Here is a 461,373-nt window from a genome sequence, read left to right as displayed (position 1 = left end):
GAGGGCGGCGCGAGCCTGGGCCCGTTGTTGGGTCAATTCATCTTCGCGTTCGGCCAGTTCTGCGGCTTCCTGCTTGGGAATAACCGTATCAGCGGCCTGCCCACGGCCACCGGCCAACTGCGCCCTCACGCTGTCTTGCAACAGGCGATTCTGTTGGTAGAAGTCTTTGAACAACGCCTCTTTGCGCTCCACTGCGAACGCGCGAATCCACACCTGGGCGGTGGCTTGACGCACGTTGAGGCGTTCGATGCGGCCCTCAGCCGCCGTCCGTTCTACCGTCGCATCGGCCAGCTCAATACGGGCCTTGCGTTTGTCTCGGCTGGGCACCTGTTGCTGGATGCCGATCATCTGCTCGGTCATGTCATCGCCATACAACGTGCCGCGATTGGGCCCGCCGACGGGGAAATTCTGCAGGCCCACCACCAGTTTCGGGTCGGGCAGTTCGCCGGCCGGAATGGCGGCTTGGGTAGCCGCGTGCAGCTTGGCCGTCTCAGCGGTCAACGAAGGTGCGTTGTTTTGCGCCAGGCGTAAGGCGTCATCCAGGGTCAGCGCAGAGGCCTGCGCGGGCCATGTCAGCACGCCCACCACCAGAGCGCGCAAGTAGAGGGAATTCATGGTGAAGATTCCTGATCTGTTCGACTGCGTTCCGCTTTACGCGGCCCACAGCAAGGCCATCCCGAATACGGGATGAGTCTTCAGGTGCGACAGGAATCAGGAACGGGGTGGGCGCCAGACGCCGGACGGCGTGCGGTCGGGGATGAAATCAGAGGAGAGACCGGCAACCAGCGGATGGGCCAGGGTCAGCGGGGCCTTGAGCATCGGCATGGACAGTTGCAGCAGGCTGCCGGTCTTGCATTCCTGGCCGGGTTTGCAGGCCTTGCCATGGTCGGCGCCATCCTGGCAGCAGTCCGGGGCCATGTCGGTCATCATCTGCATGTCCGACATCTTCATCGGGCAAGGCTCGCTGCTCGACGGCACACCCGCCATCCCAGTCAGGGGAAGCGTGAGGCTTAACAGCATGACTAGGATTAAACGCAGAAGGCGGCTCATAGAGGCGCGAGTCTAGCCAAGCGCGCGTTAAGCCGCTATTAATAATTGCGCGAGCACTCGGCCGTGATAACGGATCTGCGCCAGGGTCAGCGCGGTATAGCCGATGATCACTGTAGGCAGCAGGCTCACACCCACACAAACCTTGCCCAGCGGCTGTAGCGTCAGCCCAACGGCGGCGCGAGTGCAGAATTCGCTTTCCTCGACACCGGCCAGCAGCCACAACACACAATGCAACCCGGCTTGCTGACCGCTCACCCTGCAATCATCCGGCTGACACTGCGCCGCTCCCACAAGGGACCGAGCCAGGCTCAGGTTTAGTGCATGAAGATCGCGATCAGGATGATGACCGGGATAGGTACGCCGAGGAACCAAAGCAGTAATGAGCGCATGTTGTTCTCCTTAATTAACGAACGTAGTTTTCAGTTTCGACGTACACCACGGCATCCCGGCGACGGCCGCCGAAGGTTGCAGCGAAGCTGGCGAAGAACGCACCGATCAACAGCGCAATAAAGGTCCACAGCGAGGTATAAGCCGCCACCTTCGCAGCAGTATCGGCGGCCTGTTTGGCTTTCAATTTGGCGTCTTCGATGGCTTTGCGTGCGTCGGCGTAGACCTTGTCGATCCGCGCTTGAGCATCGGCCTGGCTGAGGTTGGTGCGCTGGCTGATCAACTGGGCGAGGTAAGTACGGTCTTCAGGGGCCAGTTGGCCGTCGTTGCTCAGGGTGCGGGTGAAGATGCGTGCCACTACGCCATGCACAGCGTCATCGCTGACGGCAGCTGGGCGGTCGTCACGAAACAGGCTGTCGACGTAATAGTCAAAGTCGCCACTGTTGGCGCCTTTGGCTGCGCTGCCGGCAGCCTGGGTCAAGCCACTGGCAGCACCGGCCGCGACACCTGCACCGGCTTTAACGCCGCCGCTGACTACGCTGCTAACCGAACCGACCACCAACACTGCGGTCACCAGCGTGGCCACTGCCCACGCGAGGAAACCATGGGCGGTGTCGCGAAAGTACACCTCATCGCCATGCATATTGGCCCACTTCACGCGCAAACGACCGGCGATATACCCGCCCAGCCCCGACGCGACGATCTGGGTAAATGCCAGCCAAACAATCGTGGAAATGCCAAGCCCCTTGGCGCTGATGCCGCTGTCGGCCCACGGCGACACCGCCGAAAAACCCAGGCCGAAGCCCAGCAGCACCAGGATAAGCGACAGCGCAGCCGCAGCGGCGGCACCGGCAAAAATCGCCCCCCAGGAAACCCCGGAGTGCGTGCTCGACTCTTGCAGCGTGGATGAGGATGTGATCATTGTTGTTTTGCTCCCAGCAGGAAAAATAGTGTTACAACTCTCAAAAGGGACAGTGCAGGCAGCATGCCAGTCCGCATAAAAAATAAACTCGTTACATTTCAAATAGTTAATTAAATTGAACCCACGTGAACCATGCAAGTTGCAAGAAATGACCGAACAGAGCGTGCTTTATGCAATCCCTCAACAACCCCCGCCCCCTGTGGGAGCTGGTTTACCTGCGATAGCGGTCTACCAGGCAAAAAAGTGAGTGAGTGGTGCACCGCCATCGCAGGCAACCCTGCCCCCACAACGGACCGCGCCCAGCATGAAAGTTGTGTCAGTTTTGCCAACATGAAGTTTAATTTAGGAAGCGTTCAGGCATTTCTTGGCAAAATGCCCCCACTTCTAGTGTGAATCGCTCACCAGGTAATCCTATGACCCGTATTTTGACTATCGAGGATGACGCCGTAACAGCCCGCGAGATCGTCGCCGAGCTGAGTAGCCATGGACTGGATGTAGATTGGGTGGACAACGGCCGTGAAGGCCTGGTCCGCGCTGTGAGTGGTGATTACGATCTGATCACCCTCGACCGTATGTTGCCGGAACTCGATGGCTTGGCCATCGTCACGACCCTGCGCACCATCGGGGTGTCGACACCGATCCTGATGATCAGCGCCCTCTCCGACGTCGACGAGCGCGTGCGTGGCCTGCGCGCCGGTGGCGATGACTACCTGACCAAGCCGTTCGCCTCCGACGAAATGGCCGCCCGCGTCGAAGTGCTGCTGCGGCGCAAAAGCACGGTCAAGGAATTCGAAACCGCCCTGCGCGTGGCCGACCTGGAACTCAACCTGATCAGCCGCGAAGCCAGCCGCGCCGAACAGCCGCTGAGCCTGCTGCCCACCGAATACAAGCTGCTTGAGTTCCTGATGCGCAACACCGGGCAAATCCTGTCACGGATGATGATCTTCGAGGAAGTCTGGGGGTATCACTTCGACCCGGGCACCAACCTGATCGACGTGCACATCGGTCGTCTGCGCAAGAAAATCGACCCGCCGGGCCTCACGCCGCTGATCCGCACGGTACGAGGTTCCGGTTATGTCATTGCTGAACCCCTCTAAGGGCTGGCGTTCCTCCAGCAGCCGCTTGCTGGCGCTGTACAGTTCGCTGTTTGTGGCCTGGAGCTGCATCCTCATGGGGGTGCTGTACTACGAGGTGTCGGGGTACCTGGGCGACTTGTCGCGCCACTCGCTGATGCAGCGCCAGCACCTGTTCCAACGCTTCGACGGTGAAGAACTGGTGGAAGCCCTGACCACCAGCATGACCTTCGACATGAAGGGCGTGGACGCCTACGGCCTGTTCGATGAGCAATTTCGCCCGTTGAGCGGGCCGATTCGTGCGGTGCCGCCCGACCTGCCGCTGGACGGCAAGATCCACGCCCTGGCTAATTGTGTCGCCTCCAACGACCCAAAACTGCCCAAGGACAGCTGCGACGCCGTGGCCACCCACACCGATGACGGCCGCTGGCTGGTGCTGGTGCGTGCCAACGGTTCACTGTTTGGCGTGACCCGGATCATCTGGCACGCACTGTTGTGGGCGCTCTCCCTGACGATTATCCCGGGCGCTGCCGGTTGGCATTTGTTGCGCCGCCGTCCGCTGCGGCGTATTCGCGGGATCCAGGCCAGCGCCGAGGCCATCGTTGCCGGCGACCTGACGCATCGCCTGCCGCTGTCCGACCGGCGTGACGAACTGGACATGCTCGCGGCCATCGTCAACGCCATGCTCGACCGCATCGAGAAGCTGATGAACGAGGTCAAGGGCGTGTGCGACAACATCGCCCACGACCTGCGCACGCCGCTGACGCGTTTGCGCGCGCAGCTCTACCGCATCAGGCAAGAGGCAGAGCAAGACTCGGGCTACGCGGTAAAACTCGACGATGCGATTGCCGAAACTGACACCCTGATGGCGCGCTTTCGCGGGCTGTTGCGCATCTCGGAATTGGAAGACCACCAGCGCCGCTCAGGCTTTTTGGTGATGGACCCGCTGCCGTTGCTGCGCGAGCTGCATGACTTTTACCTGCCCCTGGCCGAAGAAGGCGAATTGCAGTTGCGCCTCGACGTGCCCGAGTCGCTGCCCTGGATCACCGGCGACCGCGCATTGTTGTTCGAAGCCCTGGCCAACCTGTTGAGCAACTCGATCAAGTTCTCGCCACCGGGCGGTGAAGTGATCCTGCGCGGCGTCGATGACGCGGGCAGCACGCGCATCGAAGTGCACGACTCCGGCCCGGGCATCCCGGCAGCGGAACGCGACGCGGTGTTCCAGCGTTTCTATCGCGTGGACGAAAACGACCAGCAAGGCGGGTTCGGGTTGGGCTTGTCGATTGTGGCGGCGATCATCAACTTGCACGGGTTCAGGCTGGAGGTCGGCAGCAGCCAGAGTGGTGGTGCGCGGTTGGTGCTGGAGTGTCGGCAGCAGCTGATGCCCGAATAGCCCAAACACCACAAAATAATGTGGGTACCTACGCAACTTTTTGTGTTGCGCTAAGCTTTTGACGGGGTTTTTAGGTAGATATGAGTACATATCCGTTGCTGCGGTAACGGCTGCTTAGGGTTCCGCCCTTACGGCGGGTCACTTTTGGAAAAGAGCCCGGAATGCCGGCCCAGCCAAAAGTAACCAAAAGGGCTCTTGCCCCACCACTCGGTGCCTCGCCTAGGCTCGGCATGCCAGAACGAAGGCTTGAATCCGTGGGCCGCCGCCATGGGCCATCCTTGGCCCATCGCGGCTAACCCGGCGTCCTGCCGGGTTACCCACGGATTCAAGCCTGCGTTCGGCCATCGTGGTTAACGGGGCGCCTAAGATCAAGATCAAAAGCAAGAGCACGGCGGCCTAGTAGCCGACCTGAGTGGTTGAAGCAAAAGCAGAGCAGAAGCAGAGCACCACCCTATCTAGCTGATGTAATGAGATCCCAATGTGGGAGCGGGCTTGCTCGCTCCCACAGTTTTGACCGAGTTCGACTGCCAGCACCGCAGTGCTCTGCTTTCTGTGGGAGCTGCAGTGCCTCTTAAATCAGGCCGGGAAGTTAGCCCGCAGCGCCTCAAGCCCACCGCTGTACACGCCGGCAAACAACTCCTCCACCGCCACGTCCGTAGTCCCCGCCGCCGGGGTAAACACGCCGGACCAGGTCACTTTCGCCGACGCCTCCGTCAACGCCTCAACCTGCAACGTCGCCAGGTAGGCACTCACCGGAAACGGCGACTGCTCAATGGTGTAGGTATAAGTGCGCGCCACGTTATCGAAGCTCTGCAAACGCTCAACCACGACGCCGCCATCTGCAGTTTCCAAATGACGCACACGCCCGCCGTCGCGCGCCTCGCTCTTGACGATCAACGGCAACCAATCCGGCAGCGCGTTAAAGCCACCGACCAATTGCCAAACCTGATCGGCCGAAACCGGTACTTCAATAACAGAAGAAGCTGTTGCCACAATAAATACTCCAACAAAGTAAAAAAATCAGATCGCCATGCTGTCGACAACACCACCGTCGACCCGTAACGCGGCACCTGTGGTTGCAGAAGACAGGGGTGAAGCAATGTACGCCACCAGGTTCGCCACTTCATCCACATTCGCCGCGCGCTGGATGATCGAGGTGTGCCGCGCATGATGCACAAACACGCCTGCCTCTTCCCGCGCGCTGCGCCCAGACTGGGCTGTGGCGCCTTTAAGCATCTGTTCCAGGCCATCGAAAAAGGTCGACCCCGGCAGAATTGCATTCACCGTCACCCCAGTACCCACCAACCAGTACCGAATAAGCCAACTGACACTCCGCTTGCGCGAGCAAGCCCACTCTTACATTTGGATCGCGGCGCCTCAGCTAACCAGCTCCCGCAGCCGGAACCACAACATCCCCAGCGCCAGCAGCGGTGAACGCAAGGCCTTGCCGCCCGGAAACGTCATGTGCGGCACCTGGCTGAAGGTATCCAGGCCTTGGCTATGACCGGCATGAATGGCTTCGGCCAAAAGCTTTGCGCACCAGTGCGTCACGTTCAGCCCATGCCCGGAATAGCCTTGGGCATAGAAGACATTCGGGTATTGCTCGAGCCGCCCGACTTGGGGAAAACGATTGGCGGTAATGCCGATCTTGCCGCCCCACTGGAACTCGATGGCGGTACCTGCCAACTGCGGGAACACCTTGAGCAGCTTCGGTTGCATATAGGCGGCGATGTCCGCCGGGTCACGCCCGGAGTAATGGCAGGCACCGCCGAACAGCAGGCGGCGGTCAGCGGAAAGCCGGTAGTAATCCAACCCGACTTTCTGGTCGCACAGCGCCAGGTTCTGCGGGATCAGTTGCTTGGCGACGTCCTTTGATAAAGGCTCGGTGGCGATGATGTAGCTGCCCGCTGGCAGTACTTTGCCGCTCAAGCGTGGCTCCAACTCTTCCAGGTGTGCATTGCAGGCCAGCACTAACTTAGCGGCACGCACCGTGCCTGCGGCGCAGCGTACTTGCACGGTGTCGCCGTGGATCAGTTCGAGGACCTGGGTGTGCTCGAAAATCCGCACCCCGAGCGACTCGGCCAACTGGGCCTCGCCGAGTACCAGGTTCAGCGGGTGCAGGTGCCCGGAGCCCATGTCCACCAGGCCACCGGCATAGGCCGTCGAGCCGACCACTTGCTGCATGTCCTGCGGTTCGACCAGCCGCGTTTCATGCGCATACCCAAGCGCCGCCAGGCTCTGCTGTTCGCCCTTGAACGCGGCGAATTGCGCCGGGGTATTGGCCAGCTCGCAAAAGCCCCAACGCAAATCGCAGTCAATGCTGTGCTGACGAATACGCTCGCCCACCAGCGCCACCGAATCAATCCCGGACCGCTCCAGGTAACGCACGCCCTCCTCGCCTACATACTTGGCAAACCCCGACACGTCGTGGCCGATGCCGCGAATCAACTGCCCGCCGTTGCGCCCGCTGGCGCCCCAGCCGATGCGCCGGGCCTCCAGCAGAATCACCGAGAGCCCGCGCTGGGCCAGCTCAATGGCCGTGTTGACGCCGGTGAAACCACCGCCGATCACACACACATCGGCGCTGAGGTCAGCGCCCAGCGCTGGACGCTCGGGCATGGCATTCGCCGAAGCCCGATAGTAGGACTGAGCGTGGTCTTGGGACTGAGTCATTTATTGGTCTTCACTTTGCTCCAGGCGCGGGTCATCAGGCGCATGGTCGTCGGGGTCGGCGTGGTGGAAATATAGAGTTTGTCGAGCACTTCCTGGGAGGGGTAAACCTCAGGGTTATTCACCAGTTCCGGCGCCATGAAGGGTTTGGCGGCGGGGTTGGCGTTGGCATAACCCACCGACGCACTGACCTTGGCGATCACCTCAGGGTCGAGCAAATAGTTGATAAAGGCGTGGGCTTCTTTCAGGTTGCTCGCGTCGGCCGGAATGGCCAGCAGGTCGAACCACAGGTTGGAGCCCTCCTTAGGAATCGAGTAGGCGATATTCACGCCATTCTTGGCTTCCTTGGCGCGGTTGGCCGCTTGGAATACGTCCCCTGAATAGCCGAAGGCCACGCAGATATCGCCGTTAGCCAAGTCCGAAATGTACTTGGAGGAATGGAAATAGGTGATGTAGGGCCGCAGCGTCAACAGCTTGGCTTCGGCCTGCTTGTAATCCTCAGGGTTCTCGCTGCGCGGGTCCTTGCCCATGTAGTTGAGGATCGCCGGGAACAGTTCATCTGCCGAGTCGAGGAAGGCGACGCCGCACTCGTGCAGCTTCTTAATGTTCTCGGGTTCGAACAGCACCGCCCACGAGTCGATGTGGTCGACGCCCAGCACCTGCTTGACCTTGTCGACGTTATAGCCAATGCCATTGGTGCCCCACAGGTACGGCACCGAGTGCGCGTTGCCCGGGTCGTTGTTCTCCAGCAACTTGAGCAGCTTGGGGTCGAGGTTCTTGAAGTTGGGCAACTGCGAGCGGTCGAGTTTCAGGAACGCCCCGGCTTTCACCTGGCGCGCCAGGAAGTGGTTGGACGGCACCACCACGTCATAGCCGGTGCGGCCTGCGAGCAGCTTGCCTTCCAGGGTCTCGTTGGAGTCGAACACGTCGTAGATCACCTTGATCCCGGTCTTGGCCTGGAAGTCAGCCAAGGTGGTCTCGCCGATATAGTCGGTCCAGTTATAGACGCTCACCGTCGGCGCGGCCTGGCCGGCACTGCTGAACGCCGCCACCAGGGCCAGCGGGAGAAGCTTTTTCGCAAGACGCATATCGACACCCCTTTTAGTTTTTTAGACGCTCAACAGCAGGAACTCACGCTCCCAGGAACTGATCACCCGCTTGAAATTCTCATGCTCGGCGCGCTTGACCGCGACGTAGCCGCGCACGAACTTTTCGCCCAGGTACTGCTTGACCGTGTCGCAGTCCTCCATCCGCGCCAGGGCATCTTCGAGGGTGAACGGCAGTCGCAGGTTGCGGCGCTCATAGGCGCGGCCTTCCACCGGCGCGCTCGGCTCGATCTTTTCGATCATGCCCAGGTAGCCACACAGCAGACTTGCGGCAATCGCCAGGTACGGATTGGCATCGGCGCCCGGCAAACGGTTTTCCACGCGCATCGCCTCGGGGCTGGAAGTTGGCACGCGCAGGCCGACGGTGCGGTTTTCTTCGCCCCACTCCACATTGACCGGCGCCGAGGTGTCGGGCAGGAAGCGGCGGAACGAGTTCACATTCGGGGCGAACATCGGCAGCAGCTTGGGGATGTACTTCTGTAAGCCGCCGATGTGATGCAAAAACAGTTGGCTCATCTTGCCGTCGGCATCGACAAACACCGGCTTACCGGTGGCGATGTCCACCACGCTCTGGTGCAAATGCATGGCGCTGCCCGGCTCATCGGCCACCGGCTTGGCCATGAACGTCGCCGCCACGTTGTGCTTCAGTGCGGCCTCGCGCAGGGTGCGTTTGAACACGGTGATCTGGTCGGCCAGGTCCAGCGCATCGCCGTGGCGGAAGTTGATTTCCATCTGCGCCGGGCCGTCTTCGTGGATCAGCGTATCGAGGTCAAGGCCCTGTAATTCGCACCAGTCGTAGACATCTTCAAACAGTGGGTCGAATTCGTTGGCGGCGTCGATGGAAAACGACTGGCGGCCGGTTTCGGCGCGACCGGAGCGACCAACCGGGGTTTTCAACGGCAGGTCCGGGTCTTCGCAGCGCTGGGTCAGGTAGAACTCCATTTCCGGCGCGACAATCGGCTGCCAGCCTTGGTCGGTGTAAAGCTGCAGCACCTTCTTCAGCACGTTGCGCGGCGACAACTCGATGGGGTTGCCCTGCTTGTCAAAGGTGTCATGGATCACGATGGCGGTGGGTTCGATCGCCCAAGGGATGACGTACGTGGCGTTGGCCACCGGGCGGCAGATCATGTCGATGTCGGCCGGGTCGAGCAGGTCGTAGTAGACGTCGTCGTCGACAAAGTCCCCGGTTACCGTTTGCAGCAACACACTTTCCGGCAGGCGCATGCCTCGCTCATGCAGGAACTTATTGGTGGGCGCAATCTTGCCGCGTGCGATGCCAGTCAAATCACTGATCACGCATTCGACTTCGGTAATCTTGTGTTCTTTCAGCCAGGCGTGCAGCTGATCGAAGGGGGCGTTCATAAGGACCTCGTCATGGGTTGGATGATGCGCCGGCTTGTACTCCTGGCGCATTGAGGTCTATCTTGGGCCAGCCTTGTAACGGCATCTATCCACTTTGCACGCAGCACAACGCACCAATAGAGTGCGCACGGATCACCCATGACACAGGCAACAGCTTTGCGCGTACAGGCCTTCACCACCGGTGATGTGGCCGCTCAATGCAGTGCGACACCCGGTTGGGTGCAGCAGTACCAGCAGATGTCCCCGGGGCATTTTGCCGGGCAGGTTCGCTACCTCGACCTGCAAGGCGTGCAGGTGTACGAAGAGTGCATGAACACCCGCGTGGAACAGCACTTCAACGCACCGCCAGGCTCACTGGCGTTCTGTTTCGACGGCAGCGACAACGCGCTGTACATGCTCAATGGCGAAAGCCACAACACCTGGATCACCCCGGAAAACTACCGCGAAGTGGCGGTGGTGTTCGGCCCGCAGTTCGTGCAGCGCCATGGTTTGGATGTGGCCAAACTCGAGGGCCTGTTCATGGCGCCGCTGACCTGCCAGCAGAACGCGCTGTTCACCCGCTGGCTCAGTGGCACCCTCACGCGCTTGTCTGCGACCGTCGACCCGATCAGCCGCGATGCCCTCACCCAACAGTTGCTCGACGACTGCCTGTTCATCCTCGACAACGCCTGTGTGTGCCTGGACCGCAGCTCACTGCAACGGCGCAGCGAAGAACGCCGGTTGATGGCACGCATCGGTGAATGGGCGGCGGATGCGCCGGATGAAACCGTCAACCTGCTGGAACTGGCGCAGATTGCTGGCGTGCCGTTGCGCCAATTGCAGCAAGGCTTCAAGACCTACACCGACATGAGCCCGGCGCAGTGGTTGCGCTTGCGCCGCTTGAACGGGGCGCGGCGCGAGTTGCTGAGTTCAACGGACACTACCGTGGCGGAAGTGGCGATGAATTGGTCGTTCTGGCATTTGGGGCGGTTTTCCAATAGCTATCGGGCGTTGTTCCAAGAGCTGCCGAGCGAGACCCTCAAGCGCTCCAGCTGAAATGCAATCGCCCTGTGGGAGTTGGCTTGCCTGCGGTAGCCTTAGGTATCTACACAACTTTTTTACGGGTTGAGTGCTGGGGTTGTCTCCGGGCCGCTGAGTACATATCCGTTATTTGGGTAACGGCTGCTATGGGTTCCGCTCTTACAGCGGGTCACTTTTGGAAAAGAGCCCCAAAAGTAACCAAAAGGGCTCTTGCCCCACCACTCGGCACCTCGCCTAGGCTCGGTGTGCCCTCACGCAGGCTTTGGACCGTGGGCCGCCGCCATGGGCCATCCTTGGCCCATCGCGGCTAACCCGGCGTCCTGCCGGTTTACCCACGCTCCAAAGCCTGCGTTCGGCCAGCGTGGTTTTACGGGGCGCCTAAGATCAAGATCAAAAGCAAAAGCACGGCGGCCTAGTAGCCGACCTGAGTGGTTAAATCAAAAGCAAAACCGAGGCGGCCTGACAGCCGACCTGATCTCTGAAACTGAACTCAATCTAATGTGGGAGCTGGCTTGCCTGCGATGCAGACACCTCGGTCCATCAAGTACACCGAGTTGATGCCATCGCAGGCAAGCCAGCTCCCACAGAAAAGCAGAGCACTGCGGTCTGGCAGCTAAACTCGCTCCCACAGTTGGATCTCGGTACATCAGACAGAGAGTGTGCTGCTGTGCTTTTGCTGTGCTTTTGCCCTGCTTTTGCTTCTACCACTCAGGTCGGCTACTAGGCCGCCGTGCTCTTGCTTTTGATTTTGATCTTGATCTTGATCTGAGGCGCCCCGTTAACCACGCTGGCCGAACGCAGGCTTGAATCCGTGGGTAACCCGGCAGGACGCCGGGTTAGCCGCGATGGGCCAAGGATGGCCCATGGCGGCGGCCCACGGATTCAAGCCGGAGTGAGGGCATGCCGAGCCTAGGCGAGGCACCGAGTGGTGGGGCAAGAGCCCTTTTGGTTACTTTTGGGGCTCTTTTCCAAAAGTGACCCGCCGTAAGGGCCAGCCCTTTCAAGGTCTTTGGAAAAAGCCTCAAAAAATGATCATTTTTTGACCAAGAGAGATGCTGGCTGAACCAAATTCAACTCGTTTTTTTCTTAATTTCAGCCTGGAATTGGCGTAGGACGCGATTTAGGCAAAGACCTTGAAAGGGCTGGCCGTAAGGGCGGAACCAATAGTCGCCGTTACCGCAGCAACGGATATGTACTCAATCAACCCGAAAAAAATAGCCAGCCCAGAAGCAAGCCCCCTCGCCACAGGTCTACCAGGCCATCGCAGGCAAGCCAGCTCCCACCCGTGTTAGCGATGTGACAGAACCACTCTCAATAACTTGTAAAACCCCGTCGATCCACCTAGCTTATGCGCCCCCCGCCCTGCGCTTTAAGGCCTTGCCCCATGGTTTTGCGTTTTCGCCCCGTCGTCACTTCGCGTTTCGCCCTCGGCCTGCTGCTCAGCGGCGGTATCGGTAGCAGCCTGGCAGCTGAAATAGAACTGCCGGCAGTGAACGTCCAGGGTCAGGATGAATCGGGGTATCGCACCAACACCGCCTCGGTCGGTGGCTTCGATGAAGCGCCGTTGCTCGAAACGCCCGCCTCGATCACCGTGATCAACGCCGCCATGATCAAGGACCAGCAAGCCCGCCTGCTCAGTGAAGTGCTGCGCAACGACGCCTCGGTGGGCGACAGCTACGCCCCCATCGGCTACTACGAAAATTTTGTGGTGCGCGGCTTCTCGCTGAACGCGGCAAGCAGCTACAAGATCAACGGGCGCACCATCACCGGCGAGCAGAACGTCGCCCTGGAAAACAAGCAGCAAGTGGAAGTACTCAAAGGCCTGGCCGGTTTGCAAAGCGGGATTTCCGAGCCCAGCGGCGTGATCAACTACGTGACCAAGCGCCCAGAGGATGTGCGTTCGGTGACCGTGTCCACTGATGATCGCGGCAGCGGCTATGTCGCCACCGATGTCGGCGGTTGGTTTGGCAGCGAGCAGCAGTTCGGCCTGCGCGCCAACGTCGCCCATGAAGACCTCAATGCCTATGTGGAACACGCCAATGGCCAGCGCGATTTTGTGTCCCTGGCCTTCGACTGGAACATCAGCCCCGATGCGCTGCTGCAACTGGATGCGGAGTACCAGAACAAGCAACAGCGCTCGGTGCCGGGGTATCAGCTGTTGGGGGGAACCGAAGTACCGCATGGCGCGTCACCGAAAAAGCTGTTGGGGCACCAGAGTGGTTCCAAACAGGTCGGCATTGAGTCGCTGAACCTCAACGGCAAGTTCGAGTACCGCTTCAGTGATCAGTGGAAAGGCAGCGTAAGTGCGGCGCGCAGCAAGGTGGTGATTGATGATTACAGTTCGTTTGCCTGGGGCTGTTACTACGTAGGCAGCTGTAACGCCAACACCTTCAGCCCTGAGGGTGACTACGACATCTACGACTACCGCAGCCCCGACGACACCCGCCGCGACGATGAAATCCAGGCAGCCATGACCGGGCTGTTCGACACCGCAGGCCTGGGCCATGAACTGACCTTTGGCACCAGCGCGTTTCGCCGGGTGATCGACAAACGCGAAGCGGTCAACGAATACATCGGCAGCGGCAACATCAACGAAGACGCACCGACTTTCAAGCCTACCGATAAACCGCTGAACGACAGCCACCGCAACCTCGACAGCCGCCAGTACGGCCTGTTCGTCACCGACCGCATTCGTTTCAACGAACAATGGCAAACCATCCTCGGCGGCCGTGAAGTGCGCCTGGATGAAAAAGCCTTCGATGAGAATGGCAACGAAAATCGCCACACGCAGCAATACGTATTCTTGCCGCAAGCCTCGCTGATCTATAAGCCAGTGGAAAACATCTCGCTGTACACCAGCTACAGCAAGGGCCTGTCACTAGGCGGTACGGCGCCGTGGTTCGCCACCCATAAAGGCGACACCCTTGCCCCAACCGTCTCACGCCAAATCGAAGCCGGCGTAAAATACGACTGGCGCCGCATCAGCTTCGCCGCCGCCGTGTTCCAGACGCGCCAGGCTTACCAGTACTCCAAACCCGAAAATGGCAAGTTCAACTACGTGCAACAGGGCCAGCAAAAGAACACCGGGATTGAATTGTCGGCCAACGGCTGGGCCACCGACCGCCTGCAAATCGCAACCAGCGTGGCGGCGATTCGCGCGCGGGTGAACGGCAGCGGCACGCCGGATTACGAAGGCCATCAGGCGATCAACGTGCCCAAACTGCGCGCCAGCGTGTACGCCGACTACGCCCTGCCGTGGGTGAACGGGTTGGCCGTGCTCGGCGGCGTGCAATACAGCGCCAAGAAGTCCGCCAACCGCACCGGCAATGTTGAGGTCGGGGATTACGCGGTGGTCAATGTCGGCAGTCGCTACACCACCAAACTCGATGGCTATGAGACGGTGTTTCGCCTGAGCGTCGACAACCTGTTCGACAAGCGCTACTGGCGCGACGCGGGCGAATATATGGGCGATGACTACCTGTTCCAGGGCGCGCCGTTGACCGCACGCCTGAGCGCCACGGTCAACTTCTGAACACACGCGGCGCTGCCAGCCACAGCGCCGCCAGACCACAGATCAACAGGCTCCAACCCAGATCCTGGGCCCAGGCTACCAAGCTGAGCCCGGCACCGATCAGCAGGTAATACATCAAGCCAAACAGCGCAGCGGCGGTGCCCAGCCGGTCGCGATAGGCGACCAACGCGGCCCCCAACACATTGGGAATCGCCATGCCGAACGCCAACACCACCAGCAACATCGGCCCTACGAATAACCAGCTGTGCTGCAGCAGCAGTACCAACAAACCACCCAGCACCGCGATAGCTGCAGCGGTCAGCACCAACTGCTCACCGTTCATGCCGCGCTTGAGCAAGCGCGTGTTCAGCCACGCGCCAAGCCCTGACCCCAGCGCCAGTAGCACGCCGCTGTAGCCGAACTCGGCGGCAGACAACCCCTGTCGCGCGAAGATAAACGGGCCCACGCTGTAATAGCCGAACAGTGCAATATTGAACGCCGCCACCAAGCCGACCGAACGCCATATTCCCGCGTCCCTGAGCATCAGGCCCAAGGTCTGGGGCAGCGATGCCGTCGGCAACGATGCAGGCCGCGTCTCGGGCAAGGCCCACAAGCACCAACCCCACAGCGCCAGTGCAAGCAGCAGCAAACCGGTGAGCACGCCGCGATAGCCAAAGTACTGCACCAGCGTCGCGCCACTGAACAGACCCAGTGCCGGGCTGGCAGCCAGGGCAATGCCCATCAGCGAAAACACCTGGGCCAGTTCGGCGCCATGGTAGCGGTCGCGCAACAGCGTCTGCGTGACGACCGAACCCACGGCCGCGCCAAACGCCGCCAAGGCCTGGGCCAGCAGCAAAGCGTTGAACGTGGTCATTTTCAAGGCCAGCGCCGAGGCGCCAACGTACAGCGCCAACCCGGCCAACATCACCGGCCGCCGCCCCCAGCGATCACACAGCCGGCCCCACACCACGACGCCAAAGGCGAACGCCAGGAAGTACACCGACAGTGTCTGCCCTGCCCGTTCAGGCCCGACCGCAAAGGCCCGGCCGATGTCACCGAGGGCCGGGCTATACAGCGTTTGGGCCAGTTGCGGAAACATCAGCAACGCCATCGCCAGCACCAGCAGGTTTTTAACGTTCATCACTCACTCCCATTTAACAGCGCAAGGAGTGTAAGGACTGGCGACTGGGGTATTATCCAAACTTCGACAGTTTATCCATCGAATCGGACAACCTATGGCCTGGCTCTCCGCCACCGCATCTTTCGATCCCGACCGCTTGACGGCCCCGGTCATCGGCATCGCCGCACTGCTTGGCGACCATGACTCCGGCCTGCACCGGCACCAGCGTGGGCAACTGTTGTTCACTCAGCAAGGCTGCACCCGTATCACCCTGGACAACCAACTTTGCCTGCTGCCGCCTACGCGCGCGGCGTGGATACCCTGCGGCGTACCCCATCGCGCGGTGATGCACAAAACCGTGGATTACCGTTCGGTGTATGTGAGCCCGGCGTTGGCCGAGCAATTGCCGAAACAGGTACGGGTGATCGAGGTGAGCGCCTTGTTGCGCGCGGTGCTGGAACCGATGGCGATGGCGCCCTTCGAGACCGACTGGCAGGCCGGCCGGTACGCCCATTTGTTGGGGCTGTGCCTGGACGAAATCCAGGCTGCTACCGAGCAACCGATGCTCCTGCCCTTGCCGCAGGACAAACGCCTGGCACCGTTGCTGGTCGATCTCCAAACGCTGCCGCCCACCCTGCAAGAGCTGGAAAAGCAGATTGGCGCCAGCGCCAAGACCATCGGCCGGATTTTCCTGCGGGAAACCGGCCTGGGGTATCAGCAATGGCGCCAACAGTGGCGTTTGATGCGGGTCATCGAACTGCTTGCGAGCGGCCGGAGCCTGGGCTACTGCGCTTTCGAGTTGGGCTTTGCCAGTGACAGCGCGTTGATCGCTTTTTTCAAGGGCATGACCGGCACCACGCCACGCGGGTATTTCAAGTCACGCTGAAGGCTCACTTGGGCATCTTGCGAAAGCCCACAGCCAGGCGGTTCCAGCTGTTGATGGTGGCGATGGCCACACTCAGGTCGGCTACTAGGCCGCCGTGCTCTCGCTTTTGATCTTGATCTGAGCCGCCCCGTTAAACCACGACGGCCGAACGCAGGCTTGAATCCGAGTGGTGGGGCAAAGACTTTTTGGTTGCTTTTGTGTCTTTACAAAAGTGACCCGCCGTAAGGCCGGAACCCTAAGCCGCCGCTACCGCAGCAACGGATATGTACCCAATCACTCCGGCAAAGGAATCACCCGCAACCGCCGCACCGACTTATACGAAAAACTCGAATAAATCTCCTTAACACAAGGCAACGTCTGCAACACCTCCCGCGCAAACTCCCCAAACGACTCCAGATCCCGAGCCACCACCTCAAGCAAAAAATCATACCGCCCCGACACGTTATGGCACGCCACAATCTCGGGAATCTCCAACAGCCGCTGCTCAAACGCCCGAGCAATTTCCCGCGTATGACTGTCCATCATGATGCTGACAAACGCCGTCACCCCATACCCCAATGCCTTGGGCGACAGGATCGCCTGGTACCCACTGATCACCCCGCTCTCCTCCAGGCTCCGCACTCGGCGCCAACACGGTGAGGTGGTCAGGGCCACCCGGTCAGCCAACTCCGCCACGGTCAGACGGGCATTGCCTTGCAACGCGTTCAAAAGAGCCTTGTCAGTGCGATCAAGATTGACGGGCATATCTTGCCTCTACTCATTATTTTTATGGACGTTCCATCCCTTAACGCGGGAAATATCGGCAAACTTTGCAACTTTCTTCCTTGGTTATGAGCATAGCATTGTAGGAAATAAGGAGCGCCCGACATGAACAATAAACATAATGCATTCGGCTTTTCCACCCGCGCCATCCACCACGGCTATGACCCCAAAGACCACCACGGCGCCCTCGTTCCGCCGATCTACCTGTCCGCCACCTTCGCCTTCCCCACCGCCGAATACGGCGCCGCCTGTTTTGCCGGCGAAGCCAGCGGCCACTTCTATACACGCATCTCTAACCCAACCCTGGCCCTGCTGGAAACGCGCATGGCCGCCCTGGAAAACGGCGAGGCTGCCGTGGCCTTCAGCTCCGGCATGGGCGCGATTGCCGCGACGTTCTGGACCCTGCTGCGCCCTGGCGATGAAGTGATCGTCAGCCAGACCCTCTACGGTTGCACCTTCGCCCTGCTGCACCATGGCATTGGCGAGTTCGGCATCAAGGTGCGCCATGTCGACCTCACCGACCTGGCCGCCTTACGTGCGGCACTCTCCCCCGCCACCCGCATGATCTACTGCGAAACCCCAGCCAACCCCAACCTGCGTCTGGTGGACATTGCCGCCGTGGCCGAACTTGCGCACCAGCAACCGAATGTCACGGTGGTAGTCGACAACACCTACTGCACGCCTTACCTGCAACGCCCTCTGGAACTGGGTGCCGACGTGGTGGTGCACTCAGCCACCAAGTACCTCAGCGGCCACGGCGATATCACAGCGGGTATCGCCGTAAGCAGCCAGGCCCTGGCGCAACGCATCCGCCTGCAAGGGCTCAAGGACCTGACCGGCGCGGTGATGTCGCCACAGGATGCGTCCTTGCTGATGCGCGGGCTCAAGACGTTGGCGCTGCGCATGGATCGCCATTGCAGCAATGCCCAGGCAGTGGCCGAAGCTTTGCAGGCGCACCCGGCCGTGCAGTGGGTGACCTACCCCGGGCTGCGTTCTTTCCCACAGTACGAACTGGCGGCGCGGCAGATGAAGCAGTCCGGCGGCATGATCGCCTTCGAACTCAAGGGCGGGATTGAGACCGGGCGGCGCTTCATGAATGCCCTCAAGCTGTTCACCCGCGCGGTGAGCCTGGGCGATGCCGAGTCACTGGCCCAGCACCCGGCGAGCATGACCCATTCCACCTACACCCCGGAAGAACGCGCGCAACACGGTATCAGTGAAGGCCTGGTGCGATTGTCGGTGGGGCTGGAAGACATCGCCGACCTGCTGGCGGATGTGCAGCAGGCGCTGGCCAAGTGCACCCGCGCCGCCCCGCGTCAGGCGATGATAGAAGAGCACGCAGTAAAATAAGGCCTACATGCCAAGTAATACTTTCCCACACACGGTGTGTCGGACAGGTCCGACCATCGTTATGCGCTTTTAATCTGATTTTTCCAGATTGGATCCCCCTCAGCTCGCAATGCTGTACTAGCATAGGTCTCGGCGGGGGGATTATCACCGTAGGTTATTCACCCTAGTTACCTTATTAAACCCCGTCGCTATAAGGCTGAATACCTGCACTCGAAACTCATGGAAGAACTGATGAACTCACACCTGTTCCCACATATAGGCAAGGTCATCGCCAGCACCGGCAGTCGCCACTTCCCACGTATGCTGCATGACCTCATCCTTACCCAACTGGCAGTGGACGCTACCCATATCACGCAGCTGCGGGTGGGTGCCGAAGGCCATAACCGCCGCCGGATCAGCCCGGTCTACACCGATTCGGTAGTGGCCTTAGGCGCAGAACAACCGGCAGCCCAACTGCACCTCACGCGCCGCAAGGACGATGTAAGCTACGTGTTGTCGGTGTACCGCTCGCACCAGTCGGAAAGTTTTTCGCCGCAAGAACGCAGCATGCTGCAGGACTTCTCCACGCTGCTGCTGCCGATGGTGGAAAAACACATCACCGCGATCCAGCCGTGCCGCCAGAACAACGACCCGGCAATGCCGGAAAACCAGGGCATCGAAACCCTGCGCCGACGCATTGAAGAACGCCTGGTGCAATCGGGGCTGACCTTGTCCAACCGCGAACTCGAGGTGTGCGTTGGTCTGCTAGCCGGGCGCACTGCACCGGAGTTGGCGGAGCAACTGACGCTGAAGGTCAACACCATCGAGAGTTACCTCAAGCGCGCCGCAATCAAGCTGGGGATCAGTGGGCGGCATTCGTTATTGCGGTGGATGTATGCGACTGAGGAAGGAACGGTCACAATCCTCTGAATCACCAAAAAACCCTGTGGGAGCGGGCTTGCTCGCGAATGCGGTGTGTCAGCGCCAAATGTACTGCTGACCCACCGCTTTCGCGAGCAAGCCCGCTCCCACATTTGATCTAAAGTGTCAGTGATACCTGATCCAGTCAGTCCCGTGCCAACGCCTCAATCGGGTCCAGCCGCGCCGCATTCCTGGCCGGCACAAAGCCAAACACAATGCCGATCAGGGTCGAGCAGGCAAACGCGGTCACGATCGAGCCTAAGGAAAACACCATCTCCCACTCCTTCACAAACAACGAAAACAGATAGCCGATCGCAAAGGACAACGAGATCCCGATCATCCCGCCGATCAAGCACACCATCACCGCCTCCACCAGAAACTGCTGGCGGATATCCGACTGACGCGCCCCCACCGCCATGCGAATGCCGATCTCGCGGGTACGCTCGGTGACCGACACCAGCATGATGTTCATCACCCCGATGCCGCCCACCAACAACGAGATCACCGCGATCAGCGACAACAGCAGCGCCAGCGAGCGGCTGGTTTTCTGCACCGTCTGCATGATGCTGTCGAGGTTATTGGTGAAAAAATCCTTGGTGCCATGGCGTTGCAGCATGAGCTTATTGACGTTTTCTTCCACCACCTTGCTCGGCTGGCCGTCCTTGATACGCACGGTGATGCTGTCCAGATGGCGCTGGCCCAGAAGGCGTCCGGCCGCGGTTTCGTAAGGCACCCACACGTTCAGCGCCTTGCTGGCGGCGAACATGTTCTTATTGTCGGCGGTCACACCAATCACCGTGCACGGCAGGTTGCCGACCAGGATCACCTGGCCCAACGGGTCCACATTCGGCCCGAACAGGCGATGCCGGGTGTTGTGGTCGATCACCACCACCTGCGCCTGGCGCCGCGCGTCGTTTTCGCTGAAGGCAATCCCGGCTTCCAGCTTCAGCCCTTTGACTTTGAAGTAGCGGTCGCTGACACCATTGACCTGTGCATCCAGGTCGATATTGCCAAAACGCAGCAGCAGGTTACGCCCCACCACCGGCGTGGCACTGTCGACGTAATACAGCTGATTCAATGCCTCCACATCCGACGGCATCAGCGTCTCGATGGCTGACGCGCGGCTGTCACCAAAACTGGTACCGGAAAAGATGTCGATGGTGTTGCTGCCGATGGCCTGGATGTCCTTGAGCACATAACGCTTGGCACCTTCGCCGATGGCCGAGATCGACACCACCGAGGTGATACCGATGACGATACCGAGCATGGTCAGCAAGGTGCGCATGCGATGGGAAATCAGCGCGACCCAGGCCATGTTGAACGCTTCCTTGAACAAACCCAGGCTCGCCACCAACCGTCGGGCGCCGCTGCGCCGGGTCTCGATGGGCGCCTCAGTGGGCGCGTCCAGCCCGACACGGTCATTGGCCTTGTCGCTGACAATCTCGCCGTCACACACCTCGACAATGCGCTGGGCATTCGCCGCGACCTTCGGGTCGTGGGTCACAATAATCACCGTGTGCCCGGCGGCGTGCAGCTCGGCTAGGATGCGCATCACCTCCTTGCCGCTGTGGGTGTCGAGGGCACCGGTGGGCTCGTCGGCGAGGATCACCTCACCGCCGTTCATCAACGCGCGAGCAATACTCACCCGCTGTTGCTGCCCACCGGACAACTGGCTCGGCCGGTGACTGGTGTGCCCCGCCAGGCCCAGGCGCGTGAGCAAATCGCGTGCGCGGCTGTGGCGTTGCGCCTCGGGAGTACCGGCGTAAATCGCCGGCATTTCCACGTTGTGCAAAGCACTCAGGTGCGCGAGCAAGTGGTAGCGCTGGAAGATAAAGCCGAAGTAATCGCGGCGCAGTTCCGCCAGTTGCTCATCGCCCAGCGAGCGAGTTTCGATGCCATTGATCTTGTAGCTGCCGGCAGTGGCGTAATCCAGGCCGCCAAGGATGTTCATCAGCGTCGATTTACCCGAGCCGGAAGCGCCGATAATCGCGAGCATTTCCCCGGCGTGAATGGTCAGGTCGATACCCTTGAGCGCAATGAACTCGCGCTCGCCGGCCATGAAACTGCGGGTGATGCCCTTGAGTTCCAACAGTGGCTGGGTCATGGGTCAACTCCCCGCCACAACAGGCGATGCGTCGCCGATCACCACTTTATCGCCCTCGACCAAGCCGTCCAGAATCTGCACTTTGACGTTGTTATTGATGCCGATCTGCACATCGCGCGACACGGCCTTGCCCTTGGCATCCAGCACGCGCAGCGGATAGCTGCCATCGGCATTACGCGCACCGAGCGCCGCCACCGGCACCATCAAGGCGGCCTGGGCAGTATCGAGCACGATCCGCACCTGGGCGGTCATAGCGATGCGCAGACGGTGGTCGGGGTTGGGCACGTCGAACAGCGCGTTGTAAAACACCGCCGTGTTCTGCTTGGGCGTGCCGGCGGTCGGGGTCTCGAGGAAGCTCTGCGGCGCCGGCTCCGTGCCACGCAGCTTGGCGTAGTAGCGCTTGTCGGCCTCGCCGAGGATGGTGAAATACACCTGCTGGCCGGGGCTGATGTGAATCACATCCGCCTCGGACACCTGGGCCTTGACGGTCATGGTGTCCAGGTCCGCCAGCTTGAGCAGTACCGGCGCCAACTGGCTGGCAATCACCGTCTGGCCTTCCTGGGTGACGATGCCGACCACATCACCGTCGATGGGCGCGACGATGCGGGTATAGGCCAGGTTGACCTTGGCGGTGTCGATCTGGATATGCGCGCTTTTGATCTGCGCATCCAGGGACAACAGGTTGGCTTGCTGCACCTGAAAGGTCGACTCGGCGTCCTCAAAATCCTGGCGCGACACCGATTCGTCGACCTGCAAGCCTTTGTAGCGCTCATAGACAGACTTGGCCTGCTTGAGCTGCGCCGCCGTGGCACGTCGCTGAGCCTGCAGGTTTTCTTCATCAACCTGGGCTTTGCGCAGGGTATTTTGCAGGATCAACGGGTCAATTTCGGCGAGCCATTGGCCCTTCTTCACCTTGTCGCCGACCTTGACCTTGAGCGACTTCAACTGCCCGGAAACCTGGGCACCGACGTCAACCTGCTTGATGCCTTCCAGCACGCCAGTAGCCAGGACGGCATTTTCAATATCACCCCGTTCAGCCGTGGCGGTGAGGTATTGCGGCGCGTCGGCGGGTGCTTGAACGGTGTAGACGACAAGGCCGATGGCAACCGCCAATACCGCGAGCATTCCGAGTTTGCGAAACGTTGACTTTTGCATAAATGACCATAAAAAGATGAAGAGGGTCTACAGCGAACACGGTCTAGTGTGGGAGCTGGCTTGCCTGCGATTGCAGAGTGTCAGTCACTGTGTGCTTGGCTGATACACCGCTATCGCAGGCAAGCCAGCTCCCACATTTGGATCTCCATACATCAGGAAGAGATCACTCGGCTCTTGATCTGCTTTTGATCTGAGGCGCCCCGTTAAACCACGCTGGCCGAACGCAGGCTTGAATCCGTGGGTAACCCGGCAGGACACCGGGTTAGCCGCGCTGGGCCAACGATGGCCCATCGCGGCGGCCCACGGATTCAAGCCTGCGTGAGGGCACACCGAGCCTAAGCGAGGTGCCGAGTGGTGGGGCGAGGACCTTTTGGTTACTTTTGGGTCCTTCCAAAAGTGACCCGCTGTAAGAGCGGAACCATAAGTAGCCGTTACCGCAGTAATGGATATGCACACCGACACACCGCTATCGCAGGCAAGCCAGCTCCCACATTCAGATCGACATACAGCCCTCAAGACACCACCTCCCCAATCACCACCCCCTCAACCCACCACCGCGCCAACCCCAACACATTCGGCGCCTTAAGCAACGTAAAGTGGTTCCCCGGCCCATACCAAACCTGCAACCCACTCCCCTGCCGCCGCCACCCCTCAACCATCAACCCCTGCTCCCGCTGATTCCCCGCCGCATCCAGCGAAGGATCCTCAGCCAACACCAACCGCACCACCCCGTTATAACGCTGCAAAGGTCGATACACCGTGCGCAACGCCGCCGCATACGTGCGCGCCGGCCCATCCATGGCATCCACCGCAGAGCGCCCCGGCAACAACCCCACGCCCACCATCCCTGCATGCAGCCATTGGCGCTGCGCCACCTCATCACGCTCGGCAAACTCCACCGGGTCTATGCCCAACGGCTTCCCAGCCGCCAACTGCATCGCCTCGATCAACCGCAACAACGCCGCCGTGGTCGTATAAGGCTTACCCAAACCCCCAGGCGATTCACTGTCAATCACCGTCAACGACGCCACCTCACGGCCCATCGCCTGCAGCCGCAGCGCCATCTCCAACGCCACCCAGCCGCCAAACGAATGCCCAACCAAATGCACCGGCCCCTGCGGGCACTCCTGCGCCAGCGCCGCCAGATAACACTGCGCCGCCGCTTCCACCTGGCTATGCGGCACCGCCTCGCCATCCAAGCCTCGTGGCTGCAAACCCAACAACGGCCAGTCGCGCCCCAGGGCCTCGCTCAACCCCACAAACCCGGTGACGCTGTCCCCCGCGCCGGGCACACAAAACACCGGCGCATACCCCGCCCGCCCACTCTGAATACGCAACAACGGTTGATGCGCCGCCTCAGCGACCGGCACACCCACCGCCAACGCCTCAGTCATCGCACGGCCCAACGCCTGGATATGCGGCGCCTGCATCATGCTCTGGTGATCCCCCGGCACCTGCACCTGGCGCAATTGCCCCGGCGCCAACGCGTCCTGCCAACCCAGCGTGTCACTGCGCCGGGACAACTCGGTCGGCCGTTGCATAGCGCTGAACAGGTGCACCGCAACCGGCAATGGGAACAGGCTGTAATGCGCCAGCGCATGCCCATGCCCGACTTCTCGCTCGATAAAACTCAAGAGGTCCGCGTCCGCAGCCGCTGCCATTTGCGCGTATAGCAAACCTTCATCGCGACAGCGTTGCAGCAGACCCGCAAAGTCCAGCTGTCCAATGCCCGCCTCCAAGTGTTCAAGCCTCGCCAGCTCATCCACACCTCCTTGTGCTGTCCAATACGCCGTGCACTGCAACAGCAAATGCCGCTTGAGCGCATCCGGCCCGCGCCAACGCGCCTTGCTTTGGTCGGTCATGCGCGGCACGTAACTGTCGATCAAACCGAGGAAGGCCACCGCCTCATCCAGCCCCAACAACTGCATCGCCACTTCATAGGCCAACACGCCGCCAAACGACCAGCCTGCGAGCCGGTACGGCCCATGGGGCTGGATACCCCGAATCAGCCCGACCATGCGCGCCGCCAGGCCTTCCATGGTGTTCAGGTGCGAGTCGCCAAGCGCCGCGCCCGGCAAGCCGTAGATGGGATAGTCACCGGGCAGGTGCTGACCCAGCGCCGGAAAGTACACGTCCATGCCACTGAATTCGTGGACCAGGAACAGCGGCGGTTGCGCGCCACGGCTGCGCACGGTGATCACCGAGGTGTCACGCACCGGTTCATCCGTGCGTTGTTGCAGCATCGCGGCGACCGAGGCCACGCTGGCATGCTCGAACAGCTCAGCCAGGGACACCTGCAACCCCGCCGCTTCCATCAGGTTGACCAGCCGAATCGCCAGCAACGAATGCCCGCCCAGTTCAAAGAAGCTGTCATGCCGCCCGACCTGTTCCAGCTTCAAGACCTCAGCCCACAGCTGCGCCAGGGTCAGCTCCAACGCATCGCTCGGTGCTTCAAACTCGCGACTATTCATCGCGTCAACGCTGGGGGCCGGCAACGCTTTACGGTCAATCTTGCCATTGGCCGTCAGCGGCAAATGCGCCAGCGGCACATACGCCGACGGCAGCATGTAGTCCGGCAATTGGCTTTGCAGATGTGCGCGCACGCTGTCGATGCCGACGGGTTCGCCAGCCCAGGTGAAATACGCCACCAGGCGCTTGTCGCCCGGCACGTCCTCACGCGCCAGCACCACCACGTCGTGGATGCCCGCACAGGTCGCCAGGCGCGCTTCGATCTCACCCAGTTCAATGCGGAAACCACGGATTTTGACCTGATCGTCATTGCGCCCAAGGCACTCAAGCAAGCCGTCCGCCGTCCAGCGACCGAGGTCGCCGGTGCGGTACATCAAGGCGCCTGGGTTGAACGGGTCTTGCACGAATTTCTCAGCGGTCAGTTCAGGCCGGTTCAGATACCCCTTGGCCACGCCGTCGCCGCCGATGCAGATTTCACCGCTCACCCCCAGTGGCACCGGCTGCTGCCAAGCATCCAACAGATAGATTTGCGTGTTGGAAATCGGCCGCCCCACGGGCACGCTGTCGGCGTCATCGGCAATCGCGCGCACCTCATAGGTGGTGGCGTAAGTGGTGGTTTCCGTTGGCCCGTAACAATGCACCAAACGCAACTCGGGCGCCTGCGCCAACAGACTGCGGAACGCCGCCGGGTCGGCACGTTCGCCGCCGCACAGCAGGATGCGCAGGCCGGCCAACGCCTCAGGAATCATCTGCACGTATTGGTTGAACAGCGCCGTGGTGACAAACAGCACCGTCGCACCCTCCAAGGCTTCACCGAATGCCGCCGGGTCGAGCAAGGTGGCATGGTCGATCACCTGCACCTGGCCGCCATTGAGCAACGCGCCCCACACGTCCATGGTGCTGGCGTCGAACGCCGGGTTGGAGGCGAAGGCCACACGGTCCGCGGCGTTGAAGTCGGCGTAACCGTTGTTGAGCACCAGCCGCGTGATACCGCGATGCGGCACTTGCACACCTTTGGGCGTGCCGGTGGAGCCGGACGTGTACATGATGTACGCCACGCTGTCGGAAGACTGCGACAAGTCCGGGTTATGGCTCGGTTGCGGGTCGAGGGCCAGGGTGTCCAGGTCCAGGCGCCGGGCCGGATATTCAACGAGCGCCTCGCTGCGCGTCAACAGCCACGTCGCGCCGCTGTCCTGCAGCATAAAGCCCTGGCGTTCGGCCGGTGCGTTGATGTCCAGCGGCACATAGGCCGCCGCGCATTTGAGCACGGCCAGTTGGCTGACCAGCAGGTCGATGCAGCGCGGCAGTAGGATCGCCACGTTATCGGCGGGGCGCACACCCAAGCCCAGCAAGTGATGGGCCAGACGGTTGGCGCGGGTGTTGAGTTCACCGTAGCGCCACACCTGCTCGCCATGCAGCACTGCCACGGCGCCGGGGCGCGCCTGGGCCTGGGCTTCGAACAGGCGCTGCACCGTGTGTTCACGGGGGAACGTGCGGGTGGTGGCGTTGAAGCCCGCCAGCTGGCTGCGCTCTGCGGCCGCCAGGATCGGCAGGCGGCTGATGGCGATTTCACGGTTGTGTTCCAGCGCCTCAACCACCTGCTCAAGTGCAGTGTGCAGGTAGTCACACAACCGCCGGGCGCCCTGCCCCATGGCTTCCAGACTGAAACCCTCACCGAGGTCATCCACACTCACCGACAAGCCGTAATTGGTCTGTTCCTGCGCCTTGAGCAGCTCAATGCCCTGCCACGCTTCGGCCACGCCAGCGGTTTGCGGCGCACTGTGGCGGTAGTTGAACAGCACGCTGAACAACGGCGTCGCCACCGGCACCGCGCTGCAACGCTGGGCCACTGCCAGCGGCGCGTGCTCATGGCTGAGCAGTTGAGTCAGGCGGGCATGGGTGGCGCGTAAGGCTGTACGCACCGAGTGTTCCCCTAGGTCGACTCGCAACGGCAAGGTGTTGATAAACACCCCCATGGCGCGCTCGGCGCCTTCGCCACCTTGCAGGCGGCCAAGCATCACGGTGCCGAATACCACCTGCTCGCGGCCGCTGACCTTGCCCAGCACATGGGCCCAGGCCAGGTGCATCAGGCTGGCGGCGCTCACGCCCGCTTGGCGGGCCTGGGTACGCAGGCGCCGGCTTAACTCAAGGTCAATCGCTAGATGGGCTGCTTCATCGCCGCCCAGGTTTTCGACCTCGGTGGGTTCGTCGATCTCAGCGAGCATTTCGCGAAAGAACGTTTCGTGATCGTCAACACCCAAACGGGTCTGGGCCACGTAATTGCGGTACGGCACCGCAGCGCCCAACTCATCCTGTCGGCCCAACAAAAACGCCTGCATTTCGTGCTGCAGGATGTCCAGTGCGATGTGGTCCATCACCAGGTGATGGAACAGCAAAGTTGCGACCACCCGCTGCGGTTCCTGGGTGTAAACCAAGCGCATCAGCGGGGCTTGAGCCAGGTCGAGACGCTGCGGCAGCGGCCCGGTTTCGACGCTTAACAAGGCTTCACGCCAAACCACCTGCACCGGTTCTTCCAGGCCGTCCCAGTGCAAGGATGAACGCAGCACATCATGGCGCTGGATCACCGCCTGCAACGCCCGGGCAAACGCTTGCAGCCGTACGAGGCTGTCGAACGCAAACTGCGCCTGCAGCAGGTACGCATCGCCTCCCACTACTGCGCGATGGTGATAGAGAATGCCGGCCTGCAACGGCGCCAGCGGGTAGATGTCCTGCACATTCGCCGCGCCGCCTGGGATACAGGCGACAATGCGCTCGATAGCCGGCTGATCCAGCTGGACCAGCGCCAACATGTCCGGGGTGATGTAGGTGCAGTCGGGTGCAATGCCATTCGCCGGCACCGCCACTTCACGCCCACCACCCAGCGCCGCCGCCAACGCAGACAAGGTCGGCTGGCCAAACAGCACTTTGACGTCCGCCGACAACCCAAGGCGGCGCATGCGCCCCATCAGGCTGACGGCCAGCAGCGAATGCCCACCCAATTCGAAGAAGTTGTCGTGGCGGCCCACGCGTTCCACGTTGAGCAACTCGGCCCACAGGCTGGCCAGGGCAATTTCGGTATCGCCCTGAGGCGCCTCGTACTCGCGCACCACCACCGAATACAGGCCCGGTTCGGGCAAGGCTTTACGGTCGAGCTTGCCGTTGGGGCTCAGCGGCAAGGCGTCGAGATGGACGAACATCGCCGGTACCATAAACTCCGGCAGGTGCCGCAGCAGGTGACTGCGCAGCGCATCGATTTCGCTGTATGCGCCGGTGTAATAACCCACCAGGCGTTGTTCACGGGCGACAACCGCTGCTTCATTAATCGACGGATACTCGGTCAGGCGGGCTTGGATCTCACCCAACTCGATGCGTAAACCACGGATCTTCACCTGGTCATCATTGCGCCCCAAATACTCGATGTTACCGTCCGGCAAGTAGCGCCCGACGTCACCGGTGCGGTACATCCGCCCATTGATAAACGGGTCGTCAAGAAAGCGCTCGGCCGTCAGTTCAGGCCGGTTCAGATAACCGCGCGCCACTTGCACACCACCGATAAACAACTCACCGACCACACCCAACGGCACCGGCTGCAACTGGCTGTCGAGCAGGTACATGCGCGTGTTGGCGATGGGCTTGCCAATCGGCGTGTTGTCCGGCGTCACCGCACCCGCGCAATTCCACGCCGTCACGTCCACCGCCGCTTCCGTCGGGCCATACAGGTTATGCAACGCACTGCCCGGCAACTGCTGCTTGAAACGCCGCACCAGGCTGCCCGGCAAAGCTTCGCCGCTGCACATCACACGCACCAGCCCGGCCGCCTGGCGCACATCACCGTGGGCCAGGAATACATCCAGCATCGACGGCACAAAGTGCAGCGTGGTGATCTGTTCGGCCTCGATCACGTCGCACAGGTACTGCGGGTCTTTGTGCCCGCCTGGGCGCGCCATCACCAGGCGCGCGCCGGTAAACAGCGGCCAGAAGAACTCCCACACCGACACGTCGAAGCTGAATGGGGTTTTCTGCAGCACCGCGTCATGCGCCTTGAGGCCGTATTCGTCCTGCATCCACAGCAACCGGTTGACCACCCCGGCGTGTTCGTTGATCACGCCTTTGGGCTGGCCGGTGGAGCCGGAGGTGTAGATCACATAAGCCGTCGCGCCCGCTGCATCGGGGTTAGCGACCGGCTGGTGCTGCCAGCAGGGCTGGTCCAGATCGACCACCGGCACCGCGCCCAGCAACCCGCGCGTGGAGCCCTGCGCCAACACCACCAGCGGCGCGCTATCTTCCAGCATGTAGGCAAGGCGCTCTTGCGGATAAGCCGGGTCCAGCGGCACATACGCGGCGCCGGCCTTGAGGATCGCGTACAGGCCAACGACCATGTCCAAGCCCCGCTCCACGCAGATCGCCACCCGCGAATCCGGTTGCACGCCCAACGCCTGCAGGTGATGGGCCAACTGGTTGGCCCGCGCATTCAGCTCGGCATAGGTCAGCTGCTGCTCGCCAGCCTTGACCGCAATCGCCTGCGGCGTGCGCGTGACCTGCGCCTCGAACATCCCGTGCAGGGTTTGGTCGAGGTTGTAATTGACGTCAGTGGCATTCAAATCAAACAGCAACTGCTGACGCTCACGCGGATCCACCAGCGGCGTGTGTTCAAGCACGGCCTGATCGTTATCGACCATCGCCTGTAGGGTGCGCGTGAAATAGCCGACGTAACGCTGCACGGTCGATTGATCAAACAACGCCACCGCATATTCCAACGCGCCCAAAATACTGCCCTGCACTTCGCCGAGGTTCAGCGACAGGTCGAACTTGGCAAAGTGGCTACTCTCGACGATGCCTTCCAGGGCCAGGTCACCCAACGCCAGGGTCGGCGCGCTGCTGTCCTGCCAGCTCAGCAAGGTCTGGAACAACGGGCTGTGGGCCAGGCTACGCACCGGCCGGGTGATTTCCACCACCTGCTCGAACGGCAGGTCCTGATGGGCTTGGGCTTCAAGCGTCAACGCCCTGACCCGCGCCAACAGTGCCTCGGTGCTCAACGCGCCCGAGGTGTCGATGCGCACCGCCAGGGTGTTGACGAACAGGCCGATCAGCCCTTCGACTTCGCTGCGTGTACGGTTGGCCACCGGCGAGCCGATCACCAGGTCCGGCTGCCCGGACAGCCGCGCCAATAGCGAGGCCCAGGCGCTCATCAAGGTCATGTACAGCGTGGTGCCATGGCGTTGGCTCAAGGCCTTGAGCCCGGCGGTGAGGCGTTCATCCAGGCGCACTTCGACGCTGCTGCCGGCGTAGTCCTGCTGCGCCGGGCGCGGGCGGTCCGTTGGTAGCGTGAGCAGCGCCGGCGCCCCGGCCAGGGCCTGTTGCCAATACGTGCTTTGGCGCTGCAGCACTTCGCCGCTCAGCCACAAACGCTGCCACACGGCAAAGTCGCCGTACTGGATCGGCAGTGCCGGCAACGGGTCGGGCAGGCCGTGGCTGAAGGCTTGGTACAGCGCCATCAGCTCACGGGTGAGCACGCCCATCGACCAGCCATCGGAGACGATGTGGTGCAGGGTCAGCAACAGCACATGGTGATCGTCGGCCATCACCACCAACCGCCCGCGCAGCAACGGGCCGCGCTCCAGGTCGAACGGTGCCGAGGCTTCGCCTTGGATCAAAGCGTCCAGCGCCTGCTGGGGTTGTGGGTGGCGGCGCAGGTCCTGCACTTGCAACGGCAGCACGTCTTCGGCGGGCACAATCAGCACCTGAGCGTCGTCGCCGTGTTGGGCGAAGCGACTGCGCAGGGTTTCGTGGCGCGCGACGATACGCGCCAGCGCCCGTTGCAGCGCCTCGACATGCAGCTGCCCGCGCAAACGCAGGCCGATGGGAATGTTGTAGGCGGTGTTGGCGCCTTCCATCAGTGCCAGGAACCACAGGCGCTGCTGGGCGAAGGACAGCGGCACGTCTTCATCACGGTTAGCGGGCAAGATATCCGGCAACGTGCTGCGCCCCGCCCGGGCGAGCACTTCGGCGACCGCCGCCAGCTCGGCATTGGCAAACAGGTCGCCGAGGCTCAGCTCGACACCCAGGCGCTGACGCACCTGGGAAACCATGCGCATCGCCAGCAGCGAATGCCCGCCCAATTCAAAGAAATGATCGCGACGCCCAACGCGCTCTACTTGCAGCACATCAGCCCAGATGTGTGCGAGCACGGTTTCGATCTCGCCTTGGGGCGCCTCGTAATCGCGGGTAAATACGGCGGCCATGTCCGGCGCCGGCAAGGCTTTGCGGTCGAGTTTGCCGTTGGCGGTGAGCGGCAATGCATCGAGTTTCACGTAGGCGACCGGAACCATGTAGTCCGGCAAATGCGCGACCAGATGGGCGCGGATATCGCCGACAGCCAGCGGGTCGAGCTGAGGGTTTGCAGTGAAGTAGGCGATCAACCGCTCTTCACGGACCCACACCACCGCCTCCTGAATGCCCGGCAGTTGGTTGAGTTGGGTTTCAATCTCGCCCAACTCGATGCGCACGCCACGGACCTTCACCTGGTCGTCGTTACGCCCCAGGTATTCAATGTTGCCGTCCGGCAACCAGCGCGCCAGGTCGCCAGTGCGGTACATGCGCCCGGCATTGAACGGGTCTTGCAGGAAGCGCTCGGCCGTCAGCTCCTCGCGGTTCAGGTAACCGCGCGCCACGCCTTTGCCGCCCACATACAGCTCACCGGCGACACCCAACGGCACCGGGCGTTGCTGTTCGTCCAGCAGGTACACCGTGGCATTCGCGATGGGTGTGCCGATATGCAACGGCTGGCCCACTTCGACCTTGCCGGAAGTGGCGACCACCGTGGCTTCGGTCGGCCCGTAGTTGTTGATCAACTCGAAACGCTGGGCCCGCGCGAACTGGCGCAGGCGATCGCCGCCGATCAGCAAGGTGCGCAGCGTGGGGTGTTCGATCTGCTGGCTGAAGGCGTACTCGGCCACTGGCGTGGGCAGGAAGCACACGTCCAACGGTTGCGCGCACCACCAGGCGAGCAAGGCGTCGATGTCTTCGGCGCCGTCATTGGCCGGCGGCAGGTGCAAGGTCGCGCCGACACACAGCGCCGGCCACACTTCCCAGGCCATCGCGTCAAAGCCGAAACCGGCGACGCTGGCGGTGTGGCGCCCGGCGCACAGGTCAAACGCGCGGCAATGCCAGTCCACCAGGTTGGCCACGGTGTGGTGTTCGACCATCACGCCTTTGGGCAGGCCGGTGGAGCCGGAGGTGTAAATCACATAGGCGAGGTTCGATGGCGTGACATTGACCTTGGGGTTACTCGCCGAATGGTGCTGCCAGGTGAAGCGGTCGAGGTTGATCACCGGCACGTCCAGCGCGGGCAGGCGATCCAGCAGCGCCTGTTGGGTCAGCACCGCCACCGGCTCACTGTCGGTCAGCAGGTAATTCAGACGCTCGGCCGGGTGGGACGGGTCCACCGGCACATAGCAGGCGCCGGCCTTGAGGATCGCCAGCAACCCGGCCAGGGTGTCCAGGCCACGGCGGGCGACGATGGCCACGCGGTCGTCGGGCTTGACCCCCAGCGCCAGCAGGTGATGGGCCAACAGGTTGGCTTGCTGGTTCAGCTCGGCGTAAGTCAGTTGGCGGCCTTGGTGCACGGCGGCGATGGCCTCGGGCGTGCGCGCGGCCTGGGCTTCGATACGCCCGTGCAAGGTGGTGCCTTGGGGGAACTCGACCTGGGTCGCGTTGAACTGCTGCAGCAGCTGTTGTTGCTCGGCGGCGGGTACTACCGAGACGTGATTGAGCGGCGTGTGCGGCGCCTGCTCCAGGGCGGTCACGAGGTTTTCCAGGGCGGTTTGCAGGTAGGCGCAGACACGCTGCGGGTCCACCAAAGTGCTGGCGAGCACGCTCAAGCCAAAGCCTTCGCCGAGGTCATCCACGCTCAAGGTCAGCGGGTAGTTGGTGCGTTCTTCGGCGCTGAGCGCCGCGATGCCTTGCCAGGCCGATACGGCGGCGGCACTGGCGGCCGGGGCACTGTGGCGGTAATTGAGCAACGCACTGAACAGCGGTGTCGGCGCCACCACGCCACTGCAACGCTGGGCGAGTGCCAAGGCGGCGTGCTCGTGGCGCAGCAAGGTAGTCAACCGCGCGTGGGTGGCCTTGACCCCGGCGCGCACGTCTTCGGCGCCTACGTCCACGCGAAACGGCAGCGTGTTGATGAAGATCCCCAGCGCCCGATCCGTGTCATGGCTGCCTTGCATACGGCCCATCAAGACCGTGCCGAACACCACCTGTTGTTTACCGGCCAGCACAGCCAACACTTGCGCCCACCCCATGTGGAACAGGCTGGCGGCGCTCACGCCCAGCAGCCGGGCTTGTGCACGCAAACGCAGCCCGAGCGCTGGCGCCAGCGGCAGGCTGACTTCGGCAATCCCACGGGCATCGCCTTGCACGTCCTGCAAACCAAACGGCAAGGTCGGCTCACTGATGTCGCCGAGCATTTGGCGGAAGAAACTTTCGTGTTCCTGCTCGCTGATCCCCAACCGCGCCTGCGCCACATAGTTGCGAAACGGCACCGCCTGGCCCAGCGCGGCGCCCTGCCCCAGCAGGCACGCCTGCAGTTCATGGCACACCACTTCGAGGGCGCTGTGGTCAAGGGCCATGTGGTGGAACAGCAAGGTGGCGACGATGCGCTGATGGGCCGGATCTTCGGCACGCACCAGGCGCAGCAGCGGCGCCTGGGTCACGTCGAGGCGATAGTGGCGCGCATCAAACAGCGCGTGCAGCTGCGCGGCGATATCGCCGTCAGCCGGGTCCAACGCCAACGCCTGCACCGGCAGTTGCGCTTGGCGCCAGACCACTTGCGACGGTTGCTGCAAACCGTCCCAGACCACGCCGGTACGCAGGATGTCGTGGCGGTTCATCACCTGTTGCAGGGCTTGGGCGAAGGCCTCGAAGCGCGCCAGGCTGTCGAACGCAAACTGCGACTGCATCACGTACGGGTCGCCCTGCTCGGCGCTGACATGGTGGAACAGAATGCCTTCCTGCAACGGCGCCAGCGGGTAGATATCCTGGATATTCGCCACACCGCCCTCCACCGTGACGACGATGCGGTCGATCTCCTCCTGGCTCAGGGTCGACAGGGTCAGCATGGCCGGCGTGATGCGCTCGGCGCCCGTCGGGATGCCATTGGCGGGCACTTGCACTTCGCCGGCCTTGGTCGCCGAGTACTCGCCGGCCTTGATCAACGCGATCAACGCCGGTTTGTGCTCGCGCAACGCGGCGAGGGTCGCCGGGTCGCTCAGTGCTTGTTTATTGCCTTGCACCGACAACTGCTCGCCTTTGAGCGCCAGCTGGATGTCCTTGGTTTTCAGCGTCGCCAACAGCTCAGAAATGCTCACAGGACGATCTCCATTCGTTCGGTTATGGCGGCATAGCCGGCCAGCGTCGGCTGCTCGAACAGCGCCCGCACGTCAGCTTCCTGGCCTTCCTGGCGCAGGCGGCCGATCAAGCTCACGGCCAGCAGCGAGTGCCCGCCCAGTTCAAAGAAGTTGTCGTGCCGCCCGACCCGCTCGACGTTGAGCAGCTCAGCCCACAGCTTGGCCAGGAGGGTTTCGGTGTCACCTTCGGGGGCCACGTACTCGCGCACGATCAGCGCGTCCATGCCTGGCGCAGGCAAAGCCTTGCGGTCGAGCTTGCCGTTGGGGCTCAGCGGCAGCGCGTCGAGGTGCATGAACAGCGTGGGCACCATGAAGTCCGGCAGGTGCTGCAGCAGATGCGCGCGCAGCTGTTCGATGTCGGTGGCTATGCCGGTGTAGTACGCGACCAGCCGGTCTTCGCGGGCGACCACGGCCGCCTCGTTGACCTGCGCATGCTCCAGCAGCCGCGCCTGGATTTCACCCAGCTCGATGCGCAGGCCACGGATCTTCACCTGGTCATCGTTGCGGCCCAGGTACTCGATATTGCCGTCGGGCAAGTAGCGGCCAACGTCACCAGTGCGGTACATGCGCCCATGGGTGAATGGGTCCTTGAGGAAGCGTTCGGCGGTCAGTTCAGGGCGATTCAAGTAGCCACGCGCCACTTGCACACCGCCGATAAACAGCTCGCCGACCACGCCCAACGGCACCGGCTGCAACTGCGCATCCAGCAGGTAAATGCGCGTGTTGGCAATCGGTTTGCCGATCGGCGTGTTGTCCGGCACGTCGGGGCGCGCGCAGTTCCAGGCGGTCACGTCCACCGCCGCTTCGGTCGGGCCATACAGGTTGTACAGGCCGATCCCCGGCAATTGCTGCTTGAAGCGCCGCACCAAGCTGCCCGGCAAAGCTTCGCCACTGCACATCACGCGCACAAGCACAGCTGCCTGGCTGACATCGCCGTGGGCCAGGAACACATCGAGCATCGACGGTACAAAGTGCAGCGTGGTGATCTGTTCGGCCTCGATCACCGCGCACAGGTACTCAGGCTCTTTATGCCCGCCCGGGCGCGCCATGACCAGGCGTGCGCCGGTAAACAGCGGCCAGAAGAACTCCCACACCGACACGTCGAAGCTGAACGGGGTTTTCTGCAGCACCGCGTCATGGGCCTTGAGGCCATAGGCGTCCTGCATCCACAGCAGGCGATTGACCACTCCGGCGTGTTCGTTGATCACGCCCTTGGGCTGGCCGGTAGAGCCGGAGGTGTAGATCACGTAAGCCTGATGCTGGGCGGTAAGGCCCGGCACCCGCGGATTGCTGGCGAGCTGGTGCTGCCAAGTGCTGTGGTCCAGGTTGATCACCGGCACATCACCCAGCAACTCGCGGGTTGCGCCTTGCGCCAGTACCACCACGGGCGCGCTGTCTTGCAGCATGTAGGCCAGACGTTCGCGTGGATACGCCGGGTCCAGCGGCACATAACCGCCGCCGGCCTTGAGGATGGCAAACAGGCCGATGACCATGTCCAGGCCACGCTCGACGCAGATGCCCACCCGCGAATCCGGCCGCACGCCGAGTTCACGCAGGTGGTGGGCCAGGCGGTTGGCGCGTTCGTTGAGCTCGCTGTAGGTCAGGTGCTGGTCACCGGCCTTGACCGCCACGGCCTGCGGCGTGCGCTCGACCTGGGCTTCGAACAGGCCGTGCAGGGTTTGCTCAAGGTTGTAGTTCACCTCGGTCGCATTGAACTCCACCAGCAGTTTTTGCCGTTCCTCACTGCCCAGAATCGGCAAACGATTGAGCGCCTGGTGCGGCGCCTGCTCCAAGGCTTCGACCAATCCGGACAAAGCAACCTGCAGGTAACCGCACACCCGTTGCGCGTCGACTTGGGCCAGGGCGGTGACGTCGTAACCATCACCCAGGTCATCCACGTTCAAGGTCAGCGGGTAGTTGGTGCGCCCGTCGTTGACCAGCGTCTGCATGCCTTCCCAGGCCTGCTGCGCCTCAGCCGATCGCGTGGCGGCGCCGCGATGGCGGTAGTTGAGCATCGAGCTGAACAGCGGCGCCGGGGCCGCCACACCGCTGCAACGCTGGGCCAAGGCCAGGGACGCGTGTTCATGCCCGAGCAACGCGGTCAACCGCGCATGGGTGGCACGCACGGCAGCGCGTGCGCCTTGCGCGTCGATGTCCAGGCGCAGCGGCAAGGTATTGATGAACACGCCCAGCGCACGGTCGGCGCCCTCGCCACCTTGCATTCGACCAACCAGCACGGTGCCGAACACCACGCTTTGGCGCCCCGACGTGGCCGCCAGCACCTGGCCCCAGGCCAGGTGGAACAGGCTCGCCGTGCTCACACCGAGCAAGCGCGCCTGGGCGCGCAGGCGGCGGTTGAGGTCGCTGCCCAGGCGCAGGCGATGCTCTTTGATCGCGTTGCCGTCGCCGCGCACATCCTGCAGGCCGAACGGCAAGGTGGGTTCATCGACATCACCGAGCATCTCGCAAAAGAACGCTTCGTGCTCCTGCTCGCTCACACCCAAGCGCGCCTGCGCCACGTAGTTGCGGTACGGCATCGGCGGCGCCGTTGGGGCTTGGTGGCCGAGCAAGTGGCCCTGCATTTCGCGCAGCACCACGTCGAATGCGGTGTGGTCGAGGGCGATATGGTGATAGAGCAACACCACCACCACACGCTGATTGGCCGGGTCCTGGGCGTACTTCAAGCTGATCAAGGGTGCCTGACTGATGTCCAGGCGATAGCGTCGCGCATCGAAACGCGCATGCAAGCCGGCCAGTACATCACCTTGCAGGTGCAGCTCTTCAAGCGGCAATTGAGCCTGACGCCACACCACTTGCAGCGGTTGCGCCAGGCCTTCCCAGACCACGCCGGTGCGCAGGATGTCATGGCGATTGATGACCTGTTGCAGCGCCTGGGTGAAGGCATTCAGGCGCTCGATGCTGTCGAAAGCCAGGTGCGATTGCAGCAGGTACGGGTCGCCCTGCTCGGCGGTGATGTAGTGGTAAAGAATGCCCTCCTGCAACGGCGCCAGTGGGTAGATGTCCTGCACATTGGCGGCGCCACCGGGTACGCGGCTGACGACCTCGTCGAGGGTTGCTGGGTCCAGATCCACCAACGGCAACATGTCCGGGGTGATGCGCTGGCAGTCGGCGGCGATGCGGTTGGCGGGCACCGAAACTTCGCGACCACTGCCCACGGCAGCGGCCAACGCTGCGAGGGTTGGCTGGCTGAACAACACACGCACATCGGCGCTGAGGCCGACCTGGCGCATGCGTTCGATCAGGCTGACAGCCAGTAACGAATGGCCGCCCAGTTCGAAGAAGTGGTCATGGCGGCCGACTTGCTCCACCTGCAACACCTCGGCCCAGATCCGCGCCAGGGCGGTCTCCACTGAACCTTCAGGCGCTGCATAGTCGCGGCTCAGCAACGCCGACTGATCAGGTTGCGGCAGGGCCTTGCGGTCCAGCTTGCCGTTGGCGGTCAGCGGCAGCGTGTCGAGTTTGACGTAGGCCGCCGGCACCAGCGCTTCGGGCAGCTGCGCTTGCAGTTGCGCACGCAGGGTTTCAATCGCCAGCGGGTAGTGTTCGGTGAACCAGGCCACCAGACGGCCCTCGCGCACCAGCACCACCGCTTCGGCGATGCCGTCGAGTGCCGCCAGGCGGCTTTCGATTTCGCCGAGTTCAACGCGCACGCCGCGCACTTTGACTTGGTCGTCGTTACGGCCCAGGTACTCGATATTGCCGTCAGGCAACCAGCGCGCCAGGTCGCCGGTGCGGTACATGCGCCCGCTGTTAAACGGGTCTTGCAGGAAGCGTTCGGCGGTCAAGTCCTGGCGGTTCAAATAACCCCGCGCCACACCGCTGCCGCCCACATACAGCTCACCGGCAACGCCCACCGGCACTGGGCGCAGTTGCGCATCCAGCACGTACACGCGGGTATTGGCGATAGGCTGGCCGATATGCAACGCCTGCCCGGCGCGCACACGGCCGGAGGTGGCGACCACCGTAGCCTCGGTAGGCCCGTAGTTGTTGACCACTGCAAAGCGCCGCTCCTGGGCAAACTGACGCAGGCGATCACCGCCGATCAACAGGATGCGCAAGGTCGGGTGGTGCAGGTTCTGGCTGAAGGCGTACTCGGCGACGGGTGTGGGCAGAAAGCTCACGTGCAGCGGTTGCGCCATCCACCAGGCGAGCAATTCGTCGATAGTTTCATTGCCCACGTGCGCGGGCGGCAGGTGCAGGGTGGCGCCTGCGCAGAGTGCCGGCCAGACCTCCCAGGCCATCGCGTCGAAACCAAACCCGGCGACGCTGCTGGTGTGGCTGCGCGTGTCCAGGCCGAAGGCTTCGCAGTGCCAGTGCACCAGGTTTTCCACCGTGCGGTGTTCCACCATCACACCTTTGGGCTGGCCGGTGGAGCCGGAGGTGTAGATCACGTAGGCCAGGTGTGCCGGGGTCAGGGTAGCCACCCGCGGGTTGCTGACGGGGTGGTGTTGCAGGCGCTCGTCGAACAGGTCGACAGCAGCATGCGCGCCCAACAGGTCGCGGGTGCTTGCCTCGGCCAATACCGCTGCCGGAGCGCTGTCCTGCAGCAAGTAGGCGATACGCTCGGCGGGGTAAGCCGGGTCGATGGGCACGTAGCCTGCGCCGGCTTTGAGAATGCCCAGCAGACCCACCAGCATCTGCGGGCCACGACGGCAGCAGATCGCCACGCGATCATCCGGCTGCACGCCGAGCGCCAGCAGGTGGTGCGCCAACTGGTTGGCGCGCTGGTTGAGTTGCTGATAGGTCAGAACTTCGCCGTCTTGCTGCACGGCAATCGCATGGGGTTGGCGTTCGACCTGGGCTTCCAAGGCGCCATGCACGGTATGCCCGGTGGGGAAGTCGGCGGCGGTCGCGTTGAATTCACGCAGCAGGGTTTCGCACTCCGCCTGGGGCAGAACAGGCAGTTGGTTGAGCGCGGTTTTCGCCGCGCTTTCCAAGGCCGCAACCAGCTGCTCCACGGCGCTGTGCATGTAGCCACACAGGCGCTGGGCGCCGATCTGCGGCAGCGCCAGCACACTCAGGCCAAAACCTGCGCCAAAGTCATCGACGCTGAGGGTCAGCGGGTAGTTGCTGCGTTCCTCACCGCCCAGCAGCTGCACACCTTCCCAGATGCCCTGGCCGTCGCGGGCCATTTCACCGGGCGTGCTGTGGCGGTAATTGAGCAAGGCGCTGAACAACGGCACGGCCGTCGATACGCCACTGCAACGCTGGGCGAGCGCCAGGGACGCGTGCTCGTGACCGAGCAATGCACTCAGCCGCGCATGGGTGGCCTTGACCGCAACGGCGGCGCTGGCGCCCACATCGACGCGCAGCGGCAAGGTGTTGATGAACATGCCCAACGCGCGATCAGCGCCCTCGCCGGCCTGCATGCGGCCCATCAATACGGTGCCGAACACCACGTCGTCACGCCCGGACACCAACCCCAGCACTTGCGCCCAGGCCAGGTGCATCAGGCTGGCCGCGCTGACGCCCAACACCCGCGCCTGTTCACGCACACGCACCGCCAGCGCCGCGTCCAGCTGCCGCTCGGCTTCTTCGATAGCGCGGCCGTCGCCCTGCACATCCTGCACGCCAAACGGCAAGGTCGGCTCATCGACATCAGCGAGCATCTCGCGGAAGAACTGCTCATGCTCAGCCACGCTGACACCCAGGCGGGCCTGGGCGACATAGTTGCGAAACGGTGCCGCTGCGGGCAACGCATCGGCCTGGTTGAACAGGAACGCGCGCATCTCCTGGCCGACCACTTCCATGGCGGTATGGTCGAGTGCCAAGTGATGGAACAACAGGATCGCCGCGACTCGGTTATTCGCCGAGTCCTGGGCGTAGACCATGCGCAGCAGCGGCGCCTGGGTGATGTCCAGCCGGTAGTGGCGAGCATCGAAGCGTGTGTGCAGCTGTTCAAGGATGCCGCCGTCGGCTGGGTCCAGGGCGACTTCCTGCACCACCAACTGCGCGTCACGCCAGACCACTTGCACCGGGCTGTCCAAGCCTTCCCAGACCACGCCGGTGCGCAGGATGTCGTGACGGGCCACGACCTGTTGCAGCGCGCCCATGAACGCGTGCAAACGCTCAAGGCTGTCGAACGCCATGCGCGATTGCAGCAGGTACGGGTCGCCCTGCTCGGCGCTGATATGGTGATAGAGAATGCCTTCCTGCAACGGCGCCAGCGGGTAGATATCCTGCACATTCACCGCGCCGCCCGGCACCGTGGCGACAATACGGTCGATAGCTGCCTGGCCGAGCGGCACCAGAGGCAGCATGGACGGCGTAATCTGCGTGCAGCCCGAAGGAATGCCATTCACCGGCACCACAACTTCACGCCCGCTGCCCACCGCCGCCGCCAGCGCCGCCAGGCTTGGCTGGCTGAACAGTGCGCGCACGTCACAGCTCAGGCCGACTTGGCGCATGCGTTCAATCAGGCTCACCGCGAGCAGCGAATGCCCGCCCAACTCGAAGAAATGATCATGGCGCCCCACGCGTTCAAGCTTGAGCACGTCCTGCCAGATCTGCGCCAGCAGGGTTTCCACCTCGCCTTGCGGTGCTTCAAACTCGCGACTGCTCAGCGCGTCTACGCTGGGGGCCGGCAACGCTTTACGGTCAATCTTGCCATTGGCCGTCAGCGGCAAATGCGCCAGCGGCACATACGCCGACGGCAGCATGTAGTCCGGTAATTGGCCTTGCAGATGCGCGCGCACGCTGTCGATGCCGACGGGTTCGCCAGCCCAGGTGAAATACGCCACCAGGCGCTTGTCGCCCGGCACGTCCTCACGCGCCAGCACCACCACGTCGTGGATGCCCGCACAGGTCGCCAGGCGCGCTTCGATCTCACCCAGTTCAATGCGGAAACCACGGATTTTGACCTGATCGTCATTGCGCCCAAGGCACTCAAGCAAGCCGTCCGCCGTCCAGCGACCGAGGTCGCCGGTGCGGTACATCAAGGCGCCTGGGTTGAACGGGTCTTGCACGAATTTCTCAGCGGTCAGCTCAGGCCGGTTCAGATACCCCTTGGCCACGCCGTCGCCGCCGATGCAAATTTCACCGCTCACCCCCAGTGGCACCGGCTGCTGCCAAGCATCCAACAGATAGATTTGCGTGTTGGAAATCGGCCGCCCCACGGGCACGCTGTCGGCGTCATTGGCAATCGCGCGCACCTCATAGGTGGTGGCGTAAGTGGTGGTTTCCGTTGGCCCGTAACAATGCACCAAACGCAACTCGGGCGCCTGCGCCAACAGACTGCGGAACGCCGCCGGGTCGGCACGCTCACCGCCGCACAGCAGGATGCGCAGGCCGGCCAACGCCTCAGGAATCATCTGCACGTATTGGTTGAACAGCGCCGTGGTGACAAACAGCACCGTCGCACCCTCCAAGGCTTCACCGAATGCCGCCGGGTCGAGCAAGGTGGCGTGGTCGATCACCTGCACCTGGCCGCCATTGAGCAACGCGCCCCACACGTCCATGGTGCTGGCGTCGAACGCCGGGTTGGAGGCGAAGGCCACACAGTCCGCGGCGTTGAAGTCGGCGTAACCGTTGTTGAGCACCAGCCGCGTGATACCGCGATGCGGCACTTGCACACCTTTGGGTGCGCCGGTGGAGCCGGAGGTGTACATGATGTACGCCACGCTTTCCGAGGACTGGACCCGCTCAGGGTTGCGCGGCGATTGCGCGTCCAGGTTCAGGTCGGCCAGGCTATTGAGTACCCGATGCGCGCCGCTGTCCTGCACGATGAACGCCTGGCGCTCAACCGGCGCATTGACGTCCAGCGGCACATACACCGCCGCGCACTTGAGGATCGCCAGCTGGCACACGAGTAAATCCAGGCAGCGCGGCAGTGCAATCGCCACGCTTTCACCCGGCTGCACGCCTTGGTTGATCAGGTGATGAGCCAGGCGATTGGCGCGGCGGTTGAGGTCGCGATAGCTCAAGGATAACGCGCCATGCACCGCCGCCACGGCTTCGGGACGCGCCAGCGCCTGGGCTTCGAACAGTTGCTGCACGGTGAGCTGCGAGGGGTAGTCGCGGGCGGTGGCGTTGAACGCCACCAGCAGTTGGTGGCGTTCGGCGGCCGGCAGAATCGACACCGCCTGCAAGGGCGTGGTCGGCGCTTGTTGCAGCGCGGTCATCAAGTGCTGCAATGCGGTGAGCATGTACTCGCCCACGCGCTGTACATCCAGCATGGCCAGGCCTTGTACCGTCAGCGAAAAACCTGCGCCCAGGTCATCGACGCTGAGCACCAGCGGGTAGTTGCTGCGTTCTTCGGAACTGAGAATTTCGATACCAGAGGCGGCAAACGGGCTGTCTCCCGGGGCTTCACCCGGCGCGCTGTGACGGTAGTTGAGCAAGGTGCTGAACAACGGCAACGACCCCGGTACGCCACTGCAACGCTGGGCCAGTGACAGCGAGGCATGTTCATGCCCGAGCAACTGCGCCAGGCGCGCGTGGGTGGCGCGCACGCCGGCTTGTACGCTGACGGCGCCCAGGCGAACGCGCAGCGGCAAGGTATTGATGAACATCCCCAGCGCACGGTCGGCGCCCTTGCCGCCTTGCATGCGGCCCAGCAACACGGTGCCGAACACCACGTCCTGCTGGCCGGAAACCTGCGCCAATACCTGGGCCCAGGCCAGGTGTACCAGGCTGGCGGTGCTCACACCGAGTTGCCGCGCCTGTTCACGCAGGCCGTGACTGAGCGCCGCTGGCAACGGCAAGTGCGCCTCGACGATGCCGCTGCCGTCGCCATTTACATCCTGCAAGCCGAACGCTAACGTCGGCTCGTCGATATCGCCGAGCATGTCGCTGAAGAACGCTTCGTGTTGCGCCTGGGTAACCCCCAGACGCGCCTGGGCTACGTAGTTGCGGTACTGCACCGCGTCCGGCAGGTGCGCGCTGTTTCCGGCCAGGCTGGCGCTCATTTCTTCGACCAGCACTTGCAAGGCGGTATGGTCGAGCAGGATGTGGTGCAGCAGCAAAATGCCGACGTAGCCGCTCGACTGTTGCGCGTAGCCAAAATGCATCAGCGAGGCGCGGGACAGATCGAGGCGATAATGGCGTGGGTCGAAGCGTTGTTGCAGCTGTGCCAAGGCTTCACCACCCTGTACGTCGACACGTTCCACGGCCAATGGCGCTTGGCGCAGCACCACTTGCACCGGCTCATCCAGGCCCTCCCAGAGGATGCAGGTGCGCAAGATGTCATTGCGTTCGATCACGCTGTGCAACGCGCGGATAAACGCATCCACCGCCGCTTGGTCAGCGAAGCTGAACTGCACTTGCAACACGTAGGGGTCGCCCTCGGTGGTTGCCAGGTGGTGGTAAAGAATGCCCGCCTGCAGGGGCGCCAGGCCGTAGATGTCCTGCACGTTGGCGATGCCGCCGGGCACAGTCTTGAGGATGTGGTCGATGGCGGCCTGGTCCAGCTCCACCAGCGCCAGCATGTCCGGCGTGATGCGCTCGCTCGTCTCGCTGATCAGGTTGGCCGGAACCTGCACTTCCTGCTGCCCGCCCACCGCTGCGGCAAGTGCAGCCAGCGTGGGTTGACCGAACAGCACGCGCACATCGGCGCTCAAGTCCACCTGGCGCATGCGTTCGATCAGCTTGACCGCCAGCAGTGAGTGCCCGCCAAGTTCGAAGAAATTGTCGTCGCGGCCGACCTTGTCGAGCTTCAATAGCGCCTGCCAGATCGCAGCGATGGCGGTTTCGACTGCACCTTGCGGGGCGGCATAGTCACGTCGCGCCAGCGCGTCGGCATCCGGTGCGGGCAACGCCTTGCGGTCGAGTTTGCCGTTGGTGGTCAGCGGGAATTTATCCAGCAGTACAAACGCGCTGGGCACCATGTACTCGGCCAGGCTCAGCAGCAGGTGGTCACGCAGTTCGGCTGCACCGATGTCACGCTCGGCGATCACATAAGCCACCAGGCGCTTGTCACCCGGCGCGTCTTCACGGGCGATCACCACGGCGTCACGCACGCCGCTGGCGGTGGCCAGGCGTGCTTGGATTTCACCCAGTTCGATACGGAAACCACGGATCTTCACTTGGTCGTCGTTACGCCCCAGGTACTCGACGTTACCGTTAGCCAGCAAGCGGCCAAGGTCGCCGGTCTTGTACATGCGCAAACCGGTGGCCGGGTCGGCCAGGAAGCGTTCGGCGTTGAGCGCGTCACGGTTCAGGTAACCGCGCGCCACGCCGGCACCGCCGACGTACAGCTCGCCTGCCACGCCGATCGGCAGCGGCTCGCGGCGCTCATCGAGCACGTACAGCTGCAGGTCGGGAATGCGCACGCCAATCGGGCTGAGGCCGACCAACTGCGCGTCCGCCGCCTCCAGCGCGCGATAGGTCACGTGCACGGTGGTTTCGGTGATGCCGTACATGTTCACCAGTTGCGTACCGGCGTTGATGGCGCGGGCGTACCAGGGTTTGAGCATGCCCGGTTCCAGCGCTTCGCCGCCGAAAATCACCTGGCGCAGGGAATGCACCTGCGAGCTCTGCGCCTGGGCCGCAATCAACTGGCGAAACGCGCTGGGCGTCTGGTTGAGGATGCTCACGCCGGCCTCACAGATCAGCGCGTAGCACTCATCCGGCGAGCGGCTGACCAGTTGCGGCACGATCAGCAATTGGCCGCCGTGCATCAGCGCGCCCCAGATCTCCCACACGGAGAAGTCGAACGCAAAGGAATGGAACAGCGCCCACACATCGTTGCGGTTGAAGCCGAACCAGTGGTCAGTGGCGCTGAACAGCCGTGCGACCTGGCGGTGTTCGATCATCACGCCTTTGGGCAGGCCGGTGGAACCAGAGGTGTAGATCACGTAGGCCAGGCTGGCGGGGCTGAGAGGGATGCGCGGGTTGACGATGGGCTCGCTACCGAGGCTATTAAGGTCGATTTGCGCCAGCTCGCCCACCAAGTGGCGGGTGTTGTCTTGCACCAGCACGGCCAGCGGTTGGCTGTCGGCCAGGGTGTAGGCGATGCGTTCCAGCGGGTAAGCCGGGTCAATCGGCACATAACCGGCGCCGGCTTTGAGGATGCCCAGCAGGCCGATGATCATTTCCGGGCCACGCTCTACGCAGATGGCCACGCGGTCATCCGGACTCACGCCTTGGGCGAGCAGGCGGTGGGCGACCTGGTTGGCGCGTTCGTTGAGTTGGCGGTAGGTGAGGCACAGATGCTCGAAGCGCAAGGCGATGGCTTCAGACTGGGCGGCGGCGTGGGTTTCGACGCAACGGTGGATCAGGGCGGTGTCGGTGTAGTGCGCGGGGCTTTGGTTGAGGCTGTGCAGCAGGTGGTGGCGCTCAGTGTCGGGCAGGATGTTCAGGCCGCAGAGCGGCTGATCCGGTCGATGTTCCAAGGCATCGGCCAGGCTTTCCAGCGCGGTATGCAGGTAACCGGCGACACGTTGCGCGTCGATGGACGCGTCGACCATCACCGTCAGCGCAAACTCTTCACCCAGATCATCCACGTTGACGGTCAGCGGGTAGTTAGTGCGCTCCTCGGCGCCCAGCACCTGGATGCCTTCGGCCACGTCGATGACGGCGGCCATGTCGGTGGCGGCGCTGTGGCGGTAGTTGAGCATCGCGCTGAACAGTGGCGTGGGTGCGGCTACACCGCTGCAACGCTGGGCCAGTGCCAGCGAGGCATGTTCGTGATTGAGCAAGGTGGTCAGGCGCTCATGGGTGGCTTTGACCCCGGCGCGCACGCCCTGCTCGCCCACATCCACGCGCAGCGGCAAGGTGTTGATGAACATGCCCAAGGCGCGGTCACCGCCCTCGCCTGCACCCATGCGGCCAAGCATCACGGTGCCGAACACCACGGCGTCGCGACCAGACACCACGCCCAACACGCGCGCCAGGGCCAGGTGCATCATGCTCGCCACGCTCACGCCCAGCGGTCGTGCCAGGCGGCGCAGGCGGCGGCTGAGTGCGCTGTCGACGAGCACGCGCGCTTCGTTGATGCCCTGGCCATCGCCCTGCACATCCTGCAAACCGAACGGCAAGGTTGGCTCATCGATATCCGCCAGCATCGCGCGGAAGAACGCCTCATGCGCCTGCTCACTGACGCCATGGCGCACCTGGGCGATGTAGCTGCGAAACGCAACCGGCTCACCGGCCTGGGCTTGCTCACCGGCCAGGTACAGCTGGATTTCATGGCGCACCACATCGAGGGCGGTGTGGTCGAGAATGGTGTGGTGGAACAGCAGCATCGCCACCACGCGCTGGTTGGCCGGGTCGTCGGCAAACACCAGGCGCAGCAGCGGCGCCTGGCCCAGGGCCATGCGGTAGGTGCGGGCGTCGTAGCGTGCCAGCAACTGGGCCAGGGCGTCACCGCCGTTCAAATGGGCTTCTTCGCAAGCCAGGGTCGCCTTGCGCCACACCACTTGCAACGGCTCGTCGAGGCGCTCCCAGACCATGGACGTACGCAGGATATCGTGGCGGTCGATCACCCATTGCAGCGCTTGCGCGAAGGCGTGGTGGCGTGCGCGGCTGTCGAATACAAACTGCGCGTGCAGCACGTAAGGGTCGCCCTGCTGCGCCGAAAGATGGTGGTAGAGCATGCCTTCTTGCAGCGGCGCCAGCGGGTAGATGTCCTGCACGTTCGCCGCGCCGCCGGGGATGGCGGCGACGATGCGGTCGATGGCCGGTTGATCGAGGTTGACCAGTGGCAGCATGTCCGGGGTGATCCGATAGGCCGGGCTCAGCCAGTCGCCGCCGTGCTCGGCCACCCACTCAAGCAGGCGGGGTTTGTGGGCGATCAGTTGATCCCACAGCGCGTCATCCAGCGCTTCGTCGTCGCCCAGGATGATCAGGTCGCCCTCTTCCAGTTGCAGACGGATCGCGTGGGTGGAAATCGCTGCCAATAATTCGCTGAACTGCATGGGGGTAACCTGCTGAAAAGTCACGGTTGAGGAGAAAGTCCGTTTTCATCTGCCGCTTGCATAGGGTGTGCTGGGCGCCCTGAAAAAACTGCGGGCGCAGCCGGGGGCCTGAAGAGGCTTCCAGCAGGCTTGGAAAATTAAGGGATTTGGCAGGTAGGGGGTGACATGGGAAGCGGGGACAAGCGGGAATCAAGCAGGGTTCACTTTTATTGCAGTTACACGGCGTCGATATGCCGATAGTCCAGGTGCAATTGCAGCGCCAGCTGTTTGGCCCGGCCGAGAGTGATCGGCCCGCGCTCGATATCCACCAGCACACCCGGGCAATCGAGCAGCGGCAGGCCGTCGATAGCCTTGAGCCGCCCATCGGTAATCACCAGCAAACGCTGCTGCTCGGCGGGGTAACGCTGGCGCCGCGCGTGCAGCCACTGCCCGGCTTCGGACAAGGCCGCCAGCAACGGCGTGCCGCCGCCGGCGCCGAGCTGAGCGAGCCAACCGGCCAAGCCTTTGGCGGCCTTGAGGCCCTGCACTTGCCACTTCGGCGAGTGGCCGCTGGCCGTGAGTAACGCCATGCGCGCGCGTTGCCGGTAAGCGTCATCAAACAACTGGGCGAGCAGGCCTTTGGCGTCGGTCAACGCGCCATGGCGCCGCGTGGACGCCGAGGCGTCGACGATCACCAGCCACAACTCATGGGCCGCGCGGTTGCGCAGGTGGAACAGTAGATCCTCACGGCACTGCGGCCGGCCGCCGAGCAAGGTGCCGGGCCAGTTGATCGCGCCGTGTTTGGCGCTGCGCGCCTTGCCGTGCCTGCCTTTGTCCAGTCGCCCCGCCTTGGGCCGGGCATCCGCCCCCGCGTCAGGTCGGGGGCGAATGCCTAGGGCTTTTTTGGCCAGGTGGGTACTTCCCGGCGTGCGCCCGTGGGCAAGGCCGGCGCGGGCATGTCGCCCCACTGGCCCTGGCCAGGTGAAGTGTCTGAAGCCTGGGGCGCCTGGCCTTGATTGGGCGGGCTTGCCGGCGGGGTTTGCGCTTGACGACGATGGCGCAAGGCAAACTCGGCCACCGCTTCGATGTCTTCCTCGGCGATGGCGGTAGCGCCACGCCAGGCCGCATGGGCGCGGGCGCCGCGCAACCAGACGAGGTCAGCGCGCAAGCCATCGACCCCGGCGGCAAAACAGCGCTCGGTGATCTGTGCCAGCGCCTGGTCATCCAGCTCAATGCCGTCGAGCTGTGCTCGCGCCTGGGTGCAGCGTTCACGCAAGGCGGCTTGCGGCTCGGCCCACTGCGTGCAGAACGCGGCGGGATCGCTGTCGAAATCCAGCCGGCGCCGGATGATTTTCCCGCGCTCGGTGGGCAGCGTTTGCCCGCTTAATGCCACGTTGAAACCGAAACGGTCGAGCAGCTGCGGGCGCAACTCCCCCTCCTCCGGGTTCATGGTGCCGATCAACACAAAACGTGCCGAGTGGCGATGGGAAATGCCATCGCGCTCGATCAGGTTGGTGCCGCTGGCGGCCACATCCAGCAGCAGGTCCACCAAGTGGTCGGGCAGCAAGTTGACTTCATCGACGTACAACACGCCGCCATCGGCCTTGGCCAGTACGCCGGGGGAAAACTGCGCACGGCCTTCGCCCAGTGCGGCGTCCAGGTCCAGGGTGCCGACCAGGCGTTCTTCGGTGGCGCCCAACGGCAAAGTGACGAACTGACCACTGGCGAGCAGGTCCGCCAGGCCACGTGCCAGGGTGGACTTGGCCATGCCGCGCGGGCCTTCGATCAGCACACCGCCGATTTTCGGGTCGATGGCGGTGAGGCACAGCGCCAGTTTCAGGTCGTCGGCGCCGACCACGGCGGACAGTGGGAAATGTGGAATATCAGTCATGCACGTTCTCGTTAAATTCTGCGGCACAGGTAATTTCCTGTGGGCGGCCTTGTTGTGGCTAGCCTGCTTGTTGTGGCTGCCGCTTGTTGTGGCGCGCTAGCTGCCTTCTTCTATGTCCAACAACAGGTTTTCCAACGCCTCGCGATAGGCGCCCGGCTCTTGCCACATGCCACGCTGCTGGGCTTCGAGCATGCGCTCGGTCATGTCGCGCAGGGCATCGGGGTTGTGCTGCTGCACAAAGGCCCGGGTGTCAGGATCGAGCAGGTACGCGTCAGCGAGCAAGGCGTATTGGTGATCATCGATCAGTGCGGTGGTGGCGTCGAACGCGAACAGGTTGTCCACGGTTGCGGCCATTTCGAACGCACCTTTATAGCCATGACGCTTCACGCCGTCGATCCACTTGGGGTTGGCGGCGCGGGAACGGATCACCCGGTTCAGCTCTTCCTTCAAGGTGCGGATCTTCGGCAAGTCGGGCTGGCTATGGTCGCCATGGTAGCTGGCGGCCTTATCGCCGCTCAGGGTTTCCACGGCGGCGAGCATACCGCCCTGGAATTGGTAATAGTCGTTGGAGTCGAGCAAGTCGTGCTCGCGGTTGTCCTGGTTTTGCAGGACCGCCTGCACCTGGCTCAGGCGCTGGGCGAACTGTTCGCGGGCAGCGGTGCCTTCATCGGAACCACCGTAGGCGTAGCCACCCCAGTTCAAGTAGACCTCGGCCAAGTCCTCGCGGCTCTGCCACAGACGACCGTCAATCGCGCCCTGCACGCCCGCGCCATACGCCCCCGGCTTGGCGCCAAAGATGCGCCAGCCGGCTTGTTTGGCTGCGGCTTCTGCGTCCAGGCCCGAGAGGCGCAAGGCCTCACGCTCACTGCGCACCTTGGCCGCCAGCGGGTTCATATCATCCGGTTCATCCAGGGCCGCCACCGCCTGCACCGCCGCATCGAACAGGCGGATCAGGTTGGCGAACGCGTCACGGAAGAACCCGGACACGCGCAGCGTCACGTCAACACGCGGGCGGTCGAGCAAACTGATCGGCAGGATCTCAAAGTCATCCACCCGCTGGCTGCCCGTGGCCCAGACCGGGCGCACGCCCATCAACGCCATGGCCTGGGCGATGTCGTCGCCGCCGGTGCGCATGGTGGCCGTGCCCCAGACCGACAGGCCGAGCTGACGCAAGTGATCGCCATGGTCTTGCAGGTGCCGTTCAAGGATCAGGTTGGCGGATTGGAAGCCAATGCGCCAGGCCGTGGTGGTGGGCAGGTTGCGCACGTCCACGGTAAAGAAATTGCGCCCGGTGGGCAGCACATCCAGGCGCCCGCGACTTGGCGCGCCGCTGGGGCCGGCCGGTACGAAAAGGCCGCTCAAAGCATCCAGCAAACCGCGCATTTCCGCCGGCCCGCACGCGTCCAGGCGTGGCGCGACGACGATGCGCAGGCTCTCAATGACCGACTTCACATCCTCCCAACCGGGCTCTTCAAGTTGCTCAAGCGGCCCTTCCAGCGCTTGCTCGATCAAACGCGCGGCATACAACTCCAGGCGCTCGCGGGTATCACCGGCGGTGCGCCAGCGCTGTTGATCGATTTGCTGCAACACCTCGGGGCGGCGCCCGGTCCAGGGCTCGGCCAGCGCACAATCAAGCGGGTCAAAACCCAGCTCGAAGGCCTTGGCCAATACGCGCAGCAAACTCGATTGCGGGCCACGGCCATCGCCGCGCGGGATGCGCAGCAAGGCCAGCAAGGTGTCGATGCGCAAGCGGCCTTCGGGCGACTCGCCAAAGATATGCAGGCCGTCGCGGATCTGCGACTCCTTCAAGTCGCACAGGTAGGTGTCCAGGCGCGGCAGCCAGACCGCCGCGTCGGCGTCGTTATCCAGCTCAAGTTCCTGGTCGATACGGGTCTCGCGCACCAGCTTGAGGATGTCTTTTTGCAGTTCGAGCGCGCGGCGCGGGTCGAGCAATTGCGCCTCATAATACTCGTCCGCCAACAGCTCAAGATTGCGCAGCGGGCCGTAGGTTTCGGCGCGGGTCAGCGGCGGCATCAAGTGGTCGATGATCACCGCCTGGGTGCGGCGCTTGGCCTGGGCGCCCTCACCCGGATCGTTGACGATAAACGGGTAAATGTTCGGCAGCGGCCCGAGCAGCGCATCAGGCCAGCAGTTTTCCGACAGCCCCACGCCTTTGCCCGGCAGCCATTCGAGGTTGCCGTGCTTGCCTACGTGGATCACGGCGTGGGCGCCGTAGGTGTGGCGCAACCAGAAGTAGAACGCCAGGTAGCCGTGAGGCGGCACCAGGTCCGGGTCGTGGTACACCGCGCTGTGGTCGACCTGATAACCGCGCGCCGGCTGGATGCCGACGAAGGTCAGGCCAAAACGCAGGCCGGCGATCATCAGGCGGCCGTCGCGGCACATCGGGTCGGTGTGGGGTGCGCCCCAGCGCTCCAGCACGGCTTGGCGATTGGCTTCGGGCAAGCGCTTGAACAGCGCCTCGTAATCATCCAGGCCCAGGCTTTGATGGCACGGGCGCAGGTCGAGGCTGTCGAGGTCGTTGGTCACGCCACCGAGCAATTCGTGGATCAGGGCGGTGCCGCTGTCGGGCAACTCACGGGGCAGCGGATAGCCTTCGGCTTGCAGCGCGCGCAGGATATTCAGCGCCGCCGCCGGCGTATCCAGACCCACGCCGTTGCCGATACGGCCGTCGCGGGTCGGGTAGTTGGCGAGGATCAGCGCGATGCGTTTATCCGCGTTCGGCACCCGCGCCAGTTCGACCCAACGGCGTGCCAGCTCAGCGACGAAATCCATGCGCTCGGGCGCGGCGCGGTAGCACACCACGTCGGACTGGCTGCGCTCGCTGCGCCAGGCCAGGTCCTTGAAGCTGATCGGGCGGCTGATAATGCGCCCGTCCAGCTCCGGCAAGGCGATGTGCATCGCCAAGTCGCGCGGGCCGAGGCCTTGTTCGCTGGCCTCCCAGCCGGGCTGGTTGTCCTGGGCGCAAATTGCCTGGATTACCGGGATATTGCGGCGAAACGGGCGCAAATGCGGCGCTTCGGGGCTGGATTGGGCAAACCCGGTGGTGTTCAGAATCACCGCCGCCTGCACTTCATCCAGCAAGTCCTCGACCACCGTCAGGCAGCCAGGCTCTTTCAAACTGGCCACCGCCATCGGCAACGGGTTAAGGCCCGCCGCCTGCAAGCGCTGGCAGAACACATCGATAAAACCGGTATTGGCCGCCTGCAGGTGCGAGCGGTAAAACAGTACCGCAGCCACGGGGAAATCCGGCTGCCAATCCGCCTGCCAATCATTCAGGCGTGCGTTGGCTATGTGCGGGTGATAAATCGCGGTGCGCGGCAAGGTTTGCGGCTCGGCCCAGGCGTAGTCGCGGCCCAGGTAGCGGCTTGCCAAACAGCGATAAAAATCCAAGGCATTGCCCAGCCCGCCCTGGCGCAGGAAGTGCCAGAGGCGATCACGATCGTCTACGCCTACGGTGCTGAGGCTGCTGAGTTCCGGGTCCGGGCGGTCATCGCCCGGCACCAGGATCAGTTGCACGCCGCGCTCGGCCAATTCCACCAGGCGCTCGATGCCGTAGCGCCAGTAACCGATGCCGCCGTGCAGCGAAATCAGGATGACCTTGGCGTGGCGCAGCACCTCATCGACGTACAGGTCGACCGAGGCGTGGTTTTGCACCTGCATCGGGTTGGCCAGGCGAACGCTTGGGTAGTCGTCGGGCAGCTGTTGAGCCGCTTCGGCCAACAACGCCAGGCTGGAATCACCGCTGCACAGGATCACCAGTTCAGCGGGGGTTTGGCCTAAGTCGGCAATATTGTCGTCGGAGACGAAACCACCGGGCTGGGTCCTGAGCAGGTGCATGGGTTAAACGCTGAGCGCTGCGCGCAGCTGCGCTTCGAGGCCCGCCGCGTCCAGTTCCTGACCGATCAGCACCAGGCGCGTGATGCGTGCTTCGTCGGCGCCCCAGGCACGGTCAAAGTGCTTGTCGAAACGCGTACCCACGCCCTGGATCAGCAGGCGCATCGGCTTGTTCGGGATCGCGGCGAAACCTTTGACGCGCAGGATGCCGTGCTGCACCACCAACTGAGTCAAGGCGTCGAGCAGCAACGCTTCGTCGGCTTGCGGCAGGTCGATGGAGATGGAGTCGAAGGCGTCGTGATCGTGGTCATGCTCGCCTTCATCGTCGTGGTGATGGTCGTGGTGGCTGTGGCGGCCGTCGATGTGTTCTTCGGAGCCGGCGCCCAGGCCGATCAGCACGTCCAGCGGCAGGCGACCGCTGCTGGCTTCGATGACCTTCACGGCGGGCGGCAGCTCTTCGGCGACTTCCAGGCGCACGCGGGCCAAGTCTTCAGGGCTGATCAGGTCGGCTTTGTTGAGGATCACCAGGTCAGCGCTGGCCAGTTGGTCGGCGAACAGCTCGTGCAGCGGCGATTCGTGATCCAGATTCGGGTCGAGTTTGCGCATGGCGTCGACCTGGTCCGGGAACGCCGCAAAAGTGCCAGCGGCCACGGCTGGGCTGTCGACCACGGTGATCACTGCGTCAACGGTGCAGGCACTGCGGATTTCCGGCCACTGGAAGGCTTGTACCAGCGGTTTTGGCAGGGCCAGGCCGGAGGTTTCGATGAGGATATGGTCGAGGTCGCCGCGACGGGCAACCAGTTCGCGCATCACCGGGAAGAACTCTTCCTGCACGGTGCAGCACAGGCAGCCGTTGGCCAGTTCGTACACGCGGCCGTTGGCTTCTTCTTCGGTGCAACCGATGGAACACTGCTTGAGAATTTCACCGTCGATGCCCAACTCACCGAACTCGTTGACGATCACGGCGATGCGACGGCCCTGGGCGTTGTCGAGCATGTGGCGTAGCAAGGTGGTTTTGCCCGAGCCGAGAAAGCCGGTAACGATGGTGACGGGGAGTTTGGCCAGTGTTTTCATCGGATGCCCTTTGGGGCGGGCATACGGGACGATAGGCCCTGCGACGGCGCGCAGCAGCGGATTTCGTCACCGGATCACCCCGCCCGGTTGAAGTAGAAAATCGGTTGCGAGGCAGGTCTCCTGGCTTGGGGCGTGCGGGTCTTGCGACCGGCGCTGGCTGCGCCTTCCCGCCGTATTGGCAGTGGCGTGGCAGTCAGCTAAACCCTTTACAGTTGCGGGGGCAGCCGCGGCTTGGACCGCGTTCCCTTCTTAGCTTCGGCGTGGGCCGAAGAACCTCGAAGGTGCAAGGCTACGCAGTGCGTGGGGGATGGTCAATGATGGGGTTGGGTTGGTTGGTTGGTTGGTTGGTGTACATATCCGTTCTTGCCGTAACGGCCACTAATGGTTCCGCTCTTACAGCGGCTCACTTTGGAAAAGCCCCAAAGTAAGCAAAGGGCTCTTGCCCCACCACTCGGCACCTCGCCTAGGCTCGGTGTGCCCTCACTCCGGCTTTGGAGCGGGGGCCGCCGCCATGGGCCATCCTTGGCCCATCGCGGCTAAACCGGCGTCCTGCCGGTTTACCCCCGCTCCAAAGCCTGCGTTCGGCCAGCGTGGTTAACGGGGCGCCTCAGATCAAGATCAAAAGCACGGCGGCCTAGTAGCCGACCTGAGTGGTTAGATCAAAAGCAAGCCGAGGCGGCCTGACAGCCGACCTGATCTTGGAAGATGAAACTCAATCAAATGTGGGAGCTGGCTTGCCTGCGATGGCATCGGCTGGTTATGCCTGACACACCGAGGTGCTTGCATCGCAGGCAAGCCAGCTCCCACAGAAAAGCAGAGCACTGCGGTGCTGGCAGCCAAGCCCGCTCCCACAGTTGGATCTCGGTACATCAGACAGAGAGTGTGCTGCTGTGCTTTTGCCCTGCTTTTGCTTCTACCACTCAGGTCGGCTACTAGGCCGCCGTGCTCTTGCTCTTGCTTTTGATCTTGATCTTGATCTTGATCTTGATCTGAGGCGCCCCGTTAACCACGATGGCCGAACGCAGGCTTGAATCCGTGGGTAACCCGGCAGGACGCCGGGTTAGCCGCGATGGGCCAAGGATGGCCCATCGCGGCGGCCCACGGATTCAAGCCGAAGCAACCGTGTCGAAATTCAAGCCATTTCAGCGAAATGCTTTTGATCGCGCACCATCGCATTCAAGATCGTCAGCAGCTTTCTCATGCATGCAACCAGCGCTACTTTCTTCGTCTTTCCTGCAGCAAGCAGATGGTTGTAGAACCTCTCGATCACCGGGTTATGGCTCTTCGAGGACAAGACGGCCATGTAAAGCACACTTCGAACCTCAGCTCGACCACCCCATATCCGTCTACGCCCTTTGTAGAGGCCGCTATCGCAGTTAAAAGGCGCCACACCAACCAAGGCAGCCACTTGTTTGCGATTAACCTTGCCCAGCTCCGGAACCATCGCCAGCAGCGAAAGTGCGAGCACGTTGCCAACACCAGCGACCTCGCGTAGCAAATCATAATTGGCCTTCCAGACCGGGGAAGCCTTGATGGCTTCGTGCAAGTCATCGTCTGTGCTTTTAAGCCGCTTTTGAAGCCAGGTGATATGTGCCTTGATGTCTCTTCGAAGTGCCTTGAATACCGCCTGCTTCAGCCGAGACTCCTCCGCCACGATCATGTCGATGAGTTGGCGGCGTCGAGTGAGTAGATCTGCCAGCTCACGAGTGTGTTCATCTGGCATCTCTCGAATCTCGGGTTTGACCGCCTGGGCAAACTCCGCAATCACCTGGGCATCCAGAGCATCGGTTTTAGCCAACCGACCGGTAGCTTTGGCGAAATCACGCACCTGGCGGGGGTTGACGACAACGACTGGCAGTCCCGCAGCGCAAAGCTCCGCAGCCGCAAGCCGCTCATATCCCCCAGTTGCTTCCAACACCACCAAAACCGGCTCCTGAGCCTTGAGATGTTTAGCTAAACGCTGGATATCTTCTTGAGTATTGAAAAACTGTTCGACTTGGCCAGTGGTGCTGACAAATGAGTCGAGCTTGTTTTTGGAAACATCAATTCCGACAAACGCAGAGTCATGGTCCATGGTGTTTTCCTCACGTCCAACCTTGCAGAATCGGGCTTCGCGCCCTGGCAACCGTTCGGACTAGTTTAGGAAGGAATCTGCTTCGACCCACGCTCACTCACGATCTCGAAATCCGAGGGCATAACGGTCTGAAGCAGATGAAAATCATCTTACAAGGGCACACCGAGCCTAAGCGAGGTGCCGAGTGGTGGGGCAAGAGCCCTTTTGGTTACTTTTGGGGCTCTTTTCCAAAAGTGACCCGCTGTAAGAGCGGAACCCTACGAAGCCGTTGCCGCAGCAACGGATATGTACCCCAAAAAAACTCCCAATTGACTCCCCTCCCACCCCCATGCTCTCCTACACATCTTGTTTCGGGTGCCCTTCACAGGGTGAAACGGGAAACCGGTAAATCATGCATACATGACCAGTCCGGTGCTGCCCCCGCAACGGTAAGCGAGCGAAGCGTCACAGCCACTGTGCCTGCAAGGCATGGGAAGGCGATGCTTTTTAGACCCAGTGTCCCTCGCAAGCCCGGAGACCGGCCCGAAAAATCAGATAACAAACCCGCGGTGGGCGGGCGCTGTTCAGAACCCCGCGTGCCCGGCTCGCGGGGTTTCCATGCGCCCGTTTCACCCTGACACCCAGAAGGGACGCGCCATGTCGATCATCAGCAGCACCTCGCACACCGCCAGCAGCACCACCACCCTGAGCCAACGCCTGACCGCCGCCATCGGTGCGTCGATCCTCGGCGCGTGCCTGGTGTATTTCGCCGGTTTCTCGCATATCGAAGCGGTGCACAACGCCGCCCACGATACCCGCCACAGCGCCGCGTTCCCGTGCCACTGAGACCTGCCGACATGATCAAGCGTATCGCCCAAACCGCAGGCTTCACCGGCTTGCTGGCCGCCCTGTTGCTGACTCTGCTGCAAAGCTTCTGGGTCGCCCCGCTGATTCTGCAGGCGGAAACCTTTGAAAACGCCCCGGCCGCTGCCGAAGTAATACCCCATGAACATGCACAAGGCGCCGCCGCTCACACCCACGACGCGGAAGCCTGGGAGCCGGAAAACGGCTGGCAACGTGTGTTGTCGACTACCGGCGGTAATCTGGTGGTGGCGGTTGGTTTTGCCCTGATGCTGGCCGGTCTCTATACCTTGCGCGCACCGACCCGCACGGCTCAAGGCTTGCTGTGGGGCTTGGCCGGTTACGCGACGTTTGTACTCGCGCCGACCCTGGGCCTGCCGCCGGAGTTGCCGGGCACCGCCGCCGCTGACCTGGCCCAACGTCAGGTCTGGTGGATTGGCACGGCTGCGTCCACCGCTACCGGTATCGCGCTGCTGGTGTTTGGCCGCAGCTGGCTGCTCAAAGTGTTGGGCGTGGCGATCCTGGCCGTGCCGCATCTGATCGGTGCGCCGCAGCCTGAAGTGCATTCGATGCTGGCTCCAGAAGCGTTGGAAGCACAATTCAAAATCGCTTCGCAGCTGACCAACGTCGCCTTCTGGCTGGCCTTGGGTCTGATCAGCGCTTGGCTGTTCCGCCGCAACCGCGACGGTCAATACTCGGCATGACCCTGGTGGTCGGCCTGGGTTGCCAGCGGGGCTGTGATGTTCACACCCTGCTGGGCCTGCTCGACACTGCCCTCGCCGAGGGCAGTATCGAACGCCATCGCATCACCGCGCTGGCCAGTCTTGACCGCAAGCAGAATGAACCTGGGCTGCTCGCTCTAGCAAAGGTGCTGAACCTGCCATTGCACTGTTTCAGCGCCGCACAATTGACGGTTTTTGAACACCGTCTTAGCCACAAATCAGAGGTCGCTTTTGCCCATACCGGCTGTTACGGCATCGCCGAAAGCGCCGCGCTGGCCTTGGCTGAACAGCTCTCCCACGGCCCTGCCCGCCTGCTGATCACGCGCAAAAAAGTCGCCCAGGCCACCTTTGCATTAGCCTGCGCCGACTAAAAACCCGATAATCGCCCTTCTCGATCATGAGCAATCTTCATGCTCGCCCGATTTTCAACAGGAACTCCCATGACCGTCTACTTCATCGGCGCTGGCCCCGGCGACCCGGAATTGATCACCGTCAAAGGCCAGCGGCTGATCCGCAGCTGCCCGGTGATCATCTATGCCGGCTCGCTGGTGCCGGCGGCGGTATTGGAGGGCCATCAGGCGAAACAGGTGGTTAACAGCGCCGAATTGCACCTCGAGCAAATCATCGACTTGATCACGGCAGCCCATGCCAAGGGCCATGATGTGGCGCGCGTACACTCCGGCGACCCCAGCCTGTATGGGGCGATTGGTGAGCAAATCCGTCATTTGCGTGAGTTGAATATCCCCTTTCAGATCATTCCAGGCGTCACGGCGGTGGCGGCCTGCGCGGCATTGCTGGAGACGGAACTGACCCTGCCGGGTATCGCCCAAAGCGTGATCCTGACCCGCTACGCCGATAAAACCAGCATGCCGGCCGGTGAGGATTTCGACAGCCTGGCGCGCCACGGCACGACCATGGCGATTCACTTGGGGGTTAATCATCTGGAGAAGATCGTTGCTGAGCTGCTACCGCATTACGGTGCGGATTGCCCGATTGCCGTGGTGCACCGCGCGACGTGGCCGGATCAGGATTGGGTGGTGGGTACGTTGGTGGACATTGCCGAGAAAGTGGCCGCCAAGGGTTTCCGTCGTACGGCGCTGATTGTGGTGGGTCGGGTGCTGGCGAACGACAGCTTCAGCGAGTCGTCGCTGTATCGCGCGGGTCACGCGCACCTCTATCGGCCCTGATAAAACACAGTTGATCATCTTTGTTAGATATATATTGCAAAGCATTGAATTACATACATAAAAAAACGGCGCTCACGGGGCGCCGTTTTTTGTTCGCAGTGAACACCTTACTCAGTAGTAGGCGTTTTCTTTCTGCGTGTGGTCAGTCACGTCACGTACGCCCTTGAGCTCAGGAATGCGCTCGAGCAGGGTGCGCTCGATGCCTTCGCGCAGGGTCACGTCCGCCTGGCCACAGCCTTGGCAGCCACCGCCGAATTTGAGTACGGCGATACCGTCTTCCACGACGTCGATCAAGCTGACCTGCCCGCCGTGGCTGGCCAGCCCCGGGTTGATTTCGGTTTGCAGGTAGTAGTTGATGCGCTCGTTGACCGGGCTGTCGGCGTTGACGTTTGGCACCTTGGCGTTGGGCGCCTTGATGGTCAACTGGCCGCCCATGCGGTCGGTGGCGTAGTCGACCACGGCGTCGTCGAGGAAAGCTTCGCTGAAGTTGTCGATGTACGCGGTGAAGCTTTTGAGCCCCAGGGCGGTGTCTTCAGGTTTTTCTTCCCCAGGCTTGCAGTAGGCGATGCAAGTCTCAGCGTATTGGGTGCCGGGCTGGGTGATGAAGACGCGGATGCCGATACCCGGGGTGTTCTGCTTGGACAGCAGGTCAGCCAGGTAATCGTGGGCGGCGTCGGTAATGGTTATGGCAGTCATGGAAACTCCTCACAGGCTTGCGGGCAGTTTACGCCAAACATTACAGAGGCACAAAGTCCTAGTGTTTTTGTCGGGAAAGGCGTGTCGGGTCATCCATGCCAAACCAACGCTTGAACACGCGATAGCTGCCCTTTTCCAGCCATTGGTAGCTCGCAAATGCACACAATGCCGTCACTGCGATGCAAACGGGCAGGATCGCATAAGGGTCTATGCCCGTGTGTTCCGCAGCCCATCGCCCAGCGTACAGCACCATCGTGTGGATCAAATACACCGAATAAGAGCAATCCCCGAGCATCTTCAACAGGCGCGAGCCCTTGAAGTAAGGCTCCAGTGTCACACAGCTGATGACGAGTACCGCGCTGGGCACGCCCCACTCCAGCGAACGGGGTACATCTGCGCCGATATAAATCGCTACTAACGCACCCACGATACCCAACAACGGCAGCCACGCCCTGGCCCGGCACAGACCACGGCGATACAGCATGCCGATCACAATGCCCATCAGAAACTCCAGGACAATGTCGTTGCTGTAAAAACCGCCGGCCAGGTTCAAAGCCGGACTGATGATGCCGCACACAAGATAGAGCAGCCCGGCCACCACCCAAAACCGATACGACGTACGAACCCACAAGGCCAAGGCGAACAGAAGATAAAACAGCATCTCGAAGTTGAGGGTCCAGCCGACGTCCAACAGCGGATAGATCCCAAAGCCCGCGGGGTGCTGGGCAGGGATAAACAGCATCGACAGGGCCACGTGGCTCAGCACCCACTCATCATTTGGGAACATCGCGGGCACCGCCACGATCAGCAGGGCCATGAGCAGGGTATAGAACCAATATGCCGGCGCGATCCTTGCCACGCGCATAAGCATAAAACGCCACGGTGTCAGGGCTTTGTCTGCGCTCGCAAGGAAAATCACCAGGCCACTGATGACAAAGAAAATATCCACGCCAACGGCGCCTTTGTCGGCAAACAGATACTCCAGCGGGCCATGGACCTCAAAGTTGAAAAAAACCTGCATGAAGTGGTGCCCCACCACCACCCACGCTGCCAAGGCACGTAGCGCCTGCACTGAAATCAGCATCATCGGAATACCTGTTCCAATCCCGCAAGATAGATACCCGACTGCTTCAGCACTCGCTTAGAGAGATGACTGAGTCACTGCAATACTTATAGGTTCTCATACCGGTTCATGTCCAGAACCCCCTCTTCCACCGGCGTGGTTTCGCGGATGTACTGTGACAAGTCGTGAAAGTACTGCCAGAACTGCGGATGGCTGCGGCGTATGCCCCAACGGTCGACAATCTTCTCAAACCGCTTGGCATCCTTGGCATTCTCCATCGCTGCCACAAACTCCGGCACTTGCTGCGCCGGAATATTGAACATGAAGTTCGGGTAACTGCTCAGCACGCCCGGATAGACAGTCAACGTGTCCAACCCCGGCTGATAGCGATAAGCCTCACCCAACAAAAACGCCACATTACTGTGCGCCCGATTACGCAGCAGGCTGTAAACCACCCGCTGACCATTGGCCGTCTCAACCCGCAGCATCGTAGCCTCAGGCAACTGATCAATCACCTTGAGCCCCGCCGCCGGCCGCGACGTCAGACGGCTCAGCGCCTGCTCCGCATCCTGTAACGCTGGATCAATCCCATCGCGCGAGCAATAGGCCCCGGTACAGCGGTTGATCGGATCCGGACTAGCGTTCAGGTTGCCATAGCGCGTCAACAACTGGTTGGCAAAATCTCGCTTCGGATCCTTTTCATCCAAATGCAGCCCGCTCGGTTTATCGTCATCAATAGCTTCATAGTCCAGCCACAGCTTGAGTTTGCCGCTGTTCTGGTACCAATCATCCATAAAATCATCGCGAGTATCCGCCGGCATCAGGCGCAGGAAGTTCTGCTCGGCGCCATTGCGGATCAGGTCGAAGTACAGCCGGGTCTGGGCTTGATGGGACACGTTGCCGAACACATCGAAGTTCACCGCCAACTGATAATAGGTGCGCTCCAGCAGCGGATAGTCAAACAGCCACATCGTCTGCGGTACCTCACCGATCAAGCCCTTGTTCACCGAAGCGCTGTCGAAGTGGCGGAAAATGCTCAACAAGGCATTGTCATTACCGGCCCACAGGCTGGACCAACTCGGTGGCGGCAAATCAGCGTAGCTGTCACGGCGCAAGGCTTCGTATTGGTTGCGCTTGTCGCGATACGCCAACCACAGGCTGAGCACGCTGCCCACGTCGTCGTTCTGCCCCGGCATCGCCAGCAATGGCGTGGCCTGGCCGCGATAACGCGCATCGGTGATGTACAGGTCGTGGTCCGGGTCCTGGAACAGGGTCCAGAAGTTGTCGCGAATCACATCCGTAGCAATCTGCCCACGGCACACCGGCCCACGAATAAAGGTGCGCACGAAGTATTCGGCGTTATCGAGCATAAATTGGTAGCGCGCTTTGGCCGGAATCGCCTCGAACGTCTCGAACGGATTGGCCCGGCGCCCGGGGCCGTAGCCCGGCAAGGCGTTGACTTGCCAGTCACCGGCGTAGAACAGCGCTTTGATCCGCGCCATTTTTGCCGCGCTGAACGGGTACGTGATGTGGGTTTTATGCACGATCACACCCTGCACCGGCCACAGGCGGTAATACACCTGGGTGCCCGGGTCATCGTTGGGGCGGCGGGTGGCGATCAGGTCGATCGGCTGGCCGCTTGGCGTGCGCGAACGTACCCATTGGAAGAAATGCCCCGGCTCGCCGTTCTCAAAGTAAATGTGCGCCAGGTATAGATGCTCATACAACCAGCGCGCCACCAGGCTTTCGCGGGCGCCGGGCTGGTTGAACAGGTTTTCCCACTGCTGCACTTGCAAGGCTTCCTTGGCGCTGGGCGCCAGGCCTTGCTCATCAATCGGCGCACCGGAGGCGAGCCAACGTTGCAGGGTCTGGTATTGCTGGTCGGTCAGGCCGGTGACCGCCAGCGGCATGCCTTCCTTGGGATGGCTGCCTGCGTAGGCATTGAACTCGCCGGGCATGGCGCACAGGTTCTCGCGATTCAGGCCCAGCACGATCTCGTCGGGCAGCTTGGCATTCGGTTGCAGCGGCGCGTTATGCCCCAACTCCAGCATGCGCGCCATCAAGGCGGCCTGGCTGCCTTGGGCGTCGAGTACCGAATAGAAGCCCTTCTGCTGCCAGGCTGGTTTGCCGAACGCGTCATAGAACAGCCGCGTGGTCGGCGCGGCCTGGCTGCGCTCGCCGTCGTAAACCGGTGTTTTGCTGGCACCACGGGCCGCGCCCTCGGCGCTGCCCAGGTTGAGCTGGCAGGCGGAGTCGTAGCAGGCGTGGCAGGCCACGCACTTTTCGGTGAAGATCGGCTGCACGTCACGGGTATAGGAAATCACCGGGGCGGGGCTGTTGACCGGTAAAGCGTCTGCCTGGGCAGTACTGGCAATCAAGGCCAGTACGGCGCTGACGATAAGGCGAAGTGACATGTATCCGGTCCCGATTCAATGCGAGCGATAGAGAAGTGCCGGCGATTCTACCGGGCCATGACCGCCTCCAACATGAACGATATTCATGCAAAACCTGGGCATGCTCTAAATCGGCACAGGTTTGCTATGATTCACCCCCTCCGAAATGCCTGACCAGAGTAGTCCCATGTCCGATCGTAGCGCTCGTCTGCAAGCCCTTCACCAAGCCATCAAGGAACGTATCCTGATCCTCGACGGCGGTATGGGCACGATGATCCAGAGCTACAAGCTTGAGGAAAACGACTACCGCGGCAAACGCTTCGCCGACTGGCCGAGCGACGTCAAGGGCAACAACGACCTGCTGGTGCTCACCCGTCCGGACGTGATCGGCGGCATCGAAAAAGCCTACCTGGATGCCGGCGCCGACATTCTGGAAACCAACACGTTCAACGCCACGCGCATTTCCATGGCCGATTACGGCATGGAAGAACTGGCCTTTGAGCTGAACGTAGAAGGCGCGCGACTGGCGCGCAAAGTCGCCGACGCCAAGACCCTGGAAAACCCGGCCAAGCCGCGTTTCGTCGCCGGCGTGCTCGGCCCTACCAGCCGTACTTGCTCGCTGTCGCCGGACGTGAACAACCCCGGCTACCGCAACGTGACCTTTGATGAACTGGTGGAAAACTACACCGAGGCCACCAAAGGCCTGATCGAGGGCGGCGCCGACCTGATCCTGATCGAAACCATCTTCGACACCCTCAACGCCAAAGCAGCGATCTTCGCCGTGCAAGGTGTGTTCGAAGAACTGAATGTCGAACTGCCGATCATGATCTCCGGGACCATCACCGATGCCTCCGGCCGGACCCTGTCGGGCCAGACCACCGAAGCGTTCTGGAACTCGGTCAGCCACGCCAAGCCACTGTCGGTGGGCCTGAACTGCGCCTTGGGTGCCAGCGAACTGCGTCCGTACCTGGAAGAGCTGTCGAACAAGGCCAACACCCACGTTTCCGCGCACCCGAACGCCGGCCTGCCCAACGAGTTCGGCGAGTACGACGAATTGCCGTCGGAAACGGCCAAGGTCATCGAAGAATTCGCCCAGAGTGGCTTCTTGAACATCGTCGGCGGCTGCTGCGGCACCACACCGGGCCACATTGAAGCCATCGCCAAGGCCGTTGCCGGTTATGCGCCGCGCCCGATTCCGGACATTCCCAAGGCGTGCCGCCTGTCGGGCCTGGAGCCGTTCACGATTGATCGCAGCTCGTTGTTCGTCAACGTCGGCGAGCGCACCAACATCACCGGTTCCGCGCGTTTTGCCCGCCTGATCCGTGAAGACAACTACACCGAAGCCCTGGAAGTCGCCCTGCAACAGGTGGAAGCCGGCGCCCAGGTGATCGACATCAACATGGACGAGGGCATGCTCGATTCGAAGAAGGCCATGGTCACCTTCCTCAATCTGATTGCCGGCGAACCGGATATCTCCCGCGTACCGATCATGATCGACTCCTCCAAGTGGGAAGTGATCGAGGCCGGCCTCAAATGCATCCAGGGCAAGGGCATCGTCAACTCCATCAGCATGAAGGAAGGCGTCGAGCAGTTCATTTACCACGCCAAGCTGTGCAAGCGCTATGGCGCCGCCGTGGTGGTGATGGCCTTTGACGAAGCCGGCCAGGCCGACACCGAAGCACGCAAAAAAGAGATCTGCAAACGTTCCTACGACATCCTGGTGAATGAAGTCGGCTTCCCGCCGGAAGACATCATCTTCGACCCGAACATCTTCGCGGTCGCCACCGGTATCGAAGAGCACAACAACTACGCCGTCGACTTTATCAACGCCTGTGCCTACATCCGCGACGAACTGCCGTATGCGCTGACCTCGGGTGGCGTGTCCAACGTGTCGTTCTCGTTCCGGGGCAACAACCCGGTGCGGGAGGCGATCCACTCGGTGTTCCTGCTGTATGCGATCCGCAACGGCCTGAGCATGGGTATCGTCAACGCCGGGCAGCTGGAGATCTACGACCAGATCCCGGCCGAGCTGCGCGATGCGGTGGAAGACGTGGTGCTCAACCGCACCCCGGAAGGCACCGACGCCCTCCTCGCCATCGCCGACAAGTACAAGGGCGACGGCAGCGTAAAAGAAGCCGAGACCGAAGAATGGCGCGGTTGGCCAGTGAACAAGCGCCTGGAACATGCGCTGGTCAAAGGCATCACCACGCACATCGTCGAAGATACCGAAGAATCGCGGCAGTCATTCGCGCGCCCAATCGAAGTGATCGAAGGCCCGCTGATGTCCGGCATGAACATCGTCGGCGACCTGTTTGGCGCCGGCAAAATGTTCCTGCCCCAGGTGGTCAAATCCGCGCGGGTGATGAAGCAGGCCGTGGCCCACTTGATCCCGTTTATCGAGCTGGAAAAAGGCGACAAGCCCGAAGCCAAGGGCAAGATCCTCATGGCGACGGTAAAAGGTGACGTGCACGACATCGGCAAGAACATTGTCGGCGTGGTGCTCGGTTGCAACGGCTATGACATCGTCGATTTGGGTGTGATGGTGCCGGCGGAGAAGATCCTGCAGGTGGCCAAGGAACAGAAGTGCGACATCATCGGGCTGTCCGGCCTGATCACGCCGTCGCTGGACGAGATGGTCCACGTGGCCCGTGAGATGCAGCGCCAGGACTTCCACCTGCCGTTGATGATCGGTGGCGCGACCACCTCCAAAGCGCACACGGCGGTGAAGATCGAGCCTAAGTACAGCAATGACGCGGTGATTTACGTGACTGACGCCTCGCGCGCAGTGGGCGTGGCCACGCAGTTGCTGTCCAAGGAATTGAAGCCCGGCTTCGTCGAGAAAACCCGCTTGGAATACATCGACGTGCGCGAGCGTACCTCGAACCGCAGCGCGCGCACCGAGCGCCTGAGCTACCCCGCCGCCATCGCCAAGAAGCCGCAGTTCGACTGGAGCACCTACACGCCGGTCAAGCCGACGTTTACCGGTGCCAAGGTGCTGGACAATATCGACCTCAAGGTGCTGGCCGAGTACATCGACTGGACGCCGTTCTTTATCTCCTGGGACCTGGCCGGCAAGTTCCCGCGCATCCTTGACGACGAAGTGGTCGGTGAAGCCGCCACCGCGCTGTACGCCGATGCCCAGGAAATGCTCAAGAAGCTGATCGACGAGAAGCTTATCAGCGCCCGCGCGGTGTTCGGTTTCTGGCCGACCAACCAGGTGCAAGAAGATGACCTGGAGGTCTACGGCGAAGACGGTCAGCCGATTGCCAAACTGCACCACCTGCGCCAGCAAATCATCAAAACCGACGGCAAGCCGAACTTCTCCCTGGCCGACTTCGTCGCGCCAAAAGACAGCGGCGTGACCGACTACATCGGTGGCTTCATCACCACCGCCGGCATCGGTGCCGAAGAAGTCGCCAAGGCCTACCAGGACGCGGGCGATGACTACAACTCGATCATGGTCAAGGCCCTGGCCGACCGCCTCGCCGAAGCCTGCGCCGAATGGCTGCACCAGCAGGTGCGCAAAGAGCATTGGGGCTACGCCAAGGACGAGCAACTGGACAACGAGGCGCTGATCAAAGAGCAATACAGCGGCATCCGCCCTGCCCCGGGCTACCCGGCGTGCCCGGATCACACCGAGAAAGCCCAGCTGTTCCAACTGCTCGACCCTGAGGCACGCGAAATGCAGGCCGGGCGCAGTGGCGTGTTCCTCACCGAGCACTACGCGATGTTCCCGGCGGCAGCAGTCAGCGGCTGGTACTTCGCCCACCCACAGGCGCAGTACTTTGCCGTGGGCAAAGTCGACAAGGACCAGGTCACAAGCTACACCGCCCGTAAAGCCCAGGACCTGGCTGTGACCGAGCGCTGGCTGGCGCCGAACCTGGGTTACGACAACTAAACACCTGGAGCAGGGTTGCGGTATCCCAATGCCGCACGTGTGACGACGAAATCCGCTTTTCTGTGCAGGACCTCTACAGAAAAAGGATTTCGTCATGCCCGAACACCCAACGGCCCTGAGCCCATTGCCCAGCCAGGCCATTCATGCCCATTTCGCCGCGCGCCCCACCTTGTTTTCAGTGGTGTTCAAAGCACTGCATGCAGGGCTGCGACAGCGTTTTGCGAGTCAGCCATTCGACCTGCTCACGCTCAAGCTGGCCAGCCCCACCGCCACCGGTGGCTATGCCTTCCCACTGCTGGTCAACGTCGCCGTTGCGCATGTCCTGAACCCGCAATTGCTGAACCTGCGACCCCGTGGCGAAATGCCGTTCTACCTCTCGCCCGCGCCAGGCAGTGGCCTGGCCGACATCGACATGCAGGCGGTTGCGCAACTCATCGCCGAGCTGCCTGGCTCGCTTTACCTGTACTTCCAGCAGGACCTGGCAGACTTCTGGAGCGCCACCGACAGCCACGGCAGCAGTCGCTGGCAATGGCTCGGCGAGTTTCTCCAGGGGCAAATGAGCGCAACCGCAAGCAGCCCCTCAACGTTGAGCGATACCCAACGGGACATGCTGGCGGTCACCTGCGCCTGGCCGGGGCGCCTGGAACGCCTGCCCCGCTCCACCCCTACTACGTATGCGTATTTCATTGAGACCACGCTGTCGACAGGCGCACAGGAGGTGTGCCTGCTGACGCCGGACTTGCTGCTGATACGCGACAGGCAGGTGTTGCTGTGCAGCGTCGCCGGGGCAATCACACCGTTTGCCTCACTGGATGCCTTTGGCGAAAGCTGGGGCGCGCGGATGCAGGCTGAGTTGCAGTTCGACACCCTCACCTGGCGGCTTAATGAACCGGACGGCAATGTGTTCGAACAGCAAGCCGGGCTTATTCTCAACCAGCAACTGGAAGACCTGGCAACCTTGTCATTTCAAGGTCAAGGCGAAGAAGCGCTTGCACGCACGCTGGATAAACTCACCGATCCGGCCCTGCTGTTCACGCTCGCCCCCAAGGCCGCCCCGCAGCGTTTGCAAACGGTTAACGCGCAACTTCCGCAGTGGCTCAAACACGCCAGCGCCGATGACCGCTTTGCCTACCATCGCCATTTGCAAGACATGGCGCAGGTGATCAAACAGAACCAGGGACGCTCTTTCAACGAAGGCATCGAAAACATCCACGCCTTCAGCCGCGCCGCGTTGCGCAAGCAGATGCAAACCGACCATGGGGATTACGATCCCGATGACCTGGTACTGGACTTCGCCGTGGCTGCTGGTTATCCAGGCACCACGGGCATTATCGAACATGTGCGGATGTCGCTGACCGAACTGGCCCTGAAAAACCTCGCCGGCAAGCCAAAGGGCACGCTGACGCTGTCTTCAAAAAGCGCCACGACGATTCCCGCCTGGCTGAACGAAGCCTATCTGCTGGGCAGCCAAGGCTTGATCCAGCGGGTGGACATTGGCACAACCTACCCGCAGACGATCAAGGACCTGTTGCTGTCCGACAGTGTTGACGCGCGCCGCCGGGAACAACTGTTTGCCCGCGAACTCAAGGTCCAACTGCCGATGCTGGCGCTGGAATATGCGATCAGGCAGCAATACGGCGTCACCACCACTGGCTATCGGTATGTGAAAGCCTTGATGGGCGAAACCCCGGCAGACAGAGTCGTCGACGGCCAGGAGATCGTGCTACGCCCCCTGGCCCTGTGCCGCAAGACCGGTGCCGCGCCGGATACCGTCAACAACGTTTTCATCATCGAGCCCCGGGACGCCCACACCGGCCCGCACCTGCTGTATCGACCCCTGTATGGCGCGGCCTTGTATCAATACCCGACACGCCAAGCCTTGCTGAATGCGCTGGCCGCCCCCGGCGAGTTGCAGACCAGTGTGCTGGCGTGGCTGAGCGACAAGGCGCGGCCGGTCTACGATAACGGTGGCTTCAAAGAGCCGCACATCATTCACTTTCTGCCGGGGGATGAGTTCTCCCCGCCGGAGCATCCCGCGCCGGCGACGCTGGCCGTCGATGAAGGCGCCGATGAATGGTTGCAGTCGCAAGTCAACGGCCAACTGCTCAACCACGTGTTCGGCAGCACCGCGCGGGCCCTGGTGGACCTGGCGGATCGCGAGTCGGTGTCCAACAGCGAAAGCCGCTGGGCCATTGTGATGGAAGGCGCCTGGCTGCTGTTCAACACCTTGGTATTGCCACTGGTACGCGGCCCGGCCATGTTGGCCGGCTGGCTGCTGGTACTGGTCGCCAGCCTGGAACAGGACCTGACAGGCCTGGACAGCAGCGATTCGACCACCCGCGAGCTGGCGCTGATTGACCTGCTGCTCAATGCCGCCATGGTGTTGTTGCACGCCGCGACACCCACCCCCCAAACCCGTCAGCCACTCGCGGCCCAAGACACGGTGCTACGCCTGGCGCCCTGGCGGCGTGCTGCGGCCCAAGCCCATCAGCCCGGCACGCCGTTGATTCGCAAGGGCGCAGTGGCGCTGCCCGGTGAGCCGCCGGCCACCGGCCACACGCCTTTGGATTTCAGCCGCTCGATTGCCGCCCCAAAGGCCAGCGCACGGTTGCTGAAGGCGTTGCTCGATGTGCACGTGCCCTGGCCCGACGCCTTGCCGCCTCCCGAGGCAGGCGGCGCGTTCAAAGGGCTGTACCGCATTGGCGCTACCTGGCACGCCAGCCTCGGCGGGCTGCTGTTCCAGGTCAGCGTGGTGCCGGGTTTCGGCGAGGTGTATCTGGTTGACCCACAGCACCCGCTGCGCCCCGGGTTCAAGCTGGCCAGCGACGGTCAAGGGCATTGGCGGCTGGAGCGCAAGGCCCGGCTGGAGGGCGGTATGCCCAGGGAAAAACTGGATAAATGGCAGCGCAAACACCGCGATCGGATCGCCGCGCTCAAGCGAGAGTTGCAGAGCCTCAATAAGGAAATGCTGCCGTTGGCGAATGCTTCAGTTGGGTTAAACAAAACCATGGAGCTTGCCCGTGCCGAGTGGGTCAAGTGCAAAAGAGCCCTGCGCGAGGATTGGATAAGGCTCAACACCCCGAGCACAATTGCCGGGCTGCAAGCCAGCATCGCCGTGCGCCATGAGCAAAGGCGCGGGTTAACCGCTAAAGCCATGGTCGAGTGGGAAATTGCCTTCGATAAGTACCGGCAAAACGCCGAGACCGTCAATGCCCAAATGCGGCTGATCGAAGCCAAGGCAGGCGAACTGATGGAAGCCGACAAGACCGATCCCAAGCATACACACGACCGCAATATCGCCGCAAAAAGCCTCTATGCCTATTGGGCAGAGGTCTATCAGGTGCTGGTGCAAAAACTCTCCTATACCTTTGAAACTGATCAGGGTGAAAATTACGAAGAGCTCTCTGAACGCGTCAATCGAGAACTGTCCGAACGTGTTGTGTACGGCTATCAGACGTACATCGAGAGCAAAAATCTGCAATTTCAAGTGTTCCAACAGATGCTCGAACCCGCAGAAAAAATTGAAAGTATCCTCAAACAGGCCGATCCGGCACTGCGCGAATTTCTGTTGAAAGACGACCCCTATAATCGAAACGCCTCAGTCGCCCTGAAACAAAAAATGCTCTACACCCTGATCGAGCTGGTACTGGATCGCAGTTCTGCAGACAGCGACATAACGGAACACCCGTTCATCCTCGACATGATCGCCCCCCAAAACGCCGCCAGCATACTGGCCCATACGGAAATGCTCACCACCAGTGGCTACTCGGCGCGCGAACAAATGGACGTGCTCGAGGGCGTTCTTGCGCGCTATGAGCGCTTGGAAAACGCTGTCAACTCACTGACTGACATGGGCTCCGCCTTTGTGCGCGAAGCCTATCGGGCGCAGTTTCTGGAGCAACTCGCCGTCGCCCGTGCCAGCCTTGAGGCGCAGTTGGCCGATGTGATCCTCACACAGGAAGGGTTCGCGCCTGTGCCGAGCGAGCCACGCCCCACACGCACGAAACCGGCCACTCGCAGAGTGTTCAGGACGCGCAACAAAAACACGCTGGTGGGGGATTTGCGCCCGCCTCAGACCGAGGCCCCCGGCAACTTTGTCGACATCAAGGACCCGATCACCGGAACCACCGTGGCCACTTACCTCGAACACGCCACTGAAGGGGTGTGGGTCGAGGTTGTCCCGGCGGCGCCGCAAGCACCGCCGGCAGCGCCGACGATTCGTTCGTTGAGAACGATTGAACGTAGCGCACACGCCCTGAAAACCGAAAGGGCGAAAATCGAACGCTCGATACGCACCCAGCAGAAAAAACTCCAAGACCCCACACGACGCGAAGATCTCACCCCGCTGGACTGGGACACCATGCTGTCCAACCATGCGAACCACGTGCAGGCCCTGGCCAATGAAATCCGCCGCAACCACGCCACCCACGCTAATGCCGACGCGTTGATCCAGACGTACCTCGACGAGGCGACCGACACACAGAAGCAGGCCCGTCAGATGTGCAGTGAAGGCTACCTGCAGCAGCGCCCCCAAGCCTACAAAGTCGACTACCTGTGGAGACATGGGTTTGTTGATATCAACTTGGCAAAACGGCGCAAGTTACTCAAGACGGGCGACTATATCGACGAATATACCGTGCGCGATAAAAGCAAAGTTGAGGCTAAGAAACCGCCTGAGGAAACCCTCTTGTGGTACGCACATTTCCATTACCTACGCGTCGATACACCGATATTACAAAGCAGCTTCGGCCACCTGAAGACCAAAGAGGAGCAGCTCTTTACGCGTAGAGAGTTGATCGATCAGGCCAAGGCAGACAACCGCGCCGTGATCAATCTGGATAAAGCCGAGATCAAACCGCCGCTGGATTACGATCTGTTCCTCAAGCTGGGAGAAGAGCAGGCTAAAAATCAGTAGGCGCACCTTGAGTAAGCGCTAACGTCACAAAAAAATCCGAGGCCATCAGCGGCCTCGGATTTTTTTGCGGCACAGCGTCAAGCCAGAAGGCGTAGATGAGCATGGCGCAGGGCCGCTGGGTACATATCCGTTGCTGCGATAACGGCCCCTATTGGTACGGCTCTTACAGCGGGTCACTTTTGGAAAAGAGCCCGGAATGCCGGCCCCACCACTCGGCACCTCGCCTAGGCTCGGTGTGCCGGAACGAAGGCTTGAATCCGTGCGGCCAGAGTGGCTAACGGGGCCTGTCAGATCAAGATCAAACACAGAGCACGGCGGCGATTCGACTTGCTCGCGAATACGGTGGGTCAGTTACAAATGAGCTGACTGACCCACCGCTTTCGCGAGCAAGCCCGCTCCCACATTGGGATCTCATTACATTCAGGTAGATGTGGTGTTGCTGTGCTTTTGCTTCAACCACTCAGGTCGGCTACTAGGCCGCCGTGCTCTTGCTTTTGATCTTGATCTGAGGCGCCCCGTTAACCACGCTGGCCGCACGCAGGCTTGAATCCGTGGGTAACCCGGCAGGACGCCGGGTTAGCCGCGATGGGCCAAGGATGGCCCATGGCGGCGGCCCACGGATTCAAGCCTGCGTGCGGGCACACCGAGCCTAAGCGAGGTGCCGAGTGGTGGGGCGAAGACTTTTTGGTTACTTTTGTGTCTTTACAAAAGTGACCCGCTGTAAGAGCGGAACCCTAAGCCGCCGTTACCGCAGCAACGGATATGTACTCAATCTACCTAAAGACGCCCCAGCCCGAAGCCCACCACAAAACCACGTTCACTTGTCACAGGCTTAGCATAGATACCTATGCTCAGATAAAGGAAGCGAGCAAGCCCGCGTCCAATAGTGCTGCCAGACTCACTGCTGCCGTGTCGACGGACCTGGCTGTGGCGACAGAGGCCTTGACGGTGGCGTAACAACAGGAGCCACCCCTAACGCCAACGCCTCCCTGCGAGACAACTCCAGTAGCAGCCGCGCCTTCGTGCGGCCTCGGTCAACCTCGCGCTGAGTCAACGCCTCGTCGTAGCGCGTCTGGCTGTCGGTATCCCGCACCCTGTCAGCATGCTCCTCCTCCAATGCGTCAGAGCGCATGGCATCGTCGCTATCAAACGCTTGGAACTCATCGGGGTAGCGTTCTTCCAGGTATCTGACCCAATACTCACGCGCAATCAGGCTCTCATAAAACGCATCGGACGCTTCCGCCAGGAGCACCTGATTACGCGCATTAGCCAAAACCTCTCCACTGATCGGCACCGCATGCATCATATGGGTGGGCTGCCCCGGCAGTTCCAGCCCGTCGGGCCAACCGCGGGTCATGGCGATCCGATACTGCAGGTGCACCTCAGCCCAGTCTTGCCCTACGGCATTGCGTTCAGCCAACGTATTGACCTGGTCCAGCCGGAACAATCGGCGGGAAAGGTCGAACAAACTCTGCCCTCTAAGCCTCAGGTCGTGCGCCGGAACCTCACGCAGTACATCCGCTTCGAACACCACCACCTCCATTGAACTGAACGTGAGGATACGCCCGTCGCCACAGGTACCATGGGTTTGCGCGGCGGTGAATATCGCACCTCGCAGTTGCTCGCTGCTGGCGGCAGCGTCGATCACCGCCCATACCCGCCGGGTAAGATCTGCGCCGACAAACCGATACTCGTGGGTATCGCGAAGGCGCTCAAGCAAATGGAAGAACCGCTCATGCTCCGGTTCCTGGGCCAGTTGCTGCCACAACAGGCGTCGGGAGGCGACCCCATCAGCAGGTGAGTGCGCCAGCCAAGGTGTCAGCGCCGCCTCGTCCGTAACCCCCTGTGGGTCAGGAATGGGTTCCAGGGGCTCGTAGTCATCATCGTCATCGTCACCATTCGAATCAGAGCCGTCGCCCCCTCTCTCAAACCCGTCAATCCACCTGTCAATCTCCTCCCTGCTCCAGCCCATCACCGGCCCCCTCTGATGCCGATCGCTGTAGCGCCTCATCTGCTCAAGACTGTCGAGGGAAAGCGATTCGTTTTCGGAAATATCCGTGCCGCTCACCAACGCATCGTGACTGCCATCAAGCAATTCATCCGGGAGAGTCGTGAGGTCGTTGCCGCTCAGGTTCAACGTGCGCAGGTTCGCAGCGTCCAATGCAGCGTCGGGCCACTGCGTAATGCCGTTGTAACTGAGGTCCAGGGCCTCAAGCCGGCTGAAGGTTTGGGTACTGAACACCCTCAGGTTGTTTTTGCTCAGATTCAACCGGCGCAAGCGTTCGCCACCCAATTGGCGATACAGAAGCACAGGGTCGGTGAGGGCATTCACCGCCAGGTCCAGTTCTTCAAGCTGGGCCATGCGCCCCACGGCCTCGGGAACGGCCGCCAGTTGGTTACCACTCAACACCAGCTTGCGCAGTGCGGGGAAGCCGTTGAGGAAGCCCTCGGCGCCCGACGTCGAGCACTGCACGCCGGTTAAATCCAGTGTGTGTACACGGTCAAACTGCACACTTAATTCCGGCAAAGTGTCGGCTAGTAGCCCGTGCAGGCTCAGTTCATAACCGGCTTGGGCCGACACACCGGTTTGCCAGCACTCAACGACTTTAAGTCGCGGGTATACTGCCAGCCGTTAAGCTCGCGCGTCAGGGTTTTGAGCTCCTGGTGCCGTGTGGCCAACAGGCTGTCAATTTGCGCATCACTCATCCCACCGGTACGCAATTGCTCGAACCATTGGAGGGCCTTTTGCTCGGTCACCGACGGCGCCAGTTCCTGCAAGCGACTGACAAACCCCGCAGCCCCTTCAGCCGCTTCGACTTGCAGGGGCATTAGCAACAAGTAACGTGCCATCGTCAGGCCGGTTTCTTGCGGGGGAAAGTTCGGCACACTTTGCTGTTCAAACCGAGCCAACGCGCCCTTAGGCAAGCCCTGGTCAGTCTCGACCCGCTGACGCGCCGATTCCAGCTCGACCTCACCTGTGGGGCTGAACCGATTACCCGCCACGTTGGTTTTCATCAATAACGCGTCGTCAGTCAGTACCTGGGGCGGCAAACTCGACAGCTGATTGTCGCGCAGGTCGAGCCAGGTCAAACTCGGCAGACGCTCGGCACCGGTTGGCCAGGCCTTCAATGTTGTCCCGCGCAAGTTGAGCGCCTTGAGCTGCGTCAACGCGCTGACATCCACGTTTGTGAGCGATTTGCTGTTATGGCTCAGGTCCAACTGCTCCAGGCTGCCGAGCTCATTGAGCTGCGCCTGCAGAGCCGGCATGACCAGGCTGTTATTGGAAAGGTCGAGGCGGGTCAATGCAGGAAGGTCGCCCGCGCCAATGGGTATTTCGGTCAAACCACTGCCGTTGAGCTCTAGGGTTTGCGCACCGCTGAATGCGCGGATAAACCCGCGTGTCTGCTCGGTGGACTCTCCCAGCCAACGCATGCGTAAGGTGCGTACATGGGCAAAACTTGCCGCGGGTAATGGGGGCAGTTCAACCGTGCCCACCGGCATCAGGGGGACGGTCCCTTGAAGCTGCGGCGCCGGCAACTCAAGCGTCGACGCTTGGCTGGGTATTCCATAACGCTCGCCCTGCGCGCCCCACCAATTGGTTTCAAGTGCACTGATCACGTGAGCATTTGACCCGGTGCGCCATGAGTCGGCACGAAACCTGAAGCGCAGTGCGGCAACGGCAGACGGGTCGTAGAAATTCGAGAAAAGGGCATTGTACTGGCGGCTAATGTCCTCAATCGCAGCAAACCGCTCTTCGGGGGTGTACGCGGTCGTCATTATTTTTTTATGCAGTGCACTCGCCACGCTTGAATCAGCGTTCAAAAACTTCAACTCGCCGTTGGCGTAGCTGCTGACCATCTCGTGCAGGTCAACCAGGTGCCCGTGCTCACCCTTATAGTTTTTGACGTATTCATAGGCAGGCTTGAACGTTTCACGGGGGAACCTTGACCAGTCCATCGACAGCCCCGTCCACAGCTGTTCATGCCCGCTATACAGGCCGGCAGGGAGCGTGCTGACCGCAGTGCGGCTCAAATCGAGGTGCTCCAGGCGCGGAAGGTTCTCAACATTGGCCGGCCATTGCGACAGGCCAACAGGCGCGTCGATATTCAGCCGTTTCAACTGCTCCAGCGCGGACAGGTCCAGGCTATTGAGGACTGTCGCAGAGAACCCGCGGTATTGGATATGCAACGCCTCCAGCGAAGTCAGGCTGTTGAGAGTTGAGCTAAAGTCTGGCGCCAGTTGGTCGGCCGCCGAGCTGAACTTCAGCTTTTTGAGGCCGGTCATCCGGGTCACCGCCGGGGGCACCGTCGTCAGCGCCAACCTGGGCCCCGTTTGGGTTGAACCAAACAGCGGAGGAACATCGCCAATAGACAGGCTTTCCACATTGGGAAACCGCGCCAGAAAAGCCTCCGCGCCAGCATCACTCATCTTGCGCCCGACCAGCGTCAACTTACGAATATGCTGAAAATCAACCGTCAATGGCGGCAGATGCTCATCGGCACTGACGTACAAACTCTCGGCGTCATAGACCGTTCCTACCACCGGTTCCTTGCGCCAGGCATCCTTAAGCTGATTCGCAACGTGGCTTCTAGTTTGGTACGCGTAATCGTCGGTACGCCCCTGAGCCTCGACCCACTCGTCAAGGCTCGACACCAGCGTTTGGTAGTCACGCCCACGGGTTTGCAGATGGTTGAATATGGCCTTGTCGTCCTTGCCGCTCACTCGCAACCGCTTAATGTAAGCGCTGGCTTGAGCATCGCTCAGGCCGTAGAGATCTTGCGCCCGTGACGCTAGACCAAAGCTCAGGCCCGGCGCTCGTCCGCTGGCGTAATACCCCACCAACGTATCGTTGATCCGCGCGGGCGGCTTGAACCCTTTGCGTTTGGGCTCCAGCAATTGTGGCGTTTCATAGCGATAAAGGTCAGCACCCTCGATGATTTTTGCTTGCAGTTGAGCGCTCTGACTCACCTGCGGCACACCCAACCCCCGACGCGCTTCATCGGGCAGGGCATGCATCAGCGAGGCATAAAAATTATCACCCTCTATGGGCAGGCTATTGAGTTCCTCTCCGCGGTCGTTGAACGCCTGAAAACGCGGGCCTTTTTTCACCAAGTACTTCTTGTCCCGTGCCGTGTCACTGCCAATGCTGTCCAGCAGCAGGCCGCTTTCAGTGCCTTCGCGAATTTCCAGGCGCAAGGTGTCCGGCCAACCCGGTAGCTTTTCCAGGGTATGCAGCGCCAGCCGGCGACTGTCCGTCGAGGCCATGGTTTCGCTACGCAAGCCTGCATACGCACGGGTCTGGCGACCTTCGCGCGCATACCAGCGGGCCTCCTCCAGCACCGTCAGCGGCACCCGGCGCGTTACGTTCAGACGTTTCAGATCCTGCGGTGAAGCGTGGGCCAGGGTTTCCCGCGCAGCGGCTTCGCTGAGCCCTGGGCAGGTACGCTGCAGCAGCGTGACTTGGCTATCCAGCGGCTCGGTACCGGCGTAAAGGCTGTCGAAAATGGCGGCTTTGCGGGTCTGGGCAAAATCGGCGATTTGCTTGCCAAACTCCTGCGGCCTCACATCACGCACCCGCGCGGCCTCGGCCCCCAACAGGCTGGTGGCTTCCGACTCATCCAAGGCCGCCAGAATGACCGCCGGCAATCGCCCACCCAGAACGTCGGCGCGGGTGATCTGGATCGGTGCTTTCGCGGCCGCGCCACGAGGCGCGCGCCCGGCACCGTAGCGCAACGATTCCCCGGAGAACTGCGCGCCCTTGAACACCTCAAGCGCCCGCCCCGCAGGCCAGCGCGGCATTTCGGCCACCAGCGGCAACACAAACAGATATCGCTCGTCGATCGGCTGGCTACCGCGCAACTGCTCGATCACCTGGCCGCTGCCCGCGTCGGCCTTGAACAAGCGCAGGGCATCTTGTAACTCAGGGGGCGGCGCTGCGAGGTCCATGTGCATTTTACGCAAGGCGCTGTCGCTGACGCCGCTGACGTCCGCCACCTTGATCAGCTCTGCATCGGAAAAGGCCTCGGTTTCATGCCCTATACGCCGTAACAGGGTCAGGCGATCCCACTGCGAGGGCTGTTCAAGGGTATGACGCCAGGCGCCTCGAGCGTTGCTTTGAAGAATCGGCTGGTACACCTCGGCATTGGTCGGGTGCTTGATCCGCCACTGCTTGATCGACTCATCAAACACCTGCTCATAAACCTGATCGCCCTGGCGAATATAGGTCTTGCCATTGAGCGTATGTTGGCCCTGCGCATTGGGGACTGCGTCGGCCTGCAGCGTAACGCCACTTTCATAACCCTTCAGGTCCGGCTTCCAGAGACGGGTTTCGCCATTGGGCAGAATGACCGGGCTGAGGTTTTCGATCACCGGCACGGCTTTGGCCGCCCTGAATCTGCTCACCGCGGCCCCCACACCCGCCATCACTGCGATCTGCGCAAGGTTTTCGGCCACATCGATCAGGTGCGCCTTGGCCGCGCGTTTGTCGCCCTCGGCCCACTCGATCGAGCCTTCCAGGGTCTCGCTCAGCAGTTGCTCAACCATCACCGCTATCATGATCTCGCCCAGCACCGGCACGAACATCGAGACCAGGTTAAGCGCCAGCATGCCGACTTCCAGCAAGTGCGCCAATTTGGCTTCTCGCGCCTTGGCGTCGACGTCAGCGGTGGGCACTGCATGGGCACGGGCATCGGCCAGGATCTTGTCGCGGTGCTTTTCGTAGAGGAAGGGCCACAGGTCGAGCAGGCCGGAAAAGGTGCCAGTACCGCGATACGGCATCATGCTGCCAGGTTGAATATAAGGGTCGTCTACCGGTTCCATTTTCGCGGGTTTTTCGGGCGGCAGCTCTTTGATTTGGGTCAGCGCCGACGTGCCGAGCACGCTCTGCACGAACGTTCGCCAAGGCGAGCTCAACGGGCTGCTCGGAGAGTCGGCGGACTTTTGCGTGAATTGGCTGAAGTAGTAAGGCCGCTGATCGTAGGGCACGAACTGGCTGAAAAACCGCTGATAGGCCGTTGGCGCGGGGTCGTGCGCCGACATCCCCTCGCGTGCGGTGAACAGGCGCTTGAACTCATCGCGCAGGTGTTGCTTGGTGTAGCGTTTGAGTGGATGGGCCGGGTCATGCGGGATGTAGAGAATCAACTCGTCGCTGTACTTGTCACCAATTGCAAAATACACGCAGCCCGTCAGTCTTTTTTTCATCAGGCTCAGGTCGAGCAGCCACACCCGTTTGCTGCCGATCGTGGGATAAAGATTGCCGTTGACCACCGACACAATCATCGTGTGGTCCGCAGCTTCGATGTCCCCGGTTATCAAGGCGTAGTCAGCGGCAGCCTTCAGGGTCGCTTTCTGGCTGGCGATAAAGTGTTGGCGAAGAGGCGGTTCAGGGCTTGCGTCGACCGGTGCAAAGAACGCCTTCAGATAGGTCTGATACTGCGCCCCGATATCGAGGCGGCGGCACACGGTCATGAACTGGCTGACCGTCACGTTGACGGTCGTCGATTCATAGGTGCCCGCTGTCGTCGTTTCCAGCACAAAACCGGAGGTCTCGTGGTAAGCACTCGGCTTGCACTCCCAGGCTTCAAAGTTATGCAAGGCCGCTTGCAGCATCGATAACTTGAGAAGCTCGAACGACGATATTTCCACTTCGGCCACACTGATCGCCAGCGGGCGCCGCAGGCAAAGGAAGGTCTTGTCGACATCGACTTCCACTTGGTACTGGTCTTTCAACGCCTTGAGCAGCAACGGCCGGGCGAATGCATCGACGTCCAGGAACGTCGCCATGCTTGTGTCCAGTTGCACCTGAGCGATAGCGCTGGCCTTAAGGCTCGCATTGAGGGCCTTGCGTCGCTCGGGCGAGGCGTTTTTGTATCCGCTCGGCAGGACCGGCGCGGCGCGTTTAAGCGCCGAGCGGCGGGCGGGCGTCGCGTCGACCAGCCATTGAGGCACGGCTTTTTCGAGAAAATCGCCGTGAACACTTCGGGTCGCCGCCAGCGGTTCGCCAGCGTCGGAACGGGGGGGGTAAATCGGACATGCTGTGACTCCTGTTAAATGGAGTGACAGCACATCACCGTTCAACGCCAGACCGGTGGTGCATAGATACAGGGCGTCTATGCTCTGTAGGACAGTCATCCTGACGAGGGTTTTATGGACGATCCACTCGACAACAAGCCGCCCACCTTCTGGCAAATGCTGCACAGCGTGATGGCGGCGGCTTTTGGCGTGCAGAGCGGGAAAAATCGCGCACGCGACTTCACCCACGGCAAGCCCAGCCATTTCGTGGTGCTGGGCATTCTGTTCACGGCAGTGTTTGCGCTGATGCTGTTCGGCATCGTCAAGCTGGTGCTGCACCTGGCCGGGGTTTAGCGCAGCAGCAGTTGCAGGCTGAACGGGTAACGGTAGGACGCGGGCTTGCCTTGGGCGGAGAGCGCACGAAAATCCACCGGCGGCGCTGGCCCCAGCAACCGTTGCGCCTGGCTGGCATCAATCAGTTGGAACAGCGCCTCCTGCCGATCCCGCCCACCGTAGGCGCTGATGTCGACGCCCTTGGCATCATCATTAATCAGCACCATCGCCCAGCCGCCCAAGGTGAAATGCCCGGCGACCAGCGTGGTCAACCGCCCATCCAGGTAGGCCCGCAATATGCCCGGCGAACTGTTGACCGCGCTGAATAGCGCGTCCTTGCCCGGTACTCGCCCGCTGTCTTGCAGCGCCTGCATGGCGCCCAGGGCCATCTCATCATTGGCCGACCACACCAACGCCGTCTGTGGGTAGCGCTTGAACAACTGCGAGGCTTGTTCAAAGGCGCGCTGGCGGCTCCACTCCCCGTAAACCAACTGGCGCAGGCGCACTTGCGGATGCTCGGCCAAGGCGCGGCGCAAACCCAGTTCACGGCGTTGCGCGGCCGGGGTGTTCTTGGCGCCGGAAAACGCCAGCAGGTCAAGGGATTCACCCGGTGCAACCGGCCCGTGCTGGCGCAGCAGGTCGGTGAGCATCAGGTAACCGGCCTGCTCGTCGTCGGCCACCAGGCTGCACACCCAGTTGGCGTCGCTGCGGGCATCGAGCAATTGCACTTGGTCGGGGGTCAACGCGTTATTCACGATCAGCAACTTGACCCCACTGCCCTGGGCCATGCGCAAAATCTGCGGGGCGACGTATTGCTCATTCACCAGCACCAGGTAATCGGGGCGCTCACTGCCTTGCAGCGCTTCGCGGGCCTGGGCCAGGGTGTTCTGGGCGTCGCGCTCGGAATAACGCACGCGCAAATCCAGGCCGAGGTCCTTGGCAGCGGCCTGCATGAATTGCGCGTAGCTGACCCAGAAGGTCTCGGTGGATGTGCCCGGGTTGAGAAATACCACTGACGTCGCATGGGCCATCGCCCCGTACGCCGATCCCACTAACCACACACACGCAATCAGAACCTTCAACATGATTGTTTGAGCCTTAAGCATTAACCCACAGGATAATGGCAATGCGACATTGAATCGAGGCTCAATCAAGCGGTTTACTGGTGGCTGACCCAGAATACGGCTGTGCCCACCACCAGGATTATCAAGAACAGAATGGCCCAGGCATCAACGGTACTGTCGGGTTTACGGGCTTTAGTCGAATTGCTCATCGCATCGCCTCTTGTCGGTTTTATAGGTGATTGCACTAAGACTCGACGACAGTAAAGATCATGATTGCCCGCATGACAAATGTGGGTATCGCGATAACCCTTCTCATTAGTCATTTTGGTTATGTGCATATACTCAAACATCACTTTTGCGCATAAACGCAAACTGGTATCGTGCGCCGGCTCCGTTGGGAGTGCGCGGCCGTGCGCGCAGATTTGCCGAGAACAGGACCTATATGTACGTATACGACGAATACGATCAGCGCATCATCGAGGACCGCGTCAAGCAGTTCCGTGATCAGACCCGACGCTACCTGGCTGGTGAGCTGAGCGAAGAAGAGTTCCGCCCTCTGCGCCTGCAAAATGGCCTTTATGTTCAGCGCTTTGCGCCGATGCTGCGGGTTGCCGTGCCCTATGGCCAACTGACTTCGCGCCAGACGCGCATGATGGCCAAGATTGCCCGCGACTTCGACAAAGGCTACGCCCACATCAGTACCCGCCAGAACGTACAGTTCAACTGGCCGGCGCTGGAGGACGTGCCGGACATCCTGGCTGAGTTGGCGACCGTGCAGATGCACGCCATTCAGACCAGTGGTAACTGCCTGCGCAACGTGACCACCGACCAATTTGCCGGGGTTGCCGCCGACGAATTGATCGACCCGCGCCCCTGGTGTGAAATCGTCCGTCAATGGACCACCTTCCACCCTGAATTCGCCTACTTGCCACGTAAGTTCAAGATCGCCATCAATGGCTCGACCTCGGACCGCGCGGCGATCGAAGTGCACGATATCGGCCTGGAGCCGGTGCACAACGCGGCCGGCGAGCTGGGCTTCCGTGTGCTGGTCGGTGGCGGCCTTGGTCGTACGCCGGTGGTTGGCGCATTCATCAACCAATTCCTGCCCTGGCAGGACCTGTTGAGCTACCTCGACGCCATCCTGCGGGTCTACAACCGCTACGGCCGTCGCGACAACAAATACAAGGCCCGGATCAAGATCCTGGTCAAAGCGCTGACGCCTGAGGTATTTGCCCAGAAAGTCGACGCTGAAATGGAACACCTGCGCGGCGGCCAGACCACCCTGACCGAAGCCGAAGTACACCGTGTGGCCAAGCACTTCGTCGACCCGCAATACAAAGCCCTGAGCAATCAGGATGCTGAGTTGGCAGCCCTCGACCAGCAGCACCCAGGTTTCGCCCGCTGGCGTACCCGCAACACCCTGGCGCACAAAAAACCGGGCTATGTGGCCGTGACCCTTTCGCTCAAACCCACGGGTGTAGCACCGGGCGATATCACCGACAAGCAGCTGGATGGCGTGGCCGACCTGGCCGAGCGCTACAGTTTCGGCCAACTGCGTACCTCCCACGAGCAGAACATCATCCTCGCGGACGTTGAGCAGAGCCAACTGTTCACGCTGTGGGGCGAGCTGCGCGAAGGCGGTTTCGCCACGCCGAACATCGGCCTGCTGACCGACATCATCTGCTGCCCGGGTGGCGACTTCTGCTCCCTGGCCAACGCCAAATCGATCCCGATTGCCGAATCGATCCAGCGCCGTTTCGACGACCTGGACTACCTGTTCGACATCGGCGAGCTGGACCTGAACATCTCCGGTTGCATGAACGCCTGTGGTCACCACCACGTCGGCCACATCGGCATCCTGGGCGTGGACAAGAAAGGCGAAGAATTCTACCAAGTGTCCCTGGGTGGCAGCGCCAGCCGCGATGCGAGCCTGGGCAAGATCCTCGGCCCGTCCTTCGCCCAGGAAGCCATGCCCGAGGTGATCGGCAAGCTGATCGATGTGTACATCGAACAGCGCACCGAAGATGAGCGTTTCATCGACACCTACCAGCGCATCGGCATCGACCTGTTCAAGGAGCGCGTCTATGCAGCGAATCATTAAGAACAACGAAGTCCTCGATGAAACCTGGCACCTGCTGCCCAAGGACGCGAGCTTCGACGGCATTTCCAACTGCGACGACCTGATCGTGCCGTTGGCCCTGTGGCGCGAACACGGCCATGCGCTCAAGGCCCGCGACGGCGGCCTGGGTGTGTGGCTAGACGCCGATGAAGAAGCCGAAGAAATCGGTGATGACGTGCAGCACTTCCAAGTCATCGCCCTGAACTTCCCGGCCTTCACCGACGGTCGCAACTACTCCAACGCGCGCCTGCTGCGTGACCGTTACGGTTACAAGGGCGAGCTGCGCGCGATTGGCGACGTGCTGCGCGACCAACTGTTCTACCTGCGCCGCTGCGGGTTCGATGCCTTCGCCTTGCGCGCTGACAAAGACCCGTACGAAGCCCTGGAAAGCCTCAAGGACTTCTCGGTGACGTACCAGGCGGCCACGGATGAACCGTTGCCGCTGTTCCGCCGCCGCTAAGCGTCAGCCTATAAAAAAGCCCTGGCATGCCAGGGCTTTTTTATGCGTGATCGTTCCCGCGCTCTGCGTGGGAATGCCGCTTGGGACGCTCCGCGTCCGGCTGGAGAGTGACGGTATGCATTCCCACGCAGAGCGTGGGAACGATCATACGATCATGCGTTGAGTTTGATCGACGCCAGCACCTGCTTCTGGCCCATGGAACACGGCAGATCTTGCGGCTGCGCACGCACTGCCTCGATCACCCCCAGCAATTGCGCCTTGCTGTGCGCCAACTGCGCCTGCATCACTTCGATCTGCTGCGCCTTGCGCTCCAACGCCTCGATCAGCTCATCGCGCTTGTGCTCGCCCGGCGCCGGCATCAACGCCTTGAGCTCCTGCAAGGTAAACCCGGCCTGCTGCGCACTCTGAATCAGTTGCAGCGTTTGCAACGCCTGCGGTGCATACCGCCGATAGCCATTGGCCTGGCGCCCCACCTGGCTGATCAGCCCTTGAGCTTCATAAAAGCGAATGCGTGATGCCGCCAGCCCACTTTGTTTTGCCAGCTCGCCAATATTCATCGCCACGCCCCGCTTGACATTAAAGTTAACTTTAAGCTTAGCCTGAGGCCTCCCCCGCTCAGGAGTCAACCCATGTCACCTTTTGAAGCTCTGCAACTGCCTAACGGCCAAGTCCTCGCCAACCGCATCGCCAAGGCGGCGATGGAAGAGAACATGGCCGACGCCCGTCAAGCGCCGTCGCGCGAATTGAAGCAGCTGTACCAGGCCTGGGCCGAGGGTGAGCCTGGCTTGCTGCTGACCGGCAACGTGATGATCGACCGCCGCGCCATGACCGGCCCCGGCGGCGTTGTGCTTGAGGACGAGCAGCAGTTGGACAGCTTCCGTGAGTGGGCCGATGTCGCGCGAGCCAAGCACGTGCACTTTTGGCTGCAACTCAGCCACCCGGGGCGCCAGACGCCCGCCAACCTGCGCCAGCAAGCCTTGGCGCCCTCTGCGGTAGCCCTCGACCTGGGCGGCTTCTCGAAGATGTTCGCCAAGCCCAAAGCCATGACCGAGGCGGATATTCAAGACGTGATCGAGCGCTTCGCCACCAGCGCACGCCTGGCCGAGAAAGCCGGGTTTACCGGGGTGCAGATCCACGCTGCACACGGCTACTTGATCAGCCAGTTTCTCTCACCGCTCAGCAACCAACGCACCGACCGCTGGGGCGGTTCGCTGGAGAACCGTGCGCGCCTGCTGCTGGAGGTGATCAACGCGGTACGCGCCACTGTCAGCCCGTCGTTTTGCGTGTCGGTCAAGCTCAACTCGGCGGACTTCCAGCGCGGCGGGTTTGCAGAGGCCGATGCGCGTGCCGTGGTCGAGATGCTCAACCCGTTGCCCATCGACCTGCTGGAATTGTCCGGCGGCAGCTACGAAGCGCCGGCCATGCAGGGCGAAGCTCGGGACGGTCGCACCTTGGCGCGTGAAGCGTACTTTCTGGCATTTGCCCAGGAAGTGGCGACCCTCGCCAGCATGCCACTGATGGTCACCGGCGGCATTCGGCGCCTGCCGGTGGTGCAACACGTGCTCGACAGCGGCATCGCCATGGCCGGCATCGCCACCGCCCTGACCCTGGAGCCGCAGTTGATCAAACACTGGCGCGCAGGCCGCGACCTCAACCCGCAACTCAAACCCATCAACTGGCAGCGAAAGCCCCTGGCCGCCCTCGCCACCCTGGCCGTGGTGCGCTACCAGATGCGCCAATTGAGCCGCGGCCACCGGCCCAACGCCAAGGTGGCCCCGTGCATCGCGCTGGTCCGCGATCAGTGGTTTCTCGCCCGCCGCACCCGCCAATACCGCGCCGCCATGACGCAATCTTCACATTAAGCGCGGAGCATTCGCCGTGATCGAACTGTCCTCTACTGATCAGCAGCTTTTAACCTCACTGACGATTGGAGTTCTTCATGGCGAAAATCAACCTGGCCCAGCAATTGGCGACCACCCTTGAACAGGCGGGCATCAAGCGCATCTGGGGCCTGACCGGCGACAGCCTCAACGGCCTGACCGACGCCCTGCGCACCATGGACAGCATCGAGTGGATGCACGTGCGCCACGAAGAGGTCGCCGCGTTCGCCGCCGGTGCCGAAGCCGCCACCACCGGCGAATTGACGGTGTGCGCCGGCAGCTGCGGGCCGGGTAACCTGCACTTGATCAATGGCCTGTTCGACTGCCATCGCAACCATGTGCCGGTGCTGGCGATTGCGGCGCAAATTCCGTCCTCGGAGATCGGCCTGAACTACTTTCAGGAAACCCATCCTCAGGAGCTGTTCAAAGAGTGCAGCCACTTTATCGAGCTGGTGACCAACCCCGAGCAGATGCCCCAGGTGCTGCACCGCGCGATGCGCTCGGCGATCCTCAACCGTGGCGTGGCGGTGGTGGTGATTCCAGGCGACGTATCGCTGCTGGAAGTGGAAGACAAACTCAAGCCTTGGCCAGCCCTGCACGCACCGCGCACCTTGCCGGCGGAACAGGACCTGCAACGCCTCACCGAGATCCTGCAGAGCAGCCAGAAAGTCACCCTGCTGTGCGGCAGTGGCTGCGCCGGTGCCCACGACCAAGTGGTAGCCCTGGCCGATGCCCTCGGCGCGCCAGTGGTGCACGCCTTGCGCGGTAAAGAGCACGTGGAATGGGACAACCCGTTTGATGTGGGCATGACCGGCCTGATCGGTTTCAGCTCGGGTTACCACGCCATGCTCAACTGCGACACGCTGATCATGCTCGGCACCGACTTCCCCTATCGCCAGTTCTACCCCACCGACGCGAAAATCATCCAGGTCGACCGCAACCCGCAGGCGCTCGGGCGCCGGGCCACGCTGGACCTGGGCATCGCAGCCGACGTCAGCGAGACCCTCGACGCGCTGCTGCCACGCCTGACCCGCAAGGCTGATCGCAGCTTCCTCGACACCTCGTTGAAGCATTACGAGAAAGCCCGCCAAGGCCTGGACGACTTGGCGCAGCCGTCGAAACCCGACCGGCCGATCCACCCGCAATACGTCGCGCGGTTGCTCAGCGAATTGGCGGATGACGATGCCATCTTCACTGCCGACGTCGGCTCACCCACCGTGTGGGCTGCGCGCTATTTAAAGATGAATGGCAAACGCCGCCTGATCGGCTCGTTCAACCACGGCTCGATGGCCAATGCCATGCCGCAGGCCATTGGCGCCCAGGCAGCCTTTCCTGGGCGACAAGTGATTTCGATGTCCGGCGACGGTGGCTTCGCCATGTTAATGGGCGATTTCATCTCGTTGGCGCAATTGAAACTGCCAGTCAAAGTCATCGTGTTCGATAACTCGTCACTGGGTTTCGTCGCCATGGAAATGAAAGCCGCCGGTTACCTGGACACCGGTACCGAGCTGAAAAACCCGGATTTCGCTGCCATGTCCAACGCCATGGGCATCCTCGGCATTCGCGTGGAGCAGTCCGAAGACCTCGAACCGGCCTTACGCCGTGCCCTCGCCCATGACGGCCCGGTGCTGGTCGACGTGGTCACAGCCACTCAGGAACTGGTGATGCCGCCGACAATCAAGCTCGAACAGGCCAAGGGGTTCAGCCTGTATATGCTCAAGGCGGTGATGAGCGGGCGCGGCGATGAAGTGATCGAACTGGCGCGCACCAACTGGTTGCGCTGAGTTTTAGTAACGGCGAACAGCCCCGTAGCGGACTACCGACTGGGTGACCACCTCAGCCAGGCGCGGGTCCGCCTGCGGCGCGTTGAACAGGCGAAACTCGGCATCGGGCAACACGGGTAAGCCGTGCTCGGCGCCGAGTACCGTCAAGCCAGGCCCCACTTGGCTGCGCGCCATCGGGGCAACGGCAAAGCCGGCCAACGCTGCGGCCTGCAGTGCGGCGTAACGGGTGTAGTGCATCGCGGTGCGCTGGGCAAGACGGGTCAGCGCCGCCTCGCGGTAAGGACAGGGCTCGGGAAACAATGCCAAGGGCAAGGGCGTCGGTAACGTCAGCAGCGGTTGCTCAGACCAGGCATCGACTATTTTTGGAGTGGAGGTTGATCAGGCTTCTCGTCGGGAGTCTGCTACGCGGGCGTGGATGTTGGCGGATCGTTTGGCGTGAGGGGTGGGCTAGGATTGGGTGCATATCCGTTATTTGGGTGATGGCTGATATGGGTTCCGCTCTTACAGCGGGTCACTTTTGGAAAAGAGCCCCAAAAGTAACCAAAAGGGCTCTTGCCCCACCACTCGGCACCTCGCCTAGGCTCGGTGTGCCCTCACTCCGGCTTTGGACCGTGGGCCGCCGCCATGGGCCATCCTTGGCCCATCGCGGCTAAACCGGCGTCCTGCCGGTTTACCCCCGCTCCAAAGCCTGCGTTCGGCCAGCGTGGTTTTACGGGGCGCCTAAGATCAAGATCAAAAGCAAAAGCACGGCGGCCTAGTAGCCGACCTGAGTGGTTGAAGCAAATCAAAAGCAAAACCGAGGCGGCCTGACTGAAGTGCGCCCCAAAAGTTGGACAGCTAATGGTTAGGCTACCGCGGACCGGGTTCTGTAAGCCACAGGGCTCAGTCCGCCAAGCTTCGTTTTGATTCGCTTATGGTTGTAGTAATGGATGTACTTATCCAGCCCGGCCTGCAGCTGAGCAACGCTGTCGAAGCTTTCCCGATAGTAAAACTCCGACTTCAGGGTACCGAAAAAGCTTTCCATTGTGGCGTTGTCATAGCAGTTCCCTTTGCGAGACATGCTCTGTTCCAACCCAGCTTTTTCCAGTTTTTCCCGATACTTTGAGTGTCGATAGTGCCAGCCCTGATCCGAGTGCAGCATGGGTTTGGCGCCTTCGGGCAAGCGCTCAAGGGCAAGCTCCAGCATGTCGCCTACCAAGGCGTATTGGGGGCGGACGGCGGTCTTATAGGCCACAATCTCTCCGTTGTACAAGTCCAGTACTGGGGACAGATACAGCTTTTGCCGGCCACTTTGAACTCGGTGACATCGGTTACCCATTTCTGATTTGGTTGCTCAGCTTCGAACTGACGAGCCAGGATATTGGGCGATACCTCTCCCATTGGCCCTTTATACGATTTGTATTTTTCGGTCGCACTGTGCATTTCAGGCCTAACTCTCCCATCAGCCGTCGTACCGTTTTACCGTTGATCAACGGCGTTTGCTTACGTAGCTCTAAAGTCATCCGACGGTAACCAAGGCGGCCCTCATTCTCGTCTTGGATAGTCTGGATAGAGGCTTTGATCGAGATAAACCGGTCCGCAACGCCCATCGCCTTGAGTTGGTAGTAGTACGTACTTCGCGCAAGACCTACCAGCTTGAGCAAATCACTCAAGGGGAAAGCTTGTTTGAGCTCAGTGACTAATCGGGCTTTTTCTTCGCTTCTCTCTCTCGCCTCATCACCGCCTCGCCCAACTCTCCAAGCTTTTTAGGTAGGCGTTCTCCATGCGCAAATACTGCAGTTCATCGAGTAATGCCTTGTGTGCAAGCTGTGCGTCGGTGAGTGGGGTGGTAGTTTTACGCGGTTTAGAAGGCGGCTTGGGCATAGCGGTAATCGATCCTTTTTCCCTGACTCCAGGGCTTCAATACCGCCACTGTAATACTGCTGTTGCCATCTGCCCACCTGGCTTGAGTTACCCAGGTTGAAGAGCGCCGCTGCGCGGCGCAAAGATAAGGAGTCGCGCCACATGCGTTGCAGCACTGAAAACTTGAACAAGGGACTGTAGCGTTCGCCGGTTCTGCTTAGACAGGCTTCGCCATGTAATCGGTAAGCCTCCACCCAACGACGAAGCAAGGTGGGATCCATTTGAAATTGAGCGGCTATGCGGCGAAAGCCTCGGCCCTGTTCAAGGAAAGTGGTAATGGCGGAAAGCTTGAACTGCGTCGTGTATTTGCTCATGAAAAGCCTCAGGAGTTGGACGGGTGTCCAACTTCTGGGGCGCACTTCAGTGGGTCAGTCAGCTCATATATAACTGACCCACCGCATTCGCGAGCAAGCCCGCTCCCACAGTTGGATCTCGGTACATCAGACAGAGAGTGTGCTGCTGTGCTTTTGCTGTGCTTTTGCCCTGCTTTTGCTTCAACCACTCAGGTCGGCTACTAGGCCGCCGTGCTTTTGCTTTTGATCTGCTTTTGATCTTGATCTGAGGCGCCCCGTTAACCACGATGGCCGAACGCAGGCTTGAATCCGTGGGTAACCCGGCAGGACGCCGGGTTAGCCGCGATGGGCCAAGGATGGCCCATGGCGGCGGCCCACGGATTCAAGCCGGAGTGAGGGCATGCCGAGCCTAGGCGAGGCACCGAGTGGTGGGGCAAGAGCCCTTTTGGTTACTTTTGGCTGGGCCGGCATTCCGGGCTCTTTTCCAAAAGTGACCCGCCGTAAGGGCGGAACCCTAAGCAGCCGTTACCGCAGCAACGGATATGTACTCAAAAAAGCCCCCCCATCACCCCAACTGCTTCTCCACCCACACCCCATAGGCATCAACAAACGCCTGCAAAAACGGCTTGGTCTTCTCCGACAATTTACCCGCCTCATCAAAGGCACTCCCCGCCCCACCCAGATAAGCCTCCGGCTGTTGCATACAAGGCACATTGAGAAACACCAGGGACTGGCGCAAATGGTGGTTAGCACCAAACCCACCAATGGCCCCCGGCGACACACTGATGACCGCCCCAGGCTTACCACTCCAGGCACTTTGCCCATAAGGCCGCGACCCCACATCAATCGCATTCTTCAACGCCGCCGGCACTGAGCGGTTATATTCCGGGGTCACAAACAACACCGCGTCGGATGAACTCACCTGTTTGCGCAAAGTACTGTAGGCTGCGGGCGGTGATGCCCCGTCGAGGTCCTCGTTGTAGAGCGGCAAATCGCCAATTTCCACAATGTTCAACTTCAGATTGGCTGGGGCCAGTTCGGCCAAGGCCAGGGCGACCTTGCGGTTGATCGACTCTTTTCTCAAGCTGCCAACCAGTACGGCAATCGTGTAGACCTTGCTCATTGAGGTTTTCCCGACGTCTGACTAAGGAGCTTGTAGTTATAAAGTCTTCACGGCAGGTTCACCAGCAGGTTTTGATAATCCCCAAGAGGTTTTCTACGCGATCCCCTGCGTAGGAAGCGTCTGAAAAGATCAACGAATAGTATTTTTTTTCCATAGGTAAACTACCCCGCTCCATGACGGTCTACAGAACCGCAAATCGAGTGTTTATCTCCAGAGGTTCTAAACAGATGGCTGCAGTACTTGTCGGACAGTTCCATGCCAGAGACGCGGAAGGACGCGTGTATTCCGTGCATGAGTTCCAGGAATCCAACCCGGTGCAAGGCGACCAGGCTGGTTCGGCGCCCACCACTACCTACAAGCTGGCCATTGGCGATCGCGTAGAAAAAATGGAAGGCGATGAATTCAGACTGATCCAGTCGGACAAAATTATCACCCGCGAATCCCCAACGTTCCAGGCTTAATAAGCTCTCACCTTATCGACCTGCTCAGTCCTGGCCATTGACGGCATTGACTGGGCTGGTGATCAAGGCCGGCGAATCTCTGTCACCTCCACGCCCTGCCCGCCATCCACGTGCTTGAGCGTCACCATCAACCTCCCCCGCTCTCCTTCAACGGCATACAACGAACGTTTGTAGCCCGTCGTGCCATACGCGGGATAGGCCACCACCTGCCTGACCAATGCAATCTCCAGCACCGCGCCCACCTGCGCATCCACCTGTTCCTGGGAACGGATAAACGCCTCGAGGGCGAGGTTTTCCGGCGTGTGTTCATCGGGAGTATTGAAGAGATAAGCAGCCACGCACCCCACGGTCACCAAGACCAGCAGTTGCTTGGCCGTTACCCCGAAGAAGATCGAGGGTAGAGGCATGTGAGACCAGACCTGTTTTTGTTGTATTGGTCGTTGATGATCAGAGCAGCCATTCTAATCAGGTCGATGGGTATTGCCAGATCTATCAGTTGTCGCCGTAGGTAATATCCTTGTTGTCGCCTACGCCGCCCAGGGTGCGGTCTTTGCCGAATGAAAACAGGTCGAAGGGCGTGTTCGGCTGGGTTGGCGGGTAGTGGTACTGGTAGGCAATGCCCCAAGGGTCATTCAGCAAGTCTTCGTTAACGTAGGGGCCTTTCCATTTCGCCTCGCCAACAAGTCGCGTGGTCAATGCCTCCAATCCCTCTTCATCCGTGGGGTAGCGACCGGTGTCTTGATGAAACCGTTCGACCGCCCTGCCCAATTCGCTCACCTGGGCCTTCGCCTGGGCTATTTCTGCCAGCGTGACATCGCCGAACAGCCGTGGCCCCACCGCCAGGGCCAGCAACCCGATAATGACCAACACCACCAGCACCGCCCAACGCGTAAAGCCATGCTGGGTGTGCACGCTGCCAATTGTTGCGGTATTGCCGGACATCGCAAGGCTCCCTGAAGGTTGGTCAGTTATTACACGTTTTGTATGACCCGCAGGTTGCAGTGGCGAGCACGCTTAACGGTAGCCGACCCGCGCTGTTTTTTCCCAAGCCATTGAAACCCCACCGTACTGAACATAGACTCCGGCGATGCGTTTACGTCATATCGAAGTGATTCAGGCCATCTTGCAGACCGGACACCTCGGCACAGCCGCCGAATGGTTGCAACTCCCCGTGGGCAACGTGGATGCAACCCTCAAGGACGCCGAGCAGCAATTGGGCTTCATGCTGTTTGCCAGTGTGCGCGGGCGTTTGCAGGCAACCCGTGAAACCCTTGAGCTGCAGGCACAAATCGCCCACCTCTACGAAGCACTGGAACCGGTACAACGCTTGGCCAGTCGCTTGAAACACCACCATGCCCCCACACTGCGCGCCTTGTGCACCCCGCCCCTGGCCAATCAACTGTTGCCGCAAAGTATCGCGCTGCTGCGTCGACGGTTCCAGGACACGCCGTGCAACCTGTCGAGCCAACCGACGCGGGAAATTGTCAGGAGCCTGCTCCTGCACGAAGCCGATGTGGGCCTGAGCCTGCATGACCCGCAACACCCGCAAATCCAAAGCACTGTGCTGGCCGAGGGCAAACTGCAACTGCTCGCGCCCCATGGCTGGCTCAAACCCAAGCAAAAGTACATCGCGCTGCAGGACCTGGCCGGGCAGTCGATGATCGGGCTTGAGGGGCATGACCCGCTGAGCCGCCTGCTGGACGCCAAGCTGCACGCTCTGCGCCCACTGCCAGTGGTGCAGACGCGGGTGCAGACCTACCAGATGATGCGCAGCATGGTGGAAGCCGGGGAAGGCCTGGCGGTTGTCGACCCGTTCACCGCTTTTGGCGCGCGGGAGGTCGGGCTGGATAGTTGCCCGTTATCGCCACCCATTCCTGTCATCCTCTACGCATTGACGTTGAAGGACGCTGAACCCACGCCTGCGCTGAACGCGCTGCTGGAGATCGTCGCCAACAAGGCCGAGGCCCTGCTGGCCGGTACATCAGCGTCCACGCCTGCACCCTGAACCACGCCCCATCAGCGCCTTTCCTTGCACTGTCATCGACACAACACCTGACAGTCAGGGTGGAACCCCGTCCGTGGATTCTCACACCCACACACTGAAGAAGGCGCCTATCCGCGCTTTCTTGCGGACGATGTCCCATCACCATGGAAAGGATCCCCATGCCCATCATTCAATCTATCCCTGCTTCTCTACCGCTCACCAACCCTGCGATTCTCCCAGCCACGCAAGCCACGAATACTCAAGTGACCGAAGTCGCGGCCAACGACACAGGCCCTGACGAACTCGACAACCCACTGGCGCTGAAAAAAGCCTTTGCTGATCGCTGCAACTGGAACGAGCTGGCAACCAAACATCGCTGCTCGGTTCGGCCGAGGCGCAGGCGCTGGGCCGCGCCATACAAACCCAATTGGGCGGCATAGCGACCACTACCAGCGGCAATGACTACTTGCTGGCAGCCATCCACCTGAGCCTGGACCCGGAGCCCCTGCAAACGCCGGCGCGCAACACTCCATGCTCGATATCGTCATCCACGGTGAAAAGGTCAATAATGACGGCATAGAGCATTGGGAAACCCAGGACAAGCGAATTCCCATTCTGGCGTTTTGCGCAAAATCCGCGAGCGGCAAACTGACGTCGCAGACGCCTTTGCCGAACGCTATAAACAGGCCGCAGAAGCCCTGAAAAAGGGTCACACGGGCCTGACCCATTACCTGATCTCGACCTTGCCGCCGGAGGATAAGAAAAACTTTGAGTATGGCCAGCTCGAATTTTTCCGTACCGATGAATACAAAATGGGCACGGACTTCTTCACCCAGACCCTGACGAAAAGAGGTCACACGCTGGACGTGAAGATCACGCGCAATAAGCAAATCAGGGTTTATCGCATTGACACCCACGCCGGTACTCTTTCAAACCAATATGGCCTGAACGAAAAGTACTCGCCGCCCTACGACAAACTCGACGTAAAAGACGCCAGCAAACTCACTCGAACCCTGCGGTTTAACCCCCTCCCAGACGAACATGGCGAAAAAGCCGTAGAGAAACCAGCGCGCTCGCAAACGCCCAGGGCCTTTGACTCCGAGCGCACGGACTATATCGCCAGGGTGTACGCCCACGCCCTCGACTTACACAGTGATGACCTGCTCCAGCATGCCGGAGGGATGAAGCGCAGCCCGCGACAAGGCCAATGATGAGCTTAAGGGCGGGACAATCGTCGATGTGGTAAGCGGTACCCGCAAGTATTACGCGGACAAAGGCGTCACGGCGCCCGACAATATCCAGCAGACAGTACAGGAGGGGAAGCAGCGCTACATGGCGCTTCACAGTCAGTTGAAAGTCAAAGTGGGCGCCGAACATTCCTGGCTTGATACATAACCTTTTCAGCGCCGACACGCGGCCCAAACGTCAGCCAACAGCGACGTTCAGGCCGTTTCCAACTCTGACTTGAATAACCGATACCAAAAGATCGCCACTTCGCGGGTTTGTGGATCAATCCCGCGATAACGCAGTTGATCAATCCCGCCCATCACGTACCCGCAACGCTCATACAGGCGGCACGCGCCGAGGTTGTTGTTCTGGGTTTCGAGCATCATGCCCGGCAGGTTTTTCTTGCGGCTCCAGAACTGCGCCACGTCCAGCAACGCTTTCGCCACACCATGGCGCCGCGCCGGCAAGGCCACCGCCAGTTCGTCGACGTGGGCAAAGCCATTCCAGTTGGTGCTGACCACAACATGCCCCACCGCACGGTCATCCAGATAGGCCATGAAGATCGCACTGTCCGGTGCATCGCGGAAACTGGCGAATTCTTCCGGGTCGATGCCATAACACTTGCGATACGGCACGATGCGCTCCATGGGCCATTGTTCCACGCGCTGGCCCATCTGTGGCACGCCGTAGGCGTTGACTTCAAAGCTGAAATCGTTGCCCCACACGTAGGCATCAAAGCCTTCGTCAGCGACCCGCACACTGAGCCCCGGGTACTTCGGGTTCATTACAGCTTGCATAAACATCCTTAACCCTTGATGCAATCGACGGTGTAACAACGACCATTGCCATAGTCTTCGTGTTGCAACCCATGAACATCAGCGACAAAACCGGGAAAGCTGCTATCGAACGTCCGGGCAAAAGCCAGGTAGTCGATGATCGATCGCGTCGACTCGGTAAAGCGCTCGCCCGGCATGATCAACGGAATGCCCGGCGGATAAGGCACCAGCATCACGGCTGCGATGCGCCCTGGCAAGGCATCGATGGAAACCGCCTCCACTTCCCCCCTGACCAATTGGTCGTAGGCGTCGGCCGGCTTCATGGCGATTTCCGGCAATACCGTGTACATCCGCTTGAGGTGTTTGGCCGTGGCATTGCCACGGTAACAGCCGTGTAATTGATCGCACAGGTTGCGCAAGCCCAGGCCTTGATAGCGCGTTGGGCCCTGGGCAAACACCGATGGCAAGCAGCTTGCCAAGCTCACATTCGCGTCATAGCTGCGCTTGAACTCCAGTAATTCGGTGAGCAAGGTACTCCATTTACCTTTGGTTATGCCCATGGAAAACAACACGAGGAAGGAATACAGCCCGGTCTTTTCCACCACCAGCCCACGCTCCCAGAGGAATTTACTGACCACTGCGGCGGGAATCCCGCAGTCGCTCAAGGCGCCATCGGCGCTCAGGCCGGGCATCACCAGGGTCACTTTGATCGGGTCGAGCAGTACGTAATCTTCGGCCACATCGCCAAAGCCATGCCAGTCATCCTGCGGGTGCAGCAGCCAGTCAGCCGTAACGACCCGGTCGATGCCCGCCACCGAAGGCGGCTGCCAGATGGAGAACCACCAATCCTCAGCAGCGATGTGCTGGCGCAAGTTGGCCAGGGCACGCCGAAAGCTCAGGGCCTCGTCAAACATTTCCTGCAACAACGAACGCCCGGCCGGGCCTTCCATCATTGCCGAGGCCACGTCCAGCGAGGCAATGATGCTGTATTGCGGCGAGGTGGAGATGTGCATCATGAACGCTTCGTTGAAGCGGTCGCGGTCCAGTTGCCGTGCGCCGCCATCCTGCACATGGATCATCGAGGCCTGGCTGAAGGCGGCCAGCAACTTGTGGGTCGAGTGGGTGGTAAACACCAGCGGGCTGTCCGGGGTGCGCGAGGTGCCCATGCCATAACGCCCGGCAAAGAACTCGTGAAAGGCCGCGTAGGCGTACCAGGCCTCGTCGAAGTGCAACACCTCGACACTGTTGCCCAATTGTTGCTTGATCAGCTCGGCGTTGTAGCACAGGCCGTCGTAGGTGGAATTGGTGACCACCGCCATCTTCACTTTGGTTGGCCGGCCACGGGTCAAGGGGCTGGCATCGATCTTGGCGCGGATCGACTCGGGGCTGAACTCACTCAAGGGAATCGGGCCGATGATCCCCAGTTCATTGCGTTCCGGGCACAGGTACAGCGGGATCGCGCCGGTCATGATGATCGAGTGCAACACCGACTTATGGCAGTTGCGGTCGACCAGCACCAAGTCGTCGCGGCCGACCATGGAGTGCCAGACGATCTTGTTGGCGGTCGAGGTGCCGTTGATCACAAAAAACGTGTGATCGGCGCCAAAGTTACGCGCGGCGCGGGCTTCGGCTTCCGCCAACGGCCCGGTGTGATCGAGCAGCGAGCCCAGTTCCGGCACTGAAACGGACAAGTCAGAACGTAAGGTGTTTTCACCGAAGAACTGATGAAATGCCTGCCCTACCGGGCTCTTGCGATACGCCACGCCGCCGCCATGGCCGGGTGTGTGCCACGAGTAGTTGGAGTCGGCGGTGTGTTGCACCAAGGCTTTGAAGAACGGCGGCAACAAGCCATCAAGGTAAGTGCGCGCCGCGCGAGCGACTTGCCGAGCCAGAAACGGCACGGTGTCTTCGAACAAATAAAGAATGCCGCGCAGTTGGTTGAGTTCGCTCATGGCATCGGCCGGCGCATTTTCCAGGGTGACTTGCTCGCCCAGGGCAAAGATCGGCAGGTTGGGCGCCCTCACCCGCGCCAGGCGGATCAGTTCGACCATGTTTTGCAGCAGGTGGGTATTTTCCCCGGCGCCTTCGGCAGCGATCAACATGCACGCTAGGCCGTGATGGGTAGAAGCCACCAGCCGCCCTTCGGCGTAGTCCACGGCGGAAAAAATACTGAAGCCCTCTTGTTCCAGCTCTCGGGCGATGCCTCGAACCCGATCACCGGCAACGGTATCGGCCTTAATGTCGCGATGTACGATAAGAACAGGGAACTTCAGGTCTTTGTACATGAGTGCTGATAGTCCTGAGGGCTATGTACTCAGGGTAGAAGCTGGGAGCGGATGTGGCGAATGAAGATTTTGCAGGCGCTGTAAATCAGCTGTGGGAGCTGGCTTGCCTGCGATGGGCATAGGTATCTACGCAACTTTTTGTGTTGCTTTTAGCCTGCGATGGTTTAGGTAGATTGAGTACATATCCGTTGCTGCGGTAACGGCGGCTATTGGTTCCGCCCTTACGGCGGGTCACTTTTGGAAAAGAGCCCCAAAAGTAACCAAAAGGGCTCTTGCCCCACCACTCGGTGCCTCGCCTAGGCTCGGCATGCCCTCACTCCGGCTTGAATCCGTGGGCCGCCGCCATGGGCCATCCTTGGCCCATCGCGGCTAACCCGGCGTCCTGCCGGGTTACCCACGAATTCAAGCCTGCGTTCGGCCATCGTGGTTTTACGGGGCGCCTCAGATCAAGATCAAAAGCAAAAGCACGGCGGCCTAGTAGCCGACCTGAGTGGTTGAAGCAAAAGCAGGGCAAAAGCACAGCAAAAGCACAGCAAAAGCACGGCAGTACACTCTCTGCCTGATGTACTGAGATCCCACTGTGGGAGCGGGCTTGCTCGCGAATACGGTGGGTCAGTCAGCTCATATATAACTGACCCACCGTATTCGCGAGCAAGCCCGCTCCCATAATTTTGACCGAGTTCGACTGCCAGCACCGCAGTGCTCTGCTTTTCTGTGGGAGCTGGCTTGCCTGCGATGGCATCAACTCGGTGTACTTGATGGACCGAGGTGTCTGCATCGCAGGCAAGCCAGCTCCCACATTAGATTGAGTTCAGCCATCAAGATCAGGTCGGCTGTCAGGCCGCCTCGGTTTTGCTTTTGATCTAACCACTCAGGTCGGCTACTAGGCCGCCGTGCTTTTGCTTTTGATCTTGATCTTGATCTTAGGCGCCCCGTTAAACCACGCTGGCCGAACGCAGGCTTTGGAGCGGGGGTAAACCGGCAGGACGCCGGTTTAGCCGCGATGGGCCAAGGATGGCCCATGGCGGCGGCCCCCGCTCCAAAGCCGGAGTGAGGGCACACCGAGCCTAAGCGAGGTGCCGAGTGGTGGGGCAAGAGCCCTTTTGGTTACTTTTGGGGCTCTTTTCCAAAAGTGACCCGCTGTAAGAGCGGAACCAATCTAAGCCATCACCCAATAACGGATATGTACCCACCGCCCCCGAGACAACCAAAGAATTCAACCCATAAAAAGATGTGTAGATACCTATGGCTATCGCAAGCAAGCCAGCTCCCACCGTTTGATCAAGTTCAGCCGATCTTATTGCTGCGTCAGCTGCGACCACAACGCCGGCGCACCGGCCGACTTGGCAATCGCTTCCAACCGCGTCGCATGCTCAGCCAAATCCTGCTCACTGGCACGAATGATCGGAGTGGGCTTGCGATCCGCCGGCAGACGGCGAATTTCCGAAGGGCGGTTGCCTGAACCTTCCGCCGAGCCGTTGCCGTCAGAGGCATTACCCGCCAGGGACAGGCTGGTCTGCCCGCCGGTCATGGTCAGGTAAACGTCGGCCAGAATCTCGGAGTCGAGCAAGGCGCCGTGCAGTTCACGACCGGAGTTGTCGACGCCGTAGCGTTTGCACAAGGCATCCAGGCTGTTGCGCTGGCCCGGGTGACGCTCACGGGCCATCATCAAAGTGTCGAGGATCGAGCAGTGCTGTGAGATATCCGCACGATCCTTCTGCCCCATCAGGGCAAATTCGTTATTGATGAAACCGACGTCGAACGCCGCGTTGTGGATGATCAACTGCGCGCCGTTGATGAACTCGAAAAACTCGTCGGCCACTTCGGCGAAGCGCGGCTTGCCCTTGAGGAATTCGTCAGTGATGCCGTGGACGCCGATAGCGCCTTCGTCACTGTCACGGTCCGGTTGCAGGTAGACGTGGAAGTGGCGACCGGTAAGACGCCGACCCATCAATTCGACACAGCCGATTTCGATGATCCGGTGACCATCGGTCACCGGCATGCCGGTGGTTTCGGTATCGAGTACAACAGATCGGATGGCCATCAGGGTTCAGCTCTCAACGGTGGTATGCAGTGTGGTGTGAATCAAGGGGCGCGATGTTAACACGTGAGTCACCATCAGCTCTGCTTGTAGCCCCGTACATCATCCACACCCCGGTTGGCCAACTGGTCGGCGCGTTCGTTACCTGGGTGGCCGATGTGCCCGCGCACCCATTTCCAGGTGATGTTATGGCGGTTGCATTGCTCATCGAGCAGTTGCCACAGGTCGGCATTTTTCACCGGTTCCTTGGCGGCGGTTTTCCAGCCGCGCTTCTTCCAATTGACCATCCACTCGTTGATGCCTTTCATCACGTATTGCGAGTCGGTCACCAACAGCACGTCACAGCGGCGCTTGAGTTCTTCCAGCCCACGAATGGCGCCCATCAGCTCCATGCGGTTGTTGGTGGTGTTGGCTTCGCCGCCCCACAACTCCTTCTCCACGCCCTTGCACACCAGCAAGGCGCCCCAGCCGCCGGGGCCCGGGTTGCCCTTGCAGGCGCCATCGGTGAAGAGTTCTACGCTATCGGTCATCGGTTGCATCCATCAAAACGGGCTGGCGGTAATGGACCGACAGTATCCCGAGGCCGAAAGACTCGGCCGGTAATCAAAAAGAGTTTTTACGGTTCGCTTTGCTTGCGATTGACCTTGGCCATCGGCATCGGCACCAGCTTGCCCATAGGTTGGCGCAGCACCTGGCGTACCGGCCGCAGCCCGACCACGATCTTGCGTGCCACCAACAAATAGAAGCCGCCACCCGACAGTTGCCAGGCGCCCGCCCGGCGTTCCCACCCGGCCAGACGGCCTTGCCACTTGGTCGACGCAAGCGGCGGACGATAGCACCCGAAGCGGCGTTTCTCCAGCGCAAAGCCCAGCAGGTTCAGCCAGTCGCCTACCCGCGAAGGCGAGATACAGCGCGCCTGGCGCAGGGCGTCATGGGCGAATACATGGCGCAGGCCCCAACTGCTCCAGGGGTTGATGCCGATAATCAGCAAATGGCCACCAGGGCGCACACTGCTTGCGGCTTCGCGCAGCAAACCGTGGGGCGACAGGCAGAAATCCAGGCCATGCTGCAACACCACCACATCGGCGGCATGCTCGCTCAAGGGCCAGGCCTGCTCCTCGCACACAATCTCGACGCCCGGCAACGGCGCACCGAGGCGCACGTTACGTTGCACCTGGGGCGCAGCAGGCGGCGTTTGGGCCGATGGGCCGTAATGCACCAGATAGCCACCAAAGAACCGGCCCAGCTCGTCTTCGAGCATGCGCCGCTCTTCATCCAGCAAAAATTGCCCGATGGGCCCGGACAGCCACTCACGGGCTGCGCTGATCAGGGCCAGCCACTCAGGATCGGCCTGGGCGAACGCTTTATCAGTCATTGCATTCTCCAACTCGCCTAGACGTTCTAAGATGCACCAATGTGTTCAGCTTGGCGAATCGAAGAATGATACAGATCAGTGCCCTACCCGCGTTCACCGACAACTACATCTGGTTGTTACAGGACCCGCAAACCCAGCGCTGCGCCGTGGTCGACCCCGGCGATGCCGCGCCGGTGCTGGCCTGGCTCAAGCAGAACCCGCAGTGGAGCCTCAGCGACATCCTGATCACCCACCATCACCATGATCATGTCGGCGGCGTCGAGCAACTGAAAAGTGTTACTGGCGCCAAGGTCTACGGCCCGGCGAACGAGAAGATCCCGGCTCGGGACGTCGCCTTGCAAGATAACGACCGTGTCACCGTATTGGGCCTGGACTTCGACATTTATAGCGTGCCGGGCCACACCCTTGGGCATATCGCCTTTTACCACCTGGGCCTGCTGTTCTGTGGCGACACGCTGTTTGCCGCCGGTTGCGGACGACTGTTCGAAGGCACGCCGGAACAGATGTACACCTCGCTGGAACGCCTCGCCGCGTTGCCTGCCGAAACACTGGTTTACTGCACCCACGAGTACACACAAAGTAACCTTAAATTCGCCCAGGCCGTGGAGCCGGATAACACCGATATCGCCGAGCGAGTGGAAGCCGTCAAGCAGCTGCGGGCTCGCGGCGAAATCACGCTGCCGTCCAACCTGGCCCTGGAAAAACGCACTAACCCTTTTCTACGTACCGCTGAAACATCCGTTAAACAAAAAGCAGACGAACGGAATGGGCGCGATAACCGCTCTGGGGCCGAGGTGTTTGCTAGCTTGAGGGCATGGAAAGATAAGTTCTAACAGGATGCAATCTGATACGAAATTTCTGAATGGTTGACCGGAACCAAAGCGCTTTCTAGAATCGCCCGACATTTTTGCCCGGAACTTACTTCCAGCCAATGTCGTCATCTATTCGTAATTCCATTTCTTCAGACGCATTGACCCGCCTGGCTCAAGCCGTGGCGGTGGCTGTGTCCGCTACTCTGGCGGGCTGCCAATCGACTAATTACGCTGCACAATCCACCGTGCAACCCAAACCCAATCTTGCCGTCAAGATCAAGCAAAAACCTATTTGGCTATCAGAGAAGCCCAGCCCCGAAGTGCCCCAGGATGTCTGGGAACGCATGCGACGGGGCTTTCAATTGCAGGACGGCTTAGGTGTCAACCCACGCATCGAGCAACAGCGTTTGTGGTTCGCCAGCAACCCGTCCTTTTTGGAGAACGCCGGAGAACGCGGCAGCCTCTACATTCATTACATCGTCGAACGCCTTGAAGAACGCAACATGCCCCTGGAGCTGGCGCTGCTGCCAGTGATTGAAAGTGCCTACAACCCAATGGCCTATTCGCGCAGCGATGCAGTCGGCTTGTGGCAGTTCATCCCCTCCACCGGGCGCTACTTCAACCTGCGCCAGACCCGCGCCTATGACGGCCGCCGTGACATCACCGCCTCCACCACCGCCGCCCTGGACTATCTGACGCGTCTGCATGACATGTTCAACGGCGACTGGCTGCTGGCCCTGGCGGCCTACAACGCCGGCGAAGGCACGGTCAGCCGGGCCATCGAGCGGAACGAGAAGCTCGGCCTGCCCACTGACTACTGGAACCTGCCCCTGCCCCAGGAAACCAAGGACTACGTGCCCAAGTTCCTGGCGCTGTCTCAGGTGGTACTGGCCCCCGAGGCCTACGGCGTCAACCTGAACCCGATTGCCAACACACCGTACTTCGAAGTGGTTGAAGTCAAGCAAAGCATGGACCTCTCACGGGTTGCCGCGCTGGCTGAAATCGACGAAGACGAGCTCTTCCAGCTCAACCCGGCCTTGAAACAACGCACTACACTCGATGGCCCCCAGCATTTGCTGGTGCCGAGTTCCAAGGCGCAACTGCTCACTAGCACCCTTTCGACGATGAAGCCGGAAGAATTGCTGGCGATGCGCCCTAAAAAGCAGGTATTCGACGAAGTTGAGACCACGCGAGTGGCCGGGCGCACCCGCAACTACAAGGTGCGCAATGGCGACAACCTCACGTTGATCGCCAAGGCGAACAAGGTCGATGTGCATGACCTGCAGCGCTGGAACAAGCTCAACGGCCAGGCCCTCAAGGTCGGCCAGACCCTGGTGATGCAAGACACGCGCAAGCTGGTGGCCAAGTCCGGCGCCAAGAAGCCGGTGCAGTACAAGGTCAAGAAAGGCGACTCGCTGTACATCGTCGCCAAGCGCTTCAACGTTGAGATGCAACATCTCAAGCGCTGGAACCCGCGCACCGGCCAGGCGTTGAAACCTGGGCAGATGCTGGTGGTTTCCGGGCCAAGATAAACCTCTGCGCAAGCAGGCTTGCTGTGGCGAGCTGGCTTGTGTGGGAGCTGGCTTGCCTGCGATAGCATCACCCTGGTGCCCCTGATACACCGCGTTGCCTGCATCGCAGGCAAGCCAGCTCCCACATTTGTTCTCCACACAGTTCAATACCTTAGCAGCCCCCAAGCGGGGTGTTTTCAGCAGCCTTTTTCCAACCGGAACAAGCTGTTACTGTACCGATCATAAAGCCCAAGCCGCCTGGATCGGATCTCTGACTTGAAGCGTCCCCTCCTTCTACTAATAAGTCTGGCCTTGAGCTTTGGTGCGAACGCGACGATTACCGAGAGCCACGGTTACACGCAGTTCGGCACGCTCAAGTACCCGGCCAAATTCACCCACTTCGATTGGGTAAACCCTGCAGCGCCGAAAGGCGGGACATTGCGGGTCATGGCATTTGGCACCTTCGACACGCTCAACCCGTACACCTTCAAGGGCTCAAGCCCGGTGTCCACCCCCAATTTCCTGCAATACGGCGTCAATGAGCTGAACGAGCCCTTGATGGTCGGCACCGGCCAGTACGCGCCGTCCGGCGATGAACCCACCTCCAGTTATGGGCTGATTGCCGAGTCAGTGGAGTACAGCGAGGATCGCAGCTGGGTGGTGTTCAACCTGCGCCCACAAGCGCGCTTCCACGATGGCAAACCGATCACCGCCTACGACGTGGCGTTTTCCTATCGCACCTTGCTAACCGAAGGCCACCCGCAGTACCGCACCAACCTGCAGGAAGTGGCGCGGGTCGACATCCTCAGCCGCCACCGTATCCGCTTTGTGTTCAAGCGCGCCGGCAACCCGTTGCTGATCCTGCGCCTGGGCGAGCTGCCGGTATTGCCCCAGCACTATTGGAAAAACCGCGACTTCAAGGCCACCACCTTCGAACCGCCTCTAGGCAGCGGGCCGTACCGTATCACCCAGGTCACCCCTGGGCGGCAGTTGGTGTTCGAACGGGTCAAGGATTACTGGGGCAAAGACCTGCCGGTCAACCGGGGCTTCTACAACTACGACAAGGTCGAAGTGGAGTTCTACCGCGACAGCGACGTGGCCTTCGAAGCCTTCAAGGCCGGCGAATTCGATATCTATATCGAACACCAGGCCAAGAACTGGGCCACCGGCTATAACTTCCCGGCGGTCAACCGGGGCGAAGTGATCAAGGCGCAGATCGCCCACCAGATCCCGACCCAGAGCCAGGGCCTGTTCATGAACACGCGGCGGCCAACCTTCGCCCAGACCAAGGTGCGCGAAGCCTTGGGGTTGATGTTCGACTTTGAATGGACCAACCGCACCCTGTTCAGCAGCGCCTATAAGCGCACCTTGAGTTACTACCCCAACAGCGAGTTTTCCGCGACCGGCGTGCCGGTGGGCCATGAATGGCTGATGCTCTCGCCGTACCGCGACCAGTTGCCGGCCAACCTGTTTACTCAAGCCTTCAGCCTGCCGCAGACCGACGGTCGCGGTATCCCACGCGAGACCCTGCGCCGCGCCCTGGCCTTGTTGGGCGAAGCCGGCTGGAAGCTGTCGGGGCAACGCCTGCTCAACAGTGACGGGCAACCGCTGCGCTTTGAAATCCTGCTGGTCAACCCGAACTTGGAGCGCATCCTGCAGCCGTATGTCGAGAACCTGATCAGCATCGGCATCGACGCGCGCCTGCGCACCGTTGACCGCGCGCAATACAAGCAGCGCCTGGATCAGTTCGACTTTGACATGATCCTGATCACCCTCAACCAGACCTTGAGCCCCGGCCTTGAACAGTGGCAGTACTTCCACTCAAGCCAAGCCGCGATCAAGGGCAGCAAGAACTACGCAGGCATCGCCAACCCGCTGGTCGATCGCCTGCTGGAGCAACTGCTGGCGGCGCAAACCCGCGAAGAACAATTGGCCGCCGGCCGCGCCCTCGACCGAGTGCTGCTGTGGCAGCACTACAGCATTCCCAACTGGTACCTCAACTATCATCGTTTGGCGTACCGCAACCGGTTCGCCTTTGTCACCACGCCGCCCTACAGCCTGGGCCTGAGCGCATGGTGGCTGAAAGCTTCGGAGAAAGCCCAATGATGTATTTACGCCGTGCATTACTCGCCAGCCTGTTGCTGTGCAGCGCGGTCAGCGCCGCGCCGCAACACGCGCTGACCCTCTACAACGAGCCGCCCAAATACCCCGCCGACTTCAAACATTTCGACTACGTAAACCCCGACGCGCCCAAGGGCGGCACCTTCCGCGAATCGAGCATGGGCGGCTTCGACAGTCTCAACCCTTACATCAGCAAGGGCGTGCCAGCGGACAACCTGCCGCTGATCTACGACACCCTGGCCATGCAAAGCCTGGACGAGCCCATCACCGAATACGGGCTGGTGGCCGGCAAGATCGAGAAAGCCCCGGACAACAGCTGGGTGCGGTTCTACCTACGCCCCGAAGCGCGCTTTCATGATGGCCACCCGATCCGCGCGGAAGACGTGGTGTTCACCTTCCAGGCGCTGATCAAGGATGGCTCGCCGCTCTACCGCACCTACTACGCCGACGTCGACGAAGTGGTGGCCGAAGACCCGCTGCGGGTGCTGTTCAAGTTCAAGCGCACCAATAACCGCGAACTGCCGCTGATCCTCGGCCAATTGCCGGTCTTGCCCAAGCATTGGTGGGCCACCCGCGACTTTGCCAAGGGCAACCTGGAAATACCGCTGGGCAGCGGGCCGTACAAGGTCGCCGAGGTCAAGCCCGGGCGCATGGTGCGCTACGAGCGGGTCAAGGATTACTGGGCCAAGGACCTGCCGGTGACCCAAGGCTTCTACAATTTCGATAACCGCATCACCGACTACTACCGCGACAGCACCGTGTCGCTGGAAGCCTTGAAGGCCGGGCAATTCGACTACTGGCTGGAGTTCAGCGCGAAGAACTGGGCCAACGCCTACAACATTCCGGCGGTGGCCCAGGGCCGGTTGATCAAGGAAGAAATCCCCAACGGCAACCCGACCGGCATGCAGGGCTTTGTGTTCAACACCCGCAAGCCGATGTTCCAGGATGTGCGGGTGCGCAAGGCGATCAGCCTGTTGCTGGATTTTGAGTGGAGCAACAAGCAGCTGTTCAACGGCGCGTACACGCGCACCCGCAGCTACTTTGAAAACTCAGAAATGGCCGCCACCGGCCTGCCCGGCCCGGATGAGCTGGCGATTCTGGCGCCGCTTCGCGACAAGATCCCTGCCGAAGTCTTCACCCAAGCGTTCGAACCGGCCAAGACCGATGGCAGCGGCATGATCCGCACCCAGCAGCGCGAGGCCTACCAGTTGTTGCAAGAGGCCGGCTGGAAGATCGTCGATGACCAGATGGTCGACACCACCGGCAAAACGGTGACCATCGAGTTCCTGCTGGCCCAGACCGAGTTCGAGCGCATCCTGCTGCCGTTCAAGCGCAACCTGGCCGACCTGGGCATCAACCTCGTCATTCGACGCGTTGACGTTTCGCAGTACATCAACCGCCTGCGCTCGCGCGATTTCGACATGCTGGTGGGCAGCTTTCCGCAATCCACCTCGCCGGGTAACGAACAACGCGAGTTCTGGGCGTCTTCCAGCGCCGACAAACCCGGCAGCCGCAACTACATGGGGCTCAAGGACCCGGCCGTCGACCAGTTGGTCGAAGAGCTGATCGACGCCAACTCGCGTCAAAGCCTGATCGCCCACGCCAAGGCCCTGGACCGCGTATTGCAGTTTGGCTATTACGTGATCCCCAACTGGCACATCAAGACCTTCCGCGTGGCGTACTGGGACCACTTGGGGCACCCCAAAGTCTCGCCGCGCTACGACGTCGGCACCTCCACCTGGTGGGCCAAGCCTGACGTGAAACCTGCCGTTACCCTGGACACGAGCGCCGACCCGGCGAGCGGAGGCGATTAAATGCTGGCCTATATTGTTCGCCGCCTGTTGCTGATCATCCCCACGCTGTTTGGGATTTTGCTGATCAACTTCATCATCATCCAGGCCGCTCCCGGTGGCCCGGTGGAACAGATGATCGCCAAGCTCGAAGGCTTTGAAGGCGCCACCAGCCGCATCGCCGGTGGCGGTGCCGAAGTCTCGGTGGCCGGCTCCAGCTACCGTGGCGCCCAGGGCCTGGACCCCGCGCTGATCAAGGAAATCGAGAAGATGTACGGTTTCGACAAGTCGGCGCCGGAACGCTTGTGGATCATGGTCAAGAACTACGCCCAGTTGGATTTCGGCGACAGCTTCTTCAGAGACGCCAAGGTCATCGACCTGATCAAGGAAAAGATGCCGGTGTCGATCTCCCTCGGGTTATGGAGCACGCTGATCATGTACCTGGTGTCGATCCCGCTGGGGATCGCCAAAGCCACGCGACACGGCAGCCACTTCGACGTATGGACCAGCTCGGCAATCATCGTCGGCTATGCGATCCCGGCGTTCCTGTTTGCGATCCTGCTGATCGTGGTGTTTGCCGGCGGCAGTTACCTGGACTGGTTTCCGTTGCGCGGGCTCACCTCGAACAATTTCGATGAGCTGAGCTGGAGCGGCAAGATCTTCGATTACTTCTGGCATTTGGCCCTGCCCGTCACCGCACTGGTGATCGGCAACTTCGCGACCATGACCCTGCTGACCAAAAACAGCTTTCTTGACGAGATCAACAAGCAATACGTGGTCACCGCCAAGGCCAAGGGCCTGACCAACCACCGCGTGCTCTACGGCCATGTGTTCCGTAACGCCATGCTGCTGGTGATCGCCGGCTTCCCCTCGGCGTTTATCGGGATTTTCTTCACCGGCTCGTTGCTGGTCGAAGTGATCTTCTCCCTCGACGGCCTGGGCCTGATGAGCTTTGAAGCGGCGATCAACCGTGACTACCCGGTGGTCTTCGGCACGCTGTTTATCTTCACCTTGCTGGGGCTGGTGGTGAAACTGATCGGCGACCTTACCTACACCCTGGTCGATCCGCGTATCGACTTTGCCAGCCGGGAGCATTGAGATGAACTTATCCCCCCTCAATCGCCGCCGGTTCGAGCGGTTCAAGGCCAACAAGCGTGGCTGGTGGTCACTGTGGCTGTTCCTGATTCTGTTCGTGCTCAGCCTGGGCGCAGAGCTGATCGCCAACGACAAGCCGCTGGCCGTGCACTTCGACGGCGGCTGGTACTTCCCCGCGCTCAAGCGCTACCCGGAAACCGCGTTTGGCGGCGAATTCCCGCTGGAGGCCAACTACAAGAGCCCGTACATCCAGGAACTGCTCAAAGCCAAGGACGCCTGGACGCTGTGGGCGCCGGTCCCGTTCAGCTACCAGAGCATCAACTACGACCTCAAAGTACCGGCGCCGGCCCCGCCCTCCTCGGTCAACCTGCTGGGTACCGATGACCAAGGCCGCGATGTACTGGCGCGGGTGATCTACGGCTTTCGCGTGTCGGTGCTGTTTGCCCTGACGCTCACGGTGCTCAGCTCGATCATCGGCGTGATCGCCGGGGCCTTGCAGGGCTTTTACGGCGGCTGGGTCGATCTGGCCGGGCAGCGCTTCCTGGAGATCTGGTCCGGGTTGCCAGTGCTCTATTTGCTGATCATCCTCGCCAGCTTCGTGCAGCCAAACTTCTGGTGGCTGCTGGGCATCATGCTGCTGTTCTCGTGGATGAGCCTGGTCGACGTGGTGCGCGCCGAGTTCCTGCGCGGGCGCAACCTGGAATACGTGCGTGCGGCGCGGGCGCTGGGCATGCAAAACGGCGCGATCATGTTCCGGCATATCCTGCCCAATGCCATGGTGTCGACCATGACCTTCATGCCGTTCATTCTCACCGGCGCCATCGGCACCCTCACCGCCCTGGATTTTCTCGGCTTCGGCCTGCCAGCCGGCTCACCGTCATTGGGTGAACTGGTGGCCCAGGGCAAATCCAACCTGCAAGCGCCGTGGCTGGGCATGAGTGCCTTTGCCGTACTGGCGATCATGTTGAGTTTGCTGGTGTTTATCGGCGAGTCCGCTCGCGATGCCTTCGACCCGAGGAAATGAGATGAATCAGGACAATCTGATCGAAGTCCGCGACCTCTGCGTCGAGTTCGTCACCGGCGAACACCACCACCGCGTGGTCAACAACGTCAGCTTCGATATCAAGCGCGGCGAAACCCTGGCCCTGGTCGGCGAAAGCGGCTCGGGCAAATCGGTCACCGCCCACTCGATCCTGCGCCTGCTGCCCTACCCGCTGGCCCGTCATCCGGCGGGCACCATCAGTTATTCCGGGCAAGACCTGCTGACCCTCAAAGAAAAAACCCTGCGGCATATTCGCGGCAACCGCATTGCGATGATCTTTCAGGAGCCGATGACCTCGTTGAACCCGCTGCATTGCATCGAGAAGCAGATCAACGAAGTGCTCGGCCTGCACAAAGGCCTTACCGGCAAAGTCGCCACCCGGCGCACTCTGGAATTACTCGAGTTGGTGGGCATCCCGGAGCCGCACAAGCGCCTCAAGGCCCTGCCCCACGAGCTGTCCGGCGGCCAGCGTCAGCGGGTGATGATCGCCATGGCCCTGGCCAACGAGCCGGAACTGCTGATCGCCGACGAGCCGACCACGGCCCTCGACGTCACGGTGCAATTGAAGATTCTCGAGTTGCTCAAGGAGTTGCAGGCGCGGCTGGGCATGGCGTTGTTGCTGATCAGCCATGACCTGAACCTAGTGCGGCGCATCGCCCATCGTGTGTGCGTAATGCAGAAGGGTTGCATCGTTGAACAAGGCGATTGCGAGACGCTGTTCCAGGCGCCCCAACATCCTTACACCCAGGAATTGCTGGCGGCTGAACCCAGTGGTGGGCCTGCGACCAATGAGGTCGGGCCGCCGTTGCTGGAAGTCGATGACCTGAAAGTGTGGTTTCCGATCAAGAAGGGCTTTTTGCGTAACACCGTGGATTACGTCAAGGCGGTGGACGGCATCAATTTCAGCCTGCCCCAGGGCCAGACCTTGGGCATCGTCGGTGAGAGTGGTTCGGGCAAATCGACCCTGGGCCTGGCGATTTTGCGCTTGATTGCGAGCACTGGTGGGATTCGCTTTGAAGGCCAGCAGTTGGACCGGCTTAGCCAGCAACAGGTGCGGCCGTTGCGGCGGGAAATGCAGGTGGTGTTTCAGGACCCGTTCGGCAGTTTGAGCCCGCGGATGAGTGTCAGCGAGATTGTTGGCGAGGGGTTGCGGATTCACAAGATGGGCACGGCTGTTGAGCAGGAAGCGGCGATTATTGCGGCGCTGCGCGAGGTTGGGCTGGACCCGGAGTCGCGGCATCGGTATCCGCATGAGTTTTCCGGTGGCCAGCGGCAGCGGATTGCCATTGCTCGTGCGTTGGTGCTCAAGCCACGCTTGATTTTGCTGGATGAGCCGACGTCGGCGTTGGATCGAACGGTGCAGCGGCAGGTGGTGGAGTTGTTGCGCAGCTTGCAGGCCAAGTACAACCTCACCTACCTGTTTATCAGCCATGATTTGGCGGTGGTCAAGGCGCTGAGTCACCAGTTGATGGTGGTCAAGCATGGGCAGGTGGTGGAACAGGGGGACGCGGCGGCGATTTTTGCTGAGCCGCAGCATGCTTATACGCGGCAGTTGTTGGAGGCGGCGTTTTTGGTGCCTGCTGGGGTTGGCGGTTGACCTTGTACATATCCGTTGCTGCGGTATTGGCTGATATTGGTTCCGCCCTTACGGCGGGTCACTTTTGAAAGAGCCCAAAAGTAACCAAAAGGCTCTTGCCCCACCACTCGGCACCTCGCCTAGGCTCGGTGTGCCCTCACTCCGGCTTTGGAGCGGGGGCCGCCGCCATGGGCCATCCTTGGCCCATCGCGGCTAAACCGGCGTCCTGCCGGTTTACCCCCGCTCCAAAGCCTGCGTTCGGCCAGCGTGGTTTAACGGGGCGCCTCAGATCAAGATCAAGATCAAAAGCAAGAGCACGGCGGCCTAGTAGCCGACCTGAGTGGTTGAAGCAAATCAAAAGCAAAACCGAGGCGGCCTGACAGCCGACCTGATCTCTGAAACTGAACTCAATCAACTGTGGGAGCGGCGGTGCGACGACTCGACTTGCTTGCGAAGGCGGTGGGTCAGTTACACATGAGCTGGCTGAACCACCGCCTTCGCGAGCAAGCCCGCTCCCACAGTGGGATCTCATTACATCAGCTAGATGTGGTGGTGCTCTGCTTCTGTCCTGCTTTTGCTTCTACCACTCAGTGCTCTTGCTTTTGATCTGACAGGCCCCGTTAACCACGATGGCCATCCCGCGGATTCAAGCCTTCACTCTGGCATGCCGAGCTTAGGCGAGGCTCCGAGTGGTGGGGCAAGAGCCCTTTTGGTTACTTTTGGCTGGGCCGGCATTCCGGGCGTTTGCCAAAAGTGACCCGCCTAAGAGCGGAACCCTAAGCCGCCGTTACCGCAGCAATGGATATGTACCCACATCTACCAACCACGCTTACTCCAGGCTTTTCTCCAACCAAGCCTTCAAATCCTGCACTTCCACCTCACTCACGGTATGCGGCATCCCCGGATACCCATGAAACTGTGGCGTCAACCCAAGCCCCACCAAAACTTCATTCGCCCGCGTTGCTGAAGCATACGGCAGAGCTTGGTCCAACGTACCGTGGCCAATAAAGATCGCCAACTTGCCCAATGATCCGCTGGGTTTGAGCTCAGCCCTGAGCACCGGCAACACACTGCCGCTCAACGCCGCGATCCCACGCACCAACTCAGGCTTTCGCAAGCCCACCTCGTAAGACATGATCGCACCCTGGCTGAACCCCACCAGGAACACCCGATCACTCTGAGTGTGGTATTTGGCCGTGGCCTTTCCCACAAAGTCTTCGATCAGCTTGGCGCTGCGTTGCAAGTCGGCGGTCTCACCGTCGTAATCACCGCCCCCCGGGGTCTTGGTAAACCAGCGATAGCCATGCGGGTCCACCGGCATCGGCGCGCGCGCTGACAGGTAGGTCCAGGTCGGCGGCAGCGCGTCCTTGATGCCAAACAAGTCTTCCTCGTTGCTGCCAAACCCGTGCAGGAAAATCACCAACGGCTGGTTACGCGCATCGCCCTGGGTCTGTTCCAGGTACGACAACGGCAAATCAGTGTGCAGCGTGGAGTCGGCGTGGGCAGCGCCAGCCACCAGGGTCAGTGCCAGGGCAAACAGTTTGAACATGGGGAAGCGACCTCAGGGTTTGCGCAACAAATAAGTGTCCATGATCCAGCCATTTTCCAGGCGCGCCGCCTTGCGCACCCGTTCGATTTCTTCAGCCACGTCACTGACTTTGCCGCTGATAAGGATTTCGTCCGGCGTGCCCAAGTAGGCGCCCCAGTAGATATCCAGGTCCTGGTCGGCCACCGTGCGGTAGGCATCGTCAGCGTCGAGCATCACCACCAAGGTATCGGCATCACTCGCCTGCCCCGCCGCCAACCGACGCCCGGTGGTGATCTCGATGGAGCGGCCGATGCGGTTCAGCGGCACTTTGTGCTGGGCCGCAAGGGCCTGCACGCTGGTGATACCGGGGATCACTTCAAACTCAAACGTGCAGCGGCCGCTGGCGAGGATCGCCTGCAGGATGCGGATGGTGCTGTCGTACAGCGCAGGGTCGCCCCAGGCCAGGAAAGCGCCGACTTCACCGTGGGCCATTTCCTCGTTGATCATGCGCTCGAAGGTCTGCTGCTTGTCGCGGTTAAGGTCCTGCACAGCGGTGGTGTAGTCGATATCGCCGCGCACGCGCTCGGGGCAGTCGGCCTCGACGAAACGGTAACCGGGCTCGGTGATGTAGGTCTGGCAGATCTCGCGACGCAGGTCGATCAGCTTGTCTTTGCTCTGGCCCTTGTCCATCAGGAAAAACACGTCGGTGCGGTTCAGCGCCTTCACGGCCTGCATCGTGATGTAGTCAGGGTTGCCGGCGCCAATGCCGATGATCAGGATGCGTTTCATGGGTTGCTCTCGTTGCGGGGCGTGGATTTTGCCATGTTCACGCGCTCAAGCGTGAGTTTCCAGGCGCAGGCGCCAGACGTTGTTGAAGCGCAGTTCGGTGCTAGACAGCGGCTCGACGTCGATCAGGTAGAACATCGAGATCGGGAACTGCAAGACGTACAGCATCGCGGCGCGAATCACAAATGGGTGCGTGATGGCGACGACATGACCGGGCTGGGTTTCGAGGGATTTCATCCACTGCGCAACGCGGGCGCAAATCTGCTCCACCGACTCGCCGCCGTGGGGCGCGCTGGTGCTGTCGGTCATCCAGGCCGTTAAGGCGTGGTTGTCGATCTCGCCGATGACCTGGCCTTTCCAAGCGCCAAAATCACCATCGCGCAGGGCGTCTTCGATCTGCGCGTTCCCGCCGAACAAGCCCGCTGTCTGGCGGGCTCTGGCCTCTGGCCCGCACACCAGGCGCGGGCTTTTCTTGAAGCGGCCGGCGAGGGATAACACCGCGCTTTGCCAATCCATCGCGACGGATTCGTCATCGGGAAACCGCGCCTGCTTTTGCGACGAGGTAGCGGCATGGCAGATCAGTGTCAAACGCGTGGCAGGCAACGCAGAGTGCTCCGAAGACGAGAATTAAGCCTGCAGACTGGCCCAGTTAACGCTATCGCGCAACGCCTTGCGCCAGATAGAGCACCTGGTAGCCCGTTCCCAGGCGGTCCATCTCCAGCACCTTCGCCGACAAGGTAAACCGCACCAGACGCCAAGCCTGCACATCCAGCGCCAAGAAGACCTCGAACGTATCACTGTTATCCGCCAACTGCTGATTGCGCCGTTTTTCCTCGGCCAGTATCCCGGCCCGATCCGCCCCAGGCTCCAACGGCCACTCCTCGCGGTACAGACTCAACGCGTTCTGCGCCGGCCCACGCTGCACATCCAACGGCAACCAGCTCTCGATGTGCGGGCGGCCGAAGCTGTCGAGCACCTTCTGAAAACGCTCCCCGAGTAAAAAATCAGCAGCCTGCAATGGATCGGCCCACAGGTACACCGAGGCATACACATTACCCTGCGCTTGCCCGCGCTCCTGGGCGATGAACGCCTTGAACAGCAACCCCTCGGTGTGATCCCACAAAGGCCCTAACTGCGCGACGCGCCGGCGAATCACGCCCATGTCGTAGTCGGCAGGCAAGCGGTGTGAATACTGTTTGGCAAACATGGCAAAGCTCCCGTGCAAGATGAGGTTTGAGCTTGCGCAGCAGCGATGATTTCAACAAGATATGGCCAGATATATGTGCGATAAGGATTTGATATGGCTGATGCGCTCAAACCCCTGGATATTGACACCGTCCAAGCCTTTGTCCTGGTGGCCGATTTCGCCAGTTTCACCCGCGCCGCCGAAGCGCTGGACACCTCCCAGGCCGCCATCAGCCTCAAGCTCAAACGCCTGGAAGAACGCCTCGGTTATCGCCTGCTGGAACGCACGCCGCGCCATGTGCGTCTGTCGCCCCAGGGTGAGCAATTCATCGTGGCCGCCCGCGCCCTGCTCAATGCCCATGAACGCGCACTCGGCGACATGGGCACACACGCACCACGGCGCTTGGTGATCGGCATCAGCGACCACGTGGCTGGGCCGGACTTGCCCACGTGGCTCAACCGCCTCGCCGCCTACGACCCATTGGTGATACTCGAAGTGCGCATCGCCTCGTCCCGCGACCTGGTCGCCGCATTCGACCGCAATGAGCTGGACGCGGTGATCGTACGCAATGAAGGCGACCGCCAGGACGGCGAAGTGTTGGCAGTAGAACGCTTCGGCTGGTTTGCCGCACCCACCTGGCAACACAGCAGCGGCACCCCGCTGCGCATGGCGACCATGGCCGCGCCCTGCGGCGTTCGACATTTGGCGGTAAGGGCCTTGGATGCGGCACGTATCGACTGGACTGAAGTGTTTGTCGGCGGTGGCGTAATGGCGGTGGGCGCCGCAGTGAGCGCCGGGCTGGGCGTCGCCGCCCTCGCCCATCGCGTGGCCCCGGCCGGGGCGGTGGACGTGAGCGAGCAATACGGTTTGCCCGCATTACCCGTCAGTGAGGTGGTACTGCATAGCCGGATCAGTGATGCACGGTCCCGCGAAACAGTGCGCGCGTTGAGCGCAACGTTTCGCGGCGTATGGTCATGCCTTCCTTGTTGATCAATGATAGGCGCCTGAAACAACGTAGCCGGTTTTTCCACCCCTTATTCGATCAGGATGCAGGTGCCAACACTGCCCCCGCTGGCGCCACCACCGGGCTGCCACTGGCGACAAAATCTTCCTTGCGCAACACCACCAAGGCAATCAGCGACACTACGCCCGTGGCCACGTAGAAATACCACGGTGAAGTGATGTCGCCGGTCACCTTGATCAGCCACGTGGAGATCAGCGGCGCGCTGCCGCCAAACACCGCGACCGGCACGTTGTACGCCACGGCAATCCCGGTGGAGCGGATGCGCGTCGGCAACAGCTCGCTCATCAGCGCGTAGGTGGATGAGGCGTACAGCCCGAACAGGATCGCCACCGCCATCAACGGCGCGAAGAACGTCGCAGGTGTGGCGGTGGGCGCTGACTTGAACAGCCAGAACATCGCCAACGTAGCCAAGGTGCCGACCACCATCAGGAACGGCTTGCGTCCGTATTTATCGGTGAACGCACCGCCAAACGGCATCACGAAGGCTGCCGAGAAACTCGCGACGAATACGTAGAGCAACGTGGTGCCGCTGTCGAACTTGAGAATCTTGGCCATGTAGGTCGAGGCGAAGGTCAGCACCAGATAGAAGATCGAGCTGTGCAAGGTGATGATAAAGAACACCAGGGCGATAGCGCGCTTCCACTGCCAAACTTCGCGCAACGGTGCGCGGGAGGTCTGGCCGGTGCGTTGCAGGGCCAGAAACTCCGGGCTGTCTTCGAGCTTGAGGCGGATGTACATGGAGATAAAGCCCAGCGGCGCGGCGATCAAAAACGGTATGCGCCAGGCCCATTCCTGCATCACCTCGGCGCCGAGAATCCAGGTCATGCCATTGGCCACGGCGCCGCCCAGCAGCAGGCCGAGTACGGCGGTGACCATCAGCCAGCACGTGGCAAAGCCGCGTCGGCCGGGGCCGGCGTATTCGGAGATGAAGCTGGTCACCGTGCCGATCTCGCCACCCGCCGAGAAACCCTGCACGCAGCGCACCAGGATCAGCAGGATCGGCGCGGCGATACCCAGGGTTGCGTAGCTCGGCAACAGGCCGAGCATGACGGTGGAACCGGTCATCATCACCAGCGCCATGATCAGGGTTTTGCGGCGACCAATCTTATCCGCCAGCGGGCCAAAAAACAGCCCGCCTAATGGCCGGATAAAGAAACTCAGGGCGAACGCGGCAAAGCTGGCCAGCAGGCTGGTGGTGGGGTCATCGGAGACGAAGAACGCCTGACCGATGTACACGGCGAGAAAGCCGTACACGCCGTAGTCGTACCACTCGATCAAATGGCCGGAGGTGGCACCGAGAAATGCACGGCGGCGTTTGCGGACCGTGTCTTGCGCTTGATTGCCCATCGAAGGGACTCCTTGTCTTGTTATCTGTCCATGAAAAGCGGGGCTAGGTAAGCGCGGCGATACTCGCTGCTTTCAGCCAATGCCGCAAGTCGGTTTTGAGGATTTTGCCGTAGCTATTCTTGGGCAATTCATTACGGAACAGGTACTTCTTGGGTTTTTTGAACGAAGCCATGCGTTGCACAAACCAGGCGCTCAGTTCGGCTTCGTCGAGTGTTTGCCCGCCGCGTGTCACCACAAACGCCACCACCGATTCACCCCACTGCGCATCCGGCTCACCGACCACACACACCTCGAACACCTCGGGATGCTGCGCCAGCACTTCCTCGACTTCACGCGGGTACACGTTACTGCCGCCGGTGATGATCACGTCCTTGGAGCGATCCGTCAGGGTCAGGTAGCCGGCCGCGTCGAGAAAGCCGATATCGCCGGTCAACAACCAGCCCTCCACCAAGGTCTGGCGCGAGGCTTCGGGGTTGCGCCAGTAACCCTGCATCACCGTGGCGCCGCGCACGGCAATTTCGCCGCGCTCACCCGTCGGCATCGGCTGGTGCTGTGCGTCAAGAATGCGGATTTCGACACAGGATTGCGCGTGCCCCACCGAGGCAGCCAGGGTTGCCCAGCCTGCGCGCTGGCGGTCGGCAATCAGCGCGCGTGGCAGCACACTGATGGTCATCGGGCTTTCGCCTTGGCCGTAGATCTGCACCAGGCGCGGGCCGAAGGTGTCGACGGCCGCGCACAGGTCAGCCAGGTACATCGGGCCGCCGCCGTAGACGATGGTCTTGATGCCTTCGCCGCCGTAACCCTGGCGGCGGGCCTGTTCGACCATGCGCTTGACCATGGTCGGCGCGGCAAACAGCGAGACATTCCCCAACAGGGCGGCCAGCCCGAACAGCTCGGCGGCGTCGAAACCGCCGGAGACCGGCACCACATGCCGCGCGCCGCAGCGCACATGAATAAAGTTATACAGCCCGGCGCCGTGGGACATCGGCGCGGCATACAAGGCCGCGTCGTCGGGGCTGACCGGATCCACATCGGTGGGGTAACACAGCGACATCGCGATCAAGTTGCCGTGGGACAGCATCACGCCCTTGGAACGCCCGGTGGTGCCGGAGGTATAGAACAACCACGCCAGGTCCTGGTCCTGGCGCGGTACCGGTTGTTCCAAGGTCGGCCAGCCACGGGTCGGCGGCAGCGTGTGCCCGTCCAGTTCCTTGCAGCGTTGGGGCAAATCCCGCGACGAAAACACCTGGCCGCCGTCGGTAAAGATCAGACGGGCCTCGGCGTTGTCCGCGATCCATGCTGCTTCCGATGGATGCAGCTTGGCGTTGATCGGCACAGCCACCGCGCCCAGCCACCAGATGGCGTAGAGCAATTCGAGGTAATCACAGCTGTTCTTCATCAGCACCGCCACCGCATCACCCGGTACCAGACCGTGTTGATCCACCAGGTGCGCGGCGCGTTGGCGCACATGGGCGGCAAAGGTGGCGTAGTCGGCCACTTGCCGCGTGCCCTCGAATAGCGCCGGGCGATGCGGGTCGCGGCGCTGGGTGTCATGCAGCCAGTTGGCGATGTTCATGGTTCAGCTCCTGCGCGCGTGCAGGACCGAGGCGTAGTTGGCCACGGCCATGCCGCCCATGTTGAACACCAGACCGAACTCCGGGTTGGGCACCGACAGGCCGATCGGCTCGCCGGTCAACTGGCGGAACGCCAAGGCATGCATCGACACACCAGTGGCGCCCACCGGATGCCCCTTGGCCTTGAGCCCACCAGAAAGGTTCACCGGCAGCCGCCCGCCCGCGCGCACCACGCCGCTGTCGAGCACGCGATGGCCCTCACCTTTGGGCGCCAGGCCCATGGCTTCGTAGATCAGCAGTTCGGCGATGGTGAAGCAGTCATGCACCTCGGCGAAACTCAGGTCGGCCAGGGTGATATTGGCCCCGCGCAGCGCCGAGTGAATCGCCCGTTGCGGGCCTTCAAAGGCCAGGATGTCGCGCTGGGCGATGGGCAGGCAGTCGTTGACTTGCGTCATCGAGCAGATCTGCACATCCCGGCGAAACGCCCGCGCGCGCTTGGGCGAGGCAAGGATGATCGCGGCGGCGCCGTCGCTGATCAGCGAGCAATCGGTGAGGCGCAGCGACTCGGCCACAAACGGGTTGCTCTTGGACACATTGTTGCAGTGCTCAAAATCCATCACCCGGTGCATCTGCGCCAACGGGTTGGCCATGGCATTGGAGTGGTTCTTGGTGGCGATGGCCGCCATCGAGCCCAACGGGCAGTGGTAGCGCTCGGTGTATTGGCGTGCCGCACGGCCAAACAGTTGTGGGAAGCTCAAGCCGGCTTCGGCCGGATCGTTCTGATAGCCGGCGCCGGCCAGGGCCTGGGTGACCTCAGCGGTGGACGTGTGGGTCATCTTCTCGGCGCCCACCACCAGCACCAGTTCGGCGCTGCCGGAGAGGATCGCGTTAATCCCCGCCTGGATCGCCGCGGAGCCGGACGCGCAGGCGTTTTCACAACGGGTGGCCGGCTTGAAGCGCAGGCCAGGGTCGGCCTGCAGCAGCAAGGACGAGGCAAAGCCGTCAGGCACCAGCCCCGAGTTGAAGTGGCCAAGGAACAACGCATCGATTTCTGACGCATCAATAGCCGCGTCCGTCAGGGCTTCGCGGGTGACCTGCACGATCAGGTCTTCAAGGGTGGTGCCTTCCAGGCGACCAAAGCGTGAGTGACCGGCGGCAACAATGGAGACGCAATCAGCTGGCATAATCAATTTCTTCTGTTTTTGGTGCGAAGATTACCTACAATGACGCACCGCCGGGCAGTCGCCAATTCGTGTAACTACTTACATGGATAAGTAGCCCAAGGTGAGAAAAGCAACGAGGCAGGATGCCCAATGAACGCGTTTACACAGCAACTCCAAGATATCGAGCGCCTGGCGTTCCAACTGTCCCCTGCCCCGCAACTGGTCACCAACAACCGCGTGATCATCGACTGCAACGAAGCCTTCTTGCAGTTGTTCGGCTATGCGCGCGACGCCTTGCTCAACCAACTGACCCTGCTGATCTACCCGTCCCAGGCCGACTACCACGCCATCGGCAAGCGCAGCCACGACTGGCTGCTCGACAGTAAAAACGGCCGTTACTCCGACGAACGCTTCATGCAGCACAAAAACGGCGAAGTGTTCTGGGCCAAGTCCCACGGCTACACCCTGACGCCCAAAGACCCGTTCAAACTGATGATCTGGCACTTCGAACGCCTGGACCGCACCCACCAAGGCACCGGCGACCTCACGCCACGGGAGCGGGAAGTGGCGATGCACATCGTCAACGGCCTCAAATCCAAGGAAATCGCCCAACGCCTGACAATCTCCCACCGCACGGTGGAGGTGCACAGGGCGCGGCTGATGAAGAAACTTGAGGTCAAAAACAGTGTGGAGTTGGTGTCGAAGATGATTTTCGTTGGCGGACGTGCCTGGTTATAGCCAGGCATTACCCGGCCGCCGCCCAGCCCTGTTGCGGCTCAAGCCCTTCGAACAACTCCAGGATCGTCTCCTTGACCTTCTGCACGGCGTTGCTCTGCACCGCCGTATCCGGCCCGCACAACGACAGTTTTCGACTGAATAAACGGTGATCAATCCGGGCGAGCTTGAGCGATTGCTGCGCCAGTTCAACATACGCCGCCGCCCACGGCAGGATGGTCACGCCAAGCCGCGCCAGCACCGCCGAGAACAACAGGTCGGTGGAGTTGGCTTCAAACTCCACGGCAAACGGCAACCCGGCTCCCTGCATGGCCGATTCGACGCGGCTGCGAGGGTGCGCGCCAGCGGCATGGCGAGCATCCGCGCGGTGCTCGACGGCATGCTGGTATAAGGTCTGGCCGGCCGCGGTGGGCACCATGCCCTGGGGGCTGCGCTCAAGCAGCTGCATGCCCATGTCCTGCTCCAGGTTGCGCAGCTGCTGGCTGATCGCCGGTTGGGCAATGAGCAACGCCGTACTGGCAACGCCCACACGGTGATTGCGCCTTACGGTGTGTTCCAGACCCTGGACGGCCCCCTGAACCTGGCGCCGATCACCTCGGCCATATGGGGCCGGTTGTGTGTGCTGCTGGACTTGCCCGAGCTGCCGGGCGACCGGCGTTTTATCAGCAATGAAGCCCGCGTGGAGCGTCGCGATGAACTGAACGCTATTCTGAAAAGCCGCCTCAAACCCTGTACCAAACGCGACTGGAGCGAACGCTTTATCGCCGCCGGCTTGCCCGCCGGCCCCATCAATACGCTCGATGAAGTATTCGCCGACCCGCACGTGCTGCACAGCCGGTTGACCCAAACGGTGGAGCATCCCACTCTGGGCACCGTGCGCCAGGTGGTGGCGCCGGTGTTCAGCGCAGCCGAATCGAGCAGCGCACTGCGGCCACCGCCGCTGCTCGGCGAGCACAGCGTTGAGGTGCTGCAACAAGCCGGTTTTGCACCAGCCTCGATCCAGTCCCGGCTCAACGCCTGCGTGCTTTTCCAGGCCCCCGAATTTGATAGCCACACAGGAACCGCATCATGACGGTCAACGTTTCACACACTCTCATCGACAAGCGCATTGCGCGCCTGACCTTCAGCAACCCCAGCCAGCGCAATGCCCTTAGCGCGCAACTGCTCGACAGCCTGGATGAGCGCCTGATCGCCCTCGCCGCCCAGCGCGTCGGCGTGGTAATACTCGGCGCCGACGTCGGCCAGACCGTGTGGAGCGCCGGCCACGATATCGGCGAAGTGGCCCGCGACCGCGACCCCGTCGCCTACGGTAAACCGCTGGAACGCGTACTGCGGCGCATCCGTGCCTACCCCGGCGTGGTCATCGCCTTAATCTCGGGCTCGGCCTGGGGCGGCGCCGTGGACCTAGCCATGAGTTGCGACATGGTGATAGCCGACCACAGCGCCAGCTTCGCCATGACCCCGGCCAACATCGGCCTGCCCTACACCACCAGCGGCCTGCTGCGTTTCTTCAACAACTTGCCGATTCATGTGCTCAAGGAAATGTTCTTCTGCGCCCAGAAACTCGACGCCGAACGCGCCGAACGCTTCGGCGTGATCAACCGACTGGTGCCCACCGACGCCCTGGAAGCCACCGCCCTGGAATACGCCCAAGGCATCGCCGCCAAGGCCCCATTGGCGATTCAGGCAGTGAAAGAGCAATTGCGCATCCTCGAAGACCTGCAACCGATGCCCGTGCACGCCATGGAACAAATCGCCGAGCTACGCCGCCAGGCCTGCGCCAGTGCCGACTTTAGTGAAGGACTGGCAGCGTTTGCCGAACGGCGCCCAGCGGTATTTGAAGGGCGTTGATGGTTTTTTCATAGTTGATCGTCTATGCTGCGGCCCTTCGTTGGGGAGTAACCGGCTTCTGACCTGCTCAGAAGCGTTCGTATCAACATATTCGGCAACCTGCCGTGGTACGAACACCGTTGTGGTTGGTGAGACCAGCGACACATCCATGCCTAAAGTCGGGCGTGTGGTTGTGTCGTTGACTCATATAGCCCGACTGGAAGCCTCACCGTGAACCCTATTTCCCTTATCCTTCTCGCCCTGGCCATGTCCACGGACGCCTTTGCGGCGGCCATCGGCAAAGGCTCCAGCCTGCACAAACCCCGCTTTATCGAAGCCCTGCGCGTCGGTTTGATCTTTGGTGTGATCGAAGCCATCACGCCCATGATCGGCTGGGCCATCGGCCATGCCGCGACCCGCTGGGTCGAAGACTGGGACCACTGGATCGCCTTTACCCTGCTGGTCGCGCTGGGTTTGCACATGATTTACAACGGGCTCAAGGTGGACGATGACGAGGTTGAGAAACCGACGCAGCACTCGTTCATGATCCTGGCTGTCACTGCCTTTGCTACCAGTATTGATGCGCTGGCGGTGGGCGTAGGCTTGGCGTTTGTCGACGTGAATATCCTGGTGGCTTCGGCGGCTATTGGTCTGGCAACCATGACCATGGTGACCATCGGCATGATGCTTGGGCGGGTGTTGGGTACAGTGGTGGGCAAGCGCGCTGAGATGGTGGGTGGCGTGGTGTTGATGCTGGTGGGTGCGACTATTTTGTATGAGCATCTTTCGGCCTGAAAAAACACAAGCACCCGCAACGCCGAGGCCGGCTGGCAGTCGACCTGATTTTGAAGGCTGAACCCAATCAAATATGGGAGCGGGCTTGCTCGCGAAAGTGGTGGGCCAGTCAGCTTATTTGTGACTGACCCAGCGCATTCGCGAGCAAGCCCGCCCCCACAAAAAGCAAAGGTGCTATCAAGCCGCGTGGCTTTCCTTCTTCAAACTCTCCATATCAATCACAAAGCGATACTTCACATCACCCTTGAGCATCCGCTCGTACGCCTCGTTAATGCCCTGAATATCAATCATCTCAATGTCCGAGACGATCTTATGCTTGGCGCAGAAATCCAGCATGTCCTGGGTCTCCTGAATGCCACCAATCAACGACCCGGCCAGGCTGCGGCGCTTGAAAATCAGGTTAAACACCGATGGCGATGGGTGCGGGCTGTCAGGCGCACCCACCAGAGTCATGGTGCCGTCACGCTTGAGCAGATTGAGAAACGCATCCAGGTCGTGCGGCGCCGCGACGGTGTTGAGAATGAAGTCCAGACTGTTGGCAACCTTGGCCATTTCATCCGGGTTCTTCGACACCACCACTTGGTCAGCCCCCAAACGCAGCCCATCTTCACGCTTGTTCGGCGAGGTAGTGAACAACGTGACATGCGCACCCATGGCATGCGCGATCTTCACCGCCATATGCCCTAGCCCACCGAGGCCGACTACACCGACTTTCTTGCCAGGGCCAACCTTCCAGTGATGCAGCGGCGAGTACGTGGTGATCCCGGCGCACAGCAGCGGCGCCACAGCCGCCAGGTTCGAATCATCGTGGGAGATACGCAATACAAACTTCTCCTTGACCACGATGCTGTCCGAGTAGCCGCCAAAGGTATTTTCACCGCCGAACACCGGGCCGTTGTAGGTGCCGGTAAAACCGTTCTCGCAGTATTGCTCCTCGCCCTCGGCGCAGGACGCGCAATGCTGGCAGCTGTCGACCATACAACCGACACCGGCCAAATCACCGACCTTGAATGTCTTTACATCGGCGCCGACGGCCGTGACGCGACCGACGATTTCATGGCCGGGCACCGACGGGTACAACGTGTTGTGCCACTCGTTGCGCGCGGTGTGCAGGTCGGAGTGGCAGACGCCGCAATAAAGAATGTCGATCTGGACGTCATCGGCGCCTGGCGCGCGGCGCTCGAAAGTAAAGGGTTTGAGTGCATCCTTGGAATCCCGCGCGGCGTAGCTGTATGTCTTGGCCATTTGGTTCACCTGTTGAACTGACGGTAGAGGTCAGTGGACCAATATAGACGCGGAACCGTTCAACCGAGCACATGCATACAAGCCCTTCGTCCGGTTTAACGCAACAGTAACGCCGAGCTTTTGCCCCCTGACCCAAGGAGTTTTCCATGAGCACATTCGTTGTCAACGACGGTACCCAGATCTACTTCAAGGACTGGGGCAGCGGTAAACCCGTGTTGTTCAGCCATGGCTGGCCGCTGGATGCCGATATGTGGGAATACCAGATGGAATACTTGAGCAGCCGTGGCTTTCGCACCATCGCCTTCGACCGCCGAGGTTTTGGCCGCTCCGACCAACCGTGGACCGGTAACGACTACGACACGTTCGCCGACGATATCGCCCAACTGATCGAACACCTTGACCTCAAGGACGTGACGCTGGTGGGCTTCTCCATGGGTGGCGGTGATGTGGCGCGCTACATCGCACGCCATGGCAGCGCCCGTGTGGCGGGCCTGGTGCTGCTGGGCGCAGTGACGCCGATTTTCGGCCAAAAACCGGATTACCCGCAGGGCGTGCCGACTGAAGTGTTCGACGGCATCAAGGCTGGGCTACTGCAAGACCGCGCGCAATTTATCAGCGACTTCAACACGCCGTTCTATGGCATCAACAAGGGCCAGAAAGTCTCCCAGGGCGTACTGACGCAGACCCTGCAGATCGCCCTGTTGGCGTCGCTCAAATCCACGGTGGATTGCGTCACTGCATTCTCCGAGACGGACTTTCGCCCGGATATGGCCAAGATCGACGTGCCGACCCTGGTGATCCACGGTGACGGCGACCAGGTCGTGCCGTTCGAGACCACGGGTAAAGTCGCGGCCGAGATGATCAAAGGCGCGCAGTTGAAGGTGTACAAGGATGCGCCACACGGCTTCGCAGCCACCCACACCCAGCAGTTGAACGAAGACTTGTTGGCGTTCCTGAAGCGCTAAACACCCTCACCTTGTTTTTGGCCGGGCTTGCCCGGCTTTTTTTGTTAGATGCCGCCCTTCGATAGGATGCTGCTGAACCGGCGACTGCCCGACGCGGTCCCAACTCATACGCTCATCGCTGCAGGTAATCGCAAATGTCGCTCCCTAAAGAAATGACCCTGATCGAAATCACCACCCCCGGTGGCCCTGAGGTCTTGCAACCGCGTCGAGCCGACGTGCCGGTGGCAGGCCCAGGCGAGATCCTGATTCGTGTACACGCGGCTGGGGTCAACCGCCCGGACGCCTTGCAGCGCGCAGGCAAGTACCCGATGAAGCCGGGCATGAGCCCGATCCCTGGCCTGGAAGTGGCCGGTGAAGTGGTCGCGCTGGGCGCCGGTGTGAATGAGTACGCGATTGGCGACAAGGTCTGCGCCCTGACCAATGGCGGCGGTTATGCGCAGTTTTGCGCCGTACCTGCGAGCCAGGCGTTGCCGATCCCGGAGGGCATGGACTGGGTTCAAGCCGCGGCCGTGCCGGAAACCTTCTTCACCGTCTGGGCCAACCTGTTCGGCCTCGGTGGCGCGCACAAAGGCCAGCGCGCCTTGATCCATGGCGGCACCAGCGGCATCGGCACCACCGCGCTGATGCTCTGCCGCGAGTTCGGCATCCACGCCTTCGCCACCGCCGGCAGTGCCGACAAATGCGCGGCAATTGCCAAGCTGGGCGCCGAGCCGATTAACTACCGCGAGCAAGACTTCGCCGACGTCATCGCCAAGAAAACCGGCGACAAGGGCGTGAATGTGATCCTCGACATCATGGGGGCCTCGTATCTGAACAACAACCTCAAGGCCCTGGGCATGGACGGGCATTTGGTGATGCTGGGTTTCCTCGGCGGCGGCAAGGCCAACGATGTCGACCTGCTGACCATCCTCGGCAAACGCGCCGTCATCACCGGTTCGCTGCTGCGCGCACGTTCCAAGGACGAAAAAGCCGCCATCGCCGAACAACTGCGCGAATACGTGTGGCCGGTGCTGTCGGCCGGGCGCTGCCTGCCGATCATCGACAAGGTCTACGAATACACCGACGCCGCCCAGGCCCATGCACGGATGGAAGGCGGCGACCATATTGGCAAGATTGTGTTGCGGGTGGAGTGAGGCTGATCTGCCTCGGCGAAGATCAACTGTGGGAGCTGTCGAGCCCCGGCGAGGCTGCGATGGCGGCGGCAGGGTCACTATTTCTGGCGACTGCCCCACCGCTATCGCGGCCTCGCTGGGGCTCGACGGCTCCCACAAAAGGATCTTTGCAGTGGTAGAAAACGCCTACTCGGCATACACCGGGTAATCGGTATAGCCCAGCGCCGAGCCGCCGTACATGCCTTCCGCCCGCAGCGGGTTCAGCGGCCAGCCGTTAAAGAGCCGCTGCGGCAAGTCCGGGTTGGCAATGAACGGGCGCCCGAACGCAATCAAGTCCGCCAGCCCGGCCTCTACCAATGACGCACCACGCTCAGCGGTGTAGCGACCAGCGTAGATGATCCGCCCACTGAACGTGCTGCGCACGGCCCGGCGGAAGGTTTCTGGCAAGTCGGGGGCGTTGTCCCAGTCGGCTTCAGCGATGGATACGTAGGCAATCCCCGACGCTTCGAGCACCTTGATCGCTTCGATGTAGGTGTGATGCGGGTCCTCTTCCACCAGGCCGATGTAGACGCGGTCCTGGTCGGTGCCGCTGAACAGCGGTGAAAAGCGCACACCGAGGCGCTCCGGCCCGACTACGGCGGTCACGGCTTCGACGATTTCGCGCAGAAAACGCAGGCGGTTATGCAGCGAACCGCCGTACTCGTCGTCACGCTGGTTGGCGTGGGCCGAGATGAACTGGTTGACCAGATAACCATTGGCGGCATGTATTTCCACGCCATCAAAGCCGGCATCCAACGCATTGCGCGCGGCTTGGGCGTAATGCCCTACCAACTCCTCAATTTCCAGTGTGCTCAACGCACGCGGTACGGGCGGCTGCATCAACTCGCCCACACCTGGCCCGGTTTCGATAAAAGCTTTCGCTTGCAGCGCCGCAAGGGCAGACGGCGCAACCGGTGCGGCGCCCTCCGGTTGCAGCGCGTTATGGGACACGCGGCCAACGTGCCAGAGTTGGGCGAAGATCACCCCACCTTCGGCATGCACCGCCTCGGTGACTGTGCGCCAGCCATCGATCTGCGCCGGGCTGTAGATACCCGGCGTCCAGGCGTAACCCTGGCCGCGCGGCTCGATCTGCGTGCCTTCGCTGACCATGAAACCGGCCGTGGCGCGCTGGCGGTAATACTCGGCCATCAGGTCAGTGGCGATATCGCCGGGTTGCGCGCTGCGTTGACGGGTCAGGGGCGGCAAAACAACACGGTTATTCAAGGTGTGATGACCCAGTTTTACCGGGGTATTCAAACGACTAGTCATGTAAAAACGTCCAAATTCGAGGCGAGCGAAAACATTGGCGGCTCTTAAGAGCCGCCAACCAATCCAGCGATTAATTAATTTATTCGGTGAGTTTCAGCAGTGCCTTGGCCACATCACTGGAACTGGCAGGGTTCTGCCCGGTGACCAGCAAGCCATCTTCAAGCACAAAGGATTGCCAATCAGCGCCCTTTTCATAGTGGCCGCCGAGCGCCTTGAAATCATCTTCAATCAGGAACGGCACCACATCGGTCAAGCCCACAGCGGCCTCTTCGGCGTTGGAGAAGCCGGTAACACGGCGACCCTTGACCAGCGGCTCACCATTGACCGCCTTGACGTGACGCAGCGCGCCCGGCGCATGGCACACAAAGCCGATGGGCTTGCCAGCACGCTCAAAGGCTTCGATCAGTGCGATCGAGGTGTCTGACTCGGCCAAATCCCACAATGGCCCATGACCACCTGGGTAGAACACCGTGTCGAAGTCGTCGGCGTTGACCGATTCCAGCTTGACGGTGCTGGCCAGCGCCTGCTGGGCCGCCGGGTCGGCAGCAAAACGGCGGGTTTGCTCGGTCTGTGCATCCGGCTGGTCGCTGACCGGGTCCAGCGGAGGTTGGCCGCCGGCCGGGGATGCCAGTACCAGTTCGGCGCCGGCGTCCTTAAACGTGTAATAGGGAGCAGCAAACTCTTCGAGCCAGAAGCCGGTTTTACGACCGGTATTGCCAAGCTGGTCGTGAGAGGTCAGTACCATTAATACTTTCATTTTCCAGTGCCTCGATCGATGTGGTTGTCAGTAGGCTCAGGGCAACCCAACAGCTGTCGGGTCATCAGCAGCGCCTGGTCAAAAGGTGCAGATGTTCGGGTGATCTTGCTCATGACGCTGGTCCCCAACCACAACGCATACAGGCGTTGGGCCAGGCTTTCGGGGTGTTGCCGGACCGTCAGCGAGCCGTCTTCGATGCCGCTCTGCAAGGCCTCGGCAAGCAAGGCGATGGTGCGTGCGGTGCCGCGCTGCAGGGCCAAACGCATTGGCTCTGAAAGGTCTGACACCTCAGCACCTAGTTTGACGGCAAGGCATTTGCCCGCGTCGGTGCAGCCGGTCTGATTGTCGATCCAGGTGTGCCAATAGCGCATTAACCTGGCGGCTGCGGACAGCTCGGTGTGCTGGAACAGTTGCTCTATGCCTTTCACGTAGTGGTCGAAATAGGTATCGAGCAGGACAACGCCGAACGCATCTTTGGAGTTGAAGTAGTGATAAAACGAACCTTTCGGTACATCGGCGGCTTGCAGTATTTCGTTCAACCCCACCGCAGAAAACCCTTTGCGGCTCACCAGCAATTGCGCCGAATCCAGAATCGTCTGCCTTGCACTTTTAGTTGCATTAGTCATCGTTCATCCCGTCCGATTAGACCAGTCGTCTAGTTCGTTGAGGGGATGTTAGGCGTCGAGAAAAACTTCAACAATGTCATATCCGCAAGGATTCCGGACATGACACAAAGTCGGTTGCCGTTTTCCTGGCACCCGCCGACAATCGCCTCTCCCGCGCCCCTTGGAGAATGACGATGCACAGCGTTGCGCTGATGGTTTACCCGAACTTCCAATCCCTGAGCCTCAGCCTGGGCTCGGTGTTCGAGTGCGCGAACCTGCTGCGCGGCGAGCCGGCCTATGAGTTCCACCTGGTGTCGGAGAGTGGCGGCGCGGTCATGACCTCCCAGGGCTTTTCGGTGAATACCACGCCGATCCGGCCGCAGGGCTACGACACCTTGATTGTCAGCGGCTACCTGGAGTTTCGCCTGCCCGAGGCCAACCTGCTGGAATTGGTCAAGGCCGCCTCCGCGCAGTCGCGCCGCGTGGCCTCGCTGTGCATGGGCATTTTCGTTTTGGCCGAAGCCGGTTTACTTGAAGGCAAGCGCACCACCACCCACTGGATTCACGCGCCGGCATTTCGCAAGCGCTACCCGGATATCCAGCTGGAAGAAGACAAACTGTTTGTGGTCGACGGCCAGGTCTGGACCGGCGCTGGCATGAGCGCCGGGGTGGACCTGGCGTTGGCGATGGTAGAGGCCGACCTGGGCTGCGACCTCGCCCGGCGTATCGCGCGCAAACTGGTGATTGCCCAGCGCCGTGGCAGTGAGCAATCGCAACTGTCAGCGCTATTGGAGCTGGACCCCAAGTCCGACCGCGTACAACTGGCCCTGGCCTATGCCCGCGAGAACCTCACCCACGACCTGTCGGTGGAAGCCCTGGCCGACGTGGCCCGGCTGAGCCCGCGCCAATTCAGCCGGGTATTTCGCGAAGAAACCGGGCAGACACCGGCCAAGGCCATCGAGTCGCTGCGCGTGGAAGCTGCGCGGGCGATGATGGAAACCAGCCGTCACCCGGTCGAGGTGGTCGCCCGCGAAACCGGCTTTGGTGATCGCGAGCGCATGCGCCAGGCGTTTCTGCGCGCGTTCGGGCAGCCGCCGCAGGCGATGCAGCAGGTGTTGTTCAATCCGAGTTAGACGCAATGCCGCCGTGGCAAGCCCGCTTGTTGTGGCGAGCGGGCTTGCCCCGCGTTGGAGCGCAAAGCGCTCCCAATCCAGCCGCCGCGGTATCACTGACAAACCGCGCCGACAGGTTTCGGGGCTGCTTCGCAGCCCAACGCGGGGCAAGCCCCGCATTTGATCTTCGCTGCTTTGGGCCTTGCGTTCGCTTGACTAAACGGCATCGGTGTCAGGCGCGTAGCCGAACATCGACTTCACCTCCAGGTAATCCTCCAAGCCAAACACGCCCCACTCACGTCCGTTGCCCGACTGCTTGTACCCGCCAAACGGCGCGCCATTGTCGGCCTTGCTGCCATTGAGATGGACCATGCCGGTGCGCAAGCGCCGAGCCACCGAACGCGCGCGTTCCAGGGTGCCGGCGGTCACGTAACCGGAGAGCCCATAGGGGCTGTCATTGGCAATCGCTATGGCCTGCTCCTCGCTGTCGTAAGGAATGATCACCAGCACCGGCCCAAACACTTCCTCACGGGCGATCGGCAGTTGCGGGTCGACATCGGCGAACACCGTGGGCCGCGTGTAAAAACCAGTCGTCACGCCGTCGGGTCGGCCCACGCCGCCGCACACCGGTGGCTGATCCACTGCCCCCAACAATGCCTGCACCCGTTCGAACTGCGCCTGATTGGCCAGCGGCCCCATGGCCGTGGCCGGGTTGCTGTCGTCAAAACACACCTGCGCCGCCACCTCCCGGGCAATCTGTACCGCACGCGCCTGCACTGCCCGTGGGATCAGCAGGCGCGTCGGTGCGTTGCACGACTGCCCGCTGTTGCGAAAACAGCTGCTGACACAGTGGCGCACCGCCGCATCAAGATCCGCGTCCACGAGGATCAGGTTGGCCGACTTGCCGCCCAACTCCTGGGAGACGCGCTTGACCGTCTCCGCCGCCGCCTTGGCCACTGCAATACCGGCGCCGGTGGAGCCGGTGAAGGAGACCATGTCGATATCAGCGTGCCGGGCGATGCCGTCACCGAGGGTCGGGCCATCGCCATTGACCAAGTTGAACACGCCCTTGGGCACCCCGGCCCGATGCAGGATATCGGCCAGCAACATGGCCGACAGCGGCGCCTTCTCGCTGGGTTTTAGCACCAGCGTGCAGCCCGCTGCCAAGGCCGGGGCGAGCTTGCAGGTGAGCTGGTTCAGCGGCCAGTTCCACGGTGTGATCAGGCCACACACGCCAATCGGTTCGCGGCTGATCAGGGTGCTGCCGTGGGCGCGATCAAACTCATAGTCTTTCAACAACTCATAAGCCCGTTGCAGATGACCAAGGCCTGCCGGGACGTGTGCGCTGCGCGCCAGGGACAAAGGTGCGCCCATCTCTTCGTGCACGCACTGCGCGAGGGCTTCGCTGTGTTGGCGATAACCGTCGATGATCGCCGCCAGCAACGCCAAACGTTGCTCTGCAGTCCACTGACTGTAACTGTCGAAAGCGCGCTTGGCCGCCGCCACCGCCAGGTCCAGGTCGGCGCGGGAGCCCAGGCTGATGCTGGCGATGGCGCACTCGGTGGACGGGTTGATCACCGCCAAGGTCTCGGCCCCCAAGGGCTTGACCCACTGGCCGTCGATATAGAAATCCTGCGGGTTCATCGCGTCGCCTCAAGTGCGTCACCCAAGGTGCGGAAAATCAGCGCGGTCTGTTCTTCACTGATAATCAACGGCGGCGACAGCACGATGTTTTCCCCGGATGCGCGCACCAGCACGCCCGCGTCGAAACAGCGCTGCGCCACCTCCCCAGCCCGCGCACCCGGCGCACCGTCGCGGGGTTTGAGTTCCACGGCGCAGAGCAGTCCAATCGCGCGCACGTCCAGCACCAAAGATTGTTCGTGCAACGCCAGTGCGCGGGTTTGCCACAGCGGAGCAATGCGCTGGACATGCGCGTTGATGCCAAGCTCTTCATGTACTTCCAACGTTGCCAAGCCGGCGGCGCAGGCTAAAGGGTGAGCCGAATAGGTGTAGCCATGCATCAACTCGATGGCCTGTTCCGGGCCTTGCATAAAGGCCTCGTACACCGCGCCACTGACCAACACGCCACCCATGGGCACCGCGCCGTTAGTGAGGCCCTTGGCCAGGGTCATCACGTCCGGCGTGACGCCGAAGGTTTGAGCAGCGAAACCGTGGCCGACACGGCCGAAGCCGGTGATCACCTCATCAAAAATCAACAGCACGCCATGGCGGTCGCAGATCTCGCGCAGCTTTTGCAGGTAACCCACGGGCGGTGCGTAGACACCACCGGAACCGGTCACCGGCTCGACAATCACCGCCGCCACGGTCGCCGGGTCGTGGATTTCCAGCAGTTGCAACAGCGCATCGGCATAGTGCGCGCCCTGCTCCGGTTGGCCACGGCTGAAACGCGAGCCCGCGTCATACGGCAACGGCAAGTGCGCCACATCGCCGAGCAATGGGCCGAAGTCACGCTTCTGCCGGCCAATTCCCGACACCGACAGCCCACCAAACCCCATGCCGTGATAGCCCTTGGCGCGGCCGATCAGCTTGGTGCGGCGGCAGTCGCCGCGCGCCTGATGGTAGGCGCGAGCGATCTTCAACGCGGTGTCTACCGCTTCGGAACCGGAGTTGGTGAAGAACACTTTGTCCAGGCCATTCGGGGCTATGGCCACCAAACGATCAGCCAGGGTCAGCGCGGCCGGGTGGCTCATCTTGAAGGAGGACACGAAGTCCAGGCGCCCCGCCGCCTCACGAATCGCCTCGACGATACGCGGCTGGCCGTGGCCGGCATTGACGCACCAGAGCCCAGCCATGGCATCGAGCACATCGCGCCCCTCAGTGGTGGTGTAGTGCATGCCGGCCGCGCGATCAAACAGCATCGGCTGGCGATTGAAGGGGCGCATCGCGGTAAAGGGTGCCCACAGGGACGAGGTCATTGGTTGTACTCCTTAAGACTGGATTCGCGTGCCGATCAGGGTCGGGCGTTGCAGGGCTCCGGCATTGGTGTTGACGCCACGCTCGAAGTGCAGGCGGCCGTGCTGCATGCGGCAGCTGACGTGGTCACCGAAGGCGGTTTCGACAAAACGCCAATGCATGCGCAACTCGCCCTCGGGCGTCCAACGCGCCTCGGCGACGACAGGCGTTTGCTCCGGTTGATATTGGTGGTGCAGGTAATTGCCGGTGATGCTGGTGGTGGTTTCAATCGGCTGCTGAAAACCGGCGCGTACGTGGTGGATGCCACGATGGTCGACCAGGGTGACATCGCAGTGGTCGCCCTTGAGTTCAAAGGCCAACTCGCGCACACCGTCTTCATTCGGCTCGATGGCGAAACGGCCTTGCAGTGCGGCGCTGGCGGGCGAGGTTTGCAAGCCTTGCAGCGCGGGCAGGCGCAGGCCGTCGATCAACGCGCCCAGTTGCGCTTGGCTGGCTTGAGCATCCACAGCAGTGCGGCCCAACGCCGGGAACAGGTGCTGCCACAGCGCTTTGTGCAAACGTTTCTCGCCCAGTCGCAGGCCGCAGGTGAAGACCATCACCGTGTCCTGCTGCGGCAGCACGATGCATTGCTGGCCGAACACCCCGGAGGCGTAATAGCCGCCGTGCTCGGTCATCCACCACTGGTAGCCGTAGCCTTCGCGCTGGGCATCGTTGGCCTTATTCTTGTCGCGCGGCAGGTACTGCTTGCCGTCGAATTCACCCATCCACACGTCTTGCACCTGGTTTCGCGTGGCCTGCGCCACCCACTGCGGCGACAACAATTGGCGGCCCTGCCACTGGCCGTGGTTGAGGTGCAGTACACCGAACTTCAACGCGTCCTCACTGGTGCAGCTCAGACCGTTGCCGCCCGAGTTGAAACCACCCGGCGCCAGGTCCCATTCGAGCCTATCAAGCCCCAGATAATCGAGGACACGCGCCTGCAACAAGGCATGCATCGTCTGCCCGGTCACTTGGGTGACAATCGCCGAGAGCATGAAACTGGAGGCACTGCTGTAGATGAACGAATGGCCCGGCGGCTCGTCCACCGGTTCATTGAGAAAGGCTTCGACCCAACTGCTTTGCAGGTTGCGCCAGTCGCCACCGGAAATACCGCGGGTATGGCCGGTGCGCATGGTCAGCAAATCTTCCACGGTCATGGCCGCGAGGTTGGCGCTGATGGGTTGCGGGCACAGATCGGGGAAAAAACTTGCGACCTTGGCGTCAAGCCGCAGGCGCTCGTCGTCCACCAACAGGCCGATCGCGGTGGCGGTCCAGCTCTTGGTTGCCGAATGCTGCACATGCATGCGGTGCGCCGAATAAGGCTGCCAGAAGGCCTCGGCCACCACTGCGCCTTGGCGGTACAGCATGAAACTGTGCAGCTCAAGGCCCGCCTCGGTCACAGCCTGGAGGAAGTCGACAATGCCGGCAGGGTCGACACCGCGTTCATGGGGCAAGGCCCTGGGCAGCGGAATGTAGGTCATGATGGGTCCTCGTTGATGTTTTTATATTTCAAATAATGCAGATAAAGATTTGTTCGCTGCGGCCCTGATGTATTTGCGCCGCCTATAATTCAGTTTTTCCGGGTATCCTTGCCTCCCCCTGTCACAGGAACAACTTCGCGCCATGTCCCAACTCACCTCGCTGCAGACCAAAGTCGCCGGCCAGATCCTTGCCGCCATCGCAAATGGCGACCTGCAACCCGGTATGCACCTCAAAGAAGTGGAACTGGCCCAGCGCCTGGGTGTGTCGCGCTCGCCGATCCGCAGTGCGCTGTCGTACCTGGCCGAACAGAAAGCCATCGAGCCGTTGGCGCAACAGGGCTTTCGTGTGCCCCTGGACGCCGGCGATGGCCTGGTGCAGCAGGTCAGTGAGTTGCACAACGAAGAGGACCAGCTCTACACGCGGCTGATCGACGACCGCTTGAACCAGGTGCTGCCCGATCAGATTTCCGAGAGCGATTTGCTGCGCCGCTACGGCGTCGGCAAAAGCGTGCTGCGCCGGTGCTTGCTGCGCCTGTCCGACGAGGGTGTGATGCAGCGCAAGCACGGGCATGGCTGGCAATTTTTGCCGACGCTGAACAGCCCGCAGACGCGCTTTGAGAGCTACCGCTTTCGCATGCTGCTGGAACCGGCTGGGTTGTTGGAGCCGACGTTCAAGATCAACCCTGAGCAATTCCGCCGCTGCCGTGAGCGGCAAATGGAACTGCTGGAGGGCAAGGTTGATGGGCAGCGTTTTATCGAGTGCAACGCGGAGTTCCATGAACTGCTGGCGGCGGCGTCCGGCAATGGGTATATCTTGCAGGCAATCCAGCAGCAGAACCGGTTGCGTCGGTTGACCGAGTTCCACACGGTGAGCAATGTGGAGCGGGTCAGGGTTTCGTGCCAGGAGCACCTGGCGATTCTGGATGCCTTGGAGCAAGGCGACAATGAGTGGGCCTCGACGTTGTTGCATCGGCACTTGGATGTGGCGAGTAAGTTGCGGGTGGCGCGGAATAAGGGGTGATGCGTTTTTGGCATTTTGATTGGGGGCATATCCGTTGCTGCGGTTATGCCCGCTATGGGTTCCGCCCTTACGGCGGGTCACTTTTGGAAAGGAGCCCCAAAAGTAACCAAAAGGGCTCTTGCCCCACCACTCGGCACCTCGCCTAGGCTCGGTGTGCCCGCACGCAGGCCAGCGTGGTTTAACGGGGCGCCTAAAATCAAGATCACAGGCAAGATCAAGATCAAAACCGCAGATCAAAAGATCGCTGACTTCGTCAGCGCAAAGGATGTAAGAGCCACAGCAAAAACACAGCAAAGCAAAGCGTTTTTGATCTACACCACTCAGGGCGGCTACTAGGCCGCCGTGCTCTGCTTTTGATGTTGATCTGAGGCACACCGAGCCTAGGCGAGGTGCCGAGTGGTAGGGCGAAGACCTTTGGATTACTTTTGGCTGGGCCGGCTTCCGGGCTTTCCAACAGTGACCCGCTGTAAGAGCGGAACCCATAGCGGCCATAACCGAAGCAACGGATATGTACTCCGACCCAAGACCTCTAGCGCCTGACACATAGCTTTCGCGAGCAAGCCAGCTCCCACATTTAACCCCGGCACACTCCTCCCGGAACACGGTCATCACCAAAGCGCCACGGTATAACCGACGATCACGCGGTTTTCATTCATGTCACGCAGATAATTGGCCTTGCTGAACCCATTGCGCCACCGCAACGAAACCCCTTTCAGCGCCCCGGACTGAAACACATACCCCAAATCAATATCCCGCTCCCACTCACGCCCCTCCCCCACAAACCCCTTCACCTGCGCCTGATCCCCTTTGGCCCAACGCGTAGAAAACGTCAGCCCCGGCACCCCCAACGCTGTAAAGTCAAAGTCATACCGCGCATGCCAGACCCGCTCATTGGTCTGTGAAAAATTACTCAACTGGTACTCGGAAAACAGATACGTATTGGTCCCGTCCACATAGGTAAACGGCGTCGCCCCATACTGCGCCTGATAACCCCCGCCAATGCTGTGCCCCTTGTAGCTGAAGATCGCCCGCGTACTCAGCGCACGGTTATCCACCTTGCCCGCCAACCCCGAACCCGACTTGTCCGCATCGAAATAACGGATATCCGTCTTGAGCGTGCCGCCACCCAGCGCAAAGCTGTTCTTCACCCCGACAAAGTGCTGCTGGTAGATATCCTCCAACTGCGCAAAGTGATAACTGAGGGTCATACCCGGCGTGAGCTTGTAATCGCCGCCGGCAAAGCGAAAACGATCACTCTTGGCGGTGCTCTTGTAGGCCCCGCTCTGGCTGGTCAGCCCCATGTCTTCGTATTCGGTGGACTCACGCTGCTTGGTCTGGTCGATCTGGCCGCCAATCAACGCCAGCCCCGCGATGTCTGCGGAGGTCGCTTGCGTGCCGCGGAAGGTCTGCGGGAACAGCCGGCTGGTGTTGGGCTGCAAAGTCGGCAAATCCGGCAGCAGGTAGCCGCTGCGTAATTCGCTCTGGGCAATGCGCACTTTGCCGGTCACGCCGTACTTGGAGTACTCGTCATGCGCGCGCTTGGAATAACTCGGTTTGCCCGGCGTGGCGTCGGTATCCCGCGACAACAAACCGGAGCCCGAGCGATCCGGGCTGGAGTCGAGTTTCAAGCCGAGCATCCCGACCACATCCACACCAAACCCGACAGTGCCTTCGGTAAAGCCCGACTTGAGGTTGAGGATAAAACCCTGAGCCCATTCCTCACGCTTGGATTGCCCCGCATCTTCGCGGTAGTCGCGGTTGAAGTAGTAGTTCTTCAGGTCCAGGTCTGCCTTGCTGTCCTTGATGAATTCAGCCTGGACCGGGGCGCACAGCAGGCCCCCGCTCATAAGGCCGACGCCCTTCAAGATCAGGTTGAGGTTATTGTTATGCATGTTCTTGGCTCCTGGCAGTCGTTATCGGTGAGTAGGTCTTATTGTTTTTTTGGGCACGACATTTCCCATCGCACAGGTTCGAAAGGCCTGCGCGCCGGTTGAAATCAGGGGGTTAAATAGCCGGTCGTATTCGGTAGCCGCCGTCCGGCAGTTGCTCCAATGGGCTGGCGGCGGCAAGCAATTGGCGGGTGTACGGGTGCTGCGGGTGATCGAAAATCTGCTCACGCGCGCCCACTTCCACCACCTGGCCCTGGTGCATCACTGCCACCCGATGGGCGATGCGCTCCACCGCCGCCAAGTCATGGGAGATGAACAGGCAGGCAAAGCCGTACTGCGCTTGCAAACGCTCGAACAGCTCGAGGATCTGTTTCTGGATGGTCATGTCCAGCGCCGAAATCGGTTCATCGGCAATCACCAATTGCGGGTGGCGCACCAAGGCTCGGCCGATTGCCACGCGCTGGCGCTGCCCGCCGGATAACTGATGGGGAAAGCGTTCAACAAACTGCTCACCCAGGCCAATATCCTGCAAGGTTTGGGTGACCCGCTCACGGCGCTCGGCGGCATTCAGGTCGGGTTCGTGACGCAACGGCTCGGCAAGGATTTCGCCGATTTTCATCCGTGGGTTCAGGGATGAATACGGGTCTTGGAAGATCATCTGGCATTGCAGCCGGTGGGTACGGTTGGCGGCCTTGAGGATGTCCACGCCCTTGAAGCGGATCGCGCCGGCGCAGGGTTTGATCAGCCCTACCAGCGAGCGGCCCAGCGTGGTCTTGCCCGAACCGCTGCCACCGACCAGCGCCAGGGTTTCACCAGGGGCAATCACCAAGCTGGCCGAATGCACCACACGGTTGAACTGGCGCTTACCCCAAAATGAAGCCGGCCCCGGGTGTTCGATGCACACGTGGTCAACCTCCACCAACGGCCCGTTGCTGGCCGGCAACGCCGCTAACACGCCACGCCTTGGCAAGGCTTCGAGCAGTTGGCGGGTGTACTCGGCCTTGGGCGCCAGCAGGACGTCTTCGATGCTGCCCTGCTCCACCGCCTGGCCGTGGCGCATCACCACCACTTTGTGCGCGTAACGGGCGACCAGCGACAGGTCATGGCTGATAAACAGGATCGCCGTGCCCTGCTCGCGGGTCAGCTCCAGCATCAGCTCGATCACGTCCAGTTGCGCCAGGCAGTCCAGCGCGGTGGTGGGTTCGTCGGCGATCAACAGCGCCGGACGCAGCAGCATCACCGAAGCCAGCATGATGCGCTGGCGCATACCGCCAGAGAACTGGTGCGGATAGGACTCCAGGCAACGCTCCGCCGCTTGGATGCCGATGCGGCGCAGCATGGTCAGGCAACGTTCGCGGATCTGCGCAGCGTCCAGATCGGTGTGCAGCCTGAGCGCTTCGCTCATCTGTTGGCCGATTTTCAAGGCCGGGTTGAGTGACACCATCGGCTCCTGGAATACCATGCCGATACTCGCACCGCGAATCGCGCGCAGTTCCTCGGTGCCGACACTGGCCAGGTCGCGCCCCTGGAAGTCCAGGCGCCCGCCACACACTTGCATGGGCAACGGCAGCAAACCAATGGCGGCGCGGGCGGCCATGGTCTTGCCGCTGCCGGACTCACCCACCAGCGCCACAATCTCACCCGGCGCGATGCTGAAACTCAGGTCATCCACCGCCAACGGGCCGTGTTCGCCCACGCGAATCTTGAGATTTTGCACATTCAACAACACAGGAGTGGCAGGCATGTTCACTTCCTCATCCGGGGATCAAGACGATCACGCAGGGCGTCGCCAAACAGGTTAATCGCCAACAACGTCAGGCAGATAAACAGCCCGGGAAACACCCCCAGCCAAGGTGCCGAGGCAATGTACGGCCGGCTGCTGGCAAGCATGTTGCCCCAGGTGGCGGCCGGCGGCGGCACGCCGAGACCAAGGAAGCTCAGCGCGCTCTCCGAGAGCAGCGCCCAGCCGAACATGCTGGTGGCCAGCACGCACAACGGCGCCAGGCAATTGGGGGCGATGTGCCGCAGCATGGTGTACAGCTCCGAGTTGCCGATCACCCGCGAGGCCTCGATGTACTCAAGCTCACGCAGGGACAACACGGTGCCGCGCACCACGCGCACCACCGACGGCGTGTAGGCGATGCCCAAGGCCAAGACGATGCCGTACTTGCTGGCGCCGATGATTGCCATGATGCCCAGCGCCATGAGGATGCCGGGAAACGCCAGCAGCGCATCGTTGAACATCATCAGCACGCGGTCGGTCCAACCGCGCAGGTAACCGGCGAGCATGCCGATCAAGGTGCCCGCCAGCACGGCGACGCTCACCGTGAGCAAACTCACCCACAGGCTGGTGCGCGCACCGATCAACAGACGGCTGAACACATCGCGGCCGAATTCGTCGGTGCCCAGCCAGTGGCTGGCCGAGGGCGCCTGGAAGCGCGACATCAGGTCGATCTTCAGCGGGTCGAACGGCGACCACACCAACCCCATCAACGCCAGGGCAATCAACGCCACCAGCAGCCCGCCACCGATCAAGGCGTTGGCCGGCGCCCACACGCGCCGGCGCTTGGCAGCTACGGGCACGGCAATAGTTGAACTCATAACTTCACCCTTGGATCGAACAGCGGATAGAGCAGATCCACGCACAGGTTGACCAGCACGTAGACAAAGGTGATCAGCAGCAGGCAGCCCTGCAGCACCGGGTAATCACGGGCGAAAATCGCATCCACCATCAAGCGGCCGATACCGGGCAAGGTGAACACGGTTTCCAGCACGGCGATGCCGCCCAGCAGGTTACCGAGGATCAACCCCACCAATGTCCAGGTCGGGGCGAAGGCGTTTGGCAAGGCGTGTTTCCACAACACCGCACGCTCCGACAAACCTTTGGCCCGGGCGTGGGCGATGTATTCCAGGCGCAGCACTTCGATGGTGCTGGCCCGCGCCATGCGGGTAATCGCGCCGACTTCGACCAACGTCAGGGTCACCACCGGCAGCACCATGTAGCTGATCGCTTGCCATGGCGCCTGGGCAAAACTCACGTAGCCCACCACCGGCAACCAGCCCAGCTGGATGCCGAACGCATGCAGCAACAACAGGCCGAGCCAGAAACTGGGAATCGACAGCAGCAACGTGGCGACGGACACCAGGCCGAGGTCGAGCGCGCTGTTTTGTTTCCACGCGGCGATCAAGCCAATCGGCACCGCGATCAGCGTGGCGAACAACACCGCCACCAACACGATGGTCGCACTAACGCTGAAACGGTCGAGAATCAGCGGCAAAACCGCCTGCTTGGTGCTGATCGAAAACCCCAGGTCGAAGCTCAACACCGCCTTGAACCAGATCAGGAACTGGGTGACCAGCGAGTGATCCAGGCCCAGGGTATGGCGCATATCGGCGAGGCTTTGCGGGTCGGCCATATCGCCGAGCATCAGCAGCGCCGGGTCGCCCGGGATCAAGCGAATCAGCGCAAACACCATCACCGAAATCAGCAGCAGCGTGGGAATCGCCATGCCGAGTTTTTGCAGAATAAAACGCAACATGCTCAGGCCTCGTTAGTGCGCTGCGAGGCTGACGCCCCACAACCGTGGCGACGACACCGGCCAAGAATGGAAGCCCTGCACGCTGTCACGCAGCGCTGCGGCGACCGTGCCGTTGTAGATGATCACCATGGGGGTGTCGTGGATCATCATCGTGTGCAGTTGGTCGAACAGCGCCTGACGCTTGGCCGTGTCGCTCTCGCGCACCGCGTCACGCAATACCGCCTGGGCCTGGGGGTTGTCCCAGACCTTGCGCGGCTCCTTGCTCTTGTCGCCCATCAGCGAATCAAAGCTGGTGGCCGGGTCCAGGCGCGAGGAATAAGAGAACGCCATCATCTGGTAATTGCCGCTCTGGTAGCGCTCCAGCTGCGTGCCCCACTCCAGGGTTTCCATCTGGATATTCAAGCCGCTAGTCACCGCCATCGCCTGGCTGAGCAGGCCCATGTCGAACATCTGCGAGTAGCGTTTGTTGACGATCATCTTGATCGGCTGGCCGTGGTAACCGGCCTCTTTCAACAGGCGCTGGGCTTGCTGCGGGTCATAGCTATAGCCGTGCTTGGCGGTGGCGCTGTAGAAGGGGCTGGTTTGCGCGATGGCCGAATTATTCGGCTCGGAGGTGCCATTGGTCAGCGCGTTGACCATCTGCCCGTAATCCAGGGAGTGGGCAATGGCCTGGCGAATACGCACGTCCTTGAGCAACGGGTCGTTGGTCTGAAACAGCAACCCACAGATGGCCATGATCGGGCTGAACGAAATCTGCACGCCCGGCGTGGCTTTCAGCTCCTGGGCATCGCTGGCGCTGACGTTGGGCAGCAAGTCGATATTGTTGGACATCAACGCCGCCTTGGCCGACGACGGGTCGGGAATCACCATAAAGCGCACCCCGTCGACCAGCGCCTGCTTCTTACCGGTGAAGCCATCCGGCCCGGCTTCATCACGTGGGCTGTAATCGTTGAAGCGCGACAGTGCCACGTATTGCCCAGGCTTCCATTCGGTAAGGCTGAACGGGCCAGTGCCGACAGGGGCTTTCCAGCTACCATCGGCGGCCAGCGAATCGGGGTGCAGGATGCCGCTGCCCCCGCAATCGGGGCGCGCCATCGAGGCGAGGAACAGCCCGCTGGGCTGGTCCAGGTGGAACACCACAGTGAGCGGGTCCGGCGTGTCGATGGCGGTGATTTTCGCCCCGCCACGCCCATCGAATTCGGCCAGGCAGCGCCATTGGGTCTTGGGGTTGAGGTAGCGATCCCAGGTCCATTTCACATCGCCTGCGGTCAAGGTCGCGCCGTTCTGGAAGTGCACGCCTTCGCGCAATGTGAAGGTGTAGGTCATACCGTCATCGGAGCGCTGCACCTCGCGGGCCAGCAACGGGCCGACGGAAGCATCCTCGCGGTGGGCCACCAGGCCTTCGACGATGTGCAGCATCACGGTGTCGGTATTTTCGTCACGGTTGACGCCCGGCTCGGTGCTGCGGATGTCGGCATTCAAGCCAACGCGTAAGGTGGTTTGGGCCTGCGCGAGGCCGGCGCCCAGTGCGAGGGTGGCGCACAGCGTGCCATTGAGTAAGCGATTCACGGGAGATGTTCTCCTTCGCTGAGAAAACCGGCCTGGGGCAGGAGCCGGCTTCAAGCCTGTATGAGGTCGTTGTTGTTATGGCCTGAATGGGGTCAGTGCCGCGGATGTTTTTGTTTTTTTAAATTCGCCAGGACATATTCACAGCATGAACGAAGCTTGTAAATGTTTTTTTATGCATATAAAAACACTAAAAACTAATACCGCCGTCACTAATGGTTTTTCAAGGCAACAAAAAAGAGGCCGAAGCCTCTTTAGGAGATGAAACCAACGCGCGCCCGTAGGCCCTCTGGTTAAGACCTAGCGACAGTGATAAGGGCTTTCGCTCGTGAGTTCTTCATCCGTGTCCATGTCACGGATGGTCACCGTGCCTTTGGGGTTGGCCATGCAGTACGAATTGCGCGCGGAATAGATTCCGCTGCCTTTGGTCAGGATCACCACCCTGCCAGGCACGCCATTGGCGTCCACGCCCGTCACCTTGTAACGACCTGACATCGTCAGGCAACCGCCGAGCGTCAGCATCAGCCCCGCGCACACGACAAACTTGAACGAAGAGAACGTGCTCATTTCGCATCCTTGTGAATTCAGGGCCGAAGCGGCCGATGAGCCTAGGAGCCGCCTCGCCCGGTTAAGTTCAACATCGCGTTTAATGCAGCGCCGCACGCGTAATCAGGTAACTCACCAATTGCGGATCATCCTCCAGCTCAATCATCTGCGCCGGGCGCGGCAGGTCGTCCAGTACGGCGCGCCAGAATACCTGGGACACTTCGTCCTGATCGTAAAAGCGCACCAGCCAATTGGCCTCGCCACTGCTCAATACCTGAGTGGCGATGGCACGGCCGATGCCTTTGCGGCGGTAGCGTTTGAGAATGAACAGGTCGGCCAGTTCCAGCGCATTGATACCCGGTAACTCGCTGCCTTCAATCAGCAGGAAGCCGGCGATATAACCATCCACCAGCAGCAGGTTGGCGCTCCATTGCGGGTCTTGCCAGTAGCGGGTCAGGTGCTCGTCGTGGATGTAGAAACGGCCGTCCGCCTCGACATCTTCCTGCTCCCAATCCGAGGATTCGTAGGCGTAGTACTGGTAAAGATTACGGATCAGCTCAGACGCATCGGGGCCGGTCTGGATCAATTCGACGGTGGTTTCAGGCATGGGGCTCTCGGTCAAAAATGCAGGCCGCCATTGTTCACAAAAGAGTAGCGCAGGCCAATACATTGCATAACCTTTCTATTTGCTGAACCGATTGCGGATTTGTCTGGGGCGGACCAAATTCTTGAAACATTTAGAATAAACTTTGTCCAACCCGCTGTTTTCTCAAGCCCCTTTTGCAAGGACATGTACTTTGACCAATGTCTGTTCCGCCGGCCTGGATGTGGGCTTTGCCTCCCTGGACTACCTGCAGATCTTCATCCTGGGCGTGATCCAGGGCATAACCGAGCTGTTGCCGGTGTCGTCCACCGCGCACATGCGCGTGGTACCCGCCCTGCTCGGCTGGCAAGACCCGGGCTCGGCGTTTTCGGCAGCCATGCAGTTGGCGGCGCTGGCGGCGGTGGTCAGCTATTTTTGGCGCGATGTGCGCCAGGTCACCACCGGTAGCATTGGCGCAGTGCGCCGGGGCGACTACAACGACCGCTGGTTCAAGCTGGCCGTGGCGATTGTGTTGGCAACCATCCCGATTGGGATTGCCGGCCTGGCGCTGTCTTCGACCTTGAATACCTGCAACTCGCCGTTGCGCGGCCTGATGGTGATCGGGATTGCCTGCGTGGTGATGGCGGTGCTACTCGCAGTCGCCGAGCTGCGTGCACGCCACACCCGCGAGATGAGCCAGATGCGCCTGCGCGACGCACTGATCGTCGGCATTGCACAGATTGGCGCGCTGATTCCCGGCGTGTCGCGTTCCGGTTCCACCCTGACCGCCGCGCTGTTCCTCAACTTCAAGCGGGAAGAAGCCGCGCGCTTTTCCTTCCTGCTGGGCCTGCCCGCCATCGCCCTCGCCGGCTTGAAAGAATTGTGGGTGCTGCTGCACGCCGACCTGCCCGCCCACGCCTGGTCGCACTTGATCTTTGGCCTGGTGGTCGCCAGCATCTCGGCGTTCTTCGCGATCTGGGGCCTGATGAAGTTCCTGGAACGGTTTTCCACCTGGCCGTTCGTGATCTACCGCGCGCTGTTGGGGATCTTCCTGATCGTGGCGGTCAGCACCGGGCTGTTGAGTTAAGCCGCATTGAGCTAATACCGCCGGCCTGTGGTGACAGATTGGCACCCGCGCCAGACGGCGACGGCGCGAGTGCAATTGCAGAGCGCCGAGGCGCTTGATCCTCTGCGGCACCGGGTGCCTATCCCGCCGCAGAACGTGACGTCGGAGCATCTCTAACGCGCCCGGCACTCGACCAGCAACCCGCCCTCTTCGCGCACATGGCTCTCAATCACCACCGGCAAGAAGCGCTGGATCACCGTCATGTTGCTGTGCAAATGCTCGCTCATGTGCGGCGTGGTGAAGCGGCCGCCGCCCGCCAACGCCATCGGCAGCAGCAACTGATCCGCCAGGTGTTCACCCACCGCTGTGTCGGTGCCCTGCCATTCCATCGCCTGGTCAATGGCCTCGTCAGCCACGGTTTCGGCACGCACAGCGGCCATGCCAAATGCGCTGAACACCTCGGTGACGTGCGCGTGGACGTATTCCAGCATCAGCACATTGCCCGGCCCCTGTTGCGGGTCGATCTCTATTGGAAATAGCTGGGCTTCGCCGAAGCCCAGGCGCTGGCGAACGCGCTTGAACTCACGCTCGCTCACCTGAGCGGGCAGCCCGGCATTCAGCGTGGTGGCGCGGGCCTCCAGCAGCTTGCCGCGCTGCATCAGCTGCAACGGCAGCAGTTGCGATGGCTGGATAAACGCCTCAATCTCACCGCCGCCAGCCGGGACGAAACCATGGCGATTGAGGGTCAATTCAACACGCGCTCCCATGCGCTGCAACAGTGGCAGCCAGGCCCGCTGCAAAAAGTCCACCGGCGGCGCCAGCGGGTTATGGGTGCCGCCGCTGATCGTCACGCGGCTGGCGTTCGGTGCGCGCAACAGCGCCGGTAACAACGTCTGCAACACCAGGGTGCAGCTACCGGCCGTGCCAATGGCAAAGCGGTACTCGCCGCCTTGAATCGGCCCGGGCTCGAACAGCAGGGTCTGCGACCCCAGTTCAGCGCCTTGAACCTTGGCGCCACAGACTTGCGCGGCGGCCAGCACAGCCGTCAGGTGTTGGCGCATCAAGCCGGGCCGGCTGCGTTTGGCGCGGATATTTTTGATGCGCAACGTCAGCCCAGTCACCATCGACAGGCTCAAGCCACTGCGCAACACCTGGCCACCGCCGATGGCGCCGTCGAGTTCAATCACCTCCTGTTTCATGTTCATCCTTATGCGTAGCGTTTGACGGTGTCCCGCAGGTACTGGTCCAGCCGTTGTGAGTCTTCTTGCGTGCGTGGCAATACCGGCACGCTGCGTTCCAGTTCGCGCAGGATAAATTCATGCAGCGCTGGGCGCCGTGGGCCATAAGCGGCTTCCCCGGCATTGCGCTTGAGGGCGAGCAGCGTTGCCACTTCGTCGAGCAGTTGCGGATCATCCACCGTGCCAAGCAGGTCGGCGAAGGTCATCGGCGGCCGCCCCAGGCCCAGGTCGATCCAGCGCACCGCCAGCAATGGCCGAAGCACGTAGAAGTACTTCTTGAACCGCACCTCGTCGCCTTGCAGGTAACCGCGAAAATTCTTCTTGGCCATCGACAAATAGTGATTACGCGCCGCCGGCGGGCTGTAGAACGCCTCGGCCAAGGCCCGCAGTTGCTCTGTCGCCTGCGTTTCCTGGCGATACACCAGCGGCGAATCCAGCCACTCCAGCAATGTAGGGTTGGACTTGCGCAACAGGCCAAGGGTCTTGCGCAGCTCCCAACCGCTGACATCCAACTCATCATCCAGCGGGCGTTCGATCACGTCCCGTGGCGTATCCACCTGCATAAACCAATCGGGCTTTTCCACGTAGACAAAGCGCACGTCGTAGTCGCTGTCGGTAGAGGCAAAACCCCAGGCGCGACTGCCCGACTCACAGGCATACAACACGGTCACGTTGCGCTCGCGCTCTATGCGCTCCAACTCATCCAGCACCCGCGCACGCATGGCGTCGCTCAATGGGTGGTGTTTTTCCTTTTCCATGGTTTTTCCCCTGTTAACCTTTTACGCACACCACCTGACGCAAGGTGTGCAGCACTTCCACCAGCTCGCGCTGGGCGTGCATGACGGCGTCGATGTCCTTGTAGGCCATCGGAATTTCATCGATCACATCGGCATCCTTACGGCATTCCACGTGGGCCGTCGCACGGATCTGGTCGGCCACCGTGAAGGTGTTTTTTGCCTTGGTGCGGCTCATGGTGCGGCCGGCGCCGTGGCTGCACGAGCAAAACGACTCTTCGTTGCCCAGGCCGCGCACGATGAAACTTTTCGCGCCCATGGAGCCCGGAATAATCCCCAGCTCGCCCTTCTTCGCCGACACCGCGCCCTTGCGCGTCACCAGCACATCCTCACCAAAGTGCCGCTCTTTTTGCACGTAGTTGTGATGGCAGTTCACCGCTTCCAACGCCACCTCAAACGGCTTGCTGATCACCTGGCGTGTGGCCTGGACCACCGCGCGCATCATCAACTCGCGGTTCTGCCGGGCAAAGTCCTGGGCCCAGCCCACGGCTTGTACGTAGTCATCGAAGTGCTGGCTGCCTTCTTCGAAATAGGCCAAGTCGCGGTCCGGCAAGTTGGCCAGGTGCTGGCGCATGTCCGCCTGGGCCAGCTGGATAAACAGGTTGCCGATGGCGTTACCCACGCCACGCGAGCCGCTGTGCAACATGAACCAGACCCGGTTGGCTTCATCCAGGCACACCTCGACAAAGTGGTTACCCGTGCCGAGCGTGCCCAAATGCTGGCGGTTGTTGCTGCGCTCCAACTGTGGGTACTTGTCGGTGATCGCCTTGAAGCGCGGGTGCAGCGCCGCCCATACCTGATCGGCCTGGGCCGGCACGTCTTCCCACGCCCCTTTGTCGCGACCTTTACGGCTGCGGGTGCGGCCATGGGGCACGGCGGCTTCGATGGCGCAGCGCAGCCCGTGGAGATTGTCCGGCAAGTCGCTGGCGGTCAGCGTGGTGCGCGCCGCGATCATGCCGCAGCCGATGTCCACGCCCACCGCCGCCGGGATAATTGCGCCCATCGTCGGGATCACACTGCCGATGGTCGAACCCTTGCCCAGGTGCACATCCGGCATCACCGCGAGGTGCTTGAAGATAAACGGCATCTTGGCGGTGTTCATCAGTTGCTGGCGGGCTTCAGGTTCCACGGGCACGCCCTGGGTCCACAGTTTGATCGGCTTGCCGTTGGCCACTTCCAGCAGTTGGTAGGTCTTCTCTTGCATGATCTCGATTCTTTTTTTGAAAGCCGTCACTGCGGCGTTGATTGAGCTATAGCAGCGGGCGTGCCAGCTTTTTCACCAACTCAATTAAAATTCTTATCTCGTTGTTTTATATAGTTATTTACAAACACTCGGATTTAAATAATGAAAAGCGATGACAAGTTCAATGGCTAATTTATATCCTAGCTTATCGTCACTTATCTTTTGGTCTAGTCATGAAGCGCAAACGCACCGTCGCCATCGGGTTTATCGGGTCCAAGCTGGATCGCGTCGGCAAGGGCGCCAACCGCTGGAACTACTGGCGCCCCAGTGTCGGCCTGTGCCAGCAAGCCGATGTGCTGATTGATCGCCTGGAGCTGATCCACGACGTCGACGCGCGCGACGTGAGCCTCGCCGAACGGGTGCGCGCCGACATCCTGCAGATATCACCGCACACCGAGGTGCGCCTGCACGCGATGCCACTGCAAAACCCCTGGGACTTCGAAGAGGTCTACGCCGCGCTGCACGATTTCACCACAGACTATGCCTTCAATACCGAACACGAGGACTACCTCGTCCACATCACCACCGGCACCCACGTGGCGCAGATTTGCTGGTTCCTGCTGACCGAGGCGCGCAACCTCCCGGCACGCCTGATCCAGACCGCACCGGCACGCCGCAGTGACGACAGCGCGCCCGCCACTGGCACCCACACGCTGATCGACCTCGACCTGTCGCGCTACGACCGCATCGCCTCGCGCTTTGCCGAAAAACGTTTAGAAGGCCTGGCGTTTCTCAAGTCGGGGATTGCCACACGCAATAGCGCTTTCAACGGCTCCATTGAGCAAATCGAGCGCGTGGCCGTGCGCTCCAAGGCGCCGATGCTGCTGATCGGCCCCACCGGTGCCGGCAAGTCATTCCTCGCCCGGCGCATCTACGAACTCAAGCGCAGCCGCCACCAAATCCAGGGGCGGTTTGTGGAAGTGAACTGCGCCACCCTGCGCGGCGATGGTGCGATGTCGGCGCTGTTCGGCCACATCAAAGGCGCCTTCACCGGCGCGCAAAATGCCCGTGACGGCCTGCTGCGCGCGGCGGATGGCGGCATGCTGTTTCTCGATGAAATCGGCGAACTGGGGCTGGATGAGCAGGCGATGCTGCTCAAGGCCGTCGAAGAAAAACGCTTCTACCCACTGGGCGCCGACCAGGAAGTGGCCAGCGACTTCCTGATCATCGCCGGCACCCACCGTGACCTGCGCGGGCGCGTGGCCCAGGGGCTGTTTCGCGAAGACCTGTATGCGCGTATCAACTTGTGGACCTTTGACCTGCCCGGCCTTGCGGGCCGGCGTGAAGACATCGAGCCCAATATCGATTTCGAACTGGAACGGCACGCCCGCGAGCAAGGCCGCCACGTGCGCTTCAATCTGGAGGCGCGGCGTCGTTACCTGGCGTTCGCCTGCTCCAGCGAAGCGGCGTGGCTGGGCAACTTTCGTGAGTTGTCTGCTTCGATCACGCGTATGGCAACGCTGGCGGACAGCGGGCGTATTGATGAGGCCCAGGCTGAAGAAGAAATCCAACGTTTGCGCTACGCCTGGGGCTTATCTGCGCCGCAGGCTGAGTGGCAAGCCTTGCTGCCTGCGGATCTGGATCTGTTTGACCAGCTGCAACTGAAGGCGGTGATTGAGGTGTGCTTGCAGGCAGACAGCCTGTCGGATGCTGGCCGGCGATTGTTCGGCGTGTCGCGCCAGGCCAAGGTACAACCGAATGACGCGGATCGGTTACGCAAGTACCTGGCGCGGTTTGCGATTGATTGGAAGCAGTTGGCGGCGCTCAAGTAAAGCGGGTTGTTTTTTTTGAGGGGGGTTGAGGGCATATCCGTTATTTGGGTGATGGCGGATATGGGTTCTGCCCTTACGGCGGCTCACTTTTGAACAGCGCAAAAGTAAGCAAAACGCTCTTGCCCCACCACTCGGCACCTCGCTCACGCTTCGGTGTGCCCTCACGCAGGCTTTGGACCGTGGGCAGCGTGGTTTAACGGGGCGCCCAAGATCAAGATCAAAAACAGATCAAGATCAAAAGCAAGAGCACGGCGGCCTAGTAGCCGACCTGAGCGGTTAGATCAAAAGCGAAGCCAAGGCGGCCTGACAGCCGACCTGATCTCTGAAACTGAACTCAATCAAATGTGGGAGCTGGCTTGCCTGCGATGGCATCAGGTGCGGCGATCCGGCAAGCCAGCTCCCACATTTAGATCTCAGTACATCAGGTGGATGTGGTGGTGTTCTGCTTCTGCCGTGCTTTTGCTTCAACCACTCACTGCTTTTGATCTGACAGGCCCCGTTAACCACGATGGCCGAACACAGGCGAGGCACCGAGTGGTGGGGCAAAGACCTTTTGGTTACTTTTAGCTGGGCCGGCATTCCGGGCGTTTGCCAAAAGTGCCCCCCTCACCACCCCTCTTTCAACATACGCAACTCCAGGTGCTGCAACAGCATGATGGTCTTACCATCCACAATCTCACCGCTCTGCACCATCGCCAGCGCCTGCTCAAAGCCCAGCTCCAGCACTTCGATATCCTCGCCCTCTTCCTCCAAGCCACCCCCCGTACCGACCCGATCCGCCGCCTGATACTCACCGATAAAGAAGTGAATCCGCTCAGTCACCGACCCCGGGCTCATGAACGCCGCATAGATTTTCTCCACATGGCCAACGCGGTACCCGGTCTCTTCCTCAGCTTCCAGGCGAATACGTTCCTCAGGGCTGGCATTGTCCAACAAACCGGCAGCGGCTTCGATCAAGTAACCCGGGTAATCGTTGACGAAGGTGGGCATACGAAACTGGCGAATCAGCAGCACCGTGCGCTGCGCACGGTTGTACAACAGGATGGTCGCACCGTTGCCCCGGTCATACACCTCGCGCGTCTGGGCTTGCCAACTGCCGTCCTGCCTGCGCAAGTCGAAGCTGTACTTTTTCAGAAGGTACCAACTGTCCGAGAGGGTTTCCTCAGCGGTGATTCGAATGGGGCTGTTGTCCATGCTCAGGCCTCTGCGCAAATGTGCAGGAGCATCTCGCGCCGTCAATACCAGCGTCAAGCGCATCACTTGCGGCTACAATCGCGCCCCAAGAAGGATCTCCCTGCGGGTTCAAGGAAATGATGCTGCACATCCCGACGCTATTGATAGTGGCCGTGTTCGTGTTCTGCCTGATGGGCCTACTGACGGCGCATGCCTGGAGCCGTGGCCGCGAACCGACCCTAGGCTATCTGGGCATCATGCTGTTGCTCGCCTCCCTGGGCACCGGGCTAATTGTGGTACGCGGTATGGGCATGGACTTTGTCGCGCTGATCATCGGCAACGTGGTGCTGCTGCTCAGCGCCGCCATGAACTGGACCGCCATGCGCGCTTTTGTGCAGCGCAAACCCAATGTGCCGGGGATCTTTGCCGGTGCCGGGCTGTGGTTGTTGATGTGCCTGGTGCCGCCGTTCTACGCCTCGCTGTCGGCGCGGGTCACGCTGTATTCGCTGTTGGCGGCCGGGTATGGCGTGTTGTCGGCGCTGGAACTATGGCGCCGGCGCGCCAGCCTGGAAGTCGCCTACGCCCCCGCCCTGGTGCTGACCCTGTGGCACACCGGTTTCTATGGCATTCGTGCCTTTACCGACCCCGGCCTGCCGATCAAGAGCGCGCAGGCCTCGGGCAGCGAAGGCGTGCCGTTTTTCTCGTTCATGCTGTTTGAATCCATGCTGTACGCCATCGGCATTGCCTACGTCACCCTGGCGATGGTCAAGGAGCGCGCCGAACTGCGCTTCAAAGCCGCCGCCTTCAGTGATGCGTTGACCGGCATCGGCAACCGCCGCGCCTTTATGCTCAAAGGTGAGCAACTGTTGGCCGACAGCGCTCGGCGTCACCAGGGCGCAGCCCTGCTGCTGTGCGACCTGGACCACTTCAAGCGCCTGAATGACAACTTCGGCCACCCCATGGGCGACCAGGCCTTGATCGCGTTCAGCCGGGTGGCTGAAGCGACATTGCGGTCCACCGACGTGTTCGCACGCATCGGTGGCGAAGAGTTCGCCTGCCTGCTCGCCGACAGCGATGCCGCCGGCGCGTTTGAAGTGGCCGAGCGTATTCGCCAGACGTTTGCGCAGTTGGACCTGTTGGCCCCCGGCTACTTGGGCGTGAGCATTGGCATCGTCACCTCCCAGGCGGGCGGCGACCTCTCTCAATTGCTCTCGCAGGCCGACCAGGCGCTGTACCTGGCCAAGGCACGAGGGCGCAATCGAGTGCAGGTGGCCGCCGCGCTGTAACACTTTGCAAGCAAACCCCATGCGCGGCTGTCGAATTAATTCCTGCCTGCATAAGCCATCTGGTAAAACCCGTGCTTCGCCTTTATATGGGTACCTTCATGTCATCTCGTTTTATCGCTCGCCTGGGCCTGCGCTGGTTTCCCCTGCTGTGCATGGCCATCCTGATCATCGGTTTGCCGGTGGGCTGCGCCGTGCTGCAACACAAAGAGCGCGAGCTGGTGTTCCGTATCGAGCCGGGCACGGCCGGCTGGTACACCGGCTTGCCTAAGGCGGTGCAGGAATTCGATATCAAGCCCGCCAGTTTCAAACCGGGGCAAAACCTTCACGGCTGGTGGTACCCGGCCGACAACAAGGACGCGCCGGCCATTCTCTACCTGCACGGCGTGCGCTGGAACCTCACAGGGCAGCTGTTTCGCATCGAGCAACTGCACGCGCTGGGCTTCTCGGTGCTGGCCATCGACTACCGTGGTTTCGGCCAAAGCCACGGCGATTTGCCTTCGGAAACCAGTGTGTATGAAGACGCCCGCATCGCCTGGGAACGCTTCCAAGTACTGCAACCCGACCCAGCCAAACGCCTGATCTACGGGCACTCCCTGGGTGGCGCGGTGGCCATCGACCTGGCGGCCGAATTGAGTAAGCAGACACCGCTGCCCGTGCGCGGGCTGGTGATCGAATCCACCTTCACCTCGCTGGGGGACGCGGCCGCCGCCGTCGCCAATACCTCGTTGCCGGTGCGCTGGCTGCTGTCGCAGAAATTTGACTCCATCGACAAAATGGCCAACGTGCACATGCCGCTGCTGGTGGTCCACGGCCTGGCCGACCAGTACGTGCCACCGCGTTTCAGCCAGCAATTGTTTGATGCCGCCCAGGAGCCCAAGCGGCTGTTGCTGGTGCCGGGCGCCACACACAACAACAGCATGAGCCTGGCCGGACGCAGTTATGGCCAGGCGCTGGAAAACCTCATGCGCGCAAAAGCACCGGCGCAGGTGGTCACGCACTCCACAGGCCGTGATAGCGACTCATAAACATACTTTTCGGCACTGGGTTCGCACTTGGCTGTCAAGCGCAAACCCTGCCCATACTGGCCCGCGTTGAAAGTTGATCAAATATTGACCGAGGGCTAAATCGCCAACCCTGCCGGGCCTTCGCAAAGTTATCCACAGAGATACCCACGGTTTTCGTGGACAACTCTTTTTACTTTTTTACGATTTTTTTGCTCAGCAAACGCCTGTGGGAAACGTTCCAGGCAGCAAAATCTCGCGACTCACATCGCGTATATCGTTATAGCCACACAGCGCCATCGACACATCCAACTCCCGGGCGATGATGTCAAGGGCCTTGGTCACGCCCGCTTCGCCCATGGCGCCTAAACCATACAAGTGCGGGCGGCCGATCATGGTGCCTTTGGCGCCCAACGCCATCGCCTTGAGCACGTCCTGGCCGGAGCGAATGCCGCCGTCGAGCCACACTTCAATTTGCGTGCCTACCGCCTCAACAATCGCCGGCAGTTGGCTGATGCTCGACGGTGCGCCATCCAACTGGCGGCCGCCGTGGTTGCTCACCACCAGCGCGTCTGCACCGGAGTTGGCCGCCAGGCGCGCATCTTCCACATCAAGGATGCCCTTGATGATCAGCTTGCCGCCCCAGCATTTCTTGATCCACTCCACATCGTCCCAGCTCAGACGCGGGTCGAACTGCTGCGCGGTCCACGACGACAGCGAACTCATGTCCGCCACACCTTTTACATGCCCAACGATATTGCCGAAACCCCGGCGCTTAGTGCCGAGCATGCCCATTACCCAGCGCGGCTTGGTTGCCATGTTGAGGATATTCGGCAAGGTCAGTTTCGGCGGCGCCGACAGGCCGTTGATCAAGTCCTTGTGGCGTTGCCCGAGGATCTGCAAATCGAGGGTCAGCACCAGCGCATCAACCCCGGCGGCCTTGGCGCGCTCGATCAACTGCTCGATAAACGCACGGTCGCGCATCACATACAGCTGGAACCAGAACGGCTGGCCGACGTGTTCGGCGATATCTTCCAGGGAGCAGATGCTCATGGTCGACAAGGTGTAACGCAGGCCGAACGCGGCGGCGGCGCGGGCGGTGAGGATCTCGCCATCGGCATGCTGCATGCCCGCAAGCCCCGTCGGTGCCAGTGCCACGGGCATGGCCATGTCCTGGCCGATCATGCTGGCGCGGATCGAACGCTGATCGATATTGCGCGCCACGCGCTGGCGGAATTGGATGCGGGCAAAATCGCTTTCATTCGCCCGGTAGGTGCTTTCAGTCCAGGAGCCGGAATCGGCGTAGTCGTAGAACATCCGTGGGACACGTTTTTGCGCCAGCTTGCGTAAGTCTTCGATGGTTGTGATCAACGGCATCTAGGTCACCTCTCCCTGAACTGAGCCCAGAGAGTAACCGCCCATCGGCGGCGCAACCAGTCATTGCGTTTATATCGAGGCAAGCTTAATCTCGCATAAAACCGCAGAAAGATGCACAAACATGCACAGCACTCATCAAGCCATCGACCTACCTTCGTTGCGCAAACAGAAAATCCTGTTGCTGCTGGAGCGCGACGGCAAAGTCACCGCCTCAGAATTGGTGGAACACTTTGCGGTGTCCCAGGACACCATCCGCCGCGACCTCGGTGAACTCGCCGCCGCCGGCCTGTTGCAACGCGTGCACGGCGGCGCCCTGCCCCGGCCCAAAGACACCGGCAAAGACTTCTTCACCCGCGTCGGCGAGACCAATGAGGTCAAGCGCCACCTCGCGCAACTGGCGGCGGATCGCGTTGAAGATGGCCAGATCGTACTGTTCGATTCCGGCTCCACTACGCTGCAGATTGCCCAATCCTTGCCGCGCTCGATCCGCCTGACCGTGGTCACGCCGTCGCCGATGATTGCCATTGCCCTGGCCGACCATCCCGACGTGAAAGTGATTTTGACCGGCGGCCAACTCAACCCCGCCACCTTGTCCACCAGCGGCCACGAAACCGTGCGCCTGATCCAGAGCATCAAGGCCGACCTGCTGTTTACCGGTGTGTGCGCGCTGCACCCGCAGGTGGGCATCAGCTCGCTGCATTTCGATGAAGTGGCGGTCAAGCAAGCGCTGCTCGACAGTGCATCGCACGTGGTGGCCGTGACCATGGCAGACAAGCTTGGCGCCGTAGAACCATTTGTGGTGGGGCCGTGCAACCGCATCCATACGCTGATCACCGAGTGGCATGTGCAGGGTGTCGAGGCGTATGAGCAGTTAGGTTTGGAAGTGCTGCGGGTTGAGGTCGAGTAGGTGAAAAACGAACGTCCAAGCAAAGCAGGTTGAATGTGGGAGCTGTCGAGCGTTAGCGAGGCTGCGATGGGATCACCGCGTTCTACCTGCAAGACCGTAGCGCCTGCATCGCAGCCTCGCTAAAGCTCGACAGCTCCCACATGCGCGCGCCCAAGCATTGAAACCAGTTCCCTGGCGGTGCAGTGCTGCAACTTGCGCGCGATGTCGCGGCCCTGCTGCTCCACACTCAAGTAATCGACCTGGCCATGCTCAGTGGCCCAGCTTGCGCTCAGCGTTGGCGGCCTGCTCGTTGATGGCGTCGGTCTGGCGTTCGATGTCCTTGATCGAGGTGGGCGTCAGCACCTTGTCAACGGTTTCAGTCTTCGGGTTCGGACGTTCCAGGGTCTGGCCCTTGGCGGGTTTTTCAGTGCCTTTCTGGGCGTCTTCGGAGCTGATGGGGGCTGGGGTTTTATCGGCAGTCACAGTCTTTCTCCAAGCAGTTGAAGGCCCGCAAAAAATAGCGGGCCCATATTCAGCAGAGCCCACCGAATTTCGATAGTTCAAGGAATTTGCCGCGCTGCACCACCGGAGAAAAAAACGCGCATTAATTTAAACCTTTTGCCCAGGGCCCCGCTCAACAGTCAGGTACGGCATCACGCCACTGTGGATTTCAAGGAGATCCACATAACTACTCTGCTGATGAAAAAAATACCGAGCTGCAAGCCAAACACGCCCACTAATCATCCCTGACCCAGGAGACACTCGACCATGAGTTCGCAACTCAACGGCAAGCACATCCTCATCATCACCTCAAACACCGGCATTGAGCGCGATGAGCTGCTCAAACCCCTGCAAGCGCTGCGCGGTTATGGCGCCACGGTGACTCACGCGTCCAGCAAGGGCGGCACTACCCAGACCTTTGTTGGCGACACCGAGAAGGACAAAACCGTGGAGTCCGACGTGCAATTGTCGGCGGTGGTGAGCAGCGACTTCGACGCCCTGGTGATCCCAGGCGGCACCGTCAACGCCGACACGTTGCGCCAGGATGCGGCGGCGTTGCGCCTGATCAACGATTTCGTCAAGGCCGGTAAAACCGTCGCGGCGATCTGCCACGGGCCGTGGGCGCTGATCGATGCAGGCGTGATCAAGGGCAAGACCCTGACCTCCTACAAAAGCGTGCGCATCGACCTGCAAAACGCCGGCGCTGCCGCTTGGGTGGACGTCGAGGTCAAGCAATGCCCGGCCAATGGTTGGACCTTGATCACCTCGCGTACGCCGGATGACCTGCCGGCGTTCAACGAGGCGATTGCCAAGGCGGTTGCGGGTTAAACCAGCCGTTTAAAGCAAAACAGGCGCCCTCGCAGACTGTGTGAAAACCTAGCAATCTGCGCAGCGCTCAAAGAAAATGCTCCGTATCGAAAGATACGGAGCATTTTTCGTTATGGCCTATATCCAAGGAGAGTCCCGCAGCCAGACCAGTCTGTTCCCGGTCTCGTTGGAGGAATTGATCCCCGAGGATCACCTCGTTCGCGTCATTGATCTCTATGTCGCCAGGCTGGATCTGGTGCAACTGGGCTTTGATAAAGCGTTGCCCAAAAGCACCGGCTGCCCGTCTTATGACCCCGCCGACCAGCTCAAACTCTACCTTTATGGCTATTTCCAGCGGATTCGCTCATCGCGGCGGCTTGAAGCCGAATGCCAGCGCAACATCGAAGTGATATGGCTGATCAATCGGCTCAAACCTTACTTCAAGACCATCGCCGACTTTCGCAAAAACAACAAACTCGCCTTTGTGGCGACGTGCCGTGCCTTTGTTCGGTTTTGCCGCACAGCCGGTCTGATCGCCGGTGAGTTGGTGGCCATCGACGGCAGCAAATTTCAGGCGGTGGCGTCCTCGCGGCGTCATATGAATTTGAAGCAGCTCAAACGTCAGGAAGAGAAACTGGATAAGCGCATCGCTCAGTATCTGGCCGAGCTGGATGAGGCCGACAAGGCCGAAACCACAGAGGCGATTGATCGCAGCGCAATCAAAACAGCACTGGCGCAGCTTGAAGTCCGGCAGCAGGATAATCAGAGCTGCCAAGCGCTAATGAACTCGATGGGCCTGTAGCAATTCAACATCCAAGAAAGCGATGCCCGAATGATGCGCACGCCCAAAGGGCCGCGGGTGGCTTACAACGTACAAACCGCCGTGGACGCCGCACATTGCCTGATCCTGCACCATGAAGTGACCCAGGATGGCGATGACCGCAAGCAACTCGAGCCAATGGCCAAGGCCTCAAAAGAACATCTGGAACAAGATGCCCTGAGCGTGACAGCCGATGCTGGCTACTCCAACGGCCAGCAGTTTCAGGCCTGCGAGGAGGCTGGGATTACCGTGTACGTGCCGCCCAATCGCTCGGTCAACCCAGGCGGTGAGGAGCTTTTTGAGCGCAAAGATTTTATCTACGAAGCCGAACACGATCGTTATCAGTGCCCGGCGGGCAAGTGGCTGACGCTCAAGCAGCGCAACAAGGGAGATCGAATCTATCAGGGCGATGTCAGTGACTGCGCTGTCTGCCCGCTCAAATCCCAGTGCACTGGCGCCCAACGTCGCTATGTCTCACGCCATGCCCATGAGGAAGCCTTTGAGCGAATGGAGCAGCGAATGCTGGCGCATCCGCAGATGATGGCCAACCGAAGATCCATCGTTGAGCACCCTTTCGGAAACCTCAAGCAATGGCTATTTGGGAATGGTCGTTTCCTGTTGCGCCAGTTGGAGGGCGCAAAAGCAGAAATGGCCTTGGCGGTGAACGCTTATAACCTTAAGCGAGCGATTAGCGTGCTCGGAGCCCGCCAGTTGATGGAGCTGATGGGCTGAAAGGCCTTTTTTCATCTATTGCTCGCACAAAAACAAACGCCCCGAACTAAGTCGGGGCGTTTGTTGAGCTGGCCTTCAGTGCGTTTTCACACAGTCTGCTAGGGCGCCTGTTTACTGTGGTGCTTAAGTTCAGCTTTTACGCTGATCAGCCATCTCACGTTTGGGCCCGAACATCGCCCACACGATCAGCCCGAACAGCGGCACGAAAATCAGAATGATCAACCACAACCCCTTGGTCTCCCAGCCACCGGTGCTGCGCAAGACGACGTTGATCGCCCACAATTCCAAGATCAGCAGAATCACGGCCAAAATGATCCAGATAGTTTCCAATTGCATAGTTCACCTCCTGAGGTCTATGCATTAGGTCAGCCGTATGGCTCCAGGGTTCCATCCGATTTGCACCCAGGCGCTCTCGCCCAACGGTTGCGGCTAATCCTGCGCGACCTTCTAGACTCACCGCACTCACGTTTTTTAATCCACCCGATGAGCGGGAATTTCAACCAGCGCTCGGTGGGCCACCCACGTCTGCGCGAATACCTGTCGAGCTTGAAGAACTCGCTGAGCGGCAACAGCGCCGCCGGCTCCGCCCTGCCTCCGGGCACCTACGCCAGAAGCCCGTGCGACAGCGACAAGAAGGCTGAAACAGCGCCAAAAGAAAAGGCCTCTACCCGCGTTTCATCACTCAAACAGCCTGCCAGCTAGAAGACTAAGAAAAAGGCGCCGCGAAGCGACAGCTAACCGCTACCTATTCACCGCCTGACTCGCCGATAAAAGCCAGGCGCTTCTCCAGCCACTGGCGGACGATTTCTCGTGCCGCCACCTGCGCCTCCTCCACAGAGAAACCACGCTCACTCTGCAGCCACGCGGCGGTGACTTGCCGAGCCGGTTCGACCGCAGCCAGCGCCAGCGTGCGCGATTTGCTCGGCCATGACTTTTCATCGTTCCAACTGCGCATGGCCGGTTCAGGGTCTTCTGCGCCCTCCACCGGTTTGAGAAAGTCGCGCGGCGATACCGTCGCACGCAAATCCAGGCGCCGCCACTCGGCATAGCTCGCAAAACGAATAGTGCCGCTGTTGCCGCTGGCGGTCGCAATAGCAGGGTCAAAGCCCGCGTCCAATTGCTGCCACGGCGCTTGCTTGAACAGCTCGCCTTGCGGCGCGCACAACGGCGCGAAGCTGTCGCGGGTCGAACCATACAGCGGCCCGAATGCCTCATAGGCGTCTGCGCCGTGACGGCTGAAGACGAAGCAGTGCACATACGCACGCTGGTCGGCGAACACCTCGTACTGTGCCCGTTCGACCATCATGCGTAACAGCGTCAGGGTGATGCGGTCGCGGCTGAATACCGGGTCGCTGTCCAGGTCCTGGAAAATCTCCCATGGATAGCTGTCGGTCTTGAGCACCGCGAGTACCTGCTGGCGTTTTTCTTCGGCTTCTTGGGCGGTGACGCCGCTCTGCGGTTCAAAGCGTTGCAGGTACACCAACCAGGCGGCCGCCAGTTCACTCTGGGGAAAACGTCGCAAGCCCTGAGCGGCGTCTGCTGGATGATCAGGAATACTGGCGATGATCGCATCCAGCTCGGCGGTGTGCGGCTGGGTGAGTTGGCCCACCTCAATCAACCGTTTGCTCAGCAATGGCTGCAAGCAGGCCGGGTCGGTGCCGCAGGCATCACGGGTTTTCAGCCAGGCTCGCTGAGCATTGCGCAGCGCGTCGCGTTGCGGGCCCTTGAGCTTGCCCATCGCACTCAGGTAATGCTCGCCGAGCATGCCGTCGAGGCGGCTCAGCTCCGGGTTGGCGCAGAGGGTCTGCTCGACAGGCGTGGTGGCCTTTTTGCAGTCATACGACGCAGCCCCGGCCGGCGCTGCGGCACACAGCAGTGCAGCGGCCATCCCCATCAGCGGGCACAACGATTTAACCGAGTAGTCCATCACATTCCTTGCCAGAGGTCCTTTCGAGGCGCGTATTGTGCAGCGCTGACACGCCGATCACAAAGCTTCGTGCCGGGTCGCATCGAAGCGCTCCCGCGCCTGAAGTGCCGACCTTGCTCGCGAACCTGGCCGCCGTAACCTTCAACGCTCAGCTGCACATCACCGTGACCAGCGTCGCAATGGATTGGCCGCCACCTCAAGGCACCGGCAACCAGCCGCTGAAGCCGCCCTGTCGGGTCAGCGGGCTCCAGGCAAAGTCGCCTGCACTCGCCGGCAACACTTGATGTTCAGCGCCCGCAACGGCGGCACCTTTCCAGTCAAAAATCCTTGACCCCCGCCAGGCCAGAACCACCCCTTGGGCCTGGCTGTCATCGGTGCTTATCCAACACGCAGCCGCAGCCGCCATGAAGGCCTCGATGGGCTCCTCGTCAATCTGCGCGCGGTACGCCGAGCCCAGCAGCCAGCGGCAGACGTTCAGGTGATACGTCCAGTCCTGCGGTGGTTGGTTGTGATAGGCCCAGATCATAAAGCTGCGAAACAGGTTCAACCCCTCGGGCGGGTCGAGCTTGAGCAGTGCCGGGCAGATGTCGAACAAGGTGTGCCAATACGGCAACAAACGCGCATCCAGGTGCACGAAGCAGCGGGAATTGCTGGGGTATTCAGGCAGTGTCGGTTCCGCGCGCAAGCGACGGGACGCCTTGCTGACCAGGCGGCTGGCGCCTGCAGGCAATAGATGGTTCATCAAACGCACTCACAGTCGTGACGATAGAACGCCTCCTGATCACAGGAAGCCCAAGGCACACGTCAGAATGCGGGGGAAGCGCGGGGGTTGGCTGAGGGCCAGGAATATCGCGGCGGCGCCTTGTTGCGCCGCTCATGGGCCGGGCGCGGGGTTTGCTGGAGACTCAACAGCCAGGCCAGGCCGATGAGGAACACGATGGCCACGGTCACGGCGGAGCACACCGGGCAGGCAAAGTAGTTCGAGATGTTGCTGGAAGACGGGTTCCCCAACCCTTTGTCGGAAAGTGGCGCCTGGCTACCGTCCACCGAACAGAAGGCCCCGCCGATGCCATTGAGCTGTTGGCCCATCATCTGCCCATGCCCCAAACCACAGGCGAACACGTTCATCAGCACGCAAAAGTACAGGGCCCAGGCGATCAGCGAACGGTCAGGGTGGCTCAATTTCATGGCGGCGACTCTACCACCGAAGCCCCAAAGGGATGAAGCACCGCGCGCCCCTGTGGCAGAACGTCGCAGATTACGTGGGCTGGCCGGGGTTGGTAGACTGTGCGCCCGCATCATTACTCCTTTTCAAAGCCTGTTATGTAGATCCAGAGCAATGCAGGCGTTTCACAGGATGCACAGTTAATGAGTACGTTATCCACCCGCCGCAAAGTGCTGACCGGTATGGGCCTGTTGGGTCTAGGCAGCCTGCTGGGCGGCTGTGACTACAGCCCCAAGCTGAACTTCAAGTACGGCAAGGACCTCAGTGACAAGATCATGGGCCGCACCTTCAAGCTCAAGAACACCGACGGCGAAACCGTCACCCTGAGCTCGTTCCGTGGCCTGATGCCAGTGGTGTTCTTTGGTTTCACCCAGTGCCCGGCCGTGTGCCCAACCACCCTGGCCCGCGCCGCCCAAGCCAAGAAGCTGATGGGCCGCGATGGCGAGATCATGCAAGTGGTGTTCATCACCCTCGACCCCGAGCGCGACACACCGGAATTGCTCGACAGGTACGTGAAGGCCTTCGACCCCAGCTTCGAAGCGCTGTACGGCACCCCGGAAGAAATCGCCGTGGCCGCCAAGGAGTTCGGGATCTTTTATGAAAAGATCCCTGCCGGTGACACCTATACCTTGTCGCACACCTCGACCAGTTTCGTCTTCGACACCCGTGGCAACCTACGCCTGGGCCTGTCGGCATCCCTTACCGCTAAAGAGTGCGCAGAAGACCTGCTCACCGTCATGGAGGTCTGCTAATGACTGCCGTTCAACACCTCAAGCGCTTTACTTTCGGCCTGACGCTGCTGGGCCTCGCTGCCCACGCCAGTGCCCAGGTACAAGTGAGCGACGCGTGGGTACGCGCCACCGTAGCGGGCCAAACGTCCAGCGGCGCCTTCATGACCGTCACCGCCGACAGCGACAGCAAACTGCTCAGCGTAGCGTCGCCGGTAGCCAAGGATGCGCAGATTCATGAGATGAGCATGAAGGATGACGTGATGCGCATGGGGCCGGTGGACTCGGTGGCGTTGCCTGCGGGTAAAGCGGTCAAGCTGGACCCGAACGGTTATCACGTGATGCTGATGGGGCTGACTGGGCAGATCAAGGAAGGTGATCAGGTGCCTTTGACCTTGACCGTAGAGAACGCCAAGGGTGAGAAGCAGGTGATTGAAGTGAAAGCGCCGGCGCGTGGGTTGAACGGTATGGATGGCAAACATGGCATGCATGGTCAGAATGGCCAAGACGGCCAAGACGGCCAAGACGGCGAGAACGGCATGGACCACGGCAAGATGCACTAAACCGCTTCGGCGGTGAGGGAGGCTGCCTTGGCGATCGGGTTGTTGTGGCGAGCGGGCTTGCCCTGATGGCCAACGCATCCGCGAGCTGTACACGCGCTTGGACAAAAGCCCGATGGGCACCGCCGTGCTGGCGAACTCAGCTTACCCGCTGAACCGCCAGCGCCTGGCCGAGCGGCTGGACTTTGATGGCGTGCACGAGAACTCGCTGGATTCGAGCCAAGTCTCCACCTACGACATTCCCATCGAGGCGGCCAACCTGGCGTCATCATCGGCGATTCGTGTGGGCGCGATGATTGGCGACATCCACACCCAATATCACCAGATCCGCCCGTGGTTGTTACTGGATGAAGAAGCCACCTACACCAGCAGCGCCATGCCGCAAGAGCGCAACCCGGGCTTGCTGATGCGCAACAGCACCACCCCACTCGGCGCGCTCAAGGATGAACGCTTCATCCTGGTTCGCCACCCCGGCGCGCCGGGCATGTACGCCAACCTGATCAAGGCCTGCCAGAACGCCGATTTCGAACCCACGATTGCCTTTGAAGTGGAACGCATGCTGACCAACGTCAGCCTAGTGGCGGCCGGCGAAGGCATCTCGGTGGTGCCGGCCTCCGAGCTGGGGGCGGTGTATCGAAAAGGGTAAGGCTCAATCCACAATAAACAGCTTCGCCCCACTGCGGGTGGATGAGCGATGGCCTTCCATGTCATTGCCCACCTGGTAACTCATCCCGGCCGTCAGCGTGAACTGGCGGCCGTCTTCCAATTCGGTGCGCAGTTCCCCTTCGAGACACAGCAACACATGCCCGCGCCAACACCAGTGATCGGCCAAGTAACCGGGGGTGTACTCGACCATGCGCACACGGGTCGTGCCGAAGTGGCAAGTACGCCACAGGGCACTGCCGGTAACGCCCGGGTGAAGTTCGGGTTCGACGGTGGACCAGTCGGTGGTGCCAAACGGGACAGCAGTCAGTTCCATGGTGGGTTCGGTCGTCAGTTAACGTGGCACGACCCTATCTGCCTGAAACGCGCAGCGGTAGACACAGATCGACGGCTTTTGTGAGATACAGGCGCCCATGCTTGTTAACCTACCCGCCCTGCCCTCACGGACGCGTGCTTATGCAGATCGACCCCGCCTTCATCCTTCACGAGACCGAGCACTGGCGGCTCAACCATCACCTTGCGTCGAAGCTGCCGGGCTACCTGATGCTGGGCGCCAAGGCCCCCATCGATTCCCTCGCCGACATGCCGGACGCAGCGCTGGCGGAACTGGGGGGCTTACTGGCTAAAACCCAACGGGTGATCGAGGCGCAGCTCCAGCCGAAATGGCTGTATATCAGCCGCTACGGGCACATGCCCGGCTTCCCGCTGCACTTTCATTTCATCCCAGTGTATGACTGGGTGGAGCAAGCGTTTTGGCAGGATCAGCGCTACCGCGTGCTGCAAAATTTTGGTGCCCCGGAACAGGCGCAGGCGCTGACCGATGGGGCTGAATTGACACTGTTTGTGTGGCGCGAGTTTAGCGAGAGCCCGACACCGCCGGCGGTTCAAGGGGGTTCGGTTGGCCGGGTGATCGAGCGGTTGCGCACCGCCCTTCAAGCCTGACCCCGATCCCTTGTGGGAGCAGTGTTGCTGAAAAGCTCTGCATGCGCCGCAATGGCCCTGCGAACCGAAACCTGACCGACAAAGCTGATCCCCTGTGGGAGCACCTGTGTTAGCTGGCGCTGATCGCATCCCTAGCAATGAGTCGCTTGGTCATCGGGATGCACGCCAATTCCAGCCCCGACGGCGAGTGATACACCGCCTGCTCCTCGCCCACATAACCGTAGGCTCTGTAGAAGCTCGCCGCATTCAGCGTCGCATCCAGCACCACTTCTTCAATCGCCAGTTCCCGCGCAACCCCTTCCAAATGGTCAAGCATCGCCTTGCCATACCCCCGCCCGGCAAACTCAGGTAGCACGAACAACGCGCCCACTTCGTTGTTGTCGGGGTCGAGCATCCCGGTGATCACGGGTTCATTGTTCACCCAGCCCAGGTAAAACGGCTTGTCCATCAGCACGCTGTAACCGTCTTCGGCGCGGCCGCGGGTCCACAGCAGCATTTGTTCGCGGGTGTAGGCGCCGATGCATTGGCTGCGGATGGCCAACAGGCGAATGTCGAACGCCGCCTGGGCGTCCTCTGGGGTGGCGCGTTTGATCTCTAGCATTGCTTTCTCCGTCCATGAACTCATCGTGCGATTAGCACACTGGTGCTAATCGATCCCTTTGCCCGGCGGCGCTATATTCCGCGGCACTTCCAACGCCCCCTGGCACCGTGCATTTATCGCGCGTGGGCGCGGTGCGCGCTGAAAAAACCATAACAAACCCAAGGAAGAAACACCATGAAACGGCACTCCTCCGTTACCCGCCTCACCCTCTTGGGCGCATTGATCATTGGCGCTGCCGGCTGCAGCAATATGAAACCCTCCGAAGATCACCTCAAGTGCGCATTCACGTGTCATCGCTGCTGCGCAGCTTGAGGGTGCCCTCGCGGGCCGCGGCTGAGGGCAAGTACTCCGGGGAGTTCTAGGCGTTTTTCCTGGCAGGGCTGAGTGGTCGTGCCCCCATGAATGCACGACCGGCTGGCCGCCTGAGTCAGCGTAACTGGAACCAGGTGGTTTTCAGCTGGGTGTACTTGTCGAATGAATGCAGCGACAAATCACGGCCGAAGCCGGACTGCTTGCCACCGCCGAACGGCACCGTAACATCCAGAGCGTCGACGGTGTTGACCGACACAGTGCCGGCATTCAAGGCCCGCGCAACACGATGGGCGCGGTTGAGGTCATCACTCCACACCGACGCCGCCAAGCCATAGAGGCTGTCATTGGCTAGCTGGATCGCCTGCTCTTCCGTGTCAAACGCGCTAACGGCCAGCACCGGGCCGAACACTTCATCACGCGAGAGCTGCATGTCGCAGGTCACACCGCCAAAAATGGTCGGCTGGATAAAGTTTGATGAACCATTGAGGGTCACCTGTTCGCCCCCGCACAACAGCCTGGCGCCCTCGCCCTGGGCCTGACTGATGGCGTGCATGATGCGTGCGGTCTGCTCACGGTCGACAATTGCACCGGCAGCGCTGGCGGGGTTCAGCGGATCACCCGGCATCCAGGCGCGCGACTTGGCAATCAGGCGTTCAACGAACTCGTCATGGATGGAGCGCTGCACATACAACCGCGAGTTGGCCGAACACACCTCGCCCTGGTTGAAAAAAATCCCGAAGGCGGCCTTCTCTGCCGCCAGGTCCAGGTCCTGGCAGTCGTCGAACACCAGGTTCGGGCTCTTGCCCCCACACTCCAGCCACACCTGCTTCAAGTTGGATTGAGCTGCATACTGCATAAAGTATTTGCCGACCTGGGTGGAGCCGGTGAACACCAGGCCATCCACGTCCGGGTGCAGGCCCAGCGCCTTGCCGGCATGTTCACCGAGGCCTGGCACCACGTTCAAAACGCCCTCTGGGATACCTGCCTCCAGGGCAAGCTGGGCCAGGCGCAGGGCAGAAAATGGCGACTGCTCGGCGGGTTTCAACACCACGCTGTTACCGGCTGCCAACGCCGGTGCGAGCTTCCAGGCGGCCATGTCGAGTGGGAAATTCCACGGCACCACGGCTGCAATTACGCCCAACGCTTCACGCGTGATAGTCGCCAGCGCATTGCGCGCGGTGGGCGCGACCTGATCGTAGATTTTGTCGAGGGCTTCGCCGTACCAGGCAAACACATGCGCGGCGCCGGGCACGTCAATGGTGTACGCATCCATCACCGGCTTGCCCATGTTCAGCGAATCAAGCAGCGCCAGCTCTTCGCGGTGGGTCATCAGCAACTCGGCGAGCTTGATCAGGACCTTCTTACGTTCCAGCGGCGGCATGCGCCGCCAAGGGCCGGTGTCGAAGGCCTGGCGCGCGCTGCGCACAGCCAGATCAACCTCGGCCTCGCCACAGGCGGCAACACGCGCCAGCAGCTGATTGGTGGCCGGGTTGATGGCGTCGAACGTCGCGCCGCCAGCCGCGTTGACGGGTTGGCCACCGATCAAGGCAGTGTCGATGAAGGTCTGGCGGGCAACACGCTGTTGCCAGTAATTAAGGTCGAACACGGTGTACTCCCAATAAATATCGATGGATAGCGCGGGGTTTATTCAGCGATCTGCAGTTCCGGCATCTTCACGCTAAAACCTCGGGTAATGCCCAGCAAACAAAGGAGGCCAACCCCCATCCAGCACAGGCCGATCGTGAAAGACATGCTGGACAGGCTGGTCCACAGCCACACGGTGCTGAGGAACCCCAGGCCCGGCAGCGCGGCGTACAACAGGTAATTGCGGGTGCCGCGTAACTTCTGGTCGAGCAGGTAGTGCTTGATCACCGCCAGGTTCACCGCCGAAAACGCGAACAACGCACCGAAGCTGATCATGTTGGCCACGGTGTCCAGGGTGATGAACAGGGCAATCAACGAGAACAGGCTGACCAGCACAATCGCCGTGGCCGGCACGCGTTTTTTCGTCACCAGTTTGCCCAGCACCCGCGGCAGCGCGCCGTCGCGCCCCATGGCGAACAACACCCGCGACACACTCGCCTGGGAGACCATCGCCGAGGCGAAACAGCCCGCCACATAGGTGGCGGTAAAAGCCGTCACCAGCAGTTCGCCGCCCACGCGGCGCATCACGTCCACCGACGCCGAATCCGGGTCGACAAAGCTGTTCCATTCCGGGAACACCAGTTGCGCGAAATACGACACCAGCAAAAACAGCAGGCCGCCAAACAGCGACACCACCATGATCGCCAGCGGGATAGTGCGGCGCGGGTTGGGGGTTTCCTCGGCCATGGTCGACACCGCATCAAAGCCCAGAAAGGACAGGCACAGCACCGCCGCGCCCGCCATGATCAACGGCGGGCTGAAGCCTTCATGGTGGAACGGCGCCAACAGCGAAACCGGCGCGGGCTGCCCGCTGAGGGTGTGCACCGACAACGCCACGAACACCACGATGAACACCAACTGGGCGACGATGAGTATCCAGTTGACCCGGGTGATGGACTCAATGCCCACCAGGTTCAGCGCCGTGACCAGCGCAATCGAGCCGAGCACCCACACGGAAGTGGGCACGCCGGGGAAGTATTCGGACAGGTATATGCCGATCAGCAAATAACTCAGCAGCGGCAAGAAGATGTAGTCGAGCAGCAAGGTCCAGCCAGCGATAAAGCCGAAATACGCGCCAAACGCCTTGCGGGTATAGGAATACACCGAGCCGGAAAAGGGATGCGCCTGCACCATGCGCCCATAGCTGTAGGCCGTCAGCAGCATGGCGGCGAGGGTCAGCATATAGGCGGTGGGCAAGTGGCCCTTGGTCATTTGGGTTACCAGCCCATAGGTGGTAAACACCGCCAGCGGCACCATGTACGCAAGACCGAACAGCACCAGCCCGACCAGGCCCAGCGGCTGGCGAAACTTGCGGGTCGAAGCGGCTTTGGGCGCGCGGTGATGGGAGGGAGTTTCGGCCACGCTTGTTATTGTATTCATGGGTGACTCCTGGAAATCGGGATGCAGGCCGTCGCGGCAGTCGATGGCATCGGCTGCCGTTCAAGCGTTGTCTGATGGAGGGTGCTCACCACCCCGTGCGTGGGGGTGAGCAGGTCACTTCACAGCTTTCCCGCGATCCGTGCGGTGCGATCAACCGCGATGCGGGTCTTGTCGACCAGCTCGTCCAGCTCCGCGCGCGTGGCCACCAGTGCCGGCGCCATGATCATGCGCCCGAGCGTGGAGCGGATGATCACGCCCTCCTCAAAGCCAAAGGTGCGGCACTGCCAGGCCAGGTCGTTTTCATTGTCGAAGCGTTTGCGCGTGGCCTTGTCTTCAACGAACTGCAGGGCCCCGAGCAGGCCTGCGCCCTGGATCTCGCCGACCATCGGGTGGTTGCCGAACACTTCATGCAGCAGGCTCTGCAAGTACGGCCCGGTGTCGTTCTTGACCTGGCGCACGATGCCTTCATCGCGCAGGGCCTTGAGGTTGGCCAGCGCCACAGCCGCCGCCACCGGGTGCCCGGAATAGGTCAGCCCGTGGGCGAACACACCGCCCTGCTCCACCAGCGCCTCGGCGATACGCTTGCTCAACACCAGGCCGCCCATCGGCAGGTAACCGGAGGTCAGGCCCTTGGCGATCGACAAGGTGTCCGGCTCAAAGCCGAAGTGTTGATGGGCGAACCATTCGCCGGTACGGCCAAAGCCACCAATTACCTCGTCGGCGCACAGCAGCACGTCGTATTGGCGGCAAATGCGCTGGATCTCAGGCCAGTAGCTTTCCGGCGGAAAAATCATCCCGCCCGCGCCCTGGAACGGTTCGGCGATAAACCCCGCGACGTTCTCGGCGCCCAGCTCGAGGATTTTTTCTTCCAACTGCAGGGCGCAGCGGCGGCCAAACTCGGCCGGCGTCAGTTCGCCGCCATGGGCATACCAGTAAGGTTCATCAATGTGCGCGACGTCGGGAATCATCCCGCCCATCTCGTGCATGAACTTCATGCCGCCCAGCGCAGACGCCGCCAAGGTCGAGCCGTGATAGCCGTTCCAGCGGCCGATCATGATCTTTTTCTGCGGCTGGCCGACCACTTGCCAATAGCGGCGCACGGTACGGATCAACACCTCGTTGGCCTCGGAGCCGGAGTTGGTGTAGATCACGTGGCTGTAATGCCCCGGCAACAGGCTGAACAGCAGTTCCGACAGCTCGATCACCGCCGGGTGGGTGGTGTGAAAGAACATGTTGTAGTACGCCAACTGATCCATCTGCGCGGCGGCGGCGGCGGTCAAATCCCGGCGACCATAGCCCAGCTGGGTGCACCACAGGCCGGACATGCCGTCCAGGTAGCGCTTGCCTTCGCTGTCCCACAGGTACAGGCCCTCACCGCGCACCATCACACGCGGGCCTTCGGCATTCAGCGCCTTTTGATCGACAAACCCATGGATGTGGTGGGCCGCATCAGCGCGCTGATAATCCTCGGTGCGGCGATTCAGTTGGGCGGGTAAGTTCATGGTTTTTCTCTCTTATAGTAATGACGCAAGGAGGAGCAACACCGCCTAGCGGTTCTTGCTCATGTAGCGTTCAAGCGGGTCTTTGCTCAGCACGCCCTGGGCTTCGGCCAGCGAGTCGATGAACAAGGCGAACAGTTCCGACTGCGCGCCGATATCCAGCTTGGTGTAGATGTGTTTGCGGTGGGACTTGATGGTGTCCTCCGACACGCCGAGGCGCTCGGCCAATGAGCGCGTGGAATGCCCGCGCAGGATCAACTGGGCGATGCGGCATTCGCGCTCGGTCAATATCGACGAACCGAAGTTGTTCAGCGCCGCGTGAATGCGCTGCTCTAGCAGGTTTTCAAAGCGTGCGCCCTGGGCATCCAGGCCGACAAAATGCTTGCCCAGCACCGCCAGCACCCACGGGGCGATGCGCTTGAACTGCGCGGTGGTGGCAGCGTCGAGCTTCTGCGTAAAGGCCAGCGACACCGCCAGGCTAGAGCCGTTGCTCGATTGCAGGATGTAGTTGAGTTCATCTTCCAGCTGCGAGTGCCGGTAGAACGACTGGAAGTACTCGGTGAGTTCGAAGTGGTCAGGGGCAATGTCGGCAAGGCCGTAACACCCGGAACTGACGCCCTCCACGCAGGCGCCGTAAAACGGGTCGAGCAAATAGAACCCCGACAGGTACTGGCGCACATTGCCTTGTGGCAACCACGGCCCATCCAACTCGAACAACGCGCTGGGCATGCCACCACGCGGGTAGAAATACAGCGTCGTGGCCTGGATCGGCTGCAGCACCCCAAGGGCCTCAAACAAGGTCGCGGCGAACCCCGACTGCCCGATGCTCTCGGTCACCCGGGCCATCTGTTCGAACCATTGCGCAGAAGAAAGCCGGTCGTTTTCCACTTCAAAGACTCGCGTTAAGAACTGCAAGGATGGTCACACACCCGCCCCCTCCTCGAAATCACCCGATAGGGTGAGCCTGCATTCGATATTTATGCTCTGTTCAAAGCTTAATAATATTTTATTAAAAACCGCCCTCCCCCTAGCCTTGAAGCCATGCCCAAGCTGAATCCAACTGCATTACGCAAGGACAGACACATGACTCAAGCAATAACAACAATAGACACGCTGGTGGTGGGGGCCGGTCAAGCTGGCGTGGCCATGAGCGAGCACCTGAGCAAGCAAGGCGTGCCGCACCTGGTGTTGGAGCGCAGCCGTATTGCCGAGCGCTGGCGCACCGGGCGGTGGGATTCGCTGGTGGCGAACGGGCCGGCCTGGCATGACCGTTTTCCGGGGCTGGAATTTGATGATGTCGCCGCCGATGGCTTCGCGCCAAAAGAGCGTGTGGCGGATTATTTTGAAGCCTATGCACGCAAGTTCAATGCGCCGATCCGCACTGGCGTGGACGTCATTTCCGTGGTGCGTAATGTCGGTCGCCCAGGCTTCACCGTGCACACCAGCGAAGGCGTGATCGAAGCCAACCGCGTGGTCGCCGCCACCGGGCCGTTCCAGAAGCCAGTGATTCCGGCGATTGCGCCCAAAGACACCGCGCTGCACCAGATCCACTCCGCTGACTACCGCAACCCCGCACAACTGCCGGCCGGTGCCGTGCTGGTGGTGGGCGCCGGTTCGTCCGGCGTGCAGATCGCCGATGAATTGCAGCGCTCCGGCCGTCAGGTGTACCTGTCGGTCGGCGCCCATGACCGCCCGCCCCGCGCTTATCGCAACCGCGATTTCTGCTGGTGGCTGGGGGTGTTGGGAGAGTGGGATCAGGCCGCGATGAAACCCGGCCGCGAACACGTGACCATTGCCGTGAGCGGCGCCCACGGCGGCAAGACCATCGATTTTCGCGAGTTGGCCCAGCAAGGCATGACCCTGGTTGGCCTGACCCAAGCCTTCAACGGCACCACCGCCAGCTTCCAACCCAACCTGATCGACAACCTGGCGCGCGGCGATGAGAACTACCTGGCCCTGCTGGATGCGGCGGACGCCTACATCGAGCGCAACGGCCTCGACCTGCCCGTGGAGCCAGAAGCGCGCCGCGTGTTCCCGGATGCCGAGTGCATCAAACAGCCAATCCTGGAGCTGGACCTGGCCAAGGCCGGTATCACCTCGATCATCTGGGCCACCGGGTTTGCCGTGGACTACAGCTGGCTCAAGGTCGATGCGTTTGACGCCGCCGGCAAACCGCAACACCAGCGCGGTGTGGCCCCTGAGTCGGGTATCTACTTCCTCGGTTTGCCGTGGCAATCGCGCCGGGGCTCGTCGTTTATCTGGGGCGTGTGGCACGACGCCAAGTACGTGGCCGACCACATCGCCATCCAGCGCCAATACCTCGAGTACCGCGAAGCCGCACCGGTTGTTCACAAAGCACCTGTCAGCGCCTGATCACCTTTTTCTGGAGTTTTTTTGATGCCTACTCACACTCGCATCCGCATGTTCAACACCAAAGAAACCTACCCCAACCAGAGCCTGGACAACGACCTGTGCCAGGCCGTGCGCGCCGGCAATACCGTGTATGTGCGCGGCCAGGTCGGCACTGATTTCGACGGCAACCTGATTGGCCTTGGCGACCCACGGGCCCAGGCCGAACAGGCGATGAAAAACGTCAAGCAGCTGCTTGAGGAAGCAGGCTCCGACCTGAGCCATATCGTCAAGACCACCACCTACCTGATCGACCCGCGCTACCGCGAGCCGGTGTACCAGGAAGTCGGCAAGTGGCTCAAAGGCGTGTTCCCGATCTCCACCGGGCTGGTGGTCTCGGCCCTCGGCCAGCCCCAGTGGCTGATGGAAATTGACGTGATCGCCGTTATTCCCGAATAAGGAGCTGCACATGACCTTTTCAATCGTCGGCCGTTGCGCAGACACCGGCCAGCTGGGCATCGCCATCAGCTCATCGAGCATCGCCGTGGGCGCCCGCTGCCCGTGGCTGCGCCCAGGTGTGGGCGCGGTCTCGACCCAAAATATCACGTTGCCGGCCCTGGGCCCGGACGTGCTCGACCTGTTGGAACAAGGCCTGTCGCCAGCCGAGGCTGTCGACAACGCCCTGACCCGCAACGGCTACAGCCAATACCGGCAACTGACGGCGATTGATCACCTGGGCCGCAGCGTGCATTTCAGCGGCAGCGAAACCCTCGGCACCCACAATGCCGTCTCGGGCGAACAGTGCGTGGCCGCCGGCAATATGCTCGCCGACCGCGCGGTGATCGAGGCGATGGTCACAGCCTTCGAACACGGCGAAGGCCAACTGGCCGACCGCCTGCTGGCCGCGATGCACGCCGCCATCGCCGCCGGTGGCGAAGCCGGCCCGGTGCATTCCGCCGCCTTGGTGGTGGTGGGCGAACTGACCTGGCCGATCATCAACCTGCGCGTGGATTGGGCCGAGGAACAGCCGATCGCCGCACTGCAAAAGCTCTGGGACGCCTACCGCCCGCAAGTGCAGGACTACCTCGACCGCGCCCTCGCCCCCGACCGCTCGCCCGGCTACGGCGTGGCCGGAGACGACCGATGAGCAGCAGCCGCGAGTGGCTGCAGACGCTGGTGGGGTTTGACACCACCAGCCGCGAATCCAACCTGCAGTTGATCGAGTGTGCGCGCGATTACCTGGCGGGTTACGGCGTGACCAGTGAGTTGGTCTACAACGAGGAACGCAGCAAGGCCAACCTGTTCGCCAGCATCGGCCCGGTGGAATTGCCGGGCATTGTGCTGTCGGGCCATACCGATGTGGTGCCGGTGGATGGGCAGCCGTGGACAGTGCCGCCGTTCGAGCTGACCGAGCGCGACGGCAAGCTGTTTGGCCGGGGCACGGCGGATATGAAGGGTTACATCGCCTGCGTGCTGGCGTTGGTGCCCGCGCTGGTCAAGGCAGACCTGCGCCTGCCGGTGCACATCGCCCTGTCTTACGACGAGGAAGTCGGCTGCCTGGGCGTGCGTTCGTTGCTCAAGGTATTGGAACAGCGCCCGGTAAAACCAATGCTGTGCATCATCGGCGAGCCGACCGAGCTGAAACCGGTGCTCGGCCACAAGGGCAAGCTCGCGATGCGTTGTGATGTGCAGGGCGAAGCGTGCCACTCGGCGTATGCGCCGTATGGCGTGAATGCCATCGAACACGCGGCGGAGTTGATCGGTGAACTGGGGCGGATTGGGCAGCGGCTGCGCGAGCAGCAAGACCCGAGGTTTGATCCGCCATTCAGCACGGTGCAGACCGGGGTGATTTCCGGCGGCAAAGCGCTGAATATCGTACCGGCGGATTGCCGGTTTGATTTTGAAGTGCGCGCGCTGCCCTCGATGGACCCGGGTGAAGTGGCTGAGGAACTGCAAGCCTACGCCATGCAGCAGGTGTTGCCGCGTATGCAGGCCGTCAGCAAGCAGAGCGCGATTCGGTTTACCGAGTTGTCGGCCTACCCAGGCCTGGTCACCGATGAGCGCAGCCAGGCGGCGCAGTTGATTGCGGCGTTTTCCGGCTCCCGGGATTTCGGCACCGTGGCGTTTGGCACTGAGGGTGGGTTGTTTGACGCGGTGGGCATACCCACGGTGGTGTGCGGGCCTGGGAGCATGGACCAGGGGCACAAGCCGGATGAGTTTGTGAGTGTGGCGCAGCTGGCCGGGTGTGATGCCATGCTAGAGCGCATGCTCGACTCGATCCGCGCCTGAGCCGAGCACACCCCTACCCGGCAACACACATCTACTGTGGGAGCTGGCTTGCCTGCGATGGCGGTGTATCAGCCAGCCCCTGTGGCAACTGACACACCGCCATCGCGGGCAAGCCCGGCTCCCACAGTGGATCTCTGTTGTTTGTTGGGTAGCATTTCAGGTTTAGCCCAGCAGCCGTGCGAGTTCTTCGCGGCAGTAGTCGACAAACAACTGCACTGGCTTGGTCAGCGGCGCCCGCCGCAACCACACCGCCGACAACCCGGAACCCGTCACTGTTTCAGCCAACGGCACACACACGACCTTCTGCCCATCATAGGTGTACTCGGTAAACGGCTTGGTCACCAGAATCGAAAACCCAAACCCGCGCCCCACCATGCCGCGCACCATTTCAATCGACGGCGAGCTGAACACGATATTCGGCGTCAACCCGCGCTCTTCAAAGATGCTCACGAAGTACGTCCGGCTCGGCAGCACATCCAGCAGAATCATCGGCTCCAGCACCAGGTCCGCCAACGACACCTTGGCCTGCTGCGCAAAGCGGTGGTCCGCCGGCAGCAGCGCATACGGCTGCTGCGGCGGCATCAATGTCGTGGTCTCGATGGTGCCGCCCAAGTCATGCTCAAACAGCATCGCCACATCGATACTGCCCGCCGTCAGCGCCTGCACCAGCTCTTGCTGCTCGCCATCACGAATGCGGATCTCCACCCCCGGCCAGCGCGCCTTGAAGCCGGCGATCAAGCGCGGCAAGTACAACGGCGCCACGGTTTCAAAGCAGCCGATGTCGATCTGCCCCGCCACCACGTCATTGTCAGCCAGGGCGTTTTGCTCGAACTCATGCGCCACCCGCAACAGCTCCAGCGCCTTGCGATAAAACCGCGCCCCGCTGGGTGTGAGCGAAACGCCCTGAGCGTGATGACGGATAAACAACTGCACGCCAAAGCTGTCTTCCAACTGCTTGATCGCCGTGGAAACCGACGGCTGCGCGATATACAGCTTGCGCGACGCCTCGGCGACGCTGCCGCACTCGGCCGTGGTCACAAAATATTTGAGTTGGCGCAGGTTATAGGCAGCCATCGGGACCTCCAAAAACGTGGGACTTCGCCCCAAACAAGTGCGCGAAAATCGGCTTTTTCACACGGATTAAAGTCCATGCAACATACCGGAGCAAAAAAACCGGTGAGCTATATTTTTTAAGGTCTATAGCAACAAACTTACTAATTTACCTGCCCGCCCCCATTGCAGATGATCACTCCAACAACAAAGCGTCGCCCACGCGCCGCACAGCGAAGTACGTCAACGTACTCACCTTGCCTTGGAGCTCGTCATGGTTACCACTGCAACATCCTCCGCCCCGCTTATCGAAAAACACACGATTGGATACGTGCCCCCGGAAGATCGCCATGGAAAGGTAAGAGACCTGTTCACCCTGTGGTTCGGCGGCAACATCGCGCCGTTGCCGATCGTCACCGGTGCGCTGGGTGTGCAACTGTTCCACTTGAACCTGTTGTGGGGCATCGTCGCCATCCTCGTCGGCCACCTGGTCGGCGGCGTGTTGATGGCCTTGCACTCAGCCCAAGGCCCGCAAATGGGCATCCCGCAAATGATCCAGAGTCGCGCCCAGTTCGGCTCCCTCGGCGCCCTGCTGGTGGTGGTCATCGCCGGCGTGATGTACATCGGCTTCTTCGCCTCCAACATCGTACTCGCGGGTAAATCCCTGCACGGCGTGGTCGACAGCGTGCCCGTACCGGTCGGCATCGTCATCGGCGCCATCGGCTCCGGGATCATCGGCATCATCGGCTACCGCTTCATCCACGTGCTCAACCGCATCGGCACCTGGGTACTCGGCGCCGGCATCGTGCTGGGTTTTGGCTACATCTTCACCCACGTGCAGACCACCGACTTCCTCACCCGTGGCAGCTTCAACATCGCAGGCGTGCTGGCCACCGTGTCCCTCGCCGCGCTGTGGCAGATCGCCTTCGCGCCCTACGTGTCGGACTACTCCCGCTACCTGCCCGCCGACGTGCCCGTCGCCTCCACCTTCTGGACCACCTACCTCGGCTCCGTCCTCGGTTCCAGCCTGGCCTTCATCTTCGGCGCCGTCGCCGTGCTCGCCACCCCGGTCGGCATGGACACCATGGACGCCGTCAAACTCGCCACCGGCGCCATCGGCCCGCTGATGCTGGTGCTGTTTTTGCTCAGCGTAATCAGCCACAACGCCCTCAACCTGTACGGCGCAGTACTGTCAATCATCACCCTGGTGCAAACCTTCGCCTACCGCTGGATCCCCACCGCGAAAAGCCGCGCGGTAATCTCCATCCTCGTACTCGCCGCCTGCGCCATCGCAGCCGTGTTCGCCTCCAAAGACTTCATCGGCCACTTCGTCGACATGGTGCTGGTGCTGCTGGTGGTACTGGTGCCGTGGACGGCGATCAACCTGATCGACTTTTACGCGATTCACAAAGGCAAATACGACATTGCCTCGATCTTCCGGGTGGATGGCGGGATCTACGGCAAGTACAACCCACAGGCGCTGCTGGCGTATGCAGTGGGGATTGCGGTGCAGATTCCGTTTATGAACACGCCGCTGTATGTGGGGCCGATTTCGGAACACATCAATGGGGCGGATTTGTCTTGGGTGGTGGGGTTGGTGGTGACATCGCCGTTGTATTTTTGGTTGGCGAGTCGGGACAGTGCGTACAAACGTCGGATGGAGGGGGGGAAGTTGGTGAGTGGGGTTTGAGCCGACTGCCTGCAGTGATTTGATCGTGATGTTTTGAACCACTCATATCCTGGCTTTGCGGCCGGGGTTTGGGTGGTTTTTAAGTTTTTGGGGGCGGTTTAGTTATCTATAAAGAGCCAGCTGATACACATCACGGTCATGGATGTGAAACCAATCAGTGTCGGTATGACCATCCAGTACTTGAGATGCCGTGGAATTTTTTCAACGTCCTCAACCCGCACTAAACGCCTCCATTGGAGTACTTTGGGCATAAGAATAATGATCGCCATAGCGACTACACGTACCTGCCGGCCCTCAAATGGAGCATTACGAAAAATGCGCCTGTGTGCAATTACATAGTCGCTGTGTTCCACATAGCGCTCTGCTGCATCTAGCTTTTTGAACATGACAAAAAAAGTAAGTGGGAGACTGAGTATCATCATGACGCACGCACACATGCCGATGTATTCGAAAACCATTTAATCCCTCACAGTCTGATAGAGAAATTTTCCTGTGTTTTCTCCGAAAGCGCTTCCGATTTTGCCTGCAACGAGTCCGCCTGCGGCACCGCCGACGATGGCGCATGCCAACGCTCCAGCGCCTGCTGTAGGTATCCCAAAACCAATCATGCAAGCAGCGATACCAATTTGGGCTCCATACGCGCCGCCTCCAGATGCACCCGCGACTCCGGCTATCAACTTACCCCCTTCAACATACTTCGCCTGCATACACTCTTGCTCACGCCCAGTGGAACACGCCTCCGATAACTCCAACGCCGTCGCCCCAACATCCAGCGCTATACCAATGTAAGTCCCCGTCTTCAACACCTGCGAAGCCTTGGCTAAACGCTTGACCCGCTCCTCATACCCCCGAATTTCTCCATGCTGCCAGTAGCTTCTACTGGAAATCCCCAGCATCTTTTTAATCGACCCTTCGTTTCTCAACCCCGTACCCAAGCGCGCCATCCCCGAGATTTGGCTGTCCAACTTGGCAAACAGCGCCCTTCGCTTAACCAAAAACTCTTCCCTCGCCCCCGTGGTGCCCTTCCTCAAGTACTGCTGATGCAAATCCTCGATGTCCATAAGGGTCTTCTCGACCTCCGCCAAGTGCTTGCTCCAAGCACTGCTGGCACTGCCGATGCCAACGGACGAATAGGACAAGATGGCCTGCAACTGATCATAGTTTTTGACCAGGAACTGGTCGGTTGCGGAGTACGCCAACAGCGCGAGCTTAATATTCAGCGCCGAGCGCATCAGCTGTGCCTCTTCAGCGGTGCAAGCGGCCGTTCGGCTGTCGCCAATGATCACCAACTGCCCCGGCAACACCAGCGTATTGCGGATGTGCTGGTTGAGCGTGTCGAATTTGGTGTGAGTACGCGGATCAAGCGCCAGGCTCAATTTGAGCACGGGATACGGCTGCGGTCGTTCATTGATAAATGCGTAGGGTCCCTGCATGCGTGCACCTCCAAGTGACTGAGGCGCACGACTATAAGAAGGCGCTACAGCCGAGGTAAGACGCGTATAGGGGTGGTTTTAACGATTCAGAAATGGACTACTTCAGTCTAAGTACATGCCTACGCACTGGACGTTCCGGGGTGCTTCATCGGCATAGTCATTGAGGAACTGACGGCAGAGAGCGGTCGGATGAAATCAGGAAAAGGTCGCTGGATCCCTCAGGGTCAGACCACATTGTATTAAGGGTGACCTGACCCCATTTTCGCGGGTGTTTTTTTCATTTTCGCGGCGCGCCAGCGAACAGCAAGACGCCGACTGTCGACCGACCTAAAGCTTGCTGCATCCCCGTCGATAACCTCTAGGAAACCCGCCAATCATGGAGTGATCAAATGGCCCTTTCCGTCAGCGCAACCTACCTCCCACCGGCTAACACGCTACTCACGCCTTCCGGACAGAAGCTTGAGCCCCAGCCGATGACGAATGCCGACAAGAACACCCTGGCCAATGCCACGCCGGCGGCCATCTACCACCCCAGTGAAGGCACCAGCACCACGGCGGAACCGCTGGAGGCCGTCGACACCTGGATTGGCCGCTCCCAATCGCCGGACTTCCCTCGATTCGCTGATATCGCCGCCGGCGCGCACCAGACGCTGAAAACCCATTTCCAGGCCTTCCAGGCAACGCTGGCGACCAGCGCGCCCGACCTTGCCAGCAAAAAGTACGGCTTCACGGTTGAGGCCGACGGCAAGTTAAAAGTGCTCGATACCGCCGGACAGCTCAGCAGTTCGGACACCCAGCGGCTCACGGACCTGCTCAACAACTCGCTGGGGCTTAAAGCGGCAGCCGTGGCTTATCGCGATGCGTCCATTGACTTGGTGGACGCTGATTCGCCGTGGTCGGGGAGTTATATGGGGTTCTACAGCCTGACTAAGGAGAATTTCGCTAAGACTATTGATCTGGCGCCGTTGTTTAAAGATACGCACACGATGGTTCCAGGGGAGTTCAGGAGTGCGACGTTTTTTACTCAGTTGTCTGATAAAGGCGAACGGGCGACTCGGGAGACGGAGGCTGCGATGTTTGAGAGGCGGGCTGCGCGGGGGTTTGTGGTGCGGGTGTGATTGGGGTTGATTGTTGCTTGTCGTGACGGACCGCAATCGGCCAGAACCAGTCATTCGGTATGGGTCGCAAACGGTTAACTAATTCCGTCAGATGTATTTGGTTTTTCGCGTGTGAATGACTGGACAGCCTTAGCTCTCTGGCTTGTAGGGTGTGCGATTAGCTGCTCCAAGGAATTGCATACGCGAAAACCGCTAGCCATTACAAAAGCTTTGGAATCAGGATGGCACTGCGTTGGGTTTGATTTACTTCAAGAAGTCCTCTGAGGCATGACGCTCCCCAGCCATAACCCAAGTTTGCAGCATGCATGATAGCCAATTCCTCCTCTATGATGGTCCCCCATACCGCCTCTTTTTTACGTGCAACTCGTGCAGCCATGGTGCTGATTTGAACATTGGTCGCAAGCTTAAAGGCGCGCCGATCAATGCAGGTCATAATGTGCGCATGGATGCGAGTTTGCTCGACTGGGTCAAAATCAAGCTCATTGAAACCGACTTCAAACTCTGTCACCGCTCCGGATACGTCGAAGTGGGTTACGAGTTTCAACCTATTAAAAATATTTTCATCAAAAATCGGATGTAGCAATTTGTGTTTCACCCCATTCGTATGCCTGCTGCCCCGCTTCTGGTTACATGAATTACAAGACGGTACAAGATTCCAACTAAAGACAGAGAACTCCGGGAATGGAGCCTTGGGCAGATAGTGCTCGACGGTGCCCACTGCGGAGTTTCCGCACATAGGGCAAGAACCGATGAGTACATCTCGGATTTTAGGGATCCAATCGAGTCCATATTTTTTTGCCCCCCCTTCATATGCTGCATGCAAACATGTTTTTTGATCCTTAGACAAACCAATCGCTTTTAGGTGAGGCGAGCCTAAACTTTTTAAGTAGTCGGAGTATGCGTCATGTATTGTATTGTAGGTACCATTCAGGAACGCATAACCAAGGGTTAAAGATTTGAGATTTTTTAAATCATCGATAGCTTGTCTATGACTAAAATGCTGCATAGTTAATCATACTCCTCCGGATTGGAAATCCTATCCTTGATTTCCACAAGCATCTCAATATTAAAGATATCCTTGTAGCCCTCCACTATCTGATCAAAGCTCATATTGGTTTTGGCGAGCATTTCGCTAATTTTACGATGATATGCATCAACGGTACTATCACCAAAAACTGCCAGAGATATTTCAGCTACATTTGCACCTAGCGTCTGAAGATAAGGTCTACTGATTGACGCAATTACGCCTTTTCGCTCCAAAATGTGAACACAGTGTGTGGGAACTTCGCGGACAACGTAGGCGGAATGTGTTGCTATGATAGCCATCGATGATGTTAGCTCCAAGATAGTATAGAGAAACATCATGTAATCACTGACAAGATTCGGATGAAGGTACGTCTCTGGCTCATCTATTATCAGCAAAGTACCGTAGCCAGCAAGAGTCAAGAAATGCAGTGCAAAGTGAAACATACTGCGTTGCCCGCTGCTCAAATCTATAACGCGCCTCGAGCCAAAACTCAAGAAACTAGGTTCTCTAGTTATATCGATGGTGCCAAGAATATCCAGCGAACGTTGCTCGCCATTCATCTGGTTTATAAAGCTCCATTTTTTTCCTTCGTTATCCGCTACACAACAATACTCCGGACAATCTTCTGATACAGGAATGGCTAACAAGTCCATAGGCATAATGCCAGACAAAGCTTCGGTAAAGATTTTGCTTTTGGCTTGATTAAACCGATCATCCGTAACTCTCAGCAGAGTCACCAACAAGTAAGAAAGGTTTTGATGGAACTCGTTTGTTTCTTTTTTTGCAGTCGTGTTAAATGCATGGTACTCAAAAGCACCAACACTGCTAAAGCGCGGAAGAGCTGAAGAAGGATCAGAGAAGTATGAGACAACGCGATTAAATCTAAAGTCCTCAGCGAAATCTAGAGTAGAGCTATCATATTGTACTAGCGTTTTATTCTCTGAATATAAATGTGTCGGTGGGCCATCTTGTTTTCTATTGGATAGAGACGCTGCTTCAACGGCTAACCGAGCAAGCAAGTTAGTTTTGCCTGTGCCATTGACGCCTATTAGGCAGTGCACCCTGTCATCAAAATGCTCATGATGACGAAAACTAATATCGAGGCTCACGAAGTTTTCCGTACCAGGAAGCAAGGTTGAGAAAATAAAAGGAGTTTTTGCGTCACCTATAGGTGGCCGAACATAGGCGCCGGCAAACCCATTAATCAATGACAAATAGGCTTTTTCGTCGCGAAGTACCCCGAGCCTAAACGGCTCAATCTGGATTACATGCTCGTACTTTCCTGTGCCTATAAAGCGATCATAGGATACCTCATGCAATTCTTTTAGTAGGTATATAAAGGCTTCGCCCGATAATTTGCTTGCAAGACTTCTGTATTGCTCTGGGTTGGACAGAAGACTGACAAAAGACATCAGCTCCCCTTGAGGTGCACTGGTGAGATAGCCATACGGTTTTTGCTCTTTAATATTTATAGGCAATACATATGCACTCAAAAATATCATCTCGCCTTTATAGAGAAAATATACCGAGGCATGATAGTTAAACCCGAAATCATTCCAGTTAGGTTTTGAGGAGCTTATATTTATACAGTCATCGAAACCAGCAGGCGCATCCTCTAGCTTAATTTTCCATGTCATTTTCCCGCTCCTTTATGCAGATAGCAGTTTTAAAAAATTGGAATGGTAGCATTTTGACATGCTGGAGTCGCAACGCGTTCATGCATCCTCTCAGTTGCACCCAGGCTAACGGCACCTTATAGTTCGCCCCGTCGCCGACCTCAGTCAGCGACCGGGTTTCGCAGCCCCACAGAATAGAATCAACCTGCACAGTCATCAGACCCTCAGGCGGAGCCCGCCTGCGTCTTGTTTATGGCGGCTGTGCGTGGGAGACCTTCGGGTCTGCCGGGGGTGATTCTTCCTGGTCTGCGAACCCGCGCACAGTTGCCACCCAGACTGTTTCGCAGCAGCAAGGTGGCAGTTCTTTTTACCCAAAATAGAATCGAACCTTATGACTACTCAACACCCGCCCCGCCGCTTCACCCCCATGTCCCAAACCGCAACCGAATACCCTGTCCTCCTCATCGACAGCGACGCCCCGCTCAGCGAGCTCCATGCCTGCGCCAGCGAGCGTCTCAACGCCGCCCTCGCCTACCTGCACCTGATGGCCTGTTCCAATGTGTCCGACTATGCCGAGCACGACATCAATACCGTCGCCAATACCGCTCGGATCATGGTCCAGGATGTGGCGGATGTGTTTACGGTGATGGAGCGGCGCGGGTTTGATGTGCCTGCTGTGAGTTGATGTGATGTGAGCTGTGAGAAAACCCGCCTTGGCGGGTTTTCTAGTTTTTGGGGAGGCGGGAATTGACGGCTGGTCCGGCTTGAGGGTGTGGGGGCTGGCGCCTTCGCAGCCTCGCTGGGGCTCGACAGCTCCCACTGTTTGATGGGTGCTCGGCACCTGCATAGCGTGAGAGGCGGCGATGGCGGTGGTATGGGCGCGCCGTTATGATGTGGCCTTTCGCTTAACGCCTCAGGAAACGCCCATGCCCGCCCTCACCTTCCGCAACGCCCTGCCCGCCGACGCCGCCCGTTGTTTTGAGATTGAAATCAGCGCCTACGAAGGCGATGAAGCCGCGACGCTGGAGAAGATCGCCACGCGTATTGCGCAGTATCCGCAGGGTTTTCTGATCCTGGAGGCGGATGGCGCGGTGGTGGGGTTTATCAATTGTGGTTGCGCGCATCAGGTGGTGATGTCGGATGAGGCGTTCAAGGAGTTGGTGGGGCATTCGGCCGAGGCGCCGAATGTGGTGATTATGTCGGTGGTGGTCGACCCGGCGCATCAGGGCAAGGGGTATTCCACGGCGTTGATGACCGAGTTTGTGCAGCGCATGCGGGCGCTGGGCAAGCAGACGATTCATTTGATGTGCAAGGAGCAGCATGTGCCGTTGTACACGCGCATGGGCTACAGCTATGTGCAGCCTTCGCCGTCGGAGCATGGCGGCATGGCGTGGCATGAGATGGTGATGGGGCTCTAAGCCGTCGTCGTTCTGGTCGCATTTTTGTATCGAGACGTCTGACGGGAAAGCCGCTCACAACCGGCTAATGTATTTCAACAAACGAAAACCTTAGCCGCGTTGCCGAAATCTGACGCCAAACCTGACATTACGCGTAATTATCAGGACGAGGCCTACAGCCAAACAGCTCAGTTTGTGGGTAAGCGCAGTAGCGGTTTTAAGCCGTTACATCCGCCAAAAATCACTGCATTGAAGGTCTCTTAAAGGCTAGCTAGCCTGCAACGCAACCCGCCAGACAGGAGTCCGGCAGGTTGCCTTTATTGCTCATTAAAGAGGTATGCCTATGTCTTCAATCAGTGTTTTTAACCCGTCCCTGTCGATGTACCAGGCGCCTGAAACCGGTAGGATCGATAGCGCTAAACCAAGGGCTAATCCCCTTGATCAATCAGCTGGAGATGATGCCCTGCGAGGCTCGGGGCAACTGCCTGTGAATGGCCACCCGATGCCCGGCCAGCCTGCACAACACAGGATTGATAACGACAACCCGATGTTTAACGCCCTTGATCACACCGCCGGCGATGATGCCGAAGTATTCGACCCCGCTACACAAGCCTGGCAGCCCACCCAGGCCGCCGGTAATGGCCGATACAGCGCGCTTGGCGATCCTTACCGCGAGGCGATAGATTTCGAGATCAAGGCCGACGACATGGGTGGATGGCAGCAGGCGTGAAGCAACCGGTGGTATGGAGCATCACGAACGTGCTGCATACCGCCTAACACGCACCTATTGAGAGGCAATCATGAGCGCACCCTTCATTGAAGTCAGCGACCAACCCAACCCCGACGCCGAACGCATCCTCGGCAGCGGCCTCGCCGCATTCAATGAAGCGATTACCGGCGCCAATGATCGCCTGCCACTGATGGTACTGATCAAAGACCCCGATACGCAGCAGGTCCTCGGCGGCATCACCGGCAAAACCACGCTGGGCATGGCCTTTCTCGACCTGTTCCACCTGCCCGATGCCCTGCGCGGTTCGGGCTTGGGCAGCCAATTGCTGCAAGCCTTCGAAGACGAAGCGCGGCGCCGGGGTTGTCTGAATGCAGTGCTGTACACGATCAGCTTCCAGGCGCCGGGGTTTTATGAGAAACACGGTTGGGTGCGGTTTGGCGAAATACCCTGTGAACCTGCGGGCAGCAGCCGGGTGTTTTTGTCTAAAGCGCTTTGATCAACGGCGATGGCGATTCAGCCCTGGGCTGTGTAATGATCCCTGCTCGTTCTTCTAGGGATGGAGCCTGCGCCATGTCGCTGAACACCCCCGTTCACCCCGCGCACGCGCCGCGCTTCTGGCGTGACGAGCGTTTGCCGTTCATCGAGGCGCGGACCATTGCCGACGGGCGCAAGGTCACGTACACCCGCCACGCCCACGAGCATTTTTCCATCGGCGCGATCACCACCGGGCGCAGCTATTACCACTACGGCGCGCAGACGTTTGAGATCAGCGCCGGCACGGTGGTGTTGATGAACCCCGGCGATGTGCATGCGTGCAACCCGATCCACGACCAGCACTGGTCGTATCACATGCTGTACCTGGACACGCCTTGGCTGACCGACCTGCAATACCAGCTGGGTTTCAGTACTGAGCAGGGTTATCGGCCGTTCAACACGCCACACACCCGCGACACGCTGCTGTACAACGGTTTGATCGAGCTGTACGGGATTTTGTTGGATGAGCAGGCCGAACTGCTGCAAAAGCAGAGCGCGCTGGTGAGTTATTTCACCGAGGTGCAGCAGCGTCTGAACCCTTCACTGACGCCGGTGCGGGAGGTCAACCATAAGCTGGAGCGCGCCGCCGAGTACATCCGTGAACACTGCACCGAGGCGTTGAAGCTGGAGCAGATTTGCCTAGCGGCCGAGCTGTCGCCGTCGTACCTGATCCGCGCGTTCAAGCAGTATTACGGGCTCACGCCGCATGCCTTTGTGGTGAACCGGCGCATCCAGTTTGCCCGCACCCAATTGCGCAATGGCGAGCTGATCGCCGATGTGGCCCTGGCCGCGGGCTTTGCCGACCAGGCGCATTTTCAGCGGGCGTTCAAACAACATTTTGCCGCCACGCCCGGGCAGTACCGCGACTTGCTCAAGCCATCAGCAAATAACCCACACTGGCCACCAGCAACGCGGCCATTGAGCGGTTGAACAGGCGTACGCCTTGCGGGTTGCTCAGGTAGCGGCGCAAGAAGGTCCCGGCGTAGGCCCAGCACGCCACCGACAGGTAGCAAATCACCAGGTAGAGCGCGGCGAACAGCCACACTTGGCGCGCATCGCCATCCGCTACAAACAAGCCCATCCCTGCCACGCAAGCCAGCCAGGCTTTGGGGTTGAGCCATTGCATGATTGCGCCGTAGAGCATCGACGGCGCGGTGGCGGTGCCCTCGGCGTCGAGGCGGCCGTCGTCCACCGCCAGTTTCCAGGCCATGTACAGTAAAAACGCGACGCCGCCCCACTGGATCAACTGGGTCAGGATCGGCCAACGCACCAGTACTTCATGCAGGCCCAGGCCGATCAGCACCAACAACAAGGTGAAGCCGACGGCGGCGCCGAACACGTGTTTCTGGCTGGCGGCAAAGCCGAAGCGCGCGCCGGAGCTGAGTGCGACCACATTCACCGGTCCCGGCGTGATGGAGGTGGCCAGGGCGAAGGCAGCCATGGAAATGATCAAGCTCATTGCGGTTCCTTTTTGTGATGCCAAACAACGATGGCCTCACGATAAAGGGCTGAACGGGCGTGGTATTGAACAAAATCACCCTGAGCCCAAGACCCGGCGTTGTTCAATGCGCCGCTGTTGGGCTTCCTCGACAGCAAACAGACCCTGTACCCTGTCGACGCGCGCCGGTTGCGCGCCCACCATTACCCGCCACATCAGGACGCCAATGCCCAACCCGATTCCTCGCCGGCGCGATGCCGCCGTCACCCGCGACGCCATTGTGTTGTCCGCGCGCAAGGCGTTTGCCCACTCGGGCTACGACCGCACCGGCCTGGGTGAAATCGCCGCCGGCGCGGGGTTGACCGTGATGCTGGTCAACCGCTACTTCACCTCCAAGGAGCAGCTGTTTGCCGAGGTGATCGCCGAGGCATTGGCCAGCCCCATCGCCCTGACGCCCGACCACCTCGGCGTGGAAAACCTTGGGCGCAGCATCGCCACTGCGCTGGTCAGCATTACTGAAGCCGGCAGCACGCCGCTGGACGGCTTCCTGATCATGCTGCAGTCGGCATTGAGCAAGCGCGCCGCCGTGATCGGCCGCGAACAACTCGAAAAAGGCCACTCGGCGGCCCTGGCCGCTGCGCTCGAGGGCGCGCATCACCAAGAGCGCGCAGCGCTGGTGATGGCGTTGGTGTCAGGCTTTCAGGTGATGCGCCAGATGCTGGAAGTGTCGGCGCTGGCCAAGGCGGACCCGCAGGTATTGATCGACTTACTGACGCCGTTGTTTCAGCAGTTGCTGGATGGCAAACCCGCCTAACCCACCTGCGTGACGATATCTTCCAGGCCCAGCACGCGACCGTCCTCGGACACGATCTGGACCTTGCGCAGCGGCTTGAGCGAGCGCGCATCCACTATACGCGCACCGACCTGCTCAGGCTCGGTGTGCGTCTCGCCCCATTGCGCCAAGGTCACCAGCACCGGCATCAGCGCGCGGCCTTTGTCGGTCAGTTGATACTCACTGCGCGCGCCGACTTCGCGGGTGTGCAGCAGGCCTTGCTCGACCATGTCCTTGAGGCGTGTGGCGAGAATGTTTTTCGCCACGCCCAAGCTTTTTTGGAAGTCGCCGAAGCGCGTCACCCCGGCAAACGCGTCGCGGATGATCAGCAGCGTCCACCAATCCCCCACCACATCCAGCGCACGGGCGACCGGGCAATCGTCGCCTTCCAGGCATTTGCGTTTCATCGTCGGCCTCGCGTCATCAGAAATATTTGGTTGCATTATAGGACCAACGAGCCCAAGATAAAAACGGTTTCATTATTAAACCTAATTTGTTGCCTGGAGCTGATCATGGATATTCGTGGAAAAGTGGTTTTGGTTACCGGCGCCAACCGTGGCCTCGGCAAAGCGTTCGTCACGGCGCTGTTGGAAGCCGGTGCGGCCAAGGTCTACGCCGCTGCGCGGGACCCGGCCAGCGTCAACATCCCCGGTAGCACGCCGATTGCCCTGGACATCACCGACCCGGCCAGCGTGCAGCGCGCCGCCGAGCAGTGCACCGACGTCAGTGTGTTGATCAATAACGCGGGCTTTTTGAAGTACGGCTCGTTACTCGCCGAAGACAGTGTCGAAAACCTGCAGCAGCACTTTGAAGTCAACACCTTCGGCACCTTGCGCCTGAGCCGTGCCTTCGCGCCGATCCTGGCCAAGCAAGGCGGCGGCGCGCTGATCAATATCCTCTCGATTCTGAGCTGGCTGAGCCCGCCCGGCTCCGGTGGCTACAGCACCTCCAAATCTGCCCAATGGGGCCTGACCAATGGCCTGCGCGGCGAGCTACGCGAGCAGAATACCCTGGTGATCGGCGTGCACCCGGCCTACATCGACACCGACATGGTGGCGGATATCCAGGTGCCGAAAAGCACGCCCCAGGAAGTGGTCGCGATCACCCTGCAAGCCCTGAGCGAAGACCGCGAAGAAGCGTTGATCACCGACATGACCCATGCCGTGAAAGCCTCGCTGTCCACGCAAAGCCCGGCCTACCTCAACCACTGATCAACGAAAAGTGCGCGCCGACCCCGGCGCGCACGCCCTCGCCCACCGCCAGCGCTACGGAGCCGGCGGCCAGTGAGGCGTCGCTACAGGCAAACACGCCAGCCACCGAGGTCTGGCGCATGCCGTTGGTGTGCAGAGCGCTACCGCATCGCCATGGCGCCTTGATCGGCGCTACAGCCCGCGACTGCGCAACCATTGCAGGAAGCCTTTTTTCACCGGCACGACCGGCGCGTCCTGGGTCAGGGCCTGCGCCGTGTGTAGACGGAAATCCAGCAGCGCCTTCATCGCTTCGCTGATGTCGTGGCGCGCGTCCAGGCAGGGTTTCAGGTATTCCTTCTCGATGCGGTACAGGGTGCAGAAGGTTTTGGCGGAAAAATCCGCCAGCGCCGCCTGATCGGACAAAATCCCCGCCTCTCCAATCACCTCGCTCGGCCCCATGCGCCCGGCTTCGAACTTGTGGCCGGCCTTGATCAACATCACCGAGACCACACCGGATTCGACGATAAACAAATGATCGCTGACCTCGCCCGCCGGCAGGATCATCTCGCCGGCGCGGTAGGTGTGCAGGACCATGTTCTGGCTGAAGGTGTCTTTCTCTTCCTGGCGCAGGGTGGAGAAAATCGACGAGCGCTCCAGCAATGCACGTGCACCGGACAGCGCCGCCGGCGCGCTGCTTTCGGTGGCGGACAGCAAGCCCACGCCCGCCGCTTGCAGGTGGCGGAAAGCCAAGTCGTAAAGCTGGTTGCGCACTTCGCGCTTGACGCCCATGGCCGGCACAAAGCCGCTGATTTCATACTCGACGCCGCCACTGGCAGAGGTCTTGAACGCCACGCTTGGCGCAGGGTTGGCCAGCAACGGCCGGCAACCTTGCATCGCGCGCTCCAGCGCCTCGATCACGGTTTGCGGCCGCGCATGCGGGCTGACTTGCAGGCTGACCGCCAGGCCGAACATGTCCGCCGGGCGCGAGAAATTGATGATTTTGGCCTTGGCGGCCAGGGAGTTGGGGATCACCGCCATGCTGCCCTGGGAGGTTTGCAGGCGTGTGGCGCGCCAGTCGATATCGGTGACGCGGCCTTCGGTGCCGTCGATGGAGATCCAGTCATCCAGCTGGTACGGCTTGGTGGTGTTGAGCACGATCCCGGAAAATACGTCGCTCAGGGTGCTTTGCAGCGCCAGGCCGACGATGATCGCCACCGCCCCGGAGGTGGCGAGCACGCCCTTGACCGGCAGGTCGAGCACGTAGGCCATGGCGGCGATGATCGCGATCAGGAATATCACCGCGCCCATCAGGTCCTGCAGCAACCGCCCGCCATGCCCGACCCGCTGCATCATCACCGCGCCGAGCAATACCGTGAGGGTGCGCGCGGCGAACAGCCACCAGCCGATCTGCAAGGCCGTGGCGGCCAGGTGCAACGCGGTGTTGTCGGCATAGGGTGCGAGTTGCATGGGGTTCATGCCGTCGTTGAACAGCACGGCGCTGTACACGGCAAAGATCGCCAGGCGTGCCGCGAGTTTCCAGTTGGCGAGGTTGACGGAAATAAGGCGCCACACGGCGATGTCGATAAAGATCAGCGCCACGGCGCACAACATCGGGTGATCAGCGATAAATGAGGGCATCCGGGCGACTCCAAGGCGAATGCGCTGAAGATCGCATGATTTGAGAACGCTGGAAAACAAAATGTGCGGGTAAAAACCCTTGTGGCAAGCGGGCTTGTTGTGGCGAGCGGGCTTGCCACAACAAGCCCGCTCCCACAGGGGTTGGCACTTGACCGTTAAGCCTGCATTTGTCCGAAACGACCGGATTGGAAGTCAGCAAACGCCTGATGAATTTCCTGCTCGGTGTTCATCACAAACGGGCCGTGGCCGACGATGGGCTCATCGATCGGTTCACCGCTGAGCAGCAGCACCTTGGCGTCGTCGTTGGCTTCCAACGTAATGTGCTCGCCATCCCGTTCAAACAATGCCAGTTGCCCTTGGCGCGCGACTTCCTCGCCATTGACCAGCACCGTGCCGCGCAGGATCACCAGCGCGGTATTGCGCCCGGCGTGCAGGTCCAGCGTGACCGCTTTACCGGCGTTAAGACGCAAGTCCCACACGTCAATCGGCGTGAAGGTCCGCGCCGGTCCCTGGGTACCGGCGAATTCACCGGCGATCAGGCGCAACTGCCCGGCGTCGTCCGCCAGCGGCAGCACCGGAATATCGCCATCGACGATAGTCTGGTAACCGGCGTCGGCCATTTTGTCCTTGGCCGGCAGGTTGACCCACAGTTGCACCATCTCCAGCGCCCCGCCGCTGCGGGCAAAGGCTTGGGAATGGAACTCTTCGTGGAGGATGCCTTTGGCGGCCGTCATCCATTGCACATCGCCGGGGCCGATCGTGCCACCGGCGCCGGTGGAGTCACGGTGCTCGACTTCGCCGTCGTACACGATGGTCACAGTTTCAAAGCCGCGATGTGGGTGTTGGCCTACGCCGCGACGTTGTTCGGTCGGTGTGAAATCGGCGGGGCCGGCGTGGTCCAGCAACAGGAATGGGCTGATGTGCTTGCCCATCGCGTCGTAGGAAAACAGTGTGCGCACCGGAAAGCCGTCGCCGACCCAATGGGCGCGAGAGCTGGTGTAGATGCCGATGATTTTTTTCATGGTGTACCTCCAAGTTGCGTACACCCTAAGTCCGCTGGCCGTTGAGTACTAGACGGCAAAATCGGCCTTGATCGTTCTACGTATAGGACAGTTCTGCCGTATTCAAGGCTGCTGAACCCCAGCAGGTTGATAAACACGCCGATCAATACCGGGCGGCGGCCGATACGGTCCGACAGCGGCCCGAACAGCAACTGCCCCAGGCCAAATGCGGCGACAAACGCCGACAGTGCAATCAGCGCCTGCTCGATGGCGCCCAGGCCCGGGTTGTCAATTGGGTCGACACTTCACCCAACACGCTAAGGGCCACCCGTAAAAACAACAGGCTTCGCGAGGGGGCTGGGGCGTTTGCCATGGGGAATATCCGGGGCTGGATAAATTTATATTTCAGCCATAATATGAGTAAAAGATTACGGCCGTAATTTTTATAGCTGATTACCCCCGGAGCCCGTCATGAACCCTCTTCCCCTGCGTATTCTCACGCTCCTGGTCATGTTGGTCGTCCTCAGCGGCTGCAACAGCGAGGCCGACAGCGCCGCCGACATGCCGCTGCCCCGCCCAGCGCTCGTCGCGAAAGTCGAAGCGGTCCGCACCCCGCCAAGCACCTATACCGGCGTGGTGGCTGCGCGTACGGAAAGTGACCTGGGCTTTCGGGTCAGTGGCAAGGTCATCGAACGCAAGGTCGACCCCGGCCAGCACGTGTCCCGAGGCGACACCCTGCTGGTGCTGGACATCGGCGACGTCGAACTGGCCAAGAACCGCGTAAACGCAGCCCAGGCACAATTGCGCCAGCGCCGTGATGATGAAAACCGCTACCAGCGCCTGGCCAGCACGGGCGCGGTGTCGCGGCAGGTTTTCGATCAGTCGGCGAACAACCTGCGCGTGGCCGAAGCCGAGCTGGCTTCAGCACAATCCGACGCCAGCCAGAGCGAAAACCACCGCACCTACTCGGTGCTCAAGGCCGATGGCGACGGCATCATCACCGACGTGCGCGTGGATCGCGGCCAGGTCGTCGCCGAAGGGCAAATCGTCGCGCGCCTGGCCCATGACGGCGCCCGCGAAGCCATCGTCAACCTACCGGAAAACCAGCGCGACCACGCCTCGCAAAAAGCCCTGGCGTTCCCCTCCGGCGCGCCCGAGCAGGCCGTGACCGCCACCCTGCGCGAGCTGTCCGCCAGCGCCGACCCGGCCACCCGCACCTACCGCGCGCGCTACGTGTTGCACGGCGCCGTCACCCGTTTCGCCCTCGGCTCGACCATCACCGTGCGCCTGCAAGGCAACGGCCAGACGCCACAAACCCGCGTGCCCATCGTCGCCCTCGGTGCTCACCTGCCGCACAACTAGGCGGGGGGCTGGCGGTGCGATGTTGACGCTGTTGCTCCTGCCGGTGCTGTGCAGTTTGGTGCATGGCCGGGAGAGGACACAGACTACTGAAACATCCCACGTAACTACCGGATAAGCTCTACAGATACCGCCTGAAAACCTCTGCAAAGTCCTTCGCCTGATCACACAGTGCGAGGGATTGCAGATGGTTTTTGGTGTTGAAACCCCTGTTCAAGGGGCTGTCGTTTGAACCCGGCCATTGGCCGGCTGGCCCTGACGCCCATGGATGCCAAAGCGCCGGACGTTGAAGGCGTCTTGCGTGACTTTCGCAACTGCCTGAACACCTTTGACGACTGGGCTTCGAGCTTCTGGAGCTTTTCGGCGCTGGATGTCGAACAGGTGTTCAAGGTTGGCAATGAAGTGGCGCTGGTCGCGCCCATCAACCGCTCCATTTTTCCCAGCAGCACCGTCGCCACCTGCCAGGCCAACGGCACATTGACCCTGGTGCACATGTTCCAGAGCGCGCGGTTTGTGCCCATCGGTGACACGCCGGTGATACTGCAACGCATCGACCCCAACGGCGGGCCATTGGGCGAGCCGATCCACAAGACCATCGGCCCCAGCGGCATTCTCGAAATCACCGAGTGTGATCGCAACCAGCAGTACCGAATCAGTTTCTACCCCAACGTTTCCAAGGATCACGTCAAGGCGCTGTATGCGTCTTATCAGTCGGTGATCGCGGAGCTGGAAGCGCGCCTGCGCGACGAATGGAACAGCACGTTTAAGGCGCAGTGGAAAAACTATACGGACGCTACCCCGCTGGACCGGCGCAGGATGCTGGAAGCGGCGTTTCTCAGTGGCATGGGCAAAGCGTTTTACGGGCTGTGGGACAACATCACGCAGTTGTATGACCTGTTGGCGGACATCAAGCCCAACAGCGAGAAGTTGCTGCACTACATCTCCCAAACCGAACTTGATGAGCTGCTGAAGCTCGGCAACGACGCGATCGCCAACGGCCTGCTGGTGCTTAGCGATGAGCCACTGCTGTTCATTTATGTGTCGGCGATGGTCAGCTGGATGCGCATGCTGCCGCCGCCAGAAATGAATGAGTTGATGGGGGAGATCACTGGCGAGGTATTGATCAACCTGCTGCTGATTTGGGCAACGGCGGGAATGAGTGTGGCGGTGCGCCTGGGTACGCAGGTGCTTGGGCATATCAAGTCTGGACGGACGCGGGATTTGTTGGAGTTGCTGGCTAAAAAGCTGGTGATGCCCAGGTTGGAGCCGCATGCCGAGGTGGTGAAGCCGTTGCTGGTGGGCAGTGCGGCGACGCCGATCAAGACGGTGCCGGTTGTGCCGTTGAAGGCAGGGGATCAGTTGGTCTCAAACCCGGTGCCAGCGGTTCGCAGCAAGACGCAGAAGACGGCGTTGGTGCGCCAGGAACATGTCGATGATGTGCCTGTCGCTGCGAAGAATCCGCAGGGAGATGCGGCGGCGCCTGCGGATAAAACGGCCACCAATGGCTGCCCGGTGTCGATGGTGACTGGGGAGGAGTTGCTGACCCTTACCGATGGCGCGTTGGATGGGATTTTGCCGTTTGAGTGGACGCGGTTGTACCGCACCAGTGCGGTGGAAGTGGATTGTGGGTTGGGGTTTGGCTGGAGTCACTCGCTGGCGCAGCGGTTGGTGGTTGCGGGGGATTCGGTGGTTTGGACGGATCATGAGAACCGCAGTACTGAGTTTCCGTTGCCTACCGCCTCACGGCCGGCGATCACCAACAGCTTGGCGGAAGCGGCGATTTACTTGGGGTCGCTGCCTGATGAATTGGTGCTGGCTCAGGCGTCACGGTTTTATCACTTTCGCGACGGTGTGCTGACGGCGATCAGCGATGCGTATGACAACCGGCTGCGTATTGCTCGTGATCGTTCCGGTCGGATTGAGCGGCTGGATAACGGTGCGGGGCGCTCGTTGTTCTTTCGCTATGAGCTGGGTCGCATCGTGGCGGTGGACTATCAGGTTCATCGCGCCAAAGGCTATGAACCCTACGTATGGGTGACTGAGCAGAATCTTGTTTCCTACGCCTATGACGAGGCTGGACGACTGGTTTCAGCGACCAATGCCGTAGGTGAAAGCGAGGTTTATCGGTACGACGATCAGCACGTCATTCTTGAGCGGCAGTTGGCCGGTGGGGCGAGTTTCTTTTGGGAGTGGGAACGGGCTGGTAAAGCGGCGCGGTGTGTCCGGCATTGGGCCAGCTTTTCGCAGATGGACACGCGGTATGTGTGGGAAGACGGCGGCAAGGTTACGGTTCACAACGCGGATGGTAGCCAGGAAGTTTATGTCCATGACCAGCGGGCGCGGCTGGTGCAGCGCATTGATCCGGACGGCGCTGAACATTTCAAATCCTACGACGCCAAGGGGCGACTGACGGTTGAGCAAGACCCGCTGGGGGCGGTGACGGCGTATCAGTACGACGAAGCCGGGCGTTTGGTGGCGCTGTTTCCGGGGGAGGATGAGCCGACTTCCTACGAGCATGACAACGGGTTCGTACGGGTCGTACGGCGTGGTGAGGCGGTTTGGAAATATGAGCGTAATGACCAGGGCGACGTTACGCGTAAGACGGATCCTGACGGCCACGTTACGGACTACACGTACAACAAACACGGGCAACTGATTGGGGTTTGGTACCCAGATAACGGTTGTCACCGGCTGGTTTGGAATGAGCGTGGGCAGCTCGTTGAAGAACAACTGCCGAATGGCGGTATCAAGCGGTATCGCTATGACGATCTTGGGCGACAGACGGCACTTGAGGACGAACATGGCGCCCTGACCCAGTATCAACGGGACGGTGTAGGTCGGTTGATTCGCGTCCTACTTCCAGGCGGCGCCACGCGGGAATACAGCTACAACCCCTACGGAAAAATCACCGCCGAACGCGATGAACTCGGCCACGTCACCCGCTACGAATACGCCGACGGCCTGCACCTGATAAGCCGGCGCATTAATTCTGACGGCACCCAGGTCAAATACCGCTACGACAACGCCCGGTTGCTGCTGACAGAGATCGAAAATGAAGTTGGCGAAACCTACCAGCTTGATTACCACCTCAACGGGCTGATCCAGCAAGAAATCGGCTTTGACGGCCAGCGCACGGCCTACGTCTACGACCTCAACGGCAACCTGCTGGAAAAGACCGAACACGGCGACGATGGCAGTCAGCTTCTTACCCGTTACGAGCGAGACCCTGCCGGCCGCCTCGTACGAAAAACCCTGCCCGACGGCTGTGTTGTTGACTATGCCTACGACCGCCAGGGCAACCTCCTCAGCGTCGACGACGGCCACTGGGCGCTAGCCTACGAATACGACGCCCAAAGCCGCCTCACCGCCGAACACCAAGGCTGGGGCACCTTGCGCTACGCCTACGACGCCTGCGGCCAGCTGAAAAACCTGCGCCTGCCGGACAACAATCGTCTCACCTTCAACCACGACAAAGGCGGCCACCTCGCCACCGTCGAGCTGAATGGCAAAACCCTCACCTCACACCTGTTCAAAACCGGCCGCGAGCATCAACGCCAACAAGGCCAGCTCCTCAGCCACTACCACTACGACGAGCAAAACCGCCTGCACGCCCACGCGGTGACTCAAGAAAACCATGACCTCTACCGTCGCCACTACGACTACGACAAAACCGGCAACCTGACCCGCCTGCTAGATACGCGCAAAGGAGAACACCACTACCACTACGACCCGCTCGCCCGCCTGACTCGGGCCGACCACTCGCAAGACGTGCAGGAACGCTTCGGCCATGACCCGGCGGGCAACTTGCTAATGCAAGACCGCCCCGGCCCGGACATCGTGGCGGGGAATCGGTTGATGATCCAGGGCGATCATCATTACGACTATGACGCCTTTGGCAACCTCATCCGCCAAAGGCGCGGTAAGGGCCACAAACTCGTCACCGAGTACCGCTACGACTGCCAACACCGGCTGATTGGTATCACTCAACCTAAGGGCCAAACCGCCAGCTACCGCTACGACCCGTTTGGTCGGCGTATCAGCAAAACTGTTGACGGCATAACCACAGAGTTTTTCTGGCAAGGCGACAAGCTGATTGCGGAACATCACGCAGATCGCCATCGCAGTTACCTCTACGAACCGGACAGCTTCCGTCCGCTGGCACTGCTGGCAGGCTTCGGCCCGAAAGATACCCAGCCCTTCCACTACCAACTCGACCACCTTGGCACCCCGCAAGAACTCACGGCACCTGACGGCGAAATCGTCTGGTCCGCGCATTACCGCGCCTACGGTGAAATTGCTCGCCTAGATGTCAATAAAATCGACAACCCGCTGCGCTTCCAAGGCCAATACTTCGACCCGGAAAGCGGGCTGCACTACAACCGCCATCGCTACTACAATCCAGATATTGGTCGCTACCTGACGCCTGATCCAGTGAAGCTGGCCGGTGGGATCAACGCGTACCAGTACGTACCCAACCCTACGGGGTGGATAGATCCGCTAGGCCTAAATACCTGTCCTGGTGGCGACGGATGCAAGCCTAACGCTACTGCAGAACCCAAACCTAAAGTTAATGACGGAACGCCCGCCCTACCTCATCAGCCAAAAACTGAGCGGCAGGCAAGAATAGATCAACTAACAGAGTCAAACGCAAAGCGAAAAGTGTTGGGTTGGGAACAAAAATACGATATGCATGCGACTGAAAAGCATGGGCCTGAGATACCGGACGAAGCCTTGAAGCAACGTTCTATAGACGGTACAAATCCGACCACAGGCACAAAAGGACCGATCAGCTCAAGTTCTCAATTTAAATCCTGGAAAATGCAGCTCCACGCTATAAACAAGGCCTTGGGTAAAATGCAAAGCAATTCCCCCGTTCCTACAGGTTTCGATAAGACGGGGAACCCCGTGGTCGTAGTTGAACTGCTTGGCGCAGGGCGAGGTTACAAACCTAACAGCAAAGACCCAAGAAATCCAAAGTACATTGAAAGTATGGACAGCGCTGAAATTAGATTTGATAAAAACAACCCAACACGACCATTTACAGCGTTTCCTAAGTGAGTAGCCAATGTTGAAATCGCCTTTCATGGATATGCCGTACCTCCCCAACATCTCTCACATATTGGGGGCCTTATCGATATACGACCTTGAAGACACCGCTGGCGAAGCACTGTGGAAATACGACCCTAACAATGAAAAAGACAGAGAAACAATCATCATTCTTTTTGTTTTGAAAGACCTTATGTATCTGTCTTACCGACATCGTTCTGTGCTGATGTCTATACTCAAGGATGCGCTAGATTCGCCCGGTTTTGATTTCGCAAAAGAGTTTGAAAGTGATTACGACGAGCACATAACGATGGCCTGGGATGAAACAGAAATAGCGGACCCCCGAGGCTTCTTTGCCGACATCTACCGATTAGCCAACGAGGTCTGGAAAGACGACCTCCAAAAAGCCAGCCTCGAAGACCCATCCACATGGTAAGAGCATCATTTATCTCACTGACATCCCCCAACCCTGTGGCGAGCGAGCTTGCTCGCGTTGGGCTGCGCAGCAGCCCCATTAAGAACGACAGCGTTTAAACAGCCAAACCCGCCTCGCCAGTTTTGGGGCTGCTGCGCAGCCCAACGCAGGGCAAGCCTGCTCGCCACAACGAGCCTGCTCACCATGGGATCAAGGTTCACCCTTAGAGAATGGGCGAACCCTACGACCCAATCACCGCTTCGAAAGCTCCATTATCATCCGGCTAAGCAGGTAAATCCGCGGCGCCACACTCTCCACTTCCGCATACTCCTCTGGGGTATGAATATTCCCCCCGACAATCCCAAACCCATCCAATGTCGGCGTCCCTACCCCAGCCGACAAGCTCGCATCCGCGGCCCCGCCGCTGCCTTCAATGGTCAACGTACGCCCCAGCTCCCCATAGATTCCCTGGGCAATCGCGACCAACTTATCCGACTCCGGCGTCTGCGGCATCGGCGGTAACCCCCTGCGCAAACTGGTCTTCACTTCAGTGTCCGGGATCAACTTGTTGGCCGAGACGCGTGCCAGGTCTTTCTCGATCCGATCGAACTCTTCCGGCAACGCCGCGCGTACATCGGCCATGGCCGTCGCTTGGTCGGGGATGACGTTTTTACGGTCGCCGGCATTGATCACGGTAAAGTTAATGGTGGTTTTCTTCTCTTCATCACCGAGTTTGCCCAGTTGCAGGATCTGGTGCGCCGCTTCCATGGCGGCGTTGCGGCCCAGTTCCGGGGCGACGCCGGCGTGGGCGGCTTTGCCTTTGACTTCGACCACGGCGGTGGCGCTGCCTTTGCGCCAGACCACTAGGCCATCGGCTGGGCGGCCGGGTTCGAGGTTCAAGGTGACGTCGTTCGCCTTGGCGGTGTTGCGGATCAGCTCGGAGGCGGCTTCGGAGCCGGTTTCTTCGCTGGCGTCGAGCAGGAAGGTGATTTGCGCGTAGTCCTTGAAGCCTTGGTTTTTCAGAACTTTGAGCGCGTAGATGCCGGCAACGATGCCGCCCTTGTCATCCATCACGCCGGGGCCGTAAGCGCGGCCGTCCTTGATGTGGAACGGGCGGGCGGCGGCCGAGCCTTCCTTGAACACGGTGTCCATGTGGGCCATCAGCAGGATCTTGGCTTTGCCGGTGCCTTTGAGAGTGGCGATCACATGGCTGTTGTTGGCCGCTTTGTCCGGCACCCGTTCGATGCTGAAACCCAGCTGCTTCAATTCATCCACGGCGATGTCGCGCACTTGGGTCAGGCCGGGCTCGTAGCCGGAGCCCGAGTCGATATTCACCAGGCGCTCAAGCAGTTTCAGGGCCTCGGCCTTGTACTGTTCGGAATCGGCCTGGATCTGTTTGTGGGGTTCGGCGCTGTAGGCCGGCACGGCGAAGGACAAGGCCAGGGTCGCGGCCAGGAGGGTACGGGAGAAGGTGAAGAGCATGGGCCGATCCTTGTTTTTTGTTGGGGGGCGCTGCGACACCCTACCCCACTAGACCGACCGCAACCAACTCCCCTGCACCGAACTCACGCGGTTACGCCCGCTGCTCTTAGCCTCGTACAACGCTTGGTCGGCGTCGTTGAGCCAACTGGTGGAATCGGCGTGCGCAGGTTGATAGGGCGCCAGGCCAATGCTCAAGCTGGCGCGCAGCGTCGGGTCCTGGGCATAGGCCAAGGCGTTGAAGCGATCGCGCAAGGCTTCCATCACTTCGGTGGCGCGGTGCAACGGCATGCCCGGCAGGATCACGCAGAACTCATCGCCACCATAGCGCCCGGCGAGGTCGGTGACGCGCAGGTTCTGGCGCAGTATTTTGCTCAGTTGGCGCAGCACGATATCGCCGGTTACATGGCCATAAGTGTCATTGATGGTCTTGAAATGGTCGATGTCGATCAGCGCAATGGCGGCGCCCACCTGCTCACGGCGGCAGCGTTGGAATTCGATTTCCAGTTGGTCCTTCCAGGCGCCGTGGTTGAGCAGGCCGGACAGGCTGTCGGTGCGGCTCAGGGCCAGTAACTCGCGTTTGTGTCGAGCCAGGGTCACGGCCTGGCGATAGCAGATCCAGCCCAACGCCAAGGGGTACACCATCAGAATCGGCAAACAGGCGTAAAGCTGGGTTTGCGTGGTCACGGCGATAAACGCTGGGGAGAACACCAGTAACGACACACCGATGCCCAATGCCTGCGCCACCCAGCCCGCCAACATAAAGCGTGGCCCGCCGATGGCGACGTTGTTCATGGTCATCATCGACAGCGTGGTGACACTGGGCAACGGGTTGAAATACATGGCGCCGACCCAGAAGCCACCGCAAAAGGAATCGAACATCAGGTTACGCCGTTCGCTGCGCAGGGAATTGCTCGCGCGGCGCGACCATTGATAGGCCAAGTGCGGCCAGACGAAGGCGTTGATCAGCATCCAGGCCCACACCCACAGTGGCGGCTGCAAGGGGTACATGCCAAACACCACGCACACAAAACCCAGCGACATCCCCAAGGCGCGCGACTTGTACAACCGTGAAGCGAGCGGAAGTCCATTTCCTCCGGCGGCTGACATGGTTTGGTGTGATCCTGGATGAATGCCTGGAGTCTATCAGGGCAACGTCAAATCGCCACTACCGCTTATAGGCTAATACTTCAGTGGGAAAACCCTCGCGCCAACATCAACGCCACACCCAGCAACAACACCGCTGTGACCCGTTGCAACAGTACCCGGCGCTTGGGGTTTTCCAGCACATGCTTGATGCGCTGGCCGAAATAGCAGTACAGGCAACCGCTGGCAAATTGCAGCGTCAGAAAGGTCAGCCCGAGGATGGCGATATCCGCTGCTGAGCTGTGCTCCCCCGCCCCTGCAAACTGCGGGAATACGGCGCTGAACATGATGATGGTCTTGGGGTTGGAAAACCCGGTCAGCAAACCTTTACCGAACAGGCTGCGTGAGCCTTCCACCGCACCGGTCTGGTTGATCGACACGCCGCTGCTGGTCCACTGCTTGTAAGCCAGGTAAAGGATGTAGGCCACACCGACCAACTGGAGGGTCTGGGTGATGGCGAGGTTGCCCTTGATCAACTCCGAGAAGCCTACGGCAAAGATCAGGATCGAAATCAGGTACGACACACTGGCGCCGATCTGCGCCGGGATCGAGCTGCGTAAGCCGTCTTTCACACCCAGGCTCAACAGCAGCAGGGTCATCGGGCCTGGACTGAAGGTCATGGTGGCGCAAAACAGCAGAAAGTAGAGAAACGAAGAAAGCGTTAACGCACTTGTCATGGGCCGAGACCTTGAGGTGATAGAAACAACAACGCAACGCATGATGCGAGCGCTGACCATGGGCCCATCAGCCAACCGCTATTTCGCGCGTCAGGGCCTGGCGATACATCAGCGCCAGGTCAGCCAGGGCGGCCTTGGCGGTCTGGGTGCGGGTTTCAAAGGTCACCAGGCCTTGCCAGTGAGTCTCGACGATGGCCTGCACCACGTCGGCGTAGTCGCAACTATCGTCGTGCTCCTGCAAGTACGGGTCTTGTGCGCCACTGTTATTGCGAAAGGCGATGCCTTTGATCAGATGGGGGTACTTGCGCAACACCGCCGCCGGCAGGCCACGTTCGATGATGGCGTGGCCGGCATTGAGGCAGAAGTACACATTGGCGTGTGGTTGCAGGTGCTCTAACACCCACGCGTATTGCGCCTCGTGGGTGAATATCCGGTAATTGACATAACTGGACAGGCTTTCCAGGTAGATATCCGTGCCTCTGGCCTCGGCATACAGCGCCAGTTCCTGCACCGACTTGAGGTAGCGTTCAAGGACCACCTGCTTGGCCATCGGCGCTATTTTCGGCTCGACGATGCAACCGCCGTGGATGATCAATGGCGCGCCCAGACGGCTGGCAATCTCGATTTCTCTTTTCACGTATTGCACGGCCGCCGTCCGGAAAGCTTCGACGTCACTGCCCAGCGGCGCCTTGAAGTTGCTATGGAAAATCGGCTTGACGCCGGTTTTCGCAATCTGCCCCTGCAGGCCGGCAATGCGCGTTTCGGTCCAGTCCTCAACCATTTCGCCATACAGGCTGGCGTCGATGTACCAGTGCGTGCAGCCCGCCTCAACGGCGGTTTGCAGGCCTTTTTCGGCGCCCATGTATTTCTGCTGGGCCAGCCCTGTACAGAACGCTGTGGTCAACTGGCTGAGTTCGCTTTCCATCGACGGCTTCCTTTGGATGAAGACGCTCAGTCTAGTGAGGCAGCCTTGCTTAGATCAGGTAAAGTGGGGCCTAATCCGGCCTTACTTCACCGGTAAAATAACCAGCAAAGACCAGGAAGGTTTATGTTTATATCCGCCATCGCCTTTGTGCAGGGCACGCCCAAGGTCCAGCAGATCGTCGAGGCGTTTAGCCAGGCCATCGAGCAGGGAGAATGGGCGCCCGGCAGCAAGTTACCTTCGGTGCGTGAGCTGACCCAGGTGCTGGGCGTCAGCAAGTTCACCCTCAACGAGGCGCTGGATCGCTTGCGCGGGCGCAATTTGCTGACGTCAAGCCAAGGCCGTGGCTATTTTGTGGCGATGGACACGCTGCGCCCAGCTCAAGCGAGTTGGGTCGATCTATTGCCCCAAGACTTGCTCAGCGTGTTGCGTCGCCCCTTGGTGACCGCCAGCGGCGAATTGCGCCCTGGCAGTGGTCATTTGCCGGAAGACTGGCTGAACAACGAAGCCATCCGCCAGACGATGCGCAGCGTGGTGCGTGCGCCGTCGTTGCGCATCGCCGCGCTCGGCACGCCGGCCGGGCTGTTGCCGTTACGCCAAGCCCTGCAACACAAGCTGCACGCCGAAGGCCTGTCGGTGCCGGTGGAACAAATCATCACTACGCCGAACACCGTGCAGGGCCTGGACATGCTCATGCGCCTGCTCGCGCGCCCCGGCGATACGGTGCTGCTGGACGCGCCGTGCTACTTCAACTTCCACGCCAACCTGGCCTTGCACGGGGTCAAGGTGGTGACCATCCAGCGGCGCCCCGACGGCTTTGACTTCACCGCACTGGAACAACTGCTGGCCGAGCACCGCCCCAGTCTGTACCTGACCACCAGCGTGCTGCATAACCCCACCGGCCATTCCTTCAGCCCCAGCCAGGCGTTTCGCCTGCTGCAACTGACCCAGCAATACCACTGCCATATCGTCGAGGATGACCTCTACGCCGACCTGCACCCCAACCCGCCACCGCGCCTGGCCGCCCTCGCCGGCCTGGGCCAGGTCACCTACCTGTCGGGCTTCTCCAAGATTCTCAGCGCCAACACCCGCGTCAGCTACGTGGTGGCCGCGCCGCAACTGGCGGCGAACCTGACCAACATGAAATTGATGAGCGGCGGCGTGACCTCCGAGCTGTTCGAGCAGATCGTCTACCGCATGCTCAGCGAAGGCAGTTACGCCAAACACCGCAAGCGCATGGTGCAACGGTTGATGGAGGCCGGCGGGCGCGTCGAGCAATGGCTCAAGCGCTGCGGCTGCGAACTGCCGATGGCCTATGAAGGCGGGATGTTTATCTGGGCACGCCTGCCGCCGGGCGTAAACGGCGAGCTGTTGGCCCAGGAGGCGTTGAAGCGCAGCATGGTGCTGGCGCCGGGCGCGCTGTTCGGCTACGACCCGGCGCACCTCAATTCGATGCGTTTTAACGTGGCCCACAGTGATGAGCCACGGGCGCAGCGGGTGTTCGAGGCGCTGCTGCTCAAGGCCGTGCGCGCCCCTTGAGCATGCCGTGATTGAGCAGCAAGGTGCGCATGGCGTTGCGGGTGATCCCCAACAAATCCGCCGTGCGTAGCGGGTTGAAACCACAAACCGCAAACGCCTCGCGCACGATCAAGTCTTCGATATCGTACAGCAAGGTGTTCCCCAGCACCTTGAACAACCTCAGCAACTGCTCGCGCATCACCTCCTGTTGGGGGTATGCGCGTTTATTGGCGCTGGCGTGCATCGCACTGAGCCCGGCGGCGAGATAAAAGAAGTGAAGGTGACTTTACCCGGCCGCGCATATAACTAGGAACATTAAAAATTCATTAGTACATAACCGTTTATCGGCGATGCGCCAGCGATCTCACGCAACGATCCCCCAGGCTTTGCACGCCTTGCACCAGCAGCACCAAGACGATGACCGTGACCACCATGATCTGGTTGTTGAACCGCTGGTAGCCATAGCGGATCGCCAAATCCCCCAGCCCACCGCCGCCAATCACGCCGGCCATAGAGGAAAAGCCGATCAGCATCACCAACGTCAGCGTCACCCCCGCCACCAGCGCGGGCAAGGCTTCGGGCAGCAGCACCTTGAGAATCACATGGCGAATATCACCGCCCATGGCCACGATGGCCTCGATGCGGCCCTTGTCCACTTCGTCCAGCGCGTTTTCAACGATGCGCGCAAAAAACGGAAAGGCACCAATGGTGATCGGCACCACGGCCGCCGTGCTGCCCAACGTCGTACCTACGATCAAACGCGTCAACGGAATCAACGCGATCAGCATCACCACAAACGGCAATGAACGCCCCAGGTTGATCACCCCGCCCAATGCCCGGTTGAGCCGTGGCAAAGGCAACAGGCCGCCGCGTCGGCTGATAAACAGCACCACGCCCAGCGGCAGGCCAATCAACAGCGTGAACAACCCCGCCAGCAACACCATGTACAGGGTTTCGCCGGTGGCGTTGAGCAGCAGTTGCACCACCTCATTCCAGTCGGTTTTCATACTGCCCTCACCACTTGCAGGCTGGGTGCTAACGAGCGGCCCAGGCGCGAGGCCGGGTCGGCTTGCAACTGCAGCAGCGTGCCGCTTTCCAACACGCGGCCATCGGCCAGGGACACCGCGCTGTCGCAGATGGCCTTGACCACCTCCAGCTCGTGGGTGATCAGCACGATGGTCACGCCCAGTTGCCGATTGATGTCGCGCAACAACTCAAGAATCGACGCGGTGGTTTCCGGGTCAAGGGCGCTGGTGGCCTCATCCGACAACAGATACGCCGGGCGCGCCGCCAGTGCGCGGGCAATGCCCACGCGTTGTTTCTGCCCACCGGAGAGCTGTGAAGGAAATGCCAGGGCTTTTTCGCTAAGGCCCACCAATGCCAGCAATTCGGCCACGCGCGCAGCCCGTTCGGTCTTGGGCACCTTGGCGATTTCCAGCGGCACCGCGACGTTATCCGCCACAGTGCGCGAATGCAGCAGGTTGAAACCCTGGAAGATCATGCCGATGCGCTGGCGTTGCTGGCGCAGTTGTTTGTCGCTCAGTTGGGTCAGGTCCTGACCATCCAGCAGGATGCGCCCGCAGGTTGGCCGCTCCAGCAGGTTGAGGCAGCGCAGCAAGGTGCTTTTGCCCGCCCCGCTGCGGCCAACGATGCCGAAGATCGAACCGTCGCTTATCTGTAACGACACATTATCCAGCGCCGCCGGCTGGCCATCGGCGTAGGTTTTGCTGACGCCCTCGACGACGATCATTCGACCGCCACCGGAATCACCGAGCCTGCATATTTCTCGGTAATGAACGTGGCGACTTGCGGCGAACGCAGGTCCTTGGCGAGCTGCTTGATACGCGGGTCATCCGCCAGTTTCGGCGTAGTCACCAGGATATTCGCGTACGGGTTGCCCTCGGCTTTCCCCAACCCCAAGGCATCCTTGGCCGGCACCAACCCGGCTTCCAGGGCGAAGTTGCCATTGATCACCGCTAGGTCCACATCATCCAGCGCACGCGGAATTTGCGGCGATTCAATCTCCAGAATCTTCAGGTGCTTGGGGTTCTCGGCAATGTCCTTGGGCGTGGCTTGGTCCTTGGAGGCGTCATTGAAACCCGGCTTGAGTTTGATCAAGCCATTGGCTTGCAACAGGTACAGCGCGCGGCTGAGGTTAGTGACGTTGTTGGGCACCGCCACCGTGCCCTGGTCCGGCACCTGGGCGAAGCTTATATGGCGGCGGGAGTAGATGCCCAGCGGCTCGATGTGCACGGTGGCGGCCACGGCAAATTTCTGCCCGAGCGCCTGCTCCTGAGCGTTGAGGAACGGCAGGTGCTGAAAGTAATTGGCGTCGACATCACCATGGGCGAGCAACTCGTTGGAGTTCACGCCGCTGGGGATTTCGATGATCTTCAGGTTCAGGTTCGGGTCGAGTTTCTGCACGTATTCGAGGATCTGTGCATGGGGAATCGGGTCGGCGGCGACGCGCAACACATCGGCGGCCGACACACTGAATGAAGCCAGCAACGCCGCCAGGGTAAGTGCGGTTTTTTTCAACATGGTGATCTCCTGATCAGGCGGACAGTGCGTGGGGAAGTGTGGCGTCGGCGTAAAACCGCTGGGCGACATCCGGGTGCGAACGCAGACGGCCTTTCAGGTAATTCCAGCCGACATCGCGCAGCAGCGGGTTGCGTGGGTCGCTGGTCGGCCCGTGGGCATCGCGCAGCAATTGGGGCGCCAGCTGATACACCGGCACCACCGCATCCAGTTGCGCGCCGAGGAAAAACGCCAGGGACAAGCGCTCGCTGCCCACCGGCGGCGAGACCACGCGGTGCACGGTGGCGCGCAAGTAACCGTTGCTGGCCAGCTCGAGCAACTCGCCGATGTTCACCACCAGCGTGTCGGGGCGCGGCGACGCATCGATCCAGCGGCCCTCCTCCACTTCCACCTGCAAACCGGCCTGTTGGTCTTGCAGCAGGAAGCTCAGAAACCCGGAATCCTTGTGTGCGCCTACGCCTTGGCGGCTTTGTTGCGCGTGGCGGCCGGGGTAGCGCATCAGCTTGATGTGCTCGTTGGGGTGGCTGCCGTACAACGCGTCAAACGCATTCTCGGGCAACGACAACGCCTGGGCGAAGGCGCGCAGCAGGCGCAACGACATCTGCGTCATCGCCTGCTGCCAGGCCAGCACCCGCGGCTCGAGTTCGGGCAACGCCACCGGCCATTGGTTGGGGCCTTGCAACCGCGCCCAGGCAGCCGGGTATTGATCAACATTCAACGGCTCACGCTCGGCACCGACGTCGAACTGCTCGCGCAGGTCCGGCTCGCCGCGGGTGATCTCCGAAGCCGCGCGGTTGTAGCCCCGAAAGTGTGGAGAGTTGAGCATACCGACGGCGAGTTTGTCGGCCTCAGGCAAGGCAAAAAAAGCGCGGGCTTGCTGCTGCACCTGGGCCAGCAGCACGGGATCGATACCGTGGCCGGTGAGGTAGAAAAAGCCGATATGCCGCGCGGCGGATCGCAACTCATCGAGGAATTCACCACGCTGCTGCGGGCTGCCGTCGAGCTGCGACAGGTCCAGCAGCGGCAAGGTGGTGATTGATTGCAGCATGGGCGGCTCACTCCATAAGCGTCTGGGGCTGGAGCGACCAAGCTAAACGATCTTAAAAAGCCTTAATAAATACCTTTTTAGCATTAGCTTAGGCTCGCCGGTGAACGACGCCGGACCCTGGCCTGTCGGTTTTTTTGCTTCGCTGCGTATCTCGTTATCGCCAGATACACTGCAATATAAAGGGCACCAGGCACAGCCAGCAGCGCTGGCTAGACCGCGGCCCCAGGAGTGCCGAGGACAAATGGGTGCAGGTCATGCAGCCGTTTTATCGAGTGGAAAGCTCACGCAATCGCGGCACAGGTGGCACGGGCGGCAGGTTGTGTGCGCAGATTCGGTTGAGCTTGTAGCGGCGCCTTTTAAATGCATATTAATAATAAACAAACAGATTAATAATTCGTTTTTTTAATACTTAGGTTAGAACCAACAGGCATTTTACAGACTCGGCCAGCCCCCTTACTTTTGACCCGAGTGACCGACCCCACGCCCGGAGGAGGTGTTGATCCCGTACCTGACAAGGACTGACCATGAGCATTGAATTCATCGGCTATATCGGCGGCCATCACGCTTCCGAGATTCACCCGCGCAGCGGCCCGACCCTGCAACCGGACTACGTCGAAACCGTGGCCCGCGCCCACGAAGAGGCCGGTTTCGACCGCGCCTTGGTGGCCTTCCATTCCAACAGCCCGGACAGCACGCTGATCGCCGCGCATGCGGCCAGCGTCACCCAAAAGCTGCAGTTCCTGATCGCCCACCGCCCAGGTTTTGCTCAGCCCACGTTGGCTGCGCGCCAGTTCAGCACCCTGGATGTATTCAACGGCGGGCGCACCGCCGTGCACATCATCACCGGCGGCGATGACCGCGAACTGCGTGCCGATGGCAGCCACATCGGCAAGGACGAACGCTACGCGCGCACCGACGAGTACCTCAGCGTGGTGCGTCAAGAATGGACCAGCGAGCAGCCGTTCGATTTCTCCGGCGCCTACTACAAGGTCGAAGGCGCGCACTCGACGGTGAAGTCGCCGCAGCAGCCGCATATCCCGCTGTACTTCGGCGGCTCCTCAGCGGCGGCGATTGCGGTGGCGGGCAAGCATGCCGACGTGTATGCGCTGTGGGGTGAAACCTATGAGCAAGTGCGCGAAGTGGTGACGCAGGTGCGGGCCGAAGCGGCCAAGCATGGGCGTACGATTCGTTTCAGTTTGTCATTGCGGCCGATCCTGGCCGAAACCGAGGAACTGGCGTGGGCACGTGCCGAAAGGATCTTGCAGCAGGCTACGGCGTTGGCTGAGAAGAACGGATTTGTACGACGCGAACCACCGAACGAAGGCTCACGCCGGTTGTTGGCGGCGGCGGCGCAAGGGTCGCGGTTGGATAAGCGCTTGTGGACCGGGATTGCTGGCTTGCTCGGGGCTCAAGGTAATTCGACTTCACTGGTGGGCACCGCCGAGCAAGTCGCTGAAGCGTTGTTGGATTACTACGACTTGGGGATTACCACCTTCCTGATTCGCGGCTTTGATCCGCTCAATGATGCGATTGACTATGGCAAACGGTTGATCCCGCTTACCCGTCAGCTGGTCGCAGAGCGCGAGCAGGCCCAGCAGGTCGCATAAGCACACAGCAAAACCAACTGTGGGAGCGGCGGTGCGACGATTCGAGCAAGTGAATCGTCGCACCGCCGCTCCCACAGGCGTCCGGCGTCGCTGCTGAGGTCAGTTTTTATAGTCGGTATCAGTGCGCTCCAACTGGCGAATCAACGCATTCCAATGCCGCGCCACACCCGGCCCTTCGCCGTTGCTGAACACCTTGGCCTGTTCTTCCACCTTGGCCACCACCTCCGCCGGCGGGAAGATCAACTGCGCGTTGCCGCCCGCCTGCGCTGCCACCTGGATATTGCACGCGCGCTCCAGCCCCTGCAGTTGCTGGAAGGCATGCTCCACACTCACCCCCGCCGTCAGCAAGCCATGGTTACGCAAGATCATCACGCTCTTGTCGCCCAGGTCCGCCACCAGCCGCTCGCGCTCGTCCAGATCCAACGCCACGCCTTCATAACCGTGGTAGGCCACACGCCCGGAGAACGCGATGGAATGCTGGGAAATCGGCAACAAGCCGTCCTTCTGCGCCGACACCGCGATGCCATCACGGGTGTGCGTGTGCAGCACCGCTTGCAGGTCGTGGCGCGCGCCGTGGATAGCGCTGTGGATCACGTAACCGGCGTAGTTGATGCCAAGGCCTGTTGGGTCATCGACAAGCGTGCCGTCGAGGTCGACCTTGACCAGGTTGGACGCGCTGATTTCATCGAACAACAAGCCGAAGGCATTGATCAGGAAATGCTCATCCGGCCCCGGCACACGGGCGGAGAAGTGGGTGTAGATGTGGTCGGTCCACTTGTACAAGGCCGCCAACCGATAGGCCGCAGCCAATTTGACACGCACCTCCCACTCTTCGGGCGTGACGCGCTGGCGAACGGTGTTGGAGACGCTGGAGATCGAGGTGACGCTGCTCATGGCAAAACTTCCTGGGTGGCCTTAAGGACTTCCAGGCAGCCTAGGGGATGCCGAAACATAATAAAAAGCACATTTTAATCTAAGCTAATTATTATATTTTTTTATGATAGTTATGATAGTTCCCACGCTCCGCGTGGGAACTCAGCCCAGGGCGCTCCGCGCCCCAAAGCGTGACGCAGAGCGTCACAAGAGGCATTCCCACGTGGCGCGTGGGAATGCTCATCAAAGCCAGCGCCTACAGGGGTCAGGCGGCTTTGCGGATTTTGTGCAACGCGTCCGCCACCCGCTTGCCAAACGCATCCACCGGCCCTTGCAGGTTGCCGAGAAAATGCGGATAGATCAGCCACAAATCCATCACCGGCTTGAAGTCCTTGAGTGGCATCACTGCCAGTTGCTCACGGTGGGCGCTACGCTCCAGCAACGGCCTTGGCACCAGGCCAAGGCCCAAACCGTCCGCCACCAGCCCCAATTGCAGCTCGGTACCGAAAGTCTCCAGGTTCACCCGCAGCGCCAAGCCTTGATCAGACAAGGTGCGCTGCAAACCGGCACGGAAACCGCAGCCATCCGGGTTGAGGATCCAGCCGTTCTGGTACACATCCGCCAGCTTGCAGGGCTTTTTCGGCAACTGTGCCTTGGCGCAGACCACCACCAGTTCCATCTTGCCGATGGACTCGCCGACGACGTTGTCCGGGAAGATCTTGCCAGCCGGAAACAGCGCCACCGCTGCGTCCAGTTCGCCACGCTCGATCTTGCCCACCAACTGGCTGCCCCAACCGGTGGCGACCTGGGCACGCAGCTCGGCGTATTCGCTGCGCAGGTGCTTGAGCGCGTCCAGCAGCACCACATCGCCGATGGTCTGCGGCACGCCCAGGCGCAACACGCCAGTCGGTGGCGCGTCGGTGGCCACCAGTTCACGCAGGGCATCCATCTCGCGCAGGATCAACCGACATTGTTCATACACCCGCGTACCGATCAGCGTCGGCTTGAGGGGCTTGGTGTTGCGGTCGAACAACTCAACCCCCAGCGCCTGCTCGAAGTTCTGCACGCGACGGGTAATGGCCGGCTGGGTCAGTTGCAACGACTCGGCGGCGTGGCTGATGGACTGGCAACGAATCACTTCGACAAAGGCATCGATATCGTCAATTTTCATTTGGGCCGCACATAGAGAACAGTCATTAAGATGTGTACCAAGCATAGTTGCCGTAAGGCTGGCTGGATAGCCCACGCTGCGATCGATAACGTCTAACGCTATTCAGACCTGTTCTAAATTACCTTCAGCTATAAGCTAATCATTAAAAATTAGCATATTAACCATAAACATTATGCTTATATAAACCCATCAACCCCTCCCCGTTAACGCAGCGATGGAATTGCCATGACCCAGGCCCGACACCCCGAGAGACTCAGAGCCTTTATAGGCGCTCTGGCGGAACTGATCGACGGCAACCCACGTGAAGGCGACCTGTTGCACCGTGGCGGCAAACTGTTGGCGCAATTGGTCAGCCATGATGACTGGCTCCCCGATGAATACGCCCAACCTGACCCCGCGCGCTATCAGCAGTTCCTGCTGCACGCCGATTCGCGCCAGCGCTTCAGCATCGTCAGTTTTGTCTGGGGCCCGGGGCAAACCACGCCGATTCATGACCATCGTGTGTGGGGCTTGATCGGCATGTTGCGCGGCTCGGAATTCTCCCAGGGCTTTGAACGCGCACCCGACGGCAGGCTGATCGCCGAAGGCAAGCCCATTCAGCTGGTGCCGGGCCAGGTCGAGGCGGTGTCGCCCAAGGTCGGCGATATCCATCAGGTCAGCAATGCCCACAGCGACCAGGTGTCGATCAGCATTCATGTGTACGGCGCCAATATCGGGGCCGTGCGCCGCGCGGTGTATCAGCCCGACGGCAGCGAGAAACTGTTTATCTCCGGTTATTCCAACGCCTACCTCCCGAACATCTGGGACTTGTCCAAAGAAAAGAGCCCTGCCCTATGACCACCGTATCGAACCGCAGCTTCGCCCAGATTCGCCAGGCCCTGTTGGACCGTGAAGAAATCGCCCTGATCGACGTGCGCGAAGAAGCGCCGTTTGCCGAGTCTCACCCGCTGTTCGCGGCGAATATCCCGCTGTCCAAACTGGAGCTGGAGGTGTACTCGCGCATTCCGCGGCGTGACACCCACGTCACCGTCTACGACAACGGTGAAGGGTTGGCGCAGCGGGCCGCCGAGCGCCTGGTTGCGCTGGGCTACACCCAGGTCAGCCTGCTCGACGGTGGCCTGGACGGTTGGCGGCGTGCCGGTGGCGAGCTGTTTATTGACGTCAACGTGCCGAGCAAGGCCTTTGGCGAGCTGGTTGAAAGTGAGCGCCACACGCCGTCCCTGGCCGCCGAAGACGTGCAGGCCTTGCTCGACAGCCAGGCCGATGTGGTGGTGCTCGACGCGCGCCGCTTCGACGAATACCAGACCATGAGCATCCCCACCGGCATCAGCGTGCCCGGTGCCGAGCTGGTGCTGCGCGCCCGTGAACTGGCGCCGGACCCAGGCACGCGCATCATCGTCAACTGCGCCGGGCGCACCCGCAGCATTATCGGCACCCAATCGCTGATCAATGCCGGCGTGGCCAACCCGGTGTCGGCGCTGCGCAACGGCACCATCGGCTGGACTTTGGCCGGGCAGAAACTCGCCCACGGCCAGTCGCGCCGCTTTGCGCCGACCTCTGAAGAACACCGCCAGATCGCCGCCCAGGACGCCCGCCGCGTTGCCGACAAGGCCCGCGTCGGCCGCGCCACCCTGGCCGACTTGCAACGCTGGCAGCAGGAACCGACGCGCACCACTTACCTGTTCGATGTGCGCACCCCGGAAGAATTCGAAGCCGGCCACCTGCCTGGCGCACGCTCCACGCCCGGCGGCCAATTGGTGCAGGAAACCGACCACGTCGCCAGCGTGCGCGGTGCGCGTTTGGTGCTGGTGGATGACGATGGCGTGCGCGCCAATATGTCCGCCTCCTGGCTTGCGCAATTGGGTTGGGACGTGCACGTGCTGGACGACCTGCAACCCGCGCACTTCAGTGAAAAAGGTGCGTGGGTCGCGCCGGTGCCGGTGGCGCCGCAAGCCGAACTGATCAGCCCGCACACCTTGGCAGAGTGGTTAACCCACGGCGACACGGCGGTGCTGGATTTCACCCCAAGCGTCAATTACGTCAAGCGCCACATCCCTGGCGCCCACTGGGCCTTACGCGCGCAATTGCCCGAGGCGCTGGCCAAGGTGCCGCCCGCCGAGCGTTATGTACTGACCTGCGGCACCAGCCAGCTGGCACGCCTGGCGGTGGCCGACGTCGAGGCGCTGACCGGCAAGCCGGTGTTCCTGCTGCAAGGCGGCACCACCCACTGGATCGCCGAGCAATTGCCGTTGGAAGCCGGTGAAACCCACTTGGCTTCGCCGCGTATCGACCGCTACCGCCGACCGTACGAAGGCACTGACAGCCCCAAGGAAGCCATGCAGGCTTACCTGGATTGGGAGTTCGGCCTGGTCGAGCAACTGGCGCGCGACGCCACCCATGGTTTCTATGTGATCTGATTCACCGTTACGCCTGCCCCAGACCGGGGCAGGCCTCACCGACCCCTTTCCAGGCGGAGGTAACCCACACTTTTTCGATCTGCCTGGAATCTATCACTCATGACCTTTACCACCCCGTTCAAACGCCTGCTCCTGAGCGCCGCCCTCGCCCTCGGCCTGGTCACCAGCGCCCACGCCGACGACCTGCAGCCGCTGCGCGTAGCCAATCAAAAATCGACGATCAAGGCATTGCTGGAAGCCAGCGGCGAAACCAAAAACGTCCCCTACTCAATCCAGTGGTCGGAGTTCCCTTCCGCCTCGCCGCTGGGCGAAGCCTTAAATGCCGGCGCGGTGGATGTCGGTGCGCTCGGTGATGCACCGTATGTGTTTGCCCTGGGCGCCGGCGCCTCGCTCAAGGTGGTCAGCATCATCCACGCCGAAGGGCGCAATACCACCGCCCTGGTGGTGCCCAAGGATTCCCCGATCAAAAACGTGGCCGACCTCAAGGGCAAGAAAATCGTCACCGGGCGCGGCTCCATTGGTCACTACCTGGCGATCAAGGCCCTGGCCAGCGCAGGGCTGACGAGCAACGATGTGCAGTTTATTTTTCTGCTGCCCGCCGAATCCCGGTTGGTACTGGATAACGGTACCGTCGACGCCTGGGCCACGTGGGACCCTTACACCACGGTCGTGACCTCACAAAGCCAGGCCAGAGTTCTGGTCAGCGGCAACCAGTTGCTGAGCAACCACCTGTACTTCGCTGCCACCCGCCAGGCCATCAGCGAAAAACGCGTACAGCTGGACGATTTTGTTGCCCGCGTTGATCGCGCCTATGCGTGGGCCAACGTGCACCCCAATGAATACGCCGCCGCCCAGTCGAAAATCACCGGCCTGCCATTGGCGGTGCACGTCGAGGTGGCCAAAGACACCCATTTGAGCCCCGTCGTGATCGACGACAGCGTGATCAGCGGCCTGCAAGCTACCGCCGACACCTATCAGAAAGAAGGCCTGCTGCCCAAGCGCATCGACGTGTCCCAGGGCTTCGACAAAAGCTTTAACGCCAGCCGTTTCCCCACTTCCCAAGCATCGCGCTAAGCAAGGAGCAGCACATGAGCAAGCCAGGTCAATTGCAGCCACGCCATTTGAAGCTAGGCGCCATGGTTCACGGCGTTGGGCACGGCTGGGGCGAATGGCGCCACCCGCAAGCGCAACCGAATGCCAGCACGAATTTTGGGTTTTACAAGCAGCAGACTGAGCTGGCCGAAGGCGCCAAGTTCGACTTCGTATTCATCGCCGACAGCCTGCACATCCACGCCAAATCCAGCCCACATTACCTCAACCGTTTTGAGCCACTGACGATCCTCTCGGCCCTGGCCGCGCTGACCACGCATATCGGCCTGGTCGCCACGGTCACCGTCAGCTACAGCGAGCCCTACCAGGTGGCGCGTCAGTTTGCCTCCCTGGACCATATCAGCGGCGGCCGCGCCGGTTGGAACGTGGTCACCTCCTGGCTCAGCGGCACCGCCGATAACTTCGGCAAGGCCGAGCACCCACCGCACGCGGTGCGCTACCGCATCGCCAAAGAACACCTCAACGTGGTCAAGGGCCTGTGGGATTCCTGGGAAGACGACGCCTTTGCCTACAACAAGCAAAGCGGCGAGTTTTTCAGCCCCAGCAAACTGCATGCGCTGAACCACAAAGGCGAGTTCTTCTCGGTCAAAGGCCCGTTGAACATCGCCCGCTCGCGCCAGGGCCAGCCGGCGATTTTCCAGGCGGGTACTTCTGAGGATGGGCGCAACTTCGCGGCGGAAAACGCCGACGCGATTTTCGTGCACGTCGAGACCATTGAAGAAGCCAAAGCCTACAGCGCCGACTTGAGGCGTCGCGCCCAGGGCTTTGGTCGCGACTCCAACAGCCTGTCGATCCTGCCAGGCATCCGCCCGATTGTCGGGCGCGATGCCGCTGAGGTGGAAAGCCGCTATCAGCAGGCCGTGGCACTGGTCACCGTGGAAGACGCGATTGTCGCCCTCGGCCGCCCGTTCAATGACCATGACTTCAGCAAATACCCGCTGGACGAACCCTTCCCGGAACTCGGCAACCTGGGCGCCAACAGCCAGAAAGGCGGCTCCGAGCGCATCAAGCAACTGGCCAAGGACGAAGGCCTGACCCTGCGCGAAGTGGCGCTGCGTTTCTCGCAGCCCAAACGTGATTTTGTCGGCACTGCCGAGCAAGTCGCTGATGCGATCCAGACGTGGTTCGAGACCGGTGCCAGCGATGGTTTCATCATCAACTCGGTGCTGCCGGATGGCTTGCAGTACTTCACCGAACTGGTGGTGCCGGTGCTGCAGCAGCGCGGGCTGTTTCGCACCGAGTACAGCGGCCACACGCTGCGCGACAACCTGGGCCTGGACGTGCCGGCCAACCGCTACAGCGTGGCCGCTGAGGTCGAAGAGCAGCAGGAAGTGCTGGCATGAGCAAACATCTGAACCGACTCGCGAATGTGGGCGCTGGCTTGCCTGCGATAGCGGTCTCTGGGCATACGTTGCAGGTGGCTGACCCACCGCCATCGCAGGCAAGCCGGCTCCCACAAGGATCGGCGCATTTCGACGCCCTGCTCGACCGCCTCAGCGCCGAGCTGGCGAACACCGCGCACCTGTACGACGAAAGCGGTGCCTTCCCCCATGACAATTTCAAACGCCTGCATGACCAGGGCTTGGTCGCCCTCACCGTGCCCAAGGCCCTGGGCGGCGGCGGTGCCAGCTTGCCCCTGGCGCGCAAGGCGATCAGCGCGATTGCCAAGGGCGAGCCTTCCACCGCGCTGATCCTAGTGATGCAGTACCTGCAACACACGCGCCTGCAAGACAGCAAGACCTGGCCTGAGCACCTGCGCGTGCAAGTCGCCGAAGACGCGGTGCGCAACGGTACGCTGATCAACGCCTTGCGCGTCGAGCCCGACCTCGGTACCCCGGCGCGTGGCGGCCTGCCGGCGACCACAGCCGTGCGCACCGCCGAAGGCTGGCGCATCAGCGGGCGCAAGATCTACTCCACCGGCAGCCATGGCCTGAGCTGGTTTAGCGTGTGGGCGCGCAGTGATGACGCCGACCCGCTGGTAGGCGCCTGGCTGGTGCCGAAAAACAGCCCCGGCGTGAGCATCATCGACACCTGGGACCACCTGGGCATGCGCGCCACCTGCAGCCATGAAGTGGTGCTCGACAACGTGCTGGTGCCGCTGGACCACGCCGTCAGCGTCAGCCCCTGGAGCGCACCGCAGCCGGAGCTGGATGGCGATGGATTCCTGTGGATGTCGGTGTTGCTGTCCTCGGTGTACGACGCCGTAGCCCAAGCCGCACGGGACTGGCTGGTGCAGTGGCTGGAAGAACGCACGCCGTCTAATCTCGGCGCCGCGTTGTCGACCTTGCCGCGTTTTCAGGAGACCGTCGGCCATATCGACACCTTACTGTTTGCCAACCGCAGCCTGCTCGATGCCGCCGCCGAGGGCCACACGCCGGCGGCCAATGCGGCGCAGCTTAAATACCTGGTGACCGGCAATGCGATCCGCGCCGTTGAGTTGGCCATTGAAGCCTCGGGCAACCCTGGCCTGTCGCGCCACAGCCCGCTGCAACGCCATTACCGCGACGTGCTGTGCAGTCGCGTGCATACGCCACAAAACGACGCCGTGCTGCAAGGTGTCGGCAGAGCTGTCTTCGCCCAACGTGGCCCAAAATGAATAAGGAACGCACATGAGTCAGGTGATTATTGCCAGCCAGTTGGACGAAGATTACAACGCGTTGCTCCGCGAACGCCTCGCTTCCATCCACCCCGAAGCCCAGGTGATCGGCGTGCCGGTCGGCGTGCCCAGCGACCTGCCGCCCCAGGCCAATATCCTATTGCTGCGCCCGATCAACGTGCGCGGCTACACCGCACCGGACACCCCGCCGCCGGGCTGGCCATATGGCGCGCAGTGGGTGCACTTGGTGTCGTCGGGCATCGACTTCTACCCACAGTGGCTGTTCAACGGCCCACCCGTGACCACCTCGCGGGGCGCGGCCGCCGATAACCTCGCCGAGTTCGCCCTGGCGGCGATCTTTGCCGCGTCCAAGCACTTGCCGGCTATTTGGGTGAAGGATGCGCAGTGGAATTTCACCGCTTTGCGCCCGCTCAAGGGCACCACCTTGGGTATTCTCGGCTTTGGCGCCATCGGTAAAAGCCTTGCGCAGAAGGCCTTGGCACTGGGAATCAAGGTGGTTGCGCTGCGCCAGAGCCAGGCACCTTTTGCAGTGGACGGCGTAGACGCCGCGCGGGATATCCACGACCTGTTTGCCCGTGCTGACCACCTGGTGCTGGCGGCGCCGCTGACCGAGGCCACGCGACATATCGTCAACCGCGACGTACTCGGCAGCGCCAAGCCGGGGCTGCACCTGATCAACATCGCGCGCGGTGGTTTGCTGGACCAGGAGGCGTTGCTGGAGGCGCTGGACAACGGGCAGATCGGGCTGGCTTCGCTGGACGTGACGGAGCCGGAACCCTTGCCGGATGGGCACCCGTTGTACAGCCATGCGCGGGTGAGGTTGTCGCCGCATACCTCGGCGATTTCGACCAACAGCAAAGAGGAGATTGCCGATACGTTCCTGGCGAATCTGGAGCGGTATGTGAGCGGTTCGCAGTTGGCCAATCTCGCTAACCTTTGAGCCGAACCTCAATTAAAATGTGGGAGCTGGATTGCCTGCGATAGCCATAGGTATTTACGCATCTTTTTATGGGTTGAATTCTTTGGTTGTCGCGGGGGGCGCTGGGTGCATATCCGTTATTTGGGTAACGGCGGCTATGGGTTCCGCTCTTACAGCGGGTCACTTTTGGAAAAGAGCCCCAAAAGTAACCAAAAGGGCTCTTGCCCCACCACTCGGCACCTCGCCTAGGCTCGGTGTGCCCTCACTCCGGCTTTGGAGCGGGGGCCGCCGCCATGGGCCATCCTTGGCCCATCGCGGCTAAACCGGCGTCCTGCCGGTTTACCCCCGCTCCAAAGCCTGCGTTCGGCCAGCGTGGTTTAACGGGGCGCCTAAGATCAAGATCAAAAGCAAAAGCAAAAGCACGGCGGCCTAGTAGCCGACCTGAGTGGTTAGATCAACAGCAAAACCGAGGCGGCCTGACAGCCGACCTGATATTTGAAACTGAACTCAATCTAATGTGGGAGCTGGCTTGCCTGCGATGCAGACACCTCGGTCCATCAAGTACACCGAGTTGATGCCATCGCAGGCAAGCCAGCTCCCACAGAAAAGCAGAGCACTGCGGTGCTGGCAGCTAAACTCGCTCCCACATTGGGATCTCAGTACATCAGGCAGAGAGTGTACTGCCGTGCTTTTGCCTTGCTTTTGCTTCAACCACTCAGGTCGGCTACTAGGCCGCCGTGCTCTTGCTTTTGATCTTGATCTTAGGCGCCCCGTTAAACCACGATGGCCGAACGCAGGCTTGAATCCGTGGGTAACCCGGCAGGACGCCGGGTTAGCCGCGATGGGCCAAGGATGGCCCATGGCGGCGGCCCACGGATTCAAGCCGGAGTGAGGGCATGCCGAGCCTAGGCGAGGCACCGAGTGGTGGGGCAAGAGCCCTTTTGGTTACTTTTGGGGCTCTTTTCCAAAAGTGACCCGCCGTAAGGGCGGAACCAATAGCCGCCGTTACCGCAGCAACGGATATGTACTCATATCTACCTAAAAACCCCGTCAAAAGCTTAGCGCAACACAAAAACTTGCGTAGATACCTATGCTGCGAGCGGTGGGTCAACTGAGACTATGCCAACTGACTTACCGCTATCGCAGGCAAGCCAGCTCCCACAGTTGTTTTGTGTCAGTGAATTAGCAGCCGCCAGCCAGGCGTTCACGCAAGAACTCCACCAGCGCCTGCACCGGCCTCGAGCTTTGCCGGTGCTGCGGGTAAACGGCCGACAGGGTCAGGGCTTCGGGGGCGAAGTCTTCCAGAAGCGTGACCAAACGCCCATCCTTCAAGGCGTCAGCAACGATGAACGTCGGCAAGTAGGTGACGCCCAGGCCGGCAATGGCCGTGTCGCGCAACAGCTCGCCGTTATTCACACGCATGCGCCCGCTGACATTCACCGATTGCAGCTTGCCCTTGGTCTGGAACCGCCATTGCACCTGGCGGCCGTGGCCGTAGGGCAGGCAGTCGTGGGCGGCCAGATCTTCGGGTTTGAGCGGCGTGCCGCGCAAGGCCAGGTACTCGGGGCTGGCGCAGTACACCCGCTGCACGCTGGCGATGCGCCGGGCGATCAGGGTGGAGTCTTCGAGGGTCCCGATGCGCAGCACCAGGTCGTAACCCTCGCCGATCAGGTCCACGGGGCGGTCGCTGAGATCGACTTCCACCGACACATGCGGGTGGCGCTGCAGGAATGACGGCAACAGGCAGCCCAGGTGAGCCATGGCAAACGACAACGGCGCGCTGAGGCGAAGGGTGCCACGCGGCTCGCTGTTCTGGCCGGCGATGCCCTGCTCCACTTGCTCGACTTCACTGAGCAGGCGCAAGGCCGATTCGTAGTAACTCTGGCCGAGTGGCGTGACGTCCAGGCGACGCGTGGAGCGGTTGAGCAGGCGCACGCCGAGGCGGTCTTCCAGCTGGATCAGGCGGCGGCTGACAAATTGCTTGGACAGGCCCAGTTGCTCGGCGGCGGCGGTGAAGCTGCCGGACTCCATGACCTGGCAGAACAGGCGCATGTCTTCGAAAGGGTTCATTGTCGCTTCTCGGTGGACATTTTGCTGATTTATAACCGGTCAGTCATAGCACCACAAATCAAATGTGGGAGCTGGCTTGCCTGCGATGGCGCAGTGTCAAACAACAGTGATGTCGACTGACACTGCGCCATCGCGGGCAAGCCCGACTCCCACAGGGTTCGGTGCCCTACCTGTCGAGTTACTTGGCCGTAAACGCCGAGTAGCTGTTCATGAGGTTGCGGTAGTTGGGAATGCGCGGTGACAGCAGGTTGGCCAGGCCTTCCATGTCGTTGCGCCAGTCGACTTGCAACTCGCAAGCCACCGAAAACCAGTTCACCAAGTGTGCACCGGCCGCGCTCATGCGCGCCCACGACGCACGTTGCACGGCTTCGTTGAAGGTGCCGGAGGCGTCAGTCACCACGAACACTTCAAAACCTTCCGCCAACGCGGCCAGAGTTGGGAAGGTCACGCAAACATCGGTGACCACACCGGCAATCACCAATTGCTTCCGCCCGGTGGCTTTCACTGCCTTGACGAAATCTTCGTTGTCCCAGGCATTGATCTGGCCAGGACGCGGGATGTACGGCGCGTCCGGGAACAGCTCTTTCAGTTCCGGCACCAGCGGGCCGTTGGGGCCGGTTTCAAAACTGGTGGTGAGAATGGTCGGCAGCTTGAAGAACTTGGCCACGTCGGCCAGGGCCAGCACGTTGTTCTTGAATTCGTTGGGCGAGAAATCCTGCACCAGGGAAATCAGGCCGGTCTGGTGATCCACCAACAGCACCACGGCGTCGTCTTTGTTCAAGCGTTTGTAAGTCATGGGTCAGCTCCTTTGGGGGGTTAATCAGAAGGCAAAGCACGAGCAGCCAAACGCTCCCCAGAAACCCTGGAAGTCGCTGACCGGCGCGCTGGAAAGGCGCGCCTTCTCGTGGCTATGGGCATGCACGCCACACGGGCCGCTGCATTGATGGACTTGGGCTTGCAACGGCGAGCTTGGGCGCCAGTGGCCCGGCACCTTGACCACCGGCGACCAGTCCGGCAGCACCGGCACGCACGGTGGTGCTAAACCTTCGAAGTCGCCGGCGCCGTACACCACCTTGCCGCCGACCACGGTCAGCACCGATTCGATCCACTTGATGGCCTCTTCATCGACACTGAAAAAGTCCGCCGAGAGTGCGGCGACGTCCGCCAACTGGCCGACCTTGATCTGGCCCTTCTTGCCCTGCTCCGAGGAGAACCAGGCACTGCCGTGGGTGAACAGCTCCAGCGCGGTGAGGCGCGGCAGGCCTTCGGCGTGCAGTTCCAGGCCGCCGACGGTGCGGCCGCTGACCATCCAATACAGCGAGGTCCACGGGTTGTAGCTCGATACCCGCGTGGCATCGGTGCCCGCCCCGACCGGCACGCCTTCGGCCAGCATGCGCTTGATCGGTGGCGTGGCCTCGGCAGCCTTGGCGCCGTAGCGCCCGACAAAGTATTCACCCTGGAACGCCATGCGGTCCTGGATCGCAATCCCACCGCCCAGGGCGCGCACGCGCTCGATGTTATGGGGCGTGATGGTTTCGGCGTGGTCGAAAAACCACGGCAGGCCATTGAACGGAATATCGCGATTAACCTTCTCGAACACGTCGAGCATGCGTGAGATGGATTCGTTGTACGTAGCGTGCAGGCGGAACGGCCAGCGCTGCTCCACCAAGTGGCGCACCACCGGCTCCAGCTCCTGCTCCAGGGTCAGCGGCAGGTCGGGACGTGGTTCGAGGAAGTCTTCGAAGTCCGCCGCCGAAAACACCAGCATCTCGCCAGCGCCGTTGTGGCGCAGGTAGTCATCGCCCTGGTGCAGGGTGACGCTGCCGGTCCAGTGCTTGAAATCGCTGAGTTCTTCCTTGGGCTTCTGGGTGAACAGGTTGTAGGCGATGCGCACCGTCAGCTGTTCGTCTTTGGCCAGTTGCTCGATCACCGCATAGTCATCGGGATAATTCTGGAAACCACCGCCGGCATCGATGGCACTGGTAAGGCCCAGGCGATTGAGTTCACGCATGAACTGGCGGGTTGAGTTGACCTGATAGTCCAAGGGCAATTTCGGGCCTTTGGCCAAGGTTGCATAGAGGATCATCGCATTAGGCCGCGCCACCAGCATGCCGGTGGGGTTGCCGTGGCTGTCGCGCACGATCTCGCCGCCTGGCGGGTTCGGCGTGTCCTTGGTATAGCCGGCCACACGCAGGGCGGCGCGGTTGAGCAAGGCGCGGTCGTACAGGTGCAACACGAACACCGGCGTGTCCGGCGCGGCCTGGTTCAACTCTTCCAGGGTCGGCATGCGCTTTTCGGCGAACTGGAATTCGTTCCAGCCACCGACCACGCGCACCCATTGTGGCGTCGGCGTTCGGTCGGCCTGCTCCTTGAGCATGCGCAACGCGTCGGCCAGGGACGGCACGCCCTCCCAGCGCAGTTCGAGGTTGTAGTTCAGCCCGCCACGGATCAGGTGCAGGTGTGAGTCGTTGAGGCCGGGGATCACGGTGCGGCCTTTGAGGTCGATGACCTGGGTGCCATTGCCCCGCAAGGCCATGGCCTCGCCGTCCGTGCCGACCGCCACAAAACGGCCCTGATGGATGGCGACGGCGGTGGCGCGCGGGTTTTCACGGTTCACGGTGTGGAACTGACCATTGAACAGAATCAGATCGGCGCTCATAGGGTTTCCTTGACAGAGGCTTCAAGCCAGGGGGCGAACAGGCGAGTGGCGGCCGGCATCAGCAGGTAGACCACCAGCAGTACGATGGTCAGGGTGACCAGAAAGGTCGCGACCACGTAGTTGGAGAGGAACGGATGCAGGCGCAGCACCGGGCCCCAGATGATCGGGATCAACAGGGTCAGCGGCAGGATGACAAACAGGGTCACCACTGCCTGTTTCCAGCGTGGCGGCTTGGCGGCGGCATCGGCCAGCGGCGCAAACCAGAACTCGTTGACCGCGCCGACTTCGGTCTGGTCGCCGTCGGCGAGCATCGGCGTTGCCTCGTTGATGAGGTCCAGGCGCTGCGGCGAGTTCAGCCAAGCTTTGAGGTCATCGGCCGAGCGATAGCGCAGTACGCACGTGAACAGCGCCAGCCCGCCTTGCTTGCTGCGTACCACGTCGACGCCGAGGTGGCCCGGGCGCTCACCGGCAATGCGCACGATGCGCCGCAGCCAAGCTTCGTAGTCGGCTTCAAACCCCGGTTTTATGCGGTGCTTGACCACCAGGGTCACGACCTCGTCCGGCCCGCCTTGCGCTGTTGAGTCCATCGTGCCCTTCCCCTGGATGCGTGAGCGTTCGCGCTAGTGTGCGACGGCCCGATTCAGAAAAATTGCATGTATGTGCTCAGCACAAGAGATGCCGACAGCGGTCTACACTGGGCTTTCATTCACCGGTAAGGTGGGTGAAAACCAGCGCCCATCGACCACGGATATCGATCATGGCTCAACCAGCAGCTGCAACCGGAACGCTGTGTGCCCAGCGGGAACAACGGGTCAAGCAATTGATTCTCGCCAACCTTGCCCAACCCCTGGAAGTGACGGAACTGGCGCGCGCCTGTGAGCTGTCGCGCAGCCATTTCTCCCGGGCGTTCAAACGCACCACCGGTGTGGCGCCCCAGGAATGGATTCGCCAACAACGCATCAAGCAGGCCAAGCTGCTGATCATCGGCTCCGCCCTGAGCCTGACGCAAATCAGCCAAGAATGCGGGTTCTGCGACCAGGCGCACTTTTGCCACCTGTTCAGCCGCAGCGAAGGCGTGAACCCGCTGACCTGGCGCAAGCTGCAACTGCGCTATCGCCATCACCTCAGGACGGCACAGCTGGCTATTGTCAACCCTATAGAGACAGTCATTCAGACTTAAGCTTCTTAATCAACCTTTCGATAACCAGTAATCTTCTCCTCACACCGAAGCCCTGCATCTCGCAGCAACGCTTCCCTTGAGGAGAACATCCCATGCTGACCCTTCGCAAAGCCTCGGAACGCGGCGCCGCCAATCACGGTTGGTTGAAGTCGTTCCACACCTTCTCGTTCGCCAGTTACTGGAACCCCAAGGAACAGGGGTTTTCCGACCTGTTGGTGATCAACGATGACCGCGTCGCGGCCGGTAAAGGCTTCGGCCAGCACCCGCACCGTGACATGGAGATTTTCTCCTATGTGCTCGACGGCGCCCTGGAACACAAGGACACCCTGGGCACCGGTTCGGTGATTCGCCCCGGCGATGTACAACTGATGAGCGCCGGCAGCGGCGTGGCCCACAGCGAGTTCAACCACAGCCAGAGCCTGGGCGTGCACTTCCTGCAAATCTGGATTGTGCCGAATGTGGTCGGCGCCGAGCCACGCTATCAGCAGGAGCACTTCAGCGCGGCGCAGAAACGTGGGCGCTTGCAGTTGATCATCTCGCCGGACGGCGCCGAAGGCTCACTGAGTGTTCGCCAGGATGCACGGGTGTATGCCGGGCTGTTCAACGGCGACGAAACCGCGACCCTGGACCTGCCGCCCGACCGCCACGTGTACATCCACGTGGCCCGGGGCAGCGTTGAAGTCAACGGCCAGCGCTTGCAGGAAGGCGACGGCGCCCGGGTGCGCAATGAACGGCAGATCCGCCTGAGCCATGGCGAGAATGCCGAGGTGCTGGTATTCGACCTGCGCCCTCAGGAACTGCCGCAGATGCCATGACCGTCGCCACGATAGCCCTCAAAACGGGCTATCGCTGGCATCGATAGTCACCATCAGCGCAATGAAGTTCTCTTAAAAAATCCAACGCGTACCATCAAACCCATGCCAAACGGCACCCCACTAGAACACTCGGAGCACACCACCATGAAACGCCAACTCTTGCTTAGCCTCGCTTTCTCGGTACTTGCTGCAAACGCTTTTGCTCACCCGGTTGTCGCTGAAGGCGGCGCGGATCGCCTGCAAGGTAACCACGTAGCAGAAGGTGGTTCTGACCGTCTGCTGGAACGTCGTGTTGCTGAAGGTGGCGCTGATCGTCTGCAGGAACGTGGCCTGGCTGAAGGTGGCGCTGATCGCCTGCAGGAACGTGGCCTGGCTGAAGGCGGTGCTGATCGCCTGCAAGAACGTGGTCTGGCTGAAGGCGGTGCCGATCGTCTGCAAGAACGTGGCCTGGCCGAAGGCGGTGCGGATCGTCTGCAAGGCAACAACGCATAACCCCGCCATGTTCGCGGGGCACCCCAAACCGGCCTGATCAGCCGGTTTTTTTTCGTCCAGGATTCAGCGCAGGTCGCGGTCTACCCACAGCACTGCCTTGCCGATCTGTTGCCGCGCTTCGATGCGCGCATGGACATGCTGCACCGTCTCCAGGGTGTAATGGCCCTCGATCGCGACGCTCAGTGATCCCTCCAGCATCGCCGCGAATACCGCATTGGCGCGCCGTTGCACAGTTGCGCCATCGATCATGTGATCGGCCAGCCGGGGCCGGGTTAGAAACAATGAACCCGCCTCGCCCAACTCAATCGGGTCCAGGTCGGTCAGCGAGCCGGACACGTTGCCGTAATTAACGATCAACCCACGTGTGCGACAGGCGCGCAAACTTTCGCGCAAGGTGTTCTTACCCAGCGAATCAAACACCACGTCCACCCCTTGCCCGCCTGTGGCTTGCAGGACCTGATCGGCAAACCGGTCATACGTCCAGGCCTGGTGTGCACCGCGCTGCAGGGCAATCGCACATTTCTCCTCGGTACTGCCGGTGGTAAACACCGTGGCCCCCAACCGCCGCGCCATTTGCACCAGTAATTGCCCAATGCTGCCGGACGCTGCGTGCACCAGGCAGGTGCTGCCCGCGTGCAACCGGGCCACGTCGTCAATCAGGTAGTGCGCCGTGCAGCCCTGGAACATCGCCGCAGCGGCTTGATCGAAGCTGATCTCGCTGGGAATCTGCGCAATTTTGTCGGCGGGCACATTGGCGTACTCGGCATAGGCGCCCCAGGCAATGCACCAGGCCACGCGGTCGCCGACGGCCAGATGGCTCACGCCCGGGCCGACTTCCACCACCACACCGGCGCCTTCCATGCCCAAGGTGCACGGCAGGCGCACCGGGTACGTCGCCGAGTTGGCGTACTTGCCTTGGCGCGTATGAATGTCCATGAAATTGATCCCGGCGCAGGCCACTTTGACCAACACATGCCCCGCCGTGACCTGGGGTTTGGCAACGTCGTGGCGCAATTGGGAGACTTCGGGACCGCCGTAGGCTTGCAGGGTAATGGCTTTCATCGGGGAACAACTCCGTTTGCACTGGGAAGCAGCCATGGTAAAAGGACTTCTTCGGTTGGAAAATTCCCGAATACCTCCCAGGCTCTGTGCGGAAATAACCCGATGTTCGATTGGCAGGATCTGTATTACTTCACCGTTTTGGCCCGCACCCAGTCGCTGTCGGCGGCCGCTCGCGAGTTGCAGGTGGAACACGCCACCGTCGGGCGGCGGGTCGACGCACTGGAAAAGGCCTTGGGCGTGAAGCTCGTCGACCGCCTGCCACGCAGCCGGCCGCTCACCGCCCAAGGCCTGGCGCTGGCCCAAGTCGCGGCAGGCATGGGCGAGATGGCCACCGAGGTGCTGCGCCTGTCACGGGTCGCCTCCATCGAACTGGCCGGCACGGTGCGGGTCAGTTGCCCGCCGTCCATCGCCAACCACTGCATCGCGCCCCACGTCGCCAGGCTGCGCGCCGACTACCCGCAGTTGAACCTGGTGCTAATGCCCTCCACGCAACTGGCCGCGCTGGACAAGGGCGAAGCCGATATCGCCTTGCGCACCGTGCGCCCCGACGAAGAGGCACTGGTGCGCCGCAAAGTCGGCGTGGTGCGCTTCGGTCTGTATGCCGCGCCGGCATTCAACCCGCTGCCTGCCAGCCAATGGACATTCATCGCCTACGACAACAGCCGCGATCACCTGCCGCAACAGGCGTGGCTGCACCAACTGCGCGGCCAACGCCCGATCGTGTTTGCCGCCAGCGACCTGATCACCCAGCAAATGGCCGCCCGCGCGCATGTCGGCGCGGTGGTATTGCCAACGCTGGTAGGCGATCACGACCCGTTGCTGGCCCGATTGCCTACGGCCAGCGACGGGCCGATGCGCGATATCTGGCTGACGGTGTACCCCGATATACGCCGCTCGCCATCGGTGAAAGTGGTGATGGAGTTTCTGGTGGCGTGCATCGAAGGTGAGGCGCAGTTGCGGCGTTGAATCAGTACGACGTGGCGAGGAATTTCTTGCGATACGCCGCCGGCAGCATCCCTACGCGCTGTTGGAACAGGCGGCGAAACGAATTGCTGTCTTCATACCCGACCGCATAGGTGATGCTTTCAAGGGTCATGCGCGTCGACTCGAGCATCTGCTTGGCGCGCTCCAGGCGCAGGGTTTGCACATAGGCGATTGGCGTGTAGCCAGTCGCCTCCTTGAACCGCCGCTTGAAATTGCGTACGCCAAAACCAAAACGCCGGGCCACATCATCAATCACCAGCGCTTGGGCAAACTGCTGCTCCAGCCAATGCTGCACCCGTAGGATCTCACCGTCGCCATGGCTCTTGGGCAACGACCACATGGCGTACACCGACTGCTCGGTACGCACGTTGTCGATCAACAAATATTTGCCACAGGTATGCGCCAGCTCCGGTGAACCGAAGCGGCGGATCAGGTGCAGCATCAGGTCCATCGCCGCACTGGCGCCACCGCACGTAATCACACGGTTTTCTTCGCAGAGAATCTGCGCGTCTTCCAGGACCACGTCTGCGTAACGCCGTCGGAACAACTCAGCAAACGCCCAGTGGGTGGTGGCGCGCAGGCCGCGCAACAGGCCGCTCTCCGCCAGCAAAAACGCCGCCGTGCACATCGACGCCAACACAGCTCCCTGAGCATGCTGCTCGCGCAACCAAGGCGCGTATGCGGGAAAAGTCGGCAAAGCTTGTTTGAGGGTAAACAGAAAGCCGGGGACCAGGATCAAGTCGGTCTGGCGGACCTGCGCGGTCGAGCACGCTACCTGCAAGCGCTGCCCGCCCCAAGCGTCTACGGCCTGGCCGTCGAGGGACGCGACCACGATTTCAAACTGAGGCGTGTCAGCAAACAGGTTGGCAGCGCTGAGCATCTCCAGCGCCAGGGTGGCGCTGGCGGCAGAACAATGATCGACCAGGAGCAAGGTAATGTGCATAAAGGAGCGCCCCTTTGCGCTTTTCGCATGTAATAAGTCATTTGCGCACCTACCTTAGCCGATTCCACGCCCTTACAGTGCTGCCACTGATCAACTGCCTGGCGCGTTTATGAATCTCTGGTTTCGATTGCTGTTCATGCTGTCCCGTCGCCCCTGGCGCAAGCCCGCCCATGGCCTGGACACCACCGTGGTGCGCATGCGGGTGTGGCCGCTGGACCTGGATATCAACCGGCATGTCACCAACGGCCGGTATTTCTCGCTGGCGGACGTTGCGCGGATGGATTTTGTACTGCGCACCGGCGCGTTTCGCGTGGCCCTGCGCAATAAGGCACTGCCGATCGTGGGCGATACCTGGGGCAAGTTTCGCCGCGAGCTGAAGCTGTTCGAAGCGTTTGAGGTACACACCCGCATGCTTGGCTGGGACCACAAGTGGAGCCTGATGGAGCACCGTTTCGTCAGCAAAGGCCGGGTGGTTGGGGTGGTGGTGATGCGCGGGCTGTTTCGTTCAGCCAAAGGCACCCTACCCCCAGCAGATTTTGTGCGGGAGCTGGGCTTGGTCGAGGCGTCACCGGCTATGCCGCAGTGGCTCAGCGACTGGGCAAAGAGCTGTGATGATATGAGTGTGCAGTTGCGGGAAGAGGAGCAGGTTTGAAGTCAAGGCGCTGACGCGGACTGCCCGGCACTGACCGGCTCCAACCCATCTGAGCGGCGAAGCGGCTCCAATAGAGGCCACTGCGCGCTTACTCATAGAGCGCGGTGTCAGGCTTTAGGGCCGCTTCGCGCCCCAACGCGGGGCAAGCCCGCTCGCCACAACTGCCCCGCTTGCGACAAAGAGGGGTTTCAGGCCTGCAGATCGGCCAGCCCCAGATGCTCGCGCAGCGTCGAGCCTTCATACGCGGTGCGAAACAACCCTTTGCGCTGCAAATGCGGAATCACACTTTCGACAAATTCGGTAAACGACCCCGGCAAATAGCCCGGTGAAATCACAAACCCATCGCACCCGCCCTGCTCGAACAGCTGCGCCAACTGGTCGGCGATCTGCGCCCCGGTGCCCACCAGTTGTGGCACGCGCACGCTGCTGGCGAACAGTCGGCCAAGTTGTTCCAGAGTGGTTTGCGGGCCTTGCATCAGCAGTTTTTCGGCAGCCGCCGCATGGATCAGCGGCGACTGGGCGATCTGGGCCAAGGTGGCCGACAGCGGGAATGGCGACAGGTCCACATTGAGTTGCGAAGCCAGTGTGACCAGCCCCAACTCGGGCCGCGCGAGGGCGTTGTGCTGGTCGCGCTTGGCCCGCGCTTCGGCCTCGCTGCCGCCAATAAACGGCATCACCGCCGTCAGCACCTTGCAGCTGTCGGCATCGCGCCCTTGCTGCACCACTTGGGCGCGCACGTCATCGCGAAAGGCGCGCATGGCCGCCAAGTGCGGGTGAATGGTGAAAATCGCTTCGGCCCAGCGCGCACCAAACCGCCGACCGCGCCCGGACGAACCCGCCTGGATCAGCACCGGCCGGCCCTGGGGCGTGCGCGGAATATTCAGCGGCCCTTCAACCTTGAACCACTCGCCGTGGTGCTGCACCGACGTAATCAACGCCGGGTCGGCGAGCACGCCACGCTCGCGGTCCAGCTTGAGCGCGTCCTTGCCCCAGCTGTTCCAGAGTTTCAGCGCGACGTCCACAAACTCATCAGCGCGGTCGTAGCGCAGGTCGTGTTCCAGGTGCTTGTCCTTACCGAACAGGCGCCCTTCGCTGTCGTTCATCGAGGTGACGATGTTCCATGCCGCGCGGCCCTTGGACAGGTGGTCGAGGGTGGCAAACTCGCGGGCGATATGTGCCGGTTCGTAGTAGGTGGTGGAGCGCGTCGCGCCCAGGCCCAGCTTGCGGGTCTGGCCTACCAGATAAGACAGAATCGGTAACGGGTCCAGGCGCGTGGCGTCCTGGGCGCCGTAGCGCAAGGCGAACTCACGGGAGCCGCCCATTTGGTCGCCGACGGCCAGGCGGTCGGCGAAGAACAGGAAGTCGAACAGGCCCTCTTCCACCACCTTGGCGATGCGTGAGTAGTAGTCGGGGTCGAGGTAATTGCCCACGGTTTCAGGGTGGCGCCACACGGCGTGGCTGTGCACCACGGGGCCGCTCAACAGGAACGCCGATAGGTGGATTTGGCGGCTCGTGGTCATGGAAGGCCTTAGCAGGGAGACTTAAAAGATTCAGCCTTAAACGTTATATTGATATTTAGGCATTATGAAAGAACGATATAATTCTATGGATATGCCCCATTCATCGAAACGCAGTAAAAGCGCCCTAAGCTCAGACCGAAAGAGTATTTATCGAATGCTTTTTACAACTTTAAGCTTGGCCATATTTCGCTGAATATCGAGCGCGCCATGTCTATTCGCCGCCCCCTCGTTGTTGTCCTCGGGTTGTTGGCTTTTTCGATCGCGGCCAGTGCTGAGGCCCAGGAAACCGTGCGCATCGGTTACCAGAAATCCTCAACCCTGATCACTCTGCTGAAAACCCAGGGCACCCTGGAAAAAGCCCTCAAGGCCGACAATATTGGCGTGAGCTGGCACGAGTTTCCCAGCGGCTTGCCGCTGCTCGAAGCGCTGAACGTGGGCAACGTCGACATCAGTGCCGACGTGGCCGACACCGTGCCGATCTTCGCTCAGGCCGCCCAAGCCAAACTCACCTACTTCGCCCAGGAGGCGCCCTCGCCTTCAGCCCAGGCCATCGTGGTGCGCAAGGACTCGCCGATCCAACAGTTGGCGGATTTGAAAGGCAAGAAAATCGCGGTCACCAAGGCCGCCGGCACTCACTATTTACTGATCGCCGCGCTGGCCAAAGCAGGTTTGGCGTTCTCGGATATCGAGCCGGCCTACCTGTCGCCGGCAGATGGCCGCGCGGCCTTCGAAAACAACAAGGTTGACGCCTGGGTCACCTGGGAACCCTTCCTCACCAGCGTGCAGCGTCAACTGCCGACCCGCACCCTGGCGGACGGCGCCGGCCTCGCCAGCTACAAGCGTTATTACTTGACCGGCACGCCCTACGCCAAGGCGCATCCCGAGGTGTTGAAGGTGGTGTATGCGCAATTGGAAAAAGCCGGCCAGTGGGTGAAAACCAACCCGCAGGACGCGGCGAAAGTGCTCGGCCCGCTGTGGGGCAACCTGGACGTGGCCACGGTTGAAGCCGCCAATGCGCACCGCAGTTATGAAGTGCAACCGGTGACGGTGGATCAGTTGGGGGAACAGCAGAAGATCGCGGACGCATTCTTCAAGGCCGGGTTGTTGCCCAAGGCAGTGGATGCCAAGGATGTGCAGACTTGGAAGCCCTGAGGTCTATCGACAGGCCTCATTCTTCAAGCGCGACTTGTTATAAAACCTATCGCCAATTGTTCTGATTACCTGTCAATTATCACAGTAGACGCCCCCTGCGAGTCTTTTTAGGCTGTCGTGGTAAACCCATCATGCAAGGAGCATCCCATGGCAATCGTCGAAACTTACAAAGGTTATCAAATTGAAGAAGGGCTAACGGGGGGCCGTTACGACAGCAATAACAACCTGGTTGATCAGGTCAAGGCTTACACCACCATAAGCCCTACTGGAAAGAGAAACAGCATAACCAAAGACACGCTAGCTAGCGCGAAGAAATACATTGATGACGCAATCTCGCCGCCGCCTCCTCCTGCCGGCCGTCCCTTTTAATAAGCGAACGTACTAAATGCGTCGCGAATGATCATGGAAGGAGAAAAAGCTCATTTGGCAACCCTACCGGGTGGCCGCAAAAAGGGCTTTCTCTCCTTGCGATCAGGTCACCGAGCATGATTTTCGCCATCCACGCGCGCTACATTGCCGATGCCACCGAGTGTCTCGCCGCTTGGATGTGCAACTGTTGCAGAACCGCTGACCACACAAAGTCGGCTTTCCAGAGGCTTGACGGATTAGCGAGCGGGTAAACAAGCCGTCCAGGAAGTGGTACAACAGGTGCCCTTGCCCACCCTTCCTGGAGGCCGCCGCTCATGACGTCCAAGCTCGAACAACTCAAGCAATTCACCACCGTGGTCTGCGACACCGGCGACCTCGAAGCCATCAGCCGCCTGCGCCCGGTGGACGCCACCACCAACCCGTCGTTGCTGCTTAAAGCCGCCGCCATCCCGGAATACGCCGAGCTGCTGCGCAATGCCGTGAACCTGTCCAAAGGCGACGTGGGCCTGGCCTGCGATCACTTTGCGGTGTCGGTGGGTGCCGGCATTCTGAAGGTGATTCCGGGGCGCATCTCCACCGAAGTCGACGCGCGTCTGTCCTTCGATGAAGACGCGCTGTGGGCCAAAGCCAACCAATTAATCGCCCTGTACGACCAGGCCGGCATCAGCCGCGACCGTGTGCTGATCAAGCTGGCCTCCACCTGGGAAGGCATCCGCACCGCCGAACGCCTGGAAAAGGCTGGCATCCAGACCAACCTCACCTTGCTGTTCTCCTTCGCCCAGGCCGTGGCCTGCGCCGATGCGGGGGTGTTTTTGATCTCGCCGTTCGTGGGCCGCATCTACGACTGGTACCGCAAAAACACCGGCCTGGACTACACCGGCGTTGATGACCCGGGCGTGCAGTCGGTAACGCGCATCTACAACTACTACAAGGCCAACGCCATTGAGACGGTAGTGATGGGCGCGAGCTTTCGCACCCTCAGCCAGATCGAAGAGCTGGCCGGTTGCGACCGCCTGACCATCAGCCCCGACTTGCTGCAAAAACTCGATGAGGATAACGGCCCCCTGGAACGCAAACTGCTGCCGGGCGCCGAAGGCGAAGCGCGTCAGCAATTGACCGAAGCGCAGTTCCGTTGGGCGTCGAATGAAGATGCGATGGCCACAGAGAAACTGGCGGAAGGCATTCGACAGTTTGCGCGGGATCAGGAGAAGTTGGAGGCGGTGTTGGCTGCGCTTTAACAGCGCACCATGACCCGTGTGGCGAGGGCGCTCAGAACGGCCCCTTCGTCATCACCCGCTCATCAATAAACCCGCGCAACATGCCAATCCGTTGCATCTAGGCGTCACTCAGGCAACTCACCCGTGACCCGCACCTGCGCCGCTGCTTGAGCCAGGCCGCTTGCCCGTCCACCCATGGCCATGAAGTGCTTGTTCAGGCCGTAGAGCAACGCCATCGTTACGTCCTGGTCATTGAGATTGCGGTTGGCGCAGATGGCGATCTCGTCAGCGGCCTTGGCCTTCGTGCAATCAAAACTGGCGGCTTGGCTTGAAAGGCTGAGCATCCGTGTGCAAATACCGGTGAAGAGTGCGGGTTTGATCAATGAACATGGCATCGGCAATCGGCTCCGGGAGGCATTGGCAAACGGCGGCCTTATAGATAGGCCCGCCGCCGCCAAACACGCTCTCGGAAACGACTCGCGCTTAGTTGCGCTCGCCCAACACACGGGCTGCCAACGCACCCAGTATCCCGCCCACGATCGGCGCCAGCCAGAACAGCCAGAGTTGCGAAATGTACTCGCCCCCGGCCACCAGCGCTGGCCCGGTGCTGCGAGCCGGGTTGACGGAGGTGTTGGTGACGGGGATTAGGACCAGGTGAATCAAGGTCAGTGCCAGGCCGATGGCGATCGGCGCAAAACCGGCCGGCGCACCCGGCGCAGTCACCCGCATGATGATCAGGACAAAGAAGAACGTGGCGATCACTTCTGCCAGCAGCGCGGCAAACAAGTCGAACTTGCCTGGGCTGAGCGGGCCATAACCGTTGGCGGCAAAACCGCCCGCCGAAAAATCCGGTTGCCCGTTGGCGATCTCGAACAGTGCCGCAGCGGCAACCGTCGCGCCAAGCACCTGCACCGCAATGTACGGCAGCACATCAACGCTGCGAACACGACGCCCCACCCATAAGCCGATCGTCACCGCCGGGTTGAAATGCCCGCCGGAAATGCCACCCACCGCGTAAGCCATGGTCAGCACGGTGAGACCAAACGCAAGGGAAACACCGACAAAACCAATGCCCAACCCTGGGTATGCCGCGGCCAGAATGGCGCTGCCACAGCCGCCGAACGTTAGCCAGAAGGTACCTAGAAACTCTGCGGTCAAACGTTTTTGCACAATCGACTCCATTGCATTCCAAGTGCCACGCCTCTTGTTCAAGGTCGTGGCAATTGCCGTCACCACGGGATGTGGCAGGCCCGGCGCGACGGTAGCAATGGGCAACAAAACGCCCTGTAGGAATTGTCTTTAATCTGTGCCGATTTTTCGCGTCAGCTACGCGCCACACCCTGGCCATACCGATGAATCGCCAGGCAGTACCCAATCAACGCCACCGCCGCCAGCGCCCCACCTGCCGCGCCGATCCAGGCGAAGCCGAAGTGGCTGCCGACCCAGCTGCCCATCAGGGCGCCGCCGCCGATGCCGATGTTGTAGATGCCGGAGAACATCGCCATGGCCACGTCGGTGGCGTCCGGTGCCAGCACCAGAACCTTGGATTGCATGGCCAGGCCAAAGCCCATGATCGCCATGCCCCAGAACACGCTCAGGCCGACGAGGTATGACTCGGCGCCGCTCAAGGGCAGCATCAGCGCCAGGCACGCGGCGAGCAGGAACACCGCGCTGACCACGAAGAGGTGCGGGTTGAAGCGGTGCACGAGGCTGAACAGCAGCGAGCCGATGATGCCCGCGCCGCCGAACACCAGTAGAAACAGGGTCACCACATTGCCACTCAGGCCGGCAACGCCTTCGACAAAGGGTTCGATGTAGCTGTAGGCCGTGAATTGCGCAGTCACCACCATGGCGGTGAGCACGTAGAGCGCCACCAGTGCCGGGCGTTTGAACAGCATCGGCAGGCTGCGCAGCGAGCCGGAGTTCTGGCTCGGCAGCGCCGGTAAAGTGCGCGCCAACCAGAACACCAGGGCGGCGGCGAACGCGGCGATCACCAGGAACGTGGTGCGCCAACCCATGGCTTCGCCGAGCAGGCGGCCCAGCGGAATGCCCAAGACCATCGCCAGGGACGTGCCGGTGGCCAGCAGGCCGAGGGCTTGCACTTGCTTGCCTTGCGGCGCCAAGCGCACGGCCAAGGAGGCCGTGATCGACCAGAACAGCGCATGGGACAAGGCAATACCGATGCGGCTGACCATCAGCAAGCCGAAGCTGGTGGCGACGCTGGAGAGGATATGGCTGGCGATAAACAAGCCGAACAACACGATCAGCAACTTGCGCCGCTCGACGTTACGCGTCAGCAGCATCACCGGCAGCGAGGTCAACGACACGATCCAGGCATAGATGGTGAGCATCAGGCCGACGCTGGCGATGGGCATGTCGAAGCTGGCGCCGATGGCGCTGAGCAGGCCGACCGGTACGAATTCGGTGGTATTGAATACAAATGCGGCCAACGCGAGGGCGATGACCGGTTGCCAGTTGGCTTGGGGGGTTGCGGCTGAAATGCTCATTGGCGGGCGAGGTACTCTGGCGATGATCCTACGGCCACGCAGAACAGCGCCGCCGCCGAGCATTCTATAGGTTTCTGGCCACGCTGTTGACGCGGATCGTCGCGCTGAGGTTTAGGGCGAGGTCATGGTGATCACGTAGTTGCCCGACTGGATCGGCTTGCCGGCGCTGTCCACCAGCAGATAGCGCTGGTCGTAATAGCGCCCGTTGCCGCTGTCTGCCACCAGCTTGACATGGGCGGCATTGACGCTGGCCACCGGCGACACATTGCTCACATCGAAGCGGCTGCCCCGGTTGGAAATGGCGCACCCGTTCAGTTCCATCACCGCGCCGCTGCGCGCATTTGTCGCACACCCAGGTTCCACGATGGCGCCAGTGAAATAAATGGTGCCCTGCCCCACTGTCTGTGCCGCAGCACAGGCACCTGCCCAGAGGCAAAACAGGCCGGTAAATACCGAAATACCTTTAACGTTCATGCCGACACTCCTTATTGGGCTCTCAATAAGGGTAGTCGTCTGGGCAGGCGTTAACTTGAGGGGATTCGGCCAAGGGTGTGACCTAGATCACGGATCCACCTGCCCCATCATCTCGGGGATGCTTTCCGGCCGCTTGGCGTAGCGCTGCGCCAGCGCCGCACACACCATCAACTGGATCTGGTGAAACAGCATCAGTGGCAGAATCAACACGCCCATGGTCGCGCCGGCAAACAGCACCTGGGCCATCGGCACGCCGGTGGCGAGGCTTTTCTTCGAGCCACAGAACAAGATGGTGATGCGGTCTTCCTGGTTAAAGCCAAAGGCCTTGCCCAGCACCGCGGACGCCACCAGCACCAGCGCCAGCAACACGCAGCACGCGACCACCAAGCCGCCCAGCTCCCACAGCGGGATCTGATGCCAGATGCCTTCGTTGACCGCTTCGCTGAACGCGCCGTAGACCACCAGCAGGATCGAGCCCTGATCGACGAATTTCAGCCAGGATTTGTTGCGGCCCACCCACTCGCCGATCCAACGACGGGCAATTTGCCCGGCAACAAACGGCAGCAACAGCTGCACGCTGATTTTCAAGATCGCGTCGACGGTCGAGCCCGCGTCACCGTGCACATTGAGCAGCAGGGCCACCAGCAACGGCGTGAGGAAGATGCCGAACAGGCTGGAGGCCGCTGCGCTGCAGATCGCCGCCGGGATATTGCCGCGCGCCAATGAGGTGAAGGCAATCGCCGATTGCACCGTGGCCGGCAACGCGCAGAGGTAGAGCATGCCCATGTACAGGTCTTTGCCGATCAGCGGCGACAGCAACGGCTTGAGCGCCAGGCCCAGCAGGGGGAACAGCACAAAGGTCAAGCTGAACACCAGCAGGTGCAGGCGCCAGTGCCCGGCACCGGCGACGATGGCCTGGCGCGACAGCTTGGCGCCGTGCAGGAAAAACAGCAGCGCGATAGCCAAGTTCGTCACCCAGCCAAAGGCCACGGCGGTCTGGCCGCTGGCGGGCAGCAATGAAGCGAGGATCACCGTGGCGATCAGGATCAGTGTGAAGTTATCGGGCAAAAAACGCGGGCGGGTCATAAGCAAATCTTCCAGGGGTTGCCAAGAGCATCGCTGCGACTCTAACGTAACGGCTTATTACCGACTAACGCCAATGAGCCAGTAAATGCCGCCTAAAGGACATGACAAGACCGTGCGGCGCAGTGTGCCCGGGCTTTCCAGCCTGCCACGACCGGTGTATGGGCGCACCGAATCGTTGCCCAATCGTGCGCTGACCCGCCGGCACAGCCACCCGTGGGTGCAGTTGTCTTACGCGATTTCCGGGGTGCTGGAGATCCAGACCAGCGTCGGCCGCTTCGTCGCCCCGCCCCAGCGCGCGGTGTGGATCCCGGCGGGCGTGCCGCACCGAGTGTTCAGTTCGCCACACACGGAAATGCGCAGCCTGTACCTCGATTGCAGCGTCACCGCGTGGGCGGCCGAGCGTTGCCAGGTGCTGGAGGTGAGCAGTTTGTTGCGCGAGTTGATCCGCAGCTTCAGCGAGCTGCCGGTGGAATACACCGAGGATGGGCCCGATGGGCGTCTGGCCCAGGTGGTGCTGGACCAGCTTGCGGCTGCGCCCCAGGTGGACTTGATGCTGCCGTTGCCCCACGACGTGCGGTTGCGGCAGATCTATCGCAGCCTGAATCTGCACCCGGAACAGCATACGACCTTGGGAGACTGGAGCCGCAAGCTGGGGGTGAGTGAGAAGACGCTCAGCCGGTTGTTCCTGAGTGATACCGGGCTGACGTTTCGCGCATGGCGCCAGCGGCTGCGGCTGCTGAGTGCCCTGCCGGCGCTGGAACAAGGTGAGCGGGTCACGGATGTGGCGCTGGGGTGTGGGTATGAGTCGACGTCGGCGTTTATCGCAGCGTTTCGTCAGCAGTTTGATGCAACACCGGGGGAGTTCTTTCGCTGATGCTCGGGCGATGAGGATCAAAGGTGGGAGCTGGCTTGCCTGCGATAGCGGTGGGTCAGCTGGAAATATGTCAGCTGACACGGCCTCATCGCAGCATGGGTATCTACGCAACTTTTTGTGTTGCGCTAAGTTTTTGACCGGTTTTTTAGGTAGATATGAGTACATATCCGTTGCTGCGGTAACGGCTACCTAGGGTTCCGCTCTTACAGCGGGTCACTTTTGGAAAAGAGCCCCAAAAGTAACCAAAAGGGCTCTTGCCCCACCACTCGGTGCCTCGCCTAGGCTCGGCATGCCCTCACTCCGGCTTGAATCCGTGGGCCGCCGCCATGGGCCATCCTTGGCCCATCGCGGCTAACCCGGCGTCCTGCCGGGTTACCCACGGATTCAAGCCTGCGTTCGGCCATCGTGGTTAACGGGGCGCCTCAGATCAAGATCAAGATCAAAAGCACGGCGGCCTAGTAGCCGACCTGAGTGGTAGAAGCAAAAGCAGGGCAAAAGCACAGCAGAAGCAGATCTGCTTTTCTGTGGGAGCTGGCTTGTCGGATCGCCGCACCGCTGCGATGCAGACACCTGGGTCCATCAGGTACACCGAGTTGATGCCATCGCAGGCAAGCCAGCTCCCACATTAGATTGAGTTCAGTTTCAGAGATCAGGTCGGCTGTCAGGCCGCCTTGGCTTCGCTTTTGATCTAACCACTCAGGTCGGCTACTAGGCCGCCGTGCTCTTGCTTTTGATCTTGATCTTAGGCGCCCCGTTAAACCACGCTGGCCGAACGCAGGCTTTGGAGCGGGGGTAAACCGGCAGGACGCCGGTTTAGCCGCGATGGGCCAAGGATGGCCCATCGCGGCGGCCCCCGCTCCAAAGCCGGAGTGAGGGCACACCGAGCCTAAGCGAGGTGCCGAGTGGTGGGGCAAGAGCCCTTTTGGTTACTTTTGGGGCTCTTTTCCAAAAGTGACCCGCTGTAAGAGCGGAACCCATAGCAGCCGTTACCCAAATAACGGATATGTACCCAGCCCCCCGCGACAACCAAAAAATTCAACCCATAAAAAGATGTGTAGATACCTATGCTCATCGCAGGCAAGCCAGCCCCCACATTGTGTGTGCGTATCTGAGATCAGCTGCCATCCCCGCCATGTGCCTCTTCAAAGAAGTAATCCTTCCAGCTCCCCGCCTTGTTCTTCAACACGCCCAGCTCCTGCAACTTCTCGGCATAAATGTAGGTACGTTGCGGCACGATGGTGAAATCGATTTCCGGGTCCTGGACGATTTTCTCCACCAGCTCCAACGGCAGCTTGGATTCCTCTACGCGGATATACGCCCTGGCCGCCGCAGGCTTGTCGGCCTTGATGATCTTCTCGGCCTCAGCCAGCGCGGCGTAGAACGCCTTATAGGTTTTGGGGTTTTCATCATGGAATTTCTGTGTGGTGTAGAGCACGTTGAACGTCGCCTGCCCACCGAGAACGTCGTAGGAACTGAGTACCTTGTGCACATTCGGGTTGAGCAATTCCTGGTACTGGAATGGCGGGCTGGAGAAGTGCGAATTGATCTCCGAACCACCGGCAATCAACGCTGCCGTGGCGTCGGGGTGGGCCAGGCTGATGGAAATATCGTCGAACTTCTTGAAGTTGGCAGCGCCGAACTGCTTGGCGGTCTCGATCTGCAAGGTGCGCGACTGGAAACCCACGCCGGCGGCGGGCACGGCGATGCGGTCTTTCTCGGTGAAGTCCTTGAGCGTCTTCACGTTAGGGTTGTTGGTCAGCAGGTAGTTGGGCATCGAGCCCAAGGAAGCAATGGCCTTGACGTTCTGCTTGCCCTTGGTACGGTCCCACAGCGTGAGCATCGGCGGCACACCGGCCGAGACCACGTCCAAGGCGCCAGCCAGCAGCGATTCATTCATCGCAGTGGCGCCGGAAATGCTGTTCCATTGCACCGTGATATCCAGGCCCTGCTCCTTGCCGTGTTTCTCGATCAGGTGCTGGTCGCGCACCACGTCGAGGATCAGGTAGCCGATGCCGAATTGCTGGGCAATGCTGATCTTGCCTTCGGCCTGGGCGCCGGGGCTGAGCACGGCGCTGGCGGCGGCCAGCGACGCGGCTAAAAGGGTCAGGGAGGAACGCTTGAATATCATGGAGGTCTGCCGCGCTTTCGAGAAGGTGATGAAGCCTAGCGGCGATGTTTAAGACAGGAAAAGAATATCGGGATCTATTGTTATGCAAATTATCCCCAAAATGCCGTGTGGCTGTTATTGTGCCGCGCTTTGAAATACACCTGCCGACCTGCGAGGAAATGGACGTTGAACACTGACGATAAAATGACCGGGGACTTGTTCGAGGTGGATAAGCGCCTGTCACTCAAGCCCGTGGTGGACTTCAACACCTACCTGCGCAGCGCGTTCGGCGACGGCCCCTGCACCTGTGTACGTTGCGCCGCCAGCAACGGCGATGAAACCGGCTACGCGTTCCAGCACACGTTCAACTTCGACGGCAAACCGACCCACCGTCGCTTCGCCTCGACCGCGGGCAGCGATGTGTTGATGAAGCTCAAGCAGGCGTGGCTGTCGTACACCAAGGCCGAGTTGCCGCTCAGTGGTGTGCTGGCGTTGGACACGGTGAAAGAGTTTGTCGAGCCGCAGTTGCACCAGCGCCTGGCGCCACTGCTGCTGGCCAGTGGGTTGGCCAAGGATGTCGACGGCGTATTGCAGATCCAGCCACAAGCCCTGAGCTGAGCTGATTGCGAGATCGCCGCCATTTACTGCGGAAGCTGGCTTGCCTGCGATAGCCATAGGTATCTACGCAACTTTTTGTGTTGCGTTTAGCCTGCGATGGTTTAGGTAGATTGAGTACATATCCGTTGCTGCGGTAACGGCTGCTTAGGGTTCCGCCCTTACGGCGGGTCACTTTTGGAAAAGAGCCCCAAAAGTAACCAAAAGGGCTCTTGCCCCACCACTCGGTGCCTCGCCTAGGCTCGGCATGCCCTCACTCCGGCTTGAATCCGTGGGCCGCCGCCATGGGCCATCCTTGGCCCATCGCGGCTAACCCGGCGTCCTGCCGGGTTACCCACGGATTCAAGCCTGCGTTCGGCCAGCGTGGTTTAACGGGGCGCCTAAGATCAAAATCAAGAGCAAAAGCACGGCGGCCTAGTAGCCGACCTGAGTGGTTGAAGCAAAAGCAGGGCAACAGCACAGCAGCACACTCTCTGTCTGATGTACCGAGATCCAACTGTGGGAGCGGGCTTGGCTGCCAGCACTGCAGTGCTCTGCTTTTCTGTGGGAGCTGGCTTGCCTGCGATGCAGGCACATCGGTCCATCAAGTACACCGAGTTGATGCCATCGCAGGCAAGCCAGCTCCCACATTAGATTGAGTTCAGTTTCAGAGATCAGGTCGGCTGTCAGGCCGCCTCGGCTTTGCTTTTGATTTGCTTCAACCACTCAGGTCGGCTACTAGGCCGCCGTGCTCTTGCTCTTGATTTTGATCTTAGGCGCCCCGTTAAACCACGCTGGCCGAACGCAGGCTTTGGAGCGGGGGTAAACCGGCAGGACGCCGGTTTAGCCGCGATGGGCCAAGGATGGCCCATGGCGGCGGCCCCCGCTCCAAAGCCGGAGTGAGGGCACACCGAGCCTAAGCGAGGTGCCGAGTGGTGGGGCAAGAGCCCTTTTGGTTACTTTTGGGGCTCTTTTCCAAAAGTGACCCGCTGTAAGAGCGGAACCATACGAAGCCGTTACCGCAGCAACGGATATGTACCCACCGCCCCCGCGACAACCAAAGAATTCAACCCATAAAAAGATGTGTAGATACCTATGCTGCAATGGCGGTGCATCAGCCACTGATGTGTTGGCTGGCAGACCGCTATCTCAGGCAAGCCAGCTCCCCACATTCGAAGCGGCACCTAAGTGCCGCTTTGTACTACCGCCCAACGCGTTTACTTACGCGCCGCCTCCCACGACTTGAGCAAATCACTGTAAGCCACGGTCTCGCCTTTAGGCTTCTCATTGGCCAGTTTCGGCTTCGGCGCGCCCGGCTGGTCGAACCAGTACTGAGCATCACGCTCGGGGTTCATTTTCGGGCCACACACCGGCTGCACTTTAGAGCGCTCCAGGCGCGTCATGATCGCGTCCTGTTCCTTGGCCAGGTTATCCAACGCCTGCTGCGGGGTTTTCTCACCGCTGGCAGCCGCCGCGATGTTGCTCCACCACAGCTGCGCCAGGCGTGGATAGTCCGGCACGTTGGTGCCGGTCGGCGTCCACTCGACCCGCGCCGGGCTGCGGTAGAACTCCACCAGGCCACCAAGTTTGGGCGCCAGGTCGGTCATGGCCTGGGAGTTGATATCGGACTCACGAATCGGCGTGAGGCCAACGATGGTTTTCTTCAGCGACACGGTTTTCGAGGTCACGAACTGCGCGTAAAGCCAGGCCGCGAGTTTCTGCTTCTCGGGGGTGGATTTGAGGAAAGTCCAGGAACCCACGTCCTGATAGCCCTTCTTCATGCCCTTTTCCCAATAAGGCCCGACCGGCGAAGGGGCCATGCGCCATTTCGGCGTGCCGTCGGCGTTCACCACCGGCAGGCCAGGCTTGGTCATGTCGGCGGTAAACGCGGTGTACCAGAAGATCTGCTGGGCGATGTTGCCCTGGGACGGCACCGGGCCGGATTCGGAGAAGGTCATGCCCGCCGCCTCAGGTGGTGCGTAGGCTTTCATCCAGTCCACGTATTTCTGCGTAGCGAATACGGCGGCCGGGCCGTTGGTGTCGCCGCCACGGGTCACGCTGGAGCCCACCGGGTGGCAGTCCTCCACACGAATGCCCCACTCGTCCACCGGCAAGCCGTTGGGCAGGCCTTTGTCGCCGCCACCGGCCATGGAGAACCAGGCATCGGTGAAGCGCCAGCCGAGGGACGGGTCTTTTTTGCCGTAGTCCATGTGCCCGTAGATGCGTTTGCCGTCGATTTCCTTGACGTCTTCGCTGAAGAATTTGGCAATGTCTTCATAGGCCGACCAGTTCACCGGGACGCCGAGTTCGTAACCGTATTTTTCCTTGAACTTGGCTTTCAGCTCCGGGCGCTCAAACCAATCGGCGCGGAACCAATAGAGGTTGGCAAATTGCTGGTCGGGCAGCTGGTAGATCTTGCCGTCCGGCGCGGTGGTGAAGGAGATGCCGATAAAGTCTTTGATATCCAGGGTCGGCAAGGTGAAGTCTTTGCCTTCGTTGGCCATCAGGTCGGTAATCGACTCGGTCTTGCCATAGCGAAAGTGCGTACCGATCAAGTCGGAATCGTTGACCCAGCCGTCATAAATGTTCTTGTCGGACTGCATCTGGGTTTGCAGCTTTTCCACCACGTCGCCTTCCTGCAGCAGGTCGTGGGTCAGCTTGATCCCAGTGATTTCGCTGAAGGCCTTGGCCAGCACCTTGGACTCGTACTCGTGGGTGGTGAGGGTTTCCGACACCACGTTGATCTTCATCCCACGGAACGGCTCGGCCGCCTTGATAAACCACTTCAACTCTTCGAGCTGTTGGGCTTCGGTGAGGGTGGACGGTTTGAACTCGCTGCCGATCCATTTTTTCGCCGCATCTTCATACGCATCGGCCCAGGCCGTGGCGCTCAAACCGCTGAGGGCCAGTACGGCGGCCAATGAAATGCTATGTCGCAGCTTATTGTTTTTATTCAACATAGAGACCTCCTGGTTAATTTCAAACGGGACTACAGACGCGACGCGCCCCTGAGTCTGTGCAGGCCCGAGCGTGTTGTGGCGAGGCAGCTTGCTCACTCGCCACAACACGCTCGGGCCTGCACAGAACATGTCTAGCCCCAACGCATCACACTCAACAGCCACACCACAGACAGCGCGGACGCCGCCCAGATGCTCCAGTCGGTAACGCCGATCACCAATAAATGCAGGTAAGCGCTGCCGAGAAGACCGATAAACAAACGATCACCACGGGTGGTGCTGATCGGCAACACGCCGCGCCGCGGGATGCTCGGCGAGCGCAATTCCCACGTGGTCATGCCCACCAGCAACAGGGCAATACCGCCAAAGAACAACGCGGTGGGGGTGGTCCAGGCCATCCATTCCATCATCGACTCCTCAGACCCGGCCGAGGGCAAAGCCCTTGGCCACGTGGTTGCGAACAAACCAGATCACCAGCATGCCCGGCAGGATGGTCAACACCCCCGCCGCCGCCAGAACGCCCCAATCAATCCCTGAGGCTGACACCGTGCGGGTCATCACCGCCGCGGTGGGCTTGGCGTTGACCGAGGTCAGGGTGCGCGCCAGCAGCAGCTCGACCCAGGAAAACATGAAGCAGAAAAACGCCGTCACACCGATGCCGGAGCCGATCAGCGGAATAAAAATCTTCACGAAAAACTTGGGAAACGAGTAGCCGTCGATGTAGGCGGTTTCGTCGATTTCCTTGGGCACCCCGGACATGAAGCCTTCAAGGATCCACACCGCCAACGGCACGTTGAACAGGCAATGGGCCAGGGCCACAGCGATGTGGGTATCAAACAACCCGATGGACGAATACAGCTGGAAAAACGGCAGCAGGAATACCGCCGGCGGCGCCATGCGGTTGGTCAGCAGCCAGAAGAACAAGTGCTTGTCACCCAGAAAACGGTAGCGCGAGAAGGCATACGCCGCCGGCAGCGCCACGCTCAGGGAAATCACGGTGTTCAGGCTGACGTAGTACAGCGAGTTGAGGTAGCCGGTGTACCAGCTCGGGTCGGTAAAGATCACCTTGTAGTTGGCCAAGGTGAAATCCTGCGGAAACAACGTCAGCCCGCCGAGGATTTCAGTGTTGCTCTTGAAGGACATGTTCAACAGCCAGTAGATGGGCACCAGCAGGAACAGGATGTAGATGAGTAAGGGTATTAGCTTGCGTTTGCTCATGTTGGCGGCCTCAGCGGTTGGCGTCGGAATGGGTCATGGCGGTGTAGAACAGCCAGGACACCAACAGGATGATCAGGAAGTACACCAGGGAAAACGCCGCCGCTGGGCCCAGGTCGAATTGGCCGACAGCCATCTGGGTCAGCGTCTGACTCAGAAAGGTAGTGGCGTTACCCGGTCCGCCACCGGTGAGCACGAAGGGCTCGGTGTAGATCATGAAACTGTCCATGAAGCGCAGCATCACCGCGATCAGCAGCACGCTTTTCATCTTCGGCAACTGGATATGTCGGAACACCGCCCAGGCGGACGCACGATCAATCCGCGCGGCCTGGTAGTACACATCCGGAATCGCCCGCAGCCCCGAGTAGCACAGCAGCGCCACCAGCGAGGTCCAGTGCCACACGTCCATCACCAGCACCGTGACCCACGCGTCCATGGTGTTGGCCGCGTAGTTGTAGCTGATGCCCAACGCGTTGAGGCTGTAACCCAGCAAGCCAATGTCGGCGCGGCCGAAGATCTGCCAGATGGTGCCCACCACGTTCCACGGAATCAGCAGCGGAATCGCCAGAATAATCAGCACCAGCGACGACCAGCGGCCCTTGGTCGGCATGGTCAGGGCGATGGCGATACCCAGCGGGATTTCGATCAACAGCACGCAGGCCGAGTAGATGAACTGGCGCAGCAAGGAGTCGTGCAAACGCGGGTCGAGCAAGACCTGCTTGTACCAGTCGGCGCCGACAAAGTAGCGGCTGGACTGGTCGAAGATGTCCTGCACCGAGTAGTTGACCACGGTCATCATCGGGATCACCGCACTGAACGCCACCAGCAGGAACACCGGCAACACCAGCCACCAGGCCTTGTTGTTCTGCACCTTGTTCATGGCTGCACCTCCAGCAGATAGTCATCGGCGTAGACCATCAGCCATTGCGCGGGGAAGCTGATCGAGGCTTTGCCTTCGGGCACCGGCTTGTCTTCGGCCAGGCGCACTTTCAACGGCGCGCCGTCGAGGTTGAGGGTCATGATCTTGTAGGTGCCAAGGTCTTCGACGTGAGTGACGTTGGCCTGCAGCGCGTCAGGGTTGTACTCGTCCCACACGTGGATAAATTCCGGGCGGATGCCCACCTGCAGTTTCTTGTAGCCGGTGTCGCGGATGCGCTGCTGCAACGCCTCGGACAAGGGCAACAGTGTCCCGGCAAAACGCACCCCGCCCGCCTCGGCCTGCACCTGGATCAGGTTCATCCCCGGGCTGCCGATGAAATAGCCGACAAACGTGTGGCTGGGCCGCTCGAACAACTCGCGCGGCGTACCGAACTGCACGATCTGCCCGCCGTACATCACCGCGATTTTGTCGGCAAAGGTCGAGGCTTCGAGCTGGTCGTGGGTCACGTAGACCATGGTGATATTGAACTGCTCGTGGATCTGCTTGAGCTTGCGCCGCAGCTTCCACTTCAGGTGCGGATCGATCACCGTCAGCGGTTCATCGAACAGGATCGCCGACACGTCATCGCGCACCAGGCCACGGCCCATGGAGACTTTCTGTTTTTCATCGGCCGTGAGGTTGCGCGCCTTTTTGCTCAGCAGGTTTTGCAGGTCGAGGACCTCGGCAATTTCCTGCACCTTGCTGTGAATTTTCGCCTCGGGCATGCCTTGGTTGCGCAGCGGAAAGGCCAGGTTATCGAACACGGTCATGGTGTCGTACACCACCGGGAACTGGAACACCTGGGCGATGTTGCGTTTTTCCGGAGTCAGGTCGTTGACCACTTTATGGTCGAACAGCACCTGGCCTTCCGACGGGCTGAGCAGGCCGGAGATGATGTTCAGCAAGGTCGACTTGCCGCACCCCGACGGCCCGAGCAAGGCGTAGGCGCCGCCCTGCTCCCACACATGGTTCATTTCCCGAATCGCGTAGTCCTCAGGGCCAGCCGGCGTAGGGCTGTAGCTGTGGGCAAGGTTCTGCAAATGGATCTCGGCCATCAGGCAACCCTCGCAATACGGCGCCCAGGGGCCTGGACCAAGCGGCCCTGGCCATCGAACACAAAGAGTTTATGGGTGGGGATATACACGCGGATCGGCGCGTCGACGTCGTACTCGTGTACGCCCGGCAGGTGCAGCACCAGCAGGAAATGCTCGCTGCGCACGTGCAGGAAAGTTTCCGAGCCGCTGATCTCAGCCACCTCCACGGTGACGGCCAGCTCCAGGTCATCGTCGTTGCTCGGCACCAGGCTGATATGGCTGGGGCGCACGCCAAAGCGGAACTCGCCCTCGCCGATGGGTCGCAGGTCGACGTTGAGCGGGAAGTGCACAAAGTTGGCGAAACTCACTTCATTGCCGCTGATACGTCCGGGCATCAGGTTAATCGGCGGCTCGGAAAACAGCTCGGCCGCCAGCACCGTCTGTGGCTGGTGGTACACCTCGGCAGCCTTGCCGCTCTGGATGACACGGCCTTCATGCAGGATGGTGGTGGTGCCGCCCAGGGCCAGGGCTTCGTTGGGTTCGGTGGTGGCGTAGATGGCAATGGTATGGCGCGCCTTGAACAGTTCGCGCATTTCCTGACGCAGTTCTTCGCGCAGTTTGTAGTCCAGGTTCACCAGCGGCTCGTCGAACAGGATCAGTTCGGCGTCTTTGACCAGCGCACGAGCCATGGCCGTGCGTTGCTGCTGGCCGCCCGACAGCTCCAGCGGGTGGCGCTGCAGGAACTTCTCGATGCGCAGCATCTTCGCGGTTTCCAGCACTTTGCTCTGGATCAGCTCGTTGGACACACCGGCCTGGCGCAACGGCGAGGCGATGTTCTCGAACACGGTCATGGTCGGGTAGTTGATGAACTGCTGGTAGACCATCGACACATTGCGCAGGCGTACCGGCTTTTGCGTGACGTCCACGCCATTCATCAGGATGCGGCCGCTGTCGGGCTTGTCCAGGCCAGCCATCAGGCGCATCAGGCTGGTCTTGCCGGACAGGGTGCGGCCGAGCAACACGTTGAAGGAACCGGCTTCGAAACGCAGGTTGGCGTCGTCGATCCAGGTTTGGCCTTCGACGACGCGGGAGACATGTTCCAGGGTCAATGACATGACACGCCCTTTTTATTATTGGAATGAATCTGGCAACCCTGCAGAGCGAGTTTCGTGCCAGAACTGGCAGGTGGTTGATCTGTAAGGAGATGGGTCAAATACGCTGTTCAGGCATGAACACGAGTGAACACCCCTGGCTGAACAACTGAACAGGCGCGGGGTTGACAATGAACAGTTGTGAACAACAATTGATGGGCGACACAGATCTAAAGGTGGGAGCGGGCTTGCCCGCTCCCACCTGTTTAAAACTGCTCCTCCAGCAGATTGACCCCACAACAATAAAAATGAAGGTCGCCCCATGGCCGAACCCTTGGCTCACGACACCCTTATCCAGGAGTCCTGGCGGCGTTGCCGCGCATTTGGCCTGGACCACCAGAGCACGCCCAGCTTCGACCAACTGCCCGCCGAGGGCATCAGCCAGTTATTGGAAAGCCAGCATTCACTGGTACAGACCACCCATCAGGAAGTGCTGCCCTACTACGAAAACATCCTGAGCAATTCCAACTGCCTGATCATGCTGGCCGACAACCAGGGCCAGGTCCTGACTTCGTGGGGCACGCAGCGGTTTATCGAGCCGAAACTGGCGCGCGGTTTCAGTGCCGGCGCCAGTTGGCAGGAGCGCAGCAGCGGCACCAACGCGATCGGCACCGCGCTCGCCTGCGCGCAGGCGGTGCATATCGAGCATGACGAACACTTCCTCAAGGCCAACCGCTTCATGACCGGCTCGGCGGCGCCGATCTTCGATGCCCAGCGCGAAATCATCGCGGTGCTGGACGTGTCCAGCGACAGCTACCTGCCGCCCTCCCACACCTTGGGCATGGTCAAGATGATGAGCCAGACCGTGGAAAACCGGCTGATCCTCAACCTGTTTCGCGGCGAGCACTTCCAACTGACCTTCAACACCGGCCTGAACAACCTCGACAGCCAATGGGCGGGTTTGCTGATTTTTGACGAGAGCGGCCAAGTGCTGTCGGCCAACCGTCGCGCGGATAATTTGCTGGGCATTTGCCTGTCGCGGGTGCTGATCGACAGTTTGTTCAAGGTGTCGCTGCTGGAGCTGTTGAATCAGCCGGAAGGCATGCCGTTCTCGCTGCAAGCGGCGGGACGCAATCGGTTTCAGTGTTTATTGAAGCGGCCGAAGAAAATGCCGGTGCAGGCGCGCGTGTTCAGTGAGCCCAAGCTCAGCAAAACGGCCCCCGCAAAACCGACGTCGATCGGCCTCAACACCCTGCATTTTGGCGATGTGCGCGTGGAAAAAGCCGTGCGTCAGGCCGTGCGCCTGCTGGAAAAGGACATTCCGCTGCTGATTCACGGGGAGACCGGCGTCGGCAAAGAGGTGTTTGTCAAAGCCCTGCACCAGGCCAGCTCGCGCAGCGCGCAGGCGTTTATCGCGGTGAACTGTGCGGCGATTCCGGCGGAATTGGTCGAATCGGAACTGTTCGGCTATGAAAAAGGCGCCTTCACCGGCGCCAATCAGAAAGGCAGCATCGGCCTGATCCGCAAGGCAGACAAAGGCACGCTGTTCCTGGATGAGATCGGCGATATGCCGCTGCCGACCCAGGCCCGCCTGCTGCGCGTGCTGCAGGAACGCTGCGTGCAACCGGTGGGCAGCAGCGAGCTGTTCCCGGTGGACTTGCGGATCATCTCCGCCACCAACCGCGCGCTACGCGAATGGGTACAGGCCGGGCGCTTTCGCGAGGATTTGTATTACCGCATCGGCGGCCTGACCCTGGAGCTGCCGCCGCTGCGTGAACGTACCGACAAACAGGCGCTGTTCCAGCAGTTGTGGCAGCAGCACCGCGAACCGACCCAATGGGCCGGGCTGAGCAGCGAGGTGCTGGCGTTGTTCGAGCAGCACCCGTGGCCGGGGAATTTGCGCCAGGTAAGCAGCGTGTTGCAGGTGGCGCTGGCGATGGCCGAGGAGCAGCCGGTGCGCCCGGAGCATTTGCCGGATGATTTTTTCGTGGACTTGAAGGTGACGGCGCCATTGCCTGCCAGCGAGTTTCTCGAGGATGGCATCGACCTGACGCAACGCCTGAAGGCGGCGGGCGGGAACATTTCCCACTTGGCGCGGGAACTGGGCGTCAGCCGCAATACGCTGTACAAGCGCCTGCGGCAGCACGAAAGCTGACTTAGCGCGGCAGGTCTGCACCCGTGGTGTTTTTTTGGGCGTTACACGCCAGTGGTTGTGGCGAGTGGGAGCTGTTGTGGCAAGTGGGCCTCCTGTTCCGAGCGGGCTTCCTGTGGCGAGCGGGTCATACAGGTGTTGCTTAACGCCAGCGCCACGACACGCCGGTGTAGATGCCCCGCCCGTCTGCCGGTGTGGACCGCGCCATATCCAGGCCCTTGTCGTCGTAACCCGGTGTGACGGTGTTGGCGTAGCGACGGTTGGTGAGGTTGCGCACGTCGACCCAGGCTTGCCAGTCCTGCTTGGGCGCGTCGTAGCCAAAGGTGGCGCCGAGGGTGGTGTAGGCCGCCGCGTAGTAGGTGTTGGCGTAGTCCACCGCCACGCGGGATGAATGCTCGGTGTTGAGGCTGGTGTAGAAACCCGTCGGGTGGCTGTAGCGCAGTTGCGCCTGGTAGTAGTGCTTGGGGATGCCCGGTAAGGTGTTGTCGCCGAAACGCTCGTCGTCGCGATAGTGGAAGTCGCTGTAGGTGTAGGCCTGGCGCAGGGCCAACTGACCGTTGCGACCGCCGTCCCAGAGTGGGCTGAGCACGCTCAATTCTACGCCTTGGTGCACCGTGGGGCTGGCGTTGGCTTCGGCGATGATCGCGCTGCTATTGATCGTTGCTGCCTGGGTTTCCACCGTGAGCAATTCGTGGCGCACTTCGGAGCGGTACAGCGCCAGGTCCCACTGGCCGAACCACTGCTCGCCTCGCCCGCCGAACTCCAGGGTGGTAGCGGTTTGGTTGCGCAGGCTCACGCCTTCACGCGCTAAGCCGTTAGCCGGACCACTCGAAAAGTACTTGTTGGAACCCCAAATCATCGACCACGCATGCGGCGGCTCGACCGAGCGGCTGAGGTTGCCGTACACCTGCAATTGCGGGGTGAAGTCATAGCGCAGGCCGATACGCGGGGCGTAGTCCCAATCATGTTGGCTGAGCGGCGCCTGCCCTTCGGGGTAAGTGACCTGGGTTTCGCGGCGGGTGTAGATCGCGGCCAGGCCGGTGGTCAGCCATAAGTCCGGTACCAACTCCAGATCGTTGCCGATATGCAGCACGGTGTCCGAGCCGAGATAGCTGTAATCGCGGGTCTTGGTGCCGGGCGCGTAATACTTTGTGGGATCAGTGGAAGGCACGCGCACATATTCCGAGGCACCGTTATTCGGCATCGCCTGGGTGGTGCGCAGGCCAACCGTGGTTTTACTGTCGTGGCCGAACACGGTGTCCTGGCGGATGTAATTCAGGGTGCCGCTGATATCGGTGTAGGCGACTTTCAGGCGGTTGGTGCCCTCGCGCAAGTCCATCGGGTAGTCGTGATAGGCCAGCCCAACCTCGACGCGGGCATTGTCATCCAACTGCAAGGTGGTCTTGTTGGCGATCCACGTGGAGCCTGGCTGCAGGCGTTTGGAATCACGGGCGGCGTTAAGGCTGTTGGCGGCCGTTGGCGTGTGGCTGATCTGGTAACGCGTCAGCTTGCCGGGCGTGTCGTTGGTGGTTTCGCGGTAACGCAAATAGAACCGCGTCTCCAGGTCCGGGTTGAAACGGTAGCCGAAGTTGGCCGCCACGCCCTTGCCCGTGCCGGCGCTCTGGTGCTGGTAGCCGTCGGACTCCGAGCCGGTGAGGCTGATGTAGTAGTCGGCATCGCCCAGCACCTGCCCGGAGCTGATCTCGCGCTGGGCATAACCGCGACTGCCCACGTCGTAACGTACTTGCAGCGTGGGCGCGTCGTAGCCGGTGCGCGTCACGTAGTTGACCGCGCCACCCAAGGCCAGCGCGCCCTGATCAAAGCCGTTGGCGCCGCGCAGCACCTCGACGCGGCTTTGCCACAGCGGGTCTTTGAGTTCATACGGCGTACCGCCGGGGCCGGTGAGCGGCAAACCGTCGAACATTTCATACAAGCCAGAGGCGTGGGAACCCGGGCTGCGGTTCAAGCCCGAACCGCGGATCGAGAGTTTCACGCCTTCATTGTTGGCCGCCTTGGCGTACACCCCGGCCTGGTACTTGAACACATCCTCGTTGGTGCTGACCCGGCCCTGCTGCACGCTGTTCATGTCGATGTAGTGAGTGCCGCCGGGCACGCTCTTGAGTTGCGCCTGGGCCACTTCACCTGCGCTGGCTTCGCTGCCGGTGACCTCGACCGGCGCCAGTTGCAGTGCGTCGGCGTGCACCAGCGAACTCAAGGTCAGGGTGGCAAAAAGCAGCGGAGGTTGACGCAACAGCATGGGCAAGTCCTTCGAATTCGGGGGCGTGACAGGCACAGACCAAGTGGGCGGCCATCACACGAACAGTGATGGGAAGCCAGGCAGGCCTGCCAGGTCACGCCTGATTAACGGACCAGCCCCTTCCCACAACAGCGTCCGACGCGTTTTTTTAAGTCCAAAAACGAATTAACACATGCAAACTCAGTATTTAAAGAAATAACCGCTACACATTACTGTGGAGCCATTGAGTCATTTACGTGGGCCAACCAGGCCCCAAGAGATCGCCCCCATGCAAACATCCGCCACCGTCATCGACTTCACCCTCCACCGTAAACGCCGCCAGGCACGTGCAGCGGCCGAGTTGATGTGGGCGATGTACGCGGCGCGTGCCGGGCTTGCGGTGTTTACCGTACAGGCGGCGCCGTCCAGTGATACGCGCCGGGCGTAACGCCGATAAATTTCCTACACGTGCTTGCCGAACCGCCCGAACCCCTTCCAAAGCCCGGCCTTGATGATGACGACACCAGCCTGTGTGTCGCGCAGAACCTGCAACGCCTACGCAGCAAACGCCACCTCTCCTTGGACGGCCTGGCGCGTGCCTGCGGCGTCAGCCGGGCGATGCTGGCGCAGATCGAATCCGGCCGCAGCGTGCCGTCGATCAAGGTGCTGTGCAAAATCGCCAAGGGTTTGAAGGTGTCGGTGGCGGCCTTTCTGGAAGACCGTGCCTTTGAAGGTGTCGAGGTGTTGCCGGCGCAACAGAGCAAACGCCTGGTGAGTGCCAACGGCGCGTTCGTCAGCCGTGCGTTGTTCCCCTACGACACGGCACGCCAATCTGAATTCTATGAAATACGCCTGCGGGCCCTCGGCGAAGAAGTGTCCGAAGGCCATGGCCCCGGCATCCAGGAAAACCTGGTGGTGGCCCAAGGTGTGCTGGAAGTCAGCGTCAACGATGAGCGCTACCTGCTGTCCACCGGCGACTCGATTCTGTTCTACGCCGACCAGCCCCACCGCTACCGCAACCCGGCAGACAGTGAGGCGGTGGCGTTCCTGGTGATCACCTACCCGGAACGTCTGGACTGAATGCAAAACGCCCCGAATCATCGGGGCGTTTTTTATGCTGCGGGATCTATCAGCAAGTGCAGCACATCATCGGCATGCCGTTGCAGCTCATCATCATCGGCATCGCGCAGTCGTTCATCAGCTTGTTCATCAGCTTGTTCATCAGCATGCAGCAGTTTTCCATCATGGCCATGCTCATGCCAGGCATCGGCATCATTTTGCACTGCAGGCTGTCGCCCATCAGGGTGCATTCCATCATGCACTTCATCATCGGCATCGACATGCCCATGGCCATCATCGGCATGTTCATGTCAGTCATCATTTTCATGGCGTCGGCCGACATGCACATCATGGTCATGTTGGCGCACTGCATCATCATCGGCATACCGCAGTTCATCATCATCGCCATCATTTCGGCGTTGGTCTTGAACTGAGCCATGTCCATCCCGGCCGCAGGCTTCATGGTGCACATCATGGCGCCGCCGGCCATTTCACATTGCAGGGTGGCCATCATCATCGGCATGCCCATCATCGGCATCATTGGCATGGAGGTGTTCATCGGCATCTGCATTGCATTCATCATGTTCGAAACTCCGTAATCGACAGCAAATGGCTAAGGTCTGGCGCCGATTCTAGAGACGCCGGGCAGCGGCGCAAGACGGCGGCAGAGCAGCAAAAATGGCTGTTCGGGGGCAAGCTTAGTTAATCAGAACAGCTGCGCAGGCTGTGATGACGGACGGAGCGTTGCTACGACGTCTAAACACTCTTGTTTATGCCGATAAACGTCGCTGTGGATATGCGATTCAGGTCTTGAGACCAACCGTAAGGAAATAAACGATCTAAACAGTGTTTAAAAAACCACGCCCTTCGTCGTATCGGCCCCACGTTCCAACGCGCACATTAAATCATCCGCCTCCGTTCCCGCTGGGAACCTGAACCCAAGCATCTCATCGCACGCCAGAATATCGGCGAGCGTTTCAAGCAGCTGCGCCTCGGTGGGCGCGTCGCGTAGCAGTTTGTGTGCGGGCAATAGCACCTCGGCGGGGACGCCTTGAGCACTCGCCACGTCGATCACGGCAAACAGGATAAATCGCAGGCGAATTTCGCGTTCAGTAGGCCAAACCGTTTTTTGCTTACCCAAGTCAGGCACTCATCATTAGGAAAAGTCCGAGGCTATGGCCGACCGGGAGGTGTTTCAAGCAGAGGAAGGCAAGATAGGCCACTTCCTACATAAGAGAGAGAAACGCCGTACTGGCTTAAACACAATGTGTTTTGCCCATTCAGATCAGTCGGGGCATGGCGCGCGCTCGAAGGGTTACACTTGCGGCTTTTTGACCACCAGGATGTACCGCATGACGACGACAAAGCAGCGAATTTCCCTGGCCTTCAGCCTTCTATGGCGCACGCTTGTTGTGTATTCGCTGTTTGCCGTGCTGCTCGGCCTGGCGCTGCGTCTATTCGTGTTTCCCAGCGAAGGTTTCCTGCGGGTCCAACCGACAGTCGTGTACGGCTTATTCGCGCTGCTGCTCGTGGCCCTGGAAGTGGGATGCCGCGTCAATCTGCTGCGCGGCGTGTTCGGCGGGCAGTTGCAACGCTCACCGGCGCAATGGCGAACCTTCACCCTGCACCTTTCACTGCTGTTTATCGGCCTGGCCATCGTCAACGCGCTGATTGCCTTTTTTGCGCCATTTGATGTGCAGCTGTACTACAAAGCCTACGGTGCCTCGCCGCTGTTTATCGGCGGCGTGCTGGCTGTCGGCTGGCGCCAACCGGCATAAACGCTTACTGCACCGGCAGGAAATTCATCAGCAGCAAGCTCTGCGCGTAATTCAGTGCGACACGCCGGTAACGCTCATCAAGCATCTGCGCGAGCAGGTCCAGGCGCGCGACCACTTTGCCGAACTCAACGGCAAAACTTAAGTTGCTGCCCTCCTCCGAGATCTCATTGGAAAACAGCAGCAATACGCCATTAGCGTCCTGGCGTTGGCTGAGCAGCCAGGTGGCTTTCTCGATATTGCGCGCGGCGTTGCTGACAAACTGCGGGTTGATCGAGTCGGTGATATAAAACTGGGTGCGGCCACCGTGGGCCGTCACGAGCATGCTGCCGATGGCATAGATAAACGCGCCGACCCGGTCGCCGCGAAACTCCGGGCTCAACGAATAGCTCAATGCCGCCAAGTCACGCCGGTCCCCCAGCGCAGGCAAGGGTTGACGGTTTTCGATGGCCTGGCGAATCTCCCGCGCAGCACTCACCGCATCCGTGTAACCCGATTGCCGCCACTGGCTGGGGTTGCGCAAGTAGAGCTTGTTCATCAGCAGGTACAGGCTTTGCAGGTTGGCGCGCATGCTTAAGGTCGCCATGCGATCGACGCTGGTTTGAAAAAATTCGTCGGGTTTGCCCTCGCTGAACTGCTTGGCGATATCGCGGCCTGCCTGCTGGCTGCAGCCGCTCGCACAGAGCACAAACACCGCCGCCATCAGCAGCGGCCATCGGGTGATAAAAGCAATTAACGTTCGATCCATCGGCACCGGGTCTGGCTGCTGTCCACGCGCAGAATGGGCGTGGTCGTGACAGGGATAGATCAGAAGAATGAAAAAAAGTGCAGCGCGCGGGCGTAGATCAGTAAAGGACTACAAGTCCGTAGGCCAGAAGCTGTGGTGCAATCCTGTTGAATACTTGCCTAATCCTCCGGACTTTCCGGCGATTGGATAGATAGGCCTTGCCGCGTGGTCTAGAGTTCAACGATGGGCGACCAATCGCCTGGCACTTATAAGAAAAGCCACACCAACCGTTGATCAGCAGGTGAACCATGCAATTACGTATCAACCAAAAGGCCTACGAGGTCGATGCCGACGCGGACACACCGTTACTCTGGGTAATCCGCGATGACCTGGGGCTGACCGGCACTAAATACGGGTGCGGCCTGGCCCAATGCGGCGCCTGCTCGGTGCTGGTGGACGGCAACGTGGTGCGCTCCTGCGTGACGCCGGTGGCAGGCGTGGTCGGCCGCGAGATCACTACCATCGAGGCGATTGAAGCCGATGACGTGGGCAAGCGCGTGGTCGCGGCCTGGGTCGAGCATCAAGTGGCGCAGTGCGGTTACTGCCAGTCCGGCCAGGTGATGGCCGCCACCGCGCTGCTCAAGCACACCCCGGCGCCCAGCGATGCGCAGATTGAAGCGGCGATGATCAACCTGTGCCGCTGCGGCACCTACAACGCGATCCGCACCGCCGTGCATGATTTGGCCAAGGAGCGCGTCTGATGAGCACGCCCAAGGCATTCTTCGACGCGCCCCTGAGCGAACCGGTCAACCTGTCGCGCCGACACTTCCTGGCCAGTACCGCCGTGGGCGCGCTGGTGATCGGCTTTGGCCTGCCACTGGGCTCGGCCAGGGTTTACGCCGCCACGGCCAACCCGGCAGAACGCGGCACCCAGGTGCCGGCATTTCTGGAGATCCGCCCCGACGGCAGCGTGCGCCTGCTCAGCCCCTTCATGGAAGGCGGGCAAGGCACCCACACCGCGATGGCGCAGATTGTCGGTGAAGAACTGGACGCCGACCCCGCCACCTTCATCGTCGAGGCCGCGCCGCCCGGCGAGGCGTATGTGGTGATGGAAAACGGTATGCGCATCACCGGCGGCAGCATGTCGGTGCGCATGAGCTACCCAACCATGCGCCGCCTCGGCGCCCTGGCCCGCGCGATGCTGCTGCAGGCCGGCGCCGAGCAGCTCGGTGTACCAGTGGCGCAGTTGACCACCCAACCCGGCCGGGTGGTGCATGCCGCGTCCGGCCGCTCGCTGGGCTATGGTGAATTGGCCGGGCGTGCCCTGGACATGCCGGTGCCCGATCCGGCCACCATCACCTTGCGCGACCCGAGCCAGTTCCGCTGGATCGGCAAGCCGGTGAAACGCCTGGATGCCTACGACAAATCCACCGGCAAGGCGCAATACAGCATCGACATCAAAGTCGACGGCATGCTCCACGCCGCCGTCCAGCATGCGCCACGCCTGGGCATGACCGTGGGCAGCCTGCGTAACCAGGCGCAGGTCGAAGCCATGAAAGGCGTGCACTCGGTGCATCAACTGCCCGGCGCCGTGGCCGTGGTGGCCGAACGCTGGTGGCACGCCAAGCGCGCGGTGGAAGCCCTACAAGTGGAATGGCTGGAAGCCGCTGCGGACTCGACCCTACGCGCGATGCCGGCGGATTTCTCCAGCGACAAATACCGCGACTTCCTCGCCGCCCAGCAAGGCCCGGCCCGCGACGATGAAAACGAAGGCGATGTAGCCGGTGCGCTGGCAAACGCCAAAACCAAGGTCGAAGCCACCTACCATAACCAGTACGTCAACCACGCCCAGTTGGAGCCGCCGTCAGCATTGGCACGCTTCAACCCCGACGGCACGCTGGAGGTCTGGCTGCCCAACCAAGCGCCGGATATGTTCCGCGCCGACATGGCCAAGCGCACCGGCCTCGACCCGGCGAAGATCACCCTGCATTCACCTCTGCTGGGCGGCTTTTTCGGCCGACACTTTTTGTATGACTCGGCCAACCCTTACCCGCAGGCCATCGCGCTGGCCAAGGCCGTCGGCCGCCCGGTCAAGCTGATCTGGAGCCGTGAGGAAGAGTTCCTGCGCGACGTGCTCCGCCCGGTCGCCGTGGTCAAGTTCCGCGCGGCGCTGGACGCCCAAGGGTTCCCGCTGGCGATTGAAGCCGTGAGCGCCACCGAAGGCCCCAGCGAAGCCATTGCCGGCAAACAGGGCGACAAAATCGACCCCACGGCCCTCGAAGGGCTGTCGGGCAAAAGCTACGCGATCCCCAACAAGCGTATCGCGCAGATCTACGTCAAAGGCCCGACCATGCTCGGCTACTGGCGTTCGGTGGGCAATTCGCTGAATGACTTCTTCTACGAAGCGTTCCTCGATGAACTGGCCGACAAAGGTGGGCACGACCCGTACGAGCTACGCCTGCACTTGCTACGCGACAACAAGCGGCTGACCACCCTGCTGCAAGCGGTGGGCGAGTTGTCCGGCGGCTGGAAGCGTGGCCCCTACACCGCAGAAGACGGCAGCCGCCGCGCGCGTGGCGTGGCCATGGCGTCACCGTTCGGCTCCCACGCTGCCGTGGTTGCCGAAGTGTCGATCGAAAACGGCCAGGTCAAGGTGCACCACATCTGGGAAGCCATCGACCCGGGCAGCATCGTCAACCCGGCGATCATCGAAGCGCAGGTCAATGGCGCCGTAGCACTGGGCTTGTCGCAAACCTTGCTGGAGGAAGCGGTGTACGTCGACGGCAAACCACGGGCGCGCAACTACGACCTGTACCCGATCCTGCCTATGTCGCGAATGGCGCAGGTGCACGTGAAGATCGTCGAGAGTGGCGAAAAAATGGGCGGTATCGGTGAACCACCACTGCCTGCCGTGGCGCCGGCCGTGGCCAATGCGGTGGCGCACCTGACGGGCCAGCGCATCCGCAGCCTGCCTTTGAGCCGATACACTTTCGCCTGACCGACAAGGAACGCGCATGAACAACCGCCGATTCGCAAGAACCGCAGGCTGGCTGGTGCTGGCCGGCGCGGTCGCAGCAGGCGTACTGGCCTGGTACGTGACCCGCCAGCCCGCCTCGCCTTTTGAGCAACAACCCGCCGCCAAAGCGGACCCGGCACTGGTCAGCCGCGGCGAGTACGTCGCCCGCGTCAGCGACTGCGTGGCCTGCCACAGTTTGCCGGGCAAGACGCCGTTCGCTGGCGGCCTGGAAATGGCCACGCCGTTGGGCGCGATTCACGCCACCAACATCACGCCCGACCGCAACACCGGCATCGGCGCCTACACCGCGGCCGACTTCGACCGTGCGGTGCGCCACGGCGTCGCGCCGGGCGGGCGCAGGCTTTACCCGGCCATGCCCTACCCGTCTTACGCCAAGCTCAGCGATGACGACATGCGTGCGCTGTACGCGTTTTTCATGAAGGGCGTGGAGCCGGCCAATCAGCCCAACATCGAAAGCAGCATTCCCTGGCCGCTGAATATGCGCTGGCCTATCGCCCTGTGGAACGGCGTGTTCGCACCCAACGCCACCTACGCGGCCAAACCCGCCCAGGACGCGCTGTGGAACCGTGGCGCCTATATCGTCCAAGGCCCCGGCCACTGCGGCAGTTGCCACACGCCGCGCGGCCTGGCCTTCAACGAGAAGGCACTGGACGAGTCCGGCGCGCCCTACCTGGCTGGCGCTCTGCTCGATGGCTGGTATGCACCGAGCTTGCGCCAGGACCACAACACCGGGTTGGGGCGCTGGAGCGAGGACGAGATCGTGCGGTTCCTCAAGACCGGGCGCAACCAGCATGCGGTGGTGTATGGCTCGATGACCGAGGCGTTCAATAACTCCACGCAGTTCATGAGCGATGAGGATTTGAACGCCATCGCCCGCTACCTCAAGTCCCTGCCCGGCGACCCGCAGCGCGACGGTTCGCCGTGGCAGTATCAGGCGGCCACCGCCCGCGCGGACGCCCCTGGTGCCCACACCTACGCAACCCGTTGCGCGTCCTGCCATGGCCTGGACGGCAAGGGCCAGCCGGAGTGGATGCCACCGCTGGCGGGCGCCACCTCAGCACTGGCCAAGGAAAGCGCCTCGGCGATCAACATCACGCTTAATGGCTCACAACGGATCGTGACGGCGGGTGTACCGGACGCCTACCGTATGCCGGCGTTTAGGGAGCAATTGTCGGATGCGGAAATCGCGCAGGTGCTGACTTACGTGCGTGGTACGTGGGGCAACAACGGCGGTGCAGTCGATGCAGCGGCGGTGAACACGCTGCGCGGGCACACCGACCCGGCGAGCAGCAGCCCGATTATTCTGCATATGCGTTAAGGCCTGGATCGCAGATAGTTCCCACGCTCCGCGTGGGAATGGCGCCCGTGACGCTCTGCGTCACCCATACGCCGAATTCAAAACGTGCGTGGGCTGGCGGGACAGGCTACCAGCCATACAAATAAGTCCAGAGGACTAAGCCCGCAGCCCATACCATCCCAAAATGATACGGCCACAACGCCCAACGCTTGAGGGACAGGGGGACGGACGCCAGTTCAGCCTCGGTCACCTCCCTTCTTTTGATGTGAAACTTAGGCATACCCAACAGTTCAGTGATCAGAAGCATGCGATGAAACCTGTCGATGCGCTGATTTCTGCCCCAAAAACGTTTGTGATCGCAGACCACCTTGTTCTCGCTGAAGTAGCTTTCCAGCGCTTCGAGCTTTGTGTACTCAGCGTATAAAGTCAGCCCTGCGAAAATCAGCGCCCCTGCAGCTAAAAAGATTGCCAGAATGAGTTGAAAATTCATGCTTAAGCGCCCTCTGGTTGAAAGATCAGATCACCGTCGATCTCTACGATCTGTCCGCCCAGAAACGCACCGAGAGCGCCAGCTGCATTACCCGCTGCATACCCTCCCGCAGCACCGCCGATCACTGCGCAGGCCAGCGCACCGTTTCCTTTAGCCGCGATGCCCAAAAAAACCTCACAGCCGCGACGGACTAAGTTCGCCCCCAGCTTCCCTCCCCCATAAGCCCCCGCCACGCCGCCCATCAACTTCCCTGTCTCCACGTACTTCGCCCGCCGACACTGCGCCTCCCGCCCCTGCACACACGCCTCCTTGATCTCCAACCCTCCCACGCCCACGTCCAGTACCAACCCGACATACGTCCCCTTCCCCAACCACTTCGACATCTGCGCAATGTTCCGTATCCGCTGCGCGTACCCGGCGATTTCACCCTTATGCAGATAGCTCTTGGTTGAAATCCCCAACACCTTCTTCAGCGCCTGATTGGCTCCCAGCCCCGTGCCAAATCGCGCCGCACCTTGCAATTGGGTGTCCAGCACGCCAAACAACGCCTTGCGCTGGCGAAAAAACGCCTCACGGTCCAAACCACCGTTTTTCAGGCGCTGATGCAGCCGCTCAATCTCTTCCAGCGTATGCGCCACCTCATCCAGGTGCCGCGCCCACGCCGATGTCGCGCTGCCCACACCCAACGAGCCGTACCCCAGAAAACTTTGCAGCAGGTCATAATTGTTGACCACTTGGGTGCCGGCGCCAGTGCCCAGCTCCCGACGAATCGCCTCGGCCTGGCGCATCAGCCAGGCCTCTTCGATCGAACAGGTCACGCTGTAGAGATCGGGGACAATCACCAACTGCCCCGACGTCACCAGCCCATGACGCAGGTGCCGGTTCAGCACGTCGAAATGATCAGACCGTTGCCGACTCGGGGCACAGCCCATCAACCGGAACTTCAAACTTTGGTAGTCCGCCGTGCGTTCATTGATATAGCCCTGCGCCATGCCTCACATCCCTGGATGCAATGAAGATGGCGTCGAAATATAAGCAAGCGAATACGCCCCGGACACAAGCACCGGAGGGCTGAGTAACATTTGGGAAGTTGCCTACATCGCAAGGAAGAAGCGCCTACAAAAAAGCCGTTCACCACAACAACTTTAGAGCCTTGGAGTTTTGTATAGCGCCCACACGCTCAGATCGTTCCCACGCTCCCGCGTGGGAATGCCTCCCGTGACGCTCTGCGTCACCGGTACGCAGAATTCGAAACGTGCGCTGGCTGGCGGGACGCGGAGCGTCCCAGGTGGCATTCCCACGCAGAGCGTAGGAACGATCTGATTAGTGGCATTGGGTCATGGTTTGTAAAGGGCCAGCAGGGCGTGTCGCTTTAAATTGCAGGACGTTTCCTAGACAATCTCTGCCGCCTTGTGCCTGTTGGAATCGATGGCTAGTCTGCGATCCGTCACTGCTCATCAGTGATCGGGTTTAGTCGCTCGGTTTCAGAACAGGCGCATGGTCCCCCAGAAGTTATGGTGGCTGTGCGCAGGGCGTCTTCGGGCGCGCCGGGTTCCTGTTCTGACCGGTCGACTAACCTGCGTACAGCCGCCACCCTCGTTTAGTCGCGAAGAGTTTCGGCTCCTTGATCAGACAGGTACTAAACAATGAAAAAAATCGTCCCCGATCCACCCCGCAATGCCACCAAAGACCGCGCCGCCTTCAACCGCGCCATCGACCATTACCTGCCGACCCAAGGTGTTCAAATCGAAGACCTGAGCTTCGAAGACGCCCTGCTCTACACTTCCAGCTTGCTCGACAGCGCTTCGGCCACGACACTCAACTGCAGTGAGCAACTGCCTAACCCCGAGCGGGCGAAGATTCTGGCGGTGTGGCATTTGCTGGAAATGGCCAAGACCACCGTGGACCGCTCTATTGAGTGCCTGAACCCCGCAAAAACGCCTGCCTGAACACGGCAAAAACTGTGGGGGCTGGCTTGCCTGCTCCCACATGAGTCCACGTTAAACTTTACTTGGGTATTGCCCTCTCACGCACAGGCTAGGATTTGAACCGATCAGGTAAGTAATCCTGCCTCACCATCTCTTTCAATACCTCAGTGACACCTGCAAGAAAGTAAGAAAGCTCCTCCTTCGACTCGCAAACTGTCATATCGGCAATCTCAGAATCGCTATAGTTCTCCATGACAATTTTTAGGCAATCAGCAAACACCATCAGTTCACCTTCTGACACTTTCAAGTCAAACAGCGTGACAGTGGCAATACACTCTTTACTCAAAATATCCATAAACACCACTTAGATTCATAGCAGAAAAGGAACAAATTTATCGGGTCGAACATAATCAAATAAATCCGTCCCGAATGGCACTTACTTAACAGCTAACCAGCTGATATGACTACAAAAAAATGAAAAAAGGCCGTCCTTGGTCTACGGTGATAGTTGCAAACACACACCACGAGAACAAGGACAGCCCGCGTGAATCGTAGACGCCAAATCGTCAGGCATCAACAGCAGCGCATTCAGCAGCACACCAAAAACAGCAATGCCCATGCGTTCTTTAAGCTGCTAGCCGATCCGGAACTGCTACAGCGTGTCGAGTCAGTGACGCCCAAGCATCGCCAACGGTTGTTCCCGCCGACTGAAACACTGTCGATGTTTCTGGCCCAAGCCATGAATGCCGACCGTTCTTGTCAGAAGGCCGTGAATGATTTTTCGATCAAACGTTGCTGCGATGGGCTAAGCCCCGGCAGCGTGTACACCGGCGCTTATTGCAAAGCACGGGCGCGGTTACCGGTAGAGATGGTTTCAACGTTGTTGCGCTCCACGGGATCATCGATGAGTAACAACGCGTCACCCTCCTGGCGCTGGATGGGGCGCCCGGTGCGGCTCGTAGATGGCACCACGGTGACGCTGCCAGACACTGCGGCCAACCAAGCTGCCTATCCGCAATCGCGAGGTCAGAAAGCAGGGCTGGGTTTCCCCATCTGCCGTTTGGTAGGGATCATTTGCCTGGCCAGCGGTGCTGTTTTAGATGCCTCGCTGGGACGTTTTCGAGGCAAAGGTGGCGATGAACAGACGCTACTCAGGACGATGCTTGACACTCTGAATCAAGGCGACATTGTGTTGGGCGATGCCTACTACGCAACGTACTTTTTGCTGTGTGAACTGCAGCGTCGCGGGATCGACGGCGTGTTCGAACAATATGGCGCTAGGCGGCGCAGTACCGACTTTCGGCTCGGGCAATCGCTGGGGCCGGAAGATCATTTGGTTGAGCTGACAAAACCTAAGAATCGACCTGCTTGGATGAGCCAAACTTATTACGACGATGCGCCTGAAACACTGACAGTGCGTGAACTAAAAACCGGTGAAAAATACTGGTGACCACCTTGAACTGCCCACAGCAAGCGCCCAAGGCTGGGCTGAAATCTCTGTACAAGGACCGTTGGCATGTTGAGTTGGAACTGCGCAACCTCAAGACAACGCTGGGGCTTGAAACGCTGAGTTGCAAGACGCCTGGTAGGGCCGTCAAAGAGTTATGGGTGTATCTGTTGGCGCACAATCTGATTCGGATGATCATGGCCCAATCGGCGCTATTGGCGGATTGTTTACCGAGAGAGCTGAGCTTCAAATATAGCCTTCAGCTATGCCTTGCGTTGAGGCATTACGGAGCGGGAGAACGAGACGACGAGGTGTTGAACTTGCTCAAGTTGATTGCCCGAAAACGTGTTGGAAATCGACCCGGTAGAATCGAGCCCCGCGCTGTAAAACGAAGGCCCAAGCCATACCCCATGCTGATGCAGGCACGAGGGGCGGCAAGGGCTGACGTACGCAAGAATGGGCATCCGAAGAAGGTTAAGTAAGTGCCATTCTGGTCTGACCCCTATATTTCAGCTATTAAATAACCCTGTCCTCTTCCCTTATAAATCAAGCTCAAATAGCCCATCCAAAAAATCAGAAAAGCTATTCGACACGAGGGTCATATTTGAGTCGTCTGGCTCTGCCTCATCACAATTTTCTAATTCATGATCCCAAAAATAGACCTTACCTCTATGCTCCCCTTTAATACCAAAGCAAATTTGGTTACCTCCAGGGTCACAAGCAATTGCAATAAAACCTTCGGGAATACGCTTTCTATACAAGTTCAGATTTCTGACAAAATCATATGTATCACTTCTATTCAAACCGTAAAATCGTTGAACAGATGACCCATCCTCATTACCCATAAAACGGAAACTATCTGGTTCAGGGTAACCTCCTCCACTACGAGATAAGAATAGATAATATTCTCTAGGCAAGGTCACCCCAATAAAGCTCTCAAGCAATTTCATGGCGTCATCAGAGATGGAATTTCCGGGCTCTATTATTTCAATCATCTCAATAAAACTCCCTACTTACACGATTTTATTCCAGAGGTTGCCACGCCACCAGTATGGCGCACAGCATCATGTAGATGATGACGGAATTAATTGCATCAAACCAGACTCTTGGTGATGATGCCAAGTAAAATCATCAGGTGTACGTTTATAACCGGAAGATTGGTTAGCCAATTTAAAGTCTCGATCACGGCTCCCTGTCAGATCGATCCGTACTTTCTTCACGGCATAGGGCGTGAAATCAGGATATCCAGCTCCAGAAAAATGAACACTTTTCGGGTATTTTTGAGCAATTTCCGCAGGTAAATCGCCCAAAGGAATTTCGGTGTTTGCGTACTTCTGTGAATTTATCGGACTACGACCATTAACAGGCCGAATACGATCAATATTTAGTTGTCCTGCATCAGGATCACCTAAACTCCTGATACCAGACACTTCCTCAGCAACCGTAGTCCCGTGAGGCCCTTTTGCACCTACAACTACCCGACAAAAAAGTACTGCCCGCTACCGTGATCAATCAAATGACCTTCCGCGCACATTTCGATTAACAATGATGAAATTTTTCTCCTATCTACACATTTCCCACACGACTCTAGAAACTTAATTAGCCGCCATTCATCGATTCTTTTGGGTTCACCAAAGAACTTATGTACGTCCACAACCCAATGCGGCTCGCATGACGTTTTCTCAAAACGCAATCCTGCACCATGCTTAACAAATCTCCACTGGACACCATCAACTATCATTTCTCCACTCTGAGGAAAGTCGAGAAGCCATTTCAAATCCTTTGCGTTGGGATGTAGCTCTGCGAACGCAAAAAACAATCGGCACTGAAGCTCTACAAAAAAAAGTACATCGTTCATACGAATTGCCTCATAAACTAATATCTCACCCGAGCTTCAGCCGCTTCTCGCATTAGTTGATCTGCCTCTTCCTTAGTCACGCTATGAACATTGACTGGCACGTCTTTGATCCCAGCTTTTGAAGCAGCCTCCGCGCGATGGTGGCCATCAAGGATAATCAACTTCCCGTCCACTTTAGCCGCATCGACAGGATGATTTTCATCATACACATTAGCCTTCATGTCCTTAGTAAATCGCTTTACTTGTGACCCAGAGATCTCATCTCGCCCTTGTCTCCCAATCAAGGATTTCGGATCTACTCTCTGTGCATCTCCGACCATCGCTTTTGCACCAGCCTCCTTTACGGGGTGGGCATACGGCTTACCAGCCTCAGCATCCGTTGAGACAGTCGAGGTGTATGGCGCCTTTCCTGTGCCCGTCCCTTTTGCACCATTGGATGAGCAAGATCACTCTAAGGAGTCGAGCTTCTCGATGTCTTTCCAATCCGGTGCGAGCCCAAGTGATTGCATGTGCCTGTCAAAAACCGCTCCTACCAGATCGGAAACGGGCTGATCCTCAAGCCATACTGAATCGCACTCGAAGCACATTAAGAAACGGTGCTCGGGCATAGTTTTAAGTCGAACGCGCCAAACAACATCTTGCAGACAGAAGGGACAGAGTTTCATTTCGGGAAAGCCGTAATAACTTGCGTTGTTCCATCGCGAACCACAATCTGAATCGAGGCTTGTCCGCTCGTTCCGACTTGTCGCCCCATGTCGACAACCCATACACGGTTGCCGTTGGCTTGTAGCGTACCAGGCCCAACCCGCGAGGCCCACGCTTGATCAACAAGTCCAATAACCTGTTTTCGGTCCACGCTGAAAAGTGAGTGAACCGGCTTGGAGGGATTGGGAACAGTATGATCCAGAACGTGCAACACTCGGTTCCCGTGTGCCGAGCCTTGACCATAAACTAACCCGCCAGGCGAGACCCAAGATTATGTTGCGGCATCACAAATCAGTTTTCCCGTAGAGTTACTGCCTACCCCTTTTGCACCTACAAGTAATCTAGCCAGTCACCGGACTTAACATTCTGTCTCTTCTTAAGGAAATCTTCGTACCGAGCTTTATGTTTTTCAACATCACCCTCAATATCAATAGAAATAAAACCACTCCCTCTCTCCTCTACAGATAAAGCTGTTGGCTTAATCTTCATCGGGCGAAAGATCTATCAAGCCCCCTGAAACCTTAGACTTATGAAATATAAAGCTCTTTCCTCCGGCCAACGGAAGGATTTCATCCATCACAGAAAACATTATTTCAGGGTTAGACATCTCAATTTTTTCACCATTTTCATAACTTTCTGAATAGTTCTCTGGCATGAGTAAAAGCTTATAATCAATAATAACCAGCCAGCCCTCTAGCTCAACAATATCGCCAGTATTCATTATCACTCCCATATCACATTAGCATTAACGCCTATTGACATTGCGCCATCTAACAACCCTTGCTGAACACCTCTTGGCCCGACATACGGGTCTCGTGTCATATAGCAACTTACGCCATCAACAGACTTAACACTATCAACAATAATGAAGTGTTTTCCTTGGCCAGCGGGAACCTGAACGATAACACTCGCGCCTTCTTGCAGTGCTTTATTTAATTGCCCAGGTAGCATTGTAGTGTTTACAGTATTTTTAACTCCCGCCTTAGATATCACATCTGATAATTCCAGAGTGTTAACGCCGAACGGCCTGACCCCGTTTATAAAGCTTTCAATTGCATTATCAAGGCTAATAGCCGCGCCCGTTTTGTCAGTAATTGTCATTGCTGCGCAGGCTGGTCCGCATACAGGGGCGTCACCTTGTAAAACAACCGAGCCCTTTGGTTCATATTGGATCGTTTTAGGCGCAACAGCAATACCGCCTGCGCCATCAACAGAAGCACCTGCTGTCGCTTTTGCACCTATTCAACTCTTCAATGCTGGCAAAGACAGCACTTCATCGTACTGTGGCCAGTCCCCCCTTGCGCGCTTGAGCACGCCTTGCATCAACTCGTCCAACTCAGGCACTGGCTGCTCGGGCGGCAATTGGTCAAAGGGCGCGGCCATCAGCGGATGATCAATCTGCTGCGGATTGGGCAAGCCTTCCCATTGGCGTAGACGCAATATGTAGAGGATTTCCACCGGCACGCGCTCCATGTGGCATTCCTGATCGAAATCGTACGAATTCTTTTGGCTGTCTTTGCCGGTTTGCCAGGTGTGGCGGTCACATGCGGCCAGCAGGCAGGGCAACAAGTCGTCGGGGTTGGCGGTGCGCCAGTTGGCCAGTAGAGCTTCGTAGATAGGCTCATCATATGCATAGGCCGGCCAAAGATGCGATAAATCGCCCACCCAATCGGCAAACACGCGAAGCATAAAGGCTTGGGCGCGGCGGTGCTGCTCTTCATACTCGATCACCAACTGATGTTCGCGATTAAGCGCCGCATGAGTGAGATAGCCCTGATGGATGACGGCATCCTTCCAACCCAGGATCGCCATCGCGGCCATCATGTTGGCACCGGTTTGGAAGCTGTAGTTTTGTTGGCGAATATGGTTGCCGGGGCGTTGATCGTACTGGTGCGCCCAAAAGTACAATTGCCAAACACCTACCTGGTAGTAACGCATCCAGTGAGCCAATTCTTGCAACCATTGCGGGTTGTCTGGGGCAGTGGCAAGTACTTTATAAAGTCTTACCCGCGCCATTTCTTCTGGGATGCTATCTGTCGCATTATTTTTATTTGGAACCATCATTGGATCAGTGGGCCTTGCATCCTCCCTGGTGACGTATTTGCGTATCGCGTTGACATAAAACGCGTCCTCAACATACGGCCCTCTGGCGATGCGAGCGAGTACTGATTTGTAAGAAGGCCACCTTGGGTTCACACCCACGCGTTCAAATTTATTTATTTCTTGGGCCATGGTTCCACCTTAATTTCTGCTTGACCTGTTTTACCGGGTGCTGGCAAACCAATTTTAACGGTAACGCCTTGGACTTTGACTCTACTGCTTTGCAACGCGGACTCCAATGCTGTAGCCAACGCGGGAACAGATTGGCTTATCGAACGATTAGCCAACCACCCTCTCAATCTTGTCTCCGGATCCCCATTGTGCATATTTCGCAGCTACGGCTCTATGAAGCAGGCACAACACAACCGACCATCGAAGTCTTTCGAAGGACCGTTCTGGCTCTGAGTGTCAGCGCCGATATGCTGCTATTTGATGAGGGAGAACGTGGGCCGGATGACCGCCTGAAACTTCAGTTTGAGGCCATTTCCAAGCTGGATGACAAAGAGCGCGAAGCCCTGGAGACAGTGATCAGTAGCGTATTGCACATGCACGACGCCAAGCGCTGGACACAAGCTGCGACTAAAAGAGACAGCTTGCCGGGCCAATAAAACGGGCCAACCTTGAAAAAAGGACCAGTTCTGTGGGGCTGCCGCTGTGTATAACAAATGCTATACAACTCACGTCAGTGCTTCCTGGGTGAAACACTCGTTTTGTATTACAAATGTATAACAGCACCCAGCAGACAGAAACCGGATAACTAATTGATACATATAGAAAATACCCACCTCGCGAGAGGTGCGTGATGTGTATTGAGATTTTTCTCCTGTTAAGGAGCAAAATCTCATGCTGAAAAAGGGCGTATTGAGCAATATAGACCGTAGGTCGTCAGGGTGGGTGCAAAAGGGATGCAACTTGACTGCAGAAAGGATGCAAAAAGAGTGCAAACAGGGTGCAATCAGGGCGCAACAGAAACTGGAAATACCGGCGCAAGAGTGCGCCGGATCTCAGCCAAAGCAAAAAACCTAATGATTAAGACTCTGGCAAAACCGAAAGTACTGCTTTAAAAATATGAGTTCCATCATCAACGGCTGACGATGCTTCATATATTGCTTCGGTCGCTGTCATAAGCGAATTCTCTCCACCAGCTAATGACAGCGCCGATACAGCACGAGCTTGGCTAAACAACTGAAGACCTTCTAGATTTAAGTTTTGCCCTTCACCCAGGCTGTCTTGCAAGTCAAAATACTTCTCATCTAACTGTGCAGCTAAAGCATCTAGCCCAGCAACCTGATCAGTTGTGAGTCTATTACCAGACAGTAGTTGCCTAAGAGACTCGACAACAATAGGCACTTCTACTGGACAAGCCTGGAAAGCAAGTTCGCAAGCCACTTTTACAGCAACTCTTCGTTGCTCCTCACTGACCAACTTAAGCTTTTCTACAAGTCCTTTATCAATCATTTCTAAACGCATAATCATTGTTTAGCCTTTGGCAGTGGTTTTAATGGCGTTGACACATTGGCCCCTGTCGGCTCAATTACGTTCTGACACGATGCACAGACAGGACGTGTCGCACCGATATCAACAACTTTCAATCCGTTAGCGTTGGCATAGCTGACAATATCCGCTTCTGCGTGGCCAGTTCCAACAACTACTTTCTCGCCTTCTTGCAAACTCACTCCAGGACGAAGATAGCCACGAGGTTCACTTGTACTGACCAGAACAGAGCGAACACCATTGGCATCCTCTACTACCGCAACACCCATAGTTATTCGGCCTTGAGAATTCGCAGGTATTTGTGACTGAATTTCACTTACACGACTTTGGATAAGGTTAGATGGGTTGTCGTAGGCAAGACCTCGCTCTAGAGATGTACCTGCGCCTTTTGCACCAACTATCCTTTAGGAGATATCTGCCTCACCCAATCCTCTCTAAGCCCAACCAAAATATTCATAACATTAGAGTAAGTCAAGAATGGTAAAAATAACGCAAAATTGGACAAGCCACATTTCACATCTAAGGGAACGTAAAAATCAACATCCCCCGAGCGACTCGAATTCGAAAAAAGTTCTACATTCAGGTGACTTTCAATACTAGAAATATCAGCAAACAACACCTTATTCGCAACTTCATTATTTCCAAAGAAAAAACCATCAACATATACATCTAACCTTCCACCCTCTATCCCAGTAGAAAATAAAATGTCACCATCTTCAGCTTCCTCATGAAAGAACCCACGACCTAAGGCTTCAACATCTTTCATCCTTTTTTCAAGTGTTCGACGAACCTTCATTGTCCAACGCCTTTTAAAAAATCCCTCAAGCCTTCCTTAGTCGCGGGAAAGCTAAAGGAAAAATTCTGATTTACATTATCAAAACTACCTGTCCCAAGCTTAGAGCCTTCTGGGGATGCATAGCGACCTGTCAGAGTAATTTTTCCTGCACCTTGGGACTGAGCATAAGCAAGCATTTTCTTCAATGGTCCTGCTAATTCAGCGGCCCCATCAGCACCAACGCCAATGAATCCTTTCGAAGTACCTATCGCAAACTCATCAAATGTTATTTCACTTCCGCTCATGGTGACTCTTGGAGAGTAGATGGTTCCCACACCATTAGCTGCATCAAAAGACACTTTACCTAATTCCTTAGGTATTTCTTTTGCACCTGGCAGCAGCAGAGGTTGAGAAACAGCCTTGCTATACGAGCCTACTTCACTAACCCCATTCGGGTAAACAACCTTCATCGCGTCATCAGAAACGGTGACAACGCTGCCCTTCGGCAAGATCTTGCCACCTTTGAGTGTCACCGCTTCGCTCAGTTGCACCGTTGTATTGGCCTGGATGACCTTGCTCTCAACAAAAGTGGCACTACCACGCAGTACTGCCTCACTCGCTTGCTCGACGAATTCAGCTTCAACCGTAGTCGCGACCTTGCGCCCGACCGCAGCGGCTCGCCCAATTGGCAAGACGTCGAGCAAGGTAAAATCCTTTAAGCCACTGATCTCAGCCTTGTACTTAACGCCTTCGATGATGGTGTCAGAAACATCGCTAGATCCGTCGAACAGGCTGATCTCGGGATGTCGGTTTAGCGCTGTTTTAACGCCAAACCGATTGGCATCCGCCTGGAGCGTGCCGCCTGTTGGTCCATAAGAGCCGGCCCCGTTGCCTCCAAATAGGCCGCTGTCTGCTTTTTGCTCGGCGGTAGCCTGGAAAGCCAGCACCGCTTCGCCATGTGCGGTAACAACCGAGCCGTCTCTCCAACGAAGCGGCGTGCCCTGAGCACTCATCTGGTTCACAACCGCTTGGGCAACTTCCATAGCCCTGTAAAAAAGCTCAACCTGCGGATTTCCTCGCTGAGTGGGTGAGTCCAACTGAGCACGCAAAGCTTCGTATTTTCGGGCGGTGCTGTTGTCCAACTGGCTGTCACTAGCCAATGTCAACAATTCCTCCCAACTGAACCCTGACTGATTTTGCTGCACATGATCGCGGGTTAGTTGAGCCGCTTTTTCTTTAAGCAGACGCTTTTCTTCGGGATGCAACTGACGGTTATAGGCCGTCGCATCTTTGGCGATGTCGATCCCGGTTTGCAGATCACCACCCACCATCGCTGCCGCTGTAAGGCCCACTAACTGAGACGCCGCCAATTCAAGCTGCTTATCGCCCTTCACCAACGCGCTTAAACGGTTACTTAACGCCTCGTTTGCTCCCGCGGCCATCGCTCCGGTGACAAAGCCTTCGCCTGCCGCCTCACTGAGCAAACCACCGACCAGCGCATGGAGAGCTGTCTTCTCGATGCTAGCGTTGTCCCACTTCTTATGGTCAGCAAAATCACCAACCGCATTAAAGGCCACACCTCGCAGCACACCCTGTGCCTGCGACACCAACGATTGCTTGAGGTTGTCTCCAAGACTGCCCCCCTGCAACGCCGTCCCGAAACCTGCCTGTACAGCCCCCTGCGCTCCTGAATAAGCCGCAAACTTGCCGATATCCGATGCAGAACTAAGATTGAAGCCTTTGGTGACCTTATTGACGTTATCACCCGTAACTCCAAACGCTGGGTCCAATACCCCCGCAGTGAAACCTGCGGTCAACGCCCCAGTGACATAATTACGAATGCTTTTGCTTGAAGTAATATCCTTGAACGTTGCGCCGATGTTGCCACCGTTGTTGATAAAGCTAACCGCGCTGTTGCTAGCAACTGACGACAGTGCAGCGGTGGCCATGACATTGCCCCATCCTGCGGCCGCTGTACCGGCTGCCGTACCTGCTGACACCATCGCCGAACTGCCAGCGGCGGCCATCGCAGTGCCAGAACCCGCAGACCCCACACCCGCAAACGCCGTACCGAGCGGACCGCTAGCTGCTCCGGCCGTCAGCACCGATACAATAATAATGATCGCCAGCATCGCCCCTTGCCCAAGGCCGGAATGGCTGTACTTGAACGAATCATGCATTTCTTGCACTTGCCGCCAGTCAACATCGCCGCGCCTCTCAGCGTCTTTCAGCCAAGCGAGTTGCGGGTCCGCCTTGACCATCACGTCGATGGTCTCGCTGACGGAGTGCTGGTCGATTTTCTTGATATCGATCTTCAGGCCATCCACTGCCTGAATGGCTACCTTCCCCTGCGCCAGCATTTGAGTCTGGCGTAGCGTCTCGTCGGTATTACCCTTCCCCTTGGCACTGTTCCACGCCAGGTCACTCTTGCTCTTCTCGTGACTCTCCTGATGCAGGTCCTTGACCGCCTCAAACGTCACCGACCCACCACTGACAATCGCTATATCGCCGCCACTTTCAAGCTTGGCGCCCTGGTACAGCTGGTCCCCACCGCTTTGCAGGGTCTGATTGCCGCCACTGGTGATCTGGCTGCCGATGTTCGTGACCTGAGTGACTTCATCACGCTGGGTTTCCTTGCTGCCCCAACTGCCCTTCTTCTTCATGTCATACAGCGAGTAATCACTGTCTTGCGCCGACAGCAACGCCAAGTTGCCACCCGCCACTAGATACGCCTCATCCCCAGCACTGACACGGCTGGCAATCAGCGCTAAGTCCTTCCCAGCGCTGAGCACCACATCCCCCCCAGCCTTAACCGAAGTCGCCACCTGGCTCACATGGTCTTCCTGCGCCTTAACCTTCTTCAGGTTCAACGCCGCATGCTGCTCATCCGCCGCCGAAGCCAAGATCAGGTCCCCACCCGCCGCCATCGCCACATCCCGCTTGGCTTCCATCTGGCTGGCAATCGCAGTCAAATCCCTACCGGCCTTTGCCGACAGGTCGCGACCCGCCGTCACCGACGAGCCGTTCTGCGTGACGGAGCTGCTGTTGGAGCGCGTTTGGGTGTTGGCGTTGCTGTTGACCTGCTCCACCGACCCAAAGCTCAGGTCGCGCCCGGCCTGAATCGTGGTGTCGCGCCCGCTGTCGAGCACGCTGCCCTGGTTGGAGACGTCGCGCCCGGCCTGGATGCTCAGGTCGTTGGCCGCTTCGATACGGGCTGCGCTGCTGAGGAACTCGCGGTGTTCGCTGGAGACGCCGTCGCTGCTGTCGTGACGGGTGACGGTGCGTTCGTTTATCACGTCGCCGTTCACGGCGGTCAGGGTGACGTCGCGGCCTGCAATGATGCCGCCGGCCTTGTTGACGATGTTGTTGCCGGCCAGCAGGTCCAGGCGGTTGCCCGCTTCAATCAAGCCGCTGTTCACCAGGTCATTGCCGGCCTTGGCCGACAGGTTGTTGCTGGCGCGCAGGGTGCCGACGTTGTTGAGGTCTTGCCCGGCGATCAGGCTGACATCGTTACCCGCAATCAGCGCGCCGGTGGGTGCCAGGCGGTTGTTGGCGTTGGCCAGGTACAGCACCGGCACCAGCACTTCTTCGCCGTTGACCACGCTCTTTTCCAGCCAGACGATGTCGTGGGTCAACGCTGCCACTTGCTCGGAAGTCAGGTTTACCCCCACGGCCAGGTTCAGCGTTTGCTTGCTGGCGATGGCGTTGTCCATCAGGTGTTTGAACAGTTTTTCGCCGGTGGTTTGCCCGTCGAGAAAGCGTTGACCGGTGCGCGCGACCACGGCTTGCTGGACCAGGCGCTGTTCGTAGAAACCATCGCCCAGGCGCTTGGCGCTCTCGTCCGGGTTGTAGCCCAGGCCAGAGAGCAGGTAGTCCGAGCTCATGAATTGCTTCATGTCGGTGAGCACGGGGTTGGTTTCGATCAGGTATTTGTGCGCTTGCGACACGCCGCTTCTATCGGGCAGGCCTTGCACGCGGCTGATGGCTTGGGCGCCTACCGCGCTCGGTGGTGCACTGGCTTGAATCGCAACGGTGGCCGGGGCGTCATGCGGTGCTGGGCCTGGGAGCGAAGCCGGGCCCTCAGGTGCGGTGACCACAACCCGGGCATCTCGCTCAACCAGGGTCGGGGAAAGGTCGGCGCCGGGTTGGGCGCTGCCACTTGGGTTCAACGCCGCGATACCGTCGACATGCGCGATACCGCCAGCGGTCGTGCGGCCGGACTGTTGCACGACAGCATCGGCACTGCCGACGCCGGCAGCGTTGACCGCGCGTGCACTGGCATCAATGCTGCCTGCGGTACGGGCCGCGACGCTCAGTGCGTGGGTGCTTGCGGACACCTGGGCGACGTCGCCCAGTTGAAGCGTGCGTGCCGAGTTCGCTGGAAGGGTGTGTTGACGTTGCGCCAGGTCGACGCTCGCGCCGCCGAGTGTCCAGCTCTGCGCGCCGGTATTGCCTTGGGCCGCTTGCCCTTGGGTGGCGCCCTGCCCGCTCAGGCGGAACAAGCCGTTCTGACCGGTAGGCAAGGTGAAGCCTGGCAGGCTTACTGGGTTGACTTGCCGTTGCGCCAGGTCCGGTCGCAGTTGCGCGTTGATGGAAATGGCGGTGGAGTGGCCGCTGCCCGCGCCGGTCTCTGCCTTGGTACGGTGCGCATCACTTTGATCGGAAGGCGGCGACGTAGCTTTTTTTAATATGGATATTGCCCAACAGAACTAAAAGTCCATAATGGACAAATTAGTTTATTTGCAGAGATCGCCATGTCCAGCACGCCCCACGTGATCAACCAAGCCCAGGCTCGCGAATTACTCGCCCAGATCGATGTGCCTCACATCCTGCGCAAGCTGTTTCGCGACCTGGCCGCAGGGCTTGCAGTACAACCGGCGCAACAGTTGGTGGCGTTCCCGCAGGGCGCCGGCGACTTTATCAACTACCTGGGCGTGCTGGCCGAAGACGGGGTTTACGGGGTCAAGACCTCGCCGTACATCGTGCGCGAGCAAGGCCCGCTGGTGACGGCATGGACGCTGTTGATGTCGATGCGCACCGGCCAGCCCTTGTTGCTCTGCGATGCGGCTGAGTTGACCACCGCGCGCACCGCCGCCACCACAGCATTGGCGGTGGACGCCCTGGCACCGGTGGCAGCACGGCGCCTGACGATTATCGGCAGCGGCAAGGTTGCCCAGGCGCATCTGCGTTATGTGCAGAACCTGCGCGACTGGCAGCACATCAGCCTGTATTCGCCCAGCCTGAGCCGAGCAAATGCCGAGACCCTCGCCCACCTCAAAGGCCTGGACCCACGCCTGACCCTCGCCCAGACCTGTGATGCCGCCCTGGACGACGCTGACGTCATCCTGCTCTGCACCTCCTCGGCAGGCCCGGTGATCGACCCGACACGCTTGCGCAAACCCGCACTGATCACCTCCATCAGCACCAATGCCCCGCGCGCCCATGAAGTGCCGCCTGCGAGCCTCGAGCACATGCACGTGTTCTGCGACTATCGCCAGACCACCCCGGGCGCAGCCGGTGAGATGCTGATCGCCAGTGAACGCCACGGCTGGGACAAGCGCGCCATCGTCGGCGACCTGCCCGAATTACTCAGCGACATGGCGCAGCGCCCGGACTACGACCGCCATGTGTTTTTCCGCTCGATCGGCCTGGGTCTGGAAGACATTGCGCTGGCCAATGCCCTGTACCAAATCCAGCGCTAAGCGCTTTAAGGAGACGTTTATGAGCCATGCAGATTTCATCATCATCGGCGGCGGCATTGCTGGCGCGTCCACAGGTTTCTGGCTCTCGCAGCATGGCAAAGTGCTGGTGCTGGAGCGCGAAAACCACCCGGCCTATCACTCCACCGGGCGTTCGGCGGCGCTCTATACGGCAGCTTATGGCACTCCGCAAGTGCGCGCGCTGACCCTGGCCAGCCGCGAGTTCTTCGACAACCCACCCGCAGGCTTCTGTGAGCACCCGCTGCTGACGCCGCGCGGCGAAATGACCGTGGATTTCAGCGGCGACCCAGCGGAGTTGGAGAGCCAATACCTGAGCGCCAAGGCCACCGTGTCGCAGGTCGAGCGGCTGAGTGCCGACGAGGCCTGCGCGCGGTTGCCGATCCTGCGCCGTGAAAAAGTCCATGGCGCAATCTTCGACCCCACCGCCAGCGACATCGACACCGACGCTCTGCACCAGGGTTATTTACGCGGTATCCGGCGTAACCAAAGCGAAGTGCGCACCGACAGCCACGTGCTCGGTTTGAACCGTGACGCCGACGGCCTGTGGCATGTGAGCACCCAGGATGCGACGTACACCGCGCCGATCATCATCAACGCCGCCGGCGCGTGGGCCGACCATATCGGCGGGCTGGCTGGCGCGGCGTCCATCGGCCTGCAACCCAAGCGCCGTTCGGCGTTTATCTTCGCCGGGCCCGAAGGCGTGGATACCCATCATTGGCCGATGCTGGTGGCCCTCGACGAAGCCTTCTATATGAAGCCCGACGCCGGCATGTTCCTGGGCTCGCCGGCCAATGCCGACCCGGTTGAACCGCAAGATGTGCAGCCCGAAGAACTGGACATCGCCATGGGCATCTACCAGATCGAAGAGGCCACTACCCTGACCATTCGCCGCCCGACGCGAACCTGGGCCGGCCTGCGCAGTTTTGTGCACGACGGTGATTTGCTCTCGGGCTTCGATCCGCAGGTGCCCGGGTTGTTCTGGGTGGCGGCACAAGGCGGCTATGGCATCCAGACATCACCCGCCATGGGCCAGGCGAGCGCAGCCCTGGTGCGTGGCGCGCCGCTGCCGGAGCCGTTGACGCGATTCGGCCTGGACGCTGGTATGCTCTCGCCCGTCCGCCTGGAGCCGCATTAATGAACACCGCCGAACACGACAAGGTCATGCAGAACTTCCGCGCGATTGCCGATGCGATCGCCACGTTGTTCTTTCCCCACGCGGAAGTGGTGCTGCATGACCTGCGCACGCAAAAAGTCGATTACATCGCCAATAACCTGTCCAAACGCGCCCTCGGTGACGACTCATCGTTGGAGGACATGCTCAGCGATGACGTCAGCGAAGTGAATATCGGCCCGTACGAAAAGCTCAATTGGGACGGTCAGAAAATTCGCAGCCTGAGCACCGTGCTCCACGACCACAAAGGTCACCGGCTGGCGGTGCTGTGCATCAACCTGAATATCTCGCTGTTCGAAAATGCCAAGGCGGCGTTGGATCTGTTCCTGTCGCCAAGCAAGCTGATCCCGCAACCGGACTCGCTGTTTCGTGATGACTGGCAGGAACGGATCAACACCTTCTTGCATGCGTGGATGCGTGAGCGTCAGTTGAGCCTGAACCTGCTGACCCGTGACCATAAGCGCGAACTGGTGTTGGCGTTGCATGCCGAAGGCGCCTTTAAGGGCAAGAGCGCTTCGAACTATGTGGCGAATGTGCTGGGGATGGGGCGGGCGACGGTTTACAAGCACCTTAAGGAATTGAAGGGCTGAGCAGATAATCTTCGAAACACCACCGGTCAACTGTGGGAACTGGCTTGCCTGCGATAGCCATAGGTATCTACACAACTTTCAAAGGCCACCACATCCCCGCGAAAGCGGTGGGTCAGTCAACATCAATGTTTGCTGAGCCGACGCCTTCGCGGGCAAGTCGAATCGTCGCACCGCCGCTCCCACACTTGGCTGAGTTCAGCTTCAAAGATCAGGCCGCCTCGGCTTCGCTTTTGATCTTGATCTGTTTTTGATCTCAGGCGCCCCGTTAACCACGCTGGCCGCACCGAGCCTAAGCGAGGTGCCGAGTGGTGGGGCAAGAGCGTTTTGCTTACTTTTGCGCTGTTCAAAAGTGAGCCGCCGTAAGGGCGGAACCCATAGCAGCCGTGATCCAAATAACGGATATGTACCCAGCGGCCCCTCGTCAACCACAGTACTCAACCCGTAAAAAAGATGTATAGATACCTATGCTGCGATAGCGGTGCATCAGCCAATGAAGAATTGACTGACAGACAGCTATCGCAGGCAAGCCAGCTCCCACATAGACCTAGGCTAGGTTCAAAACCGTATTCACAGTCAGTCGCCGTAGATATCCGACTTGAAGTACTTCTGTGAAATCTTCTGGTACTCACCACTGGCGCGGATGCCGTCGATGGCGGCATTCAACTCGCTGACCAACGCGGTATTGCCTTTGCGCACCGCAATCCCAGCGCCCTCGCCCACGTATTTGGGGTCCTTGAGTTCCGGGCCGACGAAGGCGTAGCCCTTGCCGCGCGGCATGTTCAGGAAGTCACTCAGCGGGATGGTGTCGGCAAAGATCGCGTCCAGGCGCCCCGACGCCAGGTCCATGTAGATCTCTTCGTTGTTGCTGTAGCGCTTGACCTTGATGCCCTTGGGCTCGAACACCTCGGTGGCATAACGGTCGGTGGTCGTGGCCCGTTGCACGCCGATGGTTTTGCCTTTGAGGCTGGCGTACTGGTCATCCACCACCGCACCGTCCTTCATCACCAAGCGCGAGGAGGTGAAGTAATACTTGTGGCTGAAGTCCACCGACTTCTTGCGGTCTTCGTTGATGGTCATGGACGACAGGGCCATGTCGATTTTCTTCACCTTGAGGGAAGGAATCAGGCCGTCGAACTCACCTTCCACCCACACGCACTTGGCTTTCATCTGCGCGCACAGGGCGTTGCCGATGTCGTAGTCGAACCCCTCGATCTTGCCCTCTTGCGTCTTGGACGCGAACGGCGGGTACGCCGCCTCGATGCCGATACGCAGGGGTTTGTCGGCTGCCAGCACATGGCTGGAAGCAATCAGGCTCAGGGCCAGAGCGGTGATAAGCGTGCGTTTCTTCATGATCGTTGTCTCGCAAGTTGTTGTTGGTTTGGCAAGAAGTGAAGAAAGAAAGGAGCCGGCGGAATATTTTATGTACTTATAATTCCATATTGGACTTTTGTGTATTGCTCGTCAATCCGCCTGATTCATCCACGCCAGCGCCATAAAACCTCCCATGAAGTTCCATACCTGTTGGCCAGACTGGGCGCCCATAGACGGCGTTAAAGGCTTGAGGTTTTATGTTTCGAACCATAACGGCGAGCATCCTGATGATGTCCTCTTGCTTGGCTGCGGCGGTGGATGCAGACGCCCTAAGCCGCGAACAAAGCATGGCGATCGACCGCTATGTAGCCGCCGAAATGGCCCGGCAGGGCTTGCCGGGGCGGCCCTTGGGGATTTATCGAAACGGCCGGGTCGTGCTCGCCAAGGGCTATGGTTTTGGCTGGGAAATCCGCTCGATCAACGGCCACCGGGTGGTCGAGCACGGTGGCTCTTGGCAGGCTTCACGTCGCACCTCTCTCGGTTTAGCGACGACAAACTGACCGTGGTGGTGTTGACCAACCTCAATGCCGAATACAGCCACCCAGAGGTCATCGTGCGTGGCGTGGCCGGCCTGATCGAGCCTGAGCTGAAATGAGTGCGGCGGGCAAAATTATTGCCCATCTCCATCGTCCCTCCACAAAACCTCCCATAAAAGCGCACGTTTGTTGCGCACAATGCACCGACCACGGTCGAATGGCATCACCCAAAGGCTATGATCAACATTCGAACACGGCAACGGACGGCAGCCAAGACACGGCAGATAACCGCGAGCACAGGGATGGGACGGCACGCGACCAATTCACCGAGCAGACCATGAATGATTTTCCCGTTGCATCGATGCCCCGACCGGACAACGCCCGCGAAACTCAGGCGCTGGTGCTGATTGCGGAAGACGAGCCCGAGATCGCCGACATCCTGATTGCTTATCTCAAACGCAGCGGTTTTCGCACCGCCCACGCACTCGATGGCCGGCACGCCTTAGAAATGCACCTGGCACTCAAGCCGGACCTGCTGTTGCTGGACGTGTTGATGCCTCACGTGGATGGCTGGCAGGTACTCGCCGAAGTGCGCCATCGCGGCAATACGCCGGTGATCATGCTGACGGCGCAGGATCAGGACATGGACAAGCTGATGGGCCTGCGCATCGGGGCCGACGACTACATCGTCAAACCGTTCAACCCGGCAGAGGTGGTGGCCCGCACCCAGGCGGTGCTGCGCCGCTCCCTCGATTACAGCTACCGCGCCTGCCCCACAGTGTTGCGGGTGGATGCGTTTGATATCGACCTGGAAAGCTATGAAGTCACGGTGACTGCCGCCGGTAAAAAAGTGCCGCTGGCCTTGACCGTCACCGAGTTCCGCTTGCTGGCCCAGTTGGCCAAGGCGCCGAAACGGGTGTTTACCCGCGCCGAACTGCTGGCCCAATGCTCCCCGGAAAGTGACAGCCTGGAACGCACGGTCGACAGCCACATCAGCAAACTGCGCCGCAAGATCGAAGACCTCGGGTTGCAGGGCGTGCCCACCAGCATTCGGGGCGTCGGCTACCGCTTTGGAAGTGCCTCGTGAAGATGTTTAACGGCTTGAGCCGTCAGATCATCCTGTCGATGTCCGTTGTGGTGTTGTGCGTGATCGCGTTGGCGGTGATTGGCTCATACATTTTCTACGCGTTGCTTTGGACGTACTGGCCGCTCACCGATGACGAAGTGGATCAGTGGCTGCCGGCCAGTGCCGAGTGGATATGGATGGGCTTGACCACGTGCGTGAGCTTGGCGGTGGGTTCGATCGTGGCGCTGAAATTATCTCGGCGGATCCTGATGCCCTTGAACTCGGTGGCCGAGAACCTGCGCAAACTGGCGGACGGCGACTTGGACGTGCAAGCCGTGGCCGGCGACCAATCCATTGGTGAGGCGGCCATTCTGGTGGATGACTTCAATAGCATGGCCAAACGCTTGCAGCGTATGGCACAGGAGCAGGCGTTCTGGAATGCAGCGATTGCCCACGAACTGCGCACGCCCCTGACCATCCTGCGCGGGCGCCTGCAGGGTTTGGCCGAAGGCGTGTTCGAGCCCGACACCGCGCAGTTCTACAGCCTGCTGGGCCAAGTGGAAGGCTTGACCCGCGTGATCGAGGATTTGCGCGTCGTCGGCCTGGCCGACAGTGGCTACCTGGAACTCAACCTGCAGGAAGCCGACCTGGCCACGGGGATTGAAGAAGATGTGCGGCTGTTCGAACCGAGCCTGGCGGACGCAGGGTTTGTGCTGCAGCTGGACATGCAACGCCGCACGATGCGCTGCGACCCGGCCAGGATCCGCCAGGCCTTGTTGGCGCTGCTGGACAATATCCGCCGGCACGCGACACCGGGCAACGTCGTCGTGCATTTGAGTACCCGCGATGCAATCAATTACCTGCGCGTGCGCGATGACGGCCCCGGCATTGACGAGGGTTTCGCCAAGCACATATTCGAGGCCTTCCAACGCGGTGAACACTCCCGCTCCCGTGCCCAGGGTGGCAGCGGCCTGGGCCTGGCGGTGGTACGCGCGATTGCCCTCGCCCATGGTGGGGCCGTGACCTGCCGAAGGATGGAAAACGGCGGAACGCTGTTCGAACTCAGCTGGCACGCTTGATTTAACCAGGGACTGCGATGCGTATTTTTTCCTGGGGGTTCACGCGAACCGCCCGCTATCGACACTTTGCCTTGTTGGATACCCACGGCGTTTGCAGGGCGTTCAAGAGCTGTGGTGAAAAACCTGCCGGTGAGCACTGGGTAGAAGTTGAACACGTGAACTTGGCCTGGCTGGGAAGCACGCTGCCCAGCCGCGCCCGGATCGTTTAGCACTCTAGGTGGCCTAGACTATGTCAACTGCACAGCAACACTTCGCTAACGCGTACTTATCAACCCTTGAAGACGCACTGAGACTGCACACCTTGCGCCTCAAGAAACTACAGCGCTTCTGGATCCCGCTGCAGCAACGCGCGCCCAAATGGGTGTTGGCGTTGTGGGTGGTGGGCGTCTGCGTGTCCGTAGCGACCCAGTGCTACTGCCACTGGCTGGTGACCGCCCCGATGATTTGTGGGTTGATCGTGGCGGAAATCATCATCGACGAAACGCAAATGACACTACTGCTGCGTGCGGATGCCACCCGTGACTTGCTCAAAGAGGCGCGGGAAAGCTGTCTGTATTAGCGGAGTAAATTGCCGTTTTCGGCAACGCCTTTACGAACTCTCCTACAGACGATGACCGCCTCGAAACATAGCCTCGCTCACTGACCTACTTAGACGTTTAAAGGCAGTGATCGCGACCATGTCATCTTTAGGAGCATTACAAGTGGACGGTGTGTTTTGCATCAGCCTTGAAGAGCGTGAGGACCGCCGTACGTTGCTTCTAAGGGAATTCGCAGACGCTGACTTGAACATTGAATTTTACCTTGCCAAACGCGATACCAACCCTGAACGCGGGTGTTTTACTTCCCATCAGGCCTGCGCGGCGCTGGCCCTTGAACGCGGGTATAAAAACGTCCTGATCCTGGAAGATGACGCCACGCTGGTCGGCGTGAAAGGCTCGACCATCCAGCGCATCAATCACTTCTTGCGCTCAAGGCAGCCTGATATTTTTTTCCTCGGTGTGACCCTGGGCACGCTGTGGCTCACGTGGAGTTGGAACGTCGCCCGATGCCGCGCCAAAGGGACTCACGCTTACATCATGTCTGATTCAGCGTGCAGAAAACTGCTGACGTTTGAGTATGCTGAACAGCCGATAGACAGGCTCTACTCCAAGCACTTCAAAGCCTACTGCGCATTCCCGATGATCTGCCAACAACAACCAGAAGAAATCAACCCGAGCGATATCAGCTCAGGGTCCACGATGCTGTTCTGGAAAAACAACTGGAAAAGACAGTACCGAGAGATCCTCCGAAACGTTGGAAAAACACTGATCAGGAAAGATTTTTAGTCGCTACACCCGCCTCCTCCCGCAGGCCTGACGTTGCTACCTGACCCGCGAAGCTAGGCACCCGGCAAACACAGTGATCTGTGCTCGCTGGTGTATTTCTGCCTGGTCAGCGGCAAAGAGCCCCAAACGTCACTAAAAGAGCTCCTGCCCCACCACTCGGCACCACCCGCAGGCTTTGGACCGTGGGTGGCCAGCGGGGCTTAACGGGGCGCCGCACCGCTGCGATGGCGTCGACTGTGTGGCACTGATAGACCGAGGTCTCTGCATCGCAGCGGTGCGGCGATCCGACAAGCCAGCTCCCCCAGAAAAGCAGAGCATTGCGGTGCTGGCAGCCAAACTGATCTTGGCAGCCGAGCTAACTCCCACATTTGGATCTCAGTACATCAGACAGAGAAGTGCTGCTGTGCTTTTGCTTTGTTTCTGCTTCAACCATTCAGGTCGGCTTTCAGGCCGCCGCGCTCTGCTGTTGATCTTGATCTGACAGGCCCAGGCGGCCCACGGTTTCAAGCCTGCGTGCGGGCACACCGAGCCTAGGCGACGATCAGAGGCCGTGACATTGCGATTCACTCTTTGAAACTGACCCTGAACGTCCTGGGTATCACCGACGTCACGTTTATCGCGACGTTCGACGTTAAAGCGGTCGACCTGGGAGACGTCAGGATGAAGGATTTTCTAGAGACCTTTGATCATCAAATCCAAAGGTCTTTGCGGGGTTAGCAGGCATTCACTTTGTGGCGAGGGAGCTTGCTCCCATTGGGGCGCACAGCGGCCCCAAAAAATGGGCCTGCTACGCAGTCCAACGTGAGCAAGCGCCCTCGCCACAGGTTACGACTACTGACAGCCGATCCGGCTCGGCAACTGGCCCTGCTTCGACTTCAACGCGGCCTGCACCGGTTGCGGCAAGTTGCTCCAAAACGTCAGCCCTGAGCGCGCCTCGATCTGGTTCACCGTCACTTGGTAGTCGCAAAAATTCGCGTCCTTGGGCGTCTCCTGGTTCATCACAAACGCGGCGTAAATCCCGTTTTCAGGTGAACTGCCGACAAAGATGATTTTCCAGTAACCGCTGGGAATGGTGTGCACCTTGTTAGTACCCGGCAGCGTGCCGACAAAATGTTCATACAGCGGCCCGGTGGTGACGTACACCTGGTCAATGCCGGCAGCTTTGCTCAGGTTGCGCTCCTGATCTTCAAGGTGCGCCCAAGGCCCCTGGTTGAGATCGGCCTTCTGCGGGGTGATGTTCGACAGGTAGTTGAGCGTGTGCCAATCAGCAACGCCCGCCATCGACGCGAGGTTGGTCTGATGGCCGCGGTCGACTTTGAGCGCGACATTCGCGCCGTTGTAATCCACTGGGTCGAGGGTTTCGCCTTGCGGGATATCCGGGTCGGTCTTCCAGTCACGGGGGCGACCGCTGGCCGGTGTGTCCTTGGTAATTCTGTACGCCACCCAGTTGGCAAACTTGGTCGAGCCATTGTTGTTCAGCGTGTACGCCTGGCGGTTCAACGTCAGCGGGCTGCCGCCGCTGGGGCAACCCACCGAGCAGTTATCAAACGGCAGCACCGGCTCTAGTGGGGGCTGAACAGTGACAAGAGGTTCGCGGGTTCTATCGGGCGTGGTACAGGCGGCAAGCAACGGGATCAATAGATACGCCAGGTGCTTTAACTTCATACGTCCTTGCATGGTGTAGCTCCTTGAGGTGACAGCAATAAATGGCAAATCGACGGTTGCGATTCCTTCGCGAGTCGACATACGCATTAAACCAGCACAATTGTTTCAATGTGAGGATAAGCGTTACCACTGGCTGGAAATAAGATGATCAACCCAATGAACACGACCCGGCACATCCGCCAGGCGCTACCCCACGATGTACAGGCACTGATCGCACTGGATACCTATGCAAACGCCCACACCAGCCGTCGCGTCTTTATCCATGATGCCGTCGCTCGCCAGCAATGCCTGGTCGCCGTTGACGCAGAGCAGTGTGCGGGCTACCTGGTGCTCACCTATGATTTTTTCAACCACGACTTTGTAGCGCTGGTGGTTGTGTCACCGGCCTACCAGCGCCAGGGCGTGGCGCTGCGGTTACTGGCTGCCGCGCAAGCGCTGTGCAGAACGCCAAAGCTGTTTGCTTCAACCAATGCCTCCAACACCGCTGCGCAGGCGATGCTCGCCAAGGCTGGATTTGTACCGAGCGGGCACATCGAGAACCTGGACGACAGCGACCCGGAACGGGTGTACGTCAAATTCGTTCGCTGAGGCAGGCCTGCCGAAGTCACGGGTTCACGGTAGCGACGGCGCAATCAAGCACAGGGTTTTCTGGCGCATAGCCCGTTCAGGTAAGGCTTGTGTTGGGGGGCTTGCGCTGGGAACACCAGCGGTGCCTTGATCTCCATCTCGCCGGAACTGTCAGGCAGCGGCGCCGCTGTCCGCCTTGAAGCGGTACGACAACGTCACGCGCTTGCGCTCACCCGTGGCATTGACGGCCTCGAACACTTCCCCACCGCCATACGGCGTGGCTGCAGGCCGACAAAGCCTTCCAGCCAGAGCGGCTGATAACGCCGGGATTGGGTTTCATTAAGCGGCTGCCCTGCTCGGCGCAAACGGCTCATCGCCTCCCAGGCATCGTCGCGGCAGTATTCGGCTGCGTCCAGATACACGGCCAGCGCGCCGGGTAGATCCTGCGGGCGGCCCTTGCCCTCTTCCATAAGGCGCCCCGGTGGCAACTTGGCGTTCTTGCCCGAGAGACGATAGAACGCGCGGGCCTTGACGTAGTCCACCGGCTGGCCTTCACCGCGCTCGGCCCCCACCCCCTACCGAAAGACCAACAATCGCGAGGCTTAGCAGAAAAAGGTGCAACGGCCTCTATCGAAGCCGTTGCGCTGTAGGCATCAGCGCTTGACCCAATCCAGGTCTACCGCACCCTGAATACCCTCGACCCGCCCCTTGCTGCTGTGCTGCCACCACTGCCAGCTCTTGCCCCGCGAGCTCCAGGTTTCTGGCACGGTGGGCTGGGCGGCGTCCCAATGGGCAATCCACAATGGGCATTCACTGAAGTCATGCTTGCGCCAGGCCACGCTGTTGCTCCAGACGCTGGGCGAGGCATAAATATGCGGATAAGCGCCTTCCAGCAGCGAAACCCTGACAAGCGTTACCAGCTGGAACAGCGCATCGGCCATCTGATCCGCAGTGGCTGCTTCGTTACGGTTGGTCTCGACATCGATGGCCAGGATGTCCTGCCCGACCTTGAACCCCACCTCAGCGAGCCGGGCCTTGATATTGGCCAATTGCTCGCACGGTGTGCTGCTCAACGCACGGAAATAGTGGTAAACCCCAGCCTTCAGGCCGTTCGCCTTCATGCCCTGGAAGTTCTCGACGAACTTGGGGTCGGTGTAGTCGCCGCCCTCCGTCATCTTCGCTATCGCATGGGTGACACCCGCGCCTGCCACACGTGCCCAGTCGATGTTGCCCTGCCAGCGCGACACGTCGATACCCCGTGCGTTTTCATCAATAATCGGTCCTTCGCAACTCATATCTGCACGCCTTCAGTGAATGTCTCGTCGCCGTATCTTTTCATCAACGACGCGCAGCTATGCACTATCGGGATACCGCACATGACTCATTTCGGGTGAAAGCCTGCACATCAATGCACGATGCTGCGTCAAATTTCAGACAAAGAAAAAGCCACTCGTTAGAGTGGCTTTTTCTTTGTATTTGGAGCGGGAAACGAGACTCGCATCTAGCGTCCGCCCCTTTGAAAATTAAGGGGTTTATTTTTTGCCAAAGCAGGAAAAAACTTAACTCTGGACTTGTTTTCGGAGAATCTCCAGTCCAAAAAACCGACTTACATCGAGATCGGTCAGCGGCATTCATGATGCTTGAACCCGCCTACGCGACTGGATGCTCATCCCTCATGCATTTATCAGCGGGCAGATAAGCCCAGGATTAACGTTTAACCTTCAAAAGAACAGCAACACCGAGGACAGCGGAAAGAATAGAGCCCATCAGCACTCCAACCTTCACCTCATCGACCAAATGCGGGTTACCCGGGAAGGCCAGCGCCCCGATGAAGAGGCTCATGGTGAAACCAATGCCGCACAGCAGCGCTACACCGTACAGCTGAGACCAATCACATTGCTCAGGCAGCTTGGCCAGCCCTGTGCGAATAGCCAGCGCAGCCAAACCAAACACACCAATTTGCTTGCCTAGCAATAGCCCAAGCGTTACCCCCAGAGGTACTGGGTCGATCAGGTTATTGGGCGAGATACCGGCAAGAGACACACCCGCATTGGCAAAACCGAAGATGGGCACAACGGCGAAAGCGACCCACGGGTGCAGCTTTCCTTCCAGGTGGATGAGCGGTGATTTGCGCTCGCTGCTCGCCGCTCGCATCGGAATGCACAGTGCGAGAATGACACCGGCCAAGGTCGCGTGGATACCCGACTGAAGCATAAAGAACCACAGCAGACCGCCCGCTATCAGGTAAGGCGAAAGCCTGGTCACACCGCATCGGTTAAGCATGACCAGGAACACAATAACGGCCAGTGAGGCCAGTAGCATGCTGACGGACAAGCCGCTGGTGTAAAACAGCGCGATGATGAGCACGGCACCCAGGTCATCAAGAATCGCCAGCGCAGACAGAAAGATTTTCAACGAGATGGGCACACGTTTACCGAGCAGCGACAGTACGCCCAAGGCAAACGCAATATCGGTCGCAGCCGGAATAGCCCACCCTCCCAAGGTTTCGGCGTTACCCCAGTTGACCGCAATATAGATCAAAGCAGGTACCAGCATACCGCCTAACGCGGCGAACCCTGGAAGAGCGCGCTGGCTCCAGCTCGATAACTGGCCGACCAACATTTCACGCTTGATCTCCAACCCCACCAGCATGAAAAACACCGCCATCAGGCCATCATTGATCCAGTGCTCAATCGAGAGGCCAACGACTTTTACGTGCAGTGACGAGAAGTAAATGTCTGCCAACGGGGAGTTGGCGACGAGGAGTGCTATCAAAGCAGCAGCCATGAGTATCAGGCCACCCGCTGATTCCGCGGCCAGGAATCGGGAGAAAAAAGCACGCGTGGCGGGTGATTCACGATGGCCGTGGGGTTTATCCGGACGTGAAGATTTCAAGCTCATAGGCACAGTCACTCCGCGCGGCGGCCCGACCTGCGCTGAATTAAACCTGCCCTCCCGCGTTTTGCGGTGACACCCCTTGTCACATTCTACATGATGCCCGCCATGGTTGAATAAATGCTTGGAACGATCAACGCCGTTTAGCTATCGAACAGCCGAGCGGATGACCTCAACAAGCATATAGCGGTGACATTTTCGACCGCGCGGCGTTGCAATAAGCAGGTTTTGCCGGTTTTGCCCTCAAAGCTTGTTAGGATAAAGGCGCTAACATCTCGTTTTACCATAGGAACAGCGGGGAAAATGACAACCGCACGTTAAGACGTGCCAACAAGAAGGAGATTCTCATGGTTGAAAAGCCTACGGATGATCGGCCTAACACCCCTCACGTCCCCAGTGAGGACGGTATTCCTGCTCCTAGTGGGGCTGCCAATCTGATCGACACTGACTATGTCATCGGTCAAGACAATATCAAGGGAGAGTTTTCGTTCTCGCTCGATATCCACGGCAAAGTATTCATCATTTCAGCCGCCACAATTTTACTGTTCGTCATTTTGACATTGGCACTGCAGAATGAAGTAGAACCCCTCTTCAGCGCTATCCGGAACTGGTTAACCAGCCACCTCGCCTGGCTCTTCATGAGCATTGCGAATGTTTTTGTGGTGCTGTGCATTGCGCTGATTTTCTCCCCGCTGGGGAAGGTGCGTTTGGGCGGCAGAGATGCGAAACCAGACCACTCCTACGTCGGATGGTTTTCAATGCTGTTTGCCGCGGGCATGGGCATTGGGTTGATGTTCTATGGCGTAGCCGAACCCATGTCGCATTACGCGGCGTCCATGGGAGGCGTGACAGTCGATGCGAGCGGAGTGCGTACGGACTGGGCGCCGTTGGGCGGTGCAGCAGGCGATATGAAAGCATCCGCCGACTTGGCAATGGCCGCTACGATCTTTCACTGGGGACTTCATCCCTGGGCGATCTATGCGATTGTGGCGTTGTCCCTGGCATTGTTTTCTTATAACAAGGGCTTACCGCTTTCGATACGCTCAATTTTCTATCCGTTACTGGGTGAGCGCGTTTGGGGGTGGCCAGGGCATATCATCGATATTCTCGCGGTATTCGCCACACTATTTGGGTTGGCGACTTCTCTGGGCATTGGCGCAGAGCAGGCTGCTGCGGGGATTGAATATCTCTTCGGGATACAATCGACGAATCTCAGCAAAGTCGTGCTGATCGTTGGCATCACCTTGATCGCGCTGTGGTCCGTCCTTTCCGGTTTGGACAAGGGCGTCAAAATGCTTTCCCAGATTAATATGGGACTCGCATTGCTCTTATTGGTGTTTATCATCGTAGTGGGGCCGACCCTGGCCATCTTCACAGGGTTCTTCAAGAACCTGGTGACGTATGTTGAATACCTGCCGGCGCTGTCAAATCCATTCGGCCGCACTGACACTCAATTCACCCAAGGCTGGACGGCCTTCTACTGGGCGTGGTGGATCAGTTGGTCGCCGTTTGTAGGGATGTTTATCGCGCGCGTCAGTCGTGGTCGAACGGTCAGAGAGTTTCTGATCTCGGTCTTGCTCGTCCCCTCAGTGGTGTCTGTGCTGTGGATGACAACGTTCGGCGGAACGGCCATTGACCAAGCGACCTTACAGGGCCTGACGGGCGTCAAGGATGCTGTGCTGGAACTGAAGTTGTTCGCCATGCTGGGGGAGTTGCCGCTTAAAGAGATCACCTCATTCCTGGGCATCGTTCTGGTCATTGTGTTTTTTATTACCTCCTCGGACTCAGGCTCTTTGGTAATCGACACGATCACCGCCGGTGGCAAGGTGGATGCGCCGGTGCCTCAACGTGTGTTCTGGGCGGTGATCGAGGGGGTGATTGCTATTGCTCTCCTGTTGGGCGGCGGTCTTGTAGCACTGCAGGCAATGGCAGTGTCCACAGGGTTGCCTTTCGCAATCGTTCTAATGCTGGGATGCATATCTCTCGTGAAAGGACTGATGTCTGAGCCTCGTTAGCAAATAGGGCTGGCGCTGTCAGCGCACGGCAAACACACCCGTGACGCCATCGCCTGCGCAGATGGCGTCAGCCTGAGTACCGCTAGCGAGTCAATGCCCATTTGCTCAAGGCGGAGGGTGACGGCAGACCCAACGCCCGAATGCACCTCAAGAGCGAGATCCATCGGGCTAAGCGTAGGCCTCAGGAATGTCCGTCAGACATCCGCAAGCGTTTCACTATCTAGCGGTGACTCAGTTCCATAACTCACCAATAGGCGTGGACGTTGAGTAATGAGTCGCTACCTGCGCCTGCAACAGTTCTGCGGTCGCCAGGGCATCGGTTAATGCATGGTGCGCGTGATAAGCCGGAAGGCCAAGGCGCGCTCGGCTATCCGCCAGCCTTATGGACTGTTGTGAGCGCCCCATCAGTCGGGCGAACCACCCGCGCTTTTGCCGGTGTAGTCGGGCTTCTAACTGCATCGTATCGATGACCGGGAACTCAAACCCCTCCCCTAAATACCTACGCACTGCCTGATCCAAAAAGGCTCGCTCAATGTTCCGATAATGGACGACCATCACCTTGCCTGCCATGGCCTCCAGCAACGGGGCCAGCACCTGCTCAAAGGTGGGCGCATCTGAAATTTCAGCATGGGTTATGTGATGAAACGTCACTGACTTTTCATTCAGCTCGGACGCTGGTTTTATTACCCAGTAAAGCGAGCTCCCACAATAAATGCGCTGCAGCGTGAACGGCATTAGCCCGATGCTCACAATGCTGTCAGCCTGTGCATCAAGGCCGGTGGTTTCCACGTCCATGGCCAGCAGTTGCACGCTGTCAATGGATGCCTGTGCCGAGACCGCGCCGGCTTGATAGAACTGTCGCAAGCGGCTGTTAACGGCATTGTCTGCCAGGGTCTCGAACCTGGAAGACCACTCCAGCATTTTATGATTGGGCTGCGCTTTCACGTGTTTCATGACGACAGGCGACCCTTTGACGGATAACGGAAGCGCAAGAAATTCTGGCCATTACTCAAGACCTGAAACGCCTCTTTGAGATTATGTCGCTCACTGTTGGAAAAGCGTTCCGGTTCGACGTAATTATTGAGCGCCGCTCCCTGCTCCAGTGCGTCAACCTGGTGTCGAATTCGCACCATCGACAGGAACTCCAGCGCGTATCGCAGTTGCTTTAATGCTTCAGGCGGAATGACGTTGCTGTTCGCGATGGCATCCATGCGATCAAATGAATTCTGCGCGGTACTGCCACACGCGAGCGCATGGATGCGGATCAGGTCCGTCAGCGGTGCGGTGCCTCGCCCCTTGAGGTTGATAATCCGTTTGTGCTGCCCGTCTGTCTCCACCACAAAGGTCCGGAAAAAGCCCAATGGCGGTGTCCGGTTAAGGGCAATTCGCGCCATGGCACTTAGAAAAACAGGATGTGCGCTGGATTTTCGAGCACACAGAACCTTCAGTTCCTGAACAAGCTCGAGCTCGCCAAACACGCCATCCAGATCGAAAAAAATACAACTATTGAGCAACGTCGTCGGGTTAGGCTTTTCGATCCACTGATCAAAATAACTTCGCCATACCTTCAACGGCTGACGCCACTGGTCGTTCGTCGCCATGATCCCGCCCTTGCAATAGCTGTAACCGCACGCGGCCAGGCCATCACTCACAAACGTCGCCAACGCTCGGAAGTAAGCATCGTGCTGGAGCGGATCGAAGCGGTCGTCGAGCACCAGGGCATTATCCTGGTCCGTCACCAACAACTGCTCATCACGCGCCATGGAGCCCAGCACCATGAAGCAGTAGGGCACCGGAGGCGGCCCCAGTTTTTTCTCTGCGAGCTCCAGCAAACGCTGGGTAAAGGCTCGGCCAATACCCGAAATCGCGCTGCCAATCATGTGCGCCGTCGCGCCGTCACGCACCATACGGATGTAGGTTCCGCGCAGGTCACGTAAAAGCGATTTCAGACCGTCGACCGAAGTCTGGTTAGAGATTCGGTTTACCAGGTACAAACTGCTGTGTGACTCGTAGCGGATGATATCCGACAGGTTGATCAGCCCGATCGGATGACCATGATGGACCACCGGCAGATGGTGGATATTACGGCGCAACATCACCAGCATCGCTTCAAACACTGAGTCGTCTGCGCCTATCGCTACCGGCTCGGCCGTCATGATGTCTCGAGCAGACGTTTCGTCAGCGTTTCGGCCTGCCGCAACAACGCGGGTGCGAAGGTCCCTATCGGTCACAATCCCTTCTATTTCAGCCGCCTGTAAGCCCGCTGATGACATCACCAGAACGCAAGAAACGCTTTGCTCTGTCATGATTTTTGCGGCGTCGCCGACGCAGGTATCCGACGTGACCCACACCAAGGGCCGGGAGATAAGGCCTCGGCATTTGAGCTGAATAAGCTCACTGGCACGCCCCTGCGCCTCAACGGCAGTCTTGAGCCTGGAGTGCCCCTCAGCTTCAACGAAGTCGGCGAACGCATCATGCTGCGCGCACAGGTCGGCGAAGACGTCGGCGGGTATGTAATAAATCAGGCTATCTTCCAAGGCTCTGGCGGGAAAGCGCACCTTGTTACTGCGCAACAAACCGGCCTGACCGAAGAGGTCGCCTTCGACAAGTCGGTTGTAGAGTTCGCCATTGCGCCGGTAAATCTCCACCGCACCGCTACGTACATAGTGCAAGTCATGAATGATCGCACCCGCTTCAAGGATGTCACTGCCGGCCTTGAAATAACTCACTTCTACCCGCCGAGCGATGGCGTCTACCGATTCCTTTGGCAGCGTATCAAATGGAGCGAAACGATAGAGGTGGTCGCTAATCTCCTGTAACTCGATTTGCATGAAACCTCGAAATGCTGAAAAGAATTAAAGTTGCGAGCGCCCCGCATGGCAAAGGGCAGTCGTCTTTCTGTGTGGCCCACCACATCACATCCCGATACGAGGATCAAGCGCCACGTCTGATCTACGCTATGGGTTGCAACAACTGCTGCGCAACGGCTGGCCGTCATATTTGCAATACCGGCAGGCGCGGCATTCACTGAATGCACAGCACAGGCGGCGGTTATTTCTGAACGCTCAAAGGTATTTGCGATCAGCATTGCCGAGGGTTCTTTCCTCATCCTGCGTTTTTGGAGCCGGTCAATGCTGGACATTATTGCGATCTTCCTTTGCATCACAGCAGTACTCGCCTATCTCAATCGGCGTTACGTAGGCCTGCCATCCGCCATCGGTGTGATGGGCATTGCCTTGGGCCTGTCACTGTTGAATATGGCATCCGATGCGCTGGGTTTTCACGCCTTGCATACCCTTGAGCAATCGCTGGTGGAGTCCATCGACTTTTCCGAACTGCTGATGCAAGGCATGCTGTCACTGCTGCTCTTTGCTGGCGCGCTGCATGTGGATCTGTCGGAACTGCGGGCCTACAAATGGCAAGTTGCATCCTTGGCAGTGGTAGGGACAACGCTCTCAACATTGATCATCGGCTTTGGGCTCTGGGCGCTGTTGTCTCTTACAGAAATGCAGCTACCGCTCTCTTATTGCCTGGTGTTTGGCGCGCTGATCTCCCCCACCGACCCCATCGCAGTGATGGGCATTCTGAAATCTGCCGGCGCGCCCCATAGCGTGGAACTGGTCATTTCCGGTGAGTCACTGTTCAACGACGGTGTGAGTGTCGTGCTGTTTTCGCTGATCGTCGCAATGATTGCCAGCGGGGAGACACCCTCGGTTATCGGCGCATCGCAGCTGTTGCTGACGGAAGCCGGAGGCGGTGCTCTGTTAGGCGCCTGCGTGGGCTATATCACTTACAGAATGCTCAAAAGTATCGATAGCTATCAGGAGGAAGTGCTCATCACCCTGGCCGCTGTTCTCGGCGCCTATGCACTCGCCACTCAGTTCCATGTTTCCGGCCCATTGGCGATGGTGGTGATGGGACTGATTGTGGGTAACCAAGGGCGCTCCCATGCCATGTCCGAGCAGACTGAAAAAAACCTGGACATGTTCTGGGAACTGATCGATGAAATACTCAACGCAGTGCTGTTTGTATTGATCGGGTTGGAAGTCGTTTTGATCCAGTTCTCCAACCCATTGCTCACCACTGGCCTGCTGGTCATATTGCTGACGTTGTTATCACGATTGTTGACTGTAGGGGTTCCCATTGCGGTATTGGGTAAACGCTTCCGCCTACCGGAAGGTGCCTGGAGTGTGATGACCTGGGGCGGCCTGCGGGGCGGGATATCGGTGGCATTGGCGTTGTCGCTGCCCCCAGGCGCGGCTCGCGATATCGTGGTTTCCCTGACGTATCTAGTGGTCGTTTTTTCTATCCTGATCCAAGGCATGTCGATCGGTAAATTGGTCAAGAGAGTCATTCCGTGTGCTGCAAACAAAGACGCTGGATGAACCCTTGGCCAGACGACAGACTCCATTAAGGATAATTGACTCACCGCCTTCGTTTCCCTGAATCCGTGCGATGGGTCCCATCGCGTTATTTGCAGGAGGTATAAAAATGCTCGCACGCTGGCGCTGGGTTTTGCACCAATTGACCAAACGGCTGTGGTTCAGGGCGAGTCTGTTTTCCTTGCTGGGTATTGCCACCGCGTTACTCGCCGTTGTCTTCAAGGACTACATTCCCGAATCGTTGCCCGCCCGCATCGGTGCCGACGCCGTCGATAAGATTTTAGGCATCATTGCCTCAAGCATGCTCGCGGTGACGACCTTTTCGTTAAGCACCATGGTCACCGCCTACGGTGCAGCGAGCAGCGGCGTGACGCCCCGCGCCACTACACTGGTGATGGAAGACACCACGACACAAAATGCCCTGGCCACCTTTATTGGCTCATTCCTGTTCAGCCTGGTGGGGATCATTGCGCTGAGTACCGGCGCCTACGGTACACAAGGGAGGGTTTTGCTATTCGCGGTAACCATTGTCGTGGTCATTCTGATTGTCTACACGCTGCTGCGCTGGATCGATCATTTGTCCAAGCTTGGGCGGGTGGGAGAAACTATTGACCGTGTCGAGCAAGCAGCCATTGATGCCATTAACCATCGAGTCCAATGGCCGCATTTGGGGGCAGCCGCCTACCCTTACGAGTCAGTGATCCCCAGTTCCGCGCTGATCATCACAAGCCTCCACACGGGGTACGTCCAGCACATTGACGTTCAGGCGTTAGGCGCGATAGCCAAAGCAGACGAGATACAGATATTTATGGACGTCCTGCCGGGAAGCTTTGTGCATGTCGGCATGCCGCTCGCACGAACCGTCAGCTTGAGCAGGGCGCGCGGGGAGGAGCTGGCGTCGAGCAACGAAAAAATCATCGCTACCCTGGCTATCGGCGTGCGTCGAACGTTCGAACACGACCCCCGGTTCGGCTTGTCAGTGTTGTCGGAGATCGCCTCCCGCGCCTTGTCGCCGGCCGTCAATGACCCCGGCACCGCCATTGACGTCATTGGGCGCGGCGTCAGAAGCCTGACATGTTGGGGTAAACCTAAAGAACCCGCCGCGAAAATCGACGCTGACTGCCAGCACGTTTACCTGCGCGGTTTGACCGTGAATGACCTGTTCGATGACTTCTTCGCACCGATTGCCAGAGATGGCGCGGGTCTGGTGGAAGTCGACCTGCGCATGATGAAGGCCCTTGTGAGCCTGGCACAGATAAACCCAGCGATGTTCAGGGGGGCCTGTACCCGGCACGCAGAACTGCTGCTCAAGCACGCGAACACTGCGCTTGTACTGCAAGAGGACCGTCACAAGCTCAGTGCAGCGGCGCGACCGCTGCTGCACTGACCCAATCTACGTGTTGGCTTTTTGCGCGGCGGCGCCACTGCCGTCCGATTGCAGAAAGCCACGCGCCAACTGCTGATAGAGCTCGGGGCCCATCCTGGCACTGACTGCTTTGGCAATCAGTGCAACAGCCATCAGACTGATGACCATGCCATGGCTGTCGATCATCTCCATCACGATGATTGCAGAGGTGATCGGCGATTGCGTGACTGCTGCCAGAAACCCCACCATGCACAGTGCAATGATGGGCTGTGCCGCCAAGGCGAAGTATTCAGCGACATTGGCACCGACAGCGGCGCCTACCGCCAAAGACGGGGCAAAAATACCGCCCGGTATGCCGGAAAAATAAGTCACGACGGTCGCAAGAAAACGCGTAATCGGAGCGTGCCACGGCAAACCAACATCGGACACGATGATCTGGGAGGTGATCCCGTAACCGCTGCCAAAGGACATCCCACCGCTGAGCCAACCGAGAATCGCCACGATCATGCCGCAGCCACCTGCGAACCAGACTGGATGCAGGCGGCGCCATTCCCAGACGACAAAACTGCGATACCGCTGTGGCCACAGGAGCATCCGACTGAACAACCCCCCCATAACGCCACAGCCAATACCAATCGCCAGTACCGGAACAACGATATCGAGATTGGCCTCTTGTACGTCGAAGTGCCCGAAATAGTTGTAGTTGCCCTGCAAGGCAATCGCGACCATCCCCGACAAAATGATCGTGCTGAGCAACACCCCGCTGGTGCGGGTTTCCAACTTGCGCCCCAGCTCCTCTACCGCAAAGGCCACACCGGCCAAGGGCGTGTTGAAGGCGGCGGCAATACCCGCCGCGCCACCGGCCAGGATAAGGTCTTCAGGGCGAATGATGCGTGCGTTGGGCAGGTAACGATGAAAGAAATGCATGACCGAGGCGGCGACTTGCACCGAAGGCCCTTCTCGCCCCGCTGAAAAACCACCGGTCAGGGCCAGGGTACCGAGGCCTATCTTGGCGAAGGCCAGACGCAACGACACCAACTTATTCACGGACTTGCCTTGGTGGGCCAACCGCGTAGCCGCGATCACCTGGGGAATACCGCTACCTTGAGCCCCTGTAAAAAAACGCGAGGTCATCCACACCACAAACATGCCGATCAGCGGCGTGTAGATAAACGGCAGCCATGGCCGGGCGGCGGCCTGTTGGGCGAACTGCATCAGCGCCAGGTCAGCCAACCGGGCGAACATCACTACCAGCAATCCTGCGAGGGTAGCAGCGACCCAGAGTGTCACCCGAGTACGCCATCGGATCGAGGCAAAGCGACGACGTATCAGCAATATCGGTTTGATCACCCGAGCGGATTCCCGTTGTTGAGGTTCAATAACATGCAAAAACAAGATTAACGGGTTAAACGGTCACGTCCAACCGGCAGTGACCAGATAACTATAGCTATTCACTCCCGGCTCAGTGGCCCCATCACGTCGACTTTATTTTGTGGGTAAGCCAATTTGTGTGAGCGCCTACCAAAGCGAATGTCAGCAAGAAGAAAGCCAGATAGGTTGTCATTATTTACCCTCATGTCTGTCAGCGCGTTCGGCTGTTATTGCGAATATATCCGTGCAGGCGAGATGACCGGGTTAAGGTGGGTTAAGAAATAGTTAGTATTCGCGCGCAACTTGGAACAATAAGGTTCGCTTGCACTGGGTGTCGGCATTGAGTCGGGAGCGCCGAAAAATACGTACAAATGGAGGAAGTCATGAGTAATGCGTTGGTCATTGAAGACGATCAGGTGACGGCCGAAATCATCGTCGCTGAACTCCAACGCCACGGTTTCAGCTCAAAGTGGGCCGCCACTGGACGCGAGGGATTGGCCTTGGCGATTGCAGGCGGCTACGACGCCATTACGCTGGATCGCATGCTGCCGGACTTTGACGGGCTGACGATTGTCAGCACCTTGCGCAGTCTTGGGATTCAGACGCCGGTCCTGATGATCAGCGCTCTTTCGGACGTGGATGAGCGCGTCCTGGGACTTCGTGCGGGCGGCGATGACTACCTGACCAAGCCCTTTTCGGCGGTCGAGATGGTCGCACGCCTTGACGCATTGCTAAGACGCACTGCCGCAGATCTGAGTAACCCGCACCTCAGTTGTGGCAACCTGCGACTGGACTTAGTGGAGCACAAGCTGACGCGCAATGACGAAGACATCCAGTTGCTGCCTACCGAGTTCAAACTGCTCAACTACCTGATGCGCAGTGCCGGCCAACTGGTCACTCGCACCATGCTGTTTGAAGGCGTCTGGGGCTATCACTTCGACCCCGGAACAAACATCATTGATGTGCACATCGGTCGGCTGCGCAAGAAGCTGGAAAGCGACGAAAACTCACCTGTGATCCATACAATACGCGGTGCTGGTTATGTCCTCGCAACCAAAAAATGAGGAATGGCGCTCGTCCGGTAGTCGGTTGATCGGGTTTTACGCGGTGTTTTTCGTGGCCTGGGGAGCGCTCTTTACCGGCGTGCTTTACTGGGAAATCTCCCACTATCTGGGCACAGTTGCCGAGCGTACGTTGCTGCAACGCGCCCACTATTATCAAAAGATCGACGACTCGAAACTGCTCGACGAGCTGGCGGCGAGTGAGGCTTACTCGACCCCCGGGATCGACGCCTACGGTTTATTTGCACCCGATGGCACCCATGTCGCCGGCGACCTGCTGAAACTGCGCTCCAACCTACCCGACGACGGCCGGGTTCACTACCTTGAGCGCGGCCTGAGCATTGCGTTACCCAGCACCGAAACCCGAAGCAGCTATGCCTTGCTGGCACGGCGCCCTGACGGACATATCCTGATTTTGGCACGTGACGGCGGGTCGATTTCCGCCGTGGGTGGCATTATTGAGCAGGCCCTGATGTGGGGGTTGTCATTAACCCTTATCCCCGGTTTGATTGGCTGGCGCTTACTGCGACGTCGCCCATTACGCCGTGTCAAACGCCTGCAGCTGTGTACCGAAAGTATCGTTTCGGGCAACTTGGCTGAGCGTTTGCCGTTGTCAGCACGCCGCGATGAACTGGATATGCTGGCCAACGCCGTCAATACGATGCTCGAGCACATTGAGCAGTTGATGCATGAGGTGAAAAGCGTCTGCGACGGTATTGCCCATGATTTGCGCACCCCCTTGACACGCTTACGCGCACGGCTCTATCAGCTCCAGCAGTTACCGCTGGCCCTAGAACATAAGCAGACCTTGAATCAGGCGTTTGAGGAGAGCGAGTCGATCATGGTGCGCTTTCAAGGACTGCTGCGGGTCGCTGAGCTTGAGGATATTCGTCGCCGCTCTGCCTTTGCGCCCTTCCCGATCATGACGTTGTTGAAACAGGCGCATGAGTTTTACGAGCCGATGGCACTGGACCGCGCCCAAACGCTTTCGCTGGACATTCCCAGCGATTGTCCCCAGGTGTATGGCGACTGTTCGTTACTGTTCGAAGCGCTGGTCAACCTGCTCGATAACGCCATTAAATTTACCCCTGAGGGCGGCCATATCGAATTGCGGGGGAGCATCAAGGACTCAGCCGTCATTATTGAAGTCGTCGACGATGGTACCGGCATCCCTGAAGCGGACCGTACGCATGTCATTCGCCGGCTCTATCGCGGCGAGGGAAGCCAGATAAACCCAGGCCACGGCTTAGGCCTGTCGTTAGTCGCCGCCATCGTGAAATTGCACGGATACACACTGGATCTCCACCCTGGCGCCTCGGGCAGAGGAACACGCGTATTGATTCACTGCCCGATGTTCAGCGGTCATGCCACCGCTTGATCTGTACCCGAAGGTTAAATTTAACTTAATACTGGTTAATTTGAGCGCCCTGCCGCCCAGGCCTAGTTTGGCAGCACATATTGCTGACCCAAGGCCTTTTGCTTGTGAATTATCTGTTGTTCCTGCGTGTGTTAACCGTGCTCTGCGTAACGCCACCGCTTCTATGGGCGAATGCCGCTCTGGCTGCCAAAGCAACCCTGGGGACAATGATCCCCGCTGCGCCGAAGCTGGGCGCCGAAGCCTGGATACTCATCGACGCGGCAACGAACAGGGTCATTACCAGCCACAACAGTGATGCACGCCTGCCACCGGCCAGCCTGACCAAGTTAATGACTGCATACATCACGACGCATGAGCTCAAGTCCGGCCTGATTAGCGCAAACGATGAAGTCCTAGTGAGCGAAAATGCCTGGCGTACAGGTGGCTCACGCATGTTTCTCAAGCCCGGCAGTTCTGCTTCTGTTCACGATTTGCTAAGCGGCGTGATCGTCGATTCAGGCAATGACGCAAGCGTTGCGCTGGCCGAACATATCGCGGGAAGCGAAGCCGGGTTTGTCGGGATGATGAACTCAACCGCTTCAACACTGGGAATGCTCAACACCCACTTTATGAACTCCACCGGCCTACCGGACCCGCAGCACTATTCTTCCGCACGTGACATGGCGACCCTGGCTCGAAAAGTCATCAGCGAAGGGACCACCTACTACCCTCTTTACGCCAAGAAAACCTTCACGTGGAACGGCATTCAACAATCCAACCGCAATACGCTTTTGTGGCGTAATTCCACCTATGACGGCTTGAAGACCGGGCACACAGAGGCGGCGGGCTACTGCTTGGTCGCCTCCTCACAGCGGGATGGGCAACGTTTGATCAGCGCAGTTCTGGGCGCCAGTAGCGCCCATAAGCGTACGGCAGAAACAGAAAAACTGATGGGGTATGGCTTTCGCTTCTACGACACCCAAACCTATAAGAAAGGTGGCGAAGTACTCTCGCAGGTCGCGCTCTGGAAAGGCATACAACACTACGTGGATGTGGGTTTGCTTGAAGACATGACCCTCACGCTGCCCAAGAATAGAAATCGAGACGTCGAGATGCGCCTGGCGTTTGATGGCCCCATCGAAGCCCCTATCACGGCAGGCACGGTCGTCGGAAGGCTCGACCTGTTCGACGCCGAGCATAAGCTGGGGAGTCGGCCATTAGTGGTCCTTGTGGACGCAGAGCAAGGTCATTGGTGGCGACGCTGGTGGGATACCGTGCATTTGTTTTTTACCCAGACGGTCCGCAGTTGGTTCGATGAGGCCCAGGTAACGTGAATAGTGAGGAGAAGGTCATGAACTCCGATGATCTACGCAAAGAACTCGCGCTTTCAAAATTCTTCGAAGGCGATTCATCCCTCAATGACGCTGTACAGGGACTGAGTCAGGCTGAAAAGAAAATGTGTATCGAATCGGCCTTTGAACAAGAGGCCGCAAGGCTTGAGGTAGAAGTGTGGGAGCTGACGCTGACAATGATTTCGCAGTCTCCCCAAGAGCTGAAACGCCTGACCCTGGCGTTCCATCGGGAAGTGTCAGAGATGGTTGAGATGGCATGGAAGGATTACTGCACGCTAAATGGGATCACCGAGTAGCCGTTGGGTCGCACATGCATCGGCGCTTCGCATCGCGACGGCCCTGAGTGCTGACCCTCTATCTTGGCTCCAGCCTATCAACAGTGAACACTCAATATCTCCAGAATACCGGCGTTATGAGCACTAACACTGTCAGGATTTCCAGTCGTCCCAGCAGCATGCCTACGGTCAATAGCCATTTGGCGGCATCTGGTAGTGATGAGAAATTACCGGCTGGGCCAATGATTGTGCCAAGCCCAGGCCCGACGTTACACACAGCCGTAGCGGCACCGCTCAACGCCGTTGTCCAATCCAGCCCAATCAAACTCAGGCCCAAGGCAATCACAGCAATCGTGATGGTGAAAAAGAATGAGAACGTCAAAAGCGAACGTAAGATCTCTTCGTCGATGGGGTGGCCATTGTACTTTTTCTGAATCACGGCGCGCGGGTGGATCAGTTGCTTCAAACTGCTCACCAGCAAAGTTGCCGCCACTTGAAAACGGAAGATTTTAAGACCCCCCGCCGTGGAGCCTGAACAGCCCCCCACAAAGGTCAAATAGAAAAAAAGCAACACGGAGAAACTGCCCCACACGGTGTAATCACCCACGGCGACGCCGGTAGTGGTGACAACCGATGTCACATTCACCGCCACGATACGAAATGCATCCCACCATCCGTAATCGCTGTGAAGACAAAGCCAAGCACCTACCGCCAGCCACGTGAAGACCAAGAACCCTATAAACCCACGAACCTGGTGATCCTTCAGCAGCGCGCGCCGATGGCCGCGTAATGTCGCGACGTATAACGTAAAAGGCAGGCTACCCAGAATCATGATGGCAACTGCCACCCAGTGAATAGCAGGCTGTGTCCAATGCCCAAGCGAGGCGTCCGACGTCGAGAAACCACCGGTAGAGATCAACGACATGGCGTGATTGACGGCATCAAATAGCGTCATCCCGGCAACCCAGAGCGCGAGCGTGCCGACGCCCGTGAGCCCCAAATAGAGAAAAAGAATGTATTTGGCTGCGACATGGGAGCGCGGCGTCACTTTTTCCGACCAGTCTGAAGACTCTGTCTGGAACAGCCGCATGCCCCCTACTCGCAGCAGCGGAAGAATCGCCACGGCCATGCCGATAAAACCGATCCCTCCCAACCAGTGAAGCATCGATCGCCAGATCAACAGCCCTGGCGAGGCTGTGTCCAAACCACTCAACACCGTTGAGCCGGTGGTTGTGATGCCAGACATCGTTTCAAAAAAAGCGTCGGTGTAACTGATGTGACTGATAAACACCATTGGCAACGCCGCAAAGGTACACACCACCACCCAACTGCCGGTCGTCAGCAGGTACATGTCCCTTGGGCGAAGTTGAGCGGTCTCCGGGCGCCCTCGCATGACCAGCAAGAGGCCGCAGATGAACGTAATCAAACTGGACCAAAGAAAGGCGGACAAATCGTCGCTGCGCTCATAGACCACCAAGGTAATCATGGGGATAACCATGCTGATGGCCAACGTAATCAGAAACAGACCTAAGACAAAGCCGATGAGTCGTATTGCCGCGTGGGACATAAACAATAACCTGGCAAGTTAGCGCCGCGCAGTATCGCGGCGCCAAAACGTCTCCACCCGTAATTTTTTCGTAAAATTTCTATGGGCGCTTAGTCGCTTCGTCAACCTTAGCCTATTCCAAAGGTAATCCCCCCTGAAAAAAGCACTCACCAGAAGTAGAATTTTTTCCTAACCGGATCAAGAAAATTTTGCGTGAAAACATCACGTTTTTCAGACAGCCAAATCATCGCCATCCTCAAGCAAGCCGAAGCCGGTAGTCCGGCCCCTAGCTGTGTCGCGAACACGGCATCAGCTCTGCCACCTTTTACAAGTGGCGAACCAAGTTCGGCGGCATGGATGCGTCACTGGTGGCTCGGTTGCGCGAGTTTGAGGAGGAAAACCGGCGCTTTAAGAAGATGTACGCGGAGGAGCGCCTCAAAGCGGAAATCATCCAGGTGCGTCCTGCGAACAGCCCAGCCCCCATGCCTAAGCCCCTTCAATATCCAGCTTCTTCAGCCTGAAACATCTCAATCAGCTTCTGGTTATAGTCATCCAAATAACGTTGAAGACCCTCGCGATCAACCAGCCGCACGGCCGCCGTGCTGGCTAACTCCTTGGCAGATCGGGTGAAATAGGAATTTGTAACCACCATCGCCTCATCACAGCCATAGAACGCCTTGGCGGAAATCGCCTGCTGAACGGCGGAGTTGCCCACAGAACCGGTGTAGTTTTTCGCTTGAATAACCATGTTCTTGCCGAAGCGACTCACAAATAGGTCAGCACCTTGATCCGCTGTTTTTTTGGTTTCCTTGACGTCGTAGCCAATGGTTTGAAAGATCTCAACCAAAAACGCTTCAAACTGGAAACCATCCATTCCGTCGACGAGATACATCGTAATGAAGCGATTGGGGTTGAAGTGCTCGAGCTGACTTGCCAGTCGCTCCACCAAGATATCGAAGTAAATCGTCTCGCACAGGCTAAGACCTTGTCGGAACGCCTGCATCGGTAGCAACGGCGTACCGGCCGTGGAAGTCGCCAGCGGATTGAATTGAATACCGGAATAATCGACCTGGCTCTCCCACAGGTAGTAGTAAAACAGCGCCAGATCCGCTCGAAATGTGGTGCCTGCTTCCTCGATCCATGACCTCAAAGTGTCAGAGAGGTTGGCTTTGATATGCCGGCTAAGCTCTCTGGAAAAGCCCAAATAAACCGAGTTGAACGATGTCGTCAGAAGCAGCTTATCCAAGAGCGAAGGAAGCTGTTCCAGCTCATCAAAGCCTTTGCGAATCAAGACCTCCCGGAACAGTTCCCTCTCCGTATAAACACCATCCATCCTCGGCCCAGGCGCTTCGGCGTCATCACGACCGCTCGTGCCCTCACGCGTGGTGTGAATAAAATTGGTGAAGTACGGCTGCTTCAACTCTGCGTATTTTCTCAACACGTTATTCAGTAAATCGTTGAGTTGGGCCTGTTCCTTCTTTTTGCCCAGAAAGTCTTTGATCAAACCTTTCGACCGGTATTGGAAGTCTGGGTAAAACGAAGGATCTAAAGGAGTGAGATGTCGAGTACTCAATTCAGACGAGGGCGACAACTCAGAGTTCGTACACCACGGGCATGCCGTTTCGAAGGTGGTCCTGTTGCATCCGTTGCACTGGTAAATCATCGAAGTTCATCCCGTTTTTTGGTGGTGAGCTGCATGGCATGTTGAGCGATGAATCGAGCGGCATAGGGACCTTTTTACTGCCCGCAACCAATCATCTGGCCAGTAGGGGTGATCGTACAGACGTTCCCCTCGCTGTCTTCGGTGTGAGCGCCGCTGCTATCACTCCAAGACTTGATTGAATAGCTATTCCCTTCGCTGTCGCTCGACTCGACCACGTGACCATTTGCATAGGGCCGCGTCTCGGTATCCAGGTGATAGGTATTCCCTTCGGTATCCCAGGACTGGGCGTGGATATCGCCATCTGCGTCCGGTTCAACGTCCGAGCAGACCATGTATTCGTCCTCGCCGAAGCACTCAGCATTGACTGTTGAGGACAGCGAAACGCCAAGACATACGATTAAAACCATTCCGATGCATCTCATAACGACCCCCTCTTCAAGTCAGTCAAGCACCGACAGAGAACCGTGCTGCGTCAAGTACCGCCACCGGCGCGAAACCGAGGGTCTTCTTGAAGCTCATGTTGTGAACAAAATTCTTCATGGCGTCAGATGGGTCAATTGCATCGAGGTTGAGCGCGTCCATGGTTGATCGGGAAAACGCGACGCTGAGGATCGGCAGCTCTTGCATATGGCCCGTTGCGCCATTGAGTACATTATCCATTGCCGTGACGATCACAAGATCATCCGGCAGGACCGCCAGCAGCTCCCGCCCTACTCGCAAGGCGCAGCTGCAAACGTAGTCCTGATGAAGGTCATTGAAGCGTCCGATCGGCATGGCCTTGGCCGACAACTTACCGCTTTTCAGAAGTGACTTGATCTCTGTCGGGATGACATCAGAACCATGAATCGAGAGCCGGGACTCGAGGATAGCGTGTTCATGCACCGTCATCTGAATGGCTGAACCGAGCAGCGATATCTCCGTAAAAGGCTCAAACACCTCGATGGCATCGAGCTTTGCCTGACGATCGCCATCGAGAATGCGCTTGGCCAAGTCGCGCTCTTGCATCCATTCCGAATGAGTGTTTTCCCACTCAGTCAGCGCTGCTTGGTAACGATTGCGGTCCTCTGCCTGGCCAGCCTCAACCTTTAGTTGCAGGACCGCTCGTTGGCGAGCATCCAGCTTGAACAATCGGCTCCAGAAACCAGGTCGGTAATCCCTGACATCCTGCACGGCCTCTTGCTCAAAGCGATCATTTTTCTGTGGAGATTTGGGTTCGAGCTTCGAAAGCAAACGGCCCCAGTTGATGGTCTCGCCACACTCTTTATGCATGGACAGAAGGACTTCAAGGTGATTTTCGTAGACATCAACCTCATAGGCTGCTTGTTCAAGCGCCTCCATCCGAGCGTACTCTTTACTTTGACGCTCAAGGTAACGTTGGCGTCGATGGGCATTACGCTCCGATCTTCTGGCTGATGCCTTCAACGAACGAACAGTCCCTTTCCATCCCATACCTAATCTCCATATTCGCCATACAATCCGTAGTGGCACATTAGCATAAGCACCGTTCTACCCAAGATAGGTTCAGGCCTTGCCTTTGAACCTAAGACAAACAACGCGGAGATGGCGAGTGCCGGATTAAGCCCACATCGAATAGTCCGCGCAAATGACTATAGGCCTGTAAATCATGCCAGGCGGTCGGAGATTTCAAGGCCGCTGCGCAGCCCTGCTGCGTTACCCCACTCGTTCGCCCCGTGCCCCTAGCGCGAACAGTCATCGCGTCAGCGATGGCTGGCACCACCTTCCTCCCTTGGGCAGCGCGACAACGTCCAGGTCTGAAGCAGGATTGAGTTCCATACCTTCGACTTTTACCAGGGCATAGCGAAACAGCTGGTTGAACTAGGTTCGGCAATTTTCAGCCATGGTGAAGGCTTTGCGTTGTTCGATGGTGCTGAGGATGGCCAGCAGATCGTGGCGGGTGATGCTTTTGATTTTGCAACAGTGTGCTTTGGCGGCCTTCATTAAGCTCAGGCGACGGAAACTAATCCACTCGTCGTAGACCGCCTGGAAGGTATGTTTTACTTCAGCTTCAGCCTCAAAACGCTGCTGCTCACGATATTCTCGCGGGTTGATATCCTGAGCAAGCAGTTTGCGCGCTTGGTCCCCGCGGGTAAGCGCTTCTTTCAAGCTGACGGCGGGATACATGCCAAAGGACATGCACACTTGTCGGCCGGCCCAATAGTAGCGGAACAACCAGCATTTGCTGCCAGCTGCAGTCACCAAGAGTGACAAGCCGTCAAAGCCGCCGAGCATGTATCGTTTACCCGTAGGCTGGGCGTGCCGAATAGTGAATTCCGAGAGTGCATGGTGAGCTCCTGTTAAAGAGTCAGCACCCGATGCTCGTCCGGTACCCTGAAGTGACCCAGCCCAAATACATTTTCTAGTCGTTCCGTAAAAACTACTTACCAGACTACTTAAACATACCGGATTACCCTGGATCCCAGTAGTTTCCCGCAGAAACGAAAAAAGACGCCTAAGCGTCTATTTCGTGGATCCCAGCGTCCAGTGGACATCTGTGAATCAAATTTTGGAGCGGGAAACGAGACTCGAACTCGCGACCCCGACCTTGGCAAGGTCGTGCTCTACCAACTGAGCTATTCCCGCGTCTTGGTGGTGCGCATTCTATAGAATTATCAGAACCCGTCAACCCCTTGATTCAAAAAAGTTTTATTTCTTTTCCACAGTGGTGCGCAGGTGAGGCCAGGCGGCACGCAAATACTGGAGCATGGACCACAACGTCAGGCCGGCGGCGATCAGCAGCAAGGCGTATCCCGTGAGTACCCAGAAGGAGAAGTCCGACGGGTTCGCCAGCAGGATCACCAGCGCGAGCATTTGCGCAGCGGTTTTCCATTTGCCCATGTTGGAGACGGCCACGTGGGCGCGGGCGCCAATTTCCGCCATCCATTCGCGCAGGGCCGAGACGACGATCTCGCGGCCGATGATCACGGCGGCCGGTAGGGTCAGCCACAGGTTGCCATGCTCCTGCACCAGCAGGACCAGGGCGACCGCTACCATCAGTTTGTCGGCCACCGGGTCCAGGAACGCGCCGAATGGCGTGCTCTGCTCCAGACGGCGGGCCAAGTAGCCGTCGAGCCAGTCGGTTGCGGCGGCGAAGGCAAACACTGAACTGGAGGCGGCATAGCTCCATTCGTACGGCAAATAGAACAACAAAATGAAAATCGGGATAAGCAGGACGCGTAGAACGGTGATCAGATTAGGGATATTCATCGGCACAACTGGCTACGAGGTGAGAAGGCATTCTATTCGCTGTGCAGATTTGCATAAATCAACTCAGCGAGTTTTTTACTGATACCGGGGGCTTTGGCTATTTCGTCAATGCTGGCACGGGATAGCTCCTGCAAGCCACCAAAATGTTTAAGTAGGTCGCGACGACGGGTCGGACCAACGCCTGCCACCCCTTCCAGGGTTGAGGTTCGCCGGGTTTTACCGCGACGGGCGCGGTGGCCGGTAATGGCAAAGCGGTGGGCCTCGTCGCGGATCTGTTGAATCAGGTGCAGTGCAGGTGAGTCGCCCTTTAAAGTGAACTCATGGGCGGCATCATTCAAGTACAACGTCTCGAAACCGGCCTTGCGCGTGGCGCCCTTGGCCACGCCGAGCAGGATCAGGTCGGGCACCGCCAGCTCGTTAAGCACGTCACGGGCCATGGACAGCTGGCCCTTGCCGCCGTCCACCAGCAGGATATCCGGCAGCTTGCCCTCCCCGTCCTTCAATTTGCTAAAGCGCCGTGTGAGGGCCTGGTGCATGGCGGCGTAGTCATCGCCGGCGGTCACGCCTTCGATGTTGTAGCGCCGGTAATCGGATTTGATCGGCCCTTCCGGCCCGAACACCACGCAGGAGGCCACCGTGGCTTCACCGCTGGAGTGGCTGATGTCGTAGCACTCCAGACGCTGAGGTGGCTCGTCCAGGTTGAGGACTTCGGCCAAGGCGTCGAAGCGTGCAGCCACGTGCTGTCGATTCGCCAGACGCGCACTCAGGGCCTGTTCGGCATTCGTCACCGCCAGTTGCTGCCAGCGGGCACGGGTGCCGCGTACGCGGTGGCTGATGTCCAGCTCGCGGCCGCGCAGCTCGTGGATGGCCTCGATCAGCGTGGGGAAGTCTTCGTGCACCACGTTGACGATCAGCTCAGAGGGCAAGTCGCGCTCGGGGCTGCTGACATAGTACTGGCCCAGAAAGGCCGCCATGACTTCAGCCACCTCCTCATCGATGCCCGTCTGTGGGAAGAAGTTCTTGCTGCCCAGCACCCGGCCGCCACGCACGCTGATCAGGTGCACACAGGCGCCGCCCGGGTTGACGAACGCGGCGATCACATCGACATCGCCGGTACCGCCTTCCATGCTCTGCTGGTCCTGTACGCGGCGCAGCAGGGAGATCTGGTCACGCAACTCGGCGGCCCGCTCAAAATCCAAGGTGCTGGCGGCCTGCTCCATGGCGCCGGAGAGTTCGTCGGTGAGCGCATTGCTGCGCCCTTCGAGGAACATCACCGAATGGCGCACATCCTCGGCGTACTCCGCCGGTTCAACCAGGCCCACGCACGGCGCCTTGCAGCGCTTGATCTGGTATTGCAGGCACGGGCGCGTACGGTTCTTGTAGAAGCTGTCTTCGCACTGGCGCACAAAAAAGGTCTTTTGCAGCAGGCTCAAACTCTCCCGGATCGCGCCGGCGCTGGGATAAGGCCCGAAATACTTGCCTTTCTGCTTCTTCGCGCCACGGTGAATGCTCAGGCGCGGGAAGTTGCCATCGGATAAAAACACGTAAGGGTAGGATTTATCGTCGCGCAGCAGGATGTTATACGGCGGTCGCCATTCCTTGATCAGCGTCTGCTCAAGCAGCAGCGCCTCGGTTTCATTGGCGGTGATGGTGGTTTCGACTTGGGCGATACGCGCCACCAGCGCGGCCGTTTTCGGCGCCAGGCCGGTCTTGCGAAAGTAGCTCGCCAGACGGTTCTTCAGGTTCTTGGCTTTGCCCACGTAAAGCAGGCGTGCCTCGCTGTCGAACATGCGGTACACGCCGGGGCGGCCACTGCAGGTTGAGAGAAAGGCACTCGGATCAAACGGTGTGGTCATGTCAGGCGCTGGCGTCCACCATGCCGTGGCGCACCGCGAGCAGGGTCAATTCAACATCACTGCTGATGGCGAGCTTCTCGAAAATGCGATAGCGGTAGGTGTTCACGGTTTTTGGCGACAGGCACAGCTTGTCGGAGATCGTCTGGACCTTCTGGCAACCGACGATCATCAAGGCGATCTGGATTTCCCGCTCCGACAGCGCATCAAACGGCGAGTCACTGGTCGGCTGGAACGACTTGATAGCCAACTGCTGGGCAATCTGCGGGCTGATATAACGCTGGCCGGCAAACACCAGGCGAATGGCTTGCACCATCTCCGCCAGGCCTGCGCCCTTGGTCAGGTAACCCGCCGCCCCGGCCTGCAACAAGCGCGTGGGAAACGGGTCTTCCTCGCACACGGTCACCACCACGACTTTAATGTCCGGATGGCTGCGCAGTAATTTGGTAGTGGCACCAAGACCGCCGATCCCAGGCATCTTGACGTCCATCAAAACCACATCGGGTTTCAACTCCCGGGCCTTGATCAGGGATTCCTCCCCCGACTCGGCCTGACCGACTACTTGCAGGCCATCGATGTCAGCCAGCATTCGTGTAATGCCTGTACGAACGAGATCATGGTCATCGACTACTAGCACCCTAATCAAGCAGACACCTCGCGATATGGTCTTATAGGTTGCTGAACACCTTAGCAAAAAACCAAGGCGCAGACCTAGCTGCAAGCGTCATATATATAGAGTTTGCGCACGCTATCGGTGCCTGGCTTGCGCCAGACAGCCGATTTTACTGAGCAAAAGGTCAGCTTTGCGTGAGAGCCAACTTGTATTTTCCGTTCTGCGACACGGAGTGTTCCGCCAGTGTGGAGGTCAATCGGCGGATAGCGTCCTGATCTTCCTTGAACATCGCCCGGTAGTTTTCCAGGATTTTCTCTTCAAGCTGGCTCAGGTTTTCCAGCTGGATCGGCGTTGGGCTTCCCGTCAGTACATATAAAACATCTACACCACGCTGGGCCACGCGTGACAAGTAGTCCGCCTTGGGTGCGCGGCCACCGCTCTCATACTTGCCTTGGGCGTTTGCTTCAACGCCGCCGATTTCACCAAAAACTTTCTGTGACAGGCCAAGACGTTCTCTTTCCTGCCTTAAGCGCGAACCGATTCCACTCATTTGGATGTATGATCCTGTCTGGCACACCCCAAGAGGTGACACACTCATCTCGTTTTTAAACAAACTTGAACGGTTTTGAACTATGCCCGGTATTCGCACTGCTGCACAAGCCAAGGCTTGGTTGGACCATCAAGGAAAGTCAGTTCAAGCGTTCGCTCGTGAGCACGGCGTCGATCCCGCCACGACGTATCAAGTGCTCGCTGGGCGTAAAAAGGGACGGCGCGGGGAAGCCCATAAGGTGGCAGTCCTGCTGGGCATGAAAGAAGGGATTATCGTGGATGAGCCTGTTGCTCAACACCGCGACGCGCAAGCGGTTACCTGACGGCAGTATGCGCTTATTCATACAGCGTGCCTGTTTTAGTCCGATGGGGTTGCGTGACACTCGCGCTCCATGCGCCAGAAGCAACCCTCCTCCCCAACGATGCTCAAACCCTGGCGCTGATACAGCCTCCTCGCCGGGTTGGTCTTGAACACGGTCAAGCGTAAAAGGCCCAGCCCCTGCGCGCGCGCCTTGATGACCATCTGCTCCAGTACCCAACTGCCTGCGCCTTGCTTACGGCAGCTTTGCAGCAGGTGCAACTCGCGAATATAGAGCGCCTCGCTGTCACGGTTCACGCTGACAAACCCCATCACGCTCTCATCCTTGCAGATCAGCCAACTTTCCCGTCCCGCCCAGCCGGCGTCGAAGCCTCGGTCAGACCAGAACAACCCGTACTGCTGGTAATAACGGCCCATGGCCTCGAGGGTCAGCGTTCGCGCAAATGGCAGATCCTCGCTTGTCGCTGCGCGCAGGTGGAATGTCATTTACAACGCCACCACGTGGCCAGCCCAATGCCCGCCATCGGGGCGGGCAATGACTAACGCGTCGCCGATACCCGGCGCGGCGGCAAGTAAACCGCCGTCGGCAGCCCAAATGGCGCTGCGCCCCGCGCAGGCCCAGCCACCCGATGGGCCGCCATGATTGGCCATCAGCACCAGCAAGCCGTGCTCGGCGGCATAGCCTTGAAGCAGCGCACTGTCGGTGGCGTAACCGCCCTCGCTGATCAGCACACCGGCCGCGTACACATTGGCGCCCGCTTCAACCGCCTGACGCGGATGGCTGGCGTGGGAAAAGTCGGCACAGACTGCCAGCGCGATGCGGTTATCCCCGTATTCGAGGGCTGCGCCGCCCTGCCCCGCGATAAACGCCGCGTCTTCGCCCGGGTGCAAATGCTGCTTGGTATAGACCGCCAGCGAACCGTCCGCGCCCAACACCAGTGCGCCGATCAACACGCCCGTCTGCGGCGCCAAACGAATCGGCATCCCCACCACTGCCGTCAGCCGCAGCGCCCGCGCCATGTCGCGCAGGGGGGCGAGCAGTGCATCCTCGGGGGCAATCGCCAACCCGGCCGCCAGCGTCGGCTCATAGCCGGTCAGCGACAGTTCTGGAAACACCAGCAACTGCACGCCGTGCTCCGCCGCCGCGTGCATAAACGCCAGGTGCCGCAGGATATTGGCCGGCACGTCGCCGGCGACGGAAGTGGTTTGAGCAGCAGCAAGGGTCAAGGCAGTCATGGTCGCGTCCCAGCAATCATTATCTAAGTGTTACCAGCATATCGGCACTCGCCCCATAGCCGTAAGTACCTCACACGATAGAAATTACTGATTGAACCCACCCGTGTGCCTCTAGTAAGCTCCGCCCATCATTTGGAGAAATACCATGTTGCCACTCACCCCCACTCAGGTTTGCCCTGCTGCCAGCGCCTCGCGCTCGGTGTCGGCTACCCGCGTGAACGGTTCGAGCGCACTGGTCAGCTTTTATTTTGGGTATTGGTTTAGCCACTGGCGCGCCTGATACCTGAAATCGGCGCCCACTACTCAAGGGGTCGCCTACCAGAGAAATCTAACCCCCGGTCGGCTCCCCGACCGGGGGTTTTGTTTTTTCAGGCCTTAATCATTTTGCTTCACACCGACTACTAAAAGGACTCACGACATGAACTACGCCACCTATTACCGTTACGACACTTGCACTGCATGGCGATTTAGCAAGCTCCGTTCGGGACAGCCTGCCGCCTCCGATCGGTCACCTATTGGTGGCAAGCCAACACACGCAGCCAATACGGCCAATTGTCGAACACCCCAGTAGGGCAGAGCGTGCGGGAACAGCCCGCCGCTTGCCCAGGAAGCCTTGAATATGAACTCCTCCGTCGCCGCTTTGCCTGTTTGCACCCTTGCCAGCGCCAATGAAGCCCTGACCCAGCGCCTGCCCAGCTCCCTTGAGCTCAAGCACCAGTTGCCCCTCAGCCCGTTCCTCAACGAACAGATCCACGCTCATCGCCAAGCCGTGCGCGCCATTCTCAAGGGTGAAGATTCACGCTTGTTGGTGATTGTCGGCCCGTGCTCGATCCACGACCCGGAATCGGCCATGGAATACGCGCGCAACCTGAAGAAGCTGGCGCTGGAAGTCAGCGACCAGATGCTGCTGGTGATCCGCGCCTACGTTGAAAAACCACGCACCACCATCGGTTGGAAAGGCCTGGCCTACGACCCGCACCTGGATGGCAGCGATGACATGGCCGCAGGCCTCACGCTGTCGCGCGAGCTGATGCGCGAAATGCTGCGCCTGGGGCTGCCGGTCGCCACTGAGCTGCTGCAACCCATGGCCGCCGGCTACTTCGATGACCTGCTCAGTTGGGTCGCCATCGGCGCACGCACCACCGAGTCGCAGATCCACCGCGAAATGGCCAGCGGCCTGGGCATGCCCGTCGGCTTCAAGAACGGCACCGACGGCGGCGTGGCGATTGCCTGTGACGCAATGCGCTCGGCCTCGCACCCGCACCGCCACTTCGGCGTCGACAGCCAGGGCCACCCGGCGATCATCCAGACCCCGGGCAACCCCGACACGCACCTGGTGCTGCGCGGCGGTCACCGTGGGCCGAACTACGATGCGCAAAGCGTGGCGCAGGTGAAGCACGATTTGGCCAAGTCCAAAGTCGCGCCACGGATCATGGTCGATTGCAGCCACGCCAACAGCGGCAAGGACCCATTGCGTCAACCGGCCGTGTTCAACAACGTGCTGGAACAACGCCTGCAAGGCGACACCTCGCTGATCGGCATGATGCTCGAAAGTCATCTGTTCGAAGGTTGCCAGCCGCTGAGCGCGTCGATGAAATACGGCGTGTCGGTGACAGATGGCTGTCTGGGCTGGGACGGTACCGAGCAGCTGCTGCGCAGCGCGGCCGAGCGGTTGCGGGAACACCGCAGCGCTAACTGACTGGTTGAGATCAAATGTGGGAGCGCGCTTGCTCGCGAATGCGGTGGGTCAGTCAGCTTATTTGCAACTGAACCACCGCATTCGCGAGCAAGCCCGCTCCCACAGTTGGATCTCGGTACATCAGCTAGATGTGGTGATGCTCTGCTTTTGCTTCTACCACCTTGATCTGAGGCGCCCCGTTAACCACGCTGGCCGAACGCAGGCTTGAATCCGTGGGTAACCCGGCAGGACGCCGGGTTAGCCGCGATGGGCCAAGGATGGCCCATGGCGGCGGCCCACGGATTCAAGCCTTCGTTCTGGCATGCCGAGCCTAGGCGAGGCACCGAGTGGTGGGGCAAGAGCCCTTTTGGTTACTTTTGGCTGGGCCGGCATTCCGGCTCTTTTCCAAAAGTGACCCGCCGTAAGGGCGGAACCAATAGCCGCCGTTAACGCAGCAACGGATATGCACTCAGAAGCGCAAGCCCAAAGACCGCCATCACAGGCAAGCCCCCCCACACCTGAACATCACCGGACTCAGGAAAGCGGATACAACGCCTCATCAAACTGCTCCAACCTCGGAAACACCAAGGGCTGCTCCTCCGCCAGCCCTTGTAACCGCCCCCCGTACCCCAGCAAAAAATCGCGCCGGGCTTGATCGCTGATATACGGCACATGCCACGCCACAAACGGCGCCAGCACTTCATACCCGACATACGCCAGCGTACCGCGCAGAATCGGCCGCAACATGTCCTCCAACGGCCCGTGAATCGCGCCCTCGCCGAACATGTGCTCACGCCCGCCCAAGGTCACCGTAACCAACGCGCGCTTGCCCGCCAGCCCGCCCTGATCGTAGAAACGCTTGCCGCCATAACACACGCCCGACACCAGCACCCGGTCGATCCAGCCCTTAAGCATCGCCGGCGCCGAGAACCAGAAAATCGGGAAGTTGAGGATCAGCAAATCGGCCCACAGCAACTTGTCCAACTCGCCCTGGATATCCGCCGCAATCGACTGCTTCTTCACACCCAGCCGCTGCTCCAGGGCATACACCAGATAGTCGGGATTCTCCCGCGTGGAAAAATCCGCCGCCGACGCCACTGGGTTCCACTGCATGGCGTACAAATCGCTGACTTGCACTTCGTGCCCCTGCCCTTGCAACGTGGCGATAGCCTGGTCGCGCAAGGCGGCGGTAAACGACTGCGGCTCAGGGTGAGCGTGAACAATCAAAACCTTCATGTGAACTCCTCAAACAGTGGGCGCCGCCCGTTGGGCCAGCAAGTGATCGAGCCAGTCCGGGTCCATTTCCGGCTCCGATGAAAACAGCAGGCCGGTGTAGTCCTGGTACGGCGGGGTAAAAATCGCGCTGCGGCTGCCCTGGTCGACCACCCTGCCCCGCTGCATCACCACCACCTCATCGGCAATCGCGCGCACGGTGGCGACGTCGTGGGTGATAAACAGGTAGGCCACGCCCAGTTGCTGCTGGAGGCGGTTGAGCAACTTCAGCACGCCTTCGGCCACCAGTTGATCGAGGGCCGAGGTGACTTCGTCGCAGATGATCAACTGCGGGTCGGCCGCCAGCGCGCGGGCGATGCAGATGCGCTGCTTCTGCCCGCCAGACAACTCGCGAGGTTGGCGCTCCATGAAAACCGCCGGGTCCAGCTCGATCATCTCCAGCAATTCGGCAACCCGCGCGCGCATCGCCTTACCTTTGAGGCCCAGGTAAAACGTCAGCGGCCGGCCGATGATGTCGACGATGCGCTGGCGCGGGTTCAGCGCCGTGTCGGGGATCTGGTAGATCATCTGGATGCGCCGCAACTGCTCCTTGCTGCGCCGTCGAAAGTCCACTGGCAGCGCTTCGCCGTCATACAACACCTGCCCCGCCGTCGCCGGCAACAACCCGGTAATCAGGCGCGCGGTAGAGCTTTTGCCGCTGCCGGATTCGCCAATCACCGCCAGGGTTTGGCCGCGATACAGCTGCATCGACACGTCATGCAGCACCGGTTGATGCCCATAACTGGCACACACTTGGCGCACTTCCAGCAGCGGCACGTCCTGGGTCGGGCACGCCTTGGGCTCAGTACGGAAGCTACGCACCGCCCACAGCGATTTGGTGTAGTCCTGCTGCGGCTGGCTGAGCATGCTGCGGGTGTCAGCCTCTTCGACCCGCTTGCCGTGGCGCAGCACCATGATGCGGTCGGCCATCTGCGCGACCACCGCCAAATCGTGGCTGATATACAGCGCGGCGCTGCCGAAGGTTTTCACCGCGTCGCGAATGGCTGCCAGCACTTCAATCTGGGTGGTCACGTCGAGGGCGGTGGTGGGCTCATCGAAGATGATCAGGTCCGGGTGACAGGCCATCGCCATCGCCGTCATCACTCGCTGCAATTGCCCGCCTGAAACTTGATGGGGATAGCGTTGGCCAATGGTTTCGGGATTGGGCAGGCGCAGCACGCGGTACAACTCCACCGCTTCGCGCTCGGCCTGGGCGCGGCTGATACCGCCGTTGATCACCGCCGTTTCCACATGCTGGTCGATCAGCCGATGCGCCGGGTTGAAGGACGCCGCCGCGCTTTGCGCCACATAGGCAATGCGCAGGCCACGCAATTTACTCAGGGCCTCGGGCTTGGCCTGCAACAACTGAATGCCGTCAAAACACACCGAGCCCCCGACAATGCGGCAGCCATCGCGCGCATAGCCCATCGCCGCCAGGCCGAGGGTGGATTTACCCGCGCCCGACTCGCCGATCAGCCCCAGCACCTCGCCGCGCTGCAAGGTCAGGTCGATGCCCTTGATCAGCGGGTGCCAGGCGTCTTCGTAATGCCCTTCGACCTGCAGGTTGCGGATTTCCAGCAAGGGCTTGTCCATCCTCAACACTCCTTCAGGCCGCTGGATTTATGCAGCATCCAGTCGACGACAAAATTCACGCTGACCGTAATCAACGCCACCGCCAGCGCCGGCAGCAACGGGCTGATATCGCCGAAGGTGATCAACACCGCGTTGTCGCGCACCATGCTGCCCCAGTCGGCGGTGGGCGGTTGAATGCCCAGGCCCAGGAACGACAATGCGCTGATAAACAGGAACACAAAGCAGAAACGTAGGCCGAATTCAGCAATCAACGGCGCGGCAGCGTTGGGCAGTACTTCACGGCTGACCAACCACCACAAACCTTCGCCACGCAAGCGCGCCGCCTCGACAAAGTCCTGCACCACCACGGTCATCGCCACGGCGCGGGACAGGCGAAACACGCGCGTCGAATCCAGCAGCGCAATCACCAATACCAATGAGGTGGCGTTGGTGCCCACCACGCTGAGGATCAGCAGGGCAAAAATCAGCTGCGGGATCGCCATCAGAATATCCACCACCCGCGACAAACCCTGGTCGATCCAGCCGCCCTTGATTGCCGCGACCAAGCCGCTCAAGCCGCCGAGCAGAAACGCCAGCGTGGTGGTCAGGAAAGCGATCCCCAGCGTGTTGCGTGCGCCGTACACCAGGCGACTGAACATATCGCGGCCCAGGTTATCGGTGCCCAACAAAAACTGGCGGCTCCAAGGCGCGAAACCTTCGCCCACCACCTGGGTTTCGCCATACGGCGCCAGCAGCGGCGCGAACAGCGCCACCGCGATGTACAACACAATGATCAGCAGGCCGAACTTGGCGCTCAACGGCGCCTTGGCCACGTGGCTCAACAGGCTCATGGTCTACCCCTTGGGATGCATCAGGCGTGGGTTGCTGGCGATGGACAGCACGTCCGCGGTGGTATTGAGCAGGATGTAAGTGGCGGCAAAAATCAGGCTGCACGCTTGCACCACCGGGATGTCGCGCTTGGACACCGAGTCCACCAACAATTGCCCCAGCCCTGGATAGACAAACACCACTTCAACCACCACCACGCCTACCACCAGGTACGCCAGGTTCAGTGCAACCACGTTGACAATCGGCGCCAGCGCATTGGGTAACGCGTGCCGCCAGATAATCCGCGACTGGCTGATGCCCTTGAGCCGGGCCATCTCGATGTAGGGGCTGGCCAGCAGGTTGATCAGCGAGGCGCGAGTCATGCGCATCATCTGCGCGATCACCACCAGGCTCAGCGTCGCGACCGGCAATACCGAGCGCACAAGGACCGTGCCGAACGACGCATCCGGCGCCAGGTTGGACAGGCTGGGAAACCAGCCGAGCTTCACCGAAAACACCAGGATCAGCAGGTAGGCAACAAAGAACTCCGGGAACGACACGGCGCTCAAGGCCGTGGTGTTGAGCAGGCGATCAAACCCGCTGTTGCGGTACAACGCCGCGAGCATGCCCAGCACCAGCGCGGTGGGCACTGAAACCAGTGCCGCCAGCGCAGCCAGGCTCAGCGTATTGCCCAACCGCGCACCGATCAGCTCGGCGATAGGCCGCTGGTTGGCCAGTGAAGCGCCCAGGTCGCCGTGCAGCAGGCGCAGCAGCCATTGCGCAAAGCGCGTGAGCGGCGGCAAATCCAGGCCCAGCTGCGCGCGAAACGCCGCCACGGTTTCCGGCGTGGCCGACTGGCCGAGCATGGCCTGGGCGATATCGCCCGGCAGCATGCCCACGGCGAGGAAGATGATCACCGAGACCGCGAGCAACGACAACACGCCGAGGGCCAGGCGTTGGAGGATTAGTTTGAGCAGACTATTCATGGACGATTCTCATGCGGTGGATACGCTCCTTGAAACTGCACTTATCTGATGTGGGAGCTGGCTTGCCTGCGATGGCGGCCTGGAGATCTGCCGTGATGGGACGGGCCTCATCGCAGGCAAGCCAGCGCCCACATTGGATGTTCATTGGCTGGGCGATCTCTAGGCCTGCCACCACCGCTCGATCAACCGCAACCCATCCAACTCACCATACGGCGCCGTCAGCGGCCCATGGTTGACGCGGTTCGAACGCGCCGCCACGGAGCTGGCAAACAACGGCACAATCGCGCCGCCATCGTCCCGGCACAGCGCCTGCATTTCGTTGTACATCTCTTGGCGCAGCGGCGCGTTCATCTCGCCACGGGCGGCGGTGAGCAGTTGGTTGAAGCGTGCGTTGTCCCAATGGGTTTCGTTCCAGGCCGCGCCTTTGGCGTAGCCGATGCTGAACATTCGGTCGGCCGTCAGGCTGCTGTACCAGAACGAGGTGGTGAACGGCTGCTTCATCCACACATTGGAGAAGTAGCCGTCGGCCGGTTCGCGCACCACGTCGATGTCGATACCGGCCTGGCGAGCCTGTTCCTTGAACAGCACCGAGGCGTCCACCGCGCCGGTGTAGGCGGCGTCGGAGGCTTGCAGGCGCACCTTGAGCGACTCCACCCCGGCCTTGCGCAGGTAGAAGCGCGACTTGTCCGGGTCGTAGCTGCGCTGCTCCAGCGCGGCGTTGATAAAGCGGCTGCCCGGCTGGATCGGGTGGTCGTTGCCCACCAGGCCATAGCCGTACAGCACCGACGCCAGCAGGCTTTCGCGATTGACGGCGTGCTTCATCGCCATGCGAATGTCGTTGTTCTTGAATTCGTTGCTGTCGCACAGCATCGGGAAGGTGTAGTGCTGGGCGCCCTTGGTTTCTTCAATCACCAAGCCTGGATTGCGCTTGAGCAAGGCCACGGTTTTCAGGTCGACTTTGTTGATCACATCGACTTGCCCGGTGACCAGCGCATTGACCCGCGCGGCGCCATCGGCGATGGCGAGCAACTCGGCACTGGCAAAGTGCGCGCGGCCGGGTTTCCAGTAATCGGGGTTGCGCTCCAGGTCCATGCGCACGCCGGGTTCGAAGCTTTTCAGGCGATAGCCACTGGTGCCCACGCCGGCCTGCCAATCGGCGGCGCCGTCTTTGGCGGGCATGATCACCAAGTGGTAATCGGCGACTACATAGGCAAAATCCGCATTGCCTGAATGCAGCTCGAACACCACCGCATCATTGCCCTTGGCGCTGACGCTGGCGACATCGCCGAGCACGGTCTTGGCCGCTGAGGTGGAGTCCTTGCTCAGGTGGTGATTGATCGACACCACCACGTCATCAGCCGTCAGGCTTTTGCCGTTGTGGAACGTCACGCCCTGGCGCAGATGAAAGGTCCACACGCGCGCGTCCGGGGTGGATTCAAAGCGTTCGGCCAGTTCGGGGATCGCGCTGCCGTCCACGGCGATTTCCGTCAGCGTGTTGTACACCGCCGAGAAGCCGACGAAGGTGAAGGTGTCGACCCAGGAACCTGGGTCGCGTGAGTCGGTGGTGCTGCCGCCGGCCAGGCCCAGGCGCAGCACGCCACCCGGCTTGGGCGCCGCGTCTGCGGCGAAAGCGTGCATAGGCAAGCCCATGGAAAACGCTGCCGCCACCGCGCCGGCCACGGCGCTGTGTTTGAGGAAATCCCGTCGGTGCATCGCTTGAGTCATTTTGTTGTTGTTTTCGCTCACGGTCTTGCTCCTCTAAAGATCAACAGGCACAGGCATGTTTCAGCTCGATCAAGGTCACGCCATTGCGTTTGAAGCCGTTGCGCAAGTCCGTCTGCAATTCATCCAGGTTCTTTGGCTGGTTCACGGTGCACCCGAACGCCTGGGCCAACAGCGCGAAGTCCGGGTTGCGCGGCAGCACGCCGATAGGCTCGATGTCCAGGCTGAGCATGTCGTCGCGGATCTGGCCGAGGGCGTCGTTGTTCCACAGCAGCACCACCAACGGGCTGTCCAGCTCCTCCACGGCGGTGGCCAGTTCCTGGGCGGTGTAGAGGAACCCGCCGTCGCCCACCAGCACCAGGCCCGGGCGCTGCGGTGCGCCGAACTTGGCGCCAATGCCGGCGGGCAGGCCGTAACCCAAGGTGCCGTAGCCGGTGGGGTGCAGCCAGCTGCGCGGGGCGCGGCTTGGGTAGGCGTAGTTGCCGGTGTAGGCCAGCTGGGTCATGTCGCTGCTGATGAAGGCGTTGGCCGGCAGTTCGGCCTGGATGCGGTCGAGAATGGCTTGGTGGATCGACTGCAATGGGCCGTGCCCCTGCTCAACGGCCTGCAGCAGCGCGGCGACTTTTTCGCTCGCGGCTTCAGGGTTGCGCGGCGTCGTTGGCAAGCGTGCAAGCAACGCCAGCACGGTGTGAACGGCATCACCGTGCAGCGCCACCGTGCAGGGGTAAAAATCATTGAATTTGCGTGGGTCGATATCCACTCGCAGCAGTTCGCCGTTAATCGGCAGGCGCTCGCGCCAATAATCGGTGTCGGCCATTTCCGTCCCCACCGCCAGCACCACATCTGCCTCGCTGATCAACTGCCAGCCGGGCTCGACGCAGAGGGTTGCACCGGCGTTCAGCGGGTCATCCATCGCCAGTAAACCCTTGCCCGCGACGCTGGTGAAAAACGGCGCCGCCAGTTGCCTGCTCAAACACTGCAAGGCCTCCCCCGCCGCCAGCGCACCACCGCCGGCAATGATCATCGGGCGCTTGGCCGAGGCGAGTTTCGCCGCCGCCTGATCCAGCACCTCGGCCGCTGGCAAACCACGCCCAGCACCGCGTACCACTTCATTACTCCAGTCCCTTTCGATCGGTGCCGCCAACACATCCAGCGGCACCGAAATATGCACCGGCCGTGGCCGCTCGCTGTCGAACACCGCGTAGGCACGGGCGACCAGCTCGGGTAAATCCTCGGTACTCAAGGCCACGGCCGAAAACGCAGTGATGGGCGCAGTGATCGAGCGCTGATCCTGAGTCTCATGCAGGATGCCCCAACCCATTCCGAGGCTGGCAATGTGATTGACACTGGAGATCACCAGCATCGGGATCGAGTCGGCATACGCCTGGCCGATGGCGGTAGCGGCGTTGGTCACACCGGGGCCGGTGATCACAAAGCACACGCCCGGTTTGCCGCTGACCCGCGCATAGCCGTCGGCCATAAACCCGGCGCCCTGTTCGTGGCGTGTGAGCACATGGCGAATGCCGCTGCCGGGCAAGCCGCGATACAGCTCCAGGGTATGCACGCCGGGAATGCCGAACACTGTGTCGACCCCATAGTTAGCCAGTAAGCGCACCAAGGCCTGGCCGCCCGTCATCGTTTTATCCTGCATAACCCTCTCCTAAACGAATCAACGCATCGACCGCCGTGGCGCCGCGGGCATTGACCAACAATGGGTTCACATCCAGTTCCAGCAACTGCTCAGCGTTGGCGCACGCGTAGTCGGCCACGGCGCGGATCGCCGCGACCAAGGCGTCCATATCCGCCACTTCACGCCCGCGAAAGCCTTGCAGCAAGGCGGCGCTGCGCAGGCTGAGCAAGGCGTTGCGAATCGCACCGTCGGTGGTCGGCAGCAACAGGCTACGGCTGTCCTTGAGCAATTCCACGAGGATGCCGCCAGCGCCCATCACCAACGCCAGGCCGAAGTCGTTCTCACGCTTGATGCCCACGATCAACTCGGCCAAAGGTGGCGCCGCCATGGACTCCAGCAACAATTGATCGAAGACCACACCCGGCGCGTGCACCGCAATTTTGCGCCGCATTTGCTCGAGCGCGGCCGTCAGGGCGAAGCCATCTTGCAGGTTCAACGCGACGGCACCGGCTTCGGTTTTATGCGGCAAGTCGGCGCTGACAGCCTTGAGCACTAACGGGTAGCCCAACAGCTTGGCATCCGCAATCGCCCGCCCCGGCGTACTCAAGACGCCGGCTGGGGTGCTCAGGCCAAAGGCGCGCAAGGCTTGTTTGGACGCCCACTCATCCAGAGCCTGGGCTTGGCCCCCAAGGGTCTTGGGGCAGAACGGCTCAAGGACCGACTCGCCGCGCTCGAGCAATACGCGACGATTGTTTTGGTAATCGGCAATCCGCCCCCACGCCGCCAGCGCATCCTCCACGCCTTGCAGCGCGGCAATGCCGTGGGCGTGCAGATGTTCGCGGGCGTGGCGCGGCAGTAACTCGGGAAAGGCCGAGGTGACAAAGCCGGTCTTGCCATGGCGGCTGAGTGCGTTGCAGAACAGCTCCAGCAGCACGTCGCATTCCTTGCGCTCGCCGGTAAATTCAGCCGGGTAATCGAGCACCAGCATGGCCGCGTCCGCGTCAGTGCGCAGGGCCGTGTCGAGCATGCGGTTGAGCGCTTCGCGGTCGCCCCAGATGGCGGTGGTGAAGTCGAGCGGGTTGACCAAGTTGGCGTAGCTGGGCAGCACCTGTGCCAGCTCGCCGCGCTGGTCTTCATCCAGCTTTGGCAGGGCCAGATGGTTGCGCTCGGCGTAGTCAGCAATCAGCCCCGCGTCACCACCGGAGCAGGCCAACGCCATGAGGCGATTGCCCGCCGGCAGATTGCCGCACGCGGCCGCTTTCAGGGTTTCGACAAAACTCACCGGGCCGCTGACGCGGATTACCCCCAAGCGCGCAAACAGGCTGTCGTAGAGCGCATCGGAGCCCGAGAGCGAACTGGTGTGACTCAACGCCAGTTCGGCACCGATCTGCGACACGCCGGTTTTCAGCGCGATGATCGGGATGCCCTTTTCCAAAGCCTTGTGCGCCGCGCGAGCAAACCCCGGCACATTCTTCAGGCCTTCCAAGTGCAGGCCGATGGCGGTGACGCGCGGCTCATCGAGCAACACATCCATCAATTCGGCAACGCCCAGTTGCGCCTGGTTGCCCACCGACGCCATGTAGGCCACCGGCAACGAGCGGTCGCTCATCGACAGGTTGTAGGCGAAGTTGCCGCTCTGGGTCAGCACTGCCACGCCCTTCTCCACCGCTTTGCCGCCGTGGGCCACCGGCCATAGCGCCGAACTGTGAAGGTAATCGAGCAGGCCGTAGCAGTTGGGGCCGAGCAACGCCATGTCGCCTGCCGCCTTCAGTAACTGCTGTTGCAAAGCCGCGCCGCCAGCACCGGTTTCGGCAAACCCCGAGGCGTAGCAAATTGCGCCGCCGGTGCCGATGGCGGCGAGTTCCGCCACGCAGGTCAGCGTCAGCTCACGGTTGGTGGCGATAAACACCGCATCCGGGCCGCACGGTAAATCGGCGATGCGGCGCACACACGGGATACCGTCGAGGCTGTCGTGCTGCGGGTTGACCAGCCACAGTTGCCCGGTAAAACCGCCGTCGGCGCAGCGCTTGAGCGCGCGTGCCATGCTGCGCCCGCCGACGAAGGCCAAGTGCCGGGGCGCCAGCAGGCGTTTGAGGTTGTCGCGAATAGCCTGGGACATAAGCGTTCTCCGCGCCGATCAGCGCAACAGCGGCCGCAACAGTTCACGGGCAATGATGTGGCGCTGGATTTCCGAGGTGCCTTCCCAGATCCGCTCGATCCGTGCGTTACGCCAGATGCGCTCCACCGGCCCCTCGTCCATCAAGCCCATGCCACCGAAAATCTGCACGGCTTCATCGGCGACTTTGCCCAGGGTTTCACTGGCAAACAGCTTGGCCATGCCAGCCTCGCCGCCGGTCATGCTGCCTTGGTCCATCTTCCAGGCGGTGTGCAGGGTCAGCAGTTCGGCCGCGCGAATCTGCGTGGCCATGTCGGCCAGTTTGAAGCTCACGCCTTGGTAGGTACCGATGGGCTGGCCAAATTGCTTGCGGTCTGCCGCCCATTGCAGTGACACATCCAACGCGCGCTGGGCCTGGCCGACGCAGTTGGCGGCGACCATCACGCGCCCGGCGGTGAGCCAGGCGTTAGCGACATCCCAGCCTTTGCCGACCTCGCCGAGCACCTTGGACGCGGGCACGCGACAGTCGTCGAAGAACATTTCATAGGTGTGATAGCCACGGTTGCTCACGCACTTGGGGCCACGGCGGATCGTCATGCCGGGCGTGCCCCGATCAACCAGAAACGAGGTCACCGCGTTGCGCTGCCGGCCGTTGTGTTCATAGGTGTCGGTCACGGCAAAGACGATGGCAAAATCAGCGTGGCCGGCATGGCTGATGAAGTGCTTGCTGCCGTTGATCACGAAGTCATCGCCGCTGCGCACGGCGCGGGTCTTGATGGCGTTGGCGTCAGAACCGGCGCCCGGTTCGGTCAGGGCGAAACAGTCGATTTTCTGGCCCTGCACGCAGGGCAACAGGTAGTCGTCAATCTGTTCGCCGGTGCAGGCCATAAGGATTTTTGACGGTCGCGCGACGAACACGTGCAGTGCCCACGAGACCTTGGACAACTCCCGTTCGATCAGCGCCTGGGACAGGTAATCCAGGCCACCACCGCCGACTTCTTCGGGCATGTTGAAGGCATAGAAACCGGCGGCAATCGCCTTGTCGCGAATCTGTGCGGCAAGCTCGGGCGACACCTCATCGGCGCGGTCCACCGCCGCTTCATGGGGCAGCAATTCCTTGGCGACAAAACTGCGTACCGCGTCCACCAACATGTCTTGTTCTTGGCTGAGTTGGAAATTCATGGCGCTACCTGCTCGGGGGTGTTGTTGTTATTGGCCGCAGAAATTCGGTGGGCGCTTGTCCATGGCCGCGCGCAGGGCTTCGGCGCCATCGGCACTGCGCCCGCACAACAGCCCGGCGGCCAGTTCGGCCTGCAATTGCTCGGGCAGGCTGCGGGCGGCGCCTTCGCGGATCAGCGTCTTGGTCTGGGTGAAGGCGAACGTCGGGCCGTTGGCCAGGCGGGTGGCCAGCTGCGTGGTGTGGGTGTGCAGTTGCTCGTCGGCAACCACTTCGCCCACCAGCCCGGCAGCCAGTGCGCGATCAGCGCTCCACAGCTCGTCGAGGAACAGCAGGCGCTTGGCGTGTTCGCTGCCGATCAGCCGTGGCAAGTGCCAGCTGGCGCCGGCATCCGGCGAGTAGGCCATGCTGGTGTAGCCGGCCTTGAAGCGCGCCGACTGGGCGGCGATGCGCAGGTCGCAGCACAGCGTCAGGTCCATGCCGGCGCCGACGGCGGTGCCGTTGATCGCCGCAATCGTGGGTTTGTCGAGGGTGTGCAGGCGGGTCATCAGGGCGTGGGCGGTTTCGGTCCAGCCGTAGGTTTCCAGGGCGCCACGCGATTCGGCTTCGGCCCACTCAGCCAGGTCGGCGCCGGCGCAGAAGCTGCGGCCGCTGCCGGTCAATACCACCACGCGCACGGCGGGGTCGCTGTTGAACGCATCGAGCAACGTATGCAGGTGCTTGAGGGTCGGAATGTCCAATGCATTGCGCTGCGGGCCACGGTTGAGGGTGATCCAGGCAACGCCTGCTTGCACATAGGTGAGCACGGACGAATCGGTAGGCATGGCTTCCTCGAATTATTTTAATTGGCGTGAGGGGTGCGACATGACGAGATACTAAACGAGTGTTCAGTAAGGAGGCAATCGGCAAACAGCAAATTTTTTCAGAGGGCAAATACCGGCCTGAACAGTGCGTTCAGGCGGCGAGAAAGGCTCAGGGTTTGAGCAGGTAACGCTGGCGCCCGCCGCTCTGCAGGCCGTCGACCCACGCCTCGCAGATCTGGATGCCCTGCTCCGGGGTAAAGGTGCCGGGGTTGAGCCCGGACTCCAGCCACAGCCCGTCAAGCAAGGCGCTGAGGGCGATGGCGGCGAGGTCGGCGTCGAACTGCTGCCAGCCTTCCTCCTTGGCCATGTCGGTCAGGGCGGAGCGCATGATGGTGCGGTACTCACCGTAGGAATGTTCGTGAGCCTGGTTGATAGCAGGCGCCGTTTTCACCGCGCCCCAGAACACCAGCCAGGCATCGAGCAGTTGCGGGTCGAGCAATTCAGCCGAAAACGAACCCCGGAACAACGCCGAGAGCCGCTCGCGAGGGTCCGGCGGCGCCTTGGCCATGGTCTCGCGCAGCAGGCTCATGACTTGACCGGTGATCGTGCGGTAAGCCTCGGCCACCAATTCGTCCTTGCCGGAGTAGTGGTGGCTGATCAACCCGACCGACACCCCGGCCTCGGCACTGATCTTGCGGATCGAGGCGCCCTGGAAACCATCGCGCTTGAGGCACGTGAGCGTGGCCTGGACCAGATTGGCCTTGCGCAATTGCGGCTCCATGCGGGAGAAGCGGGATTCCTGGGTCATGGGGCAGTGTCCTGGTTGAGTCGGCTGCACGACTCTACATCAGTCACGGAACCCCGGCGACACCCGATCCAGCATCCGCAGCAATGCCGCCCACGCCAACTGCATGGCGTCCGGGTCGGTCAGCTCGCCCTCCTCCAGCGCGCGGCCAGGGTTGTTGAATTGCTGCTCGGTGTAGGCGCAAACCTCGGCGGGCGGCAGGATTAATGCGCCGCAAGCCTGGGCGGCAATCTGGATTTCGCAGGCCTTGTCCAGGTAGTACATGCGCAGGAACGCTTGGCTGACCGTCTCGCCCACGGTCAACAAACCGTGATTGCGCAGCATCAGCACCGGCTTGTCGCCCAGGTCATCGACCAAGCGGCGTTGCTCAGCCATGTCCAGGGCGACACCTTCGTAATCGTGATAGCCGACCTTGCCGTAGAACTCCATCGAGATCTGGTTGACCGGCAACAAGCCGCACGCCAGCGCCGCCACCGCACAGCCCGCACGGGTATGGGTGTGCAGCACGCACTGGGCGTCTTCGCGCGCACCGTGGATGGCGCTGTGGATGACAAAACCGGCAGGGTTGACGGCGTAAGGCGAAGGCTCGACCGCGCGGCCATCCAGGCCGATCTTCACCAGGCTGGAGGCGGTAATTTCATCGAACATCAGCCCGTAGGGGTTGATCAGGAAGTGGTGCTCAGGCCCGGGAATGCGCACCGAGATGTGGGTGAAGATCAGGTCGCTCATGCGGTAGTGCGCGATCAGTCGATAGCACGCGGCGAGCTCTTCACGCAGTTGCTGCTCTTGGGATGGCTCGGTGGAGTGAGTCATTTTTATTCTCCAGGCACGGGGTTGGTGAGGGCGACGCTAAGCCAGACGCCAGTAAAAAAACAAGTTGATTTTTTACTGGCGCTCGCCTCCTATAGAAAAATAACAATAACAGCGCCTGGAGTATCCGCACCATGTCGCACCCCGCCTTTGCTCACCTGTTCCAGCCGCTGCAACTGCGCGGCAAACGCCTGAAAAACCGCATCATGTCCAGCGGGCATGACACCTCGATGCCTACCGATAACCAGGTTAACGCGCAGTTGATCGCCTACCACCGCGCACGCGCCGAAGGCGGTGTGGGGCTGATCGTGCTGCAGGTGGCCGGGGTGCATGACAGTGCGCGGTACACCTCGCATGTGCTGATGGCCACTGACGATGCGTGCATCGACGGCTACCGCGAATTGGCCCAGACCTGCCATGCCCACGGTACCGTGGTGCTGTCGCAGATCTTTCATCCAGGGCGGGAAATCATGGAGTCGGCAGACGGTTTGCTGGCCGTGGCGTACTCGGCTTCAGGGGTGCCCAACGAACGGTTTCGAGTGATGCCTCGGGCGCTGGAGCAGGCGATGATCGATGAGATCGTCGCCGGTTACGCGGCGGCAGCGAGGCGCTTGCATCAGGCGGGTATCGACGGGGTGGAAGTGGTTGCCAGCCATGGTTACCTGCCGGCGCAGTTTCTCAACCCGCGAGTTAACCGGCGCACTGATGACTACAACGGTTCGCTGGAGCAACGCTTGAGGTTCTTGAGGGAAATCATCGCGGCGGTGCGGGCGGCGACCGATGCGCATTTCATCATCGGCCTGCGTATTTCTGCTGACGAACGCGATGCCGAAGGGCTTACCGAAAGTGAATCCCTGGAGGCCGTGCAAAACCTGCAAACGCAGTTGGACTATGTACACATCGTCGCCGGTACTTCAGCGTCTCTGGGCGGCGCGATCCATATCGTGCCGCCCATGGCCATCGCTGCCGCGTACTTGGCGGATGAGGCGGCGACGTTCAAGGCCAGCCTGTCGATTCCACTGTTTGTGACCGGGCGGATCAATCAGCCTCAGGAAGCCGAGTTGATCCTGGCGCGAGGCCAGGCCGATGTGTGCGGCATGACCCGTGCGCTGATTTGCGACCCGCTGATGCCTGCCAAAACCCTAGATGGCCGTGCCGAAGACGTGCGCGCGTGCATTGCCTGCAATCAGGCGTGTATCGGTCACTTTCATAAGGGCTTACCGATCTCCTGCATCCAGCATCCCGAGACCGGTCGCGAGTTGGTCTTCGGCAACCTGCAACCGGCGTTAAAGCGCCGCCGCATCATGGTGGTGGGCGGTGGGCCGGCCGGTATGAAGGCCGCCGCCGTGGCGGCGCAACGCGGGCATTACGTAACGCTGTACGAGGCCAGCGGGCAGTTGGGTGGGCAAGTGTTGTTGGCGCAATTGCTGCCACGGCGCAGTGAGTTCGGCGGCACCAGCACCAACCTGCAACGTGAGATGGCGCTGGCGGGTGTTCGCGTGGTGCGCAACACCCGCGTCGACCGTACGCTGGTGGAACAGGCGCAACCCGATCACGTCATCATCGCCACCGGCGCCGAGCCCTATTGGCCGGCCTTCGAGCAAGGTGGCGAACTGCAGGTGGTGGACGCCTGGCAGGTGCTGCGCGATCAAGTCACGTTGGGCCGCTCAGTGGTGGTGGTCGACTGGCGTTGCGACTGGATCGGCCCCGGCATCGCCGAACGCCTGGTACGCGCCGGCCATCAGGTGCAATTGGCGGTGAATGGCACCCACTGCGGCGAGAACCTGCCCCTTTACGTGCGCGATCAACTGGCCGGCGAGCTGCACCGGCTGCGCATCCCGATCATCCCCTATGCGCGCCTCTACGGCTGCGATGACAGCACCGTCTACCTGCAACACACCGCCAGCGGCGAGCCGATGCTGCTGGAAAATATCGACACCCTGGTGTTGTGCCAGGGCCATCAGCCGGTTGACACTCTGGGCGCGGAACTGGCGGGTCTGGTGCCCTTTGATCGCATCGGCGACTGCCTGGCCCCGCGTACCGCCGAAGAGGCGATTTACGAAGGACTCAAGGCCGCATGGCACCTTTGAACGACGACCCCCAGCAACTGTTCCTCGGCACACGCATTCGCGGCCTGCGCAAAGCGCGCGGCATGACGCTGACCGAGCTGGCGCAGCTCAGCGAGCTGACCGCCGGCTATCTCAGCCAGTTGGAGCGCAATCTGGCATATCCATCGATCCCGGCGCTGTTCAATATTGCCCGCAGCCTGGAAGTGACTATCCAGTGGTTTTTCGCCAGTGAGACCATTCCCGCCGAGGCGGATGAAGGTTATGTGGTGCGTCAGGGCAACCGGCAGAGCATCCGTTATGAAGATGGCATCGTCGACCAACTGCTGACGCCGTTGCCCAACCATCAACTGGAAATGCTGCAATCGAGCTTTCCTCCCGGCGCCTATAGCCAACAGAGCTATAGCCACGCAGGCGAAGAAGCCGGCTACGTGTTGAGTGGGCGGTTTGAGCTGTGGGTGGGAGAGCGGCATTTTTTGCTGGATGAAGGCGACAGCTTCAGCTTCGCCAGCAGCGAACCGCATCGGTATGGCAACCCGGGCAAGGTGCAGACCGTGGTGATCTGGGTGATTACGCCGCCGACGTTTTAGGCCGCCGGCACAAATGGAGACGCTTCCTACAGGAACCGGCGACGGTGGCGCGGCATGCCATCAGTGTTAGGCAGGCAGGTCGCTTGTTATAAATCGGGCTACTTCTTTTCGAGGTTGTCGCCATGTCTTTACTGCAGTTGCTGTTTGGAAAGCCAACGCAAGATGATTGGGATCGAGTAAGGGACGTCAAATCCCTTAAAACCTGGAAGGTCGTACGTGGCGGCATTGGCGTCGATGCTGTCGAAATCATGGCATCGCCGCACTACCAAGAAGCGGTGCGCCAGGTGCGCAATATGGAGGCCGATCATTCATGGGCCTGCTGATCATTCTTCCTTTAAATGTGTGCCTTGCCTGTTCAGCTTGAGTGATCGCAAGGTCTATGTTGGGATCGTACAGTTCGCCGGAACACCGACAGAGTCCGAAGGTGTGGACCATGGGTTTACCTTGATTCCCCTACTCAGCGGATACCGGGATAAGGACACGCTGGACGTTACGTTCAACACGCACTACCCCCAAACGACCCCGCCCCTGCCCATCATGCTGGCCCAAGAAAACGTGGTCTCTGCTACTCGCTTCGACTTCACCACCTGGAACACTTTCCTATCGCGCAAAAACCGCACCACGCGACAGGGCCAGTTCTACCAACACCGCCCTGCTCGACCAGTAAACACCTCACGCGCGTGCGCGGTTCGACCGATGAACGCCGCCCTCACGGCCACTTGAACACCTCGTCCACCGGCACGCGGTAGCCGACTGCCAAACGGTTGGTTTCATTGGCCATGCCGACCACGGCCTGTAACTCGCCAAACATAGCGTCGGTCATCCCGGCCTTGCGCGCAGCCGCTGTGTGAGAAGCGATGCAATACGGGCAATTGTTGGTCACGCTGACGGCCACATAGAGCAATTCCTTGGTCAGCGGGTCGAGAGCCCCCGGTGCCATGATTTTCTTTAGGTTTTCCCAGGTACGGCGCAGCGTCGGCGGGTGGGCGGCCAGGCATTTCCAGAAGTTATTCACATGATCGACCTTGCGGGTCTGCATGATGTCGTCATAAACCGCACGCACTTCAGGGCTGGCATCGGCGTATTCGGTGAGGTGTTGAGTCATGGTACTTCCAAGGCGTTGAGAGAGCGTTGTGGAATACCGCGCGGAGCCCTCTGCTGGCAAGTGAAGCTGTTCAGTGCGCCGTAAGAAAGTTGACGAACGGTCTGTGGCTGGCAGGCTTGCCACAGGATTCGTGATTTGCGGTAAAGAGTCCTTTTCGGATTCGACGGTTTTTCCGAAGGAACGACGGGCGGATACTCGACTCCATTGTTCACACCTCTTCAGGAGTTACTGATGTCTATCCCGACCCAAAACGTCCCCGCCTTCGGCCTCGGCACCTTCCGCCTGCAAGGCCAAGTGGTGATCGACTCCGTGAGCACCGGCCTGGAACTGGGCTACCGCGTCATCGACACCGCGCAGATCTACGAGAACGAAGCGGATGTCGGCCAAGCCATTGCCGACAGCGGCGTACCGCGTGACGAACTGTTCATCACCAGCAAGATCTGGATCGCCAACTTCGCCGAGGGCCAGTTGATTCCCAGCCTGCGCGAGAGCCTGCGCAAACTGAAAACCGACTACCTGGACCTGACCTTGATCCACTGGCCATCGCCGGAAGACCAGGTGCCTGTCGCCGAATTCATGGGCCAGTTGCTGGAAGCCAAGCGCCTGGGCCTCACGCGCCAAATCGGTATTTCCAACTTCACGATTGACCTGATGAAACAGGCGATTGCGGCGGTAGGTGCCGAGAACATCGCCACTAACCAGATCGAACTGCACCCCTACCTGCAAAACCAGAAGGTGGTGGATTTCGCTACCGCCAACGGTATCCAGATCACCTCGTACATGACCCTGGCCTACGGCGAAGTGCTCAAAGACCCGATCATCCAGCAAATCGCCGAACGCCATCACGCCACCCCGGCGCAAGTGACCCTGACCTGGGCCATGCAATTGGGTTACGCGGTGATCCCGTCATCGACCAAGCGCGCGAACCTTGAGAGTAACCTCAAGGCCCTGCAACTGACCTTAAGCGCGGCCGACATGGCGCAGATTGCCAGCCTGGAACGTGGCCACCGCCTGACCAGCCCCAAAGGCATCGCACCGAAGTGGGACTAAACCCTGCTGGCGGGCTCTCGGGATAATTCCCTCAGCCACGGCAACACTCGCAGGCCACCGGTGGCCTGCGGGGGGTCGATGATGTCCATGAAGTGTTCAAGGTTAACGGTGTCTGGCGCGCCGGGCAGCCGTACCAACACGCTGGGTGTTACATCGGATTGGCCCAGGTCCTGGTGATCGTAGACCAGCGCATGGCGTACCTGCGGCTGTGGCCCGACGGCATGGGCCATCAACCCCGCATTAATGATCAGCACGTCAAAGGGTTCGGCCGGGATGGCGGTGAGAATCTGCAGCTCTTCGAAGGTTTGCACCGGGACAATCCGGTGATACCCCAACTGGTTGAGCATTTTTTCGATGTACAGCCGGTGCAGGTGCTGTTCATCGGCAATCAGGATGGTCAGTGCTTTGTTCGGCATGGCAAATCCCTGGGCAGGCTGTGCTCGTCAGTGAGCATCGCCCATTCTCCAGACATATCTCGAAGACAAAATCAGGCTTATTCCCACTTATTGTAGGAATTTTCCCAAATCCGCCAGATGACCATCAACCATCGTCAATGCCGATTGCAATAAGCACTCAGGTAATGATGCAGCTCGCCGATTGCCTCACTGACGGCGTCAACCGCCGAGCCCAAAGCCTTACGTTCCTGTCGTTGACAAACCGACTCGAGCGTTTCACAACAGGCAATCAGCGCTAAGGCCTTGACCATTCGTGCCCCGCCCTTGGCGCGGTGGGCAAGGTCATGCAGCGCGTGAAAATTCGTTGTGTGTTGCAGCGACGGGAGCAGCGCGCGGTCAGTTTCCAAGCTATCGAGCAACGGCTCCAGCAGCTCCTTCAGCGCGGCGTGATCGTCCCCCGTCAACGAGATTAACGTGCTCAAATCGAACGCCACTTCAGTTGCATCTGGACGAGGAAGGGCCGTGAGCGAGGCCAGGGCCGAGCGCAAGTCCTCAAGCCCGGCAGGTTTGAACAGGCATCCATCCATACCCGCTTGCCGACAACGCTCGGTTTCTTCCGGTTGTGCGTTGGCAGTAAAGCCCAATAACAGGCACGGCTCCAGGCCGAACTCTCGCTCATGCGTACGTATATCACGGGCCAAGGTGTAGCCATCCTTGAGGGGCATGTTGCAATCGGTGATCACCGCATCCGGTTTCTCGGTTCTCCAGAGCTCAAGCCCCTGTATACCTTCTTCGGCAGTAATGATGCGATGCCCCAGGAAGCTCAATTGCCGCGCCAGCAGCAAACGGTTGGCCGGGTAGTCATCCACCACCAGAATGTCCAATGCCCGCGCCGGCTGGACGGCAGGTTGGGGGGCTGATACCTCAGCCGGCAAAGTAGCCGTCCTGGCCAACGCCAGCGTCACGTCCACTCGCGTTCCTTGGCCGAGCACACTGCTCAAGTGCAGCTCACCCTCCATCATTTCACACAGGTTACGGCTGATCACCAGCCCCAACCCCGACCCGCTACGCGCCGATTGCTCGGTATTGCTTCCCTGAATAAACGGGTTGAACAGCCGTTGCTGGTCTTGCGCACTGATGCCAATGCCGGAGTCTTCCACCCATAGCCTGAGGCTCAGCTGGCACGTGTCGGACGCCGGCGAACTGCGCGCGCCCAACCGCACCTGGCCTGCAGCGGTGAACTTGATGGCATTGCTCAGCAGGTTGGACACCACCTGCTTGAACCGCATAGGGTCAGCCAGCACCTGGCAATCAATCAACGGATCAAGCTCTACCGGCAGCGCCAAGCCCTTGGCCCGCGCCAGCCCCTCGAACACCCGCACCACCGACATCAGCAGTTCATGCAGGTTGGCCGGCTCCAGGGCCAGGGACAGGTGGCCAGACTCGATCCGGGCAATATCCAGAATATCGCCAATCAACTCCAGCATACCGTGAGACGCAACCGAAGCCACCTCCAACGCATCGCGGTCGGCGCGGCCCTGCTCGGCATTGGCAAGGGCCAGTTCGATCATGCCGATCACCGCATTCATAGGGGTGCGGATCTCATGACTCATGGTGGCCAGGAACGTAGTCTTGGCGCGGTTGGCGGCGTCGGCATCCTCCTTGGCCTCCTGCAGCTGGCCCAATAGGCGCTGACGCTCACTCACGTCCACCCAACCGGCAATCATGCCCACGACGTTATCGTCGCCATCACGGTACGGCAGCATCCAGTGGTAAATGGTTAGCGCCTTGCCACTGGGCAACCTGAGTACCCGATCATGAATCTGCGGCTCGCCACGCTCCATCAGCCGCAGGTAATCGCCATGAAAAGACTGAGCCTGCGGGAGGTTAGTGCTGTCGTTTTCTATCACTGTCTTGCCGATCACCGTTTCGAGCTTGTAGCCGAACACGTCCAGGTAAGCACTGTTGCAGGCCATCAGCCGCCCTTGGCGATCACGCACATAAATCGGATGCGGTGTGCCGTCGATCAACACCCCCATAAAGCGCATCTGGTCGCTCAAGGCGCGTTCGGCCTGGGCACGTTTGCGTATCAGGCTGCGCAGGTAAAAAGCCCACCCCAGGGTTATCAGCAGCAATAGCGCCGCCAGGCCAAAACCTTGAATGATCGCGCTGCGATGGCGTAGCCAATGGTCTTCGACGATAACGTCAGTGCGCCACTGGCTGATCAGCTCATCCATTTCCTGAGGCGGGATGCTCAGCAACGCCTTGTCCAGAATCGAATACAACTCCAACTGGCCGCGGTTGACCCCAAATGTCATGCGTGCTGGGTCAGAGCCGACTGTGCTGGTCACGCGCAACGTGTCACGGTACTGAAGGGCGATCAGGTAGCGCGCATTGATTAATGAATTGACGGCCCCCTCGGCGGCGCCACTGCCCAACAGCGCCATGGCTTGTGTGGGGTTCTTGGCCTCCACGAAGTGGATACCGGGGTAATCGCGATTGATGACCTCACGCAGCGCACTGCCCTTGGTAATCGCCAGGCGTTTTCCAGGCATGTCCTCCAAGGTCATCGTCGCCGGGTCGTCGTTGCGGGTGACCAGCACCAGAGGGTTGGTCAGGTACGGCCGAGTAAAGCGCAACTGATCAGAGCCTTCGATACTGGGGGTAATCACCGCCATCATATCCGCCCTGCCAGTGCTGACCGCGTCAATCTGCTGGGGCATCGACCCGCCAGGGACAACGTCGAACTTCAAACCGGTACGCAGGCTGATCCGGGACAACACGTCGGCACTCAATCCGTCCAATTGCCCTTGCGCGGTAAAGGAGGCCAAAGGCAGCATCTGGTCGGACGCTACCACTCTGACCCGGGGATGTTTCTCCAGCCAACGCTGCTCGCCCGTGCTCAAGTGCAATCGCTCAGCACCGAGCAGGCCAAGATTACCGCCACTCCAACGCCGTAATATTTCCATCTGCTCGTTAGCCGGGATCGCCCGCAACGCCGTATTGACGATGCGCAGCAGCCGAGTGTTATCGCGGGAAACAGCGAAGGCAAAGGAGTTGGATTCCAACGTGGAAAAGTCTGCCATTTGCACATTGTTCAGGTGGTTGCGGCTGATCTGGTAATTGGCGGTGATGGCGTCTCCGAGATAGACATCGGCGCGACCGAACGCCACGGCGCCGATGGCTTCGAAAATAGACGGAAACAGTTCCACACGGGCCTTGGGATAGAAGGCCTGTACGGCGTCGGGCGGCATATAGTGATAGAGCATCGCCACGCGCTTGCCTGCCAAATCGACAGTCAAGGCCTGGGCGTCTCCGGTGCGGGTTACCAGGACCGGTTGATCGTTAGCGTAGGAGCGAGACAAGACCAACTCCGAGTCGCCCGCTTCAAAACCGTTGGCCGTCCCAAGCAAGTCAATGGCGCCTTTCTTGAGCGCTTCGATCACCTCATCGCGAGTGTCGTAGCGCCGAACCTCCACGCTGACATTCAGCGCCTGGGCGAGCAACCCGGCATAGTCGGCCGTGATCCCCTCAAGCTCGTCGTTATTATTCGTCAGTTCGAAAGGCCCGTAATCCGGTGCGGAAACCCCCAGGAGCAACGTACGACGCTCGCGCAGCCAGTGCCAGTCAGCCTCCCCTTGCTCCATGGATGGGCCACGGCTATCCAGGCTGGCGTGCCCCAGCAAACGCAGGGCTTGAGGCTCATCAAGGGCGACCGCCGCCATCGGCAGCAGCCCCATCAACAGGGCAATCATCAACCTTCGAATGTGGGTTGGGGTCATTTCAAATCAGATCAGATGATTACGCTGGGCGAACTTGGCCATGTGCACCACGGATGACATGCACAGCTTGTCTTTGAGCCTCGTTTTATAGGTACTGACGGTCTTGTGGCTGAGTAGCATTTGATCGGCAATCTGGTTGTTACCCAGGCCCAGAGCCAGCATGCGCAACACCTCCACCTCACGGTCCGAAAGCGACTCTACCAGCTGCATCTCCGTGGACTGCAAATCGTCACGACGCACCGAACTGGTCGGTAAGCTGGGAAAACAACTGTAGTTGGACATCACTGCCTTGATCGCCTTTTGCAACTCGTCCAACTCCCCGGTCTTGGAGACGAACCCCATAGCACCGGCACGCATGCAGCGAGAGGAAAAATACTCAGGAATCGCCGCCGTCAGTACCAGCATCTTGCACGGCACGCCCAGCGCCTTGACCCGGGCGATGACCTCAAGCCCACCCAGCTTCGGGATTGCCAAATCAAGAATAATCAGGTCTGGGCGCCCCTCTCTGGCCTTCTGCACAGCATCCGCGCCATTACCCGCCTCATCGATGTCGGTGAAACCTTCTTGCTTAAGCAAGAACCGAACGGTCTGGCGGATAAACGGGTGGTCATCGACTATTAATGCTTTGTTGTTCATAAATATGCCTTGGTGTAAGTAGCCTTACACATCACTCGGAACACAGGTACCTGTGAGAAATGACAGTGCCGACCAACGGCACTGCCCTCACCCGGGACGATAGCCAGGTTGTGCCTGGTCCCTTCGGTTGAAAACGCGGCGAACACGTACAACCAAACCGACGTCGCCTGCTAGCTGCAAGTGCGCAACCTTAGCAACGAAATGACGTTTCACCCGAAGGGATAATCCCACCCACATGTAGGACTTATCCGAGTAAAGTGCCGCCAATCCGGCACTTGGCAAGGCTTACTACGACCACGCTAGTCGGTGGTACTCGGGCTCCAGAAGGCCTGCACCACCAAGGTCGACGTGGAAATACGCGCCACCAGCGCATCCAGTTCGTCGCCATCGACCGATGTCGCGGCCAGGGTGGCCTCGATCTCCACTTCTTCGCTGCCAAAGGGCCGCACGTCGACGTCACTGGCCGGGTAGTTGCAGCGCGCCAGTTCGGCTTCCAGCAAGACCATCACCGCCTGCTGCTGGCTACGCCGCGCGATGACATAGAGGATGTTGGTGACCTCTGCCGACACCACGTCCATCGGCTGGCGGTTGATGTTATTGACGATCGGGCGCAGCAAGGTGTTGGCCGCCAGCACAAACAGCGTGCCCAGCAACGCTTCCAGAATCAGGTCGGCACCGGCACACGCACCGACGGCCGCCGAGGCCCAGAGCGTGGCAGCCGTGTTGAGCCCACGCACGTTGCCCTCTTCGCGCATGATCACGCCGGCCCCCAGAAAGCCGATGCCCGAGACCACATACGCAACCACACGTACCGCGCCTTCCGCGCCGCCCAGGCGGCTGGCCATGTCGACAAAAATCGCCGCACCCACCGCCACCAGCACATTGGTGCGCAAACCCGCCGTGCGCTGGCGGTACTGGCGCTCAAAGCCGATCAAGCCACCCAGGATAAACGCCGCAGTGAGGCTGACCACGGTATCGACCAAGGAATTGAGGTTGATGTTGTTGATTGCTTGCATAAGAAATCTCCCTGAACGCAGCAGCCTAATTTAAGCCACCGCCGACCCGAAAACCTTCGTGCAGGTACAACCGTGCGCACCGCGCCGGTGTTAAAGGCACAGTCAGCTTGGCCCGCCCACCGTAAAAGGTAGGCGTGTCCGTCGCAGCCTGAATGATTTCAGGTGCTGGTCAGCGTCGATGAGAGGGATTCGGGCAGGCGCCAGGACAGGCGCTGCCGGGATGCCGCTTCTCGCTTTTTGAGGCGAGACAACGGCATAGAAACAATGCGCGTTACCTTGCCAAGTAGGTGCCGGTTACCGAAACCGGCCGACGACTGTCACTCGAACAAGTACCCACTGAGGGTCTCCGCTATTGATGAAAACGCGCGGAGTTTACGCGCCGATGCCGCGGGAGTAAACCGTAGGAAAGTTTACCGATGGAGATTAGGAAGGTTCTTCAGGGTAAGTTCAGGAACTGTTTTTCTGGAAACACCAAAGAAACAATCTGGGAGCCGGCACGTCGGGTCGCCGCATCGCGGCGATGGCATCAACTGGTTATGCCTGACACACCGAGGTGTCTGCATCGCAGCGGTGCGGCGACCCGACAAGCCAGCTCCCACAGTAAGCGGTGTACATCCGCGGTTACGGCGTACCCGGTCGATCCCGCTCGACCCTTTCCAGGTATTCATCAATCCGGCCACCTGCCAACGCCTTGACCTGAATCGACACCGTATTGACCTGCCGCCCCATCGTAATCCCCTCCCGCGTACGCACCTGCACATACCCAAGTTTGGGCCAGAAACGCTCCGCCTTGGCATTGCCGACCACCACCGTCAGCCGCAACCACTGGGCGCCTTTGCCCAGGGCCCACGCCTCAAGTTCGGTATGCAGCCGCCGCGCCAGCCCGCTGCCATGCAAGCGCGTATGCACCAGCAACAGCCCGATATGCCACACCCCGGCTGCAAGCAAGTCGGCGGCGATATTTACCACGGCGACCAATTGACCCGCAGCATCGCGGTAACCCAGCCAGTACAGGCGACTGCAGCTCCAGCCTGCGGGCAGGTCACCCTGCAACTCTTCACGCGCTTCAGTAGGCGTCGCGGGTTCGCCGTTGACCGCGATGAAGTAGTCGGGGGCCTGCTCGAAGAAGTGCTGCAACTCGGCCTCATCGGCCAAAGTGAGCGGCACCACCCGGATATCCGGCGCGGCGCTTAGAGGAAGTTCAGGGTCACAAACCACATCCATGAGGTGATGTCCTTTCGAATGACTAGTCAACAATCCTGAGCGTCACGTGCGCGCCGTCAGGCAAATCCTTGATCTCAAGCGCAAGATCACCACAGAACCGAACCTGCTCGACATGATCCAGTTGACGCACATTGTCGATGGCGTACTCGCCGCCCAATACCGGCGAAATAACGAAGTGGTAAACCTGGCCGGGCGCCAACGGCCCCAGCACTTCTTCGGCCTGCGCCACCATCGGCTGCAAATACCAGTCGTGCAGAAAGGTCTGATCCTTGGAGACCTCATCCAAGGCCGCACGCGTCTGCGCGATCACCTCGCAATAAAGCCCTTCTGGGCACAGCCGCCAATAGCGGCCCTGCGTATCCTTAAGCATCACGTTGCCAAAGGCTGTGGTGCCCACCACCTCGACGGGGTCGATACCCACCCAGCTCCAGCTGTCGCGTATCGCTTGAATCAAGTCCATACAGCCTCCTTGCGCCGAAGCACGTCAGTCGTCCCGCGTCAGCACTTCCAACAACTCAATTTCAAAGCGCAAATTGCTGTTGGGCTTGATATGCGCGCCCATCGAGCGCTCACCGTAGGCCAGGTGCGCAGGCACAAACAGCGTGCGTACGCCGCCGACCTGCATGCCCATCAGCCCCTGGTCCCACCCCTTGATCACCCGCCCGGTGCCGATCACACATTGGAACGGCTTGCCGCGTTCCCAGGAAGAATCGAACACTGTGCCGTCTTCCAGAGTGCCGGTGTATTGGGTGGTGATCAGCGCGCCTTTGACCACGGTTTTGCCGGTGCCCTGGCGCAGGTCGGTGACCTGCGGTTCGTCGTTGCTCATAGGGGGCTCTTTGAATGCGTAAAGGCTGGGGTTTTCCCAGAATTGGGTAGGTTTGGCAAGTGCGGGAGCGATCAAAAAACACCCCCCCCTGTGGCGAGCGGGCTCGCCACAGGGGGCGGGGCAACCCTTTATAACCAACGCCAGAACCGGCTCCAAAACCCGCGCCCCAAATCATCCTTGCACCGCGCATATTGCGCTGCATACAGCTGCGACCGCGCCTGCACTTTGCTCGCCACCGGCGGCAGCCAGGCTTTAGCCGCATAGGTGCGCTGGCGGTAGCCGCCCCAACCTTCGTGGTAGTTCAAGTACTGGCCGTAGGCATCGTATTTGTACACGCCGTTGACGGTGTAGGTCTTGTCCATGTACCAGCCGACAAAGTCGATGGCGTCGTCGAAGTCCTGGCGGCTGGCGCCGCTGCGGCCGGTGCTTTTGCGGTAGTCGTTCCACACTTCATCCTTGGCCTGGGCGTAGCCGGCAGCGGTAGAAACGCGGCCCCAGGGGATGATCCATAGCAGGTATTTGCGTGGCGCCAAGGCATCCTGACGGAAGCCGGACTCCTGATACATGATGGCGAACGGCACTTGGATCGGCACGCCCCAACGCTTTTGCGTGACCTTGGCGGCGTCGTACCAGTCGTCCTTTTCGCGGAAGATGCCGCAGATGTCATTAGGCGTGCGTGGCGGCGAAGTACCGCACGCCGCCAGCATGGAGGTGAGTAATAACAATCCGACGGCTTTGCCTGCGCTCAAGGGGCACCTTTGCGTGATTCGCGTAAAAAGCCGACATTTTACGCATTCATTGAGGCAGGTGGAGAAAAGGAAAAGCGGCCTCCTTGCCGCCCCTCCCGGTTTATCAAACCAGACTTATCAAGCCAACGGCACGCGACGGTTAGTCAGTGCCATACGACCGACAAAGAAGCTCAGCGCTGCGCCCAACAACAACATCGCCAGGGTGCTCCAGGCAGCACGGGACAGTTGCTTGGCCGCCACTTCACCGGCTTCACGGGCTTTCTGTTCAGCCTGTTGTTTCAGCTCGGCCACTTTCTGCATGGCCTGCTCATAAGCTTGGGCATAGTTGTCAACGATCTGAGTGGCCTCCTCCTTGCTCTTGCCGGTGCGGGCGGCAACGATGTTGACCAGTGCGTCTTTGTCAGCGGCATTCAGCGCTGGCTCACCGGACGCTTTGACGCGTTCAAACCATTGCTTCAACGCATCGCCGGCCTGGGCAGGATCGGTCGCCGCAGCAGTAGCCGCTTGCTTGCCCTCGGCGCCCGCCTGGTCAGCCTTCTGTTCAACGTTGGCCGGGTCCAACTCAGGCTTGCCGCTTTGCTTGAGCAGGGTATCCAGTTCACCTTGCAGGCTGTTCCAGTCCAGCTGGATGCCTTGCTCGTTCAACTGTTGTTTGACGCTGTTACCAATGCCCGGCGCAGCCGCCGCGATGCCGCTACCGGCAGCGGACAAACCTTTGCCCACCACGTTGCCGGCGGTACCGACCACGCTGGCGGCCAAACCCGCCAGCAGCCAGGTGGTGAGCAAGGTGGTGACGGTCCAGGTCAATACGCCGTGCAGGCCGCCGCGGTCAGGTGCGGTGCGCCCGGCCACGAAGGCACCCACGCCGATGGCGATCAGCGTCGACACAAACAACCAGATCCCGGCGCCGGTGCCGAAACCGCTCAGCGGGTTACCCGCTTTCATCGGGTCGACGGCACTCGCGCCGATGGCCGTACCCAGCACACTCAGCACCAGGTAGGTCACCAGTGCAATTGCACTACCGGCCAGTACCGAACTCCAGGACACACGAAACAGCGAACGATTGGTTTCATAGACAGTAGTCATACAGAGGTCCTTCACACGTTATGAGAGCAAGGCAAAATGCCTTGATGGTTGGGAGTGTGGCGAAAGGACATACGTTCAGTCGTGGCCCAAATGCACCAGTTCAACTGGTGCATTCGCACTTCCTAATGCGCACATTCTCTGCACTATCCTCAACCCCGGGTGTCGTACCCCCATGTGCCGTCTACCGGGAGAAACCATGAGCCAGGATGTCCTCGCCAAAGAAACCAACCGCCGCCAATTGCAGCAGATCATCTCCGGGCTGTCCGACGGCGTGATACTGGCCGAAGTCGACCAGACCATCCTCTGGGCCAATGAAGCCGCGTTGACCATGCACGGGATCTGCGACGTCGAGGCGCTCGGTGCCAATACTGCGGAATATGCCAAGCGTTTCGCCCTGCGTTACCGCAACAACCATCCTTTAGCGCTGGACAGCTACCCGCTCAGCCGGGTGGCGGCCGGTGAAGAATTCAGCGATGTGGTGGTTGAAGTCACCCCCACCACCGGCGAAGACCGCAGCTGGGTCCACCGCTTGCGCAGCCTGGTGCTGACCGACGCTCACGGTGAGCCGGAACTGTTGGTGCTGATCCTCAGCGACGCCACCGAATGGGCCAGCGCCGAGCAGCGCTTCGAGAAAACCTTCAATGCCAACCCGGCGCCCGCCGTGATCTGCCGCTTGAGCGACCTGCGCTACATCAAGGTCAACCAGGGTTTTTTAGAGATGACCGGCTACAACCGCGATCAGGTCATCGGCCGCTCGGTGTATGAACTGGATGTACTGGAACAGGCCGAGCGTAAGGACCTGGCCATCCAGCGCCTGAGCGAAGGCGCGACCATCCCGCAGATGCAGGCCGAGCTGCGCCTGCCCGAAGGCGGAAGCAAACTGGTGATCGTCGCGGGCCAGCCGTTGGACATGAACGAGGAAGACTGCATGCTGTTTTCCTTCACCGACCTGGAACCGCGGCGCAAAGCGGAAATTGCCTTGCGCCAAAGTGAGGAACGCTTCGCCAAATCTTTCCGCCTGACGCCGGTGCCAACCTTGGTGTGCAGCGCGGCCAACCGGCAGGTGGTGGATATCAACGAAGCGTTCATGAACATCACCGGTTTTATCAGCGAAGAGCTGATCGGCAAAGCCGTCGAGGACATCAACTTCATCGACAGCGCCCAGGCCTTTGCACAGCTGTTCGCCACCCTGGAAAAAGCCGGCAACCTCGACGGCCAGGACCTAAAGGTGCGTAAGAAAGGCAACGAGGTGATCGACTGCGTGGTCTGGGCCGACACGGTGCTGATCGAGGATGTGCCCTGTTACCTGCTGGTGATGATGAACATCACCGAACGCAAACGCTCGGAGCTGGAACTGGTGGCGGCCATTGAGGAAGTGATGCAGGACGCCTCGTGGTTCAGCCAGACCCTGATCGAGAAATTGGCCAACGCCAAGAGCGTCAACAACAGCCCCAACCTGCCGAACGTGGCCTTCACCGACCTGACCGCCCGTGAGCGCGATGTGCTGGGTTTGATCTGCGAAGGCCTGGCCGACAAGGAGATCGCCTCGCGCCTGAAACTGGCGCCCAACACCGTGCGTAACCATGTGGCCACGGTGTACTCCAAGCTGGGGGTGCACAGCCGCAGCGCAGCCATCGTTTGGGCCCGTGAACGCGGGTTGTTTGCCGGTGAATTGCGGGTCAAAAGCAAGAAATAGAGTGCAAATGCACTAGTGCAACCAGTGCAAATTCGCCTTATTTGCGCATGACGCGGTGCTTAACCTTGAAGAGTGGGCACAGGGCCTTGGGCCCTGTGCCGTGATGATTTGACCTCTTGAAGGAATGCACCATGAAAAGCGAACAAGTCAAAGGCGCCGTGGAGAAAGTCACGGGCAAGGCCCAGGGTTTTCTCGGCGACCTGACCGGTGATGAGCAGTTGCAAGCCGAAGGGGTTGCCCGCCAGGCCGCCGGCCAGTTGCAGCAAACCTACGGCGACGCGCTCGACACTGTGAGTGATTTTGCCAAGCACAAACCACTGGCTACCGTGGCCGTCGTCGCCGGTATCGGCCTGTTGGTGGGCTTGTTGCTGCGTCGTCGTTGAGGAGGCTGGGCACATGTTTACCCTCTCCCAACTGCGCAACTGCATCGAAGAAGCGCTGTTGCCCCTGACCTGTGAATTCACCCTGTGCCGTGACGCCTCGTTGACCTTAAAGGTGTTCGATGCCCAGAGCGGCCGGGTCGACTTGGTGGTGACGGGCATCAGCGTGAACAAGTTGCAGTCCACCCACGCAGTGGAAAAGATGGTGGAAGAACTGCGCTATGAGCTACAGAGCAACACCATGGGGCATCTGACCCTGGAAGACCTGCCAATGTCGCCTTCGGCGTCATGACCGCGTTGGTCGTGGTTTCAACGACGCTCCAATGAAGTAAAACACCCCGCCCCCGACGATAAACGCCCCCAACATGTAGAACATGGAGTGGGCCGGCAGGCTGGCCAGCACCAGCCCACACAACACCGGCCCCAACGCTGCCCCTAGGTTGGACAGGTTCTGCGCGCCGTAATACATGCCCCGCAGGTGGTCCGGGGCGATTCGGTCGATAAACATGTACTCAGCTGGGAACACGATGATCTCCCCCACTGTAAACACCGCCATCGCCAGCACCCACCACAGCACGCTGGTGGCCAGGGCAAACCCGATCACCCCCAACATGAACATGCCCAGGCCGGCGATCAGCCATTGGCTCAGATAACGGTGCGAGATGCGCCGGCCAATCACGTACTGCAAGGCAATCACCAGCGCGGCGTTGGTGGTGAGCACGGCGCTGATCACGGTGTAGGTATATTCCGCGGTGGTGGTCGTCACCAGGTACTGCGACAGGTAGGCAGTGAACTGGCTGAACACCACGGCACTGAGCAAGCCGCCAAGCGTGAAGCACACCAGCCGATGGTCCCGCAGCAGCACGCGGCCGACGGCGAGAAACGCCAGCGTTTTTTGCGTGGCATCGACGGTAGCCAGCGTGCGATCGCCCCAACGCCAGTACAGCAGGAAAAAACCCGCCCCCAGCAGCGCCGAGAGCATGAACGGCAGGCTGATATCGAGCTTGGCCACCATCGCGCCAAAAAACGGGCCGACGGCATAGCCGATATTGGTCAGGGTGTACTTGATGGAAAACACTTCGCTGCGCGCGTCTTCCGCCAGCAAGCTGGCAAAGCCGGCTTTGACGGCAATGTCGATAACGGCATAAGCCAGGTTGATCAGGATCAGGCAGCTGTAGAACAGCCAGATATCATCGGCCACTAGCGTGCCGACAAACCCCAGTACAAACAGCGCACTCAAGCCGAGCAGCAGCCGGTAACTGTTGACGCGGTCGACCAGGAAACCGCCGTACACGCTGAGCAATGAGCCGACGATCAATGAACTGCCGATCACCAGGCCAACTTGGGTAATGTCGAGGTTGAAGTGACGGGTGAGGTAAATCACCAGGTACGGAAAGGTAATCGCCTTGGCCAGCGTCAGCAGCAACGTGGCGCACAGCAACAGGTTCACGGTGCGAGGGTAACTTCTTATTGTGGCAAGCATCCTGCTCTCGCTCTTTGAAGGTAACGCGACCAGTGTTGCGCGTTACCTTAACGCAAGCGCCAGGAAAAAAGACCGGTCATTTCTTGACGGGGGTGATCTCGAGAATGGTGCCGTTGGTGGTCTTGAGCAGCACAAACTTGTCACCCACACGGGCCCATTGGCTGTCTGCTTCAGGCTGCTTCAAACCGCGCTTTTTCCAATCGCTGACCGCCGACTCCTTGCGCATCAGCATATCCGGGGCACGGTCGCCTTCTTTCAAATCACGGGCGTTGATGCTTGAAGGCGGCACGGTTTCTTGCGGGGTATCACCGGCCTGCACGACAAAGCTGGCGGTGGACAGGCCGGCGGTGAGCAGCAGGCAAGCGGCTAGGGTTTTAGACTTCATGGGTGCTCCTTCAATGAATGGTGCGTACCCAGGTTCCGACCGCGGACGCACGGAATCATTCAGCCAACTCCTTTCAAGATTTTCATCGCCCCCTCTGTGGCGAGGGAGCTGCCGCTGGTGTGCCTTGGTGGAACACCATCCGCCACTGCCCCTCCTCCTCGCGCCACACTGAACTGCGCAACGAGTCCCCTACGCCTTCGCGATGGCAGCGATAAGTCACCAGCGCCAGTCCCTGCCCGAGCAACTTCACGGCGAACTCAGTCATGCGCCGTGCCGAAAACACCTCGTCCTTCAACCCGGCAATCACCTCGGCCTTGCTGCCCCAGACATTGCCACTGGCGCCAAACTCAACGAAATCGTGTGCCAGCAACTGCGCCAATCGCTCCGTATCCGAGCGGGTGGTGCATTGCTGCAGCGCCTGTTCCAAGGCGAATAAATGCTGCTCCAACTGCATGCCCATTGCCCCCATGAAATTAATCATGTAATTTTTCATGAAATTTCTTGATATAAATTTCATGAACCAACAACAAGAACTTGACGCCCTGGCCGTGCTGATCCACGACCTGCGCAAGCACAAGAGACTCACCCTGGCGCAACTCGCGCAAAAAATCGAGCGCTCGGTGGGCTTCCTTTCCCAGGTCGAACGCGGCCTGTCGCGCCCCACCGTGGCCGACCTGACCGCCATCAGCCACGCCCTCGATGTGCCCACCACCTACTTCTACAGCCTGCCCAAACCCAAGGCGGTGGATTGGGTCACCCGCCCCAACGAACGGCGCACGGTGTATTACGCCAATGGCATCACCGACATCCTCGTCTCGCCCAGCATGAACGGCGCCTTTTCGATGCTCGACAGCTTGCTCGCGCCCGGTGCCAACAGTGGTGAACACACCATGAGCGACCGCGCCGAGCAGGCCGGTTTTGTGCTGGAGGGCGAGTTGACGCTGTGGGTGGAAGGCGAGCCGGATTCGGTCACCCTCGGCCCTGGCGACAGCTTCCACCTGGCCAGTTTCGCGCATTGCCGCTACGCCAACCTGACTGATCTGCCCGCCCGCGTACTATGGGTTTACAACTAGGAGCAACCCCCGTGAAAAACCAGTCTTCCACGTTGCTGGCCGAAGTACGGACCTTTCGCCAGAACCACCCCGACGTGCGTTACGTCGACCTGATCGCCCTGGACATTCCCGGGCATTTCTACGGCAAGCGCTACCCGGTGGACATGCTCGAAAAGGTCGCCGCCGGCAGCCCGCTGAAGCTGCCGCAAAACGCCGTGCTGCTCGGGGCGCAGGGTGGGCTGTTCAAGATTGGTGACTATTGCTTTCACGACGGCGACCCGGATGCCAACCGGCGCTTGGTGCCGGGCACGCTCAAGCCGGTGAGCTGGGAGTCGCAGCCGCTGGGGCAGATGTTGATCACCTCGGATGGCACCGAAGCGCCGATCGAATTCGAACCTCGCGAAGTGCTGGCCAAGGTGCTGGAGCGCTTGCAGCACAAAGGCATTCATCCGGTGGTGGCCTTTGAGCTGGAGTTTTACCTGTTCGATAAGAAGCTCGACAACGGCCTGCCGCAATTCGCCCGCGACCCGCTGAGCGATGACGCCGACGACCAACCCAACCTGCACATCGAACGGTTGTCGCGCTTCAGCGAGGTGCTCGACGACATGGCACAAACCGCCAAGGACCAGGGCATCGACATCACGGTGATCACTGCCGAAATCGGTCCCGGCCAGTTCGAAATCAACTTCGGCCACCTCGAAGACGGCCTGCGCGCCGCCGACTGGGCCGCCCTGTTCTGCCGCAGCACCCGTGGCGTTGCACTCAAGCACGGTTACCGCGCCAGCTTCATGGCCAAACCCTACCTCCAATACCCCGGCAGCGGCATGCATGTGCATGTCAGCCTCTACGACGCGGCGGGTAATAATTTGCTCGCCGCGCACCAGCAGCAACCGCTGCGCCATGCGGTGGCCGGCTGCCTGGAATTGCTGGCGCATTGCATGCCGATCTTCTCGCCCAACCACAACGCCTTCCGCCGTCTGGGTGGCACGGTCAACGCCGCAACCCGCGCCAGCTGGGGCTTTGAAGACCGCGATGCGTGCGTGCGCATCCCTGAGTCCGACCCGCGCAACCTGCGCATCGAGCACCGCCTGGCCAGTGCCGATGCCAATCCGTATCTGGTACTGGCGGCGATTCTGGCAGGGCTTGAGCATGGCCTTGAAGCCAAGCAAGAACCTATCGCCCCCCTGAACGAAGACCGCCTCAGCGGCACCGATTTCCCCGTGGAAATGCTCGAGGCCGTACGCGCCATGCAACATCAACCGATATTGCGCGATAAGCTGGGCGCAGAATTTGTCGACGTGTATTGCGAGAACAAACGCCAGGACCACCTGGCCTTTCAACAAGAGATCAACGCGCGGGAATACCGCTGGTTTCTCTAACCCCTGGAACCACCGATGACCGAGCCCCACCCATGACCGAGCAGAGCGCCCCAGCCCTCAAGGAAATCTTCAACGTCGAACGCCTGCAACACATCGCCGTCGAGATGTCGGCGGTATACCCGGCGTTCGATGCCAAGGGCTTTCTCAAGCACGCGAAGGTGGGGCTTGCCGAGTTGTCGGTGATGCAGCGCATGGCGCGGGTCAGCGAAAGCCTGCATGCGGTGATCCCACTGGGCTACGCGCAAACCCTCAAGCTGCTTTACGCCCTGGCGCCGCGCCTGAACAGCGCCTTTGTCTGTCTGTTCCTGCCGCACTACGTGGCGAGTTACGGCCTGGGTGACTTCAAGCGCTCCATGGCCGCGCTCAAGTACTTCACCACGTTTGGCTCTGCCGAATTTGCCATCCGCCACTTCTTGCTGCACGACTTCGAGCGCACCTTGGCGGTGATGCAGGAATGGTCGCTGGATGCCAACGATCACGTGCGCCGCCTGGCCAGTGAAGGCTCGCGCCCTCGCCTGCCGTGGTCCTTTCGCCTGGCCCAAGTGCAGGCCAACCCCGCGCTGTGCGCGTCGATCCTGAATAACCTCAAGGCTGACAGCAGCCTGTACGTACGCAAGTCGGTGGCCAACCACCTCAACGACATCACCAAGGATGACCCAGGCTGGGTGCTCAGCCTGATCGAAGGCTGGCACCTGGATAACCCGCACACTGCGTGGATTGCCCGCCATGCGCTGCGCAGCCTGATCAAACAAGGCAACACCCGCGCGTTGACGCTCATGGGCGCCGGGGCCAAGGCCGAGGTGAAGATTCATCACCTGGCCGTCACCCCGGCGGTGATCAACCTGGGCGAGCGCATCAGCCTCTCGTTCAGCCTCGAATCCACCGCTGCCACCGCGCAAAAACTGGTGGTGGACTACGCCGTCGACTACGTAAAAAGCGCCGGTCATAGCGCGGCCAAAGTGTTCAAACTCAAGGCATTTACCCTCGGCGCGGGCGAGCATCAGAGCATTCGCCGCGAACAACACATTCGTGAACTGACCACCCGCAAGCACTACCCCGGCACGCATTGGGTGCATGTGTTGGTCAACGGCGAGAAGCTCGCCAGCGCCGAGTTCGAACTGCGAATTTGAGCGCAAAAACTTAGGAGAATGCCTCTAGCTCGGTGCATTTGGACAAATTAACTTCTAAAGCAACCCTGTCCTTAGTCGTTATGATCCATAACGTCCGGCGCTTCTACTACCCGCCGGACGGTTATTTCAATGCATCCTGCGAGGCCCGAATGTACCGCTTTTCGTCTTACCGCCCTTTGATTGCCATCAGTCTTGGGCTTGCTACCCATTGCGCATCCGCTGCTTTGCAACCCACGGCCGAAGCCCCGCTGGCCAGCGACACTGAGCTGCACTGCCACTTCAACCGGGACGCAAGCACCGACTGCACCACCACCTATCACTACACAATCCTCGCGCCCACCGGCCGCGAAATGCTCTCACGCATCGATTTCGATTACTCCGAAGGCGATACCTTTGAAGTGATCAGCGCGCAGTCCACCCAGCCCGGTGCCAAGCCGGTAAACCTGGACGCCAAGCAAATCGACACGCGCACGGCGCCCAATCCCGACCAGGGCTTTCGCCGCGACAAGCAGACCTCCCTGGCCTTCCCGAACCTGCGCGTGGGCACACAGATTCGGTACACCGTGCGCGAACATCGCGCCGCCAAGCCGCTGATGACTCAGTTTCACTATGTCCTCTCGTTTGGCCCCAGCGTCGTCCGTCGCGACCACGTCAAGGCACGCTTTACCGCCGAACGGCCGATCCAGTGGCGCAGCGAACTGTTCGACGATTTCACGGTAACCGCGTCGGCCAACGGCAAGACCCTCGACGTGGTGCAAAAAGCCCCGGCCTACCTCAACTACACCAACGAAGCCTCCAACGCCACGCTGTTGCGCATCCCGCGTCTGGAAGTGGGCAGCGCCCTCGATCGCCAGGCGTATTTCGGTGATTTTGCCCAGCGCTACAACCAGATCCTCGCTGCCAACCTGCCTGCGCAAGCAGCCGCCGCAGTGGTCGCCGCACGCAGCCTGGCGCCGACGGAACAGGTCGCCGCGATGATGCAGCACATCAACGATCACTACCGCTACCTAGGCGACTGGCGCGCCACCGAGCGCGGCTATGTGCCGTTTAACCTGGACGAAATCGAGCAGCATGGTTATGGCGACTGCAAAGACCTGGCGATCTTGCTGACCGCGATGCTCAAGGCCAGCGGCATCAAGGCCGAAACAGCCTGGGTCAGTCGCGGCGAGAGGGTCGATGCATTGTTGATCCCCGGCACCAACGCGCCGAATCACGCGATTGTGCGCGCCGAAGTCGGTGGCGAGGTCTGGTGGCTCGACCCGACCAACCCAGTCTTCGCCCCCGGCCAGACCTTGCCCGACATCCAGGACCGCTGGGTGCTGGTCAATGACCCCCAAAGCCAGGTACGTGAAGAACACATCCCACTGGAACGGCCCGAAATCACCCAGCGCATGAACAAGCAGGTGCATTACGACAAACAAGGCAATGGCGCCACACAGGCCAGCATCACCTTCAGCCGCTTCCCCATGATGCAACTGAGCGTCGCCGACCGCCAACAAGGTAGCACCGCCACCGACCAAGATATCTGCGCCAACTTCGGTAACGAAATCAGCGACTGCCACGTCACCCGCCAACCCACCACGTTTGTGATGCACGACGGCTACACCATCAGCGCAAAAATGAACGACCAGCGCGCCCTGGAAAAACTGGGGAACGACTACGTCTATACCGACCAGTCGTTGAAAGGCCGATGGGACGGTTTCATCAACTACCGCCGCCACGGGCAGCAGGCGGACCTGTACCTGGGCAATCCCGAAACCATCGACTTCACCCTCACGCTGACCGGCGGGAAGATGGACAAGGCGATCCAAGGCTGCCAGGTGCGCTCACCGTGGTATGACCTGGACCTGGACGGAAAACTTACCGATGACGGGCTGCGCTATCACTATCGCCTAAGCCAGAAGAAGCGCTGGCTGACCCATGCTGAACTCGCCAGTGAGGCGTTTGGCAAGATGATTGACGAAGCCCGGGCGTGTGCCGAGCAGGTGCATCAGGTGGTGAAGCTTTAAGGTAAGTGAGCCCCCTTGGGTCCTGTAAACGCAGAGCCCATGTGGGAGCTGGCTTGCCTGCGATACAGGCACCTCGGTCTATCAGTGACACACCGTTGATGCCATCGCAGGCAAGCCAGCGCCCACAGAAAAGCAGAGCACTGCGGCGCTGGCAGTTGAACTCGGTCAAAATTGTGGGAGCAAGCCCACTCCCACATTTTTGATCCGGCCTACTCAGTGAGATTCGCCCAGCAGCAACCTCTGCTCGCGCGCGCACAACTCCACCACGTAATCCCACAACACCCGCAACCGCACCGACTTGTGCAGCTCCCGGCGCGAGCTGATCCAGTAGCTACGCTCAATCCCCTCTCCCGGCAGCAATGCCACCAAATCCGGGTCACCCGCCGCCATAAAGCACGGCAACACAGCGATGCCCAACCCCGAACGCGCCGCCTGGTGCTGGGCAATCACGCTAGTGCTGTGAAACACCACCTTGGGGTTGCGGCAGAAGCTGCTAAGGAACTTCAATTCCTGGCTGAACAGCAAGTCATCCACATAATCGATCCACGCATGCACGGCGAGGTCTTCACGTTTCTCGATGGGCGGGTTGCGCTCCAGATAGGCGCGGCTGGCGTAGAGCGCCAGGCGGTAATCGGTGAGTTTGCGCGTGACCAACTGGTCGACGCTGGGCCGTTCCAGGTGGATGCTGATTTCCGCTTCGCGGTTGAGGATGCTGACAAAGCGCGGCACAGCCACCAGTTCCACTTCCAAGCCCGGGTAACGGTCGAACAACCCGCCCATGCGACCGGCGAGGAACATCACACCCAAACCTTCGGCCACACCGAGGCGAATCTTGCCCAGCGGCGCAGCGGAATGAGTGAGTTCGTCTTCAGCCAGCAGCGCGACGTTTTCCATGGCTTCGGCGTGCTTGAGCAGGGCTTCGCCAGAGGGCGTCAGCTCATAGCCCTGAGCGTGCTGCACGAACAGCGCAGTGCCGAGGCTCTTCTCGATGGCCTCGATATGCCTGGCCACAGTGGCGTGGGTGGTCTTCAGGCGCTGCGCGGCGGTGATCAAGCGGCCGCTGCGTTGCAACTCGAGAAAAAACCGCAGGTCATTCCAGTCGAACATGTCGCCTCCAATGCGAGAGCCTGAGCCGCGCTGTTTAAAAACGCACAGCAGCTGGGTAAAAACTAACATTTTTAAGACGAAAACTAACAACTAGGATGGGGCCAATAAGAAAAACAAGCGAGACCTCAGATGCCCATTGCAGCTGCTGAATACGATTACGTGGTAGTAGGCGCCGGCCCCGCAGGCTGCTTGCTGGCCAATCGACTGTCCGCCAACCCCGCCCATCGCGTGCTGCTACTCGAAGCCGGTGGCCGCGACAATTACCCCTGGATCCATATCCCCGTCGGCTACCTGTTCTGCATCGGTAACCCGCGCACCGACTGGTGCTTCAAGACCGAAGCCCAGGAAGGCCTGCAAGGCCGTGCGCTGAGTTACCCACGCGGCAAGGTGCTGGGCGGCTGTTCGTCGATCAACGGCATGATCTATATGCGCGGCCAGGCCCAGGATTACGACGGTTGGGCGGCCCAGGGCAACCCGGGTTGGGCCTGGAACGATGTGCTGCCGTTGTTCAAGCAGAGCGAAAACCATTTTGCCGGCAGCTCGGAATTTCACAGCGATGGCGGCGAGTGGCGCGTTGAGCAACAGCGCCTGCACTGGCCGATCCTGGATGCCTTTCGCGACGCGGCGGCGCAAAGCGGTATCGCGCCGATCAGCGACTTCAACAGGGGCGATAACGAAGGCTGCGGCTACTTCCAAGTCAACCAGAAGGCCGGAGTGCGTTGGAACGCGGCCAAGGCGTTTCTCAAGCCGATCCGCCAGCGGCCCAACCTGACCGTGCTGACCGACGTCGAAGTGGACCGCGTGGTGCTGGAAAACGGCCGCGCCTGCACCGTGCTCGGGCGTCAAAACGGCCAACAGATGAGCTGGAAAGCGCGCAAGGAAATCGTGCTGTGCGCCGGTTCCGTGGGCTCGCCGGGCATCCTCCAACGCTCAGGGATCGGCCCCTCCAACGTGCTCAAGCCGTTGGGCATCGACGTGGTGCACGAACTGCCGGGCGTGGGCGGCAACCTGCAGGATCACCTGCAATTGCGGCTGATCTACAAACTGGAAAACGCGCGCACCCTGAACCAGATCGCGGGCACCGTGTGGGGCAAGATGGGCATGGGCCTGCGCTACCTGTATGACCGCAGCGGCCCGCTGTCGATGGCGCCCAGCCAGCTCGGCGCGTTTGCCCGCTCCGGCCCGGAACAGACCTCGGCCAACCTTGAATACCATGTGCAGCCGTTGTCCCTGGAGCGCTTTGGCGAACCTTTGCACGCGTTCCCGGCGTTTACCGCTTCGGTCTGCGACCTGCGCCCACAAAGCCGTGGCCGTATCGATATTCGCTCCGCCAACCCGGCGGATGCACCGTTGATTCGGCCCAACTACCTCAGCCATCCGGAAGATCTGCGAGTCGCTGCCGATGCGATCCGCCTGACTCGGCGCATCGTGGCCGCACCCGCCTTGAGCCAATTCAAACCGGTGGAATACCTGCCGGGCGATTCACTGCAAACCGAAGAGCAACTGCACGAAGCCGCCGCGCGTATCGGCACGACGATCTTCCATCCGGTGGGCACCTGCCGCATGGGCAGCGACAAAGACGCGGTGGTCGATGCCCAACTGCGCGTGCATGGCGTGCCGGGCCTGCGTATCGCCGATGCCTCGGTGATGCCACGCATCACGTCCGGCAACACCTGCTCACCGACACTGATGATTGCGGAGAAAGCCGCGCAGTTGATTCTTTCGCCGAACACAAGGAGCCTCGCCCCGCAGAAAGAAACGGTTCATGCAATCTGAATAGCGGCGCCGCACCCGGCGCCGACAGTGGAACAACAATAAATAATCACTGTGAGGGTTACCCAATGTCAGAACATGCTCAACCCCTGGGCTCGGCCGTCAGCGCGAGCACCGGCAGCGAATCAAGAAAAGTCATCTTCGCCTCGTCCCTGGGGACGGTGTTCGAGTGGTATGACTTTTTCCTCTACGGCGCCCTGGCGGCGGTGATCAGCAAGCAATTCTTTGCTGGGGTCAACGACACCACGGCGTTTATCTTTGCCTTGATGGCCTTTGCGGCCGGCTTTGTGGTGCGCCCGTTCGGCGCGCTGGTGTTCGGCCGCCTGGGCGACATGATCGGGCGCAAGTACACCTTTCTCGTCACCATCATCCTGATGGGCGTGGCCACGTTCTGTGTCGGGCTGTTGCCGACCTACGCCAGCATTGGCATTGCCGCGCCGGTCATCCTGATCGTGCTGCGTATGCTGCAAGGCCTGGCGTTGGGCGGTGAATACGGCGGTGCAGCCACTTATGTGGCCGAACACGCGCCGGCCGGCAAACGCGGCTTGCACACCAGCTGGATTCAATCCACCGCCACCCTCGGCCTGTTGCTGTCGTTGCTGGTGGTGCTGGCCTGCCGCTACTTCACCGGCGACCAATTCGAAGTCTGGGGCTGGCGCATTCCGTTCCTGTTTTCCATCGTGCTGCTGGGCATTTCCACCTGGATCCGCATGAGCCTGCATGAGTCGCCGGCTTTCTTGAAAATGAAAGAGGAAGGCAAGGCCAGCAAGTCGCCGATCCGCGAGTCTTTCGGCAAATGGGAAAACCTCAAGGTGGTGCTGATTGCACTGTTCAGCATCAACGGTGGGCAAGCGGTGACTTTCTACGCGGCGCAGTTCTATGTGCTGTTCTTCCTCACCCAATTCCTGAGGATGGACCCGGCCCTGGCCAACATGCTGTTGATCATCAGCGTGGTGATCGGCGCGCCGTTCTTTATTCTGTTTGGCTGGCTGTCGGACAAGGTCGGTCGCAAGCCGGTGCTGATGCTCGGCCTGCTGCTGGCGACCGCGCTGTACTTCCCGATCTTCAAGGGCCTGGCGCACTACACCAACCCGGCGATGGACCAGGCCAGCCGTCAGGCACCGATAACTGTACTGGCGGACCCGGCCACGTGCACCTTCCAGTTCGACCCGGTGGGCAAGGCGCGGTTTGACAGCCCCTGCGACAAGGTCAAGACCTTCCTGGTCAAGCAAGGCCTGCCGTACAGCAGCAGCGCAGCGCCAGCGGGCAGCCCAGTGCAGGTGAGCGTGGGTGATGTGCGCATCGACGGTTTCGACGAAGCGGCCCTGCGCGGCGCAGTGACATTGGCCGGCTACCCGACTTCAGCGGATGTGGCTCAGGTCAACAAGGTGATGGTGGTGGTACTGATCGTGGTGCTGATCCTGATCGCCGCCATGTGCTACGGCCCACTGGCGGCACTGATGGTGGAACTGTTCCCGACGCGCATCCGCTACACCTCGATGTCGCTGCCTTACCACATCGGTAACGGTTGGTTTGGCGGGTTCCTGCCGACTGTGTCGTTTGCCTTGGTGGTGTACACCGGCGATATTTTCTATGGCCTGTGGTACCCCGTGGTGGTGACCGGGGTGAGTTTGATCGTGGGGTTGTTCTGCCTCAAAGAAACTCGGCATGTGGACATCGATAACAACTGAGTCAGCTTCAAGGGGCAAGCTGCAAGCGGCAAGTAGGAGCTGATCGGCCTCTACTTGCAGCTTGTAGCTTGAAACTTAAAGCTGTACATCCATACAGATAATGGTTGCTCAAATCCTTCTGACTCAGCATCCTGCAAGGCATCAACCTGATCTGATGTGATGACCATGCGGCTGTACCTCTGTGAAAAACCCTCCCAGGCCAAAGATATCGCGGCCGTGCTCGGCGCCAGCCGGCGCGGCGACGGTTGCTGGGTGGGTAATGGCGTCACAGTCACCTGGTGCATCGGCCACCTGCTGGAAACCGCCCCGCCCGATGCGTACGACGCCAAATACAAACGCTGGGTGCTGGCCGACCTGCCCATCGTTCCGGAAAAATGGAAGATGCAGGTCAAGCCCAAGACCGCCAGCCAGTTCAAGGCGGTCAAGCGTTTGCTGGGCGAAGCCCAGGAACTGGTGATCGCCACCGACGCCGACCGTGAGGGCGAGATGATCGCCCGTGAGCTGGTGGAGCATTGCCGTTATCGCGGCCCGATCCAGCGGCTGTGGCTGTCGGCGCTGGATGACGCGTCCATCCGCAAGGCCCTCGCCGCGCTCAAACCGGGCGCCGAAACCTTCAGCCTGTACCACTCGGCCCTGGGCCGTTCCCGCGCCGACTGGCTGATCGGCATGAACATGAGCCGCCTGTTCACCCTGCTCGGGCGCCAATCCGGCTATCAAGGCGTGCTGCCGGTGGGTCGGGTGCAAACCCCAACCTTGCGCCTGGTGGTGGACCGCGACCGCAGCATCGCCGACTTTGTGCCGGTGGCTTACTGGGCCATCGATGTGGACCTGCGCCTTGAGCGTATGACCTTCACCGCCCAATGGCGCGCCATGGAGGATGCCTGTGACGACCAGGGCCGCTGCCTTAACCCGCAGCTGGCTCGCGACGCTGCCGACGCCATGCGCAACGCTGCCACCGCGCGGCTGGTGAAGCTGCGTACCGAACGCATGCGCGAGGTGGCGCCCCTGCCCTTCGACCTCGGCACCCTGCAGGAAATCTGCTCCAAGAAACTCGGGCTCGGCGCCCAAGAAACTCTGGATATCGCCCAATCGCTCTATGAAACCCAAAAGGTCATCACCTACCCGCGCAGCGATTGCGGCTACCTGCCGTTAAGCCAGCACAGTGACGCGCCGAAAATCCTCGCCGCGCTGGGCCGCGCGGATGCGGCGGTGAACGAGCTGATGCCGCATATTGATGCCCAGCGCCGTTCGCGGGCGTGGAACGACGCCAAAGTCAGCGCGCACCACGGCATCATTCCTACAGGCGCCGGCAAGGACGTCGGGCAGCTCACCGGCAAACATCGCGCGGTCTACACCCTGATTCGCGCGCGCTACCTGGCGCAGTTCCTGCCCAACCATGAATACGATCGCACCCAGGCGGATTTCGACTGCGCCGGCCAAGCCTTGCGTGCGGTGGGCAAAGTCATCATCGAACCAGGCTGGAAACGCGCCTTGCCCGAAGCGCTGGCACCGGCAAAGGGGCGCGAGGCACCCGCGCCGCAAGCCTTGCCGACGCTGATTCAGGGCCAGGATTACACGGTGGCCAAGGTCAACCTCAAGGACCTGTGGACGCAGCCGCCCAAGCCGTTCACCGAAGGCGACTTGATCAAGGCGATGAAAAACGTCGCCAAACTGGTGGAAGACCCGCTGCTCAAGCAAAAACTCAAGGACACCACCGGCATCGGTACCGAAGCGACGCGCGCCGGTATCATCCAAGGCCTATTGGACAGGGGTTATCTGGTGAAGAACGGCAAGGCGCTGTCAGCTACTGCGGCGGCGTTCAGCCTGATCGACGCAGTGCCACGCGCCATCGCCGACCCGGGTACCACCGCGATTTGGGAACAGGCGCTGGACATGGTGCAGAGCGGTGAAATGAGCCTGGAGGAGTTCGTCGCCAAGCAGGCGGCGTGGATGAGTAAACAAGTGGCGCGCTGCAATGGCATGCGCATGACCATCACCGGCCCGGCCAGCCCCGCTGTCCGAGGCGCCACGCCGTGGAAAAACAAACGCAAGGCCGCACCCCGCAAGGCGACAGGCACGCCCAAGCGGGCAAAAAAACCGACAAACGCCGGGTAAACGTTGAATAAATCCAGAGAATGACGTTTTTCGACGGGTTTAATGCCGCTTTGGGCCTTGTTCCGGCGTGGGCCGTCTAGGATTCTGTAGAGGACCTGCTGACTACCTAACAACAACACCGGAGTGGCCGCCATGAAAACCGTCGCACAAGTGCTCAAAGCCAAGGACCAGAAAAACCAGGAGGTCCACACCATCAAGTCGCACCAGACGGTGATGGAGGCATTGATCCAGATGGCAGCCAAAAACGTCGGGGCCTTGCCGGTTGTGGACGAAGGTAAGGTCGTGGGGGTGATCAGTGAGCGCGACTACGCGCGCAAGCTGATCCTCAAGGGCCGCTCTTCCGCGACAACGGCCGTGAGTGAAATCATGAGTTCGCCGGTCATCACGGTCGACAAGCACCAGAGTGTCGAAAAGTGCATGAACATCATGACGGACGGTCACCTGCGCCACTTGCCCGTGGTCGAAGATGGCAAGCTGATCGGCCTGCTGTCCATTGGTGACTTGGTGAAAGAAGCCATTGCCGAACAGGCTGACCTGATCAAGCAACTGGAGCAGTACATCCGCGGCGAATAGGGGAACCCATGCTCGACACGCTGGAACACCAAGAGGACCACCTCGACACCCTGCACCGGGCGATGACTGAACGGCGCTTTTTGGTCTTGACCGGTGCGGGGATCAGCACATCCTCGGGCATCCCGGATTATCGCGACAGCGAAGGCGTGCGCCGGGGCAAGGCGCCGATGATGTACCAGGAGTTCCTGGCCACCCCACACGCGCGGCGTCGTTACTGGGCAAGGGCGATGCTGGGTTGGCCACGAGTGCGCATTGCACAGCCGAACAAGGCGCATCTGGCGCTGGCAACGCTGCAGCAACGCGAGCGCATCAGTGGGCTGATCACGCAGAACGTCGATACCTTGCATGACCAGGCCGGCAGCCATGATGTGATCGAACTGCACGGCAGCCTGCACCGGGTGCTGTGCCTCGATTGTCAGCAGCGCAGCGAGCGCGATGTGATCCAACGGGTGATGGAAGACCAGAACCCGTACCTGGCCGGCGTCGATGCCGTGCAGGCACCCGATGGCGATACGCTGCTTGATCGCGCGTTTGAGGAGCGCTTCCAAGTCCCGCACTGCCCGCACTGCAACGGCCAACGGTTGAAACCGGACGTGGTATTTTTTGGTGAAAACGTCGCCCAGGCGACGGCGGCCAAGGCCATGGCTGCGGTGCAGAACGCTGAGGGTTTACTGGTGGTGGGCTCCTCGCTGATGGCCTATTCGGCTTTTCGCCTGTGCAAGGCGATGGTGGAGCAAGGCAAACCGGTCATTGCCATCAACCTGGGCAAAACGCGCGGGGATGAGCTGTTGCAGGTGAAGGTCGAGGCCTCATGCGAGCGGCTGTTGCCGTTGCTGGTCGAGCGACTGGGACTGTAAGAACGCCGCAAATCAAAAATATGGGAGCTGGCTTGCCTGCGATGGCGGTGTGTCAGGCAAGCATTTGCTGACTGATACACCGCCATCGCAGCATAGTATCGACACAACGTTGAAAGGCCGCCACATCCCCGCGAAAGCGGTGGGTCAGTCAACATCAATGTTTGCTGAGCCGACGCCTTCGCGGGCAAGCCCGATCCCACATTTGATTGAGTTCAGCTTCAGAGATCAGGCTGGCTGTCAGGCCGCCTCAGCTTTGCTTTTGATCTGCTTTTGAGCTTGATCTGAGGCGCCCCGTTAACCAAGCCTGCGTGCGGGCACACCGAGCCTAGGTGAGGTGCCGAGTGGTGGGGCAAGAGCCCTTTTGGTTACTTTTGGCTGGGCCGGCATTCCGGGCTCTTTTCCAAAAGTGACCCGCCGCAAGGGCGGACCCCATAGCAGCCGTGATCCAAATAACGGATATGTACCCAGCGGCCCCGCGTCAACCACAGTACTCAACCCGTGAAAAAGTTGTGTCGATACCTATGGCCATCGCAGGCAAACCAGCTCCCACAGGGAATCCATCGCTGAATCGACCGCCCCGGCCCTTCGACCAACCGCACAAAAAATGACGCCCAAGTCACGTTTTCCTGCATTCTCCCGTCCCCACTACGATTTATGTAGTGCTCTAAAAAAATCACTACATAATCATTGACGTAACCTTTTTGTCCTTGCATTATCGAGACGTCTCCCGGATCGGGAGCGTTGGTAACAAGCGTTTTGAACAAGCTCGTCTGACCGCCGAGCTGTTTTTTCCGGATGTGCACTGCCCACAAGGCAGATTGATGAAGCTGACCGGCCTGTAAGGATCGGTACAAGGAGCTCAAACGCTGCTTGTCTTCGTTATGAAACCATTGCGTAGCAGTTCATCAGCAAGACTACATGCATCAGGTTCAAGACCCTGCCCGTATTCGGCAGACCCTCACTGACGCCCGGTTTTCCACGCCGGAGACAACTAAGCAGTTTTAACGGAATCAACTGATAGATCGCCAACTGGTCAAGGGGCTTACACATGAATCTGAACAACCAACCCACTATCGATGAATTGGCTGAGATGTTCGCAGCGCAGAAAGACACACTCGACGACCATATCTTGTGGGTCGAAAAATCGGGTCAAGTCCATATCGACTGCGTGGCGCCCCATACCCTTGAGGAAGAGTTCGATAAAAACAACCGTGAACTGGCGGCGCGCCTGAAGATGTACCGCCGCGGCCAGGGTTATGTCGGCAAGAAGGCAGCCGCCGACCAGAACTTTATCGAGCACGTATTCGACACACTTAACAATGCCTGGTCGTCTTTCAAAGACAACTCGCAAGTTAAAGTCATCGACCGTTACTACTAAGTACAACTTACTCACGGTGGGAGCTGGTTTACCAGCTCCCACCGTTGTTTTGCGGTGCGCTTAAAAGGTTGGAAATCTGCCCTTCCCCGCTTCATCCCGAAAGATATCAAACAACACCTGCGCCGCCGCCGACAGCTCATGGCCAGGTTTGGTCAGCACTCCAATCGGCCGCTCAATCACCGGATCACTCAAGGTGATGCAATGGGCGCCCGCCTCCTCCATCTGCCGTGCACACAATGCCGGTACCGCGCTGACGCCCAGGCCATTGGCAACCATCTTGCCCACCGTTGCCAGTTGATGGCTTTCCAACGCCACCGGCAATTTCATCTGCAACGCGCCCAGATGCTCCTCCAGCATTACCCTTACCGTGGAAGGCCGCTGCAAGGTAATGAACGGCTGTTCCAGCAAGGTTTTCCAGTCGATTTCGGCACGCTGGGCCAACGGTGAATCCCCCGGCACCACCGCAATAAACCGGTCCAGGTACAACGGCGTGAAGGCCAATGACGAACCTTCGGACGGTTCGAACGCCACGCCCAACTCCACCTGACGGTCGCGGACCATCTCCAGCACCTGCTCGTTGATCAGGTCATGCACCGTCACATTCACCTGAGGGTAACGTGCGCGAAATATCTTCAGGATCGGCGGCAGTAAATTGCCCGCAAACGACGGCATCGCCGCCACCGTCACCCGGCCGCGCTGCAAGGTAAAACGCTGGCGTAGTTCATCCTCGGCGTTGTCCCAATCCGCAATCAAGCGACGCGCCAGGGGCAGCAACGACTCACCTTCAGGCGTCAGCGCAACGTTACGCGTATTGCGGCTGAACAAACGACCGCCCAAGCCCTCCTCCAGCCCCTTGATGGTCAGGCTCAGCGCCGATTGGGAAAGGTGCAGGCGCTCGCAGGCGGCGGCAAAACTCAGGCTCTGGGCCACGGCGAGAAAGGCACGCATCTGTTTAACTGTCATGAGGCTGCTCCGGACGGCGGGTCGACTATGCTGTTTTCTAAATCAATCAACCTTAAAAAACAACTTAACAAATCAATCCGTCGGCGCAACACTCAGGTCATTGGCTGGCCCACAAACAATAAAAGAGGTGCATATGGCAGGTTTCGATAAACGCGTGGCGTCCTATGAAGAAGCGCTGGCTGGCCTGGAAGACGGCATGACCGTGCTTTCCGGTGGTTTTGGCCTGTGCGGCATTCCGGAAAACCTCATCGCCGAGATCAAGCGCAAAGGCACCCGCGATCTGACCGTCGTCTCCAACAATTGCGGCGTCGACGGTTTCGGCCTCGGCGTGCTGCTGGAACAAAAACAGATCAGCAAAGTGATCGCGTCCTACGTCGGTGAAAACGCCCTGTTCGAGAAGCAATTGCTCAGCGGCGAAATCGAAGTGGTACTGACGCCCCAAGGCACCCTGGCGGAAAAAATGCGCGCAGGCGGCGCAGGTATCCCGGCGTTCTTCACCGCCACCGGCGTCGGCACCCCCGTTGCCGAAGGCAAGGAAACCCGTGAATTCAATGGCCGCCCGTACCTGATGGAAGAGTCCATCACCGGTGACTTCGCCATCGTCAAAGGCTGGAAAGCCGACCATTTCGGCAACGTCATTTATCGCCACACCGCCCAGAACTTCAACCCGCTGGCGGCCACCGCCGGCAAGATCACCGTGGTCGAAGTCGAGGAAATCGTCGAACCGGGCGAGCTGGACCCGGCGCAGATCCACACCCCAGGCATCTACGTCGACCGGATCATCTGCGGCACCTTCGAGAAGCGCATCGAACAGCGCACTGTCCGCAAATAATCCGCCAGCCCAAATAATAAGGAGACAAACAATGGCTCTTACCCGCGAACAAATGGCTCAACGCGTCGCCCGCGAAATGCAGGACGGTTTCTACGTCAACCTGGGCATCGGCATTCCAACCCTGGTGGCCAACTACATTCCCGAAGGCATGGAAGTGATGCTGCAATCGGAAAACGGCCTGCTCGGCATGGGCCCGTTTCCGACTGAAGACACCATCGATGCCGACATGATCAACGCCGGCAAGCAGACCGTGACTGCGCGCATTGGCGCCTCGATCTTTTCCTCCGCCGAGTCTTTCGCGATGATTCGCGGCGGCCACGTTGACCTCACGGTGCTCGGCGCGTTTGAGGTGGACGTACACGGCAACATCGCCTCGTGGATGATCCCTGGCAAATTGGTCAAAGGCATGGGCGGCGCCATGGACCTGGTGGCCGGTGCAGAAAACATCATAGTGATCATGACCCACGCGTCCAAGGACGGTGAGTCCAAGTTGCTCAGCCAATGCAGCCTGCCGCTGACCGGCGCCAAGTGCATCAAGCGTGTATTGACGGACCTGGCTTACCTTGAAATCGAAAATGGCGCTTTTGTCCTCAAGGAACGCGCACCTGGCGTCAGCGTTGAAGAGATTGTGAGCAAGACCGCCGGTAAACTGATCGTCCCGGACCACGTTCCAGAAATGCACTTCCAGTGAGGACAGATTCCATGCAAGACGTCGTGATTGTTGCTGCCACCCGCACCGCCGTGGGCAGCTTCCAGGGTTCGTTGGCGAACATTCCGGCACCGCAATTGGGCGCCGCCGTAATCCGTCGCCTGCTGGAGCAAACCGGCCTGGACCCGGCACAGGTGGATGAAGTCATCCTCGGCCAGGTACTCACCGCTGGCAGCGGCCAGAACCCTGCACGCCAGGCATCGATTCTCGCCGGCCTGCCCCACGCCGTGCCGGCCTTGACCCTCAACAAAGTTTGCGGCTCGGGCCTCAAGGCCCTGCACCTGGGCGCCCAAGCGATCCGTTGCGGCGACGCTGAGGTGATCATCGCTGGCGGCATGGAGAACATGAGCCTGGCGCCGTACGTATTGCCCGCCGCGCGCACCGGTTTGCGCATGGGCCACGCCAAAATGATCGACAGTATGATCACCGACGGCCTGTGGGATGCGTTCAACGACTACCACATGGGCATCACCGCCGAGAACCTGGTGGACAAGTACGGCATCAGCCGTGAAGCCCAGGACACTTTCGCCGCCGCCTCCCAGCAGAAAGCCACTGCGGCGATTGAAGCCGGCCGGTTTGTTGATGAAATTACCCCGATCCTGATCCCTCAGCGCAAGGGCGACCCAGTGGCCTTCGCCGTGGATGAACAACCGCGCGCCGGCACCACCGCCGAGTCCCTGGCCAAGCTCAAACCTGCATTCAAGAAAGACGGCAGCGTCACCGCCGGCAACGCTTCCAGCCTCAACGACGGCGCCGCCGCAGTGTTGCTGATGAGCGCCGACAAGGCCAAGGCCCTCGGCCTGCCTGTTCTGGCGCGTATCGCCAGCTACGCCAATGCCGGCGTCGACCCAGCGATCATGGGCATTGGCCCGGTGTCGGCCACCCGCCGCTGCCTGGACAAAGCCGGCTGGAACCTGGGTGACCTGGACCTGATCGAAGCCAACGAAGCCTTTGCCGCGCAATCGCTGGCGGTGGGCAAAGAACTGGAATGGGACGCCGACAAAGTCAACGTCAACGGCGGTGCCATCGCCATCGGCCACCCTATCGGCGCGTCAGGTTGCCGCGTGTTGGTGACCCTGCTGCATGAAATGATCAAGCGCGATGCCAAGAAAGGCCTGGCGACACTGTGCATCGGTGGCGGCCAGGGTGTAGCCCTCGCCCTCGAACGCAGCTGATTCAAAGAGCAGCATGAGAAAAGGCCCGAATCCACGAAAAATCGGGCCTTTTCTTTTTACGCGGTCCCCCTGAAAAACCACAGTCCAACTGTGAGAGCTGGCTTGCTGCTCCCACAATGACCGGCATTATCAGTCCGTACGAGGCACCGCAAACACCGCATTCGCCCGCGCCACCACCTTCTCCCCCACCTGCAAGCTCACCGTGGCAAGGCCATCTGCCGCCCTCGCTTGTGATGCTCCAACCGCATCACGATCCATTCCCCGACCTGCACCGCCCCCAAGTAATCCAAGGTCATGCTCGCGGTAATCAACGGCAACGGCGGCTCACTGGAAAACGCCATCGCATAACCCATGCCGACATCCGCCAGGGTCGCCAACACCCCGCCATGCACCGTGCCGCGCCCATTCGCGTGACGGTTGTCGGCGCGCAGGCCGATTTCCAGTTGCAGGCCTTCGCCGCGGCAATACGCCGGGCCTAACACGTCGAGCAGCGGGCTACTGCGCGGCAGCGAAACAAACCCTTCGGGCACGGCGTAGGCGATCATGGCGAATTCATCCTTGGAGTAAGGCTTGAGGTGTACGCCCTGCCCCCTAAGGCAGCCATCATCATCAGCCACGCAAATCCTGCGCGATGCTTTGCGTAAATCCGCCAGACCCGCTTTAATCGCGGTCAATTTCCCCCGCACACTCCAAGGAACTGCAATGCGCCACCTGGACGGCACAACAAAACCGCTGCTTTTAATCTTGCTGGCCGGCTTGGCCCTGGCCGGTTGTTCGCCCAAGGATCACCCTCGCGCCACCGTGATCAACGGCGAACAGGGCCGAGCCGGCGCGCAATTGGCGTATGAGCACGAGCTGACCCTGGCCCTGCCCGGCGCCCTGCTCGCACCGCGCATGCAGGCAACTCGCGAGGCCTGTGAGTCGGCACGCTTTGGCGCCTGCAATATCCTGGGCATCACCGAGGATGGCAACGGCGGCGAGATCATCTTGCGCATTGCGCCCACCGGCGTGGAGCCGATGGTCGCACTGGCCGCCGAAGGTGGAAAACTCGGCCAGCGCATCACCACCGCCGAAGACCTGGCCGACGCAGTCGCCGATGTGCGCCGTCGCCAGGACCGCCTGCAAGCCCAGCAGCAACGCCTCGACGAACTGACCAAACGCAAGGACATCACCGTCAGCGACCTGATCGCCTTGAGCAAGGAACAGGCCGGCATCGAAAACGAACTGCAGGAACTCGCCCAGGTCGCCGCCGGCCAGCAACGCCGCCTTGATACCAACCGCGTGACCCTGAATTTCCGCTCATCCGATGGCGCGAACCAGCCGTCACGCTTCAGCCGGATGTTCAGCAACCTGGGCGACAACCTAGTGGGCGGCACAGCAGACGCCTTGGAGCGCGCCAGTTATGTGCTGCCGTTCGTGATCCTGGCGTTCCCGGTGGTGTGGCTGTGGGTGTGGCTGTGGCGCCGCTTTGTTGTGGTAGGCAGGCGTACTGCTGCAAACGGGCTTCCTGTGGCGAGCGGGCTTGTCGAATCGTCACGATGATCAGCGCTTCATGCAGCGCTGATACCGCTCATCCACTCGCTTGGCAAACCAAGCTGTCGTCAGGTTGCGAGTGATCTTCGGGCTCTTGAGCACGATGCCCGGCAAGATCGCCCTTGGCATTGGCTTGCCCGCAGCTTTATCAGCCAGTGCATACACGCGTTTGTAGAGGGTGGTTTCCTCAAAGTCCAATTGCTCACCCTTCTCCAACTGGCTGCGGATACTGGGGTTGCGCATGTCCAACTTGGCGCCCAGGGAGCGCACCGCCAGCTCGGTGGTGCCCGGCAATAATGAACCGTAACGAATCAAGTCCCCATCTAGCGCCAACTCGGTACCGGTGACACGGCTGAGCGCTGCCTGGAACGCGGCATTACGGCTGGCGTACCAACCGGCGTTGAAGTCAGCAAAGCGGTACAACGGCTGGTCATAATTGACCGGGTAGCCCAGCAAGTGGGCGATACCGAAATACATGCCGCCGCGACGCGTCAAGACTTCCCGGCGAATCGTGCCATCCACCGTGTAGGGATAACCCCGCGCCTGTTTCTGTGCAAAGTCGATGCTGACTTGCATGGGGCCTGCGGTATGCACCGGGTTGAAACCGCCGAACAAGGTATTGCCCAAGGGCACCACGCTGATGAAATCGTCAAAGATCCCACTCAGGTCCTTCTCCGTGCGCGCAGCACTCAAGCGATCGGCGTAGGACTTGCCCGTGGGCGAGCGCAATTGCAGCGCGCTACGTACCACAAAGGCCGGCACATGGACCTTGCCGGCGCGCCGCAAGATTTCATCCTGGGCGATCTTGCCCATGTTTGGCACCGCAGGGTCAACTTGGTACGTGGACTCTTGCTCGGTCACCGCCAGCACGGCGCAGATATTTTCGGTGCTGGGGTAGATCTTCTGGGTGTCAAAGGCGGTGTAGATATCCTGGGCCCAGCCTTTACGGTCCGGTACCGATGCCGGCAGCAGCCGCACAATCTGCGCGGTCACCTCGGCCTCGCTGCGTTCCGGCTGTTGCGGGCTGCGTGAAGTGGAGCAACCGGCCAGCACCAGCAACGTGGTGAGGCACAGGATCAGGCGGCTTGAATACATGGGGTTTCCTTGGCTAACGACGGGCCGGCATTGCGCATATCGACAGGTAAGTCTAACCGGGGTTCGCCGACATGCTGCACTCGCCAGCCGCAAACTAACGTGACAGGATCTGTCATCGACCATTCCTACAGGAGTTTGAATGCCATGCTCAGTGTGAACTTCTTCGTTACCTGCCTGATCGTCGTGCTGATCCCCGGCACCGGTGTGATCTTTACCGTGTCCACCGGCCTCACCGCCGGCAAGCGCGCCAGCGTGTTCGCAGCGTTGGGCTGTACCGCGGGCATCCTCCCCCACTTGCTGGCGTCCGTGCTCGGCCTTTCCGCGCTGCTGCACACCAGCGCGCTGGCGTTTGAAGTACTCAAATATGCGGGCGTCGCCTACCTGCTCTACCTGGCCTACGCCACCTGGCGTGATCGCTCGGCCTTCGCCATGAATGACGCACCGACGGTAGCCACAGCGCGCAGCCTGATGCTCCGGGGTTTGCTGCTGAACATCCTCAACCCCAAACTGACGATTTTCTTCCTGGCCTTTCTGCCCCAATTCGTCACCCTCGGCAGCACCGCGCCCGCCGTGCAAATGCTGGTACTGAGCGGCGTATTCATGGCGATGACGTTTGCGGTTTTCGTGATCTATGGCCTGCTGGCCAATGGCTTCCGCCGTGCCGTGATCGAATCGCCTCGAGTGCAGAACTGGCTGCGCTGCAGTTTTGCGGCAGCCTTTGCAGGACTGGGGTTGAATTTGGCGTTTGCGCAGCGCTGACAAGGACTACTGAAACATCCCACATAACTACCGGATAAGCTCTACAGATACCGCCTGAAAACCTCTGCAAAGTCCTTCGCCTGATCACACAGTGCGAGGGATTGCAGATGGTTTTTTCCGTTAAAGCCCTAGTTTTTGGGGCTGTCTTTTGATCGCCGCCACCAGCCAAGCTATTGGCCTTCTGGTGCTGGCCGCCATGGATTCAAAGACGCGCGACGTCGAATCCGTTCTCAGCGATTTCAGACGCTGCCTCAATACCTACGACGCCTGGGCGGAGAGCTTTTTCAGCTTTTCGGCATTGGATGTCGAGCAGGTATTCAAAGTCGGGAATGAGGTGGCGCTCGTCGCGCCGATCGATCGCTCTATCCTGCCCAGCACCACCGTTGCAGCGTGCAAGCAAGACGGCACCTTGACCTTGGTGCATATGTTCCAGAGTGCTCGATTCGTGCCCATTGGCAACACGCCCGTGGTGTTACAACGTGTCGACCCCAACGGTGGCCCGCTGGGCGAACCCATCCATAAAACCATCGGGCCCAGCGGCATTCTGGAAATCACCGAGTGTGATCGTAACCAGAAGTACCGAGTCAGTTTTTACCCCAACGTTTCCAAAGAACACTTCAAGGCGCTGCATGCCTCCTATCAGTCGGTCATTGCACCGCTGGAAGATTGGCTGCGCAGTGAGTGGAACGGCACCTTTGCGCCGCTGTGGAAGAACTACGCCGAGGCAAATTTCCTCAAACGCTATCTCTCGCTGCACCAGGCGTATGCCAAAGGCTTTGGCGATGCACTGTACTCGCTTTGGGACACGCTCAAACAGCTGGTTGAGTGGCTGGCTCACCCACTGGCGAACGCCGAAAAGCTGCTGCATTACCTGTCACAGGCCGAGCTCGAAAAACTGCTGAGGGTCAGCGCCGAAACCCTCGCCAAAGGCCTGCTGGTGCTGAGCGATGAGCCGCTGCTGTTCATCTACTTGGCGGCCATGGTCAGTTGGATGCGGATGATGCCGCCGCCGTATATGAATGAGTTGCTGGGGTCGATCAGCGTCGAAGTACTGATCAACGTGCTGCTGGGCCTTGCGACTGCCGGCATGGGTATTGTGATACGCCTGAGCACCAAGGTGCTGGGCGGCATCAAGTCTCGCCGAGCGCGCGAGTGGCTGGAACACATGGCCAGCCAGTTCAGCAAATCTCGCCTGGATGCCCATGTTGAGGCGGCTAAGCCGATATTGCTCGCAGGGCCGGCGACGTCGATCAACACGGTGGCGGGTGCGCCGTTGAAGGCTGGGGAGAACCTGGTTACGAACGCGGTGCCAGCGGTTCGCAGCAAGACGCAGAAGACGGCGTTGGTGCGCCAGGAACATGTCGATGATGTGCCTGTCGCTGCGAAGAATCCGCAGGGAGATGCGGCGGCGCCTGCGGATAAAACGGCCACCAATGGCTGCCCGGTGTCGATGGTGACTGGGGAGGAGTTGCTGACCCTTACCGATGGCGCGTTGGATGGGATTTTGCCGTTTGAGTGGACCCGGCTGTACCGCACCAGTGCGGTGGAAGTGGATTGTGGGTTGGGGTTTGGTTGGAGTCACTCGCTGGCGCAGCGGTTGGTGGTTGCGGGGGATTCGGTGGTTTGGACGGATCATGAGAACCGCAGTACTGAGTTTCCGTTGCCCACTGCGGCTAGGCCCGCGATTACCAACAGCTTGGCGGAAGCGGCGATTTACTTAGGGTCGCTGCCTGATGAGTTGGTGCTGGCTCAGGCGTCACGGTTTTATCACTTTCGCGACGGTGTGCTGACCGCGATCAGCGATCCGTATGACAACCGGCTGCGGATTTCTCGTGATCGCTTGGGGCGGGTTGAGCGGCTGGATAACGGTGCCGGTCGGTCGCTATTTCTACGCTACGAACTCGGTCGCATTGTTGCCGTTGACTATCAGGTTCATCGTGCCAAAGGGCGTGAGCCGTATGTTTGGGTGACCGAGCAGAACGTCGTTTCCTACGGTTATGACGAGGCTGGACGACTGGTTTCAGCGACCAATGCCGTAGGTGAAAGCGAGGTTTATCGGTACGACGATCAGCACGTCATTCTTGAGCGGCAGTTGGCCGGTGGGGCGAGTTTCTTTTGGGAGTGGGAACGGGCTGGTAAGGCGGCGCGCTGTGTTCGGCATTGGGCCAGTTTTTCGCAGATGGACACGCGGTATCTGTGGGAAAACGGCGGCAGGGTTACGGTTCACAACGCCGATGGTAGCCAGGAAGTTTATGTCCATGACCAGCGGGCGCGGCTGGTGCAGCGCATTGATCCGGACGGCGCTGAGCATTTCAAATCCTATGACGCCAAGGGCCGGCTGACGGTTGAGCAGGACCCGCTCGGGGCGGTGACGGCGTATCAATACGACGAAGCCGGACGCTTGGTGGCGATGTTTCCTAGAGAGGATGAGCCGACTTCCTACGAGCATGACAACGGGTTCGTACGGGTCGTACGGCGTGGTGAGGCGGTTTGGAAATATGAGCGTAATGACCAGGGCGACGTTACGCGTAAGACGGATCCTGATGGCCACGTTACGGACTACACCTACAACAAACATGGGCAACTGATTGGGGTTTGGTACCCAGATAACGGGTGTCACCGGCTGGTCTGGAATGAGCGTGGCCAGCTCACCGAAGAGCAACTACCGAATGGTGGGGTTAAGCGTTATCGCTATGACGATGTTGGACGACAGGTTGCGCGCGAGGATGAGCATGGCGCGCTGACCCAGTATCAATGGGATGCCGCCGCGCGCTTGCAGAAACTGACCCAGCCCGATGGTGCAACGCGGGAATACAGCTACAACCCCTACGGAAAAATCACCGCTGAACGCGATGAACTGGGCCACGTCACCCGCTACGAATATGCCGACGGCCTGCACCTGATCAGCCGGCGCATTAATTCTGACGGCACCCAGGTCAAATACCGCTACGACAACGCCCGGTTGCTGCTGACCGAGATCGAAAACGAAGTCGGCGAAACCTACCAACTTGATTACCACACCAACGGGCTGATCCAGCAGGAAATCGGTTTTGACGGGCAGCGCACCGCCTACGTTTACGACCTCAACGGCAACCTGCTGGAAAAGACCGAACACGGCGACGACGGTAGTCAGCTGGTCACCCGTTACGAGCGAGACCCTGCCGGCCGCCTCGTACGAAAAACCCTACCCGACGGCTGTGTTGTTGACTATGCCTACGACCGCCAGGGCAACCTCCTCAGCGTCGATGACGGCCACTGGGCGCTAGCCTACGAATACGACGCCCAAAGCCGCCTCACCGCCGAACACCAAGGCTGGGGCACCTTGCGCTACGGCTACGACGCCTGCAGCCAGCTGAAAAGCCTGCGCCTACCAGACAACAACCGCCTCACCTTCAACCACGACAAAGGCGGCCACCTCGCCACCGTCGAACTGAATGGCAAAACCCTCACCTCACACCTGTTCAAAACCGGCCGCGAGCATCAACGCCAACAAGGCCAGCTCCTCAGCCACTACCACTACGACGAGCAAAACCGCCTGCACGCCCACGCGGTGACTCAAGAAAACCATGACCTCTACCGTCGCCACTACGACTACGACAAAACCGGCAACCTGACCCGCCTGCTAGACACTCGCAAAGGTGAACACCACTACCACTACGACCCCCTCGCCCGCCTGACTCGAGCGGATCACTCGCAAGATGTGCAGGAACGCTTTGGCCATGACCCAGCCGGCAACCTGCTAATGCAAGACCGTCCTGGGCCGGACATCGTTGCGGGTAACCGGTTAGTGATCCAAGGCGATCATCATTACGACTATGACGCCTTCGGCAACCTCATCCGCCAAAGGCGCGGTAAGGGCCATCAGCTCGTCACCGAGTACCGCTACGACTGTCAGCATCGGTTGATTGGCATCACTCAGCCCAACGGCAAAACCGCCAGCTACCGCTATGACCCGTTTGGTCGGCGCATCAGCAAAACCGTTGATGACATAACCACGGAGTTTTTCTGGCAAGGCGACAAGCTGATCGCGGAGCATCACGCAGATCGCCATCGCAGTTACATCTACGAACCGGAGAGCTTCCGTCCGCTGGCACTGCTGGAAGGCTTTGGTCCAAAAGACACCCAGCCCTTCCACTACCAACTCGACCACCTTGGCACCCCGCAAGAACTCACGGCACCTGACGGCGAAATCGTCTGGTCCGCGCACTACCGCGCCTACGGTGAAATTGCTCGCCTAGACATCAATAAAATCGACAACCCGCTGCGCTTCCAAGGCCAATACTTCGACCAAGAAAGCGGGCTGCACTACAACCGCCATCGCTACTACAATCCAGATATTGGTCGTTACCTGACTCCCGACCCGGTGAAGCTGGCGGGTGGGATCAACGCGTACCAGTACGCGCCCAATCCTACGGGATGGGTGGATCCGCTGGGATTAAGTTGCAAGGTTGGAGGGTGCCCTGGCTCAAACGTCGACCCCCTTCAATCAAGCAAGGCCCCTGTACTAGACTCGCATGAAAAGTCAGGGGGGCACCTAATTAGGAAGCACATAGATCAAACGGACGCTCAGCTAACCGCAAGGCTTGAGTCAGAGCCAAATATTCCAGCGGCATCTACATTCAGAACTTTAGAGGAGGCAGAAGCACTCGTATCCAAAAGCTTAGCGACACACAACCAAGACATATTGGAATTCCTAAAAGGAAAAAAAGATAAACTTATTATTAGAGAAAACTCAAGTCAGGCGGTAGGAGTTAGCGTCATTAGAGGAACTGACAAATCAGTTCCCGCTTATAAATTTTTGCTAGTTTTAAAGCGAAAGCATAACATGCCGAAAGGCTACCTATTACTGACAGGATACCCATTAGAAAAATGAACAAACCATTGACAGAACTCCAGCAGTTTTTTGGCGCCTATTTCAATCAGGACTGGACTGAGGAATACTCATCAGCCGATGAGGTCATTGATTCCTTTTTACAAGACTCGTCTAAAGACGTAATAATTTCCGTAAAAAAAGAAATCCTTGAGCTGATAAACTCCTACACAAATGAGTCAGACCTCCAAGAAAACCTCCTCTACGAACAGTATTGCTATTACTATTACCCTCATCAATGGCCATCAGGACTGTTGTGGCTCAGCCATATAATGAAAAAGTTCGACAAACACCTGAACACAATGAAATTTTAATTTTAAGTTTCGATGCATCCGTAGAGGCGGACACTCGCGAGACGAGCAAAATACAGCCAAAAAACAAGATACAAACAAAAAATCAAACAACAAACCCAGAATCACTCATACCAAATCATAAATATGAAAAGACAGCCGAGCATGGAAATAATCCGTGGGTTACTGTTCACTTACGACATTGAAAACACAGATAACTTAGAAAGAGAAAAACTTATCTCTTCAAAAGACCCAAATAACGAAAAAGAGCTTATAGAGATCTTTGACGCACTGACAAAACCAGAATTTCTAGCTTATACAGCCCTTGAACAAAAATGGTTTATCTCCTCTATCAAGCACTACCTATCAAAGAATGATAACTTCGACGCCATCTTCAAAACGATGGCAACCTATTTTAGCTCCCCCATAACGCACCAACAAAGCTTTATGCAAACCCTTCTAAGCCGACTAAAAAAATACAACAAGCAAAAGAATAAGACCCAACTCACTATTTAATTACAAAACCCGAAAATATTTAATAACGCACTTTTCAATTATGGATCACCGATGAAACCCCGTAAAATCACTATCATCAAAAACGGCATACGTGAAAGCGCAATCCTCGAATACGAAGGAGGCAAACCTACCCTTTATCTACTTCTAGGTAATGAGCCCCAAAAATCCTACACCGCCTTGGACCTGTACGGCTGCTTCGGCTTAATGAGGGCAGACTTGAAAGATATAAAATTTCTATGCAAAGGATCAAAAATCAACGTCCACACATCAGGAATGTCTTCGCAAATGTCTAACGGCCTAGTCGCCTACGAGCTGACTATGGGAGTTCCGGACGGTGAACTTGTGCATATTTTCTCTTATGAAGAAAGTAATCTCACCAACGACATACAGGAGCAACACGACTTCTGCCAGCGCTGGGCAGAATCGGTGTAGATGTAGCCCCGAGACGAGCAGTTCCGCTCGCCACAGGACTACAACCCGATATCAAATCCCCGCCAACGCCAAATCCATCGCAAAGTACGTGAAAATCAAATCCGCCCCCGCGCGTTTGATCGACCCCAACGTCTCCCGCACCACGCGCGCCTCATCAATCGCGCCCGCCTGGGCACCGAATTTGATCATCGCGTATTCACCACTGACCTGATACGCCGCCACCGGCAAGCGCGAGGCTTCGCGGATGTCGCGGATGATGTCGAGGTAGGCACCGGCTGGTTTGACCATCAGCGCATCCGCGCCTTCCTGCTCATCGAGCAGCGATTCGCGCACGGCTTCGCGGCGGTTCATGGGGTTCATCTGGTAGCTTTTACGGTCGCCTTTGAGCGCGCTGCCGCCTGCTTCGCGGAACGGCCCGTAGAGGGCTGAGGCGAATTTGGTGGAGTAGGCCATGATCGGAATATGCGTGAAGCCGGCATCGTCCAGGGCGCGGCGGATCGCTTGGACTTGGCCGTCCATGGCGGCGGAAGGCGCGATGACGTCAGCACCGGCGCGGGCGGCGGCCACGGCTTGTTTGCCGAGGTTGACCAGGGTCGCGTCATTGTCGACATGGGCGCCGTGCATCACGCCGCAGTGGCCGTGGTCGGTGTATTCGCAGAAGCAGGTGTCAGACATCACGATCATTTCCGGCACGGCGTCCTTGATGATTGAGGACATGCGCGAGACCAGGCCGCGTTCTTTCCAGGTGTCGCTGCCGTTGGCGTCCAGGTGGTGGGACACGCCAAAGGTCATGACTGACTTGATCCCGGCGCGGGCATAACGCTCGATCTCACCGGCCAGTTTCTTTTCAGGAATACGCTGCACACCCGGCATGCTGGTGATGGGGACGAAGTCGTCGATTTCTTCTTCGACGAAGATCGGCAGCACCAGGTCGTTGAGGGTGAATTCGGTTTCCTGGAACAGACCACGCAACTCCGGGGAGCGGCGCAGGCGGCGTGGACGGGCTTGGGGGAACTGGCTGGTCATGGCTGTCCTAGGTTGCGGCAGAAATAGTTGGGGCGAAAGCTTAGGCCCCTTGGCCCCGGCAGCACAAACGCCGAGGGGCCAATAGTGTATTGCGCAGCCCGTAACAATTCATTGATCTAGAGCTGTACGCGCCCTTCGATGCACACCGAAACGGCGCCGCCGATCCAGATTTCATCACCGTGGCGATCGACGCGAATACGCCCGGCGCGCCCAATGGCCGTACCTTGGCTGACTACGTAGCGGCTCGGCGCAAGGCCTTCACCCAGTAACCATTGGGCAATGCCCGCATTCAGGCTGCCGGTGGCCGGGTCTTCCTGGGCGCTGTCGCCCGCGATAAATGCGCGGACTTCGAAGTGCGTGCCCACAGCGTCCCGCGCCGGGTCACAGGGCGCGATGACGCCAATGGCCAACCCATGCAGTTGCGAGTAATCCGGCTGCAGCGCCAGTACTTGTTCGCGATCGGCGAGCATTACTGCCAGCCAGTCCGCGCCATTGTCGACCCATTGGCTACGCACAATGGCGTCGGGTGCCAGGCCGAGCCCCAAGCGCACGCGTTCCAGCAAGGGCGCTTCAACGGCACCGCTACGCAACAGCGGCGGAGCTATAAAGGCCAGCTCATCGCCTTCGCGACGGATACGCACCAGGCCGATTTCGCACTCTTGGATAATCTCCTCACCTTTGGGAACGCCCCCCGCTTGCAGCCAGGCATGGCAACTGCCCAGCGTCGGGTGGCCGGCGAATGGCAGCTCTTTGAGCGTGGTGAAAATTCTCACCCGGTAGTCAGCTCGTGGGTCGCGCGGTGTCAGCAAAAACGTGGTTTCGCTGAGGTTGGTCCAGTTGGCGAAATCGGCCATTTGCTGGTCGGTGAGGCTGTCAGCCCCCAACACCACAGCCAGTGGGTTGCCCTTGAGCGAAACGCTGCTGAATACATCCAGTTGCTTAAAATCGAAAGTCGGCATATTTCAACGCTCTTGGGGTCAGGCAGGTATGTTCAGGCCACGGATCACCGCCGGACGTGCGACAAAGCCGTCCAACGCGCGCAGTACGTTCGGGAAATCGGCAATGCCTACCAGGTCGCCGGATTCGTAGAAGCCGATCAGGTTGCGAATCCATGGAAAGGTAGCGATGTCGGCGATGCTGTACTCGTCGCCCATGATCCAGGTGCAGCCCAGCAGGCGTTTTTCCAACACATCCAGCAAGCGCCGGGACTCGGCCACGTAGCGATCACGCGGGCGTTTATCTTCGTAGGCCTTGCCGGCAAATTTGTTGAAGAACCCCACTTGGCCGAACATCGGCCCGATACCGGCCATCTGGAACATCAGCCATTGGAGGGTTTCGTAACGGGTGGCCGGGTCTTCGGAGAGCAATTGGCTGGTTTTCTCCGCCAGGTAGATCAGGATCGCGCCTGACTCGAACAGCGCCAATGGCTGACCGCTCGGGCCATTGGGGTCGATGATCGCGGGGATTTTGTTGTTGGGGTTCAGCGACAAGAACTCAGGCGAAAACTGGTCCTGAGTCTCGAAACTGACCTTGTGCGCGTCATAAGGCAAGCCCAGTTCTTCAAGCATGATGGATACTTTGACGCCGTTGGGCGTAGCCAACGAATACAACTGCAAACGTTCCGGATGCTGGGCAGGCCATTTGCTATTAATCGGAAAAGCGGCGAGTGCGTTCATCAGAAAATCCCCAGGCGCAAAGCTCACATAATAACCACCTACCCAACGTCGTGCATGGGTCATCATTGCGCAACATTGCCACGCTAATCTGGCGCGCAGGCGAACCAAAGTGGCTATATGCACTCTTAACTGCGCCATCACGGTGAAAGGAGACACCCTGTTACAACGACATGGAAAAACCGCAGGGCGCCGCATGCGTCGCTGGGGCCGGGCTTGTCCGCCTTAACCCGATGCACTGAAGACTCGAACCTACAATGAGAATCAAGCCTTTGTGCCTTGCTCGTCGCCTTAAACGTTACTCATACATCATGTTGCCGCTGCTCGTGGTCGGCGGCGCGATCGGTCTGACCCTGGAATCACGAATCAGCAGCGCCGGGCCGGTAGACGGCGTACAAACCCTGGTATTCCTGCGCCACGGCGAAAAACCCGCCGGCGGCCTCGGCCAGCTGAACTGCCAAGGCCTGAACCGCGCCATGAACCTGGCCACCGTGCTACCGCAAAAATTCGGTAATGCCAACTATGTGTTTGCCCCCAACCCGACGCGCAATGTCGAAGAAGGCGAAAAGGACAATTCGTACAGCTACATTCGCCCGTTGATGACCATCAGCCCTAGCGCCATCAAGCTCGGCCTGCCGGTTAACATCAAATTCTCGGCCAACGACACCAGCGACCTCGCTGACGAGCTGGTGGAAGACAAGTACCACAACTCGATCATCTACACCGCCTGGTCCCACGGCTACCTGCCGGAGCTGATCAACAAGGTGGCCAGTGAAGCCTCGGGTGAAAAACACACCATCACCGACGATTGGTCAGGCAGTGACTTCGACACCTTGTATGTACTGACCTTGACCTGGCATAACGGCAAGGCCTCCCTGCTCAGCCGCAACTACAAGCAAGGCCTGGATAACGGCCAGCAGACGTGCCCGGATGCAACGCAGACCGCTGCGGATATCTGACACAGGCGTATGATGCCCCGCTATTGAACCCTCTGCGGACCTGCACCATGCCCAACCTCATCTCTACCCAGCCCAACCGGGGCTGGTCGTTCTGGTGGAAACCAGCGCTGTTCCTGCTGGTGGCCTGCATCGGCCTCTACTACGTGAAGTGGTCGCCCTATTACCTCAAGGCGTTCGTGGCAGCGGATAACCACAGCATCGGCGCCTCGATTCTCAATGATCAGCAAACCGCCCCCCTGACGGCCGCGCTGGCCTATGCCCAAGTGTATTTCCTAGCCATCTGGAAGGCCGCCGTGCTGGCGGTGATTCTGGGTTCGCTGCTGCAAGTGTTGATCCCCCGCGACTGGCTGCTGCGCCTGTTTGGCCGCGCCGGCCTGGGTTCGACCCTGCGCGGCGGGCTGTTCGCCTTGCCGGGCATGATGTGCAGTTGCTGCGCAGCACCGGTGGCGGCGGGCATGCGCCGTCAGCACGTATCGGTAGGCGCCGCACTGGCGTTCTGGATCGCCAACCCGGTCTTGAACCCGGCGACGCTGGTGTTCATGGGCTTTGTGTTGGGCTGGGGCTTTACCGCGTTGCGGTTGGTTGCGGGGATTGTACTGGTGGTCGGCGTGTCCCTGGTGGCACAGCGGATTGCCCGACCCGATCAGGTGCCCGAAGCCGCTTTAGACGCGGTAGCCGACGCTAGCCTGAGCGAATCGCAACCTTTCCTGAGCCGTTGGTTGCGTACCCTGTGGCAGTTGTTCTGGAGCACGATCCCGGTCTATATCCTCGCCGTGCTGGTGTTGGGTGCCGCGCGGGTCTGGCTGTTCCCCCATGTCGACGGGGCCATGGCCAACAGCCTGATGTGGTTGGTACCGCTGGCCATCGTCGGCACACTGTTCGTGATTCCTACAGCAGCTGAGATCCCTATCGTACAAACCATGATGACTCTGGGCATGGGCACCGGCCCGGCCGTGGCCTTGCTGATGACCCTGCCCAGCGTGAGCCTGCCGTCACTGTTGATGCTGCGCAAGGATTTCGATGCGCGGGTGCTGGTGACGGTGGCCGGGCTGACCATGCTGGTGGGTGTGGTGTGTGGGTTGATTGGGGCGGTGATTCTTTAGTTTTCAGGTGAGGCTGAGGGCCTTATCGCAGGCAAGCCAGCGCCCACTTTTTGACCGCGTTTCTACAGAATGAACGCGGTCAAAAATGTGAGAGCAGGCTTGCTCGCGAAAAGGCCCTTAAACCCACTCCATTATGCTGACCTGGCAATCCGCTCGCGCAGGTACTCCACCACCGCGCTCTGCTCGCCCGCAAACTCGATCCGCGCGCCTTTGCTTTCACGCTGGAAGGCGTACATCGGGTCGTAGTACTCGCGCAACAAGCCCTCGATCCACACCCGATGCAGTTCCACCGCACCGCTGCGGGCCTGCTCGGCCAAAGCGTCCTGCAGGATTGCCTGCAACCGCTGGAAGCGCTCGCCGCCCAGGCGTTTGTGGATATTGGCCAAGCTCTGGGTCAGGCGTTCGGCAAACAGCGCCTGGCCATTGTCGCCAAATACCTGGATGAACTCGGCGCAGAGGTCGACCACGTAATCGCGCAGGATTCTTTCGACGCGGCCTTCAATACTGTCTTCCAACCACACCATTGGAAATGTCTGCATGCCCTTGTGCAACGGCAAGGGCAGCGCGCAACTGCCGATCGTGCGACTTTCGTCCTCGACGACAAACTGCTCGACGCCGGCCGCGCGTCTTTTGAGCAGGTCCACGGCCAAGCGGTTTTCGAAGTCGATGTTTGAGGGTTGTGATGTCGCGCGTTTGCCGAAGCTGGAGCCACGATGGTTGGCGTGGCCTTCCAAGTCCAGGGCGTTGCGCAGTTGGCCGAGCACTTCGGTCTTGCCGGTGCCGGTCATGCCGCCCAACAACACGAAATCACACTCTGCCGTGGCGTGCTCCAGCGTCTCCAGCAGAAAGGTACGCATGGCCTTGTAGCCACCGCCCACCCGCGGGTACTCGATACCGGCTTCGGTCTTCAGCCATTGCTGCACGATCTGCGAACGCAGACCGCCGCGAAAACAATACAAATAACCCTCAGGGTTGGCCTTGGCAAACTGCGCCCACTGTTCGATGCGCTCGGCCTTGGTCGCCCCGGACACCAGTTCATGCCCCAAAACGATTGCCGCCTGCTGGCCCTGCTGCTTGTAGCAAGTGCCGACCCGCTGGCGCTCGTCGTCGGTCATCAGCGGCAGGTTGATCACCCCAGGAAATGCGCCCTTGGTGAACTCGATTGGCGCGCGGGTATCCATCATCGGCCGATTGTTAAGGAAGATGTCGCGGTAGTCGGTGATGTCAGTTGCCATCAAAACACCTCTACCGCGTGGGTCTGTCGCTCAACCAGTTCGCCGATTGGCTCAAGGCTCAGGCCCAGCTCGGCGGCCACCGTGTGGAATTCGGCGTCGCCCTCCGGGGTCACGGCAATCAGCAAGCCGCCGCTGGTTTGTGGGTCGCACAGCACGCGCTTGTGCAGCTCTTGCAGGCGCCCGAGCTTGCTCGAATAGCTGTCGAAGTTGCGCAACGTGCCACCGGGCATGCAACCCTGATCCAGGTAGTCTTCAACCCCCGGCAGGCGTGGGACTTTTTCATACTCGATGCGCGCTGTCAGGCCGCTGCCGTCAGCCATCTCCACGAGATGGCCCAGCAGGCCGAAACCGGTGACATCGGTCATGGCAGTAACGCCCGCCAACTTGCCGAAACGGCTGCCAGGCTTGTTGAGGGTGCACATCCAGTCGCGGGCCAGGCCGATGTCCGCCTCGCGCAACTTGCCCTTCTTCTCGGCGGTGGTGAGGATGCCGATGCCCAGCGGTTTGGTCAGGTACAGCTTGCACCCGGCGGTGGCGGTGTCGTTACGCTTCATATGGCGCTTTTGCACGATGCCGGTGACGGCCAGGCCGAAGATCGGCTCCGGCGCGTCGATGGAGTGCCCACCGGCCAACGGAATGCCGGCGGCGTCGCACACCGAACGGCCGCCACGGATCACTTCGCGGGCGATCTCCGGCGCCAGCACATTCACCGGCCAGCCCAGAATGGCGATGGCCATCAACGGATCGCCGCCCATGGCGTAGATATCGCTGATCGCGTTGGTGGCGGCGATGCGGCCGAAGTCGAAGGGGTCATCGACAATCGGCATGAAAAAGTCGGTGGTGGAGACCACGCCACGCTCGTCGTCGATGGCGTACACCGCCGCGTCGTCGCGTGAGGCGTTGCCTACCCACAGGTTGGGATCCAGGTTCTGTGCGCCGCTGCCGGCGAGGATCACTTCCAGCACCTGGGGTGAAATCTTGCAGCCGCAACCCGCGCCGTGGCTGTACTGGGTGAGGCGAATCGGCTCGTTCATGGTGGACCTCAAGGTAACAAGTGCGCAGATTCTATCAGACAGCAAAAAGCCGGCTGGGCGCTTGTTAGCTCAGCCGGCTTTTTGCGTTTCTGGCGTTACTGCCTGGCGGCGAGCAAACGCTGATGGCGATTGCGTCGTGCGATGTTCAAGCACTCAATCGCTGCCGAGAACGCCATGGCCGCATACACGTAGCCTTTTGGCACATGGGCGCCGAAGCCTTCGGCGATCAGCGTCATGCCGATCATGATCAGGAAGCCCAGGGCCAGCATCACCACGGTCGGGTTGTCGTTGATGAACTTGGCCAGCGGTTCAGCCGCCACGAGCATCACGATCACCGAGACCACCACAGCAATGATCATGATCGGCAAGTGCTCGGTCATGCCCACGGCGGTGATGATGCTGTCGATGGAGAACACCAGGTCGAGCAACAGGATCTGGCCGATGGCCGCAGCAAAGCCAATGGTCACGACGTTACTGACGGATTCCTTCTGCTCCGGCTCCGGGTCCATGCTGTGGTGGATCTCGGTGGTCGCCTTCCACACCAGGAACAGACCACCGGCGATCAGGATCATGTCCTTCCACGAAAATGCCTGGCCGAAGATTTCGAACACTGGCGCCGTCAACTGCACGATAAACGCAATGGTGCTCAACAGGCCCAGGCGTAACACCAGCGCCATGCTGATGCCGATGCGCCGCGCCTTGGCTCGGTGCTTCTCGGGCAATTTGTTGGTGAGGATCGAGATAAAGATCAGGTTATCGATGCCCAGCACGATTTCCATGACGATCAAGGTGGCCAGTGCGACCCAGGCGGTGGGGCTGGCAGCCAGTTGTAAAAGGTAATCCATAGGTCAGTCCTGACGTTGTGCTGGGGAGTTAAGCTTCTTTGCTGCTTGATTCAGATTCTTTTTGTTTCTGATCATCGTTTTTTTCCGGGCTGATCAGGCCCTGTGTCGCTTCACTCAAAGCCTGTTCGGCAGCTTTATGGGTTTCATCGATAGCCTGCTTGGCGGATTCGGTGGCCTTGCCCAGCACTTGCTGGGCGCTCTTTTCCACCTGATCACAGCCGCTGACCATTACCAATGAAAGCGCAAGCAACGACGCGGCGCCCAGAGAATTGAGTTTCATGATGTATTCCTCGTTAGAACCATTGGGTCCAAATAGTGGCCCCTCGATAGCGAGGCATTCTATGCACGTGAACACTTCAGGAAAATTCGTATTTTTTTCACGTATACTTCGTTTTTTACGAAGTGTAGCCTGCCATGCTCAATTACCGACAGCTGCATTACTTCTGGGTTGTGGCCAAGACCGGCAGCATCGTACGCGCCTGTGAGCAACTTAACCTCACGCCCCAGACCATCAGCGGGCAGATCAGCCTGCTGGAGAAAACCTTTGGCATCGCGTTGTTTCAGCGCGTCGGGCGCCAGTTGGAACTCACCGAAGCCGGGCGCCGCGTCCTGCCCTACGCCGAGCAGATGTTCCAGACCGGCAATGAGTTGGAGGCGTTGTTGCGCGCAGAGCCCAATGAACAGCAGATCCTGTTCCGGGTCGGGGTCGCGGATGTGGTGCCCAAGTCCATCGTGTACCGGCTGATTGCACCGACCATGGAACTGAGCGAGCCGATCCGCATCACCTGCCGCGAGGACAAACTCGAACGTTTATTGGCCGACTTGGCGATCCAGCGCCTGGACCTGGTAATTTCCGACAGCCCCATGCCCACGCACCTGGACATCAAGGGCTACAGCCAGAAACTGGGCGAATGCGGCATCAGTTTTTTCGCCACCCAGGCATTGGCTGACCAATACGGCGGCGATTTCCCACAGTGCTTGCAGGGCGCACCCTTGTTGATTCCGGGTGCAGAAACGGTGGTGCGCAGCCGCTTGCAGCGCTGGTTTGCCGAGCAGCAGATTCAACCGAAGATCATCGGCGAGTTCGACGACAGTGCCTTGATGCAGGCATTTGGCCAATCCGGCAGCGGGATCTTTATCGCGCCCAGCGTGATTGCCGATGAGGTGGTGCGCCAGTACGGCGTGGCGCTGATCGGCCAGACCGATGCGGTCACCGAGTCGTTCTACGCGATCTCGGTGGAGCGCAAGGTCAAGCACCCCGGCATCGTGGCGATTACCGAAGGGGCGCGACGCGAGCTGTTTACCGCCCTGCCCTGATGATCAGGCGCGGGCGGCGGTCGGTTTGGCAATCATCAGCCACAGCGCCAGCAGGATCGACACCAGGATAAACCCGGAGGCGGCAAAGCCCAGGCTGCCAAGGCCGAGGGTGTCGATCACATGCCCGCCGACCATCGCCCCCAGGCCAATCCCCAGGTTGGCCCCGGCAATGTTCAACGAGGCGGCAAACGCCGGCGCATGGGGTGCGGCCTTCATCAAGCGCACGTGGCTGACCAGGAACATCGCCGCCTGGGTCACGCCCCACACCGCCATGGCCGCCGCCAGGCCGACCGGTGAGTGAATCGCCGGGACCAAGGCCACCATGCCCGCGATCATGAAGCCGCAGAACACCATGGACGCGATCAACGGGTGGCGATCCACTGCGCGCCCACCCAGGGAGTTGCCGATCAAGCCCACTGCGCCAAAGCCCATCAAGCACCAGCCCACCAGTGTGCCGTCAAAGCCGGCCAGGCGCTCGAGGATGTCCGCCAGGTAGGTGTAGGCGGTGAACATGCCGCTGAACACCAGGATCGACAGCAAAATATGGCCCTGCATCACCGGGTTACGCAGGATCTTGAACTGCGAGCGCAGCGTCACCTGATCGTTCTTCGGTTTTGTCACCGGCAGGTAGATGAACAGCAGCAACGCTTTGGCCAACGCCACGACGGCGAGGATGGCAAACGCGGTGCGCCAGCCGAACATGTCGGAAATCAAGGTGCCCACGGGGATGCCGAACACCGTGGCGCAGACGATGCCGAAACCAATCTTTTCGATGGCGCGCCCGGCGTATTCCGGGCCGACGATGTCCACCGCGGTTTCACTGGCCAAGGCCCAGAACACCGGCAACCCTAGCGCCGGAATCAACCGTGCAAAGGCCATCACCCAAATATTCGGCGCCAATGCCGCCACGGTATTGGCCACCCCGAACATGATCAGGATGCTGATAAACAGCCGTTTGCGTGGGAAGCGTGCGAAGTACGCCGTGAGAAACGGGCCGAACGCCGCCACGGTAAAGGCGAACAGGGTCACCAGCAGCCCGGCCTGGGACACGCTGACATGCAAGTCCCGGGCAATGGCCGGCAACAGGCCGACGATGATGAATTCTGTGGTCAGCACAGTAAAGCCGGCAGCCGACAGCAGCAGGATGGGAAACAGCATGAAAACTCCAGAAACGACGACATCAACGACAGCCCGAAGGGCTCGCTGACGGATAGGAAAGGTGAGAGGCGAGAATGTTAACAGAGTATGTCGGGATATGGCCAAAGCCTACGGCCGCGGTGACGGAATGTCGCACTGAACGGGACGCTTCCTACAGCATGTTAGACTTTGCGCCTGCTTTCATCTGCGCTTCCTGCCTGCAATGCTGCTTCCCATTAAAAGAACTAGAGACAACTGTTTATGACTGCCGCCCCTTCCCTCTTCCAGCGCCTGACCCGCGTCAGCCTGGTCACGCAAATCCTCATCGGCCTGGTCGCCGGCATACTGTTGGCCCTGCTGTTGCCCGAGGCAGCCAAGGCCAGCGGTTTTATCGGCAAGGTGTTTGTCGCCGCGCTCAAGGCCGTGGCGCCGATCCTGGTGTTTGTGCTGGTGATGGCTTCGATTGCCGGCCATAAACATGGCCAGGAAACCCATATCAAGCCGATCCTGTTCCTGTACTTGCTGGGCACCTTTGCGGCTGCCGTCGTCGCGGTGGTGGGCAGCACGCTGTTCCCCTCGACGCTGGTACTGGCCTCCCATGACCTCACCGTCAGCGCCCCCGGCGGTATCGGCGAGGTCCTGCAAAGCTTGCTGCTCAGCGTGGTGGATAACCCAGTCAGTGCGCTGATGAATGCCAATTTCATCGGCATCCTGGCCTGGGCCGTCGGCATGGGCATAGCGATTCGCCATGCTGGCGAGACGACCCGCACGGTGCTGGATGACCTGTCCAACGGGGTAACGCTGATTGTGCGCGTGGTGATTCGCTTCGCACCGTTGGGTATCTTCGGCCTGGTGGCCTCGACCCTGGCCACTTCCGGTTTCGGCGCCCTGCTCGGCTACGCGCACCTGCTGGCGGTGCTGATCGGCTGCATGCTGTTCGTGGCGTTGGTGGTCAACCCCGCCATCGTGTTCTGGAAACTACGCCGTAACCCATACCCGCTGGTGCTGTTGTGCCTGCGCGAAAGCGGCATCACCGCGTTCTTTACTCGCAGCTCGGCGGCGAATATCCCGGTGAACCTGGCGTTGAGCAAACGCCTGGGCCTGCATGAAGACACCTACTCGGTGTCGATCCCGCTGGGTGCCACCATCAACATGGCCGGTGCCGCGACGACCATCACCGTGTTGACCCTGGCGGCCGTGCACACCCTCGGGATTGCCGTCGACCTGCCGACCGCCGTGCTGCTCAGCGTGGTCGCGGCGGTGTGTGCCTGTGGCGCATCGGGTGTGGCCGGCGGTTCGCTGTTGCTGATTCCCTTGGCATGCAGCCTGTTTGGTATTCCCAGCGAGATCGCCATGCAGGTGGTGGCCGTCGGTTTTATTATCGGCGTGCTGCAGGATTCGGCGGAAACCGCACTCAACTCGTCCACCGATGTGCTGTTTACTGCGGCGGCGTGCCTGGGCAAGGAAGAGCAACCGGCTTAACGCTCAGGCACAAAAAAGCCCGGGGAGGTTCATTGAAGAACCACCCCGGGCTTTTTTTGGCTTGAAAAGTGGCTATTTAGAAAGCGGCTATTTAGAAAGAACCCATGTAATCGCGCTTGCCCACTTCCACACCGTTGTGACGCAACAAGGCGTAAGCGGTGGTGACGTGGAAGAAGAACTGCGGCAGGCCGTAGGTCAGCAGGTAGGACTGGCCGCTGAAGCGCTTCTCTTTCGGCGTGCCTGGGCGGGTGATGATCTCGATGCCTTCCTTGCCGTCGACTTGCTCAGGCTTGATGGTGTCGACAAATGCCAGCACCTTGGCGATCAGTGCCTGCAGGTCGGCAAAGGTCACTTCGCTGTCTTCGTACTTCGGCACTTCGATCTCGGCCAGGCGTGCGGAAACACCCTTGGCGAAGTCGACGGCGATCTGCACCTGGCGTACCAGTTGGAACATGTCCGGGAACAGACGCGCTTGCAGCAGTGCGTTCGGCTCGATGTTCTTGGCGGTGGCGTGGGCTTCGGCTTTGTTCAGCACATCGCTCAGGGCGTTGAGCATTTGCTTGAAGACCGGGATGGAGGCGGCGTACAGGGAAATAGTCATGACAGTCTCGCGGTTATGGCAGGGTTTGGAACCAGCGGCGATTATAGACATGCCAGCTGCTTGTCTTTTATTTTTTCCAGCTTAGGCTAGTGCATTCACTGCATAGGGAAAGCGCGATGACCGCTGAGCACGACACCGAGACCCCTGAGCCGCGCCTGAACAGCACGGAAATCCGCATCCTGGGCTGCCTGATAGAAAAACAGGCGACCAACCCGGAAACCTACCCCCTGACCCTCAACGCCCTGGTGCTGGCCTGCAACCAGAAGACCAGCCGCGAGCCGGTGACCAACCTCAGCCAAGGCCAGGTCGGCCAAAGCCTGCGCGCGCTGGAAGGCCAGGGCTTTACCCGCCTGGTGATGGGCAGCCGCGCCGACCGTTGGGAGCATCGCGTGGACAAGGCGCTGGAGCTGGTACCGGCACAGGTGATCCTGATCGGGCTGCTGTTCCTGCGCGGGCCGCAAACCGTCAATGAGCTGCTGACCCGCAGCGGGCGCATGCATGACTTTGAAGATGCCGAGCAGGTCGTGCACCAGCTGGAGCGCCTGATTGCGCGCGGGCTGGCAGTGCTGGTGCCGAAACAGGCGGGGCAGCGGGAAGACCGGTATACCCACGCGCTGGGGGATCCGGCGGATATCGAGGTGATTCTGGCGGCGCGCGGGAGTCCGGTGGAGCGGTCGGCTGGTGCAGTCTCTCTGGATCGTATCGAAGAGCTTGAAGCCAGGATTGCTGCGTTGGAAGAGCGCCTGGCCCAGCTGGAACAGGCTTAACTCGGTCAAACATGTGGGAGCGGTCTTGCTCGCGAAAGCGGCTAATCAGTCGGTTCATCTATTGACTGACACACCGCCTTCGCGAGCAAGCCCGCTCCCACATTGACTATGTACAAGGCTTAGCCTCGGGCGAAGGCCACTGCCGCCTTAAACTGCTCATCAGTCGGCCGCACGCCGGTGTACAGCACAAACTGCTCCAACGCCTGGATCGCGATCACTTCCAGCCCGGTAATCACGCGCTTGCCTTTGGCACGCCCGCGCACGATCAGCGGCGTTTCGGCGGGGATCGCCACCACATCAAATAGCGTATCGGCCGCATCCACAGCCTCAGCGTCAAACGCCAATTGATTCGCCTGCGCCCCACCGCTCATGCCGATCGGCGTCACGTTGACCAACATCTGCGGGCGCAGGTCACCCAATTCCGGCAGCCATTCATACCCCAAGTTCTGGGCCAACGCCCGGCCCGCTGCCTCGTTACGCGCCACAATCACGCCGTTGGCGTAACCGCCGTCGCGCAAAGCGCTGGCCACGGCCTTGCCCATGCCGCCGCTGCCACGCAGGGCAAAGGTCGAATCCTTCGGTACCGCGTGCTTTTTCAGCAGTTGTTCGACAGCGATGTAGTCCGTGTTGTAGGCCTTGAGGTGGCCATTGGTGTTGACGATGGTATTGAGGGACGTGATGGCCTTGACCGAGTCGTCCAGCTCATCGACCAGGGCAATGCTGGCCTCCTTGAACGGCATGGAAACACCGCAGCCGCGCACGCCCAACGCGCGTATACCGCCGATCGCGCCGGGTAAATCCTGGCTGCTGAAGGCCTTATAGTAGAAGTTCAGACCCAGCTGTTCATACAGATGGTTATGGAAACGCAAGCCAAAATTTCCAGGGCGCGCCGACAATGACATGCACAGTTGGGTGTCCTTGTTGGGGTGCATCTGCATGGGTAACTCCTTTGAGTAAGCAATTGGGTACAGACCTTACACAACCTTTACCTATCGGCTGTGCTGTTTTTCAGAAACACGCTGTCTTAAAAGTATCCCCGCGACAATCCTTGAGTCTATTGATTGCAGACCACAAGCGCAGGGGCTAACCGAGGAATGACCATGATTCGTAAAATCCCCAAGATCGCCTTGCTTATCGGTGCACTCGCTATGGCAGGCCAAGCCTCCGCCCACGGTGGTGGATGGGGTGGCCCGGCCGTCTTGGGTGCGTTAGTGGGCGCAGCTGTCGTGGGCTCCGTGGTTGCCAGCCAACCGCGTGAGGTTTACGTGCAGCAGCCGGTGTACGTCCAGCCGCAGCCGGTGTATGCCGCTCCGCCGCCGGTCTACTACGCACCGCCACCGCCGGTGTATGTGCAACAGCAGGTTTATTACCGCCCGGCGCCGGTCTATTACGGCCCACCGCGTGGCTACTACGGCCCTCCCCACGGCTATTACCGTCGCGGCTGGTAACACTTAACTGACATGACAGGCACAGGCCTCGCCTACACGCGGGGCCTTTTTTTTGCCCGCAAAGTCCGGATTTAGAGTGCCAAGGTCGCTATGAGGACAATGGCATGGCCGTAATCGCACATCATTAAGGCCAATGTCTACTTGCCGGGCCGATACTCGCGCTGTCATGTTTACGTCACGAAACAGTCTCACAATTGACCCTGTCCACCCAATAACAACAAGGACGACTGACCATGCCCACGCAGAACCCACACCGCACCGCCGGCCTGTGTACCTCCAGTAAGGTCTACAGCGCACTCACCGAACTCAAGCACCTGGAAGGCCACCGCAGCGCGAAGTTCCTGGCTTTGCTGGCAGAAAACCTGGTGCGCAAGGGCCTGCTCAGTGAGCAGGAAGTGGTGAACATGCTGGATCAGGTCGTGGATTGACGCTTAGCGTTGATGTCGACTATCGAGCCAGGTGATTTTTCCTGCGTGCATTCACCGCTTAAGGTGGCCTCCATAGCAATCGGAGGTATCTATCATGCCCACTGTCCAGATCATGTCCGTCATCGGCAGCGCCGTCCCCGCCTCTCTTCGCGAGCATGGATTACTGGCCTGCTGGTACCTGGTACGCGATGGCGAGCCCATCAGCGGCCCGCTCACCTCGTTATCCGCCGCACAAAAACAGTTGCAACAAGCGTCCACGTTCAGGCTGCACGCGTGATGCTCAAGGCAGCGGCAGCTTGACCCGCGGCTTGCTCTCCACAAACAGCGCCCAGCTGGACATGAACAACGCCGCCACCAGCGGCCCGATCACAAACCCGTTCAGGCCAAACACCGACAGGCCGCCCAGGGTCGAGATCAGGATCAAATAGTCGGGCATTTTAGTGTCCTTGCCCACCAGGATCGGACGCAGCACGTTGTCCACCAACCCGATCACAAATACGCCGAACAACGCCAGCACCACGCCCTGCCAGATCGAACCGCTCAACAGGAAGTAGGCGGCCACCGGCCCCCACACAATCCCCGCGCCCACCGCCGGCAGCAGTGACAAAAACGCCATCAACACCGCCCAGAGCAAGGCACTGGGAATGTCCAGAAACCAGAAGATCAAACCGCCCAGCGCACCTTGGGTCACGGCCACCAATACGTTGCCTTTGACTGTGGCCCGCACCACCCGGTTGAACTTGAGCTGCAAGCGACGCTTTTGCGGCTCGGCCAGCGGCACCGCCGTGCGCACCTTACGTACCAGCTCGGGGCCATCACGCAGCAGGAAAAACAACAGATACAGCATGATGAAAAAGCTCACCAGGAAATCAAACGTGCCCTGGCCGAAGCTGAATGCCTGGGTCGCAAAGAACTGGCTGCCTTGCATCGCGCTCTTGACGATTTTCTCCCGCAGGCCTTCCAGGTTGCCCATGCCGAAACGGTCCAGCAGGTGCTGAAAGTACGGCGGCAGCACGTTCTTGAACTGCTCGATGTACCCGGCCACATCCAATTTGCCGCTTTCGATGTTTTTGTAGAGGGTCGCGCCCTCTTGCACCAGCAATATGCTGGTGATGATCACCGGCAGAATCGCAATGATCAGGCACACCGTCAGGGTCGCCAGCGACGTCAGGTTGCGGTTCCAACTGAACCGCTGTTGCAGGCGCCGCTGCATCGGGGCAAAGATAATGCCGAGGATCACCGCCCAGAACACCGCGCCGTAGAACGGCAGCAATATCCAGATGAAGGCGATGGTCACCAGGGCCAGCAGCAACAGCAGGGTTTTGAATTGCAGGTTGGTTTGATTCATGTCCGGTCCATGTCAGAAAAGCAAAGGCCCTGTGTAGGCCCTGTTGCTTAGTCCGCAGCCAATCCTGGGAGTGCCCTTGATTCTCCAACCAGCATAGACGGCCTGATTCAAGGGTTTGAAGCCTGAGTCTTCGCACTCGCCCTGCGCATCAATCAAGTCATGATAAAAAATCAGCAAAGGCCGACCTGGATCAATAAATCCCACCTCAAGCTCCACTACCCTCGCGACCTTTTGCGACGTGAGCCCATGCCCCCTGTGATCGCCCCCGAACTGCTCGCCCCCGCCGGCACCCTGAAAAACATGCGCTACGCCTTCGCCTACGGCGCCGACGCGGTCTACGCCGGCCAGCCGCGCTATAGCCTGCGCGTACGCAACAACGAATTCGACCACGCCCACCTGGCCCTCGGCATCCAGGAAGCCCACGCGCTGGGCAAGCGCTTCTACGTGGTGGTGAACATCGCGCCGCACAACGCCAAGCTCAAGACCTTCCTCAAGGACCTGGCGCCGGTGATCGCCATGGGCCCGGATGCGCTGATCATGTCCGACCCAGGTCTGATCATGCTGGTGCGCCGCCACTTCCCGCTGATGCCGATTCACTTGTCGGTGCAGGCCAATACCGTGAATTGGGCCAGCGTGGAGTTCTGGCAGCAGCAAGGCATCTGCCGGGTGATCCTGTCACGCGAGCTGTCGTTGGAAGAGATCGACGAGATCCGCCAGCAGGTGCCGACCATGGAGCTGGAAGTGTTCGTGCACGGCGCCTTGTGCATGGCCTATTCCGGGCGCTGTTTGTTGTCCGGCTATATGAACAAACGCGATGCCAACCAAGGCACCTGCACCAACGCGTGCCGTTGGAAGTACCAGGCCACGCCGGCCGTGGAAAACGCCACGGGCGAGATCGTCCAGCAATTCCAGCCGACCTTGGGCATCGGCGCGCCGACCGATCAAGTATTCCTGTTGCAGGAAGCCAACCGCCCCGATGAGCACATGCCCGCGTTCGAGGATGAACACGGCACCTACATCATGAACGCCAAGGACCTGCGCGCCGTGCAGCACGTGGAGCGCCTGACGCACATGGGCGTGCATTCGCTGAAGATCGAAGGCCGCACCAAATCGCACTTCTACTGCGCACGCACCACCCAGGTGTATCGCCAGGCCATCGATGACGCGGTGGCCGGCCGCGCATTTGACCGCACCCTGATGACCGACCTGGAATCCCTGGCCCAGCGCGGCTACACCGAAGGTTTCCTGCGCCGCCACGTGCACGACGAATACCAGAACTACCAGAACGGCAGTTCAGTCTCGGAGCGCCAGCAGTTTGTCGGGGAATTGACCGGCGAACGCCGTGGCGAGCTGGCCGAGGTCAAGGTCAAGAATCGCTTCGCCGTGGGCAACCACCTCGAACTGATGACCCCCGCCGGCAACTTTCACTTTGACCTGGCCACGCTGCACAACGCCAAGGGCGAAGCCATCGAGGTGGCGCCGGGCGATGGGCACACCGTGTATGTGCCGCTCCCGGCCGAGATGGACCTGCGCTTCGGCCTGCTGATGCGCGACCTCTAACCCGGCGCCACGTAAATAATCCGCGGCCTCCACCGGCTCTCTATACAGGCTCCCACGAACGTCCATGCGCCTTGCGCACACTCAGCGGCATCGTCACCCCGCCGAGCACGGCCTCCAACACCGCCCTGGCCATTGCCAACGGGCTACCGGGCACCGGCTGCGTGTGGAAAGCCAACGGTGCCGCTGCCAACCCCGGCGGTGTGGTGGTCAACATGGCCAACATGACCAACGAACGGGTGGAACTGATCAAGGCCCAGAGCAACTATCAGGCGAACGCGAAGACCATCTCGACGGAGAGCACGATCCTCAAGACCTTGATACAGATGACCTGCTGCCGGCCATGCACTGAAGATCAGATCCTGAACTGCCCCACCAATTGCCCCAAGCGCTGGCCCAAATCCGCCAGGCTGCGTGAGGTCTGGGCGCCCAGTTGGGTTTCGTCGGCCACGCTGTCCACCGCCACGGCTATCTGATGCACGCTGCGGTTGATCTCTTCGGCCACGGCGGTCTGCTCTTCGGCGGCGCTGGCGATTTGCGCGTTCATTGAGTTGATGGTGCCGATCAGTTGGGCCATGGTGTCCAGCGACGCCCCGGCCTGGTTGGCCTGGGCCGAGGTGCCGTCGCCGGCATCGCTGGAGCGGCGCATCGCGTCCACGGCGGCTTCGGTGCCTTTTTGCAGGCGGTCGATCATGCCCTGGATTTCCTGGGTGCTGGTCTGGGTGCGGCTGGCCAGGGCGCGCACTTCGTCGGCGACCACGGCAAAACCGCGCCCGGCCTCACCGGCCCGCGCGGCTTCGATGGCGGCGTTGAGCGCCAGCAGGTTGGTCTGTTCAGCAATCGAGCGGATCACCCCGAGCACGCTGACAATCGACGACACATCCTGCTGCAGGCTGTCGAGGGACACGCCGCTGCTGCGAATGTCGTTCACCAGCGCATGGATCTGCGCGATGCTGCCGTCTACCACGCGCTTGGCCGCCTGGCCCTCGGCGTCGGTCTGTTGCGCAGCGACGGCGGCGCCCTGGGCACTGCGGGCGACTTCGTGGGCCGCGGAGGACATCTGGTTAATGGCCGTGGCCACTTGGTCCGTTTCGTGACGCTGGCGCTCCATCGCGGTTTCCGAGCGTTGGGCTTGCTCAGACACCTGCCCGACCAGCCCGGTGAGCTGCGAGGTCATCTCGGTGATCTGGCGCACCAGCCCGTGGATCTTGTCGACAAACCGGTTGAACGCACCGGCCAGATCGCCCAGTTCATCTTGGCTGGTGATCGCCAGACGGCGGGTCAAGTCACCCTCGCCCGCCGCGATATCGTCGAGGTTGGCTTTCATCAAGCTCAACGGACGCAGGATGGTATTGGCCGTCACCATGCCCACGGCGGCAATCACCAGCAACACCACCACAGCGACACCAAGAATGCTCAGCAGCACGCCTTCCATGCGTTTCTCAACCTTGGCTTCGACCACCGCCACCTGGGCTTCGATACCATCGAGGTTCACCGAGGTACCAATCACCATGTCCCACTTGGGCAGGTATTCGGTGTAGCCGAGCTTGGGCACCAGTTCACTCTGGCCGGGCTGGGTCGAGCTGTATTGCAGGTAGTGAGTGCCATCCTTGCCGACCTTGACCAGGTCGCGGTTGACGTAGACGCCGTTAGGGTCGCGGTTGTCCTTGAAGCTCTTGCCCACGCCGTCCGGGCTGTTGCCCTTGAACAGGCGAATGGTCTCGGAGTCGTAGCCGAAAAAGTAACCGTCCTTGCCGTAGGTGGTGTTGGAGAGCAACTTGACCACCTCAGCCCGCGCGGCGGTATCACCAGGGGCGGCAGCGTCGTAGAGCGGTTTGACGGTGGTCATGGCCACTTCTACATAGCTTTGCAGGGTGGCCTTGGCGTTGTTGAGCAGGCGCTGGCGGGTTTCATCCACCTCGTTGCGCGCCTGGCCCTGGAGGATCCACACGGTGGTCAGGCTGATGACCACAGCAAACAACAACACCGGCACGACGGCGAGGGACAGGACTTTGGCCTTCAAGCTCAGACGCATGGCATTTCTCTCTTATTAGGGGCGACTTGAGAGGTTAACGGCCAACTGCCTGGATTCTAAAGGACTCAAACGACGTGTCGCCGAGCTCACCCTTCAGGTCGGTACTCCTTGGCGCTCAGGGTCTGTATTTTTCCACCAGGGCCAATGCAATAGCCTCGGTCTGGGCGTCGGGGATACCCGAGATACCAGCCGGACGAAAATGCATTTGGAACGCGCGAAACACTTGGCGGGTTTCTTCGTCCAGCACTCCGGTTTGCGCAATTTTGTAGCCATAAGCAGCAAGGGCTTTTTGCAACGTACCGGCTTCAACCCGTTGGGACTCAGGGCGCTTGGCAAGGTGCTTTTGTACAGTGGCCGCGTCGGGCCAAGCGCCTATGCCGTGTTCGGAAAATGCCTGCCAGGGAAATAACGGGCCGGGGTCTGATTTACGCAAAGGGGCAATGTCACTGTGAGCGACCACATTTTGCGGCTCGATGCCATAACGCTTGATCAAGTCTGCTGAGAGGCGCTTGACCAACGTCAGCTGTGCTTCCGTGTACGGGAACCATAGCCGCCCGGTGGGTCCCTCGATAAAGCCAGCATTGACGATTTCGATGCCGATAGACGTGTCATTAAGGTTATTGCGGCTTGCCCATTGGCTGACCCCGGCGTGCCAGGCGCGCCTCCCCTCCGGCACCAACTGCAGAGCTACGGGTAGTTCGTGGTGCGTGGGCGGCGTAGTAAAAGCCAGGTAATGAGCGCTGGCGGTGCCGCTGGTCAGCGCTTGAAGGGAGTGGTGGTCGTCAAGGACTGTGTAATGCAGGACTAAATGACGGACCCGTTCGTTCTGGCTTTGGGACTCATGTGTGGTGTCTATGGCGTAACCGTTTTTTGCGATGAGGTTTTTCGGGCCCGTGGTGCAGCCTGCCATGGTCAGGATGGCTAGGAAAAGGATCAGCGTTTTCATCGGTGTACCTGAGCGGCGAATAAGATGCTCAAGAATGTAAAGACCCTTGCCACCCAAATACCGCACAGATGCTGCCTGAGTGCCGAATAGAGAAAGGTCTTACATAAAAAAGAGCACCTTCAGGCAAATTCTCTGTTTAGCCTCAATCACCGAGGGTGTCGCTACACGCCTGCAAGCACTAAAGGGTCATCGCTGCCAGCCACCCAAACGCCAACAACGGAATGTTGTAGTGCAAGAAGGTCGGCACCACTGTGTCCCAGATGTGATGGTGCTGACCATCAATATTGAGCCCAGAGGTCGGCCCGAGGGTGGAATCCGACGCAGGCGAGCCAGCATCGCCAAGCGCACCTGCGGTGCCGACGATGCACACAATGGCCAGCGGGCTGAACCCCAGTTGCACACACAACGGCACAAAAATCGCCGCAAGAATCGGCACCGTGGAAAACGACGAACCAATGCCCATCGTCACCAGCAGCCCCACCAGCAACATCAGCAACGCGCCCACGCCACGGCTGTGGCCGATAAACGCCGCCGAGGCTTCCACCAGCGAGCGCACGTCACCGGTGGCCTTGAGCACTTCGGCAAAGCCCGAGGAGGCGATCATGATGAAGCCGATCATCGCCATCATCTTCATGCCTTCGGTGAACAAATCGTCGGTTTCGCGCCAGCGCACAATGCCCGACACCGAAAAGATCAGGAACCCAGCCAGGGCGCCGATGATCATCGAGTCCAGCCACAGCTGAATGATGAACGCCGAAGCAATCGCCAGCCCGGCCACCAGCAGGGTCAGCGGGTTGTACTGCACTGCCACCTGCTCGACCCGCTCGATTTTCTCCAGGTCGTACACGCGTTTTTTGCGGTAACTGACAAACACCGCCACCAGCAAGCCAACCACCATGCCCAGCGCCGGTAGGCCCATGGCGTGGGTGACGTTGACCTGGCTGATGTCCACGCCGCTCTTGGCCACGTTGGCCAGCAGGATCTGGTTGAGAAAGATATTGCCGAAGCCCACCGGCAGGAACATATACGGGGTGATCAGGCCGAAGGTCATTACACAGGCGATCAGCCGGCGGTCCAGTTGCAGCTTGGTCAGCACGTATAACAGTGGCGGCACCAGCAGCGGGATAAATGCGATGTGGATCGGCAGGATGTTCTGCGAGGCAATCGCCACCACCCACAACAGGCCGATCAGCAGCCATTTGACGTGGCTGCCGCCGGTGGCTTCCTGGCGGTCCACCAGCGTCAACGCCTTGTCCGCCAGGGCATGGGCCAGGCCGGACTTGGCAATCGCCACCGCGAAAGCGCCGAGCAAGGCGTAGGACAACGCCACGGTCGCGCCGCCACCCAAACCGCCGTTGAAGGCCTTGAGCGTGGCCTCAATGCCCAGGCCACCGGTCAAGCCACCCACCAGGGCGCCAACAATGATGGCGATGACCACATGCACGCGGGACAAACTGAGCACCAGCATGGTGCCGACCGCGGCGATGACTGCGTTAATCATGGTTACCTCAAGACAGAAACATAAAAACAGGCATGCCCGCTTCCGAGCGGCCATGGGGTTGGCTGCCGGCGTGCAGGCTTTAGGAGGTCTTATTAGAGGGCGCGCACTTTGCAGCAGGCGGGCGCGCATGTCAAAAAGCGGCGTCGCTTTCAGCATTAAATTGAACGTTTAAATAATAAAGAAGCAACAATAACGGCCGATACAGAGGCTCTCTGCGTTTTCAGGTTAAGGATGCTCCTCGATGCCCCTCAGACAGCTCTCCATTCAATGGAAAATCACCCTGCTCGCCGGCCTGTGCCTGCTGGGGATCGTGACCCTGCTGGTGGGTCTGTCGCTGTATCGCATGGAGCACAGCTCGCAGCAGGTCAAAGCCTCGAGTATGCAAATGCTCGACGAGTCTGCCCAGGCGCGCATCGAGGCCCAAGGTGAAGTGCAGGCGTTGGGGATTCGCCAGCAATTCATGGACGCCTACCAGTACGGTCATGGTTTTTCCCGCCAAGTGCTGTTTTTGCGCGAACAGGCCGAAAAGCGCTTCCTCGACGCCTTCGACACCCGCGAAGACCTGACCCGCCAGGTCAAGGCCGCGCTACAGGCCAACCCAGACCTGCTCGGTTTGTCGCTCGTGTTCGAAGCCAACGCGCTGGATGGCAAAGACGAGTTGTTCGCCAACCAGGCGGAGCTGGGCAGCAATGACAAAGGCCGCTTTGCCCTTTACTGGTCGCAGCCGACGCCGGGCAAGCTGACTTCCATGTCGCTGCCGGAAAGTGACATGGCCGACACCAGCGTCGGGCCGAGCGGAGAAAAAGCCAACGCCTGGTTCACGTGCCCGCGCACCTCCCTGAAACCCTGCGTGATCGAACCGTACTTTTATGTAATCGACGGGCAAAACGTGCTGATGACCAGCATCGTGTTCCCGTTGATGGTCAACGGCAAAGTCATCGCCTCGCTGTCGGTGGACATCAACCTCAACAGCCTGCAGGCCGTGAGCCAACAGGCGAGCCAGAAGCTGTATGACGGCCAGACCCAAGTCAGCATCCTCAGCCCCAGCGGTTTGCTCGCCGGCTACAGCCCGGACGCCAGCAAACTCAGCCAGCGCCTGGATAAAGTCGACACGGCCAGCGGCGCGCAATTGATCAGCGCACTGGCGACCAGCACGCAGATCCATAGCTTGCGCACCGACCATCAACTCAAGGTATTGGCGCCCTTCGCACCCATTCCCGGCGGCAAGCCGTGGGGCGTGTTGCTGGATGTGCCGGAAACAGTCCTGGTCGGCCCCGCCGAAGTACTGAAGGCGCAACTGGATGCCGATAACACCCGCGGCACCTTGCTGGAACTGAGCCTGGGCTTGTTGGCGGCGGTGGTCGGCTTGGTCCTGGTGTGGCTGATGGCGCGCAGCGTGACCCGGCCGATCCTCGGCGTGGCGCGCATGCTGGAAGACATTGCCAGTGGCGAAGGCGACCTGACCCGCCGCCTGGCCTACGACAAACACGATGAGCTGGGGCAACTGGCCGGTTGGTTCAACCGCTTCCTCGACAAGCTGCAACCTATTATTGCCGAGGTCAAACGCTCGGTTCAGGACGCCCGTGGCACCGCCGACCAGTCCGCTGCGATTGCCACACAAACCAGCGCCGGCATGGAGCAGCAATATCGCCAAGTTGACCAAGTGGCCACCGCCTCCCACGAAATGAGCGCCACCGCCCAGGACGTGGCCCGCAGCGCCGCCCAAGCGGCACACGCTGCGCGCGATGCCGACCAGGCCACCCGCGAAGGCTTGACCGTGATCGACCGCACCACCACCAACATCGGGCACCTGGCGGCGGACATGAGCACCGCCATGGTTCAGGTCGAAGGCTTGGCGGCCAATAGCGAGAAAATCGGTTCGGTACTGGAAGTGATTCGGGGCATTGCCGAGCAAACCAACCTGCTGGCACTCAACGCCGCCATCGAAGCCGCGCGTGCCGGTGAGGCCGGCCGTGGGTTTGCCGTGGTCGCCGACGAAGTGCGCAACCTGGCGCGGCGCACCCAGGAATCGGTTGAGGAAACCCGCGTGGTGATCGAGCAACTGCAAAACGGCACCACCGAAGTGGTCGGCTCCATGGGCAACAGCTATCGCCAGGCCCAGGGCAGTGTCGAGCAAGTCGGCCAAGCGGTCACCGCCCTGCGCCAGATTGGCGAGGCGGTCACGGTGATCAGCGACATGAACCTGCAAATCGCCAGCGCCGCCGAAGAGCAAAGCGCGGTGGCCGAAGAGATCAACAGCAACGTGGCGACGATCCGGGATGTGACCGAGTCGCTGTCAGAGCAGGCAAATGAATCGGCGCGGGTGAGCCAGGCGTTGAACAGCCTGGCTAATCAGCAGCAGGGGTTGATGGATCAGTTCAGGGTCTAAATCTTCAAAATGTCGAATGATTAATGTGGGAGTCGGGCTTACCCGCGATGGCCATAGGTATCTACGCAACTTTTTGTGTTGCGCTAAGTTTTTGACCGGGTTTTTAGGTAGATATGAGTACATATCCGTTGCTGCGGTAACGGCGGCTATTGGTTCCGCCCTTACGGCGGGTCACTTTTGGAAAAGAGCCCGGAATGCCGGCCCAGCCAAAAGTAACCAAAAGGGCTCTTGCCCCACCACTCGGTGCCTCGCCTAGGCTCGGCATGCCCTCACTCCGGCTTGAATCCGTGGGCCGCCGCCATGGGCCATCCTTGGCCCATCGCGGCTAACCCGGCGTCCTGCCGGGTTACCCACGGATTCAAGCCTGCGTTCGGCCATCGTGGTTAACGGGGCGCCTCAGATCAAGATCAAGATCAAAAGCAAGAGCACGGCGGCCTAGTAGCCGACCTGAGTGGTAGAAGCAAAAGCAAGACAGAAGCAGAGCAGAAGCAGAGCACCACCCTTTCTAGCTGATGTACTGAGGTCCCAATGTGGGAGCGGGCTTGCTCGCGAAGGCGGTGTGTCAGTCAGCTCATATGTAACTGACCCACCGCCTTCGCGAGCAAGCCCGCTCCCACAATTTTGACCGAGTTTAGCTGCCAGACCGCAGTGCTCTGCTTTTCTGTGGGAGCTGGCTTGCCTGCGATGGCATCAACTCGGTGTACTTGATGGACCGAGGTGTCTGCATCGCAGGCAAGCCAGCTCCCACATTAGATTGAGTTCAGTTTCAAATATCAGGTCGGCTGTCAGGCCGCCTCGGTTTTGCTTTTGATCTAACCACTCAGGTCGGCTACTAGGCCGCCGTGCTCTTGCTTTTGATCTTGATCTGAGGCGCCCCGTTAAACCACGCTGGCCGAACGCAGGCTTGAATCCGTGGGTAACCCGGCAGGACGCCGGGTTAGCCGCCATGGGCCAAGGATGGCCCATGGCGGCGGCCCACGGATTCAAGCCGGAGTGAGGGCATGCCGAGCCTAGGCGAGGCACCGAGTGGTGGGGCAAGAGCCCTTTTGGTTACTTTTGGCTGGGCCGGCATTCCGGGCTCTTTTCCAAAAGTGACCCGCTGTAAGAGCGGAACCATACGAAGCCGTTACCGCAGCAACGGATATGTACCCAGCCCCCCGCGACAACCAAAGAATTCAGCCCATAAAAAGATGTGTAGATACCTACGCCGCGATGACGGTGGGTCAGGCCTGGCGCTTGGGCAATTCGATCAGCACCTTTAGCCCGCCCAACTCACTCTCCTGCAACTGCAACACCCCACCCCACACCTCGACGATATCCCGCACGATCCCCAGCCCCAGGCCATGGCCATCAATTTGCTCGTCCAGGCGCGTGCCACGGCTGAACACCTGGTCGCGCTGACTCTGCGGAATGCCGGGACCATCGTCCTCCACAGCCAGCAGATAGCTGCGCGGCGTTTCGCTGATGACCAAGCGTATTTCCGCATCCGCCCATTTGCAGGCGTTGTCCAGCAAGTTGCCGAGCAGTTCCAGCAGGTCTTCGCGGTCCCACGGCAATTGCAGGCCCGGCGTGACGTGGTAACTCAAGTCCAGGTGTTCACCGTGGATCATGTTTAGCGTTGCCAACAGACCCGGCAGCTCTTTTTCGCAATCAAACAAGGCGCCCGGCAGGGTTTCACCGGCAAGGCGCGCGCGGTTGAGTTCGCGATTCAGGCGTTGCTGCACGTGCTCCAGCTGTTCACGCAAGAGCTTGCTCAGTTCGGGATGGGCCTTGAGCTGTTCGCTGGATGCCACGCTCAACAGCACGGCCAAGGGTGTTTTCAGCGCATGCCCCAAATTGCCCAACGCATTGCGCGAACGCTTGAGGCTGTCTTCGGTGTGGGCCAGCAGGTGGTTGATCTGCGCCACCAGCGGTTCCAGCTCCAGCGGTACCTGGGTATCGAGTTGCGAGCGCTGGCCCTGTTGCAATTGGGCGATCTGCTCGCGAGAGGTTTCCAGCGGGCGCAAGGCTCGGCGCACGGTCACCCGTTGCAGGATCAGTACCAGCAGCAATGCCGCGAGGCCCATCACCAGGCCGATCTGACGCATCAAACGGAAACTTTCCCGCACCGGCGTGTAGTCCTGGGCCACGCTGATGGAAATCGACTGGCCAAAACGCTTGTAGTCCGCGCGCAACACCAGCAGTTGCTGGCCTTCCGGGCCTAGCTGCAAGTTGCCCTTGAGCCCGGCTTCGGGCAGTCGCGGTAATTCCTGGTCCCACAGCGAGCGGGAACGCCAATGAATGTCGGCAAAATCGATACGAAAATAATGCCCGGAAAACGGCCGCTGATAGGCCGGTGACAGGCGTTGTTCATCCAATTGCACGCCGTTCGGCCCACGCACCAGCGCCACCAGCAGGTTCTCGGCGTCATTGCGCAAGCCGGCTTCCAGGTAGCGCTGCAAACCGGCCTCGAACAACCACAAACTGGTTTGCGCCAGCACCACGCCGACGACCACCATCACGCTGATCAGCCCCAGGCTCAGGCGCCGTTGAATGGACTTCATGCAGGGCCGGCGCCAAACCGGTAACCCTGGCCACGCCGGGTTTCAATCACGCTGCGGCCCAACTTGCGGCGCAGGTGGTTGACGTGCACTTCCAATACGTTGGAATCACGCTCGGTCTCGCCATCATACAAGTGCTCGGCCAAGTGGCTTTTCGACAGGATCTGTTCCGGGTGCAACATGAAGTAGCGCAACAGACGAAATTCGGCGGCAGTCAGTTGAATCTCGTCGCCATCGCGCAGCACGCACTGACGGCCTTCATCCAGGTGCAGCCCGGCGGCTTGCAAGGTCGGCTGGTTGGCATGGCCGTGGGAACGGCGCAGCAAGGCCTGGATGCGCAGGTGCAGTTCTTCGGGGTGAAAGGGTTTGCTCAAGTAATCGTCGGCGCCGGCCTTGAGCCCTTCGATACGCTCGGCCCAGGAGTCGCGGGCAGTGAGGACCAGCACCGGTGTGGCCAGGGCGGCAGCGCGCCATTGCGCCAACACCTCCAGCCCAGGCAGGCCGGGCAAGCCAAGGTCGAGGATGATCAGGTCATAGGGCTCGCTGCGCCCCTGATACGCGGCATCGCGCCCGTCGGCCAGCCAGTCGACGGCGTAGCCTTGGCGTTGCAGGCCAGCCAGCAGCTCATCGGCCAGCGGTACGTTGTCTTCCACCAGGAGCAGGCGCATCAGTCGTCTTCCTTATCTTTGAGCAGTACACCGGTCGTTGCGTCCAGCTTGATTTCGCGCACCACGCCCTCGGTGGTCACCAGCTCCACTTCATAGGCATATTGGCCGTGCTTCTTCTCAAGCTCGGCCTCCAGCAGCCGGGAGCCCGGGTAGCGCGCCATGGCCTGTTGCAGCAGTTGCTCCAGCGGCAGGATCACCCCCTGCTGGCGCAAGGCCAAGGCTTCATCCTGGTTGAGGTCGCGGGCCGCCAGGCTTGAGCAAAAAGCCATGAGCGCCAGCACCATCCAACCGCTGGCGCGTCGATATACCTTCATTACGTATCCTGATGATTCTTGAGAACGTGCCCGGTGAGCGCGTCCAATTCGACTTCCCACTCGATGCCGTCGGCATCTTCCAGTTCGACTTGATAAACGTACTTGCCGTAGGCCTCGTCCAGGTCGGTGTCCAGCAGGCTCGAACCTGGGTGCAGCGCCAGGGCCGTGGCTTCCAGCTGATCGAAGGCGACAATTGTAACAGTGCCAGGCAATTTCAGTGGCTTGTCGGGGTCCACTGCTTGGGCCTGTGCCGCCGAGAAGGCGATGATACCGGCGGCGACCAGCGCTGTGAGGCGCTTCATGATAAGTCTCCGTTTCAGGATGTTTTTCCTACGCAGGCCACCGTACCCGCTGCAACTTAACTGAAACTGAATTGCCACCATGGCAATTTCCTCGCGCTCTTCTTCACCTATCACGCTGCGAGTTTTTCTATACTGCCCCGCTCGCTTCAAAAGAGACCGGTATGACAGCCATCCACATCAAATTCCCCGCCTTGACGCTCAAGGCCGGCAAACGCGCCTTCACGCGCATTCGCGAACAAGGCCTGGCGCCTGCGGATGTCGGCATTCTTCCCGGCGCCGCCGGTGGCCCCAAGGCGCTGGGCATCCAGGGCCTTGACCTGGCGCTGTTCGGCGATTGGTTGCCGCGTGCGCCACGCGAACGTGCGCTGATCGGCGCCTCCATCGGCTCCTGGCGGTTTGCCAGCGCCTGCCTGCCCGACCCAGTGCAAGGCCTGCTCGACCTTGGCCGCTTGTACAACGAACAGCGTTTTGCCAAAGGCGTGAGCATGGCCGAGGTCAGTCATAGCTGCCAGCGCATGCTCGATGACCTGTTCGCCGGCCGCGATGCGCGGGTGCTGGACAACCCCGACTATCGCCTGAACATCATGGTGGTCAAAAGCCACGGCCTGCTCGCCGATGACCACCGTGGGCGGCTCGGCCTGGGCCTGTCGTCGGTGATTGCCGACAACCTGCGCGGTCGCGCGCGGCTGTCGCGGCATTTCGAGCGGCTGATCATCCACGACCCACGCCAGGCGCCACCGGTGCATCCGCTCAAGGATTTCCCTTCGCGTTTCCTCGCGCTGGAGCTGGGCAACCTGCGCCAGGCACTGCTGGCATCCGGCTCGATCCCGATGGTTATGCAAGGCGTGCGCGACCTGCCCGGCGCAGGCGCCGGCACCTACCGCGACGGTGGCCTGCTGGACTATCACCTCGACCTGCCCTACCACGGCGACGACATCGTGCTGTACCCGCACTTCACCGACCGGGTCATCCCCGGCTGGTTCGACAAAGGCCTGCCGTGGCGGCGCAGCAATCAACAGGGTCTGCAGGATGTGTTGCTGCTCGCGCCATCCAAGGACTACCTGGCGCGCCTGCCCTACGGCAAGTTGCCGGACCGCAGCGACTTCAAGCGTTTCATGGGCGATGACCCGAGCCGCAACAAATACTGGCAGGCCGCGATGAGCGAGAGCCAACGCCTGGGCGATGAGTTCCTTCAATTGGCCGATAACGGCGGCCTGGGTGAGCGTTTGCAGCCACTTTGACGCGACACAGGCCTCTTGCAGAGGGGCGGTATGCCCGGCGAGGGATCAAACTGCTAAACTCGCCGCCTGCCAGATACCTGACCGAGCTGAAAATACTGTGGAAATCTTCAAAGATTCCACGGTAGCCTCCCACCTAAAACCCTCCCGTCTCAGAACCCTCCAAAAACCCCATAAAACCTAGACACTTGAGTATCACCGCGTACCACTCAATACCTTCCCAATGCCGTTTAGTTAGTACATCATTCAGTACATCGAAAATGCTTTTGAGAGGATGTACTAGTGGCACTTACGGACACAGCAGCCCGACAGGCCAAGCCTAAGGACAAGGCGTATACCCTCCCCGACTCTCTGGGGCTCTCGCTTTATGTGGCAAATAGCGGTATCAAGAGCTGGCACTTTCGCTTCACATGGCTTGGAAAACAGGCAAGAATTTCTTTTGGAACATACCCGGAAACGGGCCTAAAGGACGCGCGCGCTCTAAGAGACGAGGCGCGGGAAGACATTGCGCGCGGCGTAGATCCACGCGAATCGAGGAAGGAAAAAAAGGCAGGAATGATAGAGGCTTGCGGGCGAACGTTCCGCCGGGTGTATGACGAGTGGCTGGCATTCAGGAAAGGGAGCATATCTCCTGGAACCTATCGCATCATCAGCAACCTGATGGAGCTAGACGTGTTGCCGACATTCGGTGCCAGGCAGATCGACTCAATCAAGCGTTCCGATGTGATCAGCCTGATACGACGCATCGAGAAGCGAGGGTCTATCGTCACAGCCGTAAAAGTGCGGCAGCGGATGGGCCAGGTGTTCAGCTACGCCATCGCCACCGGTCTTATAGAAGCGAATCCAACAGCTGAAATGCACGCTGTAACCGAGAAAGGTGCCCAGAACAGACCTCACCCCTTCCTGCCTTTCAGCGAACTGCCTAAGACCATTGCCACAATCCAGCAGTGCGTATCAGGCCACCAGTTGCGGTCGGCGATCATGCTGATGATCTACACAGCCTCACGCCCGGGCGAAGTCCGGCACGCTGAGTGGTCTGAAATCGATCTTGATGCCGCGATCTGGACAACGCCGGCAGCGAAGATGAAGGCGCGGCGCGAGCACGCGGTGCCGCTACCAACACAGGCCGTCGAATTGCTGAAAGACATGCTACCCATAACCGGCGGGCTTAGGTATGTCTTCACTAATCGCAGCGATCCTACAGCACCGATCGGAACCAACTACGCCAACAACGTCATGGATCTATGCGGGTTGACGGGCAAACAATCACCCCACGGTTTCCGACATCTGTTTTCCACTGAGATGAACGGGCGCGGGTATAACCGGGATTGGATTGAGCGCCAACTTGCGCACGCAGACAGTAGCTTCATTCGTGACGTATACAACCACGCCGCATACCTGGAGCAACGCAGATCCATGATGCAGGAGTGGGCAGATCTTGTGACGCCAAATCCATAGCACCTCCTGCTGGGGACGGTAGCGACCCAAATTGTTGATTTTAAAACGCATTGTGATTACTTTAGGGTCGGCAAAAAAACCACCTCTTTGTGATTATGCAAACGGAAAAACGGGGGCTGTAGCGGGAGTTTTGCGCGCGTCCTGCTCCCGAATTCGCGCTATCCAAAAAAGCACCTATTGTGGAAGTGCAACTCTACTTTGCGTCACCAAGGAGATGGTTATGTCAAAATCAAACGGCGGAAAGGCAGGATCCAGTTCAGGAAAATCTGGCGGATCGAAAGCACCAGCGGTAGCTAACCTCCCGAGCACCACCGGGAAACCATCTGGAGGCGGACGCGGGAACGCGGCGCCTAAAGGCAAATAATTGACAATCTTCCGGTGCTCACTCAGAGCACCGGATCATGTAAGCACGCCACCATGTCAAGATGACCTCGAAACGCTCGCAGACAATTGACTCATAAGGAAAAATACACTTCTTATAAAGGTGCCAAACTCTCCATTTCACTCTATAAGAATCAATAACTTACAGTTGTATATTCCTACAGAGCTCACCCTCCCCGGCGTCCTGCCGAATGAACACAAACCACCAAAAGCCAAAGAAGTACGTGACACATCATGACCGCTTCCGGCCACGAGTGGATACTCAACATACCTCATAGCCACCATGGTGCAGAATGCCCTTCCAAAGAGCGGCGGCCCACTGCTTAGGTATTACACCCCTCGAAAATATCGTTATTACTCCTCTGCTTTATTCACAATATTTCCATCTTCATCTACTTGATACGGCGTATCAGCCTCTACTCCATTTTTTCCTGTGTTGACTACTTTGTTGGTATAGCGTTTCCCGTCCCAGCATCTGAAAATCAGTGTGGAGTTCTCCCCGCCAGTCAGCGTGGAGCCCAGGCTGCCGATGAGCCTGCTGCTGGCACCCGCTGTCAGAACGCTGTTCTTACCAGCAGTGAGCGTGCTTCGATCTCCAGCCATGAGCACACAATCGTCGCCAGCAGTCAGTTTGCTGCGATCTCCAGCGGTGAGATAACTGTTGCTGCCAGCCAATAGTTTGCTTCGGTCCCCCGCAGTCTGCGTGCTGTCTTTACCAGCAATAAGTTTGCTGCGCTCACCGGCCATCTGAATGCTGTGGGCGCCGGATATCAGCGTGCTGCGATAGCCAGCAGTTTGCGAGCTACCCTTGCCGGCGATCAGCATGCTTTTGTGCCCGGCAATTTGAGTGCTTTCATGGCCCGCAATCAGTGAACTCCGATGACTCGCAATCTGGTTGCTACCGTATCCGGCAGTCAGGCTACTGTGCATTCCGGACGTCAAGCTACTGCCATATCCCGCCGTCAGTACGCTACGAAGCCCGCTAATCAAAGTGCTCCCGTAACCCGCAGTCAAGAAACTGCGAATGCCACTGGTCAGTGTGCTGCCATAACCCGCGATCAGCGAACTGTCTTGGCCTGCCGTTCCTGTGCTCCCATAACCGGCGGTGAGCGTGCTGTCGCGCTCTGCCGTCTGCGTACTACCATAGCCCGCCGTTAACGTGCTCTCGTAGCCAGCGGTCTGGGTGCTGCCATAACCTGCGATCAATGAGCTGGAAAACCCAGCTGTTTCAGTACTGCCGTAGCCAGCGGTGAGCGTACTGCTGTCTTGAGCAGTCAGCGTACTGCCGTAGCCCGCAGTCAACGTGCTCTCGTAGCCTGCGATCTGCGTACTTCCATAACCTGCGACCAGTGAGCTGTCATAGCCTGCGGTAGACGTACTGCCATAACCAGTCGTCAAACTGCTGTTGTAGCCAGCAGTTTGAGTACTGCCGTACCCGGCGATCAAAGTACTGCTATAGCCAGCGGTCGAGGTACTGCCATAACCAGTGGTGAGCGAGCTTTCTTCCTGGGCAGTTTGGGTGCTGCCGTAGCCTGCAGTCAGTGTGCTTTTGTAGCCCGCCGTTTGAGTACTGCCGTACCCGGCGATCAAAGTACTGCTGTAACCAGCGGTCGAGGTACTGCCATAACCAGTGGTGAGCGAGCTTTCTTCCTGGGCAGTTTGGGTGCTCCCGTAGCCTGCGGTCAGTGTGCTTTTGTAGCCCGCCGTTTGAGTACTTCCGTAGCCAGCAATAAGTGAGCTTTCGTAGCCGGCTGTTGAAGTGCTGCCATAGCCCGTGGTCAGGGAGCTGTTGTCCTGGGCGGTTTGAGTACTGCCATAACCAGCAGTCAGGGTGCTTTCATAACCCGTTGTCTGGGTACTACCGTAACCTGCGATTAGAGAACTCTTGAAACCTGCTGTTGAAGTACTGCCATAGCCGGCCGTGAGCGAACTGCTTTCCTGAGCAGTCTGGGTACTACCATAGCCTGCTGTCAGAACACTCCGGTAACCAGCGGTTTGGGTGCTGCCATATCCGGCAATGAGTGTACTGTCATAGCCGGCTGTTGAGGTGCTGCCGTAACCCGCAGTGAGTGAGCTGCCTTCCTGAGCGGTCTGTGTACTGCCATAACCTGCTGTCAGTTTACTTTCATGACCCGCGGTCTGAGTACTCCCATAGCCTGCAATAAGAGAACTGTCCGGGCCAGCGGTCCCGGTACTGCCGTAGCCCGCAGTGAGTGAGCTGCCTTCCTGAGCGGTCTGTGTACTGCCATAACCTGCTGTCAGCTTACTTTCATGACCCGCGGTCTGAGTACTCCCATAGCCTGCAATAAGAGAACTGTCCGGGCCAGCGGTCCCGGTACTGCCGTAGCCAGCAGTGAGCGAACTCCCTTCCTGCGCCGTTTGTGTACTGCCGTAGCCCGCTGTAAGCACGCTGCCATGACCAGCAGTCTGTGTACTGCCATAGCCAGCGATCAGCGAACTGTCGGGGCCAGCGGTGCCCGTGCTGCCATAGCCTGCGGTGAGATCGCTACCTTCCTGAGCGGTTTGTGTGCTGCCATAACCCGCTGTCAGCGAGCTTTCCTCTCCAGCGGTCTGAGTACTGCCATAGCCGGCGATCAGTGAACTGTCGGAACCAGCGGTGCCCGTACTGCCGTAACCGGCGGTGAGATCGCTGCCTTCCTGAGCTGTCTGCGTGCTGCCATAACCCGCTGTTAGCGAGCTTTCCTCTCCAGCGGTCTGAGTACTGCCGTAGCCGGCGATCAGTGAACTGTCGGAACCAGAGGTGCCCGTACTGCCGTAACCGGCGGTGAGATCGCTGCCTTCCTGAGCGGTTTGCGTACTGCCATAACCCGCTGTTAGCGAGCTTTCTTCTCCAGCGGTTTGGGTGCTGCCGTAGCCGGCGATCAGTGAACTGTCGGAACCAGCGGTGCCCGTGCTGCCGTAGCCTGCGGTGAGATCGCTGCCTTCCTGAGCGGTTTGCGTACTGCCATAACCCGCTGTTAGCGAGCTTTCTCCTCCGGCAGTTTGAGTACTGCCGTAGCCGGCAATGATGGAGCTATCGGAACCAGAGGTGCCCGTACTGCCGTAACCGGCGGTGAGATCGCTGCCTTCCTGAGCTGTCTGCGTGCTGCCATAACCCGCTGTTAGCGAGCTTTCTTCTCCAGCGGTTTGGGTGCTACCGTAGCCAGCAATGATTGAACTGTCGGAACCTGAAGTTCCGGTACTCCCGTACCCCGCAATCAGGGTGCTTCGATCTCCAGCGGTTTCAGTACTGCCATAACCGGCGATGAGCTGACTCTGATTTGCGCCCGTGAGCGTACTGCCATAAACAGCTGTCTCTAGCGTTTTTAGCGCCTGATCTGTTGCCCCCGGCGGCCTGAAAGAGTCTTCGTTAATTTCCGGGCGCACTTCAGAAAAAGCAAATGGTTCAACCAGATCTGCTGAATATGACGCATAGTTTGAAACGTTACTCGAAATGTACCCTAATGCACTATTTCGTGTTCCGACATGAACCACTTCAGCACGGGGAAATTTAACGCACCCATCTATATCCAGACGAATAATATCGTCAATCGCAACTTCACAAACCACCCATCTAGCATCGGCTTGCATATTTAATTGGCTGCTCGCCCCCTTTCCCCAGAGCAAGCCGGACAGCCCATTTTCGAGCTTTCTCGTAGGCTCCCAAAATTTGCATTCCACAACACCCGAGACGGGCCAGACAAGGCCGCAGTGATCGCCCATGTTATTGGAGCAGGTGCGCAAAACTAAAACTTTTACATCATTCATCTCAACATCCTCGTGATATCTTTACTAAGAAATAGCGTCATTCGCTTATAAAAAATAGCACTTAAAGAACGTGAAATTACTATTTATAATCTCATGAAAGCCCGGACTTAAAGCCATTACAAAGCAATAACACCAAGCTCCTTCTTTTATCCAGACCTATGTGTCAGCCTATTGTAATTTTATAGGTTATAAATTACAGGCGATTGCGATCAGTCACTTTGACTTGAGAGACATAGAGGATCGAAGATCTTATTAAAAAGTCCTCAATAAATTCAATGCTCTGCCTCAACACCAATAAGCTTTTTGCAGATACTGCAAGTAGTAGCCATGACAGGCCGCTCTATGACCAACAATAAATATGATTTTATTGTTACCTAATATTATATAGAGTGGGCCGCTCTCACCTGGATGCAGGATCGACTCCTGCTCGCACATCAGAGCGCTAGCGTACTAGAGGAAAGATTGAGGGCGCATTTAAACAAAAGCAGGCCATCGCTAAGTCAGAATCTCGCACAGAGTGCGAACGGCTATAACGGGTCCGAAGGAGCTATTGGCGAGCGACTGCTTTTGGACGAGGGCGGACATTCATAATTTTGGAGCGGGGTTAGCAGTACCAAATGCTACGCTGTTCACTCTCTGGAGGAAAACCAATGCCGAACTCAGATTTGATCCCTTCCCTACTTTCAAAACTCTACGAAAACCAACTCGCCCTTGAGGCCTCCATCATGGAACTCTCGAATTGGGTTGAGCAGCGCGGCTCTGCTGATGTGGCAGAGAACATCCGCGGCGCGCTGCACACAATCGACGAGAACGAAGAGTTCATCAAGCTGACCCTAGCCGTCCTCATGACTCCTGACTGACCGCCTCTCGTCGCCTCAAATCGCGCCAAGGTCAAACCTCGATTACTGTGCATGCATACAGCAATCGGATTGCCTCAACATGCACCACATTGACGAAGACACCTCTGCGTGGCTTGGATGCCCTACGCCCCTGGAAATGTACAAGCACCAATGCTCTCTGCTCGAGGATGAACTTACCGAGACTCAGGCACTCCTGCGCAAGGCACGGAAGCCCTCTAACAACAACCGAACGACTGCCAGAGTATCGACGATGGTTTGCCTGGGGCTGGGCTAACCCGATCGTCGGATGGCTTCAACCTCCTGGCGTTTAGGCCGATAGCCTGGAGTAACAGCTATGCCTAGCTGTCTAAGAGATATAAAAAAATGTATGTCCGGACTATGAACCTTGCCCCAAGGTCTGCCGCTTTCTTCTCGCTCATTGTCTTGGTAGTTTTTGCTCTCGGCACCGTCGCCGTACTGCAAATGGGCAAGCTCCGAGATTCGGAGCAGGATGTAGAATCTAATTGGATGTCGAGCATCCTTGAGATTGGCAAGATGCAGACAGCCATCTTGCGCCTGCGCCTAGAAAGCGTGCGCATCACCGTGGTCACCGACGAACAACAGCGCCAAACCCGCATCGCTTCGTTGAGCAGCTACCGCAGCACGCTGCAGAACACTGTCAGCCAATACGTACCCTTGATTAGCGGGCCTGCAGAGGGTGAGATCTACAAGGTGGTAACCACTGGTTTGCAGCAGTATTTCCAGCTACTGGATGAACTGGAGCCGCTACTTAAAAAAGGTGAAAATGCCGCAGCCATTGCCATGATCGATACCCGCATAAGCCCGATGGTGAATGCGCTGCAGGACGAGCTTGGTAAACTCATGGGCTTTAACGAAGAGGGAGCCAAGCGTGCAGGCTTGGATGCCACCTCTACATACAGCCACGGTGTGACATTGGTGATCGGCCTGCTGGTGTTGACCATGATGCTCACCGCGTTGTTAGCTATGGTGTTGACACGTAGTATCACGGTGCCCATCAGCGATGCCCTGGCCGTCGCCGAACGAATCGCCGGCAGCGACCTGTCCCAGGAGATCGGGATCAGTGGCCGCGATGAAGCTGGTCGCCTGCTGGCAGCTCTTTCGAAGATGCAGAGCAACCTCCGAGAAACCATCGCCCGTATCGCCGACTCCTCCACCCAACTGGCCTCGGCCTCGGAAGAAATGACCGCGATGACCGAAGACGCCAGCCGCGGACTGGTGCGGCAGAGCGATGAGGTCAATCAGGCCGCTACAGCGGTGACCGAAATGAGCGCTGCGGTAGACGAGGTTGCGCGCAATGCCGAAGCAGCCGCCCAATCCTCCCGCGAGTCCATGGAATTCACTCGCTCGGGTATCGAGAACGTGGCACAGACTCTCAAAGCCATTGAAAGTCTGGCTGGCAACGTGGCCAGCACTGGGGACCAGGTCAAGGCCTTGTCCGGCAGGGCCCAGGACATCAGCAAGGTAGTCGAGGTGATTCGCGCGATTGCCGAGCAGACTAACCTGCTGGCGCTGAACGCGGCCATTGAAGCCGCCCGCGCCGGCGAGCAAGGCCGTGGCTTTGCAGTGGTGGCCGATGAAGTGCGGGCTCTGGCCCACCGTACCCAGCAGTCGACCCAGGAAATCGAACAAATGATCACCGCGATTCAGGCAGACTCGGCCCAAGCAGTGGGCGCCATGAACGTCAGCGCCCAGATGGCAAGTAGCTCAATCTCAGTAGCGCAAAGCGCCGACCTTTCTCTCAAACAGATCGCCGTGGCTATCAACCAGATCAACGAGCGCAACTTGCTGATCGCAACGGCCTCCGGAGAACAGGCGCAGGTGGCTCGCGAGGCCGACGAGAACCTGACCAGCATCCGAGAACTGTCGGTCCAGAGCTCGGCTGGCGCGAGTCAGACCGCCATCGCCTGCGGCGAGATGACCGCCCTTGCGATTGAACTGAATCGACTGGTGGCTCGCTTTAAGGTTTGACATAAGTCGTTTTCCTGGCCTCTGCTTGCCGTAGCGTATCCATTGAACAGGCTTTCTACTTCATAGACATCTTTTTCACCTGACACTTACAGGAAAAAGTGCAAAGTCGCGCCACTCATTTGAAGAGTTCCTTTTAGATCCGCACACAAGCGGGCTGATGAGATGGTCACCCCCAACACGCTGTGAGGGCTTCGCTTTCACGGGGTGTTTTGTTTTCGGAGGCCATCATCATGCTCACGTCTTGTGATAGAGCCATCCCTATGATGTCATCATAGGGCCCCCAAAGATCACCCCGCCTGTTTACTTAGCGATAGCCCTGACATACGCCTGGCAGGCCCGTAGCGCGATCACTGCGTTATCCCCGTCACCGGTGATGGCGATAATTCGTTGCGCATGCGCTGGGTCAAGTTGGGCTCGACGGGCTGCATGAACCACGCCGACGGCGCTGGCGGCCGTAGGCACGTTGCAACCACTGGCTGGATCCGCTGCGTCGAGAAGGACTGACAGCCGCACATCAGCAGTGGCAAGGCGATCGCGCAGTAGAGCTTGGTTACGTTGGGCATCGGACAGTTCTCGAGTGTGTCGTTGGTCCTGGGCGGCGAGCTGCTGCTCGGTGGCCAGGCGTTTGTCCTGCTCGGCCCTCTGCTGACTCCAAGCCTCGCCGATGATTAAGTCCAGCGCCTTCTGCTGAGCGGCACCCTGCTCTGCGAGTTGCTCGGCGAGAAGCTTGCCCATTCGCCAGTCTTGAACCTGCCAGGCGCCGCCAAAGCCGATGACAACAGCCAGCAGGATCGCCGCCAGGATCTGCCTGGATGTCATGCCAGCACCTTTGTCGCCCGCTTCCACAACTGCAGGCGATCTTCCAGCCCATTGATACCGCCATTGATACGGCGGGTGATCTTCACAAAATCGCCCGCGTCGGCCAGGGTATTAAGCGCTTTCGTTGACCAGAACCACGCCGCCGACATCGCGGCGTTCTGTGGCAGCTCGAGCAGCACCGGCTTATTGATCAGGTCAAGGCCCAGGGCTTCGCCGCACGCCGCGTAGTTCGCCCGACCGGTGATCTGAATCAGGCCGCGGCCACGGTACTTCGAGCCATCTCCCTTCACGGTGTTGCCCAGATCGGCGCGGTCTTCATAGCCGGCCTGCTGCGCCGTGGGGCCCCATATCTCGCGCACCCACCGAAAATGACCCGACTCATGCCCGACCTGGGCGATGAACGCAGCAATGCGCAGCTGCGTGACGACTCCGTACTTGGCCATGGCCGTATTCAGTACAGGAACAAAAACGCCGGCTTGGCGGCCGGCGTTCGGGAGGATCTCCAGCAACTGCTGCTCGGTGATCGGCATACTTTTCTCCAGGCAATAAAAAACCCGCTCAAGGCGGGCATCGGTGTTCGGGTTGCGATTAGGTCTCTGTGGCAGGCTCGGCAGTCACAACGTCGAGAGCCGCCTTGCGCTTTGCCTGGACCTCGTCAGGGATCGCGCGCTTGCGCTCGTACTTGGCGATCACTTGCCAGTCAGTCTCTTTAAGGTAGGCGACAGAATCGGTGTAGGCAATGTCGAAGTCCTTGTCATACTCGCGCTGAATCTGCTTTGCCTGGCTGAAGTCAATCATACTTTCTTGCTCTCCTTAACCACTGGAGCCGTGTCCGGGAATGGAACCTCGCCGCGCGTCACTTCGAGGACCGCAACCTCTTCAGGCGAGCGCACTTCGTCCGGCGTTTCCCATGAGCAAGGCAGCTTCATGGTTAGACTTATAACGCGGTCCACCTTGCTGATAGGCTGGTTAATGCTTATCCACTCGCACCCGACGGCGTCGGCGCTAATAGTGTGATTGTCTGGCATTGGCCCAAAGTCGAACTTCTCGCCATTTACCGTCAGGACATCGCTGGATACGCTGGCCTTCAGGGTTTTTTCGCTGATAACGGGGAGCAGGGTAATTCGCATCATTTTGTTTACTTCCAAGAGCCTATTACCGTGAGTGTGGCGACGCCGAAGAACTGAGCTGTCGGGCCGTTAATTATGGAATACGTCACCCGCGTGCCGTTGTCCATGTACGCGGAGTTAACGCCGGGGAACGCCCAAGAACCTGAAGGATGAAGGCGGACCAGTACGGAGGCTGTGACCGGGCTTACGAATGTTACGGGGCAGTCAACGCCTTGGTGCCTTTGCTCGCCTGGGGCGAAGTCTTCAGTGCGTGGCGCCCCGCCAGTCTGAGCTATCATTGTGCCGTTAAGGAACCGCCTTACCATCCATCCGCCGACAGACCGAACGTCCATGAGCCCTTGGTTAGATGTGTCGTCAAGGTTGCTAAGGACGTTACCCTTGGTAAAGACTTCATTGCCAGACGAGTAGTTACCCTGGCGCTTGCGCTTGATGAACATGCGATCGCTGTCGTGGTTCATCATTAGCATGATGCCTTCAGATGCGCCATTCTGCCCGGCAATGAATATGCCTTCGCCGTAGTCCATGCCGGGGATCATGTTGGCAGTCGTGTTGATCCCGTAGGAGAAGGCTTGCGTCTCACTGAAGTTATTGAGGCTTGCTACCCAAGGGTTAAACTGCTGCCCAAGGCCGAAGTCGCCCTGCTCGATAACCTTTTTCCAGGGGGTCCAGCCGCTTGATGCATGTCGCTGGCGATGATAGGTCGCATTAGGGGCAACAAAACTTACCGCCTCTTGAGAGCAATATGCCGCCCCGTTCTCGAACGTCCTAACAAACCAGTAGTCTTTTATCCCGCCCGACGTAACAGGGAGGTTCGCGCCGCCCTCGTTGAACTGCGCGATAAAGTTTCCACGAAGGTCGTTTGCGTTGGTGCCTGAAGGCATAATAACCGGCGTCGCCCAACCCCAGCCGCTTTTGGTCGTAGCATCAAGGCCCTGGTACAACTCCCGAGTCATAGCGTTGATCTTCATGCTCGCTGTTCTCGGCGGATCGCCGCCCAGACCTTGCGGCGGCATACCGAGGATAATTTCTTGTCTTGCCATGGTTTGCTCCAAGTTAAAATTGGCTTATCAGTGGCGCGAGTGTTGTCGCTTAGCCAAAGGGTGCCGGGGGGTACTCGCTGACATCAACGGCCAAGCATGTACTCGGCCCCTTGTTTAATTGCAGTAGCACGGACATCCCGGTACCGGGCCCGGTGGCGAATCCTACGCCCGCGAAGAACGCAGTTCGCCCGGCAACGCGGCTCCCAACAGCCCGCACCACACCCGCGACGGTACTGGTCTGGATTGTGTAGCGTGCGTGCGTGATGGCAATTGCCGCGTTGCTTACCTCTAGTGCTTGCGCCTGCCAGTTGCCGGCTGTATCCGAGCCGATGTCGAACTTCTGGCGTATCCTCATCACTGGCCAGGCTGCGTCGTACATGAGCTTGCCGGCCTCGGTGTAGGCCTGTATTCCGACCTTCCCTGGCGGGGCGTCCCACTGCGCGAATATCAAGAGCTCCACGTTGCCGGACGGCCTGGCCATCTCTGAAAAGAGCTTGATGGTCAGAGTATTGGCACTGGGGTTGATAACGTGACAAACGACACTGTCGCTCTTGATGAACACGAGCGGAAACCCGCTAAGCGGAAAATGTAGAGTTGTCTCAAATATGCCGCCGACAGCCGCGTTCGGCTGGGGTATGAACGATTCGCCAGCGATTGCCCGCCGATACTTCAGGATAAGGTTTTGATATGAGCTGTCGACGCTCACCTGGCCTTCAGGCCCATTCACGATTTGGGCGCCGCTAACCCAGACCATCACATCACCCCGTAATAAAGCGTGCCATTGCTCGGCTCGTAGTTCATATACCCGCTGGCCGCATCAGTTTCTCCAGTTCTGACAAATCGCCAGTTCAACTGCGTCCCGCTAAATGTCACCTCGGGTGGGAATGGACACGCGAAGTAGCCACGAGCCAGGTAGTAGTAAAACGGCGTACCACCACCGGCAAGATGCCCGATGCTCACTGTGCCCGCCTGGAAACGGTTAGCGTACCCGCCAGGTAATACAATCTCGATTGAGCCCAAGAACCTCCCGTAACGGGCGAGGATGTCAACCGACAGCCGCCCGTTCTCGTCAAAGGTTTGGGCGCCCGCTACGAACGCCATAGTGTTATTGCTCCCACATACCCGAGCGGAATCGAAGCGTCGCGCCTTGGTACGTTCTCATGCCCATGTTATCCATGGTGTTCGAGATGTTCCCGCGTTGGCCACGAACGATGAATTGACCCGTCACAAAGTTGATGTCTATTAATGGCTGCCCTTGGGCATCTACTGCCTCGGACTTAATAGACATACTCGCGATAATCTCTTGAATCAGCGCCTTATTGATGATTGCCTGACTGATAAACACTTGGTTGTTCTGAACGACGAACATGGGAACAACAGCGCCGCTTACTTCATCTACTACAGCAAAGCGCTGCGCAAAGATAAGGAACTCTGCCTGTTCGCCATCCGAGCCAAATGAAAATCCTGAAGCGACCTTCTTACCACCGACAACCGTTTCGGCCTTGAAGGTAACCATGGCTGAAACTTTGCCGTCGGTGGTGGCCTGGGCCTGGCTCGTCTGCTTGATCGCTGCTGTGTTTTCGCCCGAGACCGCCTGCACGGTTTCGATTTTCTCGCTCAGTGCCTTATCCGCATCGGCCAGCGCAGTGGTTTCAGACTTGAAGGCCGCCTCATTTTTGCCGACCTTGGCCCCCATCGTCGTAACCCTTTCAGCCAATGTCGAAGTTGCAGTCGCGGAAGCCCTCGCTACGTCGAGAATGCTCGCGGCGTTCTCCCCCACCTTGGCTTCCAGCAAGTCGGTCCTGACAGACTGTGCAAAATCCCGCTCAGCAATGGCCGACATCAGCGACCAGGCGCCAGCGGATGAAGTGCTGTCGCCGGCACTGCCCTCCTCCGAACCCGCCGAGTCGGGCTTAACCAGCACGTAAACGCCGTCCAGTTTCTCGGCCGTGGCCGTGATCTTCCCGTCGACCTCCTCAATAGAAGCCGTGTTCTTGCTGATCTCCAGGGCCATGGCTGCGTTGGTTTCGGCGATGGTGCCCAGATTGAACCAGTAATTGGCGTTCGGCGGTGCGGTGTCGACCGGTACCGCGGTGGTCGCCTGGAACAGCTGATGCCCTACCCGAACCATGTCGCCCTTGGCGTAAGTCTTTGTGGAGACATACTCCAGAGCATCGACCACTTCAGAGATCAGGGATTCCAGCTCTTGCTTGGCCTTGTCCAAGCGATCATTGACCGAGCCAGGCCCATCGCCAGTGATCATCTCGATCTCCTCGCGCAGGCTCTGGTAGAGCGCCCCCTTGCCGATCTTGTCCGCGAAATGCTTGTCGTACTCGGTCTGGTCCGCGCTGGCCCGACCATTCACAGCGCCGGTAACGGGAAAGAAAGGCCCGATGTTGCCAGTACGGTCGACCAAGCGAGCCCAGAAGAAGAAGCTCGCGCCCGCCAGGATGTTCTGCATTTCGTGCTTGGCCTGTGGGTAGCTGAAGTCGCTCAGTTTGATCGCGGTCGTCTGGTCCGGCGATTGGCTGTACCAGAGTTCCGTCCGCTGGGTGTCCTCGGCGCCGGGTGGGAATCCCCACTGAATGCCGATGCCGTAGACCAGGCTGGTGGTGGTCAAGAACGACACCGCCGGCGGAAGGCCGGTTTTGCCTTCGAGGTTGGTCAGGTTGGAGCTTTTCCAGATGGAAGAGATCTCGAAGGCGCTCACTGACCGAACCCGCGCCAGATAGGAGCCCGAGTAGATGCCGGTAATATCCACGCTGGTGGAGCCGGTGCGCTGCACCTTGATCCAGTTGCCGCTGTCCTTGCGCCACTCCACATCATAAGCAACCGCGCCATTCACAGCGGGCCACGAGATGTTCATAGTGCTGATGGCCAGGCCTTGGTCGATCGACACGCTCGACGTGATGGTCACGCTTGCCGGCGGCGGCACCACGGTGATCGGGATAACGCTGATCGGCCGTTCTTCCAGGCGCGCTCCGGTGTCGATGTGCGCAAACTTGCTCGGGTCGTACTGCACCGCCGAGATCTCGAACACACTAGGCTCTGGCCGGGCGACGCTGACCACGCGGTACAGTGGGATTGCCAGGTCGTCAGCATCCAGCGCCCACACCAGTTCAGGTTCGGGCGCCACGGAGTAAGCCACTGTCACGGTGATCTGGCGGCCGCTGACCAACTGCACGGTGCGGCCTTCACACTTTCCGTTTGGAAGGTTGAGGATCAGCCGGTCGCCGGGTTTGGCCTGGGTGTCTCGGTCCAGCTTAATGACCTTACCGTCCACCGCAGCGATACGCCCGCCCACTGGCCGGCCGGCCAGCAGTTCGTCAGCGATCGGGATCACGTAGCCCGGCAACGGAATACGGCCGTCCAAACCCACCTTGAAGGTAACGGCCCTGTCCTTCGAGTTCGTGAGCAGCGCCCACTTACCGCGGCGCTGAGCCTCAGACTCACGGGTGCATCCGATAGCACTGATCTCCAGCGGATTGTCGCCGTAACGCCGCTGTAGCTTCTGATCGGTGACAGCCGTGACGTCGGTGTCGTAGTTGTTCAGCGGGTTGTCGTAGCTGACCAGAGCGCGCGTATACCGGGTGCGCTCCGACGCGCTGGAGTAGGTGAACTTGCCATCGACCACGTTTGCCCGGGTATAGGCGAAGTCGAAGTCCGTGGCGCGCGGCATATCCGAAAGGGTGAACACCTGGCCCTGAGCCCAGTAGGTCATGCCCCGGTAGATAGCCGAGATGTCGCGCAGTAGCGACCAAGCGTCAGCTTTGCTCTGCAGGTTCAGGCTGCATATGAAGCGCGGCTCCTGGCCACCCTTCCCGTCCGGCACCAACTGGTCGCAGTACTGGGAGATTCGATACAGCTCCCACTTGTCCACCATCCATGGCTTGATGCGACGACCGAGGCCGAAGCGGTCGGCGGTGGTGATGTCGTAGGTCATCCAAACCGCGTTGTCGGTCCATGCCTGCTTGAAGGCGCCATCCCAAACGCCCGAGTAGGTGCGCGATACAGGGTCATAGTTGCTCGGCACCTGCATCTTCTTCAGCTTGGTCTCGACGGTAACGGCTGGGATACTGCGGAACTGCTCGGCTGAAAACTCAATGTAGAGCAGCGCGGTGTTCGGGTAACGGATCTTGGCGTCGATCACCTCTGTGAAGCCGGCAATCTGCATCGTATCGGAGATTTTGTTGTTGTTCTGGTTGGGCGTCAGGCGAGTGATGCGCATTAGCCAGCCGGTTGTCGCCCTAGGCAAATCGATTCGTCGGGTGCGCTCATAAAGGCTGGTGGTCTTTCCCGACACAGCCTCATTCAAAACTTCTCGATAAGCGCCGCCGTCGGTAGCCAGCTCAACCTTGTAGCCGATCGCGTAACCGTTGATGTTGCCACCGGCATCAACCGACTGGAGCGCCGGCCAGGCGAAGCGAACGCGCACAGCTGAAAGCTGCGTATTAGTGATCGCTCGGACCCACGGGGTGCCGCTGCGCAACTCAGTGCTGATCGTAGTCTCGTTCTCGACCGATGGAATGCCCTGGATGTACGGCTGATCTACCGCCCCGGTGCGCCACTCCCACTTCACGTTCGGGAAGTTCATGTTGCCCTGGGGGTCTTGCAGTGGCGTGTTGTCGAGGTAGATGTCTTGGGCGGTGGGCGTACCCTCGAACTCGCCCTCGCCCACCGCGATCAAAAGCTTCGCGATAGCGACAGAGCGAAGGCTGTCCGGAGCTTCGGTTGGTGTTTTTGGCTTCTCGGAACCACCCTTGGCGCCGTAGATGTCGACCTTTCGTGCTGCGCCCATGCTTTTCTCCAGGCAATAAAAAACCGCCTCATGGGCGGCTGCGGTGCTGCGAGTGATGTTTACATCTGATCTTCGGCGTAGATGGCGGCGCTGATAATAGCCCCGCCCACCCGGCGCTTGCCGTAGCAGAGCGGTACGGGGTTGCCTGACGCTGTCGTGTTCTTCGCGCTGCCGAAGGCGTAGCCGGGCGTATTCTCCGGCGCAGCGCTGGTCTTGAGGCCGCCAGCTTGGGGGCTGAGCATTTGGATTACACCGCCTAGCACCATCGAACCACCCATCATGATCAGGCCGGAACCGAAAGGTGCCATGGTGCCGAAACTGCCCCCGGTGATGACAAGGCCGACAACAATCAGTACGGCGCCGATTATGGTTTGCAACGCACCGCCGCGCTTGCTGCCGGTGATGACCGGTGCGATACGAATATCACCCTCACCCGCAAATCCAAGCTCCTTTTCCGCCAAATTCGTTTTGCCGCGAAAGACCGCGAACTCAATCCCTCTGGATTTCGCATTGGAAAGGAAACGCTCAAAGCCGGGTATTTGCACGCATAGCGCCTTCACCGCCTCAGCAGGAGTCTGCACGGCCATTCGAAAAGATCTACCAAACTGCCGGAGTTGCCCGTAAAGCATGATGGTGGTCATGGGCTGATAATTGATGGCAAGTGCCGCCATGTACTTTTCTCCAGGCAATAAAAAGGCCCGCCGAAACGAGCCTTGAACAATTTGATGTGCCGCTACAAGCAGCCTTGCAGCGCGGTCAGACGTTTATTGGCGATCCAATTACCCAACACGACGTAATATTTCACCTCGGAGCCTGAACCCTTGGGCTGGATATCAACGAAGTACTGAGAGCCATCAGTAAACACTGTGTATCCGGTATCTCGTCCCGGCTGAAGCGTGGCCCCTGGCGTGCCGCCGAAGATCGGCTGATTCTGCCATTCGTACTGAACGCATTTAGCCAACGCGGCGTCGGACTTTTTCGAGGTCAGTACCTTGTAGGGCCCTTCCTTGCGGGCTTCGTTCATCGTCGGCGCCATACACCCCGCAAGCATCGCCACCGCTACCGCCGCTATCAAAATTCGCATCTCGTTCCCTCTCTATTTTGGCGAGACTTTAGCATCCGTAAAAGGGCGCACAAAGCCAAAACGCCGACCGGGGTTCCAAGGCGATGTGTGCTGAGGCTTCATTGGCTGAACGGATACCCAGGTTCTTGCATAGCAACTCATCTGACCCATTAGACGGATCGTCTCGTATGGAACCTGGGAAGTGACTAAGTTGTGGGATGTGGCCACCAATCATTTGGCAATTGCCTTATGACTGACAGCTTGGAGATTACGACCCAGACGCAACCGCTCGATAGCACACGAACCCGGTGGTCGTTGTATTCAAATATGTCGTTGTGGTGCGCCACTCTCGGTTCGCCGAGCTTCAGCCTCAAAATATTGGAGTATTCCGATGCGAGCTGAGCGATCTTTCCATGATCCTCTTTGTACAGCGTCTCGGTGAGGTCTTTTAGTTCGCTCCCGATAAACAGCCGTATCTCCTCAATGAAATCATCGACGATGATGGCCTGGCCAGTCATATAATTCTTGCCGGAAAAGCTGAAGTAACCCTGCCGAGGAGCGATCTTACGAAGGCCAACGTTGACCGCCGCATCCTTGAACTCTCCGGCCGTCCAGAGATCTGGGGACTGGATGATCTGGCTGTAAAGCTGCCAAATATCCTCCGGAGTTGGGGCGTCTCGCCCATAAATCCGCATGTCGTTCCCTCTTTGGTTTGGCGGGACTGTAGCATTTCCGGCATCGAAATCTCTCAAGCAGTAACTTTGTCCAATGCGTCGTCGGTGCTGAAGGCTAGCGCTTCAGAGCATCACACTGCGCACGCAGGTCGCTGTCGGAGATAGAGCCGCAGCTACCGTTGTTGGTTTTGGCGTTACACAAATAGCGCTTATCACTGTCATCGATGCTATTGCAGCTACCTCCGTTAGTCTCAGCATTGCAGGCATAGCGCAAATCGCGGTCGGAGATCGAGTTGCAGCTTCCATGATTAGTCTTGGCATTGCAGTAATAACGCTGATCACTGTCGCTGATGCTATTGCAACTACTCCCATTGGTTTCCGCGTTACAGGTATAGCGCAGGTCGCTCGCGGAGATCGAGTTGCAACTACCATGGCCTTCCTTGGCTCTGCAGTAAGCGCGCTGGTCCGAATCGCCAATGCTGTCGCAGCCAGCAAAGGCATAGCCGCTAATCATCAGCAGCAGTACAAAAATCAATCTCATCGCTTTCTTCCTTGGTTTGCCGGGAATCCACCCGGTATCTTCGGCACCCTGGCGCTCTGCCCAGACGCATATCAAATTGACACTATCACAAGAAAAAGTTCCCTCGCATCTTCAGCAGTCTACCCGCTGTCCAGGCATCCAGCGTGGACGGAATGCCAGTAGCGATTCATCTAGAGCCAGTAGTAGCCTCCCCCCATTCAAAGCTGGCCAGGAGGGCCTATGTCGTCGCTGTTGTTCTACACGGATGAAAATGAAGCAATTGTTGTCACGGACACGTTGTTACATTACTCCGTCGACACGCCCCCAGGTTTCACAAGCAAAGCCATTTCGTTCCCTCACATGCGCATGATTATTGCCGCAACCGGATCGGCCCTTCTTTTCAGTCGATGGATCGGCCTTGTGAATAACCAAGGTTTTGCCCTCGATATAGATACTGTCAATGCTCATGCGCCCCAGGAGCTGCAAGCCCTCTGGAGCGAACTGAATTGCCATCTCCCCGCCCTCCGCGACCAATCTGCAACGATCTATCACTTCGGGATTTCCGACGACTCGGGAAAAGTCCATGGATTCGCTTACCGTTCTGGGTCGGACTTCAAATCCGAGCGTTTGGATTATGGGCTTGGCGTAAAGCCAGAGCTTATGGACAAAGCGGGAATAGACTGGAATTCCTTCCCGGCGTGTGCGCCCGAAATCATGCGTGCACAGTCGCGACAGGAGGACGAAAAGTCCAGGGATCGCGTTTACATAGGCGGCACGACTGAGGTCACTCATCTAACGAAAGACGGATTTTCGATTTATTCGCTGGGCAATTTGGACTGAGCGTCTTTGTGCCTGAGGATCAGGCGCGTACGGTCATGCCAGGGGCCACCAAAAACGATGATCTCGGACGGCCTGCCGTACAAGTGGTGCAGCAAGAATGGGCCGGGGCCGAAGGTGCCTGAGTCTTCGTCGGGCAGCGCCGGATCAGTGCCCAGGTAAATCCCGGCGTGGTTCGGGTGAACCGTCCGCCCTACGTGCATGACGATCAGGTCGCCGCGCTGCGGCCGGTCGACGCGGACAAAGCCGGCAGCCTCGTAGTGCTGCTCGTACAGGCTTGCGTTCTCCGCACTCTCCCACCAGCCATCGGTGCGCTGGAAGGCTTCGAACTCCAGGCCCCATTCGCGCTGATACCACTCGGCGCATATCGCCCAACAATCCCATACCCCATGAACAAACGGGCGCTTGAGCAACGGCGTGCTGCCAGTTGGTGTGACAGTCCTGAGATCTCCTTCCGGCCAGCTGAGTATGTGCCAGGGCAAGGCCGTGGCCTCACACATCGCTAGGTCATGCGGTGACGGCCTGCTGGTTGCGTCCGGGTGTGAGTGAACGATACCAATCACCTCGCCCAGGTCTTCCGCCGCAGCGTAATCCTCTGGATCAATACGGAACTCTTCGTTCGGCTCCGTGGCGGTGTTTCGGCACGGGAAGTACTTCTGCGCCCTGCCGACGGCAAGCAGCAGGCCGCAGCATTCACGCGGATACTCGGCCGCCGCGTGCGCCTGGATGGCCGCGATAATGTGCTTACGCATGATCAGCTCCTGCTCAAAAGCGAAACTGCGGGGAATCCACCGAAATTGAGTTCTTCGTTCTCACCGAAGCGCAACTTGCAGGACGACAAACAGCCCTTGCACTGGTCAAGTGCCGGGTCATCCGTGGGGTTGTCCTCATCGTCGAACATAGCCGCGCCGGTGTAGCCGCAGTCAGGCCCACGGTAACCATTGGTCATGGCCCAGTGGCAAAACGTCGTCATTTGCCTGCCAGGCAGTCCGTGGTTGTCGATCTCGCCCGGGGAAGAGAGCTCCCACACGACCGCCTCGCCGTCCTCGCTGGTTTTCTGGTCGATATACCAGATTTCCAGCGCCTCCTGGGTCGGGTCTGCGGTTGGGTTACCGTCAGGGAAGTTGGCTGCATCCAGGTACTGCGCCAGTGTCTCGCGAACAGTGAGCTTGAACTTCAGCAGGTCCTCGAACGCCAGGCACAGCGCTGTGACGCGCCCGTTGACGTTGCCGGCGGCGAAGGTTGGCCGAGAGGCGGTGCCGTCGCTGCTCGAGGAAATACCCTCAATCTGCACCGGCCAGGCGGCATACTCGGCGCCCTGCCACCAGATCGACTTGGCTGGCAGATCCTCTTCCGATCCCTCGTAAGCCAGCAATTCCTCCGGCGTGTGCGGAATGGCGTGGCCGTGGAAGCGCAGGTAATCCGCGCCGTACTCGGTCCCGTCAATTTCATACAGGCGAATTTCGCCGCCGGGCTCCAGTTTTTGGATGTCCGTGATCAGTGCCATGGGCGGTTATCTCAGGGGTGAAAGGTTTGCTGGAAGGTGGCGGTGATGGCGTAGACCTGGCCGCCACGGTGCACTGGCTTGTAGCCGTTGCACTTGTATAGGCCCAGCTCGCCGAGGGGCGGCTCCCAGAGGAAGCCCTTCGCCCCTTTGTGCCGGTCGAGGAAGGCCATGATGTCCTTGATGCGCCCCTCCAAGCCCGTGAAGGTCACCGGCCAGGATTGCGACCGGTTGTTGAGGCCATCCTCGACCGACTGCTCGTAGCCATCGCCAAACTGCTTGGAGCGGACGCGCTGGGCAATATCGCCCTCCGCGCCCTTCTCCGTCGCCCAGGTAAATCGTTCGATAGCCATCATCGCCCCTTGATTGCTTTGTTGATGACGCCACCCTGACCCATGTCCTTGTTGCGCATCTGCTGATACTTCTGCTCAACGAACGCGGCCAGCTCTTTGCCGAACAGGTCGTAGCCGGGTGCATCTGCACTCGATGACGCATTGCCGTCGCCATCGATATGCACCTCGACGTTGATCTGCGTTCCACCGGCCCCGCCGCCACCCATTGCCATTACGCCAAGCTTGCCGCTGGAAGTTCGGGTCAGTGGCATGATCGCCTCCTCTCCAGCCTCACCCATGACGCCAGTTTTGCCGTTCGCCATGCCGAAAGCCGTGGGCTTGCTGACGATGGAGTTGGTGAAGGCTCCGCCGTCGGCGAACATCTGAACGCCGCCCGACCAGGCACCGCCCAGGGCTTGCGGAAAGTACGAGCCGGAATAGCCGCCTGCAGAGGCGCCAAGGTTTGACGAGTTCGCCCCCGCGGAACCGGCGGCCAAGCCGTTACCGCCGCCGGCGGCGCTACCGACGAAGTAACTTGCCGCAGCGCCCACCAAGCTTCCCAGCAAAGCCGAACTGGCCTGGCGGGTTGCGATGCGCGCCATGTCGGCCAAGATCGACTTGGTGAAGTCTGCAAAGGAAAGCTTGCCAGTCATGGCGAAGTTGACGATTGAGTCTTCCATGGAACTGAAGGCGTTGCCGAACAGGCTTTTGGTCTGTCCGGCGATGTTCTGCGCCGAATCCAGGTAATTGGCCCAGGCTGCAGTTGCTCCATTGGTCCAGTCGCCCTGGGCGTTCTCCACATCGGCGTAGTTCTGCCGGATTTGGTCAGTGGCAGCCTTATTCGCATCGACGAGCGCCTGAGATTTACGTTTGAACTCTTCCTCCGACATATTGCGCGACGGATCGGAGCGTTGGTTTTCGAGGTTAAGCGCCTGCTGAGCAAACCGATCCTGCTGGCTGTTTAGTTCGCCGTTAAGCGCATTTTGCCGGTCACCCTGGCCCACGCCGAGCACCGCGCGCTGGCCGGCAAGCTCCAGGGCTCGCTGCTGCTGCCCAAGAGCCTGCACGTAAGAGCTTATCGCGCGCTCCTGCTTGGCTAGACGTCCGGTCTCGTTGGTGGCCAGCACTTCAAGCTGGCTATCAGCGTCCTTCTGCGCCTTGACCATCCCGGCTCGCGCGTCGGCGATCTTCTGGTCCAGCTGGATGCTTTGCGCGGCCGATGTGGTCTTCTTGCTCTTCGCAGCCTCCAACGTGCTGATCTCGGCCTCGTAGGCCGCCGTCACCTGATCGCGCTCGTTGCCGATCAGTGCTTGGCGCCGGAGCAGGTAGTCAGCCTCGGATACCAGCCCGGCCTTTTGCGCTGCATCCAGTTCTTTCTGGTAGTTCCTGTAGTCGGTAGCGATGGCCGCCAGGTTGTTCTTGGCGTCATTGAAGCCAGTCAAGTCAACCTGAGCCCCTGCCGCTTTCGGGGCCTTGAACTTGTCGTTGATGTTGGCAATATTTTTGTCGATAGCCGATTGATCGAGCCGAAAATCCTTCGGGTCAACCTTGCGAATATCGTCGAGCTGCCGCTTGTAATCCTTCAGCGCCTCGACGCGCTTCTCCTCATTCGTCCACGACGATTTGGTCAGCGCATCAATCTTGGTCATCGCTGAAACAGCAGAGCTCTGTGCTTTGGCCTGCTCACCTTCCCATTTGGCGATATCCGCCTGAGCGTCTCTCTGATCCTCCAGCATGTTTAACTGGTTGGTGTAGAAATCAATCATCACCTGCTTGTTTTGGAATCGGCCAACGGCGCCCGACTCAGCCATCGCGAGGTTCGACCGTGCATTCTCAATGTCGGCGTTGATATCAGAACGACCTACGTTACTGATGCTATCAAGAGCGCTGGACGTAGCCTGCCGGTGTAGCGATGTCCATGCCGTCATGCACCTTGCGCCCCGGCTTTAGCCTTCCCGCCTTTGTGAGGTTGGCCGGATCGCTACGCAGCGCGCTGTTGTGGTCATCGACAGCCTTGTTGTACTGGGTCGCCACAGCGTTCTGCGCCCAGATCTCCGGGTTACCCACGGGCGACATGCGGATCAGGCTGCTACCGACCTCAATGATGATCTCGCGCAGGCTTACATCGATTGCTTCGCTGGCCTGGGCGGCAAACTCGGCCAGGCTCAGGGCGAAGCTACCGGACTGGCCGGCGCCTGCCCGGCTCACGAACGCACCTGCAGCTCATACAAGATCGGCGTTCCGGCCGGGTTGACCTCTTTCAGCGGAGGTACGATTGACCATGTCCGCCCCTGAGCGACCACTTTGTCGAGCAGGCCCGGCACCCAGGCCAGAGCCTGCGCGGCTATCTTGAGTTTCTTATCGCCCTGCCGGATTAGGCTGTTGTTTTGGAATTCTTGGCCGGTAAAGTCGAGCAGGATGCCTTGGGCGATTTGCTCGACGGTTGCACTTGGCGCTTCGCCGCCGATATCAGGGTCATACTCGCCTGGCTCCGTCTTGCTAATGGTCACAGGCTGGCCGAACTCCGTGATCATCTCCAGAGCCATCACGGCCATTTCGTCGTAGAAGGTGGCCATGGTGGTCTCCGATGCGGCTATGCGCGGACCGCGAACAGCCCGCGCTTTTGTAGGTAGTCGGCAAACTGCGTTGCGCTTGGCCGATCCGGCGCCGCCGGCAACAGCCGGTTGCTGGTGTTAGGGATCGCTGCATATTGCCGCGTCACCGCCCCTTCAACTCGATCCAGCAGGACGGCGCCTTTGCGCTTTTCCACCGGGTCGATATCGTCCTGATGGATCTCCGCAGCCAGGGCCATCTGCCCGTACTGGATACGCGCGGGCAGGTAGTTGTTCGCCTTGATCTCATGATCCAGCAGCACTTCCCGGCGCGGCCAGGACAGGGCCTGTTCGCTATTCGTCTTGCGCCCCTTCCAGACCATGCCATCCATCGCCAAGGCGGCCCGGCGCAGCAACGCTTCCTGCTCAGGAATGCCTGCGGGGATGACCGTGCCGAATTTCACGGCATACATGGCCAGGTCCTCGGCGCTCGCGTAGCTTTCGGCGTCAGGCTTTCCGGTCCCATCCTCGATAATGAGTGTCATGCGTCAACTCGCTGGAATGGTTTGAAGATTGGCTGCCGGAACACCGACAGCCAGCAGTATTACTCCTTGGGAAGGTCGGCTACGAGCCGCTCCAGGGATTCTTTCGATGCGTTGGCCCGGTACTGGACCTTGGCCTCGTCGAGCCTTGCTTTCAGCGCCGCGACTTCATCAGCCTCATCAGCCGCCGGTGTGATGGCAGCCTTCTTCAGCACTTCAATCTCGCCGTGCAGTGAGTCGACGGTAGAAAGCAGGCCGTCACGTTCAGCGGTCAGATCGCCAACCGTGGTATGGATGGTGCCCAGCACTTCAAACAATCGCAACGCCAACTCGCCCGACTCGGGACGATGAGTCTCGCCAGCTTCTAGGCCATCAACCAGGATCTCGAGTGATCCATGTTCAGCACGCAAAGCCGCGATGACTTTGTCGAGTTCGGCCTGATTGGCGACACCAACAATCTGCGCCCGCTTGGCTTCCTTCACTGACACGTCGATGCCTGCCGCTTTGTACGCATCGACCACGCTCGGCCAATCGCCAATGACCAGCACGCTGGTCACGCCGGCTTCGGGCTTATCGAAGTGCTCTGGATTTCGGTAACGCTTCTCCGGGTCGAAGCCGCTCAGCTGGTTGCTGTAAGTCAGTTCCATGTGTTTCTCCAGGGCGGCCATCGCTGACCGCGCATTGAGTTTAAGGCTTAGTCGCCAGTGGCAGGAGGCGTTGCAGTCAGCTTGATCATCACGCCGGCGGTGACCTTGTTGCTGCCCGCGTGCTTGACCCAGTTGGCAGCGGAGCCGACGGCAGCCAGGGTTGGGTTAGAACCGCCAGTGGTGGCTTTCCAGCTGTAGCCCAGCACGTCGATGTTCACGGTGCCTTCAGCGCGGTAGCCGATGCTCAGGTTTTCTTCGTCGTTCACTTCGTAGGAACGGAAGCCCGGGGCCTGCGACTCGGTGATGGTTACGGCGTTTGGCAGCAGGCCGAAGATCACATCCGCCGGCGCGGTGTCGGTCACCAGTACAGGCTTGCCCAGGGTGCCCGGCAGGCCGCCGTAGATCACAACGCCAGCTTCTTCGTAGATCTTGTTGGTGATGGCTTCGTCGACGATGTCGAAGTAGGCGCTGGAGTGCATGACCCACAGCGCAATCCGGCCGAACTTGTCGCCGAACTTTCGCATTCCACGGGTCAGGGTCTTCTTACCGTCGGTTTCGATATTGGCCGAAACCACCATGTCAGCGTTGGAGCCGATCGCGGCACGCAGACCAGCAGTAGCGTACTGGATGAAACCTTCCAGGGTCGCGTCAGCCACGTCGGCACCGACGATCTGAGAGAACTCCTCGACCGGACGGCCACGGCGCTTGAACGCCTCTTCAGTGGTCTGATACGGGCCGTACTTCCATGGAGCTTTGACGCCAACAGCTTCGCCGGCGGAGATCTTCTTGGCAGTTACCTTGCCGTCAGAGTTGACGTCGCGGTGTTCCAGCGAGCCGTTCAGCTTGTAGAGCGCACGCTTGCGGAAGTCGCCTTCGATCAGTTCGTTGTCCAGCACCATCGCGCCGTTGGACGATGCGTTGAACACATCCAGGTTGTCCTGGACGCGCTCCAGGTATGCGGTTTGCGCCTCATCGTTGTAGATGATCAGGTCGCTGTTTGCGGTTGTAGCCATGGGTCAATCCCCTTATTTGGGCAATGCGAGATATGCGGTTTGGCCGTGCTTGCGCTGGAAATCGCGCTTCTGCTCGGAGGTCATTTCGGAGCGCTTGAATGCAGCCTTGCCGCCACCCCCGCCCGGGGCAAATGTTCCCGAAGCCCTTGGCCACAGGTGAGGTGCGCTTTCACGCAGAGATTCCGCCCATTCGAGCGGAGTCAAAGGGGTCTTGCCGTCTTTACCGAGGATGACCTGGCCGGATTCATCAACGGCGACTGCATCGCCATCTTCGTTGAGGGTGAACACGCCTTTGGCGCGCAGGATGATGTCGTCGGTTGCTTCTGGCAGAGCGCCGGCTTTCAGCGCTGCACCACGCACCGAGTCGCCCAGGACTTTGCCCTGGAACTTGGCAGCGAAGGACTCAGCCTTCTCTGCGCGCTCGCTGATGGTCTTCAACTGCTTGTCGTAGTCGCCACGAAGGCGCTCGGTGCGGCGGTTGAAGACTTCATCCACCTTGCCCTCGGTCAGCAGCTTGGTTTCTTCGTCCTGGCCCGCACGACTGAGCAGGCCTTTGACGGCGTCAATGTCGATGCCTTCAAACTGCGTTTCGAACTGGGTCAGCTTGCCGGAGGTTTCCTTCAGCTTACCCAGCAATTCCGAGTTCTTGGTTTTCAAACCCGAAACGGATGCTTCAACGGCAGTCGCGATAGCGGCCTTGATTGCCGGGTTTTCCAGGTCGATTTCGTTTTCTTCTGCCACGTTGATACACCCCTTGGGTATGTTTCGCCCACTTTGCAGGCATAAAAAAACCCGCATGAGCGGGCTTGTATGTGTGTCTGGATTAACCAGGCGAGAATCGGTAAGTGAAAGGTGCCAGACGCTCTATGCGCACGAGATCACCTTCTTTCAGCATGTACTTATCCAAGAAGGCAGTCACAAATCGGGCTTTTCTCTGCTGGAATATTTTTTTGTCGAAAACAATAAAGTCCTCAACGGTTTCTATGTCGCCGTATATCACATACGCCTTTTGAATTGAGGGCTCCGCTTTCTTCGTCCCTCCTACAATGCTTGCCTCGAACCAATCAAAGATGTCCGACAACGAAATGTAGTTACGTTTAGCGTTGGTTTGAAGCCTGATAACCCTGAAACTCATAGCGATAACCCTCGAAATGGATCAGCTATGGTTTCAAGCGGAGATAGGCAATTCAATACTTTTAAACTCAATAAAAAACAAAGAGTTGCTCTAAATCCTCGCTTTTTGGTAAGCCAAGGGCTCAAGCTTTTTCATCTGCGCTAGATTCAGCGGCGCGAAATTGCGATCAAGCTGAAGCTCGGCGAAGCGCTCGACAGTCAGCCCGCCCTCACGGAACAGCTTGGCCCTGAAGGGGCCGATGGCAACGTCCTGGAACCCAGCTGGCTGCTGCTGAAGCCAGCGGTAGTAATCGAGGTCGGCACTCACCTGCTGGCCGCCATTGGCACCCACGGAGGCACGCGTAGCACCCTTTGCGAACATCGCGCTGAGCCTCGTTAGCAGAATGAAGGTGGTTCGGCAGTTCGGGTGGAACGGAGGCCTTGGGCCTGATTCAACCGGAAACCTGCGGCAATCCAAGGAGCGGCATTGCTGGCTGGTCTTGCTGTCCAGTGTGGCAACGATTTGGATCTCGGACACGATGTCCGTGTTGGCCTTGGCCACCTCCATGCGCGCCTGGGACGACACATGCTGAATCGCGGTGTGCACGACCGTGCTGGCATTGCGGCTGGTGGTAGCCAGGATACCGTCTTTGTACCCTGCCGCCTTGGTGCCACGAATGTTGCGGATTATCTGGAAGTTCGTCTGCCCTTCGAAGAAGCCCTGCCGAATTGTGCCGGTGACGCGCTCACGCTCTGCGCCGGTCCACCCCTTAATGAACGACTTCAGCAGCTTCCCGCCGCCTGTGCCGCGCACGCTGAGCGGGTTGGTCAGAACTGCAGTACGGATTGCAGCTGCAGTCGGCGCGACCACATCAAGCGACACGCCAACCGGCGCCGATCTGGCAAGGCTGGTCGCCTCAAACTCTGCCTCGTAGTTGGCAATGTCCACCAGGTCGAGGTTCAGTTGCGCGCTGTAGCGATCGAAGATGCCCAACAACAGGCTATCGACCTCTTTCAGCAATGCCTCCAAACGTTTGACGTTGTACTCGGTCAGATCCGACTGAGTTAGACGGTCCCGGATCGAGCGGTCAATCTCCTTGAGAAATGGAGCGAACTTGCCCACCTCTCCGGCCTTTAGCTTTTCGAGGAAGACGGCGTGCCGGATGGTTGCGTCAAGTATTGCTTGGTTCGCCGCCATCTACTTTGTCCTCGTCGTCCAGGCCCAGGCCATCGCCCTGCTCTTCCAGCTCGCCGTCGATCTGTTGGTCGGTGCGCTCCGGCGCGATCAGTCCAAGCTTGCGCAGGTAAGCCCGCAAGTCAGCCTTGGCGAATCCGCCGTTCTGCCACAAGCCAACCAAGGCCGTGATCATCTGCGGATCAGCAGTGAGCTCGACGAACTCCTGATTAACTTGGTAGGCGACCTTCTTGTCGGCGACGCCCATGTAGGCGCAGCACCACATGATTGCCCGGGTGTATGCCTCGCTCACGTTGGCCACGCAGCCAGCCAGCACCGAAGTGGATGCCGACTGATCGCCTCGGGACTCGGTAGCGGTCTTGGTGGCAAGTGAAGCAACCACCATTCGCGCGCCCAGCTCGATCATCATCTGGTTCTTGTCGGCCATGGCCTCTTTGACCAGGGTGTTCGGTAGCGGTTGCGCATAGGCGAAGGCCCCGCCGGCAGGAAGCAGCATTGGCGCCCGGGAACCGACGTAAATGCCGTTTTTCTCCATGTGATCGCGCCAGTTCTCATCAAGCCCGGAGATATAGGGCTGAGCCTGCCCGCACCAGAAAACACTATCTTCGTAGTCGGCACTGTTCCTGTAATGGCCCAGGTTGATCATGGCGATGTCGTAGAGCGGAGACTCGTCGATAGTTGGGTCGTTGTTCTGTGCACCGACGAAAGTGAATGGAATCTCCTTGAGACGTCCGGTCACTCCTTCCGGCCTGAATTCTTCGGTGACCGCCAGTGGCCCACCACCTTTCGGCCCAGACCGGCGCCAAACACGACAAACGAAACCATCATCCTCAAGCGCGAGCTCCCGATACTGCTCGGCTGTCTTGTAGCCAAACCCGTCCGGAATCTCCGGAGACTCGCGCAGCACCACCAGCGTCAGCACGCTGTGACCGTTCACCATGCCGGTGCGCCAGTTAATAATGTCCTCGGCGCAGTAGGAAAGGATTACAGAGTGACCGCCGATGCCGTCGTCCTGGTGATAGTCGACGTACAGGCCGTGGCGGCCAGCTTCAAGCACCTTCTCAAGCGTGCCTTGTGAATGCTGATAAATGCTCACACCGGAGCCGTTGGCGTTGTCCTGCAGGTATTCCAGCTTCTTCGGCACCGCGAGCGTTGGATCTTTGTGGAAGGCCAGACCGAGCAGCCCATTACGGGTGTGCCCGGTGGCGTTCTTGAACACCGCCCGCTCACGGTAAGCCCGATTCCGGTCTTCGTTCTCCGGCGACTTGTCGTGTCCGTTGATGTACGGCAGCCGATCGACAACCCGGTGCTGGCCCGCGCAGACGTCGCGAACGGTTGCCCAGCGGTCCAAAACTGCCGTGTATTCCGCCCGTTTGAAGGAGACGTCGTTGCTCATCGGGCGTATCCCATTTTGATAGAAGTGACGATCGCTTTGATCGGATAGCGCTTGGCGATGAAGTAGCCGGCGGCGTCGTTCATATGGTCGTGACCCTTTTTCGGATCTTTGTCCGGCTCGCCCTTGTCGGTGTAGGTCTGTCGCTCAAGACACAGGGTGAGCTGAGGGCATTGATCGATGTTGACCTTCAGTCGTCGCTCGCCGTAGGCGTTCAGGAACATGGCGTTCACCGAGTTCACCCGGTCTTTCACGCCTGGGTTTGTGGAGTCGACTATCACCGTGAATTTTGCTTTCTTCAGCAGCGACAAATCGGACTCGCTTGCGTTTTTGCTGCTGGTGTTCTGTCCGCTGGCGTCGGGATAGACCGCCACCGAGTGCCCAGGGAACCGTGTCTGGATCTTCTCGATCATCTCCGGCGTGTCCCGAACACCGTGAAACTCATCCAGGGCCATCGGCAGATCGTTACGCACGACATAGACGACAGCCGCCATTTTCATGACGTTGAAGTCCATACCGATGTGCAACGCCTCGCCCGATTTGATTCGCTCGCTGGTTCGGCACTCGTCGCGATTGAACGTGTAGTAGACGACGCCCGCGTAGTTCTCAAAGCCAGCTTCGTACTCTTGCCGGAAGGTGCGCGGGTCCATCTTGCGGCGGGCAGCTTCAAGCTCTTCAGAAGGAACGTTGCCGCCTTGTAACGAGGTGTACTGCCAGCTCTTGTGATCCGGCTCGCCGCCTGGTTTACCGTCCAAATAAGTGTCGTAGCAGTGGTTGAAGCCCTTCGGAGTGCCAATGCGCAGCGCATGGCCGCCCTTGCGCATACCAACGCCTGGAATCTGGTACTGACAAGTCGATAGCATCGGCCGCAACACTTCTTCCCACGCCGCCCACGGGCAGTCTGCCCATTCATCCACCAGGACGAAGAACAAACCGGAGCCCCGCAGGTTGTCGTAGTTGTCGAGCCCCACCACGCGCATGACGTGGCCGGACTTGAGGGTGATTGAGCACTCCGTCTCATTCGGGCGGTGCGCGCGCCATGCCTCGGGAATGGCCTGCTTCAAGCGCCGCCAGAACACCCGCTTGGCCTGCTTGAACGTCGGCGCGCCATACCAGATCTCGTCCTCAACGCTCACGCCCCACTCCGCAGCCAGACGTGCAGCGCGGCGCATCTCGGCCTTGCCTAAGAACGTCTTGCCGAACCGCCGGCCACATACCGCATCGCGGAAGCGGGCCTCAGGCTGGAAGCCCCAACAGTAAATGTTCGCCTGCTTGGGCGTCAGTTTTACCGGTGGGTCAAAGGTACGGGGTAGCGGGGACATTCTCATCAGGCTCCAAGGTGTACTCAGCAACGGCGTGCTGCTGGTCCGCTTGGGAGCCCAGAGGTTTCTCAGGTTCGATGCGACGATTCACGTAGACATCGCCCACCTCTTTGGCGGCCTGCTCGTACAACTGAGCGGTCAGCGCCAGGTTGCGCATACTCTCGGCCTTCTCCGCCATTCGCCCCAGGCCACGAAGCCGATAGGCGCGGTTGGCGATGGGGATCTCGGCGGTTTCTTCGCGAAAGCGCTTTCGAGTGTCGTGAAACAAGGTCGCCCACTTCACTGCAAGCCCCTTTCCGGCCGACTTGGTGGGGTCATGCGTCTCCACCTGCTGGCGGCTCACCACAACCCCGTATTCGTTCTTGACGGCTTCCACCACCTGGGATGGCGTGTCAAAGCACGCAAGCGCCTGAACGATGAAGCTCTTCACCTCATTTTTCAGGGCTGCCATAAATTCTCATCCGTCTAGAGCCTGTCAAGAATCAGGCCGATCTCAGCAGACAGGTTCCGCAGGCCCTCGCAATGTTCAATTTCCCCACCTCAGCAGGACTGTTTGCTGCATCCACCAACGCTTGAACGTCAGGGCTTGCACCATAGCGGCGGACCACACCGACGAACTCTTCGACGTCATGGCCCTGCAGCTTGATCTTCGGGGCGCCGTCTTGGGTGAATGCTGGTTGACCGTATTTGTCGGTCGCGTGAGCCAGGTGGTACAGCTCGTGTTCGATCAGGCCGCAGAACTCAAGGTCACTGCACTGGGCGCAGTAGTCAGCAGCCAGCGTGATGATGAAGGCCGGCACATCGCCGAACCAATCACGCATCTGTTGCTCCATCCGGGCTTTCTGCCAGCCGCCGGCGCGGAACGCTACCTGTTCGGCCTGGCCCAGGACTGTTCTGCCCTGCTTGTTGAAGCTCGACGACGCCCACATGACCCGGATGTCTGCATCCAGTAGGTGGGCATGGTCTTCGTTGTGAATGCTGCCGGTGTCGGCAAGGATCTCGGCTTGGAGCCATTCCAGCGCCTCAGGCGCGGGTGTCAGGCGAACACCGACGTCGGATAGATCGGAAAGCTCAAGCAATGACTCTGGAGGGTATGGCCTCATCTGCGCGCCTCCACATGATAGGCTCACTTAATTGCGTTTTTCACTAGAAGGCACATCAAGGTTTAACCCACTCTTTCCAGGAGACAAAGTGCGTGATTGATTTTAATCAGCAACTCAACAAAGCAGGATTGCAACTAGCAGCTTCTATGATGTTACTGGCAAATAGGGCGCGCGCTACCGAGACAGCAATAGAAATGGCTCGCCAGCATAAGGAGATAGCGGCAACCGAACTCGCTCAGTCTGGCTACTTGCTGCAGCTTATGAAGGAGGTAGATAAAGCTCGTGACCCTGAGGAATTCCTAGCCAGTTTAAATCCGGTAAAGAGTCTGCTAATACCACACAGCGACAAAGCAAAAAATATCATCGTTCCAAGCGAAGACACCATCGCTCTATGCTTAAAGCTTTACGGTATCTAGCTCTGAGTAACCTCGCGCCACGATTTGGCACATTCGAAAACGTGGCGCGGATGAGCCGGGTATAATCCGCCAAATTTGATTTTTTCGAGACTTCAAACCCATGCACGGACGCCTGTATCTCATCGCGTTATTTCTCGCTGGCCCAGCAATGGCTGCGGAGCCCTCCCGCTACAGCTACGACGAAGCCCCAACTGACGGCTACATGCACGCCGTCAGGTATCAGCAAGCCAAACTGGCTTGTGAATCGCTGCCTGATGACCTTGAAGCGGACTATGCGAAAGCCATGCGCCTTACCAAAGAAGCCAACCCCGAATTTGAGCGAACTTACGCCAAAGGTTTAACGGCAAATCTCAGGTGGCGCAAACCCGCAACGCCCGAACAGCAGCAGTTGAAGTGCGACCAAAGCCAGCATGCTTTGCGTGTGACGGTAAGCCTCGCCCGCCAGTGGTTTCCAGGGGGATGGTAGACGCTCGTATTTTTTGCTCCGCCACTCGGTACTACCGGGTGCATTGTCACATTGCAGACAGTGCTCACAGCTCAGCGCCCAGCACAGCCAGGCCTTGGCTCGCTGCCAGTACGTGATCACGACCTTGCGCATTCGAGTGTGTGGCTCGAACTAATCAACCTTGCTGCTTGGAAGCTTGAAGTCCGTCACACGATCGGCAATGGTCCGGATCTTCTCCACTCCAAGGAAGCCAACCCAGCCACCTGCAAAGGTGGCCATGCTCTGTGGCAGGCCGAAGAAGTCCAGGCCGCTGATGATGGTTAACGTAAGACCGCCACAGATCGCCCCCTCCACCAGCATCTGGCGCCGGGTGCCGCCACCGTAGGTGATGCGCAGGACGGCCATGGCGCAAGAAAGCGCAGCTGCATAGAGGATCGGCGAATGCTGGCTCAACCACGCAAGCGCTATCGCCCATGTGTCTGGTTTATCTGGCATGTTGGACATCTCGGTTCCTCCCCGTCAGGGAGTTGGGAGTACAGCAGGCCATGACCTGCGAATTTGAATCAGCCCCAACAGCACTCCCAGCTCAGAGCGATGGGTGTGGCGGGGCCGAAAACGAAAAAGCCCCGCACGGTGGCAGGGCTTTGAATGGGTGCGCGACCTAGGCCGCGCGGTATTGCTGGGTGTCGCTTACGCTACGGTGCCATCCGCATTCAGGCTATCCCACGACAATTTGGTGGGCAGGACGTAGTTCTGAATGTTGTAGAGATAGACACCAAGCCCCGCTGGCACAGCCAAATCGTTGTAGGTCAGGATAGTTGGGACAACTTCCTGCAGAGCCCTATCGTCCATGTCTTTAGCGGTAGGAACCTTTGGCCCGAAAGCCATGGTACCGACACCGTAAAAAGATCGAAGGATGATCCCATTCACATTATCTGCCGGGGAAATCAGAACAGTAATGGCATTAACAACGCCGTTAATGGTCTGGTTTTTGAATTTTTTACCAAGTTCGCGTACAGGCATTTCTGTTCACCTATTGAGTCGAATGATTTGTCGCGGAGGAATCCGCTTTCATGTCGCTCAAAGGCGATAGGGAGAGGCTCTAGGCCTTGCATTGTTCGGAGCTCGCAGATACGAAGCTCCGGAACGAGGTCACACGGTACTGAACCGAAAGCGCAGTTTAGGCAACAGTACCGTCGGCGTTGAGGTAGTCCCAGGTAACATTGATCAACTGGTTGTAAGTGTTCGCCAACTTGATATAGACACCGAGGCCTGCTGGAACCAAGAACGGCTCAGTGCGTCCGGCCGTAGAGAATGCGGTAATTTTGCTGGTGTCATAGTTATCAACTGGCGGCGTCGTCCCGAGTACCACAGTGCCCCCACTGAGAGCCAGAGTGCGCAAAATCAAGCCATGAGCATTCTGCTCTGGGCCCACAAGCTTATACGGGCCAAACATGCCGTTAACGCTGACGCTTACGAAAGTCTTGCCGATTGTTTGAATGTCCATTTTTCCACCTATTGAGTCGAATGATTGGTCGCGGAGGATTCCGCACTCATGTCGCTCAAAGGCGATTGCTCGAGGCTCGTGGCCTTCACATGATTCAACGTCCCGCATCGGGAACATTTGATCTGGAGCTCTGTAAACCCACCCGTGCGGGCGAGAAGTCTTTTGCAGTTACCGCATCTGAATTCTTTCAACATCTGCAAATTCCTTTTGCTGAATCGCCCTTTCCGTGGGCAATAAAAAACCCGACGCGATGGCCGGGTTTTCTTGAATTTCCATTGCACGTTGCCGAAGGCAAAATACTAACTGTGGGGAAATAATGCCCTCAGCCGTGCGGGAAGTCAAGCGGCCTCTTTCATCTTGTAAATTATCCCGCCAATTGGGCTCAGTGCTTTGGCGTCGATGTCGTAGCAGGCATCGAAGCAGAGCTGCACAAAAGGCTCCCAATCCCTCCCCCAAGCTGCTGAGGAGAGCTTGATGCCGTACTCACCTTCCACCCATGCACGAAAGATCTCTGGCTTGATGAGCGGATCAGGGTTGGAAGACTGCCCCCCTTGGTGCATGTACCGATACCGGCGAAAGACACCCTTGGCGACGTAAGCGGCACGCTCACGCTTGCTGGCGGTCATGCGCTCTACCCGCGAGCACGCCAGGTTGAAAACCGCCTCTTCCGCCTCCTCCCGATCATCATCGCTCGGCTCTGCCGCGTACATGGCGTTGCCGAAGGCTCGCAACTGGTAGTGGAGACGCGCTATCGCCGACTGGATATGGCCGGCCAAAGCACCGTGCACTGCATGATTTGCCGTAGGCCCCCGTTCGCTGCTCTGCACCACCACCCCAAGTTCCGCGGCATCTGAGGACTGACCCGGCGCAGGGTTGTAGTTGCAGTCATGCCACGCCTGGCGCGCTGAATTGATCTTCATGCTGCAGCCCTCTTCAGTTCTCTTGTCTTAGCCCGGTAGTAGGCTTTGATGCCCTTGATCTGCTCGACGGAGTACTTGCGCACGCTCTGGTCAGCTTCCAGGACGTCGACGGCCTCCTGGCCGATGCGCGCGATAAGGCCGATCCGGTAATCCACGGCATTGCCCGAAAGGAATCGGTTGTCCTGCTTGCTCTGGGCGTGGCAATTGCGCTCGTCGAAGCGCAGGTGCGGCGCGGAGCCGACGCTGCGGTAGTGGCCGGCATCGACTGCGTTGCCGCTCCAGTCCAAGGGCTTGCCGCTGGAGATGCAGAGGTGGCCGGCGGCCTGGTCCCGAGTGCGGATGTATTCGTTGAACGCCTGCTGAGCCTCGCGCATGTGTTCGCCGCGGCTCTTCAGCTTCTCCTTGCGGATCTTGATCTCGCGGCGCTCGACTTGGGCAAGCGACTTGCGGGCCTTCGCCTGGTTCAAGTCCTTGATGGCCAGGCCGCACTTCGGGCTACATACGGCCTGCCCCAGGCGCTGCGGCGGGAAGCTGATGCCGCATGCCGGGTTCTTGCACTTCTTCGGTTTTGGTTGCTTGGCGATCATGCAGCCTCCTTGCTGAGTAGATCAGTGAAAACCACACCTTGGCCTGTGAAATAGGCAGCGATGCGGTCGGTGTAATGGATGCCCTGGGCACGGTTGAACAGGCTGGTCACAGGGAAGCCGTCAGGGCCGAACAAATGACACTCCCCCATCATGGCCAGCTTCGTTTCGTAGGGTAGATGCCGCATGACCCGGTACCACTCAGCCTGAAACCCTGCGTCCTCATTCAGCAGGATCTGCACGCCGAAGTGCAGCTTGCAGTAGCGCCGGGCGTCGGCCGGGTCGCCGATCTGGGTCATCTCGGCAATGCGCTTGTACATCCCGAACCACAGCCGGTTCTGGTCCAGCGTTCGGTCCTTGCCCGGGCGCAGGGTCACGACGACATACTTATTGTCTTTGTACATGGCGCTGATTTTGGTGATGACTTCGGAGAGCTTGGCCTGGCAGTTGACGCTGATCTTGTCCGTCATTGCGCCGCCCTCTTCGCTTCCAGATCCTGGGCCTGCTTAATCAGCAGCGCGCGGCGATCCGCCAACTCATTGGCCGCTTCAATCCGCATTTCGTCCTTTCTCTCGGCGCTGGCCTTCCGCATTTCCAGCATCGAGCTCTTCACAATCTCGAGCTTTGCGCGCAGCAGCGGCTTTGGCTGGGTAACGGTGCCTGTGAGCAATCCAGCAATGGCGCGGCCATCCTCGGTAACTGGAACAATGCTCAGGTCAGCCAAGTACTTCTGGCCGTGCTCTTGGGGAATACGCTTCAGCTCCACAGCCTTGGTGACGGCCTGGACGCGGCGGTTGGAGTCGAAACCCACGGACACGTGCCAATTGACCGGTTTCGCATCCTCGCGGGCCTGGCCCACGAACCTTTGGTAGGCGTCGATGAACGCCATGCGCGCACCGATTTTGTCGCCGCCATCCAAGATGGGTTTCGCGGCTGCCAGGGCCAGCTGGATTTCATCAGTCAGCACCACGGTTTCGAATTCATCGTTGGTGGTCATGGCTATGGCCCAGGCCTCGTCCTTGCCCGGGCGCCCGTCGGAGGACTGGACGCGGTGCAGGATGTCAGCCATCGCCAGCTTGCCCTTCACCTCGAAGCGGCAGGCCTTCAATGCGGCTTTGACGACCGGCACCGGGTAGGCGCAAAGATCTTCGGCCATCATTGCGGCAGTGCCTGGGTTCATTTCCTGGCCCATAGCCTCGGCGGTGGCGCAGATGGCAGCGGCCAGCCCAGCAACCTGCTGGTCGTTCATTTCAGAGGTATTCATTGCGGTCACCTGCTTGGCGTTTGGCCAGAACCATCTGGGCGGCCTGCTCGGCGGCGGAGAGGTTTGCCTCAGTCCGTTCCATCTGGCGGGCGGTTGTGCCGTTGACGCGCTGTCCGGTCACCCACTGGGTGTGATAGCTCTCGGCGTTGGCCAGCAGTTCGTTGAGGCTGTGGCACTTGCGCAACACAGCGGCATCGCCGGTTTTCAGGAAGTGGGCGGCAACGTGGTGGGCTACGTCGGCGCCCAGGCGGTCGACCAGTTGGCCGAGTTGGCCGCCGACCTTGGCATTCCACACAGGCCAGGCGCTGTAGCGTTTGCGGTAAGCCATGGCGTAGTTCGCCCAGACCTTGAAGGTTTTGCAGGTCTGGTCTTTGGGGCCAGGCATGTCGGCGGGGATTTCAACCCGTGGAGCGTCGGCGCGATCAACCACCAGCACCAAGCCGCGGGACTGAGCCGGCTTGCCGGTGGCGTCCTGCAAATCCTGACTGGTGTCCTGATCTGTACCCTGATGATTGGTATCCTGATTTGTCGGAGATTTATCCGACCCTTGCCCGGATTTTTTTCCGACCTTGCTCGGAGATTTATCCGAGGTAGATCGGATATTTTTCCGACCCTTGTTGTTTGGCGGGGTCGGATATTTTTCCGACCCATCGAGCTTCTGGTTCCACTCGATCGCCTTCTCTGTGAGGCGGAAAAGCGTGATGTTCGAAGTGCTGGAAAGCTCAATCAAGCCGGCCTCTTCTAGGGCCTTCAGCATGCGATAAGCAGTGTCCGGCTTATCAGTGAGCAGCGGCAGCTCCTCGATGATCTTGGCCTTGCTCAGCGCGAAGAAGATCCCGTCATCGGTCTTGATTGGCTTGGTCCAGCTCGGGCAGCCGTAGACGAAGGCGAAAAGCAGGGCTTGCTGAGAATTCAGCCCCCACTCCAGCGCCTTCACCTGGTTAATCGTGACGGTGTATTGCATGTCAGGCCTTCCCGACCTTAGCGGCCAATTCAAGGAAGCGATCCACGTACCAGTGAGGCTGCGTCTCGCGGGGGCATTGAGGGCTGGTGAGGTTCTTCCCGTAGGCCATGCCCTTCTCGGTCACGGACCAGAAGTCCACCATTTCCTGCTTGGAGTTTTTGCGCTGTAGCACCTTGAGGAAACCGTGGGCCTCGAGTTCTAGGTTGAAGGCGCGAGCCGTGCTTGCGATGGCGTGATCTTTGATCAGGGCGGTGATTGCCTTGGTCGGCATCGAAGAACCACCAGCAGCGTCAGGAGCGGCGTCCACGGCATAGACTGGAAGGAATTTGGCATCCAAGCCGTTGTTGGCGGCGATCTTGGCCAGCATCAGCATCTTGCTGGAGTTCGCAGGCTTCAATAGGCGGTCAAAGCATTCCAGAATGGCCAGCTCGCCGACGATCTTGGAGTTGTTCGGGCCCTGGGCGGAAAACGAGCCGGTCTTGCGAATGCTCGGCAAGACCTGGCCCACCACCCACTCTTCGAACTTCTCGGCGGCCGGAAGCTTGGACCTCATCACCAGCCGGTAAAGGTCGCGCTCCGGGATAATGGTCATGAAGCCACCACCCTGTTTCGGGGTAGTGGACGCAGCCTTGCAGTGACGGGACACGGCGTTCTCTGGCTTGGAGTAGCCGAGGGCGTCGGCGACATCGCGCGCGATAAACCATGGATCGCCGAGCTTGTCGGTAATGACCCGGATTGCGGCGCCGTCGAAGTCGAACGGGATCACTGCTGAATTGCGCGCCACGTTTTCAGATTGCGAAAAACGTGGCGCGAGATTGGTAGAGCTATTGATATGTGGCGGGGTTTGCATATAATCGGCCTCACAAAGTGTTATCGAATTAGCCGACCTCGACCGTCGGCTTTTTTGTGCCTGTAATTCAGCGCCGAAGCACCAACTCCCCACTCTGGTCCCCGCTTCCCCTCTCTTAAAAGCCACTGGATAAAACTCCAGCGACTTCAGGTTTCTTACTTCGCAGACTGTCAGGGCCGATACTGGGTACATGGGCAGCAGGGTTCGCCTGTCAGGCGGCTTGGTCTTTCTTTGTCGCCTTGAACTTTCCCTTGGAAAGAACCTGGATCTGGTACTGCCGGGATTCGGGAATCGTTTCCCCCCACATGGTCACGGCGCTTGGACGGATGCCCAAAGCGAGTGCCAGCTTCGTCTTGCTGCCGAAGAATTCGGCGACTTCATGCGTATTCATTGCGCATCCTCGTTCGAGACTGTCGCAATTTAAGCATGCTTAATTTATGACATCAACGGTGTTTTACACCTACTGCATGCTTAAATTCAGTTAACTTAATATTGAGTCCATGGAAAGACACGAACGCATCGCCCGCGCCATACAGGTCAGCGGTAAAAAGAAAGGGGAAATTGCATCGCTTTGCGGCGTTGCTAATTCGGCCGTCACTCAATGGATTACCGGTGAGAGCAAAAGCCTCAGGCCGGAGAACCTTTACGCCCTGGCGAAAGCGACCGGCTTCCGAGCTGAGTGGCTGGCCATTGGCGAGGGTGATGAGCGGGAGGCTTCTGAATCGAACATTTCCCCAGCTGCCCAGCCAACAAAATCATTCCGGTACCCGGTTGTGAGCTGGGTTGCCGCCGGCGCCTGGGCGGAAGCAGTGGAGCCCTACCCGGCTGGAATCTCGGACACCTACGAGTTTTCGGAGTACGACTCCAAGGGCCCGGCGTTCTGGCTGACAGTCAAAGGTGACTCGATGACAGCGCCCGCTGGCCAGAGCATCACCGAAGGCACGCTGATCCTTGTGGACACAGAGGCTGAGGCTGCACCAGGTAAGCTGGTCGTGGCCAAGCTACCGGACAGCAATGAAGCCACATTCAAGAAGCTGGTGAGCGACGGCGGCCGGCTGTTCCTGAAGCCGCTGAATCCAAGCTACCCCATCGAGGCCGTCGACGAGAACTGCCGGATCGTGGGCGTGGTTGTGCAGGCGCTGCAGAAGTTTTACTGATGCCATCCGCCCTTGGAAAGCCATCAACCTCTTGGCGAGAGCAAAGCTTCTGGAGCAAGGTGTGGACCTGTGCCCTGCTGGCGCTCATGGTGGTTTTCACAACCGAAGCTGGCGTTTGGCCGGACGGCAGCTCATCCAACCGCAAGCGGGTTTTCAGTCCTGGCTTCGTTGTACTCTGCACCATCGTGGCTGCGGTTGAGCTGGTAGCGCTGAATCACTTCTATGGTGTGCATGGATGAGGTGCAGGCGGGAAGGAATGTGCGATCGACGCCTAGGTAGGCTTCGTGCGCTCCGCCGGGTGACATAGTGGTTTCAACTGAACCAAAAAAAGGAAGCGCGCTCATTTGAGGCTCGTGAATTATAGGAGCAGGGAATGGCGCAAGCCGGCAAGATTCCGTACACAGATGCCATGGCGGCAATTTCCGTCCCAAAATCCTGGGCTGGAGCCAAGACCATTATCTGGAAGTCCCAGGGCGGGAAAGGGTTTCCAGCGTCCCACAAGTGTCGCATCCCTATATCGATTAAAGATGTCGTCCAAGAGGGCTACTTCCTAGATATTTTCCATAAGTACAGTGACTTCCACGGAGTGCCGGATAAGGTATCAATGACCTTTGTTGCTGGTGGCGCCAGGCTGCTGGCCCTTGACGAAAATGGTCCAAGCGAACACGTCAACACTATCGGAAAGGGCATGCCGCATTATGGGAAAAATGCGGACCATCCTCATGTGCACGTGCCAGTCCCTGAAGGATCTTCAGGATACGCAGAGCCCATTGATCGGACCGACATTCAGGCGTTATGGCGTATCTTCCTAGAGCGTGCCAATATTTCAGGGGCGCCACCTTTTACGTTGCCGCCGCGACAGCCGCAATCAGAAAGCGGGCAAATGGACTTACTATGAACTGTGCAGACATCAGCAGGCAGCTGGGCTTTCGTTGCCGTCATATCAACGATGGACTGGCCTACATTCAATCCCCTCTCAAGCTTTCCTTCGACGGCATGGCTATAGGCGCGTTCGTTCAGGATATTGGGCGCGGACTAGTTCGCATAAGTGATAATTCCGACATTTTGTTCACTGCTATGACTCATGGGATAGCCCCAGACCAAAGGCGCTCCAAGAAATTCGGAGATATCGCCAAGCTGAGTGGAATGTCCTTATCTGATAATGGCGAGCTTCACACTGTCTGCCCTGAGGGCGAGGCAGGTTTTCAGATAGCTAGATTCATTGAGGCCGCCTCCAGAATCGGTGACGCCTGCAGCGATTTGCTCGTAATTCAAACGCCCAAATTCCAGCGGAAGGTCGGATCCATCTTGTCGCGCATTTATAAAGACCGCTTACGACGAGATTTTATTTTGGCAGGGGCTAGCGGACATCAGCTTTCCTTTCCTTTTGTGCTAAACCCAGGAACCGCAAATCAGATGGTCATCCAAACTATCTCCGCCGGATCTGCTGGAAAACCAAACTGGGCAAGTATCTATGGAGCCGTCGGCAAGATGGGCGATCTGAAAAATTCTGGCGACAATACCAAGCGCACCGTTATCCTGGAGCGTGGCGAAGATGAGTCCACTCAGCAAGCCATGGTTGCTTTAGCCGAAACCGCATCGATTGTGGTCTTCGAGGGAAATAGCGAGAAGCTCTACGCAGCGCTACAGGCCGCCTGATCAAGTTTTAGATGCAGAAGCCCGGCCCAGCGCCGGGCTTCTTGTTTCTGGCAAGCGCCCTGCTCTTCTATGGTGGCGCCCTCTGATCGCAATGGAAGCAACGAAGAATGGACTCATGGAAGACACTGGCGATCGCCGTATTGGCATCGGTCAGCACGCAGGCCGTATCAGGTGATGGCGCCAACCCTATCGCTGCCGCGATATTTCTCACAATTTCCGCGCCAACCATTTTAATTGGGGCGACCACATCCCTCACGACCGAGCCGCCGAAGGTTTTCAAGTCAGCCAAGACGGACGCCCTGGCGTTCATTGGTTCTGATGGAGAGATTCGCGGCGCCCAGTTTGAGCAAGCCTCCAGGTACTACCGCTCGACCAGCGCACCGCCGCTGATGTCAGATACGCAACTGGCCCGGTCGATCGCGACATCCTACTGAGAGATTGGCTGGGAATTTCCATATCTACTTGGATTGACAACTCCGACGAAGTCTACGACGAGCTCAGCGGTGCGCAAAGATGGCCTCTAGGACGCGTGACAATTTTTTCATTTCACCTACGCTCACAACTGCAGGCATTGCTCATTAACTGAGGAAAGGAAAATGAAGGTATTGACCCGGCTTTTCTGTGCATCTATTGGTGCGTCCTTAGTATTAACTGTTCCGGCGCGCGCGGATTATGTTCTCTATTTAGCAGGTATGCCGCTTACCTGCGCTAACTACGCCGGAACCCCCGTGGATTTTAGCTTCGACACATCTCTCGCTGACGTCGGTATGGCATTTACCGGAGCGACGCCGCCAAGAGTTGTGTTTAATCCTATAGTCATGAATAGTTATTCACCGCTGATGCAACTTTTTTGGTGGGGCCATGAATGCGCGCATCACAACGTCGGGGGGAACGAGAGTGCAGCAGATTGTTTCGCTATCAAAAGCATGAAAAATCGCGGCATGAGTCCCGTAGGTCTTAATGAGCTACAGGCTCAGGTGTTAGCACTTGCTGGAGACGGGAGCGGACATTTACCAGGGCCTCTCAGGGCTACGCATTTCGCCGCATGCTACTACTCGTTGTGACAAACAAAGCCACGAATTCAACCCATGAGTGTCATCCCACCTGACGCAAGCCTTTGACATCAATTTCAAGCCCGCCAAACGCGGGCCTTTTCATGCCTAACGGAATGCATTTAGCATGAAATATGCATTTGTGCATGAAACTTCCTACCACCCTCTTGCCAAGATATGTCAGCACCAATACTGTTGATGCATACAGTGTTCGCAAGGAGCGAAGCATGAATCAGACACCCTACTCCGTATCAAAACCACGAAATTCCTACGAGCTTGTTGGCCGCCGCCTGCAACGCATAATTGCCTCCCCCAGAGTGCAGAGAATTCAATTGGTTGAGGTTTCCAGGCGCGAGGATGAAAGCCCTGAAGCCTGGCACCAGGTCATCCAAGACATTGGCGATACCGCCGGGATAAGGGTCGAGCATCTGGAAGACGGAGCCGTCAGGATCAGTTGGCGCGAGTACTGCGACGCATAAAGGAGCCCGCCAAAGAGCGGGTTTTTTAACGACTTAAATTTCAGCATTCTGAATTATTTATTTCAGCATGCTTGACACTTTAATTTCAGCTTGCTTAAATTCAACTCAAGCCAGCAACGCACACCGCCGGCGAGCAGCGAGAGCTGCGCCGCTCTTTAACAGTCAGCGCAATACAGAAATACCAACAGACCGCATTGCCTCTACCGGCGACCGGCGATCAGACGGGTCAGATAGCCCGCCCACGACAGGAACACCCTGTACGGCTGATCGAGAGCGAAACGCTCGAACCGTGCGAATGACCCGGAAAGCAATGCGCCCCGCGAATCCCAGCGGTAGAAGGGAGGCTCAACTGAACAGAATTAGCGGTCCCGATAGCCTCGGCTGGGAACGCCGGACCTCATGCACCCTGCCCCACTCAGCCAGGGCATTCAGAGCTGTAGCGTGCATGTTGTAAGGACCTGTGATCCATGGCGAACAGATGCTGTTTGACGCTGTGAGTAGGAAGCTCGAAGCCCACACCGAAGACGACCGGCCTGCCCTGTAATCAGCAGCGGGCAACGGGCCACACCGCTGACGCAACAACCCCGGCCTGACGCCAGTAGCGAGGTCGGGGGTTTCACCGATAGTCCTTGGCAGCAGGGACTAACGGGAAACCAACCGAGGGTCACCACGATGGAAGCAACAATCATCAACGGTTCATGGAAGGGTCACCTCGGACGTGGCCTTGCGCCGCGAGAGCTTCAGTTTCTGCTTTGGATTGCCCAGGGATTTACTTCGAAAGAGATCGCCCGGGAAGCAGGCATCGAAGCCGGCACCGTCAAGAAACGCCTGACCAATGCAATGTACAAACTGGGCGTGACGAAGCGCACTGCTTTGGTGGCCGAGGCCATGAAGCGCCAGATCATCACGCCGGTGTGCTTTGTGCTGGCGGCGCTGATCGCCATGCACTCGATGATCAGTGACGACTCGCTGCGTCGTGATCGCCGGGCGCCGGAAAGGCGGATAGCTCAGGTGCGGATGGTGCGCCGGGCTGAGTGCGCTGAATTGACTGTATGAACTGATGCTACCGGTTTTGCCGAGAGCTTAATAGCTGCTGGCATGTATCAGCCATCTCCGGGAGGGATACAGCCACATCAGACAGAACGCGGTACATCTCATGCTCGTCCGGAAACGGGTACACATCGAGGTTGAGAGCGATCTGAATCTTGCGTAGATCTGTGCCTTCAACAAGCCAGCGCTCGACGGTTCGAGTCATCGCTGAGCCGTTGTCATTAGTCTGCCAGGCAAGAAAGTCGAAGAGCCGGGCCACCTGCATGAAAGGGATCGAATCGGGAATATCGGCAAAAAGCCGATCAGCCAAATTTTCCTCCCCAAACTCAACCACTACTGCATGGACAGCCCCGAACGCCTCAGTGTATTCGGGCTCGCTGCTCTCTGCTGCGATCACGTTTAACGCCCTTTCAACAACCTGATGCATAGCAAGTCCCTGCTCCGAAGAGGAGTGTCGATGCTACCAGCCTTCAGCGCTACGGGCTAAAAAACCAGAGCCAAGGCAGCTGGGAAAGCCCTGCCCCCCCCCCCCTTCCCCACCTCTATTACGTCAGCACTCCACCCGCGCCCATCGGCAACCAGCGGGAGGCATGAGAGTTGACGAATACAGGTGAACAACCCGCCACTTTGGAGGCGACCATGTCAGCACTACGCAAGGCTCAGTTTGAGCACGACGAACAACTGCCGCCTCCGGTGAGCGAAATGTCACAGCAATTAGCCCGCACGGAATGGCTGTACAACGCAGCCGAAGAGCTGGCCAGAGGTGGCAGCATGATGTTCAAGCGCCACTTGCACCCCCCGCAAGGCGTCACGGCCTACCAGTTCGCACTGGCTGTCGATGAGTACGCCATCAACCTACTTGCCGACTGCGGCGTCGACGCTCCAGCCCTGGGCTACTTACTGATCGCAGGGGTGGCAGGTTCAAGGGTGAAATCGGAAGCACTGGAGCTACTCGGACGGAGCGACCACCCACTTGGGAAGCTCGGCGAGATTGCCGAACGACTACTTCAGCCTCTGGCTGATGACGCTCTGATCGCCCAAGCCGAGGACAGCGAACTGTGAGCCCGTACGTTGAGATCGATAAAGCGCTGTTTGCTCTTGAAGATCCAGACAAGCCCTTAATCGACGAAACCCTCACTGAAGGCTTGATCGTCCGCCACTTCACTTCGGGCGCCATCAACGCAGAAGAATTCCACTGGTATAGCGCCCGCCTGCTGGATGTCAGCCGGCGGCGTAAGGAGATTCAATGAGTACCGCACCAGTTAAATCCCTGATCGATGAGCAGCTCGAGGACATCAGCGCTCACAACCTGCGCGAGGCCTACAGCCTTGCCGAACGGCGCGGCTTCTTCGGGGCACCGGTTGAGCAATACGCAGAACCTGGCTACGGCGGTCGAGTGCTCCAGGTCCTGCGATACCGGGTTCAGCAACAAGATCAACAACAGTGCTGATCAGCCTTTGCCCTTGTTATTGTTTTTCGCACTGCCCTGCCGCGCTTTGAATTTCGGATTGGATTTGCAGATCACGTAGATCCGGCCACGGCGCATAACGATCTGACAGTCGCGGTGACGATTTTTCGCTTCTTTGAGTGAGGACAGCACTTTCATAGGTGAGGCTCCTTGCGTCGAATTGATATGTTATTACGTATCTTAAATGCGAATAAGAACGTTTACCACCTTTTATTTCCCCCACCCCTTTCATCGCTGCGAGCATCGCGGCAAGGAATCCCCATGTCCGCAGTAATGAAGCAGGACGACAACACGCCTGCGATGTCGGAGGCCGCACTCGTCGAAGTGCTGAGCAGCAGCCTCTACCCCGGCGCAGAAAAGAACTCTGTAGTGATGGTGTTGGCTTACTGCCAGGCCGCGCACCTGGACCCAATGTTGAAGCCGGTGCACATCGTTCCGATCTGGAACTCGAAGACCAAAAAAATGCAGGACACGGTGATGCCCGGCATCGGCCTTTACCGCATCCAGGCGGCGCGCACCGGTCAATACGCTGGAATCAGCGAGCCTGAATATGGCCCTCCAGTAACCGCAAAGCTGAGCGGCGTTGAAGTCACCTACCCCGAATGGTGTCGCGTGACAGTCAAGCGGCAGATGAGCAACGGCCTGGTTGCCGAATACACGGCCAATGAGCGCTGGCTTGAGAACTACGCGACATCGAGCAAGGACACCGCCGCACCCAACGCAATGTGGAAGCGTCGAGCATTTGCCCAGCTCGCCAAGTGCGCCGAGGCCCAAGCCCTGCGCAAAGCATTCCCTGAAGTCGGATCTGCGCCAACGGCCGACGAGATGGAAGGCAAAACATTCGAGGAAGCGGCCAAAGATGTTTCACCGGCGCGCCAGGCCCCACCAGAACCGGACGCCAAGCCTGCCTATCCCGACGAACTGCTGGCTGAAAACATCGAAAAGTGGCAGCCGCTGATCGACGCCGGTCGCACTAGTCCGGATCACATCATTTCCAATGTCATCAGCAAGTACTCATTGCGCGATGACCAGATCGAAACCATCACCAACCTCAAAGCCCTCGATGGAGACGCAGCATGAAAATTCACAACGTAGCTCAAGGCTCTGCCGAGTGGCTTGCCCTCCGCGCCCAGTTCCGCACCGCCTCAGAAGCCCCAGCAATGATGGGCGCCTCGAAGTACCAAACCCGGACCGACTTGCTCGCAGCCAAAAAGACCGGCATCACGCCCGATGTCACGCCTTCTCAGCAGTTCATCTTCGACAAAGGCCACGCGACCGAAGCCATGGCTCGCCCGCTGGCCGAAGCACTGATCGGCGAAGAGCTTTATCCGATTGTTGCTACCGAGGGCAACCTGCTGGCCTCCATGGACGGCGCCACAATGCTCGGCGAGACGCTGTTCGAGCACAAGCTGTGGAATGAGTCGGTGGTGGCCCAGGTGAAAGCTGGCGACCTGGCTCCGCACTACTACTGGCAGCTTGAGCAGCAACTCCTGGTCAGCGGCGCTGAGCGGGTCATCTTCGTTTGCTCGGATGGCACGCCGGAGAACTTCGTGCATATGGAGTACCGGCCTGTCGCCGGGCGCGCGGCCCAGTTGATCGAAGGCTGGAAACAGTTCGAGGCAGACCTGGCCAACTTCGAGATGGCCGACACTCCTTCGATCGTCGTCGGCAAGGCACCTGATGAGCTGCCAGCCCTACGAATCGAGCTGACAGGCATGGTCACCGCCAGCAATCTGAGAGTGTTTGAAGACTCGGCGCTGGCCGTCATCGACTCGGTGAAAACCACTCTTTCCACGGACCAAGACTTCGCCGATGCGAAGAAGGCGGTCAAGTGGTGCAGTGATGTCGAAGACGCCGTGTCGGTCGCCAAGAAACAAGCCCTGTCGCAGACCCAAAGCATCGACGAGTTGTTTTCGTCGCTGGATCGCATCAGCGCCCATGCTCGCGAGACTCGCCTGAAGGTCGACAAGCTGGTGAAGGCTCAAGAGCTGTTGGTGAAGACCACTATCAAGCAAAAGGCCGAGCTCGCCCTGGCGGATCACATCGCCGCAATCAACAAGACCCTTGGCAAAGTCATACTGCCTCATGTCGTTTCGGACTTCGCCGGCGCCATGAAGAACAAGCGCACCATCGCCAGCCTCCAGGACGCAGTAGATACCGAGCTGGCCCGGGCGAAGATTGACGCAAGTCAGGCAGCGGACAGCATTCGTTTGAACCTGACCAGTCTGGCAGAGCTCGCCGTTGATCATGCCTTCCTGTTCAGCGACGTGCAGCAGCTGGTCACCAAAGCCAACGATGACCTAGTGACGCTGATCAAATTCCGAATCTCCGAACACCAGAAGGCGGAGCAGGCAAAGGCCGACGCGAAGCGCATCGCCGAAGAGCAGGAAGCCCAACGGCTGGGGGCCATCAAGCCAGAGCCGGTCGTAGAGAAAGTGGCAACACAAGATTCTGTCCGCGCTGCACCGGTCCAGACAGCGGCACCTACCGGCCACACCACAAAGTCAGTGACGAGCCACGCCGTCGAGCAGGTAGTGCTGCAGGCCAACGTGACGGACTTCGAGGCACTGATCAAAGCGGTGGCATACGGTCAGGCGCCAACCACTGTCCTTTTGGTCAACTGGGAAGCGCTCGACGCGATGGTCGCAGCGCAGGGTGCAAACTTCAGCATGGCCGGGGTGACACTCGGCAAGGCGGCAGCATGATCAGCAACCACCTCAGCCTGGTCGAGGCGCTGCGCCCGGCCTCGGATGAACTGGCGGCCCAGGTCGCCCAGTTCCTGGCCAGCGGCGGCCAGATCGAAGAAGCGGCGCCAATCGGCTACAAGCCCAAACCCATCACCTACAGCAACAAGATGCCGCCGGCGCCGAAGCCTTTTGTTCGCCGCCGGGTTGAGTCGGCGCCGCTACCGATGGGGCCGCTCGACATTCGCAGCCAGAAACGCCTGAAGATGGTTGAGCGCATTCGCGAGCTTGCCCCAACTCACGCGAAGGTGGATGTAGCGGCAGAGCTCGGCATCGACCGGCGCACGGTTTCCACCATCGGCCAAGAGTTCGGGATTACGTTCAAAGCTCCAGCCCATGGCGGCGCTCGAAACCTGGTGCCAAGGCGAGCGGATGAAGCCAGCGATGCGAAATACGCTGAGCGAATCCGGGCATTCCTGGAGCTGGGCCTGACCCGGCGCCAGTGCCTTGGGAGTCTGGCCATGGGGTCAAAAGCCTTTGAGCGGATCATCGCCGCCCACGGCATCGACTACCCAAAAGCGAAGCCGGGGCGAACTAAATGCGCCGCATAGCCCGCACCCAGCAACGTAAACCTCAAACCTGGCTCGCACTGCAGGCCAGCCGAATACAAGCCGTCTGGTGAAACCGCAAATGGCCCTTAGGATAAAGCTGAGCTTTCAAGTCGTGGTTTTCATTTGTATCGACACTGATAGAAGGCAAACTAAATTTATAAAAAACCTAAGAAGCAATTCGCTATAAGAAGCCCTTATAGCCGAATATATGAACAACTAAAACTACAATCTCAATTTGATATCTCAAAAACTTGTGAACTCTAAATCCTTTAGCTAAGTTAAGTTCTGTTGGCAATCGCCAACAAAAACTCAGGATGAGGATACTGCAATGAGCGACTGCACTTGCAAAGAACATAAAAACTCAGATTCTAACGAACACGTACCCGATTACTCCACAGTCGGGTTCAGCGCAAAAACCGCCCCAAGTCCAAAACTAGATGGTGTGACAGCCCTAAGAATGTCCGTGTGTGTTGGGGCTAGCTACAATCAGGCAACCAATCAAATCTGTTTTACCATTCCCGTGTATGGCGATTACTGTTTAACATCGCCAATTACAATCCCAGTCAGTGGACAGCTAAAAGTTTGTGCTGAGACATGCGGATCTTTTATACCAACAGGTCTTAAGGCTACTGTTTACTTGAACGGAGCTGTTCTTTTCACAGCAAATCTGTTTGGCTTCTGCTAAACATCCAAGTCTAACCGATAGAATCCAAAGAGATACTAAAGCCAGTATCTCTTTGGGCTATTTTTGACTTTTATGCCAAGCAGCAAAAACACACGAACTAGAGGATTTTTTTATTCCTTGTAAGTTACGCCCCCCAGCATTATAGATAAGTATTTGCGTATTAAAACGACAGGCACGTAACCTCCAAGAGGTAAGTCATGGCAGCAGTATCGCAGAAAGAACGCTCGGCCAAGTCTGCCAGGAAGCGCGTGGCGAATACCGAAGAGGAATTGAGGCTCAGGGTTCGCCCAGGCACCCGGCAGGCCCTGGCCGATCTGATGGAGTGGTCAGGCATTACTGAGCAGGGCGAAGCGATGACGCTGATGATTCATCACCTGCATGCGCTGGGTTCCGCAAAGTGCCAGCCACTGCTGAATCCGCCGCGCCACGAAATCGAGATATCGCAAAACGTGGCGCGGGAATTCCGCAATAAAAGCCTGCTCGCCATCCAGAAAGACCCGGGCGACGAGATCATCGAGCCAAGTTGATCGAATTCACTCCATGTCAAAGTTTATCGGGCCAGTTTCGATCACCCACTTGTCACCAAGATAGCGGGGCTTTAGCGGTTTGCTCCCCGGCATATCCTGGTGGATATGAAGCCAGTACCCAGCCTGATCAGACTTGGCGACGATCTCAACCACAAACTGACTTGCATTTTCGACCGACCATTTCATGGCTACAGCCATCTTTGCGTTGTTGCTTGGAGTTCTAGGAATCATAGCCAATACCTTTCATAAGGTTTGAATCGATAGCCTACTCCAAGTTTTGAAATTTGAACCTACCACTTGTCGCATCCGGTAACCGGAGGGCGGCGCCTGACTGGAGATAATCCATGGACGAGCAATTCTACCTTCAAGACAGCCGCAGCCACGCCTACGTCGGCGACGGGTTGTCGTTCTGGGGCTTTGGCGGCTCCGGATATGTCACCGACTTGGACAAGGCCCAGGTGTTCACCAAAGAAGGTGCTTGCGATCACCGCGACACTGACATCCCGTGGCCCAAGGCCTACGTCGATGCCAGGGCGCGAGTCGGTGTCGATTGCCAGAATGTCACCTTGAGCGAGGCGCTGGAGCAGCACCACGACGCAGCGGTTTTTTACATCCAGAAGCCGCAGTGCTGGAACGGAAACAACCTGATTTGGCTTTGTGAGGACGGAGTATTCACAAGCGACCTGTCGAAGGCTGTCGTGGTGCCGAGGGCTCGCACCGTCAACTGGATCGGTAAACTCGGCCAATCAGGTGCGGTGGTCTGGCCCAAGCCCTACATTGATGCCCGCGCCCGACGCCTTGTTGAGCGCGACGACGTAAATATCAAACACGCCCTGCGCGGCACTGGTATCAAGCTGGTCAAGCCGAAGCGGCCCAAAATGATGATGTTCAATTGCGATGGATGCGGCCGGTTCATCAGCGACGCACAGCGCTACCGGGAAGACTGCCGGAACTGCGGAACAAGCAACACGCCTTGAGGAGCATCAACGTGAACGCTTAGTCCCGCCCTGCTGCGCGAATTGTTCAAACTCGGCGAGCATGACAACCGCCGTGAACTGCAGCTCCCCGTACTGAACGGATATATCGTCAGTCTGGAACGGCCAGTTCTTCTCGTAGAAGTCTTCCGCAGCTACAGCCGCTTCATCTTTCGCGATTCGGAGCTCGCGAACGGCTGATTCATATCGGTCATCACTCACCAAAATCTCCTTGATCCGGTTCCATGCCGGTCACCCGAATACCCCATATCGCTGAATAGCGCCAGACGGCTAGGCTATCAGCGCTTATCGCGAGCTTCGGGATTCCTTGCATTGCAGAGAAATATGATCCCAGGAGCAATAAAGATACCCCAATAGCCATTTATGCTTGGGTAGAAAAGCGGCCCGAATGCCGCAGTGACAAGCAAAGCGACCCCTGCCCATAACCGCTTACGCGGCGTGAACCACTCGCGGAACGCTTCAAGCTTTTTACTGGCCATTACCACTGTCCCTGTTTGATAAGCAGCAAAGCATACCACCCACTTAAACGAATCAAACCCGTCACGCACTATCGCGCCAATGGCTCCGAATACTCGCTGATCTCCTTTCTATAAGTCGCCAGATCAACTATCTGCCGCAAGCAAATGACGATGTCCAGTTTCTGCTTGTCATCTGGAAGACCAATCCACTTGAGCATCGTCAGGGCGTCTTCCTCGATTGCTGCTAGTGCATCGATATCGCTTTGCTGTCTCATTTCGGCCTCCTGCCAGGTTGAGCTAAGCAAATATCAATAGCCCAAAAATCTAAATCACGCCAGCCGGAGAGGATCCCCTATGCCCGATATGACCTATGGCTCTGTGTGCAGCGGCATCGAATCCGCGACCCAGGCCTGGCACCCGCTGGGCATGCGCGCCGCGTGGTTCGCCGAGATTGAGCCTTTCCCCTCGGCGGTGCTGGCCCACCACTACCCCGACGTGCCGAACCACGGCGACATGACCAAGCTAGCCGCACTGGTGCTGTCCGGCAAGATCCCGGCGCCCGACGTGCTGGTCGGGGGCACCCCATGCCAGGCCTTCTCGGTTGCCGGTATGCGCGAAGGTCTCACCGACCCGCGCGGCGCCCTCACCATCAAATACGTGGAGCTTGCAGATGCAGTTGACTATGTTCGCGCCGGCCAGCGAAAGCCCGCCAGCGTCATCGTCTGGGAGAACGTCCCCGGCGTCCTCAGTGACAAAGGGAACGCCTTCGGATGCTTTCTTGGCGCGCTTGCTGGGGAAGACTGCGAGCTGCAGCCTCCAGGGAAAAAATGGCAGGACGCTGGTTGTGTGTATGGACCCAAAAGAACAATCGCGTGGCGGGTCCTGGACGCCCAATATTTCGGCCTGGCCCAACGACGCCGTCGTGTGTTCGTTGTCGCAAGTGCTCGAGACGGGTTCGATCCCACCGAGGTACTTTTTGAGCGAGAAGGCGTGCGCCGGGATACTGCGCCGAGCCGGGGCCAGGGGCAGGACGTTACCGGAACAGCTCCTTTCGGCCCTGCGCTCCAGTGCGGAGAAGGATGCGAGTATGTCTTCCCCGAGCAGTTAGGTGCCTATGGATGCCCGAGCTGCGAAGGCGACTTCGGGCCAGCGGTATCGATGTTCGGCGGTATCCCGGCCTTCGGCGCCGGTCGCATGTCAGGCTCTATCGAGAAGTCCGGCACCCTAACCCACCATGCGGGCCGCAACGACCTGGACAGCGAGACGTTCTTTGTCCAAGACAAGCCAGTTTCTGCCCTGACCGCCAACGGCGTCGGCACATGCGGTGCTGATGACAACCAGGCCCAGGCAGGGCACTTGATCGCAGGCACACTCAACGCCAACGGCAAGGCCGCTGGCAGCGCGACAAACCAGGACGCCGAGTCAGGCTTGCTGGTGGTGCACGGAACACAAGACCCCGGTGTCAGCGACAAGCTCGCCTTTGCCCTGGGCAGGAACGACGGCCAGGAAAATGCGGTGCTGGCTTTCTCCTGCAAGGATCACGGCGCTGACGCCGGAGAGATCGCCCCTACCCTGCGCGCTATGAATCATTTGGGAAGTCACGCCAACGCAGGGGGCCAGGTGGCCGTGTGTATCACCGGTGATGTCACGCACACGCTGAAAGCTGAAGGGTTCGATGGGAGTGAGGACGGAACAGGCCGTGGGCAGCCGATAGTCGCATGCCGCGACGTAGCCCAGACCTTGACCAGCAACTACGGAAAGCAAGTCGACAACACAGACTCATCCCTGGGCCCCAATGTTGTTTCCTCTATCAGCTCAGTTCGCCGGTTAACTCCCGTGGAGTGCGAACGCCTCCAGGGCATGGCCGACGATTACACGCTGATTCCCTGGCGCAACAAGCCTGCCAGCGAATGCCCGGACGGACCCCGCTACAAGGCGATCGGCAACAGCAAGGCCGTCACCGTAGTTCGCTGGATCGGCCGGCGCCTTCTGAGGCAGCTTCACTCATAACCACCTTTCATGTTGCGGATGATGGGGTGTGCATCACTTCGCCTGTAGACCCGCAGCTTCAATCCGCTGGAGCAAGTAATCACCGAGTATTTTTCAGCGGGTGGCTGTTTCTCAGCGATAACTTCTGAGCAGTCCCAGCCGTAGGTATTTAAAGCATGCCAAGCGAGATCAGCTTTGCTGAGATTCCGACTGCTGTGGGCATTGGAAAGGTCGTAACTGAACTTTGAATCTTCTGCCTTCGTAGCTTCAACTGCCGGGCTTACTGGGGCAGGTGCAGGTGCAGCCTTGGTCTCGGCAGCTACATAGCTCGGGCTACTAGCTGGATTCGGGTTGTTTTTACTATCGAGCACACCCTTTCCAACGAGTAGTGCCAATCCAGCAGCCAAAATAATCCCTACCGTCCTTCTCTCCATCACTGCGGATCTCGCCCTAAAGATTGTGATCATCTCAGCTCGCGCTGCTGCCAGCCCATAGCTTGAAAACTGAACTCACTCCACCGCCCGGGCATGGCCCGGCATGGAGCCAGAAAAGAAAAAGGCTACCGGTTTCGGTAGCCTCTGTTGTTGGGTTTGATGCGATTACTTGCAGCCAATCCGGGCGAGCAACTGCCCTTGCTTTGACTTCAGTGAGGCTTGAACAGGCTGTGACAAGTTGCTCCAGAAGGTAAGACCTGAACGCTCTTCGATTTGATTCACAGTCACCTGGTAGTCACAGAAGCTCGCGCCTTTCGGGGTCTCTTGGTTCATCACAAACGAGGCGTATACACCGTTTTCAGGTGAGGTGCCGATGAAGATGATTTTCCAGTACCCGCTGGGAATGGTGTGGACTTTGTTTGTGCCTGGCAGCGTCCCGACAAAATGCTCATAAAGCGGGCCGGTGGCGACATAAACCTGATCAACGCTTGGCTCTTTGCTGAGGTTGCGTTCTTGATCCTCAAGTCGTGCCCACGGTCCTTGGTTGAGTTCAGCCTTTTGCGGAGTGATGTTCGACAGGTAGTTGAGGGTTTGCCAGTCAGGAACGCCTGCCATTGAGGCCAGGTTCGCCTGGTGGCCACGGTCCACTTTGAGCGCGACGTTTGCGCCGTTGTAGTCCACCGGGTCGAGAGTTTCGCCGGCCGGAATATCCGGGTCTGTCTTCCAGGTACGCGGACGGCCGCTCGCCGATGTGTCCTTCGTGATCTTGTACGAAACCCAGTTCGCAAACTTGGTCGAGCCGTTGTTGTTCAGCGTGTACGCCTGTCGGCTCAACGTCAAAGGGCTACCGCCGGTAGGGCATCCGACCGAACAGTTATCGAACTGAAGTACTTGGGCCGCCTGAGCACGGGGTGCGCCTTCTACCTGGGCCCCAGACTCCCGAGTTCTATCGGTTGTAGTACAGGCCGCAACAAGCGGGATCAACAAAAACGCTAGGTGCTTCAACTTCATACTTCCTTGCATGGTGTATCTCCTTGGGGTGAATCAATGACATCGATAAATGGCAAATCAGCTACAGCGGTTCCTCCGCTGGCTGACATCAGTATTGAAACACATGAACGTTTCATTTTGGCGTTTGTGAATGCCCATGATCTGGTAACGAGGGAAACCTCAAGGTGAGCAACCTTTGCTCACACGAGCTGGCTATTGCTCCGGCGCTCGCCTGAACTCTTCTCGAGTAGGCATCGTCCAGTCAGAAGCTCTTCTTTCATGGATAGATTCATCGCGACTGTGCCCACCGTAGGTGAACGTCAAAAGGTAAAACGCGAACGCCGTTGAGGCTAACGCTGCCCTGCCCATGGGATTCGCATCCTTGGGTAATCCGCCCGGTCCAATGCCGACCCAGCCTCCTCGAAAGTAAGCAAATACTGCCTGGATGAACCATCCATGCACGAATAACGCCCCAAAGAAATTACGCCAATCCCCAGAAAAACGCACAAAAGCGTTCACAAACGAAGCAGCCACCATCAACGACAGCAACAAGTACCGATAGCGCCTAAAAAACTCCAAGACGTTGCTTTCCATAAGGCTCTGCCCTTTCTACCGATTGATATAGCTGTCCGCATCGCCCGACTACCAAGCACGGTTGAGCGGGGGCAAGCTGTTTCTAAGTCAAAAAACAATTGAACCCCTTCCCCTTCAAAGTAAGCCGCTATAGCGGCAAGGAGAGGTTCTACGGCGCGAAC

General features: G+C 59.8%; 405 protein-coding genes, 1 tRNA gene, 21 pseudogenes and 2 riboswitches (2 of these 429 only partly in view). Of the genes and pseudogenes, 176 read left to right on the top strand and 251 right to left on the bottom strand.

Annotated features, from left to right (window positions below; translation table 11 throughout):
* The 4 genes from K0P33_RS13910 to K0P33_RS13895 all read right to left on the bottom strand — a co-directional run.
* Window positions 1-615, bottom strand: the 5' portion of a protein-coding gene (locus K0P33_RS13910) for a TolC family protein (protein WP_242155761.1). Its footprint begins 624 nt before the window's first position; only the first 615 of its 1,239 coding nucleotides appear in the window; it begins with the start codon at window positions 613-615; the stop codon falls past the left edge of the window.
* Window positions 616-711: 96 nt separating this feature from the next.
* Window positions 712-1,050 (bottom strand): hypothetical protein, encoded by a 339-nt coding sequence (locus tag K0P33_RS13905; protein ID WP_242155760.1) that lies wholly within the window; start codon window positions 1,048-1,050, stop codon window positions 712-714.
* A 27-nt stretch (window positions 1,051-1,077) separates the two neighbouring features.
* Window positions 1,078-1,305 (bottom strand): hypothetical protein, encoded by a 228-nt coding sequence (locus K0P33_RS13900; RefSeq protein ID WP_242155759.1) that lies wholly within the window; start codon window positions 1,303-1,305, stop codon window positions 1,078-1,080.
* 148 nt (window positions 1,306-1,453) lie between these two features.
* The gene (locus K0P33_RS13895; protein ID WP_094952503.1) at window positions 1,454-2,359 is read right to left on the bottom strand and encodes a hypothetical protein; all 906 of its coding nucleotides are present in this window, start codon (window positions 2,357-2,359) and stop codon (window positions 1,454-1,456) included.
* A 413-nt stretch (window positions 2,360-2,772) separates the two neighbouring features.
* On the opposite strand from K0P33_RS13895, the gene K0P33_RS13890 reads away from it, so the two are divergent.
* A complete protein-coding gene (locus K0P33_RS13890; RefSeq protein WP_003219726.1) occupies window positions 2,773-3,456 on the top strand; it encodes a response regulator transcription factor in 684 nt (227 codons plus the stop codon).
* Window positions 3,434-4,825 (top strand): HAMP domain-containing sensor histidine kinase, encoded by a 1,392-nt coding sequence (locus tag K0P33_RS13885; protein ID WP_242155757.1) that lies wholly within the window; start codon window positions 3,434-3,436, stop codon window positions 4,823-4,825. Before K0P33_RS13890 ends, K0P33_RS13885 begins: the two co-directional genes overlap by 23 nt.
* Before the next feature lie 576 nt (window positions 4,826-5,401).
* Here K0P33_RS13885 and K0P33_RS13880 read toward each other — a convergent pair.
* From K0P33_RS13880 to K0P33_RS13860, 5 genes and pseudogenes are all read right to left on the bottom strand, one after another.
* Window positions 5,402-5,818: an SRPBCC family protein gene (locus K0P33_RS13880; RefSeq protein WP_242155752.1), complete on the bottom strand. Its 417-nt coding sequence runs from the start codon at window positions 5,816-5,818 to the stop codon at window positions 5,402-5,404.
* A 27-nt stretch (window positions 5,819-5,845) separates the two neighbouring features.
* A pseudogene (locus K0P33_RS13875) lies at window positions 5,846-6,130 on the bottom strand (SDR family oxidoreductase); the annotation flags it as partial.
* A 72-nt stretch (window positions 6,131-6,202) separates the two neighbouring features.
* On the bottom strand, window positions 6,203-7,498 hold the full coding sequence (locus tag K0P33_RS13870) for an FAD-binding oxidoreductase (RefSeq protein WP_094953820.1): 1,296 nt from the start codon (window positions 7,496-7,498) through the stop codon (window positions 6,203-6,205).
* Window positions 7,495-8,583: a polyamine ABC transporter substrate-binding protein gene (locus K0P33_RS13865; RefSeq protein WP_242155750.1), complete on the bottom strand. Its 1,089-nt coding sequence runs from the start codon at window positions 8,581-8,583 to the stop codon at window positions 7,495-7,497. The genes K0P33_RS13870 and K0P33_RS13865 overlap by 4 nt, the downstream gene beginning before the upstream one ends.
* Window positions 8,584-8,604: 21 nt before the next feature.
* Window positions 8,605-9,963, bottom strand: a complete 1,359-nt coding sequence (locus K0P33_RS13860; RefSeq protein ID WP_094953823.1) for a glutamine synthetase family protein — start codon at window positions 9,961-9,963, stop codon at window positions 8,605-8,607.
* A gap of 138 nt (window positions 9,964-10,101) precedes the next feature.
* Between K0P33_RS13860 and K0P33_RS13855 the strand changes: the two genes are divergently transcribed.
* Window positions 10,102-10,998, top strand: coding sequence for a helix-turn-helix domain-containing protein (locus tag K0P33_RS13855; RefSeq protein ID WP_242155748.1), 897 nt, complete (start codon window positions 10,102-10,104; stop codon window positions 10,996-10,998).
* A gap of 1,369 nt (window positions 10,999-12,367) precedes the next feature.
* Entirely contained in the window at window positions 12,368-14,515 is a 2,148-nt protein-coding gene (locus K0P33_RS13850; RefSeq protein WP_242155740.1) for a TonB-dependent siderophore receptor, read from the top strand.
* Here the strand turns inward: K0P33_RS13850 and K0P33_RS13845 are convergent.
* Window positions 14,505-15,635, bottom strand: a complete 1,131-nt coding sequence (locus K0P33_RS13845; RefSeq protein ID WP_094952729.1) for an MFS transporter — start codon at window positions 15,633-15,635, stop codon at window positions 14,505-14,507. The genes K0P33_RS13850 and K0P33_RS13845 overlap by 11 nt on opposite strands.
* A 94-nt stretch (window positions 15,636-15,729) precedes the next feature.
* On the opposite strand from K0P33_RS13845, the gene K0P33_RS13840 reads away from it, so the two are divergent.
* Window positions 15,730-16,500: a helix-turn-helix transcriptional regulator gene (locus K0P33_RS13840; protein WP_242155738.1), complete on the top strand. Its 771-nt coding sequence runs from the start codon at window positions 15,730-15,732 to the stop codon at window positions 16,498-16,500.
* 4 nt (window positions 16,501-16,504) lie between these two features.
* Here K0P33_RS13840 and K0P33_RS13835 read toward each other — a convergent pair.
* Window positions 16,505-16,579, bottom strand: a pseudogene (locus K0P33_RS13835) (carboxymuconolactone decarboxylase family protein); the annotation flags it as partial.
* A 194-nt stretch (window positions 16,580-16,773) separates the two neighbouring features.
* The gene (locus tag K0P33_RS13830; protein WP_094952731.1) at window positions 16,774-17,244 is read right to left on the bottom strand and encodes an Lrp/AsnC family transcriptional regulator; all 471 of its coding nucleotides are present in this window, start codon (window positions 17,242-17,244) and stop codon (window positions 16,774-16,776) included.
* A 123-nt stretch (window positions 17,245-17,367) separates the two neighbouring features.
* Here K0P33_RS13830 and K0P33_RS13825 point away from each other — a divergent pair, with 123 nt between their 5' ends.
* Together K0P33_RS13825 and K0P33_RS13820 are read left to right on the top strand one after the other, a co-directional pair.
* Window positions 17,368-18,612 (top strand): methionine gamma-lyase, encoded by a 1,245-nt coding sequence (locus tag K0P33_RS13825; protein WP_242155736.1) that lies wholly within the window; start codon window positions 17,368-17,370, stop codon window positions 18,610-18,612.
* 231 nt (window positions 18,613-18,843) lie between these two features.
* Entirely contained in the window at window positions 18,844-19,521 is a 678-nt protein-coding gene (locus K0P33_RS13820; protein ID WP_242155734.1) for a helix-turn-helix transcriptional regulator, read from the top strand.
* Window positions 19,522-19,657: 136 nt separating this feature from the next.
* Here K0P33_RS13820 and K0P33_RS13815 read toward each other — a convergent pair whose 3' ends face one another.
* The 9 genes from K0P33_RS13815 to K0P33_RS13775 form a co-directional block, all read right to left on the bottom strand.
* Entirely contained in the window at window positions 19,658-21,616 is a 1,959-nt protein-coding gene (locus K0P33_RS13815) for a MacB family efflux pump subunit (protein ID WP_094952734.1), read from the bottom strand.
* Window positions 21,617-21,619: 3 nt separating this feature from the next.
* Window positions 21,620-22,771 carry a macrolide transporter subunit MacA gene (macA, locus tag K0P33_RS13810; protein ID WP_242155732.1) on the bottom strand — a complete coding sequence of 384 codons (1,152 nt, stop codon included), beginning with the start codon at window positions 22,769-22,771 and terminating at the stop codon, window positions 21,620-21,622.
* Window positions 22,772-23,283: 512 nt separating this feature from the next.
* Window positions 23,284-34,608, bottom strand: coding sequence for a non-ribosomal peptide synthetase (locus tag K0P33_RS13805; RefSeq protein ID WP_242155730.1), 11,325 nt, complete (start codon window positions 34,606-34,608; stop codon window positions 23,284-23,286).
* A complete protein-coding gene (locus K0P33_RS13800) occupies window positions 34,605-47,522 on the bottom strand; it encodes a non-ribosomal peptide synthetase (protein WP_242155728.1) in 12,918 nt (4,305 codons plus the stop codon). Before K0P33_RS13800 ends, K0P33_RS13805 begins: the two co-directional genes overlap by 4 nt.
* Window positions 47,523-47,737: 215 nt before the next feature.
* Window positions 47,738-48,340: a VWA domain-containing protein gene (locus tag K0P33_RS13795; protein WP_083360413.1), complete on the bottom strand. Its 603-nt coding sequence runs from the start codon at window positions 48,338-48,340 to the stop codon at window positions 47,738-47,740.
* Window positions 48,341-48,393: 53 nt separating this feature from the next.
* Entirely contained in the window at window positions 48,394-49,392 is a 999-nt protein-coding gene (locus K0P33_RS13790) for an AAA family ATPase (protein ID WP_242155727.1), read from the bottom strand.
* A 96-nt stretch (window positions 49,393-49,488) separates the two neighbouring features.
* Window positions 49,489-53,250, bottom strand: coding sequence for a cobaltochelatase subunit CobN (gene cobN / locus K0P33_RS13785; RefSeq protein ID WP_242155724.1), 3,762 nt, complete (start codon window positions 53,248-53,250; stop codon window positions 49,489-49,491).
* Between the two features lie 3 nt (window positions 53,251-53,253).
* Window positions 53,254-54,321 (bottom strand): cobalamin biosynthesis protein CobW, encoded by a 1,068-nt coding sequence (gene cobW, locus K0P33_RS13780; protein ID WP_094952739.1) that lies wholly within the window; start codon window positions 54,319-54,321, stop codon window positions 53,254-53,256.
* Between the two features lie 92 nt (window positions 54,322-54,413).
* A riboswitch (cobalamin riboswitch) is annotated at window positions 54,414-54,614 on the bottom strand.
* A gap of 839 nt (window positions 54,615-55,453) precedes the next feature.
* A complete protein-coding gene (locus K0P33_RS13775) occupies window positions 55,454-56,395 on the bottom strand; it encodes an IS110 family transposase (protein ID WP_094953916.1) in 942 nt (313 codons plus the stop codon).
* 335 nt (window positions 56,396-56,730) lie between these two features.
* Window positions 56,731-56,936: riboswitch (cobalamin riboswitch) on the top strand.
* Between the two features lie 95 nt (window positions 56,937-57,031).
* On the opposite strand from K0P33_RS13775, the gene K0P33_RS13770 reads away from it, so the two are divergent.
* From K0P33_RS13770 to cobM, 4 genes are all read left to right on the top strand, one after another.
* Window positions 57,032-57,220 (top strand): CbtB-domain containing protein, encoded by a 189-nt coding sequence (locus K0P33_RS13770; protein WP_242155723.1) that lies wholly within the window; start codon window positions 57,032-57,034, stop codon window positions 57,218-57,220.
* 11 nt (window positions 57,221-57,231) lie between these two features.
* The gene (locus K0P33_RS13765) at window positions 57,232-57,939 is read left to right on the top strand and encodes a CbtA family protein (protein ID WP_242155722.1); all 708 of its coding nucleotides are present in this window, start codon (window positions 57,232-57,234) and stop codon (window positions 57,937-57,939) included.
* On the top strand, window positions 57,936-58,328 hold the full coding sequence (locus K0P33_RS13760) for a cobalamin biosynthesis protein (protein ID WP_242155721.1): 393 nt from the start codon (window positions 57,936-57,938) through the stop codon (window positions 58,326-58,328). The genes K0P33_RS13765 and K0P33_RS13760 overlap by 4 nt, the downstream gene beginning before the upstream one ends.
* A gap of 69 nt (window positions 58,329-58,397) precedes the next feature.
* Window positions 58,398-59,144 carry a precorrin-4 C(11)-methyltransferase gene (cobM, locus tag K0P33_RS13755; RefSeq protein ID WP_242155720.1) on the top strand — a complete coding sequence of 249 codons (747 nt, stop codon included), beginning with the start codon at window positions 58,398-58,400 and terminating at the stop codon, window positions 59,142-59,144.
* A gap of 111 nt (window positions 59,145-59,255) precedes the next feature.
* Here cobM and nfuA read toward each other — a convergent pair whose 3' ends face one another.
* The 3 genes from nfuA to K0P33_RS13740 form a co-directional block, all read right to left on the bottom strand.
* Window positions 59,256-59,840: a Fe-S biogenesis protein NfuA gene (gene nfuA, locus K0P33_RS13750; RefSeq protein WP_017136914.1), complete on the bottom strand. Its 585-nt coding sequence runs from the start codon at window positions 59,838-59,840 to the stop codon at window positions 59,256-59,258.
* A gap of 58 nt (window positions 59,841-59,898) precedes the next feature.
* On the bottom strand, window positions 59,899-60,924 hold the full coding sequence (locus tag K0P33_RS13745; protein WP_242156041.1) for an acyltransferase family protein: 1,026 nt from the start codon (window positions 60,922-60,924) through the stop codon (window positions 59,899-59,901).
* Between the two features lie 86 nt (window positions 60,925-61,010).
* Window positions 61,011-63,317, bottom strand: a complete 2,307-nt coding sequence (locus K0P33_RS13740; RefSeq protein WP_242155719.1) for a fatty acid cis/trans isomerase — start codon at window positions 63,315-63,317, stop codon at window positions 61,011-61,013.
* Between the two features lie 166 nt (window positions 63,318-63,483).
* Between K0P33_RS13740 and metH the strand changes: the two genes are divergently transcribed.
* Window positions 63,484-67,194: a methionine synthase gene (metH, locus tag K0P33_RS13735; protein WP_242155718.1), complete on the top strand. Its 3,711-nt coding sequence runs from the start codon at window positions 63,484-63,486 to the stop codon at window positions 67,192-67,194.
* A 94-nt stretch (window positions 67,195-67,288) separates the two neighbouring features.
* Window positions 67,289-72,109, top strand: coding sequence for a DUF6543 domain-containing protein (locus K0P33_RS13730; protein ID WP_242155717.1), 4,821 nt, complete (start codon window positions 67,289-67,291; stop codon window positions 72,107-72,109).
* A gap of 898 nt (window positions 72,110-73,007) precedes the next feature.
* Here K0P33_RS13730 and K0P33_RS13725 read toward each other — a convergent pair.
* On the bottom strand, window positions 73,008-74,690 hold the full coding sequence (locus tag K0P33_RS13725) for an NEL-type E3 ubiquitin ligase domain-containing protein (protein WP_242155715.1): 1,683 nt from the start codon (window positions 74,688-74,690) through the stop codon (window positions 73,008-73,010).
* On the bottom strand, window positions 74,663-80,056 hold the full coding sequence (locus K0P33_RS13720) for a leucine-rich repeat domain-containing protein (RefSeq protein WP_242155713.1): 5,394 nt from the start codon (window positions 80,054-80,056) through the stop codon (window positions 74,663-74,665). Before K0P33_RS13720 ends, K0P33_RS13725 begins: the two co-directional genes overlap by 28 nt.
* Window positions 80,057-80,254: 198 nt before the next feature.
* Between K0P33_RS13720 and K0P33_RS13715 the strand changes: the two genes are divergently transcribed.
* Complete coding sequence (locus K0P33_RS13715; RefSeq protein WP_094953380.1) at window positions 80,255-80,473, top strand: DUF2970 domain-containing protein; 219 nt, start codon at window positions 80,255-80,257, stop codon at window positions 80,471-80,473.
* Here K0P33_RS13715 and K0P33_RS13710 read toward each other — a convergent pair.
* Window positions 80,470-81,537, bottom strand: a complete 1,068-nt coding sequence (locus K0P33_RS13710; RefSeq protein WP_242155712.1) for an ABC transporter substrate-binding protein — start codon at window positions 81,535-81,537, stop codon at window positions 80,470-80,472. The genes K0P33_RS13715 and K0P33_RS13710 overlap by 4 nt on opposite strands.
* A 421-nt stretch (window positions 81,538-81,958) precedes the next feature.
* Here K0P33_RS13710 and K0P33_RS13705 point away from each other — a divergent pair, with 421 nt between their 5' ends.
* Window positions 81,959-83,617 carry a nitrite/sulfite reductase gene (locus K0P33_RS13705; RefSeq protein WP_242155711.1) on the top strand — a complete coding sequence of 553 codons (1,659 nt, stop codon included), beginning with the start codon at window positions 81,959-81,961 and terminating at the stop codon, window positions 83,615-83,617.
* Window positions 83,601-84,095: a DUF934 domain-containing protein gene (locus K0P33_RS13700; protein WP_017136920.1), complete on the top strand. Its 495-nt coding sequence runs from the start codon at window positions 83,601-83,603 to the stop codon at window positions 84,093-84,095. Before K0P33_RS13705 ends, K0P33_RS13700 begins: the two co-directional genes overlap by 17 nt.
* A gap of 152 nt (window positions 84,096-84,247) precedes the next feature.
* Here K0P33_RS13700 and K0P33_RS13695 read toward each other — a convergent pair whose 3' ends face one another.
* Complete coding sequence (locus K0P33_RS13695) at window positions 84,248-84,652, bottom strand: MerR family transcriptional regulator (RefSeq protein WP_094953387.1); 405 nt, start codon at window positions 84,650-84,652, stop codon at window positions 84,248-84,250.
* A gap of 72 nt (window positions 84,653-84,724) precedes the next feature.
* Here K0P33_RS13695 and K0P33_RS13690 point away from each other — a divergent pair, with 72 nt between their 5' ends.
* Together K0P33_RS13690 and poxB are read left to right on the top strand one after the other, a co-directional pair.
* Complete coding sequence (locus K0P33_RS13690; RefSeq protein WP_242155709.1) at window positions 84,725-85,957, top strand: NADH:flavin oxidoreductase/NADH oxidase family protein; 1,233 nt, start codon at window positions 84,725-84,727, stop codon at window positions 85,955-85,957.
* Between the two features lie 77 nt (window positions 85,958-86,034).
* Window positions 86,035-87,759 carry a ubiquinone-dependent pyruvate dehydrogenase gene (poxB, locus tag K0P33_RS13685; RefSeq protein WP_242155707.1) on the top strand — a complete coding sequence of 575 codons (1,725 nt, stop codon included), beginning with the start codon at window positions 86,035-86,037 and terminating at the stop codon, window positions 87,757-87,759.
* A 3-nt stretch (window positions 87,760-87,762) separates the two neighbouring features.
* Here poxB and K0P33_RS13680 read toward each other — a convergent pair.
* The 3 genes and pseudogenes from K0P33_RS13680 to K0P33_RS13670 form a co-directional block, all read right to left on the bottom strand.
* Window positions 87,763-88,125, bottom strand: a pseudogene (locus tag K0P33_RS13680) (LysR family transcriptional regulator); the annotation flags it as partial.
* A gap of 478 nt (window positions 88,126-88,603) precedes the next feature.
* Window positions 88,604-89,975: pseudogene (locus K0P33_RS13675) on the bottom strand (IS3 family transposase).
* A gap of 544 nt (window positions 89,976-90,519) precedes the next feature.
* A complete protein-coding gene (locus K0P33_RS13670; protein WP_094953785.1) occupies window positions 90,520-91,077 on the bottom strand; it encodes an NAD(P)H-dependent oxidoreductase in 558 nt (185 codons plus the stop codon).
* 227 nt (window positions 91,078-91,304) lie between these two features.
* Between K0P33_RS13670 and K0P33_RS13665 the strand changes: the two genes are divergently transcribed.
* Window positions 91,305-91,538: a hypothetical protein gene (locus tag K0P33_RS13665; RefSeq protein WP_094953786.1), complete on the top strand. Its 234-nt coding sequence runs from the start codon at window positions 91,305-91,307 to the stop codon at window positions 91,536-91,538.
* A gap of 62 nt (window positions 91,539-91,600) precedes the next feature.
* Here the strand turns inward: K0P33_RS13665 and K0P33_RS13660 are convergent, their stop codons facing one another.
* Window positions 91,601-91,945: a hypothetical protein gene (locus K0P33_RS13660; protein ID WP_242155705.1), complete on the bottom strand. Its 345-nt coding sequence runs from the start codon at window positions 91,943-91,945 to the stop codon at window positions 91,601-91,603.
* Between the two features lie 85 nt (window positions 91,946-92,030).
* Window positions 92,031-92,480: a type II secretion system major pseudopilin GspG gene (gene gspG / locus K0P33_RS13655; protein ID WP_094953788.1), complete on the bottom strand. Its 450-nt coding sequence runs from the start codon at window positions 92,478-92,480 to the stop codon at window positions 92,031-92,033.
* A 145-nt stretch (window positions 92,481-92,625) separates the two neighbouring features.
* Here gspG and K0P33_RS13650 point away from each other — a divergent pair, with 145 nt between their 5' ends.
* Together K0P33_RS13650 and K0P33_RS13645 are read left to right on the top strand one after the other, a co-directional pair.
* On the top strand, window positions 92,626-93,543 hold the full coding sequence (locus K0P33_RS13650) for a LysR substrate-binding domain-containing protein (RefSeq protein ID WP_242155703.1): 918 nt from the start codon (window positions 92,626-92,628) through the stop codon (window positions 93,541-93,543).
* A gap of 602 nt (window positions 93,544-94,145) precedes the next feature.
* A complete protein-coding gene (locus tag K0P33_RS13645) occupies window positions 94,146-94,733 on the top strand; it encodes a hypothetical protein (protein ID WP_242155701.1) in 588 nt (195 codons plus the stop codon).
* A gap of 231 nt (window positions 94,734-94,964) precedes the next feature.
* Here K0P33_RS13645 and K0P33_RS13640 read toward each other — a convergent pair whose 3' ends face one another.
* From K0P33_RS13640 to K0P33_RS13620, 5 genes are all read right to left on the bottom strand, one after another.
* Complete coding sequence (locus tag K0P33_RS13640) at window positions 94,965-95,534, bottom strand: GNAT family N-acetyltransferase (RefSeq protein WP_242156040.1); 570 nt, start codon at window positions 95,532-95,534, stop codon at window positions 94,965-94,967.
* 20 nt (window positions 95,535-95,554) lie between these two features.
* Entirely contained in the window at window positions 95,555-97,810 is a 2,256-nt protein-coding gene (locus K0P33_RS13635) for an Orn/Lys/Arg decarboxylase N-terminal domain-containing protein (RefSeq protein WP_242155698.1), read from the bottom strand.
* A 1,297-nt stretch (window positions 97,811-99,107) separates the two neighbouring features.
* Entirely contained in the window at window positions 99,108-99,848 is a 741-nt protein-coding gene (gene dnaQ, locus K0P33_RS13630) for a DNA polymerase III subunit epsilon (protein WP_176463026.1), read from the bottom strand.
* Window positions 99,849-99,928: 80 nt separating this feature from the next.
* Entirely contained in the window at window positions 99,929-100,381 is a 453-nt protein-coding gene (gene rnhA / locus K0P33_RS13625; RefSeq protein WP_010171667.1) for a ribonuclease HI, read from the bottom strand.
* Window positions 100,382-100,467: 86 nt separating this feature from the next.
* Window positions 100,468-101,226 (bottom strand): methyltransferase domain-containing protein, encoded by a 759-nt coding sequence (locus K0P33_RS13620; protein WP_094953853.1) that lies wholly within the window; start codon window positions 101,224-101,226, stop codon window positions 100,468-100,470.
* 65 nt (window positions 101,227-101,291) lie between these two features.
* Between K0P33_RS13620 and gloB the strand changes: the two genes are divergently transcribed.
* The 7 genes from gloB (at window position 101,292) to K0P33_RS13585 (ending at window position 111,194) form a co-directional block, all read left to right on the top strand.
* Entirely contained in the window at window positions 101,292-102,059 is a 768-nt protein-coding gene (gene gloB / locus K0P33_RS13615) for a hydroxyacylglutathione hydrolase (RefSeq protein WP_094953854.1), read from the top strand.
* A 98-nt stretch (window positions 102,060-102,157) separates the two neighbouring features.
* The gene (locus K0P33_RS13610; protein ID WP_094953855.1) at window positions 102,158-103,570 is read left to right on the top strand and encodes a transglycosylase SLT domain-containing protein; all 1,413 of its coding nucleotides are present in this window, start codon (window positions 102,158-102,160) and stop codon (window positions 103,568-103,570) included.
* A gap of 255 nt (window positions 103,571-103,825) precedes the next feature.
* Window positions 103,826-105,655, top strand: a complete 1,830-nt coding sequence (locus tag K0P33_RS13605) for an extracellular solute-binding protein (RefSeq protein ID WP_094953759.1) — start codon at window positions 103,826-103,828, stop codon at window positions 105,653-105,655.
* Window positions 105,652-107,484 carry an ABC transporter substrate-binding protein gene (locus K0P33_RS13600; protein ID WP_242155696.1) on the top strand — a complete coding sequence of 611 codons (1,833 nt, stop codon included), beginning with the start codon at window positions 105,652-105,654 and terminating at the stop codon, window positions 107,482-107,484. The genes K0P33_RS13605 and K0P33_RS13600 overlap by 4 nt, the downstream gene beginning before the upstream one ends.
* Window positions 107,485-108,558: a microcin C ABC transporter permease YejB gene (locus K0P33_RS13595; RefSeq protein WP_094953757.1), complete on the top strand. Its 1,074-nt coding sequence runs from the start codon at window positions 107,485-107,487 to the stop codon at window positions 108,556-108,558.
* 1 nt (window position 108,559) lies between these two features.
* Window positions 108,560-109,579: an ABC transporter permease gene (locus tag K0P33_RS13590; RefSeq protein WP_094953756.1), complete on the top strand. Its 1,020-nt coding sequence runs from the start codon at window positions 108,560-108,562 to the stop codon at window positions 109,577-109,579.
* 1 nt (window position 109,580) lies between these two features.
* Complete coding sequence (locus K0P33_RS13585) at window positions 109,581-111,194, top strand: ABC transporter ATP-binding protein (protein ID WP_094953755.1); 1,614 nt, start codon at window positions 109,581-109,583, stop codon at window positions 111,192-111,194.
* Between the two features lie 808 nt (window positions 111,195-112,002).
* Here K0P33_RS13585 and K0P33_RS13580 read toward each other — a convergent pair.
* From K0P33_RS13580 to K0P33_RS13565, 4 genes are read right to left on the bottom strand one after another with little or no spacing between them, the layout of a single operon-like run.
* Complete coding sequence (locus K0P33_RS13580; protein ID WP_094950230.1) at window positions 112,003-112,722, bottom strand: dienelactone hydrolase family protein; 720 nt, start codon at window positions 112,720-112,722, stop codon at window positions 112,003-112,005.
* Between the two features lie 12 nt (window positions 112,723-112,734).
* Window positions 112,735-113,490: a precorrin-6A synthase (deacetylating) gene (gene cobF / locus K0P33_RS13575; RefSeq protein WP_242155695.1), complete on the bottom strand. Its 756-nt coding sequence runs from the start codon at window positions 113,488-113,490 to the stop codon at window positions 112,735-112,737.
* A gap of 45 nt (window positions 113,491-113,535) precedes the next feature.
* Complete coding sequence (locus K0P33_RS13570) at window positions 113,536-114,090, bottom strand: histidine phosphatase family protein (RefSeq protein ID WP_094950228.1); 555 nt, start codon at window positions 114,088-114,090, stop codon at window positions 113,536-113,538.
* A 52-nt stretch (window positions 114,091-114,142) separates the two neighbouring features.
* Complete coding sequence (locus tag K0P33_RS13565; RefSeq protein ID WP_242155693.1) at window positions 114,143-114,694, bottom strand: DUF4865 family protein; 552 nt, start codon at window positions 114,692-114,694, stop codon at window positions 114,143-114,145.
* 93 nt (window positions 114,695-114,787) lie between these two features.
* On the opposite strand from K0P33_RS13565, the gene K0P33_RS13560 reads away from it, so the two are divergent.
* Window positions 114,788-115,663, top strand: coding sequence for a LysR family transcriptional regulator (locus K0P33_RS13560; protein WP_242155691.1), 876 nt, complete (start codon window positions 114,788-114,790; stop codon window positions 115,661-115,663).
* A gap of 52 nt (window positions 115,664-115,715) precedes the next feature.
* Here K0P33_RS13560 and K0P33_RS13555 read toward each other — a convergent pair whose 3' ends face one another.
* From K0P33_RS13555 to K0P33_RS13545, 3 genes are read right to left on the bottom strand one after another with little or no spacing between them, the layout of a single operon-like run.
* Window positions 115,716-117,044, bottom strand: a complete 1,329-nt coding sequence (locus K0P33_RS13555; RefSeq protein ID WP_094950225.1) for an MFS transporter — start codon at window positions 117,042-117,044, stop codon at window positions 115,716-115,718.
* Window positions 117,045-117,087: 43 nt separating this feature from the next.
* Entirely contained in the window at window positions 117,088-118,620 is a 1,533-nt protein-coding gene (locus tag K0P33_RS13550; protein ID WP_242155689.1) for an AMP-binding protein, read from the bottom strand.
* A gap of 3 nt (window positions 118,621-118,623) precedes the next feature.
* Window positions 118,624-119,802, bottom strand: a complete 1,179-nt coding sequence (locus tag K0P33_RS13545) for an acetyl-CoA acetyltransferase (RefSeq protein WP_242155687.1) — start codon at window positions 119,800-119,802, stop codon at window positions 118,624-118,626.
* Between the two features lie 129 nt (window positions 119,803-119,931).
* Between K0P33_RS13545 and K0P33_RS13540 the strand changes: the two genes are divergently transcribed.
* Window positions 119,932-120,519, top strand: coding sequence for a LuxR C-terminal-related transcriptional regulator (locus K0P33_RS13540; protein WP_094950222.1), 588 nt, complete (start codon window positions 119,932-119,934; stop codon window positions 120,517-120,519).
* Window positions 120,520-120,526: 7 nt separating this feature from the next.
* Here the strand turns inward: K0P33_RS13540 and K0P33_RS13535 are convergent, their stop codons facing one another.
* The gene (locus K0P33_RS13535) at window positions 120,527-121,045 is read right to left on the bottom strand and encodes a LysR substrate-binding domain-containing protein (RefSeq protein WP_242155684.1); all 519 of its coding nucleotides are present in this window, start codon (window positions 121,043-121,045) and stop codon (window positions 120,527-120,529) included.
* On the opposite strand from K0P33_RS13535, the gene K0P33_RS13530 reads away from it, so the two are divergent.
* The 3 genes from K0P33_RS13530 to mntP all read left to right on the top strand — a co-directional run bounded on the left by K0P33_RS13530 (window position 121,010) and on the right by mntP (window position 123,141).
* Window positions 121,010-121,588, top strand: coding sequence for a CoA transferase (locus K0P33_RS13530; protein ID WP_242155682.1), 579 nt, complete (start codon window positions 121,010-121,012; stop codon window positions 121,586-121,588). The genes K0P33_RS13535 and K0P33_RS13530 overlap by 36 nt on opposite strands.
* The gene (gene scpB, locus K0P33_RS13525; RefSeq protein WP_094950221.1) at window positions 121,585-122,367 is read left to right on the top strand and encodes a methylmalonyl-CoA decarboxylase; all 783 of its coding nucleotides are present in this window, start codon (window positions 121,585-121,587) and stop codon (window positions 122,365-122,367) included. Before K0P33_RS13530 ends, scpB begins: the two co-directional genes overlap by 4 nt.
* Window positions 122,368-122,577: 210 nt before the next feature.
* Complete coding sequence (gene mntP, locus K0P33_RS13520) at window positions 122,578-123,141, top strand: manganese efflux pump MntP (protein ID WP_094950220.1); 564 nt, start codon at window positions 122,578-122,580, stop codon at window positions 123,139-123,141.
* Between the two features lie 177 nt (window positions 123,142-123,318).
* On the opposite strand, the gene K0P33_RS13515 is transcribed toward mntP, so the two are convergent.
* A complete protein-coding gene (locus K0P33_RS13515; RefSeq protein ID WP_094950219.1) occupies window positions 123,319-124,386 on the bottom strand; it encodes an NAD(P)-dependent alcohol dehydrogenase in 1,068 nt (355 codons plus the stop codon).
* 146 nt (window positions 124,387-124,532) lie between these two features.
* Between K0P33_RS13515 and K0P33_RS13510 the strand changes: the two genes are divergently transcribed.
* Both K0P33_RS13510 and K0P33_RS13505 read left to right on the top strand, forming a co-directional pair.
* On the top strand, window positions 124,533-125,351 hold the full coding sequence (locus K0P33_RS13510; RefSeq protein WP_094950218.1) for an alpha/beta hydrolase: 819 nt from the start codon (window positions 124,533-124,535) through the stop codon (window positions 125,349-125,351).
* Window positions 125,352-125,485: 134 nt separating this feature from the next.
* A complete protein-coding gene (locus K0P33_RS13505; RefSeq protein WP_094950217.1) occupies window positions 125,486-126,484 on the top strand; it encodes an NAD(P)H-quinone oxidoreductase in 999 nt (332 codons plus the stop codon).
* Between the two features lie 165 nt (window positions 126,485-126,649).
* Here K0P33_RS13505 and K0P33_RS13500 read toward each other — a convergent pair whose 3' ends face one another.
* From K0P33_RS13500 to K0P33_RS13490, 3 genes are all read right to left on the bottom strand, one after another.
* The gene (locus K0P33_RS13500) at window positions 126,650-127,771 is read right to left on the bottom strand and encodes an alkene reductase (RefSeq protein ID WP_242155680.1); all 1,122 of its coding nucleotides are present in this window, start codon (window positions 127,769-127,771) and stop codon (window positions 126,650-126,652) included.
* Between the two features lie 79 nt (window positions 127,772-127,850).
* Window positions 127,851-128,528: a type 1 glutamine amidotransferase domain-containing protein gene (locus K0P33_RS13495; RefSeq protein ID WP_242155678.1), complete on the bottom strand. Its 678-nt coding sequence runs from the start codon at window positions 128,526-128,528 to the stop codon at window positions 127,851-127,853.
* The gene (locus K0P33_RS13490; protein ID WP_094950214.1) at window positions 128,525-129,154 is read right to left on the bottom strand and encodes a TetR/AcrR family transcriptional regulator; all 630 of its coding nucleotides are present in this window, start codon (window positions 129,152-129,154) and stop codon (window positions 128,525-128,527) included. The genes K0P33_RS13495 and K0P33_RS13490 overlap by 4 nt, the downstream gene beginning before the upstream one ends.
* Before the next feature lie 173 nt (window positions 129,155-129,327).
* Between K0P33_RS13490 and K0P33_RS13485 the strand changes: the two genes are divergently transcribed.
* A complete protein-coding gene (locus tag K0P33_RS13485; RefSeq protein ID WP_094950213.1) occupies window positions 129,328-130,266 on the top strand; it encodes a GlxA family transcriptional regulator in 939 nt (312 codons plus the stop codon).
* 195 nt (window positions 130,267-130,461) lie between these two features.
* On the opposite strand, the gene K0P33_RS13480 is transcribed toward K0P33_RS13485, so the two are convergent.
* Genes K0P33_RS13480 through K0P33_RS13470 form a run of 3 tightly spaced genes read right to left on the bottom strand, consistent with a single transcriptional unit; the run spans window position 130,462 to window position 134,699 of the window.
* A complete protein-coding gene (locus tag K0P33_RS13480; protein ID WP_242155676.1) occupies window positions 130,462-131,889 on the bottom strand; it encodes an aldehyde dehydrogenase family protein in 1,428 nt (475 codons plus the stop codon).
* Window positions 131,886-133,181: an aminotransferase class III-fold pyridoxal phosphate-dependent enzyme gene (locus K0P33_RS13475; protein WP_242155674.1), complete on the bottom strand. Its 1,296-nt coding sequence runs from the start codon at window positions 133,179-133,181 to the stop codon at window positions 131,886-131,888. Before K0P33_RS13475 ends, K0P33_RS13480 begins: the two co-directional genes overlap by 4 nt.
* Window positions 133,182-133,193: 12 nt before the next feature.
* The gene (locus K0P33_RS13470; protein WP_242155672.1) at window positions 133,194-134,699 is read right to left on the bottom strand and encodes a serine hydrolase; all 1,506 of its coding nucleotides are present in this window, start codon (window positions 134,697-134,699) and stop codon (window positions 133,194-133,196) included.
* A gap of 142 nt (window positions 134,700-134,841) precedes the next feature.
* On the opposite strand from K0P33_RS13470, the gene K0P33_RS13465 reads away from it, so the two are divergent.
* Entirely contained in the window at window positions 134,842-135,720 is an 879-nt protein-coding gene (locus K0P33_RS13465; RefSeq protein WP_094950209.1) for a GntR family transcriptional regulator, read from the top strand.
* A 608-nt stretch (window positions 135,721-136,328) separates the two neighbouring features.
* Here the strand turns inward: K0P33_RS13465 and K0P33_RS13460 are convergent.
* The 7 genes and pseudogenes from K0P33_RS13460 to K0P33_RS13430 form a co-directional block, all read right to left on the bottom strand.
* Window positions 136,329-137,612 (bottom strand): OprD family porin, encoded by a 1,284-nt coding sequence (locus tag K0P33_RS13460; RefSeq protein WP_094950208.1) that lies wholly within the window; start codon window positions 137,610-137,612, stop codon window positions 136,329-136,331.
* Between the two features lie 112 nt (window positions 137,613-137,724).
* On the bottom strand, window positions 137,725-139,353 hold the full coding sequence (locus K0P33_RS13455) for an ABC transporter ATP-binding protein (RefSeq protein WP_094950207.1): 1,629 nt from the start codon (window positions 139,351-139,353) through the stop codon (window positions 137,725-137,727).
* 2 nt (window positions 139,354-139,355) lie between these two features.
* Window positions 139,356-140,210, bottom strand: a complete 855-nt coding sequence (locus tag K0P33_RS13450; protein WP_094950206.1) for an ABC transporter permease — start codon at window positions 140,208-140,210, stop codon at window positions 139,356-139,358.
* Window positions 140,207-141,148 carry an ABC transporter permease gene (locus K0P33_RS13445; protein WP_094950205.1) on the bottom strand — a complete coding sequence of 314 codons (942 nt, stop codon included), beginning with the start codon at window positions 141,146-141,148 and terminating at the stop codon, window positions 140,207-140,209. The genes K0P33_RS13450 and K0P33_RS13445 overlap by 4 nt, the downstream gene beginning before the upstream one ends.
* Before the next feature lie 12 nt (window positions 141,149-141,160).
* Complete coding sequence (locus K0P33_RS13440; RefSeq protein WP_094950204.1) at window positions 141,161-142,717, bottom strand: ABC transporter substrate-binding protein; 1,557 nt, start codon at window positions 142,715-142,717, stop codon at window positions 141,161-141,163.
* A 297-nt stretch (window positions 142,718-143,014) separates the two neighbouring features.
* Window positions 143,015-143,281 (bottom strand): hypothetical protein, encoded by a 267-nt coding sequence (locus K0P33_RS13435; protein ID WP_094950203.1) that lies wholly within the window; start codon window positions 143,279-143,281, stop codon window positions 143,015-143,017.
* 79 nt (window positions 143,282-143,360) lie between these two features.
* Window positions 143,361-143,935: pseudogene (locus K0P33_RS13430) on the bottom strand (GNAT family N-acetyltransferase).
* Window positions 143,936-144,057: 122 nt separating this feature from the next.
* Between K0P33_RS13430 and K0P33_RS13425 the strand changes: the two are divergent.
* Window positions 144,058-144,930 (top strand): undecaprenyl-diphosphate phosphatase, encoded by an 873-nt coding sequence (locus K0P33_RS13425; protein ID WP_094950201.1) that lies wholly within the window; start codon window positions 144,058-144,060, stop codon window positions 144,928-144,930.
* A gap of 152 nt (window positions 144,931-145,082) precedes the next feature.
* Here K0P33_RS13425 and rtcA read toward each other — a convergent pair whose 3' ends face one another.
* Genes rtcA through K0P33_RS13410 form a run of 3 tightly spaced genes read right to left on the bottom strand, consistent with a single transcriptional unit; the run spans window position 145,083 to window position 148,145 of the window.
* On the bottom strand, window positions 145,083-146,108 hold the full coding sequence (gene rtcA, locus K0P33_RS13420; RefSeq protein WP_242155670.1) for an RNA 3'-terminal phosphate cyclase: 1,026 nt from the start codon (window positions 146,106-146,108) through the stop codon (window positions 145,083-145,085).
* 8 nt (window positions 146,109-146,116) lie between these two features.
* Complete coding sequence (locus K0P33_RS13415; RefSeq protein ID WP_094950199.1) at window positions 146,117-146,905, bottom strand: nucleotidyltransferase domain-containing protein; 789 nt, start codon at window positions 146,903-146,905, stop codon at window positions 146,117-146,119.
* A gap of 13 nt (window positions 146,906-146,918) precedes the next feature.
* On the bottom strand, window positions 146,919-148,145 hold the full coding sequence (locus tag K0P33_RS13410; RefSeq protein ID WP_242155668.1) for an RtcB family protein: 1,227 nt from the start codon (window positions 148,143-148,145) through the stop codon (window positions 146,919-146,921).
* Between the two features lie 212 nt (window positions 148,146-148,357).
* Here K0P33_RS13410 and rtcR point away from each other — a divergent pair, with 212 nt between their 5' ends.
* On the top strand, window positions 148,358-149,956 hold the full coding sequence (gene rtcR / locus K0P33_RS13405) for an RNA repair transcriptional activator RtcR (protein ID WP_094950197.1): 1,599 nt from the start codon (window positions 148,358-148,360) through the stop codon (window positions 149,954-149,956).
* A gap of 606 nt (window positions 149,957-150,562) precedes the next feature.
* On the opposite strand, the gene K0P33_RS13400 is transcribed toward rtcR, so the two are convergent.
* A complete protein-coding gene (locus K0P33_RS13400; protein ID WP_242155666.1) occupies window positions 150,563-151,150 on the bottom strand; it encodes an NUDIX domain-containing protein in 588 nt (195 codons plus the stop codon).
* A 116-nt stretch (window positions 151,151-151,266) separates the two neighbouring features.
* Here K0P33_RS13400 and K0P33_RS13395 point away from each other — a divergent pair, with 116 nt between their 5' ends.
* Both K0P33_RS13395 and K0P33_RS13390 read left to right on the top strand, forming a co-directional pair.
* The gene (locus tag K0P33_RS13395; protein ID WP_242155664.1) at window positions 151,267-152,415 is read left to right on the top strand and encodes a GGDEF domain-containing protein; all 1,149 of its coding nucleotides are present in this window, start codon (window positions 151,267-151,269) and stop codon (window positions 152,413-152,415) included.
* 98 nt (window positions 152,416-152,513) lie between these two features.
* A complete protein-coding gene (locus tag K0P33_RS13390; RefSeq protein WP_094950232.1) occupies window positions 152,514-153,440 on the top strand; it encodes an alpha/beta hydrolase in 927 nt (308 codons plus the stop codon).
* 192 nt (window positions 153,441-153,632) lie between these two features.
* Here K0P33_RS13390 and K0P33_RS13385 read toward each other — a convergent pair whose 3' ends face one another.
* Complete coding sequence (locus K0P33_RS13385; RefSeq protein WP_094950194.1) at window positions 153,633-154,793, bottom strand: alpha-hydroxy acid oxidase; 1,161 nt, start codon at window positions 154,791-154,793, stop codon at window positions 153,633-153,635.
* 121 nt (window positions 154,794-154,914) lie between these two features.
* On the opposite strand from K0P33_RS13385, the gene K0P33_RS13380 reads away from it, so the two are divergent.
* The gene (locus K0P33_RS13380; RefSeq protein ID WP_094950193.1) at window positions 154,915-155,700 is read left to right on the top strand and encodes a DeoR/GlpR family DNA-binding transcription regulator; all 786 of its coding nucleotides are present in this window, start codon (window positions 154,915-154,917) and stop codon (window positions 155,698-155,700) included.
* 249 nt (window positions 155,701-155,949) lie between these two features.
* Here the strand turns inward: K0P33_RS13380 and K0P33_RS13375 are convergent, their stop codons facing one another.
* The gene (locus tag K0P33_RS13375) at window positions 155,950-156,162 is read right to left on the bottom strand and encodes a hypothetical protein (protein ID WP_242155661.1); all 213 of its coding nucleotides are present in this window, start codon (window positions 156,160-156,162) and stop codon (window positions 155,950-155,952) included.
* 285 nt (window positions 156,163-156,447) lie between these two features.
* Here K0P33_RS13375 and K0P33_RS13370 point away from each other — a divergent pair, with 285 nt between their 5' ends.
* Window positions 156,448-157,008 carry a type 1 glutamine amidotransferase domain-containing protein gene (locus K0P33_RS13370; protein ID WP_094950191.1) on the top strand — a complete coding sequence of 187 codons (561 nt, stop codon included), beginning with the start codon at window positions 156,448-156,450 and terminating at the stop codon, window positions 157,006-157,008.
* A 112-nt stretch (window positions 157,009-157,120) separates the two neighbouring features.
* A pseudogene (locus K0P33_RS13365) lies at window positions 157,121-158,539 on the top strand (IS1182 family transposase).
* A 129-nt stretch (window positions 158,540-158,668) separates the two neighbouring features.
* Here K0P33_RS13365 and K0P33_RS13360 read toward each other — a convergent pair.
* Complete coding sequence (locus tag K0P33_RS13360; protein WP_094953799.1) at window positions 158,669-158,875, bottom strand: PLD nuclease N-terminal domain-containing protein; 207 nt, start codon at window positions 158,873-158,875, stop codon at window positions 158,669-158,671.
* 111 nt (window positions 158,876-158,986) lie between these two features.
* Between K0P33_RS13360 and K0P33_RS31425 the strand changes: the two are divergent.
* Window positions 158,987-159,100 (top strand): annotated as a pseudogene (locus K0P33_RS31425) (peptidase); the annotation flags it as partial.
* A 184-nt stretch (window positions 159,101-159,284) separates the two neighbouring features.
* Here the strand turns inward: K0P33_RS31425 and K0P33_RS13350 are convergent.
* From K0P33_RS13350 to K0P33_RS13340, 3 genes are all read right to left on the bottom strand, one after another.
* On the bottom strand, window positions 159,285-160,466 hold the full coding sequence (locus tag K0P33_RS13350; RefSeq protein ID WP_242155657.1) for a lysozyme inhibitor LprI family protein: 1,182 nt from the start codon (window positions 160,464-160,466) through the stop codon (window positions 159,285-159,287).
* A gap of 196 nt (window positions 160,467-160,662) precedes the next feature.
* The gene (locus K0P33_RS13345; RefSeq protein WP_094953801.1) at window positions 160,663-161,208 is read right to left on the bottom strand and encodes a putative natural product biosynthesis protein; all 546 of its coding nucleotides are present in this window, start codon (window positions 161,206-161,208) and stop codon (window positions 160,663-160,665) included.
* A gap of 62 nt (window positions 161,209-161,270) precedes the next feature.
* On the bottom strand, window positions 161,271-161,654 hold the full coding sequence (locus K0P33_RS13340; RefSeq protein ID WP_094953802.1) for a DUF2946 domain-containing protein: 384 nt from the start codon (window positions 161,652-161,654) through the stop codon (window positions 161,271-161,273).
* Window positions 161,655-161,834: 180 nt separating this feature from the next.
* Between K0P33_RS13340 and K0P33_RS13335 the strand changes: the two genes are divergently transcribed.
* The 4 genes and pseudogenes from K0P33_RS13335 to K0P33_RS13320 form a co-directional block, all read left to right on the top strand.
* Entirely contained in the window at window positions 161,835-162,443 is a 609-nt protein-coding gene (locus K0P33_RS13335; RefSeq protein ID WP_242155655.1) for an SCO family protein, read from the top strand.
* Window positions 162,443-162,892: pseudogene (locus tag K0P33_RS13330) on the top strand (copper chaperone PCu(A)C); the annotation flags it as partial. The gene K0P33_RS13335 and the pseudogene K0P33_RS13330, both read left to right, overlap by 1 nt.
* Before the next feature lie 154 nt (window positions 162,893-163,046).
* Window positions 163,047-163,391, top strand: a pseudogene (locus K0P33_RS13325) (lyase family protein); the annotation flags it as partial.
* A pseudogene (locus K0P33_RS13320) lies at window positions 163,386-163,619 on the top strand (LysR substrate-binding domain-containing protein); the annotation flags it as partial. The pseudogenes K0P33_RS13325 and K0P33_RS13320, both read left to right, overlap by 6 nt.
* Before the next feature lie 9 nt (window positions 163,620-163,628).
* Here K0P33_RS13320 and K0P33_RS13315 read toward each other — a convergent pair.
* A complete protein-coding gene (locus tag K0P33_RS13315; protein WP_242155653.1) occupies window positions 163,629-163,958 on the bottom strand; it encodes a DHCW motif cupin fold protein in 330 nt (109 codons plus the stop codon).
* 140 nt (window positions 163,959-164,098) lie between these two features.
* Here K0P33_RS13315 and K0P33_RS13310 point away from each other — a divergent pair, with 140 nt between their 5' ends.
* Window positions 164,099-164,584, top strand: a complete 486-nt coding sequence (locus tag K0P33_RS13310; RefSeq protein ID WP_242155651.1) for an HIT family protein — start codon at window positions 164,099-164,101, stop codon at window positions 164,582-164,584.
* Between the two features lie 109 nt (window positions 164,585-164,693).
* On the opposite strand, the gene K0P33_RS13305 is transcribed toward K0P33_RS13310, so the two are convergent.
* Window positions 164,694-165,185 (bottom strand): GNAT family N-acetyltransferase, encoded by a 492-nt coding sequence (locus tag K0P33_RS13305; RefSeq protein WP_242155649.1) that lies wholly within the window; start codon window positions 165,183-165,185, stop codon window positions 164,694-164,696.
* A 266-nt stretch (window positions 165,186-165,451) separates the two neighbouring features.
* On the opposite strand from K0P33_RS13305, the pseudogene K0P33_RS13300 reads away from it, so the two are divergent.
* Window positions 165,452-165,547, top strand: a pseudogene (locus tag K0P33_RS13300) (DNA-binding response regulator); the annotation flags it as partial.
* Window positions 165,548-165,612: 65 nt separating this feature from the next.
* Here K0P33_RS13300 and K0P33_RS13295 read toward each other — a convergent pair.
* The 4 genes from K0P33_RS13295 to K0P33_RS13280 form a co-directional block, all read right to left on the bottom strand.
* Complete coding sequence (locus tag K0P33_RS13295) at window positions 165,613-167,103, bottom strand: aldehyde dehydrogenase (RefSeq protein WP_242155647.1); 1,491 nt, start codon at window positions 167,101-167,103, stop codon at window positions 165,613-165,615.
* Window positions 167,104-167,141: 38 nt separating this feature from the next.
* Window positions 167,142-168,521 carry an APC family permease gene (locus K0P33_RS13290; RefSeq protein WP_242155645.1) on the bottom strand — a complete coding sequence of 460 codons (1,380 nt, stop codon included), beginning with the start codon at window positions 168,519-168,521 and terminating at the stop codon, window positions 167,142-167,144.
* A 119-nt stretch (window positions 168,522-168,640) separates the two neighbouring features.
* Entirely contained in the window at window positions 168,641-170,023 is a 1,383-nt protein-coding gene (locus K0P33_RS13285; RefSeq protein ID WP_242155643.1) for an aspartate aminotransferase family protein, read from the bottom strand.
* Between the two features lie 45 nt (window positions 170,024-170,068).
* Window positions 170,069-170,866 carry a helix-turn-helix transcriptional regulator gene (locus K0P33_RS13280; RefSeq protein ID WP_242156039.1) on the bottom strand — a complete coding sequence of 266 codons (798 nt, stop codon included), beginning with the start codon at window positions 170,864-170,866 and terminating at the stop codon, window positions 170,069-170,071.
* 237 nt (window positions 170,867-171,103) lie between these two features.
* Here K0P33_RS13280 and K0P33_RS13275 point away from each other — a divergent pair, with 237 nt between their 5' ends.
* The 4 genes from K0P33_RS13275 to argE are packed head-to-tail and all read left to right on the top strand — an operon-like array spanning window position 171,104 to window position 174,658.
* Window positions 171,104-172,393 carry an NAD(P)/FAD-dependent oxidoreductase gene (locus K0P33_RS13275; RefSeq protein WP_242155641.1) on the top strand — a complete coding sequence of 430 codons (1,290 nt, stop codon included), beginning with the start codon at window positions 171,104-171,106 and terminating at the stop codon, window positions 172,391-172,393.
* Window positions 172,394-172,417: 24 nt separating this feature from the next.
* Window positions 172,418-172,828, top strand: a complete 411-nt coding sequence (locus K0P33_RS13270) for a RidA family protein (protein ID WP_003207327.1) — start codon at window positions 172,418-172,420, stop codon at window positions 172,826-172,828.
* Window positions 172,829-172,838: 10 nt separating this feature from the next.
* A complete protein-coding gene (locus tag K0P33_RS13265) occupies window positions 172,839-173,516 on the top strand; it encodes a DUF1028 domain-containing protein (RefSeq protein ID WP_094953432.1) in 678 nt (225 codons plus the stop codon).
* Window positions 173,513-174,658, top strand: coding sequence for an acetylornithine deacetylase (gene argE / locus K0P33_RS13260; RefSeq protein ID WP_242155639.1), 1,146 nt, complete (start codon window positions 173,513-173,515; stop codon window positions 174,656-174,658). The genes K0P33_RS13265 and argE overlap by 4 nt, the downstream gene beginning before the upstream one ends.
* 162 nt (window positions 174,659-174,820) lie before the next feature.
* Here argE and K0P33_RS13255 read toward each other — a convergent pair whose 3' ends face one another.
* On the bottom strand, window positions 174,821-175,732 hold the full coding sequence (locus K0P33_RS13255; protein WP_094953434.1) for a LysR substrate-binding domain-containing protein: 912 nt from the start codon (window positions 175,730-175,732) through the stop codon (window positions 174,821-174,823).
* Window positions 175,733-175,982: 250 nt separating this feature from the next.
* On the opposite strand from K0P33_RS13255, the gene K0P33_RS13250 reads away from it, so the two are divergent.
* Window positions 175,983-177,398: a cytosine permease gene (locus K0P33_RS13250; protein WP_242155637.1), complete on the top strand. Its 1,416-nt coding sequence runs from the start codon at window positions 175,983-175,985 to the stop codon at window positions 177,396-177,398.
* Between the two features lie 458 nt (window positions 177,399-177,856).
* Here the strand turns inward: K0P33_RS13250 and K0P33_RS13245 are convergent, their stop codons facing one another.
* The gene (locus K0P33_RS13245; protein ID WP_242155635.1) at window positions 177,857-178,831 is read right to left on the bottom strand and encodes a hypothetical protein; all 975 of its coding nucleotides are present in this window, start codon (window positions 178,829-178,831) and stop codon (window positions 177,857-177,859) included.
* 389 nt (window positions 178,832-179,220) lie between these two features.
* Between K0P33_RS13245 and K0P33_RS13240 the strand changes: the two genes are divergently transcribed.
* Window positions 179,221-179,949, top strand: a complete 729-nt coding sequence (locus K0P33_RS13240) for a hypothetical protein (RefSeq protein WP_242155632.1) — start codon at window positions 179,221-179,223, stop codon at window positions 179,947-179,949.
* 199 nt (window positions 179,950-180,148) lie between these two features.
* Here the strand turns inward: K0P33_RS13240 and K0P33_RS13235 are convergent, their stop codons facing one another.
* Both K0P33_RS13235 and K0P33_RS13230 read right to left on the bottom strand, forming a co-directional pair.
* A complete protein-coding gene (locus tag K0P33_RS13235) occupies window positions 180,149-180,955 on the bottom strand; it encodes a hypothetical protein (RefSeq protein ID WP_242155631.1) in 807 nt (268 codons plus the stop codon).
* A 2-nt stretch (window positions 180,956-180,957) separates the two neighbouring features.
* A complete protein-coding gene (locus K0P33_RS13230) occupies window positions 180,958-182,613 on the bottom strand; it encodes an AAA family ATPase (protein WP_242155629.1) in 1,656 nt (551 codons plus the stop codon).
* A 370-nt stretch (window positions 182,614-182,983) separates the two neighbouring features.
* Between K0P33_RS13230 and K0P33_RS13225 the strand changes: the two genes are divergently transcribed.
* The 5 genes from K0P33_RS13225 to K0P33_RS13205 all read left to right on the top strand — a co-directional run bounded on the left by K0P33_RS13225 (window position 182,984) and on the right by K0P33_RS13205 (window position 186,183).
* Window positions 182,984-183,277, top strand: coding sequence for a fructose-bisphosphate aldolase (locus tag K0P33_RS13225; RefSeq protein WP_242155627.1), 294 nt, complete (start codon window positions 182,984-182,986; stop codon window positions 183,275-183,277).
* Between the two features lie 241 nt (window positions 183,278-183,518).
* Window positions 183,519-184,010, top strand: a complete 492-nt coding sequence (locus tag K0P33_RS13220; RefSeq protein ID WP_242155625.1) for a GNAT family N-acetyltransferase — start codon at window positions 183,519-183,521, stop codon at window positions 184,008-184,010.
* 322 nt (window positions 184,011-184,332) lie between these two features.
* Window positions 184,333-184,719: a hypothetical protein gene (locus K0P33_RS13215; protein WP_242155623.1), complete on the top strand. Its 387-nt coding sequence runs from the start codon at window positions 184,333-184,335 to the stop codon at window positions 184,717-184,719.
* 70 nt (window positions 184,720-184,789) lie between these two features.
* Window positions 184,790-185,215: a GNAT family N-acetyltransferase gene (locus tag K0P33_RS13210; protein WP_242155621.1), complete on the top strand. Its 426-nt coding sequence runs from the start codon at window positions 184,790-184,792 to the stop codon at window positions 185,213-185,215.
* Window positions 185,216-185,289: 74 nt separating this feature from the next.
* A complete protein-coding gene (locus K0P33_RS13205) occupies window positions 185,290-186,183 on the top strand; it encodes an AraC family transcriptional regulator (protein ID WP_242155619.1) in 894 nt (297 codons plus the stop codon).
* Here the strand turns inward: K0P33_RS13205 and K0P33_RS13200 are convergent.
* On the bottom strand, window positions 186,125-186,712 hold the full coding sequence (locus K0P33_RS13200; protein ID WP_242155617.1) for a LysE family translocator: 588 nt from the start codon (window positions 186,710-186,712) through the stop codon (window positions 186,125-186,127). The genes K0P33_RS13205 and K0P33_RS13200 overlap by 59 nt on opposite strands.
* Window positions 186,713-186,917: 205 nt before the next feature.
* Between K0P33_RS13200 and K0P33_RS13195 the strand changes: the two genes are divergently transcribed.
* The gene (locus tag K0P33_RS13195) at window positions 186,918-187,505 is read left to right on the top strand and encodes a TetR/AcrR family transcriptional regulator (protein ID WP_242155614.1); all 588 of its coding nucleotides are present in this window, start codon (window positions 186,918-186,920) and stop codon (window positions 187,503-187,505) included.
* Here K0P33_RS13195 and K0P33_RS13190 read toward each other — a convergent pair.
* Window positions 187,502-187,930 carry a helix-turn-helix domain-containing protein gene (locus K0P33_RS13190; RefSeq protein WP_242155612.1) on the bottom strand — a complete coding sequence of 143 codons (429 nt, stop codon included), beginning with the start codon at window positions 187,928-187,930 and terminating at the stop codon, window positions 187,502-187,504. The two genes, K0P33_RS13195 and K0P33_RS13190, sit on opposite strands and share 4 nt — an antisense overlap.
* A 105-nt stretch (window positions 187,931-188,035) precedes the next feature.
* Here K0P33_RS13190 and K0P33_RS13185 point away from each other — a divergent pair, with 105 nt between their 5' ends.
* Window positions 188,036-188,734 carry an SDR family oxidoreductase gene (locus K0P33_RS13185; RefSeq protein WP_242155610.1) on the top strand — a complete coding sequence of 233 codons (699 nt, stop codon included), beginning with the start codon at window positions 188,036-188,038 and terminating at the stop codon, window positions 188,732-188,734.
* Here K0P33_RS13185 and K0P33_RS13180 read toward each other — a convergent pair.
* From K0P33_RS13180 to K0P33_RS13165, 4 genes and pseudogenes are all read right to left on the bottom strand, one after another.
* Window positions 188,724-188,870: pseudogene (locus K0P33_RS13180) on the bottom strand (thioredoxin reductase); the annotation flags it as partial. The gene K0P33_RS13185 and the pseudogene K0P33_RS13180 overlap by 11 nt on opposite strands.
* Window positions 188,871-188,905: 35 nt before the next feature.
* The gene (locus tag K0P33_RS13175; protein WP_242155608.1) at window positions 188,906-190,351 is read right to left on the bottom strand and encodes a mechanosensitive ion channel domain-containing protein; all 1,446 of its coding nucleotides are present in this window, start codon (window positions 190,349-190,351) and stop codon (window positions 188,906-188,908) included.
* Between the two features lie 155 nt (window positions 190,352-190,506).
* Window positions 190,507-191,373, bottom strand: a complete 867-nt coding sequence (locus tag K0P33_RS13170; protein WP_242155606.1) for a pirin family protein — start codon at window positions 191,371-191,373, stop codon at window positions 190,507-190,509.
* A gap of 137 nt (window positions 191,374-191,510) precedes the next feature.
* Window positions 191,511-191,725: pseudogene (locus K0P33_RS13165) on the bottom strand (MFS transporter); the annotation flags it as partial.
* A 98-nt stretch (window positions 191,726-191,823) separates the two neighbouring features.
* Here K0P33_RS13165 and K0P33_RS13160 point away from each other — a divergent pair.
* From K0P33_RS13160 to K0P33_RS13150, 3 genes and pseudogenes are all read left to right on the top strand, one after another.
* Window positions 191,824-192,690, top strand: a pseudogene (locus tag K0P33_RS13160) (efflux RND transporter periplasmic adaptor subunit); the annotation flags it as partial.
* A 285-nt stretch (window positions 192,691-192,975) separates the two neighbouring features.
* Window positions 192,976-197,769 carry an RHS repeat-associated core domain-containing protein gene (locus K0P33_RS13155; protein WP_242156038.1) on the top strand — a complete coding sequence of 1,598 codons (4,794 nt, stop codon included), beginning with the start codon at window positions 192,976-192,978 and terminating at the stop codon, window positions 197,767-197,769.
* 25 nt (window positions 197,770-197,794) lie between these two features.
* The gene (locus K0P33_RS13150) at window positions 197,795-198,193 is read left to right on the top strand and encodes a hypothetical protein (protein WP_347341854.1); all 399 of its coding nucleotides are present in this window, start codon (window positions 197,795-197,797) and stop codon (window positions 198,191-198,193) included.
* Window positions 198,194-198,424: 231 nt separating this feature from the next.
* On the opposite strand, the gene K0P33_RS13145 is transcribed toward K0P33_RS13150, so the two are convergent.
* The 4 genes from K0P33_RS13145 to K0P33_RS13130 all read right to left on the bottom strand — a co-directional run bounded on the left by K0P33_RS13145 (window position 198,425) and on the right by K0P33_RS13130 (window position 202,399).
* A complete protein-coding gene (locus K0P33_RS13145; protein ID WP_242155602.1) occupies window positions 198,425-199,654 on the bottom strand; it encodes a M20/M25/M40 family metallo-hydrolase in 1,230 nt (409 codons plus the stop codon).
* A 48-nt stretch (window positions 199,655-199,702) separates the two neighbouring features.
* On the bottom strand, window positions 199,703-200,761 hold the full coding sequence (locus K0P33_RS13140; RefSeq protein ID WP_242155600.1) for a diguanylate cyclase: 1,059 nt from the start codon (window positions 200,759-200,761) through the stop codon (window positions 199,703-199,705).
* Between the two features lie 80 nt (window positions 200,762-200,841).
* Entirely contained in the window at window positions 200,842-201,474 is a 633-nt protein-coding gene (locus K0P33_RS13135; protein WP_242155598.1) for a LysE family translocator, read from the bottom strand.
* Window positions 201,475-201,541: 67 nt separating this feature from the next.
* Window positions 201,542-202,399 carry a TIM barrel protein gene (locus tag K0P33_RS13130; RefSeq protein ID WP_242155596.1) on the bottom strand — a complete coding sequence of 286 codons (858 nt, stop codon included), beginning with the start codon at window positions 202,397-202,399 and terminating at the stop codon, window positions 201,542-201,544.
* A gap of 123 nt (window positions 202,400-202,522) precedes the next feature.
* On the opposite strand from K0P33_RS13130, the gene K0P33_RS13125 reads away from it, so the two are divergent.
* Window positions 202,523-203,935, top strand: coding sequence for a PLP-dependent aminotransferase family protein (locus K0P33_RS13125; protein WP_242155594.1), 1,413 nt, complete (start codon window positions 202,523-202,525; stop codon window positions 203,933-203,935).
* On the opposite strand, the gene K0P33_RS13120 is transcribed toward K0P33_RS13125, so the two are convergent.
* From K0P33_RS13120 to K0P33_RS13100, 5 genes are all read right to left on the bottom strand, one after another.
* A complete protein-coding gene (locus K0P33_RS13120) occupies window positions 203,913-204,158 on the bottom strand; it encodes a hypothetical protein (protein ID WP_242155592.1) in 246 nt (81 codons plus the stop codon). The two genes, K0P33_RS13125 and K0P33_RS13120, sit on opposite strands and share 23 nt — an antisense overlap.
* 97 nt (window positions 204,159-204,255) lie before the next feature.
* The gene (locus K0P33_RS13115; protein WP_242155590.1) at window positions 204,256-204,921 is read right to left on the bottom strand and encodes a methionine ABC transporter permease; all 666 of its coding nucleotides are present in this window, start codon (window positions 204,919-204,921) and stop codon (window positions 204,256-204,258) included.
* Window positions 204,918-205,664, bottom strand: a complete 747-nt coding sequence (locus K0P33_RS13110) for an ATP-binding cassette domain-containing protein (protein ID WP_242155588.1) — start codon at window positions 205,662-205,664, stop codon at window positions 204,918-204,920. Before K0P33_RS13110 ends, K0P33_RS13115 begins: the two co-directional genes overlap by 4 nt.
* Window positions 205,661-206,455 carry a MetQ/NlpA family ABC transporter substrate-binding protein gene (locus K0P33_RS13105; protein WP_242155587.1) on the bottom strand — a complete coding sequence of 265 codons (795 nt, stop codon included), beginning with the start codon at window positions 206,453-206,455 and terminating at the stop codon, window positions 205,661-205,663. Before K0P33_RS13105 ends, K0P33_RS13110 begins: the two co-directional genes overlap by 4 nt.
* 13 nt (window positions 206,456-206,468) lie before the next feature.
* Window positions 206,469-207,500, bottom strand: coding sequence for an isopenicillin N synthase family oxygenase (locus K0P33_RS13100; RefSeq protein ID WP_242155586.1), 1,032 nt, complete (start codon window positions 207,498-207,500; stop codon window positions 206,469-206,471).
* A gap of 524 nt (window positions 207,501-208,024) precedes the next feature.
* Between K0P33_RS13100 and K0P33_RS13095 the strand changes: the two genes are divergently transcribed.
* Window positions 208,025-209,107, top strand: a complete 1,083-nt coding sequence (locus K0P33_RS13095) for an LLM class flavin-dependent oxidoreductase (RefSeq protein ID WP_242155585.1) — start codon at window positions 208,025-208,027, stop codon at window positions 209,105-209,107.
* A gap of 99 nt (window positions 209,108-209,206) precedes the next feature.
* Here the strand turns inward: K0P33_RS13095 and K0P33_RS13090 are convergent, their stop codons facing one another.
* Entirely contained in the window at window positions 209,207-210,001 is a 795-nt protein-coding gene (locus tag K0P33_RS13090) for a class II aldolase/adducin family protein (protein ID WP_242155584.1), read from the bottom strand.
* Between the two features lie 244 nt (window positions 210,002-210,245).
* Window positions 210,246-211,151, bottom strand: coding sequence for a LysR family transcriptional regulator (locus K0P33_RS13085; RefSeq protein ID WP_242155583.1), 906 nt, complete (start codon window positions 211,149-211,151; stop codon window positions 210,246-210,248).
* A 225-nt stretch (window positions 211,152-211,376) separates the two neighbouring features.
* Here K0P33_RS13085 and K0P33_RS13080 point away from each other — a divergent pair, with 225 nt between their 5' ends.
* From K0P33_RS13080 to K0P33_RS13055, 6 genes are all read left to right on the top strand, one after another.
* Complete coding sequence (locus K0P33_RS13080; protein ID WP_242155582.1) at window positions 211,377-211,988, top strand: cysteine dioxygenase; 612 nt, start codon at window positions 211,377-211,379, stop codon at window positions 211,986-211,988.
* On the top strand, window positions 211,985-213,568 hold the full coding sequence (locus K0P33_RS13075; RefSeq protein WP_242155581.1) for a rhodanese-related sulfurtransferase: 1,584 nt from the start codon (window positions 211,985-211,987) through the stop codon (window positions 213,566-213,568). Before K0P33_RS13080 ends, K0P33_RS13075 begins: the two co-directional genes overlap by 4 nt.
* A 99-nt stretch (window positions 213,569-213,667) precedes the next feature.
* A complete protein-coding gene (locus tag K0P33_RS13070) occupies window positions 213,668-214,642 on the top strand; it encodes an ABC transporter substrate-binding protein (protein WP_242155580.1) in 975 nt (324 codons plus the stop codon).
* 14 nt (window positions 214,643-214,656) lie between these two features.
* Window positions 214,657-216,021 (top strand): LLM class flavin-dependent oxidoreductase, encoded by a 1,365-nt coding sequence (locus K0P33_RS13065; RefSeq protein WP_242155578.1) that lies wholly within the window; start codon window positions 214,657-214,659, stop codon window positions 216,019-216,021.
* Complete coding sequence (locus tag K0P33_RS13060) at window positions 216,018-217,274, top strand: acyl-CoA dehydrogenase family protein (RefSeq protein WP_242155577.1); 1,257 nt, start codon at window positions 216,018-216,020, stop codon at window positions 217,272-217,274. The genes K0P33_RS13065 and K0P33_RS13060 overlap by 4 nt, the downstream gene beginning before the upstream one ends.
* Window positions 217,275-217,287: 13 nt before the next feature.
* Entirely contained in the window at window positions 217,288-218,235 is a 948-nt protein-coding gene (locus K0P33_RS13055; RefSeq protein ID WP_242155575.1) for a D-isomer specific 2-hydroxyacid dehydrogenase family protein, read from the top strand.
* Between the two features lie 1,161 nt (window positions 218,236-219,396).
* Here the strand turns inward: K0P33_RS13055 and K0P33_RS13050 are convergent.
* From K0P33_RS13050 to K0P33_RS13035, 4 genes are all read right to left on the bottom strand, one after another.
* Window positions 219,397-220,284, bottom strand: coding sequence for a LysR family transcriptional regulator (locus tag K0P33_RS13050; protein ID WP_242155573.1), 888 nt, complete (start codon window positions 220,282-220,284; stop codon window positions 219,397-219,399).
* A gap of 178 nt (window positions 220,285-220,462) precedes the next feature.
* On the bottom strand, window positions 220,463-221,080 hold the full coding sequence (gene ycaC, locus K0P33_RS13045; RefSeq protein WP_242155571.1) for an isochorismate family cysteine hydrolase YcaC: 618 nt from the start codon (window positions 221,078-221,080) through the stop codon (window positions 220,463-220,465).
* A gap of 24 nt (window positions 221,081-221,104) precedes the next feature.
* Complete coding sequence (locus K0P33_RS13040; RefSeq protein ID WP_242155570.1) at window positions 221,105-222,943, bottom strand: amidohydrolase; 1,839 nt, start codon at window positions 222,941-222,943, stop codon at window positions 221,105-221,107.
* Window positions 222,940-223,530, bottom strand: a complete 591-nt coding sequence (locus K0P33_RS13035; protein WP_242155569.1) for an antibiotic biosynthesis monooxygenase — start codon at window positions 223,528-223,530, stop codon at window positions 222,940-222,942. The genes K0P33_RS13040 and K0P33_RS13035 overlap by 4 nt, the downstream gene beginning before the upstream one ends.
* A 170-nt stretch (window positions 223,531-223,700) precedes the next feature.
* On the opposite strand from K0P33_RS13035, the gene K0P33_RS13030 reads away from it, so the two are divergent.
* The 3 genes from K0P33_RS13030 to K0P33_RS31420 all read left to right on the top strand — a co-directional run bounded on the left by K0P33_RS13030 (window position 223,701) and on the right by K0P33_RS31420 (window position 225,430).
* A complete protein-coding gene (locus K0P33_RS13030) occupies window positions 223,701-224,123 on the top strand; it encodes an AraC family transcriptional regulator (protein WP_242155568.1) in 423 nt (140 codons plus the stop codon).
* 92 nt (window positions 224,124-224,215) lie between these two features.
* The gene (locus K0P33_RS13025; RefSeq protein ID WP_242155567.1) at window positions 224,216-224,938 is read left to right on the top strand and encodes a pirin family protein; all 723 of its coding nucleotides are present in this window, start codon (window positions 224,216-224,218) and stop codon (window positions 224,936-224,938) included.
* A gap of 144 nt (window positions 224,939-225,082) precedes the next feature.
* Window positions 225,083-225,430: a hypothetical protein gene (locus tag K0P33_RS31420; RefSeq protein WP_094953413.1), complete on the top strand. Its 348-nt coding sequence runs from the start codon at window positions 225,083-225,085 to the stop codon at window positions 225,428-225,430.
* A gap of 63 nt (window positions 225,431-225,493) precedes the next feature.
* Here K0P33_RS31420 and K0P33_RS13015 read toward each other — a convergent pair whose 3' ends face one another.
* Window positions 225,494-226,492, bottom strand: coding sequence for a quinone oxidoreductase (locus K0P33_RS13015; RefSeq protein WP_094953414.1), 999 nt, complete (start codon window positions 226,490-226,492; stop codon window positions 225,494-225,496).
* Window positions 226,493-226,594: 102 nt separating this feature from the next.
* On the opposite strand from K0P33_RS13015, the gene K0P33_RS13010 reads away from it, so the two are divergent.
* The gene (locus K0P33_RS13010; RefSeq protein ID WP_242155565.1) at window positions 226,595-227,458 is read left to right on the top strand and encodes a LysR family transcriptional regulator; all 864 of its coding nucleotides are present in this window, start codon (window positions 226,595-226,597) and stop codon (window positions 227,456-227,458) included.
* Between the two features lies 1 nt (window position 227,459).
* On the opposite strand, the gene K0P33_RS13005 is transcribed toward K0P33_RS13010, so the two are convergent.
* The gene (locus K0P33_RS13005; RefSeq protein ID WP_242155564.1) at window positions 227,460-228,419 is read right to left on the bottom strand and encodes a GlxA family transcriptional regulator; all 960 of its coding nucleotides are present in this window, start codon (window positions 228,417-228,419) and stop codon (window positions 227,460-227,462) included.
* 109 nt (window positions 228,420-228,528) lie between these two features.
* On the opposite strand from K0P33_RS13005, the gene K0P33_RS13000 reads away from it, so the two are divergent.
* Window positions 228,529-229,071: a thioesterase family protein gene (locus K0P33_RS13000; protein ID WP_094953417.1), complete on the top strand. Its 543-nt coding sequence runs from the start codon at window positions 228,529-228,531 to the stop codon at window positions 229,069-229,071.
* A 188-nt stretch (window positions 229,072-229,259) separates the two neighbouring features.
* Here the strand turns inward: K0P33_RS13000 and K0P33_RS12995 are convergent, their stop codons facing one another.
* Window positions 229,260-230,591 (bottom strand): LLM class flavin-dependent oxidoreductase, encoded by a 1,332-nt coding sequence (locus K0P33_RS12995; RefSeq protein WP_094953418.1) that lies wholly within the window; start codon window positions 230,589-230,591, stop codon window positions 229,260-229,262.
* A 207-nt stretch (window positions 230,592-230,798) separates the two neighbouring features.
* Here K0P33_RS12995 and K0P33_RS12990 point away from each other — a divergent pair, with 207 nt between their 5' ends.
* The 3 genes from K0P33_RS12990 (at window position 230,799) to tal (ending at window position 233,350) form a co-directional block, all read left to right on the top strand.
* The gene (locus tag K0P33_RS12990) at window positions 230,799-231,743 is read left to right on the top strand and encodes an aliphatic sulfonate ABC transporter substrate-binding protein (RefSeq protein ID WP_242155562.1); all 945 of its coding nucleotides are present in this window, start codon (window positions 230,799-230,801) and stop codon (window positions 231,741-231,743) included.
* 147 nt (window positions 231,744-231,890) lie between these two features.
* Entirely contained in the window at window positions 231,891-232,112 is a 222-nt protein-coding gene (locus tag K0P33_RS12985) for a hypothetical protein (protein WP_242155560.1), read from the top strand.
* 314 nt (window positions 232,113-232,426) lie between these two features.
* Window positions 232,427-233,350, top strand: a complete 924-nt coding sequence (tal, locus tag K0P33_RS12980) for a transaldolase (RefSeq protein WP_094953421.1) — start codon at window positions 232,427-232,429, stop codon at window positions 233,348-233,350.
* 31 nt (window positions 233,351-233,381) lie between these two features.
* On the opposite strand, the pseudogene K0P33_RS12975 reads toward tal, so the two are convergent.
* The 5 genes and pseudogenes from K0P33_RS12975 to K0P33_RS12955 all read right to left on the bottom strand — a co-directional run bounded on the left by K0P33_RS12975 (window position 233,382) and on the right by K0P33_RS12955 (window position 237,396).
* Window positions 233,382-233,724: pseudogene (locus K0P33_RS12975) on the bottom strand (hypothetical protein).
* An 88-nt stretch (window positions 233,725-233,812) separates the two neighbouring features.
* Window positions 233,813-234,511: an aquaporin Z gene (gene aqpZ, locus K0P33_RS12970; RefSeq protein WP_094953422.1), complete on the bottom strand. Its 699-nt coding sequence runs from the start codon at window positions 234,509-234,511 to the stop codon at window positions 233,813-233,815.
* Between the two features lie 140 nt (window positions 234,512-234,651).
* Window positions 234,652-235,836 (bottom strand): sugar transporter, encoded by a 1,185-nt coding sequence (locus K0P33_RS12965; protein ID WP_094953423.1) that lies wholly within the window; start codon window positions 235,834-235,836, stop codon window positions 234,652-234,654.
* 111 nt (window positions 235,837-235,947) lie between these two features.
* Complete coding sequence (locus K0P33_RS12960; RefSeq protein ID WP_094953424.1) at window positions 235,948-236,310, bottom strand: hypothetical protein; 363 nt, start codon at window positions 236,308-236,310, stop codon at window positions 235,948-235,950.
* An 87-nt stretch (window positions 236,311-236,397) separates the two neighbouring features.
* Window positions 236,398-237,396, bottom strand: coding sequence for a bile acid:sodium symporter family protein (locus tag K0P33_RS12955; protein WP_094953425.1), 999 nt, complete (start codon window positions 237,394-237,396; stop codon window positions 236,398-236,400).
* An 85-nt stretch (window positions 237,397-237,481) separates the two neighbouring features.
* Here K0P33_RS12955 and K0P33_RS12950 point away from each other — a divergent pair, with 85 nt between their 5' ends.
* The gene (locus tag K0P33_RS12950) at window positions 237,482-238,270 is read left to right on the top strand and encodes a helix-turn-helix transcriptional regulator (RefSeq protein WP_094953426.1); all 789 of its coding nucleotides are present in this window, start codon (window positions 237,482-237,484) and stop codon (window positions 238,268-238,270) included.
* Between the two features lie 1,114 nt (window positions 238,271-239,384).
* On the opposite strand, the gene K0P33_RS12945 is transcribed toward K0P33_RS12950, so the two are convergent.
* Window positions 239,385-240,398, bottom strand: a complete 1,014-nt coding sequence (locus K0P33_RS12945; protein ID WP_242155557.1) for an ABC transporter substrate-binding protein — start codon at window positions 240,396-240,398, stop codon at window positions 239,385-239,387.
* Between the two features lie 165 nt (window positions 240,399-240,563).
* Between K0P33_RS12945 and K0P33_RS12940 the strand changes: the two genes are divergently transcribed.
* Window positions 240,564-240,995 (top strand): hypothetical protein, encoded by a 432-nt coding sequence (locus tag K0P33_RS12940; RefSeq protein WP_242155556.1) that lies wholly within the window; start codon window positions 240,564-240,566, stop codon window positions 240,993-240,995.
* Window positions 240,996-242,188: 1,193 nt separating this feature from the next.
* On the opposite strand, the gene K0P33_RS12935 is transcribed toward K0P33_RS12940, so the two are convergent.
* The 6 genes from K0P33_RS12935 to K0P33_RS12910 all read right to left on the bottom strand — a co-directional run bounded on the left by K0P33_RS12935 (window position 242,189) and on the right by K0P33_RS12910 (window position 248,211).
* Window positions 242,189-243,931 (bottom strand): ABC transporter substrate-binding protein, encoded by a 1,743-nt coding sequence (locus tag K0P33_RS12935; RefSeq protein ID WP_094951502.1) that lies wholly within the window; start codon window positions 243,929-243,931, stop codon window positions 242,189-242,191.
* Between the two features lie 131 nt (window positions 243,932-244,062).
* Window positions 244,063-244,335, bottom strand: coding sequence for a DUF2160 domain-containing protein (locus K0P33_RS12930; protein WP_094951503.1), 273 nt, complete (start codon window positions 244,333-244,335; stop codon window positions 244,063-244,065).
* A gap of 10 nt (window positions 244,336-244,345) precedes the next feature.
* Window positions 244,346-245,146: a carbohydrate ABC transporter permease gene (locus K0P33_RS12925; protein WP_242155555.1), complete on the bottom strand. Its 801-nt coding sequence runs from the start codon at window positions 245,144-245,146 to the stop codon at window positions 244,346-244,348.
* Between the two features lie 10 nt (window positions 245,147-245,156).
* Complete coding sequence (locus tag K0P33_RS12920) at window positions 245,157-246,023, bottom strand: sugar ABC transporter permease (RefSeq protein ID WP_025858174.1); 867 nt, start codon at window positions 246,021-246,023, stop codon at window positions 245,157-245,159.
* Complete coding sequence (locus K0P33_RS12915) at window positions 246,020-247,117, bottom strand: ABC transporter ATP-binding protein (protein WP_242155554.1); 1,098 nt, start codon at window positions 247,115-247,117, stop codon at window positions 246,020-246,022. The genes K0P33_RS12920 and K0P33_RS12915 overlap by 4 nt, the downstream gene beginning before the upstream one ends.
* Window positions 247,117-248,211 (bottom strand): ABC transporter ATP-binding protein, encoded by a 1,095-nt coding sequence (locus tag K0P33_RS12910; protein ID WP_242155553.1) that lies wholly within the window; start codon window positions 248,209-248,211, stop codon window positions 247,117-247,119. Before K0P33_RS12910 ends, K0P33_RS12915 begins: the two co-directional genes overlap by 1 nt.
* A 298-nt stretch (window positions 248,212-248,509) precedes the next feature.
* On the opposite strand from K0P33_RS12910, the gene K0P33_RS12905 reads away from it, so the two are divergent.
* Entirely contained in the window at window positions 248,510-250,342 is a 1,833-nt protein-coding gene (locus tag K0P33_RS12905) for a sigma-54-dependent Fis family transcriptional regulator (RefSeq protein WP_242155552.1), read from the top strand.
* A 139-nt stretch (window positions 250,343-250,481) separates the two neighbouring features.
* Here the strand turns inward: K0P33_RS12905 and K0P33_RS12900 are convergent, their stop codons facing one another.
* Window positions 250,482-252,596, bottom strand: coding sequence for a TonB-dependent receptor (locus tag K0P33_RS12900; protein ID WP_242155551.1), 2,115 nt, complete (start codon window positions 252,594-252,596; stop codon window positions 250,482-250,484).
* 268 nt (window positions 252,597-252,864) lie between these two features.
* Between K0P33_RS12900 and K0P33_RS12895 the strand changes: the two genes are divergently transcribed.
* Both K0P33_RS12895 and K0P33_RS12890 read left to right on the top strand, forming a co-directional pair.
* The gene (locus K0P33_RS12895; protein ID WP_176462952.1) at window positions 252,865-253,023 is read left to right on the top strand and encodes a hypothetical protein; all 159 of its coding nucleotides are present in this window, start codon (window positions 252,865-252,867) and stop codon (window positions 253,021-253,023) included.
* Window positions 253,024-253,103: 80 nt separating this feature from the next.
* On the top strand, window positions 253,104-253,655 hold the full coding sequence (locus K0P33_RS12890) for an XRE family transcriptional regulator (RefSeq protein ID WP_176462956.1): 552 nt from the start codon (window positions 253,104-253,106) through the stop codon (window positions 253,653-253,655).
* 49 nt (window positions 253,656-253,704) lie between these two features.
* On the opposite strand, the gene K0P33_RS12885 is transcribed toward K0P33_RS12890, so the two are convergent.
* Both K0P33_RS12885 and K0P33_RS12880 read right to left on the bottom strand, forming a co-directional pair.
* Window positions 253,705-254,217, bottom strand: coding sequence for a hypothetical protein (locus K0P33_RS12885; protein WP_242155550.1), 513 nt, complete (start codon window positions 254,215-254,217; stop codon window positions 253,705-253,707).
* A 267-nt stretch (window positions 254,218-254,484) separates the two neighbouring features.
* Complete coding sequence (locus K0P33_RS12880; RefSeq protein WP_094951509.1) at window positions 254,485-254,775, bottom strand: hypothetical protein; 291 nt, start codon at window positions 254,773-254,775, stop codon at window positions 254,485-254,487.
* Window positions 254,776-254,986: 211 nt separating this feature from the next.
* On the opposite strand from K0P33_RS12880, the gene K0P33_RS12875 reads away from it, so the two are divergent.
* Window positions 254,987-255,412 (top strand): septation protein IspZ, encoded by a 426-nt coding sequence (locus tag K0P33_RS12875; protein WP_176462954.1) that lies wholly within the window; start codon window positions 254,987-254,989, stop codon window positions 255,410-255,412.
* A gap of 4 nt (window positions 255,413-255,416) precedes the next feature.
* Here the strand turns inward: K0P33_RS12875 and K0P33_RS12870 are convergent, their stop codons facing one another.
* Complete coding sequence (locus K0P33_RS12870) at window positions 255,417-256,157, bottom strand: hypothetical protein (RefSeq protein WP_094951511.1); 741 nt, start codon at window positions 256,155-256,157, stop codon at window positions 255,417-255,419.
* A 287-nt stretch (window positions 256,158-256,444) separates the two neighbouring features.
* On the opposite strand from K0P33_RS12870, the gene K0P33_RS12865 reads away from it, so the two are divergent.
* The 3 genes from K0P33_RS12865 to K0P33_RS12855 are packed head-to-tail and all read left to right on the top strand — an operon-like array spanning window position 256,445 to window position 260,491.
* The gene (locus K0P33_RS12865) at window positions 256,445-256,897 is read left to right on the top strand and encodes a (2Fe-2S)-binding protein (protein WP_094951512.1); all 453 of its coding nucleotides are present in this window, start codon (window positions 256,445-256,447) and stop codon (window positions 256,895-256,897) included.
* A complete protein-coding gene (locus K0P33_RS12860; protein WP_242155548.1) occupies window positions 256,897-259,134 on the top strand; it encodes a xanthine dehydrogenase family protein molybdopterin-binding subunit in 2,238 nt (745 codons plus the stop codon). The genes K0P33_RS12865 and K0P33_RS12860 overlap by 1 nt, the downstream gene beginning before the upstream one ends.
* 16 nt (window positions 259,135-259,150) lie before the next feature.
* Entirely contained in the window at window positions 259,151-260,491 is a 1,341-nt protein-coding gene (locus K0P33_RS12855) for a cytochrome c (RefSeq protein ID WP_242155546.1), read from the top strand.
* 106 nt (window positions 260,492-260,597) lie between these two features.
* On the opposite strand, the gene K0P33_RS12850 is transcribed toward K0P33_RS12855, so the two are convergent.
* Together K0P33_RS12850 and K0P33_RS12845 are read right to left on the bottom strand one after the other, a co-directional pair.
* Window positions 260,598-260,960: a hypothetical protein gene (locus K0P33_RS12850; RefSeq protein ID WP_094951515.1), complete on the bottom strand. Its 363-nt coding sequence runs from the start codon at window positions 260,958-260,960 to the stop codon at window positions 260,598-260,600.
* 2 nt (window positions 260,961-260,962) lie between these two features.
* Window positions 260,963-261,952, bottom strand: a complete 990-nt coding sequence (locus tag K0P33_RS12845) for a hypothetical protein (RefSeq protein WP_242155544.1) — start codon at window positions 261,950-261,952, stop codon at window positions 260,963-260,965.
* A gap of 654 nt (window positions 261,953-262,606) precedes the next feature.
* Here K0P33_RS12845 and K0P33_RS12840 point away from each other — a divergent pair.
* A complete protein-coding gene (locus tag K0P33_RS12840) occupies window positions 262,607-262,909 on the top strand; it encodes a hypothetical protein (RefSeq protein ID WP_242155542.1) in 303 nt (100 codons plus the stop codon).
* A gap of 88 nt (window positions 262,910-262,997) precedes the next feature.
* Here the strand turns inward: K0P33_RS12840 and K0P33_RS12835 are convergent, their stop codons facing one another.
* Window positions 262,998-263,243, bottom strand: a complete 246-nt coding sequence (locus K0P33_RS12835) for a hypothetical protein (RefSeq protein ID WP_083359004.1) — start codon at window positions 263,241-263,243, stop codon at window positions 262,998-263,000.
* 189 nt (window positions 263,244-263,432) lie between these two features.
* Here K0P33_RS12835 and K0P33_RS12830 point away from each other — a divergent pair.
* A pseudogene (locus K0P33_RS12830) lies at window positions 263,433-264,817 on the top strand (IS4 family transposase).
* A 57-nt stretch (window positions 264,818-264,874) separates the two neighbouring features.
* Here the strand turns inward: K0P33_RS12830 and K0P33_RS12825 are convergent.
* The 7 genes from K0P33_RS12825 to K0P33_RS12795 all read right to left on the bottom strand — a co-directional run bounded on the left by K0P33_RS12825 (window position 264,875) and on the right by K0P33_RS12795 (window position 268,806).
* Window positions 264,875-265,330, bottom strand: a complete 456-nt coding sequence (locus K0P33_RS12825) for an SMI1/KNR4 family protein (RefSeq protein WP_242155540.1) — start codon at window positions 265,328-265,330, stop codon at window positions 264,875-264,877.
* A 69-nt stretch (window positions 265,331-265,399) separates the two neighbouring features.
* Window positions 265,400-265,765, bottom strand: coding sequence for an HNH endonuclease (locus K0P33_RS12820; protein ID WP_242155531.1), 366 nt, complete (start codon window positions 265,763-265,765; stop codon window positions 265,400-265,402).
* A 44-nt stretch (window positions 265,766-265,809) separates the two neighbouring features.
* Window positions 265,810-266,193 carry a hypothetical protein gene (locus K0P33_RS12815; protein WP_242155529.1) on the bottom strand — a complete coding sequence of 128 codons (384 nt, stop codon included), beginning with the start codon at window positions 266,191-266,193 and terminating at the stop codon, window positions 265,810-265,812.
* A 17-nt stretch (window positions 266,194-266,210) separates the two neighbouring features.
* Window positions 266,211-266,513, bottom strand: coding sequence for a ParB/RepB/Spo0J family partition protein (locus tag K0P33_RS12810; protein WP_277933791.1), 303 nt, complete (start codon window positions 266,511-266,513; stop codon window positions 266,211-266,213).
* Window positions 266,514-267,376: 863 nt separating this feature from the next.
* Window positions 267,377-267,619, bottom strand: coding sequence for a hypothetical protein (locus K0P33_RS12805; RefSeq protein WP_242155525.1), 243 nt, complete (start codon window positions 267,617-267,619; stop codon window positions 267,377-267,379).
* Between the two features lie 2 nt (window positions 267,620-267,621).
* Window positions 267,622-267,999 carry a hypothetical protein gene (locus K0P33_RS12800; RefSeq protein WP_242155523.1) on the bottom strand — a complete coding sequence of 126 codons (378 nt, stop codon included), beginning with the start codon at window positions 267,997-267,999 and terminating at the stop codon, window positions 267,622-267,624.
* A gap of 141 nt (window positions 268,000-268,140) precedes the next feature.
* Window positions 268,141-268,806, bottom strand: coding sequence for a hypothetical protein (locus tag K0P33_RS12795; RefSeq protein WP_347341856.1), 666 nt, complete (start codon window positions 268,804-268,806; stop codon window positions 268,141-268,143).
* 512 nt (window positions 268,807-269,318) lie between these two features.
* On the opposite strand from K0P33_RS12795, the gene K0P33_RS12790 reads away from it, so the two are divergent.
* On the top strand, window positions 269,319-269,606 hold the full coding sequence (locus K0P33_RS12790) for an RstR family transcriptional repressor (protein WP_242155519.1): 288 nt from the start codon (window positions 269,319-269,321) through the stop codon (window positions 269,604-269,606).
* A 421-nt stretch (window positions 269,607-270,027) separates the two neighbouring features.
* Here the strand turns inward: K0P33_RS12790 and K0P33_RS12785 are convergent, their stop codons facing one another.
* From K0P33_RS12785 to K0P33_RS12770, 4 genes are all read right to left on the bottom strand, one after another.
* Complete coding sequence (locus tag K0P33_RS12785) at window positions 270,028-270,474, bottom strand: hypothetical protein (RefSeq protein ID WP_242155517.1); 447 nt, start codon at window positions 270,472-270,474, stop codon at window positions 270,028-270,030.
* Entirely contained in the window at window positions 270,471-270,761 is a 291-nt protein-coding gene (locus K0P33_RS12780) for a hypothetical protein (RefSeq protein WP_141230115.1), read from the bottom strand. The genes K0P33_RS12785 and K0P33_RS12780 overlap by 4 nt, the downstream gene beginning before the upstream one ends.
* 128 nt (window positions 270,762-270,889) lie before the next feature.
* The gene (locus K0P33_RS12775) at window positions 270,890-271,288 is read right to left on the bottom strand and encodes a hypothetical protein (RefSeq protein ID WP_226501951.1); all 399 of its coding nucleotides are present in this window, start codon (window positions 271,286-271,288) and stop codon (window positions 270,890-270,892) included.
* Window positions 271,285-274,980, bottom strand: a complete 3,696-nt coding sequence (locus K0P33_RS12770) for a DUF637 domain-containing protein (RefSeq protein ID WP_242156036.1) — start codon at window positions 274,978-274,980, stop codon at window positions 271,285-271,287. The genes K0P33_RS12775 and K0P33_RS12770 overlap by 4 nt, the downstream gene beginning before the upstream one ends.
* 474 nt (window positions 274,981-275,454) lie before the next feature.
* On the opposite strand from K0P33_RS12770, the gene K0P33_RS12765 reads away from it, so the two are divergent.
* From K0P33_RS12765 to K0P33_RS12750, 4 genes are all read left to right on the top strand, one after another.
* The gene (locus tag K0P33_RS12765; RefSeq protein WP_242155515.1) at window positions 275,455-275,955 is read left to right on the top strand and encodes a hypothetical protein; all 501 of its coding nucleotides are present in this window, start codon (window positions 275,455-275,457) and stop codon (window positions 275,953-275,955) included.
* Window positions 275,956-276,021: 66 nt separating this feature from the next.
* Window positions 276,022-276,969: an ornithine cyclodeaminase family protein gene (locus tag K0P33_RS12760; protein ID WP_242155512.1), complete on the top strand. Its 948-nt coding sequence runs from the start codon at window positions 276,022-276,024 to the stop codon at window positions 276,967-276,969.
* A gap of 19 nt (window positions 276,970-276,988) precedes the next feature.
* The gene (locus K0P33_RS12755) at window positions 276,989-278,122 is read left to right on the top strand and encodes an FAD-binding oxidoreductase (RefSeq protein WP_094952088.1); all 1,134 of its coding nucleotides are present in this window, start codon (window positions 276,989-276,991) and stop codon (window positions 278,120-278,122) included.
* Window positions 278,122-278,748, top strand: a complete 627-nt coding sequence (locus K0P33_RS12750) for a PAS domain-containing protein (protein ID WP_094952087.1) — start codon at window positions 278,122-278,124, stop codon at window positions 278,746-278,748. The genes K0P33_RS12755 and K0P33_RS12750 overlap by 1 nt, the downstream gene beginning before the upstream one ends.
* A gap of 573 nt (window positions 278,749-279,321) precedes the next feature.
* Here K0P33_RS12750 and K0P33_RS12745 read toward each other — a convergent pair.
* Window positions 279,322-280,098, bottom strand: coding sequence for an ABC transporter substrate-binding protein (locus tag K0P33_RS12745; protein WP_094952086.1), 777 nt, complete (start codon window positions 280,096-280,098; stop codon window positions 279,322-279,324).
* A gap of 218 nt (window positions 280,099-280,316) precedes the next feature.
* Here K0P33_RS12745 and K0P33_RS12740 point away from each other — a divergent pair, with 218 nt between their 5' ends.
* The 6 genes from K0P33_RS12740 (at window position 280,317) to K0P33_RS12715 (ending at window position 284,065) form a co-directional block, all read left to right on the top strand.
* Window positions 280,317-280,619 carry a hypothetical protein gene (locus K0P33_RS12740; protein WP_176462971.1) on the top strand — a complete coding sequence of 101 codons (303 nt, stop codon included), beginning with the start codon at window positions 280,317-280,319 and terminating at the stop codon, window positions 280,617-280,619.
* A gap of 313 nt (window positions 280,620-280,932) precedes the next feature.
* A complete protein-coding gene (locus tag K0P33_RS12735; protein WP_242155510.1) occupies window positions 280,933-281,682 on the top strand; it encodes a response regulator in 750 nt (249 codons plus the stop codon).
* Window positions 281,679-282,740, top strand: coding sequence for an ATP-binding protein (locus tag K0P33_RS12730; RefSeq protein WP_242155508.1), 1,062 nt, complete (start codon window positions 281,679-281,681; stop codon window positions 282,738-282,740). Before K0P33_RS12735 ends, K0P33_RS12730 begins: the two co-directional genes overlap by 4 nt.
* Before the next feature lie 17 nt (window positions 282,741-282,757).
* Window positions 282,758-282,949, top strand: coding sequence for a hypothetical protein (locus K0P33_RS12725; protein WP_094952084.1), 192 nt, complete (start codon window positions 282,758-282,760; stop codon window positions 282,947-282,949).
* A 20-nt stretch (window positions 282,950-282,969) separates the two neighbouring features.
* Entirely contained in the window at window positions 282,970-283,299 is a 330-nt protein-coding gene (locus tag K0P33_RS12720; protein WP_242155506.1) for a hypothetical protein, read from the top strand.
* Between the two features lie 106 nt (window positions 283,300-283,405).
* Window positions 283,406-284,065 carry a glycosyltransferase family 25 protein gene (locus K0P33_RS12715; protein WP_242155504.1) on the top strand — a complete coding sequence of 220 codons (660 nt, stop codon included), beginning with the start codon at window positions 283,406-283,408 and terminating at the stop codon, window positions 284,063-284,065.
* An 831-nt stretch (window positions 284,066-284,896) separates the two neighbouring features.
* On the opposite strand, the gene K0P33_RS12710 is transcribed toward K0P33_RS12715, so the two are convergent.
* Window positions 284,897-285,742 carry a DNA/RNA non-specific endonuclease gene (locus K0P33_RS12710; protein ID WP_094952081.1) on the bottom strand — a complete coding sequence of 282 codons (846 nt, stop codon included), beginning with the start codon at window positions 285,740-285,742 and terminating at the stop codon, window positions 284,897-284,899.
* 132 nt (window positions 285,743-285,874) lie between these two features.
* Here K0P33_RS12710 and K0P33_RS12705 point away from each other — a divergent pair, with 132 nt between their 5' ends.
* Window positions 285,875-286,318, top strand: coding sequence for a GNAT family N-acetyltransferase (locus tag K0P33_RS12705; protein WP_242155502.1), 444 nt, complete (start codon window positions 285,875-285,877; stop codon window positions 286,316-286,318).
* A gap of 194 nt (window positions 286,319-286,512) precedes the next feature.
* Here the strand turns inward: K0P33_RS12705 and K0P33_RS12700 are convergent, their stop codons facing one another.
* The 3 genes from K0P33_RS12700 to nhaA all read right to left on the bottom strand — a co-directional run bounded on the left by K0P33_RS12700 (window position 286,513) and on the right by nhaA (window position 289,198).
* A complete protein-coding gene (locus tag K0P33_RS12700) occupies window positions 286,513-286,869 on the bottom strand; it encodes a hypothetical protein (RefSeq protein WP_242155500.1) in 357 nt (118 codons plus the stop codon).
* A gap of 81 nt (window positions 286,870-286,950) precedes the next feature.
* Complete coding sequence (locus tag K0P33_RS12695) at window positions 286,951-287,592, bottom strand: glycoside hydrolase family 25 protein (RefSeq protein ID WP_242155498.1); 642 nt, start codon at window positions 287,590-287,592, stop codon at window positions 286,951-286,953.
* Window positions 287,593-288,004: 412 nt separating this feature from the next.
* Window positions 288,005-289,198: a Na+/H+ antiporter NhaA gene (gene nhaA / locus K0P33_RS12690; RefSeq protein ID WP_094952078.1), complete on the bottom strand. Its 1,194-nt coding sequence runs from the start codon at window positions 289,196-289,198 to the stop codon at window positions 288,005-288,007.
* Window positions 289,199-289,539: 341 nt separating this feature from the next.
* Between nhaA and K0P33_RS12685 the strand changes: the two genes are divergently transcribed.
* Window positions 289,540-291,207, top strand: a complete 1,668-nt coding sequence (locus K0P33_RS12685) for a BCCT family transporter (RefSeq protein WP_094952077.1) — start codon at window positions 289,540-289,542, stop codon at window positions 291,205-291,207.
* Window positions 291,208-291,438: 231 nt separating this feature from the next.
* Here the strand turns inward: K0P33_RS12685 and K0P33_RS12680 are convergent, their stop codons facing one another.
* Together K0P33_RS12680 and K0P33_RS12675 are read right to left on the bottom strand one after the other, a co-directional pair.
* The gene (locus tag K0P33_RS12680; RefSeq protein WP_094952076.1) at window positions 291,439-292,161 is read right to left on the bottom strand and encodes a 3'-5' exonuclease; all 723 of its coding nucleotides are present in this window, start codon (window positions 292,159-292,161) and stop codon (window positions 291,439-291,441) included.
* On the bottom strand, window positions 292,158-294,038 hold the full coding sequence (locus K0P33_RS12675) for a DUF294 nucleotidyltransferase-like domain-containing protein (protein WP_094952075.1): 1,881 nt from the start codon (window positions 294,036-294,038) through the stop codon (window positions 292,158-292,160). The genes K0P33_RS12680 and K0P33_RS12675 overlap by 4 nt, the downstream gene beginning before the upstream one ends.
* A 300-nt stretch (window positions 294,039-294,338) precedes the next feature.
* Between K0P33_RS12675 and K0P33_RS12670 the strand changes: the two genes are divergently transcribed.
* A complete protein-coding gene (locus tag K0P33_RS12670; protein WP_094952074.1) occupies window positions 294,339-295,592 on the top strand; it encodes a sodium:proton antiporter in 1,254 nt (417 codons plus the stop codon).
* Window positions 295,593-295,698: 106 nt separating this feature from the next.
* Window positions 295,699-296,976: a DUF2254 domain-containing protein gene (locus K0P33_RS12665; protein ID WP_242155497.1), complete on the top strand. Its 1,278-nt coding sequence runs from the start codon at window positions 295,699-295,701 to the stop codon at window positions 296,974-296,976.
* A 6-nt stretch (window positions 296,977-296,982) separates the two neighbouring features.
* Here K0P33_RS12665 and K0P33_RS12660 read toward each other — a convergent pair whose 3' ends face one another.
* Entirely contained in the window at window positions 296,983-298,305 is a 1,323-nt protein-coding gene (locus K0P33_RS12660) for a chloride channel protein (RefSeq protein ID WP_242155495.1), read from the bottom strand.
* A 404-nt stretch (window positions 298,306-298,709) separates the two neighbouring features.
* Between K0P33_RS12660 and K0P33_RS12655 the strand changes: the two genes are divergently transcribed.
* From K0P33_RS12655 to K0P33_RS12640, 4 genes are all read left to right on the top strand, one after another.
* Window positions 298,710-299,390, top strand: coding sequence for a response regulator transcription factor (locus tag K0P33_RS12655; RefSeq protein ID WP_094952071.1), 681 nt, complete (start codon window positions 298,710-298,712; stop codon window positions 299,388-299,390).
* Window positions 299,368-300,765, top strand: a complete 1,398-nt coding sequence (locus K0P33_RS12650; RefSeq protein ID WP_242155493.1) for a HAMP domain-containing sensor histidine kinase — start codon at window positions 299,368-299,370, stop codon at window positions 300,763-300,765. The genes K0P33_RS12655 and K0P33_RS12650 overlap by 23 nt, the downstream gene beginning before the upstream one ends.
* Window positions 300,766-300,869: 104 nt before the next feature.
* Complete coding sequence (locus K0P33_RS12645) at window positions 300,870-302,078, top strand: D-alanyl-D-alanine carboxypeptidase family protein (RefSeq protein ID WP_094952090.1); 1,209 nt, start codon at window positions 300,870-300,872, stop codon at window positions 302,076-302,078.
* A gap of 17 nt (window positions 302,079-302,095) precedes the next feature.
* Window positions 302,096-302,392, top strand: a complete 297-nt coding sequence (locus tag K0P33_RS12640) for a DUF6388 family protein (RefSeq protein WP_094952069.1) — start codon at window positions 302,096-302,098, stop codon at window positions 302,390-302,392.
* Between the two features lie 91 nt (window positions 302,393-302,483).
* On the opposite strand, the gene K0P33_RS12635 is transcribed toward K0P33_RS12640, so the two are convergent.
* On the bottom strand, window positions 302,484-303,938 hold the full coding sequence (locus K0P33_RS12635; RefSeq protein WP_094952068.1) for a TrkH family potassium uptake protein: 1,455 nt from the start codon (window positions 303,936-303,938) through the stop codon (window positions 302,484-302,486).
* A 192-nt stretch (window positions 303,939-304,130) separates the two neighbouring features.
* Here K0P33_RS12635 and K0P33_RS12630 point away from each other — a divergent pair.
* Window positions 304,131-304,372 (top strand): annotated as a pseudogene (locus tag K0P33_RS12630) (transposase); the annotation flags it as partial.
* Between the two features lie 41 nt (window positions 304,373-304,413).
* Here K0P33_RS12630 and K0P33_RS12625 read toward each other — a convergent pair.
* The 9 genes from K0P33_RS12625 to K0P33_RS12585 all read right to left on the bottom strand — a co-directional run bounded on the left by K0P33_RS12625 (window position 304,414) and on the right by K0P33_RS12585 (window position 311,821).
* On the bottom strand, window positions 304,414-305,580 hold the full coding sequence (locus K0P33_RS12625) for a restriction endonuclease (protein WP_094952067.1): 1,167 nt from the start codon (window positions 305,578-305,580) through the stop codon (window positions 304,414-304,416).
* Between the two features lie 74 nt (window positions 305,581-305,654).
* Window positions 305,655-305,987 (bottom strand): hypothetical protein, encoded by a 333-nt coding sequence (locus K0P33_RS12620; protein ID WP_094952066.1) that lies wholly within the window; start codon window positions 305,985-305,987, stop codon window positions 305,655-305,657.
* Between the two features lie 37 nt (window positions 305,988-306,024).
* Window positions 306,025-306,918, bottom strand: a complete 894-nt coding sequence (locus K0P33_RS12615) for a hypothetical protein (RefSeq protein WP_242155491.1) — start codon at window positions 306,916-306,918, stop codon at window positions 306,025-306,027.
* Between the two features lie 498 nt (window positions 306,919-307,416).
* On the bottom strand, window positions 307,417-307,863 hold the full coding sequence (locus K0P33_RS12610; protein WP_256589284.1) for an integrase arm-type DNA-binding domain-containing protein: 447 nt from the start codon (window positions 307,861-307,863) through the stop codon (window positions 307,417-307,419).
* 242 nt (window positions 307,864-308,105) lie between these two features.
* Window positions 308,106-308,181 (bottom strand) — tRNA-Gly (locus tag K0P33_RS12605).
* 63 nt (window positions 308,182-308,244) lie between these two features.
* A complete protein-coding gene (gene pgsA, locus K0P33_RS12600) occupies window positions 308,245-308,805 on the bottom strand; it encodes a CDP-diacylglycerol--glycerol-3-phosphate 3-phosphatidyltransferase (RefSeq protein WP_003232771.1) in 561 nt (186 codons plus the stop codon).
* Between the two features lie 32 nt (window positions 308,806-308,837).
* Window positions 308,838-310,661, bottom strand: coding sequence for an excinuclease ABC subunit UvrC (gene uvrC / locus K0P33_RS12595; protein WP_177017687.1), 1,824 nt, complete (start codon window positions 310,659-310,661; stop codon window positions 308,838-308,840).
* Between the two features lies 1 nt (window position 310,662).
* Window positions 310,663-311,304 carry a UvrY/SirA/GacA family response regulator transcription factor gene (gene uvrY / locus K0P33_RS12590; RefSeq protein ID WP_003190387.1) on the bottom strand — a complete coding sequence of 214 codons (642 nt, stop codon included), beginning with the start codon at window positions 311,302-311,304 and terminating at the stop codon, window positions 310,663-310,665.
* Between the two features lie 151 nt (window positions 311,305-311,455).
* Entirely contained in the window at window positions 311,456-311,821 is a 366-nt protein-coding gene (locus tag K0P33_RS12585) for a helix-turn-helix transcriptional regulator (RefSeq protein ID WP_094953694.1), read from the bottom strand.
* An 82-nt stretch (window positions 311,822-311,903) separates the two neighbouring features.
* Here K0P33_RS12585 and K0P33_RS12580 point away from each other — a divergent pair, with 82 nt between their 5' ends.
* Complete coding sequence (locus K0P33_RS12580; RefSeq protein WP_094953693.1) at window positions 311,904-312,143, top strand: DNA-binding protein; 240 nt, start codon at window positions 311,904-311,906, stop codon at window positions 312,141-312,143.
* 35 nt (window positions 312,144-312,178) lie between these two features.
* Here the strand turns inward: K0P33_RS12580 and K0P33_RS12575 are convergent, their stop codons facing one another.
* Window positions 312,179-312,625 (bottom strand): GNAT family N-acetyltransferase, encoded by a 447-nt coding sequence (locus K0P33_RS12575; protein ID WP_094953692.1) that lies wholly within the window; start codon window positions 312,623-312,625, stop codon window positions 312,179-312,181.
* Window positions 312,626-313,375, bottom strand: coding sequence for a carbon-nitrogen hydrolase family protein (locus K0P33_RS12570; RefSeq protein ID WP_094953691.1), 750 nt, complete (start codon window positions 313,373-313,375; stop codon window positions 312,626-312,628).
* Window positions 313,376-313,994: 619 nt separating this feature from the next.
* On the opposite strand from K0P33_RS12570, the gene K0P33_RS12565 reads away from it, so the two are divergent.
* Window positions 313,995-315,074: a 3-deoxy-7-phosphoheptulonate synthase gene (locus K0P33_RS12565; RefSeq protein ID WP_094953690.1), complete on the top strand. Its 1,080-nt coding sequence runs from the start codon at window positions 313,995-313,997 to the stop codon at window positions 315,072-315,074.
* A gap of 513 nt (window positions 315,075-315,587) precedes the next feature.
* Here the strand turns inward: K0P33_RS12565 and K0P33_RS12560 are convergent.
* The 11 genes from K0P33_RS12560 to K0P33_RS12510 form a co-directional block, all read right to left on the bottom strand.
* Window positions 315,588-316,289 carry an NAD(P)H-dependent oxidoreductase gene (locus tag K0P33_RS12560; protein ID WP_242155487.1) on the bottom strand — a complete coding sequence of 234 codons (702 nt, stop codon included), beginning with the start codon at window positions 316,287-316,289 and terminating at the stop codon, window positions 315,588-315,590.
* A 9-nt stretch (window positions 316,290-316,298) separates the two neighbouring features.
* Entirely contained in the window at window positions 316,299-317,918 is a 1,620-nt protein-coding gene (locus tag K0P33_RS12555; RefSeq protein ID WP_242155484.1) for an ABC transporter ATP-binding protein, read from the bottom strand.
* Window positions 317,919-317,920: 2 nt separating this feature from the next.
* On the bottom strand, window positions 317,921-318,748 hold the full coding sequence (locus K0P33_RS12550; RefSeq protein ID WP_094952821.1) for an ABC transporter permease: 828 nt from the start codon (window positions 318,746-318,748) through the stop codon (window positions 317,921-317,923).
* Window positions 318,749-318,751: 3 nt separating this feature from the next.
* Window positions 318,752-319,711, bottom strand: coding sequence for an ABC transporter permease (locus K0P33_RS12545; RefSeq protein ID WP_094952820.1), 960 nt, complete (start codon window positions 319,709-319,711; stop codon window positions 318,752-318,754).
* 159 nt (window positions 319,712-319,870) lie between these two features.
* The gene (locus tag K0P33_RS12540) at window positions 319,871-321,457 is read right to left on the bottom strand and encodes an ABC transporter substrate-binding protein (RefSeq protein WP_094952819.1); all 1,587 of its coding nucleotides are present in this window, start codon (window positions 321,455-321,457) and stop codon (window positions 319,871-319,873) included.
* A 19-nt stretch (window positions 321,458-321,476) separates the two neighbouring features.
* Window positions 321,477-323,084, bottom strand: coding sequence for a 5-guanidino-2-oxopentanoate decarboxylase (locus K0P33_RS12535; protein WP_094952818.1), 1,608 nt, complete (start codon window positions 323,082-323,084; stop codon window positions 321,477-321,479).
* The gene (locus K0P33_RS12530) at window positions 323,074-325,182 is read right to left on the bottom strand and encodes an acetate--CoA ligase family protein (protein WP_242155482.1); all 2,109 of its coding nucleotides are present in this window, start codon (window positions 325,180-325,182) and stop codon (window positions 323,074-323,076) included. The genes K0P33_RS12535 and K0P33_RS12530 overlap by 11 nt, the downstream gene beginning before the upstream one ends.
* 18 nt (window positions 325,183-325,200) lie before the next feature.
* Window positions 325,201-326,361 (bottom strand): acyl-CoA dehydrogenase family protein, encoded by a 1,161-nt coding sequence (locus K0P33_RS12525; protein WP_242155480.1) that lies wholly within the window; start codon window positions 326,359-326,361, stop codon window positions 325,201-325,203.
* A 27-nt stretch (window positions 326,362-326,388) separates the two neighbouring features.
* Window positions 326,389-327,180, bottom strand: coding sequence for an enoyl-CoA hydratase-related protein (locus K0P33_RS12520; RefSeq protein WP_094952815.1), 792 nt, complete (start codon window positions 327,178-327,180; stop codon window positions 326,389-326,391).
* A 148-nt stretch (window positions 327,181-327,328) separates the two neighbouring features.
* Window positions 327,329-327,967 (bottom strand): TetR family transcriptional regulator C-terminal domain-containing protein, encoded by a 639-nt coding sequence (locus K0P33_RS12515; protein WP_242155479.1) that lies wholly within the window; start codon window positions 327,965-327,967, stop codon window positions 327,329-327,331.
* A 39-nt stretch (window positions 327,968-328,006) separates the two neighbouring features.
* The gene (locus K0P33_RS12510; RefSeq protein ID WP_094952813.1) at window positions 328,007-328,777 is read right to left on the bottom strand and encodes a class II aldolase/adducin family protein; all 771 of its coding nucleotides are present in this window, start codon (window positions 328,775-328,777) and stop codon (window positions 328,007-328,009) included.
* 131 nt (window positions 328,778-328,908) lie between these two features.
* Here K0P33_RS12510 and K0P33_RS12505 point away from each other — a divergent pair, with 131 nt between their 5' ends.
* From K0P33_RS12505 to K0P33_RS12495, 3 genes are all read left to right on the top strand, one after another.
* Entirely contained in the window at window positions 328,909-330,864 is a 1,956-nt protein-coding gene (locus K0P33_RS12505) for an FAD-dependent oxidoreductase (RefSeq protein WP_242155477.1), read from the top strand.
* Window positions 330,852-331,430, top strand: coding sequence for a cupin domain-containing protein (locus K0P33_RS12500; protein ID WP_094952811.1), 579 nt, complete (start codon window positions 330,852-330,854; stop codon window positions 331,428-331,430). Before K0P33_RS12505 ends, K0P33_RS12500 begins: the two co-directional genes overlap by 13 nt.
* Window positions 331,431-331,552: 122 nt before the next feature.
* Complete coding sequence (locus tag K0P33_RS12495) at window positions 331,553-331,753, top strand: hypothetical protein (RefSeq protein WP_242155475.1); 201 nt, start codon at window positions 331,553-331,555, stop codon at window positions 331,751-331,753.
* Between the two features lie 386 nt (window positions 331,754-332,139).
* Here K0P33_RS12495 and K0P33_RS12490 read toward each other — a convergent pair whose 3' ends face one another.
* Complete coding sequence (locus tag K0P33_RS12490; protein WP_242155473.1) at window positions 332,140-332,535, bottom strand: carboxymuconolactone decarboxylase family protein; 396 nt, start codon at window positions 332,533-332,535, stop codon at window positions 332,140-332,142.
* Window positions 332,536-332,766: 231 nt separating this feature from the next.
* Between K0P33_RS12490 and dkgB the strand changes: the two genes are divergently transcribed.
* Window positions 332,767-333,585 (top strand): 2,5-didehydrogluconate reductase DkgB, encoded by an 819-nt coding sequence (gene dkgB, locus K0P33_RS12485; protein WP_094952808.1) that lies wholly within the window; start codon window positions 332,767-332,769, stop codon window positions 333,583-333,585.
* Here dkgB and K0P33_RS12480 read toward each other — a convergent pair.
* The 9 genes from K0P33_RS12480 to K0P33_RS12440 form a co-directional block, all read right to left on the bottom strand.
* Entirely contained in the window at window positions 333,582-334,001 is a 420-nt protein-coding gene (locus tag K0P33_RS12480) for a chemotaxis protein CheY (protein ID WP_094952807.1), read from the bottom strand. The genes dkgB and K0P33_RS12480 overlap by 4 nt on opposite strands.
* Window positions 334,002-334,135: 134 nt before the next feature.
* Window positions 334,136-337,735: a transporter substrate-binding domain-containing protein gene (locus tag K0P33_RS12475; protein WP_242155472.1), complete on the bottom strand. Its 3,600-nt coding sequence runs from the start codon at window positions 337,733-337,735 to the stop codon at window positions 334,136-334,138.
* Window positions 337,736-337,768: 33 nt separating this feature from the next.
* Entirely contained in the window at window positions 337,769-338,398 is a 630-nt protein-coding gene (locus K0P33_RS12470; RefSeq protein WP_094952805.1) for a response regulator transcription factor, read from the bottom strand.
* Window positions 338,399-338,697: 299 nt separating this feature from the next.
* Window positions 338,698-339,414, bottom strand: a complete 717-nt coding sequence (locus tag K0P33_RS12465; RefSeq protein ID WP_094952804.1) for an MgtC/SapB family protein — start codon at window positions 339,412-339,414, stop codon at window positions 338,698-338,700.
* A gap of 621 nt (window positions 339,415-340,035) precedes the next feature.
* Window positions 340,036-340,638 (bottom strand): GNAT family N-acetyltransferase, encoded by a 603-nt coding sequence (locus tag K0P33_RS12460; protein ID WP_242155471.1) that lies wholly within the window; start codon window positions 340,636-340,638, stop codon window positions 340,036-340,038.
* Between the two features lie 22 nt (window positions 340,639-340,660).
* On the bottom strand, window positions 340,661-341,098 hold the full coding sequence (locus tag K0P33_RS12455) for a T6SS immunity protein Tdi1 domain-containing protein (protein WP_242155470.1): 438 nt from the start codon (window positions 341,096-341,098) through the stop codon (window positions 340,661-340,663).
* Window positions 341,099-341,122: 24 nt separating this feature from the next.
* Window positions 341,123-341,467, bottom strand: a complete 345-nt coding sequence (locus K0P33_RS12450; RefSeq protein ID WP_242155469.1) for an FKBP-type peptidyl-prolyl cis-trans isomerase — start codon at window positions 341,465-341,467, stop codon at window positions 341,123-341,125.
* Between the two features lie 128 nt (window positions 341,468-341,595).
* Complete coding sequence (locus tag K0P33_RS12445; protein WP_242155468.1) at window positions 341,596-342,216, bottom strand: hypothetical protein; 621 nt, start codon at window positions 342,214-342,216, stop codon at window positions 341,596-341,598.
* A 117-nt stretch (window positions 342,217-342,333) separates the two neighbouring features.
* A complete protein-coding gene (locus K0P33_RS12440; RefSeq protein WP_094952401.1) occupies window positions 342,334-343,302 on the bottom strand; it encodes a hypothetical protein in 969 nt (322 codons plus the stop codon).
* 196 nt (window positions 343,303-343,498) lie between these two features.
* Here K0P33_RS12440 and K0P33_RS12435 point away from each other — a divergent pair, with 196 nt between their 5' ends.
* The 3 genes from K0P33_RS12435 to K0P33_RS12425 all read left to right on the top strand — a co-directional run bounded on the left by K0P33_RS12435 (window position 343,499) and on the right by K0P33_RS12425 (window position 345,670).
* A complete protein-coding gene (locus K0P33_RS12435; protein ID WP_242155467.1) occupies window positions 343,499-344,998 on the top strand; it encodes a helix-turn-helix transcriptional regulator in 1,500 nt (499 codons plus the stop codon).
* A gap of 131 nt (window positions 344,999-345,129) precedes the next feature.
* Window positions 345,130-345,381 (top strand): CsbD family protein, encoded by a 252-nt coding sequence (locus K0P33_RS12430; RefSeq protein ID WP_094952399.1) that lies wholly within the window; start codon window positions 345,130-345,132, stop codon window positions 345,379-345,381.
* Between the two features lie 13 nt (window positions 345,382-345,394).
* Window positions 345,395-345,670: a DUF1652 domain-containing protein gene (locus K0P33_RS12425; protein WP_094952398.1), complete on the top strand. Its 276-nt coding sequence runs from the start codon at window positions 345,395-345,397 to the stop codon at window positions 345,668-345,670.
* Here K0P33_RS12425 and K0P33_RS12420 read toward each other — a convergent pair.
* From K0P33_RS12420 to K0P33_RS12410, 3 genes are all read right to left on the bottom strand, one after another.
* Window positions 345,665-346,861, bottom strand: coding sequence for an MFS transporter (locus K0P33_RS12420; RefSeq protein ID WP_242155465.1), 1,197 nt, complete (start codon window positions 346,859-346,861; stop codon window positions 345,665-345,667). The two genes, K0P33_RS12425 and K0P33_RS12420, sit on opposite strands and share 6 nt — an antisense overlap.
* Before the next feature lie 76 nt (window positions 346,862-346,937).
* On the bottom strand, window positions 346,938-347,246 hold the full coding sequence (locus K0P33_RS12415) for an RcnB family protein (protein ID WP_094952396.1): 309 nt from the start codon (window positions 347,244-347,246) through the stop codon (window positions 346,938-346,940).
* An 82-nt stretch (window positions 347,247-347,328) separates the two neighbouring features.
* Window positions 347,329-347,739, bottom strand: coding sequence for a nuclear transport factor 2 family protein (locus tag K0P33_RS12410; RefSeq protein ID WP_242155463.1), 411 nt, complete (start codon window positions 347,737-347,739; stop codon window positions 347,329-347,331).
* A gap of 22 nt (window positions 347,740-347,761) precedes the next feature.
* On the opposite strand from K0P33_RS12410, the gene K0P33_RS12405 reads away from it, so the two are divergent.
* The 4 genes from K0P33_RS12405 (at window position 347,762) to K0P33_RS12390 (ending at window position 352,816) form a co-directional block, all read left to right on the top strand.
* Window positions 347,762-348,319 (top strand): XRE family transcriptional regulator, encoded by a 558-nt coding sequence (locus tag K0P33_RS12405; protein WP_242155461.1) that lies wholly within the window; start codon window positions 347,762-347,764, stop codon window positions 348,317-348,319.
* 11 nt (window positions 348,320-348,330) lie between these two features.
* Window positions 348,331-349,677: a glutamine synthetase family protein gene (locus K0P33_RS12400; protein ID WP_094952394.1), complete on the top strand. Its 1,347-nt coding sequence runs from the start codon at window positions 348,331-348,333 to the stop codon at window positions 349,675-349,677.
* Window positions 349,678-349,709: 32 nt separating this feature from the next.
* Window positions 349,710-350,807 carry a DNA alkylation repair protein gene (locus K0P33_RS12395; RefSeq protein ID WP_242155459.1) on the top strand — a complete coding sequence of 366 codons (1,098 nt, stop codon included), beginning with the start codon at window positions 349,710-349,712 and terminating at the stop codon, window positions 350,805-350,807.
* Window positions 350,808-350,956: 149 nt separating this feature from the next.
* A complete protein-coding gene (locus K0P33_RS12390) occupies window positions 350,957-352,816 on the top strand; it encodes a DUF3857 domain-containing transglutaminase family protein (protein ID WP_242156035.1) in 1,860 nt (619 codons plus the stop codon).
* Window positions 352,817-353,029: 213 nt separating this feature from the next.
* On the opposite strand, the gene K0P33_RS12385 is transcribed toward K0P33_RS12390, so the two are convergent.
* The gene (locus K0P33_RS12385) at window positions 353,030-353,923 is read right to left on the bottom strand and encodes a LysR family transcriptional regulator (RefSeq protein ID WP_242155457.1); all 894 of its coding nucleotides are present in this window, start codon (window positions 353,921-353,923) and stop codon (window positions 353,030-353,032) included.
* 129 nt (window positions 353,924-354,052) lie between these two features.
* Between K0P33_RS12385 and K0P33_RS12380 the strand changes: the two genes are divergently transcribed.
* From K0P33_RS12380 to K0P33_RS12355, 6 genes are all read left to right on the top strand, one after another.
* Window positions 354,053-355,699, top strand: coding sequence for a GMC family oxidoreductase (locus tag K0P33_RS12380; RefSeq protein WP_242155455.1), 1,647 nt, complete (start codon window positions 354,053-354,055; stop codon window positions 355,697-355,699).
* A gap of 65 nt (window positions 355,700-355,764) precedes the next feature.
* A complete protein-coding gene (locus tag K0P33_RS12375; protein ID WP_094952390.1) occupies window positions 355,765-357,387 on the top strand; it encodes an MFS transporter in 1,623 nt (540 codons plus the stop codon).
* Window positions 357,388-357,552: 165 nt separating this feature from the next.
* The gene (locus tag K0P33_RS12370; RefSeq protein ID WP_242156034.1) at window positions 357,553-359,502 is read left to right on the top strand and encodes a DNA topoisomerase III; all 1,950 of its coding nucleotides are present in this window, start codon (window positions 357,553-357,555) and stop codon (window positions 359,500-359,502) included.
* Window positions 359,503-359,634: 132 nt separating this feature from the next.
* Window positions 359,635-360,075, top strand: a complete 441-nt coding sequence (locus K0P33_RS12365) for a CBS domain-containing protein (RefSeq protein WP_094952389.1) — start codon at window positions 359,635-359,637, stop codon at window positions 360,073-360,075.
* 8 nt (window positions 360,076-360,083) lie between these two features.
* A complete protein-coding gene (locus K0P33_RS12360; RefSeq protein WP_242155453.1) occupies window positions 360,084-360,932 on the top strand; it encodes an NAD-dependent protein deacetylase in 849 nt (282 codons plus the stop codon).
* Between the two features lie 1,048 nt (window positions 360,933-361,980).
* Window positions 361,981-362,310, top strand: coding sequence for a hypothetical protein (locus K0P33_RS12355; protein WP_094952388.1), 330 nt, complete (start codon window positions 361,981-361,983; stop codon window positions 362,308-362,310).
* Window positions 362,311-362,370: 60 nt separating this feature from the next.
* Here K0P33_RS12355 and K0P33_RS12350 read toward each other — a convergent pair whose 3' ends face one another.
* Entirely contained in the window at window positions 362,371-363,273 is a 903-nt protein-coding gene (locus K0P33_RS12350; RefSeq protein WP_094952387.1) for a LysR family transcriptional regulator, read from the bottom strand.
* A gap of 133 nt (window positions 363,274-363,406) precedes the next feature.
* On the opposite strand from K0P33_RS12350, the gene K0P33_RS12345 reads away from it, so the two are divergent.
* From K0P33_RS12345 to K0P33_RS12335, 3 genes are read left to right on the top strand one after another with little or no spacing between them, the layout of a single operon-like run.
* Window positions 363,407-364,105, top strand: coding sequence for a CoA transferase subunit A (locus K0P33_RS12345; RefSeq protein ID WP_058425579.1), 699 nt, complete (start codon window positions 363,407-363,409; stop codon window positions 364,103-364,105).
* Between the two features lie 31 nt (window positions 364,106-364,136).
* The gene (locus K0P33_RS12340) at window positions 364,137-364,796 is read left to right on the top strand and encodes a CoA transferase subunit B (protein WP_094952386.1); all 660 of its coding nucleotides are present in this window, start codon (window positions 364,137-364,139) and stop codon (window positions 364,794-364,796) included.
* An 11-nt stretch (window positions 364,797-364,807) separates the two neighbouring features.
* On the top strand, window positions 364,808-365,989 hold the full coding sequence (locus K0P33_RS12335) for an acetyl-CoA C-acetyltransferase (protein ID WP_094952385.1): 1,182 nt from the start codon (window positions 364,808-364,810) through the stop codon (window positions 365,987-365,989).
* Window positions 365,990-366,118: 129 nt separating this feature from the next.
* Here K0P33_RS12335 and K0P33_RS12330 read toward each other — a convergent pair.
* Window positions 366,119-366,534: pseudogene (locus K0P33_RS12330) on the bottom strand (PaaI family thioesterase).
* Window positions 366,535-366,691: 157 nt separating this feature from the next.
* Here K0P33_RS12330 and K0P33_RS12325 point away from each other — a divergent pair.
* Complete coding sequence (locus K0P33_RS12325; RefSeq protein WP_094952384.1) at window positions 366,692-367,531, top strand: DUF4349 domain-containing protein; 840 nt, start codon at window positions 366,692-366,694, stop codon at window positions 367,529-367,531.
* On the opposite strand, the gene K0P33_RS12320 is transcribed toward K0P33_RS12325, so the two are convergent.
* Complete coding sequence (locus K0P33_RS12320; RefSeq protein WP_242155445.1) at window positions 367,532-368,617, bottom strand: DUF1615 domain-containing protein; 1,086 nt, start codon at window positions 368,615-368,617, stop codon at window positions 367,532-367,534.
* Between the two features lie 144 nt (window positions 368,618-368,761).
* Between K0P33_RS12320 and K0P33_RS12315 the strand changes: the two genes are divergently transcribed.
* From K0P33_RS12315 to K0P33_RS12295, 5 genes are all read left to right on the top strand, one after another.
* A complete protein-coding gene (locus K0P33_RS12315; RefSeq protein WP_094952382.1) occupies window positions 368,762-369,376 on the top strand; it encodes a LysE family translocator in 615 nt (204 codons plus the stop codon).
* A 196-nt stretch (window positions 369,377-369,572) separates the two neighbouring features.
* Window positions 369,573-374,249 carry an RNase A-like domain-containing protein gene (locus K0P33_RS12310; RefSeq protein ID WP_242156033.1) on the top strand — a complete coding sequence of 1,559 codons (4,677 nt, stop codon included), beginning with the start codon at window positions 369,573-369,575 and terminating at the stop codon, window positions 374,247-374,249.
* Window positions 374,246-374,560: a contact-dependent growth inhibition system immunity protein gene (locus K0P33_RS12305; RefSeq protein ID WP_242155443.1), complete on the top strand. Its 315-nt coding sequence runs from the start codon at window positions 374,246-374,248 to the stop codon at window positions 374,558-374,560. The genes K0P33_RS12310 and K0P33_RS12305 overlap by 4 nt, the downstream gene beginning before the upstream one ends.
* Before the next feature lie 141 nt (window positions 374,561-374,701).
* Window positions 374,702-375,052: a hypothetical protein gene (locus tag K0P33_RS12300; RefSeq protein ID WP_242155441.1), complete on the top strand. Its 351-nt coding sequence runs from the start codon at window positions 374,702-374,704 to the stop codon at window positions 375,050-375,052.
* Between the two features lie 51 nt (window positions 375,053-375,103).
* Entirely contained in the window at window positions 375,104-375,484 is a 381-nt protein-coding gene (locus K0P33_RS12295; RefSeq protein WP_242155440.1) for a hypothetical protein, read from the top strand.
* Window positions 375,485-375,535: 51 nt separating this feature from the next.
* Here the strand turns inward: K0P33_RS12295 and hemB are convergent, their stop codons facing one another.
* The 3 genes from hemB to K0P33_RS12280 all read right to left on the bottom strand — a co-directional run bounded on the left by hemB (window position 375,536) and on the right by K0P33_RS12280 (window position 378,186).
* The gene (hemB, locus tag K0P33_RS12290) at window positions 375,536-376,510 is read right to left on the bottom strand and encodes a porphobilinogen synthase (RefSeq protein WP_094952561.1); all 975 of its coding nucleotides are present in this window, start codon (window positions 376,508-376,510) and stop codon (window positions 375,536-375,538) included.
* Between the two features lie 116 nt (window positions 376,511-376,626).
* Entirely contained in the window at window positions 376,627-377,469 is an 843-nt protein-coding gene (locus K0P33_RS12285) for a PhzF family phenazine biosynthesis protein (protein WP_242155439.1), read from the bottom strand.
* A gap of 18 nt (window positions 377,470-377,487) precedes the next feature.
* Complete coding sequence (locus K0P33_RS12280) at window positions 377,488-378,186, bottom strand: glutathione S-transferase N-terminal domain-containing protein (RefSeq protein ID WP_242155438.1); 699 nt, start codon at window positions 378,184-378,186, stop codon at window positions 377,488-377,490.
* 254 nt (window positions 378,187-378,440) lie between these two features.
* On the opposite strand from K0P33_RS12280, the gene K0P33_RS12275 reads away from it, so the two are divergent.
* The gene (locus tag K0P33_RS12275) at window positions 378,441-379,142 is read left to right on the top strand and encodes a histidine phosphatase family protein (protein WP_094952558.1); all 702 of its coding nucleotides are present in this window, start codon (window positions 378,441-378,443) and stop codon (window positions 379,140-379,142) included.
* A gap of 47 nt (window positions 379,143-379,189) precedes the next feature.
* Window positions 379,190-380,245, top strand: a complete 1,056-nt coding sequence (locus tag K0P33_RS12270) for a permease (RefSeq protein WP_094952557.1) — start codon at window positions 379,190-379,192, stop codon at window positions 380,243-380,245.
* Between the two features lie 131 nt (window positions 380,246-380,376).
* Here the strand turns inward: K0P33_RS12270 and mnmH are convergent, their stop codons facing one another.
* The 4 genes from mnmH to K0P33_RS12250 form a co-directional block, all read right to left on the bottom strand.
* Window positions 380,377-381,480: a tRNA 2-selenouridine(34) synthase MnmH gene (gene mnmH / locus K0P33_RS12265; protein WP_242155437.1), complete on the bottom strand. Its 1,104-nt coding sequence runs from the start codon at window positions 381,478-381,480 to the stop codon at window positions 380,377-380,379.
* Complete coding sequence (gene selD / locus K0P33_RS12260; protein WP_094952555.1) at window positions 381,480-382,514, bottom strand: selenide, water dikinase SelD; 1,035 nt, start codon at window positions 382,512-382,514, stop codon at window positions 381,480-381,482. The genes mnmH and selD overlap by 1 nt, the downstream gene beginning before the upstream one ends.
* A 95-nt stretch (window positions 382,515-382,609) precedes the next feature.
* Entirely contained in the window at window positions 382,610-383,359 is a 750-nt protein-coding gene (locus K0P33_RS12255) for a TerC family protein (RefSeq protein WP_094952554.1), read from the bottom strand.
* A gap of 28 nt (window positions 383,360-383,387) precedes the next feature.
* Window positions 383,388-383,639 carry a hypothetical protein gene (locus K0P33_RS12250; RefSeq protein ID WP_094952553.1) on the bottom strand — a complete coding sequence of 84 codons (252 nt, stop codon included), beginning with the start codon at window positions 383,637-383,639 and terminating at the stop codon, window positions 383,388-383,390.
* A 134-nt stretch (window positions 383,640-383,773) separates the two neighbouring features.
* Here K0P33_RS12250 and nhaR point away from each other — a divergent pair, with 134 nt between their 5' ends.
* Window positions 383,774-384,676 (top strand): transcriptional activator NhaR, encoded by a 903-nt coding sequence (nhaR, locus tag K0P33_RS12245; protein ID WP_242155436.1) that lies wholly within the window; start codon window positions 383,774-383,776, stop codon window positions 384,674-384,676.
* Window positions 384,677-384,679: 3 nt separating this feature from the next.
* Here nhaR and K0P33_RS12240 read toward each other — a convergent pair whose 3' ends face one another.
* On the bottom strand, window positions 384,680-385,834 hold the full coding sequence (locus tag K0P33_RS12240; protein WP_242155435.1) for an MFS transporter: 1,155 nt from the start codon (window positions 385,832-385,834) through the stop codon (window positions 384,680-384,682).
* Window positions 385,835-386,074: 240 nt separating this feature from the next.
* Here K0P33_RS12240 and sstT point away from each other — a divergent pair, with 240 nt between their 5' ends.
* The gene (gene sstT, locus K0P33_RS12235; protein ID WP_242155434.1) at window positions 386,075-387,295 is read left to right on the top strand and encodes a serine/threonine transporter SstT; all 1,221 of its coding nucleotides are present in this window, start codon (window positions 386,075-386,077) and stop codon (window positions 387,293-387,295) included.
* A gap of 91 nt (window positions 387,296-387,386) precedes the next feature.
* On the opposite strand, the gene K0P33_RS12230 is transcribed toward sstT, so the two are convergent.
* Window positions 387,387-387,896, bottom strand: a complete 510-nt coding sequence (locus K0P33_RS12230; protein ID WP_094952549.1) for a DUF1993 domain-containing protein — start codon at window positions 387,894-387,896, stop codon at window positions 387,387-387,389.
* Between the two features lie 116 nt (window positions 387,897-388,012).
* On the opposite strand from K0P33_RS12230, the gene K0P33_RS12225 reads away from it, so the two are divergent.
* Window positions 388,013-388,663, top strand: a complete 651-nt coding sequence (locus K0P33_RS12225) for a DUF480 domain-containing protein (protein WP_094952548.1) — start codon at window positions 388,013-388,015, stop codon at window positions 388,661-388,663.
* A gap of 119 nt (window positions 388,664-388,782) precedes the next feature.
* Here K0P33_RS12225 and K0P33_RS12220 read toward each other — a convergent pair whose 3' ends face one another.
* Window positions 388,783-389,601, bottom strand: a complete 819-nt coding sequence (locus K0P33_RS12220) for a shikimate 5-dehydrogenase (protein ID WP_094952547.1) — start codon at window positions 389,599-389,601, stop codon at window positions 388,783-388,785.
* Between the two features lie 156 nt (window positions 389,602-389,757).
* Here K0P33_RS12220 and K0P33_RS12215 point away from each other — a divergent pair, with 156 nt between their 5' ends.
* From K0P33_RS12215 to K0P33_RS12205, 3 genes are all read left to right on the top strand, one after another.
* Entirely contained in the window at window positions 389,758-390,111 is a 354-nt protein-coding gene (locus K0P33_RS12215; RefSeq protein ID WP_083359188.1) for a hypothetical protein, read from the top strand.
* 233 nt (window positions 390,112-390,344) lie between these two features.
* Window positions 390,345-390,539 carry a hypothetical protein gene (locus K0P33_RS12210; protein WP_010211349.1) on the top strand — a complete coding sequence of 65 codons (195 nt, stop codon included), beginning with the start codon at window positions 390,345-390,347 and terminating at the stop codon, window positions 390,537-390,539.
* 94 nt (window positions 390,540-390,633) lie between these two features.
* Window positions 390,634-390,816, top strand: a complete 183-nt coding sequence (locus tag K0P33_RS12205) for a hypothetical protein (protein ID WP_083359190.1) — start codon at window positions 390,634-390,636, stop codon at window positions 390,814-390,816.
* Window positions 390,817-390,819: 3 nt separating this feature from the next.
* On the opposite strand, the gene K0P33_RS12200 is transcribed toward K0P33_RS12205, so the two are convergent.
* Window positions 390,820-391,887, bottom strand: coding sequence for an AI-2E family transporter (locus K0P33_RS12200; RefSeq protein ID WP_094952546.1), 1,068 nt, complete (start codon window positions 391,885-391,887; stop codon window positions 390,820-390,822).
* A gap of 246 nt (window positions 391,888-392,133) precedes the next feature.
* Between K0P33_RS12200 and yegQ the strand changes: the two genes are divergently transcribed.
* Both yegQ and K0P33_RS12190 read left to right on the top strand, forming a co-directional pair.
* On the top strand, window positions 392,134-393,447 hold the full coding sequence (gene yegQ / locus K0P33_RS12195; RefSeq protein ID WP_242155432.1) for a tRNA 5-hydroxyuridine modification protein YegQ: 1,314 nt from the start codon (window positions 392,134-392,136) through the stop codon (window positions 393,445-393,447).
* A 218-nt stretch (window positions 393,448-393,665) separates the two neighbouring features.
* Window positions 393,666-393,776, top strand: a pseudogene (locus K0P33_RS12190) (flagellar basal body rod C-terminal domain-containing protein); the annotation flags it as partial.
* Window positions 393,777-393,799: 23 nt separating this feature from the next.
* Here K0P33_RS12190 and K0P33_RS12185 read toward each other — a convergent pair.
* From K0P33_RS12185 to K0P33_RS12175, 3 genes are all read right to left on the bottom strand, one after another.
* A complete protein-coding gene (locus K0P33_RS12185) occupies window positions 393,800-395,479 on the bottom strand; it encodes a methyl-accepting chemotaxis protein (RefSeq protein ID WP_094952544.1) in 1,680 nt (559 codons plus the stop codon).
* A gap of 115 nt (window positions 395,480-395,594) precedes the next feature.
* Complete coding sequence (locus K0P33_RS12180; RefSeq protein ID WP_094952543.1) at window positions 395,595-396,425, bottom strand: N-acetylmuramoyl-L-alanine amidase; 831 nt, start codon at window positions 396,423-396,425, stop codon at window positions 395,595-395,597.
* Window positions 396,426-396,603: 178 nt separating this feature from the next.
* Window positions 396,604-397,923, bottom strand: a complete 1,320-nt coding sequence (locus tag K0P33_RS12175; protein ID WP_176462983.1) for a Na+/H+ antiporter NhaC family protein — start codon at window positions 397,921-397,923, stop codon at window positions 396,604-396,606.
* Window positions 397,924-398,167: 244 nt separating this feature from the next.
* Here K0P33_RS12175 and K0P33_RS12170 point away from each other — a divergent pair, with 244 nt between their 5' ends.
* Window positions 398,168-400,315 carry a methyl-accepting chemotaxis protein gene (locus tag K0P33_RS12170; protein ID WP_094952541.1) on the top strand — a complete coding sequence of 716 codons (2,148 nt, stop codon included), beginning with the start codon at window positions 398,168-398,170 and terminating at the stop codon, window positions 400,313-400,315.
* Between the two features lie 1,223 nt (window positions 400,316-401,538).
* Here K0P33_RS12170 and K0P33_RS12165 read toward each other — a convergent pair.
* Genes K0P33_RS12165 through K0P33_RS12150 form a run of 4 tightly spaced genes read right to left on the bottom strand, consistent with a single transcriptional unit; the run spans window position 401,539 to window position 404,139 of the window.
* Window positions 401,539-402,858 carry a sensor histidine kinase gene (locus K0P33_RS12165; RefSeq protein WP_094953710.1) on the bottom strand — a complete coding sequence of 440 codons (1,320 nt, stop codon included), beginning with the start codon at window positions 402,856-402,858 and terminating at the stop codon, window positions 401,539-401,541.
* Window positions 402,855-403,523 (bottom strand): response regulator transcription factor, encoded by a 669-nt coding sequence (locus tag K0P33_RS12160; RefSeq protein ID WP_094953709.1) that lies wholly within the window; start codon window positions 403,521-403,523, stop codon window positions 402,855-402,857. The genes K0P33_RS12165 and K0P33_RS12160 overlap by 4 nt, the downstream gene beginning before the upstream one ends.
* Complete coding sequence (locus tag K0P33_RS12155; protein WP_094953708.1) at window positions 403,523-403,837, bottom strand: PepSY domain-containing protein; 315 nt, start codon at window positions 403,835-403,837, stop codon at window positions 403,523-403,525. Before K0P33_RS12155 ends, K0P33_RS12160 begins: the two co-directional genes overlap by 1 nt.
* Entirely contained in the window at window positions 403,837-404,139 is a 303-nt protein-coding gene (locus K0P33_RS12150) for a PepSY domain-containing protein (protein ID WP_094953707.1), read from the bottom strand. The genes K0P33_RS12155 and K0P33_RS12150 overlap by 1 nt, the downstream gene beginning before the upstream one ends.
* Before the next feature lie 161 nt (window positions 404,140-404,300).
* On the opposite strand from K0P33_RS12150, the gene K0P33_RS12145 reads away from it, so the two are divergent.
* A complete protein-coding gene (locus tag K0P33_RS12145; protein WP_094953706.1) occupies window positions 404,301-405,380 on the top strand; it encodes a hypothetical protein in 1,080 nt (359 codons plus the stop codon).
* 279 nt (window positions 405,381-405,659) lie between these two features.
* Window positions 405,660-406,835, top strand: coding sequence for an integrase arm-type DNA-binding domain-containing protein (locus K0P33_RS12140; RefSeq protein ID WP_094953705.1), 1,176 nt, complete (start codon window positions 405,660-405,662; stop codon window positions 406,833-406,835).
* 735 nt (window positions 406,836-407,570) lie between these two features.
* Here K0P33_RS12140 and K0P33_RS12135 read toward each other — a convergent pair.
* Window positions 407,571-410,984 carry an Ice nucleation protein gene (locus K0P33_RS12135; protein ID WP_242155430.1) on the bottom strand — a complete coding sequence of 1,138 codons (3,414 nt, stop codon included), beginning with the start codon at window positions 410,982-410,984 and terminating at the stop codon, window positions 407,571-407,573.
* A 650-nt stretch (window positions 410,985-411,634) separates the two neighbouring features.
* Between K0P33_RS12135 and K0P33_RS12130 the strand changes: the two genes are divergently transcribed.
* Together K0P33_RS12130 and K0P33_RS12125 are read left to right on the top strand one after the other, a co-directional pair.
* The gene (locus K0P33_RS12130; RefSeq protein WP_083358828.1) at window positions 411,635-411,844 is read left to right on the top strand and encodes a hypothetical protein; all 210 of its coding nucleotides are present in this window, start codon (window positions 411,635-411,637) and stop codon (window positions 411,842-411,844) included.
* Between the two features lie 363 nt (window positions 411,845-412,207).
* Complete coding sequence (locus K0P33_RS12125) at window positions 412,208-413,833, top strand: methyl-accepting chemotaxis protein (protein WP_242155428.1); 1,626 nt, start codon at window positions 412,208-412,210, stop codon at window positions 413,831-413,833.
* Window positions 413,834-414,133: 300 nt separating this feature from the next.
* On the opposite strand, the gene K0P33_RS12120 is transcribed toward K0P33_RS12125, so the two are convergent.
* From K0P33_RS12120 to K0P33_RS12065, 12 genes are all read right to left on the bottom strand, one after another.
* Window positions 414,134-414,652 carry a lysis system i-spanin subunit Rz gene (locus tag K0P33_RS12120; protein ID WP_242155426.1) on the bottom strand — a complete coding sequence of 173 codons (519 nt, stop codon included), beginning with the start codon at window positions 414,650-414,652 and terminating at the stop codon, window positions 414,134-414,136.
* Entirely contained in the window at window positions 414,649-415,182 is a 534-nt protein-coding gene (locus K0P33_RS12115) for a glycoside hydrolase family 19 protein (RefSeq protein ID WP_242155425.1), read from the bottom strand. Before K0P33_RS12115 ends, K0P33_RS12120 begins: the two co-directional genes overlap by 4 nt.
* Window positions 415,183-415,240: 58 nt before the next feature.
* The gene (locus K0P33_RS12110) at window positions 415,241-415,450 is read right to left on the bottom strand and encodes a hypothetical protein (RefSeq protein ID WP_242155423.1); all 210 of its coding nucleotides are present in this window, start codon (window positions 415,448-415,450) and stop codon (window positions 415,241-415,243) included.
* Entirely contained in the window at window positions 415,447-415,785 is a 339-nt protein-coding gene (locus K0P33_RS12105; RefSeq protein ID WP_242155421.1) for a hypothetical protein, read from the bottom strand. The genes K0P33_RS12110 and K0P33_RS12105 overlap by 4 nt, the downstream gene beginning before the upstream one ends.
* A 5-nt stretch (window positions 415,786-415,790) precedes the next feature.
* Window positions 415,791-416,822: a pyocin knob domain-containing protein gene (locus K0P33_RS12100; protein ID WP_242155418.1), complete on the bottom strand. Its 1,032-nt coding sequence runs from the start codon at window positions 416,820-416,822 to the stop codon at window positions 415,791-415,793.
* Window positions 416,823-416,871: 49 nt separating this feature from the next.
* Complete coding sequence (locus K0P33_RS12095) at window positions 416,872-417,528, bottom strand: hypothetical protein (RefSeq protein ID WP_242155417.1); 657 nt, start codon at window positions 417,526-417,528, stop codon at window positions 416,872-416,874.
* Window positions 417,529-417,575: 47 nt separating this feature from the next.
* Entirely contained in the window at window positions 417,576-417,923 is a 348-nt protein-coding gene (locus K0P33_RS12090) for a hypothetical protein (RefSeq protein ID WP_242155414.1), read from the bottom strand.
* Between the two features lie 4 nt (window positions 417,924-417,927).
* Window positions 417,928-421,620 (bottom strand): phage tail protein, encoded by a 3,693-nt coding sequence (locus K0P33_RS12085; protein ID WP_242155412.1) that lies wholly within the window; start codon window positions 421,618-421,620, stop codon window positions 417,928-417,930.
* 59 nt (window positions 421,621-421,679) lie between these two features.
* Window positions 421,680-422,291 carry a tail assembly protein gene (locus K0P33_RS12080; protein WP_242155410.1) on the bottom strand — a complete coding sequence of 204 codons (612 nt, stop codon included), beginning with the start codon at window positions 422,289-422,291 and terminating at the stop codon, window positions 421,680-421,682.
* Window positions 422,292-422,353: 62 nt separating this feature from the next.
* Complete coding sequence (locus K0P33_RS12075; RefSeq protein ID WP_242155408.1) at window positions 422,354-422,644, bottom strand: hypothetical protein; 291 nt, start codon at window positions 422,642-422,644, stop codon at window positions 422,354-422,356.
* Window positions 422,645-422,889: 245 nt separating this feature from the next.
* A complete protein-coding gene (locus tag K0P33_RS12070; protein ID WP_242155406.1) occupies window positions 422,890-423,435 on the bottom strand; it encodes a hypothetical protein in 546 nt (181 codons plus the stop codon).
* Between the two features lie 37 nt (window positions 423,436-423,472).
* Window positions 423,473-423,898, bottom strand: a complete 426-nt coding sequence (locus tag K0P33_RS12065) for a hypothetical protein (RefSeq protein WP_242155405.1) — start codon at window positions 423,896-423,898, stop codon at window positions 423,473-423,475.
* A gap of 219 nt (window positions 423,899-424,117) precedes the next feature.
* On the opposite strand from K0P33_RS12065, the gene K0P33_RS12060 reads away from it, so the two are divergent.
* The gene (locus K0P33_RS12060) at window positions 424,118-424,717 is read left to right on the top strand and encodes a hypothetical protein (RefSeq protein ID WP_242155404.1); all 600 of its coding nucleotides are present in this window, start codon (window positions 424,118-424,120) and stop codon (window positions 424,715-424,717) included.
* Here K0P33_RS12060 and K0P33_RS12055 read toward each other — a convergent pair.
* From K0P33_RS12055 to K0P33_RS11980, 16 genes and pseudogenes are all read right to left on the bottom strand, one after another.
* Window positions 424,693-425,466 (bottom strand): C40 family peptidase, encoded by a 774-nt coding sequence (locus K0P33_RS12055; protein ID WP_242155403.1) that lies wholly within the window; start codon window positions 425,464-425,466, stop codon window positions 424,693-424,695. The genes K0P33_RS12060 and K0P33_RS12055 overlap by 25 nt on opposite strands.
* 2 nt (window positions 425,467-425,468) lie before the next feature.
* Window positions 425,469-426,221, bottom strand: coding sequence for a phage minor tail protein L (locus tag K0P33_RS12050; RefSeq protein ID WP_242155402.1), 753 nt, complete (start codon window positions 426,219-426,221; stop codon window positions 425,469-425,471).
* Window positions 426,222-426,232: 11 nt separating this feature from the next.
* Window positions 426,233-426,571, bottom strand: a complete 339-nt coding sequence (locus tag K0P33_RS12045; protein WP_242155401.1) for a phage tail protein — start codon at window positions 426,569-426,571, stop codon at window positions 426,233-426,235.
* A pseudogene (locus K0P33_RS12040) lies at window positions 426,571-428,448 on the bottom strand (phage tail tape measure protein); the annotation flags it as partial. The gene K0P33_RS12045 and the pseudogene K0P33_RS12040, both read right to left, overlap by 1 nt.
* A gap of 13 nt (window positions 428,449-428,461) precedes the next feature.
* A pseudogene (locus K0P33_RS12035) lies at window positions 428,462-428,758 on the bottom strand (hypothetical protein); the annotation flags it as partial.
* Entirely contained in the window at window positions 428,755-429,126 is a 372-nt protein-coding gene (locus K0P33_RS12030) for a hypothetical protein (RefSeq protein WP_242155399.1), read from the bottom strand. The gene K0P33_RS12030 and the pseudogene K0P33_RS12035, both read right to left, overlap by 4 nt.
* A 17-nt stretch (window positions 429,127-429,143) precedes the next feature.
* Window positions 429,144-429,647 carry a DnaT-like ssDNA-binding protein gene (locus tag K0P33_RS12025; protein WP_242155397.1) on the bottom strand — a complete coding sequence of 168 codons (504 nt, stop codon included), beginning with the start codon at window positions 429,645-429,647 and terminating at the stop codon, window positions 429,144-429,146.
* Between the two features lie 59 nt (window positions 429,648-429,706).
* Window positions 429,707-430,291: a hypothetical protein gene (locus K0P33_RS12020; protein WP_242155395.1), complete on the bottom strand. Its 585-nt coding sequence runs from the start codon at window positions 430,289-430,291 to the stop codon at window positions 429,707-429,709.
* A gap of 47 nt (window positions 430,292-430,338) precedes the next feature.
* Complete coding sequence (locus K0P33_RS12015) at window positions 430,339-431,304, bottom strand: major capsid protein (protein WP_242155393.1); 966 nt, start codon at window positions 431,302-431,304, stop codon at window positions 430,339-430,341.
* Between the two features lie 12 nt (window positions 431,305-431,316).
* Window positions 431,317-432,045, bottom strand: a complete 729-nt coding sequence (locus K0P33_RS12010; RefSeq protein WP_017479625.1) for a hypothetical protein — start codon at window positions 432,043-432,045, stop codon at window positions 431,317-431,319.
* 82 nt (window positions 432,046-432,127) lie between these two features.
* Window positions 432,128-432,439: a hypothetical protein gene (locus tag K0P33_RS12005; RefSeq protein WP_242155391.1), complete on the bottom strand. Its 312-nt coding sequence runs from the start codon at window positions 432,437-432,439 to the stop codon at window positions 432,128-432,130.
* A gap of 90 nt (window positions 432,440-432,529) precedes the next feature.
* Entirely contained in the window at window positions 432,530-433,615 is a 1,086-nt protein-coding gene (locus K0P33_RS12000) for a minor capsid protein (RefSeq protein WP_242155389.1), read from the bottom strand.
* Window positions 433,590-435,008: a DUF4055 domain-containing protein gene (locus tag K0P33_RS11995; protein WP_242155387.1), complete on the bottom strand. Its 1,419-nt coding sequence runs from the start codon at window positions 435,006-435,008 to the stop codon at window positions 433,590-433,592. Before K0P33_RS11995 ends, K0P33_RS12000 begins: the two co-directional genes overlap by 26 nt.
* A complete protein-coding gene (locus K0P33_RS11990) occupies window positions 435,005-436,327 on the bottom strand; it encodes a terminase (RefSeq protein ID WP_242155385.1) in 1,323 nt (440 codons plus the stop codon). The genes K0P33_RS11995 and K0P33_RS11990 overlap by 4 nt, the downstream gene beginning before the upstream one ends.
* Window positions 436,302-436,778, bottom strand: a complete 477-nt coding sequence (locus tag K0P33_RS11985; RefSeq protein ID WP_242155383.1) for a DUF2280 domain-containing protein — start codon at window positions 436,776-436,778, stop codon at window positions 436,302-436,304. Before K0P33_RS11985 ends, K0P33_RS11990 begins: the two co-directional genes overlap by 26 nt.
* Window positions 436,779-436,809: 31 nt before the next feature.
* Window positions 436,810-437,430, bottom strand: coding sequence for a putative metallopeptidase (locus tag K0P33_RS11980; protein ID WP_242155381.1), 621 nt, complete (start codon window positions 437,428-437,430; stop codon window positions 436,810-436,812).
* 92 nt (window positions 437,431-437,522) lie between these two features.
* Here K0P33_RS11980 and K0P33_RS11975 point away from each other — a divergent pair, with 92 nt between their 5' ends.
* Both K0P33_RS11975 and K0P33_RS11970 read left to right on the top strand, forming a co-directional pair.
* A complete protein-coding gene (locus K0P33_RS11975) occupies window positions 437,523-437,846 on the top strand; it encodes a hypothetical protein (protein WP_242155379.1) in 324 nt (107 codons plus the stop codon).
* Window positions 437,847-437,946: 100 nt separating this feature from the next.
* On the top strand, window positions 437,947-438,312 hold the full coding sequence (locus tag K0P33_RS11970) for a hypothetical protein (protein ID WP_242155377.1): 366 nt from the start codon (window positions 437,947-437,949) through the stop codon (window positions 438,310-438,312).
* Between the two features lie 150 nt (window positions 438,313-438,462).
* Here the strand turns inward: K0P33_RS11970 and K0P33_RS11965 are convergent, their stop codons facing one another.
* The 11 genes from K0P33_RS11965 to K0P33_RS11915 form a co-directional block, all read right to left on the bottom strand.
* The gene (locus K0P33_RS11965; protein WP_242155375.1) at window positions 438,463-438,795 is read right to left on the bottom strand and encodes a phage holin, lambda family; all 333 of its coding nucleotides are present in this window, start codon (window positions 438,793-438,795) and stop codon (window positions 438,463-438,465) included.
* A 186-nt stretch (window positions 438,796-438,981) separates the two neighbouring features.
* Window positions 438,982-439,314 carry a 3-methyladenine DNA glycosylase gene (locus K0P33_RS11960; protein WP_242155373.1) on the bottom strand — a complete coding sequence of 111 codons (333 nt, stop codon included), beginning with the start codon at window positions 439,312-439,314 and terminating at the stop codon, window positions 438,982-438,984.
* 157 nt (window positions 439,315-439,471) lie between these two features.
* A complete protein-coding gene (locus tag K0P33_RS11955) occupies window positions 439,472-439,798 on the bottom strand; it encodes a hypothetical protein (protein ID WP_242155371.1) in 327 nt (108 codons plus the stop codon).
* A gap of 8 nt (window positions 439,799-439,806) precedes the next feature.
* Window positions 439,807-439,992 (bottom strand): Com family DNA-binding transcriptional regulator, encoded by a 186-nt coding sequence (locus tag K0P33_RS11950; protein WP_242155369.1) that lies wholly within the window; start codon window positions 439,990-439,992, stop codon window positions 439,807-439,809.
* A 144-nt stretch (window positions 439,993-440,136) separates the two neighbouring features.
* Complete coding sequence (locus K0P33_RS11945; RefSeq protein WP_242155368.1) at window positions 440,137-440,718, bottom strand: hypothetical protein; 582 nt, start codon at window positions 440,716-440,718, stop codon at window positions 440,137-440,139.
* Window positions 440,715-441,305 carry a recombination protein NinG gene (locus K0P33_RS11940; RefSeq protein WP_242155366.1) on the bottom strand — a complete coding sequence of 197 codons (591 nt, stop codon included), beginning with the start codon at window positions 441,303-441,305 and terminating at the stop codon, window positions 440,715-440,717. Before K0P33_RS11940 ends, K0P33_RS11945 begins: the two co-directional genes overlap by 4 nt.
* Window positions 441,302-441,772, bottom strand: coding sequence for a hypothetical protein (locus tag K0P33_RS11935; RefSeq protein WP_242155364.1), 471 nt, complete (start codon window positions 441,770-441,772; stop codon window positions 441,302-441,304). The genes K0P33_RS11940 and K0P33_RS11935 overlap by 4 nt, the downstream gene beginning before the upstream one ends.
* The gene (locus tag K0P33_RS11930; protein ID WP_242155361.1) at window positions 441,769-442,566 is read right to left on the bottom strand and encodes a hypothetical protein; all 798 of its coding nucleotides are present in this window, start codon (window positions 442,564-442,566) and stop codon (window positions 441,769-441,771) included. The genes K0P33_RS11935 and K0P33_RS11930 overlap by 4 nt, the downstream gene beginning before the upstream one ends.
* Window positions 442,553-443,530 carry a phage replication protein gene (locus K0P33_RS11925; RefSeq protein ID WP_242155360.1) on the bottom strand — a complete coding sequence of 326 codons (978 nt, stop codon included), beginning with the start codon at window positions 443,528-443,530 and terminating at the stop codon, window positions 442,553-442,555. The genes K0P33_RS11930 and K0P33_RS11925 overlap by 14 nt, the downstream gene beginning before the upstream one ends.
* A 1-nt stretch (window position 443,531) precedes the next feature.
* Window positions 443,532-444,380, bottom strand: coding sequence for a BRO family protein (locus tag K0P33_RS11920; protein ID WP_242155358.1), 849 nt, complete (start codon window positions 444,378-444,380; stop codon window positions 443,532-443,534).
* Window positions 444,381-444,591: 211 nt separating this feature from the next.
* Window positions 444,592-444,771 carry a Cro/CI family transcriptional regulator gene (locus K0P33_RS11915; protein ID WP_017255748.1) on the bottom strand — a complete coding sequence of 60 codons (180 nt, stop codon included), beginning with the start codon at window positions 444,769-444,771 and terminating at the stop codon, window positions 444,592-444,594.
* Window positions 444,772-444,880: 109 nt separating this feature from the next.
* On the opposite strand from K0P33_RS11915, the gene K0P33_RS11910 reads away from it, so the two are divergent.
* Window positions 444,881-445,537 (top strand): XRE family transcriptional regulator, encoded by a 657-nt coding sequence (locus tag K0P33_RS11910; RefSeq protein WP_242155355.1) that lies wholly within the window; start codon window positions 444,881-444,883, stop codon window positions 445,535-445,537.
* Window positions 445,538-445,668: 131 nt separating this feature from the next.
* Here K0P33_RS11910 and K0P33_RS31415 read toward each other — a convergent pair whose 3' ends face one another.
* Window positions 445,669-445,881, bottom strand: a complete 213-nt coding sequence (locus tag K0P33_RS31415; RefSeq protein ID WP_347341853.1) for a hypothetical protein — start codon at window positions 445,879-445,881, stop codon at window positions 445,669-445,671.
* A gap of 29 nt (window positions 445,882-445,910) precedes the next feature.
* Between K0P33_RS31415 and K0P33_RS11900 the strand changes: the two genes are divergently transcribed.
* The 6 genes from K0P33_RS11900 to K0P33_RS11875 all read left to right on the top strand — a co-directional run bounded on the left by K0P33_RS11900 (window position 445,911) and on the right by K0P33_RS11875 (window position 449,783).
* Window positions 445,911-446,435: a hypothetical protein gene (locus K0P33_RS11900; protein ID WP_242155353.1), complete on the top strand. Its 525-nt coding sequence runs from the start codon at window positions 445,911-445,913 to the stop codon at window positions 446,433-446,435.
* Window positions 446,432-447,196, top strand: a complete 765-nt coding sequence (locus tag K0P33_RS11895; protein WP_181643616.1) for a DUF1828 domain-containing protein — start codon at window positions 446,432-446,434, stop codon at window positions 447,194-447,196. The genes K0P33_RS11900 and K0P33_RS11895 overlap by 4 nt, the downstream gene beginning before the upstream one ends.
* 107 nt (window positions 447,197-447,303) lie before the next feature.
* Window positions 447,304-447,630 (top strand): DUF2388 domain-containing protein, encoded by a 327-nt coding sequence (locus K0P33_RS11890; RefSeq protein ID WP_242155348.1) that lies wholly within the window; start codon window positions 447,304-447,306, stop codon window positions 447,628-447,630.
* 162 nt (window positions 447,631-447,792) lie between these two features.
* Entirely contained in the window at window positions 447,793-448,260 is a 468-nt protein-coding gene (locus K0P33_RS11885) for a hypothetical protein (protein ID WP_154989912.1), read from the top strand.
* 215 nt (window positions 448,261-448,475) lie between these two features.
* Window positions 448,476-448,727, top strand: a complete 252-nt coding sequence (locus K0P33_RS11880) for a DUF1654 domain-containing protein (RefSeq protein ID WP_242155347.1) — start codon at window positions 448,476-448,478, stop codon at window positions 448,725-448,727.
* Between the two features lie 672 nt (window positions 448,728-449,399).
* Window positions 449,400-449,783, top strand: coding sequence for a helix-turn-helix transcriptional regulator (locus tag K0P33_RS11875; RefSeq protein WP_242155346.1), 384 nt, complete (start codon window positions 449,400-449,402; stop codon window positions 449,781-449,783).
* A 7-nt stretch (window positions 449,784-449,790) separates the two neighbouring features.
* On the opposite strand, the gene K0P33_RS11870 is transcribed toward K0P33_RS11875, so the two are convergent.
* Entirely contained in the window at window positions 449,791-450,204 is a 414-nt protein-coding gene (locus K0P33_RS11870) for a hypothetical protein (RefSeq protein ID WP_242155345.1), read from the bottom strand.
* 212 nt (window positions 450,205-450,416) lie between these two features.
* Here K0P33_RS11870 and K0P33_RS11865 point away from each other — a divergent pair, with 212 nt between their 5' ends.
* Genes K0P33_RS11865 through K0P33_RS11855 form a run of 3 tightly spaced genes read left to right on the top strand, consistent with a single transcriptional unit; the run spans window position 450,417 to window position 451,227 of the window.
* Window positions 450,417-450,839: a hypothetical protein gene (locus K0P33_RS11865; protein ID WP_242155344.1), complete on the top strand. Its 423-nt coding sequence runs from the start codon at window positions 450,417-450,419 to the stop codon at window positions 450,837-450,839.
* A complete protein-coding gene (locus tag K0P33_RS11860; RefSeq protein WP_094953501.1) occupies window positions 450,836-451,027 on the top strand; it encodes a hypothetical protein in 192 nt (63 codons plus the stop codon). Before K0P33_RS11865 ends, K0P33_RS11860 begins: the two co-directional genes overlap by 4 nt.
* Window positions 451,024-451,227 (top strand): hypothetical protein, encoded by a 204-nt coding sequence (locus K0P33_RS11855; RefSeq protein ID WP_128592145.1) that lies wholly within the window; start codon window positions 451,024-451,026, stop codon window positions 451,225-451,227. The genes K0P33_RS11860 and K0P33_RS11855 overlap by 4 nt, the downstream gene beginning before the upstream one ends.
* On the opposite strand, the gene ykgO is transcribed toward K0P33_RS11855, so the two are convergent.
* Window positions 451,228-451,383, bottom strand: a complete 156-nt coding sequence (gene ykgO, locus K0P33_RS11850; protein WP_242155343.1) for a type B 50S ribosomal protein L36 — start codon at window positions 451,381-451,383, stop codon at window positions 451,228-451,230.
* A 135-nt stretch (window positions 451,384-451,518) separates the two neighbouring features.
* Here ykgO and bet point away from each other — a divergent pair, with 135 nt between their 5' ends.
* From bet to K0P33_RS11830, 4 genes are all read left to right on the top strand, one after another.
* Window positions 451,519-452,325 carry a phage recombination protein Bet gene (bet, locus tag K0P33_RS11845; protein ID WP_242155342.1) on the top strand — a complete coding sequence of 269 codons (807 nt, stop codon included), beginning with the start codon at window positions 451,519-451,521 and terminating at the stop codon, window positions 452,323-452,325.
* Window positions 452,322-453,950: a YqaJ viral recombinase family protein gene (locus K0P33_RS11840; protein ID WP_242155340.1), complete on the top strand. Its 1,629-nt coding sequence runs from the start codon at window positions 452,322-452,324 to the stop codon at window positions 453,948-453,950. Before bet ends, K0P33_RS11840 begins: the two co-directional genes overlap by 4 nt.
* A complete protein-coding gene (locus K0P33_RS11835) occupies window positions 453,947-454,540 on the top strand; it encodes a hypothetical protein (protein WP_242155338.1) in 594 nt (197 codons plus the stop codon). Before K0P33_RS11840 ends, K0P33_RS11835 begins: the two co-directional genes overlap by 4 nt.
* A gap of 882 nt (window positions 454,541-455,422) precedes the next feature.
* Window positions 455,423-455,752, top strand: coding sequence for a hypothetical protein (locus K0P33_RS11830; protein WP_242155336.1), 330 nt, complete (start codon window positions 455,423-455,425; stop codon window positions 455,750-455,752).
* Window positions 455,753-455,758: 6 nt separating this feature from the next.
* Here K0P33_RS11830 and K0P33_RS11825 read toward each other — a convergent pair whose 3' ends face one another.
* On the bottom strand, window positions 455,759-455,938 hold the full coding sequence (locus K0P33_RS11825) for a hypothetical protein (protein WP_242155335.1): 180 nt from the start codon (window positions 455,936-455,938) through the stop codon (window positions 455,759-455,761).
* Window positions 455,939-456,096: 158 nt separating this feature from the next.
* Between K0P33_RS11825 and K0P33_RS11820 the strand changes: the two genes are divergently transcribed.
* Entirely contained in the window at window positions 456,097-456,729 is a 633-nt protein-coding gene (locus K0P33_RS11820) for a hypothetical protein (RefSeq protein ID WP_242155334.1), read from the top strand.
* A 6-nt stretch (window positions 456,730-456,735) separates the two neighbouring features.
* Here the strand turns inward: K0P33_RS11820 and K0P33_RS11815 are convergent, their stop codons facing one another.
* From K0P33_RS11815 to K0P33_RS11805, 3 genes are all read right to left on the bottom strand, one after another.
* Complete coding sequence (locus K0P33_RS11815) at window positions 456,736-456,948, bottom strand: hypothetical protein (RefSeq protein ID WP_242155333.1); 213 nt, start codon at window positions 456,946-456,948, stop codon at window positions 456,736-456,738.
* A 77-nt stretch (window positions 456,949-457,025) separates the two neighbouring features.
* Complete coding sequence (locus K0P33_RS11810) at window positions 457,026-457,226, bottom strand: hypothetical protein (RefSeq protein ID WP_242155332.1); 201 nt, start codon at window positions 457,224-457,226, stop codon at window positions 457,026-457,028.
* Between the two features lie 68 nt (window positions 457,227-457,294).
* Window positions 457,295-457,480 (bottom strand): hypothetical protein, encoded by a 186-nt coding sequence (locus tag K0P33_RS11805; RefSeq protein WP_242155331.1) that lies wholly within the window; start codon window positions 457,478-457,480, stop codon window positions 457,295-457,297.
* Between the two features lie 79 nt (window positions 457,481-457,559).
* Here K0P33_RS11805 and K0P33_RS11800 point away from each other — a divergent pair, with 79 nt between their 5' ends.
* Window positions 457,560-459,215: a DNA cytosine methyltransferase gene (locus K0P33_RS11800; protein ID WP_242155330.1), complete on the top strand. Its 1,656-nt coding sequence runs from the start codon at window positions 457,560-457,562 to the stop codon at window positions 459,213-459,215.
* Here K0P33_RS11800 and K0P33_RS11795 read toward each other — a convergent pair.
* The 4 genes from K0P33_RS11795 to K0P33_RS31410 form a co-directional block, all read right to left on the bottom strand.
* Window positions 459,206-459,661 (bottom strand): hypothetical protein, encoded by a 456-nt coding sequence (locus tag K0P33_RS11795; protein ID WP_242155329.1) that lies wholly within the window; start codon window positions 459,659-459,661, stop codon window positions 459,206-459,208. The two genes, K0P33_RS11800 and K0P33_RS11795, sit on opposite strands and share 10 nt — an antisense overlap.
* A 132-nt stretch (window positions 459,662-459,793) precedes the next feature.
* Window positions 459,794-460,651: a DNA/RNA non-specific endonuclease gene (locus tag K0P33_RS11790; protein ID WP_242155328.1), complete on the bottom strand. Its 858-nt coding sequence runs from the start codon at window positions 460,649-460,651 to the stop codon at window positions 459,794-459,796.
* Between the two features lie 180 nt (window positions 460,652-460,831).
* Complete coding sequence (locus K0P33_RS11785) at window positions 460,832-461,212, bottom strand: hypothetical protein (RefSeq protein WP_242155326.1); 381 nt, start codon at window positions 461,210-461,212, stop codon at window positions 460,832-460,834.
* 148 nt (window positions 461,213-461,360) lie between these two features.
* Window positions 461,361-461,373: the end of a hypothetical protein gene (locus K0P33_RS31410; RefSeq protein WP_094953486.1), read on the bottom strand. The gene runs 218 nt beyond the window's last position; 13 of the gene's 231 nt are visible here — the last part of the coding sequence; the start codon falls outside the window, past its right edge; it ends in the stop codon at window positions 461,361-461,363.

This window comes from Pseudomonas sp. ArH3a, from assembly GCF_022648765.1.
Taxonomy (GTDB): domain Bacteria; phylum Pseudomonadota; class Gammaproteobacteria; order Pseudomonadales; family Pseudomonadaceae; genus Aquipseudomonas.
The sequence above is the reverse complement of the archived record's forward strand: the minus strand, read 5'-3'. Positions and strand labels throughout refer to the sequence as shown.

Bases quoted from the DNA above. Each gene is read 5' to 3' on its own strand.
- K0P33_RS13905 (WP_242155760.1), bottom strand. From the start codon at position 1,050: ATGAGCCGCCTTCTGCGTTTAATCCTAGTCATGCTGTTAAGCCTCACG.
- K0P33_RS13895 (WP_094952503.1), bottom strand. From the start codon at position 2,359: ATGATCACATCCTCATCCACGCTGCAAGAGTCGAGCACGCACTCCGGG.
- K0P33_RS13890 (WP_003219726.1), top strand. From the start codon at position 2,773: ATGACCCGTATTTTGACTATCGAGGATGACGCCGTAACAGCCCGCGAG.
- K0P33_RS13885 (WP_242155757.1), top strand. From the start codon at position 3,434: ATGTCATTGCTGAACCCCTCTAAGGGCTGGCGTTCCTCCAGCAGCCGC.
- K0P33_RS13870 (WP_094953820.1), bottom strand. From the start codon at position 7,498: ATGACTCAGTCCCAAGACCACGCTCAGTCCTACTATCGGGCTTCGGCG.
- K0P33_RS13865 (WP_242155750.1), bottom strand. From the start codon at position 8,583: ATGCGTCTTGCGAAAAAGCTTCTCCCGCTGGCCCTGGTGGCGGCGTTC.
- K0P33_RS13860 (WP_094953823.1), bottom strand. From the start codon at position 9,963: ATGAACGCCCCCTTCGATCAGCTGCACGCCTGGCTGAAAGAACACAAG.
- K0P33_RS13855 (WP_242155748.1), top strand. From the start codon at position 10,102: ATGACACAGGCAACAGCTTTGCGCGTACAGGCCTTCACCACCGGTGAT.
- K0P33_RS13850 (WP_242155740.1), top strand. From the start codon at position 12,368: ATGGTTTTGCGTTTTCGCCCCGTCGTCACTTCGCGTTTCGCCCTCGGC.
- K0P33_RS13845 (WP_094952729.1), bottom strand. From the start codon at position 15,635: ATGAACGTTAAAAACCTGCTGGTGCTGGCGATGGCGTTGCTGATGTTT.
- K0P33_RS13840 (WP_242155738.1), top strand. From the start codon at position 15,730: ATGGCCTGGCTCTCCGCCACCGCATCTTTCGATCCCGACCGCTTGACG.
- K0P33_RS13830 (WP_094952731.1), bottom strand. From the start codon at position 17,244: ATGCCCGTCAATCTTGATCGCACTGACAAGGCTCTTTTGAACGCGTTG.
- K0P33_RS13825 (WP_242155736.1), top strand. From the start codon at position 17,368: ATGAACAATAAACATAATGCATTCGGCTTTTCCACCCGCGCCATCCAC.
- K0P33_RS13820 (WP_242155734.1), top strand. From the start codon at position 18,844: ATGAACTCACACCTGTTCCCACATATAGGCAAGGTCATCGCCAGCACC.
- K0P33_RS13815 (WP_094952734.1), bottom strand. From the start codon at position 21,616: ATGACCCAGCCACTGTTGGAACTCAAGGGCATCACCCGCAGTTTCATG.
- macA (WP_242155732.1), bottom strand. From the start codon at position 22,771: ATGCAAAAGTCAACGTTTCGCAAACTCGGAATGCTCGCGGTATTGGCG.
- K0P33_RS13800 (WP_242155728.1), bottom strand. From the start codon at position 47,522: ATGCAGTTCAGCGAATTATTGGCAGCGATTTCCACCCACGCGATCCGT.
- K0P33_RS13790 (WP_242155727.1), bottom strand. From the start codon at position 49,392: ATGACTGATATTCCACATTTCCCACTGTCCGCCGTGGTCGGCGCCGAC.
- cobN (WP_242155724.1), bottom strand. From the start codon at position 53,250: ATGCACCTGCTCAGGACCCAGCCCGGTGGTTTCGTCTCCGACGACAAT.
- cobW (WP_094952739.1), bottom strand. From the start codon at position 54,321: ATGAAAACACTGGCCAAACTCCCCGTCACCATCGTTACCGGCTTTCTC.
- K0P33_RS13775 (WP_094953916.1), bottom strand. From the start codon at position 56,395: ATGGACCATGACTCTGCGTTTGTCGGAATTGATGTTTCCAAAAACAAG.
- K0P33_RS13770 (WP_242155723.1), top strand. From the start codon at position 57,032: ATGTCGATCATCAGCAGCACCTCGCACACCGCCAGCAGCACCACCACC.
- K0P33_RS13765 (WP_242155722.1), top strand. From the start codon at position 57,232: ATGATCAAGCGTATCGCCCAAACCGCAGGCTTCACCGGCTTGCTGGCC.
- K0P33_RS13760 (WP_242155721.1), top strand. From the start codon at position 57,936: ATGACCCTGGTGGTCGGCCTGGGTTGCCAGCGGGGCTGTGATGTTCAC.
- cobM (WP_242155720.1), top strand. From the start codon at position 58,398: ATGACCGTCTACTTCATCGGCGCTGGCCCCGGCGACCCGGAATTGATC.
- nfuA (WP_017136914.1), bottom strand. From the start codon at position 59,840: ATGACTGCCATAACCATTACCGACGCCGCCCACGATTACCTGGCTGAC.
- K0P33_RS13745 (WP_242156041.1), bottom strand. From the start codon at position 60,924: ATGCTGATTTCAGTGCAGGCGCTACGTGCCTTGGCAGCGTGGGTGGTG.
- K0P33_RS13740 (WP_242155719.1), bottom strand. From the start codon at position 63,317: ATGTCACTTCGCCTTATCGTCAGCGCCGTACTGGCCTTGATTGCCAGT.
- metH (WP_242155718.1), top strand. From the start codon at position 63,484: ATGTCCGATCGTAGCGCTCGTCTGCAAGCCCTTCACCAAGCCATCAAG.
- K0P33_RS13730 (WP_242155717.1), top strand. From the start codon at position 67,289: ATGCCCGAACACCCAACGGCCCTGAGCCCATTGCCCAGCCAGGCCATT.
- K0P33_RS13715 (WP_094953380.1), top strand. From the start codon at position 80,255: ATGGACGATCCACTCGACAACAAGCCGCCCACCTTCTGGCAAATGCTG.
- K0P33_RS13710 (WP_242155712.1), bottom strand. From the start codon at position 81,537: ATGTTGAAGGTTCTGATTGCGTGTGTGTGGTTAGTGGGATCGGCGTAC.
- K0P33_RS13705 (WP_242155711.1), top strand. From the start codon at position 81,959: ATGTACGTATACGACGAATACGATCAGCGCATCATCGAGGACCGCGTC.
- K0P33_RS13700 (WP_017136920.1), top strand. From the start codon at position 83,601: ATGCAGCGAATCATTAAGAACAACGAAGTCCTCGATGAAACCTGGCAC.
- K0P33_RS13695 (WP_094953387.1), bottom strand. From the start codon at position 84,652: ATGAATATTGGCGAGCTGGCAAAACAAAGTGGGCTGGCGGCATCACGC.
- K0P33_RS13690 (WP_242155709.1), top strand. From the start codon at position 84,725: ATGTCACCTTTTGAAGCTCTGCAACTGCCTAACGGCCAAGTCCTCGCC.
- poxB (WP_242155707.1), top strand. From the start codon at position 86,035: ATGGCGAAAATCAACCTGGCCCAGCAATTGGCGACCACCCTTGAACAG.
- K0P33_RS13670 (WP_094953785.1), bottom strand. From the start codon at position 91,077: ATGAGCAAGGTCTACACGATTGCCGTACTGGTTGGCAGCTTGAGAAAA.
- K0P33_RS13665 (WP_094953786.1), top strand. From the start codon at position 91,305: ATGGCTGCAGTACTTGTCGGACAGTTCCATGCCAGAGACGCGGAAGGA.
- K0P33_RS13660 (WP_242155705.1), bottom strand. From the start codon at position 91,945: ATGCCTCTACCCTCGATCTTCTTCGGGGTAACGGCCAAGCAACTGCTG.
- gspG (WP_094953788.1), bottom strand. From the start codon at position 92,480: ATGTCCGGCAATACCGCAACAATTGGCAGCGTGCACACCCAGCATGGC.
- K0P33_RS13650 (WP_242155703.1), top strand. From the start codon at position 92,626: ATGCGTTTACGTCATATCGAAGTGATTCAGGCCATCTTGCAGACCGGA.
- K0P33_RS13640 (WP_242156040.1), bottom strand. From the start codon at position 95,534: ATGAACCCGAAGTACCCGGGGCTCAGTGTGCGGGTCGCTGACGAAGGC.
- K0P33_RS13635 (WP_242155698.1), bottom strand. From the start codon at position 97,810: ATGTACAAAGACCTGAAGTTCCCTGTTCTTATCGTACATCGCGACATT.
- rnhA (WP_010171667.1), bottom strand. From the start codon at position 100,381: ATGACCGATAGCGTAGAACTCTTCACCGATGGCGCCTGCAAGGGCAAC.
- K0P33_RS13620 (WP_094953853.1), bottom strand. From the start codon at position 101,226: ATGACTGATAAAGCGTTCGCCCAGGCCGATCCTGAGTGGCTGGCCCTG.
- gloB (WP_094953854.1), top strand. From the start codon at position 101,292: ATGATACAGATCAGTGCCCTACCCGCGTTCACCGACAACTACATCTGG.
- K0P33_RS13610 (WP_094953855.1), top strand. From the start codon at position 102,158: ATGTCGTCATCTATTCGTAATTCCATTTCTTCAGACGCATTGACCCGC.
- K0P33_RS13600 (WP_242155696.1), top strand. From the start codon at position 105,652: ATGATGTATTTACGCCGTGCATTACTCGCCAGCCTGTTGCTGTGCAGC.
- K0P33_RS13595 (WP_094953757.1), top strand. From the start codon at position 107,485: ATGCTGGCCTATATTGTTCGCCGCCTGTTGCTGATCATCCCCACGCTG.
- K0P33_RS13590 (WP_094953756.1), top strand. From the start codon at position 108,560: ATGAACTTATCCCCCCTCAATCGCCGCCGGTTCGAGCGGTTCAAGGCC.
- K0P33_RS13585 (WP_094953755.1), top strand. From the start codon at position 109,581: ATGAATCAGGACAATCTGATCGAAGTCCGCGACCTCTGCGTCGAGTTC.
- K0P33_RS13580 (WP_094950230.1), bottom strand. From the start codon at position 112,722: ATGTTCAAACTGTTTGCCCTGGCACTGACCCTGGTGGCTGGCGCTGCC.
- cobF (WP_242155695.1), bottom strand. From the start codon at position 113,490: ATGAAACGCATCCTGATCATCGGCATTGGCGCCGGCAACCCTGACTAC.
- K0P33_RS13565 (WP_242155693.1), bottom strand. From the start codon at position 114,694: ATGTTTGCCAAACAGTATTCACACCGCTTGCCTGCCGACTACGACATG.
- K0P33_RS13560 (WP_242155691.1), top strand. From the start codon at position 114,788: ATGGCTGATGCGCTCAAACCCCTGGATATTGACACCGTCCAAGCCTTT.
- K0P33_RS13555 (WP_094950225.1), bottom strand. From the start codon at position 117,044: ATGGGCAATCAAGCGCAAGACACGGTCCGCAAACGCCGCCGTGCATTT.
- K0P33_RS13550 (WP_242155689.1), bottom strand. From the start codon at position 118,620: ATGAACATCGCCAACTGGCTGCATGACACCCAGCGCCGCGACCCGCAT.
- K0P33_RS13545 (WP_242155687.1), bottom strand. From the start codon at position 119,802: ATGCCAGCTGATTGCGTCTCCATTGTTGCCGCCGGTCACTCACGCTTT.
- K0P33_RS13540 (WP_094950222.1), top strand. From the start codon at position 119,932: ATGAACGCGTTTACACAGCAACTCCAAGATATCGAGCGCCTGGCGTTC.
- scpB (WP_094950221.1), top strand. From the start codon at position 121,585: ATGACGGTCAACGTTTCACACACTCTCATCGACAAGCGCATTGCGCGC.
- K0P33_RS13515 (WP_094950219.1), bottom strand. From the start codon at position 124,386: ATGGCCAAGACATACAGCTACGCCGCGCGGGATTCCAAGGATGCACTC.
- K0P33_RS13510 (WP_094950218.1), top strand. From the start codon at position 124,533: ATGAGCACATTCGTTGTCAACGACGGTACCCAGATCTACTTCAAGGAC.
- K0P33_RS13505 (WP_094950217.1), top strand. From the start codon at position 125,486: ATGTCGCTCCCTAAAGAAATGACCCTGATCGAAATCACCACCCCCGGT.
- K0P33_RS13500 (WP_242155680.1), bottom strand. From the start codon at position 127,771: ATGACTAGTCGTTTGAATACCCCGGTAAAACTGGGTCATCACACCTTG.
- K0P33_RS13495 (WP_242155678.1), bottom strand. From the start codon at position 128,528: ATGAAAGTATTAATGGTACTGACCTCTCACGACCAGCTTGGCAATACC.
- K0P33_RS13490 (WP_094950214.1), bottom strand. From the start codon at position 129,154: ATGACTAATGCAACTAAAAGTGCAAGGCAGACGATTCTGGATTCGGCG.
- K0P33_RS13485 (WP_094950213.1), top strand. From the start codon at position 129,328: ATGCACAGCGTTGCGCTGATGGTTTACCCGAACTTCCAATCCCTGAGC.
- K0P33_RS13480 (WP_242155676.1), bottom strand. From the start codon at position 131,889: ATGAACCCGCAGGATTTCTATATCGACGGCCAGTGGGTCAAGCCCTTG.
- K0P33_RS13475 (WP_242155674.1), bottom strand. From the start codon at position 133,181: ATGACCTCGTCCCTGTGGGCACCCTTTACCGCGATGCGCCCCTTCAAT.
- K0P33_RS13470 (WP_242155672.1), bottom strand. From the start codon at position 134,699: ATGACCTACATTCCGCTGCCCAGGGCCTTGCCCCATGAACGCGGTGTC.
- K0P33_RS13465 (WP_094950209.1), top strand. From the start codon at position 134,842: ATGTCCCAACTCACCTCGCTGCAGACCAAAGTCGCCGGCCAGATCCTT.
- K0P33_RS13460 (WP_094950208.1), bottom strand. From the start codon at position 137,612: ATGCATAACAATAACCTCAACCTGATCTTGAAGGGCGTCGGCCTTATG.
- K0P33_RS13455 (WP_094950207.1), bottom strand. From the start codon at position 139,353: ATGCCTGCCACTCCTGTGTTGTTGAATGTGCAAAATCTCAAGATTCGC.
- K0P33_RS13450 (WP_094950206.1), bottom strand. From the start codon at position 140,210: ATGAGTTCAACTATTGCCGTGCCCGTAGCTGCCAAGCGCCGGCGCGTG.
- K0P33_RS13445 (WP_094950205.1), bottom strand. From the start codon at position 141,148: ATGTTGCGTTTTATTCTGCAAAAACTCGGCATGGCGATTCCCACGCTG.
- K0P33_RS13435 (WP_094950203.1), bottom strand. From the start codon at position 143,281: ATGAGCACGTTCTCTTCGTTCAAGTTTGTCGTGTGCGCGGGGCTGATG.
- rtcA (WP_242155670.1), bottom strand. From the start codon at position 146,108: ATGAAACAGGAGGTGATTGAACTCGACGGCGCCATCGGCGGTGGCCAG.
- K0P33_RS13415 (WP_094950199.1), bottom strand. From the start codon at position 146,905: ATGGAAAAGGAAAAACACCACCCATTGAGCGACGCCATGCGTGCGCGG.
- K0P33_RS13410 (WP_242155668.1), bottom strand. From the start codon at position 148,145: ATGCAAGAGAAGACCTACCAACTGCTGGAAGTGGCCAACGGCAAGCCG.
- rtcR (WP_094950197.1), top strand. From the start codon at position 148,358: ATGAAGCGCAAACGCACCGTCGCCATCGGGTTTATCGGGTCCAAGCTG.
- K0P33_RS13400 (WP_242155666.1), bottom strand. From the start codon at position 151,150: ATGGACAACAGCCCCATTCGAATCACCGCTGAGGAAACCCTCTCGGAC.
- K0P33_RS13395 (WP_242155664.1), top strand. From the start codon at position 151,267: ATGATGCTGCACATCCCGACGCTATTGATAGTGGCCGTGTTCGTGTTC.
- K0P33_RS13390 (WP_094950232.1), top strand. From the start codon at position 152,514: ATGTCATCTCGTTTTATCGCTCGCCTGGGCCTGCGCTGGTTTCCCCTG.
- K0P33_RS13385 (WP_094950194.1), bottom strand. From the start codon at position 154,793: ATGCCGTTGATCACAACCATCGAAGACTTACGCAAGCTGGCGCAAAAA.
- K0P33_RS13380 (WP_094950193.1), top strand. From the start codon at position 154,915: ATGCACAGCACTCATCAAGCCATCGACCTACCTTCGTTGCGCAAACAG.
- K0P33_RS13370 (WP_094950191.1), top strand. From the start codon at position 156,448: ATGAGTTCGCAACTCAACGGCAAGCACATCCTCATCATCACCTCAAAC.
- K0P33_RS13360 (WP_094953799.1), bottom strand. From the start codon at position 158,875: ATGCAATTGGAAACTATCTGGATCATTTTGGCCGTGATTCTGCTGATC.
- K0P33_RS13350 (WP_242155657.1), bottom strand. From the start codon at position 160,466: ATGGACTACTCGGTTAAATCGTTGTGCCCGCTGATGGGGATGGCCGCT.
- K0P33_RS13345 (WP_094953801.1), bottom strand. From the start codon at position 161,208: ATGAACCATCTATTGCCTGCAGGCGCCAGCCGCCTGGTCAGCAAGGCG.
- K0P33_RS13340 (WP_094953802.1), bottom strand. From the start codon at position 161,654: ATGAAATTGAGCCACCCTGACCGTTCGCTGATCGCCTGGGCCCTGTAC.
- K0P33_RS13335 (WP_242155655.1), top strand. From the start codon at position 161,835: ATGAGTACGTTATCCACCCGCCGCAAAGTGCTGACCGGTATGGGCCTG.
- K0P33_RS13315 (WP_242155653.1), bottom strand. From the start codon at position 163,958: ATGGAACTGACTGCTGTCCCGTTTGGCACCACCGACTGGTCCACCGTC.
- K0P33_RS13310 (WP_242155651.1), top strand. From the start codon at position 164,099: ATGCAGATCGACCCCGCCTTCATCCTTCACGAGACCGAGCACTGGCGG.
- K0P33_RS13305 (WP_242155649.1), bottom strand. From the start codon at position 165,185: ATGCTAGAGATCAAACGCGCCACCCCAGAGGACGCCCAGGCGGCGTTC.
- K0P33_RS13290 (WP_242155645.1), bottom strand. From the start codon at position 168,521: ATGAATACAATAACAAGCGTGGCCGAAACTCCCTCCCATCACCGCGCG.
- K0P33_RS13285 (WP_242155643.1), bottom strand. From the start codon at position 170,023: ATGAACTTACCCGCCCAACTGAATCGCCGCACCGAGGATTATCAGCGC.
- K0P33_RS13280 (WP_242156039.1), bottom strand. From the start codon at position 170,866: ATGGCCCGGGTGACCGAGAGCATCGGGCAGTCGGGGTTCGCCGCGACC.
- K0P33_RS13275 (WP_242155641.1), top strand. From the start codon at position 171,104: ATGACTCAAGCAATAACAACAATAGACACGCTGGTGGTGGGGGCCGGT.
- K0P33_RS13270 (WP_003207327.1), top strand. From the start codon at position 172,418: ATGCCTACTCACACTCGCATCCGCATGTTCAACACCAAAGAAACCTAC.
- K0P33_RS13265 (WP_094953432.1), top strand. From the start codon at position 172,839: ATGACCTTTTCAATCGTCGGCCGTTGCGCAGACACCGGCCAGCTGGGC.
- argE (WP_242155639.1), top strand. From the start codon at position 173,513: ATGAGCAGCAGCCGCGAGTGGCTGCAGACGCTGGTGGGGTTTGACACC.
- K0P33_RS13255 (WP_094953434.1), bottom strand. From the start codon at position 175,732: ATGGCTGCCTATAACCTGCGCCAACTCAAATATTTTGTGACCACGGCC.
- K0P33_RS13250 (WP_242155637.1), top strand. From the start codon at position 175,983: ATGGTTACCACTGCAACATCCTCCGCCCCGCTTATCGAAAAACACACG.
- K0P33_RS13245 (WP_242155635.1), bottom strand. From the start codon at position 178,831: ATGCAGGGACCCTACGCATTTATCAATGAACGACCGCAGCCGTATCCC.
- K0P33_RS13240 (WP_242155632.1), top strand. From the start codon at position 179,221: ATGGCCCTTTCCGTCAGCGCAACCTACCTCCCACCGGCTAACACGCTA.
- K0P33_RS13235 (WP_242155631.1), bottom strand. From the start codon at position 180,955: ATGCAGCATTTTAGTCATAGACAAGCTATCGATGATTTAAAAAATCTC.
- K0P33_RS13230 (WP_242155629.1), bottom strand. From the start codon at position 182,613: ATGACATGGAAAATTAAGCTAGAGGATGCGCCTGCTGGTTTCGATGAC.
- K0P33_RS13225 (WP_242155627.1), top strand. From the start codon at position 182,984: ATGACTACTCAACACCCGCCCCGCCGCTTCACCCCCATGTCCCAAACC.
- K0P33_RS13220 (WP_242155625.1), top strand. From the start codon at position 183,519: ATGCCCGCCCTCACCTTCCGCAACGCCCTGCCCGCCGACGCCGCCCGT.
- K0P33_RS13215 (WP_242155623.1), top strand. From the start codon at position 184,333: ATGTCTTCAATCAGTGTTTTTAACCCGTCCCTGTCGATGTACCAGGCG.
- K0P33_RS13210 (WP_242155621.1), top strand. From the start codon at position 184,790: ATGAGCGCACCCTTCATTGAAGTCAGCGACCAACCCAACCCCGACGCC.
- K0P33_RS13205 (WP_242155619.1), top strand. From the start codon at position 185,290: ATGTCGCTGAACACCCCCGTTCACCCCGCGCACGCGCCGCGCTTCTGG.
- K0P33_RS13200 (WP_242155617.1), bottom strand. From the start codon at position 186,712: ATGAGCTTGATCATTTCCATGGCTGCCTTCGCCCTGGCCACCTCCATC.
- K0P33_RS13195 (WP_242155614.1), top strand. From the start codon at position 186,918: ATGCCCAACCCGATTCCTCGCCGGCGCGATGCCGCCGTCACCCGCGAC.
- K0P33_RS13190 (WP_242155612.1), bottom strand. From the start codon at position 187,930: ATGAAACGCAAATGCCTGGAAGGCGACGATTGCCCGGTCGCCCGTGCG.
- K0P33_RS13185 (WP_242155610.1), top strand. From the start codon at position 188,036: ATGGATATTCGTGGAAAAGTGGTTTTGGTTACCGGCGCCAACCGTGGC.
- K0P33_RS13175 (WP_242155608.1), bottom strand. From the start codon at position 190,351: ATGCCCTCATTTATCGCTGATCACCCGATGTTGTGCGCCGTGGCGCTG.
- K0P33_RS13170 (WP_242155606.1), bottom strand. From the start codon at position 191,373: ATGAAAAAAATCATCGGCATCTACACCAGCTCTCGCGCCCATTGGGTC.
- K0P33_RS13155 (WP_242156038.1), top strand. From the start codon at position 192,976: ATGGATGCCAAAGCGCCGGACGTTGAAGGCGTCTTGCGTGACTTTCGC.
- K0P33_RS13150 (WP_347341854.1), top strand. From the start codon at position 197,795: ATGGATATGCCGTACCTCCCCAACATCTCTCACATATTGGGGGCCTTA.
- K0P33_RS13145 (WP_242155602.1), bottom strand. From the start codon at position 199,654: ATGCTCTTCACCTTCTCCCGTACCCTCCTGGCCGCGACCCTGGCCTTG.
- K0P33_RS13140 (WP_242155600.1), bottom strand. From the start codon at position 200,761: ATGTCAGCCGCCGGAGGAAATGGACTTCCGCTCGCTTCACGGTTGTAC.
- K0P33_RS13135 (WP_242155598.1), bottom strand. From the start codon at position 201,474: ATGACAAGTGCGTTAACGCTTTCTTCGTTTCTCTACTTTCTGCTGTTT.
- K0P33_RS13130 (WP_242155596.1), bottom strand. From the start codon at position 202,399: ATGGAAAGCGAACTCAGCCAGTTGACCACAGCGTTCTGTACAGGGCTG.
- K0P33_RS13125 (WP_242155594.1), top strand. From the start codon at position 202,523: ATGTTTATATCCGCCATCGCCTTTGTGCAGGGCACGCCCAAGGTCCAG.
- K0P33_RS13120 (WP_242155592.1), bottom strand. From the start codon at position 204,158: ATGCACGCCAGCGCCAATAAACGCGCATACCCCCAACAGGAGGTGATG.
- K0P33_RS13115 (WP_242155590.1), bottom strand. From the start codon at position 204,921: ATGAAAACCGACTGGAATGAGGTGGTGCAACTGCTGCTCAACGCCACC.
- K0P33_RS13110 (WP_242155588.1), bottom strand. From the start codon at position 205,664: ATGATCGTCGTCGAGGGCGTCAGCAAAACCTACGCCGATGGCCAGCCG.
- K0P33_RS13105 (WP_242155587.1), bottom strand. From the start codon at position 206,455: ATGTTGAAAAAAACCGCACTTACCCTGGCGGCGTTGCTGGCTTCATTC.
- K0P33_RS13100 (WP_242155586.1), bottom strand. From the start codon at position 207,500: ATGCTGCAATCAATCACCACCTTGCCGCTGCTGGACCTGTCGCAGCTC.
- K0P33_RS13095 (WP_242155585.1), top strand. From the start codon at position 208,025: ATGAGCATTGAATTCATCGGCTATATCGGCGGCCATCACGCTTCCGAG.
- K0P33_RS13090 (WP_242155584.1), bottom strand. From the start codon at position 210,001: ATGAGCAGCGTCACCTCGATCTCCAGCGTCTCCAACACCGTTCGCCAG.
- K0P33_RS13085 (WP_242155583.1), bottom strand. From the start codon at position 211,151: ATGAAAATTGACGATATCGATGCCTTTGTCGAAGTGATTCGTTGCCAG.
- K0P33_RS13080 (WP_242155582.1), top strand. From the start codon at position 211,377: ATGACCCAGGCCCGACACCCCGAGAGACTCAGAGCCTTTATAGGCGCT.
- K0P33_RS13075 (WP_242155581.1), top strand. From the start codon at position 211,985: ATGACCACCGTATCGAACCGCAGCTTCGCCCAGATTCGCCAGGCCCTG.
- K0P33_RS13070 (WP_242155580.1), top strand. From the start codon at position 213,668: ATGACCTTTACCACCCCGTTCAAACGCCTGCTCCTGAGCGCCGCCCTC.
- K0P33_RS13065 (WP_242155578.1), top strand. From the start codon at position 214,657: ATGAGCAAGCCAGGTCAATTGCAGCCACGCCATTTGAAGCTAGGCGCC.
- K0P33_RS13060 (WP_242155577.1), top strand. From the start codon at position 216,018: ATGAGCAAACATCTGAACCGACTCGCGAATGTGGGCGCTGGCTTGCCT.
- K0P33_RS13055 (WP_242155575.1), top strand. From the start codon at position 217,288: ATGAGTCAGGTGATTATTGCCAGCCAGTTGGACGAAGATTACAACGCG.
- K0P33_RS13050 (WP_242155573.1), bottom strand. From the start codon at position 220,284: ATGAACCCTTTCGAAGACATGCGCCTGTTCTGCCAGGTCATGGAGTCC.
- ycaC (WP_242155571.1), bottom strand. From the start codon at position 221,080: ATGACTTACAAACGCTTGAACAAAGACGACGCCGTGGTGCTGTTGGTG.
- K0P33_RS13040 (WP_242155570.1), bottom strand. From the start codon at position 222,943: ATGAGCGCCGATCTGATTCTGTTCAATGGTCAGTTCCACACCGTGAAC.
- K0P33_RS13035 (WP_242155569.1), bottom strand. From the start codon at position 223,530: ATGGACTCAACAGCGCAAGGCGGGCCGGACGAGGTCGTGACCCTGGTG.
- K0P33_RS13030 (WP_242155568.1), top strand. From the start codon at position 223,701: ATGGCTCAACCAGCAGCTGCAACCGGAACGCTGTGTGCCCAGCGGGAA.
- K0P33_RS13025 (WP_242155567.1), top strand. From the start codon at position 224,216: ATGCTGACCCTTCGCAAAGCCTCGGAACGCGGCGCCGCCAATCACGGT.
- K0P33_RS31420 (WP_094953413.1), top strand. From the start codon at position 225,083: ATGAAACGCCAACTCTTGCTTAGCCTCGCTTTCTCGGTACTTGCTGCA.
- K0P33_RS13015 (WP_094953414.1), bottom strand. From the start codon at position 226,492: ATGAAAGCCATTACCCTGCAAGCCTACGGCGGTCCCGAAGTCTCCCAA.
- K0P33_RS13010 (WP_242155565.1), top strand. From the start codon at position 226,595: ATGTTCGATTGGCAGGATCTGTATTACTTCACCGTTTTGGCCCGCACC.
- K0P33_RS13005 (WP_242155564.1), bottom strand. From the start codon at position 228,419: ATGCACATTACCTTGCTCCTGGTCGATCATTGTTCTGCCGCCAGCGCC.
- K0P33_RS13000 (WP_094953417.1), top strand. From the start codon at position 228,529: ATGAATCTCTGGTTTCGATTGCTGTTCATGCTGTCCCGTCGCCCCTGG.
- K0P33_RS12995 (WP_094953418.1), bottom strand. From the start codon at position 230,591: ATGACCACGAGCCGCCAAATCCACCTATCGGCGTTCCTGTTGAGCGGC.
- K0P33_RS12990 (WP_242155562.1), top strand. From the start codon at position 230,799: ATGTCTATTCGCCGCCCCCTCGTTGTTGTCCTCGGGTTGTTGGCTTTT.
- K0P33_RS12985 (WP_242155560.1), top strand. From the start codon at position 231,891: ATGGCAATCGTCGAAACTTACAAAGGTTATCAAATTGAAGAAGGGCTA.
- tal (WP_094953421.1), top strand. From the start codon at position 232,427: ATGACGTCCAAGCTCGAACAACTCAAGCAATTCACCACCGTGGTCTGC.
- aqpZ (WP_094953422.1), bottom strand. From the start codon at position 234,511: ATGGAGTCGATTGTGCAAAAACGTTTGACCGCAGAGTTTCTAGGTACC.
- K0P33_RS12965 (WP_094953423.1), bottom strand. From the start codon at position 235,836: ATGAGCATTTCAGCCGCAACCCCCCAAGCCAACTGGCAACCGGTCATC.
- K0P33_RS12960 (WP_094953424.1), bottom strand. From the start codon at position 236,310: ATGAACGTTAAAGGTATTTCGGTATTTACCGGCCTGTTTTGCCTCTGG.
- K0P33_RS12955 (WP_094953425.1), bottom strand. From the start codon at position 237,396: ATGACCCGCCCGCGTTTTTTGCCCGATAACTTCACACTGATCCTGATC.
- K0P33_RS12950 (WP_094953426.1), top strand. From the start codon at position 237,482: ATGCCGCCTAAAGGACATGACAAGACCGTGCGGCGCAGTGTGCCCGGG.
- K0P33_RS12945 (WP_242155557.1), bottom strand. From the start codon at position 240,398: ATGATATTCAAGCGTTCCTCCCTGACCCTTTTAGCCGCGTCGCTGGCC.
- K0P33_RS12935 (WP_094951502.1), bottom strand. From the start codon at position 243,931: ATGTTGAATAAAAACAATAAGCTGCGACATAGCATTTCATTGGCCGCC.
- K0P33_RS12930 (WP_094951503.1), bottom strand. From the start codon at position 244,335: ATGGAATGGATGGCCTGGACCACCCCCACCGCGTTGTTCTTTGGCGGT.
- K0P33_RS12925 (WP_242155555.1), bottom strand. From the start codon at position 245,146: ATGAGCAAACGCAAGCTAATACCCTTACTCATCTACATCCTGTTCCTG.
- K0P33_RS12920 (WP_025858174.1), bottom strand. From the start codon at position 246,023: ATGAACAAGGTGCAGAACAACAAGGCCTGGTGGCTGGTGTTGCCGGTG.
- K0P33_RS12915 (WP_242155554.1), bottom strand. From the start codon at position 247,117: ATGGCCGAGATCCATTTGCAGAACCTTGCCCACAGCTACAGCCCTACG.
- K0P33_RS12910 (WP_242155553.1), bottom strand. From the start codon at position 248,211: ATGTCATTGACCCTGGAACATGTCTCCCGCGTCGTCGAAGGCCAAACC.
- K0P33_RS12905 (WP_242155552.1), top strand. From the start codon at position 248,510: ATGGCCGAACCCTTGGCTCACGACACCCTTATCCAGGAGTCCTGGCGG.
- K0P33_RS12900 (WP_242155551.1), bottom strand. From the start codon at position 252,596: ATGCTGTTGCGTCAACCTCCGCTGCTTTTTGCCACCCTGACCTTGAGT.
- K0P33_RS12895 (WP_176462952.1), top strand. From the start codon at position 252,865: ATGCAAACATCCGCCACCGTCATCGACTTCACCCTCCACCGTAAACGC.
- K0P33_RS12885 (WP_242155550.1), bottom strand. From the start codon at position 254,217: ATGATGAATGCAATGCAGATGCCGATGAACACCTCCATGCCAATGATG.
- K0P33_RS12875 (WP_176462954.1), top strand. From the start codon at position 254,987: ATGACGACGACAAAGCAGCGAATTTCCCTGGCCTTCAGCCTTCTATGG.
- K0P33_RS12870 (WP_094951511.1), bottom strand. From the start codon at position 256,157: ATGGATCGAACGTTAATTGCTTTTATCACCCGATGGCCGCTGCTGATG.
- K0P33_RS12865 (WP_094951512.1), top strand. From the start codon at position 256,445: ATGCAATTACGTATCAACCAAAAGGCCTACGAGGTCGATGCCGACGCG.
- K0P33_RS12860 (WP_242155548.1), top strand. From the start codon at position 256,897: ATGAGCACGCCCAAGGCATTCTTCGACGCGCCCCTGAGCGAACCGGTC.
- K0P33_RS12855 (WP_242155546.1), top strand. From the start codon at position 259,151: ATGAACAACCGCCGATTCGCAAGAACCGCAGGCTGGCTGGTGCTGGCC.
- K0P33_RS12850 (WP_094951515.1), bottom strand. From the start codon at position 260,960: ATGAATTTTCAACTCATTCTGGCAATCTTTTTAGCTGCAGGGGCGCTG.
- K0P33_RS12845 (WP_242155544.1), bottom strand. From the start codon at position 261,952: ATGGCGCAGGGCTATATCAATGAACGCACGGCGGACTACCAAAGTTTG.
- K0P33_RS12840 (WP_242155542.1), top strand. From the start codon at position 262,607: ATGAAAAAAATCGTCCCCGATCCACCCCGCAATGCCACCAAAGACCGC.
- K0P33_RS12835 (WP_083359004.1), bottom strand. From the start codon at position 263,243: ATGGATATTTTGAGTAAAGAGTGTATTGCCACTGTCACGCTGTTTGAC.
- K0P33_RS12825 (WP_242155540.1), bottom strand. From the start codon at position 265,330: ATGATTGAAATAATAGAGCCCGGAAATTCCATCTCTGATGACGCCATG.
- K0P33_RS12815 (WP_242155529.1), bottom strand. From the start codon at position 266,193: ATGAACGATGTACTTTTTTTTGTAGAGCTTCAGTGCCGATTGTTTTTT.
- K0P33_RS12810 (WP_277933791.1), bottom strand. From the start codon at position 266,513: ATGGTCGGAGATGCACAGAGAGTAGATCCGAAATCCTTGATTGGGAGA.
- K0P33_RS12805 (WP_242155525.1), bottom strand. From the start codon at position 267,619: ATGAATACTGGCGATATTGTTGAGCTAGAGGGCTGGCTGGTTATTATT.
- K0P33_RS12800 (WP_242155523.1), bottom strand. From the start codon at position 267,999: ATGACAATTACTGACAAAACGGGCGCGGCTATTAGCCTTGATAATGCA.
- K0P33_RS12785 (WP_242155517.1), bottom strand. From the start codon at position 270,474: ATGATTATGCGTTTAGAAATGATTGATAAAGGACTTGTAGAAAAGCTT.
- K0P33_RS12780 (WP_141230115.1), bottom strand. From the start codon at position 270,761: ATGGGTGTTGCGGTAGTAGAGGATGCCAATGGTGTTCGCTCTGTTCTG.
- K0P33_RS12775 (WP_226501951.1), bottom strand. From the start codon at position 271,288: ATGAAGGTTCGTCGAACACTTGAAAAAAGGATGAAAGATGTTGAAGCC.
- K0P33_RS12770 (WP_242156036.1), bottom strand. From the start codon at position 274,980: ATGGACAACGCCATCGCCAGCAAGCAAACGCTGAACCTGGCCGTGGGG.
- K0P33_RS12765 (WP_242155515.1), top strand. From the start codon at position 275,455: ATGCGCGATACCGCCAGCGGTCGTGCGGCCGGACTGTTGCACGACAGC.
- K0P33_RS12760 (WP_242155512.1), top strand. From the start codon at position 276,022: ATGTCCAGCACGCCCCACGTGATCAACCAAGCCCAGGCTCGCGAATTA.
- K0P33_RS12755 (WP_094952088.1), top strand. From the start codon at position 276,989: ATGAGCCATGCAGATTTCATCATCATCGGCGGCGGCATTGCTGGCGCG.
- K0P33_RS12750 (WP_094952087.1), top strand. From the start codon at position 278,122: ATGAACACCGCCGAACACGACAAGGTCATGCAGAACTTCCGCGCGATT.
- K0P33_RS12745 (WP_094952086.1), bottom strand. From the start codon at position 280,098: ATGAAGAAACGCACGCTTATCACCGCTCTGGCCCTGAGCCTGATTGCT.
- K0P33_RS12740 (WP_176462971.1), top strand. From the start codon at position 280,317: ATGTTTCGAACCATAACGGCGAGCATCCTGATGATGTCCTCTTGCTTG.
- K0P33_RS12735 (WP_242155510.1), top strand. From the start codon at position 280,933: ATGAATGATTTTCCCGTTGCATCGATGCCCCGACCGGACAACGCCCGC.
- K0P33_RS12725 (WP_094952084.1), top strand. From the start codon at position 282,758: ATGCGTATTTTTTCCTGGGGGTTCACGCGAACCGCCCGCTATCGACAC.
- K0P33_RS12720 (WP_242155506.1), top strand. From the start codon at position 282,970: ATGTCAACTGCACAGCAACACTTCGCTAACGCGTACTTATCAACCCTT.
- K0P33_RS12710 (WP_094952081.1), bottom strand. From the start codon at position 285,742: ATGCAAGGACGTATGAAGTTAAAGCACCTGGCGTATCTATTGATCCCG.
- K0P33_RS12705 (WP_242155502.1), top strand. From the start codon at position 285,875: ATGATCAACCCAATGAACACGACCCGGCACATCCGCCAGGCGCTACCC.
- K0P33_RS12695 (WP_242155498.1), bottom strand. From the start codon at position 287,592: ATGAGTTGCGAAGGACCGATTATTGATGAAAACGCACGGGGTATCGAC.
- nhaA (WP_094952078.1), bottom strand. From the start codon at position 289,198: ATGAGCTTGAAATCTTCACGTCCGGATAAACCCCACGGCCATCGTGAA.
- K0P33_RS12685 (WP_094952077.1), top strand. From the start codon at position 289,540: ATGGTTGAAAAGCCTACGGATGATCGGCCTAACACCCCTCACGTCCCC.
- K0P33_RS12680 (WP_094952076.1), bottom strand. From the start codon at position 292,161: ATGAAACACGTGAAAGCGCAGCCCAATCATAAAATGCTGGAGTGGTCT.
- K0P33_RS12675 (WP_094952075.1), bottom strand. From the start codon at position 294,038: ATGCAAATCGAGTTACAGGAGATTAGCGACCACCTCTATCGTTTCGCT.
- K0P33_RS12670 (WP_094952074.1), top strand. From the start codon at position 294,339: ATGCTGGACATTATTGCGATCTTCCTTTGCATCACAGCAGTACTCGCC.
- K0P33_RS12665 (WP_242155497.1), top strand. From the start codon at position 295,699: ATGCTCGCACGCTGGCGCTGGGTTTTGCACCAATTGACCAAACGGCTG.
- K0P33_RS12655 (WP_094952071.1), top strand. From the start codon at position 298,710: ATGAGTAATGCGTTGGTCATTGAAGACGATCAGGTGACGGCCGAAATC.
- K0P33_RS12650 (WP_242155493.1), top strand. From the start codon at position 299,368: ATGTCCTCGCAACCAAAAAATGAGGAATGGCGCTCGTCCGGTAGTCGG.
- K0P33_RS12640 (WP_094952069.1), top strand. From the start codon at position 302,096: ATGAACTCCGATGATCTACGCAAAGAACTCGCGCTTTCAAAATTCTTC.
- K0P33_RS12635 (WP_094952068.1), bottom strand. From the start codon at position 303,938: ATGTCCCACGCGGCAATACGACTCATCGGCTTTGTCTTAGGTCTGTTT.
- K0P33_RS12625 (WP_094952067.1), bottom strand. From the start codon at position 305,580: ATGATTTACCAGTGCAACGGATGCAACAGGACCACCTTCGAAACGGCA.
- K0P33_RS12620 (WP_094952066.1), bottom strand. From the start codon at position 305,987: ATGGTTTTAATCGTATGTCTTGGCGTTTCGCTGTCCTCAACAGTCAAT.
- K0P33_RS12615 (WP_242155491.1), bottom strand. From the start codon at position 306,918: ATGGAGGCGCTTGAACAAGCAGCCTATGAGGTTGATGTCTACGAAAAT.
- pgsA (WP_003232771.1), bottom strand. From the start codon at position 308,805: ATGAATATCCCTAATCTGATCACCGTTCTACGCGTCCTGCTTATCCCG.
- uvrC (WP_177017687.1), bottom strand. From the start codon at position 310,661: ATGACCACACCGTTTGATCCGAGTGCCTTTCTCTCAACCTGCAGTGGC.
- K0P33_RS12585 (WP_094953694.1), bottom strand. From the start codon at position 311,821: ATGAGTGGAATCGGTTCGCGCTTAAGGCAGGAAAGAGAACGTCTTGGC.
- K0P33_RS12580 (WP_094953693.1), top strand. From the start codon at position 311,904: ATGCCCGGTATTCGCACTGCTGCACAAGCCAAGGCTTGGTTGGACCAT.
- K0P33_RS12575 (WP_094953692.1), bottom strand. From the start codon at position 312,625: ATGACATTCCACCTGCGCGCAGCGACAAGCGAGGATCTGCCATTTGCG.
- K0P33_RS12570 (WP_094953691.1), bottom strand. From the start codon at position 313,375: ATGACTGCCTTGACCCTTGCTGCTGCTCAAACCACTTCCGTCGCCGGC.
- K0P33_RS12565 (WP_094953690.1), top strand. From the start codon at position 313,995: ATGAACTCCTCCGTCGCCGCTTTGCCTGTTTGCACCCTTGCCAGCGCC.
- K0P33_RS12560 (WP_242155487.1), bottom strand. From the start codon at position 316,289: ATGAAGGTTTTGATTGTTCACGCTCACCCTGAGCCGCAGTCGTTTACC.
- K0P33_RS12555 (WP_242155484.1), bottom strand. From the start codon at position 317,918: ATGGACAAGCCCTTGCTGGAAATCCGCAACCTGCAGGTCGAAGGGCAT.
- K0P33_RS12550 (WP_094952821.1), bottom strand. From the start codon at position 318,748: ATGAGCCTGTTGAGCCACGTGGCCAAGGCGCCGTTGAGCGCCAAGTTC.
- K0P33_RS12545 (WP_094952820.1), bottom strand. From the start codon at position 319,711: ATGAATAGTCTGCTCAAACTAATCCTCCAACGCCTGGCCCTCGGCGTG.
- K0P33_RS12535 (WP_094952818.1), bottom strand. From the start codon at position 323,084: ATGCAGGATAAAACGATGACGGGCGGCCAGGCCTTGGTGCGCTTACTG.
- K0P33_RS12530 (WP_242155482.1), bottom strand. From the start codon at position 325,182: ATGTCCCAGGCTATTCGCGACAACCTCAAACGCCTGCTGGCGCCCCGG.
- K0P33_RS12525 (WP_242155480.1), bottom strand. From the start codon at position 326,361: ATGAATTTCCAACTCAGCCAAGAACAAGACATGTTGGTGGACGCGGTA.
- K0P33_RS12520 (WP_094952815.1), bottom strand. From the start codon at position 327,180: ATGCCTACCGATTCGTCCGTGCTCACCTATGTGCAAGCAGGCGTTGCC.
- K0P33_RS12515 (WP_242155479.1), bottom strand. From the start codon at position 327,967: ATGACCCAGGAATCCCGCTTCTCCCGCATGGAGCCGCAATTGCGCAAG.
- K0P33_RS12510 (WP_094952813.1), bottom strand. From the start codon at position 328,777: ATGACTCACTCCACCGAGCCATCCCAAGAGCAGCAACTGCGTGAAGAG.
- K0P33_RS12505 (WP_242155477.1), top strand. From the start codon at position 328,909: ATGTCGCACCCCGCCTTTGCTCACCTGTTCCAGCCGCTGCAACTGCGC.
- K0P33_RS12500 (WP_094952811.1), top strand. From the start codon at position 330,852: ATGGCACCTTTGAACGACGACCCCCAGCAACTGTTCCTCGGCACACGC.
- K0P33_RS12495 (WP_242155475.1), top strand. From the start codon at position 331,553: ATGTCTTTACTGCAGTTGCTGTTTGGAAAGCCAACGCAAGATGATTGG.
- K0P33_RS12490 (WP_242155473.1), bottom strand. From the start codon at position 332,535: ATGACTCAACACCTCACCGAATACGCCGATGCCAGCCCTGAAGTGCGT.
- dkgB (WP_094952808.1), top strand. From the start codon at position 332,767: ATGTCTATCCCGACCCAAAACGTCCCCGCCTTCGGCCTCGGCACCTTC.
- K0P33_RS12480 (WP_094952807.1), bottom strand. From the start codon at position 334,001: ATGCCGAACAAAGCACTGACCATCCTGATTGCCGATGAACAGCACCTG.
- K0P33_RS12475 (WP_242155472.1), bottom strand. From the start codon at position 337,735: ATGATTGCCCTGTTGATGGGGCTGCTGCCGATGGCGGCGGTCGCCCTT.
- K0P33_RS12470 (WP_094952805.1), bottom strand. From the start codon at position 338,398: ATGAACAACAAAGCATTAATAGTCGATGACCACCCGTTTATCCGCCAG.
- K0P33_RS12465 (WP_094952804.1), bottom strand. From the start codon at position 339,414: ATGCAAGCAATCAACAACATCAACCTCAATTCCTTGGTCGATACCGTG.
- K0P33_RS12460 (WP_242155471.1), bottom strand. From the start codon at position 340,638: ATGGATGTGGTTTGTGACCCTGAACTTCCTCTAAGCGCCGCGCCGGAT.
- K0P33_RS12455 (WP_242155470.1), bottom strand. From the start codon at position 341,098: ATGGACTTGATTCAAGCGATACGCGACAGCTGGAGCTGGGTGGGTATC.
- K0P33_RS12450 (WP_242155469.1), bottom strand. From the start codon at position 341,467: ATGAGCAACGACGAACCGCAGGTCACCGACCTGCGCCAGGGCACCGGC.
- K0P33_RS12440 (WP_094952401.1), bottom strand. From the start codon at position 343,302: ATGACTACTGTCTATGAAACCAATCGTTCGCTGTTTCGTGTGTCCTGG.
- K0P33_RS12435 (WP_242155467.1), top strand. From the start codon at position 343,499: ATGAGCCAGGATGTCCTCGCCAAAGAAACCAACCGCCGCCAATTGCAG.
- K0P33_RS12430 (WP_094952399.1), top strand. From the start codon at position 345,130: ATGAAAAGCGAACAAGTCAAAGGCGCCGTGGAGAAAGTCACGGGCAAG.
- K0P33_RS12425 (WP_094952398.1), top strand. From the start codon at position 345,395: ATGTTTACCCTCTCCCAACTGCGCAACTGCATCGAAGAAGCGCTGTTG.
- K0P33_RS12420 (WP_242155465.1), bottom strand. From the start codon at position 346,861: ATGCTTGCCACAATAAGAAGTTACCCTCGCACCGTGAACCTGTTGCTG.
- K0P33_RS12415 (WP_094952396.1), bottom strand. From the start codon at position 347,246: ATGAAGTCTAAAACCCTAGCCGCTTGCCTGCTGCTCACCGCCGGCCTG.
- K0P33_RS12410 (WP_242155463.1), bottom strand. From the start codon at position 347,739: ATGAAAAATTACATGATTAATTTCATGGGGGCAATGGGCATGCAGTTG.
- K0P33_RS12405 (WP_242155461.1), top strand. From the start codon at position 347,762: ATGAACCAACAACAAGAACTTGACGCCCTGGCCGTGCTGATCCACGAC.
- K0P33_RS12395 (WP_242155459.1), top strand. From the start codon at position 349,710: ATGACCGAGCAGAGCGCCCCAGCCCTCAAGGAAATCTTCAACGTCGAA.
- K0P33_RS12390 (WP_242156035.1), top strand. From the start codon at position 350,957: ATGTACCGCTTTTCGTCTTACCGCCCTTTGATTGCCATCAGTCTTGGG.
- K0P33_RS12385 (WP_242155457.1), bottom strand. From the start codon at position 353,923: ATGTTCGACTGGAATGACCTGCGGTTTTTTCTCGAGTTGCAACGCAGC.
- K0P33_RS12380 (WP_242155455.1), top strand. From the start codon at position 354,053: ATGCCCATTGCAGCTGCTGAATACGATTACGTGGTAGTAGGCGCCGGC.
- K0P33_RS12375 (WP_094952390.1), top strand. From the start codon at position 355,765: ATGTCAGAACATGCTCAACCCCTGGGCTCGGCCGTCAGCGCGAGCACC.
- K0P33_RS12370 (WP_242156034.1), top strand. From the start codon at position 357,553: ATGCGGCTGTACCTCTGTGAAAAACCCTCCCAGGCCAAAGATATCGCG.
- K0P33_RS12365 (WP_094952389.1), top strand. From the start codon at position 359,635: ATGAAAACCGTCGCACAAGTGCTCAAAGCCAAGGACCAGAAAAACCAG.
- K0P33_RS12360 (WP_242155453.1), top strand. From the start codon at position 360,084: ATGCTCGACACGCTGGAACACCAAGAGGACCACCTCGACACCCTGCAC.
- K0P33_RS12355 (WP_094952388.1), top strand. From the start codon at position 361,981: ATGAATCTGAACAACCAACCCACTATCGATGAATTGGCTGAGATGTTC.
- K0P33_RS12350 (WP_094952387.1), bottom strand. From the start codon at position 363,273: ATGACAGTTAAACAGATGCGTGCCTTTCTCGCCGTGGCCCAGAGCCTG.
- K0P33_RS12345 (WP_058425579.1), top strand. From the start codon at position 363,407: ATGGCAGGTTTCGATAAACGCGTGGCGTCCTATGAAGAAGCGCTGGCT.
- K0P33_RS12340 (WP_094952386.1), top strand. From the start codon at position 364,137: ATGGCTCTTACCCGCGAACAAATGGCTCAACGCGTCGCCCGCGAAATG.
- K0P33_RS12335 (WP_094952385.1), top strand. From the start codon at position 364,808: ATGCAAGACGTCGTGATTGTTGCTGCCACCCGCACCGCCGTGGGCAGC.
- K0P33_RS12325 (WP_094952384.1), top strand. From the start codon at position 366,692: ATGCGCCACCTGGACGGCACAACAAAACCGCTGCTTTTAATCTTGCTG.
- K0P33_RS12320 (WP_242155445.1), bottom strand. From the start codon at position 368,617: ATGTATTCAAGCCGCCTGATCCTGTGCCTCACCACGTTGCTGGTGCTG.
- K0P33_RS12315 (WP_094952382.1), top strand. From the start codon at position 368,762: ATGCTCAGTGTGAACTTCTTCGTTACCTGCCTGATCGTCGTGCTGATC.
- K0P33_RS12310 (WP_242156033.1), top strand. From the start codon at position 369,573: ATGGATTCAAAGACGCGCGACGTCGAATCCGTTCTCAGCGATTTCAGA.
- K0P33_RS12305 (WP_242155443.1), top strand. From the start codon at position 374,246: ATGAACAAACCATTGACAGAACTCCAGCAGTTTTTTGGCGCCTATTTC.
- K0P33_RS12300 (WP_242155441.1), top strand. From the start codon at position 374,702: ATGGAAATAATCCGTGGGTTACTGTTCACTTACGACATTGAAAACACA.
- K0P33_RS12295 (WP_242155440.1), top strand. From the start codon at position 375,104: ATGAAACCCCGTAAAATCACTATCATCAAAAACGGCATACGTGAAAGC.
- hemB (WP_094952561.1), bottom strand. From the start codon at position 376,510: ATGACCAGCCAGTTCCCCCAAGCCCGTCCACGCCGCCTGCGCCGCTCC.
- K0P33_RS12285 (WP_242155439.1), bottom strand. From the start codon at position 377,469: ATGCCGACTTTCGATTTTAAGCAACTGGATGTATTCAGCAGCGTTTCG.
- K0P33_RS12280 (WP_242155438.1), bottom strand. From the start codon at position 378,186: ATGAACGCACTCGCCGCTTTTCCGATTAATAGCAAATGGCCTGCCCAG.
- K0P33_RS12275 (WP_094952558.1), top strand. From the start codon at position 378,441: ATGAGAATCAAGCCTTTGTGCCTTGCTCGTCGCCTTAAACGTTACTCA.
- K0P33_RS12270 (WP_094952557.1), top strand. From the start codon at position 379,190: ATGCCCAACCTCATCTCTACCCAGCCCAACCGGGGCTGGTCGTTCTGG.
- mnmH (WP_242155437.1), bottom strand. From the start codon at position 381,480: ATGGCAACTGACATCACCGACTACCGCGACATCTTCCTTAACAATCGG.
- selD (WP_094952555.1), bottom strand. From the start codon at position 382,514: ATGAACGAGCCGATTCGCCTCACCCAGTACAGCCACGGCGCGGGTTGC.
- K0P33_RS12255 (WP_094952554.1), bottom strand. From the start codon at position 383,359: ATGGATTACCTTTTACAACTGGCTGCCAGCCCCACCGCCTGGGTCGCA.
- K0P33_RS12250 (WP_094952553.1), bottom strand. From the start codon at position 383,639: ATGAAACTCAATTCTCTGGGCGCCGCGTCGTTGCTTGCGCTTTCATTG.
- nhaR (WP_242155436.1), top strand. From the start codon at position 383,774: ATGCTCAATTACCGACAGCTGCATTACTTCTGGGTTGTGGCCAAGACC.
- K0P33_RS12240 (WP_242155435.1), bottom strand. From the start codon at position 385,834: ATGCTGTTTCCCATCCTGCTGCTGTCGGCTGCCGGCTTTACTGTGCTG.
- sstT (WP_242155434.1), top strand. From the start codon at position 386,075: ATGACTGCCGCCCCTTCCCTCTTCCAGCGCCTGACCCGCGTCAGCCTG.
- K0P33_RS12230 (WP_094952549.1), bottom strand. From the start codon at position 387,896: ATGACTATTTCCCTGTACGCCGCCTCCATCCCGGTCTTCAAGCAAATG.
- K0P33_RS12225 (WP_094952548.1), top strand. From the start codon at position 388,013: ATGACCGCTGAGCACGACACCGAGACCCCTGAGCCGCGCCTGAACAGC.
- K0P33_RS12220 (WP_094952547.1), bottom strand. From the start codon at position 389,601: ATGCAGATGCACCCCAACAAGGACACCCAACTGTGCATGTCATTGTCG.
- K0P33_RS12215 (WP_083359188.1), top strand. From the start codon at position 389,758: ATGACCATGATTCGTAAAATCCCCAAGATCGCCTTGCTTATCGGTGCA.
- K0P33_RS12210 (WP_010211349.1), top strand. From the start codon at position 390,345: ATGCCCACGCAGAACCCACACCGCACCGCCGGCCTGTGTACCTCCAGT.
- K0P33_RS12205 (WP_083359190.1), top strand. From the start codon at position 390,634: ATGCCCACTGTCCAGATCATGTCCGTCATCGGCAGCGCCGTCCCCGCC.
- K0P33_RS12200 (WP_094952546.1), bottom strand. From the start codon at position 391,887: ATGAATCAAACCAACCTGCAATTCAAAACCCTGCTGTTGCTGCTGGCC.
- yegQ (WP_242155432.1), top strand. From the start codon at position 392,134: ATGCCCCCTGTGATCGCCCCCGAACTGCTCGCCCCCGCCGGCACCCTG.
- K0P33_RS12185 (WP_094952544.1), bottom strand. From the start codon at position 395,479: ATGCGTCTGAGCTTGAAGGCCAAAGTCCTGTCCCTCGCCGTCGTGCCG.
- K0P33_RS12180 (WP_094952543.1), bottom strand. From the start codon at position 396,425: ATGAAAACGCTGATCCTTTTCCTAGCCATCCTGACCATGGCAGGCTGC.
- K0P33_RS12170 (WP_094952541.1), top strand. From the start codon at position 398,168: ATGCCCCTCAGACAGCTCTCCATTCAATGGAAAATCACCCTGCTCGCC.
- K0P33_RS12165 (WP_094953710.1), bottom strand. From the start codon at position 402,858: ATGAAGTCCATTCAACGGCGCCTGAGCCTGGGGCTGATCAGCGTGATG.
- K0P33_RS12160 (WP_094953709.1), bottom strand. From the start codon at position 403,523: ATGCGCCTGCTCCTGGTGGAAGACAACGTACCGCTGGCCGATGAGCTG.
- K0P33_RS12155 (WP_094953708.1), bottom strand. From the start codon at position 403,837: ATGAAGGTATATCGACGCGCCAGCGGTTGGATGGTGCTGGCGCTCATG.
- K0P33_RS12150 (WP_094953707.1), bottom strand. From the start codon at position 404,139: ATGAAGCGCCTCACAGCGCTGGTCGCCGCCGGTATCATCGCCTTCTCG.
- K0P33_RS12145 (WP_094953706.1), top strand. From the start codon at position 404,301: ATGACAGCCATCCACATCAAATTCCCCGCCTTGACGCTCAAGGCCGGC.
- K0P33_RS12135 (WP_242155430.1), bottom strand. From the start codon at position 410,984: ATGAATGATGTAAAAGTTTTAGTTTTGCGCACCTGCTCCAATAACATG.
- K0P33_RS12130 (WP_083358828.1), top strand. From the start codon at position 411,635: ATGCCGAACTCAGATTTGATCCCTTCCCTACTTTCAAAACTCTACGAA.
- K0P33_RS12125 (WP_242155428.1), top strand. From the start codon at position 412,208: ATGTATGTCCGGACTATGAACCTTGCCCCAAGGTCTGCCGCTTTCTTC.
- K0P33_RS12120 (WP_242155426.1), bottom strand. From the start codon at position 414,652: ATGACATCCAGGCAGATCCTGGCGGCGATCCTGCTGGCTGTTGTCATC.
- K0P33_RS12115 (WP_242155425.1), bottom strand. From the start codon at position 415,182: ATGCCGATCACCGAGCAGCAGTTGCTGGAGATCCTCCCGAACGCCGGC.
- K0P33_RS12110 (WP_242155423.1), bottom strand. From the start codon at position 415,450: ATGATTGACTTCAGCCAGGCAAAGCAGATTCAGCGCGAGTATGACAAG.
- K0P33_RS12105 (WP_242155421.1), bottom strand. From the start codon at position 415,785: ATGATGCGAATTACCCTGCTCCCCGTTATCAGCGAAAAAACCCTGAAG.
- K0P33_RS12100 (WP_242155418.1), bottom strand. From the start codon at position 416,822: ATGGCAAGACAAGAAATTATCCTCGGTATGCCGCCGCAAGGTCTGGGC.
- K0P33_RS12090 (WP_242155414.1), bottom strand. From the start codon at position 417,923: ATGGCGTTCGTAGCGGGCGCCCAAACCTTTGACGAGAACGGGCGGCTG.
- K0P33_RS12085 (WP_242155412.1), bottom strand. From the start codon at position 421,620: ATGGGCGCAGCACGAAAGGTCGACATCTACGGCGCCAAGGGTGGTTCC.
- K0P33_RS12080 (WP_242155410.1), bottom strand. From the start codon at position 422,291: ATGGCGGCACTTGCCATCAATTATCAGCCCATGACCACCATCATGCTT.
- K0P33_RS12075 (WP_242155408.1), bottom strand. From the start codon at position 422,644: ATGAACGAAGCCCGCAAGGAAGGGCCCTACAAGGTACTGACCTCGAAA.
- K0P33_RS12065 (WP_242155405.1), bottom strand. From the start codon at position 423,898: ATGAGATTGATTTTTGTACTGCTGCTGATGATTAGCGGCTATGCCTTT.
- K0P33_RS12060 (WP_242155404.1), top strand. From the start codon at position 424,118: ATGTCGTCGCTGTTGTTCTACACGGATGAAAATGAAGCAATTGTTGTC.
- K0P33_RS12055 (WP_242155403.1), bottom strand. From the start codon at position 425,466: ATGCGTAAGCACATTATCGCGGCCATCCAGGCGCACGCGGCGGCCGAG.
- K0P33_RS12050 (WP_242155402.1), bottom strand. From the start codon at position 426,221: ATGGCACTGATCACGGACATCCAAAAACTGGAGCCCGGCGGCGAAATT.
- K0P33_RS12045 (WP_242155401.1), bottom strand. From the start codon at position 426,571: ATGGCTATCGAACGATTTACCTGGGCGACGGAGAAGGGCGCGGAGGGC.
- K0P33_RS12030 (WP_242155399.1), bottom strand. From the start codon at position 429,126: ATGGCCACCTTCTACGACGAAATGGCCGTGATGGCTCTGGAGATGATC.
- K0P33_RS12025 (WP_242155397.1), bottom strand. From the start codon at position 429,647: ATGACACTCATTATCGAGGATGGGACCGGAAAGCCTGACGCCGAAAGC.
- K0P33_RS12020 (WP_242155395.1), bottom strand. From the start codon at position 430,291: ATGGAACTGACTTACAGCAACCAGCTGAGCGGCTTCGACCCGGAGAAG.
- K0P33_RS12015 (WP_242155393.1), bottom strand. From the start codon at position 431,304: ATGGCTACAACCGCAAACAGCGACCTGATCATCTACAACGATGAGGCG.
- K0P33_RS12005 (WP_242155391.1), bottom strand. From the start codon at position 432,439: ATGAGTTTCAGGGTTATCAGGCTTCAAACCAACGCTAAACGTAACTAC.
- K0P33_RS12000 (WP_242155389.1), bottom strand. From the start codon at position 433,615: ATGGCGGCGAACCAAGCAATACTTGACGCAACCATCCGGCACGCCGTC.
- K0P33_RS11995 (WP_242155387.1), bottom strand. From the start codon at position 435,008: ATGAGCAACGACGTCTCCTTCAAACGGGCGGAATACACGGCAGTTTTG.
- K0P33_RS11990 (WP_242155385.1), bottom strand. From the start codon at position 436,327: ATGTCCCCGCTACCCCGTACCTTTGACCCACCGGTAAAACTGACGCCC.
- K0P33_RS11985 (WP_242155383.1), bottom strand. From the start codon at position 436,778: ATGGCAGCCCTGAAAAATGAGGTGAAGAGCTTCATCGTTCAGGCGCTT.
- K0P33_RS11980 (WP_242155381.1), bottom strand. From the start codon at position 437,430: ATGAGGCCATACCCTCCAGAGTCATTGCTTGAGCTTTCCGATCTATCC.
- K0P33_RS11970 (WP_242155377.1), top strand. From the start codon at position 437,947: ATGCACGGACGCCTGTATCTCATCGCGTTATTTCTCGCTGGCCCAGCA.
- K0P33_RS11965 (WP_242155375.1), bottom strand. From the start codon at position 438,795: ATGTCCAACATGCCAGATAAACCAGACACATGGGCGATAGCGCTTGCG.
- K0P33_RS11960 (WP_242155373.1), bottom strand. From the start codon at position 439,314: ATGCCTGTACGCGAACTTGGTAAAAAATTCAAAAACCAGACCATTAAC.
- K0P33_RS11955 (WP_242155371.1), bottom strand. From the start codon at position 439,798: ATGGACATTCAAACAATCGGCAAGACTTTCGTAAGCGTCAGCGTTAAC.
- K0P33_RS11950 (WP_242155369.1), bottom strand. From the start codon at position 439,992: ATGTTGAAAGAATTCAGATGCGGTAACTGCAAAAGACTTCTCGCCCGC.
- K0P33_RS11945 (WP_242155368.1), bottom strand. From the start codon at position 440,718: ATGAAGATCAATTCAGCGCGCCAGGCGTGGCATGACTGCAACTACAAC.
- K0P33_RS11940 (WP_242155366.1), bottom strand. From the start codon at position 441,305: ATGATCGCCAAGCAACCAAAACCGAAGAAGTGCAAGAACCCGGCATGC.
- K0P33_RS11935 (WP_242155364.1), bottom strand. From the start codon at position 441,772: ATGACGGACAAGATCAGCGTCAACTGCCAGGCCAAGCTCTCCGAAGTC.
- K0P33_RS11930 (WP_242155361.1), bottom strand. From the start codon at position 442,566: ATGAATACCTCTGAAATGAACGACCAGCAGGTTGCTGGGCTGGCCGCT.
- K0P33_RS11925 (WP_242155360.1), bottom strand. From the start codon at position 443,530: ATGCAATACACCGTCACGATTAACCAGGTGAAGGCGCTGGAGTGGGGG.
- K0P33_RS11920 (WP_242155358.1), bottom strand. From the start codon at position 444,380: ATGCAAACCCCGCCACATATCAATAGCTCTACCAATCTCGCGCCACGT.
- K0P33_RS11915 (WP_017255748.1), bottom strand. From the start codon at position 444,771: ATGAATACGCATGAAGTCGCCGAATTCTTCGGCAGCAAGACGAAGCTG.
- K0P33_RS11910 (WP_242155355.1), top strand. From the start codon at position 444,881: ATGGAAAGACACGAACGCATCGCCCGCGCCATACAGGTCAGCGGTAAA.
- K0P33_RS31415 (WP_347341853.1), bottom strand. From the start codon at position 445,881: ATGAGCGCGCTTCCTTTTTTTGGTTCAGTTGAAACCACTATGTCACCC.
- K0P33_RS11900 (WP_242155353.1), top strand. From the start codon at position 445,911: ATGGCGCAAGCCGGCAAGATTCCGTACACAGATGCCATGGCGGCAATT.
- K0P33_RS11895 (WP_181643616.1), top strand. From the start codon at position 446,432: ATGAACTGTGCAGACATCAGCAGGCAGCTGGGCTTTCGTTGCCGTCAT.
- K0P33_RS11890 (WP_242155348.1), top strand. From the start codon at position 447,304: ATGGACTCATGGAAGACACTGGCGATCGCCGTATTGGCATCGGTCAGC.
- K0P33_RS11885 (WP_154989912.1), top strand. From the start codon at position 447,793: ATGAAGGTATTGACCCGGCTTTTCTGTGCATCTATTGGTGCGTCCTTA.
- K0P33_RS11880 (WP_242155347.1), top strand. From the start codon at position 448,476: ATGAATCAGACACCCTACTCCGTATCAAAACCACGAAATTCCTACGAG.
- K0P33_RS11875 (WP_242155346.1), top strand. From the start codon at position 449,400: ATGGAAGCAACAATCATCAACGGTTCATGGAAGGGTCACCTCGGACGT.
- K0P33_RS11870 (WP_242155345.1), bottom strand. From the start codon at position 450,204: ATGCATCAGGTTGTTGAAAGGGCGTTAAACGTGATCGCAGCAGAGAGC.
- K0P33_RS11865 (WP_242155344.1), top strand. From the start codon at position 450,417: ATGTCAGCACTACGCAAGGCTCAGTTTGAGCACGACGAACAACTGCCG.
- K0P33_RS11855 (WP_128592145.1), top strand. From the start codon at position 451,024: ATGAGTACCGCACCAGTTAAATCCCTGATCGATGAGCAGCTCGAGGAC.
- ykgO (WP_242155343.1), bottom strand. From the start codon at position 451,383: ATGAAAGTGCTGTCCTCACTCAAAGAAGCGAAAAATCGTCACCGCGAC.
- bet (WP_242155342.1), top strand. From the start codon at position 451,519: ATGAAGCAGGACGACAACACGCCTGCGATGTCGGAGGCCGCACTCGTC.
- K0P33_RS11840 (WP_242155340.1), top strand. From the start codon at position 452,322: ATGAAAATTCACAACGTAGCTCAAGGCTCTGCCGAGTGGCTTGCCCTC.
- K0P33_RS11835 (WP_242155338.1), top strand. From the start codon at position 453,947: ATGATCAGCAACCACCTCAGCCTGGTCGAGGCGCTGCGCCCGGCCTCG.
- K0P33_RS11830 (WP_242155336.1), top strand. From the start codon at position 455,423: ATGGCAGCAGTATCGCAGAAAGAACGCTCGGCCAAGTCTGCCAGGAAG.
- K0P33_RS11825 (WP_242155335.1), bottom strand. From the start codon at position 455,938: ATGAAATGGTCGGTCGAAAATGCAAGTCAGTTTGTGGTTGAGATCGTC.
- K0P33_RS11820 (WP_242155334.1), top strand. From the start codon at position 456,097: ATGGACGAGCAATTCTACCTTCAAGACAGCCGCAGCCACGCCTACGTC.
- K0P33_RS11810 (WP_242155332.1), bottom strand. From the start codon at position 457,226: ATGGCCAGTAAAAAGCTTGAAGCGTTCCGCGAGTGGTTCACGCCGCGT.
- K0P33_RS11805 (WP_242155331.1), bottom strand. From the start codon at position 457,480: ATGAGACAGCAAAGCGATATCGATGCACTAGCAGCAATCGAGGAAGAC.
- K0P33_RS11800 (WP_242155330.1), top strand. From the start codon at position 457,560: ATGCCCGATATGACCTATGGCTCTGTGTGCAGCGGCATCGAATCCGCG.
- K0P33_RS11795 (WP_242155329.1), bottom strand. From the start codon at position 459,661: ATGATCACAATCTTTAGGGCGAGATCCGCAGTGATGGAGAGAAGGACG.
- K0P33_RS11790 (WP_242155328.1), bottom strand. From the start codon at position 460,651: ATGCAAGGAAGTATGAAGTTGAAGCACCTAGCGTTTTTGTTGATCCCG.
- K0P33_RS11785 (WP_242155326.1), bottom strand. From the start codon at position 461,212: ATGGAAAGCAACGTCTTGGAGTTTTTTAGGCGCTATCGGTACTTGTTG.